General features: G+C 34.2%; 396 protein-coding genes, 6 tRNA genes, 3 rRNA genes, 2 pseudogenes and 1 riboswitch (2 of these 408 only partly in view). Of the genes and pseudogenes, 137 read left to right on the top strand and 270 right to left on the bottom strand.

The window, feature by feature from the left end; translation table 11 throughout:
- From tpiA to MST30_RS09545, 4 genes are all read right to left on the bottom strand, one after another.
- On the bottom strand, positions 1-710 hold the 5' portion of the coding sequence (tpiA, locus tag MST30_RS09560; RefSeq protein ID WP_243471183.1) for a triose-phosphate isomerase. The gene continues 40 nt to the left of window position 1, outside the view; 710 of the gene's 750 nt are visible here — the first part of the coding sequence; it begins with the start codon at positions 708-710; its stop codon lies beyond the left edge, outside the window.
- An 88-nt stretch (positions 711-798) separates the two neighbouring features.
- Positions 799-1,875 carry an ABC transporter permease gene (locus MST30_RS09555; RefSeq protein ID WP_243471182.1) on the bottom strand — a complete coding sequence of 359 codons (1,077 nt, stop codon included), beginning with the start codon at positions 1,873-1,875 and terminating at the stop codon, positions 799-801.
- A gap of 3 nt (positions 1,876-1,878) precedes the next feature.
- On the bottom strand, positions 1,879-3,168 hold the full coding sequence (locus tag MST30_RS09550) for a DoxX family protein (protein ID WP_243471181.1): 1,290 nt from the start codon (positions 3,166-3,168) through the stop codon (positions 1,879-1,881).
- A gap of 12 nt (positions 3,169-3,180) precedes the next feature.
- Entirely contained in the window at positions 3,181-3,729 is a 549-nt protein-coding gene (locus MST30_RS09545) for a DUF1599 domain-containing protein (protein WP_243473874.1), read from the bottom strand.
- Between the two features lie 140 nt (positions 3,730-3,869).
- Between MST30_RS09545 and folP the strand changes: the two genes are divergently transcribed.
- Genes folP through MST30_RS09525 form a run of 4 tightly spaced genes read left to right on the top strand, consistent with a single transcriptional unit; the run spans position 3,870 to position 6,955 of the window.
- Positions 3,870-4,700 (top strand): dihydropteroate synthase, encoded by an 831-nt coding sequence (gene folP, locus MST30_RS09540; protein ID WP_243473873.1) that lies wholly within the window; start codon positions 3,870-3,872, stop codon positions 4,698-4,700.
- Positions 4,697-5,347: a hypothetical protein gene (locus MST30_RS09535; RefSeq protein WP_243471180.1), complete on the top strand. Its 651-nt coding sequence runs from the start codon at positions 4,697-4,699 to the stop codon at positions 5,345-5,347. The genes folP and MST30_RS09535 overlap by 4 nt, the downstream gene beginning before the upstream one ends.
- Before the next feature lie 33 nt (positions 5,348-5,380).
- On the top strand, positions 5,381-6,163 hold the full coding sequence (cdaA, locus tag MST30_RS09530; RefSeq protein ID WP_243471179.1) for a diadenylate cyclase CdaA: 783 nt from the start codon (positions 5,381-5,383) through the stop codon (positions 6,161-6,163).
- Between the two features lie 3 nt (positions 6,164-6,166).
- Positions 6,167-6,955, top strand: a complete 789-nt coding sequence (locus MST30_RS09525) for a DUF3667 domain-containing protein (RefSeq protein WP_243471178.1) — start codon at positions 6,167-6,169, stop codon at positions 6,953-6,955.
- A 92-nt stretch (positions 6,956-7,047) separates the two neighbouring features.
- On the opposite strand, the gene MST30_RS09520 is transcribed toward MST30_RS09525, so the two are convergent.
- Both MST30_RS09520 and truA read right to left on the bottom strand, forming a co-directional pair.
- The gene (locus MST30_RS09520) at positions 7,048-8,820 is read right to left on the bottom strand and encodes an ABC transporter ATP-binding protein (protein ID WP_243471177.1); all 1,773 of its coding nucleotides are present in this window, start codon (positions 8,818-8,820) and stop codon (positions 7,048-7,050) included.
- 30 nt (positions 8,821-8,850) lie between these two features.
- Positions 8,851-9,597, bottom strand: a complete 747-nt coding sequence (truA, locus tag MST30_RS09515; RefSeq protein WP_243471176.1) for a tRNA pseudouridine(38-40) synthase TruA — start codon at positions 9,595-9,597, stop codon at positions 8,851-8,853.
- Between the two features lie 74 nt (positions 9,598-9,671).
- Here truA and MST30_RS09510 point away from each other — a divergent pair, with 74 nt between their 5' ends.
- Positions 9,672-10,163 (top strand): metallophosphoesterase family protein, encoded by a 492-nt coding sequence (locus MST30_RS09510; RefSeq protein ID WP_243471175.1) that lies wholly within the window; start codon positions 9,672-9,674, stop codon positions 10,161-10,163.
- Positions 10,164-10,226: 63 nt separating this feature from the next.
- On the opposite strand, the gene MST30_RS09505 is transcribed toward MST30_RS09510, so the two are convergent.
- Positions 10,227-10,637, bottom strand: a complete 411-nt coding sequence (locus tag MST30_RS09505; RefSeq protein ID WP_243471174.1) for a DUF4293 domain-containing protein — start codon at positions 10,635-10,637, stop codon at positions 10,227-10,229.
- A gap of 216 nt (positions 10,638-10,853) precedes the next feature.
- Here MST30_RS09505 and rho point away from each other — a divergent pair, with 216 nt between their 5' ends.
- Positions 10,854-12,479: a transcription termination factor Rho gene (gene rho / locus MST30_RS09500; RefSeq protein WP_243471173.1), complete on the top strand. Its 1,626-nt coding sequence runs from the start codon at positions 10,854-10,856 to the stop codon at positions 12,477-12,479.
- A gap of 148 nt (positions 12,480-12,627) precedes the next feature.
- Here rho and rpsT read toward each other — a convergent pair whose 3' ends face one another.
- From rpsT to proS, 3 genes are all read right to left on the bottom strand, one after another.
- A complete protein-coding gene (gene rpsT / locus MST30_RS09495; protein WP_243471172.1) occupies positions 12,628-12,879 on the bottom strand; it encodes a 30S ribosomal protein S20 in 252 nt (83 codons plus the stop codon).
- Between the two features lie 24 nt (positions 12,880-12,903).
- Positions 12,904-12,975: transfer RNA gene (locus MST30_RS09490), tRNA-Glu, on the bottom strand.
- Positions 12,976-13,084: 109 nt separating this feature from the next.
- Positions 13,085-14,563 carry a proline--tRNA ligase gene (gene proS, locus MST30_RS09485; RefSeq protein ID WP_243471171.1) on the bottom strand — a complete coding sequence of 493 codons (1,479 nt, stop codon included), beginning with the start codon at positions 14,561-14,563 and terminating at the stop codon, positions 13,085-13,087.
- Positions 14,564-14,637: 74 nt separating this feature from the next.
- On the opposite strand from proS, the gene MST30_RS09480 reads away from it, so the two are divergent.
- Together MST30_RS09480 and MST30_RS09475 are read left to right on the top strand one after the other, a co-directional pair.
- The gene (locus tag MST30_RS09480) at positions 14,638-15,780 is read left to right on the top strand and encodes a DUF5320 domain-containing protein (RefSeq protein WP_243471170.1); all 1,143 of its coding nucleotides are present in this window, start codon (positions 14,638-14,640) and stop codon (positions 15,778-15,780) included.
- A 32-nt stretch (positions 15,781-15,812) separates the two neighbouring features.
- On the top strand, positions 15,813-17,330 hold the full coding sequence (locus tag MST30_RS09475) for an OmpP1/FadL family transporter (RefSeq protein ID WP_243471169.1): 1,518 nt from the start codon (positions 15,813-15,815) through the stop codon (positions 17,328-17,330).
- A gap of 356 nt (positions 17,331-17,686) precedes the next feature.
- Here the strand turns inward: MST30_RS09475 and MST30_RS09470 are convergent, their stop codons facing one another.
- Positions 17,687-24,940, bottom strand: coding sequence for an FIDD domain-containing protein (locus MST30_RS09470; protein WP_243471168.1), 7,254 nt, complete (start codon positions 24,938-24,940; stop codon positions 17,687-17,689).
- 13 nt (positions 24,941-24,953) lie between these two features.
- Positions 24,954-25,415 carry a hypothetical protein gene (locus tag MST30_RS09465; protein WP_243471167.1) on the bottom strand — a complete coding sequence of 154 codons (462 nt, stop codon included), beginning with the start codon at positions 25,413-25,415 and terminating at the stop codon, positions 24,954-24,956.
- A gap of 195 nt (positions 25,416-25,610) precedes the next feature.
- Here MST30_RS09465 and folE point away from each other — a divergent pair, with 195 nt between their 5' ends.
- The 6 genes from folE to MST30_RS09435 all read left to right on the top strand — a co-directional run bounded on the left by folE (position 25,611) and on the right by MST30_RS09435 (position 30,081).
- Entirely contained in the window at positions 25,611-26,288 is a 678-nt protein-coding gene (folE, locus tag MST30_RS09460) for a GTP cyclohydrolase I FolE (RefSeq protein ID WP_243471166.1), read from the top strand.
- A 58-nt stretch (positions 26,289-26,346) separates the two neighbouring features.
- The gene (gene cysS, locus MST30_RS09455; protein ID WP_243471165.1) at positions 26,347-27,828 is read left to right on the top strand and encodes a cysteine--tRNA ligase; all 1,482 of its coding nucleotides are present in this window, start codon (positions 26,347-26,349) and stop codon (positions 27,826-27,828) included.
- 2 nt (positions 27,829-27,830) lie between these two features.
- Complete coding sequence (gene yidD / locus MST30_RS09450; RefSeq protein WP_243471164.1) at positions 27,831-28,067, top strand: membrane protein insertion efficiency factor YidD; 237 nt, start codon at positions 27,831-27,833, stop codon at positions 28,065-28,067.
- A 184-nt stretch (positions 28,068-28,251) separates the two neighbouring features.
- The gene (gene lgt, locus MST30_RS09445) at positions 28,252-29,088 is read left to right on the top strand and encodes a prolipoprotein diacylglyceryl transferase (protein ID WP_243471163.1); all 837 of its coding nucleotides are present in this window, start codon (positions 28,252-28,254) and stop codon (positions 29,086-29,088) included.
- Positions 29,088-29,585 carry a DUF192 domain-containing protein gene (locus tag MST30_RS09440; RefSeq protein WP_243471162.1) on the top strand — a complete coding sequence of 166 codons (498 nt, stop codon included), beginning with the start codon at positions 29,088-29,090 and terminating at the stop codon, positions 29,583-29,585. Before lgt ends, MST30_RS09440 begins: the two co-directional genes overlap by 1 nt.
- A gap of 70 nt (positions 29,586-29,655) precedes the next feature.
- Entirely contained in the window at positions 29,656-30,081 is a 426-nt protein-coding gene (locus MST30_RS09435; RefSeq protein WP_243471161.1) for a hypothetical protein, read from the top strand.
- Between the two features lie 83 nt (positions 30,082-30,164).
- Here the strand turns inward: MST30_RS09435 and MST30_RS09430 are convergent, their stop codons facing one another.
- The 21 genes from MST30_RS09430 to asnB all read right to left on the bottom strand — a co-directional run bounded on the left by MST30_RS09430 (position 30,165) and on the right by asnB (position 54,181).
- Positions 30,165-32,198 (bottom strand): PKD domain-containing protein, encoded by a 2,034-nt coding sequence (locus MST30_RS09430; protein WP_243471160.1) that lies wholly within the window; start codon positions 32,196-32,198, stop codon positions 30,165-30,167.
- Between the two features lie 155 nt (positions 32,199-32,353).
- Positions 32,354-35,413, bottom strand: coding sequence for a protein translocase subunit SecDF (gene secDF / locus MST30_RS09425; protein ID WP_243471159.1), 3,060 nt, complete (start codon positions 35,411-35,413; stop codon positions 32,354-32,356).
- 154 nt (positions 35,414-35,567) lie between these two features.
- Positions 35,568-36,182 (bottom strand): hypothetical protein, encoded by a 615-nt coding sequence (locus MST30_RS09420; RefSeq protein WP_243471158.1) that lies wholly within the window; start codon positions 36,180-36,182, stop codon positions 35,568-35,570.
- Between the two features lie 73 nt (positions 36,183-36,255).
- Positions 36,256-37,182 carry a malate dehydrogenase gene (gene mdh / locus MST30_RS09415; RefSeq protein WP_243471157.1) on the bottom strand — a complete coding sequence of 309 codons (927 nt, stop codon included), beginning with the start codon at positions 37,180-37,182 and terminating at the stop codon, positions 36,256-36,258.
- A gap of 137 nt (positions 37,183-37,319) precedes the next feature.
- Complete coding sequence (locus MST30_RS09410; protein WP_243471156.1) at positions 37,320-38,336, bottom strand: DUF6588 family protein; 1,017 nt, start codon at positions 38,334-38,336, stop codon at positions 37,320-37,322.
- Positions 38,337-38,492: 156 nt separating this feature from the next.
- Positions 38,493-40,430, bottom strand: coding sequence for a DNA topoisomerase (ATP-hydrolyzing) subunit B (gyrB, locus tag MST30_RS09405; protein ID WP_243473872.1), 1,938 nt, complete (start codon positions 40,428-40,430; stop codon positions 38,493-38,495).
- Positions 40,431-40,748: 318 nt separating this feature from the next.
- The gene (locus MST30_RS09400) at positions 40,749-41,183 is read right to left on the bottom strand and encodes a hypothetical protein (protein WP_243471155.1); all 435 of its coding nucleotides are present in this window, start codon (positions 41,181-41,183) and stop codon (positions 40,749-40,751) included.
- 5 nt (positions 41,184-41,188) lie between these two features.
- Positions 41,189-42,892 (bottom strand): DUF1036 domain-containing protein, encoded by a 1,704-nt coding sequence (locus tag MST30_RS09395; RefSeq protein ID WP_243471154.1) that lies wholly within the window; start codon positions 42,890-42,892, stop codon positions 41,189-41,191.
- A gap of 324 nt (positions 42,893-43,216) precedes the next feature.
- Positions 43,217-43,963: a hypothetical protein gene (locus tag MST30_RS09390; RefSeq protein ID WP_243471153.1), complete on the bottom strand. Its 747-nt coding sequence runs from the start codon at positions 43,961-43,963 to the stop codon at positions 43,217-43,219.
- On the bottom strand, positions 43,956-44,690 hold the full coding sequence (locus tag MST30_RS09385) for a DUF6090 family protein (protein ID WP_243471152.1): 735 nt from the start codon (positions 44,688-44,690) through the stop codon (positions 43,956-43,958). The genes MST30_RS09390 and MST30_RS09385 overlap by 8 nt, the downstream gene beginning before the upstream one ends.
- Complete coding sequence (locus MST30_RS09380) at positions 44,683-45,423, bottom strand: DUF6090 family protein (RefSeq protein ID WP_243471151.1); 741 nt, start codon at positions 45,421-45,423, stop codon at positions 44,683-44,685. The genes MST30_RS09385 and MST30_RS09380 overlap by 8 nt, the downstream gene beginning before the upstream one ends.
- Before the next feature lie 15 nt (positions 45,424-45,438).
- Complete coding sequence (locus MST30_RS09375) at positions 45,439-46,161, bottom strand: DUF6090 family protein (RefSeq protein ID WP_243471150.1); 723 nt, start codon at positions 46,159-46,161, stop codon at positions 45,439-45,441.
- Positions 46,162-46,193: 32 nt separating this feature from the next.
- A complete protein-coding gene (locus MST30_RS09370; protein ID WP_243471149.1) occupies positions 46,194-46,970 on the bottom strand; it encodes a DUF6090 family protein in 777 nt (258 codons plus the stop codon).
- A gap of 6 nt (positions 46,971-46,976) precedes the next feature.
- Positions 46,977-47,732, bottom strand: coding sequence for a DUF6090 family protein (locus MST30_RS09365; RefSeq protein ID WP_243471148.1), 756 nt, complete (start codon positions 47,730-47,732; stop codon positions 46,977-46,979).
- Complete coding sequence (locus MST30_RS09360; RefSeq protein WP_243471147.1) at positions 47,729-48,511, bottom strand: DUF6090 family protein; 783 nt, start codon at positions 48,509-48,511, stop codon at positions 47,729-47,731. The genes MST30_RS09365 and MST30_RS09360 overlap by 4 nt, the downstream gene beginning before the upstream one ends.
- Entirely contained in the window at positions 48,504-49,238 is a 735-nt protein-coding gene (locus MST30_RS09355) for a DUF6090 family protein (RefSeq protein WP_243471146.1), read from the bottom strand. Before MST30_RS09355 ends, MST30_RS09360 begins: the two co-directional genes overlap by 8 nt.
- A gap of 61 nt (positions 49,239-49,299) precedes the next feature.
- A complete protein-coding gene (locus MST30_RS09350; protein WP_243471145.1) occupies positions 49,300-50,037 on the bottom strand; it encodes a DUF6090 family protein in 738 nt (245 codons plus the stop codon).
- Positions 50,030-50,800 carry a DUF6090 family protein gene (locus MST30_RS09345; protein WP_243471144.1) on the bottom strand — a complete coding sequence of 257 codons (771 nt, stop codon included), beginning with the start codon at positions 50,798-50,800 and terminating at the stop codon, positions 50,030-50,032. The genes MST30_RS09350 and MST30_RS09345 overlap by 8 nt, the downstream gene beginning before the upstream one ends.
- Complete coding sequence (locus MST30_RS09340; RefSeq protein WP_243471143.1) at positions 50,793-51,596, bottom strand: DUF6090 family protein; 804 nt, start codon at positions 51,594-51,596, stop codon at positions 50,793-50,795. Before MST30_RS09340 ends, MST30_RS09345 begins: the two co-directional genes overlap by 8 nt.
- Before the next feature lie 2 nt (positions 51,597-51,598).
- Positions 51,599-52,369: a DUF6090 family protein gene (locus MST30_RS09335; RefSeq protein ID WP_243471142.1), complete on the bottom strand. Its 771-nt coding sequence runs from the start codon at positions 52,367-52,369 to the stop codon at positions 51,599-51,601.
- A gap of 150 nt (positions 52,370-52,519) precedes the next feature.
- Positions 52,520-54,181: an asparagine synthase B gene (asnB, locus tag MST30_RS09330; protein ID WP_243471141.1), complete on the bottom strand. Its 1,662-nt coding sequence runs from the start codon at positions 54,179-54,181 to the stop codon at positions 52,520-52,522.
- 236 nt (positions 54,182-54,417) lie between these two features.
- Between asnB and MST30_RS09325 the strand changes: the two genes are divergently transcribed.
- Both MST30_RS09325 and MST30_RS09320 read left to right on the top strand, forming a co-directional pair.
- Positions 54,418-54,966, top strand: coding sequence for a DUF2911 domain-containing protein (locus MST30_RS09325; RefSeq protein ID WP_243471140.1), 549 nt, complete (start codon positions 54,418-54,420; stop codon positions 54,964-54,966).
- 132 nt (positions 54,967-55,098) lie between these two features.
- Positions 55,099-56,367 (top strand): YCF48-related protein, encoded by a 1,269-nt coding sequence (locus MST30_RS09320; protein WP_243471139.1) that lies wholly within the window; start codon positions 55,099-55,101, stop codon positions 56,365-56,367.
- 28 nt (positions 56,368-56,395) lie between these two features.
- Here the strand turns inward: MST30_RS09320 and MST30_RS09315 are convergent, their stop codons facing one another.
- Positions 56,396-57,028, bottom strand: a complete 633-nt coding sequence (locus MST30_RS09315; protein ID WP_243471138.1) for a 7-carboxy-7-deazaguanine synthase QueE — start codon at positions 57,026-57,028, stop codon at positions 56,396-56,398.
- Between the two features lie 138 nt (positions 57,029-57,166).
- Between MST30_RS09315 and MST30_RS09310 the strand changes: the two genes are divergently transcribed.
- The 8 genes from MST30_RS09310 (at position 57,167) to MST30_RS09275 (ending at position 63,537) form a co-directional block, all read left to right on the top strand.
- The gene (locus MST30_RS09310) at positions 57,167-58,705 is read left to right on the top strand and encodes a helicase HerA-like domain-containing protein (RefSeq protein ID WP_243471137.1); all 1,539 of its coding nucleotides are present in this window, start codon (positions 57,167-57,169) and stop codon (positions 58,703-58,705) included.
- Positions 58,706-58,724: 19 nt separating this feature from the next.
- Complete coding sequence (locus tag MST30_RS09305; protein WP_243471136.1) at positions 58,725-59,282, top strand: hypothetical protein; 558 nt, start codon at positions 58,725-58,727, stop codon at positions 59,280-59,282.
- A gap of 49 nt (positions 59,283-59,331) precedes the next feature.
- On the top strand, positions 59,332-59,706 hold the full coding sequence (locus MST30_RS09300) for a cupin domain-containing protein (protein ID WP_243471135.1): 375 nt from the start codon (positions 59,332-59,334) through the stop codon (positions 59,704-59,706).
- Position 59,707: 1 nt separating this feature from the next.
- Positions 59,708-60,535, top strand: a complete 828-nt coding sequence (locus tag MST30_RS09295; protein WP_243471134.1) for an alpha/beta hydrolase — start codon at positions 59,708-59,710, stop codon at positions 60,533-60,535.
- A gap of 9 nt (positions 60,536-60,544) precedes the next feature.
- On the top strand, positions 60,545-61,270 hold the full coding sequence (locus MST30_RS09290) for an acetolactate decarboxylase (protein WP_243471133.1): 726 nt from the start codon (positions 60,545-60,547) through the stop codon (positions 61,268-61,270).
- A 24-nt stretch (positions 61,271-61,294) separates the two neighbouring features.
- Complete coding sequence (gene rluF, locus MST30_RS09285) at positions 61,295-62,062, top strand: 23S rRNA pseudouridine(2604) synthase RluF (RefSeq protein WP_243471132.1); 768 nt, start codon at positions 61,295-61,297, stop codon at positions 62,060-62,062.
- A 73-nt stretch (positions 62,063-62,135) separates the two neighbouring features.
- Positions 62,136-63,086 carry a YybH family protein gene (locus tag MST30_RS09280; RefSeq protein ID WP_243471131.1) on the top strand — a complete coding sequence of 317 codons (951 nt, stop codon included), beginning with the start codon at positions 62,136-62,138 and terminating at the stop codon, positions 63,084-63,086.
- Between the two features lie 28 nt (positions 63,087-63,114).
- On the top strand, positions 63,115-63,537 hold the full coding sequence (locus MST30_RS09275; RefSeq protein ID WP_243471130.1) for a VOC family protein: 423 nt from the start codon (positions 63,115-63,117) through the stop codon (positions 63,535-63,537).
- A 4-nt stretch (positions 63,538-63,541) separates the two neighbouring features.
- Here the strand turns inward: MST30_RS09275 and MST30_RS09270 are convergent, their stop codons facing one another.
- The 3 genes from MST30_RS09270 to MST30_RS09260 all read right to left on the bottom strand — a co-directional run bounded on the left by MST30_RS09270 (position 63,542) and on the right by MST30_RS09260 (position 68,237).
- Entirely contained in the window at positions 63,542-64,426 is an 885-nt protein-coding gene (locus tag MST30_RS09270) for a bifunctional 5,10-methylenetetrahydrofolate dehydrogenase/5,10-methenyltetrahydrofolate cyclohydrolase (protein WP_243471129.1), read from the bottom strand.
- Between the two features lie 24 nt (positions 64,427-64,450).
- The gene (ffh, locus tag MST30_RS09265; RefSeq protein WP_243471128.1) at positions 64,451-65,782 is read right to left on the bottom strand and encodes a signal recognition particle protein; all 1,332 of its coding nucleotides are present in this window, start codon (positions 65,780-65,782) and stop codon (positions 64,451-64,453) included.
- 184 nt (positions 65,783-65,966) lie between these two features.
- The gene (locus tag MST30_RS09260) at positions 65,967-68,237 is read right to left on the bottom strand and encodes an FIDD domain-containing protein (protein WP_243471127.1); all 2,271 of its coding nucleotides are present in this window, start codon (positions 68,235-68,237) and stop codon (positions 65,967-65,969) included.
- Positions 68,238-68,335: 98 nt separating this feature from the next.
- Between MST30_RS09260 and MST30_RS09255 the strand changes: the two genes are divergently transcribed.
- From MST30_RS09255 to MST30_RS09240, 4 genes are read left to right on the top strand one after another with little or no spacing between them, the layout of a single operon-like run.
- Positions 68,336-68,851, top strand: a complete 516-nt coding sequence (locus MST30_RS09255; RefSeq protein ID WP_243471126.1) for an RNA polymerase sigma factor — start codon at positions 68,336-68,338, stop codon at positions 68,849-68,851.
- Positions 68,852-68,908: 57 nt separating this feature from the next.
- On the top strand, positions 68,909-69,799 hold the full coding sequence (locus tag MST30_RS09250; protein ID WP_243471125.1) for a FecR family protein: 891 nt from the start codon (positions 68,909-68,911) through the stop codon (positions 69,797-69,799).
- Positions 69,792-72,089 (top strand): TonB-dependent receptor domain-containing protein, encoded by a 2,298-nt coding sequence (locus MST30_RS09245; RefSeq protein ID WP_243471124.1) that lies wholly within the window; start codon positions 69,792-69,794, stop codon positions 72,087-72,089. Before MST30_RS09250 ends, MST30_RS09245 begins: the two co-directional genes overlap by 8 nt.
- A 29-nt stretch (positions 72,090-72,118) precedes the next feature.
- A complete protein-coding gene (locus MST30_RS09240; protein WP_243471123.1) occupies positions 72,119-73,393 on the top strand; it encodes an acyloxyacyl hydrolase in 1,275 nt (424 codons plus the stop codon).
- Between the two features lie 84 nt (positions 73,394-73,477).
- Here the strand turns inward: MST30_RS09240 and MST30_RS09235 are convergent, their stop codons facing one another.
- The 3 genes and pseudogenes from MST30_RS09235 to argS (MST30_RS15785) all read right to left on the bottom strand — a co-directional run.
- Positions 73,478-74,773, bottom strand: coding sequence for a carboxypeptidase-like regulatory domain-containing protein (locus MST30_RS09235; RefSeq protein ID WP_243471122.1), 1,296 nt, complete (start codon positions 74,771-74,773; stop codon positions 73,478-73,480).
- Between the two features lie 117 nt (positions 74,774-74,890).
- Positions 74,891-76,153, bottom strand: a pseudogene (gene argS / locus MST30_RS15790) (arginine--tRNA ligase); the annotation flags it as partial.
- Between the two features lie 189 nt (positions 76,154-76,342).
- Positions 76,343-77,026 (bottom strand): annotated as a pseudogene (argS, locus tag MST30_RS15785) (arginine--tRNA ligase domain-containing protein); the annotation flags it as partial.
- 119 nt (positions 77,027-77,145) lie between these two features.
- Here argS (MST30_RS15785) and MST30_RS09225 point away from each other — a divergent pair.
- From MST30_RS09225 to MST30_RS09215, 3 genes are all read left to right on the top strand, one after another.
- Complete coding sequence (locus tag MST30_RS09225; RefSeq protein ID WP_243471120.1) at positions 77,146-77,514, top strand: bleomycin resistance protein; 369 nt, start codon at positions 77,146-77,148, stop codon at positions 77,512-77,514.
- Between the two features lie 48 nt (positions 77,515-77,562).
- A complete protein-coding gene (locus MST30_RS09220; RefSeq protein ID WP_243471119.1) occupies positions 77,563-78,675 on the top strand; it encodes a glycoside hydrolase family 53 protein in 1,113 nt (370 codons plus the stop codon).
- Positions 78,676-79,005: 330 nt separating this feature from the next.
- A complete protein-coding gene (locus tag MST30_RS09215; protein ID WP_243471118.1) occupies positions 79,006-81,060 on the top strand; it encodes a tetratricopeptide repeat-containing sensor histidine kinase in 2,055 nt (684 codons plus the stop codon).
- Between the two features lie 27 nt (positions 81,061-81,087).
- Here MST30_RS09215 and ctlX read toward each other — a convergent pair whose 3' ends face one another.
- A complete protein-coding gene (ctlX, locus tag MST30_RS09210) occupies positions 81,088-82,020 on the bottom strand; it encodes a citrulline utilization hydrolase CtlX (protein ID WP_243471117.1) in 933 nt (310 codons plus the stop codon).
- A 112-nt stretch (positions 82,021-82,132) separates the two neighbouring features.
- Between ctlX and MST30_RS09205 the strand changes: the two genes are divergently transcribed.
- Positions 82,133-83,872 carry a M14 family metallopeptidase gene (locus MST30_RS09205; RefSeq protein WP_243471116.1) on the top strand — a complete coding sequence of 580 codons (1,740 nt, stop codon included), beginning with the start codon at positions 82,133-82,135 and terminating at the stop codon, positions 83,870-83,872.
- A gap of 24 nt (positions 83,873-83,896) precedes the next feature.
- Here the strand turns inward: MST30_RS09205 and MST30_RS09200 are convergent, their stop codons facing one another.
- Complete coding sequence (locus MST30_RS09200; protein ID WP_243471115.1) at positions 83,897-84,478, bottom strand: NUDIX hydrolase; 582 nt, start codon at positions 84,476-84,478, stop codon at positions 83,897-83,899.
- A gap of 121 nt (positions 84,479-84,599) precedes the next feature.
- On the opposite strand from MST30_RS09200, the gene pyrE reads away from it, so the two are divergent.
- Both pyrE and MST30_RS09190 read left to right on the top strand, forming a co-directional pair.
- Positions 84,600-85,244, top strand: coding sequence for an orotate phosphoribosyltransferase (pyrE, locus tag MST30_RS09195; protein ID WP_243471114.1), 645 nt, complete (start codon positions 84,600-84,602; stop codon positions 85,242-85,244).
- 28 nt (positions 85,245-85,272) lie between these two features.
- On the top strand, positions 85,273-85,668 hold the full coding sequence (locus MST30_RS09190; protein WP_243471113.1) for an SRPBCC family protein: 396 nt from the start codon (positions 85,273-85,275) through the stop codon (positions 85,666-85,668).
- Here MST30_RS09190 and MST30_RS09185 read toward each other — a convergent pair.
- Positions 85,665-86,396, bottom strand: coding sequence for a biotin--[acetyl-CoA-carboxylase] ligase (locus MST30_RS09185; protein ID WP_243471112.1), 732 nt, complete (start codon positions 86,394-86,396; stop codon positions 85,665-85,667). The genes MST30_RS09190 and MST30_RS09185 overlap by 4 nt on opposite strands.
- Before the next feature lie 94 nt (positions 86,397-86,490).
- Here MST30_RS09185 and rsfS point away from each other — a divergent pair, with 94 nt between their 5' ends.
- From rsfS to MST30_RS09155, 6 genes are all read left to right on the top strand, one after another.
- Positions 86,491-86,862, top strand: a complete 372-nt coding sequence (rsfS, locus tag MST30_RS09180; protein WP_243471111.1) for a ribosome silencing factor — start codon at positions 86,491-86,493, stop codon at positions 86,860-86,862.
- Positions 86,863-86,915: 53 nt separating this feature from the next.
- The gene (gene ftsH, locus MST30_RS09175) at positions 86,916-88,859 is read left to right on the top strand and encodes an ATP-dependent zinc metalloprotease FtsH (protein ID WP_243471110.1); all 1,944 of its coding nucleotides are present in this window, start codon (positions 86,916-86,918) and stop codon (positions 88,857-88,859) included.
- 102 nt (positions 88,860-88,961) lie between these two features.
- A complete protein-coding gene (locus MST30_RS09170; protein ID WP_243471109.1) occupies positions 88,962-89,570 on the top strand; it encodes an LUD domain-containing protein in 609 nt (202 codons plus the stop codon).
- Positions 89,570-90,391 carry a phosphatidate cytidylyltransferase gene (locus MST30_RS09165; protein WP_243471108.1) on the top strand — a complete coding sequence of 274 codons (822 nt, stop codon included), beginning with the start codon at positions 89,570-89,572 and terminating at the stop codon, positions 90,389-90,391. Before MST30_RS09170 ends, MST30_RS09165 begins: the two co-directional genes overlap by 1 nt.
- The gene (locus MST30_RS09160) at positions 90,381-91,034 is read left to right on the top strand and encodes a phosphatidylserine decarboxylase family protein (protein ID WP_243471107.1); all 654 of its coding nucleotides are present in this window, start codon (positions 90,381-90,383) and stop codon (positions 91,032-91,034) included. Before MST30_RS09165 ends, MST30_RS09160 begins: the two co-directional genes overlap by 11 nt.
- A gap of 1 nt (position 91,035) precedes the next feature.
- On the top strand, positions 91,036-91,302 hold the full coding sequence (locus MST30_RS09155; RefSeq protein ID WP_243471106.1) for an acyl-CoA-binding protein: 267 nt from the start codon (positions 91,036-91,038) through the stop codon (positions 91,300-91,302).
- Here MST30_RS09155 and MST30_RS09150 read toward each other — a convergent pair whose 3' ends face one another.
- From MST30_RS09150 to rpsL, 36 genes are all read right to left on the bottom strand, one after another.
- Positions 91,303-92,214: a dimethylarginine dimethylaminohydrolase family protein gene (locus MST30_RS09150; protein ID WP_441372302.1), complete on the bottom strand. Its 912-nt coding sequence runs from the start codon at positions 92,212-92,214 to the stop codon at positions 91,303-91,305.
- Between the two features lie 64 nt (positions 92,215-92,278).
- A complete protein-coding gene (locus MST30_RS09145) occupies positions 92,279-93,565 on the bottom strand; it encodes a citrate synthase (protein WP_243471104.1) in 1,287 nt (428 codons plus the stop codon).
- Positions 93,566-93,808: 243 nt separating this feature from the next.
- Positions 93,809-95,101: a phosphopyruvate hydratase gene (gene eno, locus MST30_RS09140; RefSeq protein WP_243471103.1), complete on the bottom strand. Its 1,293-nt coding sequence runs from the start codon at positions 95,099-95,101 to the stop codon at positions 93,809-93,811.
- Between the two features lie 150 nt (positions 95,102-95,251).
- Positions 95,252-96,355: a glutamine-hydrolyzing carbamoyl-phosphate synthase small subunit gene (gene carA / locus MST30_RS09135; RefSeq protein WP_243471102.1), complete on the bottom strand. Its 1,104-nt coding sequence runs from the start codon at positions 96,353-96,355 to the stop codon at positions 95,252-95,254.
- Positions 96,356-96,469: 114 nt separating this feature from the next.
- The gene (gene rplQ / locus MST30_RS09130; RefSeq protein WP_243471101.1) at positions 96,470-96,946 is read right to left on the bottom strand and encodes a 50S ribosomal protein L17; all 477 of its coding nucleotides are present in this window, start codon (positions 96,944-96,946) and stop codon (positions 96,470-96,472) included.
- Positions 96,947-97,018: 72 nt separating this feature from the next.
- Positions 97,019-98,011 (bottom strand): DNA-directed RNA polymerase subunit alpha, encoded by a 993-nt coding sequence (locus tag MST30_RS09125; RefSeq protein ID WP_243471100.1) that lies wholly within the window; start codon positions 98,009-98,011, stop codon positions 97,019-97,021.
- 92 nt (positions 98,012-98,103) lie between these two features.
- The gene (gene rpsD, locus MST30_RS09120; protein ID WP_243471099.1) at positions 98,104-98,709 is read right to left on the bottom strand and encodes a 30S ribosomal protein S4; all 606 of its coding nucleotides are present in this window, start codon (positions 98,707-98,709) and stop codon (positions 98,104-98,106) included.
- A gap of 171 nt (positions 98,710-98,880) precedes the next feature.
- Positions 98,881-99,264 (bottom strand): 30S ribosomal protein S11, encoded by a 384-nt coding sequence (rpsK, locus tag MST30_RS09115; protein WP_179345458.1) that lies wholly within the window; start codon positions 99,262-99,264, stop codon positions 98,881-98,883.
- A gap of 104 nt (positions 99,265-99,368) precedes the next feature.
- A complete protein-coding gene (gene rpsM, locus MST30_RS09110) occupies positions 99,369-99,743 on the bottom strand; it encodes a 30S ribosomal protein S13 (RefSeq protein WP_243471098.1) in 375 nt (124 codons plus the stop codon).
- A 97-nt stretch (positions 99,744-99,840) separates the two neighbouring features.
- The gene (gene ykgO / locus MST30_RS09105) at positions 99,841-99,957 is read right to left on the bottom strand and encodes a type B 50S ribosomal protein L36 (RefSeq protein WP_008269159.1); all 117 of its coding nucleotides are present in this window, start codon (positions 99,955-99,957) and stop codon (positions 99,841-99,843) included.
- 23 nt (positions 99,958-99,980) lie between these two features.
- Complete coding sequence (gene infA / locus MST30_RS09100; protein ID WP_007094967.1) at positions 99,981-100,196, bottom strand: translation initiation factor IF-1; 216 nt, start codon at positions 100,194-100,196, stop codon at positions 99,981-99,983.
- A 77-nt stretch (positions 100,197-100,273) separates the two neighbouring features.
- Entirely contained in the window at positions 100,274-101,638 is a 1,365-nt protein-coding gene (gene secY / locus MST30_RS09095) for a preprotein translocase subunit SecY (protein ID WP_243471097.1), read from the bottom strand.
- Positions 101,639-101,647: 9 nt separating this feature from the next.
- The gene (gene rplO / locus MST30_RS09090) at positions 101,648-102,100 is read right to left on the bottom strand and encodes a 50S ribosomal protein L15 (protein ID WP_243471096.1); all 453 of its coding nucleotides are present in this window, start codon (positions 102,098-102,100) and stop codon (positions 101,648-101,650) included.
- Between the two features lie 16 nt (positions 102,101-102,116).
- On the bottom strand, positions 102,117-102,296 hold the full coding sequence (gene rpmD / locus MST30_RS09085; RefSeq protein WP_076620351.1) for a 50S ribosomal protein L30: 180 nt from the start codon (positions 102,294-102,296) through the stop codon (positions 102,117-102,119).
- 11 nt (positions 102,297-102,307) lie between these two features.
- Complete coding sequence (rpsE, locus tag MST30_RS09080) at positions 102,308-102,832, bottom strand: 30S ribosomal protein S5 (RefSeq protein ID WP_243471095.1); 525 nt, start codon at positions 102,830-102,832, stop codon at positions 102,308-102,310.
- A gap of 6 nt (positions 102,833-102,838) precedes the next feature.
- Positions 102,839-103,195, bottom strand: a complete 357-nt coding sequence (gene rplR / locus MST30_RS09075; protein ID WP_243471094.1) for a 50S ribosomal protein L18 — start codon at positions 103,193-103,195, stop codon at positions 102,839-102,841.
- Positions 103,196-103,205: 10 nt separating this feature from the next.
- Positions 103,206-103,748 carry a 50S ribosomal protein L6 gene (gene rplF / locus MST30_RS09070; protein ID WP_243471093.1) on the bottom strand — a complete coding sequence of 181 codons (543 nt, stop codon included), beginning with the start codon at positions 103,746-103,748 and terminating at the stop codon, positions 103,206-103,208.
- Positions 103,749-103,760: 12 nt separating this feature from the next.
- Positions 103,761-104,159: a 30S ribosomal protein S8 gene (gene rpsH, locus MST30_RS09065; protein ID WP_243471092.1), complete on the bottom strand. Its 399-nt coding sequence runs from the start codon at positions 104,157-104,159 to the stop codon at positions 103,761-103,763.
- A 104-nt stretch (positions 104,160-104,263) separates the two neighbouring features.
- Entirely contained in the window at positions 104,264-104,533 is a 270-nt protein-coding gene (gene rpsN / locus MST30_RS09060; protein WP_243471091.1) for a 30S ribosomal protein S14, read from the bottom strand.
- A 2-nt stretch (positions 104,534-104,535) separates the two neighbouring features.
- Positions 104,536-105,087, bottom strand: coding sequence for a 50S ribosomal protein L5 (rplE, locus tag MST30_RS09055; protein ID WP_243471090.1), 552 nt, complete (start codon positions 105,085-105,087; stop codon positions 104,536-104,538).
- Between the two features lie 2 nt (positions 105,088-105,089).
- Positions 105,090-105,401, bottom strand: a complete 312-nt coding sequence (gene rplX / locus MST30_RS09050; RefSeq protein ID WP_138434823.1) for a 50S ribosomal protein L24 — start codon at positions 105,399-105,401, stop codon at positions 105,090-105,092.
- Positions 105,402-105,413: 12 nt separating this feature from the next.
- On the bottom strand, positions 105,414-105,782 hold the full coding sequence (gene rplN, locus MST30_RS09045) for a 50S ribosomal protein L14 (protein WP_076620342.1): 369 nt from the start codon (positions 105,780-105,782) through the stop codon (positions 105,414-105,416).
- 2 nt (positions 105,783-105,784) lie between these two features.
- Positions 105,785-106,042, bottom strand: coding sequence for a 30S ribosomal protein S17 (gene rpsQ / locus MST30_RS09040; protein WP_076620340.1), 258 nt, complete (start codon positions 106,040-106,042; stop codon positions 105,785-105,787).
- Positions 106,043-106,059: 17 nt separating this feature from the next.
- The gene (rpmC, locus tag MST30_RS09035) at positions 106,060-106,251 is read right to left on the bottom strand and encodes a 50S ribosomal protein L29 (RefSeq protein WP_243471089.1); all 192 of its coding nucleotides are present in this window, start codon (positions 106,249-106,251) and stop codon (positions 106,060-106,062) included.
- Between the two features lie 12 nt (positions 106,252-106,263).
- Complete coding sequence (gene rplP / locus MST30_RS09030) at positions 106,264-106,683, bottom strand: 50S ribosomal protein L16 (protein ID WP_243471088.1); 420 nt, start codon at positions 106,681-106,683, stop codon at positions 106,264-106,266.
- Positions 106,684-106,703: 20 nt separating this feature from the next.
- A complete protein-coding gene (gene rpsC, locus MST30_RS09025; protein WP_243471087.1) occupies positions 106,704-107,417 on the bottom strand; it encodes a 30S ribosomal protein S3 in 714 nt (237 codons plus the stop codon).
- A gap of 9 nt (positions 107,418-107,426) precedes the next feature.
- Positions 107,427-107,834, bottom strand: coding sequence for a 50S ribosomal protein L22 (gene rplV, locus MST30_RS09020; RefSeq protein ID WP_138434826.1), 408 nt, complete (start codon positions 107,832-107,834; stop codon positions 107,427-107,429).
- A 5-nt stretch (positions 107,835-107,839) separates the two neighbouring features.
- Positions 107,840-108,118 (bottom strand): 30S ribosomal protein S19, encoded by a 279-nt coding sequence (gene rpsS, locus MST30_RS09015; protein ID WP_008269180.1) that lies wholly within the window; start codon positions 108,116-108,118, stop codon positions 107,840-107,842.
- A gap of 10 nt (positions 108,119-108,128) precedes the next feature.
- A complete protein-coding gene (rplB, locus tag MST30_RS09010; RefSeq protein WP_243471086.1) occupies positions 108,129-108,956 on the bottom strand; it encodes a 50S ribosomal protein L2 in 828 nt (275 codons plus the stop codon).
- A 10-nt stretch (positions 108,957-108,966) separates the two neighbouring features.
- On the bottom strand, positions 108,967-109,257 hold the full coding sequence (gene rplW, locus MST30_RS09005) for a 50S ribosomal protein L23 (protein WP_243471085.1): 291 nt from the start codon (positions 109,255-109,257) through the stop codon (positions 108,967-108,969).
- Between the two features lie 7 nt (positions 109,258-109,264).
- The gene (rplD, locus tag MST30_RS09000) at positions 109,265-109,894 is read right to left on the bottom strand and encodes a 50S ribosomal protein L4 (RefSeq protein WP_243471084.1); all 630 of its coding nucleotides are present in this window, start codon (positions 109,892-109,894) and stop codon (positions 109,265-109,267) included.
- Positions 109,894-110,511, bottom strand: a complete 618-nt coding sequence (rplC, locus tag MST30_RS08995) for a 50S ribosomal protein L3 (RefSeq protein WP_243471083.1) — start codon at positions 110,509-110,511, stop codon at positions 109,894-109,896. Before rplC ends, rplD begins: the two co-directional genes overlap by 1 nt.
- Before the next feature lie 142 nt (positions 110,512-110,653).
- Positions 110,654-110,959 carry a 30S ribosomal protein S10 gene (gene rpsJ / locus MST30_RS08990; RefSeq protein ID WP_007650482.1) on the bottom strand — a complete coding sequence of 102 codons (306 nt, stop codon included), beginning with the start codon at positions 110,957-110,959 and terminating at the stop codon, positions 110,654-110,656.
- A gap of 12 nt (positions 110,960-110,971) precedes the next feature.
- A complete protein-coding gene (fusA, locus tag MST30_RS08985) occupies positions 110,972-113,101 on the bottom strand; it encodes an elongation factor G (RefSeq protein ID WP_243471082.1) in 2,130 nt (709 codons plus the stop codon).
- Positions 113,102-113,105: 4 nt separating this feature from the next.
- On the bottom strand, positions 113,106-113,582 hold the full coding sequence (rpsG, locus tag MST30_RS08980) for a 30S ribosomal protein S7 (protein ID WP_243471081.1): 477 nt from the start codon (positions 113,580-113,582) through the stop codon (positions 113,106-113,108).
- A 24-nt stretch (positions 113,583-113,606) separates the two neighbouring features.
- On the bottom strand, positions 113,607-113,981 hold the full coding sequence (gene rpsL, locus MST30_RS08975) for a 30S ribosomal protein S12 (protein WP_008269190.1): 375 nt from the start codon (positions 113,979-113,981) through the stop codon (positions 113,607-113,609).
- Positions 113,982-114,159: 178 nt separating this feature from the next.
- On the opposite strand from rpsL, the gene MST30_RS08970 reads away from it, so the two are divergent.
- The 3 genes from MST30_RS08970 (at position 114,160) to rlmB (ending at position 118,326) form a co-directional block, all read left to right on the top strand.
- Positions 114,160-115,845 carry a POTRA domain-containing protein gene (locus MST30_RS08970; RefSeq protein ID WP_243471080.1) on the top strand — a complete coding sequence of 562 codons (1,686 nt, stop codon included), beginning with the start codon at positions 114,160-114,162 and terminating at the stop codon, positions 115,843-115,845.
- A gap of 50 nt (positions 115,846-115,895) precedes the next feature.
- Complete coding sequence (locus MST30_RS08965) at positions 115,896-117,527, top strand: aryl-sulfate sulfotransferase (protein WP_243471079.1); 1,632 nt, start codon at positions 115,896-115,898, stop codon at positions 117,525-117,527.
- A gap of 61 nt (positions 117,528-117,588) precedes the next feature.
- Positions 117,589-118,326 carry a 23S rRNA (guanosine(2251)-2'-O)-methyltransferase RlmB gene (gene rlmB / locus MST30_RS08960; RefSeq protein WP_243471078.1) on the top strand — a complete coding sequence of 246 codons (738 nt, stop codon included), beginning with the start codon at positions 117,589-117,591 and terminating at the stop codon, positions 118,324-118,326.
- Here rlmB and MST30_RS08955 read toward each other — a convergent pair.
- The gene (locus tag MST30_RS08955; protein ID WP_243471077.1) at positions 118,323-119,072 is read right to left on the bottom strand and encodes a rhomboid family intramembrane serine protease; all 750 of its coding nucleotides are present in this window, start codon (positions 119,070-119,072) and stop codon (positions 118,323-118,325) included. The genes rlmB and MST30_RS08955 overlap by 4 nt on opposite strands.
- Before the next feature lie 103 nt (positions 119,073-119,175).
- Between MST30_RS08955 and MST30_RS08950 the strand changes: the two genes are divergently transcribed.
- Positions 119,176-120,453 carry a replication-associated recombination protein A gene (locus MST30_RS08950; RefSeq protein ID WP_243471076.1) on the top strand — a complete coding sequence of 426 codons (1,278 nt, stop codon included), beginning with the start codon at positions 119,176-119,178 and terminating at the stop codon, positions 120,451-120,453.
- Positions 120,454-120,455: 2 nt separating this feature from the next.
- Here the strand turns inward: MST30_RS08950 and MST30_RS08945 are convergent, their stop codons facing one another.
- Genes MST30_RS08945 through radC form a run of 4 tightly spaced genes read right to left on the bottom strand, consistent with a single transcriptional unit; the run spans position 120,456 to position 123,956 of the window.
- The gene (locus MST30_RS08945) at positions 120,456-121,226 is read right to left on the bottom strand and encodes a hypothetical protein (protein WP_243471075.1); all 771 of its coding nucleotides are present in this window, start codon (positions 121,224-121,226) and stop codon (positions 120,456-120,458) included.
- Between the two features lie 11 nt (positions 121,227-121,237).
- Positions 121,238-121,924 (bottom strand): YjjG family noncanonical pyrimidine nucleotidase, encoded by a 687-nt coding sequence (locus MST30_RS08940; protein WP_243471074.1) that lies wholly within the window; start codon positions 121,922-121,924, stop codon positions 121,238-121,240.
- Positions 121,914-123,215 (bottom strand): polysaccharide deacetylase family protein, encoded by a 1,302-nt coding sequence (locus tag MST30_RS08935; RefSeq protein WP_243471073.1) that lies wholly within the window; start codon positions 123,213-123,215, stop codon positions 121,914-121,916. Before MST30_RS08935 ends, MST30_RS08940 begins: the two co-directional genes overlap by 11 nt.
- 42 nt (positions 123,216-123,257) lie before the next feature.
- Positions 123,258-123,956: a RadC family protein gene (radC, locus tag MST30_RS08930; RefSeq protein ID WP_243471072.1), complete on the bottom strand. Its 699-nt coding sequence runs from the start codon at positions 123,954-123,956 to the stop codon at positions 123,258-123,260.
- Between the two features lie 150 nt (positions 123,957-124,106).
- Here radC and MST30_RS08925 point away from each other — a divergent pair, with 150 nt between their 5' ends.
- The 4 genes from MST30_RS08925 to MST30_RS08910 all read left to right on the top strand — a co-directional run bounded on the left by MST30_RS08925 (position 124,107) and on the right by MST30_RS08910 (position 128,043).
- The gene (locus tag MST30_RS08925) at positions 124,107-124,559 is read left to right on the top strand and encodes a DUF1569 domain-containing protein (RefSeq protein ID WP_243471071.1); all 453 of its coding nucleotides are present in this window, start codon (positions 124,107-124,109) and stop codon (positions 124,557-124,559) included.
- 79 nt (positions 124,560-124,638) lie between these two features.
- Positions 124,639-125,232, top strand: coding sequence for an FMN-binding negative transcriptional regulator (locus MST30_RS08920; protein ID WP_243471070.1), 594 nt, complete (start codon positions 124,639-124,641; stop codon positions 125,230-125,232).
- 70 nt (positions 125,233-125,302) lie between these two features.
- Positions 125,303-127,147: a PLP-dependent aminotransferase family protein gene (locus tag MST30_RS08915; RefSeq protein ID WP_243471069.1), complete on the top strand. Its 1,845-nt coding sequence runs from the start codon at positions 125,303-125,305 to the stop codon at positions 127,145-127,147.
- Between the two features lie 98 nt (positions 127,148-127,245).
- Positions 127,246-128,043, top strand: a complete 798-nt coding sequence (locus tag MST30_RS08910) for a hypothetical protein (RefSeq protein WP_243471068.1) — start codon at positions 127,246-127,248, stop codon at positions 128,041-128,043.
- 202 nt (positions 128,044-128,245) lie between these two features.
- On the opposite strand, the gene MST30_RS08905 is transcribed toward MST30_RS08910, so the two are convergent.
- On the bottom strand, positions 128,246-129,997 hold the full coding sequence (locus tag MST30_RS08905) for an FG-GAP-like repeat-containing protein (RefSeq protein ID WP_243471067.1): 1,752 nt from the start codon (positions 129,995-129,997) through the stop codon (positions 128,246-128,248).
- Between the two features lie 345 nt (positions 129,998-130,342).
- On the opposite strand from MST30_RS08905, the gene MST30_RS08900 reads away from it, so the two are divergent.
- From MST30_RS08900 to MST30_RS08890, 3 genes are all read left to right on the top strand, one after another.
- Positions 130,343-131,068, top strand: coding sequence for a hypothetical protein (locus MST30_RS08900; protein WP_243471066.1), 726 nt, complete (start codon positions 130,343-130,345; stop codon positions 131,066-131,068).
- Between the two features lie 259 nt (positions 131,069-131,327).
- A complete protein-coding gene (locus MST30_RS08895) occupies positions 131,328-132,110 on the top strand; it encodes a hypothetical protein (protein ID WP_243471065.1) in 783 nt (260 codons plus the stop codon).
- A 140-nt stretch (positions 132,111-132,250) separates the two neighbouring features.
- Positions 132,251-133,162: a mechanosensitive ion channel family protein gene (locus tag MST30_RS08890; protein ID WP_243471064.1), complete on the top strand. Its 912-nt coding sequence runs from the start codon at positions 132,251-132,253 to the stop codon at positions 133,160-133,162.
- Between the two features lie 92 nt (positions 133,163-133,254).
- Here MST30_RS08890 and MST30_RS08885 read toward each other — a convergent pair whose 3' ends face one another.
- From MST30_RS08885 to MST30_RS08860, 6 genes are all read right to left on the bottom strand, one after another.
- On the bottom strand, positions 133,255-134,607 hold the full coding sequence (locus tag MST30_RS08885) for a UDP-N-acetylmuramate--L-alanine ligase (RefSeq protein WP_243471063.1): 1,353 nt from the start codon (positions 134,605-134,607) through the stop codon (positions 133,255-133,257).
- Between the two features lie 225 nt (positions 134,608-134,832).
- Positions 134,833-136,239, bottom strand: coding sequence for a TolC family protein (locus MST30_RS08880; protein WP_243471062.1), 1,407 nt, complete (start codon positions 136,237-136,239; stop codon positions 134,833-134,835).
- Positions 136,236-137,588, bottom strand: coding sequence for an HlyD family secretion protein (locus MST30_RS08875; protein WP_243471061.1), 1,353 nt, complete (start codon positions 137,586-137,588; stop codon positions 136,236-136,238). The genes MST30_RS08880 and MST30_RS08875 overlap by 4 nt, the downstream gene beginning before the upstream one ends.
- 11 nt (positions 137,589-137,599) lie before the next feature.
- A complete protein-coding gene (locus tag MST30_RS08870; protein WP_243471060.1) occupies positions 137,600-139,261 on the bottom strand; it encodes a peptidase domain-containing ABC transporter in 1,662 nt (553 codons plus the stop codon).
- Positions 139,262-139,266: 5 nt separating this feature from the next.
- Positions 139,267-139,938: a TetR/AcrR family transcriptional regulator gene (locus MST30_RS08865; protein WP_243471059.1), complete on the bottom strand. Its 672-nt coding sequence runs from the start codon at positions 139,936-139,938 to the stop codon at positions 139,267-139,269.
- A gap of 117 nt (positions 139,939-140,055) precedes the next feature.
- The gene (locus MST30_RS08860) at positions 140,056-141,009 is read right to left on the bottom strand and encodes a tetratricopeptide repeat protein (RefSeq protein ID WP_243471058.1); all 954 of its coding nucleotides are present in this window, start codon (positions 141,007-141,009) and stop codon (positions 140,056-140,058) included.
- Between the two features lie 152 nt (positions 141,010-141,161).
- On the opposite strand from MST30_RS08860, the gene MST30_RS08855 reads away from it, so the two are divergent.
- Together MST30_RS08855 and MST30_RS08850 are read left to right on the top strand one after the other, a co-directional pair.
- Positions 141,162-147,320 (top strand): alpha-2-macroglobulin family protein, encoded by a 6,159-nt coding sequence (locus MST30_RS08855; RefSeq protein WP_243471057.1) that lies wholly within the window; start codon positions 141,162-141,164, stop codon positions 147,318-147,320.
- A gap of 63 nt (positions 147,321-147,383) precedes the next feature.
- A complete protein-coding gene (locus MST30_RS08850) occupies positions 147,384-147,758 on the top strand; it encodes a DoxX family membrane protein (RefSeq protein WP_243471056.1) in 375 nt (124 codons plus the stop codon).
- Positions 147,759-147,797: 39 nt separating this feature from the next.
- On the opposite strand, the gene MST30_RS08845 is transcribed toward MST30_RS08850, so the two are convergent.
- The 5 genes from MST30_RS08845 to MST30_RS08825 form a co-directional block, all read right to left on the bottom strand.
- The gene (locus MST30_RS08845) at positions 147,798-148,526 is read right to left on the bottom strand and encodes an SDR family oxidoreductase (RefSeq protein WP_243471055.1); all 729 of its coding nucleotides are present in this window, start codon (positions 148,524-148,526) and stop codon (positions 147,798-147,800) included.
- 85 nt (positions 148,527-148,611) lie between these two features.
- Positions 148,612-149,133, bottom strand: a complete 522-nt coding sequence (locus MST30_RS08840) for a DUF4136 domain-containing protein (protein ID WP_243471054.1) — start codon at positions 149,131-149,133, stop codon at positions 148,612-148,614.
- Positions 149,134-149,201: 68 nt separating this feature from the next.
- Complete coding sequence (locus MST30_RS08835; protein ID WP_243471053.1) at positions 149,202-149,915, bottom strand: ion transporter; 714 nt, start codon at positions 149,913-149,915, stop codon at positions 149,202-149,204.
- Between the two features lie 103 nt (positions 149,916-150,018).
- Entirely contained in the window at positions 150,019-151,017 is a 999-nt protein-coding gene (obgE, locus tag MST30_RS08830; protein ID WP_243471052.1) for a GTPase ObgE, read from the bottom strand.
- An 83-nt stretch (positions 151,018-151,100) separates the two neighbouring features.
- A complete protein-coding gene (locus tag MST30_RS08825; protein WP_243471051.1) occupies positions 151,101-152,213 on the bottom strand; it encodes an adenylate kinase in 1,113 nt (370 codons plus the stop codon).
- A 152-nt stretch (positions 152,214-152,365) separates the two neighbouring features.
- Between MST30_RS08825 and MST30_RS08820 the strand changes: the two genes are divergently transcribed.
- From MST30_RS08820 to MST30_RS08810, 3 genes are all read left to right on the top strand, one after another.
- Positions 152,366-153,520, top strand: a complete 1,155-nt coding sequence (locus MST30_RS08820; protein ID WP_243471050.1) for a 5-(carboxyamino)imidazole ribonucleotide synthase — start codon at positions 152,366-152,368, stop codon at positions 153,518-153,520.
- Positions 153,521-153,523: 3 nt separating this feature from the next.
- Positions 153,524-154,003 carry a 5-(carboxyamino)imidazole ribonucleotide mutase gene (gene purE / locus MST30_RS08815; RefSeq protein WP_243471049.1) on the top strand — a complete coding sequence of 160 codons (480 nt, stop codon included), beginning with the start codon at positions 153,524-153,526 and terminating at the stop codon, positions 154,001-154,003.
- Positions 154,004-154,188: 185 nt separating this feature from the next.
- The gene (locus MST30_RS08810) at positions 154,189-156,219 is read left to right on the top strand and encodes a M3 family metallopeptidase (RefSeq protein WP_243471048.1); all 2,031 of its coding nucleotides are present in this window, start codon (positions 154,189-154,191) and stop codon (positions 156,217-156,219) included.
- Here the strand turns inward: MST30_RS08810 and MST30_RS08805 are convergent, their stop codons facing one another.
- Entirely contained in the window at positions 156,220-156,918 is a 699-nt protein-coding gene (locus MST30_RS08805) for a T9SS type A sorting domain-containing protein (RefSeq protein ID WP_243471047.1), read from the bottom strand.
- A 91-nt stretch (positions 156,919-157,009) separates the two neighbouring features.
- Between MST30_RS08805 and MST30_RS08800 the strand changes: the two genes are divergently transcribed.
- From MST30_RS08800 to MST30_RS08775, 6 genes are all read left to right on the top strand, one after another.
- Positions 157,010-157,513, top strand: coding sequence for a GbsR/MarR family transcriptional regulator (locus tag MST30_RS08800; protein WP_243471046.1), 504 nt, complete (start codon positions 157,010-157,012; stop codon positions 157,511-157,513).
- Between the two features lie 59 nt (positions 157,514-157,572).
- Entirely contained in the window at positions 157,573-157,905 is a 333-nt protein-coding gene (locus MST30_RS08795) for a hypothetical protein (protein ID WP_243471045.1), read from the top strand.
- Positions 157,902-158,795: a fatty acid desaturase gene (locus MST30_RS08790; protein WP_243471044.1), complete on the top strand. Its 894-nt coding sequence runs from the start codon at positions 157,902-157,904 to the stop codon at positions 158,793-158,795. Before MST30_RS08795 ends, MST30_RS08790 begins: the two co-directional genes overlap by 4 nt.
- A gap of 4 nt (positions 158,796-158,799) precedes the next feature.
- On the top strand, positions 158,800-159,678 hold the full coding sequence (locus tag MST30_RS08785; protein ID WP_243471043.1) for an SAM-dependent methyltransferase: 879 nt from the start codon (positions 158,800-158,802) through the stop codon (positions 159,676-159,678).
- Between the two features lie 67 nt (positions 159,679-159,745).
- Positions 159,746-160,300 (top strand): sigma-70 family RNA polymerase sigma factor, encoded by a 555-nt coding sequence (locus MST30_RS08780; RefSeq protein WP_243471042.1) that lies wholly within the window; start codon positions 159,746-159,748, stop codon positions 160,298-160,300.
- A 6-nt stretch (positions 160,301-160,306) separates the two neighbouring features.
- Entirely contained in the window at positions 160,307-160,579 is a 273-nt protein-coding gene (locus tag MST30_RS08775; protein ID WP_243471041.1) for a hypothetical protein, read from the top strand.
- Here the strand turns inward: MST30_RS08775 and MST30_RS08770 are convergent.
- Complete coding sequence (locus tag MST30_RS08770) at positions 160,547-161,380, bottom strand: UbiA prenyltransferase family protein (protein ID WP_243471040.1); 834 nt, start codon at positions 161,378-161,380, stop codon at positions 160,547-160,549. The two genes, MST30_RS08775 and MST30_RS08770, sit on opposite strands and share 33 nt — an antisense overlap.
- 122 nt (positions 161,381-161,502) lie before the next feature.
- Here MST30_RS08770 and gcvP point away from each other — a divergent pair, with 122 nt between their 5' ends.
- The 4 genes from gcvP to MST30_RS08750 all read left to right on the top strand — a co-directional run bounded on the left by gcvP (position 161,503) and on the right by MST30_RS08750 (position 167,034).
- Positions 161,503-164,352 carry an aminomethyl-transferring glycine dehydrogenase gene (gcvP, locus tag MST30_RS08765; protein WP_243471039.1) on the top strand — a complete coding sequence of 950 codons (2,850 nt, stop codon included), beginning with the start codon at positions 161,503-161,505 and terminating at the stop codon, positions 164,350-164,352.
- A 175-nt stretch (positions 164,353-164,527) separates the two neighbouring features.
- Positions 164,528-165,586, top strand: coding sequence for a 3-oxoacyl-ACP synthase III family protein (locus MST30_RS08760; protein WP_243471038.1), 1,059 nt, complete (start codon positions 164,528-164,530; stop codon positions 165,584-165,586).
- 29 nt (positions 165,587-165,615) lie between these two features.
- Positions 165,616-166,143 (top strand): class I SAM-dependent methyltransferase, encoded by a 528-nt coding sequence (locus MST30_RS08755; RefSeq protein WP_243471037.1) that lies wholly within the window; start codon positions 165,616-165,618, stop codon positions 166,141-166,143.
- Positions 166,144-166,176: 33 nt separating this feature from the next.
- On the top strand, positions 166,177-167,034 hold the full coding sequence (locus tag MST30_RS08750; RefSeq protein ID WP_243471036.1) for a glycosyltransferase family 2 protein: 858 nt from the start codon (positions 166,177-166,179) through the stop codon (positions 167,032-167,034).
- Positions 167,035-167,067: 33 nt separating this feature from the next.
- On the opposite strand, the gene MST30_RS08745 is transcribed toward MST30_RS08750, so the two are convergent.
- The gene (locus MST30_RS08745) at positions 167,068-167,874 is read right to left on the bottom strand and encodes a DNA/RNA non-specific endonuclease (RefSeq protein WP_243471035.1); all 807 of its coding nucleotides are present in this window, start codon (positions 167,872-167,874) and stop codon (positions 167,068-167,070) included.
- Positions 167,875-167,882: 8 nt separating this feature from the next.
- Entirely contained in the window at positions 167,883-169,550 is a 1,668-nt protein-coding gene (pafA, locus tag MST30_RS08740) for an alkaline phosphatase PafA (protein ID WP_243471034.1), read from the bottom strand.
- Between the two features lie 113 nt (positions 169,551-169,663).
- Between pafA and MST30_RS08735 the strand changes: the two genes are divergently transcribed.
- Both MST30_RS08735 and MST30_RS08730 read left to right on the top strand, forming a co-directional pair.
- A complete protein-coding gene (locus tag MST30_RS08735) occupies positions 169,664-170,401 on the top strand; it encodes an MlaE family ABC transporter permease (RefSeq protein WP_243471033.1) in 738 nt (245 codons plus the stop codon).
- Positions 170,401-171,168 (top strand): ABC transporter ATP-binding protein, encoded by a 768-nt coding sequence (locus MST30_RS08730; RefSeq protein ID WP_243471032.1) that lies wholly within the window; start codon positions 170,401-170,403, stop codon positions 171,166-171,168. Before MST30_RS08735 ends, MST30_RS08730 begins: the two co-directional genes overlap by 1 nt.
- Here the strand turns inward: MST30_RS08730 and MST30_RS08725 are convergent, their stop codons facing one another.
- The 4 genes from MST30_RS08725 to MST30_RS08710 form a co-directional block, all read right to left on the bottom strand.
- Positions 171,169-172,641: a DUF389 domain-containing protein gene (locus MST30_RS08725; protein ID WP_243471031.1), complete on the bottom strand. Its 1,473-nt coding sequence runs from the start codon at positions 172,639-172,641 to the stop codon at positions 171,169-171,171.
- Between the two features lie 3 nt (positions 172,642-172,644).
- A complete protein-coding gene (locus MST30_RS08720; protein ID WP_243471030.1) occupies positions 172,645-173,727 on the bottom strand; it encodes a mannose-1-phosphate guanylyltransferase in 1,083 nt (360 codons plus the stop codon).
- A complete protein-coding gene (locus MST30_RS08715; RefSeq protein WP_243471029.1) occupies positions 173,724-174,323 on the bottom strand; it encodes a SprT-like domain-containing protein in 600 nt (199 codons plus the stop codon). The genes MST30_RS08720 and MST30_RS08715 overlap by 4 nt, the downstream gene beginning before the upstream one ends.
- Positions 174,324-174,436: 113 nt before the next feature.
- The gene (locus MST30_RS08710; RefSeq protein WP_243471028.1) at positions 174,437-176,023 is read right to left on the bottom strand and encodes a vWA domain-containing protein; all 1,587 of its coding nucleotides are present in this window, start codon (positions 176,021-176,023) and stop codon (positions 174,437-174,439) included.
- Positions 176,024-176,156: 133 nt separating this feature from the next.
- Here MST30_RS08710 and MST30_RS08705 point away from each other — a divergent pair, with 133 nt between their 5' ends.
- The 4 genes from MST30_RS08705 (at position 176,157) to MST30_RS08690 (ending at position 178,911) form a co-directional block, all read left to right on the top strand.
- The gene (locus MST30_RS08705) at positions 176,157-177,056 is read left to right on the top strand and encodes a hypothetical protein (RefSeq protein WP_243471027.1); all 900 of its coding nucleotides are present in this window, start codon (positions 176,157-176,159) and stop codon (positions 177,054-177,056) included.
- Between the two features lie 2 nt (positions 177,057-177,058).
- The gene (locus tag MST30_RS08700) at positions 177,059-177,583 is read left to right on the top strand and encodes a hypothetical protein (RefSeq protein WP_243471026.1); all 525 of its coding nucleotides are present in this window, start codon (positions 177,059-177,061) and stop codon (positions 177,581-177,583) included.
- Positions 177,584-177,711: 128 nt separating this feature from the next.
- The gene (locus tag MST30_RS08695; RefSeq protein ID WP_243471025.1) at positions 177,712-178,611 is read left to right on the top strand and encodes a DnaJ C-terminal domain-containing protein; all 900 of its coding nucleotides are present in this window, start codon (positions 177,712-177,714) and stop codon (positions 178,609-178,611) included.
- Between the two features lie 3 nt (positions 178,612-178,614).
- Positions 178,615-178,911, top strand: coding sequence for a chaperone modulator CbpM (locus MST30_RS08690; RefSeq protein ID WP_243471024.1), 297 nt, complete (start codon positions 178,615-178,617; stop codon positions 178,909-178,911).
- 142 nt (positions 178,912-179,053) lie between these two features.
- Here MST30_RS08690 and MST30_RS08685 read toward each other — a convergent pair whose 3' ends face one another.
- The 10 genes from MST30_RS08685 to porU all read right to left on the bottom strand — a co-directional run bounded on the left by MST30_RS08685 (position 179,054) and on the right by porU (position 195,118).
- Positions 179,054-181,081, bottom strand: a complete 2,028-nt coding sequence (locus MST30_RS08685; RefSeq protein WP_243471023.1) for an OmpA family protein — start codon at positions 181,079-181,081, stop codon at positions 179,054-179,056.
- Position 181,082: 1 nt separating this feature from the next.
- Complete coding sequence (locus MST30_RS08680) at positions 181,083-181,997, bottom strand: PorP/SprF family type IX secretion system membrane protein (RefSeq protein ID WP_243471022.1); 915 nt, start codon at positions 181,995-181,997, stop codon at positions 181,083-181,085.
- An 11-nt stretch (positions 181,998-182,008) separates the two neighbouring features.
- Entirely contained in the window at positions 182,009-184,684 is a 2,676-nt protein-coding gene (locus MST30_RS08675) for a T9SS type B sorting domain-containing protein (RefSeq protein ID WP_243471021.1), read from the bottom strand.
- Positions 184,685-184,883: 199 nt separating this feature from the next.
- A complete protein-coding gene (locus MST30_RS08670; protein ID WP_243471020.1) occupies positions 184,884-185,570 on the bottom strand; it encodes an SDR family NAD(P)-dependent oxidoreductase in 687 nt (228 codons plus the stop codon).
- Entirely contained in the window at positions 185,560-186,540 is a 981-nt protein-coding gene (locus tag MST30_RS08665; protein ID WP_243471019.1) for a M28 family metallopeptidase, read from the bottom strand. The genes MST30_RS08670 and MST30_RS08665 overlap by 11 nt, the downstream gene beginning before the upstream one ends.
- Positions 186,541-186,648: 108 nt before the next feature.
- Positions 186,649-188,277 (bottom strand): pyruvate dehydrogenase complex dihydrolipoamide acetyltransferase, encoded by a 1,629-nt coding sequence (locus MST30_RS08660; RefSeq protein ID WP_243471018.1) that lies wholly within the window; start codon positions 188,275-188,277, stop codon positions 186,649-186,651.
- A gap of 3 nt (positions 188,278-188,280) precedes the next feature.
- The gene (pdhA, locus tag MST30_RS08655; RefSeq protein ID WP_243471017.1) at positions 188,281-189,279 is read right to left on the bottom strand and encodes a pyruvate dehydrogenase (acetyl-transferring) E1 component subunit alpha; all 999 of its coding nucleotides are present in this window, start codon (positions 189,277-189,279) and stop codon (positions 188,281-188,283) included.
- Positions 189,280-189,370: 91 nt separating this feature from the next.
- A complete protein-coding gene (gene cdd, locus MST30_RS08650; protein WP_243471016.1) occupies positions 189,371-189,853 on the bottom strand; it encodes a cytidine deaminase in 483 nt (160 codons plus the stop codon).
- A 74-nt stretch (positions 189,854-189,927) separates the two neighbouring features.
- On the bottom strand, positions 189,928-191,193 hold the full coding sequence (gene porV, locus MST30_RS08645) for a type IX secretion system outer membrane channel protein PorV (RefSeq protein WP_243471015.1): 1,266 nt from the start codon (positions 191,191-191,193) through the stop codon (positions 189,928-189,930).
- A gap of 64 nt (positions 191,194-191,257) precedes the next feature.
- Positions 191,258-195,118 carry a type IX secretion system sortase PorU gene (gene porU, locus MST30_RS08640; RefSeq protein ID WP_243471014.1) on the bottom strand — a complete coding sequence of 1,287 codons (3,861 nt, stop codon included), beginning with the start codon at positions 195,116-195,118 and terminating at the stop codon, positions 191,258-191,260.
- A gap of 325 nt (positions 195,119-195,443) precedes the next feature.
- Between porU and gldJ the strand changes: the two genes are divergently transcribed.
- Positions 195,444-197,123: a gliding motility lipoprotein GldJ gene (gene gldJ / locus MST30_RS08635; RefSeq protein ID WP_243471013.1), complete on the top strand. Its 1,680-nt coding sequence runs from the start codon at positions 195,444-195,446 to the stop codon at positions 197,121-197,123.
- 66 nt (positions 197,124-197,189) lie between these two features.
- Positions 197,190-198,470: a UDP-N-acetylmuramoyl-tripeptide--D-alanyl-D-alanine ligase gene (locus MST30_RS08630; RefSeq protein ID WP_243471012.1), complete on the top strand. Its 1,281-nt coding sequence runs from the start codon at positions 197,190-197,192 to the stop codon at positions 198,468-198,470.
- 38 nt (positions 198,471-198,508) lie between these two features.
- Here the strand turns inward: MST30_RS08630 and MST30_RS08625 are convergent.
- Together MST30_RS08625 and MST30_RS08620 are read right to left on the bottom strand one after the other, a co-directional pair.
- Positions 198,509-198,583, bottom strand: a tRNA-Val gene (locus tag MST30_RS08625).
- A 40-nt stretch (positions 198,584-198,623) separates the two neighbouring features.
- A tRNA-Val gene (locus MST30_RS08620) sits at positions 198,624-198,698 on the bottom strand.
- 148 nt (positions 198,699-198,846) lie between these two features.
- On the opposite strand from MST30_RS08620, the gene MST30_RS08615 reads away from it, so the two are divergent.
- On the top strand, positions 198,847-200,601 hold the full coding sequence (locus tag MST30_RS08615) for a hypothetical protein (RefSeq protein ID WP_243471011.1): 1,755 nt from the start codon (positions 198,847-198,849) through the stop codon (positions 200,599-200,601).
- On the opposite strand, the gene MST30_RS08610 is transcribed toward MST30_RS08615, so the two are convergent.
- The 9 genes from MST30_RS08610 to MST30_RS08570 form a co-directional block, all read right to left on the bottom strand.
- Positions 200,598-203,096 carry an Hsp70 family protein gene (locus MST30_RS08610; protein WP_243471010.1) on the bottom strand — a complete coding sequence of 833 codons (2,499 nt, stop codon included), beginning with the start codon at positions 203,094-203,096 and terminating at the stop codon, positions 200,598-200,600. The genes MST30_RS08615 and MST30_RS08610 overlap by 4 nt on opposite strands.
- Before the next feature lie 5 nt (positions 203,097-203,101).
- Positions 203,102-203,395, bottom strand: coding sequence for a hypothetical protein (locus MST30_RS08605; RefSeq protein ID WP_243471009.1), 294 nt, complete (start codon positions 203,393-203,395; stop codon positions 203,102-203,104).
- A 42-nt stretch (positions 203,396-203,437) separates the two neighbouring features.
- The gene (locus MST30_RS08600; protein ID WP_243471008.1) at positions 203,438-204,655 is read right to left on the bottom strand and encodes a bifunctional folylpolyglutamate synthase/dihydrofolate synthase; all 1,218 of its coding nucleotides are present in this window, start codon (positions 204,653-204,655) and stop codon (positions 203,438-203,440) included.
- Positions 204,656-204,658: 3 nt separating this feature from the next.
- On the bottom strand, positions 204,659-205,507 hold the full coding sequence (locus tag MST30_RS08595; RefSeq protein WP_243471007.1) for an energy transducer TonB: 849 nt from the start codon (positions 205,505-205,507) through the stop codon (positions 204,659-204,661).
- 50 nt (positions 205,508-205,557) lie between these two features.
- Positions 205,558-205,950, bottom strand: a complete 393-nt coding sequence (locus MST30_RS08590; RefSeq protein ID WP_243471006.1) for an ExbD/TolR family protein — start codon at positions 205,948-205,950, stop codon at positions 205,558-205,560.
- Between the two features lie 2 nt (positions 205,951-205,952).
- Positions 205,953-206,657, bottom strand: a complete 705-nt coding sequence (locus MST30_RS08585) for a MotA/TolQ/ExbB proton channel family protein (protein ID WP_243471005.1) — start codon at positions 206,655-206,657, stop codon at positions 205,953-205,955.
- A gap of 64 nt (positions 206,658-206,721) precedes the next feature.
- Complete coding sequence (gene nhaD, locus MST30_RS08580; RefSeq protein WP_243471004.1) at positions 206,722-208,116, bottom strand: sodium:proton antiporter NhaD; 1,395 nt, start codon at positions 208,114-208,116, stop codon at positions 206,722-206,724.
- Between the two features lie 15 nt (positions 208,117-208,131).
- Positions 208,132-209,358 (bottom strand): Glu/Leu/Phe/Val dehydrogenase dimerization domain-containing protein, encoded by a 1,227-nt coding sequence (locus MST30_RS08575; RefSeq protein WP_243473871.1) that lies wholly within the window; start codon positions 209,356-209,358, stop codon positions 208,132-208,134.
- Between the two features lie 74 nt (positions 209,359-209,432).
- On the bottom strand, positions 209,433-210,500 hold the full coding sequence (locus MST30_RS08570) for an anhydro-N-acetylmuramic acid kinase (RefSeq protein ID WP_243471003.1): 1,068 nt from the start codon (positions 210,498-210,500) through the stop codon (positions 209,433-209,435).
- A 91-nt stretch (positions 210,501-210,591) separates the two neighbouring features.
- On the opposite strand from MST30_RS08570, the gene MST30_RS08565 reads away from it, so the two are divergent.
- The gene (locus tag MST30_RS08565; protein WP_243471002.1) at positions 210,592-211,734 is read left to right on the top strand and encodes an acyl-CoA dehydrogenase; all 1,143 of its coding nucleotides are present in this window, start codon (positions 210,592-210,594) and stop codon (positions 211,732-211,734) included.
- A gap of 49 nt (positions 211,735-211,783) precedes the next feature.
- On the opposite strand, the gene MST30_RS08560 is transcribed toward MST30_RS08565, so the two are convergent.
- The 11 genes from MST30_RS08560 to MST30_RS08510 all read right to left on the bottom strand — a co-directional run bounded on the left by MST30_RS08560 (position 211,784) and on the right by MST30_RS08510 (position 229,371).
- The gene (locus tag MST30_RS08560; RefSeq protein WP_243471001.1) at positions 211,784-214,219 is read right to left on the bottom strand and encodes a helix-turn-helix domain-containing protein; all 2,436 of its coding nucleotides are present in this window, start codon (positions 214,217-214,219) and stop codon (positions 211,784-211,786) included.
- A gap of 109 nt (positions 214,220-214,328) precedes the next feature.
- Positions 214,329-214,436: ribosomal RNA gene (gene rrf / locus MST30_RS08555) — 5S ribosomal RNA — on the bottom strand.
- Between the two features lie 79 nt (positions 214,437-214,515).
- Positions 214,516-217,327, bottom strand: a 23S ribosomal RNA gene (locus MST30_RS08550).
- A 127-nt stretch (positions 217,328-217,454) separates the two neighbouring features.
- Positions 217,455-217,528, bottom strand: a tRNA-Ala gene (locus MST30_RS08545).
- Between the two features lie 78 nt (positions 217,529-217,606).
- A tRNA-Ile gene (locus MST30_RS08540) sits at positions 217,607-217,680 on the bottom strand.
- Positions 217,681-217,775: 95 nt separating this feature from the next.
- Positions 217,776-219,301, bottom strand: a 16S ribosomal RNA gene (locus MST30_RS08535).
- Together the 16S, 23S and 5S rRNA genes with 2 tRNA genes alongside form the textbook arrangement of a ribosomal RNA operon.
- A gap of 425 nt (positions 219,302-219,726) precedes the next feature.
- The gene (locus tag MST30_RS08530; RefSeq protein ID WP_243471000.1) at positions 219,727-221,688 is read right to left on the bottom strand and encodes a putative porin; all 1,962 of its coding nucleotides are present in this window, start codon (positions 221,686-221,688) and stop codon (positions 219,727-219,729) included.
- Between the two features lie 132 nt (positions 221,689-221,820).
- Positions 221,821-223,791: a S8 family serine peptidase gene (locus tag MST30_RS08525; RefSeq protein WP_243470999.1), complete on the bottom strand. Its 1,971-nt coding sequence runs from the start codon at positions 223,789-223,791 to the stop codon at positions 221,821-221,823.
- A 119-nt stretch (positions 223,792-223,910) separates the two neighbouring features.
- Positions 223,911-224,633, bottom strand: coding sequence for a hypothetical protein (locus MST30_RS08520; RefSeq protein ID WP_243470998.1), 723 nt, complete (start codon positions 224,631-224,633; stop codon positions 223,911-223,913).
- Positions 224,634-224,643: 10 nt separating this feature from the next.
- Entirely contained in the window at positions 224,644-226,125 is a 1,482-nt protein-coding gene (locus MST30_RS08515) for a RagB/SusD family nutrient uptake outer membrane protein (protein WP_243470997.1), read from the bottom strand.
- 15 nt (positions 226,126-226,140) lie between these two features.
- Positions 226,141-229,371, bottom strand: a complete 3,231-nt coding sequence (locus tag MST30_RS08510; protein WP_243470996.1) for a SusC/RagA family TonB-linked outer membrane protein — start codon at positions 229,369-229,371, stop codon at positions 226,141-226,143.
- 214 nt (positions 229,372-229,585) lie between these two features.
- Between MST30_RS08510 and MST30_RS08505 the strand changes: the two genes are divergently transcribed.
- The 4 genes from MST30_RS08505 to MST30_RS08490 all read left to right on the top strand — a co-directional run bounded on the left by MST30_RS08505 (position 229,586) and on the right by MST30_RS08490 (position 235,030).
- Complete coding sequence (locus tag MST30_RS08505) at positions 229,586-230,188, top strand: ribonuclease HII (protein WP_243470995.1); 603 nt, start codon at positions 229,586-229,588, stop codon at positions 230,186-230,188.
- Between the two features lie 30 nt (positions 230,189-230,218).
- A complete protein-coding gene (locus MST30_RS08500; protein ID WP_243470994.1) occupies positions 230,219-232,582 on the top strand; it encodes a ribonuclease HII in 2,364 nt (787 codons plus the stop codon).
- A 338-nt stretch (positions 232,583-232,920) separates the two neighbouring features.
- Positions 232,921-233,970 (top strand): nucleoid-associated protein, encoded by a 1,050-nt coding sequence (locus tag MST30_RS08495; protein WP_243470993.1) that lies wholly within the window; start codon positions 232,921-232,923, stop codon positions 233,968-233,970.
- Positions 233,971-234,097: 127 nt separating this feature from the next.
- On the top strand, positions 234,098-235,030 hold the full coding sequence (locus MST30_RS08490) for an ion channel (RefSeq protein WP_243470992.1): 933 nt from the start codon (positions 234,098-234,100) through the stop codon (positions 235,028-235,030).
- On the opposite strand, the gene lipB is transcribed toward MST30_RS08490, so the two are convergent.
- From lipB to MST30_RS08475, 3 genes are read right to left on the bottom strand one after another with little or no spacing between them, the layout of a single operon-like run.
- Positions 235,027-235,725: a lipoyl(octanoyl) transferase LipB gene (gene lipB / locus MST30_RS08485; RefSeq protein ID WP_243470991.1), complete on the bottom strand. Its 699-nt coding sequence runs from the start codon at positions 235,723-235,725 to the stop codon at positions 235,027-235,029. The two genes, MST30_RS08490 and lipB, sit on opposite strands and share 4 nt — an antisense overlap.
- Positions 235,718-236,521 carry a hypothetical protein gene (locus tag MST30_RS08480; protein WP_243470990.1) on the bottom strand — a complete coding sequence of 268 codons (804 nt, stop codon included), beginning with the start codon at positions 236,519-236,521 and terminating at the stop codon, positions 235,718-235,720. The genes lipB and MST30_RS08480 overlap by 8 nt, the downstream gene beginning before the upstream one ends.
- A 40-nt stretch (positions 236,522-236,561) precedes the next feature.
- Entirely contained in the window at positions 236,562-236,720 is a 159-nt protein-coding gene (locus MST30_RS08475; RefSeq protein WP_243470989.1) for a YqaE/Pmp3 family membrane protein, read from the bottom strand.
- A gap of 110 nt (positions 236,721-236,830) precedes the next feature.
- Between MST30_RS08475 and MST30_RS08470 the strand changes: the two genes are divergently transcribed.
- The 3 genes from MST30_RS08470 to lysS all read left to right on the top strand — a co-directional run bounded on the left by MST30_RS08470 (position 236,831) and on the right by lysS (position 240,208).
- Complete coding sequence (locus MST30_RS08470) at positions 236,831-237,892, top strand: LuxR C-terminal-related transcriptional regulator (protein ID WP_243470988.1); 1,062 nt, start codon at positions 236,831-236,833, stop codon at positions 237,890-237,892.
- Between the two features lie 108 nt (positions 237,893-238,000).
- Positions 238,001-238,408 (top strand): DUF1573 domain-containing protein, encoded by a 408-nt coding sequence (locus tag MST30_RS08465; protein WP_243470987.1) that lies wholly within the window; start codon positions 238,001-238,003, stop codon positions 238,406-238,408.
- A gap of 111 nt (positions 238,409-238,519) precedes the next feature.
- Complete coding sequence (lysS, locus tag MST30_RS08460; protein ID WP_243470986.1) at positions 238,520-240,208, top strand: lysine--tRNA ligase; 1,689 nt, start codon at positions 238,520-238,522, stop codon at positions 240,206-240,208.
- Positions 240,209-240,279: 71 nt separating this feature from the next.
- Here the strand turns inward: lysS and MST30_RS08455 are convergent, their stop codons facing one another.
- Positions 240,280-241,683, bottom strand: a complete 1,404-nt coding sequence (locus MST30_RS08455) for a zinc ribbon domain-containing protein (protein WP_243470985.1) — start codon at positions 241,681-241,683, stop codon at positions 240,280-240,282.
- 157 nt (positions 241,684-241,840) lie between these two features.
- Here MST30_RS08455 and MST30_RS08450 point away from each other — a divergent pair, with 157 nt between their 5' ends.
- The 4 genes from MST30_RS08450 to MST30_RS08435 all read left to right on the top strand — a co-directional run bounded on the left by MST30_RS08450 (position 241,841) and on the right by MST30_RS08435 (position 246,699).
- Positions 241,841-243,091 (top strand): fibronectin type III domain-containing protein, encoded by a 1,251-nt coding sequence (locus MST30_RS08450; RefSeq protein WP_243470984.1) that lies wholly within the window; start codon positions 241,841-241,843, stop codon positions 243,089-243,091.
- 94 nt (positions 243,092-243,185) lie between these two features.
- Complete coding sequence (locus tag MST30_RS08445; RefSeq protein ID WP_243470983.1) at positions 243,186-245,672, top strand: zinc-dependent metalloprotease; 2,487 nt, start codon at positions 243,186-243,188, stop codon at positions 245,670-245,672.
- Between the two features lie 147 nt (positions 245,673-245,819).
- Positions 245,820-246,272 (top strand): DUF4890 domain-containing protein, encoded by a 453-nt coding sequence (locus tag MST30_RS08440; RefSeq protein ID WP_243470982.1) that lies wholly within the window; start codon positions 245,820-245,822, stop codon positions 246,270-246,272.
- A gap of 79 nt (positions 246,273-246,351) precedes the next feature.
- Positions 246,352-246,699 carry a hypothetical protein gene (locus tag MST30_RS08435; protein WP_243470981.1) on the top strand — a complete coding sequence of 116 codons (348 nt, stop codon included), beginning with the start codon at positions 246,352-246,354 and terminating at the stop codon, positions 246,697-246,699.
- Positions 246,700-246,752: 53 nt separating this feature from the next.
- Here MST30_RS08435 and hemL read toward each other — a convergent pair whose 3' ends face one another.
- From hemL to MST30_RS08420, 3 genes are read right to left on the bottom strand one after another with little or no spacing between them, the layout of a single operon-like run.
- Complete coding sequence (hemL, locus tag MST30_RS08430) at positions 246,753-248,039, bottom strand: glutamate-1-semialdehyde 2,1-aminomutase (protein WP_243470980.1); 1,287 nt, start codon at positions 248,037-248,039, stop codon at positions 246,753-246,755.
- Positions 248,040-248,041: 2 nt separating this feature from the next.
- Complete coding sequence (locus MST30_RS08425; RefSeq protein ID WP_243470979.1) at positions 248,042-248,872, bottom strand: glucosaminidase domain-containing protein; 831 nt, start codon at positions 248,870-248,872, stop codon at positions 248,042-248,044.
- Complete coding sequence (locus MST30_RS08420) at positions 248,854-249,732, bottom strand: 1-aminocyclopropane-1-carboxylate deaminase/D-cysteine desulfhydrase (RefSeq protein WP_243470978.1); 879 nt, start codon at positions 249,730-249,732, stop codon at positions 248,854-248,856. Before MST30_RS08420 ends, MST30_RS08425 begins: the two co-directional genes overlap by 19 nt.
- Before the next feature lie 135 nt (positions 249,733-249,867).
- Between MST30_RS08420 and MST30_RS08415 the strand changes: the two genes are divergently transcribed.
- From MST30_RS08415 to MST30_RS08380, 7 genes are all read left to right on the top strand, one after another.
- A complete protein-coding gene (locus MST30_RS08415; protein WP_243470977.1) occupies positions 249,868-254,214 on the top strand; it encodes a RemA C-terminal-like gliding motility protein in 4,347 nt (1,448 codons plus the stop codon).
- A gap of 405 nt (positions 254,215-254,619) precedes the next feature.
- Positions 254,620-257,922 (top strand): RemA C-terminal-like gliding motility protein, encoded by a 3,303-nt coding sequence (locus tag MST30_RS08410; RefSeq protein WP_243470976.1) that lies wholly within the window; start codon positions 254,620-254,622, stop codon positions 257,920-257,922.
- Between the two features lie 368 nt (positions 257,923-258,290).
- A complete protein-coding gene (locus MST30_RS08400) occupies positions 258,291-258,452 on the top strand; it encodes a C1orf53 family protein (protein ID WP_171032453.1) in 162 nt (53 codons plus the stop codon).
- Positions 258,452-260,461: a urocanate hydratase gene (locus MST30_RS08395; protein WP_243470974.1), complete on the top strand. Its 2,010-nt coding sequence runs from the start codon at positions 258,452-258,454 to the stop codon at positions 260,459-260,461. The genes MST30_RS08400 and MST30_RS08395 overlap by 1 nt, the downstream gene beginning before the upstream one ends.
- 11 nt (positions 260,462-260,472) lie before the next feature.
- Positions 260,473-261,027, top strand: coding sequence for a DUF4136 domain-containing protein (locus MST30_RS08390; RefSeq protein ID WP_243470973.1), 555 nt, complete (start codon positions 260,473-260,475; stop codon positions 261,025-261,027).
- A gap of 117 nt (positions 261,028-261,144) precedes the next feature.
- Entirely contained in the window at positions 261,145-262,821 is a 1,677-nt protein-coding gene (locus tag MST30_RS08385) for a SulP family inorganic anion transporter (RefSeq protein ID WP_243470972.1), read from the top strand.
- 122 nt (positions 262,822-262,943) lie between these two features.
- Positions 262,944-263,135, top strand: a complete 192-nt coding sequence (locus MST30_RS08380) for a cold-shock protein (RefSeq protein WP_243470971.1) — start codon at positions 262,944-262,946, stop codon at positions 263,133-263,135.
- Positions 263,136-263,191: 56 nt separating this feature from the next.
- On the opposite strand, the gene MST30_RS08375 is transcribed toward MST30_RS08380, so the two are convergent.
- From MST30_RS08375 to MST30_RS08275, 21 genes are all read right to left on the bottom strand, one after another.
- Complete coding sequence (locus tag MST30_RS08375; RefSeq protein WP_243470970.1) at positions 263,192-265,267, bottom strand: alpha-ketoacid dehydrogenase subunit alpha/beta; 2,076 nt, start codon at positions 265,265-265,267, stop codon at positions 263,192-263,194.
- A 99-nt stretch (positions 265,268-265,366) separates the two neighbouring features.
- A complete protein-coding gene (locus MST30_RS08370) occupies positions 265,367-266,434 on the bottom strand; it encodes a branched-chain amino acid aminotransferase (protein WP_243470969.1) in 1,068 nt (355 codons plus the stop codon).
- A 47-nt stretch (positions 266,435-266,481) separates the two neighbouring features.
- The gene (locus MST30_RS08365; RefSeq protein WP_243470968.1) at positions 266,482-267,792 is read right to left on the bottom strand and encodes a dihydrolipoamide acetyltransferase family protein; all 1,311 of its coding nucleotides are present in this window, start codon (positions 267,790-267,792) and stop codon (positions 266,482-266,484) included.
- 19 nt (positions 267,793-267,811) lie between these two features.
- Positions 267,812-268,414, bottom strand: a complete 603-nt coding sequence (locus tag MST30_RS08360; protein ID WP_243470967.1) for an acyltransferase — start codon at positions 268,412-268,414, stop codon at positions 267,812-267,814.
- On the bottom strand, positions 268,414-269,172 hold the full coding sequence (locus tag MST30_RS08355; RefSeq protein ID WP_243470966.1) for an enoyl-CoA hydratase/isomerase family protein: 759 nt from the start codon (positions 269,170-269,172) through the stop codon (positions 268,414-268,416). Before MST30_RS08355 ends, MST30_RS08360 begins: the two co-directional genes overlap by 1 nt.
- Positions 269,173-269,174: 2 nt before the next feature.
- A complete protein-coding gene (gene paaZ, locus MST30_RS08350) occupies positions 269,175-271,712 on the bottom strand; it encodes a phenylacetic acid degradation bifunctional protein PaaZ (protein ID WP_243470965.1) in 2,538 nt (845 codons plus the stop codon).
- Positions 271,713-271,761: 49 nt separating this feature from the next.
- Positions 271,762-272,976 (bottom strand): 3-oxoadipyl-CoA thiolase, encoded by a 1,215-nt coding sequence (gene pcaF / locus MST30_RS08345; protein WP_243470964.1) that lies wholly within the window; start codon positions 272,974-272,976, stop codon positions 271,762-271,764.
- Entirely contained in the window at positions 272,976-273,530 is a 555-nt protein-coding gene (locus MST30_RS08340) for a hypothetical protein (RefSeq protein ID WP_243470963.1), read from the bottom strand. The genes pcaF and MST30_RS08340 overlap by 1 nt, the downstream gene beginning before the upstream one ends.
- On the bottom strand, positions 273,527-273,931 hold the full coding sequence (locus MST30_RS08335; protein WP_243470962.1) for a PaaI family thioesterase: 405 nt from the start codon (positions 273,929-273,931) through the stop codon (positions 273,527-273,529). Before MST30_RS08335 ends, MST30_RS08340 begins: the two co-directional genes overlap by 4 nt.
- Positions 273,931-275,085, bottom strand: coding sequence for a 3-hydroxyacyl-CoA dehydrogenase NAD-binding domain-containing protein (locus MST30_RS08330; protein ID WP_243470961.1), 1,155 nt, complete (start codon positions 275,083-275,085; stop codon positions 273,931-273,933). The genes MST30_RS08335 and MST30_RS08330 overlap by 1 nt, the downstream gene beginning before the upstream one ends.
- Positions 275,082-275,474, bottom strand: a complete 393-nt coding sequence (locus MST30_RS08325; RefSeq protein WP_243470960.1) for a hypothetical protein — start codon at positions 275,472-275,474, stop codon at positions 275,082-275,084. The genes MST30_RS08330 and MST30_RS08325 overlap by 4 nt, the downstream gene beginning before the upstream one ends.
- Before the next feature lie 3 nt (positions 275,475-275,477).
- Complete coding sequence (locus MST30_RS08320) at positions 275,478-276,413, bottom strand: pyridoxal-phosphate dependent enzyme (RefSeq protein ID WP_243470959.1); 936 nt, start codon at positions 276,411-276,413, stop codon at positions 275,478-275,480.
- A gap of 43 nt (positions 276,414-276,456) precedes the next feature.
- Positions 276,457-277,236, bottom strand: a complete 780-nt coding sequence (locus MST30_RS08315; protein ID WP_243470958.1) for an enoyl-CoA hydratase-related protein — start codon at positions 277,234-277,236, stop codon at positions 276,457-276,459.
- A gap of 3 nt (positions 277,237-277,239) precedes the next feature.
- Positions 277,240-277,593, bottom strand: a complete 354-nt coding sequence (locus MST30_RS08310) for a VOC family protein (protein ID WP_243470957.1) — start codon at positions 277,591-277,593, stop codon at positions 277,240-277,242.
- Positions 277,590-278,090 (bottom strand): 1,2-phenylacetyl-CoA epoxidase subunit PaaD, encoded by a 501-nt coding sequence (paaD, locus tag MST30_RS08305; protein WP_243470956.1) that lies wholly within the window; start codon positions 278,088-278,090, stop codon positions 277,590-277,592. Before paaD ends, MST30_RS08310 begins: the two co-directional genes overlap by 4 nt.
- Positions 278,091-278,216: 126 nt before the next feature.
- Complete coding sequence (gene paaC / locus MST30_RS08300; RefSeq protein WP_262914446.1) at positions 278,217-279,005, bottom strand: 1,2-phenylacetyl-CoA epoxidase subunit PaaC; 789 nt, start codon at positions 279,003-279,005, stop codon at positions 278,217-278,219.
- 104 nt (positions 279,006-279,109) lie between these two features.
- Positions 279,110-279,400, bottom strand: coding sequence for a 1,2-phenylacetyl-CoA epoxidase subunit PaaB (gene paaB / locus MST30_RS08295; RefSeq protein WP_036118616.1), 291 nt, complete (start codon positions 279,398-279,400; stop codon positions 279,110-279,112).
- 76 nt (positions 279,401-279,476) lie between these two features.
- Positions 279,477-280,433: a 1,2-phenylacetyl-CoA epoxidase subunit PaaA gene (paaA, locus tag MST30_RS08290; protein ID WP_243470954.1), complete on the bottom strand. Its 957-nt coding sequence runs from the start codon at positions 280,431-280,433 to the stop codon at positions 279,477-279,479.
- Between the two features lie 71 nt (positions 280,434-280,504).
- Positions 280,505-281,578: a 2Fe-2S iron-sulfur cluster-binding protein gene (locus MST30_RS08285; protein WP_243470953.1), complete on the bottom strand. Its 1,074-nt coding sequence runs from the start codon at positions 281,576-281,578 to the stop codon at positions 280,505-280,507.
- A gap of 119 nt (positions 281,579-281,697) precedes the next feature.
- Positions 281,698-282,282, bottom strand: coding sequence for a TetR/AcrR family transcriptional regulator (locus tag MST30_RS08280; RefSeq protein ID WP_243470952.1), 585 nt, complete (start codon positions 282,280-282,282; stop codon positions 281,698-281,700).
- The gene (locus MST30_RS08275; protein ID WP_243470951.1) at positions 282,279-282,899 is read right to left on the bottom strand and encodes a DUF4230 domain-containing protein; all 621 of its coding nucleotides are present in this window, start codon (positions 282,897-282,899) and stop codon (positions 282,279-282,281) included. Before MST30_RS08275 ends, MST30_RS08280 begins: the two co-directional genes overlap by 4 nt.
- Positions 282,900-283,262: 363 nt before the next feature.
- Here MST30_RS08275 and MST30_RS08270 point away from each other — a divergent pair, with 363 nt between their 5' ends.
- Positions 283,263-284,012, top strand: a complete 750-nt coding sequence (locus tag MST30_RS08270; protein ID WP_243470950.1) for a hypothetical protein — start codon at positions 283,263-283,265, stop codon at positions 284,010-284,012.
- A 10-nt stretch (positions 284,013-284,022) separates the two neighbouring features.
- Here the strand turns inward: MST30_RS08270 and gldC are convergent, their stop codons facing one another.
- Together gldC and gldB are read right to left on the bottom strand one after the other, a co-directional pair.
- On the bottom strand, positions 284,023-284,358 hold the full coding sequence (gldC, locus tag MST30_RS08265) for a gliding motility protein GldC (RefSeq protein ID WP_243470949.1): 336 nt from the start codon (positions 284,356-284,358) through the stop codon (positions 284,023-284,025).
- The gene (gldB, locus tag MST30_RS08260; RefSeq protein ID WP_243470948.1) at positions 284,358-285,320 is read right to left on the bottom strand and encodes a gliding motility lipoprotein GldB; all 963 of its coding nucleotides are present in this window, start codon (positions 285,318-285,320) and stop codon (positions 284,358-284,360) included. Before gldB ends, gldC begins: the two co-directional genes overlap by 1 nt.
- A gap of 84 nt (positions 285,321-285,404) precedes the next feature.
- Here gldB and nadE point away from each other — a divergent pair, with 84 nt between their 5' ends.
- Complete coding sequence (gene nadE, locus MST30_RS08255) at positions 285,405-286,193, top strand: NAD(+) synthase (RefSeq protein WP_243470947.1); 789 nt, start codon at positions 285,405-285,407, stop codon at positions 286,191-286,193.
- Between the two features lie 138 nt (positions 286,194-286,331).
- A complete protein-coding gene (locus MST30_RS08250; RefSeq protein ID WP_243470946.1) occupies positions 286,332-286,961 on the top strand; it encodes a response regulator in 630 nt (209 codons plus the stop codon).
- Here the strand turns inward: MST30_RS08250 and dnaG are convergent, their stop codons facing one another.
- Positions 286,962-288,929, bottom strand: a complete 1,968-nt coding sequence (gene dnaG / locus MST30_RS08245) for a DNA primase (protein WP_243470945.1) — start codon at positions 288,927-288,929, stop codon at positions 286,962-286,964.
- A gap of 321 nt (positions 288,930-289,250) precedes the next feature.
- On the opposite strand from dnaG, the gene MST30_RS08240 reads away from it, so the two are divergent.
- Positions 289,251-289,745, top strand: coding sequence for a hypothetical protein (locus MST30_RS08240; RefSeq protein WP_243470944.1), 495 nt, complete (start codon positions 289,251-289,253; stop codon positions 289,743-289,745).
- Positions 289,746-289,888: 143 nt separating this feature from the next.
- Here the strand turns inward: MST30_RS08240 and MST30_RS08235 are convergent, their stop codons facing one another.
- The 4 genes from MST30_RS08235 to MST30_RS08220 form a co-directional block, all read right to left on the bottom strand.
- Positions 289,889-290,986, bottom strand: a complete 1,098-nt coding sequence (locus MST30_RS08235) for a hypothetical protein (protein WP_243470943.1) — start codon at positions 290,984-290,986, stop codon at positions 289,889-289,891.
- 62 nt (positions 290,987-291,048) lie between these two features.
- Positions 291,049-291,825, bottom strand: coding sequence for a hypothetical protein (locus tag MST30_RS08230; protein ID WP_243470942.1), 777 nt, complete (start codon positions 291,823-291,825; stop codon positions 291,049-291,051).
- A complete protein-coding gene (locus MST30_RS08225) occupies positions 291,812-292,375 on the bottom strand; it encodes an RNA polymerase sigma factor (protein WP_243470941.1) in 564 nt (187 codons plus the stop codon). The genes MST30_RS08230 and MST30_RS08225 overlap by 14 nt, the downstream gene beginning before the upstream one ends.
- Positions 292,376-292,494: 119 nt before the next feature.
- Positions 292,495-293,472 carry a polyprenyl synthetase family protein gene (locus tag MST30_RS08220; RefSeq protein WP_243470940.1) on the bottom strand — a complete coding sequence of 326 codons (978 nt, stop codon included), beginning with the start codon at positions 293,470-293,472 and terminating at the stop codon, positions 292,495-292,497.
- Positions 293,473-293,603: 131 nt separating this feature from the next.
- Between MST30_RS08220 and MST30_RS08215 the strand changes: the two genes are divergently transcribed.
- A complete protein-coding gene (locus MST30_RS08215; protein ID WP_243470939.1) occupies positions 293,604-295,226 on the top strand; it encodes a T9SS-dependent choice-of-anchor J family protein in 1,623 nt (540 codons plus the stop codon).
- 52 nt (positions 295,227-295,278) lie between these two features.
- Here MST30_RS08215 and rlmN read toward each other — a convergent pair whose 3' ends face one another.
- The 8 genes from rlmN to rsgA all read right to left on the bottom strand — a co-directional run bounded on the left by rlmN (position 295,279) and on the right by rsgA (position 304,623).
- Positions 295,279-296,319 carry a dual-specificity RNA methyltransferase RlmN gene (gene rlmN, locus MST30_RS08210; RefSeq protein WP_243470938.1) on the bottom strand — a complete coding sequence of 347 codons (1,041 nt, stop codon included), beginning with the start codon at positions 296,317-296,319 and terminating at the stop codon, positions 295,279-295,281.
- A gap of 107 nt (positions 296,320-296,426) precedes the next feature.
- Positions 296,427-297,476 carry a tRNA preQ1(34) S-adenosylmethionine ribosyltransferase-isomerase QueA gene (gene queA / locus MST30_RS08205; RefSeq protein WP_243470937.1) on the bottom strand — a complete coding sequence of 350 codons (1,050 nt, stop codon included), beginning with the start codon at positions 297,474-297,476 and terminating at the stop codon, positions 296,427-296,429.
- Positions 297,477-297,646: 170 nt separating this feature from the next.
- Positions 297,647-298,876, bottom strand: a complete 1,230-nt coding sequence (locus MST30_RS08200) for a 3-phosphoshikimate 1-carboxyvinyltransferase (protein WP_243470936.1) — start codon at positions 298,874-298,876, stop codon at positions 297,647-297,649.
- Positions 298,877-298,905: 29 nt separating this feature from the next.
- Positions 298,906-299,232, bottom strand: a complete 327-nt coding sequence (locus tag MST30_RS08195) for a nucleotide pyrophosphohydrolase (RefSeq protein ID WP_243470935.1) — start codon at positions 299,230-299,232, stop codon at positions 298,906-298,908.
- Positions 299,232-301,178 carry a DUF3858 domain-containing protein gene (locus MST30_RS08190; RefSeq protein WP_243470934.1) on the bottom strand — a complete coding sequence of 649 codons (1,947 nt, stop codon included), beginning with the start codon at positions 301,176-301,178 and terminating at the stop codon, positions 299,232-299,234. Before MST30_RS08190 ends, MST30_RS08195 begins: the two co-directional genes overlap by 1 nt.
- A 2-nt stretch (positions 301,179-301,180) precedes the next feature.
- Positions 301,181-303,097, bottom strand: coding sequence for a DUF3858 domain-containing protein (locus MST30_RS08185; RefSeq protein WP_243470933.1), 1,917 nt, complete (start codon positions 303,095-303,097; stop codon positions 301,181-301,183).
- Positions 303,098-303,223: 126 nt separating this feature from the next.
- On the bottom strand, positions 303,224-303,676 hold the full coding sequence (gene dtd / locus MST30_RS08180; RefSeq protein ID WP_243470932.1) for a D-aminoacyl-tRNA deacylase: 453 nt from the start codon (positions 303,674-303,676) through the stop codon (positions 303,224-303,226).
- Positions 303,673-304,623 (bottom strand): ribosome small subunit-dependent GTPase A, encoded by a 951-nt coding sequence (gene rsgA, locus MST30_RS08175; RefSeq protein ID WP_243470931.1) that lies wholly within the window; start codon positions 304,621-304,623, stop codon positions 303,673-303,675. The genes dtd and rsgA overlap by 4 nt, the downstream gene beginning before the upstream one ends.
- A 79-nt stretch (positions 304,624-304,702) precedes the next feature.
- On the opposite strand from rsgA, the gene MST30_RS08170 reads away from it, so the two are divergent.
- Positions 304,703-305,191: a hypothetical protein gene (locus MST30_RS08170; protein ID WP_243470930.1), complete on the top strand. Its 489-nt coding sequence runs from the start codon at positions 304,703-304,705 to the stop codon at positions 305,189-305,191.
- Positions 305,192-305,243: 52 nt separating this feature from the next.
- Here the strand turns inward: MST30_RS08170 and MST30_RS08165 are convergent, their stop codons facing one another.
- Genes MST30_RS08165 through MST30_RS08150 form a run of 4 tightly spaced genes read right to left on the bottom strand, consistent with a single transcriptional unit; the run spans position 305,244 to position 309,175 of the window.
- Entirely contained in the window at positions 305,244-306,326 is a 1,083-nt protein-coding gene (locus MST30_RS08165; RefSeq protein WP_243470929.1) for a bifunctional 3-deoxy-7-phosphoheptulonate synthase/chorismate mutase type II, read from the bottom strand.
- A 26-nt stretch (positions 306,327-306,352) separates the two neighbouring features.
- Positions 306,353-307,204 carry a prephenate dehydrogenase gene (locus tag MST30_RS08160; RefSeq protein ID WP_243470928.1) on the bottom strand — a complete coding sequence of 284 codons (852 nt, stop codon included), beginning with the start codon at positions 307,202-307,204 and terminating at the stop codon, positions 306,353-306,355.
- A gap of 4 nt (positions 307,205-307,208) precedes the next feature.
- On the bottom strand, positions 307,209-308,351 hold the full coding sequence (locus MST30_RS08155; protein ID WP_243470927.1) for a pyridoxal phosphate-dependent aminotransferase: 1,143 nt from the start codon (positions 308,349-308,351) through the stop codon (positions 307,209-307,211).
- Positions 308,348-309,175, bottom strand: coding sequence for a prephenate dehydratase (locus tag MST30_RS08150; protein WP_243470926.1), 828 nt, complete (start codon positions 309,173-309,175; stop codon positions 308,348-308,350). The genes MST30_RS08155 and MST30_RS08150 overlap by 4 nt, the downstream gene beginning before the upstream one ends.
- A 279-nt stretch (positions 309,176-309,454) precedes the next feature.
- Here MST30_RS08150 and gldA point away from each other — a divergent pair, with 279 nt between their 5' ends.
- A complete protein-coding gene (gldA, locus tag MST30_RS08145) occupies positions 309,455-310,348 on the top strand; it encodes a gliding motility-associated ABC transporter ATP-binding subunit GldA (RefSeq protein ID WP_243470925.1) in 894 nt (297 codons plus the stop codon).
- Between the two features lie 201 nt (positions 310,349-310,549).
- Here gldA and MST30_RS08140 read toward each other — a convergent pair whose 3' ends face one another.
- The 9 genes from MST30_RS08140 to MST30_RS08100 form a co-directional block, all read right to left on the bottom strand.
- Positions 310,550-311,293 (bottom strand): head GIN domain-containing protein, encoded by a 744-nt coding sequence (locus MST30_RS08140; RefSeq protein WP_243470924.1) that lies wholly within the window; start codon positions 311,291-311,293, stop codon positions 310,550-310,552.
- Positions 311,290-312,384 (bottom strand): acyloxyacyl hydrolase, encoded by a 1,095-nt coding sequence (locus MST30_RS08135; RefSeq protein ID WP_243470923.1) that lies wholly within the window; start codon positions 312,382-312,384, stop codon positions 311,290-311,292. Before MST30_RS08135 ends, MST30_RS08140 begins: the two co-directional genes overlap by 4 nt.
- A 251-nt stretch (positions 312,385-312,635) precedes the next feature.
- Positions 312,636-313,592, bottom strand: a complete 957-nt coding sequence (gene metF / locus MST30_RS08130; RefSeq protein WP_243470922.1) for a methylenetetrahydrofolate reductase [NAD(P)H] — start codon at positions 313,590-313,592, stop codon at positions 312,636-312,638.
- A gap of 161 nt (positions 313,593-313,753) precedes the next feature.
- Positions 313,754-316,483 carry a methionine synthase gene (metH, locus tag MST30_RS08125; RefSeq protein WP_243470921.1) on the bottom strand — a complete coding sequence of 910 codons (2,730 nt, stop codon included), beginning with the start codon at positions 316,481-316,483 and terminating at the stop codon, positions 313,754-313,756.
- On the bottom strand, positions 316,483-317,484 hold the full coding sequence (locus MST30_RS08120; RefSeq protein WP_243470920.1) for a homocysteine S-methyltransferase family protein: 1,002 nt from the start codon (positions 317,482-317,484) through the stop codon (positions 316,483-316,485). Before MST30_RS08120 ends, metH begins: the two co-directional genes overlap by 1 nt.
- Positions 317,484-318,665 carry a trans-sulfuration enzyme family protein gene (locus MST30_RS08115; protein ID WP_243470919.1) on the bottom strand — a complete coding sequence of 394 codons (1,182 nt, stop codon included), beginning with the start codon at positions 318,663-318,665 and terminating at the stop codon, positions 317,484-317,486. Before MST30_RS08115 ends, MST30_RS08120 begins: the two co-directional genes overlap by 1 nt.
- Positions 318,658-319,740, bottom strand: coding sequence for a homoserine dehydrogenase family protein (locus tag MST30_RS08110; protein ID WP_243470918.1), 1,083 nt, complete (start codon positions 319,738-319,740; stop codon positions 318,658-318,660). Before MST30_RS08110 ends, MST30_RS08115 begins: the two co-directional genes overlap by 8 nt.
- Positions 319,703-320,719 (bottom strand): alpha/beta fold hydrolase, encoded by a 1,017-nt coding sequence (locus tag MST30_RS08105; RefSeq protein WP_243470917.1) that lies wholly within the window; start codon positions 320,717-320,719, stop codon positions 319,703-319,705. Before MST30_RS08105 ends, MST30_RS08110 begins: the two co-directional genes overlap by 38 nt.
- Before the next feature lie 95 nt (positions 320,720-320,814).
- A complete protein-coding gene (locus tag MST30_RS08100) occupies positions 320,815-322,107 on the bottom strand; it encodes an O-acetylhomoserine aminocarboxypropyltransferase/cysteine synthase family protein (protein WP_243470916.1) in 1,293 nt (430 codons plus the stop codon).
- 121 nt (positions 322,108-322,228) lie between these two features.
- Positions 322,229-322,353: riboswitch (SAM riboswitch) on the bottom strand.
- 396 nt (positions 322,354-322,749) lie between these two features.
- On the opposite strand from MST30_RS08100, the gene metK reads away from it, so the two are divergent.
- Positions 322,750-324,003 (top strand): methionine adenosyltransferase, encoded by a 1,254-nt coding sequence (metK, locus tag MST30_RS08095; protein WP_243470915.1) that lies wholly within the window; start codon positions 322,750-322,752, stop codon positions 324,001-324,003.
- 148 nt (positions 324,004-324,151) lie between these two features.
- Positions 324,152-325,972, top strand: coding sequence for a carboxypeptidase-like regulatory domain-containing protein (locus tag MST30_RS08090; protein ID WP_243470914.1), 1,821 nt, complete (start codon positions 324,152-324,154; stop codon positions 325,970-325,972).
- A 58-nt stretch (positions 325,973-326,030) separates the two neighbouring features.
- Here the strand turns inward: MST30_RS08090 and MST30_RS08085 are convergent, their stop codons facing one another.
- From MST30_RS08085 to MST30_RS08075, 3 genes are all read right to left on the bottom strand, one after another.
- The gene (locus tag MST30_RS08085) at positions 326,031-328,790 is read right to left on the bottom strand and encodes a carboxypeptidase regulatory-like domain-containing protein (RefSeq protein WP_243470913.1); all 2,760 of its coding nucleotides are present in this window, start codon (positions 328,788-328,790) and stop codon (positions 326,031-326,033) included.
- A gap of 19 nt (positions 328,791-328,809) precedes the next feature.
- Positions 328,810-329,706, bottom strand: coding sequence for a GLPGLI family protein (locus MST30_RS08080; RefSeq protein ID WP_243470912.1), 897 nt, complete (start codon positions 329,704-329,706; stop codon positions 328,810-328,812).
- A 112-nt stretch (positions 329,707-329,818) separates the two neighbouring features.
- Positions 329,819-330,646, bottom strand: a complete 828-nt coding sequence (locus MST30_RS08075; RefSeq protein WP_243470911.1) for a GLPGLI family protein — start codon at positions 330,644-330,646, stop codon at positions 329,819-329,821.
- A 161-nt stretch (positions 330,647-330,807) separates the two neighbouring features.
- Between MST30_RS08075 and MST30_RS08070 the strand changes: the two genes are divergently transcribed.
- From MST30_RS08070 to MST30_RS08055, 4 genes are all read left to right on the top strand, one after another.
- Entirely contained in the window at positions 330,808-332,370 is a 1,563-nt protein-coding gene (locus MST30_RS08070; protein WP_243470910.1) for a sensor histidine kinase, read from the top strand.
- A complete protein-coding gene (locus tag MST30_RS08065; RefSeq protein WP_243470909.1) occupies positions 332,363-333,046 on the top strand; it encodes a response regulator transcription factor in 684 nt (227 codons plus the stop codon). Before MST30_RS08070 ends, MST30_RS08065 begins: the two co-directional genes overlap by 8 nt.
- Before the next feature lie 115 nt (positions 333,047-333,161).
- Positions 333,162-333,944 carry a hypothetical protein gene (locus MST30_RS08060; RefSeq protein WP_243470908.1) on the top strand — a complete coding sequence of 261 codons (783 nt, stop codon included), beginning with the start codon at positions 333,162-333,164 and terminating at the stop codon, positions 333,942-333,944.
- Between the two features lie 3 nt (positions 333,945-333,947).
- Positions 333,948-334,562 (top strand): deoxynucleoside kinase, encoded by a 615-nt coding sequence (locus MST30_RS08055; RefSeq protein WP_243470907.1) that lies wholly within the window; start codon positions 333,948-333,950, stop codon positions 334,560-334,562.
- Here MST30_RS08055 and MST30_RS08050 read toward each other — a convergent pair.
- The 5 genes from MST30_RS08050 to MST30_RS08030 form a co-directional block, all read right to left on the bottom strand.
- Entirely contained in the window at positions 334,559-335,557 is a 999-nt protein-coding gene (locus MST30_RS08050) for an App1 family protein phosphatidate phosphatase (RefSeq protein WP_243470906.1), read from the bottom strand. The genes MST30_RS08055 and MST30_RS08050 overlap by 4 nt on opposite strands.
- 73 nt (positions 335,558-335,630) lie before the next feature.
- Positions 335,631-338,072: a sodium-translocating pyrophosphatase gene (locus tag MST30_RS08045; protein ID WP_243470905.1), complete on the bottom strand. Its 2,442-nt coding sequence runs from the start codon at positions 338,070-338,072 to the stop codon at positions 335,631-335,633.
- Positions 338,073-338,219: 147 nt separating this feature from the next.
- The gene (locus MST30_RS08040; protein ID WP_243473870.1) at positions 338,220-338,747 is read right to left on the bottom strand and encodes an inorganic diphosphatase; all 528 of its coding nucleotides are present in this window, start codon (positions 338,745-338,747) and stop codon (positions 338,220-338,222) included.
- Positions 338,748-338,860: 113 nt separating this feature from the next.
- The gene (locus MST30_RS08035) at positions 338,861-341,371 is read right to left on the bottom strand and encodes a DUF5686 and carboxypeptidase-like regulatory domain-containing protein (protein ID WP_243470904.1); all 2,511 of its coding nucleotides are present in this window, start codon (positions 341,369-341,371) and stop codon (positions 338,861-338,863) included.
- An 89-nt stretch (positions 341,372-341,460) separates the two neighbouring features.
- On the bottom strand, positions 341,461-342,438 hold the full coding sequence (locus MST30_RS08030) for a pyruvate dehydrogenase complex E1 component subunit beta (protein WP_243470903.1): 978 nt from the start codon (positions 342,436-342,438) through the stop codon (positions 341,461-341,463).
- Positions 342,439-342,647: 209 nt separating this feature from the next.
- Between MST30_RS08030 and MST30_RS08025 the strand changes: the two genes are divergently transcribed.
- The 7 genes from MST30_RS08025 to MST30_RS07995 all read left to right on the top strand — a co-directional run bounded on the left by MST30_RS08025 (position 342,648) and on the right by MST30_RS07995 (position 349,657).
- Entirely contained in the window at positions 342,648-343,394 is a 747-nt protein-coding gene (locus MST30_RS08025) for an electron transfer flavoprotein subunit beta/FixA family protein (RefSeq protein WP_243470902.1), read from the top strand.
- Positions 343,395-343,404: 10 nt separating this feature from the next.
- Complete coding sequence (locus MST30_RS08020) at positions 343,405-344,367, top strand: electron transfer flavoprotein subunit alpha/FixB family protein (RefSeq protein WP_243470901.1); 963 nt, start codon at positions 343,405-343,407, stop codon at positions 344,365-344,367.
- A gap of 150 nt (positions 344,368-344,517) precedes the next feature.
- Positions 344,518-345,132 carry a bifunctional nuclease family protein gene (locus tag MST30_RS08015; protein ID WP_243470900.1) on the top strand — a complete coding sequence of 205 codons (615 nt, stop codon included), beginning with the start codon at positions 344,518-344,520 and terminating at the stop codon, positions 345,130-345,132.
- A 15-nt stretch (positions 345,133-345,147) separates the two neighbouring features.
- Positions 345,148-346,872 (top strand): NupC/NupG family nucleoside CNT transporter, encoded by a 1,725-nt coding sequence (locus MST30_RS08010; protein WP_243470899.1) that lies wholly within the window; start codon positions 345,148-345,150, stop codon positions 346,870-346,872.
- A gap of 184 nt (positions 346,873-347,056) precedes the next feature.
- Positions 347,057-347,881 (top strand): thymidylate synthase, encoded by an 825-nt coding sequence (locus MST30_RS08005; protein WP_243473869.1) that lies wholly within the window; start codon positions 347,057-347,059, stop codon positions 347,879-347,881.
- Positions 347,882-347,891: 10 nt separating this feature from the next.
- Complete coding sequence (locus MST30_RS08000) at positions 347,892-348,800, top strand: energy transducer TonB (protein ID WP_243470898.1); 909 nt, start codon at positions 347,892-347,894, stop codon at positions 348,798-348,800.
- Positions 348,801-348,817: 17 nt separating this feature from the next.
- On the top strand, positions 348,818-349,657 hold the full coding sequence (locus tag MST30_RS07995) for an energy transducer TonB (RefSeq protein WP_243470897.1): 840 nt from the start codon (positions 348,818-348,820) through the stop codon (positions 349,655-349,657).
- Between the two features lie 64 nt (positions 349,658-349,721).
- On the opposite strand, the gene MST30_RS07990 is transcribed toward MST30_RS07995, so the two are convergent.
- Positions 349,722-350,018 (bottom strand): isoamylase early set domain-containing protein, encoded by a 297-nt coding sequence (locus tag MST30_RS07990; RefSeq protein WP_243470896.1) that lies wholly within the window; start codon positions 350,016-350,018, stop codon positions 349,722-349,724.
- Between the two features lie 286 nt (positions 350,019-350,304).
- Here MST30_RS07990 and MST30_RS07985 point away from each other — a divergent pair, with 286 nt between their 5' ends.
- The 4 genes from MST30_RS07985 (at position 350,305) to lspA (ending at position 353,198) form a co-directional block, all read left to right on the top strand.
- Positions 350,305-351,237 (top strand): dihydrofolate reductase, encoded by a 933-nt coding sequence (locus MST30_RS07985; protein WP_243470895.1) that lies wholly within the window; start codon positions 350,305-350,307, stop codon positions 351,235-351,237.
- Between the two features lies 1 nt (position 351,238).
- Entirely contained in the window at positions 351,239-351,694 is a 456-nt protein-coding gene (locus MST30_RS07980; RefSeq protein ID WP_243470894.1) for a hypothetical protein, read from the top strand.
- Between the two features lie 98 nt (positions 351,695-351,792).
- Positions 351,793-352,686, top strand: coding sequence for an ACP S-malonyltransferase (gene fabD, locus MST30_RS07975; protein ID WP_243470893.1), 894 nt, complete (start codon positions 351,793-351,795; stop codon positions 352,684-352,686).
- A gap of 11 nt (positions 352,687-352,697) precedes the next feature.
- Positions 352,698-353,198 carry a signal peptidase II gene (gene lspA, locus MST30_RS07970; protein ID WP_243470892.1) on the top strand — a complete coding sequence of 167 codons (501 nt, stop codon included), beginning with the start codon at positions 352,698-352,700 and terminating at the stop codon, positions 353,196-353,198.
- A 92-nt stretch (positions 353,199-353,290) separates the two neighbouring features.
- On the opposite strand, the gene MST30_RS07965 is transcribed toward lspA, so the two are convergent.
- From MST30_RS07965 to MST30_RS07930, 8 genes are all read right to left on the bottom strand, one after another.
- Positions 353,291-354,055: a hypothetical protein gene (locus MST30_RS07965; RefSeq protein WP_243470891.1), complete on the bottom strand. Its 765-nt coding sequence runs from the start codon at positions 354,053-354,055 to the stop codon at positions 353,291-353,293.
- Between the two features lie 17 nt (positions 354,056-354,072).
- Entirely contained in the window at positions 354,073-355,527 is a 1,455-nt protein-coding gene (locus tag MST30_RS07960; protein WP_243470890.1) for a RagB/SusD family nutrient uptake outer membrane protein, read from the bottom strand.
- An 8-nt stretch (positions 355,528-355,535) separates the two neighbouring features.
- Positions 355,536-358,703 (bottom strand): SusC/RagA family TonB-linked outer membrane protein, encoded by a 3,168-nt coding sequence (locus MST30_RS07955; protein WP_243470889.1) that lies wholly within the window; start codon positions 358,701-358,703, stop codon positions 355,536-355,538.
- Between the two features lie 454 nt (positions 358,704-359,157).
- Positions 359,158-360,693 (bottom strand): helix-turn-helix domain-containing protein, encoded by a 1,536-nt coding sequence (locus MST30_RS07950; protein WP_243470888.1) that lies wholly within the window; start codon positions 360,691-360,693, stop codon positions 359,158-359,160.
- Positions 360,694-360,862: 169 nt separating this feature from the next.
- Complete coding sequence (locus MST30_RS07945) at positions 360,863-361,054, bottom strand: hypothetical protein (protein WP_243470887.1); 192 nt, start codon at positions 361,052-361,054, stop codon at positions 360,863-360,865.
- Between the two features lie 189 nt (positions 361,055-361,243).
- Positions 361,244-362,521 carry a metal-dependent hydrolase family protein gene (locus MST30_RS07940; RefSeq protein ID WP_243470886.1) on the bottom strand — a complete coding sequence of 426 codons (1,278 nt, stop codon included), beginning with the start codon at positions 362,519-362,521 and terminating at the stop codon, positions 361,244-361,246.
- Positions 362,522-362,532: 11 nt separating this feature from the next.
- A complete protein-coding gene (gene galE / locus MST30_RS07935; protein ID WP_243470885.1) occupies positions 362,533-363,552 on the bottom strand; it encodes a UDP-glucose 4-epimerase GalE in 1,020 nt (339 codons plus the stop codon).
- A gap of 3 nt (positions 363,553-363,555) precedes the next feature.
- On the bottom strand, positions 363,556-364,713 hold the full coding sequence (locus MST30_RS07930; RefSeq protein WP_243470884.1) for a DegT/DnrJ/EryC1/StrS family aminotransferase: 1,158 nt from the start codon (positions 364,711-364,713) through the stop codon (positions 363,556-363,558).
- 124 nt (positions 364,714-364,837) lie between these two features.
- Between MST30_RS07930 and MST30_RS07925 the strand changes: the two genes are divergently transcribed.
- The gene (locus MST30_RS07925; RefSeq protein ID WP_441372255.1) at positions 364,838-366,079 is read left to right on the top strand and encodes a 3-deoxy-D-manno-octulosonic acid transferase; all 1,242 of its coding nucleotides are present in this window, start codon (positions 364,838-364,840) and stop codon (positions 366,077-366,079) included.
- Positions 366,080-366,176: 97 nt separating this feature from the next.
- A complete protein-coding gene (locus tag MST30_RS07920; RefSeq protein WP_243470883.1) occupies positions 366,177-366,545 on the top strand; it encodes a hypothetical protein in 369 nt (122 codons plus the stop codon).
- Between the two features lie 59 nt (positions 366,546-366,604).
- On the opposite strand, the gene MST30_RS07915 is transcribed toward MST30_RS07920, so the two are convergent.
- The 17 genes from MST30_RS07915 to MST30_RS07835 form a co-directional block, all read right to left on the bottom strand.
- A complete protein-coding gene (locus MST30_RS07915) occupies positions 366,605-367,603 on the bottom strand; it encodes a LacI family DNA-binding transcriptional regulator (protein WP_243470882.1) in 999 nt (332 codons plus the stop codon).
- 79 nt (positions 367,604-367,682) lie between these two features.
- Positions 367,683-369,335 (bottom strand): T9SS type A sorting domain-containing protein, encoded by a 1,653-nt coding sequence (locus MST30_RS07910; RefSeq protein ID WP_243470881.1) that lies wholly within the window; start codon positions 369,333-369,335, stop codon positions 367,683-367,685.
- Between the two features lie 284 nt (positions 369,336-369,619).
- Positions 369,620-370,510: a glycoside hydrolase family 17 protein gene (locus MST30_RS07905; RefSeq protein ID WP_243470880.1), complete on the bottom strand. Its 891-nt coding sequence runs from the start codon at positions 370,508-370,510 to the stop codon at positions 369,620-369,622.
- A 21-nt stretch (positions 370,511-370,531) separates the two neighbouring features.
- Positions 370,532-372,097, bottom strand: a complete 1,566-nt coding sequence (locus MST30_RS07900) for an MFS transporter (RefSeq protein WP_243470879.1) — start codon at positions 372,095-372,097, stop codon at positions 370,532-370,534.
- Positions 372,098-372,112: 15 nt separating this feature from the next.
- Positions 372,113-373,609: a glycoside hydrolase family 30 protein gene (locus MST30_RS07895; RefSeq protein WP_243470878.1), complete on the bottom strand. Its 1,497-nt coding sequence runs from the start codon at positions 373,607-373,609 to the stop codon at positions 372,113-372,115.
- 15 nt (positions 373,610-373,624) lie between these two features.
- Positions 373,625-374,914 carry a glycosyl hydrolase family 17 protein gene (locus tag MST30_RS07890; protein WP_243470877.1) on the bottom strand — a complete coding sequence of 430 codons (1,290 nt, stop codon included), beginning with the start codon at positions 374,912-374,914 and terminating at the stop codon, positions 373,625-373,627.
- A 12-nt stretch (positions 374,915-374,926) separates the two neighbouring features.
- On the bottom strand, positions 374,927-378,382 hold the full coding sequence (locus MST30_RS07885) for a 1,3-beta-D-glucan phosphorylase, GH149 family (protein WP_243470876.1): 3,456 nt from the start codon (positions 378,380-378,382) through the stop codon (positions 374,927-374,929).
- Positions 378,383-378,489: 107 nt separating this feature from the next.
- Positions 378,490-379,335 carry a PKD domain-containing protein gene (locus MST30_RS15765; RefSeq protein WP_262914433.1) on the bottom strand — a complete coding sequence of 282 codons (846 nt, stop codon included), beginning with the start codon at positions 379,333-379,335 and terminating at the stop codon, positions 378,490-378,492.
- 14 nt (positions 379,336-379,349) lie between these two features.
- Positions 379,350-380,201 carry a glycoside hydrolase family 16 protein gene (locus tag MST30_RS07875; protein WP_243470875.1) on the bottom strand — a complete coding sequence of 284 codons (852 nt, stop codon included), beginning with the start codon at positions 380,199-380,201 and terminating at the stop codon, positions 379,350-379,352.
- 29 nt (positions 380,202-380,230) lie between these two features.
- Complete coding sequence (locus MST30_RS07870) at positions 380,231-381,724, bottom strand: CIA30 family protein (RefSeq protein WP_243470874.1); 1,494 nt, start codon at positions 381,722-381,724, stop codon at positions 380,231-380,233.
- Between the two features lie 12 nt (positions 381,725-381,736).
- Positions 381,737-384,928 carry a glycoside hydrolase family 2 TIM barrel-domain containing protein gene (locus tag MST30_RS07865; RefSeq protein ID WP_243473836.1) on the bottom strand — a complete coding sequence of 1,064 codons (3,192 nt, stop codon included), beginning with the start codon at positions 384,926-384,928 and terminating at the stop codon, positions 381,737-381,739.
- A gap of 286 nt (positions 384,929-385,214) precedes the next feature.
- On the bottom strand, positions 385,215-388,013 hold the full coding sequence (locus MST30_RS07860) for a triple tyrosine motif-containing protein (RefSeq protein WP_243473835.1): 2,799 nt from the start codon (positions 388,011-388,013) through the stop codon (positions 385,215-385,217).
- Positions 388,014-388,209: 196 nt separating this feature from the next.
- Entirely contained in the window at positions 388,210-390,462 is a 2,253-nt protein-coding gene (locus tag MST30_RS07855; protein WP_243473834.1) for a T9SS type A sorting domain-containing protein, read from the bottom strand.
- 282 nt (positions 390,463-390,744) lie between these two features.
- Positions 390,745-391,578 (bottom strand): DMT family transporter, encoded by an 834-nt coding sequence (locus MST30_RS07850; RefSeq protein ID WP_243473833.1) that lies wholly within the window; start codon positions 391,576-391,578, stop codon positions 390,745-390,747.
- A gap of 27 nt (positions 391,579-391,605) precedes the next feature.
- A complete protein-coding gene (locus MST30_RS07845; RefSeq protein ID WP_243473832.1) occupies positions 391,606-392,130 on the bottom strand; it encodes a LacI family DNA-binding transcriptional regulator in 525 nt (174 codons plus the stop codon).
- Positions 392,131-392,134: 4 nt separating this feature from the next.
- Positions 392,135-392,800, bottom strand: a complete 666-nt coding sequence (locus MST30_RS07840; protein ID WP_243473831.1) for a bifunctional 4-hydroxy-2-oxoglutarate aldolase/2-dehydro-3-deoxy-phosphogluconate aldolase — start codon at positions 392,798-392,800, stop codon at positions 392,135-392,137.
- 3 nt (positions 392,801-392,803) lie between these two features.
- Positions 392,804-393,850, bottom strand: a complete 1,047-nt coding sequence (locus tag MST30_RS07835) for a sugar kinase (RefSeq protein ID WP_243473830.1) — start codon at positions 393,848-393,850, stop codon at positions 392,804-392,806.
- 137 nt (positions 393,851-393,987) lie between these two features.
- Between MST30_RS07835 and MST30_RS07830 the strand changes: the two genes are divergently transcribed.
- The 3 genes from MST30_RS07830 to uxuA are packed head-to-tail and all read left to right on the top strand — an operon-like array spanning position 393,988 to position 397,012.
- On the top strand, positions 393,988-395,016 hold the full coding sequence (locus MST30_RS07830; protein WP_243473829.1) for a LacI family DNA-binding transcriptional regulator: 1,029 nt from the start codon (positions 393,988-393,990) through the stop codon (positions 395,014-395,016).
- 12 nt (positions 395,017-395,028) lie between these two features.
- On the top strand, positions 395,029-395,835 hold the full coding sequence (locus tag MST30_RS07825; RefSeq protein ID WP_243473828.1) for an SDR family oxidoreductase: 807 nt from the start codon (positions 395,029-395,031) through the stop codon (positions 395,833-395,835).
- Positions 395,836-395,845: 10 nt separating this feature from the next.
- Positions 395,846-397,012, top strand: a complete 1,167-nt coding sequence (uxuA, locus tag MST30_RS07820) for a mannonate dehydratase (protein ID WP_243473827.1) — start codon at positions 395,846-395,848, stop codon at positions 397,010-397,012.
- Positions 397,013-397,024: 12 nt separating this feature from the next.
- Here uxuA and MST30_RS07815 read toward each other — a convergent pair whose 3' ends face one another.
- From MST30_RS07815 to MST30_RS07750, 14 genes are all read right to left on the bottom strand, one after another.
- Positions 397,025-397,954 carry an alpha/beta hydrolase gene (locus tag MST30_RS07815; protein WP_243473826.1) on the bottom strand — a complete coding sequence of 310 codons (930 nt, stop codon included), beginning with the start codon at positions 397,952-397,954 and terminating at the stop codon, positions 397,025-397,027.
- A complete protein-coding gene (locus MST30_RS07810; RefSeq protein WP_243473825.1) occupies positions 397,951-398,736 on the bottom strand; it encodes a rhamnogalacturonan acetylesterase in 786 nt (261 codons plus the stop codon). Before MST30_RS07810 ends, MST30_RS07815 begins: the two co-directional genes overlap by 4 nt.
- Positions 398,723-400,741 carry a pectate lyase gene (gene pelA / locus MST30_RS07805; RefSeq protein WP_243473824.1) on the bottom strand — a complete coding sequence of 673 codons (2,019 nt, stop codon included), beginning with the start codon at positions 400,739-400,741 and terminating at the stop codon, positions 398,723-398,725. The genes MST30_RS07810 and pelA overlap by 14 nt, the downstream gene beginning before the upstream one ends.
- A gap of 11 nt (positions 400,742-400,752) precedes the next feature.
- Positions 400,753-401,943 carry an exo-alpha-sialidase gene (locus tag MST30_RS07800; protein ID WP_243473823.1) on the bottom strand — a complete coding sequence of 397 codons (1,191 nt, stop codon included), beginning with the start codon at positions 401,941-401,943 and terminating at the stop codon, positions 400,753-400,755.
- Positions 401,943-403,553 carry a glycoside hydrolase family 43 protein gene (locus MST30_RS07795; RefSeq protein ID WP_243473822.1) on the bottom strand — a complete coding sequence of 537 codons (1,611 nt, stop codon included), beginning with the start codon at positions 403,551-403,553 and terminating at the stop codon, positions 401,943-401,945. The genes MST30_RS07800 and MST30_RS07795 overlap by 1 nt, the downstream gene beginning before the upstream one ends.
- On the bottom strand, positions 403,550-404,593 hold the full coding sequence (locus MST30_RS07790; RefSeq protein WP_243473821.1) for a Gfo/Idh/MocA family oxidoreductase: 1,044 nt from the start codon (positions 404,591-404,593) through the stop codon (positions 403,550-403,552). Before MST30_RS07790 ends, MST30_RS07795 begins: the two co-directional genes overlap by 4 nt.
- Positions 404,594-404,599: 6 nt before the next feature.
- On the bottom strand, positions 404,600-405,826 hold the full coding sequence (locus MST30_RS07785) for a glycoside hydrolase family 88/105 protein (protein ID WP_243473820.1): 1,227 nt from the start codon (positions 405,824-405,826) through the stop codon (positions 404,600-404,602).
- A 2-nt stretch (positions 405,827-405,828) separates the two neighbouring features.
- Entirely contained in the window at positions 405,829-406,248 is a 420-nt protein-coding gene (locus tag MST30_RS07780; protein ID WP_243473819.1) for a cupin domain-containing protein, read from the bottom strand.
- Entirely contained in the window at positions 406,248-407,264 is a 1,017-nt protein-coding gene (locus MST30_RS07775; RefSeq protein WP_243473818.1) for a DUF4861 family protein, read from the bottom strand. Before MST30_RS07775 ends, MST30_RS07780 begins: the two co-directional genes overlap by 1 nt.
- Positions 407,265-408,224: an alpha/beta hydrolase gene (locus MST30_RS07770; RefSeq protein WP_243473817.1), complete on the bottom strand. Its 960-nt coding sequence runs from the start codon at positions 408,222-408,224 to the stop codon at positions 407,265-407,267.
- A gap of 95 nt (positions 408,225-408,319) precedes the next feature.
- Positions 408,320-409,711, bottom strand: coding sequence for a glycoside hydrolase family 28 protein (locus tag MST30_RS07765; protein WP_243473867.1), 1,392 nt, complete (start codon positions 409,709-409,711; stop codon positions 408,320-408,322).
- Between the two features lie 237 nt (positions 409,712-409,948).
- Positions 409,949-410,719: a T9SS type A sorting domain-containing protein gene (locus tag MST30_RS07760; protein ID WP_243473816.1), complete on the bottom strand. Its 771-nt coding sequence runs from the start codon at positions 410,717-410,719 to the stop codon at positions 409,949-409,951.
- 148 nt (positions 410,720-410,867) lie between these two features.
- The gene (locus MST30_RS07755; RefSeq protein WP_243473815.1) at positions 410,868-414,899 is read right to left on the bottom strand and encodes a pectinesterase family protein; all 4,032 of its coding nucleotides are present in this window, start codon (positions 414,897-414,899) and stop codon (positions 410,868-410,870) included.
- A gap of 288 nt (positions 414,900-415,187) precedes the next feature.
- A complete protein-coding gene (locus MST30_RS07750) occupies positions 415,188-416,432 on the bottom strand; it encodes a pectate lyase family protein (protein ID WP_243473814.1) in 1,245 nt (414 codons plus the stop codon).
- Between the two features lie 429 nt (positions 416,433-416,861).
- Between MST30_RS07750 and MST30_RS07745 the strand changes: the two genes are divergently transcribed.
- The 4 genes from MST30_RS07745 (at position 416,862) to MST30_RS07730 (ending at position 424,804) form a co-directional block, all read left to right on the top strand.
- The gene (locus MST30_RS07745; protein ID WP_243473813.1) at positions 416,862-420,017 is read left to right on the top strand and encodes a SusC/RagA family TonB-linked outer membrane protein; all 3,156 of its coding nucleotides are present in this window, start codon (positions 416,862-416,864) and stop codon (positions 420,015-420,017) included.
- A 12-nt stretch (positions 420,018-420,029) separates the two neighbouring features.
- Entirely contained in the window at positions 420,030-421,817 is a 1,788-nt protein-coding gene (locus tag MST30_RS07740) for a RagB/SusD family nutrient uptake outer membrane protein (protein ID WP_243473812.1), read from the top strand.
- Between the two features lie 29 nt (positions 421,818-421,846).
- Positions 421,847-423,400, top strand: a complete 1,554-nt coding sequence (locus MST30_RS07735) for a DUF5123 domain-containing protein (RefSeq protein WP_243473811.1) — start codon at positions 421,847-421,849, stop codon at positions 423,398-423,400.
- A 90-nt stretch (positions 423,401-423,490) separates the two neighbouring features.
- Positions 423,491-424,804 (top strand): pectate lyase family protein, encoded by a 1,314-nt coding sequence (locus MST30_RS07730; protein ID WP_243473810.1) that lies wholly within the window; start codon positions 423,491-423,493, stop codon positions 424,802-424,804.
- A 19-nt stretch (positions 424,805-424,823) separates the two neighbouring features.
- Here the strand turns inward: MST30_RS07730 and MST30_RS07725 are convergent, their stop codons facing one another.
- A complete protein-coding gene (locus MST30_RS07725) occupies positions 424,824-426,311 on the bottom strand; it encodes a right-handed parallel beta-helix repeat-containing protein (RefSeq protein WP_243473809.1) in 1,488 nt (495 codons plus the stop codon).
- A 113-nt stretch (positions 426,312-426,424) separates the two neighbouring features.
- Between MST30_RS07725 and MST30_RS07720 the strand changes: the two genes are divergently transcribed.
- Positions 426,425-427,462: a LacI family DNA-binding transcriptional regulator gene (locus MST30_RS07720; protein WP_243473808.1), complete on the top strand. Its 1,038-nt coding sequence runs from the start codon at positions 426,425-426,427 to the stop codon at positions 427,460-427,462.
- 19 nt (positions 427,463-427,481) lie between these two features.
- On the opposite strand, the gene MST30_RS07715 is transcribed toward MST30_RS07720, so the two are convergent.
- From MST30_RS07715 to MST30_RS07630, 18 genes are all read right to left on the bottom strand, one after another.
- The gene (locus MST30_RS07715; protein WP_243473807.1) at positions 427,482-429,095 is read right to left on the bottom strand and encodes a UxaA family hydrolase; all 1,614 of its coding nucleotides are present in this window, start codon (positions 429,093-429,095) and stop codon (positions 427,482-427,484) included.
- A 20-nt stretch (positions 429,096-429,115) separates the two neighbouring features.
- Positions 429,116-430,576 carry a tagaturonate reductase gene (locus MST30_RS07710; RefSeq protein WP_243473806.1) on the bottom strand — a complete coding sequence of 487 codons (1,461 nt, stop codon included), beginning with the start codon at positions 430,574-430,576 and terminating at the stop codon, positions 429,116-429,118.
- A gap of 11 nt (positions 430,577-430,587) precedes the next feature.
- Positions 430,588-431,883, bottom strand: a complete 1,296-nt coding sequence (locus tag MST30_RS07705; RefSeq protein WP_243473805.1) for a TRAP transporter large permease — start codon at positions 431,881-431,883, stop codon at positions 430,588-430,590.
- Positions 431,884-431,885: 2 nt separating this feature from the next.
- Entirely contained in the window at positions 431,886-432,341 is a 456-nt protein-coding gene (locus MST30_RS07700) for a TRAP transporter small permease (protein ID WP_243473804.1), read from the bottom strand.
- A 4-nt stretch (positions 432,342-432,345) separates the two neighbouring features.
- The gene (locus tag MST30_RS07695) at positions 432,346-433,326 is read right to left on the bottom strand and encodes a TRAP transporter substrate-binding protein (RefSeq protein WP_243473803.1); all 981 of its coding nucleotides are present in this window, start codon (positions 433,324-433,326) and stop codon (positions 432,346-432,348) included.
- Between the two features lie 9 nt (positions 433,327-433,335).
- Positions 433,336-433,683 (bottom strand): cupin domain-containing protein, encoded by a 348-nt coding sequence (locus MST30_RS07690; RefSeq protein WP_243473802.1) that lies wholly within the window; start codon positions 433,681-433,683, stop codon positions 433,336-433,338.
- A 10-nt stretch (positions 433,684-433,693) separates the two neighbouring features.
- Positions 433,694-435,094: a glucuronate isomerase gene (uxaC, locus tag MST30_RS07685; RefSeq protein ID WP_243473801.1), complete on the bottom strand. Its 1,401-nt coding sequence runs from the start codon at positions 435,092-435,094 to the stop codon at positions 433,694-433,696.
- 12 nt (positions 435,095-435,106) lie between these two features.
- Positions 435,107-435,862, bottom strand: coding sequence for an SDR family oxidoreductase (locus MST30_RS07680; RefSeq protein ID WP_441372795.1), 756 nt, complete (start codon positions 435,860-435,862; stop codon positions 435,107-435,109).
- A gap of 11 nt (positions 435,863-435,873) precedes the next feature.
- Positions 435,874-436,713: a 5-dehydro-4-deoxy-D-glucuronate isomerase gene (gene kduI / locus MST30_RS07675; protein ID WP_243473800.1), complete on the bottom strand. Its 840-nt coding sequence runs from the start codon at positions 436,711-436,713 to the stop codon at positions 435,874-435,876.
- A gap of 625 nt (positions 436,714-437,338) precedes the next feature.
- Entirely contained in the window at positions 437,339-437,710 is a 372-nt protein-coding gene (locus tag MST30_RS07670) for a hypothetical protein (protein WP_243473799.1), read from the bottom strand.
- 29 nt (positions 437,711-437,739) lie between these two features.
- Positions 437,740-438,159 carry a hypothetical protein gene (locus MST30_RS07665; RefSeq protein ID WP_243473798.1) on the bottom strand — a complete coding sequence of 140 codons (420 nt, stop codon included), beginning with the start codon at positions 438,157-438,159 and terminating at the stop codon, positions 437,740-437,742.
- An 8-nt stretch (positions 438,160-438,167) separates the two neighbouring features.
- On the bottom strand, positions 438,168-438,587 hold the full coding sequence (locus MST30_RS07660) for a GreA/GreB family elongation factor (RefSeq protein WP_243473797.1): 420 nt from the start codon (positions 438,585-438,587) through the stop codon (positions 438,168-438,170).
- Positions 438,588-438,605: 18 nt separating this feature from the next.
- Positions 438,606-439,910 (bottom strand): Glu/Leu/Phe/Val family dehydrogenase, encoded by a 1,305-nt coding sequence (locus tag MST30_RS07655; RefSeq protein ID WP_243473796.1) that lies wholly within the window; start codon positions 439,908-439,910, stop codon positions 438,606-438,608.
- 197 nt (positions 439,911-440,107) lie between these two features.
- Positions 440,108-440,284, bottom strand: coding sequence for a hypothetical protein (locus MST30_RS07650; protein WP_243473795.1), 177 nt, complete (start codon positions 440,282-440,284; stop codon positions 440,108-440,110).
- Positions 440,285-440,471: 187 nt separating this feature from the next.
- The gene (locus MST30_RS07645) at positions 440,472-441,800 is read right to left on the bottom strand and encodes a sigma-54-dependent transcriptional regulator (protein WP_243473794.1); all 1,329 of its coding nucleotides are present in this window, start codon (positions 441,798-441,800) and stop codon (positions 440,472-440,474) included.
- A 5-nt stretch (positions 441,801-441,805) separates the two neighbouring features.
- A complete protein-coding gene (locus MST30_RS07640; protein WP_243473793.1) occupies positions 441,806-442,897 on the bottom strand; it encodes a sensor histidine kinase in 1,092 nt (363 codons plus the stop codon).
- A 21-nt stretch (positions 442,898-442,918) separates the two neighbouring features.
- On the bottom strand, positions 442,919-443,530 hold the full coding sequence (locus MST30_RS07635) for an MCP four helix bundle domain-containing protein (RefSeq protein ID WP_243473792.1): 612 nt from the start codon (positions 443,528-443,530) through the stop codon (positions 442,919-442,921).
- Between the two features lie 235 nt (positions 443,531-443,765).
- Positions 443,766-443,847 (bottom strand) — tRNA-Leu (locus MST30_RS07630).
- A 105-nt stretch (positions 443,848-443,952) separates the two neighbouring features.
- Here MST30_RS07630 and MST30_RS07625 point away from each other — a divergent pair.
- Entirely contained in the window at positions 443,953-445,347 is a 1,395-nt protein-coding gene (locus MST30_RS07625; RefSeq protein ID WP_243473791.1) for a dipeptidase, read from the top strand.
- Positions 445,348-445,349: 2 nt separating this feature from the next.
- Here MST30_RS07625 and MST30_RS07620 read toward each other — a convergent pair whose 3' ends face one another.
- Positions 445,350-446,738 (bottom strand): M28 family peptidase, encoded by a 1,389-nt coding sequence (locus MST30_RS07620; RefSeq protein WP_243473790.1) that lies wholly within the window; start codon positions 446,736-446,738, stop codon positions 445,350-445,352.
- A gap of 122 nt (positions 446,739-446,860) precedes the next feature.
- Between MST30_RS07620 and MST30_RS07615 the strand changes: the two genes are divergently transcribed.
- From MST30_RS07615 to MST30_RS07600, 4 genes are all read left to right on the top strand, one after another.
- The gene (locus tag MST30_RS07615; protein WP_243473789.1) at positions 446,861-447,226 is read left to right on the top strand and encodes a BlaI/MecI/CopY family transcriptional regulator; all 366 of its coding nucleotides are present in this window, start codon (positions 446,861-446,863) and stop codon (positions 447,224-447,226) included.
- An 83-nt stretch (positions 447,227-447,309) separates the two neighbouring features.
- Complete coding sequence (locus MST30_RS07610; protein WP_243473788.1) at positions 447,310-449,808, top strand: M56 family metallopeptidase; 2,499 nt, start codon at positions 447,310-447,312, stop codon at positions 449,806-449,808.
- Positions 449,809-449,966: 158 nt separating this feature from the next.
- Complete coding sequence (locus MST30_RS07605; RefSeq protein WP_243473787.1) at positions 449,967-451,067, top strand: DUF4407 domain-containing protein; 1,101 nt, start codon at positions 449,967-449,969, stop codon at positions 451,065-451,067.
- Between the two features lie 69 nt (positions 451,068-451,136).
- On the top strand, positions 451,137-451,577 hold the full coding sequence (locus MST30_RS07600) for a YybH family protein (protein WP_243473786.1): 441 nt from the start codon (positions 451,137-451,139) through the stop codon (positions 451,575-451,577).
- Between the two features lie 84 nt (positions 451,578-451,661).
- Here the strand turns inward: MST30_RS07600 and MST30_RS07595 are convergent, their stop codons facing one another.
- The 9 genes from MST30_RS07595 to MST30_RS07555 form a co-directional block, all read right to left on the bottom strand.
- Positions 451,662-451,976: an STAS domain-containing protein gene (locus MST30_RS07595; protein ID WP_243473785.1), complete on the bottom strand. Its 315-nt coding sequence runs from the start codon at positions 451,974-451,976 to the stop codon at positions 451,662-451,664.
- A 446-nt stretch (positions 451,977-452,422) separates the two neighbouring features.
- Positions 452,423-452,986, bottom strand: coding sequence for a PhnA domain-containing protein (locus MST30_RS07590; protein ID WP_243473784.1), 564 nt, complete (start codon positions 452,984-452,986; stop codon positions 452,423-452,425).
- 28 nt (positions 452,987-453,014) lie between these two features.
- Entirely contained in the window at positions 453,015-453,377 is a 363-nt protein-coding gene (locus MST30_RS07585) for an MmcQ/YjbR family DNA-binding protein (RefSeq protein WP_243473783.1), read from the bottom strand.
- The gene (locus tag MST30_RS07580; RefSeq protein WP_243473782.1) at positions 453,374-453,982 is read right to left on the bottom strand and encodes a DUF4230 domain-containing protein; all 609 of its coding nucleotides are present in this window, start codon (positions 453,980-453,982) and stop codon (positions 453,374-453,376) included. The genes MST30_RS07585 and MST30_RS07580 overlap by 4 nt, the downstream gene beginning before the upstream one ends.
- Positions 453,983-453,984: 2 nt before the next feature.
- Positions 453,985-454,338: a DUF4260 domain-containing protein gene (locus MST30_RS07575; RefSeq protein ID WP_243473781.1), complete on the bottom strand. Its 354-nt coding sequence runs from the start codon at positions 454,336-454,338 to the stop codon at positions 453,985-453,987.
- Between the two features lie 91 nt (positions 454,339-454,429).
- Positions 454,430-455,179 (bottom strand): cyclase family protein, encoded by a 750-nt coding sequence (locus MST30_RS07570; protein ID WP_243473780.1) that lies wholly within the window; start codon positions 455,177-455,179, stop codon positions 454,430-454,432.
- Positions 455,176-456,309 carry a radical SAM family heme chaperone HemW gene (hemW, locus tag MST30_RS07565; RefSeq protein WP_243473779.1) on the bottom strand — a complete coding sequence of 378 codons (1,134 nt, stop codon included), beginning with the start codon at positions 456,307-456,309 and terminating at the stop codon, positions 455,176-455,178. The genes MST30_RS07570 and hemW overlap by 4 nt, the downstream gene beginning before the upstream one ends.
- Before the next feature lies 1 nt (position 456,310).
- Positions 456,311-456,865, bottom strand: coding sequence for a crossover junction endodeoxyribonuclease RuvC (gene ruvC / locus MST30_RS07560; protein ID WP_243473778.1), 555 nt, complete (start codon positions 456,863-456,865; stop codon positions 456,311-456,313).
- Between the two features lie 3 nt (positions 456,866-456,868).
- Positions 456,869-457,510: a cell envelope biogenesis protein OmpA gene (locus MST30_RS07555; RefSeq protein ID WP_243473777.1), complete on the bottom strand. Its 642-nt coding sequence runs from the start codon at positions 457,508-457,510 to the stop codon at positions 456,869-456,871.
- A gap of 27 nt (positions 457,511-457,537) precedes the next feature.
- Between MST30_RS07555 and MST30_RS07550 the strand changes: the two genes are divergently transcribed.
- From MST30_RS07550 to MST30_RS07535, 4 genes are all read left to right on the top strand, one after another.
- Entirely contained in the window at positions 457,538-458,506 is a 969-nt protein-coding gene (locus MST30_RS07550; protein WP_243473776.1) for a lysylphosphatidylglycerol synthase domain-containing protein, read from the top strand.
- The gene (locus MST30_RS07545; protein ID WP_243473775.1) at positions 458,503-459,645 is read left to right on the top strand and encodes a glycosyltransferase; all 1,143 of its coding nucleotides are present in this window, start codon (positions 458,503-458,505) and stop codon (positions 459,643-459,645) included. The genes MST30_RS07550 and MST30_RS07545 overlap by 4 nt, the downstream gene beginning before the upstream one ends.
- Positions 459,646-459,735: 90 nt before the next feature.
- The gene (locus tag MST30_RS07540; protein WP_243473774.1) at positions 459,736-460,599 is read left to right on the top strand and encodes a hypothetical protein; all 864 of its coding nucleotides are present in this window, start codon (positions 459,736-459,738) and stop codon (positions 460,597-460,599) included.
- 2 nt (positions 460,600-460,601) lie between these two features.
- Entirely contained in the window at positions 460,602-461,339 is a 738-nt protein-coding gene (locus MST30_RS07535) for a Bax inhibitor-1/YccA family protein (protein WP_243473773.1), read from the top strand.
- Here the strand turns inward: MST30_RS07535 and MST30_RS07530 are convergent.
- Positions 461,336-461,373, bottom strand: partial view of a hypothetical protein gene (locus MST30_RS07530; protein ID WP_243473772.1) — the 3' end only. Its footprint extends 439 nt past the window's final position; the window shows 38 of its 477 coding nt (coding positions 440-477); its start codon lies off the right edge, out of view; it ends in the stop codon at positions 461,336-461,338. The genes MST30_RS07535 and MST30_RS07530 overlap by 4 nt on opposite strands.

Raw genomic sequence — 461,373 nt, 5'->3', positions numbered from 1 at the left:
AACGAGGCACCTCCAATTAGTCCACCGTCTACATCTGGTTTAGAAAAAATTTCCTTAGCATTGTTTGGTTTTACACTTCCACCATATAAAATAGATACAGATTCCGCAACGTCATTTCCATACTTTTCAGCTAATGTTTTTCTTATAAATGCATGCATATCTTGCGCTTGCTCTGGTGAGGCAGTTTCACCTGTACCTATTGCCCAAACAGGCTCATATGCTAAAACAATACTCTTAAACGCATCTGCACCTAAATGAAATAATGCATTTTTAATTTGGCTTTCCACCACTGTTTCTTCATTACCTGCTTTACGGTCAGATAATTCTTCGCCGAAACAAAAGATAACTCTCATATCGTTTTCTAAAGCTGAATCAACCTTTTTAGCTAAAGCCTCGTCAGTTTCATTAAAATAAGCTCTACGTTCGCTGTGCCCAAGAATAACTGTTTTAATACCAACACTCTTCAGCATACCTGCACTAATTTCGCCAGTGTAGGCACCATTTTCTGCAAAGTGCATATTTTGAGCAATCACTTCTATATCATATTGTCTTGTCGCCTCAAACGCGTGCCACAAATTGGTATATGTTGGTGCAATCATTACTTCAACATCTGATGTTTTTTCTTGCTTCTTTAACTCTGTAATTAAGGTTTCTGTTTGAACTAAACCGTTATTCATTTTCCAGTTACCAGCAACAATATGTTTTCTCATGATTTTATAAATTGATTCTACTTTAGTTTGAAGACTACAAAAATAAGATAATAAAGCACATTAGCAGATGACAAACATCATCTATTTGTTAAGAGAGTTTCACTCTAGGGTCTAGCCAAGCGTATATAATATCTACTAAAATGTTTATGGTTATAAACACAATGGCAATGACCAAAACAGAACCCATTATTACTGGTAAATCCAAAGTATTCAATGCATTAACAATTTCTTTTCCTAAGCCATTCCATCCAAAAATGTACTCCACAAAAACAGCTCCCGCTAACATTGACGCAAACCAACCTGATATTGCTGTAACTACAGGGTTTAAGGCATTTTTTACAGCATGATTTTTTATTACGTTAAATTCGCTCAGTCCTTTAGCTCTTGCTGTTCTTATATAATCTTGGCTCATCACATCTAAAAGTGAATTTCGCATTAACTGAATCACAACTGCCAATGGACGTATACCTAAAACAACAGCTGGTAGGATTAAGTTTTTCCATTTTATTGTCATTTTTTCACCAAAATCATCTAATTCATAAAGGCTTCCTGTCATTTCTAGATTTGTGTATTTATGCAACACAAAACCAAACAACCAAGCAAAAAGAATCGCACTGAAAAAAGAAGGTACACTCATACCGAACGTACTTAAAATTTGTATGGTTTTATCTATCCATGTATCTCGGTATAATGCTGAAATAATTCCAAAGATAATCCCAAGAATTATGGCTATTATAATGGCTGAAACTGCTAAAACAAAGGTGTTTGGAATAGTTTCACCAATAACATCTGTTACTTTCTTTCCTTGTTTGGTAAATGATTCTCTTAAGTAAGGTGTTTTTATTACTGTTGTAGTATTACCTATACTAAATAACTTTGCAGCATTATATTTATTAGTGCTTAAAAACGTATAATCCTCTGTGTTATTAGAGTGAAATGACACTGGAGACAAGTCATTGAGATAGTATAAGTACTGTGTTCCTATAGGTTTATCAAAACCGTATTTGTGTTTTACGGCTTCTACCTGTTCTGCCGTTTGATTTTGACCCAACATCATCTTTGCAGGATCACCTGGAAGAATGGTAAATAGAAAGAAAATAACTGTGACTACACCTAATAAGGTGATGAATGCATAGAATAGTTTATTTACAAAATATCTTATCAAAAATTACAGTTCTATATCTTCAATATCGTTCCAATGTGCTTTGTTCATTATTGTACCTTTTTCTAGAATAACAATTCCAGGATTAGATCGCACAATAGTTTTAATCACCTTTTCATCGCATAGATAGAAATCAAAATTTAAGTTATAATCTTGTTTCACTTTTTGTTTTGCATCTTCACCAGAAGAAGTTAATCCTATTACTGTATATCCTTTTTTTATAGCCTCATCAGTAAAAGATTTCAACTTGGCAAGACCGTCAGCTTCTGAAGTGGCTATATTATACATTGTAATAAATACTAACTTATCTTTTTCCAAGAAATACGAAGTTAAGTTTTCATCTAAAGTCTCAATAGAAAAATCTTGAATTGGTGGAGTATAACCCTCTTCAATTATTTTAGGATTACCATCTAGACCAACATATTCACCACCTTCAACACTTGGAAAACTCCCATCAGTTGTAATCTTTTTCTCTTCTCCATCTACCTTAAAGATCCACGTATATTCCATCACAGGTTTTGCTGCATTTTCAGGAATAATCATTCCTTCCGTAATATTTGCCCCTATTTTGTACGGTCTAAAATCCTTTACAGGCAAATTCTCTAAACAGTACCATGTAAATCCAAGTGAAATCATATATGCTGCCAATAGAGACAACCATTGGTTTTTCATTTTATTTTTTACGAGGTATACTACAACAAACAGTACTAGTGCAAATAATAACGAGAACCACCATTTAGTAAAAATCAAATTGAACAACAGTAGTAAAACCATTGAAAAACCACAATAAATCCAATCTTCTTTCTTTGTGTTTTCTTTAATTGATTTTTTAAAACTTACTATAAATAGTGGGATTGCAAAGAGCAACAATACTAAATCCTTATAGAACGACTCAATAGGTTTTAGCTTTAAAGCATCTCCAAAACAGCCACAATCCTCTACACAGTTTCTGTTAAATTCTTCACCCATTTGTGTTACGACATCTCTCTCTGAAATACAGCTCGAAGTATACCAAGTTAACCAAGTAAAAAAGAGCATCATTAATAACACCAAAGATGATGTAAGTTTGGGTTTAAATCCAAAAATTAGCGCAACACCTAGTACGATCTCGACAACGCAAATCATTACTGCCAAAATCAATGAATATGGAATTAAAAACTCTAGATTTAATACATCTTGAGCAAAATAATCATTCAGTTTATAAGAAAAACCTATAGAATCATTGCACTTTATTAAACCAGAAATTATAAATAAACTTCCGACAGCAATTCTAGAAAAGTTGATAAAATATTTCATGAAAAATTCTTTCTAATTAGACTCAGATTCACCCAAATGAATCATTGCGAAAACGGCATAATTTATCATATCTTGATAATTAGCATCTATACCTTCGCTTACAATTGTTTTACCTGCATTATCTTCAATTTGCTTTACACGTAGTAATTTCTGCAAAATTAAATCGGTTAACGAGCTTACACGCATATCTCTCCAAGCTTCACCATAATCATGGTTCTTATTCATCATTAATTCCTTGGTTAATGCAACTTTTTCGTCATAAAGTTTTGTAGCCTCTTCTGTATTCATGTCTGGCTGCTCCACAACACCTTTTTCTAACTGAATTAATGCCATAACACAATAGTTTATAATACCAATAAACTCGCTTACTTCTCCTTCATCTACTTTTCTTACATCATTTTCTTGTAATCCTCTAATACGTTGTGCTTTTATAAAAATCTGATCGGTAAGCGATGGCAATCTTAATATTCTCCATGCACTTCCGTAGTCACTCATTTTATTTATAAAAAGTGTTCTGCACTTTTCTATAACAGCATCGTATTGTTTTGATGTATCTTGCATATAATTCCGTAAAAATTTCTGTAAATTTCGCTTATTTAGTTTAAAGTTCAAAGTTCTGTCTTCATTCATTTATTGAGGGCTTTAAAGTTTATGAATATGTTAACTTTGAACTTTTAAAAATGAAATTTCACAACTCCGACATGACCATAAACTGCAAAGGCCAACTTATTGACATCTCTACACCCAAAGTGATGGGAATCCTTAACGTGACTCCAGACTCTTTTCATGATGGTGGACAATACAAAAATGAATCTTCCATTTTAAAACAGGCTGAAACCATGCTAAAGGAAAGTGCTACTTTTATAGATATTGGTGGTTATAGCTCACGTCCTGGTGCTGATTTTGTTTCAGAGAATGAAGAATTAAATCGTGTGGTTCCTGTTGTTGAACTCATTCTAAAACAGTTTCCAGAAACCTTAATTTCTATTGACACGTTTAGAAGTGAAGTTGCTAAAAAAAGTATTGAAGCTGGTGCTGCTATTATTAATGATATTTCTGCTGGTCTTCTAGACGAAAATATGATTTCAACTGTTGGACAACTTGGCGTTCCTTACATAATGATGCACATGAAAGGCAATCCTAAAACCATGCAGCAGCAAACTGATTACGATGATTTAGTGAAAGACATCAACAGCTATTTTGCAGAACGTATTGCAAAAGCACATGCGGCAAAAATCAACGATATAATTATAGATCCTGGTTTTGGTTTTGCTAAAACTACAGAGCAAAATTACGAACTACTTAATAATATGGAGTTATTGCAAATAGTTGACAAACCGATTTTAGCAGGCGTTTCCAGAAAATCTATGATTTACAAAACATTAAATACAACTTCTGAAAATGCGCTTAATGGCACAACAGCACTGCACATGGTTGCGTTGCAAAAAGGCGCAAAAATCTTACGAGTACACGATATAAAAGAAGCTGTTGAATGCGTGACTTTATTTAATCAATTAACTAAAACTAAATGAAAGGTCTGATATATTTATTAGTAATCACAATATTTTTAAGCTGTAACAACGAGCGTGTATTAGAACTACCCGAAATTGAAAATGCTGAAATCACTGAAGTTTTAGACGTTTCACCAGCTTATATTTTTTATGATGAAACACAACCAGACTCAACCCTTTTCAATAGAAAAAATCTTATTGGCACTACAAATTGGTTAGTTAATGTCGATAAACGTTTAACGTTAAAACAAGCTATTCCTCATATTCAATATCTACAAGATAAACGTAAAAAAGCGTCGTTGCATAAAAATGAAGCTGCCAAGAATTACTTTACTTGTAATGATACTAGTATTAAAAATTTGGGGTTTATTGAGTTTACTGATGTTAATTATTCTGATTCAAGTGAAATCTCGCAAGACAACAAGACATGTATAATGACAGTTAATAGCTTTAAAGAAATAACTTTTTCAAGCTCTGCAGATTTAAATATTAGTTTTTCGAAGGAAAACTTTTCATCAGTATTACCAGTTTTAAAATCTGAATTTGGTGAATCAATCAAACTTATTTTGAGCTTTAATGAATCTCTAAGTTTTCAAGATTACATTACGATTAAGAGTAACTTAGCTACTTTTCAAAATAGTATATCTAATAACGAATTTATTTATTAACATAAATTATTAAATTAGCAAAAAGCACAAACCTTGGAAAACTTACAACTTTGGGAATTTAGATTTATAGACTTTGTAGATGTTTTCCTTGTGGCTATTCTACTCTATTACATCTACAAACTTGTAAAAGGTACTGTGGCTATCAATATTTTTATTGGTATTCTTATCATTTATTTTGCCTGGCGTCTTACAGACTACTTAAAAATGCAGATGCTCTACAGCATTTTTGATGGTTTTATGAAGGTAGGTATTATTGCACTTATTGTGGTCTTTCAACCTGAAATAAGAAAGTTTTTATTGCTTGTTGGCTCCACTAATATTGGTGGTAAAAAGGGAATTTTCAAAAATTTTAAATTCCTAAAAAACGATGACCAAACCTCTACCGATGTTGAAGCCATCATTAATGCTTGTAACAGAATGGGAGCTACAAATACTGGTGCGTTAATCGTAATTGAGCGCAACAACAATCTCGACTTCTTAACCAATACTGGTGATGACACTAACATCTTAGTTTCGCAACCGATTATAGAAAGCATCTTTTTTAAAAATAGTCCGTTGCACGATGGCGCTATAATTATAGATAAGAATGTAGTTAAAGCGACGCGTGTAATTCTACCTGTAAACAATGAAAAGCACATACCTGAACGTTTTGGACTGCGACACAGAGCTGCCATTGGCATTACAGAAAAAACAGATGCACTTGCCATTGCTGTAAGTGAAGAAACTGGACAAATTTCATACATTAAGAATGGTGAATTTGCAATGTTTAAAGATACTGATGATCTTGTAAAAAAGATTAAAGAAGACTTAAACTAATTGATGAACTGTAAAAATTGCAATAAAGCTCTAGAGGACACACAAAAATATTGTGATGAATGTGGTGCAAAAGTGATTCAAAATCGTTTAACACCAAAAGTTATAGCTAATCAAGTAAATGAACAGTTTTTATCTATAGACAACAAATTTTTCAAAACATTTATTGACCTTTTTAAAAAACCAGAAGATGTAATTATAAGTTATATCAATGGAACCAGAAAAAAGTATATTGATGTCCTGCAATACTTCGCAGTTTCTTTAACCTTAGCTGGGATTCAGGTATTTTTAATGACTACTTTTTTTAAAGAAGCTTTTGAATTTAGCTCTGAATTATCAGGAAATATGCAAAGCATAGCCAATAAAGAAAACAATCCTTATGGTAATGTTATGTATGACATGTTTACAAAATATCAAGGATTAGTTTATATTTTAACCGTACCACTGTCTGCGGTTGGTTCATGGCTGTCTTACTATATCAGTGGAGAGCGAAAATACAATTATACCGAACACCTTATTTTAAATCTGTATTATTCTGCCCAGATTATAATTATCACAGCTGTTTTTAGTATTCTATTTTTATTGCTTGGTTTAAACTATTTAATCGTTTCAACGATACTTACATTACCGACTTTTCTTTTCTTATTTTATGTACTTAAGCGCGTTTTTAAGGAAAGTTTTTTGAACACTTTAGCTAAGTTTATTCTAACCTTGGTTATATATATGACCCTATTAATACTTTTATTTGTATTAATCGCAATTGTTTTGGTTGTGATAACTCTTGCTAATAAATAGTTTAACCAGCTCAGTTATCTGGCATTATTTCGTCAATTTAGATATAAAGGCAAAGGTTAATTAAGCTAAAGAATATTAAAAGCCTCTATTAATTAAACCGCTTCAGCCTTTAAAAACTGTACTTCGTAAAGATTTTTGTAATAACCATCTTTCTTCTTAAGTAAAGATTTGTGCGTACCCATTTCAACAATCTGCCCAGCATCCATAACTATAATTTTATCTGCTTGTTGAATAGTTGCCAATCTATGTGCAATAACAATAGATGTTCTACCTTTTGTAATAGTATCTGTAGCATCCTGTATTAATTGCTCAGAATGAGAATCTACAGACGACGTAGCTTCATCTAGAATTAAAATACTTGGATTAGTCACATAAGCTCTTAAAAAAGAAATTAACTGACGCTGACCAGAAGACAGCATAACTCCACGTTCTTTTACGTTATAATGGTAACCTCCAGGAAGGCTTGTTATAAAATCGTGTATTCCTATAGCTTTTGCTGCAGTAATAACATCGTCTTCTGTAATGTATTCGTTATTAAGTGTAATGTTATTGAGAATAGTATCTGCAAACAAAAACACATCTTGCAATACAACTGCTATTTGGTTTCGTAAGGAACTTAAGGTCATATCTTTAATGTCGGTTCCATCAATTCTAATATGACCAGAATCTATTTCATAAAAACGATTTAATAAATTTATAATCGTTGATTTTCCTGCACCTGTAGCTCCAACAATAGCAACGGTTTCACCAGCTTCAACATTAAACGAAACTCCTCTTAGCACTTCTTCATCTTTCACGTAAGAGAATCTTACATTATCAAATTCAATTTCGCCTTTAAAATGATTAGCTTCAATTGTACCTAAGTCATCAATATTAGAGGTGGTATCTAAAACTCTAAACACACGGTCTGCGGCAACCATTCCCATTTGCAACGTATTGAACTTATTCGCAATTTGATATAATGGTCTAAACAGCATTGGGATAAACATGGTAAACGAAATGAGATCACCTAAAGTTGTGGTTGCATTGTCACTTAGAGCAGTAAAACCGCCTGCCAATATCACTAAAGCCATAGTAAGCGACGATACAGTCTCTGCAACCGGAAAAAAAATAGAGTTATACCAAACGGTTTTTAACCATCCTTTTTTATGGCGCTCATTTATAGCTTTAAACTTTTTGTACTCAGTTGCTTCGCGTGTAAATAATTGTAGAATTTTCATTCCAGTGACACGTTCTTGCACAAAAGAATTAAGGTTAGACACTTCGGTACGTACATCTTCAAAAGCGCGTTTCATATACTTTTGAAAAATCTTAGTAGCAACAATAATAATTGGCATGGTTGCAAAAACGATTAAGCCTAATTTTAAGTTGATAAATGCCATAAAAATTGCCACAACCAGCATTTTTAAAATATCACTAAAAATCATGAACAAACCTTGCCCAAAAATATCGGCAATACGCTCCATATCTGTTACTGCTCTGGTAATTAAAACACCAACAGAAGACTTATCAAAATAAGTCATTTTAAACTTTAAAATATGTTTAAAAAGTTTAACACGTATATCTTTAACCACTGACTGACCAAGCCAACTTGCATAGTAGATAAACAGTAATTGCGATACAACCTCTAGTATGAGCAACGCCAACATAATACCCATGTAAAACAAAAAACCACCGTATTCTTTATTGGCTATTTTTACATCTATAGCTTCTTTTAGCACGTATGGTCTCAACGCTCCAAAAAGAGCCAAACCAATAACACAAACCAAAGAAATAACAAAAACAGTTTTGTATGGTTTTATGTAATGCAGTAATCGCTTAAAAAGCGTTGTGTCGAATATTTTCTTTTTATTTTTTTCTGCCATCTTGTACTGAACGTGTTTTCAGTATCTATTTTAATTCAATTTTATAGTCTCAGGATACTCAATATTTACCAAATATAAGCCATGTGCCGGAACTGAAAAACCAGCCTCACCTCTATCTTTAGATGCAATTATTTGATGTAAATCATCCGAATTTAGTTTACCTAATCCTATATTTACCATTGTACCAACAACAGCTCTTACCATATTTCTTAAAAAACGATTAGCCTTAATGGTAAACAAAAGTTCATTATCATTTTGTATCCAAAACGCTTCCATAATATCACAATTATACGTTTTTACATCGGTCTTACTCTTAGAAAAGCATTGAAAATCTTTATACTCAAATAAAATCCTACAAGCATCATTCATTGCGTCAACATCTAAAGGTAAATGCATTTGATAAGCATAATCGTAATCAAATACATTTTTTAATATCGAGACTCTGTAATGGTATGTCCTACTTAAAGCATCAAATCTAGCGTGCGCCTCATTGGTTACTTTAAAAATTGCTTGTATTGCAATATCTTTTGGTAAAAAAGAATTCAACTTATAAGTAAGATCTTCTTCTTTAAAGTCTCCTTCAAAATCAAAATGCGCAAACATCTGCGACGCATGCACACCTGCATCTGTCCTACCTGCTCCAACAATCTCTATAGTTTCTTTTAAAATAGTACTTAAGGCTTTCTCTAAAACTTCTTGTACCGAAATAGCGTTTGGTTGATTTTGCCAACCATGATAGGCTTTACCATTATATGATAACTCTAAAAAATATCTCAAAAGATTGGCTATTTTTGCTTTTTAAAGTCACAAAGATACATAGAATCGTTAGTTAAAATCACAATATTATCTTAATGCAAAAGATACTTCTCTTATCAGACACCCACAGTTACATTGACGATACTATTATTAAATATGTAAAGCAAGCCGATGAAGTTTGGCATGCTGGTGACATTGGAGACTTAAAAGTAACTGATGAAATAAGCAAACATAAGCCACTAAAAGCTGTTTATGGCAACATTGATGACACAAAAGCTAGAGCAGAGTTTCCGTTAAACTTGCGTTTTAAATGCGAAGATGTTGATGTTTGGATAACACACATTGGTGGTTATCCACCCAAATACAATGGTCGGATTAGAGAAACACTTCAGAATAATCCACCAGATTTATTTATTTGTGGCCACTCTCACATTTTAAAAGTAATTCCAGATAAAAAATTAAACCTCATACACATGAATCCTGGTGCTGTTGGTAAACATGGATTTCATCATAAAAGAACAATGTTGCGCTTTAATATTGATGGTAAACAAATAAGAGACTTAGAAGTTATAGAATTTGACAGGTAAAAATGAAAAACCCAGACGGCAGCGTCTGGGTTTTTCGCACTAATACTACTAAGATTTTAGGTTCTATCGTAATCTATCTACAGATTTTACGAGATCTTCATCCTTCTTAATAGCCTTGTTTGCCAAGACTAAACACACAATAGAAAAAATAGGAAGAAGAATCCCAATACCTTTCTCAGAAACATTCGTTTCTCCAGATATATTTAGAGATTGATATACAAAGATTCCTAGTAAAATAAAGTTTAATATTATATTAACTCGTCCCATTACAAATTGAGACTTTCTATTTTTAAAACTAAAAATCGAAATTAAAGATAACAAAGCAGACGCTAAAAACAAGCCCAAATACAAATAATTATCTGTTGCAAAAACTTTCACATCTTCAGTGTTAGTCCACAGATGAAACACAAATATTAGTCCTGCAGAAATAACTACAGATAAAAATAAATAAAGTGTTTGTATGCGCTGAATCATATCTTCAATTAAAAATTGCTCGGCAAAATTAGTAGTTTATTTTTTAAAAAGATAGAAATTGTTTTAAAATAAAATTGTATTATTGCAATAGAATGTGGCAATATACTGAGTTGCATCATTCTATCTTCCAAATTAATTTCACTTTTTTTCTTTTTATTTCATTTAGAAAATATTGAATTAATAATATCAAATTGTAATACATTATATAACATACGAATGTTTGAAATTTCACAGTTAAAAGCTAAAAAGCTTCCTGAGTTACAGGATATAGCTAAACAACTAAATGTACCTAAGTATCGCTCACTAAAAAAGCTAGACTTGGTATATCAAATCTTAGATTATCAAGCTGCAAATCCGGAAGCAGTAAAAGCAAAGGTTGAAACAGACTCTAACCAAAAACCAGAGCAAAAGCAAAATAAGCTTCAACAAAAAAGAGCTAGAGTACAAAGAAACCCAAAGGAAAATAACGATCAAAAATCTTTGGAGTTTTCAGATAAGAAAGAAGACGCTAAGCCAAAAGAACAAAAATCGAATAAGTCTAACAACGACAAGCAAAATCAGCAACGTCAAGACAATAAGTCTAACGATCGTAAGGAAGACAACAGACGTTCTAACAACAACAATCAGAAAAACGATAATAGACAAAATCGAAATAACAATAATAACAATCAGAAAAACAATGGCAACAAGGATAACAGAAACCGTTATCGTGAGCCAGATTTTGAGTTTGATGCTATTATTGAAAGTGAAGGAGTCTTAGATATTATGCAAGATGGTTATGGGTTTTTAAGATCTTCTGACTATAACTACTTAACTTCTCCTGATGATATTTATGTATCGCAATCTCAGATAAGATTATTCGGACTTAAAAAAGGGGACACTGTTCTTGGTCATGTAAGACCACCTAAAGAAGGTGAAAAATATTTCCCTCTTATTAAGGTAAGTAAAATCAATGGTCAAGATCCTAATGTAGTAAGAGATCGTGTTGCTTTTGAACATTTAACTCCTCTTTTCCCTAAAGAGAAATTTAATATTGCAGAAAAACAAAGCACTATTTCTACAAGAATAATGGATTTGTTTTCTCCAATAGGAAAAGGGCAACGTGGTATGATTGTATCGCAACCAAAAACGGGTAAAACCATGTTACTTAAGGATGTGGCTAATGCTATAGCTGCTAATCATCCTGAAGTATATCAAATGATTTTACTTATCGATGAAAGACCTGAAGAAGTAACAGATATGCAACGTAATGTACGTGGTGAAGTTATTGCCTCTACTTTTGATAAGGAAGCTCACGAACACGTAAAAATTGCAGATATTGTTTTAGAAAAAGCTAAACGATTAGTAGAGTGTGGACATGATGTCGTAATCTTATTAGACTCTATTACACGTTTAGCAAGAGCATACAATACAGTTCAACCTGCTTCTGGTAAAATTTTATCTGGTGGTGTTGATGCAAATGCTTTACATAGACCAAAACGTTTCTTTGGTGCGGCTCGTAATATTGAAAATGGAGGTTCTTTAACTATTATAGCCACAGCACTTACAGAAACTGGTTCTAAAATGGATGAAGTAATCTTTGAAGAGTTTAAAGGTACTGGTAATATGGAATTACAGTTAGACCGTAAGATTTCTAACCGTCGTATTTTCCCTGCAATAGATCTTACATCATCTAGTACAAGACGAGATGATTTATTATTAGACGATAACACCATTCAAAGAATGTGGGTAATGCGTAAATATCTTGCAGATATGAATCCGGTTGAAGCTATGGAATTTATAAATGATCGCTTTAAACAAACTAGAAACAATGAAGAGTTCCTAATCTCTATGAATGGATAAGGAAAAAATCGTAGAATTATAATGTAAAAAGCCTTGAAATAAAATTTCAAGGCTTTTTTATGTTTAAGCATAAAATGAATCCTATAGAAAATAAAAAAGGCTTTCGAAATATCGAAAGCCTTTTAAATATTCTTAGTAGTTTCTACGATTATAACGCAGCAACATGTTTAGTTAACTGAGACTTTAAGTTACCAGCTTTGTTTGTATGAATAATATTCTTCTTAGCTAGTTTATCAATCATGCTAATAACAGATGGCAACATTGTTTGTGCTTCTTTAGCATCACTAACTTCACGTAATTTTTTTATAGCATTACGAGTAGTCTTGTGCTGATATCTGTTAAGCACTCTTTTCTTTTCGTTACTTCTAATTCTTTTTAAAGCTGACTTATGATTTGCCATTTTATTTTTTCTTATTAAAAATTGTAGCCCGTAGGGGAATCGAACCCCTCTTACCAGGATGAAAACCTGGCGTCCTAGCCGATAGACGAACGGGCCATTTGGTTATTATCATTCTTTAATGAACCAACAATGTTTCCATTGCGGATGCAAAAATACAACTATTTTTAAATGTTGCAACAACAAATTTATTTTTTTTGAAAAAATTTTAATACGCCTTTGCAAAAAGCACACGTTGATTTGACGGATTGCCAGTAAACACACACCTTCCCGCTTCTTTTTTATTATCTAAAGGAATACATCTAATCGTTGCTTTTGTTAGCTCTTTTATTTTTTGCTCAGTTTCAGCTGTTCCATCCCAATGTGCAGAAATAAAGCCTGTTTTTGTCTCTAATACCTTTTTAAATTCTTCAAAATCATCAACTTCTGTAATGTGAGAATCTCTAAAGTTTAAAGCTTTGTCAAATAAACTCTTTTGTATTTCTTCAAGCAAATCTTCAACTACAACATTAATTCTGTCTAGTACTACAGTCTCCTTAGTAAAAGTATCTCTACGCGCTAATTCTACAGTTCCGTTTTCAAGATCTTTAGGTCCTATCGCAATTCTTAATGGCACACCTTGTAATTCGTGCTGAGCAAATTTAGCACCAGGACGCAACGTATCTCTACCATCAAACTTTACTCTAATATTTAATTCTTTTAAATCGTCTGTTATTTGATCTGCTACTTTTTTAATAGCATCAAACTGTTCATCATTCTTATAAATAGGAACAATAACCACTTGATAAGGAGCTAAATTTGGTGGTAAAACCAGTCCTTTATCATCACTATGTGTCATAATTAATGCTCCCATTAATCTTGTAGAAACTCCCCAAGATGTTGCCCAAACATAATCTTGTTTGCCTTCCTTATTAGTGAATTTTACATCAAATGCTTCAGCAAAATTCTGGCCTAAAAAATGTGATGTACCCGCTTGCAAAGCTTTTCCATCTTGCATTAAAGCTTCAATACAATAGGTGTCAACAGCTCCTGCAAAACGTTCACTCTCTGTTTTTACACCTTGTACTACAGGAATAGCCATAAAATTCTCAGCAAATTGAGCGTAGACATTATTCATTTGCACTGTCTCTGCTATCGCTTCTTCTTTTGTTGCATGTGCTGTGTGGCCTTCTTGCCATAAAAACTCAGCAGTTCTAAGAAACAATCGTGTTCTCATTTCCCAGCGTACAACATTAGCCCATTGATTTACTAAAATCGGTAAATCTCTATAACTTTGAATCCATCCTTTATAAGTATTCCAGATGATTGCTTCACTAGTTGGTCTCACGACAAGCTCTTCCTCTAGCTTGGCATTAGGATCTACTCTAAGCTTACCTTCATTATCTGGATCTGATTGTAACCTATAATGTGTTACAACCGCACACTCTTTTGCAAAACCTTCTGCATTTTTCTCTTCTGCTTCAAACAAACTCTTTGGTACAAAAAGTGGAAAATAAGCATTTTGGTGGCCTGTTTCTTTAAACATTCTATCTAGTTCTGCCTGCATCATTTCCCATATTGCATAACCATATGGCTTAATAACCATACATCCACGAACGGCAGAATTTTCGGCCAAATCAGCTTTTACAACCAATTCATTATACCATTTAGAATAATCTTCAGCTCTAGTAGTAAGATTTTTACTCATTTTCAATGTTTTGGCACAAATATTGTGACTATGTTAAATAAAAGAATAGTTGCGCAAAACTAACTATTTTTGCTATGTTCAACAATAAAATAATAAGAGATATGCAATTTAAAACCATTACTAAACGCAAATTGCCATTTTTTGTTGCACTCGGTTTAATGTCCGTGTTAACTTCATGTGGTTCTTTTCAATATGCAGGTTACGATGATGACGGTATTTACTCATCTGAAGATTATAACACTACAGATGTTGAACAACCTGTGGTAACAACATCCACAAACAATTCTGAATATTATAAAAATTATTTCGCTGAAACTTCTGCCCAGATAGAAGCAGCCAAGGAAAACAGCGAGATATTTACAGATATAGATTCCTATGAAGGCAATTACTTAGAAAAAGCTCAAGACACTATTGAAGAAAGACCTGTATATGGTGGTTGGGGCCAAAACAACGAAAGTATTACCATCAACATCATAGATAATGGTTGGTATGGATGGAATGATCCATGGCTTTGGAATGCTGGTTGGGGTTACGGCTGGAATAACTGGGGTTGGGGAAGACCTTGGGGATGGAATAGCTGGAGATGGAATTATAGCTGGGGCTACGGTTGGAATAACTGGGGCTGGAATGCCGGTTGGGGCTATGGCTGGAACAATTGGGGCTGGGCTCCTGGTTGGGGTTATGGCTATAACAATTGGGGTTGGAACAACTACTACAGACCTAATAGTTATGCATACAATGCAGGAAGAAGAGGCTCAATGCTCAACAATAGTTATCTAAATCGCACTAGCAGAAACACATCAGCATTATCAAGAAGAAATTATTCTACAAGTAGATTGTCTCGTAGTGCAACTGGTTCAAGTGCAAGTAGATCAAACTCAGCAATTCGTACCTCAAGAAACGGTACACTCAGAAGCTCTTCGTCTAGGTCATCAAACACCAGAATTACTAGACCTGGCACTAGTAGATCATCAGGAACTATAAGATCCACAAGAAGCAACAGATCTTCTTCTGGTTCTGTCAGATCTTCGAGAAGCTCAAGATCATCATCTGGCTCTATAAGATCGACTAGGAGTACAAGATCTTCAGGTTCTGTTAGATCATCTGGTAGTTCATCATCTAGATCTTCTGGTAGCGTGCGTTCATCAAGTAGCTCTAGATCTTCTAGTGGATCACGATCTAGTGGAAGCAGTACTAGCAGACGCGGTAGAGGATAATTAGCTTAACCTTTTTTAATAAAAAATTACTTATGAAAAAATTACTTATGTTATGCATAGGCTTAGCGAGTTCATCTTATATCTTAGCACAAGATATATCAGACGCTGTTCGTTATTCTATGGATGAAATTCAAGGAACAGCTCGTTTTAGAGCAATGAGTGGCGCCTTTGGTGCACTTGGTGGCGATATGTCTGCCGTGAATATAAATCCTGCAGGTTCTGCAATTTTTAACAATAGTCATGCATCTGCTTCTATTGGATTTTTTAGTAAAAATGATGATATCAATTATTTCAATAGATTTACGACGTCTTCAAATTCTAATTTCGATTTAAATCAACTTGGTGCTACTTTTGTTTTTGTAAACAGAGATGAAAGTTCACCTTGGAAAAAATTTACATTAGGTGTTGCCTATGATAGATCTGCAGACTTTGATGATGATTGGGTAGCTAGTGGAGTAAACCCTAATAACTCGATAGGAAGCTATTTTCTTTTGAATGCTCAAGGTAAACGATTAGATGAAATTTCCGCATTCTCTGGAGAGACAATATCTCAGGCCTACTCCGAAATAGGGTCTTTTTATGGTTTTGAAAATCAACAAGCCTTTTTAGGTTATGAAGGTTTTATAATAGATCCTGTTAATAATACTGATGACAATACTGCTTACATTTCTAACATAGATCTTAACGGAACTGATTTTGACCAAGAATATTATTATGCCAGTAGAGGTTATAACGGAAAATTAGCCTTTAATTTAGCTAGCAGCTATGAAGACAAGATATTTTTAGGAATTAATCTAAATGCACATTTCATTAATTATGAAAGAAGCACATTTTTGAGTGAAATTAACTCAAACGCAAACTCTACTATTACTAGTGTTGATTTTGAAAATAATCTTTTAACTACCGGAAGTGGTTTTTCTTTTCAATTGGGTGGAATTGCAAAAGTTACCGAAGAGTTTAGAGTTGGACTATCTTACAACTCTCCTACATGGTTCAGAATATCTGAAGAAACATCTCAATATTTAGCTACAACAAGCACTACTGAAGGTAACATAGTTGTTAACCCTAATGTTATTAATATCTACCCTGAATATAAATTGCAAACACCTTCGAAACTTACAGGAAGTTTAGCTTATGTTTTTGGAAAGCAAGGGTTACTAAGTTTTGATTATTCTATTAAGGATTATAGTGGAGCCAAGTTTAGACCTTCTTCAGACATTTATTTTTCTGCTTTAAATAATAATATCAGTAACACTTTAGATACAGCAAATTCTTATAGAATTGGAGGAGAATACAGATACAAACAATTAAGCTTTAGAGGAGGTTATCGTTTTGAAGAAAGTCCTTATAAAGATGATACTTTCTATGGTGACTTAACTGGATACTCCCTTGGCCTTGGTTATAACTTCGGAAACCTAAATCTTGATTTAGCTTTTAGTCAAGCTGAGCGAGATACAAATTACCAACTTTATAATGTTGGACTTACTGATTCAGCAGAATTTCAATCCAAATTTACAGATGTAATCCTAACTCTTGGATTTAAAATATAAACACACTTTACAAAAGTACTACACTCTTTTTAGGGTAAGATGGATACTCATTAGTTAATAACTAATGAGTGTTTTTTTATATATCTATTTTCTTTTGCAAGCAGTACATTTCGATTGAACATAAAAATACAAAGCGTATTCATTTTTAATCTATCTGTAATACTGAATACAATCATCTAAACCTCTAAAACTCTATCTAAAACGAATCAATATAAATAATAAATCTATATACTATAATGAACAACACATTAGCTTTAACTAAACATCTATAGATAGTCATTACCAACAAAAACCGAAGCATAAAAAAGCCTGAACTTAATATTCAGGCTTTCTCTATAATTAATTTCTAACTACACTTATCGTCGTAGTGTAAAATGGGCTTTAAACTCCTTTATTTGGTTGGTAAGGGGTTCTTCGTATTCTACTGTAAACCAGTAGTCGCTCGATGGCATGTTGTTGCCGTTGAACGTCCCATCCCATCCCTGACCTTCCGGGCTGATCTGCTTGAGCAATTTCCCGTAGCGGTCAAATATATAAATTTTGGCATTACCTCCAATACCTTCTATGTTCCATGTTTCATGTATGCCATCTCCATTTGGCGTAAAGTACTTCGGATAATCGATCACGAACACCTCTTGTGTCGCTATACCACAGCCGTTCTTGTCCCTTGCCGTTACCGTATGTAGTCCCTGAGATACTCCAGTAAATTGTATTGAGCCATCCTCTGAAGGATCCATCCATGGACCTCCGTCCAGACTGTACTCATACTCACTGATTCCTGTTGCCAGTGCTTCTATAACGTTACTATTGCCAAAAACTTGTGTTACCACTTCAGCAATTAGAGTTGGCGGCGCACTTTCTACCACCACTGTTTCATCGTAAGTCTCACAGTTCGTCACTGTTGACGTAGTGATATCCGTTACCGTCACTCCATAGGTTCCTCCTTGGGTTGGCATCATACTTGAACTGGTCTCTGTAGTGATGACTTCACCATTGAAGGTCCACTCAAAACTGTAATCCGTGTCCGATAATCCGGTATCCAATACCAATGGGTCTAAAATTTCCGTGCCATTGGTATCCACACAAAGGATGTAACTGTCCTCAAGATCAAAGTATGGTCTCGGGTTTACCTGAAGCGTCAGTGCTGCGACTTCGTAACAGATAGATCCGTCTTGTTGGTTATCGAATACTCCGTCATTGTTTAAATCTACTGGGTCTCCGTTTCCGTCTCCATCTATATCTACAAACTCATACAGACCATCTGCATTGGCATCGATACCATCTGATAAGCCATCTCCGTCAACGTCTATTAAATCGAATACTCCGTCCGCATCCGTATCATAGGTATCTATCGTACCGTTGGCATCTAAATCTAGTCCTGCCGTTAATGCAGTTAGATCTAATGCGATTGGTATAACTGCTAAAGTATTGTTATCTACTCTTGCATAGATAACCTGTGGGTTTACTACATTCTCATATAGGTCTGGTAACGGGTTAACGTTTAAGTTTGCATCGTCTTCCGTAGCGAAGTACGTAACAATATAATTTGTTGGGTCTTGTCCATCCAATATAAACTCATCTTGTGTAGACAAGGTAAACTGTGTACTGTCATTACTTGGGTCTCCATCGGTCTCTACATTATCATCACATTCCTCGTAGATTATATCCACCATATCCGGATTGGCCTGTGCCGCTTCATCTACCTGAAGGTTAAAACGCTGTGTACTGATAGAACAGCCTGTTACGTTGTCTGTTATCGTTACGTAGATTTCTTGTGGGTTGCTAATGTTGGTGTATGGACTTACCAAGGCGTTCATCTCTGCTTCTGCATCTGCCAAGGTCTCATGATAGGTCACAATGTAACGTGTTGGATCTTGTCCGTTTAAGACTTCTTCGTCTTTAGTTGTTAGATCAAAGCTGTCAAATCCGTCCGTGTTCAGTTCACATTGTATAAAGTCCGTTACTGCCACTACTTCTGGTAATGGGTATACGTGTATCGTAAAATCAACTACCGCATAACAGCCCGTTACGTCATTGGTTACTCTTACATAGATGTCCTGTGCTGGTGTGTCTACATTGGTATATTGTGTTGGGTCTGCAATGGCGTTTTCACCTGCGTATGCATCTTCCGATGTTTCGTGGTATGTCGGTGTTACTCCGGCTTCTCCGTTTAAGATTAATACTTCATTCTCTGTTAAATCGAAAACTTCTACTCCATCTCCGGTGTTCGTATCATCACACAGCTCTAAATCTGGTAATTGGCCACTTGGTGTTGGTGTTGGGTTTGGCAACACTCTTATGGTCATTGTTGTATAGGCTACACAGCCCGTATCAGTATCGGTTACCACAACATATAAGGTCTGTGGGTTTGCTGGAAGACCATTGACCGAAGCATTGGTGTACTGCGTTGGGTCGGCTATGACATTCGTCTGTGCCTGTGCATCAGCATTGGTTTCATAGTAATCTACATCCCAACTAGCGTTGCCTCCTGTGATCTCTGTGTCTTTTACCGTGAGATCGAATACCGTCATCTCATCTCCTGGTACTTCATCTAAATCATCACACAATTCTAATGGTGTTGGCTGTACTGGCTCTGGTGGCAACTGTACGATTATCTCAAACTCTCCTGTATCCTGACAGCCTGTAGTCGAGTTATACAACCTTACATAGATGGTCTGTGGATTTATGGTATTGGTATAGTTACCCTCGTTTATTATTGGATTATTCCCTGTCTCTGCATCTGCTGCCGTAACATGGTAGGTTAGTGTTACTTCTGTTGGGGCTTGCGTCCCTAAGATATCAGCATCGCGCTGGGTCAGGTCAAACTGGGCTATCCCGTCATTGTTGTCATCACAGATCTCTAATGGATCTAGATTTGTCGGTACTTCTGGTGATGGTACCACAATCAGTTCCAACGTGTTCTGCGTTAGACTGTAACAGCCTGTAATCGTATTCTCGGAACGTACATAGATCATTTGGTTGTCTGCTACAATATTGGTGTACAGCCCTGTTATGGCATTAATACCTTGTTCGGCTTCTTCTTGGGTCTCATGGTAGGTAATAACCACGTCTGGCTCTCCGTTGGTAATCTCTACCGTACGAATCTCTAGATCGAACTCGGCAAAACCGTCGTTGTCATCGTCACAGACCTCGATTGGGTCTGGATCTGGCTCTGGCGATGGAATCGGATCTACCCTTAGGGTTACCGTTATGGTACTGTAACAGCCTGTTACATCGTTCTCGGCTCTTACATAGATTGTTTGGGCATTGCTCGTGTTGACATACGGACTTACGATTGGATTGGTAGCATTGTCAGCATCCATCTGTGTCTCGTAGTACGTTAAGGTTATTCCGTTCTGACCGTTCAAGATCTCTGCTTCGGCATTTTCCAGCGTAAAGGCTTCTTGCTCATCTCCTGGATTGTTGACGTCACATAGCTCTAATGGCATTGGTTGTACCAGTACTGGCAATGGGTTAACGATCAGCTCCAAACTTGTGACCTTATAACAGCCTTCTACTGTATTGGTGTCTTCCACACGTATCCAGATAATCTGGGTATTGGCAGTGGTATTGGTATAAGCCGCTGGATTGGCTATTGGATTGTTCGCCTGGTTAGCATTATCTTCTGTTTCATAATAGCTTACCGCATACTGTGCTGGGTCTAATCCGTTAAGAAGTTCTTCTGCTTTGCTTGTTAAGTCAAAGGTTGCAAACCCATCTGCCGAGGCATCGTCACACTCCTCTAATGGTGTTGGCTCTATAATCTGTGGTGTTGGCTCTACGATAAGCTGTAGTTCTACTATCGTTGCACAGTCCGTTGCAATCGTTGCACTCTCTACGCGTGCATAAAGGGTCTGCGTATCTACTACGATATTGTTGTAGTCTACTGTCGTATCTACGGCATCTACTCCATTTTCTGCATTGGCAAAAGTTTCATGGTAGGTTACCGTTAGGCCTGCTATCCCTCCCGTAATCTCGTTATCGGCATCGGTTAGGGTAAACACACCAAAACCATCGTTGTCCGGGTCGCAGTAGCGCAACGGTGTCGGCTCATTGGCAACTGGTGCCTGCTCTACCACCAAGTCTAATGTCGTGGTATCGTAACAGCCTGTTGTGGTATCTTCTACGCGTACAAAAATGGTCTGTGGATTGCTAATGTTTGTGTATGGGATCGCTAATGGGTTCGCCTCTGCTTGGGCATCGGCCAAGTTCAGGTAATAGCTTACCGAATAACCTGGGTTGTTGCCGCTAATCTCTATGTTCTTTATACTTAGGTCGATCTCTGTTAGGCCATCTGGTGTACCGTCGTCACACACCTCTAATGGTGTTGGGGCTACCAAGGCTGGTAATGGGTTGACTACCAAATCAAATGTAACTTGTGAACTACAGCCTGTATTGGTATTGGTCAGTACTGCAATGATCTCTTGTGGGTTACTCGTGTTGGTATATGGGACTGTGATTGCGTTTGTGTTCGTATCTGCATCGGCTTGGCTCGCGTAATAGCTCACCGTGACGTTCGTCTGTCCGTTGAGTATCTCCGCTTCCTTATCCGTTAGGTCGAACTGCTCTTGCTCGTCTCCTGGATTATCATCGTCACAAAGCTCATATGGGCTTACTGCTACAACCGTAGGCAATGGGTTAACGATTAGTTGCAACGTTGTGGTATCATAACAGCCTGCTGCGTTCTCGATACGCACGTACACTTCTTCCGTGAATGGGTCCGTATTCGTGTAGAGCGTTGGCAGTACTCCTGATCCGTCTGCTGCACCTTCTGGTGTGGAATGGTAGGTCACTACGACTCCCGTCTGGGCTCCGATAACCTCCGCTTCACTATCTCCCAAATTGAACTCAGCCAATCCATCCGAATCGTCGTCGCAAACCTCCAAAGCCGTAGGCATGTTAGCTAATGGATTGCCCAATACCTCTAAAACTAAGGTCGTAACATTGTAGCAGTTTGTTGTGGTGTCTTCTAAACGAACATAAATCGTTTGGTTGTTTGGTGTCGTATTTACATATCCATCAAATATTTCTGCTGTATCAGTATCTGCTCCAACCATAGTCTCATGGAAAGATACATCAACACCTGTCTGACCATTTAAAATCTCTGTTACTTTAGTTGTAATATTAAATGGTGCAAAACCATCAGTATCATCATCACAAACCTGAAGTGGTGTTGCAGCAACGACTTCTGGTAATGGATTTACTATTAAATTGAAAGATGTTGTACCATAACAATCTGGATTTGCAGGATCTTGAACTCTTACAAATATTGTTTCAGTGTTTGGTGTAACATTAGTATAGTTATTAGGTAAAGCTCCAACATTATTATTAGCATCATCTTGACTTATATGAAAAGATACATCATAAATTGCAGGGTCTTGACTTCCTAAAATAAATGTTTCTTGAGTACTTAAATCAAATGTTGATATACCATCATTACTAGGATCATCACATGCCTCCATATCTACTGGTTGATTAGCTATAGCCCTAGGATTAACAATTAAATTAAATACCGGATTTGCTGAAGCGTTGTAACAATCAGAATCGCCAACACTTTCTACCCTTACATAGATTGAAGCATTACCACTCGTATATAGATTTGGTAAAGCACCTGTGCCTGCATCAGCTTCTGCAAAAGTTAAATGATAAGTAACATTAAATTCTGTAGCCGACTGAGGTCCTAAAATTCCAAACGTTTGGGTACTAAGATCAAATTCTTCTACACCATCATTAGAAACATCATCACATAATTCTAAATCAGGTACAGGATAAATATCAGGTTGACCTGAGACATTCAATGTAAATGGCAATACCTCATAACAACCAGAATCTAGATATTCAACTCTAATGTATATAACTTCTCCATCTGTACCAGAATATGTGTTTAAGCCTGCTATAGCTCCAACATCGGCATCGGCATCTGCTTGAGAATTATGATAAGTAACCACCAAATCACCAGCATTTGTAGCACTTGCCAGCACAACAGCTGTGTTGGTTTCTAAATCAAATATATATGGCGGAACACCTGTGTCGCATATAAATAAGTTATTTGGTGCTTCTGTTACTATTTCTGGTAATACATCTATACACACCTCTTCTGTATACTCACAACCAAAATCATCCGTTACTCTGTAAGTGTAACAATATTGTCCAGCATCTGGTGGTGTTACAGTAATTATATTTCCATTTGTATTTGTTATTGTTGGGTCTACATCCCAAGCCTCTGAGGTAATAACAGGAGTAAATGATAGTTCTGGTGGTTGAATTGCTGGATCGAAATTCATATACCACTCAAAGATATAACCATTATCAATTGACAAATTATCTACAACTCTAATTGTCCAAGTTCCATTTAATTGAGTTCCAAGTAAACCATTAAAACTCTCAAATGGTAAATATGATCCTGGCACCCATGAATTTCCTGGAGGATTTGTACCGTTAATCTCTGTTGGTGCATCCTCTAACAACACAGAAGCACTCATTGTGAAGCAATAAGTCTCACCTGTTCCCGGAGTTAGAGAATTATCATCATTCGCCCCTCCAAAATAAGTACCACCTCCTGCTTGATCGAACAATCTAATTTCCTGTCCGCTAGGACCTTCTATAAATATATCTAAATCGCCTGAGTATGAATGCTCCATATTTAGACAAACCTCTATTAGTTGGTTAGGGTCCGTTAATGTTTGTGAAGATTCGAAACAATCAACAACTATTGAAGATGTATATTGCTGACCTGATCCATCTGGTAAAAATGTCTGCTCAGCTACTGGAGGAGTACAATCATTAATAAACTGAACTGGATTAACAACTCCGGTTATATCTGTACTTTCACCATAACATATTGTAGTTTCAGCAGCACCTGTACCAGTAAAATCAGGTTCTGTTGCTACCTGAACAACTTGATTTATAAGGTTAGTATTAGGACAACCTTCTGGATCTATAGATGTATTAGCATCTCTAATGTTTAAGTTTACAATATAGACACCAGGATCGGGATAAGAAAAAACAGCTGTTTGACCTGTAACTGTATTTCCATCACCTAAATCCCATTCATATGTAGCTCCTGTACCATCAACTTCAAAAATACCGCTACCATTTAACGTAATTTCTTCATTAGGACATACTCTAATGTAACCATCTCCATTTGGTGCCGGAACAGAAGAATCTATCTGAGAGTTAATAGACTGGCAAGGAGTTAAACAAGATATGTTTGCCGCCCAGCCACTTCCACTACCAGAAGCATTAGAAACAAATTCAATTGTTAAACAACCTCCTGTATTCTCCTCTGTTGCAGATACTACACCAGGTGAATCACCACCTGAGAATTGACCAAAAGCATCAGCCGCAGTCGAATCTCCGTTGTAAATCGTCATCACGTCAGCATTTAACTGAGTGGTAAACTCTGTAAAATCCAATATAACTCTTTGTCCAGGATTTTCTGGGCATATTGTTAAGACAAAACTTTCATCATTTCCATAATTCCCAAATTCACCACCAGAATCGTAGAAAACTCCACCACATTGACTGACTGTAGCTGTTTGCATATTAACATCTTGGGCAATCAATACCGATGAAAATACTACTGTAATTAAAGTTAATAAATACTTCATTTTTGTAAAATTTTTAATGATATTGAGATTTTATGGTTATAAAATAGTTGGTATTATCTACCTGATACATTGTAGACCCTCTGGAATGAAAAGCAAAATTATACTTTAATGGGTTAAACGTCTTGGGATCAAAAGTTTTATCTCTTTCTAAGTCTGAAACAAAGCTATTAAGCAGCGGGATTTCAGATAACTTTTGACAATCTTTTTTATCACTTTCTTTGGTGATGTATTGAATCTCCACCCTATTTCTTAATATATCTTTAATACTTTTTAATCGGAAAGCATTACTGTAAATATGTTTTTCAGCATATTCTCCATAAACCTCATCTATCTGAAGACGCTCTTTTGCTGTTAGCGGTAAATTTACATTGTCATTGAACTCGACAACTTTGAGTGGAATTTTATTACTTTTTTCTTGCCCAAATGAACAAAGAGGCAAAAGTACTAAAATGAAAATTGTTAGAAATTTATTCATAGCTTAACCTTATTTTAAAGTTTGGAAAATTAAGAAAATTTTATAAAAACCATTGTTAATTCGTCAACGATATTAACATTTTAACGGTTTTAGATATATAACAGGTATAATTGTAAAACTCCTACCATTATCATCCTATTTTTATTACGTATCTTTGCAACTTTCTTTTAAAGATTGATTAATAATTATTTAACTATGAAAATCGACAACGATTTTAACGATATAGATGCTTTAGGCGATAGCCATATTGGTTCATCGAGTGATACTCCTATGAGAGATGACGCTTTTGAATTATCAAAAGAAGAGAAAATAGACATTATTAAAGATGATGTAAGACACATCATGGAAACTTTAGGCCTAGACCTTACTGATGATAGTTTACAAGGTACACCAAACCGTGTTGCAAAAATGTTTGTAAATGAAATATTTGGTGGCCTAGACCCTAAAAAAAAGCCAAGCGCTTCTACCTTCGAAAATAAATATAAATATGGTGAAATGCTTGTAGAAAAAAACATTACGGTTTATTCTACTTGCGAGCATCATTTACTTCCAATCGTTGGAAGAGCACATGTAGCTTACATTTCTAACGGCACTGTAGTTGGTTTGTCTAAAATGAATAGAATTGTAGACTATTATGCCAAGCGTCCACAGGTGCAAGAGCGTCTTACCATACAAATTGTAAAAGAGTTACAGGAAGTTTTAGGAACTGATGATGTTGCTTGTGTAATAGATGCTAAACATCTATGCGTAAACTCTCGTGGAATAAGAGATATAGAGAGCAGTACTGTAACTTCTGAATTTGGAGGGAAATTTAAAGAAAAAGAAACGCGAAGAGAATTCCTTGATTACATTCAGTTAGATACAAAGTTTTAGCTTGTTTCCTCTTACTTTGTTATTTAGTTTTGTTTAAACATTTTTTGAATTTTACAGCATGCCTTTATACGATACCCAAGCTATAAAAATATACAACTCCCTATCTGGTGAGAAAGAAGTCTTTAAACCTATTAACGATGGTTATGTTGGCATGTATGTATGTGGACCAACTGTATACAGCAATGTACATTTAGGTAACGTAAGAACATTTATGTCTTTTGATGTTATTTTTAGATATCTAAAACATCTAGGCTACAAAATAAGATACGTTAGGAATATTACCGATGCAGGCCACTTAGAAAATGATGCAGATGAGGGCGAAGATCGTATAGCAAAAAAGGCAAGAATAGAAGCTATTGAACCAATGGAAGTTGTACAACGTTACACGGTAGACTTTCATAATATCTTAAATAGATTCAACTTTTTACCTCCAAGTATAGAGCCTACTGCAACAGGTCATATTATTGAGCAAATAGAACTTATTAAGACCATAATAGATAATGGCTTTGCTTACGAGGTAAATGGTTCTGTATATTTTGATGTTCATAAATACAATGAAACTAAGCCTTATGGAATTTTAAGCAAACGTAAACTCGAAGATTTAATTCATAACACCAGAGCTCTTGATGGACAATCTGATAAGAAAAACCCTCAAGATTTTGCACTTTGGAAAAAAGCCGAGCCACAACACATTATGCGCTGGCCTTCGCCTTGGAGCGACGGTTTTCCTGGTTGGCACTTAGAATGTACAGCCATGAGCACTAAATATCTTGGTGAACAATTTGATATTCATGGTGGTGGTATGGACTTAAAATTTCCACATCATGAGTGTGAAATTGCACAAGCAGAAGCTTGTAACAACCATTCGCCTGTGAATTATTGGATGCATGCCAACATGCTTATTATGAATGGCAAAAAAATGGCAAAATCTACAGGGAATTTTATTCTACCTAATGAAATATTTTCTGGAGATAACCCTCACATCACTAAAGCTTATGCTCCAAGTGTTGCTAGATTTTTTATGCTTCAGGCACACTACAGAAGTATTTTAGATTTCACCAATAATGGTTTACTAGCCAGTGAGAAAGGGTTTTACAGATTGATGGATGCTATCAATTTAATCGAAGATTTAAAAACCAGCGATTCATCATCATTTAATGTTGCCGAATGGAAACAGAAATGTTATGATGCCATGAATGACGACTTTAACACTCCAATCCTAATAGCTACTTTGTTTGATGCTGCAAAATTCATCAACCAAGTTAAAGATGGTAATGCGACAATAACCATGGAGGATTTAGAAGTGTTAAGAGAAACGCTAGAGACTTTTACCTTTGATGTTTTAGGTTTAGTTAATACATCTAAAGAAAGTACAGATTCTGACAAATTATCTGGCGCTGTTGAAATATTAATTAATCTTAGAAAAGAAGCTAGACAGAATAAAGACTTTGCTTTGTCTGATAAGATTAGAGATGAACTTTCAGAAGCTGGTATACAATTAAACGATAGTAGAGAAGGCACCACATTTACGACTAATTAATCGTGAAAAAAATACTTGCATATCCTTTTTTATTATTGATTAAAGTCTATCAAACTTTTATATCACCATTTACTCCTGCTACTTGCAGGTATCAACCTACATGTTCACACTACGCTAAAGAAGCTCTAGAAGTTCATGGATTTTTTAAAGGTGGTAAATTGGCATTGAAACGGATTTTTAGTTGTCATCCTTGGGGAGGAAAAGGTTACGATCCTGTTCCAAAGAAGGATGACAACTAAAAATTTCTCCCTCGCGCCAGCTCGCCCATTCGCTAAAAATGTACACTGTACATTTTCTTAACACTCTGTCGCCTTGGGGAGGAAAAGGTTATGACCCTGTACCACCAAAAGAAGATTAATATTACGTTAATCCTATTTTCACTCCCTAACAAAATAGTATATTTACAGCGAAAAGTTTAAAAGTATGCACGCATTACAAATTTCTTGGAATCCTGATAAATCTATTGATCTTGGTTTTTTTGAACTCCACTTTTATAGTGTCATGTGGATTATCGCCTTTATACTAGGCTTCTACGTTACCAAGAAGATTTGGAAAAACGAAAATCAGTCTAATGAATCTTTAGACTCTTTATTTATCTATTCTGTTTTAGGAATTATGATTGGTGCAAGATTAGGCCATGTTATCTTTTACCAATCTGAATTAATTAGTGAAGATTTCTTTAGCATCTTTTTACCTTTTAGTTTTAAAGATGGTATACGATTTACAGGCTTTCAAGGCCTAGCTAGCCATGGCGCAGCTATTGGTATGATAATCTCAATGTACTTGTTTAATAAAAAAGTATTAAAAAAATCTATCCTATGGATTCTAGATCGTGTGGTTATTGCCACTGCACTTGGCGCTGTATTTGTAAGGATTGGGAATTTTATTAATTCAGAAATAATAGGAAAATACACCGAAAGTGACTTTGGTGTCGTATTTAGGCAACTTAGTGAAACTGAGCCAAGACATCCTGCTCAGTTATATGAAGCGTTTTGCTATATTTTTGTATTTATAACGTTGCTCTATTTTTACTGGAAAACCAATAAATCTAAACAAGAAGGCTTTTTATTTGGTTTATTTTTAGTTTTTCTATGGACGATTAGATTCTTTGTTGAATTTGTTAAAGAACCTCAAGGTGATGAAGATTTGGCTGCTTTCTTCGGAAATACGCTCAATAACGGTCAGCTTTTAAGTATACCTTTTATACTCATTGGTCTGTACTTTATGTTTATTTACAAACCTAAAAACAAGGTTGCTTAATGCGTTCAACTCCGTTTTTTAAATTCTTTATTCTGTTCTTTTCTTTGCTTTTATTTTTTAATTGTAAAAATGAAAAGAAAGACAATTCAAACGACAAAATTGAAGTAAGCTTTAAAAAAGAAGGAATTTTAAATCTTAAAAAAGCGAATACCGATTCTATTATAAAAACCTTAGATATAGAATTTGCTGAAGATGAGCACGAAACACAAACAGGCTTAATGTACCGAAACAAACTTGGCACCAACCAAGGTATGCTGTTTATATTTCCTAATACACAAATGCGAAGTTTCTATATGAAGAATACTAAAATTCCTTTAGACATTATTTATATAGATGATGAGTTACATATTGTTAGCTTTCAAAAAAACGCAAAACCTTTTGACGAAACTTCACTTCCATCTGAATCACCTGCTAAATATGTTTTAGAAATTAATGCTGGTCTTTCCGATGAATGGCAACTTGAAATCGGTGACAAAATTGACTTCATAAAAGACTAATTAAATTCTTTTAGGGCTTTTTATTTAAAAAATGATATATCTTGTAGGAATAATTTAAATTCCTATCTACATGAAATCATTAAAAACCCTTTCACTTTTAATTCTATCCTTAGTTTTATTTTGCTCTTTCTCACTTAAAGATTCACCTTCTTATGTTGGTAAATGGAAAGGAGAAGATAAAGGTGATATTGGGTACTTAACACTTACAAAAGATGGTTACGCTTTGTTTGAATTTGATGGCCAAATAATGGGTGGCAAATCCTTTACGAGAGATGGAACTGAAGCCTCTATGCAATATGAGGTTGAAAAAAAAGAAAACTACTACCATATTGATTTCATTGTTAAGAAGATTAAAGATGAAGAAACTCTAGGCACCTTAAAAGGTATCTTTAAAATGAATTCTGAATCTCAAATGGTCTTAGCATTGGGTTTTGACGGTTCAGCGCGACCAACCAATTTTGAAACCGATCAAATTACGCTCAACAAAATCGATTAAGCTAATAACTTATTTAAAAAAAAGCCTTTCTTTTCAGAAAGGCTTTTTGATTTAGTCTGTCTCGTCTTTAATATAATTAATTTTTAATTCTTCACTATTTTTCTAATGACTTTTAGACCTATTGCATCATTAGAAACTTCCATAAAATACGGAGCTTTTAGCAGGTTACTTAAACCTTCTACTTTAACACCTCCCTGAAGACACTCATGAGTTTTATTGTATACTTTACGACCATTTAAATCATAAATAATAATATTTATTTTAGAGCCTAATAATTGTTCAGGCAGGTTTAAAGATATACTCTCATTAAAAGGGTTTTGTAAAATCTCTATGTTTTCTAGACTAAAATCATCAATACTTAATAAATCACCATCAACTCCATCACAATTTTCATCAACACCATTACCTTCAGAATCTGATGAATCTGGGTTTATTTCACCATTGGCATCGTCACAATCTAAACCATTTACTACATAACCCAAAGGTGGTATATCGGAACAGTCTTCTATTGTACTATTAGGGTCACCGTAGCCATCACCATCTAAATCCTCATAAAACGTTGTTGGAGCTTGCCCCTCAGCTGTCATGGTAACACATACCTCCTCAGTATACTCGCAACCAAACTCATCTACTGTTCTATAAGTATAACAATGCTCGCCTTCAGACCCAGGAGCAACTGTAATTATGTTTCCATTTATTTCTGTAATACTAGAATCAGCGTCCCACGACTGAGAAGTAATTTGAGGAGTATACTCATAATCTTGTAACTCTAGACTAGGGTCAAAATTAAGCTCCCATGAAAAAATATAGCCATTATCTATGGCAAGGTTATCTACAATCCTGATACACCATTCTCCGTTTAATGGACTTCCTAGTAAAGCATCAAAACTTTCATAAGGCAAATAAGTACCAGGCACCCATGACTCACGCGGTGGATTTCCGTTAAGCTCTGTAGGCGCATTAGCGAGTAAAGTGGTTGCATTCATAGAAAAACAATAGTCTTCACCAATTCCAGGATCAAGAGTTTCATTATCATTAGCTCCTCCAAAGTAGGTTCCACCGCCTGCTTGATCGAACAACCGAACTTCTTGTCCGTTTGGACTTTGAATAAAAATATCCAAATCTCCAGAGTATGAATGCTCTATATTCATACAAATATCAAGTATTTGAGAAACATCTGTTAGCACAGCTTCATTATCAAAACATGTAACGTTGATACATGTACTATAGGCAGCTCCACTACCATCTGGCAAAAAGGTTACTTCACTTTCTGGTGGAGGACAATTATAAAACAACAATAAGGGGTCTGCTACTCCTTGTATCGTTGTTGTATCTCCAAAACACAAAGTGTTATCATCTGCTTGAGTACCTGTAAAGTCTGGAGCTCCTGAAACTCTAATCACTTGGTTTATAGCATTACCATTTGAGCAACCATCCATATAATTATCCATATTAGTATCATGAATATCCAAATTTACCAGATAAACACCTGGCTCATCATACGAAACATTAACACTCTGACCTATGGCAGTTGATCCATCTCCTAAATCCCAAGTGTATGATGCTCCTGTACCATCAACCCCAAAAACACCACTCCCATTTAGTTGAATACTATCACCAACACATACCTCTACAACACCCTCTGTATTAGCTGATGGAGATACAGAATCTAAAACCGCAGTAATATCTTGACATGGTGTTGTACAAGATACAGATGCTGCCCATCCTGCTGTATTAGTTGTACTATCGGACACAAACTCTATTGTTATACATCCACTTGGATTATCAAATGTTGCTGTTATAGTTCCTGGTGAAACATCTCCAGAATGCACACCAAAAAAAGGCAACCCCTCTGTGCTTTCCCCATCATAAATACTCATTACATCAACATTTAGTTGGGTTTGAAAATCAAAAAAATCTAACTTGATTCTTTGTCCAACTTCCTCTGGACAAATTGTTAAAGTGTAATCCTCGTTGCCCGAGTAATTTGAATTTTCCCCTCCTGAATCATAAAACGTTCCTGAACATGTAGTTATAGAACCATTTTGCATTAAGATATCTTGCCCAAAACAAAAAGTTGATATGGAGATAGAAATTATGAGTAGTAATTTTTTCATAAATGTGATTGATTGTGTTAATGCCCCATAAGTTAGGATTTATTTTTAAACCTTTACTATAAGATGTGCAGATAGTTCAATGGTTGCGTCTAAAAATAAAAAAACGCCTTTTTTTTCAAAAAGGCGTTCATATTATAACTTAGAAATCGAATATTTTATTCTTCGTCTTCTTCTTTTACTTTCTTCTTTAATGATTCAGCAGCATCACCTTTTTTAGCTGTATCGTACATTAACGGTGTTGCGATAAACATAGAAGAATATGTACCTACTACTACACCAACTATTAATGCAAACAATAAACCTCTTAACGATTCTGCTCCAAAGATGAACATTGCTAATAACACTACTAAAGTTGTAACAGAAGTATTTAATGTTCTACTTAATGTACTGTTTAATGAAGCATTAATTGTCTTATCTAACTTCCAAGACGTATGCTCGTTTAAGTATTCTCTAATTCTATCAAATACTACCACAGTATCATTAAGCGAGTAACCAATAACCGTTAAGATAGCTGCAATAAATGCTTGGTCTATTTCCATACTAAATGGCATAAATTTCCATGTTAAAGAGAAAATACCCAATACGATTAAAACATCATGGAATACTGCAGCAACTGCACCAAGAGAGAACTGCCATCTCTTAAATCTAAATAGAATATAAAGGAATACCACTACTAAAGATCCTAATACTGCCCAGAATGATGACTTTTTAATATCATCTGCAATCGTAGGACTTACTTTACTAGAAAGCATTTTACCAATTTTTGCCTCATCAGAACCATTATCAAACTCTTCGTAAGTCATACCAGAAGGTAAATATGGTTTTAAAGCTTCAAACAATTTAGTTTGTATCTCTGTATCTGCTTCTACCGAATTGTCGTCTACTCTATACTTTGTAGAAATTTTTAACTCATTTGCAGAGCCTATGGTCTTTACTTCAGCACTATTAAACACATTTGGATCGTTAAGCACACTTGTAATTTCTTCTGTGCTTACTGGTTGCTCAAAACGCACCTGATAAGTTCTACCTCCAACAAAATCAATACCTTGGTCTAACCCTGTTGTAAATAATGATCCTAAACTAGCAAGGATTAACGCACCAGAAACAACATAAGCAATCTTACGTTTCTTTAAGAAGTCGATGTTTACATTTTTAAACAACCCTTTAGTTATAGCCGTAGAAAAATCTAAAGTTCCACCTCTATTAACCCACCAATCAATTAATAAACGAGTAATGAAAATCGCCGTAAATAATGATGTTAAAATACCTATGATTAATGTTGTTGCAAAACCTTTAATTGGCCCTGTACCAAATACAAACAAGATTAATGCAGTTAAACCTGTAGTGATGTTAGCATCTAGAATTGAAGATAAAGCGTTAGAAAAACCATCTTTTATAGATTCTTTTTGCGATTTACCTTTTTCTAATTCTTCCCTTATTCGCTCAAAGATAAGTACGTTAGCATCAACCGAAATACCGATCGTTAATACAATACCAGCAATACCAGGTAGAGTTAATACTGCACCTAAACTTGCTAACACTCCAAATATCAATAAGATGTTCAACAACAATGCAACATCAGCAAAAGCACCTGCTTTTCCGTAATAGAAAATCATCCATAGTACAACAAATGCCAATGCAATTAAGAAAGACATCATTCCGCTATCAATAGCTTCTTGTCCTAAAGAAGGTCCTACTTCATCTGCCTGAATAATCTCAGCAGATGCTGGTAATTTACCTGCTCTTAATACGTTTGCTAAATCTACAGCTTCGTTAAGTGTAAAAGAACCTGAAATTTGAGATCTTCCTCCAGCAATACCTTCTGGTTGATTTCTTACACTTGGTGCTGAGTACACAATATCATCTAAAACTATTGCGATGTACCCATTTTCTTGGTTGGCTTTTTTGGTTATTTCTTGCCATTCTCTTGAACCTTTAGGGTTCATTTGCATACTTACAGCAGGTCTACTTAGCTCGTCAAAATCTTGTCTTGCATCTGTAATAACTGCACCACTCAATTCTGGCTCACCATCTCTATTACCCTTAATAGCATAAAGCTCAGAATACTCAGAATCTTTAGCCTGAATTCCCCAAACAAATTTTGCATAACGCATTTCTGTTGGTAAAAGCGCTCTGTTTTTAGGATCATTAAGTGCTTCTAATACTCTCTCTTTATCCTTAGCCAAGAAACTAGCAATCATTGGTCCACCACCTGGAGCTTGAATACCTAATGGATTAACATTAGCAACGTTTGTTGTGTCAGTTTCAATTTGTCCTGTTAACTCATCTATAGTATTTGTTGTAGAATCTTGCTCTACTTCTGCTACCTCAGTAACTTCATCTTCACCTTCTTTATCTTTAGAAGCTTCTACCAAAGCTTGGTTAACCTGAAATACATACGGTAGCATTTCTTCTGCCTTAAAGGTTTCCCAAAACTGTAATTGTGCAGTCTTAGTAATAATATCTACCACACGTTTTTTGTCTCTTGCTCCTGGTAATTCAATTAAAATACGACCAGAATTTCCTAAACGCTGAATGTTTGGAGATGATACACCAAAACCATCGATACGATTACGTAATACCTCAAAAGCAGAAACTATAGACTCATCTATTTTTTTCTCTAAAATACCTTTGACTTCATTGTCTGACATTTCAGGTTTAATATCATCACTCAAGTTTCTGTTTGCAAAAATATCTGGAGATGCTAATTTGGTATCTCCTTTAATAGCATCAAACGCTCTAAAAAATGACTCTAAATAAGATTCTTGAGCGTCTTTTTGTAATTCTTCTGCATCAGCTAATGCTTTGTTAAATACAGGATCTTTACTATTGTTTGCCAATCCTTTTAAGATGTCTTTTACAGAAATCTGAATAATTGCGTTAATACCACCCTTAAGGTCAAGACCTAGTTTCATGGCATTATCCTCAACCTCAGTGTAAGTGTACTGAGATACACCTAATAAATTATATACTTCTATCGGCTCAAACTTGTTGTCGTCAACTTTAACTTTTGATGTTTTTAAAGAATCTAAGTAGTTAACCTCAGCTTGTGCTCTTAAATCATGATAACCGTCTACGGTTTCGTCATACTTTGCTACCGCAGCTTGTTTTGCTTCGTCTTCAATTTGGTTGGCCTTAAAGGTGAAAGACAATTGGTAAATACTTACCAAACCAAATAGTAGCGCAAACAATTTAATTATTCCTTTGTTTTGCATTTTGTTTTGTTTTACGTCTAATTTTTTAACGCGCAAATATAGAATTTACCGCATAATCAGACAATTGATTTTATGTTATAAATTATTTTTTTATGCCTTTTGATTGATTCAAAAAGTTGAAAATGAAGTGATGGAATTTTTTCAGATAGATTCCTTAAGAGATAGGACCTGCTCTTACTTCAGGTATTTCGTATAGATTTTTATTTTCTAAAATAAAAGTCCCTGAATTAATTCTGAAGCCAACTTTAACTAATTGATGTAATACTTCTAATTGATACAGATTACCTGAAGCATCTTTTTTTAGATTATTAAATCTATCGGTTTTCTGATTAAGCTCTACAATCTGCACACCATCAAAATCCCAATCATTGTCTTGATTTTTCTTTTGAATTTCGGAGACATTAAGCTTGTAGTCTCTTAAAGTTTCTTTATCAGAATTTTTATTTGAAGGAGTAGAACTTTCTCCCAACAAAAAGTTGAAATCACTACTATTGGTTAAAATGTGCTCAATACTTTGTACATCAGCAACACTGTAGTATGCAATTTTAAGATTGCCGTTTTTATCCTGACCAATCAGTAAGCTTTCAGCACCAATTTTTTGTAATTTTTGCTGAATATCCTGAAGTGCATTTTGCACTTCAATTTCTGAAACATTAGCATTAGAAAACTGAATAGTTATCTCCTGATTAGGAGTAGCGGGAGTTTCTATAAACCTTCCTAAAAAGGCTAATAGAATTATTATAATACCAAAATGTAATTTGGATCGCATTTGGCAAATATAACAAAAAATAAAGACCGCATTTTTGCAGTCTTTAGTTTAATATGATTTGATAAAAAATGTCTTAAAATTCTAAAAGACCATTTGTCTTTTTAACACCTTCAGCACTTTCTGCTAAATGTTGTTTTTCAGCATCGCTTAATGGCACATCTACGATTTTTTCAATACCATTTTTACCTAAGATTACTGGCACACCAATACAAAGGTCGCTTAATCCGTACTCACCATCTAATAATGTTGAACAAGGGAACATTTTCTTTTGATCGCAAGCAATTGCCTGTACCAATCCGCTTACAGCTGCACCTGGAGCATACCAAGCAGAAGTACCTAATAATTTAGTTAAGGTTGCACCACCTACTTTGGTATCTTCTTTTACTTGGTCTAAGCGCTCTTCTGATAAAAATTCAGAAACTTTAATACTGTTTCTTGTAGCATGAGATGTTAATGGCACCATACCTTTATCGCTATGACCACCTATTACCATACCGTCCACATCGCTAATTGGTGCTCCTAAAGCTTCAGCTAATCTATATTTAAAACGCGCAGAATCTAAAGCTCCACCCATTCCTATGATTTTATGCTTTGGTAAACCTGTAGTTTTGTGAGCCAAATACGTCATGGTATCCATTGGGTTACTCACAACAATTAAAATTGTATTTGGAGAATGCTCTACTAAGTTGGAAGACACTGTTTTTACAATACCAGCATTAATACCTATTAACTCTTCGCGAGTCATACCTGGTTTACGAGGAATACCAGAAGTAATAACACAAATATCACTATTTGCAGTTTTTGAATAATCGTTTGTACTTCCTGTAATTTTAGTATCAAAACCATTTAAAGAAGCGGTTTGCATTAAGTCCATTGCTTTACCTTCTGCATAGCCTTCTTTGATATCTAATAATACAACTTCTGAAGCAAAATTTTTAATAGCGATGTACTCTGCACAACTTGCGCCTACTGCACCAGCGCCAACTACGGTTACTTTCATTTTATTTTTATGTTTTAGATCGTTAAAATTTGACACAAATTTACGGTTTTACAATCTAAATTCCATGATTTATGTCATCTATCTATAATAAAAAAGCAGCCTTTATAGCTGCTTTTAATGATATATTTAATTCATTATTATCTGAATCCAAAATTTACACCGACAGAGAAGGCATCAAATTCTGAAATATGATATTCTCCATTCAATCTAAAGAATCCTAATTTCAATTTAAAACCTACAGTTCCTCTTACTGCAGACACATCACTAGATACCGAGAAAGGATCTGTTATTGTCTCTGATGTTAATACACCATCAGTTACCCTATAGTCACCTAACAAATCAGATTCTGATTTACCTTTTATATATCCTAATCCTCCATATAAATTGAAGATAGGCAGTTTAGTAGAAACCGCTAATTGAAATAACCATGTATTTGTGCTATTCTCAAGTCTTTGATTTTCGCCCTCAATACCTGAAGATTCTGTAAGGTCATAAGAACCATCTATGTGATTGTAGGCTACCAAACCAGACAGTGCTACAGGCCAAATCTTATCAGCAGGAAGCCATTCAGTAAATTCAAGTTGAAGTGCAGCTCCGTACATATTAAAAGTAACTTCATCTGTATCTATCTTTGGAAGGTAACGCGCTTTAACCTCTATACCACTTCCTAAGCCTACTGCACCTTGCAAGGCCGCAGAGGGAATTAGATTATAACTATCTTCACCTATACCTTGAGGCAATTCTATTTGTGCTGTTTGGGACCCAAAAATGGGATCATCATATTCTACTTCAACAAAAATTGAAGGATCATTTTCTCCCAAAACAGTTGCTACATTTTGTGTACCAGGACCTGAGACAAACTGAATGTTGTTATAGTCTGCAGTATTCATACTAAACATTTTGTCTTCATCACCAATTAAAGTCGCATTGGCAACAAGAGATATTTCAAAACCACCTAAAGGTTTTACTTTAGCAGAATTAAACCAATTGGCATTCATACTATGCATTAATCCATTAGTTCCTGGAGCTAAATAATCGTTTGCAAAACGTTGAGCATCTTCTACACCTGCAGACAGCAGAACATCTAAATCATTTTGCGCTTTAGACACCATGAACGAGGTGCAGAATACTGTGAAAAGAAATAAATTTCTCATTGTAATTGAGTTTATAGTAAGTAACAAATATATTAAAATAACGATAAGAATTACATTTTATCGTTATTAAACGCACTTAATCGAGTTTTTATTGTACAAAAAAAGCAACCACGTTATTAACGTAATTGCTTTAATTTTGGTTTTAAAAGCTTCTATCTAAGCGTCAATATTGGCATAAATAGCGTTCTTCTCAATAAACTCTCTACGTGGTGGTACTTCATCTCCCATTAACATTGAGAAGATTCTATCAGCTTCACCTCCGTTATCAATATTTACTTGACGAAGTGTTCTAAATTCAGGATTCATAGTAGTGTCCCAAAGCTGTTCTGCATTCATCTCTCCAAGACCTTTGTAACGTTGTATTTTAGAATTATCTCCAAAATCTGCCACAATAGCATCACGATCTTTATCTGACCAAGCATATTGCTTTTTAGCACCTTTCTTCACTAAGTATAAAGGTGGTGTAGCGATGTATACATAACCATTTTCAATAAGTTCGCGCATGTATCTAAAGAAGAACGTTAAGATTAAAGTTGCAATGTGGCTACCATCAATATCGGCATCACACATAATTACTACTTTATGGTATCTTAATTTTGATAGGTTTAAAGCTCTAGGATCTTCTTCGGTACCAATAGTTACGCCAAGTGCTGTAAAGATATTTTTGATTTCTTCGTTTTCAAAAACCTTATGTTGCATTGCTTTTTCAACATTAAGAATCTTACCTCTTAATGGTAAAATAGCTTGGAATTTTCTATCTCGACCTTGCTTAGCAGTTCCACCTGCAGAATCACCCTCTACAAGGAATACTTCGCATTGTGCTGGGTCTTGCTCAGAACAGTCAGATAATTTTCCTGGTAAACCACCAATACTCATTACTGTTTTACGCTGTACCATCTCACGCGCCTTTTGTGCTGCGTGACGTGCTTGTGCTGCTAAAATTACCTTCTGAACAATGGTCTTAGCATCTTCAGGATGTTCTTCTAAATAATCGGTTAACATTTCTGAAACTGCCTGAGAAACAGATGCTGAAACTTCGCGGTTACCAAGTTTTGTTTTGGTCTGACCTTCAAACTGTGGTTCGGCAACTTTTACAGAAACTATTGCTGTTAAACCTTCACGGAAATCGTCACCAGATATGTCAAACTTCAATTTGTCTAACATACCAGAATTATCTGCATATTTCTTTAAGGTATGCGTTAAACCACGACGGAATCCTGATAAGTGTGTTCCACCTTCGTGTGTATTAATATTGTTTACATAAGAGTGTAAATTCTCTGCATAAGATGTATTATACACCATAGCAACCTCTACAGGAACTCCGTTCTTTTCACCTTCAAACGAAATAACTTCGTTCATTAAAGGCTCTCTGTTACCATCTAAGAACTTTACAAATTCTGAAAGCCCTTCTTCTGAATGGAATGTTTCACCTTCAAAAGAACCGTCTTCTTTTTTGTAACGCTTATCTACTAAATGAACTGTAATACCTCTGTTTAGGTATGCCAACTCGCGCATACGACTTGCTAAAGTATCGTAGTTATATTCTAGTGTTTGTTGAAATATTTGCGGATCTGGTTTGAAGGTAACAATGGTACCTGTTTTATCGGTATCTCCAACTGATTTTACAGGGTACGACGCTTTACCACGCTCATACTCTTGCTCCCAAATTTTTCCTTCTCTATAAACAGTTGCTTTTAAGTGCTCAGAAAGTGCGTTAACACAACTTACACCTACTCCGTGTAAACCACCAGAAACTTTATAAGAATCTTTATCAAACTTTCCACCTGCTCCAATTTTGGTCATTACAACCTCTAATGCAGAAACACCTTCTTTTTTGTGAAGGCCAACCGGAATACCACGACCATCATCTTCTGTAGTTATGGAATTATCTTCGTTTATAGTAACCGTAATATTATCACAGTGTCCAGCTAAGGCCTCGTCAATTGAGTTATCTACAACCTCATATACCAAATGGTGCAAACCTCTTACACCAACATCACCAATATACATCGACGGACGCATACGCACGTGCTCCATCCCTTCGAGGGCCTGAATACTATCTGCGCCATACTGTTTTTTGTTTTCTTCGCTCATTTTATTTTCAATAAGATTTAGTTCTAATTTTACAGCAAAAAAGACGCTTACTGCGTCTCTTTTGAGTACTTTCAAAGATACAAAAAATTAAAGCCTAAACATAGCATTTTATCTACTATAAGCAATAATTATCAACAATTGTTAAAAACCTAAAAACGTCTTAAAACAGCTAAAAAGTGCCTTAAAATGGATTTTAGACATTTTTATCAATGTTGAATTTACAAAAAAACACAAAACATCTCAGAAGCGATATTTTGACGTTTCTAATATTTTATTTTTTGTGGAATTTGAGCCTTAAAATGTCTTTAACTCTTAAAATTACTTCATTAATGATTTTAATACTTGGTCTAGAGTATTTTCTGTGGTTACACCCAAAAATTGATCTTCTTCCTTATTATTGACATATTTGATGGTTGGGCAATATTCTGTATCAAATAGGGCATATAATTTTTGATCTACCACAAGTGCATAAACAGGCTGAAACTGACATCTTCTTGTTAGTGCTTCGTAGTTTTCTTGATTTAAAAATTCATTTAAAAACAATTGGCGTTGCTGCTCATTCAAATCTATTTTTTTCAACACTTGTCTTTGTTCAAAATACTCATTTAGTTGTGTTTGTGAGTCTTCATCGTATTGTTCTTCGCTTAAATAGCAAAGGGATATTTTTTTTGCTTCTTTTAAAACTTTTGCATCTTTCATCTCTCTACAAGAAATTAAAACTATTGATATTATTAAAAAAGTAATTCCTTTCATGTTGTTTAATTATATTTTATATCGCTGCTTTTAAAGCCCGACTGACCATACTTTCCGTTTTGATTAAGTTGATATTTAGTATTGTTTTTTGCATCAGTGTATGCTCTGCTAAAGAGTTGGTCCCAAGACCCAATGTTATCATTTATTTTACTTGCTTCTTTGGCAAATGAGTTGATAAAGGCATTTGTAAAATGTCCATTACCCATGCTTCCATTTGATTTTCGCATACAAAAAGACCATTCTCCTTTACTTGATGACGTAGATAATAAAGAACCTCTAGAATCTATAAATAAGCGCTCTAGTTTATCCTCATCAAACAAAAAACCAGATTTAAACGGAATTTCTTCATCACTTTTAGTACCACTTCTAGTACGTGGTATTGAGTTACATAAATCACCAAGAGTAATAGTTAAACGTGCATTTTTTCCTTTTATAAAATTATGCATAGACTCTAAGCCATAATCTTTACCATCTAAACTCATGCTAGGAAAACGACTATATCCTGATGTGTCGTTATAGCCGTGACCAGAATAATAGAATATTACAACATCGTTGTTCTTAATATCTAAGCTATTTATCTTTGCTATAATGCTCGCTTTATCAAAACTAGTGTCGTAAAGCTTACTTATTTCGTATTTAATACCAACTTCGCGAGCTGCTTTTTGGAAGAGATTAGATACATCATCTAAATCTTGACGTACACTAGCACCAATTTGTGGGTCGTTGCTATCTGCTGCAATTATTAAATGTAATTTTACCTCGCCTGTGTATTGATTAGTGTAACTAGATGTAGTTGTTGTGCTTGTTGTACTTGTGCTTTGGTCATTTACCAAATTAGTACATGTAATATCTGTAACCCAAGAGCCATATTTTGAAGTAGACTTTTCAAGCTTTCTAAATCCGTATTTTTTTCCATCAAAATCTCTTAAGTTATCCTTATCGCTCCATACAAGAGATCCGTCTAATGTTTTAGCGTAATAATAGAAAATACTGTTTGGAGAGTTTTCTACGTAAACGGTCTTTCCAGGCTCTATTGTCCACCAACCTTTGGAGCCCCATTTGTCCTTAAAATCTAAATAGCGAATAGCAACCTTAATTGGCTTAATACATTTATTTTTGAATTTTAATCTGTAAAAAGTTTCTCCAGAACTACTTGAACTCGTTGTACTTGACGACGTTGTTTGGTTGGTTGAAATTAACTTAGTGTATTTTATATATTCTGGTTCACTGGTCCAGAAAAAGCTATTGATATATGATTTTGTAAAGTCTTTTGAAGGATCTAGTTTTTTAAACGTTGCTTCTTTAACATTATCTAAATTACCGTCTGCCAAATCTGCATCATCATAGGTATAAAGTTTATCGTACTGGTTGTTAATATTTACTCCTTTAAAAACAAAATTATCTGCAGAATAACCAACGTTAGATTCTTTAGAAGAATATACTATTTCTGCATTTTGGCCATCGAACATAAAGAACTTAGACCCATCACTATTATAATTATACTTGCCAACACACTTATATTTAGCCACTTTATAAGCACCATCTTTTGTTGTATAATTTACTCTTACATTTATGTTTTCCTTTTCAAAAAACTCTACTAGAGCAATATATTTTATCCCGTCAGTACCTTGCCATTTTATTTCGTAAAAATTTTGTGCGATAGACAGATAGAAGCAACAAATAAAAATGATGGTTAGTATTTTTTTCATAATATAGTTTTGGCAATAGATATACCATCAATTATGAATGATGATATTCCTTTTTAATTTAGCTAATTAATCACAATTTAATAAAATATGGGAAACGTACGCAATCTTAAACAGGATAAAACATTTATTTTCAACACCATCAAGATTACAGGTTAGTAAATTACTGTTTAAATTGATTTTTGACTAAAAAAGTTGCTTAAACACTTAAAAAGCAGTTTAAATTGAATTTTAAAGATTTTGAAAAGTGAAATTTACAAAAGTATCTTGGGCGACAAATTTCAGTCTCTTTTAAAAGAGCTATTGGCAATAATTTAACTCGCTATCTTAATGAGTTTCATCGTGAAGTTGCTTTTTTAATTTTTCTAATAAATTCAAAAGACTGTTTAAAGATCTTAAATTGCTCTGAGTGGTTTCTAGCTTAAGTGTTGCTACGTTCCAAAATTTCATGGATTCAAATAAAAAATTAAAATCTGTTTGAGGTCCTCCAACAACAAAATGCTCTCTATACATTGGCAAAGCGGCATTTGAATAGTTAATATGTTCAGCAAAAAAAGGTTCTATAAGCATATTGTATTGATTGTCTATATAGACATCTCCTCTTTCAAAAAAATTAAGTTCACCTTTGAGTTCTAGCAATAATTGTTTTAGTTTTTTCTTTTCAACCTTTGTTAGCAGTCCTTGTTGCAAAAATTCATTAAAGGTTTCGTATGACAAATTGTGGTTCCAAGCAGTTGCCAAAGCACCTATATTTTCTAATAGTGCTGGGATGCTATCTTGGTTTTTGGATGCTAGAATTTGTAGGGTTTTTTTCTGTTTTTCTTCTAAATCGTTTTCCCCTTCAATTAGATTTTGAACAACTAAAATTTGCTCTTCAACCTCAACATTAAGCTTTTTGTAATACGAAAACATCTTATCTCTTTCTATACGTCTTTGGTTCCAATTGCTAACTTGTAACGCTATGAGAATTCCTATAACTACAAGGAAAATTTCTCCAATAGCATATTTTAAGTATTTAGATGTTTTTCCTTTATCTATTAGATTTTTTCGAATGTTGCTAAAAAATTTAATCATTGTCCTTTGGTTTTGTTAGCATAATTATCTCTTCTAGAGACTCTTTAAGTTTTTGCAGTTCTCCACTAGTATTTAATATTTGGTCCACTAGGTCGTACCTTCCTCTTACTTTGAATTCAAACTCTAAAGTTTGCAGCACATCAAAATTGTTTCTTGGGTCATTAAAATTAAAGTTCCAATCAAAGTATTTTGAAAAATAGGGATCATATTGATTCAATACATAGTCTCTAGATGCCTGTTCTTCTTCTTGATAATCTTTTACTAAATCGTTCCAAGAAATTAAGCGATTTCTTAACCGCTCATTTGAGATAATATTAAATGAGGACGTACTGGTAAGTGCATCTATACTTGATTGAGATGGGTTAAACGTAACACCTCCATAGGACCAAAACAGATAATGTGATAATGAATCTAGCGTTTGTTGTTTTGGTTTTGATTTAATGGGAAACATCTGAATGATTTTGCGACAATTCTTAAATATATTTTGGTGCCCATTTACAACCGAGTCTAATTGCTTTTGATTATTCACAAACTCCTTATGGATATCAGCTAAAATCGCTTTTTCTTTATTAGAATTTATTCGCTTTTCATTCCAATTGTTAATTTGAAGTGCAATCAAAATCCCAATCACTACAAGGATAATTTCACCAAGTGCATATTTGAGGTATTTGCTGGTTTTACCCTCGTTGACAAGTGTTTTGCGGATGTTTCTAAAAAAACTATTCATACTTACGCAATAGGTTTATTAGTATTTCTGTTTCCTTTTGTATGTTCTGTAAAGAGGATATTAATTCGTAATAATTGCTATATTTCACTCCCACCAACCCGTTAAGTTCTGCTCCCAATCCAGACATGGTAGCCTTAGACCATATACTATCAGCTAATTTTGATTTAGAATCTATGTGACCTATATCCTTAAAAGGGTAGGATTTAGAATATAAAATAGTATTATCTAAATAAATACCTACATCATTGGAAAAGCTTTGTAAATATCCTTGTTGAAGCGCATCCAAGCTCAACAAATTTTCCTGTACCTCTGTTGGAAGCAAATTTATATTACCCGTTGATCTTAAACTATTAATGGTATTGTTATTAAAAGAAATACTGAGTGGCACCCACGGATTAAATTCAAACCGAGCAATATTTACCAATGTATCGAGAGTAAGATCATCCCTGGACATTTTCCTTTTTATGCTTCCCAATTTTGTACTATCTTGAACGGAGTTTTCAATTACTTTTTTAAGTGCCACAACATCTTTGCTCAAGTCAAATTGTAAAGCTTGCATACTTAGTTGAGCTATTTTTTTTCCTTTATGGTCTTCATTCCAATTATTAATCTGCAATGCAATCAAAATCCCAATAACAACAAGTATAATTTCTCCAAGTGCATATTTTAAGTACTTGCTTGTTTTGCCTTCATTAATGAGGTTTTTACGAATATGTCTAAAAAACTTTATCATGGTTTCAAAAGGGGTTTAATAATCATTATTACAAAACATGTTAATCTCTTGAATCAAAGCATTTCCTAGTTCTATTAATTTTGGATAATTTCCCAGATAAGTCCGTTCTGATAAAGTTCTAAAAATAGCCGACTTGAATGCATTATCTTGAATATAGGGCAAAATATCAGTGTATTCATTTATGTCAATAGCCTCATTGTTTATATATATTTTGCTGTAGAGTAAATAAAGAGATGTTAGGTCTATTCTTTCACTTAGTTTAACCTCCATGTTTTCAATAAAAGTGTTATAACTCAGTTCATCTGCATGTGTTTTATCTACACGACTGTAGTAGAGAGAAAGTAGGCTGTCCACTTTGGTATTGTTTATTTTACCTAAATAGGAAGAGCTTTTCAGAGCTTCGAATCCACTTTTGTCAGGAATAAAATAGAACTCAACAAAGCAAGATCTGCCTAAAAAAATGTCTTCTATTTTTGAAAAATCATTGGCTCTTAATGCTTTTGAAGACCTGATGGCTTTAGCTCTAACAGTATCTCTCCTAATTTTTAATTTCTCTACCTGGTCTATATCGCTTTTTACATTTGTAGATATCTTATGCAAGTACTCTTTAAGCTCTTTAGTTTCTTTTCTTTGCTCATTCGTGTTATTAATTTGTAATGCTATCAAAATCCCAATGACTACCAGAATAATTTCTCCAATAGCGTATTTGAAGTATTTACTTGTTTTATTTTCACTCATGAGGTTGTAACGTATTTTTCTAAAGAATTTAATCATAATTCACTTAATTCTTTATCGATTAGAGCTATGGATTGCTTGGTTAACTTAAGCAGACCAAATTTTATCCAGATTTCATCATCCCTACTATTTTTATAAATATTTCCTAGAGCTATATAGGTCTCAGGATCCTTAATTACTTCTAATAATTCAGATTCATCTAACAGGAATTCTGGATGTATAGGAATAGGTGGATGTGATGAAATAGATTCTGGCACATTAGGATTCATCCCCAATTTAATCTTTAGTTTTTCAAGTTTAAGATCACTATTGTAGTAATTTTTACTTCTTTGCTCATATATTGAGCTTCTTGACTTGGTATAGTCCTTTAAGAGAGATAGTTGTTGTTTTAAGGCATCACTTAAAAGTTCAAATTTACCAGTAGAAACAGCTTCTTCTTGTACCGTACTCAAAAACGATAAAGTTGTTGGATACATTGCCTCAGATAAATATTGCTTTAAGCTATCTATGGGTAAAGTAATTTGGCCTGCAGAAAAACTAAGTACTTTATTAAACTTACTGTTACTATCATATAATCCTAAAGTATAGTGTTCTAAAGTCTCCTGATTGATTAATAATTCTTTTTTTAGCGCCAACATTAGTTTTTCCTTACTATTTTCTAATTTTCTATTTTCGTTCCAATTATTAATTTGGAGCGCTATGAGAATACCAATAACAACTAATACAATCTCACCTACAGCATATTTAAGATACTTGCCAGTCTTACCTTCATTTAGAAGTGACCTCCTGATATTTCTAAAGAATTTTATCATAACTGTTTATTCATTTGATAAGTGCTTTTTAATTTGAGAAATTAAATCTATTGCCGTTTCCTTTCTAGTTTTCATTGTATTCAACATTATTTGCTTTCGATCTAGAGCATATCTAATTCTTTGTCTGCCTTCAGTGGAAGAAATAACTCGTAACAACTCTTGCTTTCTCTCAGGTTCAGATTGTATATAATTCGGGTTGTTTTTAACCTTAAAAAATTGTGGAAATTCCATTTCTAAGGCGTTAAGCCAAAAGTCCTCATCTTTATTGGTTCTTTGTTCTTCCCATGTAAACTGTTTTTCTGCATACTCAGCTGTCGTAATGTAATATTCGCTAATGGATTGATCTAACTCAGATGAACCCAGTAAAGAGGTGAGACTTGCGTTATTAATTTTATCAAAAGCCTGAGTGGTTAACAGCAAACCCATTTGATTTAAAGGAAGCATAAAAAATATAGAGTCTGCCTTTGTATCTACAAAAAGAGAATCATTCAAAAGCTTTACGCAATTATTACTCTGAAACTCATAATTTGCAATACTTCGGTTTAGCATTAATGTATCGGTAGCCAAATCTTCTACCATGTTTTTTAATAACTTACGAGCTCTATTATTTTCTATTCGGTTTTGGTTCCAATTATTAATTTGTAACGCAATTAATATCCCAATCACTACTAAAATAATTTCTCCTATGGCATACTTTAGGTAGTTATTAGTTTTGCCTTCGCTAAGAAGTTTTTCACGGATGTTTCTAAAGAGTTTAATCATTCGTTTTCTTTTAGTTCTTTTTCAATCATATCTATGGTGGTTAGAATGAAATCTTTCAAGTTTAATTCATTAACAGCTACATAATCTTGATTATGTTTATGGTGCCATATTTGGTTCTCAAATTCCATTAAATCTTCTTGAGGTAAATTATATTTGAATGGAGAATTTTCCTTGTAGGTTTCCAAATAGTTATTCTTGTCAAATGCTAATTTTTTGGTTAGCTCACCATTTGCCAAAGGGAATCGTTTCATTAAAAAAGGCATAAGATTTATAGTGTAATTATCTGACCTAAAGAGAATATCCTCTTCGCAATCTACAATTGCTGTTAACCAATTACTCAGTTGCCTGCGCAGTTCCTCATTCTTTAAATAGCTTAATTTATCGGAATTAACGATCTCATTTGAAACTCCTGTTCTAGCATCAAAAGAATTAAAGTTACCTATGGCTATCAATAATTCATCAACCTTATCAGAGTTTTTGCCAATGGTGTTAGACCTAATTATTTCAGTAAGCTCAATACAAGATTGACTCACTTTTTTATTGATTTTGATAGACTCCTCTAACTCTGTTAAATTATATTGAAATTCACTTTTCAGATCCGAAAGCAGTTCCACTTCCTTTTTATCCTCAATACGTTGTTGATTCCAACTGTTAATCTGAAGTGCTAAAAGAATACCGATAACCACTAAAATAATTTCACCAATAGCATATTTTAAGTATTTACTTGTTTTACCTTCATTAAGAAGTGATTTTCGGATATTTCTAAAGAATTTAATCATGGTTACTGTTTATTTGTTTTTCCAATAAAATCTTTAAACTTTTTAAATCTTTATCAAGCTTCCTATAGCTTTCTTTAAGAAGAATGCTATATATATAATGGAGGTTGTCTATTTCATTTTCCCAAAATAGCATGGAAAGTATTTGACGATTATCAATCTCTTTTACTTGACTCTTACCTAGATTATTAAGGTTAGAGAATTGGTTGTCAACATTCCTTAAAGAGATATAATTGTAGAGAAAAGGAATTAAATTGGTATTGGTATCATGTTCTATGTTCTGTTCACGAAATTTGACTGTTTCCATAGTAGTAGGAATACTGTAAATGATATTTTTTAAACTGTCATTTTCGAAACTGGAAACTTGACCAGTTGACAAGGCTTCATTTAAAACAGCATCATTAAAATAATAGGTTGGCGTACCTAAAATATTGTAAATTAAACTGTCAACTAGTTTAGGATTAACTTCATGGTAATCTTCACCCATAAGGTGTAACATTGTAAGCAATGAGTTTATTGATTTTTCTATTGAAATGATCTCTTTTTCTAATTCAATTATGTTTTTATCAGTTTCTACAAGTAGCCGCTTACTTAAAAATATATTATTGCTTTCTTGTTTTTTGAGAGCATTCCAATTGTTAATCTGTAAAGCAATCAAAATACCAATAACCACAAGTATTATTTCACCAATGGCATATTTAAAATACTTACTTGTTTTATTTTCACTCATAAGATTGTAGCGTATTTTTCGAAAGAGTTTAATCATAGGTTGATACTTTCATTATTTATTTTTACCTTAATTCTTGTTTGATGATGTCTTCCATTACTTTTATGTTTTCAAGGACTTGTTTTAAACGGTTACAGGTGTTTTTTTCAGTGTATATTTTAATAATGAAGGCGCTTTCGGCAGATAGAATGGTTTCAATAGGGTTGATGTGATTATCTATTGCTTTTTTGATATCTGGTTGACTCTTTAATCGAGGAATAAAAGTACCCAATCCTTTTTCTCCATATTTCAACAAACCAGTTACATATACATTTAGGTTGCCATTGTTAACGGTTGTCCAAGCATCTAATTTGCTTTTATGTGTAATAAGTTTATTTCGTAAATCTTCAGGAATAATCTTGATGTCTCCAGTAGATTGCAAGGTTTCCATGGTGTTGAAACGAAAGTTAAGATAGGGTGTTATTCTCTCTACTTTATTGAGCGCATCTAAAGCTTCATTAACAGTTAGGTTTTTAGTTTCAAATAATTTGGTGTAGGCCTCGTAAGAGGCAATACTGGAATCTAATTGTGTAATGGTTTCTGCCGAATATTTTTTTTGTTCATCTAAATCCTCCAGAATTTGCTTGTAATAGGTTTGTAACAGTCTTTGTTCTTTTCTAATTTCATTCCAATTATTAATCTGTAAGGCTATCAAAATACCAATGACTACAAGTATAATTTCTCCAATAGCGTATTTGAAATACTTACCCGTTTTGTTTTCTCTCATAAGGTTGTAGCGTATTTTTCTAAAGAATTTAATCATCTTCTATGTTAGCTTCTATTAAACTTAAAGTATCTTTCAAAAAACGCATAATCATATTTTCATTTACGGTAACGTAGGATTGATTCATATAATAATCAAACAACATGCTATCAACTTCTAGGCTTGACAGAAAAGCTACGTAATTTTCTTTTGGAACTTCTTTAGGTTGAATAATAATATCACGTTTGTAATCAGATCTATTCATTGAAGCGTCTACATTTCGCAGAGGAATGAACTTGTACAATATTCTGGGTAAATTGTTTACCCAATATTCTCTTCTTATAATAATGTCTTCTTTGTAATCGTCAAGTTCACCTGTCCACTGGTTAAGTGCATATTTTAATTTAGAGTCTCTTATGAGTTCCAGATTACCAGAAGATGTGATGTCGTTCATAACACCTAATCGCGCATCAAATGTGGCGTAATTATACATTTGCCCTAGTAAGCTATCAATGGTTTGGGTTTTAAATGGGTTTGTATGGTCAAAATTCATTAACGCAACAATGGCATTTAAACTCCTTTCATTTAAAGCATGATCAAACTCGAGTTCTTTTATATTTTGCTTGAATTCTTCTCTTAAACTCAAAAGGATTTGCTGTTCCTTTTCTATATCCTTTTGCTTTTCATTCCAATTGTTTATCTGAAGCGCAATGAGAATACCAATGACGACTAGAATGATTTCGCCGATGGCATATTTAAAATACTTGGTGGTTTTGTTCTCACTCATAAGGTTGTAGCGTATTTTTCGGAAGAATTTAATCATGTTCTAACTCGTGCTTTATTAAATCAATGATTTCAACAATGCGTTTTCTCAAAATATGAGATTGCACATTGGTCCAGTAGTTCACAGCATAACAGCGGGTGAGATGGTCTTCAAAATCTGGATTTTTTAACAGAGCCACATAATCTGCTTCGAAATGGGAATTGCCAATATCATTCTTGGTGTCATCTGTGACTGTGTTTTCCCTATCCATAGTGTAGTTGCCCAGAATATTAAGCTTATAAGCCTGGTTTCTAATAGTTCTTAATTGATAATTTTGAATTAAAAACGGTGCGTACATATCGTTTCTGTAATCTCGCCAAATAATTTCATCTTCAATAACATCATTAATATCTGATGTCCAACGTGTAACGGCTTGTTTTAAGTCGTTACTAGATATTAATTTTAGTTCGCCGGAACTGGCTAAATCTACAACTATGGGATCAAAGGTGGCGTAAGGCATGGTTTTGCCAATGTAAATATCTACGCTGTCTTTGGTAGCAAGTAATGGATTGTCTATATAATTAAATAACTGTTTGACGGAATTTATAAAATCTTCGCGCATGGATATTTTTTGATCCAATTGCTCAAGATTACTATTGAAATCAGATAATAGTTGTTCTAACAAAACAGTTTCTTGCATACGCTCTTTTCTGTTTTCGTTCCAATTATTAATCTGTAATGCAATTAGAATACCTATGACCACAAGGATGATTTCACCAATAGCGTATTTAAAATATTTTGAGGTCCTCCCCTCATTAAGAAGAGTTTTTCGGATACTTCTAAAGAATTTTATCATAATTAGTCCTTTTCGAATTCCGCATCAATTAATGCTATGAGGTTGCTACATAAGTCTTTCATCTCATTGAAATGTGAATTCATTTTTGAATGCTCATAAACAGCCATGACAAACCCATTTTTGTGTTTTACACTCTTTAAAATGGCTTCGTAACTTGCTCTAGACAGGTTTACGTTTTCTCCAGCTTGCCCATCTGTGACATGAAATGTAAAATTCTTTATCAAATCATTCATATCTAACATTTCATAAGCAGGTTCATACATCAATGTCTCCATATCGTACCTAAAATGGTCTTCTTCACTCTTTAGTTTATGATATAATGCCTGTAAATTGAGCACCCCTTTTTTTATCGAATCATTAGAAATTACAGCAATGTTTCCAGAATTAATGAGCTCTTGATACGTATTGTCGTGCAGTGTGAACCTGTACCATACATAAACATTCGTTGCCTGAAAGTTAAAGTCATTTATATCTTCTAAAGGTCTACCTTCATAATAATCAAGAACTTTATTTGCAGATTCAATACTTGTGTTTCCAGCATCTAGAAACTGGTTAAGATCATTGATGTTTAAATTCATATCTGATCTTAAATTTTCTAAATAATTTAATTCTTGATTTCTAAGTTTTCTGTTTTCATTCCAGTTATTGATTTGAAGCGCTATGAGAATACCAATAACAACAAGCACAATTTCACCGATAGCATATTTTAAATAATTGGTGGTTTTGCCCTCATGAATGAGTCTTTTTCGAATACTTCTAAAGAATTTAATCATCAGCTTACAGTTAGGTGTAAGCAGGAAATTATAAAGTAGAGATGGTCGGTTATAGCTATTGGTTTATAAATGTAATGAATTGTTACAAAATAACCCACAAAAAAAGCCAGCTTAAAAACTGGCTTTCAATTATTTAAATTTTATAAGACTTTAGTAAGCATCATCATGCACTTTAGCAACTGCTCTACCACTTGGGTCGTTCATGTTTTTAAAGGCTTCATCCCATTCTAATGCTATTTTTGTACTACATGCTACGCTTGGCTCTTGCGGCACACTTAATGCAGCTGCATCACTTGGAAAATGTCCTTCAAAAATGGTTCTGTAATAATACTCTTCTTTGTTTTGAGGAGTTTGTATTGGGAAACGGAAATGTGCATTTGCCATTTGCTCATCAGTTACTTCTTCGTTTACCACTGCTTTCAAAGTATCAATCCAGCTGTAACCTACTCCATCACTAAACTGCTCTTTTTGTCTCCAAGCCACGCTTTCTGGTAGCATATCTTCAAATGCTTTGCGCACCACCCATTTTTCAATTCTACCATCTTTAATCATTTTATCTTCTGGGTTGATGCGCATAGCAACATCCATAAACTCCTTATCTAAAAATGGTACACGCCCTTCAATTCCCCAAGCCGCTAAACTTTTGTTCGCTCTTAAACAATCGTACATATGAAGCTTACTCAACTTTCGTACGGTTTCTTCATGAAATTCTTTAGCGTTTGGCGCTTTATGGAAATACAAATAGCCACCAAACAACTCATCCGCACCTTCACCAGATAGCACCATTTTAATTCCCATTGACTTAATAACCCTAGCCATTAAATACATTGGTGTACTCGCTCTAATCGTTGTAATATCGTAGGTTTCTAATTGATAAATCACATCTTTTATAGCATCTAATCCTTCTTGGATAGTAAACTTAATTTCGTGGTGAACTGTACCAATATGATCTGCTACTTTTCTTGCTGCAGCCAAATCTGGTGAACCTTCTAATCCCACAGAAAAGCTATGTAATTGTGGCCACCAAGCTTGCTCTTTATCATCTGCTTCGATACGACGTTGCGAATATTTTTTTGCAATAGCAGATGTTACTGAAGAATCCAAACCACCAGACAATAACACTCCATAAGGTACATCGCTCATTAACTGTCTATGTACCGCATCCTCTAATGCTTGTCTTACCTCAGCAATACTAGTTTCATTGTCTTTTACAGCTTCAAAATCTTCCCAATCACGTTTGTACCATTGCACCAATTCTCCATCTCTACTGCTCATATAATGTCCTGGAGGAAATAACTCAATTTTAGTACAAACACCTTCCAGTGCTTTCAATTCTGAAGCGACATAGAATGTCCCATGTTTATCCCAACCCATATATAATGGAATAATTCCCATGTGGTCTCTTGCTATAAAATATTCGTCCTTTTCTACATCGTAAATAGCAAAACCGAATATACCATTCATTTCATCCACAAAGTCTACACCCTTTTCTTTATAAAGTGCAAGAATAACTTCACAATCGCTTTCAGTTTGAAACTTATACTGTGGAAATTGAGCTCGTAAGGCTTTATGGTTATAGATTTCACCATTTGCTGCCAAAATCAGCTTTTTATCTTCACTAAATAAGGGTTGCTTTCCTGAGGCAGGATCTACAATAGCTAAACGCTCGTGAGCCATTATCACTTTATCATCGCTGTAGATACCACTCCAGTCTGGTCCTCTATGACGAATGGCCTTTGCCATTTCTAAAACCTGAGGTCTTAAATCTTCTGATTTCTGTTTTATATCAAACGCACATACTATTCCGCACATAACTCTTTGTTTTTATTATTAATTATGAGACAAATATTAAATTAAACTTTCATTTATTAAACACAAAAGACAATAATAGTTTTAATATGAAACTTTATAAGTTGAATTAATCTAATTCTAAAACTTAAATCATATCTATTCTGCTATTTAACTTTTAATCTGTAAACTTTAGGATTTCTTTTCGACCTTTTGATGTATTAAGAACTAATTTTATTACAACTAAAAAACCAAAAAACATGAAAACAACACGACTAATTTCAAGCATTGCTTTTGCATTTGCCTTACTTCTATCTTTTAATGCAGAAGCCCAAAAATTTTCTGATTTAGATAAAAGTCCGATGGACGCAGCCTCTTACCCAAGCAGTTATAAGGAATCTGATAAACTCATTAAAATCGTTTACAGCAGACCGCAATTAAAGGATAGAAAAGTTTACGATTTAGCAAAACCAGGAAAAGTCTGGAGATTAGGTGCTAATGAAGCAGCAGAACTCCATGTTTATGCTGATATGAAACTAAACGGAAAAGATGTTAAAAAAGGGACGTACACTATATATGCTATTCCTGGAGAAAAAGAATGGACCATCATTGTAAACACAGACCTAAATGTTTGGGGAAGTTATTTTTATAATGAAGAAAATGATGTAGCCAGAATAACCGTGCCAACTACCGAAGGTGAGGAATCTCTTGAAGCTTTTTCTATAGCTTTTGAAGAATCTGATAGTGGTGTTGACATGCATTTAGGTTGGGGAACTGTAAGGGTCGCTGTTCCTTTTTCTAAGTCTTAATTTGTAGATATTAAATAAAAAAGCACCTTGATACTCAAGGTGCTTTTTTTTTATTTGGTGCAGGGTTTATAATATGAAAGATTATTTATAAAAACATATTCATAACTTTACATAAAATAATAATGTTCATACATGCGATTACAACAGCTATTTGTTTTTCTAGTAACAATAACTTTGGGAGCACAACCAACTTGGCAACCTGTGCCCAATTTTTTCTCAAATCCTAATGGACAACGTTTTGATGACGTATTCTTCCTCAATGAAAACCTTGGATGGGCAGCAAATGGCTTTTATGCCAGAGTCTACAAGACTACTGATGGTGGCTTAAATTGGACAGAACAACTCAATGAAAATGATATTTCTGGAAATTATTACTTCAGAAATATTGAATTTTTAAACGAGGATATTGGTTTTCTTGGCACACTAAATGGAACTTTTTTTAGAACTACCGATGGAGGTGACAATTGGACTGAAGTAACTAATTTTCCTACAAATCCTAACGCCATTTGTGGTATTGAAACTGTTGGCTCTTCAACTGTCTATGGTTGTGGCGCATATTTCGGTCCTGCACATATTATTAAATCTATAGATAGTGGTGAGACGTGGACTTACACAGATATGTCTAGTTATGCCAATGCTTTAGTTGAAGTTTTATTTTTAAATGAAGATATTGGTTTTGCCGCTGGAAGAAATGACAATGGAGGTTGTATCCTAAAAACCATAGATGGTGGTGCTACATGGACTGAAATTTACAATACGAACATCGTTGGTGAGTATGTATGGAAATTACAGGTGTTAGATAATAATAATTTAATGTTTGGTGCAATAAGTTCCGTATCACCTAATAATGGTAAACTGATTAAATCTACTGATGGCGGAACCAACTGGATAAGCTTAGATTCAGTTGAAACAAATGTACAAGCTGTGGGATTTTTAAATGAAAACCAAGGCTGGATGGGTGGACACACTACAGGGTTTTATGAAACACTTGATGGTGGACAAACATGGAACAATTTGAATATTGGTAATAATTTAAATCGAATTTTTATCATCAATTCTACTACCGCTTTTGCCTCAGGAACTACCATATACAAGTTTACTGACACTACTTTAAGCACTGAGGAAGAACCATTTACCAAAGACGAGCTAGCTGTAAAAATTCTTAAAAATCCTATTGAAAACTATCTAGAGTTTACAATTGATTTTCCAGCTGATGATAATTTACTAATTGAGCTTTATGATATTAATGGTAAGTTCATAAAGCAGCTTTCGAGAGAAATAATTCTACAACAAACCTTAAATAATTACCGTTTCGATCTTTCTGAATTAGCATCAGGAACATACATTTTAGATCTTCACAATAACTCTGGTAGAACCTCTTTAAAATTTACTAAAAAGTAATTATGCTTGCTTTATAAAATTAATAAGGTTAAGGAATGTTCAAATATTTATGGGTCTGCAATGAGACTTTCCATTTTGGATTTGCCATTACGTAATCTACAATCTGCGGCATCATCTTTTCTCTTTTGCTCCACTCTGGTTGCAAATACAAAATGCAATCCTTATTTACCTTAGCAGCCTGCTCTTCAGCAAATTTAAAATCATCCTTATTATAGATAATACATTTTAATTCGTGAGCCTTATCATAAATTTCCTCCGTTGGTAATTTTACTTTCTTTGGAGATAAACAAATCCAATCCCAAACTCCAGATAGTTTATAAGCTCCTGAGGTTTCAATATGGGTTTGTACATCTTCTGCTTTTAGTTGCTCTGTTAACGGTCCCATATCCCAAGTTAATGGTTCTCCACCTGTAACTACAATGGTGTTACTATACTTTACAGCATTGGCAACAATCTTTTCTGTCTCAGTAGGAGGATGTAGCTCGGCTAACCAACTTTCCTTTACATCACACCAATGACAACCTACATCGCAACCACCAATTCGCACAAAATAAGCTGCAGTACCTTTATGAAAACCTTCACCTTGAATGGTATAAAACTCTTCCATTAAAGGCAATAAAAGCCCTTTATCTATTAATTCTTGTCGTTCTCTTCTCGTCATAGTTGGCAAATATATCAATAAGTCTTCAGTATTCTACTGTTGACGATACTAAAGTGGTAATTATAATAGTACTTAAGAGATGAATTCTATTTTAAACTTGATTAAAATTACACTATTTTTATGCAAATTTTCTGATCAATGAGTAATTCTGAAAAATTCATAAACGACATCAATGCTGGTAATACTTTTAAAGGAGACTACATCACCTTAGGTGCTGCAATGTTAGATGGCGAAACCAAAACAAATGCCTTTGTAAATGTACCTTTAAAAACCATGAACCGTCATGGTCTCATTGCTGGTGCTACTGGTACAGGAAAAACAAAAACGCTTCAAGTGTTGGCAGAAAATCTTTCTGAAAAAGGCGTGCCTGTCTTGCTAATGGACATCAAAGGAGATTTAAGTGGATTGGCAAAGCCAAGTCCTGGCCATGCTAAAATTGATGAACGTATGGAAAAGATTGGACTTCCGTTCGAAGCTAAGGCTTTTCCTGTTGAAGTTTTAACGTTATCTGAACAAGATGGTGTTCGTTTAAGAGCTACCATTAGCGAGTTTGGCCCTGTTCTTATTTCGAGAATATTAGGAGTTACCGAAACACAAGCTGGTATTATATCTGTAATTTTTAAATATTGTGATGATCATAAATTACCGCTTTTAGACTTAAAGGATTTCAAGAAAATATTGCAATATGCCACCAATGAAGGCAAACAGGAATTTGAAGAAGCCTATGGTCGTATTTCAACAGCATCAACAGGAGCTATTCTGAGAAAAATTATTGAAATAGAACAACAAGGTGGTGACTTATTTTTTGGAGAAACCTCTTTTGATACCCAAGATCTACTTCGTATTGACGAAAATGGTCGTGGTTACATCAACATTATAAGACTGACAGACATTCAAGACAAACCGAAGTTGTTTTCAACTTTTATGCTGAGTCTTTTGGCTGAAATTTATTCAACATTTCCTGAACAAGGCGATAGTGGCAGACCAGAACTGGTAATGTTCATTGACGAAGCACATTTAATTTTTAATGAAGCTTCTGATGCTTTATTAAATCAGATTGAAAGTATTGTAAAACTAATACGTAGTAAAGGTGTTGGCTTATATTTTGTAACTCAAAACCCTACAGATGTTCCAGAGGCAGTACTTAGTCAATTAGGACTAAAGGTACAACATGCCTTAAGAGCATTTACAGCAAAAGACCGAAAGGCCATAAAACTAACTGCTCAAAATTATCCAGACACTGAGTTTTATGACACAGCTGAAGTGTTAACATCATTGGGTATTGGAGAAGCTTTAGTATCTGCTTTGGATGAAAAAGGAAAACCAACACCGTTGGCAGCAACCATGATGCGCGCACCAATGAGCCGAATGGATATCTTAACTGAAAGTGAGCTTGGTAGTTTGCTCGCACAATCGAAATTAGCACTAAAATACAATCAAGAGATCGACAGAGAAAGTGCTTATGAAATGTTGAACAAAAAAATTGAACTTGCTGAAGCGGAAGAAGCCAAACGAAAAGCCGAAGAAGAAAAAGCGGCACTTAAAGAAGCTGAAAGTAAGCGAAAAGCTAGCTCTAGCAAAAGACGAAGCACAAGACAAAACCCAATTGTAAAAGTACTTTCTAGCCCAACAGTAATTAGAAGCGTATTGGGAATATTAACCAAAATGCTAAAATAACAAACCCTAAATCTTAGATATGAAAAACATCTTTTATGCAATTATAATTGCATCAATATTTATAACAAGTTGCTCAAATGATAAACCTGTTGATCCTTTTTTGGTTAAAAAGCATAACATAGGATTGCTAACAGACTCTACAACCGTAAGAGAATTAGACACGATTTTTAAAAATGATTCTATAGTAAGATATGTTGCCGGAGATGAATTTGCTGGCTCGGTAAATGTTATCGAAATATTTGACAAAAGCGGCAAAAAGCTTTTAGACCTATATCCTAAAGAAGCCCTAGATTCTACATCTGTAATCTCAAGCGTTCGTATTAAAGACGAGCGTTATAGAACAGAAAAGAACATTTCAATACTAAGTACGTTTAAAGACATTAATGATGATTATAAAATTTCGAAAATTGACAATCTTATCAATACCGTTGTCATTTCTGTCAATGAAATAAATACATCTTTTGCTATTGACAAGAAGGAATTACCAAGCAGTCTAAGATTTGATATGAATGCCACTATAGACGCTATTCAAATACCAGAAAAGGCAAAGATTAAATATTTTATGATTCATTGGTAACACATCGCGAAAACTTTGTATTACAATTTTGAAATTTAAAGTTTCTGATTTGAAAGAAAACAAAAAATACACTATACAGAATTCCCCTTTCATCGTACCAACTGACGACGGAAAACTAATAAAAGAACATTTTGGAAAAGCCAGTGATGGCAATTCTGAAATAAGTATTGCGCATATGGTTGCGCCTCCTGGCTGGGGTGAACCATTTCAAACTCCAGAGTTTGATGAATACACCTTTATCATCAAAGGCAAAAAACAGTTTATTATAGAAGGGGAAACGATAGTTTTAGAAGCAGGACAATCTATTAAAGTAGAAAAGCATACACGATTGCAATATTCCAATCCGTTCAATGAGCCTTGCGAATATCTTGCTATTTGCCTTCCTGCATTTTCAATTGAGTCTGTAAACAGAGAAAACGAATAGCATGAGCAGTTTTGTTATAAAATCTATTGGTAACGCCTTAAATGCCACGAGTTTAATATCTTCAAAATACGCTTCAAAAAAAGCATTGCATTTGTTTGCTTCGCCTCGCAAGGGTCGTTATACTGAAAACCAGAAAAAAATAGTTGATTCTGCCTTGTTTGAAACGTTATCGTATAAAGGACAAGACATTGCAACCTATCGTTGGAAAGGCAGTAGAAAAACCATTTTATTAGCTCACGGTTGGGAAAGTAATGCGTCGCGATGGAGCTATATTCTTGAAGATCTAAAAGCACAAGATTATAATATTATTGCTCTAGATGGCCCAGCACATGGCCGTTCTGATGGCAGACAATTTAATGCTGTTTTATATTCAGAATTTATAAATAAAGTTGCAGAAAAACACCAACCGCAAGTCGTTATCGGCCACTCCGTTGGAGGTATGGCAACTGTGTTTTTTATGCACAACCATCAACTACCATCAGTTAAAAAATTGGTTTTATTGGGAGCACCAGCACATTTTACTGGTGTGTTTTCTAGATACAAATCTATGATGGGCTACAACAAGCGCATTTCTAAAGGCTTAGACAACATTGTTATTGAACGTTTTGGCAAACCTGTAGATTATTTTTCTGCTGCAAACTTTACAAAGACTATTGAAGCTGAAGGTCTAATAATTCATGATAAAAAAGACAGAATTATTCCTTTTGAGGATGGTCAACTTTTTGCCAATCGCTACAAGAACTCTAAGTTTATTGAAACCGAAGGTTTTGGTCATGGTTTAAAAGACAAGTCTTTATCACCAAAAATTATAGAGTTTATAAATAATTAACTCTCAATTATGCTAAATAACAAAACGCTTTTCATCCTTTTAGTGCTTTTTTGCTTTAATTGTAAATCAAATAAAGAAAAAGAAGAGCAAAACACTACTTACTCAGATGTTGTTAGTGTCTCTGCCATGAAAGACGTTATGTGGAAAGGCGAGCTGTTTAGCAAAATACAATTAGACACTATTAAACCTAAAAAAGGACTTTACGGCATTGGTCCTGAAGCCTATTTACGTGGTGAGATACTCATCAATAATGGAAAAACTTATGTATCGAGAGTACTCACAGATTCTACAATGACAGTTGAAGAAATTACAGATGCTAAAGCTCCATTTTTTGTATATGCTAATGTCAATGATTGGAATACGATTGAATTACCTCGTTCAGTAAAATCAATTAAAGACCTAGAAACTTTTATTGACAACCAAACAAAAGATCAAAAACGACCTTTCGCTTTTAAATTAGAGGGTAGTATTTCAAAAGCTACAATTCACATTCAAAACTTACCAGAAGGCACTAAAGTATCGTCGCCAAAAGAAGCGCATCAAGGCCAAACCAATTACCAAATAGAAAATGAGAATGTTGAAATAATTGGTTTTTTTTCAACTGAGCACCAAGGTGTTTTCACACATCACGATTCATTTTTACACATGCATCTCATCACCAAAAATAAAAAGCAAATGGGACACTTAGATGATGCTGTTTTTAATGAAATGTCGTTATTATTACCTAAGTCCTAAAAGACTTTATTGTATTTTTGCACCATGTCTGAAGATTTAAAACGCCTTAACAAATACCTCAGCGAAGCAGGCTATTGCTCGCGTCGCGAAGCCGATCGTTTAATTGATGCTGGTCGTGTTACCATTAACGATGTTGTACCAGAAATGGGCACAAAAGTTGCACCAGATGATATTGTAAAAGTTGATGAAGAAATTATAGGTGAACGTAAAAAAGATTTTGTTTATTTAACCTTTAACAAACCTGTTGGTATTGTTTGTACTACGGACACTCGCGTCGAAAAAGATAATATCATAGACTTTATTAATTACCCAAAACGTATTTTTCCAATAGGTCGATTAGACAAACCTAGCGAAGGACTAATACTACTTACCGATGATGGAGATATCGTTAATAAAATTCTGCGTGCCAGTAACAATCATGAAAAAGAATATGTTGTTACTGTAGACAAACCTATTTCGCAAACGTTTATTCAGCGTATGGCAGGTGGTATTTATATTGAAGAACTGAAGCAACGTACAAAAAAATGTGAGGTTAAAAAGATAGATAAATACACTTTTAGTATTATTCTTACACAAGGACTAAACCGCCAGATACGTAGAATGTGCGAGTATTTAAACTACGAAGTACAGACCTTAAAACGTATTAGAATAATGAATATTAAGCTCGATATGCCAATAGGTAAATATCGAGAACTTACCAAAGAAGAGTTTAAAACACTAAGTGAATTGATAAGTGACTCTCAAAAAACATTCGACTCAAAACTACCACGCCAAAGAAAAAACAGACGTTAATAATATCCTAATTAACAGCTTATTTGCTCAATTGATTCATAATTTTAAGAGTATTAATCAATCAATTAGCGCAATGAAATCAGTCTTTACTCTCATTTTTTTTATTTCAGCATTAAGCTTTTCTCAAAATGAATATTCCGTATCAGATACTAATCCTTACGGTTTACCCAATCCTGAAGCTCCAGAAGAAATAAAGGATTTTGAAAACTTAATTGGCAAATGTAATTGCAAGTCTGAGACAAGAAAGCAAGACCAAACTTGGGCAGATCCAATAGACATGACATGGGAATGGAAATACATAATGAATGGTATGGCTGTACAAGATGAAACTATTAAATCTGATGGAAAACACTCTGGAAGCATAAGACAATTTATTGCAGACAGTAGTAAATGGTATGTACATTATTATTCCTCTGCTACTCCAACAACCACATTACCAACTTGGGAGGGTGGCAAAAAAGAGAATGGTAACATTGTATTGTATCGCGAGCAAAAAGCACCAAACGGCATGGAAGGCTTTTATCGTCTTACCTTTTATGATATAAGTGATTTGGGATACAAATGGATTGGTGAATGGGTAGACAAAACTGAGAAAATAGCTTTTCCAACCTGGAAAATAGATTGTAAAAAAGTAACTGAAGACGATTCAGATATAAAAATCATTAAAAATAATATCTCAGCATTTTCTAAAGCCTATATGAGTGGTGATGTTGATGCACTTATAAGTATGTATACAGACGATGGAAAGATTTTCCCAAACAATAAAAAAATACTATCTGGCAAGGACGAATTGAAAGATTATTGGGCTGTTCCTGAAGGTGTCAAGATCCTTCATCATAAAGTAACTCCAGAAGAAATTCATATAGAAAATAACATTGCGTACGATTATGGATATTATGAAGGAAAAACTTTAACCAAAGACAATAAAGAAGTTTCTTGGCATGGAAAATATACCATAGTATGGAAAAAGACTGATGGAGAATGGAAAATTTATTTAGACATTTGGAATAACGTCACTAAGTAATTCCTACTTTTATCAGAAATACAATTTTATGTCCAAAATTTCACCTTTTCATTTAGCAATTCCGGTTTATAATCTTTCTGAATGCAGAGATTTTTATACTAATATTTTAAATCTTGAAGAAGGTAGAAGTAGTAATCATTGGGTAGATTACAACTTTTTTGGCCATCAGTTAGTAATTCATTACAAACCAAAAACAGAAGAAGACACACATACCAACTTAGTTGATGGTAAAGATGTACCTGTACCTCATTTCGGAGTGGTTTTACCATGGGAAGATTTTCATAATTTTGCTGATTTATTAAAAAGCAAAAACATAAAATTCATTATTGAGCCTTACATAAGATTTGAAGGACAAGTTGGAGAACAAGCCACAATGTTCTTTAAAGACCCTTCGGGTAATGCTTTAGAGTTTAAAGCATTTAAAGATATTGAGCAACTATTTGCTAAATAGAAACTTACGCTCTATTTTTTCTATGCTGTTCTCTGGCTAAGAGTGTATTTTTAAGCAGCATTGCAATAGTCATAGGTCCTACTCCACCTGGCACTGGCGTTATAAAACTTGCTTTTTTGCTTACGTTTTCAAAATCTACATCACCTGTAATGTGATAGCCTTTTTCAGAGTCGTCAGGTACACGAGTAATACCTACATCAATAATAACGGCATCATCTTTTACCATTTCAGCTTTTAAGAAATTAGGAATACCCAAAGCCGAAATAATAATATCCGCTTGCGATGTTATTTGGGTAATATTTTTAGTGTGACTATGCGTTAATGTTACTGTTGAGTTTCCTGGAAATCCTTTTCTACCCATTAATATACTCATTGGGCGACCAACAATATGAGAACGACCAATGATAACAGTGTGCTTGCCATCGGTTTCTACTTTATATCGCTCTAACAACTCTAAAATTCCGAATGGTGTAGCAGGAATAAAAGTAGACATATCTAATGCCATCTTGCCGAAGTTAGTTGGGTGAAATCCATCTACATCCTTATTGGGATCTACAGCCATCAATACTTTTTGAGTATTTATTTGACGCGGTAAAGGTAACTGAATGATAAAACCATCTATATCATCATTATTGTTTAACTCTTCGATTTTATCCAACAATTCAATCTCACTAGTTGTATTAGATAAGCGCACCATAGTAGATTCAAAACCAACACGCTCACATGCCTTAACTTTACTACCAACATAAGTTAAACTTGCACCATCGTTACCAACAATGACTGCAGCAAGGTGAGGCACCTTTTCGCCATTAGCCTTCATTTTGTCAACTTCGGCTTTTATTTCATCCTTGATGTCTTTACTTGTCTTTCTTCCGTCTAGAATTGTCATGTTGTTGGTCTTAAATAATTTATATTAGCGAGGCATGTTTTTCATCATCTGCATCATACGTTTTCCGCCACCACCTTGCATCATCTTCATCATTTTACTCATTTGAGTAAATTGTTTTAGCAATTGGTTAACTTCTTGTACAGATGTACCTGAGCCTTTACCTATTCGTTTTTTTCTACTTGAATTTATGATTGAAGGATTAGCACGCTCTGCTGGTGTCATAGAATGAATGATGGCTTCAATACCTTTAAAAGCATCGTCATCGATATCAATGTCTTTCATCATTTTGCCTGCACCAGGAATCATTCCAATTAAATCCTTCATGTTACCCATTTTCTTGATTTGTTGAATCTGTTTTAAGAAATCATCAAACCCGAATTGGTTTTTTGCAATTTTCTTTTGAAGTTTTCGAGCTTCCTCTTCGTCAAATTGTTCTTGTGCACGCTCTACAAGAGATACAACGTCTCCCATCCCTAGGATTCTGTCTGCCATACGCGATGGATAGAAAACATCAATCGCTTCCATCTTCTCACCTGTACCAATAAACTTGATTGGTTTATTTACAACAGACTTAATAGAAATTGCGGCACCACCACGTGTATCACCATCTAATTTGGTTAGGATAACACCATCAAAATTTAATATATCATTGAAGGCTTTTGCAGTATTCACAGCATCCTGACCTGTCATAGAATCTACCACAAACAAGGTTTCTTGTGGCTGAATTGCTTTGTGAATATTAGAAATCTCGGTCATCATAGCTTCATCTACAGCCAAACGACCTGCGGTATCTATAATCACCACGTTGTGTCCATTAGCTTTTGCATGCGCAATACCTGCTTGTGCAATGGCTACTGGGTCACTGTTTCCTTTATCACTATAAACCTCAACGTTGATTTGTTCTCCAACAACATGAAGCTGGTCTATCGCTGCAGGACGATACACATCACAAGCAACTAATAAAGGTTTTTTTGTTTTTTTATTTTTTAAGTAGTTGGCTAATTTACCTGAAAAGGTGGTTTTACCAGAACCTTGTAAACCAGACATTAAAATAATGCTTGGATTACCAGACAGATTAATGCCTTCTGCATCACCTCCCATAAGTTCGGTTAATTCATCCTTAACGATTTTAACCATTAACTGACCAGGTTGAAGCGTTGTCAATACATTTTGACCTAATGCTTTTTCCTTTACTTTATTGGTAAATTCCTTAGCAATTTTAAAGTTAACATCGGCATCTAAAAGCGCACGTCTTACTTCTTTTAAAGTCTCTGCTACGTTGACTTCGGTAATACTTCCATGACCTTTTAATACGTGTAGCGCTTTATCTAACTTATCACTTAAATTATTGAACATAATCTTTATCTCTTTTTGAAGTTGCAAATTTAAGAATTTACAAGAGATAAACGAATGGCATATCTATAATTCTACACTTCTATCTTTAATAATATCACAAAAGAAAAGAGCTGCCTAGCGGTTGGCAACTCTCTTCATCAACTTAAACTTACTAAAATTACTAACTAAACGGTTCGTTTATATATTATTCACATGTTCTTTCTAGAACTAAAATGTTGTCGCCACTTTGCAACTGCAATCGGTTTTCTTCACATTCTACAACCAACCACTCGCCTGTTACAGCTTGAATATTTGGACCAGCTACATTAGAAAAGGTAACAATAACTCCATCCTCTGATTGCGATGTTGTCCAAGTAGCATCAATTGTAGTTTCATTGTTATATATAACTACGGTTTGGCTATTTGGTTCAAAATCGAAGTTCCAATTCATTAGATTATCACTACCATTATAGTTAACTGCATTCCAAATACATTCTACCAAAAAGCCGTCTACATCTAATTCACTACAGCTACTTGAACAATTTTCTACAATTAAAATAATTGGAAATATCTGATATTGATCTCCTATAACAACACGAGTGTAAACAACGGCTTCTACACCAAGCATTGCATAAGTTTCAGGATTTGAGATTGCATTAACATCAGTTTCGGCATCTACCAAAGTTTCATAATAAGTTACAACATCTGCACTTGGGTTACAATTTGAAAATGCTTGTGTAAGATCAAAATAATAAGGTCCATCAGTACCATCATCACATTGTTCTAAAATAGCATCAAAACTTTCAAAACACTCAAAATAGTTACATTCTTCAGTATTAAGAAAAATGGTAAATACTTCAAAATTTCCATTCTCGGCTTCAATTCTAAGATATACTTCTCCACTTGTTGACCAATACGATTCTGTTTCTACGATAGCATTGATTCCGGCTTCTGCATCAGCTTGAGTTTCGTGGAAAGTAGCCACAAATGCATACTGGCAATCTATCACACCAATAGTATCTGCACTAAGGTTGAATTCTGCTTCGTTATTTGGACCTAAACATTCTACCAACTCAAAATTACCAAAACAGTCAAAAACCTCATTATAAGTTTCACAGCCTTGCTCAAGTACTAATTCATCATTATCTGAAACAAGCTCTAGTCTATCATCTTCACATACTACAATTCTCCAATCTCGAGAAAGGACTTCATAATCTCCTGATAAATCTAGAATTAAAAACACTCCTGTATTACCTAGAAGAACTTCCCATGTTCCTATGGCTTCTTCATTATTACCTATGGTAACTGTTCCGCCTTCATGGAAGTTTAATGGTCCGTTGTTGTTAGGACTTAATAAATTAGTCCCTAACCACCACTGACATTCCTTTAGGTTAAGCGCTATTTGTTGGGCATCACAATCTAAATTACCTTCGCAATCTAATTCTAACTTCATTGTTACAATTCCGTTATCTGTTTCTTGCGTAAACTCTAATTCATTATCATCGTCACAATCCGTCAACAACCACAAGCCATTAGCAATACCGAAAGTTTCTAAACCTTCAATAACAAGTTTGTAACCTAAATCTGTTTCAACAATATTCCATTCACCTGTTTCAACAACTGTTGGATCACCTGTTACGGTTACTAAGCCAGACTCACTAAATTGGAATTGAAGGGAGTTGGTTAAATCCCCACTTTCACTATAGAATTGAGCCTCAAAACCACATTCTAACAATAAATTTTCAAGCCCTTGCATGTTAATGTCACAATCATCATTGTCATCATCACAATCTGCTTCTGCAGCTTCAATAGCATCAGATAATTCCTGATTTGAGTTTACCTCTATAGTATCTCCGTTCGCATAAACTAAAGTAACTGGATAATTAATGCTTACAATAAGAGCGCTATCATCACCACCTAACGCTTCGAGAAAATTATATAGTGCCTCATCGTCGCTAATAGTAACCGTATCTACAATATTAAAATCTGCATTGAATACAGAGAACGAAATCGGGTATACAAAATCTACACATTCTATAACCTCATCGTCTTCAATTTCGCAATCTTCAATAAAATCTTCTAACTGCTCTTCGTTTTCAATAACTACTTGCGTATAATCATTAAACATGATTGTAAATGGGAATACAAAATCGAAGAAATCGTCTTCATTTTCATATTGTGCAAATAAATCTTCGAGTTCTTCTAAATCGTCTAAAGTTTCAATAACAATTGTAACATCTCCAACTATAATAGTAACTGGTAATTCTATAGAAAAACAACTAGATTCATCTAAGATATTATCGTAGTCACCACAATTGGCAGTTACATTACCGATAAAATTTGATAATTGAGAGTTAGGCTGAATGATTTCCTGTTCTTCAGGATTATTGACATCTATTGTTTCGTCTTGACAAGACGTAAATGTCAAAAGGGCAAAAAAGGCGTAAATAAATAAGTGATTAATTCTTGATTTCATAACATTCGGAGCATAATGATTTTAGAATACAACAGTTATAGTTTTAAAACTCCTACCCTTGATTTAGAAAAATTTATTCATAATTTGCGCGCAATATTATGAGCCAACCTATAAAAGATCATATTTGCGAAGAGCAGTTATTTGAGCGTTTGTACAAAAAACACTCAAAAAACCTGCATGATTTTTTGTATTACAAATTTGGCGATCATCTAAACCCTAGCGATAAAGTACAGGAAGCTTTTATTAAACTATGGCAAAATTGTAGAAAGGTTTCGCCAGACAAAGCCAAAAGTTTTTTATTTACTACGGCAAACAACCTTATGCTCAATGCTGTTGCGCATAGAAAAGTGGTTTTGAAATACGAAAAAACACCTCAAAAAAATTCAACCAACGAGACTCCTGAGTTTGTTTTACAAGAAAAAGAGTACCATGACAAACTTCAAAAAGCCCTAAGCAAACTTACAGAAGCGCAACGCGTCGCTTTTTTAATGAACAGAGTTGAAGGTAAAAAATTTAAAGAGATTGCTGCACTTTTAGATATTTCTACAAAAGCTGTAGAAAAACGCATTTATGGTGCGCTAAAAAAGCTACGAGAAGATATAGATGAATTATAAAATAAATTGTGGGTAGGAATTTTTAGGACTTAACTGTTCTATTATTGAAATGCAATTATGACACGAGAAGAACTCATACAAAAATGGTTAGACCATAATCTTAACTCAGAAGAGCAAAAAGCTTTTGAGCAGCTAGAGGATTATAAAGATTTAATGCAATTAGATACAGCATTAAAATCTTTTAAGTCTCCAGACTTCTCTGTGGATAAAAATTACAATGTATTACAATCTGAACTGAAGCAAAAATCTACACAATCTTGGTATAAACCACTACTTAAAATTGCAGCTGTATTAGCTATATGCTTTAGTGTTTATTACTACACAACAACCTTAGACAGCACTTTTAATACAGAAATTGCCTCGCAAACAACAATAGAATTACCAGATGCTTCTGAAGTGATCCTTAATGCAAACTCTAACTTGGTTTTCAACGAAAGTAAATGGGGTGACAAACGAGAAGTTAAACTTAGTGGTGAAGCATTTTTTAAAGTTGCCAAAGGCGAAAAGTTTGATGTTGTTACAGACCAAGGAATTGTTAGTGTTCTCGGTACTCAGTTTAATATAAACCAACGCAATGGTTATTTTGAAGTGAGATGCTACGAAGGCTTAGTTGGCGTTAAAACAAAAGACAATTACACAGAGTTACGACCAGGAAATGGTCTAAAAATAATTGATGGGAAGTTATTTGCTAATGAAAAAGAAATCACTACGCAACCAGCTTGGTTGCGTGGTGAAAGTAACTTCACAAACACACCTCTTAAACACGTTATTACCGAATTAGAAAATTATTACGACATAAAAATTGTTATAGATAAAGCTGATGCCAACCGACTATACACCGGAGGTTTTACTCATAAAAATTTAGATTTAGCATTGCAATCTGTAACAATACCATTAAATTTAAGCTATAGTAAGTCTGGAACTTCTATTGTATTAAAGCGTGAATAAACTTTTACATCGTATTGTTTTACTTCTCCTAATTTCTATCTTCTCTAATCTTGCACATAGTCAAAAAGAGGAACCACAACAACTCGTTCAAATTCTAGAAATTTTAGAAAAACGCTATGAGGTAAAATTTTCATTTGAGACTAAAACCGTTTTAAATATAGAGCTATACCCTCTTAAAGAAGACCTTTCTTTAGAAGAAGCTCTGGATAAGCTAAAAACAATTACCAATCTTAACTTTGAAGTTTTAAGCCGACGCTTTATTGCCATAACACCAAGCGACAAAATAGTACATAGGCTAGAAGAAGTTGTAGTAAATAATTACTTATCTAGAGGTATTTCTAAAACCAATAATGGTACCATAACAGTAGATGCCAATGCCTTTGATATTTTACCAGGCTTAATAGAACCAGATGTTCTCCAAATAGTACAAAACCTACCAGGTGTTACAAGTGTAGACGAACGTATTTCTAATATTAATGTAAGAGGCGGCACTAACGACCAAAACCTTATTCTGTACGAAGGCATACGTATGTATCAATCTGGACATTTTTTTGGATTAATTTCAGCATTTAATCCTTATTTATCAGATGATATTCGTATTTCTAAAAATGGTACAAGTGCCCTTTATGGCAATGGTGTTTCTGGCACTATTTCTATTAAAAATGTAGATGATTTAGACCAAAAGTTTAGTGCAGGTTTGGGAAGTAATTTACTCAGCGTAGATGGTTATGCAAAAGTGCCATTGAGTAAAAAAACCGAATTACAACTCTCTGCGCGACGTTCTTTTACAGACGTTTTGGTTTCCGAGACTTATGACGCTTATTTTGATAGAATTTTTAGAGATTCTGAACTCAACACTACAAATGATGTAAATACACTTTTGGCATTAGATGAACGATTTTTATTTTATGATGTTAACGCCAAGTTTCTTTACGACATTAATGATTCATCTAAGCTTAGAATTAGTCTGCTTAATATTTATAACAACCTAGATTACAATCAGGTATTTGCAAATTCTGACAATAATATACAAGAAACCAGAAGCGCACTTAACCAAGTTAGCTATGGTGCAAGTGCTACCTATTCTAAGACTTTTAAGAATGATATACATACATCTGCCCAAGTATATTATTCTCATTACGATTTAGATGCTCAAAATAATGATGTGACCAATAGCCAATTACTCATTCAAGAAAATAAAGTTGAAGATTATGGTTTACGTTTCGATGTAAAAAAAATTATAGATAATGATATTGAAGTTAGAGGAGGCTATCAATTTAATGAAGTAGGTGTTACTAATTTTGAAGATGTATCTAATCCAAATTTTACAAGTTTGGTAAAAGAAATTGTAAGAACACACGCTATTTTTGGTGAAACCGAGCGTTACTCAAAATCTCACAATACATACATACGTTTAGGCGCACGAATAAGTTATTTTGAAAAACTAAAAGAATTGGTACTTGAGCCAAGATTTGCTTTTAATCAAAAAATATCTGACCACGTAAGATTAGAAGTTTTAGGAGAACTTAAAAGCCAAACTATTTCTCAGGTAATAGACTTGCAACAAGATTTTTTTGGTATTGAAAAACGACGATGGCAATTATCAAATTTAGAAAATGTACCACTTGTAAAAAGTCAGCAAATTTCATTAGGCTTAAGTTACAATCAAAACAACTTATTGGTTTCACTAGAAGGCTACTATAAAAATGTAGAAGGCATTACGGCTCAAAGTCAAGGCTTTCAAAATCAATTTCAATTTGTGAATGACAAAGGCTCATATACCGTTACAGGTTTAGATTTTTTAATAAATAAACGTTTTAATAATTTTAGTACATGGTTGAGTTACACTTTAAGCAACAACGATTATACCTTTGATGTTATTAATGACGGAAATCCCTTCCCAAACAGTGTAGATTTAACTCATGTAGCCAACGCATCTCTCACCTATAGTTTAAAAAACTTCAAAATAGGTTTAGGTCTTAATTGGCACTCTGGCAGAGCTTACACAAAACCTTTAAACATACAAGACAACAGCAATTCAACTATAGAATATCAAAGCCCAAATAGCTCCAGATTATCAGATTATTTTAGAGCCGATTTATCAGCTATTTATAAGTTTCAACTATCAAAAGGTATAAAAGCCGAAGCTGGTGCTTCTGTATGGAATATGCTTAACCAAAACAATATTATAAACCGCTATTACACATTAGATTCAGACAATGACATTGTTGAAGTTGATAATAGATCTTTAAAATTTACACCCAATTTGAGCTTTAGAGTTAATTTTTAATTGTTATTTGTACAACAAATAACCCTAACATGACTTTACATAAAGCCATTAAACATCCTATTTGCTTTTTTTTGTTAGTCTTCAATAGTGCAATAATTGCTCAAAATGATGAATACAATGTAGATGAAACCTATTTTTTTACACCCGAATTAATACTAGGAAAAACCCTCGAAGCAAATACATTTTTTCCAAAAACAGACCTTCAAAAAAATCTATTCTTAAGTATTGGAAATTATAATTACAATCCAGAAAAAGAATGGGCTGCAAGACTCAATTACCCTACAACAGGTATTATATTTGGTTACACAGATTTTGGTAATACTGATAAGGTTGGTAAAGCATACTCTGTAATGCCATTTATGGAATTTTCAATTCTAAAATCTGTATTCTCGGAAGATTTAAATTTGAATATTGGTATAGGTGGTTCTTATATGGATACTCAATATGATGAGCAAACAAACCCATTCAACAGAGCAATAACCACAAAATTAAATTGGTCTTTTAGGTCATTTTTATACTACTCTATTCTTAAAAAGAAACGTACAGATTGGAGAGTTGGCTTAGGCTACTTGCATCACTCTAATGGACATACACGTTTACCAAACCAAGGTCTTAATTCAATAGCGGCAAGTATTTCTGCAAGGTTTGAAAACCCGAAAGAAACTACAGAATTTAAAAAGCCTGAATTTTCGTCTACATCTCAAACCTATTTTTCTAGTAGAATAGGTATTGGTCAAAATGTTTTATCAGAAAAATTTAACACCAAAAAAGAAGTTTATAGTTTTTCTGCCTCAGCCGGAAAAATAATCAACAACACCTTTAAGTTTGGAGGTGGCTTTTATTATAGATTTTATGAGCACTACTATGACTACATAAAAAACAATGAAGTTTTAGTTGAAGAGCAATATCCTCATTTTGCGGACAATCCTTATGGTTATGCTACAAATTTTGGGCTTTTTGCAACATCAGAACTGTTAATTGATCATTTTGGTTTTGAGTTTGATTTAGGATTAAACATCTACAAACCTTTTTATAAAATTGACTGGAAACTAAACCAAGGATACACCTATCAAAACGCTAATGACGTTACTATTGAAGTCTTAGGCGAATTAGATTGGTATTATGAAATAAAGCGTACAGTATCTGCCAGAATGGGATTAAAATACTATTTATGGTCTACAAATATGGCACCTAAACACAATATCTTTATTGGCGCGCATATTAATGCAAATCTTGGACAAGCCGATTTTACAGAACTGAGTCTTGGTTATGTTTATCGATGTAGCTTGAAGTCAAAAAAATAAAAACCACAACAGAACAAGAACATTTAACTAACTAATCTTTAATTCTATAAATTTCCGAAAAGGGTAGAAAACACCTCTTAAAACTTAAGGATTTCCATTAACCGAACGTTCATCTTTCTCTTTTTGTCTTTCAATATTCTTTTTAATTTTTTCTATTGCAGACTCAATGGATTTATCTGGTTCTATGAGGTTGTATTTCCCCCAAAAATCAGAATCTGAAAAACCCGAAATTGCATCTGTAATAATAACAGAAGGCCTTAATTTGTCCTTACTTTTTATTCTTTTATTTGTAGAATTTATTTCCCAATCTGTTACTGCCATTTCACTAGATAAAGAATAGACTTTATTAAAAATTTGCCGCTTTTTATTCACCTTAAATTTCAAAAACAAGTTAGAATAACTATAATACCATTTTCCTTCTTTCTCCTTGTAATTAACTTTGTAATGAGCTTCTAAAGGATAAACAATAACATTACTTGGTTTCTTTTTTACCAATAGATTTTTGCTTCTACTTTTATTGCTAAGGTCTAAAGTATAATCTGCGCTCGCTAATGCCAAAGATTCTACATCTATAAATAACTTGCCATTGTAACTATAATTTAAAGCGTTGTTTTTAGGACTAAAATTTACCACATAAACGTTTCTGTTATTAATATTAGATGGAGTATCAAAAGAAAAGTTATAGCTGCCTATAGTAGCATCAGTAAAAATATATTCAGGATATTTCATAATATCCAAATAAATGGCTGAAAATGGACCTCCTTGAAGTTTTACAGATACTGTATCTAGTCGCTTATAATCAGTACTTTTCCTTGCTTTATTTAATGATATAGCATCCCTTATAGAAGACCTGTTAGGATACTTTAGAATGTTAACTACAGCTTCGGTGAGCGATACATTTCTATTTCGTCGTTTTATGGTTTCTCTGTAAAAAGCGGTCATGTAAACCGATTCGTCTTGATGGTTTTTGCTTTTTTTGTCAAACACCTTTCTCACCAAACTTTCTGCATTCTTAAACGCTGAAATATTTACTTCAGAGAGTTCTGTAACTGCTCTATACAATTCTATTGTATTGTCTTTACCAGATAATTCAGATAACGGAACAACTCTAGTATTATAACCCAATAAACTAACAATAACCTTAGAATCTAAATGCGCTTTTGAGACTTTTAAAACAAACGCTCCTTCAGAATTTGTAATGGTACTTACATTAGTTTCATTAACATTAAGACTAACTGCCTCTAGAGCCTTATTTGTTTTACCATCTACCACTTTACCACTAAACTCTGAGAAATTCTCCTGAGCAGTTAAAGTAAATGTCACCAACAAAACAGTAAGAAATGTGTTGGCTAAAGTTTTAAAATACCGTGTAGTTTGCATAGCGTAACTCTTTAATTTCAACCTCTCCTAAGATACTCAAAAACGGTCAAAAGATTGCCTAGCAATCTGTTAAAACTACTGCAACAACTATGTTTGGTAAGATATTTCTTAATAAATCTACATGCGCTCTGGCACATCAATACCTAAAACGCTAAATGCATTTTTTATGGTCTGTCCAACGGTTTTAGACAACTGTACTCTAAAGATTTTTTCTTCTTCCTTATCTGCACCTAAAATAGATACATTTTGATAGAACGAGTTAAAATCTTTCACCAAATCGTAAGTATAATTAGCGACCAATGCAGGACTATGTTGTTCTGCAGCATTTTGAATAACTTCTGGAAATTGCTCTAACTGCTTAAGGAGATCTCGTTCTTTATCTTGAAGTGACACTTCGGCTGCGCTTAGAGTTGCATTTTCGTCAATGTTAGACTTTCTTAATATAGATTGAATTCTAGCGTAAGTGTACTGAATAAAAGGCCCTGTATTTCCCTGAAAATCTATGGACTCTTTAGGGTCGAACAAAATTCGCTTTTTAGGATCTACCTTTAAGATGTAATATTTAAGCGCACCCAAACCAATGGTTTTATAAAGTGCTTTTTTATTGTCTTCTGAATAATCGTCTAACTTTCCTAATTCTTTAGAAATCTCTTCAGCAGTATCTGCCATTTCTTGAATAAGGTCGTCAGCATCTACTACAGTTCCTTCTCTACTCTTCATTTTACCACTTGGTAAATCTACCATACCATAACTTAGGTGATATAGATTTTTTGCCCAATCAAAGCCTAGTTTTTTAAGAATTAAAAACAGTACTTTAAAGTGATAATCTTGCTCATTACCAACAGTATACACCATACCTCCAACATCTGGATAATCTTTAATACGTTGTATAGCTGTACCAATATCTTGGGTCATATAAACTGCTGTTCCGTCTGCCCTAAGCACTATTTTTTCATCAAGACCATCTTCAGTTAAATCGCACCAAACAGATCCATCCTCTTTTTTAAAGAACACACCGCTTTTTAAACCTTCGGCAACAAATTCTTTTCCTAAAAGATAGGTTTGGCTTTCGTAGTAATATTTATCAAAATCAACACCAATAGCTTTGTAAGTTTCTTCAAAACCTTCGTAAACCCAACCATTCATTTTTTCCCATAGGGCAACAACCTCAGCATCTCCTGCTTCCCATTTACGAAGCATTTCTTGGGCTTCTAAAAGGATTGGAGCTTTCTTTTTAGCAATCTCTTTTATTTCATACTCTGTATCTAATACTCGTTGTTCAGCAGTTATAACATCTTTGAGAATATTCTCTATTTCTTTTAAATGATTAGGGTTAGACAATATTTTATTATCCATTAATCTTTTATCATACTTCTTAACAACATCCTTCCATAAACAATTATTATCAACAGCACCTTCAATGGTTATCTCTAAATGAGTATTTAACCCTTTGAACCCATCGAGATTCAGAGATCGCTCTTTATTCGAGAGTATTTTTTTTAATTCAGTTACTTTGGCTTTCAAAACTTTAAGTTGCTTAATTTCAACTGAAGTAAATCTTATAAAATTCTCTTCTGAAATTTCATTCAAAATCAAATTCGTTTCTTTTTTAAACACTTTATCGAATTCCACATAATATTTACCAACCAGTTTATCCCCTTTTTTCAATTCTGAATTCGAAGTAGTTTCAGGAGTTTCTCTTTCGCCATCTATACCTGTGTCAGCAAACTTTTTCCAAGCCAACATACTTTTACAAATATGAATACCTCTATCGTTGATGATTTGGGTTTTATAGACCTTCTTTCCCGAAGCTTTTAAAATTTCAGAAACCGAATAGCCTAAAAGCACGTTTCTAACATGTCCTAAATGCAATGGTTTATTGGTGTTAGGCGAAGAATATTCTACCATTACAGCTTTATCGTCTTTTAAACTGGCAAAACCATAGTTATTTTGGTCTTTAATGCTGTTAAAGAAATCTATATAATATGAATCATCAATTTCAATATTCAAAAAGCCTTTAACCACATTAAATCCTTTAACCAAGGCCACATTATCTTTAAGATATTGCCCTATCTGCTCACCAATAGCTACAGGATTTCCTTTTACCACACGCAACATAGGAAAAACAACAACAGTTATATCTCCTGCAAACTCCTTACGAGTTGCCTGAAATTCTACAGATTCTAAATCTGCCTGAAACAATTCCTTTACAGCTGCTTTTACATGTAATTCTAAAGTATCCTGAAGCTTCATATTTGTGTTAATTTTAGCTTTTTAAAATGGTTGCAAAGATAGCAGTTTTATTATTCTATTAAGATAATAGTGCATCATAATTCCCTATTTTTAAAGACATACAAAAACATCAATTAAAAATGGAACGAAAATCTCACCTCCTAAAAGGCATTCCTGTTTTAGCATCTTTGAATATCAAAAAGACTGTAGAGTTCTATAAAACCAAACTTGGCTTTAATAAGGTTGGCTACTTAGACGACAATTATGCTGTAATTGCACGTGATAATTTTGTGGTTCATTTTTGGAAATGCAACGACAAAATTCACCCAGAAAACACAAGTTGTTATGTAGATGTAGAAGACATAGATACGCTCTATGAAGAATTAAAGACTTTTGATGTAATTCACCCAAACGGAACCTTAAAAAATCATCCTTATGGCATGCGTGAATTTGCCATTATAGACCTCGATGGAAATTTGATTAAATTTGGTCAAGAAATTTCGGAATAATAGTTCTTAAATCTAATAATGTACAAGTCCAGAATTAAGAAAATCAGAATGAAAAAGTATTGGATTATATGCCTAATCATTTTAACGTCTTGTTCTAGTAATGATGACTCAAATGATGCAACTTCAAATCAATTATACAAAGGCATGGATTTGTCGTTTCAAAGTGAGTTAGAAAACTATGACCTAAACTATAAAGATGAAGATGGTAACTCTGTTGAATTATTAGATTTCGTAAGGTCTAAAGGCACCAACTTAGTCCGCTTAAAACTTTGGCATACACCACAAGATGGACAAAACGGACTTGAAGATGTAAAGACTTATGCCCAAAAAATAAAAGCTCGTAACATGGACTTTTTACTCGATTTTCATTATAGTGATTATTGGGCAGATCCTGGCACACAAACTCCGCCAGTTGCTTGGCAAAATATGAATATCGACCAACTAAAAGTGGCAATTTATAATTACACAAAAGATGTTGTACAACAATTAAAAGCCCAAAACACATTACCAGATATTATACAAATTGGCAATGAAACAGACAGTGGTTTTCTATGGGATTTTGGCAGAGTTTGGGGCAATTTTAGCAATAATTGGGACAATTACACAGACCTAGTATCTGAAGCTATACGTGCTGTACGAGATGTTGACACCGAAGGCAAAACACGTATAATGCTACATCATTCTAGTGTAGAAAATGCTATTTTCTTTTTTAATGAATTAGAGCCTTACAACATTGATTTTGACATCATTGGGTTATCTTATTACCCTCAATTTCAAACCAAAGATTTAGATCTTGTTGCTTCAAAATTAAACGAACTTGCCAACAACTTCGATAAAGACATTTTAATGGTAGAAGTGGCTTATCCTTTCACTTTACAGTGGAACGACAACCTAACAAATTATATTGGAAGCTCAGATCAAATTTTGGATGAATTTTCACCTACACCTCAAGGACAAAAAGCATACTTTGAATGGTTGATACAAACCATAAAAAATATACCCAATAACCATGGTATTGGATTTTGTTATTGGGCACCAGATTGGGTAGCCTTTGATGGAAACGAAGCCACCTCAACAAATGGCACATCATGGGAAAACCAATGTCTTTTTGATTTTGATTTAAAAGCATTACCAGCATTAGAAACATTTAACTCTAATTAACTAAATATCAACACATTAAATCTTGCGTGCATTTCATCGATAAAACGGTCGTTTTCCTATGATTTTTGCCGTTAATCGATACAACTTTTTTTTTGTGAATTTCATCTGTCATTTCATCTAATTTATTAGCATTAAATCTTAATAATTAGCGTATTTAAGCACATTATGGCATTTTTGGTAGGCTATTAACAAATGTCCCAAACATTAAATGAGGCTTTATAATCGAACATTAACCACGTTGTTTTTGTTTAGTGTTGACTTACTTTTTTTAACCTTCAATAAAAGTTACGTAAACCAAAACATAACACTTCGTCTATCAACCGCTAAGTGATGAAGCAGTTAATAACATTAACTGTTTGTCTATTAACTTTCATTGGCTTTTCTCAAAATGAAAGAATAGACGACCTTACAGTAAAATTAGCGTATCACGAAGCTGATTCTACAAAGGTTGACCTCTCGTTAATGCTTATTGATGAACTATACGCAGTTGAAGATTATGAAAAAGCTTTACTATACGTAAATCAAACTGCTAAACTTTCTGAAAAACTAAACTACACTAAGGGACTTGCCGAAAGCACATACTACAGAGCATTAATTTTTACGCAACGTAACGACTATTTTAATGCTATTGATAACTACGATAAATCTAGAAAATATTATTTACAAATTAGTGATACACTAGGTGTAGCCAAAGTAAGTAACAGTATTGGGCTTATAGAAATAAAGCGTGGTAATTATACCGTTGGACTTCAAAACTCTTTATCTGCCATTGATATTTTTGAAAAGCAAAATCTTTTTGATGAGCTTAGTTCTGCATATAACAACCTAGCAGAAGCCTATTTTAAAACCAATCAGATTGATAAAGCCATAGATTTTAATTTTAAAGCGCTAGATGTTAGAAAAAAAATTAGTGATAGAGATGGCATTATAACTTCTACAAAAAACATTGCAGATCTATACTCTCTGAGAAAAGAATACCGCAAATCTATTGAGTACTACGAAAAAGTTTTAGAGATGCTAAATCCTACCAAAGATCAAAACTTACGTGGCGAGATATTGCCAAAGCTTGGTAGTGAATATTTAAAATTTAAAGAATACGATAAGGCTTCAGAATATTTGGTAGAAGGATTAAAGTACAATAGAAAGCAAAACAATGAAGAAGGTATTTTATTGGCACTAAATGCCATTGGAAACCTAAACCTTCAAAAACGAAAAGTCAAGCTAGCAGAAATTCAACTAAACGAGGCTTACAGCATTGCTCAAAAAATTGACAACAAACCAGCGCTTCTAGAAAATTACAAGCTTCATATTGCCTTAGATTCAACACGTGGTTATTATCAGAATGCATTTTTCTGGCAAAATAAATATTACGATTTAAAGGATGAACTATTAAAGATAAATCAGCCTGTGTTTCCTGTTGATACCGAACCTTTGGATTTAAACACTTCCAACCTCATAGAAGAGGAAATAGGCAATTTTGAAGAAGAAGATAACAACAACAAAACCATAAAGACCTGGTTAAACAACCCTCTGATTATTTATGGTGCAATTGCTGCTACGGCTATTCTACTTACGTTATTATTACTTAATTATTTAAAAAGTAAAAAATACAGAGAAACCATAATTGAGCAGAAAGAAAAATTAAAGCAAGAGCAGATACGCAGTGAAGCCATCCTAGAGCAGGCTCATCATCTTGAAGAGGTTAACCAAGTAAAAGACAAGTTGTTCTCTATCGTTTCTCACGATTTAAAAGATTCCATTTCATCTATAAAGGCCTTTTTAGATCTATTGAAAGAAGACAGTATTTCTAAAGAAGAATTTAGAGAATTAATCCCTGAGTTAAGTGAAAATGCAAATAATGCGTCTTCACTTTTGTTCAATTTATTAAACTGGTCTAAATCGCAAATGCAGAATTTAGAGCCAAACCCAGAGTTGTTTAATATTCAGGACGTTTTTCATACTAAAATGGCATTGGTAGAACAAAAAGTTGAAGACAAGCGTATAGTACTTATAGATGAATCTCAACGCGATTTTGTTTATGCAGACAAGAGCATGGTAGAGATTGTTATTCAGAATTTAATTACCAATGCAGTTAAATTTAGTAGAACTGGTGATGTTATTACTGTATCTAACCAAGATGTTAATGGTAAAGCTTTAATCTGTGTTGAAGATACTGGTGTTGGTATCTCTGAAGAAAACATCAAAAAACTTTTTAACGCCAATAAGAACTTTACTACTGTTGGTACCAAGAACGAAAAAGGTACAGGTTTAGGATTAACCATAGCCAAAGATTTAGTAGAACTTAACAACGGACGTATTTGGGTTGAGAGTACTGTAAACGTAGGCAGTAAATTCTTTATAGAGCTTCCTAAGTCAGAGGCTTAACTTTTAAGTAAAAAACAGAATAACTTATTAAGACTTTGGCAAAAATACTTCAGCCATCATACAGCGTGCACTTCCACCTCCACAAGTTTCTATAGTCTCTAATGAGCTTGAAATGATTAGGCAGTGTCTTTCAATTCTATTAATCTGGTCTTGCGTTAAGCTTTTGTGAGCCGCTTCACTCATTATTAAATAGCGTTGGTCATTCTTTCCTCTAAGTTGTAACATATTACCAGCAAACTGATGCATCTGCGCTTCAGAAATGGCTATAACTTCTTTACCATCTTCCTTTAAATGCTTAATTACATTTTTACGCTCTTTTTTATCATCTATGGAGTCTAAACAAATCACAGCAAAAGTTTCTGCCAAACACATCATAACATTAGTATGATAAATAGGCAAACGTTTTCCTTCTACAGTTTGATTGGCTACAAAAACTACTGGAGTATATTCAAAATCTTCGCAAAATTCTATAAATAAATCTTCATCTGCTCTTGGCGATAATGCACAGTAAGCTTTTCTATTAACGCGATCTAGAATAAGACTACCTGTACCTTCTAAAAAAACACCTTCGTCTTCTGCAGAAGTATAGTCTACAATATTTTCAATTTTAAACCCTTCATTTTCTAGTCTAATGAATACCTCATCACGTCGCTCTTTACGCCTGTTTTCTGCAAACATTGGATACAAAGCCACATCGCCATTACTATGAAAACTCACCCAGTTATTAGGAAAAATAGAGTCTGGAGTATCCACTAACTCATCATCACTTTCTACTACAACGTTAATACCAACAGCCTCTAATTTTTCAACAAAAGTATCAAATTCATTTTGTGCCTTAGCATTGACCTCTGCATTTTTTAAATCAATATCTTCCTGAAAATAGTTGTTTACAGCAGTTTGTTCGTTCATCCTAAAATTTACAGGACGAATCATTAAAATAGTATTTGTGGTTTGTTGCATTCTCTAATTTTTGAAAGTGCTGCAAAATTAGTCTTTTTTATATTTTGAATTTTATGATGTTAACATTTTTTAGACTTAAAATCTGTAAGTTTGAATGACAATATCATTACGTATGAAAAAACTCATAATTCTCTTGTTAGTACTTGCATCTTGCACAGAAAAAAACAACAATTTAAAAGACATAGATTTTACCACAGTTTTTGAAAAAAGCGACGGAACAGAAACAGCAACATATAACGAAACAATTAAGTTCTACAAGGATTTAGCTAATAGCTATAGTGAGATCTCAATCCGAGAAATGGGTGAAACTGATTCTGGAAAACCGTTACATATTGTAACGTTAAACATGGAAAATTCTGGGGATAATTTTGATAAACTAAGAGCTAACAACAGAGTCTTACTTATCAATAATGGTATTCATCCTGGTGAGTCTGATGGTATTGATGCTACCATGATGCTTTACAGAGACATAATACAAGGTAAAATTGAAGCACCAAAGCACACGGTTTTAGTTACTATACCTATTTACAACATTGGTGGAAGTCTTAACAGAAATTCTGGCACACGAACTAATCAAAATGGTCCTAAAGAATATGGTTTTAGAGGCAACGCTCGCAACTACGATTTAAACAGAGATTTCATAAAGTGTGACACTAAAAACGCCAAAACATTTGCTGAAATATTTCATTTGGTTCAGCCAGATGTTTTTATAGACAATCATGTAAGCAATGGTGCAGATTACCAATACACACTAACACATTTGTTTACCCAACACAACAAATTGGGTGGTAATTTGGGTGCTTATCTTCACTTAGAAATGATGCCAAAACTTGAACAAAAATTAGCCGAAAAAGAATGGGATATTACACCTTATGTTAATGTATTTAACCGTACACCAGAGTCTGGCTTTTCGCAATTTTTAGATTCACCTCGTTATTCTACAGGTTACACAACGCTATTTAACACACTGGGTATGATGGTAGAAACGCACATGCTAAAACCGTACAAACAACGTGTTGAAGGCACTTACGAACTAATGAAGAGCATGATAGAGATTACCGAAGAAGACTCAAAAAAAATAGCTGAACTCAGAAGTGCCCAGCAGAGTCAATGGAAACCAGGAGATATCTATCCTTTATTGTGGTCTGTTGACACAACAAAATTTTCAACTTTAAAATTTAAAGGTTTTGAAGGGGAAATGATTCCAAGTGAATTAACAGGTGCCCAACGCCTAAAATATGATAGAAGTAAACCTTTTACCAAAGATGTGACTTATCAGAACTACTTTAAGTCAACAGATTCGATAACTATTCCTAAGGCCTACGTTATTCCGCAAGGTTGGTATAATGTTATAGACTTACTTAAACTGAACAAAGTAGAATTAATTTACCTTGAAAAAGACACCACTTTAACCGTAGAATCTTATAGAATTGAGGATTACAAAACAAGAACTTCGCCTTACGAAGGACACTATCTACATTATGCCACCAAAGTTAAAATGTCTAAACAAAAAATAACTTTCAGACAAGGAGACTATTTGGTAAAGACAGACCAAAAAGCACTTCGTTACCTTATTGAAACTTTAGAACCAACAGCACCAGATTCGTTTTTTAACTGGAATTTTTTCGATACCATCTTACAACAAAAGGAAGGATTTTCACCATATGTATGGGAAGACAGAGCTAAACAGCTTTTAAGGGAAAACCCGAAGTTACAAATTGAGTACAATATTAAGATTAGCTACGACGAAGAGTTTGCCAATAACTGGTATGCGCAACTAGATTGGCTGCACAAAAAGAGCAAGCATTATGAAAAGTCTCATTTGCAGTATCCTGTTTATAGATTAAAATAAAAAGATGATTACTTTCTATAGAGTTTACACCAACAACTTAATATTAGCATAACTGTTTTCTAAAGCTTTTTGAGCAGCTTTTTCGTCTAACCACTCTACTTTTGTGATTCCTTCTTTTTCTTGTGGATAGAGTTTACCATCAAAGTTTGTTTTCATCTCAAACCAATAGGTGATTTTTATTTTATGCTTACCATTACGCTTAAAGATATGATACGTCGTTGGTAAAGGTTTGGTGATTTTTAAACCCTCTACTCCAGTCTCCTCTTCTACTTCTCTAATGGCAGTTTCTTCAATAGATTCTTTGCCTTCTATTTTACCTTTTGGTAAATCCCATTTATCATTTCTGTAGATAAATAATATTTCATTGCTGGCATTATAGGCTTTTCCTCCACCAGCAACAACGTTTGGCAAAAGTTTCAAAAAGTGCTTTAGAAGCTTATCTGGATTATTGTGTATGAGGTGTACAGCGTTTAGATCTGTACTATTCAGCATTTTTATAACCTTACCTATATTAACAGACTTAAGAAGGAATGATTTAAAATCGGTTTCCTTTTCAACTTTTGTAGTTAAAATTATAGGTTTATCACCTACATAAATAGTATACATAGATTGGGTTAGTTATAACTTATCAATTGTAAAAATATTATTTTTTATTAAACCGCTTTTAAACTTAGAATTAAATTAGTTTTAAAATTCAAAAACTTATAAAATTCATTAATTTTGCAGCATGATTTTTAACAAAGAAACCGCTAAAAAAACCGCAGAAGTTTTATTGCAGATTAATGCTATAAAACTACAACCCAAAGAGCCTTTTACATGGGCTTCTGGCTGGAAATCACCAATATACTGCGACAACAGAATTGTACTTTCTTATCCACTCATAAGAAACTACATAAGAGAAACCATGGCAAAACACATAGAAGACCACTATGGCAAACCAGATGTTATTGCTGGTGTTGCAACTGGTGCAATTGGTATTGGAGCTTTGGTGGCAGAATATTTAAACCTACCGTTTGTTTATGTAAGACCAGAAGCAAAAAAGCATGGTCGCCAAAACCAAATTGAGGGTCATATAGAAAAAGGACAAACTGTAGTTGTGGTAGAAGATTTAATTAGCACCGGAAAAAGTAGTCTTAACGCTGTTGCCGCCTTAAAAGAAGCCAAAGTTAACGTAAAAGGTATGGTGGCTATTTTTTCTTACGGATTTGATGTTGCAGAAAAGAACTTTAACGATGCTAATATAGAATTACACACCCTTGGCAATTACGAAAATCTTTTAGAACAAGCCTTAGACACCAATTATATTACCAAAGCTGAACAAGACATTTTAGCACAATGGAATGCCAATCCAAGCGAATGGAACGCTAATTGATAAATACATTCCAAAAAATATATCACACATGAATTTAGAATCACCAAAGGTAACTTTAGATAAATCAGCAGAAGAAACATTCAATTTCTTATCCGACGTTAAAAATTTTGAAAATTTAATGCCAGAGAACATCAGTAAGTTTGAAGTTCTTGATAACGACAAATTTCTTTTTGCATTAAAAGGTATGCCAGAAATCGTACTCAAGAAAAAAGAAGAAGTGCCACATAGCAAAATTGTTTTGGGTGCTGCCGGCGGAAAGTTAGATTTCTCACTTATCGGTCATATTACAGAAGTTGAAGCTAATAAAAGTGAAGTACAACTAGCTTTTAGCGGAGAGTTCAATGCCATGATGGCTATGATGATAAAAGGGCCAATCAATAAATTTATTGAAACCTTAGTAACCAATATGAAAACTGCGATTTAATAAAGCAAGGTTACTTGTTTTAAATCAAAGGTTTTTATAATATCATCTTCGGTCCAAACGTTAAGTTTACCTGTTTCAGTTATACTTTTTATAATTCCTGAAAAGATAGTACCATCTTCATTTTTAAATGTTGAAGGTTTATCTTTTCTAAACAATAGGGTTTCATATTGCGTTTTTATTTCGGAATAGTTTTTAGCATCTAAAAGTTTGAAATACGCTTGAAGCTCAGTTAGAATACCAGATAGAATTTCATCCCTATCATAAACAATTCCAGTAAGCAAATTCATAGATGATGCTTTAGGTAAATTATCAAAATGTTTTTGATTAACGTTTAATCCAAATCCAATGATAGAACCTTTAAGTTGATTTTGTTTAATCACATTTTCTATAAGAATACCACAAATTTTTTTATTTGCTGACAAAATGTCGTTAGGCCATTTTATAGATAATTTCGGGATTTTTAAGTAATCTAGCGCCTTACAAATTGATATAGCTACAACCATACTTATATAGAACTGCTTTTCTATTGCAATAGAACCTACCTCTTTAAACACACTAGCCGTAAGGTTTTTACCATCTTCCGTTTGCCATATTGTACCCATTTGTCCTCTCCCTTGCGTTTGATGGTTAGCAACAACAACCGTAAAATCCTTTGGCAGATTAACCGCAGACATAGCCTTAAGGTAACTGTTTGTGGAGTCAATGGCATCAAGTTTGATAATGTACATGTAAATAAAGGTCTATTTTTATAGTTTTCTTATGACATTTAGGGTTTACAAGAACTAAAAAAATAATAACTTTGCATAAATTTAATTCAATTTAATGACGAAAGAAAAAACTAGCGCAGACCAACTCATTACCACAATCATTGCTGGAATAGAAGAGGTTAAAGGAAAAGAAATTACAATTTTAGATTTAAGAGATATTGAAAATACGGTTTGCGATTATTTTATAGTTTGTGAAGGTACTTCTAATACACAGGTTAACGCAATCGTCAACTCCATACAAAAGTTAGTAAGCAAAACCACTAAAGACAAACCTTGGCATGTTGAAGGTACAGATAATGCCGAATGGGTTTTAATGGATTATGTAAATGTTGTAGTACATGTGTTCCAAAAACACATAAGAGAATACTACGACATAGAAAGTCTATGGGGAGACGCTAAAATGACGCAAATAGAAACAAGTTACTAAAAAAGATTACCGCTGAAGTTTATCTTGAGCGAAGTCGAAAGACGGCAAAAAAAATGGCAAAAGACAATAAAAATTTAAATAAAAAACCAAAAGTAAATCCGTATTGGATTTACGGTGTTATCATCGCTATATTCATATCAATTCAATTGTTTTCTGGTGGATTTGGTGGATCTACAGGTTTACAGATTAACCCTTCACAGTTTATAGAATATTTGGATAAAGGTGATGTCGCTAAGGTAGAAATTGTAAACAAGCGAGAAGCAAGAGTTTATTTAACTAAAGAAGCTCAACAAGAAGAGATTCACAAAAAGTCGAAACCAAATACTATTCTTCCTTCGGTAACTCCAATTCCGAATTATAAATTTGAATTTGGTGATCTTCAAAATTTCGAAAAAGACATTAAAAAAAGTATAGATGAGAATCATCTCAGCACTGTTGTTGAGTATGAAACCGAGCAAAACGTTTGGGGAGATTTTCTACTTACACTTCTACCATTTATCTTAATTATAGGTGTTTGGATTTTTATAATGAGACGTATGTCTTCTGGCGGAGGTGGCGGAGCTGGCGGACAGATTTTCAACATAGGAAAATCTAAAGCCAAACTTTTCGATGAGAAATCAGACACTAAAACTTCTTTTAAAGATGTTGCAGGTTTAGAAGGAGCTAAAGAAGAAGTACAAGAAATTGTAGATTTTTTAAAGTTTCCTGAAAAATACACCTCACTTGGAGGTAAAATTCCTAAAGGTGCATTACTTGTAGGACCTCCAGGAACTGGTAAAACCTTATTAGCAAAAGCCGTTGCAGGCGAAGCAAAAGTGCCTTTCTTTTCACTATCTGGTTCGGACTTCGTAGAAATGTTTGTAGGTGTAGGAGCCTCTCGTGTAAGAGATTTGTTTAAACAAGCTAAGGAAAAATCACCATCAATTATTTTTATTGATGAAATTGATGCCATTGGTAGAGCAAGAGGAAAAAACAATTTCTCTGGTTCTAATGATGAACGTGAAAACACATTAAACCAGTTATTAACTGAAATGGATGGTTTTGGCACAAATACAAATGTTATTGTGTTAGCAGCAACCAACAGAGCAGACGTTTTAGATAGCGCATTAATGCGTGCTGGTCGATTTGATAGACAAATTTATGTTGACCTTCCAGATGTAAGAGAACGTAAAGAGATATTTGAAGTACACTTACGTCCACTTAAAAAAGAGGAGACTTTAGATATAGATTTCCTAGCAAAGCAAACACCTGGTTTCTCTGGTGCTGACATCGCTAACGTTTGTAATGAAGCCGCTTTAATTGCTGCAAGAAAAGGTAAAAAAGCAGTTAACAAACAAGATTTCTTAGACGCTGTTGATAGAATCATCGGTGGATTAGAAAAGAAAAATAAAATTATAACTCCAGAAGAAAAACGTGCCGTTGCTTTTCACGAAGCAGGTCATGCCACTATAAGCTGGATGTTAGAGCATGCTGCGCCTTTAGTAAAAGTCACTATTGTACCTAGAGGTCGTTCTCTTGGTGCTGCGTGGTATTTACCAGAAGAACGCCTTATTGTAAGACCAGAGCAAATGTTAGACGAAATGTGTGCTGCATTGGGTGGCAGAGCTGCAGAGAAAGTTATTTTTGGTAAAATTTCTACTGGTGCTTTAAGTGATTTAGAAAAAGTAACAAAGCAAGCTAGAGCTATGGTTACCATTTATGGACTGAGTGATAAGGTAGGAAACCTAACGTATTACGATTCTTCGGGTCAGTCTGAATATGGATTTACAAAACCATATAGCGAGCAAACTGCTGAGCTTATAGATAAAGAGATTTCTGATATTATAGAAAAGCAATACGAAAGAGCAGTAAAACTTCTCGAAGAAAACAAAGACAAACTTACTGAACTTGCTGAAGTACTGTTAGATAAAGAAGTAATTTTTAAGGACAATCTTGAAAAAATCTTCGGAAAACGTGCTTTTGACAAAGAAGAAATAATTGCAGAGGAAGAAGAATAAACTACACTGCAATCATATAAAAAACTTAAATTGACTTTATGTTAATTTAAGTTTTTTTATATTTGAGAAATGCACTAACCTAGGATTAATAGTAGCAGTTGAATGAGCTTATTTCGTAAACTCTTCGGAAAAAAATCAAATCAATCCGAAGAACAAATACCAAATCAAGAGCGTGGCAAGTACATGCCTGAAATTAAGTTGCCTGCCGACGAACGTTTTACCATAAACTTCAAGGCTAATGGAGGCAAGTTCTTGTATTGCGAAAATATGAATGAAGTTAAGGAAAGTTTCAATGCTATTTTAGATGAAAATCAATGGCACAACGATAAAGTATTTGTTATTGATGAACGTTTACTAGACTTGTTTAAAGATATCAAGCTTAATAGTACTAATAAAATTTCTGAAAGCAAGTATTTTTTGTCAACCTGCGAATACTTAATTTCTGATGACGGTTCCCTACTAATTTCATCTAACCAGATTGCTGAGAAAAAGCTCAAAGAGCTACCTGAGCATTTTATAATCTATGCTACAACAAGTCAATTTGCAGAAAATATAGGTGAAGGTTTAAAAGGCATTAAAGCAAAAAGCAAATCTAAAATCCCAACAAACATTACCACTATAAAGCATTTTAAAACTGCGGACGACAAAGATTTTCTTACCTATGGAAGTAGTGCAAAAAATCTATACCTACTTCTATTAGAAGACTTATAATGAAAGAATTATCCATTAGAGCCATATCTGGCGTTATCTACGTGTTATTACTCATTGGGTCTTTGTATATGCAAAATGCATTAACTGCTTTACTTCTATTATTTGGAATTTTAAGCTTAGCTGAATTCAGCAATCTAATTAAGCTAAAATCTTTTGCGCAGTATATTATTTTCATTTTACTTTTTGGTGGGTTTTGGTATTTATGCCTTTGGAATAAAAATACATCTGGCAGTGATGAAGCCATTCAGATTGTATTGGTAATCACCATATTTGTTAACTTAATTCTTATAAAGGATTTATTTACGACTAAACGCATTCCTATTTTTAGTTCCAAGAATTTTATTGTAACAACGTTCTATTTAACCAGTGGTTTCATTTTTATGCTACTCATAGCTAATTATAAAAATGTATTTACACCTCTTTTACTTTTAGGTGGCTTTATACTCATTTGGGTTAACGATAGTGCAGCCTACTTAGTTGGCAAAAACTTTGGAAAACAAAAACTATTTCCAAGTATATCACCCAAAAAAACTGTTGAAGGTTTTCTGGGTGGATTATTTTTTGCTTGTATTTCTAGTTATTTCATTGCTAAATATACTGAGACTCTAGGTTTTACTAGTTGGCTAATTATGGCAATTATTGTGAGTGTCTTTGGTACTTTGGGTGATTTAATAGAATCTAAATTTAAACGTCAAGCAGGTGTAAAAGATAGTGGAGTTATAATGCCTGGGCATGGAGGGCTTTTAGACCGACTAGATAGTATTATCTTTGCGTCACCATTTATATATTTGTTTTTAAGAATACTAAGCTATGTTTCATAAAGAAGGTCATAAAATTATATTTATTACATTAGTCCTTGTTGTAGGATCATTTTTTTTAATCGACGAGTTTGTTACTAATGAATGGCTCAGAAAGGGCTTAATGATAGCCATACTTATTTTCTTTATTCTTATTCTTCAATTTTTCAGGAATCCTAAACGTCATACTCATGCCAATGAAAAGCATGCTCTATCTCCCGTTGATGGTAAAGTTGTAGTTATAGAGGAGGTAATGGAAAACGAAGTTTTTAAAGACAAGCGTATACAAGTTTCTGTATTTATGTCTCCTATCAATGTGCATGTTACAAGATACCCTATAAGCGGAAATGTAAGTTTTAGTAAATACCATCCTGGTAAATATTTGGTAGCATGGCATCCAAAAGCTAGCGAAGAAAATGAGCGTACAACTGTTGTCGTCGAAAATGAAAGTTTTGGTAAAGTGCTATATCGTCAAATTGCAGGAGCGCTTGCAAAACGTATTGTTAACTACGCTACTGTAAATTCTAAAGCTGTTCAAGGAGAAGATTCTGGATTTATAAAATTTGGCTCTAGAGTAGATTTATTTTTACCTTTAGATGCAGAGATTAAGGTAGAGCTTAACCAAAAAGTAAGAGGTGGAGAAAGTATTATTGCCGAAATGAAATAGGATGACATCAGAAGAGCTACATAAAGAGTTTGAAGATGCTGTAGATCGTATTAACGCGCATACAGAACCGTTTCCTGCTGACTTTTTACTGCGCTTATATGCCTATTATAAAAAAGCAACCAACGATTATGGGAGACCAAGTAGTCGTAAACCTATAATTAATGCTTTTAAGACTAATGCTTTATTTCAAGTACAAAACATTAGCCAAGATGAAGCTAAAAAAGAGTATATAGATCTGGTGAACAAGTACTTTCTATACCGCGAATAATTAATCTCTTATCAAAGGTAAAGTTGAACAACGAAGTAACCCTTCTTGTTTAGCAATCTCACCATAAGGTACTTCTTCAACAGTAAAACCATTTTCTCTCAACCAAGTATTTAAACGGGTAAAGTTTTGTTCTGAAATGATAACATCTTCAGAAATAGAGAATACATTACTATTCATGTGGTACATTTCTTCTTTTGTAATTTCAAAAATGTTATCCTTTCCAAAGAAATCGACAAGCCATTCGTATTCATCTTTCTCTAAAAATCCGTTTTTATGTAATATCGCTTTATTCTTTCCAATAGGCTGAAAACAACAATCTAAATGCAATGCATTTTCCATAGCATTAGTTTGCGATTTTCTAAGATTAAAACTCTTTACTGTTTTATTAGGAAACTTGTTTGCTATATAATCTACACCTGCCTGGTTAGTTCTAGCAACAATATAATCTGAGTAATCTTCACCTCTATATGTACCAATAAAAATATGATCGTTCCAAACAATAACATCACCTCCCTCAATATGCACTTCTTCTGGAGGACGCGTTACTTTATCCTTGTCTATTTTATCTATAATATATTGAATAGCGTTTAACTCCTCTTCTCTATCAGGTAGTATATTTGCTTTAATAAAAACATCATCTATTACAAAACCAATATCTCTAGTGAAGATTTGATTACATTCTTTAATAATGTTCGGTCTGTAAACTTTAACATCATATTTTTCAAATACCTTAGCAACCGCATCCATTTCGGCGACCATATCTTGTTCAGTTGGATAAGTTCCTGCTTTTATATGCTCTAATGATTTTGGATCATAAGCTTCTTCAATTGAAGGTACTGGTCCATTACTCTCTGCTGTTCCTAAGATAACAGCCCTAAGACGAGACGTTTCGTTTTGTATATTTAGTTTCATCACTTAAAACGCAAAAAAGCTTCATAGTATTATTATGAAGCTTTTTGCTATTTAATTTAATAAATTATCTTTTATCAATGGTTTTAAACTCTCTATAAGTTTCACCGATATATAATTGTCTAGGACGTCCGATTGGCTCTTTACGCATACGCATTTCTCTCCATTGTGCTATCCAACCTGGTAAACGACCAAGTGCAAACATAACCGTGAACATCTCCACAGGAATACCCATTGCTCTATAGATGATACCTGAATAGAAATCTACATTAGGATATAATTTTCTATCTACAAAATATTGGTCTTCTAAAGCTTCTTTTTCAAGTCCTTTCGCTATATCTAAAATAGGATCTTCTACACCTAAATCTCCTAAAACTTCGTCTGCTGCTTTTTTAATTATTCTTGCTCTAGGGTCAAAGTTTTTATATACACGGTGACCAAAGCCCATTAGACGGAAAGGATCTTCTTTATCTTTTGCTTTTGCCATGTATTTCTTAGTATCTCCTCCATCAGCCTTAATAGCTTCTAACATTTCTAATACCGCTTGGTTAGCACCACCATGTAATGGTCCCCAAAGTGCGGAAATACCAGATGCTAAGGATACAAATAAACCTGCATGAGAAGAACCTGCAATTCTTACTGTTGAAGCCGAGCAATTTTGCTCATGATCTGCATGTAGAATTAAAAGTTTGTCTAAAGCATTAACTAAAATTGGGTTTTGTTCATACTCGCTATCTGGTCTTTTAAACATCATTTTAAGCACGTTTTCTACGTAACCTAAATTTTTGTCACCATAATCTAATGGTAAACCGTGTTTTTTACGCATTGTCCAAGCCACAAGAATCGGAAACTTTGCTAAGATTCTAACAATAGCATTATACATGGCCTCTTCTGAATTTACATCAACAGAAGATGGATAAAATGCGGTTAAAGCACTTGTTAAAGAAGACAATACACCCATTGGATGTGCTGACTTAGGAAAAGCATCTAATATCTTTTTAACATCGTCATCTACAACAGACTCTTCTTTAATATCTTTTGAAAATTTGTCTAATTGCTCTTGCGTTGGTAATTCACCAAAAATCAATAAGTATACAACTTCTAAAAAGTCAGCTTTTTCAGCTAATTCTTCAATAGAATAGCCTCTGTACCTAAGTATTCCTTTTTCACCATCTAAGAAGGTTATGGCACTTTCGCAACTTCCTGTATTTTTATATCCAGGATCTAAGGTAATAACACCTCCTGTTGCATTTCTTAAGGTTTTTATATCAATGGCAACTTCTTTCTCAGTTCCTACTTTTAGTGGTAGTTCATACTTTTCACCATTAATTTCTAAGGTAGCTTTATCTGACATATTTTTTTACTTGTTTTTGTGAATTTTTAAGGATTGCTAATTTACAAAATATCAAACGATTTCGGAAGTCAATTTACAATCGTTTTAACAATTTGGGTATTCTTGAAATCAATAGAAAAAAAGAAATAATTTTCATTCTCTTTCTGGCACTATTTAGACCACTATTTTCTAACTGAAAAGTACAAAAAAACCTATCCGAATAAATGGATAGGCTTTTCATACATATAAATATATTTAAGAATGTTATTTCACTTTAAATGCTTTTTCTTGAGGAAAGTAAGCTACATCTCCAAGTTCTTCTTCTATACGTAATAACTGGTTGTATTTTGCCATACGATCGCTACGCGACGCTGAACCTGTTTTAATCTGACCTGTGTTTAATGCTACTGCTAAATCTGCAATTGTGTTATCTTCTGTTTCACCTGATCTATGTGACATTACAGATGTGTAACCAGCATTGTGTGCCATATTTACCGCAGAAATAGTTTCAGATAAGGTACCTATTTGGTTTACTTTAATTAAGATAGAATTTGCTATTCCGTTTTCAATACCACGAGATAAACGTTCTACATTGGTTACAAATAAATCGTCTCCTACCAACTGTACTTTATCACCGATCTTGTCTGTTAAAACTTTCCAACCGTCCCAATCGTTTTCATCCATACCATCTTCAATAGAAATAATTGGATATTTTGAAGCTAGTTCAGCCAAGTAATCAGCTTGCTCTGCAGATGTTCTTATTTTACCAGATTCGCCTTCAAACTTTGTATAGTCATATTTACCATCAACATAAAACTCCGCTGCAGCACAATCTAGAGCAATCTTAACGTCCTCCCCAAATTTATATCCTGCTTTTTCTACAGCTAACTTTATTGAATCTAGTGCATCTTCTGTTCCACCAGCTAAGTTTGGAGCAAAGCCACCTTCGTCACCTACTGCAGTACTTAAACCTCTATCGTGTAATACTTTTTTAAGGTTATGGAAAATCTCTGTTCCCATTTGCATAGCGTGTGTAAAGTTTTCTGCTTTAACAGGCATAATCATAAATTCCTGAAATGCAATTGGTGCATCACTATGAGAACCACCGTTAATGATATTCATCATTGGTAATGGTAACGTGTTTGCCGATACTCCACCAACATATCTGTATAATGGCATTCCTAATTCATTAGCGGCAGCTTTGGCAACTGCAAGAGAAACACCCAATATAGCGTTAGCGCCTAAGTTGCTTTTATTTTTTGTACCATCAATCTCAATCATTAATTGGTCTATCATATTTTGTTCAAAAACAGATATACCAAGTAACTCTTGAGCTATAGTTGAATTCACATTTTCTACAGCTTTCAACACGCCTTTTCCCATGTAAGTATCTCCGCCATCTCGTAATTCAACAGCCTCATGCTCACCAGTTGATGCGCCAGAAGGCACAGCAGCTCTTCCCATAATACCATTTTCTGTTACAACATCTACTTCTACAGTTGGATTACCTCTAGAATCTAAAATTTGTCTTGCGTGTACATTAACTATAATGCTCATTTCTTTATTTTTTAATTGTTGATTATTCCAAAATTACGAAAATATAGACCGTAAAACAGAACAAAAATCATAATTACGATTAATATTTACTATAATGTTTTCGAAACTAAAAAAACGCAACAAATCTCGAATTTTGTTGCGTTTTTTCTACTAGTTATTTTTAATATTCTCTATAAACTGATCAAATAAATATACTGAATCATTTGGTCCAGGACTTGCTTCAGGGTGGTACTGTACCGAGAAGCAATTCTTATCTTTTATTTTAATGCCTGCTACTGTATTATCATTAAGATGTACATGAGTTATTTCTACATTATCATTGGCTTCGGTTTCTTCTCTATTAATAGCAAAACCATGATTTTGAGATGTAATTTCACCTTTTCCTGTAATAAGATTTTTTACCGGATGGTTTATACCTCTATGTCCATTATGCATTTTATAAGTAGAAATTCCGTTAGCTAAAGCAATAACTTGATGTCCTAAACAAATACCAAATAATGGCTTATTTCTGGCAATAATTTCTTTTGCTACTGCTTGTGCTTCTACCAATGGTTCTGGATCGCCTGGTCCGTTTGACAAAAAGTAACCATCTGGATTAAATGCTTCTAAATCCTCAAATTTTGAGTTGTAAGGAAATACTTTTATATAAGCATCTCGCTTGGCTAAATTTCTAAGAATATTCTTTTTTATTCCTATATCTAAAGCCGCAATTTTATATGTTGCATTTTCATCACCAAAATAATAAGGCTCTTTAGTTGATACTCTTGAAGCCAACTCTAAACCTTTCATATCTGGCTGTTCAGCTAACTGCTTTTTAAGATTATCTACATCATCTACTTCTGTAGAAATAACAGCATTCATTGCTCCGTTATCTCTTATGTAGCTAACCAAAGCTCTTGTATCTACATCTGCAATGGCTAGTGTATTGTATTTTTCAAAGAAATCTTCTAATGAACTATCTCCTGCAGGGCGAGAGTATTCAAAACTAAAGTTTTTGCAAATTAAACCTGCTATCTTAACATCTTCAGATTCCATTTCATCTTCCTTAGTACCATAATTACCAATATGTGCATTTGTGGTAACCATCAATTGACCAAAATAAGAAGGATCAGTAAAAATTTCCTGATAACCTGTTGTACCAGTATTAAAGCATACTTCACCAAATGCTGTACCATCTTTTCCTATTGATTTACCATAAAAAATGGTACCATCTTCTAATAGAATCAGTGCTTTTTTTCTTTGTTTATATTTCATGTGCAATGTTTATGAGATTTCTGCATTAGCAGAAAAAGTTTTACAAAATTCCAAAAAAAAAGGATAAACTTAAAAAGTCTATCCTTTATATTTATTAATCGTTATCAACATCGATTATTCTTCTTCGTTTGAAGCTTGAGTTTCTACAGGAGGAACAGCAGTTGTACTCTTCTTACCACCTCTTCTACTTCTACGAGTTGATTTCTTAGCAGGCTTATCAGCATTATAAAGCTCATTGTAATCTACTAATTCTATCATAGACATATCAGCGTTATCACCTAAACGGTTTCCTAACTTAATGATACGAGTATAACCACCTGGACGATCACCTACTTTTGCAGCTACATCTCTAAACAATTCAGCAACCGCTTCTTTTTGTCTAAGTCTAGACATCACAATTCTTCTATTGTGAGTAGTGTCTTCTTTAGACTTTGTAATTAACGGTTCCACAAACTGTTTTAAAGCTTTAGCCTTAGCAGTTGTTGTGTTAATACGCTTATGCTCTATTAAAGAACATGCCATATTAGCTAACATTGACTTTCTGTGTGCAGACTGTCTTCCTAAATGATTGAATTTTTTTCCGTGTCTCATGACTCTTGTTTTATCATCTTGCTACCAAACTCATTTTTAGAGGAGCAAAATATGATTAATAATTAATTATAATTAGTCTTTATCTAATTTGTATTTACTTAAATCCATTCCAAAGTTAAGACCTTTAACGCTCACTAATTCTTCAAGCTCAGTTAAAGACTTCTTACCAAAGTTTCTGAATTTCATTAAATCATTTTTATTAAAAGATACTAAATCACCTAAAGTATCTACTTCAGCAGCTTTTAAACAGTTAAGCGCACGTACAGAAAGATCCATATCAACTAATTTAGTCTTCAATAATTGTCTCATGTGAAGTGACTCCTCATCATAAGTTTCTGTTTGTGCAATCTCATCAGCTTCTAATGTAATACGCTCATCTGAGAATAACATGAAGTGGTGGATTAATATTTTAGCTGCTTCTGTTAAAGCATCCTTAGGATGGATAGAACCATCTGTTAAGATTTCGAAAACTAATTTTTCATAATCCGTCTTTTGTTCTACACGGAAGTTTTCGATGCTGTACTTAACATTTTTTATTGGAGTGTAGATAGAATCTGTAAAGATTGTTCCAATTGGTGCAGAAGCTTTTTTATTTTCTTCAGCAGGAACATATCCTCTACCTTTTTCTATAGTTAACTCCATGTTGATATTTACTTTAGGATCTAAGTTACAGATTACTAAATCTGTATTTAATACTTGGAAACCTGAAATAAACTTTTGGAAATCACCAGCCGTGATTTGCTCTTGTCCAGAGATAGAAATAGTAACAGTTTCGTTGTCTACTTCATCAATCTGACGCTTAAAGTTTACTTGCTTTAAGTTTAATATCATTTCAGTTACATCTTCTACTACACCAGAAATTGTAGAAAACTCATGATCTACACCTTCTATTCTAACAGAAGTGATTGCGAAACCTTCTAAAGAAGATAATAATACTCTACGTAAAGCATTACCTACTGTTAATCCGTATCCTGGTTCTAAAGGTCTGAATTCAAACTTACCTTCAAAATCAGTAGAATCAATCATGATTACTTTATCTGGTTTCTGAAAATTTAATATTGCCATTTTTCTTCGTTTTGATTGTTATTTGGTTGCGCGGTTTAAAGGTTTGAAGAAGACCATAAACCCTTTGGCCAAATACCAATATTATTAATTTATTATTTAGAGTAAAGTTCGACGATGAACTGCTCGTTGATTTGCTCAGGAATTTGGATTCTTGCAGGTACAGAAACATAAGTTCCTTGCATTGTATCGTTATTCCATGTAATCCATTCGTATACATTGCTAGAATTAGCTAATGAAGCTTGAATAGCATCTAAAGATTTAGATTTTTCTCTTACTGCAACAACATCACCAGCTTTTAATTGGTAAGAAGGAATATTTACCTTTTCACCATTTACTGTAATATGTCTGTGAGATACTAATTGTCTTGCAGCACTTCTAGTTGGAGCAATACCCATTCTGAAAACCACGTTATCTAAACGAGACTCACAAAATTGTAATAATACTTCACCAGTAATACCTTGAGCAGCAGTAGCTCTTTTGAACATGTTTCTGAATTGACGCTCTAATATACCATAAGTATATTTTGCTTTTTGCTTTTCCATTAATTGGATTGCGTACTCAGATTTTTTCCCACGTCTTCTGTTGTTACCGTGTTGACCTGGAGGGTAGTTTCTTTTTTCGAAGGCTTTATCGTCTCCGAAGATAGCTTGTCCGAATTTACGAGCTATTTTAGTTTTAGGACCAGTATATCTTGCCATTTTAAATTAATTTTGAGAGTGATTATAAAATTAAGGTCTTAAGCTTATCCTTCTATAACCGTTAATCTCCCGTTGATACTTGTTTTTAATTTTTCAGTTTGCAAATGTACATAAAAAAAGTTAATATCAACCGAATAATCGACTGATATTAACTTTAGTATGTGTGCTTTACTATACGCGACGTCTCTTAGGAGGACGACAACCGTTATGTGGCATTGGAGTTACATCGATAATTTCTGATACTTCAATACCTGAGTTGTGAATAGATCTGATAGCAGATTCTCTACCATTACCAGGACCTTTTACGTATACTTTTACTTTCTTTAAACCAGCTTCCTTAGCTACACCAGCAGCATCTTCTGCAGCTAATTGTGCTGCATAAGGAGTGTTCTTTTTAGAACCTCTAAAGCCCATTTTACCAGCAGATGACCAAGAAATTACGTCACCTTTTTTATTTGTTAAGGAAACAATGATGTTGTTGAATGAAGCTGTAATGTGAGCTTCACCTATAGCATCTACTATTACTTTACGTTTTTTTGTACTTGACTTTGCCATATTTTTTAGTTTCTAGTTGTTAGCTTTTAGTTGTTAGAATCCTAAACCTTCCGATTTCGAGCAGATTCATCTAACGTCTAATTACTAATGACTAATGTCTGTTATTATTTAGTTACTTTTTTCTTGTTAGCAACTGTTTTTCTTCTACCTTTTCTTGTACGAGAGTTGTTCTTAGTACGTTGTCCTCTTAAAGGAAGACCAGCTCTGTGACGAATACCTCTGTAACATCCAATATCCATTAAACGCTTAATGTTTAATTGAGTTTCAGAACGTAATTCACCTTCGATTTTAAATGCACCAACAGCCTCACGGATTGCTCCGATTTCGTCGTCAGTCCAATCTTGTACTTTAGTGCTCTCGTCAACTTTAGCAGTTTCTAAAATTTCCTTAGCTCTACTTCTACCTATTCCATAGATATAAGTTAAAGAGATAACTCCTCTTTTTTGTTTTGGTATGTCTACACCTGCAATTCTTGCCATATAATTTAGTTTTTAGCTGTTAGCTTTTAGTTGTTAGAATCCTAAACCTTTCGATTTCGAACAGATTCATCTAACTACTAATTACTAATTGACTTTTTTATCCTTGTCTTTGCTTGAATCTTGGATTCTTTTTGTTAATAACGTAAAGTCTTCCTTTACGACGTACTAATTTACAATCAGCACTTCTCTTTTTAACTGATGCTCTTACTTTCATCTGTATCTGTTTTTAAATACTTATTAGTATCTATAGGTTATACGAGCCTTAGTTAAATCGTAAGGGCTCATTTCTAATTTTACTTTATCACCTGGTAACAACTTAATGTAATGCATACGCATTTTACCAGATATGTGTGCCGTCACAATGTGACCATTTTCTAATTCAACTCGAAACATTGCATTAGATAATGCTTCTATAATTGTTCCGTCTTGTTCTATTGCTGCTTGCTTTGCCATAATTTATTTTTAATGTTCAGTCTTCATTTAACAAATACCTTGCCTAAACTTTATTGAACATTGTAATGCTTTTATAATTATGCGGTAACAGATTTTCTGTTTTTTCCCGTTTTCATCAAGCCATCATAATGCTTATTCAATAAATAAGAATTAATCTGCTGCATAGTATCTATAGCCACACCAACCATAATTAATAGTGATGTACCACCAAAGAATAATGCCCAACCTTGTTGCACTCCTACTAATTGATAAACAAAAGCAGGGAATATAGCTACTAAGGCTAAGAAAATAGATCCTGGTAAGGTAATCTGAGACATGATTTTATCTAAGTACTCAGCAGTTTCTGTACCTGGTCTGATACCTGGTATAAATCCACCACTACGCTTTAAGTCGTCAGCCATTTTGTTTGTAGGTACTGTAATTGCAGTGTAGAAATATGTAAATATTATAATCAATAATGCAAACACGAAGTTGTACCAAAATCCAAAAATATCTTGAAAATTGGTTTGCATCCATTGACCTACACTACTTTCAGGACCAAATAACTTACCAATATATGCAGGCGCGAACATAATAGCTTGTGCAAATATGATAGGCATTACACCTGAAGCGTTTAACTTTAATGGTAAAAACTGACGAGATCCAAATACATTTTTCTCATATCCACCAGAAGCTGTTCTTCTAGCATACTGAACAGCTACTTTACGTACTGCCATTACTAAGAATACTGCACCTAAAATGATTAAGAACCAAATAACTAATTCTATTAAAATCATCATAAATCCACCATTTCCACCTTCTAATCTAGAGAACATGTTTTGTGCAAACGACTGTGGCATAGTTGCAATAATACCAACCATAATTAATAATGAAATACCATTACCTATACCTTTATCAGTAATTTTTTCACCTAACCACATTGCGAATACACAACCTGTTACTAGGATGACTACTGATGAGAAATAGAATATGCTTTCTGAAAAACCAGGTATTAACATTTGGTTGATTGACTGAAGCCCAGATAAAGAAGGAATAGTACCTAAATAAGCAGGTGCCTGAACCAAACAAATTCCTATAGTTAACCATCGTGTAATTTGAGTAATCTTCTTTTGCCCACTTGCACCTTCTTTTTGAAGTTTCTGCAGATAAGGAATTGCAATACCCATAAGTTGTACAACGATAGATGCAGAGATGTAAGGCATAATACCTAAAGCAAATACAGAGGCTTTAGAAAAACCACCACCTGTAAAAGCATTAATAAGCCATAATAAACCACCTTGTGCTGCAGAACTCTGTAGTTCAGCTAACTTTGGAAAATCTACACCTGGTAAAACCACCTGAGCACCAAAACGGTACACTAATAACAAGCCTAAGGTTAGAATAATTCTATCCTTAAGCTCAGTGATTTTCCAGACGTTTTTTAATGTTTCTATTATCTTCATCTTTATATCTTATAAAGTTACAGCTTCACCACCAGCAGCTTCAATAGCAGCTTTTGCCGTAGCAGTAAATTTATGTGCAGTTACTGTTAATTTTGCTTTTAATTCACCTCTACCTAAGATTTTAACCAGATCGTTCTTTCCAGCTTTACCTAATGATACAAGTGTTTCAAAATCTACAGTATCCTTAATTTTCTTTTCATCTACTAACTCTTGTAAAGTATCTAAGTTTATACCTTGATATTCTACTCTATTAATGTTAGTAAATCCAAACTTAGGAACACGTCTTTGTAAAGGCATTTGACCACCTTCGAAACCTAATTTCTTAGAGTATCCTGAACGTGACTTAGCTCCTTTGTGTCCTCTTGTCGCAGTACCTCCTTTACCAGATCCTTGACCACGTCCAACACGTTTTCCTTGATTTTTAACTGAACCTTCTGCAGGTTTTAAATTACTTAAATCCATTGTTAAGTTTGTATTTTTAAGCTTCCTCTACAGAAACTAAATGTTCAACTTTCTTCACCATACCAAGGATATTTGGTGTGGCATCGTGCTCTACTACTTGTCCAATCTTTCTAAGACCTAAAGCTTCTAATGTTTGCTTTTGTCTTTTAGTACGATTGATTGCACTTTTTACTTTAGTTACTTTAATCTTTGCCATCTTGTCCTAGATTATCCTTTATATACTTTTTCAAGTGAAATTCCACGTTCTCTTGCTACTGCTTTTGCATCTCTTAATTGTAATAAAGCATCAAAAGTAGCTTTAACAACGTTGTGAGGATTTGAAGATCCTTGAGATTTTGATAATACATCATGTACACCAACAGCTTCAAGTACTGTTCTTACAGCACCACCAGCAATAACTCCGGTACCAGGTGCAGCTGGAATAATATTTACTCTAGCACCACCATACTTTCCTTTTTGTTCGTGAGGTAAAGTACCTTTTATGATAGGAATTCTTACTAAGTTCTTTTTAGCGTCTTCTACAGCTTTAGAAATTGCTGTTGCTACGTCTTTAGATTTTCCTAAACCATGACCTACAACACCAGCTTCGTCACCTACAACTACGATAGCAGAAAAACCAAATGCTCTACCACCTTTTGTTACTTTAGTTACACGCTGTACACCTACTAAACGGTCTTTTAAATCTAATCCGCCTGGTTTTACTAATTCTGCGTTTTTATATTTTTGATACATAATGTCTTAAAATTTAAGTCCTGCTTCTCTAGCACCTTCTGCTAATGATTTTACTCTACCGTGATATAAGTAACCACCTCTATCAAAAGAAATAGTTTCTACACCAGCTTTCATAGCCTTCTCTGCAACAGCTTTTCCTACTAAAGCAGCAATCTCAGTCTTATTTCCTTTAGACTTTGCTATATCTTTATCTCTTGAAGATGCAGCAGCTATAGTTTTACCAGTTACATCATCTACGACTTGAGCATAAATTTCTTTATTACTTCTAAAAACAGCTAATCTTGGTCTAGATTCTGTACCAGAAACTACCTTACGGATTCTGTTTTTTATTCTTAATCTTCTTTCGTTCTTTGTCAATGCCATAACTTACTTATTAAGCTGATTTACCTGCTTTTCTTCTAATTATTTCACCAACAAACTTGATACCTTTTCCTTTGTAAGGCTCTGGCTTACGGAAACCACGTATTTTAGCTGCTACTTGACCAACTAATTGTTTGTCGTGAGATGTTAATTTAACGATTGGGTTTTTACCTTTTTCAGATACTGTCTCTACTTTTACCTCTGGCGCAATGTCCATAACGATATTGTGAGAGAAACCAATTGCTAAATCTAATTTCTGTCCTTGATTTGATGCTCTATAACCAACACCTACTAATTCTAATTGTTTAGTAAATCCGTTAGATACACCTTCTATCATATTAGCAATTAACGCTCTGTATAGACCGTGCTTTGCTCTGTGATCTTTCTTTTCAGAAGGACGGCTTAATGTAATAGTTCCGTCTTCTAAAGTAATTTCAACATCAGAAAAAGTTTGAGATAATTCTCCTAACTTTCCTTTTGCAGTAATTACATTATCTTTAATTTCTACAGTTACACCTTCAGGAACTGTGATTGGGCTTTTACCTATTCTTGACATAATTTCCTGTTTTTAGTATACGTAACATAATACTTCGCCACCAACGTTTTCTCTTTGCGCTTGCTTACCAGTCATCACTCCGTGAGACGTAGAAACAATTGCAATACCTAAACCATTTAAGATTCTTGGCATTTCGTTAGCACCAGCGTATTTACGTAAACCTGGTTTACTGATTCTTTGAATTTTTTTGATAACAGACTCTTTTGTCTCTTTATTGTACTTTAAGGCAATCTTAATTGTACCTTGTACTGTAGTGTCATCAAATTTGTAACTTAAAATATATCCTTGATCGAATAATATTTTAGTTATCTCCTTTTTTAAGTTAGATGCAGGAATTTCTACCACTCTGTGGTTAGCTTTCACAGCATTTCTAACTCGCGTTAAATAATCCGCTATTGGATCTGTGTACATAGTTTAAAATTTAGGAAAATGGTTTTCGAACTTCTCGAACCTAGATTCCGATTATACAATAGTTATATTGATAATTGTACAGAAGCTAAATCGCTTCCTCAATGTTACCAACTTGCTTTTTTTACACCAGGAATTAACCCTTTGTTAGCCATTTCTCTAAACATTACACGAGAGATACCAAACTGTCTCATATAACCTTTTGGTCTTCCTGTAAGTTTACAACGGTTGTGCTTACGTATTGGTGATGCATTTTTAGGTAACTTTTGTAATGCTTCGTAATCGCCAGCTTCTTTTAAAGCTTTTCTTTTCTCAGCATATTTAGCTACAGTCTTTGCACGCTTCACCTCACGGGCTTTCATTGATTCTTTAGCCATACTTAATTCTTTTTAAATGGTAATCCTAGTTCTGTTAATAAAGACTTCGCTTCTTTGTCTGTTTCAGCAGAAGTCACAAATGTAATATCCATTCCTGAAATTTTGTTGATTTTATCGATATCAATTTCAGGGAAAATGATTTGCTCTGTAATACCTAAGTTATAATTTCCACGACCATCAAAACCTGTAGCTTTAATACCGTTAAAATCTCTAACTCGTGGCAATGCAGTTGTTACTAATCTATCTAAGAACTCATACATTTGCTCACCACGTAAAGTAACTTTAGCACCAATTGGCATTCCTTTACGTAACTTAAATGATGCAACGTCTTTCTTAGAAATTGTAGCTACAGCTTTTTGCCCAGATATTTTTGTTAATTCATCAACAGCGTGATCGATTAACTTTTTATCTGCAACAGCAGCACCAACACCTCTAGATAATACTATCTTTTCAAGCTTAGGTACTTGCATTACATTTTTATATCCAAATTCTTCTGTAAGAGCAGGAACTATTTTGTCCTTGTACTCTTTTTTTAATCTTGCAACGTAAGCCATAATTAAATTACTTCATTAGATTTTTTAGAAAATCTTACTTTATTGTCGCCATCCATTCTGTAACCTACTCTCGTAGTTTCTCCCTTGCTTGTTAATAAAGACAAGTTTGAAATATGAATTGATGCTTCTTTCTCTACAATACCACCTTGTGGGTTTTGTGCACTTGGCTTAGTGTGTTTCTTCACCATATTTACACCTTCCACAATGGCTTTGTTCTTATCTTTTAATACTTTAAGCACTTTACCTTCAGATCCTTTGTGATCTCCAGCTATTACTTTTACAGTATCTCCTGATTTTATTTTAAGCTTTGTCATCTTATTTATCAATTAAAGCACTTCTGGTGCTAATGATACAATTTTCATGAATTGTTTATCACGAAGTTCTCTTGCTACTGGACCAAATACACGTGTTCCTCTCATTTCACCTTGTGGGTTTAATAATACACATGCGTTATCGTCAAATCTAATGTAAGAGCCATCTGGACGTCTTACTTCTTTAGCTGTACGTACAACAACAGCAGTAGAAACTGCTTTTTTCTTTACACTTCCATTAGGAGTAGCATCTTTTACAGAAACTACTACCTTATCTCCAACAGAAGCATATCTTCTTTTTGTACCACCTAAAACACGGATTACTAAAACTTCTTTAGCTCCTGTGTTGTCTGCTACTTTTAATCTTGATTCTTGTTGTACCATAATTACTTCGCTCTTTCAATTATTTCTACTAATCTCCAACACTTAGATTTACTCATAGGTCTTGTTTCCATGATCTTTACAGTATCTCCTTCGTTGCAGTCGTTTTTCTCATCGTGTGCAACATATTTCTTTGTTTTTAACACGAACTTTCCATACATAGGATGTTTTACTTTTTTTACTTCTGAAACAACAATAGATTTCTCCATTTTGTTACTAGTAACTACTCCTATACGTTCTTTTCTTAAATTTCTTTTTTCCATCTTTCAGCAGAATACAATTATTGTCCGTCTCTTTTAGTTAATTCTGTTGCTAATCTAGCTACAGTTCTTCTTACAGCACGAAGCTGAATTGGGTTATCTAAAGGAGATATTGTGTGAGCCATTTTTAGGTCTGAATAACTCTTTTTAGTCTCACTAAGTTTTTCTTGTAACTCAGCTGTTGAAAGCTGTTTAATTTCTGATTGCTTCATAATTTCTTTTTATTATGCTTCGTAATCTCTAGCAATGATAAACTTAGTTTTTACTGGAAGTTTCTGTGCTGCTAAACGTAATGCTTCTTGAGCAACTTCTAACGGCACTCCACTTACTTCAAATAATACGCGTCCTGGTTTTACAACAGCTGCCCAATATTCTACAGCACCTTTACCTTTACCCATACGTACTTCAAGAGGCTTTTTTGTAATAGGCTTGTCTGGAAATATTTTAATCCATAACGATCCTTCTCTTTTCATATAACGAGTAGCGGCAATACGAGCTGCTTCTATTTGACGTGCAGTTATAAATGACGAGTCTAAAGATTTTATACCAAAAGTACCATTTGATAACAAATGTCCTCTTCCGGCATTACCTTTCATACGACCTTTTTGCTGCTTACGAAATTTTGTTCTTTTAGGCTGTAACATTTTGTCTTTTCTTTAAAAAATTACTTTCTTCGACGTTGGTTTTTGTTTCCAGTACGTCCACCTTTTCCTTTTTGCTTAGAAAGACCTACTAATGGAGAAAGTTCTCTTTTTCCATATACTTCGCCTTTCATAATCCACACTTTTACACCTAATCTACCATAAGTAGTATGTGATTCAACAAGAGCATAATCTATATCAGCTCTAAATGTAGATAATGGAATACGTCCTTCTTTATAGTGCTCAGAACGTGCCATTTCAGCACCGTTTAAACGACCACTAATTTGAACTTTGATTCCTTCAGCATTCATACGCATTGCAGCAGCGATAGCCATTTTGATTGCTCTTCTGTAAGAAATACGACTTTCTATCTGACGAGCGATACTTGCTGCTACTAAATGTGCATCTAGTTCAGGTCTCTTAATTTCAAAGATGTTCAATTGAACTTCTTTACCAGTAATTTTCTTAAGCTCTTCTTTTAGCTTGTCTACCTCTTGACCACCTTTACCGATAATAATACCAGGTCTAGCAGTAGTGATAGTAACGGTTACAAGTTTAAGCGTACGCTCAATAATTACTCTACTTACACTAGCTTTAGATAAACGAGCATGGATATACTTACGGATTTTATCATCCTCTGCAAGTTTGTCTCCATAATCATTTCCGCCATACCAGTTAGATTCCCATCCTCTGATAATTCCTAAGCGATTTCCGATTGGATTTGTCTTTTGTCCCATATCTCTATCTTAGCTTTGTGTTTTATTTAATGAATCTACCACTACAGTAACGTGGTTAGATCTTTTTCTAATTCTGTGTGCTCTACCTTGAGGAGCTGGACGTAAACGCTTAAGCATTGTACCACCATCTACTCTTATCTCTTTGATAAATAGGTTAGCTTCTTCAACATCAGCATCTTCGTTTTTAGCTTGCCAGTTTGCAATTGCAGACATTACTAATTTTTCTAAACGACGTGATGCTTCCTTAGGACTAAATCTAAGAATCTGAAGAGCTTTCTCAGCCTTTTCACCTCTTACTAAATCTGCAACTAAACGCATTTTTCTTGGAGATGTAGGACAGTTATTTAGCTTAGCAAAAGCAACCTGCTTCTTCTCAGCCTTAATAGCTTCCGCCATTTGTTTTTTACGACTTCCCATGATTCTTATTTTTTACCTTTATTCTTAGCACCTGCATGACCTCTAAACGATCTTGTTGGTGAAAATTCTCCTAATTTATGACCTACCATATTCTCAGTTACATATACTGGAACAAATTGACGACCATTGTGTACTGCTATTGTTTGACCTACGAAATCTGGTGAAATCATAGACGCTCTAGACCAAGTCTTAATAACCGTCTTTTTATTTGAAGCTACATTTTCTGCAACTTTCTTTTCTAACTTATAATGGATATAAGGTCCTTTTTTTAATGAACGTGCCATACTATCTTACTTATTTCTTTCTACGTTCTACAATATACTTATTACTCGCTTTTGTCTTAGAACGCGTTCTGTAACCTTTAGCAGGAATACCATTCTTAGATCTTGGGTGACCACCTGAAGATTTACCTTCACCACCACCCATTGGGTGATCTACTGGGTTCATTACTACTGGTCTTACTCTTGGACGTCTTCCTAACCATCTGCTTCTACCTGCTTTACCAGATACTAGCAACTGATGATCTGAGTTAGAGACAACACCAATTGTAGCCATACACGTTACTAATACCATTCTAGTTTCACCAGAAGGTAATTTTATAGTTGCGAACTTACCATCTCTTGCCATTAACTGAGCAAAAGCACCTGCACTACGTGCCATAACAGCACCTTGACCAGGACGTAACTCTATACAAGAAATGATTGTACCTAAAGGTATTTCACTTAATGGCATTGCATTTCCAATTTCTGGAGCTACACCACTTTCACCAGACACAACATTTTGACCTACTTGCAAACCATTCTGAGCGATGATATATCTCTTCTCACCATCTTGATAGTTTAACAACGCAATAAATGCTGTTCTGTTTGGATCGTACTCTATTGACTTAACTTCTGCTGGAATACCAGTTTTGTTACGTTTAAAGTCAATAATACGATACTTCTTCTTATGACCTCCACCCATGTGGCGCATGGTCATTTTTCCTTGACTGTTTCTACCACCAGATCTTTTTTTCGGAGCTAATAAACTTTTCTCCGGCTTATCAGTAGTGATGGCGTCAAATCCATTTACTACTCTAAAACGCTGAGCTGATGTGATCGGTTTTAATTTTCTAACTGACATTTTTGTCTAATTACATGTTAGCGTATAAATCTATTGTTTCACCTTCCGCCAGTTGTACAATTGCCTTTTTAACGGCATTTGTTTTACCATGCTGAATACCCGTTTTTGTATAACGAGTTCTTCTATCTGGACGGACATTTATCGTACGAACTTTTTCTACAGAAACACCATAAGCAGCCTCAACCGCTTTTTTAATTTCTACCTTGTTCGCCTTTGTGTTCACTTCAAATGCATATGCATTTAACAACTCGCTTTGAGCGGTTGCTTTTTCTGTGATGATAGGTTTAATTAAGATACTCATCTGTGTTCTATTTACTTAAATTCGATTCAATTCCTTCTAATGCACCCTCTAAAAGAACCACTTTATTAGCGTTCATAATCTTATAAGTGCTTAATTCTGAGCTTGTTACAACTTCAGAGCCTTTCAAATTGCGCGACGACAAATATACATTATTATTTGAGTCACCCAACACAAATAGAGACTTTTTGTTATCTATCTCTAAGGCTTTCAAGACATTTACGAAATTCTTAGTCTTTGGAGCATCAAAATTAAAATCTTCTAATACTACAATAGCCTTATCGTTTGCCTTAATACTTAATGCTGATTTACGTGCTAATCGCTTTACGTTTTTGTTTAATTTAAAACCGTAATTTCTTGGTCTAGGACCAAACATACGACCACCACCTTTAAATACACCAGACTTAATAGAACCTGCACGTGCTGTACCTGTTCCTTTTTGTTTTTTAATCTTACGTGTACTTCCAGTTATTTCTGCTCTTTCTTTTGCCTTATGCGTTCCTTGTCTTTGGTTTGCTAAGTATTGCTTAACATCCAAATAAACCGCATGATTATTAGGCTCTATAGCGAATACGTCTTTAGAAAGCTCAGCTTTTCTACCCGTATCTTTTCCGTTTATATCTAAAACTGCTACCTTCATTACTTCTCAATGATTACGTAAGAGTTTTTGTGACCAGGAACACATCCTTTAACAACAAGCAAGTTCTTTTCTGGAACTACTTTGTAAACTCTTAAATTTTCTACTTTTACTGTATCACCACCCATTCTTCCGGCCATTTTCATTCCTTTGAATACTCTCGCAGGATAAGAAGCTGCACCAATAGAACCTGGAGCTCTTAAACGGTTGTGCTGACCATGCGTTGCTTGACCTACACCACCAAAACCGTGACGCTTTACAACACCTTGAAAACCTTTACCTTTAGAAACTCCTGAAATATCCACGAACTCTCCTTCGATAAATTGTTCTACAGTGATAGCATCACCTAATTTGTACTCCTTGTCAAAACCTTTAAATTCTACGACTTTGCGTTTTACAGAAGTACCCGCTTTCTTAGCATGCCCTAAAGCAGCTTTTGTAGCGTTCTTTTCTGTCGCGTCATCGAAACCTAACTGAAGTGCGTTATAACCGTCTACTTCTTCAGTTCTGACTTGGGTAACGATACATGGACCTGCTTCGATTACTGTACATGGAATATTCTTTCCATTTTCATCGAAAATGCTGGTCATACCGATTTTTTTTCCAATTAACCCAGACATATTTATTATTTATTAATTATTATTCTTTATTTAAAATTCAAGGCTGAAAAATACGTTTCAGCCTTGAATTGTATTTTTTTCCGTTTTTCCCGCGACCGCATCGTTGGGACATTTTTGATTCCTGCTTTAGCAGAAATGGTAATTACACCTTAATTTCTACTTCAACTCCACTTGGTAATTCAAGTTTCATTAAAGCGTCAATAGTTTTAGAAGATGAAGAGTAAATATCTAATAATCTCTTGTAAGAGCTTAATTGAAATTGTTCTCTTGACTTCTTATTAACGTGTGGTGAACGTAACACAGTAAAAATTTTCTTGTGTGTTGGTAATGGAATAGGACCAGTTACTACAGCACCTGTGCTCTTTACAGTTTTTACAATCTTATCAGCAGACTTGTCAACTAAATTATGATCGTAAGACTTTAATTTTATTCTAATTTTCTGACTCATTTTCTTTTAGTTTTAAGCTTCTACGCCTTTAGCCGCTTTGATTACTTCTTCTGATATATTTGATGGAGTCTCAGCATAGTGAGAGAATTCCATTGTTGATGTTGCTCTACCTGAAGACAATGTTCTTAATGATGTTACATAACCGAACATTTCAGATAATGGCACTTCAGCTTTTATTACTTTAGAACCTGCTCTATCACTCATGTTATTAACTTGACCACGACGACGGTTTAAGTCACCAACAATATCACCCATATACTCTTCTGGAGTTAACACCTCCAATTTCATAATCGGCTCCATGATTACTGCTTTTGCAGCTTTTGCAGCAGCTTTAAATCCTAACTTAGCAGCTAATTCGAACGATAACTGATCAGAATCCACGTCATGGTATGAACCATCCGTTAAAGTTACTTTCATAGCATCTACTTCGTAACCTGCTAATGGACCATTAACCATTGCCATTTTGAATCCTTTTTCTACAGATGGAACGAATTCTTTAGGAACGTTACCACCTTTAATCTCAGACACAAATTCTAATCCAACTTTTCCTTCTTCAGCTGGTTCAAGAGTAAATACAATATCAGCAAATTTACCACGTCCACCAGATTGCTTTTTATAAACTTCTCTGTGTTCTGCACGTTGTGTAATAGCTTCTTTGTACTCTACCTGAGGTTGACCTTGGTTAACCTCTACCTTAAACTCACGCTTAAGACGGTCTACAATAATATCTAAGTGAAGCTCACCCATACCAGAAATAATAGTCTGTCCTGAAGCTTCGTCTGTTCTAACAGTAAATGTTGGATCCTCTTCAGCTAATTTTGCTAAAGACATACCTAACTTATCTACGTCTGCCTTAGTTTTTGGCTCAACCGCAATACCAATTACTGGATCTGGGAAGTCCATAGATTCTAAAACGATTGGTGCTTTTTCATCTGAAAGAGTATCACCTGTTTTAATATCTTTAAAACCTACAGCCGCACCTATATCTCCAGCTTCGATATATTCGATAGCATTTTGCTTATTAGAGTGCATTTGATAAATACGAGAAATACGCTCTTTTTTACCTGATCTGTTATTTAACACATAAGAACCTGCGTCTAAACGACCTGAATACGCTCTAAAGAATGCTAAACGACCTACGAAAGGATCTGTAGCAATTTTAAAAGCTAATGCAGAGAAAGGCTCTTTTACATCTGGCTTACGAGAAATTTCCTTTTCAGTATCTGGATCAGTACCCATAATAGCATCCTTATCAACAGGAGAAGGTAGGTAACGACACACAGCATCTAATAAGAACTGTACACCTTTATTTTTGAATGCAGAACCGCAAATCATAGGGATGATAGACATGTCCATTACAGCAGCTCTTAATGCAGCGTGCACTTCTTCTTCTGTAATAGAATCTTCATCTTCCATGAATTTCTCAAGAAGGTTTTCATCGTAACTAGCAACCTCTTCTATTAACTGAGCTCTTAACTCAGCAGCTTCTGCTTTTAATTCTTCTGGAATATCGATAACATCGAAAGTAGACCCTTGTGTTTCATCGTGCCAAACGATTGCACGGTTTTTTACTAAATCTACGATACCTTTAAAATCAGCTTCGTCACCAATGTTCATAACGATTGGCACAGCGTTAGACCCTAACATATCTTTTACCTGCTGACATACTGCCATAAAGTTAGATCCTTGACGGTCCATTTTGTTTACGAAACCTATACGTGGTACTTTATAGTTATCTGCAAGTCTCCAGTTAGTTTCAGACTGAGGCTCTACACCATCAACCGCACTAAATAAGAAAACTAAACCATCTAATACACGTAAAGAACGGTTCACCTCAACTGTAAAGTCAACGTGACCAGGAGTATCGATAATATTAAAGTGGTATCCTTTTGTATCTGGAGTTGGTTGACCATTCTCTAATGGAAAGTTCCATGTACAAGTAGTAGCAGCAGAAGTAATTGTAATACCCCTTTCTTGCTCTTGCTCCATCCAGTCCATAGTAGCCGCACCATCATGCACCTCACCAATCTTGTGAGAAACACCAGTATAGTAAAGAATACGTTCTGTTGTTGTTGTTTTTCCAGCATCAATATGTGCTGCAATACCTATATTTCTTGTGAATTTTAAATCTCTTTGTGCCATCTAATTAAAATCTAAAGTGTGAGAATGCTTTATTTGCTTCTGCCATCTTATGAGTATCTACTCTTTTCTTAACGGCCGCACCTTCTTCTTTAGCTGCAGCTAAAATTTCTGCTGCTAAACGTTGTGCCATAGATTTTTCATTTCTTTTACGCGCGTAGCCAATTAACCACTTCATCGCTGTAGAAACTTTACGATCTGGACGAATTTGCATTGGAATCTGGAATGTTGCACCACCAACACGACGACTACGTACTTCTACGTGAGGCATCACATTAGATAAAGCATCTTTCCATGTTTCTAAAGCTGTTTTTTCGTCGTTGTTCTTTTTCTCCTCAACAATATCAATTGCATCGTAGAATACTTTAAAAGCTACAGACTTCTTACCATCCCACATCATGTTGTTAACAAAACGTGTCACCAACTGGTCGTTAAACCTTGGGTCTGGTAAAAGCGGTCTCTTTTTTGCTGCTCTTTTTCTCATGTCTTCTTCTTAAAGTTTTTTAAATTACTTTTTAGGGCGTTTTGCACCATACTTAGATCTACGTTGGGTACGACCAGCAACACCTGCTGTATCTAATGCACCACGAACGATGTGATATCTAACACCTGGTAAATCTTTTACCCTTCCACCTCTAACTAATACTATCGAGTGCTCTTGCAAGTTGTGACCTTCACCACCGATGTATGCGTTAACCTCGTTTCCGTTTGTTAAACGAACCCTTGCCACCTTACGCATTGCTGAGTTAGGTTTTTTAGGTGTCGTTGTATAAACACGAGTACATACACCACGTCTTTGAGGACACGAATCTAAAGCAGCCGATTTACTCTTCTTAGTTATTTTGGCTCTTCCTTTTCGTACTAATTGTGAAATTGTTGGCATATATTACTATATAAATATTTGTTTAACCCTCACTTTTGAGGGCTGCAAAGGTAGAAATATATATTTATAATTCAAACAGTTGAGAATTTATTTTTCAAAGAATTATCAAAATTCATTTTATACATATATATAATGGTCTATTTTTACGTTATCTTTTGAGTTATTTCATTTTAATTTAATGTCGAACATTCAACGTTGTATATTTCTTTTTCTGTTGATTTTATCTCATCAGATTTTTAGCCAATCATTAAACCTGAATGTTCAAGCCGAAAATGAACTTAAAACTAAAACCATCGACTCTTTTGGTTATGCAAAATCCTTTGATAATTATGTTGGTCTTGAAAATGAATTAAATAAATTAAAGGACAAGCTTACAAGAATAGGTTACATTGACACAACTATTGATAGCATCATCAGAAAAAACGATACACTTTTAGATGCATATTTCTTTTTAGGTAAAAAAATTGAACGGATTAGAATTAAATATGGGAATGATTTTAACAGCGAACTATTAAATTTCATTAATCACAACTCTGGTGAAGGTTATTTTGAGATTCCTATTACTCAATTAGAAAACTCACTAAACACGCTTAATTCTAAAATCGCTGAGCAAGGAGATCCTTTTTCTACCTTACAGCTTATTAATATCTCAAAAGAGCATTCGGACTTAATTTCTGCTGAACTAAAAATTGTTACAAATCAAAAAAGACGAATTGATAATATTATAGTTAAAGGATACGAAAAGTTTCCGCAGTCCTATATTAAACGATTTTTAAAACTACGAAAAGGAAAAACTTTTAATCTAAATGAAATAAAAGAAAAAGTAGAACTACTAGAAGATTTGCGTTTTGCAAAGACAATGAGAGAACCTGAAGTTTTATTCACTCAAGATTCTACCACTTTATATTTGTATATCGAAAAAGCGCGCACCAATAATTTTGACGGTTTTCTAGGCTTTGGCACCAATGAAAACACCAATAAAATTGAGTTTGATGGTTACTTAGATTTACGATTAGTCAACAACCTTAATTATGGAGAAACTATAAACCTCTTCTACAAAAGTGATGAAATAGACCAACAAACCTTTAGGATAGATACAGATTTACCCTATATGTTCGGTTCACCTATAGGCATACAAGCTGGTCTAAATATTTTTAGAAAGGACACTACCTTTTCTAACGCTAAGCAATATGCAAAAGTTAATTACCAGATTAATTCCCAGCATCGCGTTGCTGCCGGTATTTCATCAACCAAGTCTACAAACTTATTAGATAATGACACATCTATTCTAAATGATTATACTACAAATTACTATACTTTGGGTTACATCTTTACAAAACCTCAATTTTACGACGCTTTATTTCCAATAAACTTTTGGTTAGATTTTTCTACTGGGTTTGGAGACAGGGAGAATAACATAGGCAATCAAAGTCAAACCATTTTTAATGTAGACACTTATAAAATATTTAATCTTAATCCTAAAAACAGTATTTACACAAGATTCAATGGCGCCATCTTAACTTCAGACGATTATCTGGATAATGAACTTTTTAGGTTTGGAGGCATTAATTCCATTAGAGGTTTTGAAGAAAATAGTTTAGTTGCTAATCTTTATGGAGTCGTAAACACTGAATATCGTTATAGATTGAGTAATGGTATTTATATTCATTCCGTTTTAGATGCCGCATATTTCGAAAATCAGATTACTGATACCAAAGAAAAGTTATTTGGTTTTGGTTTTGGCTTAGGCCTTCTTACCAATGCAGGATTATTTAGATTAAACTATTCTAGTGGAAAATCTGAAAACCGGCAATTTAGACTATCAGACTCTAAAGTACATGTGAGTTTAACAGCTACTTTTTGATTAGTCAAAATAATCTGATACTTTTGGAAACGCTAGAAAAAAGAAAAACTATGTTCAGAAAACTACTTCTTACACTTTTTATTATTTCAAATTTTTTAAGTGCCCAAAATACTGTTGGCACTACTCTTATTACTGAAGATGTCTATGACGGCTACACATTATTTACCGTGTTCAATGACACTTATTTAATTAATAATTGTGGAGAAGTAATAAACCAATGGACAAGTACTTTTCCTCCAGGAAACTCCGTTTATTTATTAGAAAATGGAAATTTACTAAGAGCAGGAAGAACTAATAGTACCGACATTACTTTTGGTGGACAAGGAGGTGTTATAGAAATTTTTGGCTGGGAGGGAAATCTGATTTGGCAATATTTCTATGACACACCAACAAAGCGACAACATCACGACATTTATCCCATGCCAAACGGAAACGTACTCATTTTGGCAGCCACAATAATGAGCAACAGTGAAGCTATTCAAGCTGGAAGAAATCCAGCACTACTAACCGAATCTGAACTATATAACGAGCAACTTATTGAAGTTACTCCTGTTGGTTTTAACAGTGCCAATATTGTCTGGGAATGGAATATAAAAGATCACCTTATACAAGACTTTGACGCAACTAAAGATAACTTTGGAGCTGTAGCGCTTAACCCAAACAAACTTGATGTAAATTTCTTAAACGGTGGATCAGGAGCATCTAATTGGCTCCATATCAACTCCATCCAATATAATGAAGAAAGAGACCAAATAGTTTTAGGTTCTAGGCATATGAGTGAAATATGGATTATAGATCATTCTACCACAACTAGCGAAGCTGCTTCTGGCACAGGAGGCACTTACGGTAAAGGTGGTGATTTTCTTTATCGTTGGGGAAATCCTGAGTCTTACAGACAAGGCACTTCCGCAAATCGCACCTTATTTGGACAGCATACACCACATTTTATCCCATCTGGTCTTCCTAATGGTGGAAAAATAATGCTATATAATAATGGTATAGACAGAACACCTTCTTACTCTCAAATAGACATTATTTCTCTACCTGAGTCTAGCCTTGGAGTTTATGACTATACAGCTAATACCGCTTACCTTCCTGTTAGTCCAGACTACACCTATGAAGAACATTCTTCCGGAAGTTCAGATTTTTTTAGTCCTATTGTAAGTAGTGCTCAACAATTACCCAATGGAAACATCCTAATTTGCGAAGGCAACCAAGGTCATTTTTTTGAAATTAATAGTAATGAAGAAAAGGTATGGGAATATATTAATCCAGTGAATAGTAACACAGGCATTATTTCTTCTCAAGGAAATCCTCCACCTAATGCAAACCTAACTTTTAGAGCTGAAAAATATTCTACAGATTATGCCGCATTTACAGGTAGAGATTTAACTCCTAGTGATCCTATAGAATTAAACCCAGATTTAACAGTATGTAACAACCTAAGTACTTCTGAGTTTGAAGTTACATCTGTTACTATCTACCCTAACCCTACAAATGATTATGTTCAAATTGAATCTACAAATTCATTTGACAAGATTGAGGTTTTTAATATACTTGGAAGATTAGTATCAATCACCACTGATTCAAAAGTAGATTTTTCTGAACAACCAAGTGGCGTTTATATCCTGAAAATATATTCTGGTAATAAAAGTATAACCGAAAAAATCATCAAAAATTAAGTTGTTCTAAAAAATATTTAACCATCCTAAGTTAGGATGGTTTTTTTATACCTTTACACCGATGAAAAATGAAACAACCATATTCGGAATTAGAGCTATTATTGAAGCTATAAAGTCTAACGAAACTATTGACAAAGTATTTGTTCAAAAAGGTTTAAAGGGAGAACTCTTTCAAGAATTAGAAGCTCTGCTTCGTACTGAAGGTATTAACTCATCTTACGTACCTGTTGAAAAACTAAACCGACTTAGCAAAGGAGGAAATCATCAAGGTGCTGTTGCCAATATCTCTCCTATTGAGTTTCATGATATAGATGATTTAGTTCTTAACATTATAGAATCTGGAAAAACACCATTATTTCTGCTTCTAGATCAACTTAGTGATGTTAGAAATTTTGGTGCTATAGTAAGAACAGCTGAATGTACTGGTGTTTCAGGAATTATAATTCAGAAAAAAGGTGGTGCTCCAATAAATGGAGACACCATTAAAACCAGTGCTGGTGCCATTTTTAAAATTCCGATTTGCAAAGTAGATCATATTAAAGACGCCGTTTTCCACATGCAGTCTTCAGGAATAAAGGTCATTGCTGCCACAGAAAAAGCTAATGATTTTATTTACGATGTTTCATTTAAAGAACCTTGCGCAATAATCATGGGATCTGAAGGAAAAGGTATAAATCCTTCAGTATTAAAGGTGGTTGATGAGCAAGCAAAGCTTCCTATTTTGGGAGAAATTGAATCCCTAAATGTCTCTGTAGCTTGTGGTGCTTTTTTATATGAATCCGTAAGACAACGCTCTTAAAGACTTTCATCTTTTGATTTTTTAAAGATATAATTGACTTTCGTTTCAGAATCATTTCCTGACTCTATTTCAGTCTCTTCTTCTGGTAAGGATTCAATAAAGTTTCCGTTTTCATCAAAGTGTTTCATAAAAGGATCGTCATCTTCATTATAGTCTGGCTGTTGCCAAATGTAGCGTTCTGGTTTTGCAACATTATTTTTAAACACTGACGCAAATAATAAACCTGTAATTAGACCTCCTAAATGTCCTTCCCAAGACATACCTTGTTTTATAGGAAACACGTACCAAATCATACTTCCATATAAAAAAATTACCACTAGAGATAATGCTATTAATCTATAGTGTTTGGCAAAAATGCCTTTAAAAAATATAAAACTGAATAGCACATAGATTAACCCACTTGCTCCTATATGATTTCCTGAACTCCCAATAAGCCAAGTTAAAAATCCTGAAAGTAAAACCCCAAAACCTATCACCTTCCATGCGATTTTGTTATAGAAATAAAATAAAGCGAGCGATAGAATTAGCAACGGAAATGAGTTGTTATATAAGTGATTTAAATCTCCATGTAAAAAAGGACTCGTAACTATACCTAATAAGCCTTCTATCTTATGTGGTCTTATACCATATGACTTAATACCATAGTTTATAGTTGTCTGATACCAAAACACCAACCACACTGAGAGCAACATCAAAACTGGAAAAATGATGACACTATTTGAAAATTTAAATTGTTGTTTGGACATTGAATTATTTTCTAAACTATCTTCAAATTTATAACCAAAATATAATTGTATGAAAAATTGTCACAATCCCTTTCTTTCAGTTCTCATTTTGTAATTTTGATTTATGAATATTCCATTAGCAGAACGCTTAAGACCGAAGACCCTAAATGACTATCTAAGCCAACAACATTTGGTGGGTAAAAACGGTATGCTCTACAACCAAATAAAGAGTGGTGTTATACCTTCGCTGATACTTTGGGGACCACCAGGAATTGGAAAAACTACTTTGGCTAATATTATTGCTAATGAATCTGAGCGACCTTTTTTTAAGCTGAGTGCTATAAATTCTGGAGTTAAGGATATTAGAGATGTTATTGACAGAGCTAAAAAAAGCGGTGGACTTTTTACTGCAAAAAATCCTATTTTATTTATTGATGAGATTCACAGATTTAGCAAATCGCAACAAGATTCGCTTTTAGAAGCTGTGGAAAAAGGTTGGGTAACCTTAATTGGTGCGACTACTGAAAACCCAAGTTTTGAAGTGATATCAGCATTACTATCGCGCTGTCAGGTATACACATTAAACGCTTTTAGCAAAGACGATTTAGAGGCATTGCTGAAACGTGCCATGTCTGAAGATGAAGTTTTATCTAAATTAAAAATTGAACTAAAAGAAACAGAGGCTCTATTAAGATTTTCAGGTGGAGATGCCAGAAAGCTGCTTAATATTTTTGAATTATTGGTTACGTCTTTTGAAAGCGAACCAATTATTATTACCAATGATCTTGTTACAAAACAAGTGCAAAGTAAAGCTGCTCGCTATGACAAAACTGGAGAACAACATTACGATATCATTTCAGCCTTTATAAAATCTATTCGTGGTAGTGACCCAAATGCTGCTGTTTACTATTTAGCACGAATGATTGAAGGTGGTGAAGATGTAAAATTTATAGCAAGGCGCTTATTAATTTTAGCTAGTGAAGATATTGGCAATGCAAACCCAACGGCTTTGGTTATTGCTAACAACACGTTTCAGGCAGTTTCTGTTATTGGCAATCCAGAATCTCGAATTATCCTAAGTCAGTGTGCTACCTATCTAGCAAGTTCTCCTAAGAGCAATGCTGCATATGACGCCATTAATAAAGCACTGCACCTCGTTAAAGAAACAGGTGATTTATCAGTACCATTATCTATTAGAAATGCACCAACAAAACTAATGAAAGAACTTGGTTATGGCGATGAATATAAATATGCTCACAACTACGAGAACAATTTTGCTGAGCATGAATTTTTACCTGATGAAATTAAGAACACCCAACTCTACAATCCAGGAAATAATACTCGCGAAAATGCCCAACGTCAATTTTTAAAAGCGCGTTGGAAAGAAAAATATGGTTATTGATTTTAGAACTTAATATCTAAAGTTTTTGGTTCCTTTAGTTCTCCGTTATTTTCTGAGTAGTACCAAAAGCCATCTTCTTTGTAAACTATTGCATTTTTATCTTTAACTAAAAAGACATTCTGAGCCGAGGTATTTAATAATTGCATGACTACTTTTGGTGTAGCATCTACAACTTGGTAACCATAAGGTTTTTCTTGTGCGTACAGTGTTGTATCTTTAGATTCTATATCAACACTTTCGGTTGACGGCTTTACTTCAGGCTCTTTAGCTTCTACTTCAACAATATCCACAGCACTCTCAATGACATCATCATCTTTTTCATTTTTTTCTTCCAAAGGTTGATACTCATAATCCATAACCTCTATTGAAGAGAATGCTTCTCTCACAGCTTCAACATAGGCTTCTTTAAAATCTTTTTTACGACTAGATCCTGTTTCTGTTCTAAATACTTCTTTTCCGAAACAATCCTTAAGCGTTATGTCTACTTTGGTCGCAAAAAGTCCACTTTTTCCCTTTTCAACATTTGCAAATAATGCTTTACATCTATCCTTGTTTAATTCTTCTGGAAATTGCTCTTCATCAAAAAATGTTACAAATCCTTTTTGTTTAAACAAATGTCTGGTTAAAGTATTTAGTCTATACTGATCTTTTTCATTTAAAAAATCATATTTTAAAGGCACAATCACATATTTATAGTTGTTAAAGTCCTTCTGTGCTATGGCTGTAAATCCAATACTTAAAAAAAGGATTAATACTGCTAGTTTCTTTTTCATAATATTCTTTTTTAAAGATAATTTTCTATAGATTTTAAAGTTGTGACTCTTTTGTATCCGTTAGAATTGTTCAAGTTTCTATAGTCAAAATAAATGGTCTCCATACCAATATTGTGAGCACCTTCAATATCTGCCTCAAGACTATCGCCTATCATTACACTCTCATCTGGATTTGCATTTGCACTATCTAAAGCAAAATTAAAAATTCTAGGATTCGGTTTCTTTACGCCAACCATTTCAGAATTGGTTATGGTTTTAAAATAATTTCTAATATTAGAATTATGCATCTTACGCTCTTGGGCTTCATCAAAACCATTGGTAATAATATGAAGCTCATATTTATCTCTCAAATAATTCAAAATATCTAGAGCTCCTTCAAACAAATGATTAAATGTGGTAAGATAATCTATATAAGCAACCGATAAATGGTTTATCATATCATCTTCGACGTCGACATTTATAGCATTAAAAGCATCTTTCAATCTACCATATCTCAATGCTGATTTAGTAACTTTTTCTTCTCTGTAGAGTTTCCAATAATTCAAATTTATAGGCTCATAAACTTCGAGAAATGTTGAAAGTTCAACTTCTAATCCATTGAGTTTAAAAATCTTTTCGAATGTTAACCCAGAGTTTTTATCAAAATCCCAAAGGGTATGATCTAAATCGAAAAAAACATGCCTTATTTTATCCTTCATCAGCAGAGTCTAATATTAAAGTAAAAAGTGATCTAAAACCTTCCCAGCGCTCTAAATTACTAAATGTATAATTATGAAATACTGGTGTAAATGTACCATTAACTTCTTTAACTTCTTTGATGAGTTTTTGCAAATGCTCTTTTTTATCTAACTCTGATTGATACTTTAATAATCCGAAATCTAAGCAATGGTAAGGATTGATTTGCAAGGGTGTTTGCACCTCAAAATCGAGATCATAATACTGAAATGGTGTACATGTCCCTGCTCTAAAACCAAGGGTATCTACGTAACCCATTGTATAATCTTGATGAATTTCTAACTCAATTATATTTCTGTAAGATTGTGGAAGATTGAGTTTAGAAAACGAATTTCTTACTGCTTTTAAATCTCTATTAATTATAGCTTCCATGTTTAGCTTTTCTTTCTTTAAAATAGAAATATCCTGTAAAGCAAAATAAGACGCTTTTATACCTACATTACAATAATCTGCAACAGACTTTATTAGTGAAACAAATTCCTTTTTATTAATGCTAATGTTTTTATCGTAGGTCGAATAATCACCTATTAAAAACAAAACCATAAACTTAAATTTGCATTGTTTTTGCTTGGTAATAATCCATTTAAAGGTATCATAAGGATCACGCTTAAAACCCATAAGCACAGAGTAACGTTGATACAACTGCTTAAACTTAAGCCTACCAATATCGGTAATTGTACCACCTATAGTACGTAGCAATCCTTTTTTACGATAGTAATAGGCCATGGGCACATCTATTACTGGCTGTATTTTATATGTTCGCTTAGGAAAATCATATTCTGGGAAACGATCTTGCAATACATCTCTAAGCTTGTATGCCCATACATCAACAACTGGCTGACTTAAAAACCGATGCTTATAAGCCAAACTTTCTTTAGCCATAAACCGTCCAAAATCGTCTTTTACATGAGGCAAATATTCTTCGTATCTACTTAACAAATAAAAAGATGCCGCAAAAATATCGAATGGTAAATCGCTTCGTTCTCCTGTTAGGAAAAAGCCTTTGGTATTGTCCCAAGACTGTACATTAATATCTAAATCTGATATACCATGCTCAAACAACAAATTATGACTTCTCACAAACAGCTCATTGCTCAAAGGCTGTTTGGTATAAGACATTTTAAGACTATCGTGCGCTATAAAATCTTCTATCTTGGAAGTAAATTTCACATCTATACCTAAAATGCGCTTACATATATGCCTAAAGGTATAGGTAAATCTTGGTGTAATCTTATGTGTGTAAACTAATAGCATATTTTAAGTTTGCGGTATTCAGTAGCAGTTGGTATTAGTTAATTACAGAATACCATCATCTGCAAAACTAAAATACGTTTTCTCGGTAATAATTAAATGGTCTAAAACTTTTATATCTAAACTTTGCGCAGCTGTTTTTAACTTTTGAGTAATATCTTTATCTGCTTGACTTGGTTTTAAAGTACCTGAAGGATGATTATGACACAAAATTAATGACGTTGCACCTACTTCTAAAGCCGATTTTAGTACCAAACGCACATCGACTAAAGTCCCAGTTATACCACCTTTGCTCAATTGATTTTTTTGAATGACTTTATTTGAATTATTAAGATAGAGTATCCAAAACTCTTCATGAGGTAGTTCTCCTAAAACAGGTTGCATAACATCAAACACAGATCGACTAGAAGTAATCTTATCTAATTGCACAACATCTTCTAATCGTCGTCTTCTACCCAATTCCATTGCTGCTGCAATCGTAATCGCTTTGGCCTCTCCAATGCCTTTAAATTCCATTAATTGTTTAATAGACAACTTTCCCAAAGCATTAAGGTTATGGTCTACACTTGCCAGGATGCGTTTACACAAATCAACAGCACTTTCCTCTCTACTCCCAGAACCAATTAAGATGGCAACCAGTTCTGCATCCGAAAGTACAGACTTTCCTTTATCTCGTAATTTTTCTCTGGGTTGATCGTCTTGAGACCAGTTTTTGATGGAGAATGAATTTGAATTTTCCGACATGCTCTAAAGATAAAAAATTGTAACTTGAAGCATCTAAATTTTTCAATTAAAATCAATCAAAATGAAACATCTTAGATTAATTTTTAATTACTCTAAGGAATAATAATTAAAGATGTTCCATGTAACCATCAACACAATAAATATATACACATGAAATCTATATTTGAAGAAAATGCCTATAACGAAATTAAAAATAGGTTAGAAAATCTAAATGAAAATACTACTGCTAATTGGGGAAAAATGAATGTTGAACAAATGCTTGAGCATTGCACAAAACCAATAGAATTAGCATTGGGTGAATCTGAAATAAAAAAACCAAATTGGCTAAAGAAAAGCCTTTTTAAACTTGTAGCACCAAGCCTTTACAATGATAAACCATGGAAACAAGGACTGCCAACTGCAAAAGAATATATTATCACTGATAGTCTCAATTTTAATGATCAAAAAGAAAAATTGAAATCCAAAATTGATAAAATGAGTCAATCCAAAGATTATTTTGAGCCTTCTAAGGAACATCCTTATTTCGGAAACTTTACAGCCGAACAATGGGGAAAAAGTGCTTACAAGCATTTAGATCATCACCTTAGACAGTTTGGAGTATAATCACATGTCAGCCTGAACTCGTTTCAGGATCTAAAAAATTTAAAAATGAGATACTGAAGCAATTTTAGCATAGCAAAACATGAACTACCCTCCAAAACATCATCAAGACTCAGATAGAAATCACATTATCGAAGTGATTAAAACCTATCCTTTAGCTACGATAATTTCGGTTAAAGATAATAAGCCTTTAATAACTCATTTGCCCCTTATTTATGAAGAAGGAAAACTTATTGGGCATATTGATATTTACAATCCGCAAACTGATTTGTTGAAAAACAACAACGATATCACAGTACTCTTTTACGGACCGCAATGCTATATTTCACCGAGCATATACTCCACTACTCAATTACCAACATACAATTATATCAGAGTACACCTCAAAGGGAAAGTCTCTGCGATTGAAGACAAAGACGTCTTAAAACAGTCATTAATCGCAATGACTGAATTTCTAGAAAGTCCCAACCCAAAATATACTTTAGAACCAAATAATCCTCGCCTGGATGCTAATCTCAATTACATCAAAATGTTTGAAATAGACATTGCGCATTGGGAAGGAAAATTTAAACTCTCTCAAGACAAAAAAACAAGCGATATGGTAGCAGCTCGCGAGGAATTAATTAGAATCAACCAAGAAAGCATTAGGCAATTTTTAGATAAAGTTTTAATGTAAATTAACCTTTCTAAGGTTTTAAAGAACTCTCAAGTAATTTATCTTTGCAAGCCAAAAGAAAAAGGAATAAATGAAAGATTTTCAAATGCTGAATTACATAAAAAACACTATAGAAAATATGCCTAGCGATTGGTTGAATTTAACCACACATCGTTTAGACATTTACAACGAAAAATTAGCAAAAACTCAATTTATAGAGCAATTTGAAACTCTTTATAAGTCTGAAGATTCAACTACCCAATCCTTAAGCCAGTTACCAACAGCTTACGATTATATAAGACTTGGACATCCTCTGTCTTCGGTTTTAGAATGGACCATTGCAAAACTTAATGGTCTCAACTCAGAAAATGTGATTAGCTTTTCTTCAGAAAGTATTCCTGTTTTAGCCGTATTACGCACCAATCTTTTAGAGCAAAGAGCGACGCGAATTTTATATACTGAAGATTTACCAGAGCGTTTTAATACTGACCTTTTAAAATCGGTTTACAACTATAATTTTGAATTACAACAGGTAGATAATCTTGATAAAGTTGAAGCCTTTGATGGTTCTACTATTTTAATTTCTAAGTATCAAACTGTTTCTACAAATCTTCAAAACGATGCTATTGATTTTTATGTTAACCTTTATGAAAATTTAGGTAGCGTATTATTAATTTCTGGTAAAGCAAAAACGAGTTTTATTTCAGACATTCAGCATGTAAGACGTCGCGAAACTATTGCTATGACACCTGCTAATTGTTTAGTTGCTTTAAAAGCTTATACAAATGAAACCTCTTTTTCACCTCAGCAGTTAGATACAGCTACTCACAAAGCCAAAGTAAAATCTATCATTAATGAAATTAACGCGACTTCTGGTGAAGCCTTAGTAGCTTCTAGCGGATTGTCTATGCAGTATGCCATTATGATGGGATTGATTGACAACGCTCAAAAAGAGCATCCAGGAAAAGCCATAAAATTTGTAGTACCGCCAAACTGTTATGGAGGTACAAACGACCAAGCCAGACGCGTCGCTGCTTGTCTTGACAATGTGGAAATTGTTGATTTGCCTGTTGATGGTGACAACGACATGGTAAATAGCGTAGAAAAAGTATTAACACAGCTTGCTAAAGAAGATGCTATACCATACATCATTGCAGAAATACCAACGAATCCTCGTGTCGAAGTTCCAGATTTAGAACAACTTAATGCGGCTTTAAGTAAAGTGCGCCAAACTCCAAATGGTACAACTGCCATTGCACCTGTGTTTATTTTAGACCAAACATTTTGTCCTAACGTACAATTTTTAGGTGATGACGGTATACTCTCTAATGTAAAAACCATTGCTTATGTTAGTGGCTCAAAGTTTCCTAGTGGTGGAAAATGCACTGCTGGTTATGCTGTAGCCAATGCAAAAGCAGAATATTTAATTCAACCGATAGCTAGACATTTAGAGCTTTGCGATAACGAAGCCACAGCTTTGCAATATCAAATTTTGGCTACTCAAATGCCATCGATGTTAACGCGTATTGCAGACGCTTATAAAAACACAAGAGCTTTTGTTAATTACATTCACGAGGTATTACCAGATGCTAAAATTAACTTTGTTTCAGAAGCTTTAGCAGCTGAAGGCTTTACACCATCTGTTTTTTCGTTAGACTTGCCAACAAAAGGTAATACAGATGAAGAGCGCGAAGCATACAAACGTGCTTTAAATCTCAGATTAATTAATTTGATGATTACTGAAATTCCTACCGAAAGCAAATACTGTGTAAGTTATGGACAATTAAAAGGATGTTATTGGACCATTCCTGCAACGTCAACACAAGGTACAACCAAGGAAGGAGACAAAGATTACATTGCCAGAGTTGCGGTTTCACCAGATTTAGATTTAGAAAAGCATAAGGCCGTGTTTTTGGATTTTGTTGAAAGTTTGTAGATTGACTTTCTCAAAAATTTAGCCGAACTTAGCTATCGTCTGATATAATTCATTGAAACGGACTCATATCGTTAAAGTTACCTGCAAGCTGAAAAAAAATGACAGAAACTGAAAATCAAATAGAGAATACAACAGAAAACATTAAACTTTATTCATCAAAAGCAATAAGCGGAGCAACTTTTTTAGGTGGACCTTTAGCAGCTGGATATTTGATTAGTGAAAATTTCAAAGCATTAAATAATCCAGATGATGGAAGAAAATCATTAATAATTGGAATAGTTACTACAATAATCCTTTTTGGTGGAATATTTATGCTTCCAGAACAAATAATTGATAAAATTCCGAGACAATTAATTCCTCTGATTTATACTGGAGTTATTTGGGGAATTGTTGAATGGAAACAAGGAGATATTTTAAAAGCGCATAAAGAAAATAATAATACCTTTTTTTCAGGTTGGAGAGCAGCTGGAATTGGACTGATATCGTTACTAATAATCGGAATTGGAATATTTGGCTACGCATACATTGAATCAAGCAATCCTGCTTATGAAATTTATGACACTAAAATTGCCGAATTCTCAAAAAACGAAAATGAATCCTTAACTTTTTATGACAATATTGGGTTCAAAAGTAATTCAACATTGTTATCTGAATTAGATAATAAAGTCATCCCTAAATGGGAAAGGAATATCAAGATAATAAATGAATTAGATAATATTGATGGCTTGCCATCTGATCTATCTGACCAAAATAAAACTCTATTAAAATATTCGGAATTAAGACTTGAAGCATTTTTACTAATCAAAAAAGCAGTTTCCGAGGATACGGACAAATACGATAGTCAACTCAATATGTTGAATATTAAAATTGAGAATGAATTGAAAAAACTGAATTGAAACCAGCAGGTAACAATGAATAACCGCAATTACTGTGGATTCGGACGTAGTCGAATCCACTCGGAATTGCCAACGTCAGTGCTAAACCGAAAAACATTAACTTTAAACCCGTAACTGACGGTTATACGAGACCTATAGTGAGATCTCTAAAACGTATCAAAATAAAGGAAACCATACAATGTTAGCCTTCGACAGCTAAGTATTATTTTTTAACAACTTTTACAACATCTTTTCCTTTACTAGAAAATAAAGAGACGAAATAAATTCCTGAATCAAAATCAGCGAAATCAACATAAAAGCTGGTTAAATTATCAACAGAAAGTGTATTCAATGTTTGACCTGTAAAAGAGCTTATCGCAACCTTTTCAATATTTTGGTTCGATGAAATCATTAATCGGTCATTAACAGGATTAGGATAATATTTAACCGATACTTTATCCTCAAATTCATCTAAGCTAAGGCGGTCATTAATTGAAAATGTTTGTTCAACAGAAAACAAAGAACCTTCATATTGGTTATCTATAGATTGCACTGCCCAATAGTAATTTCCATCAGGTAGATTCTCTAAAATCATCTGGTTCTTGTACTGAGAATTTCCAATACCAACAACTTTCCTGTAGCCTGTATTTAAATTAGACATAGGACTAACAACATCTGTCGTTCCAGAAGCTGTTCCTACATAGATATTGTAAGTTAACTGATTGGTAGGTGTCTCATTATCTGTAGAATCATTCCAACTCAAAACCACATTAGAGCCTGTAACACTAGAAGATAGACTTAAAGGTGGATTAGGAATTGTATTTTGGATACTTGATTGATTTGTATAGGTATTAGAAACATTATTTTTTAAAACAAATATGTCTGTATCATGATCATTGTCAAAATCTCCTATTTCAATTGCATTGAAAGCATTGTTTAAGATTCCTGTTGATGTATTTTCTACCAATATTAGATTACCACTATTCTCAAAAATCGAGGCTGAAAACAATAATTGAGTATATGGCTGTAATCTTCCGGAGATCAATAAATCTAATTCTCCATTTCCATTATAATCTGCAGACACAATATTTGCAGAGTCACCTACCGAAGTTAAACCGATTGAAGTGTTCTCATTAAAAATAAAACTACCATTATTTAAATACATCTTAGTGGAATCTCCTGTTTCTGTAGTACCATTTTTAATGATATCTATAAGACCATTACCATCAAAATCCCTCAACTCTATATCTCCATTAAAATAACCCTCAAGACTTGTTTGAAAAGTAAAACTGAAATATCCATTGTTTTCATAAATTTCTAGATGACTACTACCATTATTTAAACCTCCTGCTACAATATCATTATCACCGTCGTTATCCATATCAGCAAAAACAATATTCCCTTGACTTAAGGGAAAAAATGATTGACTAATTTCTGTAAAATTAGAATTACCGTCATTTCTAAACAAATAAGCATAGTCATCATGAATCTCAAAATTCCCCATTAATAATAAGTCCAAATCACCATCATTATCTAAATCTCCCCATGCAAACTGATTGTTTATAATATTATCGGCAAATGCGAATGGAATTTCAGTAAAAACATTTGAATTGTTTTGATAAAGTCTTGATTTACTTGCGCCAGATTCTACTAATCCTGAAATAAAAATATCTAAGTCGTTATCATTATCATAATCTATAAACTCTACTTGTCCATTTCTATAGTTATCATTAAATGTTACTGGACTTAATGTAAAATTACCTAACCCATCATTATTATATAATAATGTACTATGCGTTCCTGCATTTAAACCCATTATAATGATATCTAAATCACCATCATTGTCATAGTCTCCAACATCAGAATTTGAAACCGTTAGTGTTTCAAAAACCATTTCATTTGAAGGTAAAAAGTTTTGAGAATGTATTCTTGCAAATGCTATTAAAAAAGTGATAAAAAGTATTTTTTGATGCATGTATAGTTTTAGGTCAATGATTGTACTTCTGAGTTAATTTGCAAGATAAAATAAATCTAAATAATGAAATGCAAATGTTAGTAAAGATGAAATACATGAAGTGTTTTATATGAAAAAAATACACAACAATAATTAAAAATAATTGTTTGTTCTCCCGTACTTCTTAAATTTTCAGCTTGGTGTGTACTTGTAAAACAGATCCTTCAACGCATCAAAATCTGATGCATTAAACCAACTTTCAACAAGACTTTGACTTTCTAAAAATTTAGCCGAACTTCGCTATACTCTGACATAAGTCATTGAAACGGACTCATATCATTAAAATTAGCACCAATTTGAAAAAAAATGAATACTGAATTTCAAATAAAGGAAAATGGATTTGCTGAAATAAAAAAAGCAATGATTATTAAAACTATTCCAATTGCAATTTTAGCAGCAGGAACAGGATTAACTATCAGCCATTTTAATACAAACGGACAGTCAAGTGATGTGAATGTATTGCCGTTTGTAATTCCAATAATTATAGGAGCATTAGCTTTTGGATTATTTAAAGGAATTAATAGACAAAAAGGATTATTTGAAAGTTATAAGTTGATTATAAATGAAAATGAAATAATACGCGAACAAAACAACACTCAAACTATTTCTATTCCTCGGAATGAAATAAAATCTATCATTAGAAATCCTAAAGGTATATTAACAATTGTCGGAAATTCAAATACTGAGATCATTGGAGTTCCTTCTCAAATAAATAATTCAGAAAAACTTGAACAAATATTATCTCAAATTAAACCTATAACCGATTCTGACAAGAAACCTCTGACCGAAAAATATAAAGGCGTATTAATTCTTTTAATGCTTGGTTTAATGGCTACCGTTTATATCTCGAAAGACAAAATAATCGTAGGTATAACTGGAACAATATTGGTTTTATTTTTAGGGTATTCATTTTATGAAGTTCGGAGGAATAAAAACATTGACAAGAAAACTAAAAATGGAATGTGGTGGATAATATTTGTCCTCTTGTCAATAATTGGAAATATGTATTTTAAGCTGACTGGAAAACTATAAAACTGGTGCTAACAACGGCTATAGTTCATTGCTTCTTACTTTCCACTCGGAAAGTCCTCGCAAATTTGCTATCTTCGGTTTACGTCGGAAAATCCTCGCGGATTTTCACGCAACGAAACCATACACAAACCGATAGCGTCACCTCTAAAATAGTCCTCTCGCCTTACGAAAAACCCATATCACCAAACCAACTTTCAACAAGATTTTGTCTTTTTCAAAAAATTAAACGACCTTTTACAAAAAATTGACATCCATACAGATGAAAAAGAAATTTTCAATGCAAGGTAGCTATCAAATAAATGGTGGTGAAGAAAAAGAGTTTGAAATAGAATACAACAATCTTCCTGAAAACGAAGAAAACAACAACAGACTTCTGCAACTACTCAATCATCCTTGGCGATTGATAAAAGAAGGTGGAAAACTTGGTGTAAATAGTGTAAAGCGCTTTTTTACCGTATTATTTCTTTTTGCCATATCTAATACCATTTTGTTTTTTTATGCTATAAAGCGGCTTTTCTCTACGGACTTTGAGTTCAGCAAACTTATGTTTGTGATTCTGGTTTTTATTCTTGGCCTTGCTGTAACCATTTATGCGTCTTACAGAGCGTATCAGTACGTTATTATTGATACCATGAGAGTTATTTATGAAAATCTATCATCGCTCTTTCACAAAATAAGCGAACTCATCATTGACAAAACAGAACACGTATTTAAAGGTAAAGGCAAGGTGTCTGACAATCAGCTACAGAAAACTTTAGACTTTGGTAAGATGGTAAATTCCAGATACAAAAAAACACCAAAGTTTTTAAGAAAAGGCATCATCTTAATTCTAAGCAAAATTCCTTTTGCAGGCATGCTCATAGACTTAAAAGAAGATATCTCTAGCGGAAATAAAATGGAAGCCAGCTCAAAACTTTACAATAAAATGGATGGTTTTATCTCTAACACCATATTTGGAAACAACAATACCAAATGGGTTTGGTGGTTATTGCCTCTCAATATTTTGGTTTTGGTATTTTTAATTAAATCTAAGATTGGGTAAACTTGTATATAAAGAGAGTTACCCAAACCCTTAAAAACCAACCTTCAACTGATTAAAATCATTACCACCACGCCAACTTTCATTTATATTTGACTTAGTTGATAATTTCAACATCATTACAAGTCTTAATTTAGAGTGTTGTGGAAGACATAAAACATTGGTTAGAGGCATATCCTATTCTGGTGAATATTGCTAAATATCTGGTTTGGGTTATACTTATTTTTCTATTAATTTCATGGGTAAGACGACTTCTAAAAAAACGCCTTCCTGATAACGCTTTGCGCTACAAGTCTCAAAAAAGCATTGAAATTATTGGCTATTTCTTAGTTGTACTTATTACCATCACCTATTTTACGGGTAACATTAAAGATTTTGGTCTTGCCATTGGTTTATTAACAGCTGGTATTACCATAACACTACAAGAATTAATACTGAGTATTACAGGTTCGTTCTATATTTTTTTTGTGCGTGTTTACAAACCCGGAGACCGCATTGAAATAAACGGTATTAAAGGAGATGTTATAGACATTGATAGTATTTACACCACAATGATGGAAATTGGTCAATGGGTAAGCAGTGACAATTATAGTGGCAGAATTGTAAAACTGAGCAATGCTTTTGTGTTTAAAGGCCCTGTTTACAATTACTCTCAGGATTTCCCTTTTGTTTGGGACGAATTTAATTTACCCATTAGATATGGTTCTAATATAGAATTAGCGAAAGAAATAGTTATTTCTGTAGCTCAGGAAAAGCTATCTGAATATGTTACAGAATCTATATCCAAATGGAAAGGTGTGGTAGATAAGTACTATATTGAAGATGCTCAGGTAAATCCTTCACTTGCCATTACAATGACAGACAATTGGGTACAATTTAACCTCAGATATATTGTAGATTACAAGAAAAGAAGATATACAAAACATATACTTAATGAAGAAATTGGTAAACGTATTGAGCAAACCAACGGTAAAGTTAAACTCGCTTCTGCTACGTTTGAAATTGTAAATATACCAACCGTGAATATTAAAGATAGTAAGGCAACAGACACTTAAAAAATCTTTTGTCATTCCACACTTGATACGGAATCTACTAGCAAAGAAACTTCTCAATGGGATCCTGAAACAAGTTCAGGATGACAAAATCATCAAAATAATTTCGTCACCTCATCAAAATCTAAACCACCATAATTACCAGAGCTCATTAATAACAAGGATTTGTTATCAAAATTCTGTGAGAATAAAAAGGCTTTAAATTCTTCTGGATTTGTATAAATAATTAAATCATCGCGCTCAAAGGCGTTTGCGATTTGCTCGTGAGTAACCTCTTCCAATTTTTTAATTTCGACAGCATGAGGCGAATAGAAAACTACAGCTACATCAGCAGCGTCTAACGCACCTTTGTATTCTTTTAAAAATTCGGCATTAAGGCTACTGTAAGTGTGCAACTCTAAACAAGCCACTAACGTTCTATCGCTATATTGAGCTTTAACTGCTTTGGTTGTGGCTTCTACCTTACTTGGTGAATGTGCAAAATCCTTGTAAGCCACACTTTTCGGAGTTTCTGCGATTTTCTCTAAGCGTTTGCTCGCCCCTTTGAATGTAGAAATCGCCTCATAGAAATCATCCTCATCAATTCCCATATGTTGGCAAATCCATTTTGCACCAGCAAGGTTATTTAAATTATGAGCACCAAAAATTTCAATTGGCATTGGACCTTCAGGAGTTTCTAATAAGGTTTCACCATTTTCAACCGTATATTCTGGTGTGTGATATGGAATTTTACGTATTTGGTTTTCTGAAGCTTCAACTACTTTTTTCAATTCTTCATCTTCTTCGTTGTAATTAATACTTCCGCCTAAAACAATAGAATCTACAAAGATTTTGAATTGCTCAACATAGTTTTCAAACGTCGGAAATACATTGATATGATCCCAAGCAATACCACTCAGCAGAGCAATGTTTGGTTTGTATAAATGAAACTTTGGTCGTCTATCTATTGGCGAACTTAAATACTCATCACCTTCTAAAACTATAAAATCATTGTCTTCGGTAAGTTTTACCATCACATCAAAACCTTCGAGTTGTGCACCAACCATATAATCCACATCTATATCGTGGTAATGCATAACGTGCAAAATCATAGAGGTTATGGTTGTTTTTCCGTGGCTACCACCAATCACGACTCTGGTTTTGTTTTTAGATTGCTCATACAAAAACTCTGGATAGCTATAGATTTTAAGACCTAATTCCTGTGCTTTTAGTAACTCAGGATTATCAGCTTTGGCGTGCATACCTAACACCACAGCATCTAAATCTATTGTGATTTTTTCTGGAAACCAACCAAAAGTTTCAGGCAATAAGCCTTTAGCCTCTAATCGTGATTTTGATGGGTCAAAAATAGTATCATCACTTCCAGTGATATTGTATCCTTTGTTATGTAGCGCTAACGCCAAATTGTGCATTGCAGCACCACCTATAGCTATAAAATGTACGTTCATACAACAAATATAAATTATAGAAAAGAGATATTAGAGATGAGGGATGAGAAAATTCCCTATGCTCATAACAAACAAGAAATAAATAATATTCTACTGTCATTGCGAACGTAGTGTGGCAATCTATTGAATTTGAATTCGACATAAAGATTGCCACGTCACTCGTGCCTCGTTTCTCGCAATGACATCAATTAAAGTTTTTCCTTTTAGGGAAATAAAAAAGGGGTTTTACAAATTTGGGTTCACTGCCAAACTATTAAACAGCTTCGCTTTGGTATTAAAGAATTTATTCTGAAGTTCAATAGCTTTTAACTGCCCATCGATAAGTTTAGATTCACGAGAATTAACCAAGAACAAAGAACTTTCTCCCAATTGAAATTTGCGCTCTTCTGCATAAAGCATTCGTTGGTAATCTGAAACCATTTCTGTAGTGATTTCAGTTTGGGTAACATAAGATGCCAACTCTTGCTTAATCGCTCTAATTTTATTTTGAAGTGTTACTCGCGTGGCATCAATTTCAAACTCTGCATCTCGCTGTTTTATTCGTGCTAATTTTAAATCGCCACGTTCCTTTCGTAAAAACAAAGGTAAGCTAAGATTGAGTCCGCTCTTGTAGTTGGTAGTATTTAAGCTACTGGTTTCGTCTGGTGTTTCCGTAAGAAAATTATACTCTAAGCTTATTTTTGGCAACAGTTTATTTGCTTTTAGCTTAGTATCCACTTCCAAACCTTGCAATTTAAAATCCAAAGATTGCATTTTTGGATGCGTAGCTAGCTCTTGCTCTTCCGTTTGTAGTGTATTAATATCAAATGTTGCATCAATACTAGCTTCTGCATTAATATCTGGAATAACGTCTGGTTGCAATTCCACAGGAATATTATTTTCTAACCACAAAAAATTAGAGAGTTCTAAAGCCGCTTTCATCAACTTTACTTTAGATTGCTCTAAACTAAGCTTTCTGTTATTTACTGCAATTTTTGCTTCTGTAGCATCGATTTCAGCATTTTCACCTACTTCTACTCCTTTTACAATACCTTCATAACGCAATTCTGCATTGGCTAAAAAATTCTGAAACAACACCAATTCGTTATACGCTTGCAACCATTTAAAATAGACCAATGACGCTTCAAATAAAACATTGTTGACATAAATATCTCTGTCTGCCTTAGCTTGTTCCCTGTATAATTTTGCCTGCTTTAAAGCTGCCATTCGATTGTTTATCCACAACCCTTGGCCAACCGGAACAGAAAAACCTGCGCTGAACAAACCATCTTCTGGCACAGTTGATTCTGGGTTTAGGTAATACCCTGAATTTTCTTCAAACTTAGCTTTCAACTCAACACCAAACCAGGTTGGTATTTTAAACATCCCGTTAAGCTTATCGTAATATTCTGTGCCTTGAAATTTCTTTCGACTATAATCTACTTCGACCTTTGGATCAAAAGCACCACGAGACTTCATCAATTTAGCTTGACTCTCATCTATGACCAGCTGCGCTTGCTTTACAACAGGGTGAAACTTTTTTACGTAACCCAAATATTCATCAAAGCGCATGACGTTATCTGTTGGCAATTCACTCTGCGAAAAACCAATATAAAAGACACTAGAAATAATAAATACTAAAAGTAGCCTCATTTCTTTTCCGAGTTTGTGTTATTAGCTTCTGGCTGATAGTAGTTTGGTGGAAATCCGTTGAGTTGTCTCCAAAGTTCAAACCAAATTGGCACGTCTTCTAACAACGCCATTGTGTAAGCACCTGAACCTGCTCTAATCTCTTCTGGCCATTTGTGATCTTCTTCGTCTGGTGCTAAAAGCACTCTAAACTTTCCGTTTGCACTGATAAAATTCTCTACAGCCACAACCTTAGCTCCATAGGTTCCATAGGATACATTAGGCCAACCGCTAAATACAATTGCTGGCCAACCATCAAACTGAACTCTTACTTTTTCACCCAAATGAATTAAAGGTAAATCAATTGGTGCAACATAAGTTTCAACTGCTAAATCTGCCTGTGCTGGCATAATGCCAACTAAAGCTTCTCCCTCTTTAAACGTCTGCCCAATCCCTCCTCTTAACGCTTTATTAATGTAACCATCATAAGGCGCTTTTATAAATCTTAGTTCATTTCTAATCTGATAGTTAGAAAACTCATTTTCTAATTTTGAAACTTGAGCTTCGGTATCAAACTGGCTAGATTGTGCTGTAAACTTATCACTCTGCGCTTTTGAAATTTTATCAGCATACTCTGCACCAAGTCTTGACAGCTCTACTTGCGCGTTAATCACCTCATTTTTACTTGCCAACAATTTATTCTCTTGCGATATTAATTTGGCTTCCGTTTCCTGAAGCTTCAATCGTTTATCTTCAACATCTTTGGTTGCTTTAAAACCCTCCTCCTGCAATGTAACTGTACGATCATACTGGCGTTGTGCAATATTTTTATTGGTATTGGCAGCCTCCAAATCTATACTATCGCTTTTTACTTTTAGACGAGCCTGTGTTAATTTGTTTCTAGCTTGCTCTAGTTTTAGAGAACGCTCATTTGTTAACGCATTTATTTGACGGTCTAATGCTTTCACTTTTTCGGCATACGAACCTACAGATAGTGCTTTGGCGTCACGTTGCTGTTCTGTACGCTCTACAAGGTTAGGATCAAAATACTCGCTTTTAATTTCTGAAATCTGAATAATTGTATCTCCTTTAGACACAAAATCACCTTCTCTAACATACCATTTTTCTATACGCCCTGGAATTGGAGATTGTATGGTTTGCGGTCTTTGCTCTGGTGTTAATGTAGTAACATTACCTCTACCTGTAATGGTTTGTGTCCATGGTAAAAACAAAATAATAATACCCATAATGGCAAAAGCACCTAAAAAGCGATTGAAATATTTATAATACCTACCGTGAAATACACGCTGACCAGATTTTGAACCCTTAATATCAACGGTTTTATTGAGTTGATTGTGTGATATATTTAGCATACTAAATTTCTTTAAGCGATTTTACCATTTTTTAAAGTAATAACCTCTGTACAACCTTGCGACCAGTCATTATTTTTACTTACCACAACTAATGCCCAAGGATTAGACTTGTCTAACAAAAACTTAATGATTCTATCAGCTTCAGATTTTTCAAACTGCTCTAAAGGATCTTCTAGAATTAAAATTTTTGGCTTGTCAACTATAGCTCTAGCCAACACAATTTTTCTTGTTACCGTAAAAGGAATTTGATTTCCGGCAGGATGTAAAATGGTATTCACTCCTTTAGGACTTTCCTTGATGAATTGATACAAACCAACTTGCTCAATTGCCCACATTAACTGTTCGTCTGATATATCTGGATTTCCAAAAGTAATGTTCTCTTTAATGGTAGCTTCAAACGTAGTTTCTTCAGAAAGTGCTAAACCTAGATGTGACCTGTAATGGTTGAGATTTACATTACTTAGCATGAATTTATCTAAATACATTTTCCCTTTTGTAGCTTCAACAAGTCCACCAATTAACATTAACAATGTGGATTTACCCGAACCACTTACACCTTCAATTAAAATTCTACTTTTGGGTTTTATATTTAATGAAATGTTCTTAAGTATAGGTGCTTCTCTACCTGGCACACTATAACTTACATTATCTAATTCTAACACAAAGTCATCCTTAAATTCTGGTTTATCACCATCTTGAGACTCTAGTTCCTTGTCTACTACTTCTCCCATTTTTTCTAGTGATGTTAACACATCATAAAATGCTTCTAAACCTAAAATCAATTTTTCGACTGATGCAATAACTAAAAGAATAATGATTTCTGCAGCAACAAACTGACCTATGTTCATTTCTTGATTTAAAACCAACAACCCACCAATAAGCAATAAACTTGCTGTAACGATGACCTTAAAGCCTATCATTTGAATAAACTGCAGCACTAATATTTTAAAGTGATTTTCTCTGGCTTCTAAGTAACTATTCACAATGTCATCATTCTTTTGCATACCTAAATTAGTCTTTCCAGATAGCTTAAAGCTCACTACAGCTCTAGCGATTTCCTCAATCCAGTGTGCTACACGATACTTGTGCTTAGATTCTTGTATACTTGTTTCTAAACCTTTTTTTGCCGTAAACTTAAACACAATGTAGATAAGCAAGAGTAGAAAAATACCAAAGACAATAAAGAACGGATGGTAAAATGATAAGAGAATTAAGGCAAAAATAATTTGAAGTACTGCCGAAGGTATATCGATTAATATTTTAGCCAATCCCTTTTGAATAGTCAGTGTATCAAAAAAACGATTGGCCAATTCTGGTGGGTAATAATTACGCAGCTCGTTCATTTTTATCTTTGGAAACCTAAAGCTAAATTCAAAAGATGCTCTTGTAAAAATACGTTGCTGAATGGTTTCAATCATTCTTAACTGCATAATTTGAAGCACTCCTACAAATGCAACACCGATGGTAACTAAAATAACCAACACAACCCATGACGTACTGACTTGAGCTCCTTGTATTAAATTTACAATAGCCTGTACACCAAGAGGCAACGTTAAACCTAAAAGCCCTGAAAATACGGCATAATATACAACTTGTAAAATGTCTCTCTTCTCTAATTTTAAAAGTCCCATGAGTCTTTCCCATGGAGACATTGTAGTTTTTTGTTCTATCATATAGATTAACTGATGGTTTTAATAGCTAAGTCCTTAAAAAAATTGGTTGTAGAATCGTATGTATGACAATCTGTAATTGATTTAAAATGCTCTTTTAAAAAATGTTGATGTAGTGCACCACCCACAATGGTGCTTGCCAAACTTGAAGGATGCTTATAATCTGGATTGATGTCTAGAAGCATTTCTTTTAACCTTGTAATTAAACGCTTATACACCACAAAATAACCTTCCTTATTTTCGATATCCACTTCTTTTGTTAGATATGATTTTGAATACTCATTGATGATAATTCTGCTCAGAACTACTTCATTAATATGTGTAAATGCCACATCTTCTTTAATAGTTCTGGTAACAACTTCAATAGCTTTATAAAGTTTTTCTGTTTTATCAGGAATACTATATGTTTCAAATACCATTTGGTATTCTATCCAAGCCCAATACCACGATGTAAGATATAAGAGCAATTTATGCTTGCTTTCAAAATAACGATAGATAGAGCTTTCGTTTGAACCAATTTTTGCTCCTAACTTTTTAAAAGTAAAGCTGTCAAAACCTATGTCATCAATAAGAAGAATACTATGCTCTACGATACGCTTACCAAGATCGGATGATTCCGGATCTTTAATAAAGATTTTTTCTGGTACAGCAATTTTTAAATTTGATAATAAATTTATCATACTCAAAATATTTGATTGCAAATATAATAGTATTACTATCATTTTTGCATATTTAACAAATATTTAGACTATTAATATTATCAATAGCTAGTATAAATAATTTTTATAATATTTAGCTTATAGCTTTGAAATCAGCACTTTTTCCTCTTGAAAGACTTCAATTTTAGGAAGACCTGTAATGGCTTTATCAATCCATTTTAAAGCTTCTGTTTTATTTTTTTTGTGCTTGTAGATTTGTGCCAAACGATAATAAGCCCAAGCTTTTGGCACTCCATCTTTTGAAGAATGGTTAGATAAATAGGCTTTTAGGCATTTCTCCCCTTTTTCTAATTGAATATTATAATCTGCACAAACTTTACCAATCTGGTAGTACATCGCATTACGCTGATGCTTTTGCTGTGCTTCTTCAAGATTATCTATAGCTTTATCTGGTTGGTCTTGCGATTCGTAAAAATTGGTTAGTTTTTCATAACAAGTTACCGAACCACCTTCTTTAATAGCTAGTTTATAATATTTTTCGGCGAGTTCTGGCTCATCGTCATATTCATACACATAACCTTTGGCTAAATACCCATCAACCTTTGAGAGGTTTTGAAGCTCATTAGCATACTTTAATGCTTTTGAAATACTACCTCCAACAATACCTGGAAGTGACACATATAGTTCAACCAAAGCCCAACGTGCATCTATATGTTTAGGATCGAGTTCAGCAGCTTTTAAGAAAGCACTTTTAACATCACCTATAATACCAAGTGCTTTAATTTTACTTACACTAAGCGCTTTCATACCCAAAGCACCACCATATTTGTAATGGTAATTGGCATTTTTTGGGTAGTTGTCTTTTAACTTTTCATATTGTTCTATGGCTTCATCCCACTTCTTTTGATAACCATATGCATCTCCTAGCAGCTCAATTGCTTCTATATCTGTGGAATTAGATTCTAAATAAGAGGTCAATTCCTGTTGAGCCTTTTTATAATTTTTGTCTGAAATATAGCTTTTTGCATTATCCTTTGAAGATTGAGAAAAACAAAAGGTAGACACGAAAAAAATCAACAGAAACTTATTCATAGGCTAAAGAAATTTTTTACAAAAATACAATTTAATAACGAACGTATTCACTCACAAATTGTTTAACTTAACTCACTCAAACAAGGGTTTTACGTTTTATAACTTGGTTTGGAATGCCTTTTGAAGGTATTTTGTAGAAAATTAGAATACACATGAAAAACTATATATCTATACTAATGCTTATTTGCTTTGCTTCTTTTTCTCAAGCCCAAAACAACTTTGACAGCCAATGGAAAAAGGTTATACAACTTGAAAACGAAGGCCTAACTAAAAGTGCTGCCGAACTTGTTGACTCCATTTACAAAGACGCAAAATCCTCAAAAAACAAACAACAAGAGATAAAAGCATTATTGCACAAGAGCAAATACATGTTGATTCTTGAAGAAGACGCACAACTTAATATCGTTAACCTTTTTAAATCTGAAATTGAAGCTTCAAAAGATATCCCTACGCAACATTTATTAGAAAACATGTTGGCAACGATGTACTGGCAATATTTTCAACAAAATCGTTACCAATTTTATAATAGATCGAAAACAGACATAAAGGTTAGTGACGATTTTAGAACATGGGATTTAGAAACCTTATTTCAAGAAATTCATGTGTATTACCAACGTTCTTTAGAGAATGGTCTACTGCTTCAACAAGAGTCTTTAGAAAACTATAATACACTTTTATATGAAGCCAAAGATTCCAAAATCTATAGACCTACTTTGTTTGATTTGTTAAGCCATAATGCGCTTCAGTTTTATAAAACCAGTGAAAATAGCATTACCAAACCTGCGTATCAATTTAAGATTGACGACCCATCATTTTTAGCCGACAGTGAGGTTTTTATTAATTTAAAATTAAGCTCAAAAGATTCCACAAGCCTAGAGCTTAATGCGCTTAAAGTTCATCAGAATCTTTTAAAATTCCATCGTAAGGACAAACAAAGTAAAGCCTTTGTAAATGTAGATATTGAGCGACTAAATTTTGTTTTACAACATGCCACTTTTCATAATGCAGACGATGTATTAATTAAAACTCTAACAGCTAATGCAAAAAACTTACAAGACTCACCACTATCTGCACTTTATAATTATGAAATAGCAACTCAATTTCATCAACAGGGATTTGAATATGATACAGAGATTTTAAACTCTGAAGCGAACGAAAAAAATAAATGGAAGAACAAAGAAGCTTTTGAATTATGCAACGAAGTGATAGCTGCATTTCCAGCAAGTGATGGCGCCAAAAAATGTGAAATTTTAAAACAGCAAATTCTTCAACCTTCTTTAGGACTTCAAGCTGAAGAGTTTATTTCTACAAATACACCTTCAAGACTATTAGTAAATTACAAAAACCTTGCTGAGCTTAATTTCAGCATTTATAAGGTCAACAAAAAACAATTAAAAAATTACCAAAGCCTATACAATGCCGAGGAAAAAGAACGCTTTTTTAAGAATTTAAATCCATTAAAATCATTTACCAGCACCTTAAAATCAGATGGTGATTACCAAGCACATCGCACAGAAATTATTGTTCCAGAATTACAAAATGGACTTTATATACTAAAAGCAGACACCAACAAAGACAATGTGTTTGCTGCAACTCATATTCAAGTAACGGATTTAGCACTTTTAGAGAGCGTACAAAACGACATTATAAATCATCAACTCATCAACAGAAACAATGGTAAGCCGATTTCTGATGCTTCAATAAAAATCTCTTACAGAAACAATAGAGATAAATTTTTTACCAAAAATTTAAAAACAGATCGTTTTGGAAAATTCACTTTCAAAAAGGATGGCAATTATTACAGAAATGTAGAAATTAAAGTAGATTACAAAGACGATATTGCTTTTTTTGGCGACTATTATATTTCTAGAGCCTATGTACCACGTACGAACAATGATACAGAATATAATGTCTTTATATTTACAGATCGCAGTATTTACAGACCTGGACAAACGGCTTATTTTAAAGGCATTGTTACAGCTACCAAAGATGATAATACCGAAGTTTATGCCAACGAAAAAGCGACTGTAAAATTAAAAAATGTTAATGGAGAAATTGTAAGCGAACTAGAACTTAAAACTAACGAATTTGGTTCTGTTGCTGGCGAATTTATTTTACCTAACGATGGACTTACAGGAAACTTTACAATCGAATTGACTTGTGGCAGAAAAGGCTACACCTACTTCTCTGTTGAAGAATATAAGCGCCCAAAGTTTAAACCAGAATTTCAGCCTATTACTGAAACTTTTAAAGTTAACGACAGCATTACCGTAAAAGGAAAAGCCGTTGCTTTTGCTGGTAGTAATATTACTGATGCTAAAGTAGTGTATCGTGTAAAACGCCAGATACAATATCCAAGTTGGTGGTATTGGAGACGACCAGGTTATTACAGTTCTGAAGCGCAGGAAATCACATTTGGAGAAGGCACAACAAACGACAAAGGTGAATTCGAAATTACGTTTAAAGCTTTACCTGACGAAAGCGTTTCTAAAGACAACCTTCCTGTTTTTAATTATGAAGTTACTGCTGATATTACAGATATTAATGGAGAAACACGTTCTACATCAACGGTTGTAAATGTTGGCTATCATGCTATGACTTTGCAAATTTCTACTCCAAACCAGATTGATAAAACTAAAAAGGAAGTAGAACTAACTTTAAATTCCCAAAATCTTAATGGTGAGTTTGTGCCGGCAAAAGGAACCTTAAAGATCTTTAAACTAAAGTCACCTGATGCTATTCTGAGAGCTAGACCTTGGAATGCACCAGATTTTCAGGTAATTTCTAAAGAAGAATTTAAACGTCTATTTCCTCACGACCCATACAATGACGAGCATTTATCAACCAATTGGGATAAAGGAGAAGAAGTTTTTTCAACAGATTTCGATACTGAAAAAGAAAAGACCATCACATTAAAAAAACTAAAAAAGTGGAACTCTGGTCAATATATTATTATTGCAAAAAGCAAAGATAAATTTGGAGAAGACGTAAAAGCTGAAGCGTACACAAATCTATTTAGTGACAAAGATAAAACTGTTGCAGACAATCAACTTTTTGAAGCCTCTCTAGATAAAGACAATTACAAAGCTGGTGACGTTGCAAAACTCACCATTGGCTCAGCAGCAAAAGACATAACAGTGACTGTGGAAGTTGAAAAAGACAACAACATCATTGTAACACAGTTGGTAAAATTGAACAACTCTAAACAAACCATCAGTATTCCTGTTTTAGATGGTGATTTAGGTGGTTTTGAAGTGCATATTAGCTTTGCCGCTTACAACAGTTATGTTTCGCAAAGTTTTAGCATTAATGTCCCTTATCCTAAAACAGACTTAGAGATTGAAACCACAACCTTTAGAGATAAGTTACAGCCAGGACAAGACGAAACCTGGAGTTTTAAAATCAAAGGCCCAAAAGGAGATAAAGTCTCTGCTGAACTTTTAGCAAGTATGTACGATGCGTCTTTGGATGAATTTAGAGCACACAACTGGAGTTTTAACCCTATTAACAGACCATCTTACTACAGTAGAATAAACAAGAATGGTGGACGCAGTTTTGGCACTACTAGTTTTAGATTATTTAATCATTTTAATTATCCAATGTCTTATACGACACAAAGCTATGACCAACTGAATTGGTTTGGATTTTATTTTAGTTTGAATGAATATCAAATAATTAGAACTCGAGAAGTTGCTGGCAATGTTGTATATGAGGTTGAAGAAACTGATTCAGGCATTGATTATATGTCATCACCACAAGCAAAATTAAGTGGAGAAGTTAGAGGTGTTAATGACATCAAATTTGAAGGAGGAATGTTAAACCCATCTAATTTTAGAGATGGTGACAAAAAATCTGACACATTAAGCAACAGCACCATAAATAATAAAGAAGATTTAGATAAAGACAATATACAAATCCGCAAAAACCTCAACGAAACAGCTTTTTTCTTACCACAATTACAAACCGATGAAGATGGTAATGTAAGTTTTAACTTTAAAGCACCTGAGGCCTTAACCAAATGGAAACTACAATTATTAGCACATACCAAAACTTTAGAAAGTTCGGTAAAGCAACTAGAAGCTGTGACTCAAAAAGAGTTGATGGTGATACCAAATGCACCACGTTTTTTGCGAGAAGGTGACCAAATTACCATTAGTACAAAAATTGCTAATCTTACTGAGAAGGAATTGTCAGGTATGGCAAGATTAGAATTGACTAATCCTTTTACTGGTGAATTTTTATCACGAATCTTTCAAGGTGAAATAGGCAGAAATTATACAAGAATAAGTGATTTAACCGACAAAGACTTTACAGTTGATGCAAAAGGGAACACGCAAGTGTCTTGGACACTAAACATTCCAAAAGGCCTTCAAGTTGTTCAGTATAAAATAATTGCTATTTCAATAGATCCTGAAAAAGGTGATCAATTTAGTGATGGTGAACAAAACGCTTTACCAGTCTTATCCAACAGAATGTTAGTCACTGAAACACTACCAATGTGGATTCGTTCTAACGAAACGAAAACGTTTACTTTGGATAAGCTAAAGGACAACACCTCAACAACGTTGACCAATCATAAGTTGACTTTGGAGATGACCTCCAATCCTGCATGGTACGCTGTACAAGCTTTGCCTTATTTAATGGAATATCCATACGATTGCAACGAGCAGACGTTTTCAAGATATTATGCTAATGCCTTGGCCCAGCATATTGTGAAGTCTAATCCAAAGATTGAAGCGGTTTTCAATCAATGGAAATCCTCAGACGCATTACTTTCTAACCTTGAGAAAAATCAGGAATTGAAATCACTTTTAATTCAAGAAACACCTTGGTTACGTGACGCGCAATCTGAAACTGAACAGAAAAAGCGTATTGGCTTGTTATTCGATCTTAATAAAATGAATAATGAGCTCAATTCAGCATTGCGAAAACTGAAACAAAACCAATTACCATCTGGTGCTTGGCCTTGGTTTAATGGTGGCTATGCTAATCGTTTTATCACGCAACACATTATTTCTGGGTTTGGGCATTTAAAGCAACTCAATGTTATTCAAAGTGACAGCGAAGCATCTATGATTCAAAACGCCATTCAATATCTAGATGCAGAATTCGTAAAAGAATATAAAGACATCAAAAAGTATAATAAGGATGCTGATTTAAGTAAAGACCATTTGTCTTACACGCAACTGCACTATATGTATGTACGTAGTTTTTTTCCTGAAGTAAAAGCTTCAAAAGAAGTAGAAACTATAATGGATTACTACAAATCACAGATGCAGAAGTATTGGTTAAAACGTTCGTTATATGCCAAAGGTTTAATGACCTTAACGCTTCACAGAATGAATGATGATAACACAGCAGGAAAGATTTTAAAATCACTTAAAGAAAATAGCATTACCTCAGACGAATTAGGTATGTACTGGAAAGCGAACACGAGTTCTTGGTACTGGCACCAAGCACCAATTGAAACACAGTCACTTTTAGTTGAAGCTTTTTCAGAAGTTGGTACTATCATTCAGAGTGAAACAAAGAATATTGAGGACATTGACAACCTAAAAATCTGGCTACTAAAAAACAAACAAACCAATAAATGGGAAACCACCAAAGCAACCACGGAAGCTGTTTATGCCTTATTGCTTCAAGGTAGTTCTTGGTTGGATGTCACTGAAATGGTTGATGTAAAAATTGGTAACGAAACTATAAACCCTTCAACATTAGACAATGTAAAAGTTGAAGCAGGAACAGGTTACTATAAAACATCGTGGACAGGTGAAGAAATTAAAGCAGAACAAGCCAATGTTACTATTTCTAAAAAGGGAGATGGTATTGCTTGGGGAGCTTTATACTGGCAATATTTTGAAGATTTAGACAAGATTACTTCAGCTGAGACACCATTAAAGCTAAGTAAAAAACTATTCTTAAAATCTAATACTGATAAAGGTGAGGAAATTTCAGAAATTACTAGAGACACTAAATTGAATGTTGGTGATCTAGTTCGCGTTCGTATTGAATTACGTTCTGATAGAGATATGGAATTTGTTCATCTTAAAGATATGCGTGCGGCAGGTTTTGAACCTATCAACGTATTATCACAATACAAATGGCAAGATGGTTTAGGCTATTACGAAAGCACTAAAGATGCAGCGACTAACTTCTTTATGGATTATTTACCAAAAGGCGTTTATGTTTTTGAATATGATTTGCGCGTAAATAATGCTGGAGATATGAGTAATGGCATTAGCACGATTCAGTCAATGTATGCACCTGAATTTAGTAGCCATAGTGAAGGTGTGAGAGTGAGTGTAGAATAATTTATATAGTTGTATTAAGATATTCTCTATCTTTAGAATAACTAACTAAATTATTTTATCAATATGAATGCAACTGTTTTTAAAGTCATCCGAATCATTTTCGGAGTCTTATTGGTAGTGTTTGGTGCAAACAAATTTTTGAATTTTATGTCTGCACCTGAAGAAATTCCAGAGCCTGTAATGAATTACATGGTGGCTCTAACATCAACAAAAACCCTTGAACTCGTTGGTATTGTCGAAGTGGTTGCTGGTCTCGCTTTTGTATTTAACAAATTCGGAGGTTTACTGGCTATTATTTTGATGAGCGTATCTGTAAATGCTGTTTTATTCCACGCGTTTTTAGGACCGGCAGATATTGCAGGAGCAATTGTTCTATTAGTACTAAATATTGTAATGCTAGTAGGCTACAAGGAACAGTATAAACCTATGTTGAAATAAAACAAAAAGGCTTCCAAATTGGAAGCCTTTTTGTTTTATTTATTTACTACTCGGCGGAGTCGTTGGTCTTACTTCAATTTTACTCGGTAAGGTTCTAGGATTCATTTTTAATAAATCTACAACCAGTTCACCAATATCTTCAATTTGAATTTTCCACGCTCCAGCTTCACTTGGTTCGTTACCATTAAAATGTGTAGACACCGAACCTGGCATTATCGTACTGACTTTGATACCGTATTTGCGTAAGTCTAACATTACAGCTTGTGTAAACCCTGTAACACCAAACTTACTAGCGTTATATGCAGAACCTCCTGCGAAGAAATTGGTTCCTGCTAAACTAGAAATTGTGATGTAATAGCCTTTAGATTCCTTTAAGGCATCAACACTTGCTTTTATTGAGTTAAACACACCTGTTAAGTTGGTGTCAATAACTGCGTTCCATTGCTCTACTGTTAATTCCTCAATACTTCCGAAGTGTCCCAATCCTGCATTTGCAACAACAAGATCTAACTGACCAAAAGTATCAAGTGTTGCTTTTACCGCTTTCTCTTGACTCTCTAATTGTCTAACATCTGCTTCTAGTCCAATTACTGCGTTTTCTGAATTGGTTTTAGATGCTAATTCTTTCGCTACTGCTTCTGTAGATTCTCGATCTCTTCCTGTAATAGCAACTTTAAAACCTTGATTGAGTAATGCTTCTGCAATACCGTAACCAATACCTTTAGTTCCGCCAGTTATCAGAGCTACTTTACCTTCTAATATGTTCATCGTTTTGTTAGTTTTTTGAATTCAATCAAAATTACAAAACCGAATAACCATGATGAAGTTTTAATTGTTAGGAAAATGATAAAGTTTAGTTCTTAGGTGGATACTTACTGAAAATCTTTTCAACCAAAGCATCAAAATAGGCTTGACGTTTTTCTGGTGAAGCATTTTCTCTGTAACTGCTTTCACTAACAGCTTGCCAGAATAAGCGTTCGTTTTGGTTTTTATCTACAAAATCAATCGTGATTTGTCGTGTATTTTGGTTGCCACCAATAGGGATTCCTACAGAGACACCACCAAAACCTCCTCCGCCTCCACCACCTGCACCAACGCCAACGGTAGAGTTATTTCTATTAATTACATCTTCACTTTGTATATCAATATAAAAATCTGGATTTTCTGAGCGCGACATACCCATTGTTGCCAATTTTGCATCGATTGCACGCATGATACGTTTGGTGTCTAACTGACTAAGACCTGTTTGCATATCACTGAAATAGTCGTAGGTTTTATACTTTGTAAAGTCTGTAGATGTCTCGTAATCGTAATTCACCACAGTGCCACAAGATGACACCAAAAGAAATAAGAATAGATATTTTAGAGCTTTCATTTTTATTTTAAAGATACTTAAAAAATAGATGCTGTATCGATAACGGAAAAACAGAAGGAAAATTTTAACTATTCTTCCTCAGAATCTGGCTCAACAACTTTTGTAAGCGAAGAGGAAATAATTCCGGTTGGTATGGCCACAATACCTAAACCAATTAAGAGTATAAAAAAAGTAAAAATTCTGCCACCAACCGTAATAGGATACACATCTCCATAACCTACTGTTGTTAAGGTGACGATAGACCACCAAAGGCTATCAAAAATTGAAGAAAAATGCTCTGGTTGGGCTTCGTTTTCAAAATAGTAAATGCCTATAGCCGCAAAATAAATAAGCACCAAAGTAACTCCCATGAATAGAACAATTTGTTCTTTTGCCAATAGCATTGCCTTTGCAAAATGCCGCATGGCTTTATTGTATCTTACCAACTTAAATAGCCTAAACAGTCTAAACATTCTCAGTACTCTGAGAGAGCGAAGATCTAAACCAAAAGACAAATAAAAAGGCAGAATGGCAAATAAATCTATAAGTCCAAAAAAGCTAAAAATGAATTTTGGTTTGTTGTCTGCGACATAGATTCTAGCTAAATACTCTAATGTAAAAATTACTACACAAAATACTTCAATAGAATTAAGGATTTCTTTGGTTTGTGGTTTTAAATTTGGAAGTGTTTCTACCGAAAAAGTAATGACAGACAACACAATTAACAACTGAATAAAAAACGCAAAACTCTTACTGAGTTTATTGTCGTTATATTCTACAATGTTTTTAATGGTATCCTTCATCTTCTCGTAACTAAATAATTTAGATAAAAATAGTATTATTTAGGCTAAAAATGTGAAGATTCTGAAACAAGTTCAGAATGACAAAAGATAGATTTTAGAAACATTAATTGTTCAGCATTTTCCAAAGTTTGTCCTTTAGTTCCGTAAGCCCTTGTTGTGCTACAGATGAAATAAACATATAGTCACACTCTAAATTCTTGTCTAAAATGGTAGACATTTCAGACTTTAATTCGTCATCCAACATGTCAGATTTAGAGACACATACAAAACGCTCCTTATCTAACATTTCAGGATTGTAGCGTCTCAATTCATCTACTAAAATTTCGTACTGCTCAACAATATCTTTTGCGTCAGCAGGAATTAAAAACAGTAAGATTGAATTACGCTCTATATGTCTTAAAAAGTAATAACCGAGTCCTTTTCCTTCGGCCGCTCCCTCAATAATTCCAGGAATATCAGCCATTACAAACGACTGAAAATCTCGATATTTTACAATGCCTAAATTAGGCTTAAGCGTTGTAAACTCGTAATCTGCAATTTTTGGTTTTGCAGACGTTAACACAGACAGTAAAGTTGATTTCCCAGCATTTGGAAAACCGACCAAACCAACATCTGCTAATACTTTTAATTCTAAAGTAATATCTCTTTCTTCGAGAGGAATACCTGGTTGTGCATAGCGCGGAGTCTGATTTGTAGAACTCTTAAAATGCCAGTTACCACGACCACCTTTACCACCTTCAGCTACGATTTTTTCTTCGCCGGCTTCAGTTATTTCAAAAAGGATACTATTGGTTTCTGTATCTCTGATTACAGTTCCAAGAGGCACTTCGATAATAGCATCTTCACCATCAGCTCCAGTACTTCTACCAGAACTACCATGCTCACCATGCCCAGCTCTAATGTGTCGCTTAAACTTTAAATGAAGTAATGTCCATAAATTTTCGTTTCCTCTTATGATAACATGGCCTCCACGACCACCATCGCCTCCATCAGGTCCACCCTTAGCTATATATTTTTCACGATGTAAATGTGCAGAGCCTTTACCTCCGTTTCCAGAAGCTACGTGCATTTTTACATAGTCTACAAAATTTCCTTCAGTCATACTTACTTCCCACGAAAGTGGGAATCTTTTTAATTAAAATAGAACTTATAATTATAAGATTCCTGCCTTCGCAGGAATGACAATTACAATTTATCAATCACGGCACTCAAACGCTCTGTGATATCTTCAATGCTACCTACACCATCAACACCATAATATTTGTCTTGTGCAGAATAGTAATCCTTTAATATTGCTGTTTTATCGTAGTATTCTTTAATACGGTTTCTTATGATACTTTCGTCTGCATCGTCGGCTCTACCACTAGTTTCACCACGCTTTAATAAACGTTCTACTAACACCTCATCATCTACTTCTAAGGCTACCATAGCATTAATTTGAGAATCTTTGCTATCCATCAATTCATCTAATGCTTTAGCCTGTGCGTTCGTTCTTGGAAAACCATCGAAAATAAATCCGTTAGCATCGGCATTTTTTTCTACCTCTTTGTTCAACATATCAATCGTCACCTGATCTGGCACCAACTCACCTTTGTCCATATAAGACTTGGCTAACATACCCAGAGCTGTTTCGTTTTTAATGTTGTATCTAAAGACATCTCCAGTAGAGATATGTACTAAATCGTATTTTTCTTTTAAGAAGTTAGCTTGTGTTCCTTTACCCGCACCTGGAGGGCCAAATAGCACGATGTTTGTCATGTGTTGTGTTGTTTTTAATTGGTATACATTTGGTAAATCTCTTCCCAAACCATCATAGTCTAAGCCGTAGCCAACAATGAATTTATTCGGAATTTCTTTACCTACATAATGAAGTTTAAAGTCTTTATCGTAAGCCTCAGGTTTATAGAACAACGTAGCAATAATTAATTGTTTAACGTTTTCATTTTTAAAGATGCGATGCACTTCTTCAAGCGTATTACCTGAGTCTATTATATCTTCTAAAATAACAACCGTTCTACCTGTTAAATCCTGTGTTAAACCAATAAGTCTCTGAATATCTTCAGTTGATTTAACACCTTCATAAGACGCTAATTTTATAAACGTGACTTCACAAGGATTTGGATATTTTTTCACGAAGTCGCTCACAAACATAAACGACCCATTCATTATCCCAACAAACACAGGGATTTCATCTCCTATATCTGCAGCAATTTCGTTCACCATACGTTGAACGATAACATCAATTTCATCTGCATTAACAAAAGGTTTGAAGTATAAATCGTGAAGCTTAACAACCATGGTATTATTTTAGAAACGCAAAGATAATGAATTGATTGAGGATTGCCGATTTTTTGAATTACGAATTTAAGAGTATCTGCTATAATTAGCTTATTTTTGCATTGAATTAATGTTGAATCTTAAAAAATTTCCCTTTTACTTGGGAAGTAAACATGAACTACTTTTCTTCAAATTTTAAACTCGGAATTCTTGGTGGTGGTCAGTTAGGAAAAATGATGCTGTATCACACACGCAAATATGATATCTATACTTGCGTTTTAGATCCAAGCAAAGATGCGCCTGCAAGATTGGCTTGCGACGAATTTTTTGTTGGCGATTTATTAGATTATGAAACGGTTGTTAACTTCGGAAAAAAGGTTGATGTTCTCACCATTGAAATTGAAAATGTAAACGTTGAAGCGCTAGAAACGCTTGAAAAGAAAGGCATTAAAGTTTACCCTTATGCAAAGACCTTACGAACTATTCAAAATAAGGCAACTCAAAAATTGTTTTATCGCGACCATGACATCCCAACCGCTGATTTTTCACGCTTTGCATATACCTCTGAAATTGAAGATGCTTTAGACAATGGTGGTTTAAGCTACCCATTTGTATGGAAAAGTGCACGATTTGGTTACGATGGACAAGGAGTAAAAGTCGTTAGACGCTACACGGATTTGGTAGATTTACCAAATGTAGAGTGTATCGCAGAAGATTTAATTCCATTTAAAAATGAATTAGCTGTAATTGTTGCAAGAAACAGTAAAGGTCATTTAAAAACGTACCCAGTTGTTGAAATGGAATTTCATCCTGAGGCCAATCAAGTTGAATATGTAATTTGTCCGGCTAGAATTCCGGATAACATTGCAAAAAAGGCCGAACTCGTAGCCTTAAAAACTGCAGCCGCTTTTGAACACGTTGGACTTTTGGCAGTAGAAATGTTTCAAACTGAAAACGATGACATTATTGTAAACGAAGTGGCACCAAGACCTCATAACTCTGGTCATTACAGTATAGAAGCCAGTTATACTGATCAGTTTGAGCAGCACTTAAGATGTATTTTAGGATTACCACTCGGCAATACCGAAAGTAAAGTGGCGGGTGTTATGGTGAATTTGGTTGGTGCTGAAGACCACACTGGTAATGTGCTTTATAAAAACATTGAAGAAATTTTGGCCATGGATGGTGTTACACCTCATATCTATGGAAAAAAACAAACACGTCCGTTCCGTAAAATGGGTCACGTTACCATTGTAAATAAAGACATTAACAAAGCAAGAGAAATTGCCGAAAACGTAAAAAAAACTATTGAAGTAATAAGTGAATAAAACATGAGCAAAGTAGGAGTTATAATGGGAAGCAAAAGCGATTTGCCAGTAATGCAAGACGCAATAGAAATATTAAAAGGTTTTGACATTGAGGTTGAAGTTGATATCGTTTCCGCACATCGTACACCTGAAAAGTTGTTCGATTATGGTAAAAATGCGCATACAAGAGGTATCAAAGTAATTATTGCTGGTGCTGGTGGTGCAGCGCATTTACCAGGCATGGTAGCTTCTTTATCACCTTTGCCTGTTATAGGAGTTCCTGTAAAAAGCAGTAATTCTATAGATGGCTGGGATTCGGTTTTATCTATTTTGCAGATGCCAGGCGGAGTTCCCGTGGCTACCGTTGCTCTCAATGGAGCGAAAAATGCTGGTATTCTAGCTGCTCAAATTTTAGGCAGTGCTGATCAGTGTATTTTAGACAAAGTAATCGTTTACAAAGAAGGCTTAAAAGCTAAGGTTATGGAGTCTGCAAAAGACCTATAAAAAAGCCTCAACTTTCGTCAAGGCTTTTTTCGCTATTAACCAATCCTTAAGAACAAAAGTTCTTGTTCGTCAAAGATGGCGCAAATGTAATCAAACTTATTTAACTAGTAAACACCGACGTCTTAAAATAGCGTTAAAATTCACATTATCAATAACATACGTAAGAAAAATTACACGATATTAAAATGACTACTCTAAACAAAACTTTTGATACTCAATACAATACAGCTCCTTTCTCAAAAATAAAAAATGAAGATTTTCTTCCTGCTTTTAAAATAGCTATCGAAAAAGCTAAAAACGAAATTGATGCCATTGTAAACAACACAGAATCAGCATCATTTGAAAACACTATTGAAGCTCTGGATTATTCAGGAGAAGAATTAGACAGAATTTCGAGTATTTTTTTCAATTTAAATTCTGCTGAAACTAATGATGAGATTCAAAAAATAGCTCAAGAAGTATCTCCTCTTTTATCTGAATTCAGTAATGACATTACACTTAACGAAAATTTATTTAAACGTGTAAAAGCAGTTTATGATTCTAAAGCTGAGTTAGAGTTAACTACAGAACAAGCTACATTATTAGATAAAAAGTATAAAAGTTTTTCAAGAAACGGAGCTAATCTTCCTGAAGACAAAAAGCAAAAATTACGTGCTATTGATAAAGAATTAAGCCAGCTCAAATTAAAATTTGGTGAGCACATTTTGGCCGAAACCAACAAATTTGAAATGCTTCTTACAGATGAATCTGATGTTTCTGGATTACCAGAAGGAGCTAAAGAAGCTGCTAAACAATTAGCCGAAAGCAAAGGTAAAGATGGTTGGTTAATCACTTTAGACTACCCAAGTTATATTCCATTTATGACTTATGCTGATAATAGAACATTACGTGAAAAATTATCTAAAGCATTTGGAAGCAAAGGATTTAAAAATGATGCCTTAGACAATCAGGATATTGTTTTAAAAATTGCAAATCTTAGGTTTGAGCGTGCTCATCTTTTAGGTTATAAAACACATGCACATTTTGTACTTGAAGAGCGCATGGCAAAAACACCAGAAAAGGTTAATGAATTTTTAAACGAACTTTTAGAAAAGGCCAGACCAGCAGCCAAAAAAGAGTTCGAAAAACTTGAAACTTTTGCCAAAGAACTAGACAACCTAGATGAGTTACAAAAATGGGATTCGGCTTACTATTCTGAAAAATTAAAACAAAAATTATTTAGCTTAGATGACGAGCAATTAAAGCCTTATTTTAAACTAGAAAATGTTATCAATGGTGCATTTAAAGTTGCCAAAAAACTCTTCGGTTTAAAATTTGAAGAAATCGATACCATAGACAAATACCATGACGATGTTTTAACTTATAAGGTTGTTGATGCAGAAGACAATCTGGTGTCTATCTTTTATGCCGACTTCTTCCCAAGAGCTGGAAAACGAAATGGTGCATGGATGACTTCGTACAAGCCTCAAATGATTAAAAATGGTAAAAACGAGCGACCACACGTATCTATAGTTTGCAATTTCACCAAACCCACTAAAAGCAAACCTTCATTATTAACCTTTAATGAGGTTACAACATTGTTTCATGAGTTTGGTCATGCATTGCATGGTATGCTAGCAAATACGACCTACCCTAGCCTTTCTGGCACTAGCGTGTATTGGGATTTTGTAGAATTACCAAGTCAGGTTTTAGAAAACTGGTGTTACGAAGAGGAAACTCTAAAATTATTTGCTACGCATTATGAGACGGGAGAAGTTATCCCAATGGATCTTATTGAAAAAATAAAAGCTTCAGCCACTTTTCACGAAGGTATGCAAACACTACGTCAGTTAAGTTTTGGTATGTTAGACATGAGTTGGCATGGTGTAGACCCAACAAAAATTACGGACGTAAAAGTACATGAAGTTGAAGCTTTTGGTGAAACTCAACTATATCCTGATGTTGAAGAAAACTGTATGAGTACGGCTTTTGCACATATTTTCCAAGGCGGTTATTCTTCTGGTTACTACAGTTATAAATGGGCAGAAGTGTTAGATGCAGATGCTTTTGAATACTTTAAAGAAGAAGGTATTTTTAATAAAACAGTTGCTGATAAGTTTAAAACTCATGTTTTATCGCAAGGTGGCACAGAAGATCCTATGACTTTATACAAGAAATTTAGAGGACATGAGCCAAAACCTGAAGCTTTACTAAGACGTGCCGGTTTGATAAAATAGCTAATATTTTAACATCTTAACCGTTCTGCTGTAACTGCTAGAATTAATTTTTACAAGATATACTCCTGTATTTCTTAACTGGAGATCGTGAGTGGTTTTCGAGGTAATATTTAGTGTTTTGGTAACAACTTTTTTACCAAGTACATCATATACCGCAATATCATATTGTGCCGCATTATTAAATGTTAGTGTGCCATTACCAATACTAATACCATTAGTTATATCAAAAGCCTCAACTGACAAAACAGCTGAACCAAAACCATAATCGCTACCCTTTAAATCTGCAGATTGACGTGACTGATCTGAGTTGGTAATTAAGAAGTACCAGTCAAATACTTCAGTGCTTGAAGGAATTGTTGTAGTGTTTAGCATAGGCTCTTCTATGTAATTTCTCGTTGCAGGATTAAACGTTGCTACATAATAACCCAAACTAGAATCATAGGTTAAAGGGATTAATGTGGAAACATTTGTAAAATCATCATGATAATCCCAAGTTAGTGGATCAGCATCGGTTTGCAAGCCAGTATATAAATACAAATTAGGATCACTTAAAGGATCGAAAACAGAATAGTCTCCCAACTCACCATATTTAAAAGTTAGAGTGCCAGAATTTATATCGCATGGATCTGGAACAAGCTCTATTTGGGCTTGGCTTATCCCGAACATAAGTAGTGCTAGACATAGTAGTTTTATTCTCATATTTAAGGCTATTTTAATCTAAGATAGTAAATTTCAATAAACAAACTTTCAATAATTACTGAAAGTTTAAAATTTATTGTATATTTGTTATATGGAATATCAAGAAGCAAAAGAAAAGTTTATCAGTACCTGGGGAAGTTTAGGTACACTTTGGGGCATCAATAAAGCTATGGCCCAAATACAAGCTTTGCTTTTTATCTCCACAAAACCGCTATCTATGGAAGATATTATGGAGGATCTTAAAATTTCTCGCGGTAACACCAGTATGAATTTACGACAACTCATAGATTGGGGAATTGTAACCAAAGTGTTAGTGTCGGGAGAACGTAAGGAGTTTTTCACCACTGAAAAGGATGTACAAGAACTAGCGCGCACCATAGCAAAAGAGCGTAGTCGCAGAGAAATTAAACCTGTTATAAAAGTTTTAGAAGACGTTTCTTCAATTGAGGATGATGGGACAGAAAAAACCAAAGAATTAATAAAACAAACCAAAGCCTTAAAAGAACTAACGGACGATTTAGATACTTTAATGAACAAGCTAGTAAACCAAAAGCAAAACTGGTTAACCAAGTCTGTTTTAAAGCTAATGAAATGATAAATATTTTTTTGAAATTAACTTTCAATATTTTTTGAAAGTTTTAAAACAATAGAATTATGAAAAGATTATACAATATTAACAAATGGCTAATCATAATTACGCTTCTACTCTATTTAACATTTTATTTTGGCTTTATGGCACAAATTGTACTTGGTATAGCTCAAATAACAATGAGTATTTTAATATTATTTAATTACTCTAAACTATCAATATCACTAAAGAAATTATTTATAACATATTTAATATTGGCAATATCTGCAATTTCTATTTATGTAATTAAATTGACGATTGACAAAAGTGATTTTAGCTTTTTTCTATTGTTTACAGTTGCAACAATGCTTTTGGCGTTGTTTCATTTATACATCACCTACAAAATTCAACAATCATGAATAGTCAACTAAAAACACCTTACGGAGTGATCATTTTTTCATGGAAGAAAACAATCTGGTTGTACATCATGCTTTTGTCAATCTTTTTTATTGATTTTTCATTAATGGATTGGCAAGATGTTTCTTTAAACATTTTGCTATTATTTTTCACCGTAGGCATAGGCCACTCGGTTGGTTTACACAGAGGCATAATCCACAAGTCATATCAAACAAATACAATCTTTAGAAATTTTAGCCTTTATCTTTTTGTACTAACAGGATTGGGAAGTCCATTGAATTGGCTAAAACAACACTATTTCAGAGATTATTGGCAAAACAGAAATGATTGTCCAAGATATTTTCAATATAAACATTCATTAGTAACAGATTATTATTGGAATCTTCATCTCACCTTTATTCCAAAAGATTTATCACGCTACAAAATCCCAAAAGAAGATTTAAATGACTCTACCATACAATGGCTGCACAAAACATGGCAATTACACTACATCATTTTTATGATTGCACTTTATCTTCTTTTTGGTTTTAACAGTATGCTTATTGCTACAAGTTTACGAACCTCTACAATAATTTTAGGGCATTGGTACATTGGCTATGCTTCTCATAAATATGGTTACTCAAGACACAAAATTAAAGATGCTGATGAAAGCGGCTACAATGACATTCTATTGGGACTTATTTCGTTTGGTGAAGGGTTTCACAACAATCACCATTCCTACCCAACCTCAGCAAAGTTTTCTTCAAAGTGGTACGAAATCGATTTTGGATGGATGATAGCTTGGCTATTAAAAAAATTAAGAATAATTACCTCTGTAAAAACACAAAAAGGGAATTTAAAACCTACAGCAATAGCATATAATTCTACAAACTGGAAATTACCAAAATTATAACACCATGAAAACACAATCCATACCATACACAAACTACTCAGAACAAAACCGAATAGAAATGGTAGATTTCTACAACGAAGCTACCGAAGATTATGAGTTTTGGAGTAACGATTACAACATGCACTTTGGGTATTTTATTCCGTTTAAAACAAACTTGTTTAAGCGAGATAGTATGCTGAATGAAATGAACAAACAAGTCACTAAAAGGTTAAACATTAATAAAACTAAAAACAGACTTATAGACTTAGGTTGTGGTATGGGAGCCACAATGCGGTATGCATTAAAAAATCACAAAAACGTCATAGTCTACGGAGTAACATTATCTGATTTTCAAGTTAAAAAAGGAAATGAATTATTAAAAGGTAAAAACGGCATCATACTCAAAGAAAATTACAATAACACGTCATTTCAATCTAACTCATTTGACTCTGCTGTTGCGATTGAAAGCTTCTGTCATTCGGGTCACAATTTTAATTCCCTTAAAGAAATGCATAGACTACTAAAACCTGGTGGACGCTTTGTTATGGCTGATGCTTTTTTAAAAAAGGACAAAGCTCAACTTTGTAAAGGCGGAAAATATGCCTATAACAAATTATGTAATCATTGGAGTTTAGAAAAACTAGAGACACATCAATTCATTAAAGAAAGTTTGGAAGAAATAGGATTTACAAACATAAAAGTTGAAGATATATCAATGAGAGTTGCTCCATCTGTACTCCATGTGCCTTTTGCAATTTTAGGCTTTATTTTCAAGAAAATTTTTGGTTTTAAGAACCTTAAAAAAGAAAGTCTCCATAATTTAAAAGGATCTTTCTATGCTTTATTATCTGGTTTGCATCTTAAAAGTTTTGGATATTACATTATCAGTGCAACCAAACGTTAGGAAAATGTGAACATGTATAACAGGTCATAATATTTTAACTATTTTTGACATAGCAATGTGAACAAAAATGGCTAACCATCAATTAAATCCTAACAACTGGATTAATTTGTATTCAGATTACCTCTTTAACTATACCATTTCTAGAGTTAATGATAGAGAAATGGCACAAGATTTAGTGTCTGAAACTTTTTTGGCTGGCCTAAAATCTATGAACAACTTTAAAGGAGAAGCCAGCGAGCGCACATGGTTAATCTCTATTCTTAAGCGTAAAATCATAGATTACTACCGTAAAATAAATTCTAACAAAGGTAAAGCTGAAGTTAGAATGACCTATAACAACGATTCTGAAACTGACGGAGATTGGATAGAGGAACGTGTCGCAGATCCATTTGATAAAACTGCCGAAGACAAATTAGAAAATACAGAATTGGGCAATGCCATTTATGACTGTTTGTCAAAATTACCTCAAAAACAGGCAGAGGTTTTTAAAATGAAAACTATTTTAGGTTACGACACCGAAACTATTTGTAATGAATTAGATATAACTGCGTCTAACCTTTGGGTATTAATACATAGAGCAAGAACAGCCTTAGCTGACTGCATGGAAGAAAACTGGTTTTAAGATATAATGAAGAAAAGTTTTTTATTTATAAGTTGTGAAGAAGCTAAACATATTTGTGACAAAGCACAATATGGAGAAGCTACTGGCTGGGAACGTATTAAACTCACTATAAGGCTTTCATGGTGTAGAGTAACAAGAGCTTATTCTAACAAAAACAATAAATTAACTGACACTATAGAACATGCTAAAGTTGATTGTTTAAAAAATGATGAACGCAACAAAATTAAACAGCAATTTGAAGAAGAATTAGCTAAGCATCAGCAAAACCATCAACCATAAAATTGGTATGCTCTCTACCCAAAACGCACTATAATATTGTGACTGCTTTTTATGGGCAAACAATACAAAAATTAGTGTTATACTCATTATTACACCATTCGAAATAATAGCCGTACTACTCATTTCATCTTTAAAATATTCCAAGAAGAAAAAAACTATCAATAAAAAAACACCAATAACCTTAGTATTTCTTACACCAATACGCTGAGGTATCGTTGCTAATTTTATACTATCATAAATAAGGTCCCTTATCTCAAAAGGCAGCATTAATACAATCACAAAAATAAAACGCTGAACTCCAGTAATTACAACATCATCATTAATATGATAACTCTTGTTAATTAATGGTAAAAAAACCGTTGTAAACACCCATACTAAAGCAATTACATAAACCTTTAGCCCACTGACCTGTCTTAAATTTTTGTGACTATCCCTAAAGTATCGTATTGGCAGTAAAGGTACAGCATATAGAAAAGTGATAAGTCCAAAAATCGAAAGGTATATAAGCGTATTTACATTCAACTTTAGAGCATAATAACCCATACCTAAAAACGCAAAAAAAGAAAATATCTGAATTGCTTTTAACCATGCAGCCAAGCTTCTATGATGAAATTTCGCGACTCCAAAATATTTTACAAAATTGTAACCCGTTATAGTGGCTAAAAAAACAAAGACCAATACATTTTTATCGCACTCTAATTCAAACTGAATTAGAGTTACCCAAGTCATGGCTACCACAGCCAAAGCCACATGAATACTACTATTGATGTAAAAATTAAATATTTGCCTTAAAACACGCATTAAGCAAAAATAATCATTGTGTTAATAACCCTTGCTTTCGGTTAAAAACTTTAATTCTCAATAGTCAATAAAATAGTGGTTTTCCGTATTTTTGCATATCAAAAAAATTAGCAGAATAAAGCATGGATACGACCTCTTTTGCACTTAGACACATTGGCCCAAACCAAGATGAAAAAAAAGCTATGCTAAACACCATTGGTGCTACTAGCATAGATCAGTTAGTTTCAGAAACTATACCAGCTGGCATACGTCTTCAAAAAGACTTAGATTTAAAACCAGCAATGAGTGAGCAAGAATATCTTAATCACATTAACAAATTATCTCAACTTAATAAAGTTTATAAATCTTACATTGGTTTAGGATACCACCCTTCTAATTTACCTGCAGTTATACAACGTAATATTTTAGAAAATCCAGGTTGGTATACAGCTTACACACCTTACCAAGCAGAAATAGCTCAAGGTCGTTTAGAAGCTCTATTAAACTTCCAAACTATGGTTATTGATTTAACTGGTATGGAAATTGCCAATGCATCCCTTTTAGATGAAAGTACTGCAGCTGCAGAAGCAATGAGTTTATTGTTCGCAATTAGAGATCGTGCTCAGAAAAAAGCAGGTGTCAATAAATTCTTTGTCTCAGATTTAGTCTTACCACAAACTATTTCCTTGTTAGAAACCAGAGCAATTCCGATTGGTATAGAATTAGAAATTGGTAATGAAGCTGAGTATAATCTATCTGATGAATATTTTGGTGCACTTTTACAATATCCAGGTAAAAATGGACAAATCACAGACATAAAATCCTTTATTGAAAAAGCTAATGCACAAAATATCAAAGTAGCTGTAGCCGCAGACATTTTAAGCTTAATTAAGTTAGAAGCCCCAGGAAAATTTGGTGCGGATGTGGTTGTTGGTACTACACAACGTTTTGGTATACCAATGGGTTACGGTGGTCCACACGCTGCTTATTTTGCAACAAAAGAAGCATACAAGCGAGACGTACCTGGTCGTATTATAGGTGTTACAAAAGACACAGACGGCAACAGAGCTTTGCGTATGGCATTGCAAACCAGAGAGCAACATATCAAAAGAGATAAAGCGACCTCTAACATTTGTACAGCTCAGGTATTATTAGCTGTTATGGCAGGAATGTATGCAGTATATCATGGACCAAAAGGTTTAGAGTTTATTGCTAATAAAGTTCAGAATACTACCGCAACTTTAGCTTCTGCTTTAGAAAATTTAGGCTTAGAACAGGTAAACACACATTACTTTGACACTATTCAAATAAAGGCAGATCCTGTAAAAGTAAAATACGAAGCTGAAAAGAAAGAAGTTAATTTTTATTATCCAGATAACAATACTGTTACTATTGCTATAAATGAAACAACTACAATTTCAGACTTAAATGAAATTATTTCAATTTTTGAAGCAGTAACAGAAACAACTACAGATGAGATTACATCAATTTCTGAAGCTAACACAATTCCAGATCACTTAAAACGCCAAACAGAATTTTTAACTTTTGACGTTTTTAACGCTTACCATTCTGAAACAGAATTAATGCGCTATATCAAAAAATTAGAGCGTAAAGATTTGGCATTAAATCACTCTATGATTTCATTAGGGTCTTGTACTATGAAGCTTAATGCTGCATCAGAAATGTTACCTCTTAGTTGGCCAAGTTGGGGAAATATGCACCCATTTGCTCCAAAAGAACAAGCTGCTGGTTACCAACTAATGCTAAACACATTAGAAAACCAGCTTACCGAAATCACTGGTTTTGCTGCAACATCTTTACAACCAAACTCTGGTGCTCAAGGTGAATTTGCTGGTCTTATGGTTATTAAAGCCTATCACGAATCTCGTGGAGATCATCATAGAAACATTTGCTTAATTCCATCTTCTGCACACGGAACAAATCCAGCAAGTGCAGTTATGGCAGGTATGAAAGTAGTTGTAACAAAAGCATCTGAAGATGGAAATATCGATGTTGATGATTTAAGAGAAAAAGCAGAATTACACAAGGATAATCTTTCTGCATTAATGGTAACCTACCCTTCTACTCATGGTGTTTACGAATCTGCAATTAAAGAGATTACACAAATCATCCACGACAATGGCGGACAAGTTTATATGGATGGTGCCAACATGAATGCACAAGTTGGTTTAACCAATCCTGGAAATATTGGTGCAGATGTTTGTCACCTCAACTTACACAAAACCTTTGCTATTCCTCACGGAGGAGGTGGACCTGGTGTTGGCCCTATTTGTGTTGCAGAACAACTAGTACCATTCTTACCTGGTAACCCAATTATTAAAACCGGTGGACATCAATCTATTTCTGCAATTTCTGCAGCTCCTTTTGGTTCTGCATTAGTATGTCTTATTTCTTATGGTTACATCTCAATGCTAGGCGCTAAAGGATTAAAACAAGCGACCGAAGCAGCCATACTTAATGCCAATTATATCAAAGAACGTTTAGAAGGTTTTTATCCAACCTTATATACAGGTGAAAATGGTAGAGCCGCTCACGAAATGATTATAGACTGTCGCGATTTTAAAGCCAATGGTATAGAAGTTACAGATATTGCTAAACGCTTAATGGATTATGGTTTCCATGCTCCAACAGTATCTTTCCCTGTTGCAGGTACTATGATGATAGAACCAACAGAAAGTGAAAGCAAAGCTGAAATGGATCGTTTTTGCGATGCCATGATTTCTATCCGTCAAGAAATAGATAACGCTTCTAAAGAAGAACCTAACAATGTATTAAAAAATGCACCTCACACGTTAGACATGTTAACTTCAGACGAATGGCTATTACCATATAGTCGCGAAGCAGCAGCATTTCCTTTAGAGTATATTAGAGACAATAAGTTTTGGCCAAGTGTTAGACGAGTTGATGATGCTTATGGAGACAGAAACTTAATGTGTAGTTGTGCTCCTATTGAAGATTTTATAGAAGCTTAGTATTCAATATTAACATAAATTAAAAAAGTGCTCAAAATGAGCACTTTTTTTGTGGTATTTGTAACAAAAAACGGAATAATTAAGAATTCAGAAAAAATATCACTTTTACAAGATTAATTCATTCTTATGTATTAGAGTTTAACTAGTTTAGTAAATTAATAGCAATTTTTGAGGTATGGGAATTAAGATCACAGGCACTGGCAGTTATATTCCAAAGAGCATAGAAAAGAACGAAGATTTTCACCAACATCAATTTCTAAATGCAGACGGTTCTACAATAGACTATCCAAATGAAGTCATCGTAGAAAAATTCAAAGACATTACAGGTATTGTTGAGCGTCGATATGCAGACGATCAGTTAGTCGCTTCAGACATTGGTTTTCTTGCCGCACAAAAAGCTATTGATGATGCCAATATAGATCCTGAAACAATAGACTATATTATTTGCGCACACAATTTTGGTGATGTAAAAGCCAATACTATTCAAAGTGATATTTTACCATGTTTAGCTTCACGTATCAAACACAGTTTACGTATTAAAAATCCAAAATGTGTGGCTTATGATATTCTTTTTGGTTGTCCTGGCTGGGTAGAAGGTGTTATACAAGCTCAAGCTTACATCAAGGCTGGTATGGCAAAACGTTGTCTTGTGATTGGTGCAGAAACTTTATCTCGTGTTGTAGACAAACACGATAGAGACTCTATGATATATTCTGATGGTGCTGGCGCAAGTATTGTTGAAGCAACAGATGACAATGATGGTATTTTAGCACATGAGTCAGCTTCATTCACTTATGATGAAGCATATTATTTGTTCTTTGGAAACTCTAATAATAAAGACTTATGTCCTGACACGCGCTACATAAAAATGCATGGACGCAAAATCTATGAATTTGCGCTCACTAATGTAGCACAAGCCATGAAAGATTGTTTAGAAAAAAGTGGTGTGGACATTTCTGAAGTAAAGAAAGTACTTATCCATCAGGCTAACGAAAAAATGGACGAAGCCATCATTAAACGTTTTTACAGACTTTTTAAAGCGCAGGCTCCAGAAGGTATTATGCCAATGAGTATTCATAAACTTGGAAACAGTTCTGTTGCAACAGTACCTACCCTTTTCGATTTAATAAGAAACAATAAACTCGAAGATCACCAAATCAATAAGGGAGATGTTATTATATTTGCAAGTGTTGGCGCTGGTATGCATATCAACGCTATTGTTTACAGATATTAATAAAAGATTACCGCTGTTGCGGAAATGTAATGTACGAAAAAACATATCCTAACAAGCGATTTAAACTCACTCTTCTGTTTTTAAAAAAACACGTCTCAAACTCTGAAACCATTTTAGATTTAGGAGTAAAAAATCCATTTTCGGAAATTATGCTTTCTGAAGGTTATACTGTTGAAAACACCAAAGGCGAAGACCTTGATGAAGACCGTTCTACAATAGAAAATACTTCTACCGATGTTGTTACTGCTTTTGAAATTTTTGAACACTTACTCTCCCCTTACGAGGTTTTAAAATCAATTAAGTCTGAAAAACTTGTTATTAGTGTTCCTCTGAGATTATGGTTTGCCTCTGCATACAGAAGTAAAACCGATAAATGGGACAGACATTACCATGAGTTTGAAGATTGGCAACTCGACTGGCTATTAGAAAAAACAGGTTGGAAAATTATTGATCGTCAACAATGGACAAATCCTGTAAAAAAGTTTGGAATAAGACCACTTTTAAGACGCTTCACAAATCGGTATTATATTATCTACGCTGAAAGAATTTCCGAGTAGAATTCTTTAGATTTGAAATTTAGAATTTAAATATTGAATTTCTACATCGTCATACCAGCTCATAATGAGGATGCCTTTATTGGCAATACATTAGATTCACTAGCCAATCAAACGCTTTTGCCTAAAAAGCTGATTGTGGTTAATGATAATTCTACAGACCAAACAGAAGCTATTGTTGATGGTTTTTCAAAAACTTATCCTTGGATTTCTCAGGTGATTTCAAAATCATCAGATCAGCATTTACCTGGTTCAAAAATCATAAATGCCTTTTACAAGGGTTTTGAATCTTTAGATGACAACTATGATGTGATTTGTAAGTTTGATGCCGACCTTATTTTTCCGAATAATTATTTAGAAACGCTGGCTAATCATTTTAATAAAAATCCTAAACTTGGTATGGCTTCTGGTTTTTGTTATATCGAAAAAGACAACCAATGGATTTTTGAAAACCTTACTAATAAAGATCACATTAGAGGTGCACTAAAAGCTTATGGTAAAACCTGCTTTAATCAAATTGGGCAACTAAAACGTTCTATGGGTTGGGACACTGTAGATGAGTTATTGGCAAAATTTCATGGTTGGGATATTCTAACAGACGAATCACTTCATGTAAAACACCTGAAACCTACAGGACAATCTTACAATAAGGCTTCTAAATACCTGCAAGGCGAAGCGATGTATAAAATGCGCTATGGTTTTTGGATTACTTTAATTTCTGCTATAAAATTGGCATCCAAGAAAGGCAATTTTAGGTTGTTTAGCGATTACATGGCTGGCTATTTTAAAGCTAAATCTTCAAAAACTGAATTTCTGGTTTCTAAAGATGAAGGTAAATTTATTAGAAACTTGCGTTGGGAAGGGATAATATCAAAGTTTAAATATGGTCGATAGATACAGAAACATGTTCAACAAAGCAAAAGTGTCCTAAAAACTCCAGCCTTTGTAACTACTCGACGCTTCAATTTTATTTTCGATAACATCATCTAATTCTGGGAAGAAATCTATTCCTGTTAATTTTTCAACCTCATCTACAGATACCACAAACTTATACAATGGCAAATCTGAGTCTTTATGATTCAACAGAAACGCCAACACTTTAGGCTTTCCGTTGGTATTATCTAAAACAATTTTATAAAACTGATTTGGTACAGCAACCTGCTCTTCACCAATAGTTTTTAAGCCATCTTTTAAAATTCCTCCAGTAACAATAAAAACACCATCGTACTTTTTAGACCAATACCTTACTTTCTGTTCTAATCTATTCCATACACCAGAATTAAATTGATGTTCTTGCGGACTAATATTACTGGTTAAAAAGGTTTCATCGTGTGCTGCTTTACTAAACCTACGATCTCCTGCAGGACAAAGATGCCCTCGATCGTAACCCGATTGCTTATAGTTTCTCCAATGTGCTGCTCCACTTTTTACCGCATTATCAATTTCAAAATATGGCCTTTCAAAATTCGTAGTACTCAAATGTGAGGACTTCAACTCGTAAGCCACCCACTCTGCCTGTTCGTGTGGTTCACTATAAGACAATGAATAGTTTTGATGATGTACCACCTGACCAGTTGTGCTACTAGGTAAGAAGTATTCGTTGGTTTCTGTTTTGGGTTGTTTACCTTCTTCAACTATAGCCGATTTTTCCTCTGAATTTAGATAATGTTCAAAAACATAAATAGCTATCAAAATTATGATAGCTATTATGGAATATAGTCGCTTTTTATTCAAAATAATACTTAGTCTATAACGAATCCTAAAGGTTGACCTGTTGCTCCATTAGGAAAGCTGATACCTAAAAGTGCAGAAATTGTTGGTGCAATATCTGGAATTACTGTTTTGTTATAAGTTTGGCCCTGTTTTATGCCTTTTCCGAAGAACAGTAAAGGCACATGTGTATCGTAATTAAGTCCGCTACCATGTGTAGAACCTGTTTTACTGTAGGCGATGTGTGCAATATCGTCTACAATAATAACATCGCCTGATCGCTTTTGGTTAAATCCGTTTTGCAGTAATGCTTCAATTCCTGTTGTAAAATCTGTACTGTTCATTGTTGTTGCAGTATAAACCTTAGCAATATTAGGATAACTAATTTGCTCATCTACAAGAGCTTGTTCAACTTCATGAATATCTAATCCTAATTCTTTCAGTTTCGCTTTATTAAAAAACAATTGGTTGTTACTAACATTTTCAACAATGTCTACTGTACCATATTTTTCAACTAAAAACTTTTGAAAACGTTCTTTTCTATCATTATAATCTAAATAGCCAGCAGGAATTTTAACCGACTGTAAATATGCTGGCACATCAACTGCTCCATGATCTGCCGTTAAAAAAACAGTGTATTCTCCTTCACCCACATTCTCATCCAAATACTTAAAGAATCGCTCTAAATCTTTATCTAATCTTATGTAAGTATCTTCTACTTCTTTTGAGTTTACACCAAAGTTATGCCCTACATAATCTGTACTAGAAAAACTAACTGTAAGCACATCTGTATCATTATCTTTCCCTAAATCTTCACCTTCTAATGCAGCCAATGCAAAATCTACAGTAAGACTGTTACCGTAAGCTGTAGCTTTTAGCACATCAAAACCTCCATTTTCATCTTTTAAAGCTGCTAAATCATAAGGAAATGTTGCTGTTTCTTTTCCGTTAAAACCACGTTCAAAATCATTAAGATCACTTCCGCTTTCAATATAGGTTTCTATAGGCTGATAGGTATCCCATACTTTTAAATACGATTCTACTGTATCTGAATCGTTGAAATCTTTTACCCATTGTGGCAAATCTTTTCTATAAAATGTGCTTGTAATCCAAACCCCTTCGTCTTTACCATGAAACCAATACGCTGCATTAGCAGTATGGCCAGCTGGCAGAATAGCTCCTCTATCTTTTATGGCTATACCTATTGTTTTTCCTCGCATTTGCGTAAACAACCTGTTTTCGTCTGCTACACTTGTGGTTAACATTCTGTGTGGCGACATCTTACCAGCAGAACTTTCAGTTCCTACAGATTCTACAGAATCATCTTGAGCGCAATAAACCGATTCTTTAATGTCTTTATCATACCAGTTGTTAGAAATAATTCCATGATACTTAGGTGTTGTACCTGTGTAAACCGAAGTATGTCCTGGCCCTGTATAAGTTGGCACATAATTAAAATGATTGTTTTTACAGTTAAATCCTTCATTAATCATTCTCATAAAACCACCTTCGCCAAACTTAGATTCAAAACGTGTTAAATAATCGTAACGCATCTGATCTACAACAATACCTACAACTAATTTTGGTCGTGAACTAGTTTCATTTTGCGAACTCACAACAGCTCTTTCCGTTGTGCTTTCCTGTGCTCCACATGAGTAAAACAAGGATAATGAGATGATTAAAACAAAGATGTTTTTCATAATTAAATAGTCATTTTTATGAACGTCAAAAATACGGTTTTTAGAACATCTTAATTTAAATTAACATTAATAAACTCATCTTTTTTCATACTTTAGCACTAAGAAATTCTTGCATGAAGTACCTTCATAATATTGGCACTTATTTTATAATGATTAAGGATATGTTTCGCAGACCTACCAAATGGTCTGTGCTAAAAACTTTAATCCTTAAAGATATTGACGACCTTATAATAGGGTCGCTAGGTATTGTGGCTTTTATTGCATTTTTTGTTGGTGGAGTTGTAGCCATACAAACCTCACTAAACATAAGCAACCCACTAATCCCTAAATATTTGGTAGGTTTTGCCACCAGACAATCTATTATTTTAGAATTTGCTCCTACTTTTATTTCTATCATTATGGCTGGTAAAGTAGGATCTTTTATAACGTCTAGTATTGGAACCATGCGTGTTACAGAGCAAATTGATGCTCTAGAAGTAATGGGAATAAACGCTATAAACTACCTGGTTTTTCCTAAGTTTATTGCACTTACTTTATATCCTTTTGTTATTTCAATTGCAATGTTCCTTGGTATTTTAGGAGGTTTGGCCGCTTGTGTATATGGTGGCTATGGTACTTTTGAAGATTATATTGAAGGCATACAAAATGATTTCACACCGTTTCACATGGCATATGCCTTTATAAAAACCATGGTTTTTGCATTTATTTTAGCAACAATTCCCTCGTATTATGGTTATTTTATGAAAGGTGGAGCGCTAGAAGTTGGTAAAGCCAGTACAACCTCTTTTGTTTGGACAAGTGTTGTTATTATTCTACTCAACTTTTTATTAACCAGTTTATTATTAGGCTAATGATAGAAGTTAAGGACTTACATAAATCGTTTGGAGATGCACATATTTTAAAAGGCATTTCTACAACTTTTGATAAAGGAAAGACAAACCTTATCATAGGACAAAGTGGATCGGGAAAAACTGTTTTCTTAAAATGCCTACTCGGTCTTTTTGAATATGAGCAGGGAAGCATTTCTTATGATGGTAAGATTTTTAGCAATCTAAGTAGAAACGAAAAAACTGAGCTACGCTCTAAAATAGGAATGGTGTTTCAAGGCAGTGCTTTATTTGACTCTATGACCATAGCAGAAAACGTTATGTTTCCGTTACGAATGTTCACCAAACAAAGTAAAAGCGAAATGGAAGACCGTGTAAATTTTGTTTTAAAACGTGTAAATCTAGACGGTGCACATCACAAAATGCCAAGCGAAGCTTCTGGTGGTATGCAAAAGCGTGTTGCTATTGCGAGAGCTATTGTTAACAACCCAAAGTATTTGTTTTGCGACGAACCAAACTCTGGTTTAGATCCAAAAACGGCTATTGTTATAGACAACCTTATCCAGGAAATCACTGACGAATATCAAATTACAACAGTCATTAATTCGCATGACATGAATTCTGTTATGGAAATAGGTGAAAAGATTGTCTTTCTTCAATATGGTCTCAAAGAATGGGAAGGTTCTAAAGACACTATTTTTAGAACCGATAACGAAGCCGTAACTAACTTTGTATATTCTTCAGAGTTATTTAAGAAAGTACGTAGAATGTATTTGGAAGAGAATCAGTAACTAATCTCTTTTTACTTTTATCTTATCTGTTTTAAGTTCTTTTTTCAACCAAAGTAATAGTTCAGCTTCTTCAACTTGAACCAAGCTATCGTTGGTATTGGCTTTCCATTTAACATTAGCAACAGTTAATGTATCAACATTTTTAAAATCCTTGGATTCTAACATTTTAGCGTAGCCAAAGTATTCTAAATTAGAAAATTTGATTTTAGCATCTTTAGCCAATAACACAAATGAATTATTATCTAACAGATTACTTTTTTCGCTTAGAATAGTCTTTAAGGTATCTAGTTCAGATTGCTTTACTAACAACAAGCTATCGCGTTGTTCAATTGTAATTAATGCTTTGTTATAAAGATCCATTAAACGTTCAGCACTCACATTCTTATTCCCATTAATTATCAAATCGAAATCACTGATATTGTCATAACTGCTCAGCTCATTTCTAAGATCACTCTCAGTAGCATCTGTTATTTCTCCATTAAAATAAAGTGTAATTCTCTTTTTCTCAGGTTCTATCTTTTCACGCTGTAACCATAATGATTCGTTTTCTTCAATTTCATGCTTTAAAAATCTATCATAATCACTATCTACTTGGCTTTCTCTAAGCACTTTTACAAAAGTGTAAATAGGCCATGCCATTACAACAATTGCGACTAATAGAGCTAATTGTGATATACGCTTGCGCTTTTTAGAGTTGGCATACTTCAACATAGGGAAACGAAGCACCTTTAAAACAATAAAAGTTGCTAAGGCAATAAATATGGTGTTTATTCCGAAAAGGTACATAGCACCACCAAAATAATCCCAATTGCTTTTTGCCAAACCATAACCTGCTGTACACAATGGTGGCATTAAGGCTGTGGCAATAGCAACACCAAATATTACTGAAGCGATTGTGCCTTTTTTAGTTCTAGCAATAATTAAAGCCAAACCACCAAAAAATGCAATTAGAACATCTCGAATATCTGGCTTTGTCCTTCCTAATAGTTCAGAAGTATCCTCACTCAAAGGAAAAAATCTGAAGAATAACCATGCTGTTAACAAACTTAAAACAATCATAACAGCTAGATTAATCATCGATTTTCTGAGCGTATCAATATCATTAATTGCAATAGATAAGCCAACACCTAAAATTGGTCCCATTAAAGGTGAAATTAACATGGCACCAATAACTACTGCTGTAGAATTGGCATTCAACCCAACAGAAGCCACCATGATAGAACACACCAAAATCCAAGCTGTTGCTCCTTTAAATGGAATATCTGCCTTTATTGCATCAATTGTAGCATCTCTATCTGTGTCGTCTCTAAAGTCTAAAAGCTCACTTAAAAAAACTGAAATGCTCGCAAACAACCCTTGAGCATCTTTTTTTATCGCTTCCTTTTTTTCTTCAACAGCAGCCTCTTTATTCTTTTCGTTTGTTACTCTCGAGTTTTCTTCCTCAGAAAAATTGAATTTATTTTCGTTGCTCATAGATTAACCATATTCTTCCCCAAAGTTAGCCTTAACGTTTTGGAGTACTTTTTTAATATCTTGTTCTTTTGCCTTAGGAAAGATAAGCAAAACTTCGTCTTTATCTACAATGATGTAATCTTTTAATCCATCGACAACAACAATTTTATCTTTTTTAGATCTAATCATATTTCCTGAAGCATCCTCAGCTAATACTCTAGCATTAACAACAGCATTTTCATTGGCATCCTTATCTAGTTTATCGTAAAGACTTCCCCAAGTCCCAAGATCATTCCAATCAAAAGTTGCAGGAATTACATAGACATTGTTACTTTTCTCCATAAGCGCATAATCTACAGATATGTTTTCTGCTTTTGGATAGTTGTCTTTTATAAAATCATCTTCAAATTCTGTGTTATACACATTATAACCACTTTCAAAAAGTTGATATAGTTCTGGTTGATTTCTTTGAAATGCGGCAACTACAGATTTTGCACTCCACATAAAAATTCCTGCATTCCAAAGAAAATTACCTTGTTCTAAAAAAGATTTTGCTGTTTTATAATCTGGCTTTTCTCTAAACTGATTTACAGGTTTTATGTCTTCTTCAGATGATTTGTTATACTCAATATAACCATAACCTGTATTTGGGAAGGTTGGTGTAATACCCAAAGTCATTAAAGCATCATTAGATTCGCAATAATCAAAGGCTGCTTGCACATTGTTTGAAAACGCATCTTCATCTTCTATCCAATGGTCGCTTGGCGCTACAATCATTACTGCATTTTCGTTTTCTTTTTGAATTTTTAGAGATGCGTATAATATACATGGAGCTGTGTTTCGCATTGCTGGCTCTAATACAACTTGACGCTTTGTTACACTTGGTAATTGCTCAAAAACCAAATCATTATAACGCTCATTGGTAAGAATAAAAATATTTTCTTCGGGAATAAGTTTAGCGAGACGGTTAAAGGTTTTTTGAATCAGCGTATCACCTGTTCCTAACATATCATGAAATTGTTTAGGAAAGTTTTGTGTACTTACTGGCCAAAATCGTGAGCCTACTCCACCTGCCATTAAAATGGCGTAATAATTTTTGTTTTTCATTTATCTAGTATTTCTACTTCTGCATTAGGATTAAACAAATATAGTTTACCTGTTTTTACCTCAACACATTCTATGCGTTTTCTTCTTGTATTTCCTTTTTTAAACACTCTACCATTATAGAGTTTAAAAGTTTGACCCAAAGGTACTTCAAAAACGAAGGTTTTATCTTCGCCTTCATCGAATCGCTTCAATGCTAAGGAGAGTTGCGTATCTGTGTCGCTAGACGCTTTTGGGTTTTTAAAGTGCTTGGCAAGTAATGGCAACAGCTCCAAAGGAAATACTTCTGGTCTTAAAAATGGTAACATTAAATGCTGAAAAGTTAGTTTCCACTCTTTACCATGCGGCTTTATAAAACGTCCAAATTTAGCGAATGCTTCGAAGTGAGCAATTTCATGAACAAGCGTAATTAAAAACCGATACGTATTTAAATTCGCATTTACAGTAATCTGATGCTTACCATTAGGCAATTGCCTGTAATCACCATGCTTGGTCTTACGCTCTTGCTTTACTTTTACTACTAAATTATCCTTTGCCAGTAGGGCTTTAAGCTGAGCATGTGCTTGCTCTGGCACAAAGTTTAAAAGTTGATTTTGCATTTAAGCAAAAATAATTGATTTAATGCTTTTATAAAATCAATAAAACAAAAAGCACTCCTTTTTAGAGAAGTGCTTTCTCTATTTTGACAGAATGATATTTTCCTGGTTTTTTCTTACAGTTTTTCAGAAAGTAATTCTGCAGTCTCTATCATGCTTACAAATTCACTTCTGTAACCATTTGCGTCCTTCCCTTTTGAACCAACTGCTAGTTTTTTAGCGAGTTCATACGTCATATCGCCTTTATATTTTGAATCTCTTAACAAAAGCCCTAAACCTGCAACAGCTGAAGAAAATCTAAAATTATCTGATGTTGATTCCAGCTTCAAGCCATTATCTATAATAGTTTTTGTTATTAATAAACTCTTATCCTCTTTTGGTTTCTTATATCTGAATTTAATGGTTAGCATTTCATCATTTTCTGAAGCATTTGTGATTTCTGTTTTTTGGTACTTTAAATCATCATGCTTCTTTACAGATTCATCTGAATTTATTGGCACAACTTCATACAATGCTGTAACTGTATGACCTGCACCTAACTCGCCTGCATCCTTTTTATCATCGTTAAAGTCTTCATTATTCATTACTCTGTTTTCGTAACCAATTAATCGGTATGCTTTTACTTGATTGGGATTAAATTCAATCTGAATTTTTACATCCTTAGCTATAGTAAACATATTAGCTCTCATCTCTGTAGAAAACACCTTTTTCGCTTCTTTTATGTTGTCTATATAAAAATAATTTCCGTTTCCGGCATTGCTAATCTGCTCCATTCTACCATCTTTATAATTTCCCATTCCGAAACCACATATCGTTAAAAAGATGTCTTCTTTTCGTTTTTCTTCTATCAATCTCACCAATTCTGAACTTGAGGAAACTCCAACATTAAAATCTCCATCTGTTGCTAAGATGACTCTATTATTTCCATCTTCAAATAAATTCTCCTTTGCAATTTTATAAGCCAACTGAATGCCTTGACCACCAGCCGTAGAACCACCAGACTCAATCCTATCTAAAGCTTCAATAATTTCTTCTTTGTTTGCAACTTTGGTAGATGGCAGAACTACACCTGCTGAACCAGCATAAGCAACAATAGCAATTCTATCGTTATCATTTAGTTCATTAATTAGCAACTTTAAAGCTTTCTTTAGTAGTGGCAATTTATTGTTGTCGCTCATGGAGCCAGATGCATCAATTAAGAATACCAAATTGCTTGGTTTTAAATCATCGTAGTTTAATGATTTTCCTTGCAATCCTATATGTACTAACTTATGCTCAGTGTTCCACGGACAATCTGCAACTTCATTAGAAAAGGAAAAGGGATGCTCATCTTTAGGTTGTGGATAATCGTAATTAAAATAGTTAATCATCTCTTCTACTCTCACAGCATCTTTTGGCGGTAGTTGATTGTTAGATAAAAAACGTCTTACATTACTATAAGATGCATTATCTACATCTATTGAAAATGTGGATAAAGGATTCTGAATTGCATTTTTAAAGTCGTTTTCATAGATGCGATCGTATTCTTCTGTGTTGTGTTCTAGAACAACTTCTTCGTCAGTTGCTTCGTATAATTCAACCGCATCAATTTCGTACAGGTCACTTTTTGCTTTGCCAGAATGTACTTCGCATGCGTTACTTAACATTAGTATTGACAATACTACTGATAATTTAATTAGAGATTTAGGTGATTTTGCCTTCATAATTTTATATTTTTAATCGTTATATGAGCAAACCTATAATTCGTTAACAGCTATCTTTTGAAAAACACTTGTATATCTTTTGTAAACCATTTACAACACATATACAACTGGCTTTTAACCCCTTAAATTAATTTTGAATTTAGAAGAACAACATATTTTCTCTCAGCTAAAACTGGCTATAGCTTCAAAGTTTTTAGAAAATAATAGTGCTTCTAAAACAATTGAAGACTGGAGGGGAGATGATATTATTGCTTTTCAGGAAGATTTATTTAGTAAAGTAAAAGCAAGAGTTAGTGAAAAATGGTTTTATACTTATATAAAGAATGAAGCCAAAAAATTACCCAGAATTGACATGCTCAACCTACTTAGCAATTATGTTGGCTATCAAAACTGGAATGATTTTAAAGCACATCATAAAACCTCAACGCAAATTAAGACTCACAAAAAAGCTTTCTCAAAGTATCTGTGGATACTTTTAATAGTGCCATGTGCATTGCTTGCTTTTTCTATCATTAACACTAGCTACAATTATGAATTCTGTTTTTACGATTCAATAAAAAATGAACCTATAAAAAGCACTATTTTAAATATTAAAGTTTTAAAAAACGGACAATCTCCAATACATCAGCACACAGATTCTTTGGGTTGTTTTAATTACGAAACTGATGAAAAAGATATAACATTTATTGTTGAATCACCTTATTACAAAACGGACACTATTGTAAGAAAACATAATTCTGGTAAGAACAAAATCATAAAACTAAAGGCAGATGACTATGCTTTAATGCTTAATTACTATACCAACAAAAACATTAAAGAATGGAAAAAGCATAGAGAAAAACTAAATACCATTTTTAGTGATAATGCCGAAATATATCAGTTTTTTGAGAATAGTGATTTTGTAGAAATCTATTCTAAACAAGAGTTTATTCAGAAATTAACAATACCAACCCGAAGCTTAAAAGGGATGAAAATTTTAGATAAAAAGGAAATAGACGGAAAGATTGTTAAGCTAAAATTTATAATTAATTAGATATGAACTTAAAGCTAAGACATATCACATTATTTATAGCAAGTATACTTTTTGCTGGCTGTGCCATGGAAACCAAAAAAGCAAAAAGTGAAAGCTATGATGTATTTGCAACGGAAGAAGTAGAAGCTTCAGAAGAAGTCGAGGCTTTAGAAGAAGTTGCTGCTGATGCTGAATATGAATTTAACAATCAGCTTGTAAACCAAAAACTGCAAGACTTTTATGACTTATTAGCTTTGCAAAGTGAACACCCAGATTTTAACAACGAAGTATCAAAACAGCTAAAAAACTTCACAAAGGACTCCATCAACAAATATAAAACTGATGATTTTTTCATCATAAAAAATATAAAACCTATGGGCAAGGCTGTTTTTGTTAATGATAGCATTCAAAAACTAAAGCTTTCTTATGATAAGGTATCTGACAACTCAAAAACAACAGATACAATCTATGCCATTATAACCAAAAAACAGATTAAAGTAGATGATGAAACTTTAATTTCTAATAAAATTCAGTTTTCTAAAAATTAATTTTTAATCATCCTTTATCACACTCTAATCACCTAAGGTTCATCATCTATAATTAATTGAAAATCACAAAAAATTTCTTTAATTTAGTATCATAGATTATTACAAATAAAGCATTTCAAACTTAGACTATGGCATTTATCGATTATTATAAAATATTAGGAGTTGATAAAAATGCAACAGAAGCTGAAATCAAAAAGGCCTACAGAAAAATGGCCAGAAAATACCATCCAGACCTTAATCCTAACGACAAGGAGGCCGAACAAAAATTTAAGCAACTTAACGAAGCTAATGAGGTATTAAGCAATCCTGAGTTTAGAAAAAAATATGATAAATACGGCGAGCACTGGAAGGATGGAGAAGCTTATGAAAAAGCAAAACAGCAACAACAGCAATCGCAAAGACAACATCAGCGTTCTTCTGGATATGAAGATTTTGGTAATGGCGCAGAGTATTCAGATTTTTTTGAATCTATGTTTGGAGGAAACTTCTCTGGCGAAAATCGTGGTAGAAATGTAAAATTCAGAGGTCAGGATTTTAATGCGCAATTACATTTAAATTTAAGAGACGTTTACACAACTCAAAAACAGGTGTTGACCGTAAATGGGAAAAACATAAGACTAAGCATTCCTGCTGGTGTTACTAACGGTCAAATTATTAAAATAAAAGGTAAAGGTGGAAAAGGTATAAATGGTGGACCTGATGGTGATTTGTACATTGAATTCATTATAGAAAACAACACATCTTTTAAACGCGATGGTGCAAATCTATACAAAACAGTTGATTTAGATCTTTATACTGCAGTTTTAGGCGGTGAAATTACCATAGAAACATTTAATGGAAAAGCTAAGCTTAAAGTAAAACCACATACCCAAAACGGTACACAAGTAAAGCTAAAGGGAAAAGGCTTTCCAAAATATAAAAAAGAAGAAGAACATGGTGATTTGTATATCACATACAATGTAAAATTACCAGATCGACTAAGCGACAAAGAAAAAGCACTTTTTGAAGAATTGGCAAAATTACAATAGCAAATGAAAACAACACACTACATTACGGTAACAGATCTTTGTACCCATTACAAAATGGAAATGTCGTTTTTTGATGGCTTAAAGGATTATGGATTGATTGAAATCATTTCCGTAGAAAAAACCGAGTGCATCCATCAAGATTATATTGCCGATTTAGAGAGAATGATCCGTTTACACAAAGATCTTAAGCTCAATTTTGAAGGTATTGATACCGTATTAAATCTTTTAAATAAAATTGACAGCTTACAACAAGAACTTAACACTACTAAAAACAGACTCCAAAGATTTGAGGATATGTGAAGTTCTATTAAAGCTAAGCTATAAGGTCTGGGATTTCACACTTTTCTAAATAACATCCTCACTAGTTAAGATAACAACACAGTCTTTTATATGCAGAAGAACAATTGTGGTCATTTTAGACACTCAATCACATTTGTACCGTTTAATATTCAACTATCTCAAACTCGCTTCGTCTATTAAGCTGAAATTCTTCTTCTGTACAGTCGTTATTAGGGCATTCAACTATTGGTGAAAGCTCACCAAATCCTTGAAATTTAATACGTCTAGCATTCACATAACCAACCAATGCTAAGTAGTTTCTGGTTGACTCTGCACGCTTCTCAGAAAGTATTTGATTGTAGCGAACTGTACCTCTACTATCTGTATGTGCGCTAATTTTTATATGAATATCTGGATAACGTTCTAGCTTTTCCGCTAATTCATCCAATATTTTTTTGGAGTCTTCTCGAATATTCCACATATCAAAATCAAAATAAATTGGCTCTAGCTCAAAATACAACTTCCCATCCTTTTCTATAATTGGAGGACCTTCAACATCAGTTAGCATTTCAAAACGTACAGGGTCTTTATCTTTTAAATCTTTGTCTATATTTTTCTCAGCAATTATAGTTTCCACAGGGTCTGGTGGTGGTGGAGGCGGTAATTTCTCTAAAAACAAAACATGTTTTTGATCTTGTTCTTCCTCTACCTTTACACTTAGCACTCCATCATAATACTCATTGCTTGTTGCCTTTAAAACATAATTACCTGCTAGTAGATTCTTGTTAAAACTAGCAATGCTATCTAAAGTATTCTCATAATTTATATTCTGTCTTCTGTCGGTTAAAGTCACAGATACATTAGGCACAAATTGTTCGGTAACTTTATCTCTTATTTCAAACTTATTGATATACTCTCTAATAAAGATTTCACCCGTTTGGGTAAAACTATAAATATTATCATCAGCACGTTTTCTGTTTGAAGCAAAAAAGCCTTGAGTATTGTTATAATAATTTAAATTAAAATCGTCATACTGAGAATTAATAGGTGCACCAAGATTTATAGGTTTGGTATATTGGTTGTTTACAAACTCTGAAACAAAAATATCTAACATTCCTAAACCCAAATGCCCGTTTGAAGAAAAGAACAGGTGTCCTTCGTCTGAAATAAATGGAAAATGCTCTCTATTCTCAGTATTGACAGTTGGTCCTAGATTTATCGGTTCACTATAGCTCCCATCAGAATTGATGTTAACATAATACAAATCAAAACTCCCGATACCTCCTTCTTGGTTAGAAGAAAAATATAATCTTTTTTCATCTGGACTTAAAGCGGGATGCTGATATGAAAAGCCTGTTGTGTTAAATGATAACTTTTCTGGTTTAGACCACTCTCCATCTACAAAATTTGATTTATACAACTGAATATTATTATTCTTTTTATCATCAAATTCCTTTTTTCCATCCCTAAAATTACTTCGAGACAGATACATTGTGTTACCATCTTTACTGAAGCAAAAATTACCTTCATGATACTTAGAATTTATATTTTCTGAAATTTTTGCCGCTATACCTTGCGGTTTATTTTCTTCGGAAACCTTAACAGAATAAATATCTAAAAACCCTCGATGCGTCCATTTATATTCTTTTCCTAATAGTCTGTTATCGTCTCTATCAGAAGTAAAATATATGCGATCGTTATACTTCAAGGCACCAAAATCTGAAGCACTTGAATTAAAACCTACCACCTCCACTTCATAGTCAGAATCCATAAGTTTAAAATCTTCAATGGTAGCAATAGCTTCATCTTTATTAAAAGGCTTTGATTTATTTTCTTTGTAAAGTTTTAAATAATCTAGCCCTTTTTCATAATCTCCCAAAGCAGATAAGACTTGATAGAACTTAAAGTTGAATTCGTTATCATAGGTTTTGTTTGTTTCTACAAACCGTCCATTAACCAATTGCTTTAAATAACGTGACGCTTTTCTATACTCAAAAATATTGTAGTAAGAGGTTATTATATTTTCTAAATCCTTCTTATAATTTTCACCTTCTAAATTAATCTCATAATACTTGGCTGCGTTTGTGTAATCTCCTTTCTCAAAAAAGCGGTCCGCTTTAGATTTTCCTTGAGAAAATGCTAGCTGAGAGACAACCATCAAATATATTAGTAATACAATTCTTTTTGACATATTAATAGAATCTCGGAGATGAATATTTTTTACTTAGTCCAAGGACATCAAACCTGTAGGTTAGAATAAATTCGTGACTACCGTTATTAAAATTATTAAGTGCACTAGTATTAAAGTCGTATGCATAACCAAATCTTAAACCAGACCACACTTCTATTCCTGCCATAGCAGTTACAGCATCTTGATATCGATAAGACACTCCCAATTCAAACTTGTCTTGATATAAGGCATTTGCAGAAATATCAAATGAGAAAGGTGAACCGTTGACATGCTTTACTACTGTTGAGGGTTTTAATTTCAAATCGCTAGTAATATCAAAAACATATCCTCCAATAAGAAATAGGTGAAGCTCATTTTGGTAAAAAACATCATTATTCCCATCAATATCATTTGGTAACAGGTTGGGCGAAGACAAACCTACATAGTACTTTTCATGAAACATAAAGGCACCTGCTCCTATATTTAGAACGGTCTTTCGGGTATTATCGAAAAATGGATCACCGCTAACATTACTCTGAAAAACATTGGTACTTAAATGATCAAAACCAACTCTCATTCCAAATGACATATTTAAAGTCTCATTCAGTTTAATCTTATAAGCAAAATCTAAGTTAAGCATGTTTTCAGTTTGCTTAATATTACTACCTATCTCATCATTTAGATAGTTAACGCTTAATTCTATTTTATTATTTAAAGGAATATTAGCAAAGGCATTAGCTGTTTTAGGTGCACCTTCAATACCTACCCATTGTGTACGATACAGGGTTCCAACCTCAACAAAGCTAGGCTCATCAATTACATAAGCAGGATTAACAATACTCATGTTGTACATGTACTGCGTGTAATGCGGTTCTTGTTGCGCATACAAAGCAGTACAGCAAAAAAAGATTAAAATATAATAAAGTCTTTTTCTCATTTTTATTGCTCTTATCTACTTAAATATACGCTCCCTTGAAACGCATCTGTTATACCATCATTTGGGTTAAAAACATAAAAATATGTTCCTGAGGGCAGCCTATTTCCTATGGTCAAGGAAACATTAGAGGTTCCATCAAATAACCCTGTATTATTATTTCCTTTAAAAACCAATGTTCCGTAGCGATTAAATATCTTAATTTCATAACCAGGAAATATTTCGGGCAGATTACATAAATCTAACACCTCATTTTCATTATCATCATTATCCGAAATACCATCGTTAATCTCACAGTCATCACAATTACTATCGTTAAAAGATAGTAAGGTTACAATTATTTGAGTTCTGTCCGATTCGCAACCATCACTATCTATTGCTGACACAAAATAATCTTCGCCATTTACTAGCAATAAATCTAATGGCAAAGTATCTATAGACTCCGCCGAATCGTACCAATTAAAATCAAAAGCTGAACTTAATATCTCTAAATCTCCAATGGTCGCAGCATCTGTTAGACAAAATGTTTGATTTTGAGCATTGGGAGCTTCAACATCAATAACACTAACACTCAAGATGGCTGTGGAAACATTACACTGCAAATCTCCTTGTACAGTATACTGAAAATTATAGTTACCCTCTTCTAATAAAGAAAGGTCTACGACACTTCCGTTAAGAGCATTTGTATTATCAATATCTTCAAAGACACCTCCCAAATCTGCTGCAGGATCTAGTACGTTGATTAAGTTTACTTGCAGGTCTGACCTACATACAGTTGTCTGCATATCTAGCCCAGCATTAGCATTTTGAATGACCGATACAGTTACTACAGCTTGACCACCTGTACAAAAAACAGTATCATCACCATTATCTGGAACGGTATAAATATAGTCTCCACCAACATAAGAAGACGGATCAAAAAATACATCATTGGTTGCAGATGTAAACCCATTAGGTCCTGTCCAGCTACCTATTGTGCTAACATCACTCCCTAATAAATCAAATAGATTAAAGATGTTTTCATCATTACATACCTGTACTGCGTTATCTGTTCCAGCACTATACTGCTCGTAGATTGTAAAAGAAAGGTCTGCTCTATCTAAACAATTATTAGCAGTAGTTGTAGTATAAACAAAATTGAAGGTTTGTTGACCGTTTATCTCTGGAATAATGAATGGGTTATTTACAAGATTACCTGTATCTACATCGAACCAATTTCCTAGTGAACCAACATATATAGGATCATCTACACCATTAGTATCTAAAAGCCCTATCAAGTCAATTGAACTACTAAGATCTGTTTCACAAAATGATAATCCAATCGTATTTTCACCTGCATAATTTTTCGGATAGATTACAATAACAACCTCTGCTGACTCTTCATCACAAAATCCAGAAGAATCTGGTGTAGAAGTGCAAGCATCTGAATAATCTACAGCCGTAAAATCGTCGGAGCTACAATTCACCTCTGGACTTACCGTATATCTAAAAACATAAGTTCCTGGTTCCGCATCTACCAAACTAACTGTACCAAGATGTGTATATCCTGTAGATGGTGTACAACCTCCACTATTACTTATCAAACCTAAATTTGATGGTCCTGATATAAAGCTCCATTGTGTACAAGCATCTGAAGGGTAATCGAACAAAACTCCATTTTCACTCGTAAATGTTAACTGATCATAGAGATTAATTGTTGTGGGAAGCGAAGGATCGTCCTCACAAAACTCAGGAAAATTAGTTTGTAAAAAAGGTCTTAAATATTCGTAAAGTTTAAAACTAATAGTAGTAGAAGCATCCTCACAAACACCCGATCTTTGATCTACAGAATAGGTAAAATCAACATCTACACATCCAAATCTAGGATTATTAGCTATAATCTGTTGATAAATATCATTTATGTTTATTTCTGAATCTCCTAATGAAGTAACCTGCCCAAACATATCCATTTCCCAAGTTCCTTCAATATCTTCTAAGAGTAAAAATTCATCATCAGTTAAATCAATATCATTATCAAAATCGCCATTTAATATTGAAGCTTCGCATATTCTTGTATTTTGAGCCAAGCCTGAGAAAACCTGTCTAACAACTGAGATCTTAACCCTAGTCTCTTGCACAAGATTACATGGTGCAATTCCTTCTACTCTATACACCAGCTCAAACGTTTCTTCATCTACCAAAGGAGGTCCTGGTACGTAAGGTATAGTTACAAATAATTCAGAGTCACTGATATTTACAAAATTTGGACTACTGCCTTCATAAATCCATTGTCCATTTGTATGAGGACTAGGCAATGATTCCAAGGCTTCAAAAAGATCCATATCTGGCAATGGGATACACAAGTCTGTAGGTGTTGATCCTTCATCGCAAACCTGCACATTGACGTCATCTAAATTTGTTGGCAATGCAATACCCGAAAATGGGCCTAAAATTAAATTAATGGTCAATGCAACTGTATCAGAGCCACAGTCACTATTGGTTAACTCAAAACTATAATCGGTTGGTGTAGTAGAAGATTCATTTAAATCCCAAAGAAACAAATCACCTGTATTTTCATTTAATGCAAAAGTGAAATTTGGATCAAACCAAACACCAGCCTGAATAACATTACCTGTAAGATTGGTATATTCTTCGTATAAGTTAATTATACCGTCTGGTGTACCATCGTTGTCACCATCTATCTGTGTCATATCACAAATAACTATAGTTTCCTGCAAGTTACACTGTGCGCTGACAATCATTGAAGAAAACATGACCATCAGTAAAACAACCCCTCTTAAAATGTTCAATGTATATAAATTAATTGTGGGAAAAGATAAAAAAAATTACAATTGTAGCCTATTACTTTCAAAATAATAAAAAAATACTGGTTAATAATATGAAAAGGCTTTATGGTGTAGAATTAGAAACCTGAAGTACTTTGCCGTTATAGTATTTATTGCCTTTTAGTGAAAAGTCAAAAATATATTCTGCCATTTCTAAAGCTGTTGTTGGTGCCTGATACTCAGGAAATGCTTCCTTGAGCATTTCAGTTTGTACAGCACCTAATGCCAAAACATTGAATTGCGGTCCTGTTTCTTTATATTCTTCAGCGAGTAACTCTGTTAGTGTAATTACAGCTCCTTTGCTAGAACTATAAGCAGAAAGTCCGGCAAATTTCATACTTCCTTGTATGCCTCCCATACTACTTATAGTTACCACATGACCGTCTTGTTTCATAAAAGGCAGTGCTAATCTAGTCATTTCAGACACTCCAAAAACATTTGTTCTGTATACGTTTTCAAAATCTTGGAAAGTAGTTTCTGCAAAAGGTTTGTTGAGTAACGTACCTGCATTATTAATTAATATATCTACATGATTCCACTCTGACTTTATAAAGTCATCAACTTTTTTATAGTCTTCACTATTGCATAGGTCAAAGGCCAAAGATGTTATATTTTCAAAATGTAAATTATTAACGGGTTGTGCATTCCTTGACAAAGCCAATACATTATGTCCTTGATTGGCAAAAAGATGCACCAATTCAAAACCAATACCTCTACTCGTTCCTGTTATAATAATGTTTTTATTCTTCATTTACTACAGCTTCTAATACAACCTCTCTTTTGTTTGAATTCATGATACCTTCTAAAGCAGGTATCATTTTATTGATAAAATTTGCCATATGTTCATAATCCATTTTATCAGCTTCATCATCTACATGATGGTAATATTCAAAATTTGTAAAATCGAATGTAGAGATAGCGTGGGCAGGAATATTTAATTCTTTGAAAAAAGGAAAATTATCTGATCTGTAAAACAACTGAAAGTCTTTTGCCTTTGGGAAAAAACCGACTATTTCTTCGCCAGCATATTTATTAAGTGTTGGTGCAAAATTGGAGCGGTCATAACCACTCATATAAGCCATTGACTTATCCTCAGCCCTTGGCACACCAATCATTTCAAAGTTTATCATGGTATAAGCATTTAAACCCGATTCTTTAAGTTTAGTTGCTAAATGTGCTGAACCTTTTAGTCCCATTTCTTCTGCATCATAAAGTGTGATTAAAATACTTCGCTTATTACTTTTAGACTTAGAAAAGTATCTTCCAAACTCCATTGCTGCAATAGTACCAGAAGCATCATCATTTGCCCCATTTGCAATACTGTCTCCTTCTACTGTCTTTCCTTTTCCAATATGATCGTAGTGACCGCCAAGAATAATGAACTCATCCTTTAGTTTATCATCTGTACCTTCTATCATCCCAACTATATTGTAGCCATCTATTTCACCTAATTTAAAGCTATCTCTATAGGTTTCGAAATAAGGTTTTACACCATTTTTCTTAAAGAAGTTTTCAATAAAAACTGCTGCTTTTTCAATGCCTTCGCTACCTGTTGCTCTGCCTTTTAACTCATCTGATGCTAAATACTCCATACTAGTTTTTACATCTTGAGCTGTAATGGTAATTTTTTCTGCAAGGTCTTCTTTGCTACCTGAGCTATTTTGCTTTGTACCACAAGCTGTTATGAATAACAAACTAAGTACAGACAATATATATTTCATACAAATTTTGATTTGAGTTTAAAGATAAAAAAACCTGATTTGAAACATCTCAAATCAGGTCTTAAAATTATAATGAGATTCTGAAACAAATTCAGAATGCATACCATATTATACTAACATCGTTACTGGATTTTCTATATATCCTTTTAATGTTTGCAGGAATTGTGCTCCTGTAGCACCATCAACGGTTCTATGATCGCAAGCCATGGTTAACTTCATTGTGTTACCTGGCACAACTTGTCCGTTTTTAACAACTGGTTTTGAAACAATTGCACCAACAGATAAGATTGCTGAGTTAGGTTGATTGATAATAGATGTAAAACTCTCAATACCAAACATCCCTAAATTAGAAATCGTAAAAGTACTGCCTTCCATCTCGTCTAAAGTCAGCTTTTTATTTCTTGCTTTACCAGCATACTCTTTTACAGCAGCTCCAATTTGAGTTAAACTTTGTTCATTTGCAAATTTAACAACAGGCACTACCAAACCATCTGGTACTGCTACAGCTACACCTATGTGAACATGGTTGTTTAACTTCATCTTGTCGTCAAACCACTGAGAGTTTACTTGCGGATGTTGCTTTAATGCCAAGGCACAAGCCTTAACTACCATATCGTTATAAGAGATCTTTGTGTCTGGCAAAGAATTATACTGTGCTCTGAAGGCAATTGCATTTTCCATATCAAACTCCACATTTAAATAATAATGTGGTGCTGTAAATTTAGACTTCGCTAAATTCTTAGCAATAGCTTTTCGCATGTTAGAGTTTGGCACTTCATCAAAATCCTCTACTCCTGTCGGAACAAATTTACCAACATTTGCAGATGCTTGAGCTGGAGTAAAGTTCTCAATATCTCGTTTTACAATTCTACCGTTTTCACCTGAACCTTTTACCTGAGAAAGATTAATACCTTTCTCTTCTGCCATTTTCTTAGCTAAAGGTGAAGCAAAAATTCTCCCATCTGATGAAGAAACAGCTGATGTTGATGTACTAGTAGATGCTGGTTTTGCTTCTACCTTTTTAGGCTCACCTTTCTTTTCTTCTTTAGGTGCAGCTTTAGTTTCGGTCTTAGGCTCAGATTTAGATTCAGAACCACCAACTTTAAAGTTTTTTGCCACACCAGACACATCTGTTCCAGCAGGACCAATAATAGCTAATAAAGAATCTACTTTTGCAGATTCACCTTCTTCTAATCCAATATGTAAAAGCGTTCCTGATTGAAAAGATTCAAACTCCATAGTTGCTTTATCTGTTTCAATCTCAGCAAGGATATCACCTTCTTCTACCTCATCTCCAACTTTCTTTAACCAAGTTGCAACTGTTCCCTCTTCCATGGTATCACTTAAGCGAGGCATAGTTACAACAGTAACACCTTCTGGTAATTCTTCAGAACTTTCTACTTCTATTGTTTCTTCTTTTTTATCTTCAGTTTTTTCTTCAGACTTAGTTTCTTCTTTGCTAGAAGCACCTCCATTTAACAAATCTGAAATATCTTCCCCTTCTTCACCTATAATAGCTAAAAGCGAATCTACTTTAGCCGTTTCTCCTTCTTGAATACCAATATGAAGCAATGTTCCTTCGTTAAAAGACTCAAACTCCATAGTTGCCTTATCGGTTTCAATTTCAGCTAAAATATCTCCTTCTTCAACCTTGTCGCCTACTTGTTTCAACCAAGTTGCAACTGTTCCTTCTTCCATTGTATCGCTTAAACGCGGCATATTTATTACTTCTGCCATAGCTTATAATTTGTGTTGAATAAATGGGTAATCTTCTTGTTCGTATACTGCGTCGTACATTACATTTTTTTCTGGGTATGGAGATTCTTCTGCGAATTTCTCACACTCAGAAACTAGCTTTTTCACACGCTTATCAATAACCTTAATCTCTTCTTCTGTTGCGTATTTCTCTTCTAGAATAATGTCTTTTACCTGAGTAATAGGATCTATTTTTTTGTACTCTTCTACTTCTTCTTTTGTTCTGTAGTGCTGAGCATCAGACATTGAATGACCTCTATATCTGTATGTTTTTACTTCTAAGAAAGAAGGTCCTCCTCCTTTTCTTGCACGTTGAATTGCTTCATCAAAAGCTTCAGCAACTTTTATAGGATTCATTCCGTCTACTGGGCCTGATGGCATTTCATAACCTAGACCTAGTTTCCAAATGTCTGTATGGTTTGCTGTACGCTCTACAGAAGTTCCCATTGCGTAACCATTGTTTTCACAAACAAAAACTACAGGTAAATTCCATAACATTGCTAGGTTGAATGTTTCGTGTAAAGACCCTTGTCTTGCAGCACCATCACCAAAACAACAAATAGTTACAGCATCACTACCGTGATACTTATCACCAAAAGCTATACCTGCTCCTAACGGAATTTGACCACCTACAATACCATGACCTCCATAAAACCTGTGCTCTTTAGAGAAAATATGCATAGAACCACCTAAACCGTGAGATGTTCCTGTAGCTTTACCATATAACTCAGCCATAACGCGTTTTGGATCTACACCCATACCTATTGGTTGCACGTGATTACGGTAAGCTGTAATCATTTTATCCTTAGTTAAATCCATTGCATGAAGTGCTCCTGCTAACACAGCCTCTTGGCCATTGTATAAGTGAAGAAATCCTCTTACTTTTTGTTGAATATATACTGCGGCAAGTTTATCCTCAAACTTTCGCCAAAACAACATATCCTCGTACCATTTAAGGTAAACTTCTTTGGTGATTTTTTGCATTTTTGATTCGTTCTATTTAATCCGAATAACAAAAATAACATATTAGTTAGTAACCAAAAAACTGAAAATTGTAAAATTTGTTACGAAATCGTTATAGGAAACTTCTATCGAATCCAAGTGGCAATAAATTTGCTAGAGAGTTTGATTTTACAACCTTACCTTTAACTCCCATAAAGTAAATTTCTATTGGTTGCTCTTGTTTAATTTCATACTCTGAAATAGATTGTCTACAAGCACCACAAGGTGGAATTGGTGAATCCGTTACTTGATTTTGAGATGAAGCTGTTATGGCCATTTTTAGAATCTTAGCTTTTGGATATTTTGCACCTGCATAATAAATGGCGGTACGCTCTGCACACAGTCCTGAAGGATAGGATGCATTTTCTTGATTACTACCAACAATAACTTCGTTATTATCTAATAGGATTGCAGCACCTACTTTAAATTTTGAGTATGGCGCATATGCATTTTCTCTGGTTTCAATAGCAGATTGCATTAACTGTTGAATATCATCTGGAAGCTCACTTAAGTCTTCGTAAACTTTAAATGTTGATTCAATCTTTACTTCCTTCATATTCAAAATCTTTTATAGACAAAAAAACTATTGCTTTTAAACAATAGTTTTTGAAAATCTTTTCGTTATAAATTCTAATATTCATCATATTCACCATCACCAAAATTAAATGTCAGTGAAAAACGCAGTGTATTTTCTAACGGACTCTGCACTCTTGATGCAGAGAACAAATATGATAAATCTAAATTAATCGTCGTGTATTTAAAACCTGCACCAATTGCAAAAAACTTACGCGCACCTTTATCTTCTGCTTCATTGAAGTAACCTGCTCTAAGCGCAAAACTATCTTGATAAGTATACTCAGCACCTAATGCCCATGTAAACTCTCTAAGTTCTTCGCTGAAACCACCAGGAGCATCTCCGAAGGACTGAAAAACTCCATTTAAAAAACTTACGTCATTATCTTGTCCTTCTATAATGACATTTTCTTCTTCAGAAATTAACACATCGTCATTTGGCTGCGGATTATTTGTATCTGGTTCGTCATATATACCATTACCATTGTTGTCTTCAAATGTTAATCTTGTTCCTAATCTAGGAGGAGTAGGTACTAATAGTTTAGAAACCTCAGCAGTTACACCTAATTTACTATACTCATCAAAAATAAAATCGAAACCTGCTCCTAATCTTAAATTTGTAGGTTGGAAGTTTTCTCTACCACCATCATCGTATTTAAACTTTGGACCTAAATTTTGAATTGCAAAACCTGCTCTCCAACGACCATTAAAATCATTATAGGCTTCTTCCTCACTTTGATAATACCCTGTGATATCAGCATTAAAACTATTTGCCGCATTTGCATTAGGATCTACTTGATTTATTCTTAAGTCTGATCTCATATAACGCACAGCAACAGCCATTGAGAATTGATCTGCCAATCTTAAAGTATAAGCCACATCTGCAGTAAATTCATTTGGTTTTACATTCGTTCCTGGATCATCTTCACTCTGTGTCAAGGTTATCTCACCTAAACTAAAATATTTAAAACTTGCAGAAACAGCACTGTATTCATTTAGTCTATTGAAATAAGACACATAACCAATTGAGATATCATTTACCAATTTGCTTAAATACGGAGTGTAACTTAAACTCACACCAGATTTTGCTTCTGAAAACACATATTTTGCAGGGTTATACTGCTGTGAGAACCCATCCATAGATGTTGCCACTCCCATATCTCCCATACCAGCAGACCTTGCGTCTGGAGCTATAAGCATAAATGGAACTCCTGTAGTTATAACTCTACTATCTGTAGTGTTAGGTATGATTTGGGTGGTTTCTTGTGCAAATAAGCCACCGTAGGTTATTAAAGCGATAAGGGTTATTGCGTATTTCTTCATGTTCATAATTAGGTTATTAGTACCAAGCAACTAGTACTAATTCGTTAGCAAATATAAATTATTATTATAGTATGACAAGTTTTTGAATTTTTTCAACTTGCTTATTTAAACGGTTAGATTTCACTTTTAGTTTATAGACATAGACTCCTTTTCCGATTTTATCACCAAAATCATCTCTACCATCCCATACAATACTACGAGATAATGAAGATGCTCCACTACCACAACACTCATCTGCACTTGTTTGCCCATTGATGGTTCTTACAAGTTTTCCTGAAACTGTGAATATCTGAACAGAGACATCTAATGGCTCTGAGCTATTATGATTAAACCAAAACTCAGTATAATTAACAAATGGATTTGGGTAATTAAGTACATTTTTGATAACTAATTCTTCATCTTTATCATAAACAGTGAATTGAATCTCAGCTGTAGATGAATTATTGTAGGTGTCCCAAGCTTTTAAAGTAAGTGTATGCAAACCAGGCTCTAAATCTCTAAATGGATACGAGACTGTGCCATTTGTGAAATCATCAACTTCTGCCTGATAGTAGTCATTTAATACTACAGGATTTGTCTCGTCTCCATCAATAATTGCTGTAATATCGTGACCAATACCACTTGCTGTATTAATACCATTATCATCTTGAAGTTTTGCCAGTAAACTTGGAGACTCATTTGTAACTCCTCCTGAAACAAAATTTTCGTCATTCATATATAAATTGATTACTGGACCAATATTATCTTCTGGTGCATCTTCATTAATGCCTCCAACTTTGATATCAAAATTTGCACCTGTTTGATCAGATAATCCGTTATCTGTTTGAGCATAAAAGCTAACTTTTCCATTACCTACTGGTATACCAATATCTCTAGGCACTATAAAATCGAACTCAAACTGACCATTTTCAATTGTAGCCTGTCCTTTGAAAAGGATTTCTCCTAAAGTGGTAAAATTTAAATAAATTGTACCATTACCATCTGTAGTTCCGTCGTTAGCCAACGTTTGACGATCAATTCTTTTATCAAAAACCGTAGCGGTTAATGTACCGTTGTAATTAGATAACACATTGCCATTAACATCGGTAACTTCTCCAGATAATTTAGTACGACTTAGTGCTTTTAATGTATCTATTTGCTGTGTGATTTCTACATCATTCACTTTGGTAAGTCTAATGTCTGGCTGCGGAAATGCCAACTTCATAGCAGGATCTCCTATTAAAAAAACCAATCGTTTTTGTGTGATTCCCGCTATACTATTATCAGTTTTTGTTAATCTTAAAACTTCTCCTATAGGTTGGTAATCATTAGATCCGTAAGCGAATAAATAATCATCTAAAGTCTCATTAAAACTCTCTCCTACTGTAACAAAAATCTGTCTTGTTGTGGTCATTAAAGCAATGGCACCTCCTGTTGTATTCCAATATGTAAACTCTCCCGCTGTATCTCTATCAGGATCGTCAAACTTTGTAAACTCACAGGTTACTGTTATAAAAAGATTGTATTTGCAAATATTATTAATCTCCTGAGCATCAAACTTATCGAAAATACGCTCCTTAGCCAATCCGTTTTCACCACCATGCCCAAAATAATTTACAACCACAGCACCAACCTCAATAGCATCTTTAAAAGCTTCATTTACTTGCGGATATCGATCTCCTGCAGCAGAAGATTCCTGTTCAAAAGCATCTGTGTGAATCTTTACAACATTAAAAAATGGCTTATCGGTTTCTATATTAGTTCCTAGATTATCTGTGGTCTCTTGTAATGTTCTTTCCCAACCTACATCTACATCATCTGACACTAATAAGACATTATTTCTCCAAATCCCATAGGCTTCTGGCTGATAATAAGCTTCGATTTTATCTACCATTTCTTTTGCTCGCTGAAGATCTTCTGCTAATATTCTGCCTACCGCAACATCCATTCTATCCGAATTACCCATACCTCCTTCATTATCATCTAACATCACATAAAAATCATCTGAAACAAACGAATTTGTGAGGCTAAAACTATCTATAGAATACCAAGAAGGAACTAAGTTTGTATTGTTTCTTACTCTATCTTTGTAGTCATAAGAACCCTCACCAAACAAGCATACATATTTTAACTTTCGACTAGGAACACTAGCGTTGTCATAAACATATTTTAAGAAATTTCTAATAGCAGCAATATCCTGACTCCCAGCACTAAACTCATTATAAATGGTTTGAAGATCAACAACCTTTACGTTAAGACCGTACTTATTTCTATTAATCTGAGCCAATCGCTCTGCTTGAGATAAAAGTTCAGCGGGAGTCAACATAATGTAATCCACATCCTCAAAAACACCTTGATTGTTAAGAAATATTGTTCCTTTTAAATTCTGATTTGCTACAGTAGATCTCGATTCTTTTTTTGGCTGTAATGTATTTGAAGTAGAAAAAGCGATATAAGTGCGTTCTTCACCCGAAACAGCCTTAAAACTTAAGTTGCTTAACCCTTCGGGATTTAAAGTGTTAGAAACATTAAACCTATCTGTTATATCCCATATTTCATGAACACCTGAAGCATTTGACAAATTGTACTCCACAATACCTGGAGTAATAGCCACATCATTATTTTTAAACACCAATTGATCTCCTGCGTATGCCAAATCTCTTGTGGCTTCAATATTGATATAATCTAAATAGGCATTTGCAGACGGATTACCATTATTATTATAATCTAAGGTTACTCTTATTGCATCTGATGACATATTTAAATCACCTCCATAGGCATTTGCGGTACCCAAAACAGATCCAGGAGTAATAACACCCAAACCAAGACTAGAAATAAGGTTTCCGTTTATTGTAATGCCCATTGTAGTACCATCGGTTTCTGAAACTGAACCTACTGCAATATCGAATCGTACAGGCTCACTAGTTACTAAATTCGGAAATTGAAAGTCATAAACACGCTGATTTTCAACACCAAAAGCATCACCAAACCAACGTCTACCTAATTTGGCTAAATTATGCTCATCTACTTCATAAAACTGATAATCTTGAAAGGTATTGATTTGTATATCTGCTGCTGCATCTATACTTGGCATTTGCTGAATTCTTTTACCGTTACCAGAACTAATATTTACATAATAATAGGTCTTGTCTGTGTATAAGTTTAAGTTTGTTTGACTCTCTTGGCTATATGTTTTAGGACCTTCACCATAAAATAAGATGTAATCATTATTATCAAAACTTCCATCATCTTCACCAACAAATTTTACAGCGTTTTCTACCAAATCAAAAGGATAATTAGCAGAATTTAATAATGGCAACATCCTTCCTCCATTACCATATATTTTAATATTTCGAGGATCTACAGAATTTGTATTGATTCCTAAACTATTTAGAAATCCTTTTGACAACCGAAAAACACCGGACTCTTCTATATAAAACCTATACCACTCACCAGAACTTAGTACAGAATTTATAATATCTGATTTTGCTACAGCCTGAGATCTATTAGATGTAATATTATAGTTTATAGTGAAGGATTTAATCTTTTTATAAACACCTCTATCCTTAACAATAGGACTTATTTGAAAATAATATCCGCGTTTGTCTCTTGCATTGGTGTTGTAAGAATTGAATTTTACCGAATTTGGAACAAGATTAGTACTTAAGTTTTTAAGACTATTTTGAGTAATCGTTTCGTAAACAACATTAGATAAGGTAACCGAATTTTCATCTACAAAACCTCTGTCTCCTTCCCATTGAGAAAAAAATATCAAACCATTTTTGTCGTCATAACTAAAATGTTTCTCATCAAATCCTGGGATGGTTATCTTACCATATTCTGTTTCTAAAACCTTATCACCATTCCATTCAATATTAAATTGTTTTTGTTGCCCAAAAGCGAACAAACCGAACATTATTAGAACAAAAACAGAGCAATTTTTCATTTAAATTTTTTATGATTTAAAAGCCTTATATTCTCAAAAGCAAATACCACTAACCTGATATTGTATAAAATACAGTTGAATAACGGTTAATTTATAGGCTTATTATGGTACTTCAATTTTTATTTCAAAAATACAACAATAATTTATTTTAGTAATCGTTATTAAAGAGCAAAACACATCGTTAAATCGACCAAAAATCCGTTATTGTGTTCAAAAAAAAGGATGAAATGCATATTTTTTTGAATTTTCAAGCAAAAAAAAGTTGTTGGTTTACCTTTAATTGTTATATTGCGGAACTAAAAATTCAACGAGCTTACTTAAACATATGGATATGAAAAATGTCTCAAACCTAAAATTTTTAATTGCACTGACGCTTTGCGCTAGTATTGTTAGTTGTAAACGTAACTCTAACTCAGGCAATGTAGATAGTGCTACAGGATGGAAAATCAACGATAAGAATGGTGGTTTTCAGTACAACACCAGCTTTAAAGAACAAGAAACACCTCCTGGTACAGCTTTTATTGAAGGCGGAACTTTTACAATGGGTAAAGTACAAGACGACCCAATGCACGATTGGAACAACACACCAAACCAACAGCATATCCAATCTTTTTATATGGATGAAGCCGAGGTTACTAACGTAAATTATCTTTATTACTTATATTATCTAAAAAGTGTATATCCACCAGACGATCCTAACTATGCTCTTATATATAAAGGAGCACTTCCTGATACTTTGGTATGGAGAAATCGTTTAGGTTATAACGAAATGATGACAGAAAACTATTTACGTCATCCTGGTTATGCTAATTATCCTGTTGTTGGTGTTAGCTGGATTCAAGCTGTTGAATATGCAAACTGGAGATCTAACCGTGTTGCTGAAATGTCTTTACAAGATGCAGGCTACATAAAAAGAGATGCTCACTTAACAGACTTAAACGCAGACAGTACTTTTGATGTAGATACATACATTAACGCACCAACTCAAACTTATGGAGGTAATTCTGAAGTTTTAGAAGGTGGTAAAAGAAGACAGCAAACAGATGCTGAAGGCAACCCTGTTAATGTTTACGCTAATAGAGAGACTGGACTAATCCCAGTAAAATATAGACTACCAACTGAGGCAGAATGGGAATATGCTGCTCTAGGCATGAGTGAGTTAAGAAGCTATAACGTTTATAGAGGTCGTAAAAAATATCCTTGGGATGGCCAATACACAAGATCTGGTAAGCGTGTAAATCGTGGTGATCAAATGGCTAACTTTAAGCAAGGTAAAGGTGACTATGGTGGAATTGCTGGATGGTCTGATGATGGTGCTGATATTACTGCCGAAGTAAAATCATACGAACCAAACGATTACGGTCTTTATGATATGGCTGGTAACGTTGCTGAGTGGGTAGCCGATGTTTATCGTCCTATTGTTGATGATGAGTTTAACGACTTCAACTACTACAGAGGTAATGTTTACACAAAAAATGCTTTAAATCCTGATGGAACAGTAAAAATTGTTACTGCAGAGGAAATAGTATACGACACCTTAAGTAATGGTAAAATCATTGCTCGTAATCTACCAGGTGAAATTGCAAAAATCCCTGTTGATGATGAAGACACTTATTTAAGAACTCAGTTTGACAAGAGTGATAACAGAAACTTTAGAGATGGTGACAAGCGTTCTTCTCGTTATTACAGAGAAAGTTTTGACGAAGGTGACGACAGAGTTGACGCTACAGGAAAAATGTACAACTCACCTAAGCATACCGTAGCTGTAGATTCAGCTGAAGGTAAGCTTATTAGAGAATATGACAAATCTAACAATAGAACATCTTTAATCAACGACGAAGTAAGAGTTTTCAAAGGTGGTTCATGGAGAGATAGAGCATATTGGATAGATCCTGCACAACGTCGTTATTTCCCACAAGATATGGCTACAGACTATATTGGGTTTAGATGTGCTGTTTCTAGAGTAGGTTCTAAATCTGTAAAATCTCAAAAGAAACGTAACTAATAAGACTTTAAATAATATTTAAAAAAGTCCTGATAAATTTATCAGGACTTTTTTATTTTTAGACTCATGGAAATAGCATCTATATATAAAAAATTTGAAGTCTGCACTTCTGTCTCTACAGATACAAGAAAAATCAGCAAAGACGATATGTACTTCGCTTTAAAAGGTGATAATTTTGATGGTAACAAGTTTGTTAAGCAAGCTTTTGATAACGGAGCAAAATACTGTGTTGTTGATGATAAAAAAGGCGTTATAAATGACAATTGCATATTAGTAAACGATGCATTAAAAACACTTCAAAAATTAGCCACATACCATCGTAGAGAAATTAAAACACCTATAATATCATTAACAGGAAGTAACGGTAAAACAACAACAAAAGAGTTAATTAAAGCTGTACTTTCAACCACTTACAAAGTCAATGCAACCAAAGGAAACCTCAACAATCATATAGGAGTACCACTCACCTTATTGTCCTTTACCAAAGACTTAGATTATGGTATTGTTGAAATGGGAGCCAATCACCAAAAAGAAATTGAATTTCTTTGCGGTATAGCACAACCTGATTATGGACTAATCACAAATTTTGGAAAAGCACACCTAGAAGGATTTGGAAGTGAAGAAGGCATTATAAAAGGCAAGTCTGAATTGTACGATTATCTAAAATCAAATCAAAAAACTGCATTTATAAACACTGACGATCCTAAGCAAATTAAACAGATTAATAATTATCAAAATATAGTTAGGTTTGGAAAAGCAAAAGAAAACGATTGTACTGTTGAGTTTAAAAGTGCTGACCCATTTGTAAACTTAAGCTTTAAAAAAATTGAAATTAAAAGCCAACTTATCGGTGATTACAATTATGGTAACATAGCAGTTGCTGTAGCTATTGGTCAATATTTTAATGTAAAGCCTGAGGCTATTAAAAATGCAATTGAAAGCTACCAACCCAACAACAATCGTTCTGAAATTATTGAAAGAGGGTCTACAAAAATTATTTTAGATGCTTATAATGCTAACCCAACAAGCATGTTGGCAGCGCTTAAAAATCTAAAACAGCTCAATGCAGAATACAAATATCTTTTTCTGGGAGATATGTTTGAGCTGGGTAAAGAAGCTGAAAAAGAGCACCAAGCTATTGTCAATTTTGCTGAAAATAATTTTGATAAAAACATCATTCTGGTAGGTGAGAATTTTCACAAAACCAGTACCAAACCAACAACTAAGAAATTCAAAAGTTTTGAAGATTTAAAGCCTCTACTAAAAAACTTAGACTTAAATGATTCTACAGTTTTAATTAAAGGCTCTAGAGGAATGGCTTTAGAACGGATTTTAGAATTCATATAGAAACATCAAATCCAAACGCTTGTTTGGATTTTTTGTTGTGGGTCATACTGGATTCGAACCAGTGACTTCTACCCTGTCAAGGTAACACTCTGAACCAACTGAGTTAATGACCCTTATATAAACAAAAAAAGTTCACATTTCTGTGAACTTTTGTGGGCGCGAAGGGATTCGAACCCCTGACCCCTTGGGTGTAAACCAAGTGCTCTGAACCAACTGAGCTACGCGCCCTAATTATTAGGACTGCAAAGATAGACTAGTTTTTAATATCTCAAAATATTTTTTTAAAAATTTTTCATTATTCCTTCATCTGAAAAAAATAAAAATATTTTTCTACTTAATTTATTTAATTACTTTTAAATCTGATAAGATTTTAGACTTGAAATACACCTCTTTAACAGACCTTCTAGACCTTAGCTTAGACCAAATAGCTGAGCTAAATGCCAATAGTATTATTAGGCTTCAAAAACAGTTGAAGGCTAAAGCAATGCTAGAGGATGTCAATAACATTGGAGAGATCACTAAAATCATTGACGATCTGAAAAATGACAGTCGTAGAGAGTGCTACATTTTTGTTGAAAAACATGCTTGGCTAAAACATTTAATATCTGGTAATTTTGAAGACATAAGATTAAAAGATATCTATATAGATGAGTCTTCAATACAAGATCTAGAAACTCTTAAATATTTTCTCAACGACTATTTTAAAGAAAATTTAGTTGTATATATTGGTGATGCTCTCAATAAAGGAAAATATGAGCATATTTATAAAGTACTACAACACAACTATCTGTTTACAGAAGCCATCAATCAATTAGTTATCAACTTTTTTAAGGCGAGGTTAAATTATGCTTGTGCATATCTTCAAAAAGGTAAATTAAGCGAAAAACAATATCCTGTAGCATTTATAAGTAACAAGACATTTATAGATAGTTTAAACACCTATCCTGATGCTTTTAATGAAGAAATACTAGAGCTAAACTCAGAGGTAATTGATACTTATAATCAGCTAAGAAGAAACACAAGTAGAGATAATTTTAAGTTCTGTGCTAGGGTAATGGTAGCATTTGCTCACTTAGATACTTCAAAGGTATTTTTAAAGGAGACTTTAGAATCTAACGCAGAGATAGCGAAAGAATACGCTTTTTCCTCTACTCGTGATAAAGAGAAGTCTGGCTCTGGATCAAACAGTTGGAGCATCGTTTTCATTGTATTTATAGTTATAAGACTCATTATTTGGATAGCAAAAGATGTTTCTAATGATTCGCGTCCTGATTTTAATTCTATAAATTTTGAAAATTTCAACTATAGATCTAATGGTACTAATAGTGATAACCCAAATTTAACTAGGTTAGATAGTATTATTAGAGAAGTACAGAAAGGAAATGCTGATGAAGAGGATTTAAGAAATGTTCTTAGCGGAAATTCTAAATCTTCTGATGACAATAATTCTGATGATGAGATTGAAGAAACAGTAATAGAATCTACAGAAGACATTGAGGAAACTGTGATTGAGTCTACTGAATTAATAGACGACGAACCACTTTCTAAAGCAGATAAAAGAAAACTTATAAGTCATATTCGTTTTTTATATTCTCTTAAATATAAGTATTATAAAAAACCGAAAGTCAATACCATAACTGCATCTGTAAAACCTTATTCTAATCCTTACCCAAAATCGTTTAATGCAATTCCGCATGAATTAAGAGTTTCTAGTAAAGATAAGATTACGTTGATTAGTAATAAAAGTAATAATGACCTTGTCGTTTTTAGGCTAAAAAACAATGTAGATCAGTCTATTTTTATACCAAAGAATAAAGACCTGTATATCCATCTAAGAGAAAGAGATTGTGTTGCTTTTTATACAGGAAGCGATTTTATTAATTCCAAGTTTTCTCACTTTAGAAGCGATGGTAGACTTTCAGAATTATATCAAATTAAGAATCTAAACAAGAGAAATAGTATTATAGTTGTTTATCCTCCTAAAGAAGATGAAACTAGCACTTCATCTCAAAGAGTTCAGCATAATGCTTATGATACTGATAATTTGAGGTCTTATGATTTGAATCTGGAACCTTTATATATTGATGCGCTTTACAAAGATTATTACAATAATTACTACAACAGAAATTAATTTAACCCTGTTTTACTATCATCACTAAAGTCTTTGCGTTGATGTCTATCATTCTCGTGCACTAGAGCTGACAGTCCATAAACTACATGGCGAATTACCTTGTAATCTTGTTGTTCTAAGGCTTTATCTCCTTGTTCAAATAATTTTTCAGCTTTACGCTTATTTGTGAAATTATCATAGAGTTTTAAACCTAGATAATAGGATATAAAGTTTTCGTCACTAGATTGTATAATGGCATTGAACAGCTCTTCCAACTCCTTAATCTTTGAACGAATAAGATATCTATCTAATGAATTAATAACCTCTTTTTCATTTTGAATAATACGCTGATACTTAGTTTTGAATCGCTCATTTTCATTCTGGTTAAGATGATATTCTAAATCGGCCTTTGTATCGTTATACTCTTCAATTTCTTTTGCTACAATCTCATTTCGGGTTAAGTCGTCAAAATCTTGTATAAGCTTTCGCTTTTTATCATCGAGTTGAAATTTAGTATCCGAAATATCATCATCATGTATCAATGAAGCTTCAATCTGAATTTCAATAAGTCCTACTCGTATGGATTCGAGCTTATTAGAATATTCAAAATTTTCATTAGCATTAGCTGTTTTGATTACAGCTTCAACATCACCTAAAATTGTATTAATCTCAGTATTGATTTTGTTTACGCTAATGGATCGCTCAGATTCACTAAATACGTTCTCAAACTCTTGATCGCAAGACTGTAAAAACACATTTATTTTCAGTTCTCTAGATTCAGAAATTTCCAATTCAATTTCAATATCAGTTCCTTTAATTAAATCGTCTTCTAAATCTTCACCAAAAATTTCGATGTAACCAATACTTAGACCAGAACTTGGCAAGCCATTAGATTTTCCTTCGATGACATTGATAGCAAGGTTAGATTTAGACTTTTTTAAAATGGTTTTAGAAGCTGTTTTATATATTTTTTTCTTTAATGGCAGAATACTTCCTTTGGCAAATATGCGCTCTAATCGTGTAGCTGAAGCATCCATATCATCTATCTCAATACAGATATCATTTGGCAGTGGTTGCCCATTTACACTGTAACTACCATGATTAATAGAAATTGGATCTATAACTTTTAAAACTTCTAAACCACTGTTGAGCAATTGTACCTTAAACTGGTTAAGTCTACCTTCTAAAAGCGGCACAAATTCTGAAAACGAATTGTTCTTTAAGTTTTTTACTCCAGAATCGTAACCTCCATCTTTTCGTATTATTCTATAATTATCAATATCTACTCCTGAGAATTTTGCAGTAATCAATTCCTCAGCATCTCTTGTGTTCTGTTCGTAGAAAAACTTAGAATCAATTATTGATTCCTCTTTATTTTCTTCTTCCTCAACAATTTCTTCCTCTTTTAACTCACTAGGTTTAGAACCTGCATAATATGCTGCACCCTCAACAACTGCAGACGTTGGGTCTATTGAAGAATTAACCTCCACACCTATGGCATTGGCAATTGATTTTTTAATTAAAGGTATATATGTAGTTCCTCCAATTAAAATTACGCGCTTTATATCTGAATTAAGCAACTGATTTTCCTTAATAATATCTTTAATGATAGTAACCGTATTTTCTACGTTTGAAAGAATTAAATTCTCAAAAACTTCACGTTTTACTATTAAATGATCATATAAGTCAACATCATTAATACTAATGTCTAGTTCTATTTCGGTTTCTTCAAAATTTGAAAGCTCCTTTTTCGCTTCTTCAGCCTTCTTTAATAATTCAAAATAAAGTCCTTTGTGTGTTGAAGATTTGGATTTTAAAGATTTCCATAAATCCGATTGGCCTGTCTTTTCTTCAATAAAAGGCACTATCAGATGCTGAACTATTAGACTATCAAAATCGGCACCACCTAAATAATTATCACCTTGATGATCTACAACTTTTAACTCTCTTTCATCAACTTCAACCAAAGCCACATCAAACGTTCCACCACCAAAATCATAAACAATCCAATGTTCCTTTTCTTTAACTTCGGTATTAGACGTATTAGCAAATGCCAAACAAGCTGCTATGGGCTCTTGGAGTAGAACTACTTCTTTAAATCCGGCTAAATAACCTGCTTTTTTTGTCGCATTAGATTGAATAGTGTCAAACGCAGCTGGTATTGTAATAACAACACTATTCACTGTCTCGCCATCTGGTAAAAAGTTTTTGAGTTCTTTTAAAACCAAAGACGAAAGTTCAATAGGCTGCATTTCCTTATCTAAAGCAGGCACAAAATAAGTGTCCTGAGTACCCATTTTTCTTTTGAATAACATACAGACATTTTCTGCATCTTTTTCTAAATAATCCAAAGCCTTATCACCAATTACGATTCTGTTACCTCTAAAAGCGATACAGGATGGTAAGGTTTGCTTTAAACCCAAAGGGTTATTAAATATTTTGATTTTACCGTTATCATATTTAGCGACCAGGCTGTTTGTTGTTCCTAGATCTATAGCAAAATTTATAGTCTTCATTAATCTTATTCTACAATTACAATCCCTTTTTGAACTAAGCTAGTTTCATTACCATTAACTTCATAAATGATTGGTTTTAAAACTTTAGTGATTTTTGAATTTTTATTTAAATCACCTGAAATACTTGCCTCAATATCTGTCATTTCATTTCTGTATGACTTCCCTATTGGATTGATAACATGATAATTTAAGTTTTTAAATTCATTAGCAATACGGTCAAAATTTCTGGAATAATCGTCACCGCCATTTTTTTGCAACTTAGATTCTAAAGCAAATATTTGATTGATAATTTCTATCATCACTTAAAAAATTTGATTTTGAAATATACGTATTTTTAGACTCTAAAGAACCTCTGCCACCACAAAAGTACTTCCGCCTACGTAAATTAAATCGTCTGTATCTGCATTTAGCTTAGCGGCATGTAACGCTTCATTTACCGAAGAATAAGAATTGCCTATAAAACCTTTATCAAGAAAATACCCTTTCAGTAAATCTTCATCTAATCCGCGTTGCACATTTGGTTTACAGAAGTAATATGTGGCGTTTTTTGGCAACAATGAAACAATTGAGTCTAAATCTTTATCGCTCACCACTCCAAAGACAATATGTAAATTATTATAGGATTCAGCTTGCAACTGTTGCATTGTATAACTTAAGCCTTCCTTGTTATGCGCTGTATCGCAAACAATTTTAGGTTCTTGCTGAAGAACTTGCCAACGTCCTTGTAATCCAGAATTTTTAACGACATTTAGTAGTCCTTTTTTTAAATTTGAATTTGAAATATTGTAACCCAATTGTCTGAGCACTGAAACAGATTGTATAACCGTTTTTTTGTTGTGTTCTTGGTACGAACCTTTTAAATCACTTTCAAAAACTTCATTTATCAATTGATCTGCAAAATAGATTTCAGAATTATTCTCCTTAGCTTTATTTTTAAAAACATTTTCAGTTTCAGGTTGTGTTTCACCAATTACAACAGGAATATTTGGTTTTATTATTCCAGCTTTTTCTGAAGCGATTTCGGGTAACGTCGTTCCTAAAAACTGCATATGATCAAAACCAATATTTGTAATTACAGAAAGCTCTGGAGTAATAATATTTGTTGAATCTAATCTGCCACCTAAACCAACTTCTATGATGGCAATATCAACTTTTTGTTTTGCAAAATAATCGAAAGCCATACCAACGGTCATTTCAAAAAAAGACAAATTATTAGACTCTAAAAACGTTTTATTTCGCTTTATAAAGCCAATGACAAATTGCTTGGAAACGACCTGTCCATTAATCCTGATTCGCTCTCTGAAATCTTTTAAATGTGGTGATGTATAAAGTCCAACTTTGTAACCTGCTTCTTGAAGGATTGACGCCAACATGTGACTTGTTGAACCTTTTCCATTAGTACCACCAACATGAATAGATTTGAATTTTTGTTCAGGATGATTAAGATGCGCTGAAAGTTTTAGCGTATTAGATAAATCTTTTTTAAACGCAGATTTACCCTTGTTTTGATACATTGGCAGTTGTTGAAACATCCAATTAACTGTATCAATATATTTCATTGGCTACTGACCGATATCAAAATTAATACTTACAAATCCTACTTGAGTAGTTGGTGCATTAGAGTCTGCTGGCCATTTATGAGATAAAGCAATCTTCTTCGCAGGTTCCAACAAACATGGCGCTGTATTGGTCGTACCTCTAATACCTGGAGTAGCTTTAACAACTTTACCTTGTTGGTTTACTTCTATTCTTACTACAACCAACCCGTATTCATTACAATCTTGTTTATAGATTTGACGAGAAGGTTTTCCACGACCTCCAAGTCCATAACCAACTCCACCTTTTCCAGGCCCTGAACCTCCAAAATAACTTGGTGCATAAGGATCACCATCTAACTGTCCTTTATTTCCTCCTACAGTATCATCACCTTCACCTCCATCATCAGTTCCGTTTGAGTTTTTTACACCTCCAATAAGGTTATCAAGCTTTTCTCTTTTTTCCGCTTCTTCCTTTCTTTTGCGCTCTTCAGCTTCACGCTTTTCGCGTTCTATACGCTCGGCTTCTGCTTTTGCCTTTGCTTCTGCTTCCTTTTGCTTTTTAATAGCGATAGCTTCTGCATCTTCCTGAGTCATTACATCCTCAGTTTTTTCAGTAGATATTGTTGGTTCTGATTGAGAAGTCTCTGGTTGAGATTCTTCGACAACTTGTTCTTCTACCGCTTCTCTTGGTTGACTTAGTGGTTTATTTCCGCTACCTACGTCTGTTGTTCCAAAATTAACAGCAACACCATATTCTTCTGGTGGGTCTAAATATTGTGGACCAACAAAAAATAACAACAAAAACAACAACAGTGCAATTAGAACTGTTATTCTTGCTGAATTACGTTGATGTATGGTCTCTAAATATTTCACTTTATTATGGTGCTTTCAATTTAATAATAGAGTTTTCAAAAATAATGCCGTTAATTAGACTTAACCGCCAAAGTAGATTTTATCTTATTTCTATTAGCGATATCCATAATGTACACAACATGTTTTAAATCAACATTTTCGTCTGAACGAATTGTTATTGTGCGCGAATCTGAATTTCCTAGTTTAGCTAAAACTTCAGTCTCTAATTGAGTTTTAGGGACTTGTTTCATATCTACAAAATACTGAAGATCTTTGTTGACACTTACCGATACGTTCTTGGTTTGAGTCGTTTTACTTGTTGAACTCGGTAATAATAAATCTATTGCTTCAGCAGAAACCAATGTAGATGCTATCATGAAAAAGATTAACAACAAAAACACAATATCTGTCATAGACGACATATTGAATTCTGGTGTTACTTTATTTCTTCCTCTAATATTCATAATTAGATTGGTTCGTTTAAGTGATCTAAAAACTCAACAGAGTTAGCTTCCATTTGGTACACCACTTTATTGGTTCTTACTACCAAGTGATTATATGCTACATAAGCAACAATACCGACTATCAATCCTCCTACTGTAGTTGTCATTGCAGTATATAAACCATCTGCTAAAGATTTAATATCTATGGAACCACCTGAGTTGGCGATTTCAAATATTGATAAAATCATTCCTATTACAGTTCCCAAAAACCCAATCATTGGTGCTACACCAGAGATGGTTGCTAGTATACTAACATGCTTTTCTAAACTGTAAATCTCTAATCGACCTGCATTTTCTATGGCTGTATTAATATCTTCTAAGGGTTTACCTATCCTGGTAATACCTTTGGCAATTAATCGAGATACTGGTGAATTTTGCTGAGCGCATAACATCTGAGCAGAATCTATCTTACCATTACTAACGTGATCTTTAATCTGATTCATAAAGTTTGAATCTACTTTTGAAGCTGCTTTGATAGCAAAAATTCTTTCAAAATAAATATACGTTGCCGCAATAAGAAGTAAGAATAACACTAGAATAATTACAATTCCTGAAGTTCCTCCACTGGTTATTAACTCAATAATAGAAAGTGTTTTTTCTACTTGTTCACCTGATGCTCCATCTGCTAGAACCTCTGCTCCATCTTGAATATTACTTAGTAATATCATATAAAAAGTTTTAAGTTTAAAAAGTTTCTGTATGTTATAACGTTAAGTTTTTAACTTAAGTATGTTAGAAAATAGCTCTGGTAACCATAAAGGCTGCTGCACCAGCTAAAAATCCGATTAATGCTAACCAAGAAATTTTCTTTAAGTACCAGAAAAAGTCAATTTTTTCCATACCCATTGCTACTACACCAGCAGCAGAACCAATGATCAACATACTACCTCCCGTACCTGCTGAATAAGCTATAAAATGCCATAACTCATTATCTAAAGGCTCAGAGAACATCCCTAAACTTGCCGCAACTAACGGTACGTTATCAATTACTGCAGAACCAACTCCTAGTAATAAAACTACTAAATCCGAAACGCCTTCTCCATTATGCCACTCAGTACCAAGTGCTGGCATTGTTTCTTGAAGTGAGCTTGCAAAACCAAACAAAATCCCCAAAGATTCTAAAGCTGCAACAGCCATTAAAATCCCTAAGAAGAATAATATACTTGGTAATTCAATTTTAGATAAAGAATAATGTACAGGACTATGGCTTGCGTGTTCATTATGCTCTTCTGATTGAATTTCAGATATTGCAAATTTTGAATTACTATAAACTTCTGCAAACACCGCAACAACACCCAATGACAACATCATACCTACATATGGTGGTAAATGTGTTATTACCTTAAAAACAGGCACAAAAACAATAGCTCCCAATCCTAAAAACAACATTGTAGAACTAAATTTATTCTTAGGTTTATCGTCCTCGTCTTGCAATGCTACCGTTCCTTTAAATGCAGGAAGTAAAGAAGCGATAAATGTTGGTACAGCCATACACAAAACCGAAGGAATAAATAAGTAAGCAAATAATTTTCCTGTAGATACTTTATTTCCAATCCAAAGCATTGTTGTTGTAACATCTCCAATTGGTGACCATGCTCCACCTGCATTTGCTGCAATAATAATTAAACCTGCATACCATATTCTTACATCTCTATCTTTCACAATTTTTTGTAAGATTGAAATTAAAACAATGGTTGCTGTTAAGTTGTCAATTATAGCAGAAAGTAAGAATGCTAAAATTGAAAACATCCAGAGCAATTTTTTTCTACTATTAAATTTTACAGCGGCTTTAATTGTAGAGAATCCGTCAAAATAATCTATAATTTCCACAATGGTCATTGCACCCAAAAGGAATACTAAAATTTCGGCTGTTTTACCTAAATGATGAAGCAATGTTTCTTCCATTAAGTGCATTTTTTCTTCATGGTTTAGAAGACCAAAATTCTCCAATAGGCTATGTTTTGCAGAATCGAACCATTGGGAAAAATCATCTATACCTAGTGATATCAATGCCCAGCTTATAGCCATCATTACTAAGGCTGGGATGAGTTTATCAATTTTAATATTATGCTCTAGTGTAATGGCTAAATAACCAAATACAAATACGAGAATTATTACGGTTTCCATATATTAAGGGATATTTTATATTAATTGTCTTAATGCAATTTCAAATGCAGTTTCACTTATACCTGTAACTGTAGGATTACTATCTTTTACTTCTTTGAGAGCCTGTTTAATTACATCTGAAGTATCATTAAAAATAGCTTCGTCTGTCATTAGCACTTTGCGTTCCATAAAATAAGCAAAGACTCTTGCCATTCCACAATTAGAAATAAAGTCTGGGATTAAGCTCACCTTTTGATCAGTATATTCCATTATTGGACCAAAGAAAATTTCCTTATCTGCAAAAGGCACATTTGCGCCACAAGTAATAACTTCTAGACCTGTATCAATCATATGATCGATTTGCGCTTTGGTAACCAATCTAGAGGCTGCACAAGGTGCAAACACTTCAGTTTCTAAAGACCATATTTTTTCATTAATTTCATCGAATGGGATAAGATTTTCAGCAACAAGTGTGTTTCCGTTTTTATTTAGATATAAGTCTGTAATCTCTTCAAAAGTAAAACCTTCTTCTTTGATTAAACCTCCAACTCTATCAATAATACCAACAACTTTAGCACCCATTTGTGCAAAATAAAATGCTGCAGCTGCACCAACATTTCCAAAACCTTGAACCACAACGCGCTTACCTTTTATAGAGGAGTCATTTAACTCATAAAAATGTTTTGCCGCAACAGCAACACCAAAACCAGTAATCATGTCTGCAACAGTATACTTTCTAGATACATCTGGAGAATACTCTGGGTTTTCAATAACTTTGATAACACCTTGTCTCAACTGACCAATTCTATTGATTTTATCAGCTTGGGTAGGTTTAAAATGTCCTTCAAAAACTCCTTCTTGAGGATGCCAAACACCACTCTCTTCGGTAATTGGAATAACTTCATGAATTTCATCAACATTAAGATCTCCACCAGTACCATAATAACTTTTTAACAAAGGCGAAACCGCTGCATACCAACGTTCTAATACACCTTTTTTTCTTGGATCTTGAGGATCAAAGTTAATACCGGATTTAGCTCCACCAATAGCTGGGCCAGATACTGTAAACTTAACTTCCATAGTTTTAGCTAAAGACAGAACCTCGTTCATATCTAAGCCTTTACGCATCCTGGTTCCGCCTCCTGCGGCACCACCTCTAAGCGAATTAATAACTGTCCAACCTTCTGCTTCGGTTTCTGGATCGTTCCAATGGAACACTATTTCTGGGGATTTATCTTCGTATTTTTGAAGTAGTTGCTTTATCAATTTGTATGATTTAATTAATGGTAACAAATATAAAAAACTCAAATGCCTAAAAAGTGAATTAATTATTAATTTTAAGAATTTGGAATTAAAATTTTTCCAGAAGAATGATCTTTTACGGCTCCTGTAACACTCTGTAGACAGTTTATTTCGTTTCTTTCTTTTAAAACGCCTAATAATCCAAAAACTAGAGCTTCTTTAAACTCAATAATTTCATTATCAGGAATTAAAATTTTTGATTCTGTTTTTAATTTAAGTCTCTCAATTAAAAAATCGTTGTAGGCTCCGCCTCCTGTTATTAATGTATTTGTCATCTTACCCTTCAAAACTTTAGAAATCTGAATTGCAATATGCTCAGCAAATGTTCTTAATATATCTTCAACACTAAGGTTATAATTGTCTATTAAAGGAAATACATACATTTTTACCCATTCTAATCCTAGAGATTTTGGGGCTGATTTTTTATAAAATTCGAGTTGATTTAATTTATACAATAACTCATCGTGTAACTTTCCTGTAGAAGCTAAGTTACCACGATCATCGTATTCTTGATTAAGTTTTGAAACATAATAATTGAGTATAATATTAACTGGGCAAATATCAAAAGCGATGCGTTCTCCATTCTTTTCAAAAGAAACATTGGCAAATCCACCTAAATTCAAGCAATAATCATAATCATGGAAAAGTAACCTATCACCAATAGGTACTAATGGAGCTCCCTGTCCTTCGTACTCAACATCTTGCACTCTATAATCGCAAATAACCTTTTGTTGTAATGTATCTGCTAACAATTGAAGATTACCTATCTGATAGGTTAATTTATGCTCTGGTTGATGCAATGCTGTATGTCCGTGAGAAGACATAAAATCTATTTCATTAATACTATAATGACTTATAAATTCCTGAATTTCATTAGCTAAATACTTAGAATATTCAATATCTATATCTTTTAATTCTTCCAGTGATTTATTCACTAGCTCACTCAAAATACGCTTCCATTGATTGGAATATTTCCGAGTTTCAGCATTTAGAATTTTAAAGCTCCAATCCTTTTTGTAGCTATATGTTGCATAGATGATATCGATTCCATCTAAAGATGTCCCAGACATTACTGCCACAACATTATATTCAGCTTTTATCATATTAGTAAAAATAATATTACTTATTGAAAAAACAGCAAGAAAGCGTTATCTTTGCATGAATTTTTTAACAAATCAATAATTATTTTACTTTATGGATTTTAGCTTAACTGAAGAACATTTAATGATTCGTGATGCGGCGAGAGATTTTGCTCAAACAGAATTACTTCCTGGTGTTATAGAACGCGATAATGCACAAACATTTCCGGACGAGTTGGTTCGAAAAATGGGCGAATTAGGATTTATGGGTATCATGGTAGACCCAAAGTATGGTGGTAGTGGTATGGATGCCATTTCTTATGTCTTAATCATGGAAGAATTATCTAAAATAGATGCTTCTGCTTCGGTTATGGTTTCAGTTAACAATTCTTTAGTTTGTTATGGTCTTGAAGCTTATGGATCTGAAGAACAAAAACAAAAATATTTGACAAAACTTGCTACCGGCGAATGTATTGGAGCTTTTTGTTTAAGTGAGCCTGAAGCTGGTAGTGACGCTACTTCTCAAAAAACAACAGCTATAGATATGGGAGACCATTACGTTATTAATGGTACCAAAAACTGGATTACAAATGGAGGAAGAGCTGAAGTTTATCTTGTAATTGCTCAAACTGACAGAGAAAAAGGACATAGAGGTATTAATGCATTTATTGTTGAAAAAGGAACTCCTGGTTTTGATATTGGTCCTAAGGAGGATAAATTAGGTATTAGAGGTAGTGATACGCATACTTTACAGTTTAATGATGTAAAAGTGCCTAAAGAAAATAGAATTGGTGAAGATGGATTTGGTTTTAAGTTTGCCATGAAGACACTTTCTGGAGGTCGTATTGGTATTGCTGCACAAGCATTAGGTATTGCTTCTGGTGCTTACGAGTTAGCTTTAAAATATAGTAAAGAACGTAAAGCGTTTGGAACAGAAATTTCTAATCACCAAGCAATAGCTTTTAAACTTGCCGACATGGCAACTGAAATTGAAGCTGCTCGTATGTTAGTAATGAAAGCGGCTTGGGATAAAGACCAAGGTAACAATTACGATATGTCTAGCGCTATGGCTAAACTTTATGCAAGTAAGGTTGCTATGGAACAAAGTGTTGAAGCGGTACAAATACATGGTGGAAATGGTTTTGTAAAAGAATACCATGTAGAGCGATTAATGCGTGATGCAAAAATCACTCAAATCTATGAAGGAACTTCTGAAATTCAGAAAATTGTAATCTCAAGAGGTGTTCTAAAAGATTAGTTTAGTTTACATGATATAAAGAAGGCTTCAATACTATTTTGAAGCCTTTTTAGTTTTCGGATAATTCATTGAGTACTAAGCGTATTTCTGCATATGAAAATTTATCATCCAATTGATGTTTTAGATCTGATAAGTTTTCGAATGTCTTTTTAGGTATTTCAGTTTTTAATTCTAAATAATAGTCTTCAGTCATTAAATCTGTAAGCTTTATTTTTCCTGAAGGAATAAAACCAGCTAAATGTCCAAAAATGGTATTCTCATTTAACTCTCTGTGATTTGCTATTTCTTCAATGGTTTTTCCTTCTTTAAACAGTTTTAGAGATTCTTTTTGAGAATCTCCTCTTTGACGTTTTGGCTTTTGATCTTCTAGAGTAACTGCGTTAGTAACTTCTATGTTATTATCATTGATATATTCTGTAATTACTTCTATAATTTCAGCGCCATACTTTTTTACACGAGTCTTTCCCATACCATGAACAGCTTTGAGTTCTTGTGATATTGTAGGTAGCAATTCGCACATAGCGTACAAAGACTTCTGAGTAAAAACCTGATAGTGGGCAACATCTTCTCGTAAAGCTATATTATGACGCAATGCTTTAAGTAGTTCAAATAACTTTACATTTTGTGTGCCTTCAATAACTGTTTTACGTTGTTTTTTTGGCTGTTGCTTGGTTAAAAAAACAGCATCAGATCTAAGTTTTAAAAATGATATAGTATTAAATCCGTTTTTCAAACCTTCAAAATACAAAAGCTTGGTTGTTAATAATTCTTCAAGTGTATCTAACTGTTTGGTAATATCCTTATCTAAAGCTTTATTGTCTGTTGAGAAACTAAAAGATTGTAACTGTTTTTGAATATTGGCTTTTGTAGTTTCTATAAAATACGCAATGCCTTTTGTAAAACGCTCTTGAATATTATGGGATTTTTCTGGAAGTTCAGCATCATTAACTAAGGCTTTTAATTGATTATTGAAACTATTACTAACCTTTAGAAAGTTTGTTACTGTGTTCTTAATAGCTGCCAACGGAACTTCTATTTGCCCTTCAATGCTATTTCTATTTTTGTAATAAACATCCAATATTCTATTAATAGGAAATAGGAAATCGTAAAAATTAAAAATTTCAGAAATTAATTCTAATTGATACGATTGTTGGGACTCTAACAGGATAGTTTCATTGGGTTGATTTGCTTCAGTTTCTTCATTAAAAGACAAAACATTAGAATCACTTATAATTTGACTGGCCGATATTTTACTCTTAAGGATTAACCCTTCTAAAGATTTGCAACGGCTTAGTGCCACATAAGTTTGGCCGTGTGCAAAAGCATCCTCCGCATCTATAATGGCCTTCTCAAACGTTAAACCTTGACTTTTGTGGATGGTTATTGACCAAGCCAGTCGTAAAGGAATTTGGGAATAACTACCAATCTTTTCTTCATTTATAGATTTAGTGTTGTCATCTATGTTATACTTTATATTTTCCCAAGTCTCGTATGTCGTTACAATATTATATTCATCATCTGGACAATGCACTACTACTTCATCCTTGTCTAACAATATTACTTTACCAATCTTACCGTTGTAATATCGCTTTTCAGGTGAACTATCGTTTTTAATAAACATTACTTGAGCACCAACTTTTAATTTTAATTCCTCTTTATTAGGAAATGAATGCTCAGGATATTTACCCTCTATTTTTGCTTTATATGTTCTTGCCTTACCTTTTAAATCATTTAGAGCTTTTAGATTGGCATCTCTAGCTTTTGAATTATGAGTTGTAAGTGATATATAACCATCGTCATCTTTAGGTACGAAATTAGGTTGATATTGCTTATTTAAATGTTCAGCAGAATGCTTACTTAATGTGTTGTTTCGTATCTCATTTAAAATATTAATGAATGTTGGATTATCCTGTCTATAAATATGCTTAAGTTCAATGGTTATGGCATTACATTCCTTATAACTATTACTACTAAAGAAATATGAATTCTTATAATAGTTTTTTAATAAATCCCATTCGTTATTGTTTATTACAGGTGACAACTGCTGAAGATCACCTATCATTAACACCTGAACACCACCAAATACTTTATGTCTATTTTTATATCTACGGAGTGTTTTATCTATACCGTCTAATAAATCAGCTCTAACCATACTAATTTCATCAATCACTAATAAGTCTAATGATTTAATAATATCAATTTTAGTTTTACTAAATTTTCTTTTAAAACCTGAAGATGAATTTAAATTTGAATCTGGTAAGATAGGTCCAAAAGGTAATTGAAAAAATGAATGAATTGTAACCCCTTTAGCATTAATAGCTGCGACACCTGTGGGTGCAACAACAACCATTCTTTTTGAGGACTCTTTTCTTAATTTATGAAGAAAGGTTGTTTTACCTGTCCCAGCTTTTCCTGTTAAGAAAATATTTCTGTTAGTGTTATTAACAAAATTCCAAGCTAATTCAAGTTCTAAATTAATATCCATTCATCTGTAATATAGCTCATGAATATAACAAATAAGAATAATATAAATTCAAGGATAGCTTCTAAATAAAAACAAAAAACCCTTACCAATTATAGGTAAGGGTTTTCAAAAAAGGCGGCGACCTACTCTTCCACAGACGTAGTACCATCGGCGCAAACGGGCTTAACTTCTCTGTTCGGAAAGGTAAGAGGTGAGCCCCGTCGCTATAACCACCTTAAACTGTTTCGGTCGTTTAAACCGTATAATATAACATATTGAAAAAAGTCACATGATTTGTACTTATAAAAAGAGCGGCGTACAATAAGCCTATGGGTTATTAGTACTACTCGGCTATGACATTACTGCCTTTACACCTGTAGCCTATCAACGTGGTCATCTTCCACGACCCTTTAAAGAAATCTCATCTTGTGGTGGGTTTCGCGCTTATATGCTTTCAGCGCTTATCCCTTCCGAACGTAGCTACCCTGCAATGCCCCTGGCGGAACAACAGGTACACTAGAGGTTCGTCCAACTCGGTCCTCTCGTACTAGAGTCAGATCCACTCAAATTTCTAACGCCCACAGTAGATAGAGACCGAACTGTCTCACGACGTTCTGAACCCAGCTCGCGTGCCACTTTAATGGGCGAACAGCCCAACCCTTGGGACCTTCTCCAGCCCCAGGATGTGACGAGCCGACATCGAGGTGCCAAACCCCCCCGTCGATGTGAGCTCTTGGGGGAGATCAGCCTGTTATCCCCGGAGTACCTTTTATCCTTTGAGCGATGGCCCTTCCATGCGGAACCACCGGATCACTATGCTCTACTTTCGTACCTGATCGACCTGTATGTCTCTCAGTCAAGCCCCCTTATGCCATTGCACTCTACGCACGGTTACCAAGCGTGCTGAGGGAACCTTTAGAAGCCTCCGTTACTCTTTTGGAGGCGACCACCCCAGTCAAACTACCCACCAAGCACTGTCCTTCGCAAGAAGTTAGACTCTAGATAAGCAAAGGGTGGTATTTCAACAATGACTCCACAACGCCTAGCGACGCCGCTTCAAAGTCTCCCACCTATCCTACACATTACTTATCCAAAGCCAATACTAAGCTATAGTAAAGGTTCACGGGGTCTTTTCGTCCCACTGCGGGTAATCGGCATCTTCACCGATACTACAATTTCACCGAGCTCATGGCTGAGACAGTGTCCAGATCGTTACACCATTCGTGCAGGTCGGAACTTACCCGACAAGGAATTTCGCTACCTTAGGACCGTTATAGTTACGGCCGCCGTTTACTGGGGCTTCATTTGAGATCTTCGAAGTAAACTTCTAAACCCTCCACTTAACCTTCCAGCACCGGGCAGGTGTCAGGCCCTATACATCATCTTTCGATTTAGCAGAGCCCTGTGTTTTTGATAAACAGTCGCCTGGACCTTTTCACTGCGGCCCACCCTGAGGTGGGCGACGCTTCTCCCGAAGTTACGCGTCTATTTTGCCTAGTTCCTTAGCCATGAATCTCTCGAGCACCTTAGAATTCTCATCCCAACTACCTGTGTCGGTTTACGGTACGGGCTGCTTCACTCGCTTTTCTTGGAACCTCCTTCGCTGCATTATCACCTTGGCCGTAGCCTCAGTGTACTATCGCTTGCGCTTCAACGTACTATTCCGTCAGTACGCAGCAACCACGGAGATCCGTCACTTTTAGTGTGAGCAGGTACGGGAATATTAACCCGTTGTCCATCCACTACCCCTTTCGGGTTCGCGTTAGGTCCCGACTAACCCTCAGCTGATTAGCATAGCTGAGGAAACCTTAGTCTTTCGGTGTGCGGGTTTCTCGCCCGCATTATCGTTACTTATGCCTACATTTTCTTTTGTAGCTTCTCCAGCATACCTCGCAGTACACCTTCGACGACACTACAATGCTCCCCTACCACTTTTTCAAGTCCATAGCTTCGGTAGTATGTTTATGCCCGATTATTATCCATGCCGAACCGCTCGACTAGTGAGCTGTTACGCACTCTTTAAATGAATGGCTGCTTCCAAGCCAACATCCTAGCTGTCTAAGCAGTTCAACCTCGTTTATTCAACTTAACATACATTTGGGGACCTTAGCTGATGGTCTGGGTTCTTTCCCTCTCGGACATGGACCTTAGCACCCATGCCCTCACTGCTGATCATCATTTTATAGCATTCGGAGTTTGTCAGGAATTGGTAGGCGGTGAAGCCCCCGCATCCAATCAGTAGCTCTACCTCTATAAAACTAAATCAACGCTGCACCTAAATGCATTTCGGGGAGTACGAGCTATTTCCGAGTTTGATTGGCCTTTCACCCCTACCCACAGGTCATCCGAAGACTTTTCAACGTCAACCGGTTCGGGCCTCCACTATGTGTTACCACAGCTTCACCCTGCCCATGGGTAGATCACACGGTTTCGCGTCTACCACTACTAACTAAGCGCCCTATTCAGACTCGCTTTCGCTACGGATCCGCACCTGAAGTGCTTAACCTTGCTAGCAACGGTAACTCGTAGGCTCATTATGCAAAAGGCACGCCGTCACGGATAAATCCGCTCCGACCGCTTGTAAGCGTATGGTTTCAGGTTCTATTTCACTCCCTTATTCAGGGTTCTTTTCACCTTTCCCTCACGGTACTAGTTCACTATCGGTCTCTCAGGAGTATTTAGCCTTATCGGATGGTCCCGACAAATTCATACAGGGTTACACGTGCCCCGCACTACTCAGGATACTGCTATCTCTCTAATCTTTACCTATACCGGGCTATCACCGTCTCTGGCCTGTCTTTCCAAACAGTTCTAGTTCATTATAGATCGAATATCGCAGTCCTACAACCCCAGCATTGCCGTAACAATACTGGTTTGGGCTAATCCGCGTTCGCTCGCCACTACTAGCGGAATCACTTTTGTTTTCTTCTCCTCCGGGTACTTAGATGTTTCAGTTCTCCGGGTTCGCTTCCTTTCGGATAACATGTCTTCAACATGCTGGGTTGCCCCATTCGGATATCTGCGGATCGATTTGTATGTGCCAATCCCCGCAGCTTTTCGCAGCTTATCACGTCCTTCATCGCCTCTGAGAGCCTAGGCATTCCCCATACGCTCTTATTTAGCTTATTGTACTTTTGTCTTTTTAATGAGTTACAATTATTGCTCGTTACAATAATTTAATTTTATTAAATATTTCTATCTAATTTTCATGTATCTTTTTTCAATATGTCAATGAACTTTTAACCTCTCGGTCTTGTGGAGAATACCGGAGTCGAACCGGTGACCTCCTGCGTGCAAGGCAGGCGCTCTAGCCAGCTGAGCTAATTCCCCATATACTAGTAGTTAGTATATAGTAGTTAGTAGTTAGTCCAACTACCCACTCAACTTCTAGAATTTCCTTTAATTTAGTAGTCTCAGGCAGACTCGAACTGCCGACCTCTACATTATCAGTGTAGCGCTCTAACCAGCTGAGCTATGAGACTCTACTTAATTATTGATATCTTAAATTAACAGCAAGAGAATAAATCCTTTTATTTCCTTTTATGTGATAGATTTCCTATCAGTCGTCTTTCTCTAGAAAGGAGGTGTTCCAGCCGCACCTTCCGGTACGGCTACCTTGTTACGACTTAGCCCTAGTTACCGATTTTACCCTAGGCCGCTCCTTGCGGTGACGGACTTCAGGCACTCCCAGCTTCCATGGCTTGACGGGCGGTGTGTACAAGGCCCGGGAACGTATTCACCGGATCATGGCTGATATCCGATTACTAGCGATTCCAGCTTCACGGAGTCGAGTTGCAGACTCCGATCCGAACTGAGATATAGTTTGTAGATTCGCTCCTTCTCGCGAAGTGGCTGCTCATTGTCTATACCATTGTAGCACGTGTGTAGCCCAGGACGTAAGGGCCGTGATGATTTGACGTCATCCCCACCTTCCTCACGGTTTGCACCGGCAGTCTTGCTAGAGTTCCCGACATTACTCGCTGGCAACTAACAACAGGGGTTGCGCTCGTTATAGGACTTAACCTGACACCTCACGGCACGAGCTGACGACAACCATGCAGCACCTTGTAGATAGTCCGAAGAAATAGCTATCTCTAGCTAATGCAATCTACATTTAAGCCCTGGTAAGGTTCCTCGCGTATCATCGAATTAAACCACATGCTCCACCGCTTGTGCGGGCCCCCGTCAATTCCTTTGAGTTTCATTCTTGCGAACGTACTCCCCAGGTGGGTCACTTATCACTTTCGCTTAGCCACTCAGACCGAAATCCGAACAGCTAGTGACCATCGTTTACGGCGTGGACTACCGGGGTATCTAATCCCGTTCGCTCCCCACGCTTTCGTCCATCAGTGTCAATATATTGTTAGTGATCTGCCTTCGCAATTGGTATTCTATGTAATATCTATGCATTTCACCGCTACACTACATATTCTAACCACTTCACAATAATTCAAGACTAGCAGTATCAAAGGCAGTTCTACAGTTGAGCTGCAGGCTTTCACCTCTGACTTACCAATCCACCTACGGACCCTTTAAACCCAATGATTCCGGATAACGCTTGCATCCTCCGTATTACCGCGGCTGCTGGCACGGAGTTAGCCGATGCTTATTCTTACGGTACCGTCAGCCACCTACACGTAGATGGGTTTCTTCCCGTATAAAAGCAGTTTACAACCCATAGGGCAGTCTTCCTGCACGCGGCATGGCTGGATCAGGCTTTCGCCCATTGTCCAATATTCCTCACTGCTGCCTCCCGTAGGAGTCTGGTCCGTGTCTCAGTACCAGTGTGGGGGATCCCCCTCTCAGGGCCCCTATCTATCGTTGCCATGGTGTGCCGTTACCACACCATCTAGCTAATAGAACGCATACTCATCTCTTACCGCCGAAACTTTAATCTAAATAACATGCGAAATTTAGATACTATGGGGTATTATTCTTCGTTTCCAAAGGCTATTCCCCAGTAAAAGGTAGATTGTATACGCGTTACGCACCCGTGCGCCACTCGTCAGCAAAAAAGCAAGCTTTTTCCTGTTACCGTTCGACTTGCATGTGTTAGGCCTGCCGCTAGCGTTCATCCTGAGCCAGGATCAAACTCTTCATCGTTAAATTTTTAAGTCTTACGACTTATTCTCTTAACAACTTAATAGGAATTATCTCAGTACTCTAAATGATCTATTCTCTTGTTTTCACCAACCGTTTCCAGTTGGTTTTTACGCTGTCAATTCAATATGTTAATGAACTTTTTCTTTACTTTTTCTTAACCTTATTTCGTTAAGCGGGTGCAAATATAAAACCCTTTTTTTATTCCCACAACATCTTTTTGAAAAAATTTAAATTTATTTTTTTTCGATGCCTTTTCTGTGAATGAACTTCCCCGTTTCTCGAACAATCTGTCCGTTTAGGGGCTGCAAATATATAACCCTTTTCTTTACTACCAAATACTTTTTTGTGTTTTATTTGAGAAAAATTACAAAAAGCATCTTAACAGACTGACAAACAGAAATATCTACATTAAAATATTTTAAAGTCTATAAAAAGAAATCCCAAACCAAACCAAAACGTATCGTAAAATCTCTGTATGGGTGATTAGGTGCCGAGAAATAGTCATAGCCAGTAAATGAAGAATTGAAATGTTCTGCTTTAAAGAAAATGCGTGTTTGCCTTACTTTTGCATTAATAAAAAAGTCTAGCCTTGGAAAACCACCTATCTTAGTTGTATTCTGAGTATAAAACTCAGCCAAAACAGGATCGTAACCATTCATATTATATTCTGTGAAATAATTAAATGTTATTCCTGTTTGAAGCTGCATGGCTTTCTTGAATACGTGATTAGAATAATAAAGTGTATTTCTGGTAATGAGTGTTGGAACATTTAATACGTCAGTATCACTTATAACATTTTGATACATTATTGTATTGTCTAAAGCAAAGTTCCCCACTTTGAACTCTCTTTGAGCTTTTAATCTTAGGTATTGTAATGAACTAGTATATTGTTCTGGTTTAATTATTCTAACTCCATCTTCATTAATTTCTTGTAAATTAAAATAGGTATAATTTTCTATATTGGAAATATCTAAAGATGCATTAAAGAATTTTTGAGATTCAATATTAAACCTTAACTGTTGTGTATTGATATTTTTAAATTCATTTAAATTATACCAATTATAGTTAATATAATCACTTTGATATAGTAGATAATTATAATTTGGCAGTTTAGAACTAATGTTAATTCCTCCAGAAACAATAATATCATCATTAAGTTTTAAACCAAGTTCTGCATCAATGTAACTTCCTACAAACTCATCTGATAAATTTAGACTTGCTTTACTTTTTAAACTTATTGACTTTATGGTTTTGTTGTATGACGCATCTACCCCTAAATAATTAGCTTTAATTCTATTAGGCATTGTCTCGTCTAAAAATAAAACTATGCTATTGTATCCGTAATTAACATCTGTGTAGTTTATCCCGAAACCGATTTCTCCTAAAATATTATTTATGTATTCGACATAAACTTTTGTTTTGAAATCTTCTAATGTAACTTTATCATTAATTCTACCTGTAAACGCATCACCAAAATAAGTCCTTGAAGGTGAGTTTTGATAAAATTGAAAATATTTATCTTCAAAAGAAACTTGATTTACTATTGTAAGCCTATTATTACTAATTGAATCTTTTTTGCTAATAATATCGTATGAATGATTCAAGAAAAACCGCTTACCTTCCAAAATATTTTCTGCATTTTCGAAATTCATATCAAAAACAGACCTATCTAAAAACTCCTCATCACCTGAGGTAAAATTTTCAATATCCTCATCTTTAATTCCCCCATTCTCTTGGTTGAGCAAATCTTGCATTACAATATGGCCATTTGCCTTATACCGTTTATTCTTAGTCTTGTAATTAGTATTGAACCTAAAGTTACCTGTACTCGTTAATGCGTTCTGATAATTTCCCAGCGACCTTAAACCTTTATATGCGATGGAAAAATTTAATTGTTTTGAAAGATTTACAGCAAAAAAGGCATCTAACATTTGCCCTTGTTCGAAAGCTGTTTTATATGTAAGTCTTGTCCATGGAGTTGGCACCTCATAATATTTGATATACTCATCTTCAAAATAATTAAAATGTCTAGCTCTTGCCCCAAACAAAGGGTTCGTTTCATCATTTATAGCATTAATGGTTAGAGAATTGTAGGTCTGACCTATATTAGCAAAGGGCATTAAACCAAAATTATCTTTTTGTAAATAATTGAATTTGTAATCCTTTTTAATTGTTAAAGTGGTATCAACAATAGACGTATCTACTTCAGTATTATATTGTAAATACATATTTATTGTAGCTAGGTCTTTAAATCCTCTAGACCTTTTAACATCAGTAGAATCATTTACGCTACCTCTTTTTGGCGCATTAGCACCTGTTAATTTAACTTGCGCATTTGCGTTAGCCAAAAACAGCCCTAAGATTATTGCAAGAAGTCTTGTTCGCATTTATTAAAATCTAAACTAAAAACAAAGTAAATCATAAATTATTGTTTTATCGAGAAGAATTACAATTTACTTAACAAAAAGAAAGACCAACATAATATTGTTGGTCTTTCCTATTTTATTAAAAGTAAAATATTATTCAATAACTAGTTTGTGTGAGGTAGTTCTGTTTCCTTCAGAAATATTTACCATATACACACCTGCTTTAGCATTTTCTAAAACAATATTTTCTTTAAAAATAGAAGAATTGTTTATAAAGTTGTTGTTATAAACAAGTCTACCTTGCAGATCATAAACGTCAACTTTAACATTATTATTAACACTATTTAAATTAGACTCAAATGTAATAGTAAACTCTCCATTAGATGGGTTAGGATACACAGCTAATTTTCTAGCCAAATCATTCTCATTAACGCTTAGCGTTAGGTTGTTTCCTGTAATAATTAAAGAAAAATCCTGACTTTGAGGATCAAAAGGACCACCTTCCGTTCCTTGTAATGTACCTTTGTGCGTTACAGTTACCGTATAAACACCTGTAACAGGCACATCAATATCAACTCTCTCTATGTTATCTACAATATTATCCCCTTTAGAATTTGTAAAAGCACTTCCAGAAAAATCAAGTTTCCATGGCATATATGTGGTTGTACCATCAGAGATTCTTAAATCTAAATCATTAACTAATCTTGGAGTTGGGTCATTTACTGTACCATTAGACACATTACCAGGCATATCTGTCCAACAAATAGTAGCCGATAACTTTTCACCAGCTTGGGCAGAAAAAGTATAAGTATATGTACCTCCTTGATCCAAAGTCAATTCGTCAACAATAGCTTGAGAATCATCAGCATCTGTAAGTGTTTGTGCTGCTTCACGAGCATTTAAGAATCCCCATCCAAACTTTGGGTCAGGACCAGTTACTGAGATATCATCAATAGCAGTGTGACATATTAAAGCTTTTAATGTAGATGAGTTCATGTACTCACCTTGCAGTTGATTGTAATATTGTTGTAATAAAACTAAAGTTCCTGTGGTATTAGGTGCTGCCATTGAAGTTCCTGAAAAAATTGAATAGGTAGAATTAGGTGTTGGTGACTCCAAGTTTGTGCCATCAGCAGCTATATCTGGTTTAATACGCAAATCGTCTGTTGGTCCTTGACTACTACCTTGGTTAATAACCAAATTAGTTAATTCGTAATTACCACTAAAAAGTGGTTGTTCAGCTGTAGTAGGATTTGCATTAGCAACTATTAAACTGTTTTTTGCGTTTTTATCTGTAGTTAACTTATCATAACCAGCTAACATTCCACCAGGATAACTAACCTGACCAGAATTACCAGCAGACATTACTGGTAAATACTTAGGGTTATTTCTTGTAATATTATCTATTGCTGCAGCATCTGACGTGTAAGCACCTATAAATGAGGCGTCTAATTGATTTCCATCACCTTGGTCTATTGGCACACCATAAGAGTGATTAGATAAAACAATAGGGTTTGTAGCTGCATTTACAGCAGAAAGCATTTCTGAGGTATCATTTGTCCAGTTGTAAGATTTAACGTTAACATTAGAAGCCATTCCATGTGCATTAGGATTAACTCCTTTAGCAGAAATAGTTCCTGTAACATGTGTTCCATGAGAACTATAGCCAGTATCTCCATCTACTACAGCAGCGTCAATTATAGTAACACGTGTACCGGTATTATTAGAATTTTGAAATTCTACATGATTATTATCTGCTGGACCACCATCCCAAACACCAACGGTCATCCCAGTGCCATCCAAATCTAAGCCCATACTTCCTCCAACCCACAACTCTACTGTTTTGGTTGCTCTTGCTGCTTCTAAGTTGTCTGTAGATCTGTAAATTGGCTTTCCGTCATAAACATCATAAATATGTATTAATCTAGTACCATCATTGACTAAAGTAGCTTTAACAGAAGGGTTATTTAATAAAAAAGTATTTACTCTTTCTTTTCTTAAATTTTCTTGTTCTCTAAGTTCAGTTAGGAGTTGTTTGTTTTCTTCAGAAATATCACTACTTAATTCTTGGGCATAAGCTCCGAAAGTAAAAAGTAATACAGCAGAAAATAAAATTTTTCTCATGTTTAAATGTGTTGAAATTTTCTTTGCAATATAGAGATATTTTAAGTTAAATCATAAATAAAAAACAAAAGCCACCTCTATGAGGTGGCTTTTAACAATTTATGATTTACTAAATTAATCTAGTTAACTGTAAAAGTTGCTGAAGATTGTGTACCACTTAGAGTAATATCAGAAACTAATGTTCCTGAGGCAGTTGTAACACTAAATGTTGGACCACCATCACCATAAGAATCATAAACCACAACTCCATAGTTGCCTGAAGCTAAACAGAAATCAAAAGATAATTCAGCAAAATCATCATCAGGATTTACATATGGTCCACCAGAAGCAATTACTACAGGTGTTCCATTTAAATCATAAACCTCCCATGTTGTTTCATCTGGCCAAGTATCTAATGTTAAGTTAAACGTCACTATTGTGTCTAAACAAGTTTCAGTAAAATTTAATGTAAGAGCTTCACCAAAATTCATACCTGCTTCATCAGGAAAATCTAAAACTAAACTTTGAGCAACAAAACCTAAATCATCATTATCTGTAACAGATATAGATAAAGTTCCTACATTAGATCCTCCAGGTATGGTAACTGTAGAAGGTACTGTGTAAGGACTAGCTAAAGTTGAAGCGTCATCAACAATTACAGTATATGTACGATCTGAACTAGATGTTTCACTAGCAGCAACAGTAACTTCAAAAGTTTGTGTTGCATCATTGTCTACAGTATAAGCTATTGGGCCTTGTTCAAAACCCACATAGTTAGACAACGATGAATCATTATCTTGTTCACAATTGAACATTAAGGTTACAGCTAAAAAAACTGTAAAATATTTAAAATATTTTTTCATAATTCTAATTTTAGTTTTGGCCGTTAATAAGTCCGTTGTTAATAATTTCAACTTCAGGTATTTGGAAACTCATTTCATCTGAATCATAAGCAAAAGACTCGCCTGCACGATATACATGGTTAGTACCACGAGTTACCGTTGCTTGGTTACGCTTCATTGCTAAATAACTTTTACCTTCACCCCAAAGTTCTATTCTAGTTTGTAAGTAAATTTCATCAAGAAGAGCTTGACCTGATAAAGGTGTAATGGTAGCAGAAGCTTCTGCAGCACCAACACGAGGTGTTAAAAAGTCTATCATCATAGTTTTAGCTGCTGGTTCATTAGATGATTTAGCAGCAGATTCAGCACTTAAGAGAATAAACTCATCAACTCTCATGTGAATCAAATCTGTTGTAATGATATACTGACCACCAATAGTACGACCTGGATCAAAGAATTTGTTAATTGGTTGTAAAGCTGCTGTACCTGTTCCAAACTGAGTCTTTCTTACGTCATTATCAGATATTTGAGAATAGAGTAAATCATCAATAGATTTATGATCACCAGCCCATGCATAACTATAAGTAAAACAATCTATTTGTCCCCACCAATCTATTAATTGGTGTCCTAAATCTTCAGTTAAATCGTAACCCCAAATCCAAGAACCTGTGTTTACATCATTAAAACCAGAACCTGCACCAGGGAATGCTAATTGACCTGCTGTAGTTGCAGAATAAGCACTAATTAAATTATCTGCTTGAACTTTTGCTTCTGGATACATTCCCATAGCAGCATACGTATAGGCTAAAAATCCTTGCGCTACAGTTTTATCAATTAAATTTTTAGCTGTACCTCTAGAATAACCTTCTAGTAACTCAATAGCACTAGTTAAATCATCAACTACCTGATCGTATATATCTCCTGCAGGCACTTTAGCCAAACTATAAGTATCAATATTATAGAAAGGTAAAACTTCTTGCGCAGGATCATAAGATCTTTGATACAATTGTAGTAAATAGAAATATGCATAGGCACGATAAGCCTTTGCTTGTCCTAAGATACGCTTAGCATCATCACTCTCAGGCTCAGCATCGTTTCCTCCAACAGATGAGATTACTGTGTTAGCTACACTAATTATTCTGTAATAGTATATCCAAATTATCTCATTCTCTTCTTGCGTAAAATCTACAGGGGTAATTAAGTTAGCAGTATCATTATACCAACCATAAGCACTACCTGAAAGCGCCATATCACCACAAGTCATGTCCATCCAAATATCAACAGCTTTCTGCCCAAAATCATAATGTCTACCACCAGTTACTCCAAATGGTTCAATAATAAAACTCGTAATACCATTTAAAGAACCTTCTAACAATGCAGGATAATCATCAGCATATACTGCTATTGTTTCTGCTGTTAAGACATTAGAGTTCTCACCTTCTAAAAATTCATCGTTACACCCCAAAAACAACATTGAGGTTAACATAATTCCGTAAATTAACTTTTTTTTCATATTCATCACTTTTTTTTAAAATTCTATTTTGGCACCAAGACTAAAAGTGGTCATCGGCATATAAATACCTGAATTACCTGAACCAATTAAAGTTGTTGGATTTAAACCATCTCTTGCGCTAAGCATCATTAAATTATCGCCAGAAACGTATACATTAAACTTACTAAGTTTAAGAGCTTCTACAGCATCAGCAGGTAAATTATATCCTAATCTAATATTGTTAAGAGATAAATAATCTGCTTTAGTTAAGAAACGTGTAGAAGTACCATTAAACTGTACATCTGTATTATAACCTGCTGATTGTCTTGGAACATTGGTAATGTCACCTGGTTGTTGCCATGCATCTTGCATATCAGTATGCCAGTTTGTAGTACCAATTAAATCTCTATTTTCCATCAATCTTGCATAACCGCTGTCGTAAACATATCCTCCGATGCTATAGCCAAATTGAGCAGATAAATCAAAGTTTTTAAAACCAGTATTTATACGGAAACTACCTCTTACATCAGGAATAGCCGATTTACCAACATATTTCTGTGTTCCTTCACTGTAGGTTGAAGTCGTTCTTTTTTGAACATTAGCATCAGGATTTTGATCTAAATACACTGTTAAACTGGTAATGGTTTCATCACCATTAGCTTCATTAAATACTCCATCACCATCAACATCGTTATAATATGAATACCATAAAGCCGAACCAGTTGCTGGATCAACACCAGCCCACTCTCTCATGTACCAGTCATATAGTGAATGTCCTTCAGAATATCTACCATCTAACACTTTTGGCTCTCCAGTTGCATAATCTATAGGCATTTCAACAATCTCGTTATCAAACATTTCACCGTTTACATTAAGAGATAATCTAAAATCATTTGATGGTTTAAACACTTGAACTGTAGCGTTAAACTCTACACCACTGTTTCTAAGTTTTCCATCGTTATAGAGAATATAATCATCACCCGGAGAAGGCGGTAATGTTTGCTGAAAGAAAAGATTAGTAGTATTCTTTACATAGTAATCTACATCTAAATCTAAATAACCATTAAACCAAGTACTCTCTAAACCAACCTGAGCAACTTTAGATGTTTCCCATGTTAAATCTTGATTTTGTGCTTCACCATTAGGTGAGTAAGAAATAGAACCATCTCCAGTAGTATTGATATTAAAGAATTTATAACCATATAATGTATTTACACCTTGATCTCCGATTACACCATAACTAGCTTTAAGCTTTAAGTAATCTAAGAAATTTACATCAAAGAAATCCTCTTTAGAAACTACCCATCCTAAACCAACAGAACCAAACGTACCCCATTTATCTTTAATAAATCTAGAAGATCCATCACGTCTAACTGACCCTGTTAAGAAGTATTTTTGGGCGTAATTATAATTCACATTTGCAAAGTAACTATCTAAGCTTCTTCTTGTTGTATAATTATTTGCTCTACCAAATGATGTAGTATACTGATTTAAACTTAAAGAAAATGGTATAATTGCAGTTTGAGCAGAAGCCCCAAAATAATCAAATCTATTAACTGTAGATTCATGTGCAACGAAAGCTTCCAAACCATGATCCCCAAATTGTTTAGAAAAACGCAACATTTGAAGGAAGTTTTGATTAATGTTTGTACGCTCTACTCTATTTAAGAAACCTTGACTAGAAGATCCGCTTCCATAATAAGGGTTTTGCATTGAAGAAGCATTAAAAGTATTATATTGACCACTATATCTTGTCTCAAACTTCAACCAATCTGTAATATCTACACCAACGTTAAAATTAGCTAAAACTGTCATAACATCTGTTCTTGCTAAATCATAATTAGCATCTGCAATACCATTAGTAGCATTCCATGCTCTACGACCATATTCATTACCATAATCGTATCGAGAACCACCAAAAATTGGATCTTCAATCAAAACACCATCTGGTGTTCTAAGAAAAACATCATATATAGTTGGAGTTGTAGCAGTTAGAGCAAATATATTACCAGAGCTTCCAGTTGAACCTTCAGTATCTGATGAGTTAGTATATCTACCACCTGTTAATGCAATATTACTACTAACTGTTAACCAATCTTTTGGCTTATGCTCTAAATTTAAACGAGTAGTATAACGCGTATAGTTAGACTTAATAGCATAACCTTCATCATCTAAGTAACCAAAAGAAACCGCAAAACGAGTTTTCTCATTACCACCTCTAACCTGAACATTCGCTTCAGTTCTAAGGCCATTATTGAAAGCAGCATCTGACCATTTAGTTGGCGTAAACTTTCTTGAAATACCTGAGTTAAACTCACCAGTAGCAGGATTGATTAAATCAGCACCAGCCGCATTCCATATGTTATAAGCATTATTAATACCTTCTGTAGTACCATATAGATTTGCGCTTGCCCAAGCAGCAGGATCTGACTCACCAAGTAAAAGACCTTTATTCTTTAGAGATCTCCAAGACAGTTCAATATAATCTTCAGGCGAATCTACTATATCATACTGAGGCAAAAACAGCGTATTAACACTAGTTTTAAAATCAACAGACACAACTGTTTTTCCTACCTTACCTTGCTTTGTTGTAATTACAATTACACCATTAGCACCTCTAGACCCATAAATTGAAGTCGCGGCAGCATCTTTCAAAATTGTCATACTTTCAATATCCGCTGGGTTAATTGACGAAAGGTCACTTGAATAAGGAGCACCGTCAACTATATATAATGGATCACGGTTACCATTTACAGAACCAAAACCACGAATACGTACTGTTGCATCAGAACCCGGAGCACCAGAACCAGAAACAACATTTACACCAGCAACCTCACCTCTAAGTGCCTGAGTAACGTTAGAAACAGCTTTTGCTTCCACGTTTTCAGTTTCAATTTTAGTCGCTGTACCTGTGTAAGCCTCTTTAGTTGTTGTATTATAACCCACAACTATTACTTCATCAAGAGTATTACCTTCTTTTAAAGTGACGTCATACACATTAGATGCACCCACTGTAACTTCAACAGGCTCCATACCAACGTAAGATATAACTAAAACATCTCCTGAATTGACTCCAATAGTATACTTACCATCAAAATCAGTTTGAGCACCTTTTGTAGTACCCTTTACAATTACACTAGCTCCAGGAAGGGGTAAACCATCCGATTCAGTTGTAACTGTACCTGTGACCATTTTTTCTTGTGCAAAAGAAAATTGCATCACGAACGCCATAAAAAGCGTTAATAACCATGTTAACTTTAATTTCATAAAACAATTATTTGAGTTAGTCTAGTTGCAAACATCTTAATTAAATATTAAATAAACAAGCGTTTTTGCCAAAAAAATGTTAATGCTTTTGCGATTTCATCAACAAAACTTAACTATAATTTAATTAGTGTTTTTGATGCTTAACTCATTACGTAGATACCAAAATTGTAAAAAGGTTGCGTTAAAATTTTAACTTTGTTCAAATTTTAACATTTTGGCTTTAAAAACTCAATTTTCAAATTTTGATTTTGAATGTGGAACAGACGAGGCTGGCAGAGGTTGTTTGGCTGGCCCTGTTACTGCTGCTGCTGTAATCTTACCCGCTGACTTTAGCAATAGCATCTTGAACGACTCCAAACAACTATCCGAAAAGAAAAGAATGGATTTAAAACCTATAATTGAACAACAGTCCTTGTCTTTTGCTGTGCAACACATATTTGAAGATGAAATAGACACCATTAATATCCTAAACGCTTCTATAAAGGCTATGCATAGCTCCATTGCGCAGCTCAACATTACTCCAAATTACATTATTGTGGATGGTAATAAATTTAAACCCTATAATGCTATTCCACATCAAACTATAATAAAAGGAGATGGAAAATACCTCAACATTGCTGCCGCTTCAATTTTAGCAAAAACATACCGAGATCTCTACATGGAAAAAATTCATAAAGAATTCCCAATGTATAACTGGAAAAAAAATAAAGGTTATCCAACCAAAGAACACAGAGCAGCAATAGAAAAATACGGCGTTACCAAATACCACAGAAAATCATTCAGATTATTACCAGAGCAATACCGTTTAGATTTATAACTTTTTATATTTGTAAATATATATTTACGTATGAAGCAATTTGGATTTTTATTGATTTTACTTTCCCTTTTAGTGTCTTGCCAAAAAGACTATAATATTTCAAATTCTCCATATAAATTTATTCCTTCTGACACCGAAGTGGTCTTTGCTATAAATGAACTCAACGATTTTACTCAAAGCATAGAAAAACACAATATTTTATCTGATATATATAATAAGGAGTTAAATGAAACCTCCGCTTTACTAAAAAACATCAATACAACAGATAAAGTTTATGTTGCTTTCTTAAATCCTCAACACACAGACTACCTGATATTAACCAAAAACAACTCTACCGTTTTTACTGTAGACTCTATACCAAATCATATATCTGAAAATCTACCAGAATTTGATATTTATAAAACCCAAATTGACTCTACTGTCTTTTACCATAAAGTATTGAATACTATTTTTGTGGCTTCAAACAGCTTGGATGTTATAAAAAATCTAAAACCCAACGAAGAAAAACATAAACTTACAGATTTAATAGAAACTACTGAAAACAAAACAATCGCCTCAGTAGTGTTCAAAACAAAGGCTTCAAATTATTCAGACCTTTTATTTTCTCAAAAGATAAAAGAGTTAAGCAACGATTACGCTTTACTCGATTTAAATTTTTCTGATGAAAACCTGCATTACAATGGCATTGTGACCTCTACAGATTCTATAACACAAATTTTAGATGGCTTTAAAAACACCATTCCTCAAAAAACAAACAGCTTAAGCATAGCTCCAATCAGCACTAAATCATTATTAAGTATATCGTTTGATGACTATTCAATTTTTAGTAATAATTTAAAAAAGCTCAATTCTAAAACACCAGACAGCACCAAAACATTTTTAAACTTTACCAATGAAATCGCTCTAACAGACAACACGCTTATCCTCCACTCTTTAGATGCTAATCTTATTGTTGAAACCATTGAAGAAAAATCAATCACAGAAACTTATAGAGAAATTGACATTTATGAATTTGGAAATCCTGATTTTTTCAAATCGAGATTTGAGCCAATCATGAGTTACGAAACGGCTAACTATTTTTTTAAATATGAAGATTTTGTTGTTTTTTCAGATTCTATTGAAACCTTAAAATCAACGCTTTCCGACGCCTTAAACAATAATACTATTGCCAATTCTGATGCTTTTAAAAATATAAGTCCTAATTTAAGCGATGACGCTTCAATTTTTATATATAAAAACAATGACGGACTTGCTGAGCATTTAGATATAAACACAAAAAACTATCATGCCAATGTGGTGCAATATACATACGAAGACAACTACGCACACGTTAACGGTATTATAGAAGAATTCAAAAAAAGAGCAGCTTCAAACTCAGTGACCGAGACATTCTCAACATCTTTAGAAGCACAAATAGTTTCGCCACCTCAGACTGTAGAAAATCATATTAATAATACGCACGATATTGCTGTACAAGACACAAATAACGTGCTGTACCTTATCTCTAATTCAGGTAATATACTTTGGAAAAAACAACTTCAGGGAAAAATACTTGGAAAAATAGAGCAAATAGACATGTATAAAAACGGAAGGCTACAATTAGCTTTCACAACACCAAACCGCCTATATGTTTTAGATAGAAATGGTAATGATGTCTCCCCTTTTCCGAGAAAATTCAATGATGAAATCACTCAACCTTTATCCGTTTTTGATTACGACAAACGAAAAAATTACAGACTACTAGTAACTCAAGGCAAAAAACTTATTATGTACGATGCTAAAGGCAAAACTGTAAACGGTTTTGTATATAAAAGCAATAATAAAAATATAACATCTCAACCAAAACATTTTAGAATTGGAAGCAAAGATTATATTGTCTTTTCCACAGAAGACAATCTAGAAATTCTAAATCGCCAAGGCAAAGTTAGAGTTGACGTTAAAGACAAGATTCGTTTTTCTGATAACGAAATTTATCTTTATCAAAATAAGTTTACCTCAACTAACACACTTGGGCAATTAGTACAAGTTGATACCAGAGGAAAAATAAGCCGAAAAGATCTTAATCTAACAGATAAGCACAACATAGCTACCACCAGCAAAACATTGGTCTCTATGTACGAGAACAAACTATTTATAAAAACGCGAAGAGTAGATCTAGACTACGGAGTTTACACAGCACCTAGAATTTATTACCTTAACGATAAAATCTACGTCACCACAACAGATTTACAGTCGAAAAAAGTGTATTTATTTGATAGTCAAGCAAAAACAATTCCTAATTTTCCTGTTTTTGGGACTTCTGCTGCAGAATTACAGAAACTAGATAAAAGCAAAGGTTTAGAATTAATCACACAAGCAGACGATAAAACAATAGTTGTTTACAAACTGCACTAACTTATTAACCATTTATGCACATCGTTTTTAAGTATCAATAGTTATTCTTATTTTTAGAGCGCTATTAATCAATTACTTAAAATGACTTTTACAAAAACTCCCAAAATTTTTAGTGTTCTTCCATTTCTTGCGCCTAACTTTTTAAGATTTCAAAAAAATTAAGCATTATAAATAATATAAAACCCAAAACAAACGTATTGGGTTTATAAAAACATAACGGTAACCAAATCTCGAAGTCCCTGAGTCTTGAAAACGCCAAATTTATTTTGGCGTTTTCTTTAGTTTTAAGCCATACCTTTTGTAGTATTGCAAACACTTATTTTCTTATTTATTTACCGATGATAAAACGACAAAAAGCTTCAATAAAACACTGTATTATTCATAAAGTTGGCAATAAATTCAACGATACCAAAAACGCGTTTTCAGATGCCGCTGTGCATTTTGATGAAGCTACGTACAACCTTATGTTACCATATCTTTTAAAACCTTTTGTAAGTGTTGCCGAGAACTACCGTTTTCATCATCATAGTAATGTTGGGCTTAATGAGATTAACACCTATAGCGACCAACTTTTTAAAGAGGAAGCCGATTTTGTAGAGACTTCAAAACACATTGTAACGCATCTTTACGAGCAAAGTAATTCAGCACAAATAAAAACAGGTGATGTACTGGTTTGTCATTTTGAAAATATACAATACGAAGACTTTTTTATAGATGCCATTGGCATTTTTAAAATTGAAAATAAGACCGAATTTTTTCAGACCTATTTAGAGGAAGGCAACTATGATATTTTGGTGCAAAAAGGCATACAAGCCAAAAAGGTAGATAAGGGTTGTTTAATCCTGAATACCTCAGATATGGAAGGCAAAATAGTATTTAGTGTAGATAACAACACCTACGACACCCAATACTGGATTAAAAGCTTCCTAAATATTAAATACCCTGACGATAGCAACCAACACACCAAAAACTATATTGAACTATGCAGAGAGTTTTCTAAAGAAGTGTTACAACCCAATTTTGGCGGTCAAGAGCAAAGCAATTTTTTGGCAAAAACAGTTGACTTTTTTAAGGAAAATGAAATTGTAAATATCGAAAACTTTAAAGAAGAAGTGTTTGAGGAAGAAGACCAAATACAACTTTTTGAAGACTATAAAAAAACTTACGAAGCCGAAAAAAACGTGCTCATTAGAAACCAATTTGATGTCTCTGAGCGTGTCTTAAAAAAGCAAAAGCAAAAAATAAAACCCGAAATAAAACTAGACACCAACATACAGATAAAACTCGATGTTGATGCACCAGATGCTTCTGCGGAATATTTAGAACGCGGTTATGACGAAGAGAAAAAAATGCACTACTATAAGGTGTTTTTTAATGAAGAGGCTTAGATCTGTTAAGTTTTTTTTACAGACACAAATCAATATTGGATTATATAAAATCTAATTTTAGAAACAGTTCTCAAACACATAAAATCAACAAAAAACGTCATTCATTTTTTTCTTAATTTAGAGCCATATGGCAAAACACAAAAAAGAAGATTTTGAAGATTTTGGTTTAGGCGAAAAATCATACTCTAAAGGTTATAGAAGCTTAAACAAAGATGGAAGTTTTAATATCGAAAAAACAAACATCAGCTTCCTTGAGCGTTTGAACTTCTTTCATAGTTTAGTAACTATGAAATGGTCTCATTTCTTTGGCATTGTAGCACTTACCTATTTTCTTGTTAATACGTTTTTTGCAACTATCTACAGTCTTATTGGCACAGAACATTTAACAGGCATTCATGGATTAACTCCTTTTGAGCAGTTTATGGAGGCTTTCTTTTTTAGTGCTCAAACCATAACAACTTTAGGCTATGGCCAAGTTGCTCCTTTGGGCTTGTTAGCAAATATTGTTGCAGCAACAGAATCATTACTTGGACTCCTGTTTTTTGCACTAGCCACAGGTTTATTTTACGGAAGATTTTCCAAACCCATATCTAAAATTAAATTTAGTCAAAAAGCTGTAATTGCACCATATCAAGACATAAACGGATTTATGTTTAGATTGGTTAATCCTCAAAAAAATGAATTACTAGACGTAGAAATCAACGTAAGTGTATCCATGAAGCGGAAGAACTCAGAGTTCAGGGATTTTCATATACTAGATTTAGAAAGAGACAACGTAAGGTTTTTTCCATCCATGTGGACCGTAGTGCATCCTATTGACAAAAACAGTCCGCTCTATGGACTAAATAAAAATGACTATTTTGAAAAGGATTTTGAGTTTATAGCCATGCTCAAAGCATTTGACGAATCGTCTGGACAAATGGTATATTCACGATCCTCTTACAAACCAGAAGAAATTGAATGGGGACAAAAATTTGTATATACTGCAAAACGACACAAAGGAAAACTACTCGTTGATGTTGGTAGAATTAATGAAAGTGAAAACGCTGAATTAAATTAAACAAACTCCGCCTCAAAAAGCACCTTAAAATGCTTTAAAATATTAGATTTCACTTCTTCTTCATCTACCTTATCTACACCAAGTTCATTGTTTAAGGAGGTTACTGCTTTGCCACGTATACCGCATGGTATGATATTGTCAAAATAGCCTAAATCGGCATTGACATTTAGCGCAAAACCATGCATCGTAACCCAACGGCTGGCACGCACTCCCATAGCACAAATTTTTCGGGCAAACGGAGTGCCAACATCTAACCACACACCTGTTTCGCCAGGACTTCGTTCGGTTTTTAAACCATACTCTGCCAAAGTAAGAATAATGATTTCTTCTAAGAACCGTAAGTACTTGTGTATATCTGTAAAGAAATTATCTAAATCTAAAATAGGATAACCTACAATTTGCCCAGGACCATGATAGGTAATATCACCTCCTCTGTTTATCTTATAAAATGTTGCTCCTTTTTCGGCCAATTGTTCCTCAGAAAGTAACAAATTAGACAAGTCTCCACTTTTACCTAAAGTGTAGACATGCGGATGCTCTACAAACAGAAAATGGTTATCAGTTTCTAAACCTGCATCTTCTCTCCTATTCTTAATCTTAGTATCTAAAATGGCTTTAAAAAGGATTTCCTGATAGTCCCAGGTTTCTTTAAAATCTTTTAAGCCTAAATCTTGAAGTTTTACAGTTTTATTCATCAACAAATTTCAGGTTCACATCTAGTAACTTTGGGTTTTTAAGATACTCTACCCAATTGGTTTTGTAAGTTACTGTTTTTCTATCATCAGAGAATTCAGCACCTTCGACATCAATAGATTTTACTGCTTTAGGAAAGGTTAATTTTACATTATAAAAAGAACCTTCAAAATACTCTAAAAACTGTTGGTTGCTCTCATCGGTTTCATCAAAAAGCTCGTCTATTGCGTCTTCTGTAGCTTCGTCTGGCAATTTAATACTTGTCATTCTAGAGAAGCCATCTGTAGTATAAATGTAAGCTACATCATTATTTTCATTACCCATAAAGTTACCAAGTGGTGAGTTTTCTTTCATAGCATTCACTTGATCACCTTGCGAGTTTAAGCTTTGCATTTTCTTAAGTTTTTTTCTAATATCTTTTAAGTCGTCAATGGACTCAAACTGCATACCCATTCCAAAGCTCATCACACCTTCATCCTCATTAATCTGCATTCTCATGTACATATCTTTTACAGCCTCCATTGCCAAGCGTTTCTCTTCTGGCAAAGCAGCTACACTATCTTTATAGGTTTCCATGATGTCAGCAAACACTATTGTAGTATCCATAATTTCACCTCCTTCTTTCTTCTCTTTATTCTCATCTCCACCCATAGCAACGGACATAGCTTTTATAGCTTCTCCCATTTCATAGGTAGCTAAAAACTCACCAGAGCCATCCTGATTAAAAACAATAGATTCCGTAACATTACAGCTTGCTATAAAACAAGCAAAAACTATGATTAGAAATACTTTTCTCATGTACTTTAAATTGATTTTACAAAAGTACAAAGATACGGATTTATCGCTCAGGATTATTAAGAATTACCAAAGCTGCAATAACTCCAGGAACCCATCCGCAAATCCACAATAAAAAGGTAATTAATATTGAGCCACAACCCTTATCTAGCACTGCTAAAGGCGGAAAGATTATGGACAAAATAACACGCCAGATACTCATAATTTCGATTTTTTGATTTGATGTATCTGTAGGACGTTATTTTGTTAAAGTTGTTACACTTTTATCTCAGCACTATTTTATTGTTTCGCAAAATTGCGTAGTTTCGTTTTATGCGCTTTAAATTATTGATTTGCTTTTTATTTATATCGCTTTCCTGCAAGGCGCAATATTCCTTTTCGGGCTACACCAATCCTGAGGAATGGCAAAACACGGTTTATCTTTCTATAGTCGAGGATTATCGTAAGATGTCTGGCGTATATTCAGAACAAATCATAGCAAAAACTACAGCAGACGAGACTGGCTTTTTTGAGTTTAAAGGCGATATGCTCAGTACCGAAAATCGCATTTATCGCATCCATGTAGATAAGTGTACAGAAACACAACAAAACCTTAATCACTTTAATGGTCATTGCAGTAATAGTGAAGAATTACTGTTTATTGCCAAAAATACGGATACTTTAAAACTACCGTTTTCATTTGGCAACCAGGTATTTTGTAAAGTAGAATCTAACAACCCAAGAGCTAATGCATTTTTAAAGATAGATTCCTTAAAAAACGATATGCGTTTTGCGTATGGTGAAGTACGAAGTGAAGCCAACCGAAAACTGAACAATAAAAAGTGGTTTACCACACTACAAGATTATGGAACTGCTTTAAATGAACCTATAGCAGAACTCGCCATCTACACTTATTTATCGGATAGAAGCAGCGATTTACACAGCTATTATGTTGAAGATCTACAGAACAATTCCTATTATGACGATCTTGAGGAACGCTTGGAAACAACGTATCCTAACGCACCATACACTACGCAATACAAAAATGAATTGGCCGCTGATCGTTTTATGCTTTCATCTTCCGCTGCTGAAAATTCTTCAAGTCCTAGTTGGAATGTTTATCTCTACGGGATCTTAGCACTTTCATTCTTATTGAATGTATTCTTACTCTATCGTATTTGGAAAAACAGACAGTCTAATTCTGAAGATTTAAAGTCTAAATTATCCAAACAAGAACAAGTTGTTTTAGAGCATCTGCTTCAAGATAAAACGAATAAAGACATTGCTGAAGCCCTATTTTTGAGTGTTAGCACTATAAAAACACACACCAATAACATCTACAAAAAGTTAGAAGTACAATCTAGAGAAGATGTTAAGTCGCTGTTTATAAAATAGTTGAAAAATTCAACCTAGGTACTAGTACCAATTTCCAACCTCATATTTCTTAATTTTTCATTTCTAAGTTTGAAGTTTGTTTCAGTATTAATCAAAAATTTTAAAACCATGAAACGAACAGTAAACACTATTCTAATTTTTATCCTTTCAGTAGGATTATTCAATGCAACTTCTAGTAAGATTGAAAGTAAAACAGGTAAAGTAGCCATCATTTCATTTGAAACTGAGGTCATCGATTATGGAACCATAGAGCAACATTCGGATGGCACACGATTGTTTACTTTTACCAATGAAGGTGACGCTCCTTTATTAATTACAAACGTAAAAACCAGTTGCGGCTGTACTGTACCAAGCTATTCAAAAGAACCTATTTTACCTGGGAAATCTGGAGAATTAAAAATTAAATATGACACTAAAAGACTTGGTGCTTTTACAAAAACCATTACAGTAACTTCTAATGCTGAAGGTGGTAACAAAATCTTGAAAATTAAAGGGAATATAATAGCCTCGAAGTAATTTGAAACACACCTTAATAAAAACTGCTAAAAACTATTGTTCTTTAGCAGTTTTCTTTGTTTTATACTTTAAATAAATAACGTAATTTTGCCGTCTTAAATGAATTAAAAAATGCAACTTTCAGAACAAGAATTAGTAAGACGTCAAAAGTTAGAAAAACTTCGTGCTTTAGGGATTAATCCTTATCCAGCCGATTTATATCCTGTTACGCACACTTCCAAACAGATAAAATCTGATTACGAAGAAGGTAAACAGGTGGTTATAGCTGGTCGTCTTATGGCAATTAATGTTCAAGGAAAGGCTTCTTTTGCACAGTTACAAGATAGCGAAGGCCGTATTCAAGTCTATTTTAACAGAGATGAAATTTGCCCAGGCGAAGACAAATCGTTGTACAACGATGTCTTTAAGAAATTAATCGACTTAGGTGATTTTATTGGTATTGAGGGCGAATTGTTCACCACCAAAGTGGGTGAAAAAACAGTAATGGTAAAGGAGTTTAAACTGTTAAGTAAAGCTTTAAAACCATTACCAATTCCAAAGCAAAAAGACGGAAAAACCTACGATGCGTTTACAGATCCTGAGCAACGTTACAGACAACGTTATGCAGATTTGGCCGTAAATCCGCACGTAAAAGATGTGTTTGTAAAGCGTACAAAGTTATTTAATGCTATGCGTCAGTTTTTTAATGATGCTGGTTATTTTGAGGTTGAAACACCAATCTTACAACCAATTCCTGGTGGTGCAGCTGCGAGACCTTTTGTAACACATCACAATACTTTAGACATTCCGTTGTATATGAGAATTGCTAACGAGCTTTACTTAAAGCGTTTAATCGTTGGTGGTTTTGAAGGTGTGTATGAGTTCTCTAAAAACTTCCGTAACGAAGGCATGGACAGAACTCATAATCCAGAGTTTACAGCAATGGAAATCTATGTAGCCTACAAGGATTACAACTGGATGATGGACTTCTGCGAAAAGCTGCTAGAGCATTGTGCTATTGCTGTAAACGGAACTTCTGAAGCGACGTTTGGCGAGCACAAAATTAACTTTAAAGCACCATACAAGCGTATTTCTATGCGAGATTCTATCTTAGAATTTACAGGTTTTGACATCTATGATAAAACTGAAGCTGAAATTAGAACTGCAGCAAAAGACATGGGTATTGAAGTTGACGACACAATGGGTAAAGGCAAGCTGATTGATGAGATTTTTGGCGAAAAATGTGAAGGTAACTACATACAACCAACATTCATTACAGACTACCCTAAAGAGATGAGTCCGTTGTGTAAAGAACACAGAGAAAACCCTGAATTAACAGAGCGCTTTGAGCTTATGGTTTGTGGTAAGGAAATCGCAAATGCATATTCTGAGCTTAACGATCCAATAGATCAGCGTGAGCGTTTTGAGCACCAATTAAAACTAGCTCAGAAAGGTGATGATGAAGCTACAGAGTTTATTGATTTTGACTTCTTACGCGCTTTAGAATACGGTATGCCACCAACTTCTGGAATGGGAATTGGAATGGATAGATTGATTATGTTCTTAACCAACAACCAAAGTATACAAGAAGTATTGTTCTTCCCGCAAATGCGACCAGAGAAGAAAAAAGTAGATTTAAGCGATAACGAAAAAGCGATTTTTGAGATTCTTAAAAAAGAGCAACGTATGGACTTAAACGAGCTTAAAACACAATCTGGTTTAAGTAATAAGGGATGGGATAAAGGCATAAAAGGCTTAGGAAAACACGGCTTAACAAAAGTTGAAAAGACTGATGAAGGGTTGTTTGTTGAGATGGTTTAATCTCAACAAACAATTACTTTATCCTATTTTTTAATGGGTTATTTAAGGCTGTTAAACGAAGTTGAAAACATTTAGTTCCAATCACCAATATCGGTTGGAACTTTTTCATTTAAATACAGTTCAAGAAAACTTACTAAATCTTTAGCAATAAATTTACTAGGCTCTCCATTTTGTCCTAGTTGTACTATTTGACCTATATAGCCATTTTCATCAGGCAATAAATCCATAGCATATTTATAGGTATAATCCTCATAAAAAGGCAACCATCTTGGAGAACTATATAAAGAAACTACTCGTTTTGAACTGTCCTTGTAGCTTTTGTCTTGTAATTTTCCGATTGGAGTATTGTAAAACACATAGCTTAATTGTTGTAAACGCACCTTGAGCTCTCCCAGTTTGACAAAAGGACCATTAAGATTTTGATATTTAAAAAAGAACCTCAAATCTTCAGGAAGTAGAGTTTCAGAAGATTCCAAGAAAACCTTTTTAGGTAATGGATCTATTTTACTCTTATATTTAAACTTAAATTTAGTATTAATTTTTCCCCAAACATCTAGTAGTCTTGTAGTATCTAACTCAACTCGTTTTTGGGATTTCCCTTCATACTCGTATAGTAATTTATCGTGCTCTCGCCTACTTATTATATTGTAAGTTGACACACTATCATTCTCATAATAATGCTTAAAAGGATAATTGTAATAATCTGAATTTTTTACAAAATCGTATGTTTCTATATTACTATTGGCAGATGACACAAACAATTGTCCATCAATACTTTTAACTCCAATAAAAACGTTAAATGGCTGCTCATAAGATTTATTTATAATATCTCTTACATCCTTCAAAAAAAGATATTGATCTGCCGTCTCAACAATATTAAATTTATCGATTTGAAATAAGGTTAATATCATATTATTCTTAACAGTAGAATTTATCTTTACCTCATCGCCATTTATTTCATAATTACCAAAATCAACTTTTGTATGCAATAAATAAGATATTGAATCTTTCTCAAATAAAGGTGAGTTACTAGCATTAGCAAAGTCAGCATTTAATTGCTCTAGATGAAATTGTCGTTCTTGATTCTGATTCTCAATTTTCGTTTCATTCTCACTTTTCTGAATCATGGAATCAACTTCATAGTAAGCCAAAACTATTAATAAAGATACTATTTTATAGGCCAAAAAAGCCAAAACCAAAAAATGCCACCATGGTCTTTTCAGAGGCATTGTGTTGTAACTAGCCAACAGTGATTTTGGTGCTGTTTTTTTGTAATGGTGCTGACCACAATTTCTACACACAAATTCAATTTCTTTCATTAATGGAATTATCGGAATCCAAAATAGATGAAAATAACTTGCAGTTCCTTTAACATCAAAAGACCCAACACTATTGCACTTTGAACAAGTTGTATTACCAGCAACAGGTTTACTTTTTAGTTTTGAGTCTCTAACCCCAAATATTACAAAATACATATTTATGCTTTTTTTACCTTGTCGTAAAAATAAACATCATTATGTTACATCATAATGGTTTTGTTAAATTGATTCATTGTTATGAAACCTAAGGATTTGCAGTTCTGTACTTTTTTACTATTTTCACATCCACGCTAATGAATAATTCTCTTAAGCTATGATCAAAAAAATCACTTTTTTAATCTTAATCTGCTTCGTTGTTTTTTCATGTAAAAAAGATGACGATACTGTAGATGCATGTCTAGAAATAACAAATGTTATTGCAACTAATATTACCACTTCTATTGCAACAATTAACTGGACAGATCCAAACGGAAGTGATTCTTATATCGTAGAATACGGAGAATCTGGCTTTGTTTTAGGTTCAGGAACTATGGTTGTTGAAACTATGACATCAACAACTTTATCTAACTTAAATCCAGAAACAACATACGATGTTTATGTTCAGGCTGTTTGTTCTACAAATAACTCTAGTTTATTTTCAGACGTCTTAAGTTTTACAACAGAAACGTTACCTGTAGTACCAGAGTTTAGACCAAATCTTTCAGAATTAAATTTATTTTCAGGAAATCTTGGAGATTTAAACATTTCATCGCGAGCGTTTAAATATGAGCTCAACACACAACTATTTACCGATTATGCGCATAAACAACGATTAGTTGCTCTACCTGAAAATACTACAATGCAATACGATGGTGATGGTTTACCTATTTTTCCAGATAATACTGTTATTGCAAAAACATTTTATTACAATATTGACGAGCGCGATTTATCACTTGGCAGAATAATTGTAGAAACACGCGTTCTCATAAAAATTAATGGAGCCTGGGAAACCGGAGATTACAAATGGAACGCAGAACAAAATGAAGCTACATTAGATTTAAATGGAAGTATTGTACCTGTAATTTGGATAGATGTAAATGGAGAAACAAACTCAGTTGATTATGAAATACCAACTAACACAGATTGCTTCACGTGCCATCACACCTATGAGGACATAACACCAATTGGCCCAAAACTTAGAAACATGAATTTTAACGTTGATGGAGTCAACCAATTGGATGAGTTTATAAACAGGCAACGCCTAACTGGTGTATCAAGTAGTACTGAGGTCTCTTCTATAGTTAATTGGCAAGACACTTCAGAATCGCTCGAAGACAGAGCCAGATCTTATTTTGATATTAACTGTGCACATTGCCATATAGAAGGAGGCACCTGCGAAGTTCAATCTACGCTACGTTTAGCTTTTGAAACATCTCTAGAGGATTCTAATATTGTTGAAAGAAAGTCTAGTATTTCATTAAGAATTTCTGAATATAGTCAAGATTTCAGTATGCCATTTATTGGCACAACTATAATCCACGCAGAGGGTGTAGAGCTCCTTAGAGCTTACTTACAAACACTTTAAGCTTGCGTTAAAAAAAATATAAAATAGATTATAAAACTGAAAGATTCTTAATAGAATCCTTATTTTCATGCAAATTTTTTAAAACCGACTCAAAGTGAAACAACAATCCATTAAGCTACTCTTCGTAGCTTCGGCTTTTTTAGCATTTTCTTGTTCTACAGCCAAAAAAGCCAACAAATCTAAGAAAACAGATGCCACTGCAATGGCAAAACCAGCTGGAAAGAAACCAGGAAAAAACGACCCACAACCTTATAACAAGATAATTACAAAAGACGCTAAAAGCGACGAAGGTTTATTTACAGTACATTCATTAGACGATAAGTTTTACTATGAAATACCAGATTCTCTTTTTGATAGAGAAATGTTGATGGTAACGCGTATAGCAAAAACGGCTAGTGGACTTGGTTTTGGTGGAGGCAAACAAAACGAGCAGGTTTTACGCTGGGAAAAGAAAGGTCATAAAGTAGTGCTTCGTGTAGTCTCTTATAATGTTACAGCCGCAGATTCTCTACCTGTAAACGAAGCTGTAAAAAACTCTAATTTTGAGCCTGTATTATTTACATTCCCTATACAAGCTTACAGCAAAGATTCTACAAGTACCGTTATCGATGCTACACCTTTATTTGAAAAAGATGTAAAATCACTTGGTCTTCCTCAGTTTAGAAGAATGCCTTACAAGGTTACAAGATTAGAAAGTGACAAGTCTTTTATTGAAACTATTAAAAGTTACCCTAGAAACATTGAAGCTCGCCATGTAAAAACGTATGCTGCTGGTTCTCCTCCTTCAAACTGGAGTACAGGAAGTATTTCTATTGAGATTAATAACTCTATGATTTTGTTACCAGACAACCCAATGAAGCGTCGTTATTTTGATGAGCGTGTAGGTTGGTTTACAAGTGGTACAACCGATTATGGTTTAGAAGATCAAAAAAGCAAAACCCTAACTTATCTAGATCGTTGGAGACTTGAAGTTAGAGATGAGGATATTGAAAAGTTTAAACGAGGAGAGTTAGTAGTTCCTAAGAAGCAAATCGTTTATTACATCGATAGAGCGACTCCAGAAAAATGGAGAAAATATATTAAGCAAGGTATTGAAGATTGGCAAGTTGCCTTTGAAGAAGCAGGCTTTAAGGAAGCTATAATTGCTAAAGATCCACCATCTGTTGAAGAAGATCCTGAGTGGAGTCCAGAAGACGTACGCTATTCTGTAGTGCGTTATTTGGCATCTCCGATTCCTAATGCAAACGGACCTCACGTAAGTGACCCAAGAACTGGTGAAATTTTAGAAAGTGACATTAACTGGTACCATAACGTAATGTCTTTATTACGTGGTTGGTTCTTTGTTCAAACTGCAGCTATTAATCCAGATGCACAGAGTCCTCAGTTTAAAGATGAAGTTATGGGACGTTTGATTCGTTTTGTATCAGCACATGAGGTTGGGCACACTTTAGGATTACCGCACAACATGGGAAGTAGTGTTGCTTATCCTGTTGAAAAACTTAGAGATGCTGAGTTTACTCAAAAATTTGGAACTGCACCTTCTATAATGGATTATGCACGTTTCAATTATGTTGCACAACCAGGTGATGAAGGTGTGGCTTTAATGCCAAATATTGGTATTTATGATATGTATGCTATTGCTTGGGGTTACAGACCTATTTTAGATAAAACTGCTGAAGAAGAAAAACCAATCCTAAACGAATGGATTACAGAGCACGCTGGCGACCCAATGTTTCGTTTTGGACATCAACAAGTAGGTGATATTCACGATCCTAGTTCTCAAACTGAAGACTTAGGTGACAATGCCATGCTTGCTAGTGAATATGGCATCAAAAACCTTAAGCGCATTGTTCCTAAATTAATTGAGTGGACTACAGAAGCTGGTGAAGATTATGATGATTTAGAAGAAATGTACGGTCATGTAGTTTCGCAATTCAACCGTTACATGGGACATGTTTCTAATAACATTGGTGGAGTTTATGAATATTATAAAACAGCAGATCAAGAAGGTGCTGTTTATACTCCAGTGCCAAAAGCACATCAAAAAGAAGCAATGCAGTTTATTCAAGATAATTTATTTACAACTCCTGAGTGGTTAATCGACGAAAATATCTTTGACCGTATAGAGTATTCTGGTTCTGTAGAGCGCGTGCGTGCTTTACAAGCAAGAACATTGAACAACATCTTAAGCTTAGGTAAAATGCAGCGCTTAACCGAAGCACACACCTACGATAGTAACGCATATGCTTTAACAGACATGATGAGCGATTTACGCAAAGGTATTTGGAGCGAATTACGTACTGGTAAGAAAATAGACACTTACCGTCGTAATTTACAACGTGCTCATATAGATCGTTTGGCATATTTAATGACTGCTGAAAACCAAAGTGGAAGATCACCTAGCCCTTACATGAAAGCTACTGCCGTTAATACAAGTCAGTCTGACATTAGAGCAGTTGTTAGAGCAGAGTTAAAGACCTTAAGAAGTCAATTACGCTCTGCTCGTGGTGGAGATGCTATGAGTAGAATTCATATTGCTGATGCGATAGAACGTATCAACGATATTTTGGATCCTAAATAATCTGAGATAAATAATATTTCAAAAAGGCTTCAAGTTAACTTGAAGCCTTTTTTATAGATAAAATTTTATACAATATCTCTTTATTATTGATAACTACCAATTTAAAATCACTATTTTTAGTGTTCTAACACCATAAATCAGTTAAAGATGAAAAATTTAATTCTAATCCTCCTCTCATTTGTAGCACTTAACTTAAGCGCACAAGAAAAAATAGTAGTTAAAAAGGAAACATCTAAGACAGAGCAGCAAAAGTTAACACAAGGTAACAATGCTAAAACATTAGCTAAAACCGAAACCCAAAAGCTTTCCAAACAATTAGAACTTACTTCTGAGCAAGAGGCTAGAGTTTATGATATTTTTCTAAATCATTTTGAAAATGAACTAAAGGAAAAAGAAAAAATAAAAACTTTGATTAAATCAAAAAACAAAGAAAACAGAGAAGAGATTAAACAAAAAATAGCCAAACAAAAAAATGGTAACAATGAGGCTTTAAACTCTAAACTGAAAGAAGTTCTAACAGCAAAACAATTAGAAATTTATCAAAAAGAAACTTCTGAAGCCCTAAAAACCAAGCAAAAAAAGCTAAGAGTAAAGAATTAATTTCTTCTTGGAAGAATAAAACAGCAAAGGTTTAAATAAAATTATTATTTTAGTAACCTATTTAACTAAACAATCCACAATGAAAAAGATAATTACATTAGGTTTATTTGTTTTTGCAATGTTCTTAGGAACTGGATCGCTTATGGCGCAATCAAACAAAATAGAAGTAAACAAAAAAGCATCTGAAAAAACCGAAGAATTAGTAAAGCTTACAAAGTGCGACAATAACCAAAAAGACCAAATCTATTTGGCTTTACAAGAGTTTACTCAAGCTACTTTAGATTTAAAAAATGCTACAGTTGTAAAAGAAGATGCTGTTAAGAAAATAAAAACGCTTTTAGACACTAAGATGCAAGACATTTTAAATGAAGCACAATACGAAAGCTACAAAACTTACTTTGAGGAAAACTTAAAGAATTTGCAGTAGTTAATATTGATATAAAAAACAGAAAAGCTTCGCTAATGCGAAGCTTTTTTTTATTACAACTCTTTTGCAACTTCCTCAACCGCTGCGATAGTTTCATTTAAATCTTGATAGGTTAAAGCATCTGTAATAAACCATGTTTCAAAAGCACTTGGTGCAATATATACACCTCTATTCAGCATACCATGAAAGAATTTTTTAAAAGTATCATTATTTCCTTTTGCTGCACTTTCAAAATCTAATACAGGCTCTTCTGAAAAATGAACAGAAATCATAGAACCAATTCTATTTATAGAATGCAGCACTCCATTTTTATTTAAGGCCTCAGCTATACCATTATGAAGATATTTTGTCTTCTCTTCTAGCCTATTCATTAAACCTTTATCTGTATTAATTGCCTTAAGCATTGCTAGTCCAGCAGCCATAGCTAATGGGTTACCGCTTAAAGTTCCTGCTTGATAAACTGGCCCTAAAGGTGCTAAATAATTCATTATTTCATCTCTTGCTGCAAAAGCTCCTACAGGCAATCCACCTCCTACAACTTTACCAAAACATACAATATCAGCATTTATTTCTTTTAATTCTTGTACACCTCCTTTAGCGAGTCTAAAACCCGTCATTACTTCATCAAAAATTAAAAGCATATCGTTTGCATCACAAATTGTTCTTAAACCTTCTAAAAACCCTTCAACTGGTGGAATACAACCCATATTACCTGCTACTGGCTCTACAATGATAGCAGCAATTTCACCTTTATTCGCTTCAACTAATGATTTTACATTTTCAATATCATTATACGTTGCCAAAAGTGTATCCTTAGCAGTTCCTTGAGTTACTCCAGGACTATTGGGTGTACCAAACGTAACGGCACCACTACCTGCAGCAATTAAGAAAGAATCACTATGACCATGATAACAGCCAGCAAATTTTATAATCTTATCTTTTTTAGTATAACCTCTTGCTAAACGGATAGCACTCATACAGGCTTCTGTACCAGAATTAACAAAACGAATTTTATCAATGTTAGGTACCATGGATACTGCAAGCTCAGCAATCTCTGTTTCTAATGCTGTTGGCATTCCGAAGGAAGTCCCCTCCTTGGTTTTTTCTATCACAGCATCCACAACTGGCGGAAACGCATGACCCAATAACATTGGTCCCCAAGAATTTATATAATCTATAAAACGATTTCCGTCTTCATCGTAGACATAAGCACCTTTTGCTGATTTGGCAAAAATTGGAGTACCACCAACAGCATTAAATGCTCTTACTGGCGAATTAACTCCACCAGGTATTACTTGTTGTGCCTCTCTTAATAAAGCACTACTTCTTTGATATAACATATTTAATTTGGAATCTTTAATTCTTGACCTATAGCAAGTGCATTAGAACTTAATCTGTTCATACTTTTTATGGCATCTACAGTAGTATTGTAACGCTTAGACAAGGAATACAATGTATCTCCTTTTGCAACAATATGTATTGTTGTTCCGCTATTAACTCTAACAATTTTAACGGTTTCTTCTTTTGAACCTAATACTTCCTGATCGTATTCATACAACTTATAGCGCTCTATTAAACCTATAAGCTTATCTGGATATTTTCTATCGGTAGCATAACCTGCTTTTTTTAAACCTCTTGCCCAGCCTTTATAATCATCTTGTTTTAATTTAAACAAATCCGCGTATCTACCTCTTCCTGTTAAAAATTTCGAATGGTCTTCGTAAGAAGATTTTGCTTCTCGGTATTTTCTAAAACACTCTTGTAAACTGTCATCATCGTGATAAATTTTTGCACCTGTCCAACCGTGGCATTTAATCCCAAAATGGTTATTTGCCTTAACAGCAAGCCGCCCTTTTCCAGATGCCGATTCGAGAATTCCTTGAGCTAATGTAATACTAGCAGGTATCTTGTATTTGCGCATTTCATCTTTAGCAATTTCTGAGTAAGTTTCAATATATAATGCTGTAGAGGTAGGCGGTTTAACTTCTACTTCTTTTTCGGAAGTTTCTACTTTATCAATTTCTTTAGTTTCTACAACTTCTACAGTCTTGGTCTTTTCTTTTTGTTGCTTTTTTTTAGTTACAATACCTTTTTTTGGTCCACATGAAAATGCAACCATAGCCATTACTAAGACTACATATTTAAAATTGATTTTTATTCTATTTGAGGCCATCCTTTTTGTTTCAGTTTTATATTCATTCCATCTATACCTTGCAAACCACCTGTGTGTATTGCTAATATTTTTGCTTCTTCAGGAAAAAATTGTTTTTCAATCAAATCAAAAATACCATACATCATTTTACCTGTATAAACAGGATCTAATAGAACATTATACTTTCTTTTAAAGTCATTAATAAACGTAATCAATTCTGGCTTTATTTTTCCATAACCGCCAAAATGGTAATCCGTTATTAAGTCCCAGTTCTCTTTTTTTGCAAATTTACGAATATCCTCTCGGATAAAATCACCTTTCAGAGCAGGAAAACCTAATATTTTCTGATGAGGTTTTGATGTATTTATCAACCCAGAAATCGTGCCACCTGTACCGACACAACAACAGATAAAATCAAAACATTCATCATCAATATTCAAAATTTCTTCACATCCTTTTACTGCTAGTTGATTTGTACCACCTTCTGGCACCAAATAAAAATCACCAAATTCTAATTTAAGGTTTTCAATAAAATCGTTTTCTAATTTATTCCTATACGCTTCTCTTGTCACAAACTTAAATTGCATACCACAAGATTTTGCAAACTTTAAGGTTGGGTTAGACTCCACCTTGTCTTTGAGCTCCTCTCCTCTAATAATTCCTATAGTCTTAAAACCATAAGATTTGCCTGCATAAGCGGTCGCTGCAATATGATTAGAATACGCACCTCCAAATGTTAAGAGTGTATTTTTATTAAGCGCTTTTGCTTTTTGAAGATTGTATTTAAGCTTTCTGTATTTATTTCCTGAAATGAAAGGATGGATGAGATCTTCCCTTCGCATTACAACATTATTATTTGCATATAAAATTATTTCATCCATTGAACAAAACACTTTATCGATATTCCAATTAAGAACAAACATTAACATATTGACTTTGTTTACATTAGCCTAATATTATGCCCTTATACTCAAATCTACTTATAAGCACTTAATACCTACCCTACAAACAGGCTTATGACAAAAAAATTATGTTTATTATCATTCTTGTTAGTATTCGTTTTTACTAATGTAGATGCGCAAGTTACAATTTTTGCGGAGGATTTTGAATCTGCAGCAGGACCAGAGAACATTGCTAGCCCATATATCAATTGGCAAAATGGTCAGTTTACAACAACACCTCCAACAAACAACAATTATTTTTGGGTTTTTGATAATACCAGATGTAATGTTATTTCTGGAATTTACTCTATGGCTGTTAGTATTAACACGCCTGTTACTTCTGGAACTCTACCAGAGTACAGAACTACTAGAGTTGCCAGTACTTTTGTTTATCACACTACTCCAATAGACGCAACCAATTTTACTAACTTAACTCTAGATTTCAATTGGATATGTGAAGGTGAAACGGGTTTTGACTATGGTTCGGTTTTATATTCTCTAGATGCAACAAACTGGTCCACACTTCCTGGTGTTTACCAAGGTCAAAACACTGTTCAGAATGTTACAAACCTCGACTTATCTGTTTTAGATGGTCAAATTTTTTACTTAGCCTTTGGTTGGAATAATGATAGTTCTCTTGGAAGCTTCCCTGGTTTTATTGTTGATGATATTGATGTAAAAGGAACACCTCTATCTGCTTGTACTACACCAAACCAACCTACAGGATTGAATCTTACACCAACAAACAACACTATAATTGGATCTTTTAATAACGCAGCACCTATTCCAGACAACTACTTAGTGTTGATAAGTACTAATGCCACACCACCAACACCTGTTGATGGAACCACATACAACATTGGGGATACTATTGGCACAGGAACTGTCGTAGATATTGATTCTGATACTAGCTTTACTGCTACTGGCCTTAATGCCAACACAACTTATTATGTTTTTGTCTATTCATATAATTCTCTTTGTTCTGGTGGACCAACATACAATGTAGTTTCTCCATTATCTGGAAATGACACAACAACCAACTCTATTTATTGTACTCCGTTAACTCAAAATTCACCAGGAACATTATATATAGACGATGTACAATTTTTGGGAACTCTTAATGATATTAATAATATATCTAACGGATTTTCTTCTGCTCCATCTGGATACCAAGATTTTACCACCTCAATAGCTAATAGTGTTCAAGCGCAAGGACAAGGTATTAATATCTATGTAGGATCCAACACTGCTAGAGGTAGATATAAAGCTTGGGTAGACTGGGACAAAGATGGACTATTTGATAATACTACAGAGTTAGTATATGACTCTGGTGGCGTATTAACTGCAACTACAACATTTGGATTTGTAATTCCGACCAATCAACCCATAGGTGATTATAGAATACGTATACGTTTTAATAATGCCTATAATGATCGTTTTGGAACTGAGCTAGGATCATATGATTATACTTCCTGCGAAACTTTTATAAATTATGACTTTTCTGGTCCAAATAATGATTACACAGACTACGGTGAGGCTGAAGATTATTTGTTTACTGTTGTTCAAAGTTGTACTGCTCAAATTACCAGTATTTCTGAAGGTAGCACATGTGGACCAGGCTCTGCAACATTATCCGTAACCGGTAATGCTTCTGCTACTGATTTTTATTGGTATGCTAATGAAACTGGTGGCTCTCCTATTGCTACTTCAGCTACTTTTTCGCCTAATATTTCAGCCACAACAACCTATTGGGTTACTGCTACTGATGGGTCTTGTGAGTCTCTTAAAAGGATTGCGGTTACAGCGACATTAAACCCTATTACCGAACTAACAATAACACCCGCTACACCAATAATATGTGGCAGTAATGATGTTATAGAAATTGCTGCTAGTGGCAGTACAGAAGTTGCTTATTTGATTGATGAAGATTTTGAAAGTGGAGGAACAGGTGTGTTTAATGTAATTAATTTTATAAATAACAGTCCCGCTGAAGATGCTATGACGCAATGGCAAAATAGAACAAGTACTTTTGTTCCCAATCAACAAGTATGGTATCCTGCTATTTCTTCAGGATTTGGAACCAATCAATTTGTGATGGCGACTTCAGATATAAATCCTTCATCAGGTTACGTATGGACATATCTAGAGTCACCTGTATTAGACTCATCAAACTTCACAGATTTAACTTTGAGTTTTGATATGTATTTCTCTAAATATTCTGCAACATCTAATCCAGACAATGTTTTAGTTTACGTATCAACAGATGGTGGCACAAACTACAATCTAATTCAAGATATTGATTATGATGTTGGTATAGGAACAAATTTTGACAACATAAATATTGACTTATCTGCTTACGTAAATGAGCCTAACCTAAGAATAACTATAGATTACTACGCAGGATGGATGGATGGCGTTGCCATAGATAATGTTCAATTATTTGGAAACAGACCTCTAAACCCCTCCTTTACATGGACAGGCACAGTAGATGCATACACTGATGCTGCTACTACAATTCCTTACACACCAGGATCTCCAGCTGCCTCAGTATTTGTAAAGCCTACATTAGCACAGTTAAACATGAGCAATTTTACGTTTACTGCTAATGCAACCTTATCTAACGGTTGTACCATAAACAAAGACATTACAATTACTAACAATAGTAAAATTTGGAACGGCTCTGTAAATTCCGACTGGGACACAGCTGCTAATTGGTCACCAAATGGTATACCAACAAGCGACAATTGTATCTACATAAGAAATACTGGCACTAATCCTATTATCCCAAGCACTACCGATGGCAATGGCCTCAACCTAACCATTGAAAACGGTGCTACATTGACACAACTATCTAATTCTACGTTGACTATAGTAAACTTTATAGATGTTGAAACCGGTGGCGAATACGACATAGAAGATAGCGCTAGCTTAATCCAAGTTGATGATGTAGCAAATACGGTAGATGGCACTTTTACAATGGACAGAAACACAAACATCAGAGTCAACGATTATGTGTATTGGTCTTCGCCAGTTACCAGTTTCGACATCCAAAACGTATCACCAGGAACACCTAATGGCTATAAATACCAGTGGCTTCCATTCGTAACAAGACTACCTGGACCACCTGGACCTTTGGATTATGGTGAATGGCAAGCCTATAACTCCGGGCCAATGGACATCGGCAAAGGCTATATCGTAAAAGGCCCTACAGGACATACTGCCACACCCTCTAACTTTACAGCTACGTTTTCTGGAACACCTAATAATGGACAAATCACCCAGAACATTCAACGAAGTACATACACTGGTGCAAATTACTTCTACAACCCTTATGGAAACGATCTCCTAATGGTAACCAGCGATGATGACAACTGGAACCTTATCGGTAACCCTTACCCTTCAGCTATAGATGCTATAGACTTTTTAACACATACTGGTAATGGCAACATTACAGGTAGTGTTTATTTATGGACTCACGATACTGATATTGCCATCGCACCAGACCCTTTCTACGATGATTACGTGTACAACTATGATGTTGCTGATTATATTGCTTATAACTCTAGTGGCACGTCGACTCCAACAGGGTTTAACGGAAATATTGGTGCAGGACAAGGATTCTTCGTACTAATGACCGATGCAGCAACAACAAACGAAACTGTGACCTTCGATAATACTATGAGAAGCAGTGCTTATGCTAATGATCAGTTTTACAGAACCAGCAACCCTTCTGATATGGATGGTTCGGCGGCCAACAGAATATGGTTAGATTACGTGAACCCTTCTGGTCAGTCCAATACAACTTTAGTTGCCTATGTTGATGGTGCTACTAACGACGAAGACAGAATGTTTGATGCGCCAACCACCACTGGAAATGGACTGGACCTTTATTCCTTAATAGATGAAAAAGCATACCTTATACAAGGACGTCAATTACCTTTTGATGTTAACGATCAGGTACCGATTGGTCTTAATATTTCAGAATCTGGAATACAGACCATAGCCATCAATACCTTGCAAGGTGTATTCTATGACAGCAATCAAGATATTTTTATTGAAGATCTACTCAATGACACTATCCATAACATTAAAGAATCACCTTACTCGTTCACAAGTGAATCAGGAATTATTAACGATCGCTTTATCTTAAGATTTACCAACACGACACTTGGTTTAGATGATTTTGATACTCTGAACGGTATAAGTGTTTTTGAGGACAATGATAAAATAACCGTAAAGTCAGATTATGGAACTATTGCTTCAATAGATGTTTACGATATTTTAGGAAGAACGTTATACTTCAATAAATCTGTTAACGCTAGTAGATTTTCTATTGAATCTATTTCACCTTACAATGCCACACTATTGTTAAAAATTAAACTAGCGGATGGCAAACAAAAAATAGCTAAGATTATTTTTTAAAATACTTTACAAAATTCCAAAAAGGCCTCTTTTTTAAATAATCGAGGTCTTTTTCATTTATACATGCCTCACGTTCAAATGATATGTTTCGGTAGGTCAATTGCCTGTTTCTGTATTTTAACAACCAACAGCTCAAGTTATTCTCAACACAACACCTATTTTCTTAATAATTTATTTAATAAAATGTTAAATTAATTTTATTTTTTTTACATTTACCCATAATCCCCACATAATCTTCTATTTACAACATAATCTTACCAGCTCCTTGGTATAATTATATACTAACCTTTCTTCATGGTAACCAACCAACGTTTGTGGTTATTCAATATTGAATAACCACATAAGATAAAATGAATTTACTAGAAACCGTAAAACTAGTAATTCTAAATTTCAACGCTTTTGCTTATGAAGAAATTTTTACTAGCTCTGATTATAATTTTTTTAGGCTTCACGACTAATGTTATGGGGCAATGTGCTTCTTTTGGAACAGATCAATGCACAACACCTGCACCTACTGTTGTTGGTAATTCTATTTACTGTAATCCTCCACTAAATAATGCAGGAAGAAATAATTTTAGAGTGACTAACATGATAGCAAACGCAACATATAGAGTATCAAACTGTGGCTCTGGTGTTGACACTCAAATGACTATTAGAACTGTGGCAGGTGCTTCTGTTGCATATAACGATGATAATGGCCCTGCTTGTACTGGCACAGCGGCTTCAATTGATTTTGTACCACCATCCACTGGAGACTACCGAATCCAGGTTAATGAATATAATTGTGCAACTACCCCTTCCTTCAATGAAACAGGGGATATTACTGTAACCCTAATTGCAGACCCACCACCACCATTAAGTAATGATGAGTGTATTGATGCAATTCCACTCACAACTACTTCGACCTGTAGTTATACAGCATATAGCAATTCTGGTGCCTCAAGTAGCTCAGGAGTTCCTTCTCCAGGATGTGCATCTTACTCGGGAGGTGATATTTGGTTTTCAGTTGTTGTAAATGCTTCAGGAGAAATTACTATTGACACTCAATCTTCTGGAATTACAGACAGTGGTATGGCTCTTTACTCAGGTAGTTGTGCGAATCTAACACTTATTGAGTGTGATGACGACGATAGCGACAACGGACTGATGTCTATGATAACCTTGACAGGCAGAACTCCAGGAGAAACCATATATATACGTTTTTGGGAATATGGTAATGACAATCAAGGTGCATTTGGAATTTGTGCTACTTCACCCATTCCTCCAGATGTTTATGGAGTAGCTTTAGATTGTCCTGGTGATGCAAGTCAACCATTAACATCTACATATAGTTGCCAAGGTCTATTAAGTATTGGAAATACAATCAATGGAAATTTGAATGCAGCTACAGATAGTGTTGCATTACAGCCAGAAATATTTATTTCAAGTATCGACCCATGTTCTTTTGACACTACTGACACATCAAATTACACTTCTGTAGATTTCACAGTAGATACCACAGGAACTTATGTGTTTGCAATGGAAACACCAGTCCCTTATTTTGATGCCATGGGATACATATATGAAACTGCTTCTGGATTTGTACCAGGAGCTTGTTCTGCAGGGTATATTGCTGGTGACGATGACGATGGCCCCGACCTAGACCCTCAAATTACAGCAAATCTTGTAGCAGGTACAACTTACACTTTGGTTACTACAAAATTTTCATTTAGTAGCACTACCCATACTGGGCCATTTACATGGACTGTAACAGGTCCAGCAGGTGACATAGATTGGTATACAACAGCTGTGGGCGGAACACCTATTGGTAGCGGCTCTTCTTTTGACCCTGTCGGTGTAGTTGGCTCTCCGCTTACTGATACAAATACACCTGGTGTATATTCTTTCTGGGGTGCATGTCCTAGTGATCCTAGCATTAGATATCAAGCCGATTATATAATAGGTAAACTATGGAACGGCACATTAGGTAATACAGATTGGAATATAGACACCAATTGGCTACCTATTGGTGTACCTATGAACACAAACTGTATAATAATACCCGACACTGGAGGGTATGATCCAATAATAGACGGCACTACCGATGGCAATGGCCTCAACCTAACCATTGAAAACGGTGCTACATTGACACAACAATCTAACTCTACATTAACCATTGTCAATTTTATTGATGTACAAACTGGTGGCACATACGACATGGAAGATAGCGCTAGCTTAATCCAGGTTGATGATGTTGCAAATACCGTAGATGGTACTTTTACAATGGACAGAGACACCAACATCAGAGTCAACGATTATGTGTATTGGTCTTCGCCAGTTACCAGTTTCGACATCCAAAACGTATCACCAGGAACACCTAATGGCTATAAATACGAGTGGCTTCCATTTGTAAATAGAGTGCCTGGACCACCTGGACCTTTGGATTATGGTGAATGGCAAGCCTATAACTCTGGGCCAATGGACATCGGCAAAGGCTATATCGTAAAAGGCCCTACAGGACATACTGCTACACCTTCTAACTTTACAGCTACGTTTTCTGGAACACCTAATAATGGACAAATCACCCAGAACATTCAACGAAGCACATACACTGGTGCAAATTACTTCTACAACCCTTATGGAAACGATCTCCTAATGGTAACCAGTGATGATGACAACTGGAACCTTATCGGTAACCCTTACCCTTCAGCTATAGATGCTATAGACTTTTTAACACATACCGGTAATGGCAACATTACAGGTAGTGTTTATTTATGGACTCACGATACTGATATTGCCATCGCACCAGACCCTTTCTACGATGATTACGTGTACAACTATGATGTTGCTGATTATATTGCTTATAACTCTAGTGGCACGTCGACTCCAACAGGGTTTAACGGAAATATTGGTGCAGGACAAGGATTCTTCGTACTAATGACCGATGCAGCAACAACAAACGAAACTGTGACCTTCGATAATACTATGAGAAGCAGTGCTTATGCTAATGATCAGTTTTACAGAACCAGCAACCCTTCTGATATGGATGGTTCGGCGGCCAACAGAATATGGTTAGATTACGTGAACCCTTCTGGTCAGTCCAATACAACTTTAGTTGCCTATGTTGATGGTGCTACTAACGACGAAGACAGAATGTTTGATGCGCCAACCACCACTGGAAATGGACTGGACCTTTATTCCTTAATAGATGAAAAAGCATACCTTATACAAGGACGTCAATTACCTTTTGATGTTAACGATCAGGTACCGATTGGTCTTAATATTTCAGAATCTGGAATACAGACCATAGCCATCAATACCTTGCAAGGTGTATTCTATGACAGCAATCAAGATATTTTTATTGAAGATCTACTCAATGACACTATCCATAACATTAAAGAATCACCTTACTCGTTCACAAGTGAATCAGGAATTATTAACGATCGCTTTATCTTAAGATTTACCAACACGACACTTGGTTTAGATGATTTTGATACTCTGAACGGTATAAGTGTTTTTGAGGACAATGATAAAATAACCGTAAAGTCAGATTATGGAACTATTGCTTCAATAGATGTTTACGATATTTTAGGAAGAACGTTATACTTCAATAAATCTGTTAACGCTAGTAGATTTTCTATTGAATCTATTTCACCTTACAATGCCACACTATTGTTAAAAATTAAACTAGCGGATGGCAAACAAAAAATAGCTAAGATTATTTTTTAAAATACTTTACAAAATTCCAAAAAGGCCTCTTTTTTAAATAATCGAGGTCTTTTTCATTTATACATGCCTCACGTTCAAATGATATGTTTCGGTAGGCTAATTGCCTGTTTCTGTATTTTAGTAATCGAACAACATATTCCAGAATATATATCATAAAAAAGGGAATAATCAATAACTCTAACTGTTGTCTCAAATGAATTTTTTCATGATTAATCAACACGCTATTCCCTTTCAATGTTTTGTGTTTTAAAAACATAAAAGGAAAAACAGTTAAACCTATATAACCTCTAGGCACTAAATATTTTGAAACTAGTATCACAGTGCTTTCAAATCAAAAATCAATCCAAATTACACTATCTTTGTAGGAGATGAAAAAATATGTCCCAATAGAAGAAGGTGATTACTATTTAACACCCGAAGGTTATCGCTGCTTTACAGAGCAATATCACTTAAAGCGCGGCTATTGTTGTGAAAGTGGTTGCAGACATTGCCCATACGGATTTAACAAAGAGAAATTAAAAAAGAAATAATGCAAGTAACAAAATTATCATTTAAGGATCAGATTATGGAAGGTATCCCTAACACTTTACCTCAACCAAAACCATACGATCCAAATATAAATCATGCGCCTAAACGAAAAGCAATTTTATCTCCCGAAGAAGAAAAGTTAGCACTTAGAAATGCATTGCGTTATTTTGATGAGAAACACCACAGTACGTTATTACCAGAGTTTAAGGAAGAATTAGACAAATACGGCCGTATCTATATGTACCGCTTGCGTCCTGATTACAAAATGTACGCAAGACCAATTGACGAGTATCCTGCAAAATCAAAGCAAGCTGCAGCTATTATGCTGATGATTCAGAACAACCTAGATTATGCTGTGGCGCAACATCCACATGAATTAATTACTTACGGTGGAAATGGTGCTGTATTTTCAAACTGGGCACAGTACAGACTTACAATGAAATACTTGGCCGAAATGAACAACGAACAAACGCTTGTGATGTATTCTGGCCATCCTATGGGTTTATTTCCTTCGCACAAAGAAGCTCCGAGAGTTGTTGTTACCAACGGTATGATGATTCCTAATTATTCTAAACCAGACGATTGGGAAAAATTCAATGCCTTAGGCGTTACCCAATACGGACAAATGACAGCCGGAAGCTACATGTATATTGGGCCTCAAGGTATTGTTCACGGCACAACGATTACCGTTTTAAACGGCTTTAGAAAAATAAACAAATCACCTAAAGGACACATTTTTGTTACCTCTGGTTTGGGAGGCATGTCTGGTGCACAACCAAAAGCAGGAAACATTGCTGGTTGTATAACCATCTGCGCTGAAGTAAATCCTAAAATCACTCAAATACGATTAGACCAAGGTTGGATTGATGAAAAAATTTCTGATTTAGACGAATTGGTTACAAGAGTTAAAAATGCTCAAGCTAACAAAGAAACTATTTCTATTGCTTACCTAGGAAATGTTGTTGAAGTCTGGGAAAAATTTGATGAAGCCAGCATTCATATCGATCTAGGAAGCGACCAAACCTCACTACATAATCCTTGGGCTGGAGGTTATTACCCAGTTGGACAATCTTTTGAAGATTCTAACGAAATGATGGCAAACAATCCTGAACTCTTTAAATCCAAAGTACAAGAAAGTTTACGTCGTCATGCAAAAGCAATAAATAAACATACAGAGAAAGGCACCTATTTCTTTGATTACGGAAACGCCTTCTTACTTGAAGCTTCTCGTGCTGGCGCAGATGTCATGGCAGAAAATCCAACTATTGGTCGCGAATTTAAGTATCCTAGCTATGTACAAGATATTATGGGACCAATGTGTTTTGATTATGGTTTTGGACCATTCCGTTGGGTTTGTGCTTCGGGCAAACCAGAAGATTTAGCAAAAACCGATGAGATTGCATGTGAAGTTTTAGAAGAGATTATGAAAAACTCACCTAAAGAAATTCAGCAGCAAATGGCTGATAATATTCAGTGGATTAAAGGTGCTCAGGAAAACAAATTAGTCGTTGGCTCACAAGCCAGAATATTATATGCAGATGCAGAAGGTCGTATGAAAATTGCTCAAGCTTTTAACGACGCTATCGCTAAAGGCGATATTGGTTATGTTGTTTTAGGTCGTGATCATCATGATGTTTCTGGCACGGATTCACCTTATCGTGAAACTAGTAATATTTATGATGGTTCACGTTTCACATCAGATATGGCAATTCACAATGTAATTGGAGACAGTTTTAGAGGAGCGACTTGGGTAAGCATCCACAATGGTGGTGGCGTTGGCTGGGGCGAAGTAATTAACGGTGGATTCGGCATGGTTCTTGATGGTACTAATGAAGCATCAACACGTCTCAAACAAATGTTGTTTTGGGATGTTAATAATGGAATCTCAAGAAGAAGTTGGGCAAGGAATGAAGGGGCTATTTTCGCCATAAAACGCGCTATGGAAACTGAACCAAATTTAAAAGTAACATTACCAAACACTGTTGATGATGATCTTTTAGAAAACATTTAAAAAAAAGTGATATGAAGAAACTACTCAAATTTACTCCGATTTTAGTTTTAGCCATTCTTCTATCGTCTTGTAGCTCTGTAAGAGTTGCAGCCGACTATGACAGAGAGGCTAATTTTGACCAATACAAAACCTTTGCGTTTTTTAAACCAGGTATTGATAAAGCAGAAATAAGTGATATCGACAAAAGAAGAATCCTAAGAGCTATTGAAGCCGAATTGATGGCGAAAGGTATGACTAAATCTGAAAATCCAGATATGCTAGTAAGTATCTTTACCAAATCCAATCAACGTGTTGATGTTTACAACAACGCTTGGGGCTATGGAGCTTGGGGCTGGGGAGGCTACAATCGTTGGGGTTGGGGCTGGAATCCTGGCTGGGGAAGAAGTAACGTTTCTACGTCTACTGAAGGCATGCTTTTCATAGATTTTATTGATGCCAATAAAAAGGAATTAATCTGGCAAGGTTCTGGAACTGGATATCTGGTAACTAATAATGTTGACAAGAAAGAAGCCAGAATCAAAGAATTTGTTGCTAAAACTTTAGAACAATTTCCACCTTCTAAATAATAGAATTTAAGCAAATAACACAAAGCACTGAGTCATCAGTGCTTTTTTTGTTTACAATTCCCAAACCTCCTATTATTTTAAATATTCTATCTTTGCCGACTTCAAAATGAAAATGTTATGATTTTAGGTCAAACTACAAGAAAGAATTTTACTCAAAACCCTAAAGACGATATTTTATCAGGCCTTACCGTTGCTTTGGCATTGGTTCCAGAAGCTGTTGCATTTGCCTTTGTTGCTGGTGTAGATCCATTGGTTGGATTATATGGTGCTTTTATGATGGGAATTGTTACCGCGTTGTTCGGTGGAAGACCAGGAATGATTTCTGGTGCAACAGGTGCAATGGCAGTGGTTATGGTGCACCTCATTCAAAAAGGAAATGAAGTTGGACTGAACCTAGATACACCTATCGACAACCTTGGGCTTCAATGGTTATTTATCACCCTATTATTAGTTGGTGGTATTCAAATTTTAGCAGGTGTTTTTAAACTCGGAAAATTCGTAAGACTTATTCCACATCCTGTAATGATGGGCTTTGTTAATGGTTTGGCTATAGTCATATTCTTATCACAATTAAAATTATTCCCTAATGCTGTACCACAAGATATTTCGTTTTTAGGAAATACTTCTGAATGGTTTTCTGCATTATTCTCAAATGCTGCCTTTTGGAAAATGATGGGCTTTATTGGATTGACTATGGGAATTATGTACGGACTTCCTAAACTTACCAAGAAAATTCCAGCTGCTTTAGTTGCCATTATCGTCGTAGCTTGCATTACTATTTTTGGTGGAATTGAAATGAGTACTGTTGGCTCTTTTATTGCTGAAGGTGGTGGTAAAGGTTTAGAAGGTGGTCTTCCAACATTTCAAGATCAGATTTTTGGATTATTCGGAACACTTGCTGGACATTGGGATATGATTATTTCAACAGCGTTTATATTGGCTGCTGTAGGTTTAATAGAATCTCTAATGACCTTAAACCTTGTTGATGAAATCACTGAAACCAGAGGAAATGGAAATCGCGAGTGTATTGCTCAAGGAAGTGCCAATATGTTGAATGGCTTATTCGGTGGAATGGGTGGTTGTGCTATGATTGGTCAATCCATCATCAACGTAGATTCTGGTGGTCGCGGTCGATTGTCTGGTGCATTTGCAGCAATGGCATTATTAGGTTTTATTCTATTTGCTGCACCATTGATTGAGCAAATTCCAATCGCTGCACTTGTTGGTGTAATGTTTATGGTGGTTATCGGTACGTTTGCTTGGTCTAGCTTTAGAATTATTCGTAAAATCCCAATTTCTGATGCTATTGTGCTAATTGCAGTTTCTGCAATTACAGTCTGGAAAGATTTAGCGGTTGCCGTTATAGCTGGTGTAATTATTTCTGCATTAGTATTTGCATGGAAAAGTGCTACAATGATTAGAGCACGTAAACGCATACAACCAGATGGCACTAAAACTTATGAAATTTGGGGACCTTTATTCTTCGGATCTATTCAGAGTTTTAACTCTAAGTTTGATGTAAAAAATGACCCAGAAAATGTAGAAATAGATTTTGTTGAATCTCGCGTTAGTGACCATTCTGCTATGGAAGCTATTTTCAATTTGGTAAATAAATATGAAGCTGCAGGAAAGAGCTTAAAACTAAAACATCTTAGCGAAGACTGTAAAGCCTTAATGTATAAAGCGAGCCCTAAGTTTAAAGAGGTGATTGTTGAAGATATTAATGATCCTCGTTATTATTTAGCAGCTAATCCTGAAGAGTTTACTAAACCGCTTTCGGAATACGATTTATAAAAAGATAAGTGCTAAGACCTAAGGCTTAGGTCTTTAAAATTAAAAACGAAATTAAATCAATAAAATTAATTGATAATCAATTAATTAGACTACCTTCGTCACTTAATTTAATATATTTTAATATGAGTACTGGTACAGTAAAATTTTTTAATGACTCTAAAGGTTTTGGATTCATAACAGAAGAAGGAAACAGCAAAGAGCATTTTGTACACATTTCTGGTTTAGTTGATGAGGTTAGAGAAGGTGACAATGTAGAATTCGATTTAACAGAAGGAAAAAAAGGATTAAATGCAGTTAATGTAAAAGTTATATAAGTATACTTAAAATCTTTTTATGAAAAAGCCTATCAAAAATGATAGGCTTTTTTTATTTAATAATCTAATAACATTTCAATTTTAGCTTTCACTTTTTCAATAGAAGGAATCATGGTTTGCTCTAATGTGGAATTCAATGGAATCGCAGGCATATTTTCACTACCAATTGTCATTACTGGTGCATCCAAATATTTAAAGCATTCTTCTTGAATTTTTCCAGATAAGGCTCTCGCAAAACTATTATTACTTGGCTCTTCGGTTACTACTAAGCATTTACCTGTTTTCTTAACCGACTTCATTATGGTTGCTTCATCTAAAGGATAAAGTGTTCTCAAATCTATAACTTCTATTTGGTCTTTTAAACCCAATTCTCCTGAAGCATTCATTGCCCAATGCACACCCATTCCATAAGTTACAATGGTACACGTTTCTACATCGTCTTGCTTCCAGATTTCCTGTAACAACCAAGCTTTTCCAAAAGGTAATACGTAATCTTCGGCAGGTTCTACAGAAGTTGCGCCTTGCGTTCCCGGAACCTTAGACCAATACAAGCCTTTGTGTTCTAAAATTACTACTGGATTTGGATCGTGATACGCTGCTTTCATTAAGCCTTTTAAATCTGCTCCATTACTTGGATAAGCTATTTTTATACCTCGAATATTGGTCACCACACTTTCTACTGAAGACGAATGGTAAGGTCCACCACTACCATAAGCACCAATTGGCACACGCAAAATCATACTTACAGCCCATTTTCCGTTACTTAAATAACAACTACGGCTTACTTCGGTAAATAATTGATTGAGTCCTGGCCAGATGTAATCGGCAAACTGAACCTCAACAATTGGCTTAAGTCCTACTGCACTCATCCCAACGGTTGAACCTACAATAAAAGCTTCTTGAATTGGTGTATTGAAAACTCTGTCATCACCAAATTTCTGCGCTAAAGTCGCTGCCTCACGAAAAACACCTCCAAGTCGTCCACCTACATCTTGACCGTAAAGCAAACATTCTGGATGCTCTTTCATTAATTCTTCAACAGCAAATAAAGCGCAATCTACCATCACCACTTTTTCAGCACCTTCTGGTGAACGTTCACCTTTTTCCTCGGTAATTGGAGTTGGTGCAAAATCGTGCGTAAATAAATCTTCAGGTTTTGGGTCTTCTGCTTTTTGTGCTTTTTCAAAATCAGATAGCACTTTTTCTTTAACCTCTTTTTCTATTTCTGAAATTTCCTTTTCTGAAAACCCATTATCCAATAATTGTTGTTTAATAACTGGATAAGGGTCACGTGATTTTGCTTCTTCCAAATCATCTCTATACCATTCCATTCGCACACCAGAAGTATGGTGATTTAACAACGGTACTTTGGCATGAACCAAAAATGGACGACGCTCTTCACGAATTGTTTTTATAACTTTTTCTAAAGCTTCGTAGCTTTCAATAAAATTAGCTCCGTCTATAGAAATGGCTTCTAATCCGTGAAAACCTTGCGCATATTCAAAAGCACTTTGCGCTCTGGTTTCTGCTTCATTTGCCGAAATATCCCAACCGTTGTCCTGCACCAAATATAGAATTGGCATTTGCTTTAAAGCTGCCATTTGAAAGGCTTCCGCAATTTCGCCTTCGGTGACTGATGCATCGCCTAAACTACAAACAGTGATTGGGTTTAATTGCAATTCTTCACTATCCTCCAGAATGACATTTGAATTTTGAAGTCCCTGTTTTTCCAAATATTGCAAACCCATTGCGACTCCTGTTGCAGGAATAGCTTGCATACCTGTTGCTGAGGATTGGTGTGGAATTTTAGGCTTATCAGCATCTTTTAAACTCGGATGCGAATAGTATGTTCTTCCTCCAGAAAAAGGATCATCTTTTTTTGCCAACAACTGCAACATTAAATCATAAGGCTGCAATCCAAAAGCCAACAACATCGCATCGTCTCTGTAATACGGAAATGCATAATCTTGCGGTAACAATTGCATACCTATAGCGGTCTGAATAGCTTCATGACCTCTTGATGTAGCATGAACGTATTTTGAAACTTGTTTGAAGTTTTCTTCATACAATTCTGCCATTGCTTTGGCTGTGCATAAATTTGAAAATCCTTTTTTTAATATGTCTTTATTCATAACTATTTCCCACGAAAGCAGGAATCTCTTTAATTATACGTATTCTTTTCTCACACCCCTAAAGTCCCCTCAAGGGGACAATTCATTTCAAAATAAATTCTATGCTAATTCTTTTTCGACTTTGGTAATCCAACCAAATTTATCTTCAATCTTTCCTGTTTTAATATCATTCAATCTTTGATTGATTTCAAGACCAACAGGACTATCTTTTGAAACAAAAATTTCTTCGTCACCAAAACCAACACTTTCTATGTAAGCAATACCCACAGCAGTTCCTGTACCAAAAGCTTCTTTTAAAGTACCATTTTTAGAAGCCTCTTTTATTTCATCAATTGTTATTTTTCGTTCTTCAACTTCAAATCCTTGATCTTTTAAAAGACTAATCACACTTTTCCTTGTGATACCATCTAAGACACAACCATCCAATTCTGGTGTGATGAATTTATCTTCAATTTTAAAGAAGATATTCATCGTTCCTACTTCTTGAATATACTTATGTTCTACTGCATCTAACCACAACACCTGATCGTAACCTTTTGCTTTTGCCAATTCGGTTGGACGTATTGCTGCAGCATAATTTCCCGCTGCTTTGGCTTCACCTGTTCCACCTTGAGCGGCTCTTATAAATTTCTTTTCAGCCCAAAGTTTAATTCGCTTACTAAAAAATGGCCCAGCAGGCGATGCCATGATTATGAATTTATAGTGGGTTGCCGCACGCATACCAATAAAAGGCTCATCGGCATACATAAACGGTCTTAAATACAACGCACTACCATCCATTGGTGGAATCCAGTTGCGCTCTAAGTCAACCAATTGTTTCAAACCTTCAACAAATAAATCACTAGATATATTTGGCATTCCCATACGGTCTGCACTAAAGTTCATACGTTTTGCATTTTCATCTGCCCTAAAAAGCATCGGATTACCTTCAGCATCAACCGTTGCTTTCATACCCTCAAAAATGGCTTGTCCGTAATGTAAAGCCATAGCTGCTGGATGCGTTGGTATTAATCCCATAGGTTGAATTCTTGGGTTGGTCCACTCGCCATTTTCATAATCACAAATGAATATGTGATCGGTGAATACAGTTCCTAATGGTATGTTGTTGAAATCGATGTTTTCAACTTTTGATTTTTCTACTTTTTGGATGGATATGTTGTAAGACATAACTTTAAATTGATGAGATCCTGAAACAAGTTCAGGATGACAGTTAATTATATTTTTCTATTGGTATCAAATTGTTCAAAATAATCAGCTACACGACGAACAAAGCTTCCACCTAGGAAACCATCCACGACACGATGATCAAAGGATAATGACAAATACATCATACTTCTAATAGCGATTTCATCTCCTGATTCGGTTTCTATGACTTCTGGCCTTTTTTTAATAATTCCCAAGGCTAAAATGGCAACTTCTGGTTGGTTGATAATTGGTGTTCCCATTACGCTACCAAACGTTCCAACATTAGAAATTGTAAATGTACTTCCCTTAATATCGTCACCTGCCAACTTGTTTTCTCTAGCTTTATTTGCCAATTCATTAACGTTTGCCGCTAATGTTTTTAAATCTTTATTATCTGCATTTTTCACTACAGGAACAATTAAATTTCCATTTGGTAAAGCGGTTGCCATACCTATATTAATATCTTCTTTTACAATGATATTATTACCATCTACTGAAGCATTGATATTTGGAAAATCTTTAACAGCTTTAGCCACAGCCTCAACAAACAATGGTGTAAAGGTTAGTTTTTCACCATATTTTTCTTGAAACGCAACCTTATTTTCGTTTCGCCAGTTTACCATATTGGTTAAGTCAGCTTCAACATAAGCGGTAACGTGAGGCGACGTATGCTTGGAATACACCATATGATCGGCAATCATTTGGCGCATACGATCCATTTCTATGATTTTGCCCTTGCCTTTATCAAACTCTAATTGCGGAATACGATATGCTGTTGGATCTTGTACTACAGGCTGTGCAAACTTGTAAGGTCTACCATCTTCAATATAGTTAAATACATCACTTTTTCTTAATCGTCCTCCTTTTCCGGTTGCTGGTATCCTTGCTAATTCCTCAAAACTGATGTGATGTTCTTTGGCTATGGAAATGATTAGCGGTGAAAAGAACGTGTTTGTATTATTAACCGAAAATGAATTTGAGCTAGGTTTCTCAACTGTACTTGATGCAATTGTACGATTCTTTTTAGTTTTCTTTTGAGACATATCGACTGCACTCGACCCGACAACTTCTTTTTTTGGTTGCGACTTCGAACTCGATACCTCAACTTCTAATATGGCAATAACTTCACCAACCTTAACAACATCTTTAGCTTGAAACTTGGTTTCAACCATAGTTCCAGAAGCTGGAGCTGGTACTTCATTATCAACTTTATCGGTAGCAACCTCTAAAATTATATCACCTTCTTCAAAGGTATCCCCTTCATTAACCAACCAATTAATTATGGTTCCTTCGGTTATACTTTCACCCATTTTGGGCATTTTTAGTTCGAATTTTGACATTCTTATTAACTAGCGTTTGTTAGTTTATTTTTTTCATAAAATCACGTAATGTAGCATACGTATTTTCTTGTACAATTCTATCTTTTGGCACTTCACGAAGTGGTTCGACTTCCTTCAAGGTTTCTTGACAATCTTTTGGCAATTGTTGATATAATTTTGTCCCTTTGGTTTTCCATTCAATCATATCATCACTCACTTGCTTTACAACTTTTGCTGGATTACCAACCACCAAACTGCGAGGTGGAATTTTAGTTTCGGCTTTAACAAAGGCCATTGCTCCGACAATACTTTCATAGCCTATTTCAGCATCATCCATAATCACCGAATTCATACCAATTAGGCAATTTCGACCTAAATTAGCTCCGTGAATGATGGCTCCGTGACCAACGTGTGCACTTTCCTTTAAGACAATGGATTTACCTGGAAACATATGAACCGTACAATTTTCTTGCACATTAACACCATCCTCTAAAATAATTTGTCCCCAATCTCCACGAATGGCTGCACCTGGACCAATATAGCAGTTTTTGCCAATGATGACATTACCTGTAACCGTTGCCAATGGATGAACGAAACTGCTTTCGTGAACGACTGGTATATAACCTTGAAATTCGTAAATCACTATTTAAATCGATTTAATGTTTCTTTTGTAAAATCACTCAATACCAAACGACCACTAATGGCTGCTCTTTCGGCTAGAAGCGTATCCCAATCTTCGGTACCTTGCCAGAAGATTGTTTTCATTTCTTTCATAGCTTCTGGATTGTAATTGCAAAGATTTTCGGCAAAGGTTTTTACGGCTTCGTCTAATGCTTCTGTAGTTTCAAACACTTGTGTAAATAAGCCTTTTTGTTTTGCCCATTCTGCTGGATAAAATGTATTGGCATCAATGGCGATTTGTGACATTCCGCTTAATCCTAACTTGCGCTCTACTGCTGGACCAACCACAAACGGACCGATACCAACATTTAGTTCACTTAATTTAATAGCTGCAAATTTTGTTGCCATACAATAATCGGTTGCCGACGCAACTCCTACTCCACCTCCAACAGTTTTTCCTTGCACGCGACCAATAATGAATTTTGGACATTTTCGCATCGCATTAATCACGTTAGCAAATCCTGAAAAAAACACTTTTCCCGTAGCTTCGTCATTGATATTGATTAGTTCGTTAAAACTTGCTCCTGCACAAAACGTTCTGTCGCCTCCACTTTTAAGAACAATAACTTTAATGTCGTCATTATTACCAGCATCAGTAATGGTTTGTGCTAATTCAGCTAGAATATTTCCTGGTAATGAGTTATGCGCAGGATGAAAAAATTCGATGTATCCTACTTGGTTTTCTATGGTTTGTTTTACGTATGGTTGTTGTTCTGACATAATTATATTAATCCAAATTGTTCAAAATGATGGTTTAAATGTTTTCTTTCGAGTAAGTAAGATTCGTAACGATTCAACACTCCAAACACTAAATTCTTCAATTTAGCATCTGGATTTTCCTTGAAAAACTCGATGTATTTTTTGCGTTGTTCCTTAAACTTCTCAATCGCTGTTTCTAAATCTTGATGTTTTAAATCGTCTAGCGTGTCTTTTTCTAACTGTGGAAATTGAGAGTTTTGTGGAAACTTTTTATAGTTATACAAGCTTGCGTGCACCTTGTCTAAAATCTTTTCAGGTGTGGCAATTTCAAAATCTTGAATTTCGCCAGACGCAATTTTATAAGTATACTCTAAATGCTCAATCATATGTTGAGGCGTCATAATGCCCCATTTTGGTTTGGCATCCGCATTCAACTTTGATAAGCATTCGTTGATTTTCTCTTCAGTCATTTCAACAAATGTTTCTTGTTTTTTCTGAACCATTGTTAAAATGGTAGCCACTGCAACCAACGGACTATCTTTGTCTGTTTTTTGACTTTCTGGACGGTTTTCAAAATTAGCATCAAAAACCTCAACGTGCCATTTTACAATACCACTTGGATGCTCGGTTGACGACACATCTCTATCTACTTTTTCCTTGCAGGTTAAACGTACATAAATGGTATCATTGTGGTATAACGGTCTTAAAAATCGGATAGAATCCAAACCGTAATTTGCTGCTACAGGACCTTTATTAGGATACACAAACAAACCAGCTGCTGCCGAAATTATAAAATAACCGTGAGCTGTTCGTTTTTCAAAAATACTACCATCTAAAGATGTAATATCTGTATGTGCGTAAAAATGGTCCCAAGTTAAATTCGCAAAATTTTGAATGTCGGAATCCGTAAGTGTACGCTTGTGTGTTTTTAAAGACATTCCTGGTTGAATATCTTCCCAATGGTACTTAAACGGATGGTCTTCGGCTTCCTTATATTTTGCATTTTGCTGATAAATGCCAGTAATTTCAGTAATGGTTGATGGTGTTCCCTGAATGGCTGTACGTTGCAAATAGTGTTTAATACCTCGCATTCCACCCATTTCTTCTCCACCTCCAGCACGCCCTGGACCTCCGTGAACCAAGTAAGGCAATGGCGAACCGTGACCAGTACTTTGTTTTGCCATTTCGCGATTAATCACCAATATTCTTCCGTGATGACTCGCTGCATTTATCACATAATCCGTTGCGATGTTATCATCATAAGTTGCTATAGAAGACACTAACGAGCCTTTACCCATTTGTGCTAATTGCACAGCTTCGTCCATTGACTTGTAAGGCATAATGGTACTTACTGGTCCAAATGCTTCGCGCTCGTGAACAACATTATTCTGGAAAGGATCATCAGTTCTAAACACCACTGGACTGATGAATGCACCTTTATTAGCATCCGCACCAATGGTTTCAATATTATCTAAATTGCCATAAACCATTTCAGCTTCTTTGCTGATATCTGCAATAGAACTTTTAACGGCTTCAACTTGTTGCTTACTTACCAATGCGCCCATTCGTACTTCTTTAAGTCTTGGGTCACCAATGGTAACTTTATCGAGTTCTTTTGCTAATGCAATTTGAACATCTTCAACTAAATTTTCAGGAACAATAATTCTTCTAATCGCTGTACATTTTTGACCTGCTTTTACGGTCATTTCATTTCTAACTTCTTTGATGAACAAATCAAACTCAGGTGTTCCCGGAACAGCATCTTCACCCAAAATTGAAGCGTTTAACGAATCGGCTTCCATAGTAAAAGGTACAGATTCTTCAATCAATCTTGGATGAGCTTTTAACAATCTACCTGTTGCTGCCGAGCCAGTAAAAGTCACCACATCTTGAGATTCAACCGTGTCTAAAACAGTTTTTACGGTTCCGTTTATAATTTGAAGAGCTCCTTCTGGTAAAATACCAGAATTGATAATTTCTCTTGCTACAGCTTCAGCTAAATATGACGATGATGGAGCTGGCAAAACCACTGCTGGCACACCTGCCATCCAATTAACCGCACATTTTTCTAACATGCCCCAAACTGGGAAATTAAACGCATTGATATGAACTGCAACACCTTTTTTAGGCACCATGATATGATGCGCCATAAAGCGTCCACCACGAGATAAATCTATCGGATCACCTTCAACATGAAATGGTTGATTGGGAAATAATTTTCGTAGTGAAGCGTTGGCAAACAAATTACCGAAACCACCTTCAATATCAATCCAACTATCAACTCTAGTTGCACCTGTTCTATAACTCAAATCGTAAAATTGTTCTTTACGCTTGGTAAGGTAAAGTGCTAATTTCTTGAGCATATTACCACGCTCTTGAAAGGTCATTTTACGTAGAACTTCTCCTCCTTTTGTACGACCGTAATTAAGAATTTCAGGAATATCTAATCCTTCAACAGCCCAATTTGTAAAATGCTCACCTGTAATGGCATCGTAAATTGGTGCTCCTTCTTCTTTTCCTGTGGTCCATTGTCCTTGGACGTAGTGTTGTATTTTGTTCATACTTGAAACTTTATGGTAGATTCCGCATCAACTGCGGAATGACAAATCTTTAATTATTTACACATTCAATCACTGCGGCATAACCTTGACCGACACCAACACACATTGTTACTAATGCATATTTTTTATTCTGTTCTTTTAATTCTAAAGCCGCTGAATAGGCAATTCTTGCTCCTGTAACTCCTAGTGGATGACCAATAGCAATTGAGCCTCCATTAGGGTTAATTCTAGGATCATTATCATCTAATCCCCAAGCTCTGGTACATGCTAAAGCTTGAGCTGCAAAAGCCTCATTTAGTTCAATGATATCAATATCATCCATTATTAGACCTGCTTTAGCCAAAGCTTTGTTGGACGCTTCTACAGGACCTATACCCATAATTCTTGGTTCTACACCAACCACTGCAGAACTTACTATTCGTGCTAATGGTTTTAGATTATATTTTTTAACCGCATCTTCTGAAGCAATAATTGTTGCCGCAGCTCCATCATTTAATCCTGATGAATTTCCTGCTGTTACGCTACCACCTTCTTTTTTGAAAGCAGGTCGAAGTTTTCCTAATATTTCTTTTGTCGTTGTTGGTTTTACAAATTCATCTTTTGAAAAAATGATTGGATCTTTTTTACGCTGTGGTATTTCAACAGGAATAATTTCCCTATCCAAACGACCGTTTTCTTGTGCTTTAGATGCTTTCATTTGACTCCAGTAAGCGAATTCATCTTGGTCTTCTCGTGAAATATTATATTTCTCTACAAGATTTTCAGCAGTGACTCCCATTCCGTCCGTACCATACATTTCGTGCATTTTTGGATTTACAAATCTCCATCCAAAACTACTGTCGTACATTTTAGCATCGGTACCAAATGCGCTGGATGGTTTTGCTATAACATAAGGTCCGCGTGTCATATTTTCCACACCACCTGATATAAAAAGATCTCCATCACCAGCTTTTATTGCTCTATTAGCATGAATTATAGCTGATAAACCTGAGCTACACAATCTATTTACGGTCTCACCAGGTACCGAAAACGGTAAGCCTGCCAAAAGCGATGCCATTCTAGCGACATTACGGTTATCTTCACCTGCTTGGTTAGCACAACCCAAAATAACATCGTCATAAGCCTCTTTTGGGATGTTTGGGTTTCGTTTTACAATTTCTTTTATAACTAAAGCACCCAAATCATCTGTACGTACAGCTGACAATGTGCCTTTGTAATTTCCTATTGGTGTTCTAATTCCGTCTATTATATATGCTTCTTTCATTATTCTGGGTTAAGTTCATTTTTGATTGCCTTTAACAAACTACTATTGTTCTTATAAATTAATTCAGAACTAGTTACTTTGAATTTCCGCTTTATTAAAACTTTATCGTTATCTGTGTCTAATAACATCATATAAAATGAGTAGTTCCACGTTAACATACTTCTTGATTTTCCCTCTTCAATGTTTAATTTACTCTTATTCCTTTCAACATCACCAAGACTGAAAACACAAACATATCTTTGTTTAAAATTAAGTGAGTCATAATCTATATCTTCAAATGATTTAATTGATTGCGAAAAATCAATATTATCATCAAATTCTGAATCTACATACTTGACAATCTTGTTCATTTTTTTCTTTAATTTTTTAAAGAAAAGTCTATAGTTATATTCAATTTCACCTTTACCTCCCGAAAAAAACAGTATTGAATCGGGTAATTTGTAATTTTCGACCGTATACTCTTCTACAACTTTTACATTATACCCAACTTTACGAGCTTTTTGCCCATATACGTTCAGAGATACAATAATAAATATGAATAACAACTGTTTCATCTCCAATCTTTTTGAGTCCGATAAACAACACCTTTAAATAAAGCTACTAATTCATCTCCTCTTTTGACTTCTACAATATTAAATCCTAATCTGTTTTTTACAGTTTCTATAACTGATTCTGCAACTAAATAGTCGCCTTCTTCTATAGCTTCAATGTGGTTAATACTTGTTTCTATGGAAACTGCAAATTTCCCATGCGTATTTGCTGCAAAACCAAAAGCGGTATCTGCTAAAGCATAACTGATGCCTCCATGAGCTTTTCCCATACTATTCAACATCTCTTTTCTAACAGTCATGGCAACACGGCAACGACCTATTTCGCATTCTAAAATTTCGATACCTAGCCAAGTACTAAAAGCGTCTTGACCTAACATTTTATGTGGAATTTTATCTCCTTGCATTAAAAGAACGTTTTATTTTCCTTATTCATTTTTCTCAACAACGGACTACAACGGTAACGGTCTTCATGATACTCATTGTACAATTCATCTAGTTTTGAAACACACCAATCCATTCCTTTTTCATCTGCCCAAGCCAATAAGCCTTTTGGGTAATTAACACCTTTGGTCATAGCATTGTCTATGTCTTCAGCAGAGGCAACATTTAAAAACAAGGCGTCTGCGGCTTCGTTGATGAGCATTACTAAGACACGATCGAAAATGGTTTGTGACAATTCGCTATCTTCTTTTGGTTCTTGTTTTACATCACCTTCAGAATAATCATAATAGCCCTTTCCTGATTTTCTTCCTAAATACCCTGCTTCACTTAAGCGTTTTTGTGTAAAACTTGGTTTGTATCTTGGGTCGAAATAAAAGGCCGTAAATACAGTTTCTGTTACCGTGTAATTGACATCATTACCAATGAAATCCATTAGCTCGAATGGTCCCATTCTAAAACCACCAAGCGATTTTAAACTGTAATCGATAGTAGCAAAATCGGCAATACCTTCTTCGTAAATACGTAAGGCTTCACCGTAAAATGGTCGTGCCACACGATTCACTATGAAACCTGGCGTATCTTTAGCAACAGCTACTGTTTTCTTCCAATTTTTTATGGTTTCAACAGACTTATCTAAAACTCCTTTTGACGTTTGTACTGCTGGAATCACCTCAACCAATTTCATTAATGGTGCTGGGTTGAAAAAGTGAATCCCTATACAACGCTCTGGTTTTTGTAACGATGATGCTATTGAAGCTATTGATAAACTAGAGGTGTTAGAAGCGATAATGCAATCTTCCAAAACATAGCTTTCCAATTCTGAAAAAACCTTCTTTTTAATATCCAAATTTTCAACAATGGCTTCAATCGTTAGATTTGAATCTGCTAACGCTTTTAAGCTATCGACATAAATGATATTTGATTGAATTCTTTTCTTTTCTTCAGTATCTATTCGACCTTTTTCTATGAGTCTACTTAATATTTTTTCAAGACTCGCTTTAGCCTTATCTAAAGCTTCTTGGTTGGTATCGTATAATTTCACAGAACAACCAGCAGTAGCCGCTACTTGAGCGATGCCACTTCCCATTGTTCCTGAACCGATTATTCCTACGTTCATAAACTTTTATTCTTTAATTTTTCAATCACTTGTCCTCTATCTAATTCCTCTCCGTCCCAAACTTTTACGACTTTTCCTCCAACACTTTCAAATACCTCTAAAAAAATTTGTAATTCTACTTCGGATATACCTCCTTCAATAAATTCCATTGGGTGAACAAGTATTGAATTATATCTTTTAACTCTATAATCTTTTTTTATTTTATGGATTAAATTCTTCAAAAATGTTATTGCCTCATAAAAATTGGCTATTAACAATCTGTCATTTGAAAACTCAATATTTGATTTCTCTCTTAAACTTACTCCATTTACAACGTCTATGACTTGTGCTTCATTCCTCCAAAGCTTTACATATAAATATTTATCTTTAAAAAGTCCTCTTAACATCATACATCAAAATGGAAGATTTGCCAAATCTACATTTCCGCCAGAAATGATAATTCCGACGTTCTTATTTTTAAATTCTTCTTTATTCTTCAAAACAGCAGCAAAAGCTACTGCGCTTGATGGTTCTACAACTATTTTCATTCGTTCCCAAATGAGTTGCATGGCCTCTTTAATTTCTTGTTCCTCAACTCTGATAATTTTATTCACCAAAGCTTTAATGATTGGAAAATTCCGATCACCCAGATACGTTTTTAATCCGTCTGCAATGGTATTCGTACTTTCATTTTTTTTAATCTTTCCCGATTTTAATGAGCGATAAGCATCGTCTACTTCCATAGGTTCTGCACCTATAACTTTACAATTCGGAGCAAACTGATTAACAGCCAAAGCTGTACCTGCCAATAATCCACCACCTCCAACTGGTGCTATAATTACATCAAGATTAGGCTGCTCTTCTAACAACTCCATAGCTGCTGTAGCATTACCAAATATCACTTCATCCTGATTGGATGGATGTAGAAACGACGCTTTAGTTTCTTTTTGAATTTTATTCGCCGTAAATTCTCTAGCTTCAGCTGTCGACTCACATTCTATAATTTCACCACCATAGGTTTTAACACCATTCTTTTTAGCTTGTGGCGCATTTTCTGGCATTACGATATATGCCTTAACACCTATTTTCTTAGCTGCTAATGAAACAGCTTGAGCAAAATTACCTGAAGAATGAGTTACGACTCCGTTTTGTCTTTCTTTATCTGAAAGTGATAAAATAGCATTTGATGCACCTCTCATTTTAAAGGCTCCCATTTTCTGAAAGTTTTCGCATTTAAAAAACACTTTACAACCTGCTATATCATCTATTAATTGTGATGTTAGCACAGGTGTTCTGTGAATAAATGGTTTTATTCTTTGGTGGGTTTGTATGAGAAGTTCTTTGTTCATGATTGGTGAGATCCTGAATCAAGTTCAGGATGACAGACCTAAGTTATTTTCCTTTAAAAGTTGGTTTACGTTTTTCTACAAAAGCCGAAACGCCTTCTTCGTAATCTTCGGTTTGAGCTGCTTCTATTTGTAATTTTGACTCTAATGCTAGTTGACTTTCTAAATCATTGGTTAACGATTGATTGAAAGCTTCCTTAATTTTCCCTAAAGCTAATGTTGGCATATTAGCGAGTTTTAAGGCCAGTTTATTTACTTCCTCTTCAAAACTTTCTAAGGGCAAAACTTTGTAAATCATTCCTATTTTTTCTGCTTCATCGGCTGAAACCTTATCTCCTAACATTGCTAAAGCTGATGCTTTTTGAAAGCCTATTAATCGTGGTAAAAAGAACGTTCCTGCGCTATCAGGTATCAAACCAATTAAACTAAAGGCTTGAATGAAGCTTACTTTTTCGTGTGCCACGACGATATCACAAGCCAACGCAATATTAGCTCCTGCTCCTGCCGCTACACCATTTACAGCACCAATAACTGGTTTCTTAATGTTTCTAATTCTAGTAATTATTGGGTTGTAATGTTCCTCTAGAATTTTCTTAAATCCTGGATTTAGTTCCGGACTTGTAACTTCTTTTAAGTCTTGACCTGCACAAAACGCTTTTCCGTTTCCAGTTAAAACAATTGCTCTTACTTCTGGATTGCTTTCGCAGTCATCTAAAACTGATTGAAGTTTTAATGCCATTTCACGGTTGAAGCTGTTAAAGACTTCTGGTCTATTTAAATGAAGCCAAGCAATGTTATTCTCTATTTTCGATTGAATCGAACTCATATTTTAAGGTAATTTGAAATGTGGATTATAAATAATTCCTATGATATTTTCCCAAGGATCTTTAACCGTTGCCACCATAATATCCTCTCCTACATCATGAGGTGCTTCGTGTTCAGCAGCTCCTAAGCTGATTAACTCTTGATAAGCTTCTTGAATATTTTCTACGCCCCAATATGATAGAACATTGTCACCTTTTTGAGATTCGTCTGGCAACAATCCTAATTCGTAACCACCAATATTAAAGCCCACATAAAAGGGCTCATCAAAATACGGTTGTGTTTTAAATGCTTTGGAATACCATTCTTTAGCATCTTTTAAACTTGCAACTTTATATATTGTTGTTCGTAATCCCTTCATTTCAAACATTTAAAATAATCAAAGGGTTCTTGGCAGTCCTCACACTGAAATTGTGCTTTGCAGGCTGTAGAACCAAATTGACTTATCATTTTTGTATTTGTGCTTCCGCATTGCGGACACTTCACTAATTTTTTTCCTTCTAACAACACTGATTTATCAGACTCAGCATCTAATGGTGCTGCGATTCCGTAATCTTCCAAAGCTTTTCTACCTCTTGGTGTAATCCAATCGGTTGTCCAGGCTGGATGTAAAATCAAATCTACTTCGGCTGTATAACCTGCTTTTTGCATAGCACGTTTGATATCGTCTCCGATAACATCCATTGCAGGACAGCCGCTGTATGTTGGCGTGATTTCGATTTTCACAAGGTTGTTTTCGATAACCGCAGAACGTACAACCCCCATATCCATAATGGATAATACTGGGATTTCTGGATCTGATATAGACTCTAGAATTGAGACCAGTTTTGGATTGATATGTTGCTCTGTTGTTATCATTATTTTTCCTAAAAACAGGAATTTTCACTAAAATACTTCTCGATACAATTTGTTCATTCTTCACAAATCACTCGAAGTGACGAATGGCATCTTGAATCAAGTTCAGGATGACACATCAAGAATTTGTTACCATTCCATATTTGGATAGGTACGTTGCATGTATTGTAATTCTGCTAGCAAGTAACCCATGTGTTCAGTATGAATGCCTTGCTTTCCACCTTTTTGAAAATATTTACTTTCTGGAACGCTTAACGTTGCTTCTTCTAAAACTGCATTTACCTCTTCGTAATAAGCGTCTTTCAATTTAGTAACATCTACTCCAACACCTTCAGCAATCATAGCTTTATCAGCTTCGGTTTGATGGAATAATTCATCTGTATAGGTCCATAAATCATTTATTGCGGTTTGAATACGGCTATGACTTTCTTCGGTACCATCTCCTAATCGCTTAATCCAATCAGATGAGAAACGTTTGTGGTAACTCACTTCTTTGATGGATTTTTTTGCAATTGCAGATAAGTTTAAATCGGTACTTTTTTCTAATTCGGTCAGCATTAAAAAATGATACACATCGAATAAGAATTGTCTTGCCATTGTGTACCCAAAATCAGTATTTGGCTGTTCTACCAATAAAACATTGAAATATTCGCGTTCTTTACGAAGCATTGCAATATCATCTTCTGTTCTACCATCACCTGCAATCTTCGCCGCATATTGATAATAACTACGCACTTGCCCTAATAAATCTAGTGACATATTGGTGCAAGCGATATCCGTTTCTAAACTTGGTCCGTGACCGCAAAGTTCTCCTAATCGCTGCCCCAGAATGAGGCTATTATCTGCGATGCCAAGGATGTAGTTATATAGGTTTTTGTTTTTCATAGTGAACGTCCACGAAAGTGGATTTTTTTTAATTACTTCTCGATACAATTCCGATTTTTATCAGAATCACTCGAAGTGACGTTTACTTTATATTTACAATATCCTGAAACAAGTTCAGGATGACAAACTTTGTCATTTTACATATGCTTTACCTCGTCTGGTAAATCATAAAATGTTGGGTGACGGTATACTTTATCTTGTGCAGGCTCAAATAATTCGCCATTATGCTCTGGGTTAGATGCTGTAATATGTTTACTTTCTACAACCCAAATGCTTACGCCTTCGTTTCGTCTTGTGTAAACGTCTCTTGCATTTTCTAAAGCCATTTCTGCATCTGCTGCGTGAAGGCTTCCAAAATGACGGTGTTCTAATCCGTTTTTACTTCTTACGAAGACCTCCCAAAGTGGCCAGTTTTTTTTATTAGACATTAGATATTAGATGTTAGATGTTAGACTTTATCTGAGTACTTTTCTTATTTCTCATTTCTCGAGTCTAACCTTCTGATTATACTACTTGTTTGTTTTTTCTTTCTTGTTGTTTTTCTGCATGAGCCATCGCTGCATCACGAACCCATTCTCCACGTTCCCATGCTCCTACTCTAGCTTTCATTCGTTCTTTGTTCATTGGACCGTGACCTTTGACAACTTGCCAAAACTCATCCCAATTAATTTCACCGAAGTCATAGCTTTGACGCTCCTCATTCCATTTTAAATCTGGATCTGGAATTGTTAATCCTAAAATTTCAGCTTGTGGCACCGTTTGGTCTATAAACTGTTGACGTAACTCGTCATTAGTTTTACGTTTTAGCTTCCACTTCATGCTTTGTTCTGTATGTGTAGATTCTGCATCTGTTGGACCAAACATCATTAAACTTGGCCACCACCAACGGTTAAGCGCATCTTGAGCAAGTTCCTTTTGTTCTGGCGTACCTTCACATAACTTCAACATGATTTCATAGCCTTGACGCTGATGAAAACTTTCTTCTTTACACACACGCACCATTGCTCTAGCATAAGGTCCAAAAGAGGTGTTACAAAGCGGTACTTGATTGATAATAGCTGCACCATCTACCAACCAACCAATAGCTCCCATATCTGCCCAAGTTACTGTTGGGTAATTGAAAATAGAAGAATATTTTGCTTTACCAGAATGTAATTGTTCGTATAATTCGTCGCGAGAGATCCCTAATGTTTCACAGGCACTGTATAAATATAATCCGTGACCAGCCTCGTCTTGTACTTTAGCCAATAAGGCTACTTTGCGACGCAATGAAGGCGCACGAGTAATCCAGTTACCCTCTGGCAACATCCCAACGATTTCGGAATGCGCATGCTGACTGATTTGCCTAATATGCGTTTGGCGATATTTTTCTGGCATCCAGTCTTTAGGTTCTATTTTCTCATCACGTGCAATGCGTGCTTCAAATTCTACTTCTAGATTTTTTATTTGTTCTTCACTCATAATTTAGTATTTAGTGAATAGTTTTTAGTGTTTAGTGGATTCCGCATCAAGTGCGGAATGACAAATTATATTTACACATCGAAATCGACCACTACTTTTTTAGTAGTTGGGACCGCTTGGCAGCTTAACACATAGTTTTGCGCAACCTCATCATCCTCTAGTGCATAGTTGATTTTCATTTCAACTTCACCTTCCATAACCTGACATTTACACGTACTGCAAACGCCTCCTTTGCATGCAAATGGCAAATCTGCACCAGCTGTTAAAGCACCATCTAAAATATTATCATCGTCCTTTTGCATAGTGAAACAAAATTCCTTTCCTCCATCTATAATGATAACTTCGACTCCATCGATTTTTTGTTCAGACAGTCGTTCTACACGTTTTTTATCTTCTTCGGTTAAGCCTTTTACAAATAATTCAAAATGAATTAATTCTTTTGGTAAACCTGCTTCAGCCAGATAGTTGCTAACGTAATTCACCATATCTTCTGGACCGCACAAAAACACTTCACTAGTATCTGGAATATCAATAAATGTTTTGGTGAGCACTTTCATCTTATCATCATCAAAACGTCCATTAAATAGTTCGATGTCTCGTTTTTCTTTGGTTAAGAAATAATAAATTTCCAACCTTCCGAAATACGTGTTTCTTAACTGTTCTAACTCTTCCTTAAAGATAATGGATTTTGCTGTTTTATTCACATAGAATAATTTGCAAGTAGAATTCGGTTCTGAAGCTAAATGCGCTTTTATCATGGATAGAATAGGTGTTATACCACTTCCTGCTGCAAAAAACAGATAGTTCTTAGCATTTTCAGCATTACATTTTACACCAAAAGTCCCACTTGGAGGCATTACCTCTAACTCATCACCAATTTTTAATGTTGAATTTACGAAGGTTGAAAATTTTCCTCCTGGAATTTCTTTTACAGCAACTTTCCATTCGTTATCAAACGGACTTGAGCATAGTGAGTAAGAACGACGTACATCTTCACCGTTTATTAAAGTTTTGAGCGTTAAATGTTGGCCTTGTGAGAATTTGAAGTCTTCTTCCAACACTTTAGGAACATCAAAAGTTACTACCGAAGTGTCTTTTGTCTCCTTATAAAGGTCTTTTATTCTTAATTTATGAAAATCTGCCATTCGTTAAGAGTAATTATCTATCACTTTTATTACTATTTAGTTTCAACCCGAAAACGATTTCGAAATGCAAACTAAAAAAAAACTAACACTTGTTAGTTTGCTTGACAAATTTACAAAAATTAATCGATTTTTTTGTTAATACCGTTAATTAATACCTGACTTAACTGTTGTGAGAGTTCTTCTGGATTTAAGTCTTCTTTTTTAGGAATCCATAGATACAAAGACCGCAAGGTTGATAACATTGAAAAGAGAATTATCTCTACATTATCATTTATTATTTCTTCACTATGAACACCTTGAACAATAATATTCCTAAACTCATCCTCATAATTAGAACGCAACTGAAGATAATACTCTAATTTCTCTTCGAGATGCATCCAATCGTTGTTAAGAGACGCCATACCATAGGTGTTTTGAGAGGTTATATTAACATGCAACTTAACAATGTCTTTGAGCTTATCTATATTTGATTTGTTAGATTTTTGGATATCCTGTAAGCCTTGAGTAAATTCTTCTGCCAATGAGATAATTATCTCTTTTAAGATTTGCTGCTTAGAGTTGATATGGTTATAAAGACTCGCTGCTTTTATACCCATAGCAGATGCCAGATCGCGCATTGTTACCGCACTATAGCCTTTTTCTTTAAAAAGCTTTGCAGCCACTCTGATAATTTCTTCCTTTCTAGTTTCTATGCTATTCTTCAAAACTTTATATCCATTGATTTTAAAGCATCTACTGACTCAACTGGTGTTTCGTTGTACTTTAGTTTCCAACCTAAAGAATTGGTAAGAATAAAGAATTTAGAAAGCTCGCTAAGTAATCTGTTTTGCGCATTAGACTTTAAATCTGAAGCCTCAATCTTCTTCATTAATTGTTGTCTTACCGTTTTTTTAATGTCGTTATAATCTTTGGCCTCAAAAGGATTGAGGTAATCTGCCTGAATATCATAGTATTCAAAATCTGGACTTATTTTTATTTCTTCCTCTGGAATACTTAATATTTGAAGCGTTTTTGTGGTTTCGTCTACATTATATTGAAGTTTAGACAAATCGTAAGATACAGCTACGTCTGCATTTACCACAACCAATGCTTTCTTTTCTGCTTCAAATAAGTCCCCAAAAATAAGCTTCGAATTTTCATAAGAAAACACCTCGCTAAAATGACCTTCGGTCACCACGAGCTTACTAACATTTTTTAGTTGTTCTTGGATTAAGGCTGAGTTTTCTTTTAAAATTATTTGCTCTTCCTTTTTGTCACCACAATATTTGAAGGTAAAAAGTACTATTAAAGTTATTATTACACCGAATAAGATTTTTCGCATATGCTAATTTAAAGAATAATCAGTTCATTCTGCTTTTTATGGTTAGAATTACTCAATAAATAAAAAAACACTAGTTTCCTTCTCTTGTGAAGGCCTAACTAATGTTTCAGCAATGATTAATAGCATTACAAAAATAAACTGCTTTTTATTATATCAGATTACCAAATTCTTATCTATGTATTAATTGTTTATTATGTACGTTACCTACAACGATTTTTTAAAACTTATATCGAAACCATAAGCTTTTCAACTTAAAAAAACACCATACAGCCTAAGAATATTAATAACCGAAGACTAGAATCTATCTTTACTACAAGTATTTAGACAAATACCTATTGTTTCCCCAAAAACAACCTACATAAAATGACAAGACTATTAACCATGCTCCTCTTGTTTTTGACATCAGTTATTCATAGTCAAAAATCAACCTTATTAAAAAACATTAATTATAGGGCTAACGAACTGCACCACAGCTTAAACAAGACTGGTGACACTTTAATTTTAAAAGGTGAACGCACTATTGATAAAGTTGAAATTTTTAATACCGATTTCCAAAAAGCATATATAGTAAACAGTCTTGATACAAAAATACCTTTAACCGATATTCCGGTTGGTAGATTTGTTACTGAAGTAAAAGTGAACGATAAGTTAATTATAATAACACTTTTAAGACATGAGAATATTGAAGGTGAAACTGAAACTATTAAAATAACCGAAACAGAAGCCAACGAACAAAACAGCATTTTTAGTCAATCAACCTATCAAAATAAGTCTGAAGGCAAATCAATCTCAAATCATAAAACTGAAGAAGTATTGAACGAACCCTTAACAAAACCTGTGAGGTTTTATTGGATAGTAAAATACATCAACAAGGGCCACAGTTCTAGCAAAAAAATGCGTATAGGAGACAAACAAGTTGTTGATGAAATGATTGCTCAGCACAAAATAGACCTACAATCTAAAACCGGAAAGCATAACAAACTAACAATATGGGAAGTTTATGACACCGCAAAATTCTTACGTTTCAAAAGACGAAATCCTGATTATGCTACCATAAAGGAATCCGATTGCTTTAATACTAACCCTTTTTACAAATCTGACGAAGGCAGTTAAATTTTGACCGCTATTTTTTTAGTTCTAATTTTTCAGCAAAATAATCACAGAAATCTCTCATAGTAGCTGTCATTTTCTCATCTTGAGTAGCGCGCAGAAACGTATCGCTCATAGTAACCAAAGTCTGATGGAAAAACTGTTTCATTTCATCAACTGGCATATCTTTAGTCCACAAATCTATTTTTAAAGTTTCTTGTGCATTACTATCCCAAACAGACAACATAATAGCTTTGGCTTCTTCATTTTTCACTCCTCCATCTTGGGCGGACCAATTCAATTTTTCTGGCACTCGATTTTCGTCGAGTTCTACGTTTAATTCTATTTTAGAGGTTATGGTTTTAGACATTATTTCTTTGGTTTAAATTTTGCTTTGTTAAAAATTTCTTCGGGTTCTTGTTCTAAAATGCTTAACACATTTTCATTTGTAGTGTTGGCATAGGCTCTCACAATTTGCCAACCTATATACTGCCCTAATCGTCCAGGAGATTCGTTATCTAATTCTAGATAAAACTTAGAATAAGGAGCCTCTGCTATAAAACGACTTGGCAATTTATTATCTGTGCTAAAGAGCAGTTCTTTTTCAATAAAATAACTCCAGATTTGGCTCTCATTGGCTTCTGCCCATTTTAATTCTTGCTCTGTATAACCAATCTTTTCTGCATCAGATTTAAAAGGAATCATAACATCCTTAAAATAGAGTAACTTTCCATAATAAATCATTTCATCCAGAAGTGTTCTTCTGTTAGATTGATAAGTATATTTCTTCGCATAAGCTTCTGAAACTTCTGGTATAATTTGATCCTTCTGCATATTCTTAGCCAAATACCTTGGTATATTTTGATAAAACTCATGGTCTTCACCTAGAAAATTATCTAATGCAATAAGCAATAGAGAATCTGTAACAATGGTTTTGTTTCTATAATCCACATCATTTGTTAAAGTCACCACTCTTGGCACATCAAAAGTTTTATCATAATATTTTAGATGCTGAAACAATTTTTTGAAATCCTCTTTTACTTCTTTAAAATCAGGATACACCTTACCTACCTCCTTTAGCAATTGATCTTGTAGCGTATCGTTGATTCTATCAATCCAAACTGAATCTGGTACATGCTTAGAAAACAAAAACGGATAAGCCTGTTTTAATTTTGGCAAGTCAGCAGGTTTTGCTTCTGCATAGGCTTTATCAAAACGCTCAACTACAAAGTCTACTTCAATTTTTGAAATTTCTTCTTCAGCTTTAGAGTCCTCATTACAAGACACAAAAACCAAACTCAACATTAACAAAACGAAAATTCTTAATGACATTTTACGAAACATTTTTAATCCTAACACGTTTCCTTTATTTTTGTTGTGCAAAGGTACGTTTCTTTGTTTTAAATTGTAAACATTATGCAAACAGAAAAGGTTGTAAATCATATTGTAAATTGGTTAAAAGACTATGCCACAAACGCTAAAATGGAAGGGTTTGTTATTGGAGTTTCAGGAGGAATAGACTCTGCTGTAACATCTACACTTTGCGCCATGACAGGTCTAGATTTACTTTGTTTAGAAATGCCAATTCACCAAGCTCAGTCTCAAGTAAGCAGAGCGCTTAACCACATTAACTGGTTAAAAGAAAAACACCCTAATGTAAGCATGACACAGGTTAACTTGACTCCTGTTTTTGATCAGCTTTTGGAAGAACTTCCAAGTGTACAAGATGAAGAAAGTCGATTTATGTCTCTAGCAAATACAAGAGCACGATTAAGAATGTCGACGTTATATTATTTTGCAGCTTTAAAAAAGTATCTAGTTGCAGGCACAGGAAATAAGGTCGAAGATTTTGGTGTAGGTTTTTTCACTAAATACGGAGATGGAGGCGTTGATCTTAGCCCTATAGCAGATTTGCTAAAGAGTGAAGTTTATGAAATAGCACGTTATTTAGACGTTAATCAAGAAATCATCGATGCAGCTCCCACAGATGGTCTTTGGGGAGACGACAGAACAGATGAAGACCAAATTGGTGCTACTTATCCAGAATTAGAATGGGCTATGAAGATGAAAGACGAAGGAAAAACCGCTGACGACTTTACAGGAAGACAAAGGGAAGTTTTTAACATTTTTACAAGTTACAACACTAGAAATCAGCATAAAATGATACCAATCCCTATTTGTGAAATCCCTAAAAATTTAAGATAATTTTTACACTTTATCGAATAAATTGCTTATTCTGCTTATTTTTTGATTACCTTTACTAAGCAAATCTCCACGAGAATCTTGACTTAGTATTATTGTTATAACAACTGATTAACCCTAACCAAACCAAAATCAATTGTCATGATACGTATTTTGATTGTTGACAATCACCCTATCGTAAGAACAGGCTTAGAATTGTTCTTAAACAGTAAACCCGATTTAAAAGTTGTAGGTAAACTAAGTAGCGGTATAGAAATTTTTGAATTTGTAAGACGTCATGAAGTTGATGTTATTATATCTGAAATTGACTTGCCTGAACTTAATGGCATTACAGCTCTTAGAGCTATTAAAAAAGAAAATAAATCGGTTAATGTATTGATGTTTAGCCATCAACCTGAAGAAATCTATGCCATTAGTACGCTCAAAGCCGGAGCCTCTGGTTACTTAAACAAAACTGCCGATGTAGAAGCCATAGAAGCTGCTGTTAGAAAAATACATGGTGGTGAAGTGTCTCTGAGTGAAAAAATGGATAAACATTTACGTTACGAAGATACTCGTAAGAGTAAAAGCAGAATGTTTAAAAAGCTATCTACTAGAGAGGTTGAGGTTTTAAAACTTTTATCAATAGGTCGTAAAAACAAGGAAATTGCGGAAGAGCTTGATATTAATGAAAAAACAGTAAGCACTTACAAAGCCAGACTTTTTAAAAAGCTTAATGTGAATAATATTGTAGATTTAATTCATCAGGCAAAGCATCATAACTTAACATAATTAGCCGCCAATAACTTTACCAAGTTTACGAGACAAAAGCATTTTAAGACCTAGATAATCTTTTACGTCTTCCATTACCGAACGCGTATCTACGTTTTCTCTTAAGGTTTCGTTTTTATATTCCGCTACTTTTTGGTCTATAAGATAACAGCGCAAACTCAAGATTGTTTGGCTTACCAACTGGGAAATCGAATGTTCCTTTTCTTTTGGTATAATATGATTTCGTTGCCAATCGTGTAGGTTGTATTTTTCATCCTCCATTAAAATACTAGTAACTTCGGTAGCAGATTCTTGGTCTAATTGATTGATAAAATTTTTGGTTGAAAAATTTTCATCTTGGTTTAATCTATCGATGATAGAATAATACAACGCTTTAAACTTTTCATTAGAAAACATCATTTCGTCTTCTTGAAGGTCTAAATATATTTTTTCAAACACACGTGCCTCATGGATAGCTGGCTCTAAAATTAAATCGCCAGACACCTCATCTTCCTTTAAGATTAGGTCTTCAAACTGCTCGGTTCTATCTCCATAAAGCATTAAGATTTCAATAATCTTTCGTTCTAATTCATACTGAACATCAATCTTTGGTTTCTTTTGCTGTTCACTCTTTACAACATCAAAAGCTCTCTGTTCTTGTTTGTGTTGCTTATTTGCCTCTTGAAACTCTTTCTTATTGATTTGCGCCAATGTACTAAACAATACATTTTCGCTAATATCCATGATAGAGGCACATTCTCTAATATAAATTTCGCGCTTAATAGCATCAGGAATTTTAGCAATGCTATTAACAATATCTCTTATGGTTTCCGCTTTTTTAATAGGATCGTTGTTCGCTTCTTTAACTAAAAGTGATGCTTTAAACTGAATAAAATCCTTAGCATTTTCATTGAGATATTCGGTAAGCTCTTCTAAGGTATTAGACTTTGCAAAACTGTCTGGATCTTCTCCATCTGGAAAGGTGCAGACCTTCACATTCATACCTTGTTCCAAAATTAAATCTATACCGCGAATAGAGGCTCTTATACCTGCCGCATCACCATCAAAAAGCACTGTAATATTATTAGTAAGCCTATTAATGAGTCGAATTTGCTCAGAGGTTAATGCTGTACCAGAAGAAGACACTACATTTTTTACACCAGTTTGGTAAAACTGAATAACATCTGTATAGCCTTCTACCAAAAAGCAATTGTCTTCTTTTGCTATGGTTTTCTTAGCAAAAAACAAACCATAAAGCACCTTACTTTTATGATAAATATCGCTCTCTGGTGAATTGAGATACTTTGCTGCTTTTTTATCGTTGGTTAAAATCCTGCCACCAAAACCAAGCACTCTCCCACTCATACTATGAATAGGGAACATAACGCGACCTTTAAACCTATCGAAACGTCTTTCGTCCTTAACAATGGTGAGTCCTGTTTTTTCTAAGAACTCTAGTTTGTAACCTTTACCCAAAGCATCGTTCGTAAAGGCTTGCCACTCATCTAGCGAGTAACCAAGTTGAAACTTTTTAATGGTATCTTCGGTAAAACCACGTTCTTTAAAATAACTTTTACCAATGGCTTGCCCTTGGTCTGTTTTTTGTAATACTTTTTGAAAATACTCATTAGCATACTCACTTACCAAATACAAACTTTCTTTGGCATTGGCTTGTTCCTTTTCCTCGTCTGTACGCTCAGTTTCCTCAATCTCTATATTGTACTTTTTAGCTAAGTAACGTATAGCCTCTGGATAGGTAAAATGCTCATGCTCCATTAAAAAGGTAATGGCATTCCCACCCTTGCCTGTTGAAAAATCTTTCCAGATTTGCTTTACAGGAGATACCATAAAACTTGGCGTACGCTCTTCACTAAACGGACTGAGCCCTTTAAAGTTGCTACCAGCTTTTTTTAGCTGCACAAAATCGCCAATGACCTCCTCTACGCGAGCAGTTTCAAAAACTTGTGATATGGTGTTTTGTGAAATCATACAACTTCCTGTCTTTCGACACTGCTCAAGATAAACTTCAGCAAGAATCTCTTTAATTTTTTAAATTTATAAATGCCATACTGCAAAAAAACACTTCGACAAGGCTTCGACAGGCTCAGCCTGACAGCTATGTGTGACACGCAGGAATGACAAGTGTGTAAAATTAAGATAATCTATTTGTTTTAGAAATTTGTGTTGAAAAGTTATTTGATAGATTTTGATGAAGCGAAGCAAAAACTTCTCTTATCCCGAGAATGAGACAGGATAATGATTATATTTATTGATGTGTAACAAGTTACCTAAAATATAAAAGGACTCCTTGTGAACCTTAAAATTGATATAATAAATATGATTTGGAATAACATATCAGGCGAAAAGCTTATGGAGTTTTGCTACAGAAATATAAGTTCGTATCAAAACAATTATAGCCTTTTGAATAACAATTTTATAAATAGAATTAAAATTAAAAACATAAGGAAAAAATCGGACTTAATTACTACATCGATTATAAATTACTTCTCCTTAAATACGGAAATAGAATTAGAGAATTTGTACTTGACCTTAAAAGAAAATAAAGCAGATTTTTGGGACAAATTATTTTTCCATTGTGTCGTGTTGGCTACAACAGAGGTTTTATTAGAACCTAGCGAATTTAATACTAATAAATCTACAACACGTGCTATATCAATTTTCACAAAAGAACTTAAAGATTTTGGAAAATATAATGACGCTGAATTAGTCACTTTGAAATTTGACCTAATTAAAGAAAAAATAAAAATGAATTTAATATCAATACCAAATCTATTTGAACAGTAAAATACTTTAGGTAATAACATGTATAGCTTATTACGGCTGAAATTCTTGTAAAAGTTAAATTAAAAAACAATAAGAAAAAACCCTAATCCATTTCTAGATTAGGGCTTTTAAAAACTCAAAAATTGATTGATGAAAAATTGTTTTTAATCCATATCAAATCTTAAACCTACTGATATGTTATTTTGGTCAAATGTTTGATCTTTAAAAAGTGGATTAAGATCATACTTTACATAAAGGGCTGTATCTCCCCAAGCCAAATAACCACTTAATCCATACACAAACTCATTAACTTCAAAACCACCACGTTGTTTATCTTTTATACGGTTACCGTCTTCTTTATATTTTAGCTTTTGCATGCTACCAATGTTAAGACCTGCGTAACCTCCTAGACCTATTTTAAATTTATTTCGTGTAGAGTACCTAAAATAATCTTCTTTTTCAATCTTTTTAGATGGTCCAAATTCTAGATGTACAGGAAACACCAAGTTTGTGGTTCTAAACTTTGCTTTGTTTAACTCTACCGGAAATTCTTGTAACGTTACATCACCATCTGTATTAACAAAGTATTGGTTGTCTTTAATATCAAACTTATTCCACTGAAATGAGAAACCGTACTTTAATCTCCAGAAATTTGTATTGTCAAAAATTCTTGTTTTCCAGGCATAACCCAACTCTATAAAACCAGAACCACCTAACTTATATGGAGAATCGTTGAAATCTTGACCTTCTATTATGGCATTGTTGAACCCAATTGCAAACACTATATCGCTTGTAGTACGTCTGTCGTATTTACGCGGTTTATGTACTCTATTTTTCTTTCCAAAGTAAATGAATTCGTCCCCAAAGTCATCATTGTCACCTCCAATTCTAAAAATAAAAGACTCATCATCATCTACAGAGTACACCGAATCATTTCTTTTTAAGAGTTCAATTTTGTTATCTACAATTGCTAATCTATTTTCAATATTTGCAGCTCTCTTTTCTGCGGCTTCTTTCTTTAATTCTTCGGCTTCTGCTGCAGTAATTTGTTTGGCATCTAAGCGCTCATTAATAGATTCTATTTCTTGCTTTAAGAATTCTCTTTCTTCTTTTTCAATCTTAGTTTTAAGAGTTTCAAGAGCCTCAATTTTGTAGTCTACTGAAGTCTTTTTTAAGCTGTCTACTGCTTTTTCTTGTGCGTGAGTTGTAGCAAAGGTTACCGATATAATGGCATATACTACTAATCGTGTAATTGTGTTCATAACTGTTCGTTTTTTGATGATTTATAATTGTTTAATTTGATTCTAATTTTTCCTCAAGATACTTAGTCATTGCGCTGAGCTACTGCTGTTTTCACAGTTTGGTATCCATCTTTAAGCACTTCGTAAACTTTGGTCCTAAAGGATTGTCCCATTTCGTCTTCTACATCTTCTAATAAGGACTTTGCGTCTACAGTTCTACTTGCTTCTTTTTGTAATTTGTCTTTAAAAAGTTCTTTGTTTGCTACTTTTAAAAGCGAGTCAACTTCTCTGTCTGTAACTGTTGTCTTTTCTGTATTTAAATCTTTTATAGCTTGTTCAACCACAGCCTTATCTATAGTAGCTTTTTCAATGATTGCTTTCTGTTCGTTTTTAGTATTACTAATGTCTTTAGTATTGATTTCATCTACTCTTTGGTCAACTGCTAACTGTGTGTTTTTATCACTCTTAGTAACCGATTTATAGTTAATGATTTCTGGCTTGTTTTTGTTGTCTTCTTTTTCAGAACTGCTTTCTGCTTCATTATTTTCTGATGCTAATTCAATGGACTTAGTATCAATTACTGGAGATTTTTCAACTTTGTTTGTGTCTTCTTTAGCGTCTTGTTCTACAACTTGTGGCATGATGTCTTCAGTATTATTAGTTCCTAAAGTTTGCATCACAATGGTTAATGTAATTATAACTGCTGCAGCAATTCCCATCCACCAAAACCACGGATTTTTAGATTTCTTTTCGTCAGCATCTAGACGCTCAGACAGTTTTGCCCAACTCTCTGCCGACGGTTGCAAGCTGCGTTTTTCTAGCTTGTCTTTTAGTTGTTCTTCAAATTTAATTGGTGCCATAACTGCTGTTGTTTAGTTCTTTTATTTTTGTTTGAAGCATTTGTCTGGCTTTAAACAATTGCGACTTTGATGTACCTTCTGAAATATTCAATAATTCTGCTATTTCGTAATGTTTGTAGCCTTCTATAGCGTACATTACAAACACCATTTTGTAGCCTTCTGGCAAACCATCTATTAACTGCTGAATCTGAGCAACCTCAATATTGGTATTAATATTATTGGTATAATCTTGCTCTAAATAATCATCTTCGGTTGCAAACTCAATATGCTTTTGCTGTCTTAAAAAAGAAATCGCCTCTCTTATCATAATACGTCTTACCCAACCTTCAAAACTACCTTCATTTTTAAACGTCTTTATATATTTAAAGACTTTAAAAAAACCGTTCAACATTGCCTCTTCAGCCTTATGCACATCCTTAATGTAGTATCTACATACACTTAACATTTTTGGAGCGTGCAACTCATACAGCACATGTTGTGCTTCGCGATTGTTTTTCGCGGCTCTTTGTATAAGCTTTGTTTCGTTTTTATGAAGCTGAATAACTTTCATATTGCTGGTTACGGTTGCTCTTCTATTTGTATAGACGCAAATATCTTGCTAATGGTTGTCTGGAAAGTAAACTATTTTTTAAAACAATTTCAACCTATTGATTTTTAGGGTTTTAAAAATTATTTTTTTCTATCAATTACATAGTTAACCATAAGCTCTAATGAAGCTTTATAGGGAGATTCAGGATAATTACTAAGTAGTTTTAAGGCTTCTTGCTGAAAGTCTTTCATTTTTGAAATAGCGTAATCTAATCCACCATTAGATTTTACAAACGCAATAACTTCTTTAACGCGGATTTTATCCTTGTTGTGGTTTTTTACAGAATTGATTAACCAGGATTTTTCTTTTTTTGTGCAGTTGTTAAGAACATGAATTAAAGGCAAGGTCATTTTCTGTTCTTTAATATCTATACCTGTTGGTTTACCAATTTTTTCTTCGCCATAATCAAACAAATCATCTTTTATTTGAAATGCCATACCAATAAGTTCCCCAAACTTACGCATCGTTTCCACTTCATCTGAGTTGGGTTTTACTGATGCTGCTCCCAAACTACAGCATGCCGCAATTAAGGTTGCTGTTTTCTGGCGAATAATGTCGTAATACACATCTTCGGTAATATCAAGTTGTCTGGCTTTTTCAATCTGCAACAATTCACCTTCACTCATTTCGCGCACTGCTACAGATATAATCTTTAACAAATCAAAGTCATTGTTATCTATTGAAAGCAACAATCCTTTCGAAAGCAAATAATCGCCAATTAAAACTGCTATTTTATTTTTCCAAAGTGCATTTATTGAAAAGAAACCTCTACGCCTGTTGCTATCATCTACAACATCATCGTGTACTAAGGTTGCGGTATGAATCAATTCTATAACCGAAGCTCCTCTGTAGGTGCGTTCACTAACCTCACCGTTATTCAACATCTTAGCAACCAAAAATACAAACATAGGTCGCATTTGTTTGCCTTTGCGATTAACTATATAATGTGTAATTCTGTTAAGTAAAGCCACCTTACTTGCCATAGACAGCTGAAACTTCTGTTCAAAAAGCTCCATCTCGTATGCAATTGGTTGCTTAATTTGTTCGGTTATCTTCATAAACGCATATAAAACTTTGCAAAATTACAAATAAAGCCTCTTTTTATCGCTAAAAATTGAATAATGTAAATTTAACATGGTAGCTACGCAAATATTTGTAACTTTAGACAATTAATCTAAAAACAAACTTTATGAAAAAAATTACTCTATTAATTTTAACACTTTGCTTTAGTGCCATTAGTCATGCTCAATTCCCAGAGAGTTTTGATGGAAGCGCTTCTATTCCTGCAGGATGGGCTATTTTCCCAGGAGCCAACGGTTTGGGAACAGTTCAATCTTGGCAAATAAATGATACTGATAATTATGCTTTTGTAATTTGGGAAGCTGTAGCAGCAGGTCAAACCGCTGAGGATTGGATTGTAACTCCACAAGTAGCTATTACTAGCTCTAATAATCTTCTTACTTTTGATATGACTGACTTTAACGCACCTGATTATGGATCAGAAGTTACTGTTAGAGTGTCTACTGACGCTAGTCAAACTAACATAGCAGGTTTCACAGATATACTTCTAACAATAGATGAATTAGATACAAATGGTGGTGCTTTTCAACCATGGAATGTTGATTTATCTGCCTACGTAGGGAGCAGCATATATGTTGCATTTGTTATGGAAGGTAATGATGGAGATGCATGGGGATTAGATAATGTTGATTTTACGGCATTACCTTCATGCTTTGATCCAAACTCTTTTGTTTTAGGTCCTAATGGAATTACGACAACAAGTGTAGATATTGCTTGGACTGATCCTAATGGTGGTGGAACTGTATTTGACATAGAATATGGAGTAGCAGGTTTCTTACCAGGATTAGGAACAATGGTTAATGACCTTGCAGCTACTAGTTATGAATTTACTAGTTTAGCACCTGATACAGACTATGAATTTTATATTACTGCAAACTGTTCTGGTGGCAATGGAGATAGTAACCAAGTTGGTCCAATTGGTTTTACAACAGCTTATGATTGCTCAACATATGGCTTACCATACTCAGAAGATTTTGCTAATCAAAATGCTTTCACTTCTTGTTATTCTATAGAAGATGCAAATGCCGACACTACTTCTTGGGGATACAATAATGGTAATGATTTTGACGGAGATACTGTAAATGACCCTGTTGCTCTTATTTTCCCACCAGATCCAACTGTTGCTAAAGACGATTGGTTATTCTTACCTATGGCTATTAACGGTGTAGCAAATGCAGACTATGATGTAACAGTAGTATACAATGTTTTTAATAACCCAGTAACTGGTAGCGAATCATTTGATATTGTAGTGTTAGACAGTCCTTCTTCTGCAGCTACAACTCAGACAGTAGTTGGCACTTACAGCGGTATTACCCAAGCTGGTGCTGGTGTTGCAGATCTTTTACCTAATGCTTACACAAGTACTGCAACTTATACTCCTACCGCTGATGGTACTTTTTACATAGGTATCCACGCAACTACACCTCAAGCTACAAGTGCAATTCTTACTCTTTTTAGTATTGATGTAAATGAAACTTTAGGTCTTAATGATTTTGAAAGTAATGATTTCACTTATTCTTATAGTAAAGATTTAGAAACTCTAACTTTAGAATCTTCTAATTTACAAATGACTAGTATTGAGATTTATTCAATCTTAGGTCAAAATGTGATTTCTAAGCCTTTATCTAGCACTAGAGAGGTTATTAATATCGCATCATTAAACGATGGTGTATACTTAGCTAAAGTATACGCAGATGGAGGTTCTAAAACTATTAAGTTTGTAAAAAACTAAAAGGCATATAAAACTTCACAAAAAAGCGGCATTAGCCGCTTTTTTTTATGCTTTATTTTTTATTTGCTAATTGACCACAAGCAGCATCAATGTCCTTGCCTCTGCTTCGTCTTACGGTTACTGTAATATTATTAGCTTCTAAAATATTAACATACATATCTAAAGCCTTAGAATCTGCTTGTTGAAACTCACCATCATCAATAGGGTTGTATTCAATAAGATTAACTTTACTAGGTGCAAACTTGCAGAATTCTACTAAGGCATCTACATCTTTTCGTTTATCATTTATTCCTTTCCACACCACGTATTCGTAAGTAATTCTGTTTTTTGTTTTTGAATACCAATACTCAAGTGCCTCTCTTAAATCCTTTAAAGGAAATGTTGCATTAAAAGGCATTATAGATGTTCTTACTTCATCTATAGCAGAATGTAGTGAGACAGCTAATTTAAATTTCACATTTTCATCAGCCATTTTCTTTATCATTTTTGGCACACCAGATGTTGATACCACAATTCGCTTTGGAGACATTCCTAAACCTTCAGGTGATGTGATTTTATCAATAGCCTTGAGCACATTATTATAATTCATAAGCGGCTCTCCCATTCCCATAAAAACAATATTACTCAGTGGCTTTCCATGATACAATCTACTTTCATTATCTATAGCAACAACTTGATCATAAATCTCATCTGGATTAAGATTACGCATACGTTTTAACCTTGCAGTAGCACAAAACTTACAATCTAAACTACACCCAACCTGAGAAGACACACAAGCTGTTGTTCGTGTAGAAGTTGGTATTAATACAGATTCTACAATTAAATCATCATGAAGTCTTACGGCATTTTTTATAGTTCCGTCAGAACTGCGCTGCATCTGATCTACCTGTATGTGATTAATCACAAAGTTGTCTTCTAGCATTTGGCGCGTTTGCAAAGATATGTTGGTCATATCTTCAAAACTATGAGCCGATTTTTGCCACAACCACTCGTATACCTGGTTTCCTCTAAACGCTTTATCTCCTTGATTTACAAAAAAATCTCTGAGTTGATCTTTAGTTAAGGCTCTTATGTCTTTCTTTTTCACATCCATATTGTACAAAAATAGTCATTTGCAACTTCACTCTTTTTTTTAAAACAAAAAACCTCTACTCTTTATTAAATACGAGTAGAGGTTTAAAATTATTTTAAGATCCTTTATTAGATGATTAACATAGCATCACCATAAGAGTAGAATCTATATTTTTCTTTTACAGCTTCCTCATAAGCACGCTTAACGAAATCATGTCCTGCAAATGCAGAAATCATCATTAATAATGTTGATTTTGGTGTATGGAAATTAGTAATCATACAATTAGCGATACTAAAATCGTAAGGAGGGAAAATAAATTTATTTGTCCAACCTTCATAAGGATTTAACTTACCATTAGAAGACACAGAACTTTCTATGGTCCGCATAGATGTTGTACCTACAGCGCAAACACGTTTTTTATTCTCTATTCCTTTGTTAACTGTATCTGCTGCTTTTTGGCTAATTAAAATTTCCTCGCTATCCATTTTGTGCTTAGAAAGATCCTCTACCTCAACAGGGTTGAATGTACCTAAGCCAACATGAAGCGTAACCTCAGCCATCTCAACACCCTTAATTTCTAAACGCTTTAATAAATGCTTAGAAAAGTGTAAACCAGCAGTTGGTGCAGCTACTGCTCCTTCACTTTTGGCATATATAGTTTGATAACGCTCTTCGTCTTCTGGCTCTACACCTCTTTTAATATATTTTGGGAGTGGTGTTTCTCCTAACTCTGTTAATTTTCTTCTAAAGTCATTATACGAGCCATCATATAAGAAACGTAAAGTACGTCCTCTAGATGTAGTATTATCTATAACCTCTGCCACTAAAGTTTCATCATCACCAAAGTACAGTTTGTTACCAATTCTAATTTTACGAGCAGGATCTACTAAAACATCCCAAAGACGTTGGTCTTGATTTAATTCTCTAAGTAAGAAAACCTCAATACGAGCACCAGTTTTTTCTTTGTTACCATACAATCTGGCAGGAAAAACCTTAGTATTATTCATTATCATCACATCACCTTCATCAAAATAATCGATAATATCTTTAAAAAGTTTGTGTTCGATAGTTTGATTAGCTCTGTCTAAAACCATTAACCTAGATTCATCTCTATGTTCTGCAGGATGTTCGGCTAATAATTCGTCTGGAAGGTCAAAATTAAAATTTGATAATTTCATTTGTGAATGTTTATTGATTTCTAAAGTCAAATGGAATCTTTGTTGTTTAAATAATGATTTGTATTATGTTAAATCATTATTTAAACAAGTCGATTTCAATTGTGAATGTTTATTTTTTTGAAGTTGCAAATATACAATCTCAAAACAGGCCTTGTCAAGTAATTGGCGACTTATTTTATTTTGAAGCCTATTGCACTTAAGTCATCCCAAAATTTTGGGTAAGATTTACTCACTACTTCTGCATCATTAATTTGCAATGTTGTTTTTAATCCTAATGGTGCAAATGCCATTGCCATTCTATGGTCGTTATACGTATCTATTGACACGCCTTCTGTGATGCTATTAGATTTACTTAGACGCAAAGACTCATTGGTAATTGCCACTTCTGCACCTAATTTTTCTAGCTCTGTTTTTAGTGCTACCAATCTATCGGTCTCCTTAATTTTTAAGGTATGTAAACCCGTTAAGTAACATTCTAAGCCTAGCCCGAATGCCGTAACCGCAATAGTCTGTGCTATATCTGGAGCGTTTGCTAAATCTAAATTGATTAGAGATTGACGATTGATTATTGATGATTTTTTAAGTCTTATAGTGTTGGTTTCAAATATTGTGGAAACACCAAACTGCTTATATATTTCAGCCAACACAGCATCTCCTTGAAGCGAATCTTCTTTATATGATGATAGTATTACTTCTGTATCAGGTTCACTTAATGCTACAATGCTGTAAAAATACGAAGCAGAAGACCAATCAGACTCAACCACCAACGTTTGCGATTCTACTTTAGTCGTTTTTGGTTTTACCGTAATGATATTATCTTTAAATACTGTCTCTACTCCTATTTCATTTAATAAGTGTAAAGTCATTTTTATATAGGGAACAGAAGTTATTTTTCCTTCGAGTGTAAGCTCTAATCCGTTTTCTAATTTTGATGCAATAAGCAATAATGCTGAAATGTACTGACTACTTACATTTGCTTTTAGCCTAACTTTTGAATTGGTTATTTTTTTTCCTTTGATTTTAAGTGGTGGAAAACCTTCATTTTCTACGTATTGAATATCTGCTCCTAATTGTTTAAGAGCTTCAACAAGAATACCTATTGGTCGTTCTTTCATTCGAGTAGAACCGGTTAATGTTATCTGTCTACCTTCTTGAATAGAAAAATATGCCGTCAAAAAGCGCATGGCTGTACCTGCATGATGAATATCAATTACCTCATCTTCTGAGGACAGTGCTTTTTGCATTAATACAGAATCGTCTGAGTTTGAAAGATTCTCTATAGAAATATTAGGATAAAGTGCCTGCAACAACAATAAACGGTTAGACTCACTTTTAGACCCTGTGATTGTAATTGATGATTGGCGATTGGCGATTAATGATTTTAGAATTTGAATATTCATGTAACTTTCCTTCTCAAGCAGAAACAAAACTACTTCAATTTTTCATTATTATGGTGCCTATCGTGGTCCCGTTTTGCCTTTTTATCCATTTTCTTGTCAAAAGAAGCTTGTAAGTCTATACCTGTTTGATTCGCTAAACATAATACTACAAAAACGACATCAGCTAATTCTTCACCAAGATCCTTATCCTTATCACTTTCTTTTTCGCTTTGTTCTCCGTAACGTCTAGCAATAATGCGAGCTACTTCACCAACCTCTTCAGTAAGCTGCGCCATATTAGTAAGCTCATTAAAGTATCTTACTCCATGCTCTTTAATCCAATCATCTACTTCTTGTTGTGCATTTTTAATGTTCATTACTCAGCTTTTGTTAATACTATTTGTTCTTTCTGTTTATTAATCATTTGGTTAAAAAACTCTTTTAAATATACGTAAGTTTCTGGTCCCATCAATGCTTTATTCAGCTCTAATGAGGCAGAGAGTTGTATTTTATTTCCTAAGATTTTAGGTGAAAACTGAAACGTTCCTAAATCTTCAGGTAGTTTTAAGATCATAGGTTCTGGGCTAGATTCAACTACATAATTTTCAGGAATAGTTATATTAACCATATAGCGCTCTTTCATAGGATACCCAAAATCTATTGGAAACTCTCTCTTATCTAGCTTAAATGGGTTTTCTGTAGACTTTAGAAACAACATAGGTATGATGTATATTTTATCATCGATAATATCTGCACCAGATTCTTTATAGAAATCATAGGATTCTGAAACATAACCTTCATGTGTGTCTGCATTTTGAGCCTTATAGTTTGAGATTTCTATATTCTCTAATGATTCTTCTTTATTGGTGAGATAGGCATCCATATCTTCATTCTTATAGTTTTTTCTGAAGCTGTAAGCCTTATGATTTGTATATCTAGACATTAGATTTCCTTCTAAAACTCCTTCTTCATTCACAGAGGCATTAATCATATACTGCGATATACCTGGTTCTGGCTTTTTTATGGCCACTTTTTTCCATACCATATTATTGTTATCTATAAAAACACCTTGCCAATTGTAATCTTTTAACGGTAAAACATTAATGTCGCTAAACTCGTCCGTAGCATCTAAAAAATATTGTTCTTCACCTATAACAGCGTAAGCCAAAACATAATTTAATCTGTCTACGGTTGGAAAAAAGGGAATCGAATTTTCTTTTGTACTTATAACTAACGGGTTTGCATTAATACCAGCATATCTTAGCATTCCTACTAGTGTTAGGTTAATATCTGCAACATTTCCTTTTTTCTCTTTTAAGGTTTTTCTTATACCATTGTAAAAGTACTTTCCATCTATACCATTCCATTGGATATTATCCTTTACGTATTTAAAAATGGATTTCATTTTATCCATTTCGGTTTGGTTCTCTGATATTAACGCATCTAAAGCATCATCAAAAGAATTGGTTTTATCTAATTCGTTTTTATAATCATCATCACTACCAATATTTTCTGCTACATCTCCCCAAGTTTGAGCATAATATCTATTTATAGTTGGTGTTACTATAGATATTAATTCAAATAACACACCTGCTCTATAATTATGTATGTTATCTACAAACATTTCGTCTTTTAGCGCAGGTACATCTGTTAAAGTGTAACTTAGCACATCCATAGTTCTATCTAATACAGGCGATCTTTTTCTAGTATGTTTTGGAAAAAAGCTAATACTTCCTTTAGCCTTTGTCCTAAAGTTATAACCATCTGGCGTCTGCACTTCAGCATTTATAAGCTTAATTGGAATATCGTATTGCAATTTTACCTCATCTATTGACAGGGTAAAAGGAGATGTAATTTTATAGGTTATATCTATTACCGAGCCTTCTTTTATATTTGGCATGGTAAACTTAACTTGCTTGTAGTTATAGCTATAATCACTTTCAAAAACCTGATTTTTGTCTAATTTGGTTTCTGTAATTTTATTGTTTTCCAAATTATAGGTATAGGCTTTTATTTTGCTTATTCTTTCTTTGCTTGATCTTGTTTTGAATAAATTTACGGCTACTGTTGCCTTATCAAATCCTTCTTTATTATAGATTTTAATCCTTTCGTGGATTTCTGTAACTAACTCTACTGACGAGGCATTAGCGCCATAGTATGTTCTTCTTTCTTTATATAGTATTACCGCATTTGCTGAAGAATCTTTATCATAAAATTTTTCGGATAATTCCTCTTTAGATACTTCCCCAAACTCTATCTCTTGGGAAAATGAGAATTGCACAAAACTTAAGACAAATAATAGAATGTTAATGTTTTTTACCATGATTAATTGATTGATTTTAATACTATTTTAGAGTTATCGGCTTTTGAGATTTGTTTTCTAAAATCTCTATAATCTTTATAATCCGTATTAGGGTATTGACCTTTTTTAATAAATAATCTTCGTTTGTAAGTAATTATATTATCAGAGCTACTTATCTGAAACTGGTACTCCCCAAATTTATTTTTTATGGTCATATTTTCTGGTAAAGCTTCAACTTCAAAACCTTTTGGAATTTCTATCTTAAAAGTGTCTTCATCTAAGTAACCTCTAGAGATATCTATTGGCATTTTTCTAGATCTATACCTCGTAGGTACATAAGAATTTTGATTAAAAACGTTTGGCTTAAATAATAACCTTTCACCAGAAACTGTAGCATAAGAACTTGCTCCCAGTTCTATATCTTCGGTAAATTCTACATCAATCTTGTTGTTAATAAAGTTATACTTTAAAATTTCTAGATTGTTAATATAACTCCAGTGATATTTGTAATATTCAACAACCTTATCATTTGGTTTTCGCTCTATATAGAATCTATTATCGTATTGTAATCCTTTGGTCTTTCTACTAATTTTGGAAGTAAAACTACCATTAGCATTTAATTTTATGTCTGCTTCGGTTGACTGATGGTTTAAACTGTCTAAATATACTTTTGTTTTCACAATCTCACTGGCATTAGGTTTTACAACCAATACATTTCTGTTATCTGTAAAATCGCCAATAAAATTAAAAGGGTGTAATTGACTTGTACAATCTAACCAAACCGTATCGTCATCTGTTGGAATAGAAAGAATGATATGATTTCCTTGTTCTAAAGACGCAAAATCATCTTCCAAATCTATTATTTCGTCACCAGCCTCTACAATACAGTAGTAAGATGTTACACCAACCACTTCTAATAAAGACTTGGTATAATTGGTTAACCCTTTACAATCTCCATACTTTAGTTGGTCTACCTCTAATGCTGGTATTGGTTGCACTCCACCTATACCTACTTGCACACTAATATATCTGGTATTTTCTTGAACAAATTTAAAAACAGCTTTTGCTTTTTCTATTGGATCACTAAGGTTGGCTGTTAATTCTATAACTTGTTGTTTTGTCTCTTCTGTAACCGTATTTCGTCCTTTCAGAAGCGCATCATTCATCCAGTCACCAAACTCTAACCAGTTTTTTGCTTTTCCTTCTACTCCATAAAATGAAAAGTTTTCCATTGCCACTAATACTTGTGGGTAATAGTTGTAATAGGAAGGACTTAAATCTTCTGGAGATATAGGAAGAGCATTTTCTAATGTGTAGCTTAAGGATTCTGGCGAGTTACTCTTTGTAATGGTATAATCTTGAAGATTCTTTTCTTTAAATCTCATTCCTAAACCTACATTGTCTGTTAATTTATATACATCTTTTTGTACACCAACATAATATCCGCTTATTGGTCTCCATGTAGGAATTGCAGCTGTGTTAGATGATTCTATCTCGCAATAAAATTCAACAGTATAAGGATATGTTGCAGGTGTATATCCCATTAGTAATACCCTAGAATCAGAGTATAAGGTTCCGCCATCAACTGCACTTCTATCAATAAAATCCTTCTTCTTAAATTTTTTTATCTCTTCTCCCTCTTCATTAAAGATTTTAGCTTCAATTTTTTTGATTTTGCTATACTTATCATAACCAACATAGGCACCAACAGCAGAGTTCCCTTTTTCATTTAAAACAGTAACTATTCGCTTTTCAACAATGCTTAGCTCGTCTATAGATGTTACATCAATACTAACATCATTAAGTCTTACAATTGCATTAGCTTTAGCTTTTAATTCTTCGGGAATTGAGTTGGATTTATATAATTCTTCGGATTGTGAAAAACCAGCAATAACAAAAAAAAGAAATATTGCTGAGGAAATATATTTTATACAGGGCATTGATTGACTGAATTGAATGGCAGCACAATATAAAAAGTAAAATTAGCCCATCCAATATTTTATGTATTAAAATCCCTACAGCAACCTAATAATCGATAAACTGCATTTTTTCAATAAGTTATAATGCTATTCTTTATTTTTTGAATCAATAATTATAGTTACAGGACCATCATTAACTAAGTGTACTTTCATGTCTGCCCCAAACTCTCCTGTTTGTACTGTTTTACCCAAACTATTTTGTAGAGTTTCAACGAAGTTTTCATATAAAGGAATGGCTACATCTGGTTTTGCAGCTTTTATGTAGCTTGGTCTATTGCCTTTTTTGGTACTGGCATGTAATGTAAATTGACTTACTACTATGATCTCACCAACAGCACCTAATAACGATTCGTTCATCACACCATTTTCATCTTGAAATACGCGAAGATTCACAATCTTATTACACAACCAATCTATATCGTCTTGGGTATCTTCGTTAACAATACCTAACAGAACCAAAAGACCTTCTTCTATTGATGCTACTTCTTTTTTATTTATCACCACAGAAGCCTCAGAAACTCTTTGAATTACTATTTTCATTCGTTATTCCAATTATCGGTTCTGTAATGCTCTTCCTCACCTTCTAAAATTTGAATATAACTTCGGTATCTAGAATAAGACACTTCATCATTTTCTAGTGCTTCTTTAACAGCACACTTTGGTTCTTTTAGATGCAGGCAATTATTGAATTTACAATCTTGTTTTAAAGCAAAAAACTCAGGAAAATAATCACCGACTTCTTCCTTTTCCATATCCACAACTCCAAAACCTTTAATACCTGGCGTATCAATGATTTTAGCATCAAAACTTAAGTCAAACATTTCTGCAAAAGTGGTTGTATGCTGTCCTTGCATATGCTGTTCTGAAATTTCTTTTGTCCTAAGATCTAATGATGGCTCTATAGCATTAACCAAGGTAGATTTACCAACTCCTGAATGACCAGAAAACATACTTACTTTTCCTATCATTAGCGCTTTTACCTTATCGACATTATAACCTGTAGTTGCAGAAACCTCAATACACTCATATCCTATTTTTCTGTAAATGCTTTCTAAATACTTTACTTCGAGTAGCTTTTCTTCCTCGTATGTATCGATTTTATTGAACAGTAAAACAGTCTTTACCGAATATGCTTCGGCAGTCACCAGAAAGCGATCTATAAAACTTGTAAACGTCGGTGGATTATCTATAGTAACCAAAAGAAATACTTGGTCTATATTGGCTGCAATAATATGGGTTTGCTTAGATAGATTTACCGATTTTCTAACAATGTAATTAGTTCGTTCTTCAATACGATGGATAACACCTGTTTCGGTATTGTTCTTGGTTTCTAGCTCAAATTCTACTTTATCTCCTACTGCAATCGGGTTGGTACTTTTTATACCTTGAATCCTAAATCTACCCTTAATTCTGCACTCATAAAACTTACCGTTCATTGTTTTAACGGTATACCAACTTCCGGTAGATTTATAAACTGTTCCTGTCATTCAACAATTAAATAATAACAAAGTAACAACTTTTCATTAAAAAAGTCTTTACTTTTATATATAATCAAAACCTAACACAATGAAAAAAAATTTCTTACTAGCATTAGCCATTATTGTAGGCTTTATTTCGTTTTCTTTCATAAATAAAGAAAACACAAAAGATGAAAAACCAACAAACCAAGTTGAGTACAAAGTAATTACCAGTGTAGAATCTATTGTTCCTAATGGATTGGGACGTTCTAGACTTATATCTTCTAATGTTGATAGAGATTATTCTGAATTCACCTCTGAACAAACCGAAGAAGACAAAACAAGAAACAAATCGAAACGAAAAGATATTCGTGTTAAAGATTTTGAGGAAACCAAACTCCTTAACTTCTATAATCTAGGTGGAATTCGTTTTCAAAACATTGTTGCCAATGATGCTCTTGTTGCTTCTAAATTAACAGCAATGGGCAGTGAAGGCTGGGAACTTGTTTTTGTAGCCAGCTCTTCTGAAAGTGATGCTGGAAAAGATGATGGGCAAGGTATTTTTGTAACCAGATATATCTTTAAAAGAAACTTATAATTTCAATAATAAATTAAAAAGGCTCACAATTGTGAGCCTTTTTAATTTAGATTTAGCGATTAATTATCTCTTCTTGATGGTTAATTGATTCTTGATGAATGGCTTTAAACATTCTAAGAATAAATTCTTCACTTAAGTTCTTTTCTTCTCCTTGTAAAATCATTTTACCCAAAATTTCATTCCAACGCTTGTTTTGTAAAACAGCAACATTGTGCTTCTTTTTTAAACTACCGATATCGTCAGCTACCTGCATACGTTTCCCTAAAATTTCAATAAGCTGATGATCTATAACATCTATCTTAGTTCTTAATGTGTTAATCTTGTTTTTAAACTCTGCAGCTTCACCAACTTCTTTTCGTATGCGTAAGTCTTCCGTATACTTTATTAAAGTTTCTGGTGTAATTTGCTGAGCAGCATCACTCCAAGCATTATCAGGATCGTGATGTGTTTCTATCATTAAACCATCATAATTTAGGTCTAATGCCGTCTGACTTAAATCAAAAATAATGTCTCTACGACCAGCGATGTGAGATGGATCTAAAATTAATGGCAAATCTGGAAAACGGTTTTGTAAATCTACTGCCAATTGCCACTCTGGATTGTTTCTGTAACGTGTTTTCTCATAGGTTGAAAACCCTCTGTGAATAACACCTAAATTCTTAACATCAGCGGTATAAAAACGCTCAACAGCTCCAAGCCATAATGATAAGTCTGGATTTACAGGGTTTTTAATCAAAACAGGTTTGTCTGTTCCCTTCAAAGCATCTGCAATATCTTGTACTATAAAAGGACTTACCGTTGTACGTGCACCAACCCAAAGAATATCTACATCGTGCTTTAAAGCTAATTCTACATGATTGGCATTGGCTACTTCTGTAGTAATAAGCATACCTGTTTCTTCTTTTGCTTTTTGAAGCCATTTTAAACCAAGCGCTCCTACTCCTTCAAAATTACCTGGACGCGTTCTTGGTTTCCAGATACCTGCTCTAAACACCGTTGCATCACTATCTTTTAGCTGATGTGCTATTTTTAAAACTTGTTCTTCTGTTTCTGCACTACAAGGCCCAGCAATTACCAGTGGATGATCTAAGTTAAAAGCATCTAACCAGTTCCTTAATTCTTTCTTGTTCTCCATCTTACTATTAATCTTTTTCTAAAATTTTATTCTATTCCGTTTAAAATGTCTTTAATATGATTTGTGGTTTCCATCTCTTTAAAAACCGATTCAAAATCATCTTCTTGCATCAGTTTTTTAAAATGTTTTAGGTTTTCTATGTACTCATCTAAAGTTTCAATAACATTAGATTTATTTTGTTTAAAAATAGGAGTCCACATGGCTGGCGAACTTTTTGCCAAACGTACAGTACTTGCAAAACCACTGCCTGCCATATCAAAAATATCGCGTTCGTTTTTCTCTTTTTCTATTACCGTTTTACCCAACATAAAAGAGCTTATATGCGATAGATGTGACACATAGGCTATATGTTTGTCGTGAGCTTTAGGATTCATGTATCGAATACGCATTCCCAAATCCGAAAACAATTTCAATGCTTTTTCCTGAAGCTTGAATGCCGTTTCTTCAACTTCACAAATAATATTTGTCTTGTTGTTATATAAATTATGAATTGCTGCCTCTGGACCTGAAAATTCTGTACCCGCAATAGGATGAGCCGCCAAAAAGTTTCTACGTTTAGGATGATTCTTTACCTTTAGACAGATATCTTCTTTGGTTGAACCTGCATCAAACACAACGGTCTCGTCCGAAACCAGATCTAATACTTTTGGCAACACTTCTAAAGTGGCATCTACAGGAATAGCCACAATAACAACATCTGCTTTACTTAAATCTTCATAAGTAGCCTTTTTATCTATAATACCTAGAGTTTTTGCTTTATCTAAATGTGACTCGCTTTTGTCAATACCATACACAACACATTCTGGGTTATGCCTTTTTATATCTAAGGCAAAACTTCCACCAATTAACCCTAATCCTATGATAAATATATGTTTCATCTGTCTAAACTCTCGCTATCGCTTCTTTAATTGTTTCTTCTGGTGAGCACAACGAAAAGCGCACATAGCCTTCACCATTGCTCCCAAATACTGTGCCTGGTGTTATAAATATTGAATGTTCTTTTAATACTAAATCGGTAAATTCCTCAGACTTTAGATGTGGAGGTAACTTTGCCCAAACAAACATACCTGTTGCATACTCATCATAGGTACAGTTTAAAGCTTCTGCTAGTTTCCAAACAAGTTCTCTTCTTTGTTCGTAAACACTATTTAAACTTACAAACCACATATCTGAACATTTTAAGGCTTCAATAGCACCTTTTTGAACAGCATAAAACATCCCAGAATCCATATTACTTTTTACCTTAAGCACTGCACTAAGATGCTCATAACTACCCACCAACATACCAACTCTCCAACCTGCCATATTAAAGGTTTTACTAAATGAGTTTAACTCTAAGCAAACTTCTTTTGCATGGTTATAGCGCATTATGCTAATTGGTTTTTTATTTAGAATAAAACTATAGGGATTATCATTAACAATTAAAATATTGTGTCGTCTTCCAAAGGCAATAACTTCATCATAAAACTTATTAGGTGCATTAGCTCCAGTTGGCATGTGCGGATAACTAATCCACATTATCTTAACCTTCCTTAAATCTAATCGTTCTAAGGCAACAAAATCTGGTAACCAATGGTTATCTTCCTTTAAATCGTAAAAAACTGGTTTTGCTTCTAATAACTTGGTTACCGCTGAATAGGTTGGGTAACCTGGATTTGGAATCAACACCTCATCACGTGGATTTAAAAAAGCCATAGAGATATGCATAATTCCTTCCTTACTCCCTAAAAGAGGTAAAACCTCAGTTTGACCACTCAGGTTTACTTTATATTGCTTTTTATAAAAATTTGCAATCTCTTCTCTTAACTCTGGTAAACCTTGGTAACTCTGGTATTTGTTTGCTCCCTCTTCATCCAAGCTATCTTTTAAAAGCATCGTCGCTTTAAAAGGCGGCTCTAAATCTGGGCTACCAATACCTAGGTTAATTATAGGTTTTCCTTGAGATTGCAAAAAAGCCACTTCTCTTAACTTTTTAGAAAAGTAGTATTCTTCTACATGCTTTAAACGGTTGGCTACTTCAATCATGTTTTTGCATTTTTATATTCACCTAACACTTTAAAATTCTCAGCCATAATCTGCATAATCGCGTATGCTTTTTCATAGTCCTTATAGTCATCGAAAGTAACGTCTACAAAGAAGGCATACTTCCAAGGCGTCTCTATTTTTGGCAAGGATTGTATTTTAGTTAGGTTTAGTTTACAATCACTCATTACATTGAGTATTGTAGCTAAACTACCACGTTTATGGTCCAATTCAAATTTTAAGGATGCCTTATTGATTCCTTTTCGTTCAAGGTTGTTATTTTCTCGCTTAACAATTACAAAGCGTGTTTCGTTATGTTTTATGGTTTGTATGCTCTCTGCTAAGACATCTAAATGATACAAACTTGCTGCATTTTTACTTGCTATAGCTGCGACTCCTTTAATAGAATCTTCTGCAATTTGTTTAGCCACATCTGCCGTATCTTTTGCTTCTACCAACTTTATGTATGGATAATCCTTAAAGAACTGTTTGCATTGTAATAATGCCATTGGATGTGAGTGCACTTCCTTAATAGTTGCTAAGGCTTCCCCTTTTAACGCTAATAAATTATGTTGAATATCTAAATAATACTCACCTACAATACTTAAGTTATGATTATCTATAAGTGCGTAATTAGGAATTATGGAACCTGCTATAGAATTCTCTAAGGCCATTACCATCGTATCCGTGCTTTTCTGTAATAGATTATCTACAGCATTATCAAAAGACATGCACTCAATAACTTCTGCTGTAGAGCTAAAGTACTTTTGAGCCACTTCGTGATGAAACGACCCTTTTATTCCTTGTATGGCTATTGGTTTTGTCATAACAAAAAAAAGTCCCGAACAAATCGAGACTTTTTAAACTTATATTTTATTCACTAAAACATACTAAGCCTCGTTTCTTTTGTTAAAAAAGAAATAAAACCAGTTATAATATGTTTTAGAGATATGTATCATAATATTCTGTGGCTAATGTAATTAATATTTTCACAAATCAAAATTGTTAGTCATTCTTTTTTGAATTAGGTCTAAAGTTTTAAAGATTTTATAATAAATAATGTGTCCTTTAAGATATTAACTATTTTTGATTAAATATTCAGGATTATGTCTATTGAAGTAAATAACATTTCAAAATTATATAAAGATCAAAAAGCACTAAACGATGTTTCGTTTAAAGTGAATGACGCTGAGATTGTTGGTTTTTTAGGCCCAAATGGCGCCGGAAAGTCTACAATGATGAAGATTCTCACAACATATATTGAAGCGTCAGAAGGTTCTGCTAAAGTGAATGGCTTTGATGTTTCTCAAGATAAAAAAGGGGTTCAAAAAAGTGTAGGTTACTTACCAGAACACAATCCACTTTACATAGATCTTTATGTAAAAGAGTATCTCAACTTTAATGCTAATGTTTACGGTACTACAAAATCTAGAATAGACGAAGTCATTGAGCTGACTGGACTGACTCCAGAAGCGCATAAAAAAATAGGACAACTTTCTAAAGGTTACAGACAACGCGTTGGGTTAGCTAATGCCTTATTACATAATCCTGAAGTCCTAATTTTAGATGAGCCAACAACCGGTTTGGATCCTAACCAGCTGGTAGATATTAGAAACCTCATTAAAAACATTGGTAAAGAAAAAACGGTGTTTTTATCAACCCATATTATGCAAGAGGTTGAAGCCATGTGTGATCGTGTTATAATTATAAACAAAGGCGAAGTTGTTGCTGATAAGTACCTTAAAGATTTAAGAGAAGGCCAAGAACAGGTTATTATAGTTGAGTTTGACTATCGTGTTGAAGATGCTTTTCTACAACGTTTACCTAAAGTAAATAACGTAAAAAATGTGCACGATTTTATTTACGAAATAACATTCTCAACCAAAGAAGATATGCGTTCTCATGTTTTTGATTTTGCACATGATAACGAATTGAAAATTCTTCAGCTTAACCAAAAAAATGCAAGTTTAGAGAGTTTGTTTAGGGAATTGACGAGTTAAAATTTTGGAAGTTTTTTTAGAATTTCTAAGTAATATATTTATTGAGGCACTGCCTAATATCTTAAAATATCTTGGTGCTACTTTTAAATGGCTTTTTTATTTAGGCAAAAAATCTTTTACAACTATTTTACAAGAAGGATGGAATAGGTGGCTTGGATTATTTGTAATTGTTTTAACAATAGTAATAATCGTAAACCTTAGCTAATCAAAAAACAACTGCCCAGTATAAATACGTTCTACATCTACAATTGGTGGCTCGTTTACTGAAATAACATTTCCTGTTCCTCGTAATATTCCTGTGAGTGATGATTGCGGATTTACAATCATATCATTACTACCTCTGTGATTAACATCTACATTTTGAGCGATTAAATTTTCACCTTCAAAACGCCCAGAACCAGAGAAAAAACCAACAAACAAGTCATCTACTTCACCATCAATATAAAAGGATGAAATATTATTTGAGGTGATATGTAAACTTTCTGAATTTATAGATAACCTAAAATCACCAACGGTAAAATCAACAGCTTCATTAAAATCTTCTGAGAGTAATCTCAAAATCGGATAGGTCAATATACCGTTTGATGACACTTCATACTGAGATGATGTTCTTATTTCTGTAAGGTTTGGAGCTTCAACATAAATCTTTGTGATGCCATAATCTCTTACATAATTACAATTATTATTATCTGTAAGGACTAATCTATTACCAATAACTTCAACTTCTACATCGTTGATTAAATTCTCACCTGTTTCAATAATAACTTTATATTCTGGTGCTTCAGTTATGATTAATTCTATATCTCTATTGACTAAAATTCTTTCAAAGTCTACAACATCAACGTCTTGTTGAATGATTAAACCTGATGTTTGAAAGCAATCGTTAGCATCTTCGCTATTGCAAGCAAATATGAGAAACGCACATAAATAAATTAGTCTTTTCATAATCTTACTCCGATTCCAAATTCAACAGCTTCAGCCTTTGCTCCATGAGATTTTAAGGTTATGGCTCCAAATAACTTCTTACCAAAATAGCGTTTTAAACCAATTCTTAAGTACATTCTACCTTCAAAATCATAAGGATAATATACATAGTATCCTACTTGAGATTCTATTGACATTTTATTGATAAACAACTCATGACCCACAAATAGTCCCACACGTTTATAATCTTCATCTCCAGTAACGTCTAATTCAGGAAAAGACACCGATTGATAGTAAATCAGCTCTTTTAAAAAGTTTGAAAAGAAAACATCTACTCCAAACTGAATAGCACTGACATGACCAAGTCTCTTATCAGCATAAGCCGACAAAATATAAAAGGGATATTGCCCACTACCTATAATATCGCTTTGGTTAATGCCACTTCTAAAAGCTATATTATACTTAATACGTTCGGTGAATTTTTCATCGCTTAGATTATCTATATACTCAGCATCTTCTTCATCTAAATTATAGGTTAAACCCAAATTTAGCGTCATAGAATTAACACTTGTGTTTGGCGCCTTTACATTAGCATTTGAATAATGCACCAAAGACAGACCTCCTTGTAAACCGAAACGATTAAAAATTCGCTCTTTTTTATAATTAAGCATCACATAAGTAGAACTTAGCAACCTCGATCCAAAAGCTATATTCTTATGATTATCTACTTTGTCATACGGATTGGTATTATAGGCAATACCTTGCCCAATCCTAAACATAAGGTTGCGTTTGAAAAAGTAAAAATTGTAATGCGCATAGAGCCCATAATTTTCCCCTAGTACATCATTCTTTAAATCTTGATAAATAAACGATGCTCCATAATCTGGATAATTGAATCGCTGTTGCCAGGCTTCCTCTCCAAAGGTTTTTTTATTCCAGCTTAGAATAACACCTTCTGGATGTCCTTTAATAAGATGAAGAATATCGTTATTGTGAAGTGCAATATTTCCTGAGAAATAATTGACATCTAAGTATGAATTTGAGTTATTATTATTTTGAGAAAACAACAATAATCCAAACAAAAATGTAAAAACTGTAAGCCAGTACTTCATAAAAAATTGGTTACTGGCAAAAGTAACAGAATAATTAATTTAAAAACAAGGTTGCTACTAAAGATAACACTGTTATTGCCATTAACTTTAACGCAAAACCGACTTCTAATTTATACTTTTTCATGTGATTTGGTTTTGGTGCAAATTTCTGTAATATCACGCTTGTAAATTTTAGCAAGACAGCAACAAAAAGTTAAGAAATCATTATTCTATAGCATTAATGTTATCCTTATGTAAGCAAAGAAATTTCTTTAAAATACTTCTGAAGCAATGGCTTTAATATTTTCGCTTTTACCCATAGAATAGTAATGCAATGTTGGTATTCCTGCATTCTGAAGTTCCTTAGATTGCTCAATACACCACTCAATTCCAACTTGTCTTACAGCAGCATTGTCTTTGCATTTTACCACTTCAATAATTAAATCTTCTGGTAAATCTACATGGAAACGATGCGGAATTAAATTCAACTGTTTTTTGGTTGCAATAGGTTTTAACCCTGGAATAATTGGCACTGTAATCCCTTCTTTTCGGCATTTATCTACAAAATCGAAATATTTTTTATTATCAAAAAACATTTGGGTTACAATGTAGGTCGCTCCATTCTTTATTTTCTTTTTTAGGAAGTGAATATCACTATCTAAACTTGGCGCTTCCATATGTTTTTCAGGATATGCACCAACACCAATACAAAAGTTAGTAGCGCAAGTATTGAGCAATTCTTCGTCTAAATATTTTCCATTATTAAGATCTTCAATTTGAGACACCAAATCACTAGCATAAGCGTGTCCATCTTTTTCGGGTTTAAAATAAGTCTCACTTTTAACAGCATCTCCGCGCAAAGCCATAACATTATCGATACCTAAGAAATCTAGATCTATTAAGAAATTCTCAGTATCCTCTTTTGTAAATCCTCCACATAAAATATGAGGAATAGCATCCACATTGTATTTGTTCTTTATGGCAGCACAAATACCAACGGTTCCTGGTCTCTTCTTTACAATTTGTTTCCTAAGCAACCCATTCCCTACGTCTTTATACGTGTACTCTTCTCTATGATATGTAACATCAATAAATGGAGGATTAAACTCCATTAACGGATCAATATTATCAAAAATAGATTGGATATGTTGCCCTTTTAAAGGCGGTAAAATCTCAAACGATAACAAGGTTTTTCCGTTGGCGTTTTTTATGTGTTCTGTTACTTTCATACTAATGCCTGCAAAAGCAGGTATCTTTATAAATCCTCACGAAAGTGGGAATCTCATTTATTTGTAATTATTCTTTTAGCGTTACCCTATCAGGTCGCGCTTTTCGTTATATCTTTTTCTCGTTCCTCAAAAAAGGATGTCACTGCAATCGCTAACGCAAGCTAATCTGCCAAGTTTGGGCTTAACCATTTTTCAGCATCTTCTTTGCTAATGTCTCTTCGTTTGGCGTAATCTTCTAATTGATCTTCAGTGATTTTTCCTAAACCAAAATATTTAGCTTCTGGATTTGCAAAATAATAACCACTTACACTCGCTGCTGGCCACATGGCAAGACTTTCGGTTAATTTTACACCAATGATTTCTTCAACTTTTAAAATGTCCCAAATGGTTTGTTTCTCTAAATGATCTGGACAAGCTGGATAACCTGGCGCTGGACGAATACCTTTATATGCTTCTTTAATCAACTCTTGATTGCTTAGGTTTTCATTAGATGCATAACCCCAAAAATCTGTACGTACTTTTTGGTGCAAATACTCTGCAAAAGCTTCAGCTAATCTGTCGGCTAACGCTTTAATCATTATTGAATTATAATCGTCGTGATTCGCTTCAAATTCTTTAGCTAATTGCTCGGTTCCAAAACCTGTAGTCACGCAAAAACAACCGATGTAATCTTGAATTCTACTCTCTTTTGGCGCAATAAAATCGGCTAATGCAAAATTTGGAACACTTTCTCGCTTTTTTAATTGCTGTCGCAGTGTTAGGAATTTTGCTGTGTCAGATTGAGTGCAGTCGAAATCTTTTTTAGATGCTGAATCAAGTTCATCATGACAATCTTCGATTATCACCTCAATATCATCATCGTTAACTGAATTTGCAGGAAATAACCCAAATACAGCTTTTGCTTTCAGTAGTTTTTCATCAAACACTTTTTGAAGCAAGACTTTGGCATCTTTATACAATTCAGAAGCTTGTTTACCAACCACTTCATCTTCTAAAATCTCAGGAAATTTACCATGTAAATCCCAACTTCTAAAAAATGGCGACCAATCGATATAGTCATTTAAAAGTGTGATGTCAAAATCTTGAAAATCTTGAATTCCTAATTGCTTTGGCTTTACAATTTCAGTAGTATTCCAATCGATTTTAAACTTTTTTTGTCGCGCTTCTTCAATAGAAATATATTCTTTTTGCTTGGTTCTGTTTAGAAATTTTTCTCTAAACAAATTATATTCTTCTCTAATTTGCGCTTTAAATATTTGGTTGTCTTTCTGTAACAAATCACCAACAACCGTTACTGCACGTGATGCATCATTAACATGAATAACCGTGTTACTGTAATGTGGCGCAATTTTTACAGCCGAATGTGCTTTGGATGTTGTCGCGCCACCAACCATTAATGGAATCTTGAAATTTTGTTTTTCCATTTCTTTTGAAATGGTTACCATTTCATCCAACGATGGTGTTATTAATCCGCTTAATCCAATAATATCTACGTTTTCTTTTTTTGCCGTTTCTATGATTTTTTCTGGCGGAACCATAACGCCTAAATCAATAATTTCGAAATTATTACAGCCTAAAACAACGCTTACAATATTCTTCCCAATATCATGAACGTCACCTTTTACGGTTGCCATTAATATTCTTCCTGCAAACTCTTGTTTGCCATCTTTTTCAGCTTCAATAAATGGTTGAAGATAGGCTACAGCTTTTTTCATTACTCGCGCAGATTTTACCACTTGAGGCAAAAACATTTTTCCGCTTCCAAATAAGTCTCCAACTACATTCATACCATTCATTAAATGACCTTCAATAACTTCTATTGGTGCATTGACGAATTGTCGTGCTTCTTCAACATCTTCAATAATAAAAGTATCAATACCTTTTACTAAAGCGTGGGTAATTCGGTTTTGTAAAGCTTCATTTCGCCATTCTTGAATCGTGTTATCGGCTTCTTTTTTATCGCCTTTTACAGTTTCGGCGTAGTCTAATAATCTTTCAGTTGCATCATCACGTCGGTCTAATAGCACATCCTCAACACGCTCTAGTAATTCTTTCGGAATTTCATCATAAACCTCTAACATGGTTGGGTTAACAATACCCATATTCATTCCGTTTTTAATGGCATGGTAAAGAAAAGCAGAATGCATCGCTTCTCTTACCGTATTGTTTCCTCTGAAAGAAAACGAAACATTACTAACGCCACCAGATACGTTTGCGTGTGGTAAATTTTCTCGAATCCACTTAGTCGCATTGAAAAAATCGAGTGCATTTTTTCGGTGTTCTTCCATACCTGTCGCCACAGGAAAAATGTTAGGATCGAAGATTATATCTTGAGGTGGAAAGTGAACAATGTCCACTAATATTTTATAGGAACGCTCACAGATTTGGATGCGTCTATCAAAGGTATCTGCCTGACCAACCTCATCAAAAGCCATCACAATGACTGCTGCACCATAACGTTTAATGCGTTTTGCTTGACGGATAAATTCAGTTTCACCTTCTTTTAAACTAATGGAATTCACAACTGATTTCCCTTGAACGACTTGCAAACCAGCTTCAATGATTTCCCATTTTGAACTATCAATCATAATTGGGACGCGTGCAATATCAGGTTCCGAAGCTATTAAATTTAAAAAGGTAGTCATGGCGTAAACGCCATCTAACATACCTTCATCCATATTAACATCTATGATTTGCGCACCGCCTTCAACTTGTTCTCTTGCCACATCAAGTGCTTCATCATATTTTTCTTCTTTAATTAATCGTAAAAATTTACGCGAGCCTGTTACGTTTGTGCGCTCACCAACATTTATAAAATTACTTTCTGGTGTAACGATTAAAGGTTCAAGACCTGATAGTTGTAAGTATTTTTTACAGTCACTTTCTTTCATTAGGCTTCAACAAATACTTTTCTTGGTTCATATTTACTAGCAACTTCGGCAATAGCTTTAATGTGTGCAGGACTTGTGCCACAACAACCACCAATAATATTGATTAAGTCATCCTTTAGATAGTTTTCTATAAGTTGTTGCATCTGTTCTGGTGATTGGTCATATTCACCAAAAGCGTTTGGTAATCCAGCGTTTGGATGTGCAGAAGTATGGAATTCGGTTTTATCAGACAAGCGTTTTAAATACGGCTGCAATTGTTCTGCACCTAATGCACAATTAAAACCAACACTTAACAATAGAATATGAGATACTGAAGTTAAAAAAGCTTCTACCGTTTGCCCTGATAATGTTCTACCAGAAGCATCTGTTATTGTTCCAGACACCATAATTGGAATATCAATATCTCGTTCTTCTTTTACTTCTTCTATAGCGAATAATGCTGCTTTCGCGTTAAGCGTATCAAAAATAGTTTCGACTAACAAAACATCTACGCCTCCATCTATTAAAGCTTCAACTTGCTCTTTATAGGCTACTCGCAATTCTTCGAAAGTAATAGCACGAAATTCTGGTCTGTTTACATCTGGACTTAAGCTTGCAGTACGGTTTGTTGGACCGATACTACCAGCTACAAAGCGAGGTTTTTCAGGGTTTTGCTTAGTAAATTCTTCCGCAACTTGTTTGGCTATTTTAGCGGATTCAAAATTTAATTCGTAAACCAAATTTTCCATTTGGTAGTCTGCCATAGCAATTGATGTTCCTGAAAATGTATTGGTTTCAACGATATCTGCACCAGCTTCAAAATATTTTCTGTGTACTTCAGCAATTGCTTCTGGTTGCGTTAAAGACAGCAAATCGTTATTACCTTTTAATGGCGTTGGATAATCTTTAAATCGCTCGCCACGAAAATCTTCTTCTGTGAATTTATATTGCTGAAGCATGGTACCCATTGCACCATCTAGCACTAAAATTCGTTTTTGTATTTCTTCTTTTATGTTTGGCATTACTTCAAAGCTTGTTTTAAATCGTTAATAATATCTTCGACATGTTCTAACCCAACAGAAACACGTATTAATCCACCTGAAATACCTGTTTTTAGGCGATCTTCCTCGGATAACTTAGCATGCGTTGTTGATGCAGGATGAGTAACAATACTCCTTGTATCTCCTAAATTAGCAGATAGCGATAAGAGTTTTATACTGTTTAAAAAGTTTCTACCAGCATCAATGCCTCCCTTTATTTCAAAAGCGACAATACTACCACCGAATTTCATTTGTTTTTTTGCTAATTCATGTTGAGGATGAGATTTCAGAAAGGGATATTTTACAAAGTTTACCTTGTCATGATTTTCTAAAAACTCAGCTATTTTCAATGCGTTATCACAATGTTTTTCTACTCTTACAGGCAAGGTTTCTAGGCTTTTTGATAAAATCCAAGCATTGAAAGGTGAAAGCGCCGGACCAGTATTTCTTGAAAACAAATAGATTTTTTGAATAAGCTCAGCGTTACCAACAGTTACGCCACCAAGAACTCTACCTTGTCCATCAATAAGTTTTGTTGCTGAATGAATGACCAGATGCGCACCAAACTTAATGGGTTGTTGTAAATAGGGAGTTGCAAAGCAATTATCTACAATAAAAATGAGATTATGTTTTTTAGCAATATCTCCTAAAAGTTCTAAATCTAGTATATCAACAGCTGGGTTTGTTGGGCTCTCAGCATAAAGAATTTTTGTGTTAGGCTGAATTAAACTTTCAATACGTTCAATTTCATTGATTCTAAAGTAACTTGTTGAAATATTCCACTTAGGAAGAATGTTATTAAACAAAGTCTGAGTAGAACCAAAAATACTTTGGCAAGACACAATATGATCACCTGAATCCAAGAGTGCAGCAAATGTTGAAAACACAGCAGACATAACAGTTGCAAATGCATAGCCACGTTCGGCACCTTCCATTTGGCATATTTTTTCGACAAATTCAGAGCTGTTAGGATTGCTATATCGACTATAGATATTACGCTCTTTTTCGTCTGCAAAAGAGGCGCGCATATCTTCAGCATCTTCAAAAATATAACTCGATGTTAGATACAAAGGGTTAGAATGTTCTAAAAACTGTGTGCGCTCTATTTGAGTGCGGATTGCTTCTGTTTCTATATGATTTTTGGCTCTTGTTTTATTATGCATTTTTCTTAATTAAAGTATTAGAAAGGCGTAAGATATCGCCAAAAACACCACGAGCTGTTACTTGAGCTCCTGCTCCAGCACCTTGTATAACTAAAGGTTGCGAGCTGTATGATTCTGTGTAAATCTCAAAAATAGCGTCAGATCCTTTTAACTGTCCTAAAGGTGAAGCTTTTGGTTCTGATATTAATTTTACTTCTAAAACATTATTCAAAACATCTAATTGACCAACATAACGCAACACAGATGCTTCTTTTTGCTGAGATCTATTAGTTTCAAAAATGCTATTTAACTCGTGTGAACGTTGTTTAAACTCTTGTAATGTTGTAGTCCCATTCAGCTGTTTTGGCACTAGAGATTCAATTTTTACATCATTTAATTCTGCATTAGAACCGAGTTCTCTAGCTAAAATCAGTAATTTTCTGGCAACATCTTTTCCTGATAAATCCTCCCTAGGATCTGGCTCTGTTAAACCTTGACTTACCGCATCATTTAACACTTGGTCAAATGGCAAAGATCCTTCTGAAAACTGATTAAAAATGTAGCTTAATGAGCCTGAGAACACACCTTTTATTTTTTCAACCTTTTCACCAGACTGATGTAAGTTTTTTATGGTTTCAATAATTGGTAAGCCTGCGCCAACATTGGTTTCGTAAAGAAACTTTTTGTTGTTTTCTTTTAAAAGCGCTCTTAAATATTCATAATAGTCATAACTCAGCGTGTTAGCCACCTTGTTGGCAGAGACAACATGAAACCCGTTTTCTATTAATGTCTCGTAATGTTCTACAAAATCGGCACTAGCAGTTGCATCTACAGCAATAGCATTTTCTACATTTAATGCTTTAAAATGACGAATAATATCTTCTACATTGTAAGGTTCGGAAAAATTTTCAAAATCTACTTCCCATTGCCCATTAATATCATTTGAAAAAAATACTAAAGTCGAGTTTGTAATAACTGGTATTTGTATATCTAATCCTTGTTCGGTTAGTAATTTTGACTTGATATTCTGAATTTGATTTATTAACGTAGAACCTACATTACCAATTCCGAATATGGCAAGATGTATCGTTGTCATGCTTTTTTAATTTTAAATTAAAAACTGGTTTTAATAGCTTAATAAGTTGCTGATACTCTATTAAAAAAGCATCGTGGCCATCATTAGATTTTAGTTCACCTATAGTAACGTTTTCTTTTGCGGATTTTAGCTCTACAAACGTGTTCCAGTTTTCATCTGATTTAAATAGTAAATCTGAATTAATTGTTATAATATGAATGTGAGAAGCAATATGTTTTGCCACTTCGGTAAACGTGCCTCTACCTTGTGTAATATCAATAGTTTTTAAAATTTGATTCATCATTTTGTAAGCTGACAACTCAAATCTTTCTTCTAGTTTTTCTCCATGATGCTCTAACCAAGTTTCAATTTTAAAAGCATCTTTTCGTTGTTTTTCTCTTTTGAATTTTGAAGCAAAAGATTCTGGCGTTCTGTAAAACGTCATAGCATGCAATCTGGCATCAAACAAAGGTTGAGAGGAATGATTTAAAATTTCATCTTGAATAAAACAATTACCAATTACCCAGTCTGTAGATTTCCAGTCTGTAGCTATTGGTATTACATATTCTGCCAAATTTGGTCGTAATGCTGCCAACTCCCAAGTAATACCACCTCCAACAGATGCGCCAACGATAGCATATAAAGCACTAATATTTAAACGATTTAATCCTTCAGAAAAAATACGCGCAATATCTCTTGCTGTAAACTCTTTATAATACTTTAAAAAAGACTCTTCTATACCACCATAACCATTTCCTGGGCAGTTAAACGCTAAAACCGTATAGATTTCAGTATCTATAACCTTACCCCTACCGACAACATCATTCCACCAACCATTTTCACCTGTAACTTGCGAATTTCCTGTTAAGGCATGATTTACCAATACTATTGGATTGTTTCCTAATGGCTTTCCAAATAACTGATACGACAATCTAAGGCTAATGTTTCTGCCACTGCACAACTCAAAATGATCTAGTTCTATAAATTTGAGAACACTCATAATTACATTTCTTTTGATTCTTCAATCATGATTTCAAAATCAAACGAGTGAAAAAATTCACTCAGTCTGATTAAACAACACTATACAAAAAGAGATTAAACTAATTGTGGGGTTTTTACCAATTGAAAAGCTTCCTTTAAGTCGGCTTTTAGGTCTTCTATATTTTCAAGACCAACTGATAATCTTATAAGGTCTTTTGTAACTCCTGTGCTTTCTTGTGCCTCATCGCTTAATTGCTGATGCGTTGTGCTTGCAGGATGAATTATTAGTGATTTTGTATCTCCAATATTTGCTAATAATGAAAATAATTTTGTTTTATCTGCCACAATTTTTGCAGCATCATAGCCACCATCAACTCCAAAAGTTACAATACCACTTTGTCCTTTTGGTAAGTATTTTTTTGCCAGAACTTTGTATTTACTAGTTTCTAAACCAGGATAATTTACCCATGTAACTTCCGGTTGTTCTTGTAGCCATTTTGCAAGCTGAAGTGCATTTTCACTATGCTTTTTTATACGTAATTCCAAAGTTTCTAACCCTTGAATGATTTGAAATGCATTAAAAGGACTTAATGCACCACCATAGTCTCTTAAACCTTCGACTCTAATCTTTGCAATAAAGGCTGATGACCCAAGAGCTTCACTATATACTAAGCCGTGGTAACCAGGTGAAGGCTCCGTAAATTCAGGGAATTTTCCGTTAGTCCAATCAAATGTACCTGCATCTATAATTACACCACCAAGAGAAGTTCCGTTGCCGTTGATGTACTTTGTTAGCGAGTGAATTACAATATTAGCACCATATTCAATTGGGTTTAATAAATAAGGCGTAGCAACTGTATTATCTACAATTAATGGCACCTTGAATGCTTTGGCTTCATTAGAAATTGCTTCAATATCTAAAACGTCTAACTTTGGATTTCCAAGAGACTCAACAAAAAATACTCTGGTATTTTCTTGAGTAGCATTTTTAAAGTTTTCCGGATTTGAAGGATCTACGAATGTAGTTGTTATACCATGTCTTGGCAGAGTTACGCTCAACAGATTATACGTTCCTCCATACAAGCTACTCGACGCTACAATGTGATCTCCAGCTCTTAACAAGGTTAGTAGCGTCGTTGAAATTGCTGCTGTACCAGATGCTGTAGCTACTGCACCAATACCTCCTTCAAGATCAGCAAGTCGCTGCTCTAAAATATCGTTTGTAGGATTATTTAATCTTGTATAAATAAACCCTGGAACAGAAAGATTAAAACGTCCTGCTGCATCATCAGCATCATCAAATACATACGAAGTGGTTTGGTAAATAGGAACTGCTCTAGTTCCGCCATTGTTTTTTACATCGTGTCCTGCGTGCAACGCTTTTGTTGCAAATTTTTGGGTACTCATTTTTCTAAGTTTTTGAGTTAATAAATAATTAAACCAAAAGCCAAATAAGCCTCTTTGAGAAGCGTACTTAATAGAAAAATGTTATAAAGAAAATGCCAATTACAGATGAGTAATTGGTCTTGAGTTATCTATCCGAACTGGCAAGAAATGATTTGCGTGTTCAAGTAGAATTTAGCACCTTCTTAGTAAGTCTAAGGGTTGCTAAGGCTTCACAGGGTCTATTCCCTCCACCTTTCTTGATAACATTTCAGTAAGTTTTTGAACTTTGTGAGTGCAAATATTGCGATACAAAAATTTAAATTCAAAATAATTTTCAAAATTTTTTAAATATTTAACAAAACTCAGAACCCAAAAAACATTTCAAAACCTGTATGCTTATTGCTGTTGAGCCAGGTAAAAAACAAACTGAAATGATATCATTTTTACTATTTTAAGATTTCATTATCATTTCAAGATGCGCTATCTTAAATTTAATCTCTATTTTTGCCAAGATTTACAAAGAGGAAAAATTTGTCTGATTGCAACCTCTTAAACTGAAACCCATTCAGTTTGAACAAAAATGCTAAAGCAGTTAGTTTACGACTTCTCTAGCAACCAAGCAATCTCATATTTTTCGAAATAATAAACTAAAATATAGGATTTATGCCATATTTATTTACTTCTGAGAGTGTATCAGAAGGACATCCAGATAAAGTTGCAGACCAAATTAGCGATGCATTAATTGATAACTTTTTAGCTTTTGACCCAGAGTCTAAGGTAGCTTGCGAGACCTTAGTAACTACAGGACAAGTAGTCCTAGCTGGTGAAGTAAAGTCTAATACCTATCTCGATGTACAACAAATTGCAAGAGACACAATTAATAAGATTGGCTACACAAAAGGTGAGTACATGTTTGACGGTAACTCTTGTGGAGTAATATCTGCAATACACGAGCAATCTGAAGACATTAACAGAGGTGTAGACAGAGCTAGTAAAGAAGAACAAGGTGCAGGCGACCAAGGTATGATGTTTGGTTATGCTACTAATGAAACAGATAACTACATGCCTTTAGCATTAGACCTGTCTCATCTTATTCTTAAAGAATTAGCAGCGCTTCGTCGCGAAAACAAAGATATTACGTACTTAAGACCAGACTCTAAAAGTCAGGTAACTATAGAGTATAGTGATGATAATACACCTCAGCGCATCGATGCTATTGTGGTATCTACACAACATGATGATTTTGATACTGATGATGCTATGCTGGCAAAAATCAGAAAAGATATTGTTGAGATTTTAATCCCTCGTGTTATTGCTAAAGTACCAGACCATATTAAGCCATTATTTAATGATGATATTAAATATCACATTAACCCAACAGGTAAATTTGTAATAGGTGGACCACACGGAGATACAGGTCTAACAGGTAGAAAAATTATAGTAGACACCTATGGTGGAAAAGGAGCACATGGTGGTGGAGCATTTTCTGGAAAAGACCCAAGTAAAGTAGATCGTAGTGCTGCTTACGCAACAAGACATATTGCAAAAAACTTAGTTGCTGCAGGTGTTTGCGACGAAGTTTTAGTACAAGTATCTTATGCTATAGGAGTTGTAGAGCCTATGGGAATTTTTATAGATACTTATGGTACTTGCCCATTTAATCTTACAGATGGCGAAATTGCTAAAAAAGTTTCTGAAATTTTTGATATGCGACCAGCTGCAATAGAAGAGCGTTTAAAACTTCGTCAACCAATGTACAGCGAAACTGCTGCTTATGGACACATGGGAAGACAAAATGAAGTTGTAAAGAAAACTTTTGAAAAGTTAAATGGAGAGCCAAAAACTCTAGAAGTAGAATTATTTACTTGGGAAAAGCTCGATTATGTAGATAAGGTTAAATCTGCATTTGGCTTGTAAGGAATAAACATTATAAAATTTAAAGAACTCTGATTATTAATTTAGTCAGAGTTTTTTGTTTATAAGGAAAGGTAGGAATTTGAGAGTTATAATTGTTTTATCTACACAACGTCTCACCGAGACTTACTTTTAACTAAATCAACTCATTATGAAAAGAATTAAAAACTTCCCAAATCTTATTTTAATACTTTTATTATCGCTAATTGTGGTAACATCTTGCCTTGGTGATGACGAAAGCATAGGTGGAAGCGACCCACAAGAAAATATTCCAGACACCTTTTCTGAATATTTTGGAAATGAAATTTCTCGTGACTTCTTGGGAACAGTTATCGACAAAAACCATAATCCTATTGAAGGAGCTACAATTACTATCGGTAGCGAAACCGCAACAACAGACAGCAATGGTGTTTTTATGATTAACGGAGCTACAGTTAAGCAACGTTTTGGCTATATAAAAGCCGAGAAAGCTGGATATATTCACGCTTCACGTAGCGTTGTACCTTCTAACGGAACAAATAAAGTCTCCATTATGATGCTAGAAGCTACAGTTGTAGGCTCTGTAACAAGTGGCTCTTCTGGAACCGTTACAGCTACCGATGGTAGTTCTGTAAGTTTTGATGGAAATTTCATCAAAGAAGACGGCTCAACTTATGATGGTTCTGTAGATGTTATTTTACATCATTTAGATCCTGCCGATGATGATATGCCAATGCAAATGCCAGGAATGTTATATGCTGAAAATGAAAATGGTGCAGAGCGTATGCTTCAAACTTTGGGTATGCTTGCTGTAGAACTTAGAGGTTCTGGTGGCGAAGATTTAAATTTACCTGAAGGTTCAACTTCTGAAATTAAAATCCCTGTAGATGCTAGTCTAATGAGTATAGCTCCTACTACCATTCCGCTTTGGTATTTTGATGAAGTCAATGGTTATTGGAAAGAAGAAGGACAAGCAACCTTGCAAGGTAATATGTATGTTGGTACAGTATCTCACTTTAGCTTTTGGAATTGTGATATTCCTGCAGAGGCTATTACACTTTGTATTACTACAACAGATGAAGACAATGTTTCTTTAGCAAATATGGTAGTGTCCATTACTAGCTCAACATTTGGCACCACCTATGGCTACACTAATGAGAATGGTGAAGTTTGCGGTTACGTACCAAGTAATGAAAGTTTAATTCTTAATGTTTATAGTTACGACATGTGTGGAGATGCTCCATTACACACAGAAACTGTAGGTCCATTTACTGTAGATTCTAGTATTACAGTTACAGTACCTGATAATCCAGATATTATCCAAGAAACTGTAGTAGGAACTTTCAACACTTGCGATGGTAATGCCGTAACAGACGGCTACGTACGATTAAGCTACGGTTACCAAACTTTTATTGATGCTGTAACTAATGGTGAGTTTGAAATTAATCTTTTAAGATGTAGTGATAATAACACGTTTGCTATAGAGGCTAGTGACTACGTTAACTTACAGGTTACAGATAGTATAAGTTATACATTTACAACACCTCTGACTAACATTGGTACTATCTCTGCTTGCAATGCCGTAACTGAGTTTATAGAATATACGGTAGATGATGGTGAGAGTACTTTAATTTTTGAAAATATTTCTGCTAACTTTTATGTAGAAAGTCCTAATTATCCTGGGCCAACACTAGATATATTTGCATCAAGTAATGATCAAGGAAATTGTTATTACATGTATGGAGCACTTAATGACCCTGATTATTTAGGCACTTATGACAACTATGTCTTTAACGGTACAGTAGGTGACACAGGTTTCTTTATTGGTGAATGTCTAAGTGTTTCTGATGAAAACAATAGCATCACATACAACCTCACTGCTTTAGGCAATGTTGGTGAGTATATTGATATCAACTTCAGTGGCTCTTATGAGGATTGGGATGGTAACGCACATAGCATAAACGGAGTTGTTCATGTTTTAAGAGACAATTAAGATAGATTTATAAAGTAAAAAAGGGCTTCTCATGTTATTTAGAGAAGCCCTTTTTGTTTTATAAAGTATAAGTCAATCTAAACGTAATAAATCTAGGTTGTATAAAAGTCTCAGAACTAAATACTGAAATAGTACCTGCACCATTACTAATATTAGAATCTATATCTAAAATATTAGAAGCTCTTAACGAGTATTCCCATTTGGCATCTCTGTCTTTTCTGTAGCGTAAAGATGCATCCCAAGTTTTAAAAACTTGTGTTTGTCCATCGCTTTCTTGTTCGTTATAAGTAAACTCCGTTACAAACGTTAAGGCATCCCAAATGTAAGCATCAAACTCTATAGATGGCGCTCTGGTTATAAACTTGGTAGTATTGTTACCTTGCTCGTTATCTCTTACAGTATATCTGTATCGCAACCTTACGTTTGGTGCTTCTCTAAAGTTGGTTCTTAACTCCGGAGAATAGGATTGTGTAAAGCTTTCATTAAGCGATTGTCTTCCTTGTATAAACTGATTTAATTTGCTGTAATTAAAATTAGCTCCCATACGTGCTCTAATTTTACCAAACGTACGCTCTACTCTACCAAAAACCGAAGCACTCTCATCTGCAAACTGCGAGTTGAAGAATGTACTTGTTCTAATAACACTTTCAAAATTGGTTAATCCACGTATTTGATCTTCATTTTTGCTGTAGTTGGCTCCTGCAAATACATTGGTATAATTAAACAAATTGAAACTACTATAAAACAATCTAAAGTTATGTGACAATGCATTCTGTAATTCAGGATTACCATATTGTATACTGTTATAATTATTAAGCACTAAACCTTCAGCAATATTTGTAATATCCGTAAAGGTATTCGTCATGTTGTAGTTAAACTGCAAAGACTCGCTCTTTTTAAACTGGACACGTGCTTCAAAATCTGGTAATACATTTAAGAAATTATCTTTAAACGTGTCTCCATTTTGTGTATTCTGATTACTATACGCATGAAAAGATACTCCAGGTGTAAATGTAAATTTACCTGTTTTAAATCTATAGTGTACACCTAAATACACATCACTAAAACGATACTCTACATTGTCATTTTCTGCAGTAAGCAACTCACCTTCGTTTGTTATAGTTGGTGTAGGATTTAAGCGTGTACCATCATCTAAAAACTGAAAGATGTTAGAATTAAATTTTTGGTTACTGAATATAGTTCCTAAGGTAAGGTTAATGTTACTTTTAGAATTAAGAATATTGAAATAATCTACCTTGGCATCTAATTGGTTACTCTTTACACGTCTTTCTTGGTTTAAGTCATAACTCAACTGATTTAAATCCAAGCCTAAGCCTGTTGCTGTATTGTCAAAAGCATTGTTTTCATCATCTAAAATAGCATTGTAAAAAGGGTCTTCATCTTTGATTAAATGCTGAGCTTCAAAAGCAAAAATATTGTTCTCGTTAAGCGTATAATAATAGTTTAAATTTTGATTAATACTGAATGGCTTTACTTGATTTACTTGATTAGTATTTCCAACCACAGAAGAAAATAAATTCTGACGCTCTTTATCATCTGATAAACGTGCCAACACATCGTAATCTAATTGATTATTGACGTTTGGCTTATAAGAAGCACTCAACTTTGCAATAAACTGATTGGTTGCCTCTCTACCAGTAGATACGGTTTCTTCATCTGGAGGAATGGTTGTTGATTCATCTATATCTGTAGTTGAAGGATCATCTTCTACTTCGATATAATCAACAAAGCTCTCTTCTCTGGTTCTTAAACGACTACTGTTAAAAATTAAAAATCCACTTAAATCTAAAGCTTTATTAGGCGAGTAACTGAAGTTAGCAGATGCCAATTTAGTCACCACTTCTTGTGCGTTTGCAATACTGGTTAGACCGCCAAGTCCATTATCACCAAGATTTATACTGGTTCCACTAGTTCTGCTTGGCATACGAAATCCACCACCAAAGCCACGAAGATCTCTATTGGTTAACGCTACCTCTCCAATATTATTCATATCACCAATTAGGTTGATACTATACTTTGGACTATAATAAAACAACTTGGGTTGTACTAAGTAAAGTTCGTCATTTGGTGAAGGAGCAGTACCTGTACCAGCAGTAACATCTCCAAACCAAAAATTTTCTTTTCCTTCCTTTAGCTTAATGTTAATAGCAACATTATCTTGATTGTTTTGCACTCCACTTAACTGCCCAACTTCTGAATAATTTCTTAGCACCTGAACTTTATCTACTGCATTTGAAGGAATATTTTTAGTTGCCAGTTTGGTATCTCCATCAAAGAAATCTTTTCCGTTTACCATGAGCTTGCTTACAGTTTTACCTTCAACTTCAATTTGACCATCGTCATTAATCTCAACTCCTGGCAACTTTTCTAGGACATCTTCAAGTTTACGTTCACTTCCGTTTTTAAACGAATCTGCATTATAAACAATTGTGTCTCCTTTTACAGTTACTGGCATTTCGTATGTTAACTCAACAGCATCTAAAGAATTGTCTGGCATTAAGGTAAAGTCCTTTGTAATATCAACCTCTGTTGTTGTGATAATCTCGTCATGAGACTTTAAACCTATATAGCTTATCTGCACTTTGTATTTGCCGTTTTTGCCTAAAGCCAAAACGTATTTTCCCTTGTCATTAGTTACAGCATAAGACTCTAAACCATTAGTTTCTTGATTTATAGCAATGACATTTGCCAATTCTAATGGAGTACCAATACTGTCTTTTACAACACCTTGCATTTTAATTTGAGCAAAGGAACTTCCAGCTGCTACCAAACATAGTAGCAATACTATTTTTTTCATAAGTTGATTGTGTTAGATTTTAGTGTCTTCTTCCTCCTCCTGGACGATCACCTCTTCGTCCTCCGTACATCTCTCGCATTTCCTGCATTTTCTTAGTGATGATTTCGTTATACTCTGCTTTGGTTACCTCATCACCTTTTTTTGGTTTTTCTATCTCTTCTTTTTCTTCAGGATTCATAACTATCTTAGTACATAGAATGGTCGTTCTATCTGCATTAATTTCTAAGATTAAACCTGGCAAACCCCAATAATCGTCTGGCCCTTGATTGATTGGCACTTGTGGAGTATACCATGCAACTACCTCAATAGTTTTTGGTACTTCAATCTCATTCATTGGGTCGTTATCCTTTTTTAAAGAGTCGTTTTTCTTTTCAGCTTCTTTCTTGTCTTCGTCTGTATCTCCTCGACGTCTCATGCTTCTCCAGTCAAACTCATCAACAGTTTTTGTAGCTGTTGCTTTAAAGCATGTATACTGACCTATTTGCTTGGTTTCAGTTCCCATTTTCCACTCTAAAGACTTTAACTCGTCTTTAATTAAAAACTGCTTTCCAAAGAACTCCTGATCTTGTAGCAACTCCTTAGATTTTACGTTTTTATATTTTGGCCCTCCAGTAAAACTACTTGCAAACCCTCCAAAACGCCCACCTGAACCCGGAGCTTCTAATTTTTCGTCTTCCTTGTATATAGATTCTTCTTTATTAAAGGTTAAGATATATTCTTTTTCCAAAAAGCTTTTCATGCGCTCTTCGATACGCTTTTTTTGTTCAGGAGTCATTTCTCTTCCTCCCCATTGATCTAAATCCATTGTGGTCTTAGACATGTAATATGCTTTTCCCTGAAAGTCTTTTTGAGCAAATGAAATTGTGCAAAAACATAGTAAAACTAGAGATGCAAAAATTTGAAGTGAATTTTTCATTTTATAAGTTTAATCTTGATTAACAAATGTAAATTTATTGTTCTAAGCAGTTACTTAGACCTCTTTAGATGCTATTTGTTAAATTTAATTGCGTTAAACTTATGTTAATGATTTAACCGCCTATACGTATCTCGATGGTTTCGCCGTTGTCTCTTCCTTTTCTTGGCCTGAATCTCTCCATCATCTCCTTGGATTTTTTTTCCATAATTTCTTCGTACTTCTCTCGGTTAACTTCTTTTCCTTTCTCAGGTTCCTTAATTTCGACCTTATCTTTTGGGTTAAGCACAATTTTACTGCATACAATAGTTAATTTGCCATCATGGACTTCTAAAATTAAACCTGGTAGTCCTTGATAATTATCAGGACCATTATTAATAGGAATCTGAGGCGTGTACCAAGCTGTAACGATACGTTCTTCCATCTCAGGCTCTTTATCCTCTATTTTTTCATCATCATTACTATTATATACTACTCTTGGTTTTTCAATCATCTTAGTATAAGTTGCTTTATAGCATTGATATTCCCCAATATATTTAGTTTCAGAACCTAACACCCATTCTGTTTTTTCTATATCATCCTTTACAAGAAATATTTTTCCAAAAGTGTCAACCTGTTCAGCATACCTTTGTTCTTTTGTATTTTTATACAATACATCGGAGCCACCTCCATCACCAATAGAGACAAACTGAAATCCATCTCCCATACCAACATTAGGCTTATCTAATTCTTCTTCTTGCTTGTATATAGATTCCTCTTTGTTAAAGTTAAGGGTAAAGGTCTTTTGAAATTGTTTTTTCATCATTTCCAGCATTTTTTGCTGCATTTCATCATTCATCTTAGTGCTGTCTAACTTAATATCTACTTGTCTTTGTGTTTTATATGTTGCAACACCTTGAAATTCTTGAGCATTAACAGCCGTAAATACAGCTGTTAATGTCAAAACTAAAACTCTAATAATTGTTGTCATTTGATTGATTCTTTTAAGATTTCTAAATTTCTACAACACAAATATCTAAAGTAAGTTTTAGTATTTAGGTTAACTAGTGTTAACGTGTGTTAACCGATTGATGCTAAGTAGTTTTTTACATTTACTTTTGAAGTATGAACGATAAACGATATAAATGGATTTTGTATACCATTGTAACTGTAATTGTGGTTACAATAGGCATACAAGTGTTTTGGAACTACAAGAACTATCAATCCAACAAACAGCAACTTATTAATGATGTTCAGGTAAGTTTAGATAAAGCTGTAGATGATTATTATACCGCTTTGGCAGAGCGAACTACCATTGGAATTTTCTTAGAAGGAGATGAACAGAAAGATCCATTAAAAGAAGGTGGTCATATCCAAAAACTCTTAAAACAAATCGATGAAGATTCTTTTGGCTTTAAAAACATGGATAGTATTGATGTTAATTCAATTGAAGGTATTACAGTAATGAGAGGTTTTAGTGCCGATTCAATGTCTGATGTCTTTGATAGAAAACTTAAACCTATAGAATTTAAAGAGTTAAATCTAAAAATTGACAGTCTAAAAAAAGTAAAAGGAACAAACCAAGCCTTTCAGTTTAAAAGTAAATTCGATAGTATTAAAAATCCTAAAACCTTAACTGATGCCTATCAAATTGAAATGCTAACTTCAAAAATTGTGGTTTCTATTAATAATGACAGCCTAGATTTAGTTGAACTAGATAGTTTGGTTGGTATAGAATTATTGAGAAAAAAACTTTTCCTAGATTACGACTTACATTTCGATAATGGCAAAGAAAACAAGACCGATTCCATTCGGTACACATCCAAAAGATTGAAAACAAGTTCAAAGTCTACCTTCTTACCAAAAGGAAGTACATTAGGTATTAGTTTTACCAATGAAACTGCGTTAGTTCTAAAACGAAGCCTTGGTGGTATTCTTATTTCAACATTACTTATAGCGGCTGTAATAAGCAGTCTTTTTTATCTACTAAAAATTATAAAACATCAAAAACAACTCGCCGAAGTAAAAAACGACCTTATTAGCAATATTACACACGAGTTTAAAACACCTATTGCCACCATAGGAGTAGCTCTAGAAAGTATTAATAACTTTAATGCCATTGAGGACAAAGAGAAAACGAAAAACTATATTAACATGTCTTCGCAGCAGTTAGAAAAACTGAATCTTATGGTTGAAAAACTGTTGGAAACAGCAACTTTAGATAGTGATAAATTAGAACTTAACAAAGAATCGATTGATGTTGTAACACTCTTAAATGATTTATCTCGACGCTATAAAATTCAATATCCTGAAAAAGAATTTAACACGAGTCTTAAAGTTGAACATTTAGAAATTAAAGTAGATAGTTTTCATTTTGAAAACGCTTTAAATAACATTTTAGACAATGCCGTTAAATACGGAGGCGATATTATTTCTATTGATTTAATTCCGAAGGAAAAAAATTTTGAAATTCTAATTTCGGACAACGGAAACACATTATCTAAAGCCAACAAAGAACGTATTTTTGAAAAATTTTATCGTGTACCAAAAGGCAATACACACGATGTAAAAGGCTTTGGCATTGGTTTATATTACACCAAATCTATTATTGAAAAACATGGAGGCACTATTGATGTTAGCTTAGCAAAAGATTTAACCACTTTTAAAATTACACTTCCAAATGGCTGAAAAAATAAAACTACTTCTGGCTGAAGATGAAGCCGCATTGGGACAGATTATAAAAGAAAGTTTAGAGACCAGAGATTTTGATGTGGTACTTTGTAACGATGGTGAAAAAGCATTTGAAAAATATCAGTCTGAACAACCTGAAATACTGGTTCTCGATGTAATGATGCCAAAAAAAGACGGCTTTACTCTAGCAAAGGATATAAGAGCTATTGATGATGCTATTCCTATTATTTTTTTAACTGCTAAATCACAAACAGCAGATGTCGTTGAAGGATTTTCTATTGGTGGTAATGATTACTTGAAGAAACCATTTAGTATGGAAGAGCTTATTGTACGCATTCACAATTTACTAAACCGTACCAAAGTTCAAAAAACATCTGAAAGTTTAGTGATTGGTAAGTACACTTTTGATTTTCCTAAACAACACCTCTTTTTTGAAAACGAAGAAGGCATTCAACTTACTCACAGAGAAGCACATTTATTGTTTCACTTAATTAAAAATAAAAATCAGGTTTTAGACCGTTCTTTAATTCTCAACAAACTTTGGGGAACGGACGATTTTTTCTCTGCCAGAAGCATGGATGTTTTTATAACCAAGCTCAGAAAAAAACTTAAAAAAGACGAGAGCATACAAATTATAAATGTTCGTGGGTTTGGATACAAGCTCACGGATTAAAGCCTTGTACTGTTTTTGTATTAAACATAATGTTTCTTTTTAATTTTGAAAAAATTCTGAAACAAGTTCAGAATGACACAATCATTGGTGCAATTTTTGTATTTTTCTGTCTTGTATGAAACGTATAGCTTATTTCTTTTTTCTTTTGAGTGTTTCTGTTTTTGCCCAAAACAAAGTGCAAATGCAGTTAAATGATTCTACCAAAATAAAGGCAAAATCTGTCTATGGTATAGATACTTTTGGTACGTTATATTACGCTACAGATGATAATACGTTTAACAAAAAAACTAAAGACACTACCATTACGTATGCCAACTTTCAACTTGGTGAAATCACAACTGCAAACACATTCAACCCATTAAAAATCAATCTTTTTTATAAAGATTTTAATACTGTCGTTATTTTAGATAATCGTTTAGCTGAAGTTTTTAAAGTAGACTTCAATACGCTTCAAAATTATAAAAACGTAAGTTTTGTATCTACAGGTTATGACAATACGCTTTGGATATTTAATCAGGATTTACAGCAATTAGAATTATACGATTACAAGACCAATAAAATAAAGCAAAAAACAGTACCTGTACAATCTGAAGTTTTAGATTTAAAGAGCGATTATAACAATTGCTATATGCTTACCGAAAAGTATCTGTATATCTATAATTATTTCGGAAGTTTAATTGCTAAATACCCTAACAAAGGTTATGAAAACATGGCATTTAGTAAGGCGCAACTGGTTTTAAGAAAAGAAAACAATCTCTTTTTACTATCTAAAAACAGTGATGAAATACAACCCATAGAACACCCAAATTTGTTAATAAGTCAGTTTTTGGTAACCAACGAAACCTTGTATATTTACCACGACGAAATTCTACGTCAATACCAACTTAAACTACAATAAATTATGCATTTTGCAATTGCTGGAAACATAGGAGCAGGAAAGACGACGTTGACTAAAATGTTAGCTAAACATTACAAATGGGAAGCGCAATTAGAAGACGTTGTAGACAATCCTTACTTAGATGATTTTTACAATCAAATGGAACGTTGGAGTTTCAATTTACAAGTATATTTTCTCAATAGTAGATTTCGTCAAATTAGCCAAATTCAAACTAGTGGTAAAGACATTATACAGGACAGAACCATCTATGAAGATGCCCATATTTTCGCACCTAACTTGCACGCCATGGGCTTAATGACCAATCGTGATTTTGAAAATTATTCATCGTTGTTTGAATTGATGGAATCTTTTGTGAAAGGACCAGACTTGCTAATTTACCTAAGAAGTTCTATTCCTAATTTAGTAGCTCAAATCCATAAGCGTGGACGTGATTATGAGAACACTATAAGTATTGACTATTTAAGTCGTCTTAACGAACGTTACGAAGCTTGGATCACTAAGTATGACAAAGGCAATTTACTAATCATTGACGTTGACAATTTAGACTTTGTTGCCAATCCTGAAGATTTGGGTGGTATCATCAACAAAATTGACGCAGAAATAAACGGTTTATTCTAGGCTATAAAACCGTATTCTCTGGCATGCTCAATAGCTTGCGCACTACTTTCTACCAATAATACCTCTGTGGTTTTATAATTATCTACAAGGTTTTTTACGCGAAGCATTTTCTTTTTGTGTTTAACAGTGCGTAGATATATTGCCAATATTCTATCTGGAAACTCTTCTGCTATCTCCATATAGATCTCTGGATCGTGCTCGCCACTATCACCTATTAGTATAAATGGCAAATTAGGATAGGTTTTTAAGAGATGAAGAATTTCTTTCTGCTTCTGTGGTTTTTGATCTTGCGGTTGTTTCCTAAGAAGATTACTGAAGTTTCTAAGCAAAATTGGCCCCTTAGGAAAATTGTGTTGTCTTAAAAACAACTCTAGATAACGATAGAGATTCCAAGGACTATGACTAACATAAAAAATAGGGTTAGAATTTTTACCTGAAACACCTCTATGTAATTTATGATAAAAGTCTGCTGCTCCTTCTAGAGGAATTCTGTTTTTAGCATGTTTAAATACCGAATTATAAATGACTTCCCACTTTAAAGTACTCACCACACCAGTATGAATAATAGTATCATCTATATCACTAGCAACACCAAACTGTGCTTCTACTGAAGGTATTAATATTTCACCCGGAAATCTATTATCATTTTGAATGGTTCTTTTAATGTTTACATCGTTATAAGACAATTCAAAAGGCAACCAACCTTCGTCATTGACAAGTTTTGATAGCTCAGCTAAATTGGCTTCAATTTTATAATAACCATCTCTATCTGTTTTACCTTTAAGAATTGTTCCTTCCGGAAGTTTAATAGAAATCCCTACATTTTTAATTTCATCGGTTTCAAAACGTTTCCAAGTATTGATAATAAGATGCCAAGTATTTTGATTTTCGAGATCAATAGATTCGTCTTCTAAAGCTCTGCCACGTGCATAAAAATGGGTATCTGTACCATAACCCTGAAATGCAATGATTTGAAGTGGATCTTTTTTAAACATCTATTAATCTTAGTACGTAAAAATAAAAAAACCACGCTGTTTAGCGTGGTTTTAATAACTAGTTATTAAAAAATTATTCCTTAGTAATATTTACCTCTTCGATAATTTTTTCGACGTTTTTAGCTTCACTTTTAACAGTAGCTTCAAAAGCTTCTAATTCTTTTTTCACTTCTGCCTCAGTGCCTTCAAAAACAATAACCTCAGAAACCTTTTCACCATCTTTAATAGTAGAGTAGTTTACTGTAGCTTTTGCCATGTCTTTAGACTCAATAGTCATTTCTATTGAGACTTCTTTTTCATTATTAGCCAAACCTTCTTCAGAAGAGTGACCACCTAAAATTGGTGCTATAACCAAACCTACCAAACACGTTAATTTAATTAAAATGTTCATAGAAGGACCCGAAGTATCTTTAAAAGGATCACCAACAGTATCACCTGTTACTGCTGCTTGATGCGGAGGTGATGGGTTATCATCTTTGTGCTTGTAAAATGTTTTCCCATTAATTTCAACACCTGCTTCAAATGATTTTTTAGCGTTGTCCCAAGCTCCACCAGCATTATTTTGAAAGATAGCCCACATTACACCAGAAACACAAACTCCTGCCATATAACCACCTAGTACTTCTGCACCAAGTAAAAAATCATCGTTTACTAGCGCTGTACCTATTCCCATTACTACTGGAGTTACTATAGTGATAAGACCAGGTATTATCATTTCTTTTAATGCTGCTTTAGTTGAAATATCTACACATTTTCCATATTCAGGAGTACCTGTTCCTTCCATAATCCCAGGTATTTCTCTAAACTGTCTTCTAACTTCCTCTACCATCTGACCTGCTGCTTTACCAACAGACTCCATTGCAAGTGCTGAGAAAATTACAGGAATCATTCCACCGATAAACAATGCCGCTAACACAGGTGCTTTAAAAATGTTAATCCCATCAATACCAGTAAAAGTTACATACGCAGCAAATAAAGCTAACGCTGTTAAAGCTGCAGAAGCAATAGCAAATCCTTTACCTACTGCTGCTGTTGTATTACCTACTGAATCTAAAATATCTGTACGCTCACGAACATGCGGCTCTAATTCACTCATTTCTGCTACACCACCTGCATTATCAGCGATTGGACCAAATGCATCAATAGCCAACTGCATTGCTGTAGTAGCCATCATTGCTGAAGCAGCTAAAGCTACTCCATAGAATCCTGCCAATACATAAGCACTCCAAATTGCTACAGCAAAAAGAATTACAGATAAAAATGTAGATTTCATACCAACAGCTAAACCTGATATAATATTAGTAGCTGCGCCTGTAGATGAATTTTTAACAATTTTTAAAACTGGTGTTTTACCCAAACTTGTGTAGTATGCAGTAACCATAGAAATTAAAGCTCCAACAGCCAAACCTATAGTAGCAGCATAAAATACATGTCTAGAAGGAATTGTCTTTAAACCTTCTCCAAAAAAGTTCATTTCCATAGTCATTGGTAACATCCAACGGATTAAAAACCATGAAGCTACCCAAGTAATTCCAATAGAAACCCAGTTACCTGTATCTAAAGCTTTTTGAACCACAGATTCTTTAGCGTCATTACTAGAAATACGCACTAAGAATGTTCCTAAAATAGAAGCTAAAACACCTACACCTGCAATAACTAAAGGTAAAAGGATTGGTCCCATATTATTAAAAGCATCAGTAAATGGCGCTCCTGTAGACATATCTCTTATCACGTAGTTACCAAGTACCATAGCTGCTAAAACCGTAGCAACATAAGACCCAAATAAATCGGCTCCCATACCTGCAACATCACCAACATTATCCCCAACGTTATCTGCAATAGTTGCTGGATTACGTGGATCATCCTCTGGTATACCTGCTTCTACTTTACCAACTAAATCAGCTCCTACATCAGCAGCTTTGGTATAGATTCCTCCACCTACTCTTGCGAATAATGCTATACACTCAGCACCTAATGAGAATCCAGCCAAAGCTTCAAGAGCAACTGTCATTTCATCATAAAAACTGTTTTCTCCGGTTACAAACATTTTAAGGAAAATAAAAAAGAACAAGCTAATACCTAAAACAGCAAGTCCAGCTACACCAAGCCCCATTACAGTTCCACCACCAAAAGACACTTTTAAAGCATGTGGCAAACTTGTTTTTGCAGCCTCAGCTGTTCTAGCGTTTGCATCAGTTGCTATTCGCATACCAATATTTCCGGCTAAACCAGAAAATACTGCTCCAAAAACAAAAGCAACAATAATGATCCAATGCGTGGTTGGTACTAAATATGATACAACCCCTAATGCCACAGCTGCCATTACTACAAATACTAGTAATAATCGATATTCTGCTGCCAAAAATGCTAGAGCACCTTCTTTAATTGATTTAGAAATACTTTGCATTTTTTCATCGCCTGCAGGTTGCTTTTTTACCCAAGACATTTTAACGAACATAAAAAGCAATCCTACAATTGCTAATGCCATCGGTACATAAATTATGTTTGATTCCATATAATATTTATTGAGATTAGTTATTCGCTTTTCAAACTGGGCAAAAGTAGTAAAATCAATCAAATTTTACGAAAAAAAGCAATATCAATAATTGATATTGCTTTTTTTTAGATTATTATTATAAAAAAGTGCTTATTTCACAAAGTACTAAATAGTGAAAGTTCGCTTTTTCTTATGTTCACTTTCATCATAACGCTTTACACACTCTTGGTATATTTTTATAGCTTCTTCGGCATTTCCCCATCCACCTACATCTACTTTCTTTTCCTCTAAATCCTTGTAAACTTGAAAAAAGTGTTCTATCTCTTTTAGCCTGTGCGGATTTAAATCACTAATGTCATGATTGTTACTCCAAATTGGATCCGAAACTGGCACACAAATTATTTTCTCATCTGGTCCCTTTTCATCTGTCATATGAAAAACTCCTATAGGTCTTACCTCCATTACTACCATTGGAAATGTAGGCTCTGTTCCTAAAACCAAAACATCTAATGGGTCGCTATCTAAAGCTAAAGTTTCTGGCACAAAACCATAGTCACCAGGATACATCATTGACGAAAAAAGCATTCTATCGAATCTAATTTTGTTTAATGCAAAATCGTATTCATATTTATTACGGCTCCCTTTAGGGATTTCTATTAAAACATCGAAGGTTAATTGGGTTGAATCTGTCATCATTAATATAATTAAAAAGGTTGCAAATATAAGTGTTTGATGACGTTAGACCAATTCTATTATAGAATAATAACGAAAATATAACCTAAAACGTAGACGCTGACATGTTCCTTTTAGAAATAAAAGCCAAAACTACCTGTAACTCCAAAACGTCTGGCATCTGGATTGTCTAAATAATTACCTCTAAAGTTGAAATCTATTCTTAGAATCTTGAAAATATTAGCCACACCAAAACTATACTCATAATACATGCGTGTATCTGGTGCTAAAAGTGGAAATTCAACTGGATTTCCTGTAGTACTTAAAGCTATGTTTTCATCAGACAGTTCTCCCCAAACACCTCGCAGACCAACAATTGCTCTAAGATTATATTTCTTTAAAAATGGGATTCGAGAAAAAAGGCGACCATTAAAATTGTGTTCAAAATGAACAGAAGTATATGTATCTGTAACAAACTCATAAAAATCGAGTTGTGAGAATGTATTGTATATTGAGAAATAGGTTTGGTTACCAGGAACCACACTTAGCAAACCTAGTGGTACTTCACCAAATGTTTTACCAGCTTCAATCGACGTCACTAAACGCCCAAAACCACCTACTTGCCATGGTTGGATATAAGAAAACTGTACTTTGGTATAATCAAAATCACTATCAAACCAATTGCGATCCCCACGTGTAACCTGAGCAAAAAGTCTGGCAAAATTATCGTTCTTCTCTTTTCGTTCTACACCAAAGCCTGTCATTTCACGCTTTGGAAAATAGGATAAAGCCAACCTGCTTTCAAACTGTTTAATCTCTGATGAAATTCCTGTTGAAGATTCAGGATTGTTATAATCTAAACTGAAGGTTGGTGATGCTGAACTTAAGGTTCTAAAACTTCCGTCTAAACGCACTTCAAAATTCCGAAGTGGTTCAATTGAAAACCCTAAATTGGTCAAATTAATATTGGTTAATTTATCGTTTGAACCTGCTGTAAAAACTGCACTAGAGGCTAAGCTTCTACCCAAAACGTCAGTAGAACTTGTTAGACTTGCGCCAATCTGCTCTATATCTCGCCTATTACCACCAAAAATGGTTAATCGGCTCCGTTTATCTAACAACCACTTACCAGAAATACCATATTTGAATTTATCATCTCTAAAGCCATAAGCTAAGAAACCTTCTAGCCTCCATAAATCGTTTGGACCAAAATAGGTTCGTCCACCTGTTCTAAGACGCAATCCTTCAACTTCATTAAAACCGAATGTTGAAAAAATTGGACCGTAATCAAAATTTATACTCGGGAATTCTACATATCCTGAGGCGAGTATACTTCCGAGATTATAAAGACGCTTGAATTTTTTTACAGTTTTTAAAGTGTCTAACATTTTGTAAACACCCTTTTCGTCTTTGTTTAAAGCCTCTAACCTATTCTTTTCCCAAAAATCGTCTTCTCTATTATAAATATCAGCATCATAAGTATAAACTACCTTATCATAGAATTTTTCATCCTTTGGCTGATTGAATTGATAATTATCATACAACGTAGTACGTTTACCGTAAACACCTCTCGATTTTTCTTTTTTATTTAGGGCAAAATCCGAAAGAAAATAATCGCGTTTTATAAGAAAAACCGAATCATTTAAAACTTCAAATTCCTGCTCTATATAAATTTCTTTTACCCAGTTGATATTGGCACTTTTAGAGGCCTGAAGATTTATTTCTTTGATTGCATAAGTTGAATCATTAACCCAAAAGTCTCCTTTAAAGGTCAATTCATTTTTTCGTCTTGGGTAGTAAATGATATTATAACACCATTTATTATCTATGTATGCACTATCTGAAAGTACATAGTTATAGGTTTGAATACCTGTACGACTCAACGGACTTACAAAACTCTTATCAAAGAATTTTAAATAGTTATCGTAAATATTATAGTCTGAATATAAGTCATCTATAAAATCTATAATAACCTGATTGTTACTAAATCCTGAGTTTTTATTTCCTACTAAATCCTCTCGCTTTTCATTTCTTTCATTATCGCCGTAAACCTTTTTTACAGACTCATTCAGGAAAATTGGCAAATACGTTTTACCTGTTACTGAGGAGGTATCAACTTCTTCAAAAACAAACTCCATACCCTTAAACAGTTTACTTTTTATTAGCGCACTATCTATGGTATTAAGGTCAAACTCTACTTTTTCGTATTGGTCGTACTCGTATTGTTTAAACTGGCTGAGTCCGTTTTGTCTTTTACGCTCCCAAATCTTTTTTAGAATACGTATAGCAGGATTTTCTGAAGCTTTTTTTGATTGCTTGCCACTAACTACAACAACCTCTTTTAATGACTCTGCTTCTTCTTTTAGTATAAATCTTAAGTCGTAGTTTACTTTTTTAGTAAGTGGAAATTCTAAAACTTCATAACCAACAAAAGAAACCATTAAAGCATCCCAAGTCTCGTCAGACTCTAAATAAAATCGTCCGTCTTCGTTTGTAATAGTACCTTCGGTAGAACCTTTAAAAACTACGTTTGCAAAAGGAATTGGCTCATCGTTTACATCATAAACGTAACCACTAACTTTTGTTTGAGACAAAGCTGAGGTTAAGCCAATAATAAAAAGGGCAAAGAATAGTTTTAACTTCATATTTAAACAATAAACTTCATCAACAACCGTGCTAAAATTAGTTTTTGGTTATTAATGAAGTTTATTAAACGCAGAAAACTGCGATTTATTTATTTATACATTACTTTTTTCACCGCTTTTACAACGTCATCGCTATTAGGCAACCACTCTTCTAAAAGTACTGGTGAATATGGCGCAGGTGTATCTGCAGTATTAATTTTTACAACTGGAGCATCTAAATAATCAAACGCTTCAGATTGTACTAAGTATGTAATTTCTGTTGCTACATTACCAAAAGGCCAAGCTTCTTCCACCACAACAAGTCTATTAGTCTTCTTTACAGATTCTACAACTGTTTTTCTGTCCATAGGACGTACAGTTCTTAAATCTATAACCTCACAAGAGATACCTTCTTTTTCTAATTCGTCCGCTGCTTTAAAAGCCTCTTTTATAATCTTTCCAAAAGATACTATAGTAACATCTGTTCCTTCTCTCTTAATATCAGCAACACCTAATGGAATTGTGTATTCACCTTCTGGTACTTCACCTTTATCTCCATACATCTGCTCACTTTCCATAAAAATTACCGGATCGTCATCTCTAATTGCAGATTTTAAAAGTCCTTTTGCATCATAAGGATTAGATGGCACAACCACCTTAAGACCTGGTGTATTAGCAAACCAACTCTCAAAAGCTTGGGAGTGTGTTGCTGCTAACTGACCTGCAGATGCTGTTGGACCTCTAAATACAATTGGGCATTTAAATTGTCCGCCAGACATTTGTCTAATTTTTGCAGCGTTGTTAATAATTTGATCAATACCAACCAAAGAGAAATTAAACGTCATATACTCTACAATAGGACGGTTACCAGTCATTGTAGAACCAATTGCCACACCAGCAAAACCAAGTTCTGCAATAGGTGTATCTATAACGCGCTTTGGTCCAAATTCATCTAACATCCCTTTTGATGCTTTATAAGCACCATTGTATTCTGCAACTTCTTCACCCATAAGATAAATGCTTTCATCTCTACGCATTTCTTCGCTCATGGCTTCAGCGATAGCTTCTCTAAATTGAATTGTCTTCATTATTTTCTTTTTAAACGAAGAACAAAAATAGCAATAAATGAAAAACTAAGTAGCTCAAATTTCTTTAAAATTTATTATGCACGCATAGTAAATATTCGAAATAAAATATTTACCTTCGTAACCGCAATTTTTTGATGTTTTACAAATGGTTAGCGAAATCGTTATCGTAAAATTTCACATAATAATGTAAACTTAAATAAGATATAAGTATGAAGATTTTAGTATGTATCAGCCACGTACCTGATACGACTTCCAAAATTAACTTTACAGATGGCGACACTAAGTTTGACACTAATGGTGTACAATTTGTAATTAATCCTAATGACGAGTTTGGTTTAACCAGAGCAATGTGGTTTAAAGAAAAGCAAGGTGCAAGCGTAGATGTTATCAACGTAGGTGGTGCAGAAACTGAGCCAACATTAAGAAAAGCATTGGCTATTGGTGCCGATACTGCTATAAGAGTTAACACAGAAGCTACTGATGGTTTTTCTGTTGCAAAACAATTAGCAAAAGTGGTTAAAGATGGTGGTTACGACTTAGTTATAGCAGGAAGAGAGTCTATTGATTATAATGGCGGAATGGTTCCTGGTATGTTAGCAGCAATGACAGACGCTAACTTTGTAGCTAACTGTATAGGATTAGAAGTTGATGGTACTAATGCAAAAGCTGTAAGAGAAATTGATGGTGGTAAAGAAACTGTAAGTACTTCACTTCCTTTAGTTATTGCAGGACAAAAAGGTATTGTTGAAGAAAGTGATCTTCGTATCCCAAATATGAGAGGTATTATGATGGCTCGTAAAAAACCGTTAAATGTTGTTGAGCCTGTAGCTACTAATTCAGAAACTACAACTGCTAGTTTCGAAAAACCTGCACCTAAAGGTGCGGTTAAGTTAGTCGATGCCGATAATATCGATGAGTTAGTAAATTTACTTCACAACGAAGCTAAAGTCATTTAAAAAAAGAATTATGTCAGTTTTAGTATATACAGAATCAGAAAACGGAAAATTTAAAAAAGCAGCTTTAGAAGTCGTTTCTTACGCAAAAGCTGTTGCAGACCAAATGGGCACAACAGTAACTGCTGTTGCCATTAATGCAGACAATAGTGATAGTCTAGGCGCTTATGGTGCTTCTAAAGTATTGTCTGTAAAAGATGAAAGTCTAAATAAATTTAACGCTAAAAAATACGCAGCTGTTATAGAGCAAGCTGCTAAAAATGAAAGTACAAAAGTTGTTGTTTTAAGTTCTAGTGCAGACAGTAAATACTTAGCACCCTTATTAGCTGTAGGTTTAGATGCAGGATATGTTTCTAATGTAGTAGAAGCACCATCTAGCACTTCTCCTTTTACAGTGAAACGAACTGCTTTTACAAACAAAGCTTTTGCTAATACAGAAATAAATACAGATGTAAAAATCGTTGGTTTATCTAACAATTCTTTCGGAATTATTGAAGCTGGTGGTAGTGCTTCTGTTGAAGATTTCTCACCTTCAATACCAGACTCTGGTGTTAGCGTAGAGTCTGTAGACAAAGCAACAGACAAAGTAAGTATTGCAGATGCAGAAATAGTAGTATCTGGTGGTAGAGGATTAAAAGGTCCAGAAAATTGGGGAATGATAGAAGAGTTAGCAGATGTTTTAGGTGCTGCAACTGCATGTTCTAAGCCTGTATCTGACCTTGGTTGGAGACCTCATAGCGAGCATGTTGGGCAAACAGGTAAGCCTGTTGCGTCTAACCTATACATTGCTGTTGGTATCTCTGGTGCAATTCAGCATTTAGCAGGTATTAATGCTTCTAAAGTAAAAGTTGTTATTAACACAGATCCTGAAGCTCCTTTCTTTAAAGCAGCTGACTATGGAGTTGTTGGTGATGCGTTTGAAGTAGTACCAACATTAATAGAAAAACTAAAAGCTTTTAAAGCTCAAAACGCATAATTTTATTACCTTGTAATATTAAAGGACTGTTTAAATTTAGATTTTCTTAATAGGTTTACGTTTCATCGAAAGTATTGAGAAAAATATCCAATTCTGCATTTTGCAGTTGGTAAAGTCCAAATTTAAACAGTTCTTTGTGTTTTAAAATTCATGAGTTTAGTTCGTTTAAATATAAAAGGTATTTCCTACAGCCAAACACAAAATGGCGCGTATGCCTTAATACTTAATGAAGTTGATGGTGACAGAAAACTTCCTATTGTTATTGGTGCTTTTGAAGCGCAATCTATTGCTATTGCACTAGAGAAAGAAATTCGTCCACCAAGACCTTTAACTCACGATTTATTCAAAAATTTTGCCGACAGATTTGATATTGTTGTGAAACAAGTCATTATTCACAAATTAGTTGATGGTGTCTTCTACTCTAGTCTTATTTGTGAGCGCGATAAAATTGAAGAAATCATTGATGCCAGAACCAGTGATGCCATTGCATTAGCATTACGTTTTCAGGCACCAATCTTTACTTACAAAAACATTTTAGACAAAGCAGGTATATACCTTAAAGTAAATCCTAAAAAAGAGGATGAAGAACAAGATAGCATACTTGTCGATGATTTTATAGCTGAAGAAATAGAAAATGCAGTTGCCGACCAAGAAGGTTATAAAGACAAATCTTTAGAAGAATTGAATAGCCTTTTAGAAGAAGCCGTAAATAATGAAGATTATGAAAAGGCTGCAAAAATAAGAGACGAAATTTCTAAGCGCTAACTAACACCCCTTTTTATGAATCATTTTTTCAAAGCCCTTATTGCTATATTTATTGGAGTTTCATCAATTACAGCACAAGAGCTAGAAAAAACATGGCAGTTCACCACAATTGAAAACACCCAAACAGGTGAAGCATTATCCATTTCAGATTCTGATATATTAAAATTTAGGGATGGTGATTTTGATTACAAACTACTAAGCAAAGATAGCCTTAAAGCTTCTGGTCATTATACATTTCAAAATAATCTTTTGGTCTTTTATTACAACACACCAAAAGACACTATCAGAAAATATAAGGTTCGTGAGTTTACAGATTCAACACTTGTTTTTACTGAAAAACTAACAACATATAGTTTCAAATCTTTAGAATCTAAAAGTACTGCTATAGCTTCCGCCATAACAGGTGAAAATACAGAAAACACAATTAAACCAAGTCAAGGTTTTTCCTTTAATAGTTTATGGCGAGGTATTTTAGGTATGTTTACTCTAATTGTTATTGCTTTTCTGTTTAGTAGCAACCGAAAAGCTATAAACTGGAAAACTGTAGGAATTGGTTTAGCTTTTCAGTTACTTATCGCTATTGGTGTACTAAGGGTTGGATTTGTAAAAACTATTTTTGAAAGTATCGGAAGTGTTTTTGTAAGCGTCTTAGATTTTACAAGAGAAGGTAGTAAGTTTTTGTTTGAAGGTTTGGTTGTGGACATGGACACCTTTGGTTTCATTTTCGCATTTCAGGTATTACCAACGATTTTATTCTTTTCTGCATTAACATCTGTCTTATTCTATCTAGGTATTATCCAAAGAGTGGTTAAAGGCTTTGGTTGGTTATTAACTAAACTTCTAAAGATATCTGGAGCGGAAAGTCTAAGTGTTGCCGGAAATATTTTCTTAGGACAAACCGAAGCTCCGTTGTTAATTAAGGCTTATTTAGAGAAAATGAATAAGTCCGAAATTCTTTTAGTCATGATTGGCGGAATGGCCACTGTAGCTGGTGCTGTATTAGCAGCTTATATTGGCTTTTTAGGTGGTGACGATCCTGCTATGCGATTATTATATGCAAAACATTTGTTAGCAGCGTCAGTTATGGCAGCACCAGGTGCTATTGTCATTTCAAAAATATTATACCCACAAACAGAAGACATCAATACAGATGTTAAAGTCTCTCAAGAAAAAATCGGTGCTAACCTTTTAGATGCCATTGCTAACGGAACTACAGAAGGCTTAAGACTAGCCGTAAACGTTGGAGCAATGTTATTAGTGTTTGTAGCTTTTATTGCAATGATTAACGGTATTCTCGGTTGGGCTGGCGATGTTACTTCATTAAATACATGGATGGCTGCAAATACACCTTACCAAAGCTTTTCTTTAGAAGCTATACTGGGAACTATTTTTGCTCCTTTAATGTGGCTTATTGGTGTGGCTAAAGAAGATATGATGATGATGGGTCAGCTTTTAGGAATTAAATTGGCTGCAAGCGAATTTGTTGGCTATATACAACTTGCTGACTTAAAAGATGTCGCCAATGCCACACATTTAAACTATAACAAGTCTGTAATTATGGCAACTTATATGCTATGCGGATTTGCTAATTTTGCTTCTATCGGAATTCAAATTGGTGGTATTGGATCTTTAGCTCCAGGACAAAGAAAGCAGTTATCTAAATTTGGTATGAAAGCCTTAATTGGAGGTACAATAGCTTCTTTAATATCTGCTACCATTGCTGGAATGATAATAGGGTAAAAACCAATACCTACGAAAGCAGGAATCTCGATTATTTACAGTTAATAACTTTTTATATTATATAAGGCTTCAAATCAATGGTTTTGAAGCTTTTTTTTATTTTCGTTTTTGAATTATGCTATTTGCATTTCGCTTAAAAATAAAGTTTAATTAAATGAGATTCCTGCTTTCGCAGGAAGTATGCATGAAACAATATCACGACCTAGTAAAACACGTATTAGAAAACGGCAACGAAAAAGGAGATAGAACAGGTACAGGCACTAAAAGTGTTTTTGGCTACCAAATGCGTTTTGATTTAAGCGAAGGATTTCCGATGGTAACAACCAAAAAGCTACATCTTAAGTCCATTATCTATGAATTACTTTGGTTTCTAAAAGGTGATACTAACATTAACTATTTAACTGAAAATGGTGTTAGAATCTGGAACGAATGGGCTGATGAAAACGGAGATTTAGGACCTGTTTACGGACACCAATGGCGCAATTGGGCAAGTGAAGATATAGACCAGATTAAAGAAGTTATTGAAACATTAAAAAACAACCCAAACAGCAGAAGAATGTTGGTGTCTGCATGGAACCCTTCTGTATTACCAGATACATCTAAATCTTTCGCAGAAAATGTTGCCAATGGTAAAGCTGCTTTACCACCTTGCCATGCGTTTTTTCAATTTTATGTAGCTGATGGTAAATTATCTTGCCAACTCTATCAACGTAGTGCCGACATCTTTCTTGGAGTACCTTTTAATATTGCATCTTATGCACTATTTACAATGATGATGGCACAAGTTTGTGGCTACCAACCAGGTGAATTTATACATACGTTTGGTGATGCTCATATATACAACAACCATCTTGAGCAATTAGAATTACAACTATCTCGAGATATTAGACCATTACCAAAAATGATTATCAATCCAGATGTAAAAGACATTTTCGACTTTAAGTTCGAAGATTTCATACTTGAAGATTATAATCCTCACCCACATATTAAAGGTGTTGTTGCTGTATAAATTTTAATTCATGAAATATTTACTTATACCTCTGCTATTTTTCGTTTCATTAAGTTATTCTTTTTCGCAAGAACAGGAAAGCGAAACAGACGATTATTCCGAGTATCAAAACCAAATAGCACCACCTCCTGCAAAGGTTTCAACTGTTGAAGAATTTGATATCCTTTTTTGTGAAGGTTGTAATACTGCTGAGGATAAAAAATATATTTTTGATTATCTCGTTTTCTCTCTTTTTGTGAAGAAAATCACAAAAAAAGATCTGGTTTTTTTAAAAAACATAAACCCTAATGGTCGTTTAAGTGAAACGTTATTTTTTGAGTTTGATTCTTCAGGAAATCTAATTAAAGAAGGTACTGAATCCTACTTTACAATCAAAAAAGAACGTGCAATTATAGATTCTTTGCTCCATAAATTTCCTAAAATAGATTTTGATGAAACTAAGATAGATTCTTCCTTTTCATCAGTTAGATATGGTGTGAAAATAGATTATAAAATTATTGAAAATGACTACGGAACTTTAAAAATTGAAAAGCACCAACCAGATTCTTCTAAAGACATGCCGTTTAAAGAGATTGATGAATTCCCTGTATATAACGGGTGCAATTCAAGCTCGAACAACACAAGTTTGAAGCAGTGTATGAATAGTAAAATAATTAGACTAATTGGTGAAAATTTTAGCACAAACATAACCTCAGATATTGGTCTATCGCCTGGGAACAAAAAAATATATGTCAACTTTACCATAAATAAAAATGGAGAAATTGAAGGTATTACAGCCAGAGGTCCTCATCCTGCTTTAGAAAAAGAAGCAATCCGTGTTATAGGTTTAGTTCCAAAATTTGACAAACCAGGTTATTACGGAAATGAACCTGTAGATGTTAAATATAGCATCCCTATCGTTTTCAATATTCCTGAATAACGTATCACTACCAAACTATGAGAAGGTTTTGTTCTGTTTTTGCATTAATTCTAATCACAAGTTTATGCTCTGCTCAAGAGACCAAACAAGATTTTTACAAAAGATCATTTGTCGCCTATGAAGGCTGCGAAGACTCTGAAGACTTAGAACGTTGTTATGAAGTTTCTTTTCATGAGTTTTTGGCTAAACATATTAACAGAAAATCACTCAAAGACTCTATTTTCTTTGATGCTAAAAAAGACACTATAACTGTCAGTGCAAATATTTTATATGATGAATATGGTAAGGTTGTTAAACGTCATTCAAGAATTTCTAATCCAATAAACAACCATCCTGATGGTTTAAAGGGTTTATTGGACAGCATTCCTGTAGTTAAGCCTGTTTTAGACAGATATAATAATGGTGTAGCTCAAAGCGCTAGAAATCTATTTGGTTTTTATCTAGACAAGGCAAAGGATACCATAGTACCAATATTAGGCTATACGCCAAGGGAAATTCCTTTTGACATTATAGAAAAAGTTCCCGTATACAAAGGTTGTGATGAAAGCATGGATAATGAGAATTTAAAAAATTGTATGAACGATAAAGTAAGGCAATTAATTTCTAAGAATTTTAAAACCAAGCTCGCAAATAAATATAAACTAAAGCAAGGTATTCAACGCATTTATGTTATTTTTAAAATATACACCAAAGGACGAGTAAAGGACATTGTAGCCAGAGGACCTCATCCTGAAATTGAAAAAGAAGCTATAAGGGTAATAAAGAAAATCCCCAGACTCACCAAACCAGGATATCTTAGAGGCAAACCAGTTATTGTTCCTTTCTCAATACCGATAGTTTTTGCAGTGAGTAAATAATAAAAAAGGCGTTTCTCTTTTCTCTTTAAAGAAACGCCTTTTTATTGTGTCTTAATAAGGGTTATTATAAGTTTAATACACCATTCTCAGCACCAGCAAAATCATTCCATGCATACGCATCAGCTTGCTCATCGTTAACATAGTTACCGTCAACAACGTATCTAAATTCATAAGAGTTGTCACTCTCTAAATCTACTGTACCTTTAAATGTACCGTTCTTTAATTTCTTTAATTCTGTAGCTTCAGTATTCCACTCGTTAAAGCTTCCAACAACCGCTACACTTTTTGCCTCCTCTGCAGGAACAGAAAATGTTACCTTACAAACTGGCTTACTCTTTAAATACTGTTTTTTAATTGCCATAATAATAGTTTTAAATAATAGCTCAAAAGTATAAAAGAAAAAAGCAGAAATTACAGTTTAACTTACTTTAAATGAAAGAATTATCATTTTATTAAAATAGCCTTTACTTTTTGGTAAACTATGTAATTTTTTAATGTGAAATTTATGAGATTAATAACACAAAAATCAAGGCTTAACACTTGATAATCAACGATATCGTTTTCGAAAATAGTAAAAGTAAATTCCAATGAATTAGCGACAACGTTTTAGTTAAAAAGAAGTATCTTTATCAGACAATTTTAGGATTATGTTCGGAAAGAAAAAACAAGTCTCAACAATAGATAAAGACCAATTAGAACTCATAGAAAATGCTCAAAAACGTATTAGGCAAAAAAAGCGTTTATACATTCATTTTGTTGTATTTCTTATTGGTGCTGTATTTTTAATTCTAGCAAATACAGTTCTGGGTATTGGCAAAGATTTTACTATTGCTGGCATTAGCTGGTTTGTGTACGCCATACTGCTTTGGTTATTTTTATTTGTTTACCATTTTGTAAACGTGTTTATCACAAACAAGTTTATGGGAAAGGATTGGGAAAAACAACAACTAGACAAGCTCGTTAGCCAACAGCAAAAGCGTATTGACAAGTTAAAAGAAGGGTTTTTAAAAGAAGAACGCAAAATTGCTCAGTCTCAAGCCTACAACGAAACGCACCCAGACACAAAGCCTGAAGAAAAAAAAAACTCCAATGAGCTAACCATCATTGTAGCAGCTGGTGAAGACAATGCTATTGGCAAAGACAACGACCTTATTTGGCATCTTAGAGATGACTTAAAGCATTTTAAAAAACTAACGTCTGGCCATCATATTATTATGGGACGCAAAACTTTTGAAAGTTTCCCAAAACCATTACCTAACCGTACACATATAGTTATTACAAGACAAGATAATTATAAAGTACCTGAAGGTGTTGTTGTGGTCAACAATCTTGAAGATGCCTTAGATGCAGCAAGAAAAGATAATCAACCTTTTATTATTGGTGGAGGTGAAATCTATAAACAATCCATTAATATAGCCGACAAACTAGAATTAACACGAGTACACGCCACGTTTGAAGGTGCTGATACTTTTTTCCCAGAAGTAGATTCAAATAAATGGGAAGAGATTTCTAAAACCACTCATGATGCTGACGAGAACCATAACTATGCTTTTTCGTTTATTACTTATGTAAAGAAATAAAATGCGATATTATTCTATAATTCTATTGTTTATTTTTCTAAATCAAGGCTGTAAGTCAAATGATGAAAGTAGAGAAAACCAAAATGTTGATAACCAAATTGAAAGTACATTGGGTGATGAATCAATTTCCGAAATTGAAACAACAGAGAATGAAACTTTTAATGAAGAAAATCTATTTGGAACTTGGAAGCTAATTGCAGGCGATCCTAAGCTAGAAAAGCTCATAGATTCAACTTATCTTAATTTTTATGATAATCTATATTTTAATAAAAAGGTTAATGGTTACTATACGCCAAGGGTACCTTTTGCTATATTTTCATCACAGATAAGATTATACAATTCTAAAATGTCGTCTGATTTAGCAAAAGTAATTAGTATTTCGTCAGACACATTAAAGCTTCATCTAAATGCAGATGATGCACTTGGTATATTTGCAAGAACAATAGCAGAAGAGTGATTATTTTCTAAGCTATATTCTTTAGTAATCCCTTAACTAGACCTACAGGTTGCAATATGAATTAAATTCCTATTTTTGCATCACTAAAAATTAGTCACATGAATGCATATGTATTTCCAGGTCAAGGTGCTCAGTTTTCAGGAATGGGTTTAGACCTTTATGAAAGCTCACCTTTAGCACAAGAACTTTTTGAAAAAGCTAACGATATACTTGGTTTTTCTATCACAGACATCATGTTTGAAGGTTCTGACGAAGACCTAAAACAAACCAAAGTTACCCAACCAGCCATATTTTTACACTCAGTAATTTTAGCAAAAACTTTAGGAGATAACTTTAAACCAGATATGGTTGCAGGCCATTCGCTTGGTGAATTTTCTGCTTTAGTAGCTGCTGGTGCCCTAACGTTTGAAGACGGTTTAAAGCTTGTATCTCAAAGAGCTCAAGCCATGCAAAAAGCCTGCGAATTACAACCAAGTACTATGGCTGCTGTTTTAGGTTTAGATGATGATGTTGTAGAAAAAGTATGTAAAAATACAGAAGGTGTGGTGGTTGCCGCAAACTATAACTGTCCTGGTCAGTTGGTGATTTCTGGTGAAATTGAAGCTGTAAATAAAGCTTGCGAAGCGCTTAAAGAAGAAGGTGCAAGACGTGCATTGGTATTGCCTGTTGGTGGTGCTTTTCACTCTCCTATGATGGAGCCTGCTCGCGAGGAACTAGCAGCAGCTATAGAAAACACTACGTTTAGTAAACCAAACTGCCCAATTTATCAAAACGTAACGGCTTCTGCAGTTACAGATGAAAATGAAATAAAAGCCAATTTAATCTCTCAATTAACAGCTCCTGTGCGTTGGACACAATCTGTTCAACAAATGATAGCAGATGGTGCTACACACTTTACAGAAGTAGGGCCAGGTAAGGTTTTACAAGGCTTGGTAAAGAAAATTAATAGAGAAGCAGAAACATCTTCCGCTACTTTTGAAACTAACGCTTAATATTTTCTGATTTGAATAGAAACGTTTTTATTGTTCTTCTGATAGCTTTTAATATCGCTATAGACCAAATTACAAAAGTAATTGTTAGAGCAAATATTGAAATTAGAGAGGTTATAGAATTAATTGGCAACAAATTTATCCTCACAAACGTCTATAACAAAGGGGCTTTTCTTGGTATGGGTAGCGATATGAATCCTACCTTACGAACCATCTTTTTATTGATTTTACCTGCTATAGTTTTAACTTATGTTATTTATTACATTATAAAAACTAAGGAATTAGACCGATTAAGTCTTATTGCATTTTGTTGTATCATTGGTGGTGGTATTGCTAATGTTTTTGATAGAATCGTATTTGGCAAAGTCACCGATTTCTTTTTTATAGATTTAGGCGGAGTTTTTAAAACAGGTATTTTTAATGTAGCAGACATCTCTGTAACTACAGGTATGATTATGCTGCTCTTTAGTGGAATTTTTAACACCAAAAAGAACACAACAACTTCTGAATCATAAGATTTAAAGTTTAAAAAAACATAAAAGACCCTTTCTATAGAAAGGGTCTTTTTTTTGAGTTAGTTTAGTTAAAGTATATATCTCACTTGTGTCTAAGGTAATGAAAACGTTGTTACCTCACTGGCACCAAATGAGCCTCCTTGATGTATAACTTCGCCATTTACCGTTAGTGAATAACTTCCCTGTCCAAAACTACAGCACATGCCATCACCATATGCATCATAGATTACAAAACCAAAATCACCATTATCTATGCAAAGTCGTTGTTGTATAGATTGATCATCTAAATCATCGTAACCGCTACCAGAAGCTATTAAGGTTGGCGTTGTAGTTATATCTGTATATAGTTCCCAACTGGTTTCCTCAGCATAATTATCAAAAGTGATGTCTAAAATAAGTTCATTCATCGGACAAACAATCACAATATCCATTTGTAACGGATGCGGATTTAAAGCTGTATTATCATCAGCAAACCCTAACACCAATCTATCTCCACTTCCAAAGCCATTATCTGTAATTGTAACGTCAAACTGGGCAGATGAAGCATTAGCAGGAATTGTAACTGAACCTGGTACGTTGTAATAATCTGAACTAATTGTTGTACCCTGACCACCATTAAATTCTGAGGGCAAAACCTCTAAATTATAGGTTTTGTCAGAAGATGATTTTCTGGAATTGTAAACTGTTATTGTTTTGGTTGATACTCCACTTTGGTTTAATTCAAAATTTAGCGCATCATCCTGAAAACTTATAAATTCATAATCTGAAACACTTATTGCATCAGCATCAATGTCGTTATTACAAGCAACAAAAATGAAGCTAAACAAAACCAATGCTGTATATAAAACTTTTTTCATGTTATTTGGTTTTTAAATTAAATATTATTGAAGCCTGCATAGTTCTGATTCAAATCCATTTCATCTTCAGGAATTTTTAAGAAAAATAGATTACTATTTGCTGGCACATCTATAGATATTCTATGAATATCATTTCTTGTCATTGGTAGATTATAGCGCTTTGCATCAAACCATTGCGGACCAAACTCACCATAAAACTCTTTCTTTCGTTCTAATAAAATCTCATTTAATAATGCCTGACCAGAATTTGTGGTCATAGTTGCATTAGGATCTCTTGCAGATTGCAATGCAAACAAAAGATTTCTGGCTTCTGGAATGTTCCCTAAGTGATACTGTGCTTCTGCATCAAAAAGAACCATTTCAGACTTTCTTATAATTGGTATATCAGAGGCAAACGTAAAGGCATATTTTGTAGACACAAACTCTCTCCAAGGAGTTGTAGCCGATACACCATAGATATCAATGAATGTATTTCTTACATCTGTTGAAGTAAACTCAGCTGCAAAATCCGGATCTATATAAGATGCATTGTAACTTAGTGTTAAATGATCAAACATAGGCGCTGCGTGTCCCCAATAAAAGTTAGTTTCGTCCGATCCATTTTGAAACATTGCCCAAATCCATTCCTGATCTTGCATATCTCCAAATCCTGCTCCCCAATTTATAGATTGTACAGCTTGGTTGGCATTACCTCCATAAGCACTTCTTGACAAATCGGAAACTCTCTGCCAATCATCTTGTGTTACAGAATATACTCTTGCTAAAACCGCTTGAGCTACCGCCTTATTAATAAAACTTTTACCTAATCTTGAGTCTGGTAAATCAGTAACAGCATCTTCTAAATCTTGAATAATCTGATTATAAACCTCACTCATTGGTGCTGGCGGATTACCACCTACGGTTTCTAAAGATGTTGGTGTTGTGTAAATTGGAATTCTTTCTAAACTTCTATCGTTATTGTAATTTGGAGCAAACTCTAGAGCAAGTTCAAATAAATGGAAACCTCTAAAAAACTTTCCTTTTGCAATAAATTCTCGCTTCTCATCTTCACTCAACGCATCACTATTATTAACTCCAAAAATTAAAGTATTTGCAAAGTTGATATTCTCGTAATTGAAATCCCAAGTAAAATTGGTACGTCTAAAATTAGGCTCTCTGTTTTCGTGTCCATAATCAAAAGTATACCAATTAAAGTCTTGAATGATATCATTCCCCTTTACAGCTCTTGCAAAATACATAGCATATAAGCCACCAGCATCTACGTTACCATACTGTCCTTTATAATTTGACAAAATACCATTAACAAAAGTCTGTGCATTATCTCTAGAAGAGAAAATTAATTCATCTGTAACGCCTGTGGTATCTGAAGGTTCTTCAATATAATCTTTTTCACAAGACAACATTGTACTTGCCAAGACCATAACCACCATAGGCAGTAACACTCTAAGTTTTTTATTTTTATTTTTCATCATATTATTTTTTAAAATTGAATTAATGTGCCAAACGTAAAGGTTCTTTGTAATGGAGATCGGTTAGCCGTTAAGCCATTAAACGCTTGCTCTGGATCTATACCTCCATGCGACTGCCACGTTAACAAATTATCTCCTTGGAAGTACACTCTTACTGAGGTTAATCCGATATCTTCTAAAGCATCTTGTGGTAAATTATAACCTACCGTAATACTTTTAAGACGTAAATAATCGTTTTTAAACAACCATCTTGTTGACTGAGAATTGAAGTTGTTATTTGAAGTAGTCAACCTTGGAAAATCTGTAATATCTCCTGGCTGCGACCATGCATTAGAGTTATCTGGATGTGCTGATGCACCAATAGCATCGAAATTATTTACCAAGCCTGAATAGTCTGTATCCAATAAATAAGCACCTAAACTAAAATTAAACAATGCGCTAAGATCAAATTGCTTATACCTTAAACTTGTGTTGAAACCACCTTGAATATCTGGAAGTGATTCTTTACCTGTTTCATAACGTGTAGCTTGGTCATAATCATTAGTTACTGTTCTACCTGTAACATTACCTTCTGTATCAACAACATCCTGATACCAAAGCGCATCACCATTTGCTGGATTTACACCTGCCCATTCTCTAACATAAAATTCGAACAAAGAATTTCCAGGAGCCCATAGCTTTGTACCTTGAACTTGTCTATCTGTAAATGGAGAAATTTGAATAATTTCATTCTTCAACACTGAAAAATTACCACCTACACTCCAACTAAAATCTTTCTTATTAAAGATATCACTGTTTAAAGTTACCTCCCAACCAGAGTTTTCTATAATACCAGCATTAGCTCTAACTACAGGTACTCCAGGAGAAGGTGTTGCAGTAATGTCTTGAATTAAATCTTCACTGCGTCTTTTGAAGTATTCCACAGTTCCGCTTAATGCTCCATCAAAAATGGTAAAATCCATACCTAAGTTTAGGTTAGTTGATGTTTCCCATTGTAGTGCAGGATCTGGTAATGTTCCTGACGGCAAGTTAGATGGTTGCCCTTCTACAGGAGAAATCACGACTCCTCCAAAATTAGCACCACCAAACAAGAAGCTTGTTGGAAAGAAACCTCCTGGTATGTTAATATTTCCTAATTCTCCGTAAGATGCCCTTAATTTAAGATTGTTCAGCCAATCTGCATTTTCCATAAAAGCCTCACTAGCAACATTCCACGATGCACCCACTGAAAAGAACTCACCTGTATTGTAGTCTGTATTAAATTGTGAAGACTTATCTTGCCTTACCGAACCTTCAATAAAATACCTGTTATCGTAATTGTAAGCCAAACGGCCCAACATACTTACAATTCGTCTTTCTGTTCTAAATCCACCGAACGTTTCTGCAATTGTTCCATTACCTAGTTCTTCCTGATTTGGTAAGAACCCTGTTGCAGAAGCATTAAACGTATCTGAAGTCGTAGTATTTGCTTCATAAATAGCATCTACAGAGATATTATGTACATCTGCAATAGTGGTTTTGTAATTAAGAGCCTGAACAGCATTTAAACCTGTGGTTACATTTCTAGCTTTACTTACTCTACCTCCTACTGCTGAAGCCGCACCAATCTCATCATCATCAAAACTATGGCTATCAAAAACAAAGTTCTCATAGTTTAAAGTAGATCTAAATGTGAAGTTTTTAAGAAAGCTTACTTCAGCATAAGCCGATCCTAAAAAGTTAGTTCTTATACGTTGCTCTGTGCCCAACAATATAGATGCTAAAATATTCTCTCCTTGATTTGTAGGTCTATTAAAATTAACTGGCTGTCCTACAGGTCTTCCATTACCATTACCAAGGTCGTATATTCTATTACCATTATCATCTAAAATAAGATTTCCACCTGCATCTCTAACATAAATTGGGTAAATCCCATTTACACTATAAATCCATGATATAGCTTGAGTAGTACTACCAGACGTTTGATCTGGGTTATTAGAATAGGACCTAGAATAACCACTTGTAATACCTAATTTTAACCAGTCATTAACCTGACTATCTAAACCAACTCTTGTCGCAATTCTTTCAAAATCTGACTTAATTACTGGTCCATCCTCACTTAAATAATCCACAGAGAAAAAGTAGTTTGTGTTTTCTGTACCACCAGAAACATTAACATTATGGTTTACTCTTGGTACATCTTCTCTTAATACGGCATCTTGCCAATCGGTTTTCCAAAGTAAATTGGCACCTTGTACCAAGTTTCCATCTGTACCAATAGGGTTTGAAACACTGTAAGGATTGTAACCTAAGGTAGGTATTAAAGCATTTGTAGCATTACTTGCTGCTTCTGCCGGCAATTGCCCTTGGTTATATAAATTGTCATTTCTAAGGGCTTGCCACATTAATTTTAAGTAGTCTTCTGAACCTACAACATCATGTATACCAACCGCAGGATTAGAAATACCATACTGAGTTCTTACTCTTACACTCGTTTTTGTATTTCGCTTACCTCTTTTTGTAGTAATTAAAACAACTCCATTTGCAGCTCTAGACCCATAAAGCGAAGCTGATGAAGCATCTTTTAGTACAGAAATAGACTCTATCTGATCTTGACTTATCGTGTTTAAATTTCCCGTAAACGGAGCTCCATCAATAACAATAAGCGGTCCGTTAGCGCCATTAAAACTACCAAACCCTCTAATAACAAGGTTTGGATTATTACCAGGCTGACCACCAGCCGTAATAAGATTAATACCAGCTACAGTACCTTGTAAGGCCCTAAGCGGTGAGGTAACTTGTTGATTTTCGATAACTTCTGATTTAACTACAGCTACAGAGCCTACAATGGCTTCTCTTTTCTGTGTTCCATAAGCCACTACAACGACTTCGTCTAAGGCACTACCTTCTTTTAAAGCAACATCATAAACATTGGCATCTCCAACTACTACTTCAGCGGTTTCCATTCCTACGTAAGAAACAACCAATACATCTCCTTTTGTTGCTCTGATAGAAAACTTACCATCGAAATCTGATTGCACACCTCTTGAGGTATTTTTTACAATCACATTAGCACCTGGTAAAGGCAATCCATCTGATTCAGTTGTGACGGTTCCGGTGATTGTTTTTTCTTGGGCTAAAACCATTTGAGATCCAAAAAATAAATACAACAGAACCAAAGCATAATTTTTTACTTTCATAAAATTTCATTTTAGATTATACACTTAGTTTGTTGCAATAAGAAAGGTCGGCAGCGAAGTAATTTTAAAGACTAATTCAAAATAATTACTTTGATTGATGAAATTAAAGTTAACATGGTTATTTCATAAAAAAGTAAGGCTTCCACTGCCTTCCTTTGCAATTGCGTAGGTAAAACAACGAACCAAACAGCAAATTAAAGGCAAGAGTTATAAGGATTTACTTATGCCGACAAATGATTACCTCTTATTTACCATTTAGAAAAAACTTGGGAAAATAATGATTGGATAGACCATTATTAATGGTAATAAGGATTTTATCCTAAAACATTTAATCAGAAAAAAATCTATACTTTAAAAGTAAACCTTAAAGCTATTGGTCTTTAAAAACAGACAAATAGTAAAAGGAAAAAATGGAAGAATAATACAACAAGTATTATTAAACGAAAAAACAGGATTAAGCTAATCGAAGTGACCTAATGTAAGTAGAAGGTGTTTGATTCATGTGTTTCTTAAATGCTTTATTGAAGGTTACTTTGTTATTATAACCAACTTCGTAAGCCACTTCTATAATATTTAGATTTCGTTTTTGATCTTCATCAAAAATATCTACCGCCTCTAATATTCTATAGTGATTTATTAAATCATAAAAACTCATATCAAAGTGCTCATTTATAACCTGTGATGTGTTATGCCTAGTCGTTCCGAGCATTTCAGAAAGCATTTCTAAACTTATGCTATTGTCTTTATACACTTTTTGATGCGTTAATAAATCAACTAATTTATCTTTTAATTCGCTTGATAGGCTTTGGGTAAGATTAGACTTTTCATACTTTAATGGCAGCTTATTAATTCCAAAAGCATCTCCGTTTGCATTCAATATAATTTCTGGTCTTAATCCAGACATTAAAGCCATGTAAAAAATCATAGCAATCATAAACACAGATTTCAAATAATTAAAAGGCATATATTCTACCATTCTTACTACCACAGCACCATGAAGTAAATATGCCAAAGCATAGCAAACAAAAATAATCATAATGGTTTTCTCCCAAAGTGCTCTACTTTTCACCTCTGGGTTATTGGTGTTAATTTTCTGTCTCTTGTTCTTATAAATAATATAAATTCCTGCTGCATAAAGAGATAACGACAATGCTTTTATAACAACCAAAACTTTTCTACCTACATCTACCGATTCTGTATTTTCAACTAACAGGTTAAACTTTTCTGTGGCGCTTAGACTATAGTAAGGTATAAGCCAAATAATTAATAAGATGGTTGGTATTAAATGTACAGCGTCTTTTAAAGATATTTTATAATTTTCAACTACTCGTTTAAAATAAAAATAAAGTAATGGTCCATATAAGAAAGAAAATGGAGTTGATATATAAAATGAATGCGGAAACATTAGATTGTAATTAGATACAAACAAACTAACGTGCAACATAAAAAATGAATGAAACAATATAAAAGCCCCTATTAACCATACTGAGGTTTTATCTAAGTTTTGCTTGGCAAAAAGAATTATGACTATAAAAATTCCAATAATACCAGTAAAAGCATGTATCAATGCTAAAAAATTAAAATGCGGCTTATACTCTTCTGTTAAATGATCGTATTTGGCATCACTTTTAATCCCAGAAAATACATGATCATTAAGGATGGATAAGTCTTGGGTATCCTTAATATATTTTTTTATGTGTTTTGAAGCTTTATCTGCGTTGTTATTTTCTGAATATAATATAGCTAATGTCTTAGTAACTGCTATTGAGTCGCTTGTATTGTCTGAAAGTAACCTTTCATTGATTTTTATTAAATCTGCACGCTCAACAGAATCTTTCTCTTTTTGAACTTTTAGGATACTATCTAGTCCTTTTTTAGAAAGGGATTCTACATCGATTTTAGAGTTCGTATTATTATATGAAGTAGCATAGCCCTTGCTAAAAAACAAGAGCACAACGGCAAATACCAATATGTGCCTTAGGAAAACCATGGATTAGAACTTAGTTGATTATTTTTTGATTGACACTTCTAAGTTAAATCCATCTGACCAATAAAATTCTTAAAAACTTCTTAAAAAGTATAAAAAAACGTAAAATCCGATAAAAGTTTACCTTTTCTAAGGCAGGAAAAATCAATAATGAAAATGAAGAAAGAGTGCTTTATTTAGCTAATTGACAATCTTCACAATCTTTAACTTCACCGTAATAAGTTTCGCGATATTTATGAAGGGTTTTGTAAGGAATACTTAAGAATTGTTTCTTAATGTAAGTAACTTTTGTAGACAGTACACCCATCTTTTTTGAGAATCGACCTTCTTGCTTTGTTTCTCTTTTAATGCTTATCAATTTCATTGTAATCCAGTTATCATTAGATACAAAACAACAAAGACTAAGAGGTAATCCCAAGAAATAAATGTTAAATCCTAGTTAAGCCTTTTTTAGATTATCATATTGAAAATCAGACACTAAAATCATTAAAAGATTCTTAGTGAGACCTCAAAATCATTAAGAGTTTTATAATTAAAAATATTTGAAGTCTGGTTAGTTTTTGTAAACAACTCCCTCTTTCATCACAAAAACAACATTTTCCATTGTGGAAATATTCTTTGTTGGGTCATCATTTACCGCAATAATGTCTGCAATAAAACCGTCTTTTATTTGACCTAGTTTATCTTCCATCTTAAGAATCATTGCATTGGTAACTGTAGCACTTTGAATGGTTTCGATTGCTGGCATTCCTGCTTCAACCATATAACCAAATTCTTTTCCGTTTTCTCCATGGTAAAAAACCGCAGCATCTGTTCCAAAAGCAATACCTACACCAGCCTTATATGCTCTGCCAAACATATCCTGAATCTTTGGTCCAATATCCAAGGCTTTTGGCACAACAACTTCTGGATAATAGCCTTTTATTTTAGCTTTATCTGACACAAATTTCCCTGCCGTAATGGTTGGCACTAAGTAAACATCATGCTTTTTCATAAGTTCCATAGTTTCATCACTCATTAAAGTGCCATGCTCAATAGTTTTTACACCTCCTAAAATGGCTCTTTGCATACCTTCATCGCCATGAGCATGTGCCGCAACATGAAATCCATAATCTTTAGCTGTTTCACAAATAGCCTTAATTTCTTCAACAGTGAATTGTGGATTTTGACCACTTTTTGCAACACTCAGCACACCTCCTGTTGCCGTTATTTTAATTAAGTCCGCACCATTTTTATAACGCTGTCTTACTGCTTTTTTGGCATCATCCACTCCGTTGACTACTCCTTCCTTTGGTCCAGGATTTCCCATTAATTCTCTACTAGCACCATTTGTAGGATCTGCATGGCCACCAGTTGTAGCCAAAGCTTTTTCTGCCGTAAAAATTCTTGGACCTTTTACTTTTCCTGCATTTATTGCATTTCTTAGAGATACATTAACTCCTGAACCACCTAAATCTCTAACAGTCGTAAAACCATTCATTAGAGTGACTTCTGCATACTGAACAGAATTAAAAGCGACATCGGCATCATTCAATGTATAACCTTCAAGATATGATTTTGGGTTGGTTTCACTTTCAATATGCACGTGCATATCTATAAGACCTGGCATTACGGTTTTAGATTTTAAATCTATAACAGTATCCTCATTATTACTAGGTATTTTATAACCCTTTTCAACTGAAACTATCTTGTTCCCTGAAACTATAATTGTCTGCTCAGCAAGCACTTTACCAGACTCAGTATCTATTAATTTTCCACAATGCAGATAAGTGTTTTGTGCTGACAAAACAGTTACAAATACAAATGCCAAAATACTGAGTAGAGTTTTCATAGTTATTGAATTTATTTATTTCTAATTTTTTGCTCCCATTTCCATGCTGATGCCATAGCATCATCTAAACTAAGTTCAGTTTTCCAACCTAAAACATCATTTGCTCTTGTTGTGTCTGCATAAGCCGCAGTAATGTCGCCTTCCCTTCTTCCTACAATCTGATATTTTAATTTTTTACCTGAAACCCTATCAAAAGAATGAATAGCTTCTAAAACAGAACTTCCCTTTCCCGTCCCCAAATTGAATACCTCGTAATTCTCAAGATTCTTATCTTCTAATAAGCGTTCTAAAGCTATAACATGGGCTTTTGCTAAATCTACCACATGGATATAATCTCTAACACATGTTCCATCTGGCGTTTCATAATCTCCACCAAAAACAGATAATTGCTCTCGCATTCCTATTCCTGTTTGCGTAATATATGGCACCAAATTTTGAGGCACACCAATTGGCAATTCGCCTATTTCTGCTGAAGGATGCGCACCTATAGGATTAAAATATCTTAAAGCTATACTTCTTAGTTTATCATTTACTTTACAAGTGTCTCTAATGATTTCTTCACCGATTTGTTTAGTGTTACCATAAGGAGATTCTGCAGGTTTTACTGGAGCATTTTCTGTAATTGGCAATTCATCTGCCTGGCCATAAACCGTACAGGATGAACTAAAGATAAAATTCTGCTTTTCAAGTTTAGAAACAGATTGTAGCATGTATACCAAAGTACCAATATTATTTTCATAATACATTAAAGGCTCTTTTACACTCTCACCCACAGCTTTACTTGCTGCGAAATGAATAACACCAACAATGTCTTTATGCTTTTCAAAAAACTGAACAACATCAGTCTTTTCTCTAAGATCTATTTTCTCAAAATGTGGTTTAATACCTGTAATTGCAGTTATTCCATCTAAAACATCAATTGATGAATTACTTAAGTTATCTATAATTACAACCTCAAAACCCTTATTTTGAAGCTCTACAACAGTATGAGAACCAATAAAACCTAAACCACCTGTTACTAATACTTTCATCCTTTAGTTTTGGTTTATAAAATTAAGAACAGTCGATGTAATAAACTCAATTTGCTCATCATCTAACTCTGTATGCATTGGTAGAGAAATTACCGATTTAACCAACTGATTTGTAACTTTAAAATCGTCTTCATTATAACGCTCATCTCTGTAAGCTTTCTGTAAATGAAGAGGGATTGGGTAATAGACTCCGCAAGGAATATTATTTTCTTGTAAATGCTTAACTAAAGCATCTCTATCAACATCATTTAAATTTAGAGTATATTGATGAAAAACGTGACAATCGCAAATATCACATATACCATCGCAAGTTGTATTACCTGATGGTGTTATGATTTTTGGATGATTCTTAAACGCTTCAGTGTACTTTCTTGCTGCGTTTCTTCTTGCTTCATTATAACTATCTAAATGTGGTAATTTTGCATCTAACACCGCAGCTTGTATAGAGTCTAATCTAGAATTTACTCCAACTACATCATGGTGATATCTTTCGTACATACCATGATTTACAATACCTCTTATAATATGTGCTAAATCATCATCATTTGTAAAGATAGCACCTCCGTCACCGTAGCAACCTAAGTTCTTAGAAGGAAAAAATGATGTTGAAGCTACATGACCTATGGCTCCTGTTTTAGTTTTTGAGCCATCTTTATGTGTATAGCTAGCACCTATTCCTTGCGCATTGTCTTCAATTACATAAAGATTGTGTTTTTCTGCTAAAGCCATAATTGCATCCATATCAGCGGCTAAGCCAAATAAATGAACAGGAACAATAGCCTTAGTCTTTGGTGTAATAGCCTTCTCAATAGCTGCTACATCAATATTAAAAGTTATTGGATCTACATCTACCAAAACTGGTGTCAACTGCAATAAAGCAATTACCTCTACCGTTGCAGCAAAGGTAAAATCTGCAGTAATAACTTCATCGCCTGGATTAAGTCCCAAACCCATCATTGCAATTTGTAGTGCATCTGTTCCGTTAGCACAAGGGATGACATGTTTTACACCAAGGTAATCTTCTAAGTTTTTCTGAAATTGATGAACCTTTGGTCCGTTTATAAATGCTGCACTTTCTAAAATTTCTTGAATTGAAGTATCTACAACATCTTTTATTTTTGCGTATTGACTCTGAAGGTCAACCATTTGTATTTTTTTCATTCCGTGAAGGATTATATGTGTTCTGAAATGCATTCTAAAAAATGCTCTAGGCGAAAATACAAAATTGTAACTGCTAAGCCAATGCATTTTAACTGAAAGAAATGTATTTTAGCACAAACTTTTTATGTTGAAACTACTTTATTCTTTAGGAATTTACATTGCAAGTTTTGTGCTTAATCTGTTAGCGCTTTTTAATCCTAAGCTAAAACTAGGTGTTATTGGAAGACGCAAAACATTCAAAACCCTAGAAAAGCATATAAATCGCAATGACAAAACATTTTGGTTTCATGCTGCTTCTTTAGGTGAATATGAACAAGGGCTCCCAGTTTTTGAAGCTTTAAAGGAGAAGTATCCAGACTATAAAGTGATACTTTCATTTTTTTCGCCTTCGGGTTACGAGGTTAGAAAAAATTCTAAGATTGCAGATGTTGTGGTTTACATGCCATTAGACACCAAAGCAAATGCAAGAAGGTTCTTAAATCTTGTAAACCCTGATTATACCATTTTTGTAAAATATGAGATTTGGCCAAACTTTTTGCTTGAACTAAAAAAGAGAAAACACAAAGCCATACTTATTTCTGCAGTATTTAGAAAATCTCAAAGCTTCTTTAAATGGTATGGAGGTTTTATGAAAAAAGCGCTATTTGCTTTTGATCACATTTTTACTCAAAATGAAGCCTCTAAAACACTGTTAGAAAGCATTAGCTACAACGATGTTTCTGTTTCTGGAGACACAAGATTTGACCGAGTGAGCAATCAATTAAAAATTGATAATTCAGTAGATTTTATTGAAGATTTCAAGCAAGATAGATTATGTATTGTTTTTGGTAGTACTTGGCCAGAAGATGATAAACTTTACATGGACTACATTAATACACTAGACTTTGAGAAGGTAAAAGTTATAATTGCCCCACACAATATTAAACCTAGTTATATAGAGTCTCTTAAATCTCAAATAAAGGTTAAGTCTATTTGCTTTTCTGAATTGTCTAATAAAAAAAATCTTTCAAATTATAGTGTTTTCATCTTAGATACTATAGGTTATCTCAGTAGAGTCTATAGTTATGCAGACATCGTATATGTTGGTGGTGCAGCTGGAACAACTGGTTTACATAACATTTTAGAACCAGCAGTATTTGGAGTACCTATAATAATTGGAAAAAACTATAGTAAATTTCCTGAAGCTGACGCTCTTATTAAACTTGGAGGAGTAACTTCGGTACCAACACTGACAGACTTTAATTCAACTCTAAAAACCTTAGTTTCTGATGAACCTTATAGAAAAAGTCAAGGTTTAATCAATAAAAAGTATATAGAAAAAAATAAAGGAGCAGTCATCCAAATATTAAAATTTATACGTATATAGCTAAGTCGCACTATTAATAAGTGTTGAAATTTTGTTAAAATTTCATTTAAATTGTTAAATTAGTGCATTAACCACAATTAACACTAAAACTATAAAAATGAAAAAAGTTGTATTAAGTTTAGCCTTAGTTGCATTTTTAGGCTTATCATTAAATTCTTGTAGAGAGACTAAAGAAAAAGCTGAAGACGCTGTTGAAAATGCTGCTGACAAAGCAGGTGAAGCAATGGATGACGCAAAAGATGCCGCTAAAGACGCTGCAGATGACGTTAAAGATGCTGCTGAAGATGCTGCCGACGAAGCAGGTGAAGCAATGGACGATGCTATGGACGCTGCTGATGATGCAGTTGATAGCGTAAAAGAAGGTGCTGAAAAAATGGCAAATGACGCTAAAGATGCCGCTAACGATGCTGCTGATAAAGTAAAAGAAGCAGGAAAAGAAGCTGCTGACAAGATGAAAGGACACTAAAAAGTTTCTTAATCTAGAAAATATAAAGCCTGATAAAAAATCAGGCTTTTTTTGTTATATTACTTAGTAGACTCGCTTAATTTAAGTTCGCTTGGCACAACTATAGTCTGTGTTTTATGGTCATCTGATTGCAAATTGTCAATTAGTAGTTTTACAGACATCTCACCTATTTCATAGGCTTTTTGATGAACTATTGAAATCTTTGGGCTAGACAACAACTGTGTATGTTCATACCCAAATCCTATTACAGATAAATCCTTGGGTACTATTTTTCCTGTTTTTTTTGCCATATTAATAGCAATGATACCTGTTATGTGGTCAATGGATACAATAGCATCTGTATCAGAATTATTTTGAAGGTATTTGTATACATGCTTTTCTACATCATCAACTTTACTGAGCTTTAATACATTAGATTTTAGGTTAGCATCTTCAATAGCTTTTTGGTAACCTTTAATTCTAAGCTTTCCAACGCTGAGCTCTTCAATATTACTTACCAATAAAATATGCTTTCTTTTTTCTTTTTTTATTAAATATTCCGTAGCCTCATATACAGATTGAAAATCATCTACCACAACCTTATCACACAATATTTCATTAACAACCCTATCAAACATTAAGACTGGTATTTTACTATTAATAACAGTATTTATATGTGTTGTTTGCTCTTCTACTTGACTTTCTCTTGCTACAGCCATTATAAAACCGTCAACACTTCCATTAGATAACAATTCTAAACTACGTTGTTCTTTTGTTAATGACTCATCTGACAAACAGACAATAATGTCGTAGTTGTTTTTTGTAGCACTAGTTTCTATACCGTGTAAAACCTCAGCAAAAAAAGGATTTGTAACGGTCGGCAAAATTACACCTATTGTCTTTGTTCTATTACTCTTTAATTGTTGAGCTATACGATTAGGCTTGTAATTTAGTTTTTCTGCCAATTCATTAACCCTTCTTTTAGTATTCTCACTAATTTCATGGCTATCGTTCAGTGCTTTTGAAACTGTTGAAACCGAAATATTTAAGAGTTTTGCTAATTCTTTTAAAGTAGTCATAGATTATTTTTTTGGTTAAATAAAAAAGAGCGTATAGTAAAAATACGCCCTTTCTTCTTTCTATTAATTAGATTCGCTATTAATTTTTAACCAGCTTAACTGTTTTAGTTCCGTTTTCTCCTTCAATTTTTGTTATATAAATTCCAGATCTTAATGAAGAAGCATCTAGCACAACTTGATTTGAGTTTGGTTTTAAAGACAATACTTGTTTACCTAAAATATCATAAACAGCTATACTATTTATAATGTTAGAACTAGAAATACTCCAGTCTGCCTGAGTAGGATTAGGGAAAACTTTAAAATCAATAGTTGCTTCAACATCTAAAGTTGATAATGTGCCTCCATAGAAATACACGTTACTTATATACACTTCTTTTGAGGCTAGACCACTTCCTAAATCTAATGTGTTAAATTGTATTAACGATAAATTAGTTAAATCAACAGGCGAAGACGCACTATCAATATCTCCAAAATCATTTAAGTTAGTTCCATTAGGAATTTCAAGATCTATAGAAACCCAAGTTCCTGCCTGGGCAGCAGAAAATTCATATCTAGCAATATTTGCTCCATTAACACCTGGATCTGGATCTAGTAAACGTATTCTCAAAATATCATTATCGGCTAGATTATCACAGTAAACGTCTAAGTGCAAGAATCCAGCAGGACTAATATCTATAAATGCATTACCTGGGAAAAAATTAAATTGAAATCCTGATCCACCAGTAATTAGCCTTGCTTCTTCATTACCATCTGTATTTAAATCAAAATTGGTTAAAGTACCACCAAAAGTATCAACTTGAGGTACAGTAACATTCGTAAATACATCACTAATTATTGAAATTGAAGGGATTGAAGGTGGCGTCGGTGCTGCAGGCGGCAAGGCTGGTGCTTCTGTAAAGTTAACCGTATAAGTCTGCATATCCACACCGTTTGGCGCTGTAACATCTACAGTTGCTGAACCTGGCACACCAGACGCTTGAGTAACGCTAACGTTAGACGAACCATTACCTGCTTGAGTAGCAACACCAGCAACTGTTGGTGCCATTGTTGTTCCGTTTGGTAACTCCACATCGTATGTTAGAGTATTTGGTGAAAATCCTGAAACAGTAACAGCATCTATTGTTAAATCTGAAAGTGAAGCATCTTCATTTGGGTCTACAACAGCGCCTACTTGTACAATATCATCTATATACCAAATACCTCCATTACCTGTTCCCACAGTTGTACATGCTGGTGATGCTCCTTCGCATGCTGGATCGTAATTTGGCTGAATTACTATTATTGGATATTGTTCTGTACCTGTTAATCCAGGTTGAGAAGTAAAATCAAAACTAACCTCCACCCAAGTCATAGCACTATTAATAACTACATCTCTATTGTATGTTGGCTCTCCACTTAGACCGTTTTGTATTTGAAATCTAATACTCTGACCAGCAGTAGGTGCCCAAACCTTCATAGTAAATTCTGTTCCATTTGCTAAGTCTACAAGTGGCAAACCTGGTGTCTCGAAACCAATACCTCCAAACCAATCTGCAGAATCTGGTTTATTAATTTCTAATACTCTTGTAGAAACATTCAGCCCTGATTGATCAGGATTGACTATGTTGCCAAACCCTAAATTACCAAATTGAAATTGTGGTGCAGTTGTACCGTCTTCAAAATCTACAGGTAGAGATTGACCAAAAGCCAATACTGTACTCAATAGAAAAATTAAAAAAGTAATTTTTTTCATAATTGTTATTTGTTTTAGTTATTTATTAAACAGAAGCAATTATTTACACTTTAAATTGCTTATTTCATAAAATTATTGTTTTAAAATTGAATATTTCCAAATTTCACCTTTACAAAAAACATACAACGAAATCGATTTAGCTATTCAATAATTTTCGGCTCAAAACCATTATATACATTAACCTTATCCGTTACCTAACCGCTTATAAACCAACATAAAATCTTATTTTGTAGTGGTAATGTTGTGTTTGGTTTAGTTGTTGTAAATAATTTGTAGTGTTCACACTAGTACTTAAGTTTTTCGGTTTTATCCCAAATACCCCAAAAAGCACCAACATCTCCTTCTCCTCCTACTTTCCATGATTCATCAAATGATGAGAAATAGAATATGTCAATATCTTCTTCTTTTGACCACTTTTGTGTATTAATAAAATACTTTATCGCATTTTCTTCAGAAGGAAAAGCGCCTTGTAAATTTGTACCCTCACTTGGCCACCCTGTTTCGGTAATAATTACCTTTTTACCCTTACCAGCTCTATAAGCTTTATTATACATATCTTTCATGTATAATAAAGAATAGTCTAAATCACAACCTTCCCAAAACGGATAGCAATTTGCTAAAACAATATCGCAAGCATCTGTAATTGCTGGTCTTTCTTCGAACTCATAGTATGCATCTACATAACCTACAGGAATTTTAGTGTCTTTAAGCGCATCTTTAACATGATAAATTTTTTGCAACAATTCCTCTTCTGTTAAATCGCCTCTATACATCACCTCATTACCAACTGCAGCAATATCAACCACTCCTTCAAGAGATAGTTTTATGAGTCCTTCTACCTCATTTTTATTTATTTCTGGGTCATCACCAAGCCACGCTCCTACCAAGGTCTTCATTCCCATTTCTTTTGCTATTTTAGGAATTAACTCATTACCCTCAGTACACGAAAATGACCTTATCCATTTGGTATATGGCTTCATGATTTCTAATCGACGTCGTATTTGCGCTTCTGTTAATTGATCTCCTGGTTCTTGACCTTCTTCATAAGGACTAGAGCACAAACCATGCATGCCAGACTTTAGCGTTTTTCTAAACAACTTTCTTAAGTCATCAATTGACATCCCTTCATAATCAATAGATGCCAATGCTAAAAATTTCTCTTTTCTTAAAGACATTTTATTCTTACTTCTATATTTTTATAATTCACCTCTACGTTCTACTAATTCTTTCTTTATTTCCTTAGCTCTATCTTCGGTTAAGCTATATTTCCACATCACCCAAATAGCTAATGCTGCTGTTGCTGATGGCACAATAATATCTGCTATCCTAAGGTTATTCATAGTTTCTATTGATTGTTCAGTTGCATTGGGATCAAAACCTACGATACTCAATATTACTCCACCTAACACTAGAGCAATTGATTGCCCGATTTTAACCATTAGCCAATAAATAGCTCCAAATGTTCCTTCTTTTCTAGGCATACCATTTTCCAACTCGTCTAAATCACAAACATCAGCAGTCATACTCATCATTAGTGTAAACAATCCTCCCATACCAAAAGCAAATAAAGGAATTGGAACAAAAATTAACCAAGGAATTTCACTTCCTGGCTCTATGCTAAACCATGACATACCAATATTATCCAAAACAGGGTTTAAAGACTCGAATAAAGACCCAACACCAGCATTCAAACTTTTACCTAAACTTGTCTGAGCAAATTGACTATTTAGATCCTTATCAAATCCCCACCACTTTAGTATATAACCAATAATTGATAGTACTGTAGAAATAATAAATGCTTTCTTCTTTCCCCATTTATTAGCCATTCTTGAAATAATTGGGATGACTATAAATGCTGTAATTATAGCATTTATGGTATTAAACCAAGCTGGCCATGTACCAGCCAATTCATAACTACCATTATATAGATAAAACACAATAATAAACACTCCAAATGCAGCGACTAACTGAAAACCATTAAAGACTAAAAAAGTTGCTCCACATAATTTCATAAAAGCTTTATTTTTTGAAACCTGCACAATCCCAGCGAGAAGTTCCTTCATATTTGTAGCTAATGTTCTGAAATTGATTTCTTTTCTGTTTTCCATGTGAGAAGCATCAATTCCTTTACAAAATAATGCCGGTAAAATCCCAAATACAACACACATCACACCTACAATAAGAGCCATTGTACGCACTCCTTCTGTTTGTGTATTAAAGGTGTCTGTATCTGGTATTATTACATACAACCACGGAACAATCATCCACGCAATTTGACCCATTGTATTAGAAAACGCCATTAATCTTGTACGTTCATTATAGTCTGATGTCATTTCATACCCAAGACCAACAAGAGGTGTTGCAAACATTGTATTTCCAATAAGAAATAACAATTGTAAAATCATAACATGCCAAATAATATAACTCTGAGATGCATTGTCATCTAATTGCCACATTAAAAAGAATAAAACTCCACTAATTATAGCACCAATAAAAATGTAGGGTCTTCGTCTTCCCCATTTAGATTTTGTATTGTCTGATATAAAACCCATAATTGGATCAGTGATAGAATCGAAAATTCTCGGTAAACCGCCCAAAAGTCCAGCCCATAAAGGGTCAACTCCCCAAGCTGTTAACAAGAAAAATTGAATAAAAACACCTAATGTTCCTGGTAGAATATTTAAAATAAAATGACCAGAACCAAAGGCTGCTTTTTGACCAAATGGTACTTTATTTCTAGATGCTGTTTTAACTTTTGCCATAATTGTGTGGTTTTGCTAATTATTCTGCATTACTATAGTTTGAATAGCCTGCGCTTTGATTCTTACAGTAGTTCGTTTATCATTAAGCCATAAATAAAATGTCTTAACTTCTTTACCTTCATTAAATACTACAAGAGTTGTAGAACCATCTAGGTTCTCTGCAGCTGTCGCAATAATGTCACTCCCTACATTGTCTATACCCAGAACTTTTGCCCCTGGCCTTATGTATTTGCTAAAGTGAGTCATTATATAATACAATGGTGTAAAGTATACCTCATCATTAAGCTCATCTACAATCACAGGTGCAATACACCAATTCTTAAACCAATTTGGACCACCTTGTTTATTGAGTACCATATTCCAATCTACCCAACCATCTACCCAATTGTTAAGACAACCTATAATGTCTCTGGCATATCTATTTACTGGCGCATATTTAGGATGCAAGTATTTATCTTCTGCTGATGCCCATTTCCAGCCCCAATCAGTCGCTTCTTTTTTCCAATACCAAGCATCGTCTTTCCAAACAGGAACCTCATCATCTATACAACCTTCGGTTTCTATGAGGTATTTATCTGGTGCTTTATTATGTGCATACTGTAGATCATCTGGAAAAACCTCATAAGTACTCTCATACCAATGTATAGCTGTACCATCGTAATATTTTGAAGACTCTTCTGTAGCATACATTACATCTACCCATTCTTTTATGCCTGCTCTATTTTGGTCGTAGCCTAAAATGATTTTATCTCCATAACCATCGGCTTCTAATTTTGGTCCTAAATGATGTTGAACAAAATCGGTCATTTCTTCTGGTGAAAAGTGCATACTTTCCCAATTATTCCCGTTACCGTGAGGTTCATTTTCTACGGTAAAACCCCAAAGCTCTATATCTTGTTCTTTGTATGCTTCTATATATTTTGAAAAAAACAATGCCCACGTTGGATAGTACTCTTTCAGCAGTTTACCACCAACCCATTCTTTGTTATCTTTCATCCAAGGTGGTGCTGTCCATGGTGACGCAAACAATTTAAACCCTTCTTTTGAAATAGCTTGAGCATCTTTAATCATTGGGATTAAATCATCCATATCTTCCTTAACAGAGAAGTCTTTTAATTCTTTATCTTCAGTTGGAGTATAAGAATACTGGTTTAGCGAAAAATCACAAGAATTCATGTGTGTTCTGCAAAGTGAATAATTTGCACCTTCTTCACTGAAATAAGCTTTTAGAATAAGGTCTCTATTTTTTTGACTTAACTTATTGAGTAAATATGCTGACGACTCTGTAAATGCTCCACCAAAACCAGTAATGGTTTGAAACTTTTGGTCAGGTAATATTCTTATTACTGGCAACAAATCAACTTCTTCATCTACAGCTAAAGGCTCTATTTGAGTTAATTGATTTCCACTTGCTGAAGTTTCAAAAATTTGAACTTTCAATTCTTCTGGTTGGGTATTGCAACTCATAGCTAATATTAAAAGACAATAAATACTGGTTCTTAACGCTTTCATGTGTTAATATTTATTTTATCTATTTGCCATAATTTCTTCTTGAGACGGAGGCACCAAAACATCTTTAAGCAGTGCTTTTTTATCACCATTGTAAGTTTTACTTATAGGATTACCGTTTCTTGTTAAGCCTTCAAAAATTTTCTTGTCAACCAAATCCCAAATTGGGTATTTTGCTTTTCCGTCTATAGTGAATAACCCAAAGTGATTTTCTGATCCATTTGGATTATTAGCATCTTTCCATTGCTCGTTAAAAGCTTCAAAATAAAAACACGAAATACCAGCTCTGTTGGTCCATCGTCTCATTAATTTATAATACAAACCTTGTTTATATTCGTCTGTTGCTTTTGATCCATCAGAACCATAATGTCCTGTAGATGTAGTTGCCCAACCCGTTTCACCTATGTGAATTGGTTTATTTACACCAATACTTTTCATGTAATTAGTAACACTATCGTATTGTTTTTGGGCAAATTTTAAAGCACGCTCCATAGCCATTTCAATCTTAGTAGTATCTGGCATGTTTATATGCGCTTCTGGAACTCCCCAAAATTCTGGGTTGTAATGTGTATTGTGATAAGGATAAGTATGCATAGAGATAAAGTCTACCTCCTTAATCAATTCATTTAAATCTGCTACATGATACGTATCTTCGCCACCTCCCCAAGATGCAAAGTCATCTGAGCTTGTAATCCAAAGATCTTTAGGCAACTTACCTTCTGCTTTTAAATTTTGAAGATGCTTCACCCATTTTAAAATTACTTCTGGCTGTACGTAATAAGACGTTGCCCATTTTACCATAGCCTCATTACCAACTGCTATTATTTTAACTATATCTGGGTATTGATTTGCCAATGCCACTGCTCTTTTTATCTCACCTGCATTGTTTGGGCTTTCAACATTATGATTTGGCTCTTTGCCTGTCCAAGCATTAAGACAATCTATCCAAGCGCCAAGCATAACGTACATTTCAAAATTCTCATCCTCGGCTTTTAATTCTGAAATGGCTTTTAAAACATTAGACGCATGAGGTAATTTTGGCTGAACATTATAGGTTCTAAGCAACTTAACACCCATTGCAGAAAGAATTTTTAAATCTTCTTTTAATTCTACAATTGTAGGCTGACTGTCTCTTGTTTTCCCTCTGTATCCTCCATAAGAAATGGCCAAGTAATCCGGATTTCCTAATATATCTTTTGCTGTCACTTCTTTTTTGATTTGAGTTAAAGGCTCTTCGCGCTTTTCATTTTTACAAGACATCATGAAGACTATAGATAGAACACAAACTATTATTTTTCTAATTTTCATGATGCTTCTTTCTTACTTTAAAAACGCTTCCTTTATATGAACCATTATACATTCTATATCACCCGAACGACTAAACACTTTCTCACTAGTTTCTTTATCTAATCCCATTTGATCAAAAGTCTGTTGCGAGCCATCTCTAAATAATACATTTGTTTTGTATTCGTCTGAAATGATATAAACCACAGGTACTTGACAGTAAGTAAATACCAATTGATTTTTCTCAACTTTCAATACAGACTCATCACCATTAACATTAATGTAATTGAAGGTCTGTGCTTCATCTAAAAACTCATCTTTTCTGAGCATACATGGATTAAAAACGAGCAATCCTTCCTTCATAAAAACACCTAGTTCTCCAAATCGGCTAAGAATATCTTCTTTTACCTGACCTGTCATTCCTGGTTGTTGCGCTCCTTTACCTGCAGGTGTATGCGAATAAGGATCGGTTGGAAAAGCTCCGTATAACTCTGGTGATTTGTGTACACCTATACCTTCGTTAATTTCGTAGTAGTGTTCTAGAAGTCTCCCAATTACCTCTGGAGATTCGTTTTCTGCAATAGCTTTTTGACAAACTTCCATGACTGCTAATTGCAGTTTTGAAACCATGTGCCAATAAATAGAACCTAAGCCTTCATAACCATAAAATGTACCTGAACGACCTGTAAATGCTTTATGATTAAAAACATCTTCGAAGATTTGAAGCACTTTAGATTCTTCTGTTTTAGCTAATTCTATATAAGCAGGTGCATTAAGATTTTCTAATGCTTGTTTTACATCATTGGCATTTTTAAAATTCCCGTTAAAATGATAATGGCCATTACTATCTTTTTTTAGAATTTGCGTATTACCATCAGACACTAAAGCTGTTAATAATTTGGAATCATTAACAGCATTTGAAGGGATGGTATTTCTATCCATAAACCCTTTTAGATTTTTAAAAGGATACAACACATAGCTGTATTGGTCTTCTCGGAATAATTTACTTTGTTTTAACCCATCTAAAACAGCTAAGTTTTCTTGTGAACTCAAATATCCTGAACTTAATACCGCTACTTGACCTTCTAACATTTCGTCTAAATATGAAATAGACACCTTATCACCATCTACAGTCATTAGATTGTATGCATGATAAAGATTATCATGTCTTCTGTTGGCTCTTATAGAATGCTCTAGATGTTTAATGGCCGACTTAGTAAAGTCTAAAACATCGCTTAGTGTTATTTCTGTCTTATTACCAGAGAATGAATTATGGTAAATATGTTCTCTATAATTACTACCTGCTACACCTAGCAAGTCTAATATTTGTTTTCTTTTGGCATCATCTATTGACCCACTCAAAATAGATTCGTTTTGCTGAAATGCGGATTTTACAGCATTGAAAAACTCAGCAATTTCAGATGACACCTCAACCTTATCTACAGTTGCGTTTTCAAAAACATCTTCAAAAAACTTTAAGAATCTTCTGAGATAATAAAGTGTCACCATAGAAACTCCATTACCCACTAAGGCATTATTAGCATCATTCCATTCTGGTCTTTGGGTATTCATCCAAATACCACCTTCTGGTATAAAATTTGAAAGTTTGGCTAACGTTGTTGCTAAAATCTTCTCCAAAAAATTCGCTCTAACAACAGTTCCATTTGAATACTGCAATAATGCACCATCTGCACCAATCTTATCTCTTTTTAATCGTATTTCCTTATCAGAATCTTCATCAAATTCTATGGTATCTTTTGGGTTTTTTAAAATATCTTGATATTCTTTAATCTTATAAGGCACATTAGCGTAAACGAAAATATCTTGCGAGAAGAAACGCTCTAACTTTCCAGGATTATAGTCTTCTAAAAACTCAAGAAACTTTAATAGATATATGATTTGATGATCTCCCCAATACCCAATGTAAGACCAAGGATCATCTGGCTCAATAGTCTCCCAATCAAAACCATCTTTGGTCACACGGTAAGGGTTGTAACCATCAAAGGTTGTGGCATTAAGAAACTTCTGAATCATATTTTCAATATACTCTGGGTAAGAAACGGCAAGCGCTTCCCAGTTTTGAAAAATATCTCGCCAGTTACCTTCGTAATCCAGAATTTTAGAGCCATCGACCTCACTTCTTGTATTGATTGAAAACTTGTTCCAAGGCCTACTCGGATCTCCGTGTCTTCTACTAAACTTAAGTGGTAGATACTCTAATGCCAGTCTCTTAAAATCTTTGTCTTCATTCCAATTCGCAAACTTTCTTATTGTTTGTAAAGAGAATGTTTCTGGTAAATCTTGTAACAGATGTTCGCACTTACGATACACATCTTTATTAGCCTTTTTTAAGTAGTTTTCAAAATCCCACTTTTCAATGGTATAGCCATCATCAAAAATTCCACCACGCATTATATTGAAAAGCGTATTAGAAAAATGTCTGGTATCTCTAAAATTATCTGAAGTTAACTGTAAACCATCTGAAGAGGCATTGAGCTTAATTAAATTTTCTGTCCCTAATTGAATATTAGCTTCAATCTTACTTAAAAACTGATTGTCTGTTTTTATTTGTTTTGAAATTGCAACAATATCTGAAGCATCTTGATTAACGTTAGCAACAATAATCCAATCTTTAGAGTCTTTAGAATCTAGTTGTATTGTAGCATTAATAAAGTACGCACCCTTTTCTGCCTTAACATCGGTTTCTTGTGTAATCTTACCAAATTTTCTAAATGTATCTAACTGTAAAGAAGACAACAAGTAAGTAGGATTATCTATACCCAAAGACCAAGCTATATTAGCCTTAAGAGCTTCGCTTGGCTCCGCTTTATCTACTATAATGGCACTTAGAGCAAAAATTCCTATACCTGTTTCTTTTACAAGTTCCGTTCTTTTATAGGCATCAACCAAATTACTACTCGCATTTTGTAGCGCACTGCTAACGCCAAAAGGCATAACATTTTGAATACCATCTACAAGTTCTATCTCTACAGATTGGTTAGAGTTATTTACTAAAGTTGATTTTTTAACAAAACCATAGGCATTGCTAGAACACCATTCGTATCTATACGTTAGGCCTAAATCGAGATTCTCTTCTTCAAAAATTATGGCATTACCATAAACACTTTTATACACGTTTCTGTGTATGCTATACTCATCTTGAAATCTGATAGAAAAAGGTTCCCAAATATATTTTTTTCCATTTTTAGTAATCTGAAATATAGACTTTGCACCTGTAATTTCAGCAGATTCAGTAATCTTGTCATCTGAATAGTAAGGAAAAAGTGCGTATTCGGCATTTTTTCTACCTGCGGTTACACCTCCATTACTTGATATAAACATCCAATGATTTGAATCACTAACGATACTCATAAAAAATGGACGCATTTTATCGCTATTAGAGATTTTGAAGTATGCCTGATTATCTATTGTTACTCTAGTAAGTAAAATGTTTTTGTCTAATGATGTAATATTTGTTGGTTTTATATTCATTACCAATAAAAACGGTTATAGGGTTAAGGTTTAGCAAAGATTTGTTTTTATAATTGCGGCTTTAATCAGAATAATTAAAGCCGCAATTAAGACTAAGTTGATGTGTATTATTCTTGAATAATATCATCAAAGTAATATACGTCACCGTCGCATGGTGCATTTCTTTCAAAATAAATGATCATGCTTTTATAGGTTCCTGTACTAACATCTGAAAAATCAAAAGTTAACTCTTGCCATTCTCCTAATTGCGTAATACTTGCTATTCTTTCTTGGGAAGGTTCTGTATCTGGAAATGGCAAACGCTCTAAACGCAATGTTACGTCTGTTAACTGATTTTCTGCCAAGACTTTCATTTTAAAAACTTTATCCGTATTCGCATCGGTAAAATCCATAGCAGTATTTAGCGCTATACCGACACCAGACCAAGTTTCACAACCACTAATTTTTTCATATTTGTAAACATTACAGCTTGTGTTTATACCATCTTCAAAATTTGGGTTTGTAACAATTGACCCACCAATATTTCCGAAGGCATCAAATGTGACACTTCCGTCTGTTGACATAAAAGTCCAATTTAAATTACCATTAGCTGGGTCAATATTTTCAGCAATTTCATCATCACATATAGCAACATCTATAGTAAACATTTTTTCAAACGTGTCTGAATCTCCGTTATCATTATACGCTGTAAGAGATACCGTATAAGTGCCATTTTCATAAGTTTTTACAGGATTTTCTAATGTGGAATTTGTTCCATCGCCAAAGTCCCAAATGTAGCTTGTAGCAGCATTAGAAATATTGTTAAAGCTTACTGTTCTCTGGTTAAACTCTGTGGTAAATCTTGCTTCTAGACCTATTAGGTCTACTCCGCTTTCGTTATCTTCACAAGAGAATGCTATTAATGCAAGTGCAATAAAAAATAGTTTAGAAATACTTGATTTAAATACGCTCATTTTCTTTTAATTTTTTAGTTATAAACTCTAACGTAATCTACATACATACTTTGAGGAAACATTGTTTCGTCATTTGGCGGACCTGGTAAATTTCCTCCAACCGCTACGTTTAGAATTATGTAAAAAGGACGGTCATTAAAAACCCATTCTCCCTCACCATCAGTTTCTTCATCTACAACTTCTGGTGTTATGGTTTGATATAATTTGTCATCAACATAAAAGTTGATTTTATTAGGAGACCATTCGATACCAAAAATGTGAAAACCAGTATCAAAACGATCGTTTTCTAAAACCAGTTCTTTGGAAATGGACTCAGCTCCTGAAAATTGTGGACCATGAACAGTTCCTAAAACTTTAGTTGGTTCATTTCCTAGGTATTCCATAATGTCAATTTCGCCAATCTCTGGCCAAACTTCTCCATTGCTATCGTCGCCAAGCAACCAGAAAGCAGGCCACAGACCTTGACCTGTTGGTAATTTTATACGCGCTTCAAAGCGGCCATAACGTTTTTGAAACAAGCCTTTAGTTATTAATCTTGCAGACGTATAATTAGAACCTTCGTAAGATTCTTGTCTTGCTGTTATTTTTAACACTCCGCTTTCTACACTTACATTTTCTGATCTATCTGTGTAATATTGAAGCTCATTGTTTCCCCAGCCAGGTATACCTTGTGCAGAACCATCACCTATTTCATAAATCCATTTTAACGGATCTGGAGCTCCGTCTTCATCAAAATTATCCTCCCAAACTAAATTGGTAGATGTTGCAACTTCTTGTGTTTCGTCTAGATTACATCCTAAAAAACTAGTTGCCAGCGATAATGCTACGACGTAAAGACTTATTTTATATGAGAATTTTATATTCATAATATATTTCTATTTAAAAGATATTGTAATTACTCGTTATAGTAGTACACATTGTCTACCCAAATATTTGATATTGTTCCATCAGATATAAAAAACAGTTGACCTAGACTGCTAAAATCTACAGCACCAGAAAAACTCGCTAACGGAACATCTATACTTGCCCATCCATCGCTATTTACATTACTTAAAGCTGCTGAACTAAGAACAAAACTACCATTAGCCGTAGTGCCAGTAAACGTGCCACTCTCTAACTCTAACCTAATGAAGTCTGCAGCATCAATAGTTTCTCTAACATTGATATCTATATGCAAATGAGTAGCTGTACTTGCATCAACCAATTGTACTGTTTCATAAGTACCTATACTTACAAAGTTTAACTGAGTATAGTTGATAATGTTATCTAATGACCCATCTGGAAGCATTCCTTGAATGTCTACATTATTTGGATCTGATCCTGCTCCACCTAAAGTAGTTTGATATGGTTCAAAAAAACCATTATAATGTCTTACAGGTACATTTGTATAAGCATCACTAAAAAGCGATATTACATTTGCAGAATCTCTGGTTGGAATAGGCGCACTAGGAAACTGGCCGTTTGAAGTAACTTCTAATGATCCGTTTGCCTGTATATTATTTAATATTGCTGTAATTGTAGTTGTTCCAGAACTTCCAACAACAGAAACCAATCCAGATTCGCTAACAGTTGCAACTGAAGAATTTGAGTTTATAAAATCAAAATATGCAGGTGCAATGTTGATATTTACATTTTCTCCAGTTCCTAGATTTACAGTTTGTGACAGACCCGAAATGGTTATATTAGACCCAGTAAATGCTTCAACTACCTGATCTTCACCATTAAGTATTTCTGTATTTACAGCCAGGTTAGTTCCTAAGTTTTCAAAACGTATTTCATCTAGCCAGAATGTCCAACCTATTTCGTTACCATTTGGACCATCACCAAGAACATCTAATCCACCAGCAGCAAACAGGAACATACCCTTCTCTTGTGTTAATTTAGAAGCATCTGGTATTGGTACAACATATTTTTTCCAATCTGTAGTTAATTGAATATTACTGCGACTTACTGGGAACTTATCATCTAAAAAATCGGCACCAAATCCTACTTCACCTATAGTACCTGTTGTAGATCCTTTTGCCCAAAAAGTAAGTGCATCGTATTGCGTAAGGTTACGACCTTCTCCACGGTCTCTAAATATACCACCTATAAAACCACCATCTGGATTATTAGCTGCTGGTACATCTATTCTAATTGACGTTGTTCCTTGATAAGCTTCATTTTCATCAGTTCCAAATCCGTTAACATTTGCTCCACCTGAAGGGTCAAATGAAATAAAAAATTCATCCGTTAAATTAACTGGAACATCAGTAAATACATCGGCTATATTTGGAAATGTTGCCAATGGTGCATCAGCTGGCATATCTCGCTCACAGCCAAATAATACTATCGACACCAAGCTTAGTAAGCAAAGTGTTTTTGTTTGTATTTGTTTTAAATATTTCATTTCTATAGCTTTTTATTTTCCGATATTGATGTGTATGTAAGTTCTTATTTCCCATTCTGAACCATTTGGGAATCCTTCAGTACTTAAAGTTGGAGGTGCATTAAATGTTCCTGCTGGTGTAGCCAACGGAGCATATCTTGGTGAAAATTCATTAAGGGATCTCCAAGTTCCTCGAACACCTATTCTAGTACTTGGTAATATGAACCAATCAGGTTTTCCTATCGAGGTAGATAAGTCTAGCATTAATTGTAACGGGAACGTAAGGTTAAAATCTCTATGGTAATCAAAAGGTCCCCAATCATTAACTTTTACATGAGCTTGTAACATATTTTTTCTATATATAGCTCTCACGTCTGCTCCAAAACGTGTTATTGTTCTATCAGAATCTCCATTACCTTGCCCATTACCATAGTAGAAGTTACCAATAATGCCAAGATCTGGACTTAACTTAGATACCATTCTAGAATGTACTTCCCAAAGATCTTCAGCTGGCGCAGAATTTGGAAAGGCAAAGAAGGTACGGTCTGCCAAGAATCCTATGTGAGCATCCATTGCGGTTGGTAAACGACGATAGACAAAACCTAAGTTCATCGCAAATTTTGCATCTTCGGCTCTGTCATTATCCCATTGGTACATCCAAGTACCTGGTGTTGGATCGTATGTTAGCAAAATTTCAGAACCAAACATTTCTCTGTTTCCATTTCTTACTGCAAATGGATCATCTATAAAGTTTCTCAATCGAGCTGCTCCTCCAAAATTATTTGGAATAGGGTCTACCAATGGTTCTTGGTACATAAAGTTTGGTGCAATTTGAAAATCACCGAATGAGTAAGTGAATCCGGTTAAGGCATTTACCATATTTCCACTACCACTATCTTTTAACTTCCACCCTGTAAAAGTTTGTGTTTGATCTGTGCCACCTCCAGCTACTATTCCCATGTAAGAGGCTTGCCCATACCAATTAAAGCGACCTCCTTGGTATGTAACCTTGGCTTTACCACCCCAATTATCACTACCAGAAACCTTATCTTCAACAACTTGATTGTTGTCATTAATGTCTTGAAATGTACTACCATTTAGAGGGCTTCCCCCCCAAATACCACCAACGGTAACATCAAACTTACCAAATTTGCGTTCTACAACTAGTGTTGCTCTTTCTGTTGGCCATGGTGGAATGATACCACTTCTTACTTGGTTGGCATCTAGTACTCGACGGCCAGTTGCATCAAATTCTAAACCTGTATCTAAATCTCTATGATAAATACCTGTTACATCCCATTTTCCGAACTTACGTTGATACTTTAATAAAGCTGTTGGGTTTGCGCCCCACCATAGTTGCGGTCCAAATGCTGCTTTAAGTCCGTCTAATTTTCCTTTGGCATCTACTTCAATTCCTAAAATTTCCCCATTATAAATATCTAAGTTTGGACCATAATTTGCTTCTGGATAAAGGTTAAAGAAATCCCCTTCGTAAGCCCAATGATAATGACCTGTACGATAAAACCCTCGTAAATCAAAATCTTTATGATTCCACTCAAATTCCGCTTGGTATAGTCTAATTCTGTTATTGTCTGCTATTGTAACATTTTCGCCTGTATTTGCATCTTGTACAGTATATGGTCTATTTACATTTTCATAAAAAATCTCGTTAATAGGATTGTCTGCTACATTACCAAGTATATTGAATGTAGCTTCTGCTCTCATGCTAGCATTAGGCTTACCTTCTACACCAACAAAATAGGATTGCATATGATCAAAGCCCAATTGATTTGGATATGTATTTTGTGATTGATCTGCCGTTTCGGGTGTGGTAATTAAACTTCCACCTGTGTTGAATGTTGTGAATTGCGCTGTTAAACGACTTAACCTAATTTTCTCCAATTCATTTTCGCCCAAAGCAGCTTTATCTCCTCTAGCTCTAAGTACGGCATCCATTAAGTTAATGTTGTTGAAATAATTATTTATGAAATCTAAATTTACTCCTTCAGCATAAGGGTCTAAACTATGAGCATCTTTTAACGTGTAATAGGCAGCTCTAGGGTATAATGTATAAAGCCCTCTTTCGTTTGTTGGTCCTTTTGCGCAAATACCAAACCATTCTTCGTTCATATTATTAGCACCAGGATAAGCTTCATCCCATTTGTAACCTCCAGCATTCCATGTAGATTCTGTTTGGTGTGTATCTGCATCTTTTCTATCATCAAAACCTGCTTTCCACCATCCGTCAGAGAATTGAAATGTAAACCCACCTAAAGAGTTGTTTGCTTTACCTAAACCTGCTGCATTTTCGTAAATCTCTTTCCAGTTAGATTTCATGTAAAAGGCTTGCATCTTTTGATCTTCCTGATTTTCTACAGCATTAAAAGCATCTGAACCAAACTCAGTAAACATAATAGGTTTTCCGTATTCCTTTTTTACACGCTGAAATGCATCACCAAAGGATTCACCTCTATACATGTTGGTTCCATAGATATCCACATCTGGACATTCTTGTGCTATTATTTCTAAAAACAAAAGATCACCATTACATATTGCCACAGGATGATTAGGATCTATGGCTTTCATTTTCTTTGCTGCTTCGTTCATCAATTTATACATTGGTCTTCCTCTAAGCTCACCTACAGCATTGATTTTTTCTTCACCATCTGGAAAATCTTCAGTTTCTGCTCCTTGCCAAAACAAGCCATAGTTATTTTCATTTCCTATGAGATACAGTAAAATACCAGGTGTATTTTTATATTCGGTTACCATATTGGTAATTTCTGACATCAGCAGCTCCTTTGTGCGCTCGTCTTTGTAGTCAGTAATTGGCGTCCATACACCATCTATAGTAAGACCATAACGACCAAACGAATCGTTTAACATGGTATGAATGCCATAGTTTTCGTAAATGTATTTTATCCACTTGGCTGGTACACCCACGTATTGTCTTATGACATTAACATTCATATTTTGAAGTAATGCCATTTCTGCATCTAAACCTGCTTTTATAATATCATCAGATTTTTTGTAGAATTCTGCATCAACAACATTAGTACCTATTGGAACATAATCCCAATTCATACCATTAATCATAAATGGTTTTCCGTTGACAACTAATTTTTGCCCCTCTGAATTACTTTCAACCGACACTTTAGCTGATTGAGCAAAAGCAAAGCTCACAGACAGTAGAAATGCAAATAGCCTTAAAAGATTGTTTACCATAGTTATATCTTAAATTTTAGAGAATTGTACTGAAAAAGATATCTATACAATATTCCGGTTTAATAGTTATTGCAACTTAAAATAAATAATTATAGAAATCTCAAAAAAAGACTATACAAAAAACATACATTTCAAAAAAACACCCTAAAATTTAAGAATACCATATTAAAAAGCTGTTAAACCTAGCATTTTAAGCATTTTGCATTGACTTAATAAAGTATATTGTAGTGTTGTAATCTGTACTTGTATAGGTAATGTATAGGTAGTAAAAGAAGATTAACACAACTTACAAATCCAAAATATAGTCTGTAAGACTTTGCTCATGGTCTAATCCCATTTTTTTACGCAAACGATATCGTTTAACCTCTACACTTTTATGAGATATATTTAATAGTGGTGCTATTTCTTTGGACGAAAGGTTTAACCTTAAATAAGCACACAACCTTAAGTCATTTGGTGTTATAGACGGATGAAGTGACTTTATACGCTTCATGAAATCTTTGTCTACATTATTAAATGCTTCTTCAAATAGTTTCCAATCACTGGTATTGTTTAAGTTAGAGTTTATCAATTTTACAACACCTTTTACATCATCTAAAGATTTGCTTTGAGACAATCTCTCTTTGATGTTGTTTAATAGTTCATTTCGTTTAACCAAATTCATGGTAGCAGTACCAAGCTCTCTATTCTTATTCTCAATATCTAACTGAAGATTTTTGTTTTTAAATTGAATGAGCTGTCTTTGATTTTCTAGTTGCTCGAGTTCTAGTTCTCTTTCCTTTTTTTCTAATAGTTTTTGCTTTTGCTTTTTATAATATCTACTATTAAAATATTGTATTAAGAACAAAAGCAATAATCCCAGAACAGTATAAGTTACAATTGCCATTGGCTTAAGGTACCATGGTTTTAGTATTGTAAAATTGTATGTGGCTGTATTATTAGATTCTATTCTCCCTAATTGAGCCTTAACTTCAAATGTGTAATTACCGTGTGGGAGATTCTCAAAGTGAACTTCGGATTTAGTTGACCAATTACTCCAGCTATCATAAATACCAACTAATCGATATTTGTACTGAGTGTTTGAAAACTTATTAAAATCTGTTACACTATATTTTAAAAAGATACTATTATTCTTGTTTTCTAGTTCCGCAGGTTCATTTACTCCCAAATCCACAGATTTATTGTGTAAAGAACTAAATGATATGTTATCTATATTAACTTGAATAGGGCTATGATTAAGCTTATCTAATTCTACAACCAAATAACCATCATTAGCGCCAATTAGATACTGGTCATTATCTATACTGAGAATATTTTCATAGCCAACTTTACTGTTTCTAAGCTCATAAGATAATGGAATGTAATTAACCTTTGGTTTTTCTGAAAGTTTACCTGGCTCTACGTAAAGAATACTGCTTTTATTAAACATCCACAACCTATTGCTACGCTCTTCATAAACTAATTTGCCAGACAAATAGTTATCACCTTCAATTAAAGCGCTCAATTCATCGTTCTTTACAAACTTTGATGTTTGGCTATTGTAGTTATAAACACCATTTTTATTGCTATATAGAATATTGTTTTGATATTTAGCAATGCTCGATTTAGAACCTTCTTCTACATCTAATTTTTTAAAGTCTAAAACCTTACTATAATCTGAGTTTATTTTTACTTTGTAAACACCCTTATATTCATGGTTGACCAATAATTCATTTGAATTTATAAATTCAAAATATCTAGAAGACATATCAAAACCTTCAATTTTATTTCTAAAAGTCCATGTTCCATTTTGCAATTCTAACACGCTCAACCCTTCATAACCTCCTTGCAAAATTAAATTTGGATTATCTTCTATTTCATTTAATATCCAAGATCCTATTTCACCATTCAAGAGTTCTGCTTTATCATCCTTAAGCACAAAAGTACCCTTATCATGACCACAAAATAAGGTTCCTTTCATAAACTTTAAACTCCATACCTGACCTTTGGTTTTTTCGACAAAACTAAACTTAGAATCTTTAGATACATTCTTATAAAAAAGCCCTTGATTGGTACCTAAATATAGATTATCACCAACTTTTATAGATGCATATATAGTTCCTAAGACACCTTGTTTATCTTTATAAACGCTATAGGGAGACTTTAGATTTACACAATTAATACCGTTGTCTAATCCTAACCACAAATCACCTTTATTGCCTGCATAAGCCGACAACACGGTGTTGTTACTTAAACCACCTGATTGGTTAATTTGCAAGATTTTGTCTCCATTAGGACTTATTTGTAAAATCCCTTCTGAAATTGTGCCAAAAATAAAACTACCATCATTAAGCCTTATACTACTGTAAATACTTAAATTTTTAAGTTCTTCATTTACTTTGTTATTCCATGTAGAAACTTCTCCGTTTTTATAATTATAAATACCATTTTCTTTGGTTACTAACAATAGAGATTCATCAACATTATACATATTGATAATCTCATTATCATGAAATTTATTTGATGGCAGGATAAGCTTTTCTTCACCATTTAAAATCTCATAAATCCCACTTCCATTTTTTTGAAAATATATTGTTTTATCAACTTTGAAAATTTTATTTATCCGCTGGTTAGAATCAATAATTTTAAAATCATTAGCACCTAAATTGTATATATATATCCTGTCTAATGATTGAAATAAGATATAATTATCTATCTCTACAATATCCCAAAACTGTTCATCTTCTTTTGGCTGAACACCATAGCGATCTATTAAAGATGTATAAACCAAACCACCGAAGCTATTTTTCTCCCAATAACCAAAATCCATGTAACTACCTGTATAGATCTTAGCATTGATAACATTAACAGATCTTAAAATAGATTGGTTAGGATTTGGAAACAATTCCCATCTCGCTCCATTATATCTTAACAAGCCTTTATTATTAGCAAAATAAACCACGCCTTCATCGTCTTGAGAAATATCCCAATTTTGGTCTTCAGCCTTATAGTCTTGAGTTGTAAAAATCTGAATAGGAGGAATCTCTTGGCCATAAATAATGGATGAGATTGTAAAAACAAGTAACAGTACCTTTCTGCTTATCATTATTGTAAATCAATAATCTTGATTAAAGTCAAAAAAACACTAACACAACATTAATGTTAAGGTACTAATATAGGTAAATATAAGGACTTTGAGAATTTTTGTAGAGGTATTATAACCAAGACTTACTTTAAAAGTATTTAAAAATACACTTTCAAACTAAAAACTTTAAGCATAAATAAAGAATTTTAATAGTTCATTAATCAATAACAGCTTTTATTGATTTTTGCCATTTATCGCTTTGAAGATATATAATGTAAGCACCTCCATTAAGTGAAGATATGTCAATACGATTGTCATAAATAGATGAATCAAGTTCTGATAAAAATACTTCTCTTCCATACAAATCGTACAAAGTCAATGTTGTACTTTCTTGCAACTGCCCTTTTACAATTAACTCTTTTGTGCTATTTACAACAAAGACATTTAAGGAGTCTAAATTATTTTGTATAGTTGATAGCACACTCTCAGTAATCCTTAAAAAGAAACGTCCTGTTCCTAAAAGTGTTATTTCTGGCAACACCACATAATCTGTATTGTTCAATAGAGTTGTTGTATTGGTAATAGCATCTTCAAGATAAATATTAATAGTGCTTGGTAATGCTATTTCAGCAATGCTAAATCTTAATTCCTCATCTTGATTTGAGTTTACACCTAAAGGAATAATAATATCTAATGTATCACTAGAATTAACAGCTTGTATTGCCATTGGAGTACCTTCATTATTTTCTACCAAATGAGAGTACAATGCAAAATCAGATACGCTACCTCCAAAAACAGCTGCATCATATCCTATATCTAATCCTAAACTTGCATTGTTATGAAAATAGATTGATGTTGTACAACTATCAGATAATGAGTTTAGCCTGATTTTAACAAAATCGACATCATTTGATGTTCTGCCAATAATAAAATCATCTGAATGACTTTCAACCTGCATATTTGGTGTAAATTCTAAATTTGCAGATGATAATTTTGACGACACAAAAAAGCCTTGACCAGGAGCTATTACATCTGGGCCTTCAAGCAAATTAGTTATGGTCCAATTACTTCCTGACTCATCTGTGTCATTTGCATCATATCCATATATAGCCGCAGTATCCTCACCCAATAAACTTAGATTTGACACACCTGAAACAGACCCTACATGATTTAAAAAAGCATTAACATCTATATAAGAAGTGTAAGGGTTGCCTATAAGATTCCATTCTGGAAAATTACCAGTAAAATCATTCTCAATGGTTACATTAACAGAACTCGTTACAATTGTTCCTGTAAAAATCAAGGGCTCACCATTGGCTTCATTTGTAGAAGTGTTGGTTGCTACTCTGTAACCTTTGCCTGAATCTAATGTCTCTGTAGTGTTATAGTTGTATACTAAATAGTCGTCTGTATTACCTTTTTCAAAGGGGCCAAATAGGTAAACTGTATTTGGTGGTTCAACACCATTATTAAATAGGATATTGGAGTTGTAATTATTATCGTTAGCCAAAAAAGAAGTCCAACTTTGCCCTGTTAACGGAGGAGCAATTAAATCTCGATCATTTGATTCTGAATTGGCATATCTATGGTATTTTGCAGTTCCTTCTACTGTAATTGTGCCTTTTACAATTAAACCTGAATACGAATCCGATTCAGAATACATATTTAAATCGCCAGATACATTTAGAGTTTTTCCATTAGGTACAGTTAAATTAATACCACTATTAATATTTAAGGCAGCAATGGTCATATCTTCTAAAATTTGGGGAGACCTTTCTGTTTCAGGTATTGTTACCTCTGAACATAAACCAGGCACTTCATTCGGTGTCCAGTTATCTGAATTGTTCCAGTCATCAGAGACCGAACCGTTCCAAGTAAGTTGGGAAGCATCGGCAGCAAATATTATTTTAAATCGATTATTTGCAATAGAAGCAGACACTCCAGAAATAATGGAATAATCGTAATTGGCTGTTCCGCTTTGCGGAATTTCGATAGATATACCTAGATAGTCATCATATAAGAATGCTGTTGCACATTGCATAGAGATACCTTCTGCTACTATTGTGTAGTTGGTGCTTCTGTAAGTATTTACTTCTAATTGAATCTCTTCTTCATCTATTGGAGTAGCCCTGCTTTCAATACTCAACAAAACTCCATTATTGTTAGTTGAAAAATTTTCGTCTAGGTTAGGAATATCTAACGCATCGTTAATATCAACATCATTATTACCTTCAGTATCAAAAAAAATCAACAATCCGTCTGCTGGAGACTCATTGTTTCCCAATGCACTACTCTCATATAAAGACAAACGTAATTGTCCTTGGCTAGTAAAATTCATCACAGTTTTAGATATAGCCGTTTTATATGTTTTTAAATCATTACTCTTTGGTGTAGAAATAAATAAATGTAGATGATTAAATAAAGTCCAAAATAGCACTAGGACATACGAGAAGATGAAACTTGATTTCATAAAAAAAGTGTTTGGCTGATTACACTAACCACAACAACTTATCGAATGCTCTGAACTAAAAGTAGAAAATGAAGGACGTAAAAAAGTTTTGAATTGCTAACAATAAATATCAAATTAGTAAAAAATACTCATCCTAAATAATCCACTGCTCAATTATCGTTTAAAAGCCTACAATCAACTATAAAAGGTTAATATTGAGATACTAATAAACCATATTTGGGATTAATATTAAGGTGAAAATTCAGAAACTAAACTTTCATTCTTTTTTGGAAGGAAATAGATTTATTGTGATTTCTTGAAAATTAAGTTCAATGTTAATCCTAATATAATAATCAACATACCCAATAAGATATAAAAGCTATAAGTCTCGTTAAACCAAAGTAATCCTACAATAGTTGTAAACACCACTTCAAGATACTTAAATGGTGTTATTTGGTTAGTTTCTCCTATTTGCATTGCTTTTGTCATATACAACTGAGCAAAATATCCGAATACTCCAAGGCTCATTAAAACTAACCATTCGTAACCCATAGGTGTTTTCCAATCATTAATTGAGAGCAAACCTCCTATAACAGTAGAAATAAGCATGAAATAATTGACAACTACAACAGGATGATCTTTATCTCCTATTTTCCTAATAGTAATATAAACAAGTCCCGCAAAAACAGCCGAAATAAAAGAGAATACAATCCCTTCTATTTGAAGATCTTCTCCAAAACCTTTTAAAACTAAAACACCAGAAAAAGCTAATGCTAAAAAAAACCATTGTATAAGTTTAATTTTTTCTCTCAACAGAAAAACAGCAAAAATTGATGCAAAAATTGGAGCAATATATCTAACTGATACTGCTGTACCCATTGTAATATACCTAAGAGACATAAAGAACAACAACATAGAAGAAAGACCAAAAATACTTCTAAGTACTAATAGCGTCTTCTTATTACCATATATTGATATTTTATTCTTTAGTAAAAAAGGAAGAGTAAAAAATAAAGATCCTAGGGCTCTAAAAAAAACAATTTGATAAACACTAAATTGCCCTAATGATTTTACCGTAACATTTAACAGAGTAAATGCTATGGCACTTATTACCATATAAAAAATTGCCTTCTTCATTAACTTTTAGGCATTAAGTCCTATTAGCTAGCAATCTAGCTTTAAAAACTTACTAAAACCAGAAGAAGACAATTCTTTTATTTCTTTATCAGTATTATATTGGTTAACTCCCAATTGTATAAGAGGAGTATTTTTTAGTCTTAAATCGCTATTCTCATTTGGCGCATCTGAAATTAGAAAGACACCATCAATAGAACCATCATTAAGACTATTAATACAACTATATTGCTTTTTCTCACTATGAAATGTCTGAAACAAAATAACTCTATATCCTTTTATTTCAGCTATTTCTTGTAAATGATAAAGCACTTTACTGTAATGATTTAATGTGACTTCAGGAATTACAACTGCAATAGATTTTGTCTTTATACCTCTTAATGCTAAAGCAAATTTATTAGGTACGTAGTTAAACTTTTTAGCCAATGATTTAATATATTCAGTGGCATCTGGACTAATATCTTGTTTTCCATTCAAAGCTTTAGACACTGTAGAAACAGAGTAACCTGAAAGCTCAGAAAGCTCCTTCATTGTAATTCTTGAAGTCTTTAACATCTTATTATTGTAATTCTTTAATTATTGTAATTGCATTTTTAGTATCCGACTCAATTTTTGCTAAATCGTAATTACCATCGGCATTTTTAGCAATTAATTTTGAGCCCATCCCAACACAAGTTACTCCTGCTTTAAACCAACCTTCTAGGTTTTCTTTAGTTGGAGATACACCACCTGTAGGCATAATGCTTGTCCAAGGTTGAGGCCCTTTTATTGCCTTAACAAAATCTGGTCCGTAAATACCACCTGGAAATAACTTTACAACCTCACAACCTAATTCTTCTGCTCTACAGATTTCAGTTAAAGAACCACATCCTGGAGACCACATTACTTTTCTTCTATTACAAACAATAGCAATATCTTCTCTTAATACAGGTGTAACGATAAAGTTAGCACCAAGCGCCATAAAACGAGACGCAGATGCAGCATCGGTTACAGAACCAACACCCATGATCATTCCTGGAAGTTCTTTAAGAACATATTTATTTAACTCACCAAAAACTTCGTGAGCAAAATCTCCTCTTGCAGTAAACTCTAGTAATCTTGCGCCACCATCATAAACAGCCTTAATTACTTTTTTACTTACTTCAATATCTGAGTTATAAAACAACGGAACTAAACCGGTTTGTTTCATAACATTTACAACTTCTATTCTTGAATAATTTGCCATAACTTATCTTGCTACACGTCCAGAAGCATCACCTCCCATTAATTTTTCTACTTCAGAAACTGTTACTAAGTTAGCATCACCTTTAATAGTGTGCTTTAAACATGAAGCCGCCACAGCAAAGTCTAATGCATTTTGATCATCTTCAGGGTATTTTAATAATCCGTAGATTAATCCACCCATAAATGAATCTCCACCACCAACTCTATCTACAATATCAGTGATTTGATACTGACGTGTTTCGTACATTTTTTCTCCATCGTATAATACTCCAGCCCAAGTATTATGAGATGCAGAGATAGAACCTCTTAAAGTTGTAATTACTTTTTTAGCTTTAGGGAACTTGGCCATCATTTGCTTACAAACCGATAAGAATGCTTCAGCCTTAACATCATGTCCATGCTTGTGTACGTCTAAGCCTTCTGGATGAATACCAAAATGCTTTTCTGCATCTTCTTCATTACCTAAAACGATATCACAGTACGATGTTAATTCTGTCATTATTTTTTCTCTATGAGCATCATCACAATACGTCCAAAGTTTTGCTCTATAGTTTAAGTCTGTTGAAATAGTAACACCCATTTCACTTGCCACTTTTACAGCTTCTAAACAAGCGTCTGCAGCACCTTGAGAAATAGCAGGTGTAATACCTGTCCAGTGGAACCAAGCGACATCTTTAAAAACTGATTTCCAGTCTACCATGCCTGGCTCAATCTCAGAAATTGCAGAATGTGCTCTATCATATACTACTTTACTTCCCCTGCTTACAGCACCTGTTTCTAAGAAATAAATTCCTAAACGGTCTCCACCATAAATAATCTTATCAACACCTACACCTCTTTTACGCATTTCCATCATAGCACACTCACCAATATCATTTTTTGGTAAACGTGTTACAAAATCTACTGGCACACCATAATTAGCTAACGAAACCGCTACGTTAGACTCTCCACCTCCATATACAACATCAAAACTAGATGCTTGAGAAAATCTTAAAAATCCTTGAGGTGCTAATCTTAGCATTATTTCCCCAAAAGTGACTACTTTTTTCATTTGAAAATTGTTTAATTAGTTATCTTGCTTAAACGTTTAACCAAATATTTTAAAAATAAATCAAAACGTATCTAGTTTTGATTATAAAAAACAAAAAGCTTAAATTTGCTTAAACGATTAAGCAAATATATAAAATCTTGGGAAATAAAAAAAGAACGACAATAAAAGACATTGCCAATGTACTTAATATTTCTGCTGCCGCAGTATCTAAAGCGCTTCATGATGATTCCCGAATTAGTAAACAAACTAAAGAAGATGTAAAACGTGTTGCTAAAGAATTAAACTACCAACCTAATCACCTCGCAAGTGCTTTAAGAAAAGGTAAAAGCAACTTAGTTGGTGTCATTGTGCCTCGTACAAATAGTAATTTCTTTTCATCTGTTATTGAAAGCATGGAGGCTGTTCTTGATAAGGCTGGTTACAATATCATTATTACCCAGTCTAAGGAATCTTTTAAAAAGGAATGTAAAAATATAGACACCTTACTTTATACTCAAGTTGATGGTATAATTGCTTCAATGGCAAATGAAACAACTGACCTTTCCTATTACGAGAAAATAAAATCTAAAGGAATTCCATTGATTCTTTTTGATCGTGGTGAAAACGACCTCAATGTAGATTATGTTGGTATCAATGATTATGATAGTAGCCACATGATTGTTGAGCATTTAGTTGAAAAAGGATGTAAACGTATTGCTCATATTGGTGGTTATAGACGAACTCGAATTTTTAACAATAGAATAAGAGGTTATATTGACGCATTAACGAAACACAACCTACCTTTAGACCAAAATTTACTTACTGAAAGTAGTCTTACACTTGAAGATGGTAGAGAAATGATGCAAAAGTTTTTGCAGTTAGAAAAACGTCCTGATGCTATTTATGTGGCGAGTGATTATGCTGCTTTAGGTGCACTTCAGGTATTGAATGAACACAATATTAATGTCCCTGAAGATATTTGTTTAATTGGTTTTGGAAACGAACCATTTACATCTTTGGTAAGTCCTACAATTTCAACAGTAAACCAGCATAGTGCCGAAATAGGCAAAATTGCTGCTGAAACGTTCTTAAGTAGAATTAATGATGAGAATTGGAAGCCAACCTTAAACAAAAACATCTTAAAATCTGAATTAATAGTTAGGGAATCCTCAGATAAAAAAATTTAAAAACACAAAACAATGAACATCCTCGATATAAAAGATAAAGTCATCATCATCACAGGTGGTTATGGCGTATTAGGTTCTAGTATGGCTAAGCATTTGGTTGAGTCTGGTGCTAAAGTGGCTATACTTGGTAGAAATGAAGCCAAAGCTAAAGATTTTGCAGCTCAACTTTCAGCAACCAATGCCATGGGTATTAAAGCTGATGTATTAGATAAAGAAAACCTAGAAAATGTTAAAACTCAACTTCTAGAAAAGTGGCAAAAATTTGATGTGCTCATTAATGCAGCAGGTGGAAATATGCCTGGCGCGACTTTATCTCCTTCTGAATCGTTATTTGATATTTCAATAGATGACTTTCAAAAAGTAACAGACTTAAATTTAATGGGAACCGTGATTCCGTCCTTAGTCTTTGGAAAACAAATGACCGAACAAAATGGTGGTTCTATAATTAATGTCTCTTCAGTAGCTGTGGCACAAGCATTAACACGTGTTGTTGGCTACTCGGCTTCAAAGGCTGCTATGGAAAACTTTACACGTTGGATGGCTGTAGATATGGCTCATAAGTTTGGCGATAAGATTAGAGTCAATGCTATTGCTCCTGGGTTTTTCCTTGCGGACCAAAACCGTAAATTATTGACCAATGAAGATGGTTCTTTAACAGATCGTGGCGAAACCATTATAAAAAGCACACCAATGAAACGTTTTGGAAATTCCGAAGAACTTAATGGTGCCGTACAGCTTTTAGCTAGTAATGCTTCAAAATTTATGACAGGAACCGTCATCCACGTTGATGGTGGTTTTGGCGCTTTTAGTGGTGTTTAAAAATTAAGAAATGACAGAAAATTTTAGATGGTTTGGCAAATCTGATGCTGTAACCCTTTCGGATATTAGACAATCTGGTGCAACTGGTGTAGTTACTGCACTGCATCATATTCCAAATGGCGAAATTTGGCCTATCGAAGACATTCAAGCTACAAAAAATGAAATTCTAAATGCAAAATTAGAATGGTCTTTTATTGAAAGTATTCCTATTCACGAAAACATAAAACTGCGTCAAGGCGACTATGCAAAACGTATAGAAAACTACAAACAAAGCCTCTTTAATGTCGCTAAATGTGGTGTAAAAAATGTGTGCTACAACTTTATGCCTGTTTTAGATTGGACGCGCACACATCTTTTTTGGGAACTCGAAGATGGTAGCACAGCATTACGGTTCGATAAGGTTGAAATGGCTGTTTTTGAAGCCTTCATAATGAAACGCAATGATGTTGAAAAGGATTACGACGAAGCTATTTTAGCTAAGGCTAAACAGCGCTATGAAGCTATGTCTAAAACCGAAATACAACGTTTAAAAGATGGTATTTTAAAAGGGTTGCCTGGCACAGTTGACGACCTTGATATTCCGACATTCAAGAAGATGATAGCGCAGTATAAAGACCTATCGCATTCCGATTTAAAATCTAATTTGTCCTATTTTTTGAATGAAATTATTCCGCTTGCGGAAGAATTAGGTGTGAAGATGGCGATTCATCCAGACGACCCTCCTTTTGATATTATGGGATTGCCTCGCATCATCACTTCAGAACGTGACTTGGATGATTTGGTTGGTTTTATTGATAGTCCTTCAAACGGTATTACATTTTGTACTGGTTCTTTGGGTGCGAATGACAACAATGACTTGCCAAAGATGATTGAAAAATTCAAAAATAGAATTCATTTTCTTCATCTTAGAAATGTGAAGCGAGAAGACGATGGTAGTTTTTACGAAGACCATCATCTTGAGGGTTCTTCAGATATGTTTGAGATTGTAAAAGCAGTTTTAAAAATTGAAAAGGAACGCAACATTTCACTACCTATGCGACCAGACCACGGCCACCAAATGCTTGATGATTTAAAACATAATAATTCGTATGCTGGTTATACTGCTATTGGCCGCTTAAAAGGTCTTGCAGAACTTAGAGGACTTAGTCTTGGGATTTCAAAAAGTGGTATTATTTAAAACAAACAACTTTTATAAATCATTTTTCTTTAACCAAGTCTCGCAAGCTTTTGGCCAATCGTCACTTGTAAAACCTCGTCCTAAACCAAAACCGTGTCCGCCTTTTTCATAAATATGAAGTTCGGCTGGCACCTTGTTTTCTTTTAAAGCTAAATAATATTGAAGACTATTTTCTACAGGAACTGACTTGTCATCTGTAGCGTGAATTAAAATGGTTTTTGGTGTTTCTGAAGTGATTTGAGTTTCATTAGAATAGAATTCCACAGTTTCGTTTGATGGTGTTTCGCCCAACAAATTCGTTTTAGAACCTTGATGTGTTACGCCGTCTTTCATCGAAATTACAGGATACACCAATATTGAAAAATCTGGTCTTGCACTAACTTCATATTCCGCTTTGTAAACAGCATCATTATAATGCGTTGATAGGGTTGACGCTAAATGTCCACCTGCCGAAAACCCAAGAACTCCGATTTTATTTTCATTTAAATTCCAGTGTTTGGCATTTTGCCTCACATATCGCATAGCACGTTGCGCATCTTGAAGTGGTGCAATGGTTTTATTCGTCGATATGCTATCATTAGGCATTCTGTATTTTAACACAAAGGCTGTGATTCCACGCGTATTTAACCATTCAGCAATTTTATAACCTTCTTTATTTATAGCTAAATGATGATAGCCTCCACCTGGACAAATAACTACTGCTGTTCCATTTGGTTGTTCGGGTGAAAAAATGGTTAATGTGGGTTCTTTAACTTTTTCTGTACTCCAGAGCATTGAATCTTTAAAGGTTTGAACCTCTTCATAATCCGGATTTTCAATAGCATTTGGAATTGAATCTTGCCAAAGCTGAATAACTTTTTCCTCTTGTGCAAAGCAAGCCACAAAAAGAAAGCTACATAGCAAAAGTGAATACTGCTGTAATCTACTTTCTATTCTCATCATTTTTTAATGTAACTATTAAAATCTTCTACCTTTTCTCTTAACTCGTTCACTGCTAACTTAGCCACTTCTGTTGCTCCTAAAACTGATAAATGGGTATTATCTTCCTTTCCATCTGGAAAATAAGAAATTTCGCCTGGCTCAAAATGCAAATGCAATTTCTTAGAACCTTCAACACCATAAGATTCCTCTAGTGTTTCTGTAAGATATTGCAAATCTACAAACGGAACATCGTACTCTTGAGCTATCAATCGGGTTTCTAAAGGATATACTCCGTGAGTGTCTACTAATGTGGAATCTGCATTAAAATTTCGTCTTACAATCGACGAAAAAAGTACAGGAATAGCTTTTTTTGCTCTTGCTTCTTTTACAAACTTTATCAAGTTGTGTCTGTATGCTGTATGTGGATTGGTAAAACGTTGCGGATTCGTTATTTTTTGGTCGTTATGCCCAAATTGAATGAATACATAATCTCCTTTTTTAAGTTGTTTTTGCACAGAATCCCAACGCCCTTCAGTGATAAAACTTCTTGTGCTTCTACCATTTACAGCGTGATTTTTTACGGTTGCTATATCGTTAAGAAGCGTTGGTAATAATTGGCACCAACCACGTTCTGGGTTTTCGTCAGGATTTGGCTTGTCTGCCATTGTTGAATCTCCTATGGTATAAATTGAAACGCTTTCAATGGTTTTTACAGTCTCTTCCTCTTGTTTCTGTTCTACTTTTTTATCGCAAGATTGAAACAGAACAATTACTAAAATCAGGATTATTTTATAATGCTTCATACCATTCTTTTTTTGATTTCTTTTTGTGTTCACCTAATACATTTTTCAATGTATATTTTTTTGCTTGTCGTTTTTTTAATTGATGCGACCATCCTACACGTTCTGATGGTTTATAGCCTTCTCCATAATTTTTATATTCAGCATAAAACGCAGTTTTTTCAGCTTCTGGCTTAGACCAATTATGCCATCCTATTGGCAAGATATGATTTCCTAAATCACAATTTATAAAAACAGTTTGCGCATACACGCGCCAAGGCCTTCCTAAATAGACTTCATCTACATCATCATCTGCGGTAATTTTACAGTCTTTAAAAACATAACCAAATAACGAATCTTTTGGTGTTGATGCTGCTGTGATGTAAGAGTTCTTTTTACTATGGATTTGACAATTTTCAAAAAAGGCTGTGGCGCTTCCGAAAATAAAATCGGTTGTACCTTCAATATAACAATCTTTGTAATATTGCTTCCCTTTTCCTGAAGCATACAAAGTATCTTGATTGCCTAATAAATTACAATTAACCACAGCGACTTCATCTGAAAACACAGACAGAGCAACGGCTTGTCCAACTTCACCTGAAGAATTCTCAATAGTGAGATTTTTTAGCACCACATTATTAGCTTCAACCAATAATGTGTAGGTGTAAAATGTACTATTTCTACCCAATCCTAGTTTGTTAAAATAGTCATCGTAGGTTATAATAGTATTCTCTTTGCTCTCGCCAACCAAAGATAAATTTTGGTTCCACTCGTGGATTTTCACTTTCTCTTTGTAGATTCCATTTTTTATAAAAATGGTGATTCTATCATATGGAAAAGCCTTGGTGTTTTTTATCGCTTCAACAATAGAGATATAATCGCCACTACCATCTTGTGCCACAACAATTTTGAACGGATTTGATGGCGAATTCTTTTGGGACAAATCGTATTTCTTTTTCCATTCTGGATAGGCATCCAACACCATTTGAGGATGGTTGCTGTACCAAGCGTAGCCATTTCTTCGTTCGTCTCCAATTTCTGCTAAAGTGGCTTTTTTAACACCATCTCTATCGCAAAAGAAAGGTATATTATCTTCAAGTTCCATAAAACGCGCCCAAATAGCAGGTTCATTTTCAGCAGGAATCATTTTCAAGTCCGTTCGATTTCCGTCTTTATCGTAAATCAATTCCTTTTTAAGATTGGTAATTTTTGTTTTTTCAAACCAAGCCACAGCACTATTTACGGCATTGATGATTTCTTTCGAAGGGTTTTCTATAGACATCAACAACATTACAATATGAGCCGATTCTGCACCACTCAAGGATGGTAACTCATAGGCTCTTGCCTTTGCTGGCTCTAATGTCTTCGCATCGTGTTGCGCACACCAGGCTGTTAAAACACCGTTTTGTTTGTATTGAGTTTTTAAGATACAGTCTACTCCTATTCTAAAAGCGTCATTTACACGTTCTAACTGTTCTTTTGGAAGCTTTATAGAATAATAATCGGTATTCTTTTTGAATTGATGAAGCATGTTCATAATGTTCACCATCGAATTGTCATTATAGGTAATATGCGAGTAATAGCCTTTTTTTAATGGGTAAAATTGTGGCCAGCCTCCATTATCGTATTGCGCGTCCAATATATAATCCAAACCTTTTAAAAAGGCGTTTCTATACCTTTCATCTTTTGTTTGAGCATATATTTTTGAAAGAAATAGCATTTCTTGAATCGTAGCTCCATTATCTGTCGTTGTCTCTTCATTGGTTTGTTTTTGCTTCAACAATTCTTCTTTTTCATCTTGAGACAATGGCAAGTGCATTTGTACATTTTTTGGCCATCCACCAATATTGCGTTGGTACAACAATACGTTTTCTGCAATTTGCTTAGCTTCATCAGATTGATACCAAACATCATCTTTTGTATGTATAATATTTCGCCAAGATTTATCGTGAACCTGAGCTGATATTCCTGTAAAAAAACAAAGCCCGATTAAAAAAAATATGAATTTATAATTAGGGGGAAATTTCATAATTAATCATTTTAAGGGTTAGTGGTTTTTAGGCTACTCAACGGAACTTTAGTATACTCTACGTTTTCCTTGCTAGTTGTATAAGACACATACAAACTATTATTGAAAATGAAAGATTTAGGGTAATGGTAGCCCAAGCGCTTATATTTCCCTTCATATTTTAAGGGTTGAAGCTCATCGCCTTTACGAAGCACATAAGCATCAGTAAACAAATTACCATCGTTGCTAAGCGTTACAGCCAATGGCATTCGTGATTTGGTCTGTACAGGATTGTTGATAATGTATGCTGTTCCGTTTGGAAAATTACCTGCACTTTGTTTAGATCTAGAGTCTGGCATTGTGGTCTCAACAGGTGTTGTCCAACTTTCACCGTTATCTTTACTTGTTGAAGCTAAAGTTTGAAACGAGCTATACTGATCCCTAAACACCATAACCAAGCTACTATCTCTTTTCACAAAACTACTTGGTTCAATTTCTTGGGAGACATTATTTTTAGCAGAATTATTTGTGAAACTTGCTCTCGTCCAACTAATGACTCCTTTCGGATCATCTGTATAAACTGGAGATACCATTAAGCCAGGTTGAAAATGTGCTGCATTAATGATACGACCATTAGCTAGTTGATGTGGATCTTGTTCAAATACCGCATTTATAGGAGTATTATCTGCCATTAAAACAGGTTTCTTTTCTGACCAGTTAACACCATCTGCACTTGTTTTATAATACGTATAGCCGCCTTCTGGCGATACTTTTGATGGCCAAACATTGATATAGGCAATTAATGAATCTTTGTAGGTCCACCAACCTCCTGAAGTACAATAACCATCCTCAATTGATGCTGCTAAAGTCATCGGTTTACTCCAAGTTTTTCCATCTTTGCTACTGCTGTAAGCCAGCCAAGTATCATCAGAATCTTCGCCTTCGGCAGAGCTTTGCCACTGGCAATACAATACTCCTTTAAAGGCTGTCATTACTGCTCCATTACTAAAATGATCTGTACTATCTGTGGGTTTAAAAATGGTATATGTTTCAATACCTTTTGGAACTTTTAAACCTAAATCATTAGGCTGTAGCGTGTCGAATAAGTCTTTTTTAACATCAAAGGGAAGTTTTCTTTTGTTCTCTTCTGAACAACTTTGAAAGAACATCAGCCCTAAAAATAATAACGATAGATGGTATTTTACTGACTTGATAGTATTCATTATTTCTTAAATCTAATCCAGTCGATATCTAAACTTCCAGCATCATTAATAACTCTTTCTCTTAATGCTAAGTAGCCTATTTTTGCACCAATCCATCTACCTTCTCTCGCTTTGAATGTATCACCAATAGGCTTGAATCTTTTGTTATTTGTGCTGTAATAAAAATTACACACTCCACCTTTATCTACTTTAATTTGAAGATAAATCGTTTTGCTATCTACTTTGATTTTTTCACTTTCATTTTCTTTGCCTTCTTTATGTGCATCTTTACAAGTTACTTGTGATAAGTACAACTGTCCATCTTCTTGTGAGAATTTGATATAACTATAGCTCAATCCCATAACTAAAAAACCAACTTGCTCGTTATCGTGTCTGGCATTAAACGTCAATTTGGTTGTTGCTATAAATGATTCAGCTGGAAATTTTTGCAATAACAAATTTGGTACATCATGCAGATTACTAGAACCTTCTGGTCTTGGTCTACAATACATTGTATAATGTCCCATACTCGTTGGAAAACCATAATACACTTGCGGATTGGCGTGCCATTGCCATTGCAAACCTCTTTTTGGTTCGTTAAACTCATCAGTATCTGGTGGTGTAGCTATAGGATATGTCGTACCTACATTCGGTTTTTTATGTGTGGTTACAGGTTCGCCAATACCATCATTATTTTGGTCTATACCCATAACTGGCCAATCATTTTTCCAAGACATTGGTTGCATATGAACTATACGACCATACGCATCTTTATCTTGAAAATGAAGAAACCAATCTTCGCCAGTAACGGTATCTACCCAAGCTCCTTGGTGTGGCCCGTTGATTTCGGTATTACCTTGATGCAATACTTTCTTTTTTTCGTAAGGTCCAAACACTGATTTAGACCTTAAAATAGTCTGCCAACCTGTTGGTACTCCACCAGCTGGTGCAAAAATGTAGTAGTAACCATTTCGTTTGTAAAACTTAGGACCTTCAATGGTATCTTCACCTTCGTGACCATCAATGATTTTTACCTCATCATCATTAGTTTTAGTACCTTCAGCATTCATACTGCAGACAACAAGTAAACTTTTTATTCCTGCGCGACTTCCTGCAAAAGCATAAGCGAGATACACTTTACCATCATCATCCCACAGTGGTGTTGGGTCAATTAGTCCTTTTCCTCCTTTAACTAAAACAGGTTCTGACCAAATACCTTTTGGATCTTTGGTTTTTGTCATATAAATACCAAAATCTGGATCTGGATAGTAGATGTAAAATTCCCCTTTATGAAAACGAATACAAGGTGCCCAAACCCCTTTACCGTGTTGTGGTTTATCAAAAACATCTAACGGAATCTGTTTTGGCAAAGCATAATTTACCAATTCCCAATTCACCAAGTCTTTAGAATGTAAAATTGGTAAGCCTGGTAAACAGGTAAAGGATGATGCCGTCATATAGTAATCCTCACCAGCTCTTACAACATCTGGATCTGAAAAATCAGAATGCAAAACTGGATTGGTATAAGTACCATCTCCATTGTCTGACACCCAAACATCGGACACAAATTTTTCTTGTGCTATGCCATTTAAGACCATACAAAATGATACTAGTAAGGTTATTTTTTTCATAATTTAATGACTTTTCTTTCTTTGTTACTTAAAAAAGCAGCCTCAATAATTTTTATAACTTCGGTTGCTTCTTCTGCAATAACAGGAAGTGGTTTGTTGTTTATAATAGCCTCAGCAATCCCATTATAATAGGCCATATAATTACCTTGCTCTGTTACAATGTGTTCTTTTTTTGAAGTACCATTTTCAATGATATGAAGCAATCCTTTTTCTGTTTCAGACTCAATTCCCCAATTGGCTGTATTAGGTTTTATTTCTTTTTGAAGTTCGGTTTCCTGAATATCTGCTTTAGATTTAATAAACGAACCTTTTGTGCCGTGAATGCTATAGGCAGGCAATGGTTCTCTTACAAAATAACTGGATTTTAGAGTTACAAAATGCGAATCATAGTAAAGTTTCACATCAAAATAATCTCCTACTTTAGAATCTTTTCTGAAAGAATCTAAGGTTGCAAAAACACTATTTGGCATACCAAACAATTGCAATGCTTGGTCTATGAGATGCGAACCTAAATCGTATAAACTCCCGACTCCTTCGGTTGGTGTTTCCTTGTGTGTTTTATAACTCAGTTCTGGGTCGAATCTATCATAATGTAATTCAGCTTCAACAATATCTCCGAGTACACCTTTTTGAACAACTTTCTTTACGGTTTTAAAATCGCTATCCCAACGTCTGTTATGATATACTGACAATTTTAGGTTTTGCTTTTCAGCTAATGCTATGAGTTCTTCTGCTTCTTTTGAATTGACCGTAAAAGGTTTTTCTACCACAACATGCTTACCTGCTTCGAGTGCTTTTTTTGTATAATCGTAATGTGTGGTATTAGGAGTATTGACAACTATTAAATCAATAGCTTTATCTTTCAGCATCTTTTCTAAAGAGCGAAACGTCTTGATATTAGGATACTTCTTTTCGGCTAAGTTTTTTGTTCGCTCAAAAACACCATAAAGATTAAAATCTGGATGAACATCTATGAAAGGTGCGTGAAAAACATGTCCACTCATTCCATACGAACAAAGTGCTGTGTTGATGGTTGCCATAGCCGTTTACTTGTTAAGTTCTAAAGCAGCCATGATAAATGGTCCTGTTCCTTTTGGATCGTTAGACCTGATGATCTCTCCAATATAATATTCAAAAGTTCCGTCTCTGTATGGATTTCCACCCAAACCTGCTACTCCACAACATTTATTAAGACTGACAACTCCGTTATCTTCAACAGTGATGAATGTATCTAATATGCCTTCAAATGCTTTGTTGGCATTATCTAAATATTGTTTCGGTAAATAGCCTTTATTAACGCCTTTTGCTAAAGTATATGTAAACATACTTGTACCTGTTGCCTCTAGATAATTACCCTCTCTTTCAGGTAGATTTAGTACTTGATACCACGTGCTTGTTTTTTCATCTTGATACTTTACAATAGCTTCGGCATATTGGTTGAGATACTTAATTAGTCGTTCTCTCCCTTCGTAATTCTCCGGTAAATAATCCAAAACATCAACCAATGCCATGCCGTACCAGCCCATGCCACGAGACCAAAAATTTTGAGACAATCCGGTGTCTTTATTTGCCCATTTTTGTTCTTTACTTTCGTCCCAACCGTGATAATATAAGCCCGTTTCTGGATCTCTACTGTATTTTTCGATTAGGTCGAATTGTAACATAATCTTATCATAAACCTTTTTAGCTTCTTCATCATCCATATACGATTTGGCATATTTTGTATGAAACGGTTCTGCCATATACACACCATCTAGCCACATTTGATATGGATACACTTTTTTGTGCCAATAACCACCTTCAGATGTTGTTGGCTGACTTTCTAATTGTTTGTGTAAGGTGTCCATTACATTTTTAAAACGCGGTTCTTTAGTTTTGTTATAAACATAGTAAATAGCATCGCCAGACTTTATCATGTCTAAGTTGTAATTAGACATTTTATAGGTTTTTATAGCTCCATCTTCTTCGATCATTCTGTTGGCATAATCGTAGATATAATCGTATAATTTTTGATTATTGATTTCTTCGTAAACTTTAGACATTGCTTGCAAAACCAATCCATTGGTATAACTCCATTTTGGCTTATCTCTAAAATCTAAAAGTGTAGGATCTGGAAAACGTTTAATTTCAGAAAGCGCCATACGCTCTGACCACTTTAAATCCTCTGAAATTTCTTTTTTAGCCACAGGTGTTTCTTCCTGTTGCTTTTTCTCTTCTTTACAACTGGTAAAAAAACTCAATGCTAATATTGCTACAAGTGCTATGTTTTTCATCTTTACTCTTTTTCGTATTTTTTAATCACTAAATATTTTAATTCGGTATCACCAACATTGCTGATACCATGCATACTCCAAGATGGACAATACAAGCTTGTGTTTGCTTCGACAACAACTTCTTTTCCGTCTAAATAAAATTTTGCCTTACCTTCTAGAACGTAAAAGAATTCATCTTCTTTATGCTTATGAGGTGCATGTGTAGATTTACCTGGTGCTACAACACTCATTTTTATCGTTCTACCATCTAGGAAATCTTTATCGGCAAACCAATACTGATAGCCAACTTTTGTAGGCACCGTTTTTTCTTCAGAAAAGGTATTGACACATTCTTCTATGGTATACGTCTTTTCTTGAGCAGTTGTGATTTGTAATGCAACGCAAAACAGAAGCATTGTGAACAAATTGATACCAGTTTTCATTATAACGTGTTGTTAGAGTTCAATTCAATCAACAATCCTTCAAGGTAGTCCAAGAATTCTTTTTCGTTTTTAATACCATCTTTTTCTTGTTCCCAAGCTGCTAAAAAGTAAAAAGAAACTGGCTTAGTAGTTGGTTTGAATTCTACTAAGTAATCAAACTCGCCTTTTTTAGCTTCAACGGTTGTATCTACTTCGTAAAAGACCGCCATACCTAAGTCGTCTGGCACTAATGTTTGCTCACCATAGGTTGCTATGTAAGCCCATTTTTTATTTTCACTTTCTTTGGTAAAATAAGACACTTTGTGATCTATAATTCCAGTTACAATACCATTTACTGCTTTTGAAGGTTGAATGGTGTGTTTTGTATATCTTTTATCTGGTTGAATACTGAGTGTTGATTGCAAATCGATAGTGTCTTCGCCTGTTTTCCAACCGTAATAATCTACTACCACAGAAGATACATTGGCTGAATTTTCAACAGATGCAAACGTTGAATCTACATTTTTAAAATGAAGCACTTCGTCATTAACCAAGCGCCCTAATGACCCAACACCAAGGCCTTTACCTACTTTTAGAATATCTTGTCCCCATGGTTGCGGTTCGTGGTAAGAATCAAAACCATCTTGACCAACTTGTCCTAATACCATAGTATCTGTCTTTTTACCAAAAATATCAATAGCATTTCTCCAATCTAAATAGAGCCTATAGCCTACTTTATTGCTCTCCCAACCTGGACCTTCGTAACGGATAAACCAAGTATGATCTGTATGATTTTCTGGCACTTTTACAGAAGAAACGTTTTTAAATGAAGTACCACCACTATATTCCATATGACCTCTTGGACCATCTTTCCACTCACCTCCTTGAGCTACTGAAATTTCAGCATATGTCTTTTGAGTTTCTTGGGCTTTTTCTTCTTGCTTAACCTCTGGTTTTGCATCCTCTTTCTTTTCGGATTTACAAGCCACAATGGTACTCGCACATAATAAAGCTGCTATTAATTTTGATCTTTTCATTTATGATTCTTTTTTGAATGTTTTATCTAAAAATAAAGTGATATAATTTACGGTTTCTGTAAACCACGGATTAAATAACCAAAACGTATGAGGACTATCTGGGAAATTCTCAACCTGAGAATAAATGTTATGCTTGTCCATGATTTCAATCATTTCTTCTCTTCCTGCTTGAAAACGTTCATACTGACTACTGATAAACAACGTTGGAGGTGTATTCTCATCAACATGTGTTAATGCAGATGCCTCTTTCCAGACTTTAGGTTTTTCTTTTGAAGTTCCTCCCAACCACCAAGCAGCCATTTTACCTTCAGTAGATTTTGGGTGAACGAAAGCTATGACGCCATCTAAGTTTACAATAGCTTGAACAGAAGTTGATGTGTTATAACCTGTATTTTCTTCAAAGTTAGAATTGTTATTTGTTGTGCCAACTAGTGTTGCCATTTGAGCACCTGAAGACGTTCCTAAAATGGCAACTTTTGTAGTATCAATACGAAATCCTTTTGCATTAGATTTTATGTATTGAATGGCTTCTTTAATATCATAAATACCATCAGGATATTGGGCTTCATCAGATAATCTATATTCTAAAGCAAAGCAAGCATAACCTTTTGAAGCGATACATTGCGCCATTGGTTTCATATGTGATTTATCGCCAGATTTCCAACCGCCTCCATGGACCATAATTACAGCAGGTTTCAACAATGAATCTGTATTGACAAAAGCATCTAAATGAAGTTTTCGTTCACCTACTTGCTTATAAACCTCATCATTGATTTCTTTTACATTTTCATAATGTTGAGGCTTCGGAATTTCTATGTTTGGAAAGTTCTTTTTATACTTTTTAAAAGAACTATTTACAGTGTAAGAGGTGTCTTTTTGAACTTTTTGAACTTTTTGAAATGCAGAAACACTTGATGAAAACATCAAGAAAAACAAACTGTATGTTATGACTTTTTGCACACTGTGATTTTTAAAAAATAAGCCTGATTTTGGGTCAGGCTTATTCGAATTAACGCTATTAATCTCAATTGTTAGGGGAATTGATTTATAACAAATTAATCTTTAGTCTGAGGTGGACTCTGCATTAACGAACCGTTGATATACGTATCTATAAGTTTTAAGTTAGCTACATTTTCTAACGAAAATGCTTCGTCTACTTTTTCAATAATTACATTCTTTAGAGTAACGTTTGTAATAGGTGATTCTTCATAGCCTTTAGCTAAAATACCATAGTAACCTCCATTCTTTACCTTTACATTTTCTAACACTACATTCTTAATTTCTGGGATATGTTCTCCTGTTTGATTCGTGTATGTTGCGTAAAACATATTCAACTTTAATACAGCCTCTTTTACTTGGCCGACATCAAGGTTTCTAACATATATACCATCTATAGTTCCTCCTCTTCTAGAATTTGTTTTCAGCCTAATAGCTCTGTCTAGATTTGGACTATTCATTTCACAATTTTCTACATAAACATTCGATACTCCTGCTGACATTTCACTACCAATAACTACACCACCATGACCATCAATCATTTTGCAGTTTTGTACCACAACGTTCTCCGTTTTAATACCAATTCTTCTACCTTCTGCATCTCTTCCTGCTTTTATGGCGATGCAATCATCACCTGTATTAAATGTACAATTTCTTATAATGACGTTTTTAGAATACTCTGGATCACAACCATCATTGTTAGGCCCATGACTTTCAACCGTTACTCCATCTACAATTACATTATTGGATTTGAATGGATGAATAATCCAAAATGGCGCGTCAATAATTTTAACACCTTTTATTAAAACATTTTCACACTCGTAAGGCTCTAAAAAAGTAGGTCTTAAATAATGACCATCACCAAAAACACGCTCAGTTAAAGGTGTTCCATTTTGTCCCATTTCCATTAGCCTTGGAAGATTAAGACTATCCTTTTGTTGTGGCATTCCCTCTTCCCAACCGTACTCATCCTTACCACACCATTTCCACCAGTTATCATTACTAGCCTGACCATTTAAAGTACCTTTACCTGTAACGGCTACATTCTTTTTCTTGTAAGCATATAAAAGTGGAGAATAGTTCATTAACTCCACACCTTCATAACTTGTTGCGACCAAAGGATAGTAATCTTGCGGTTCTGTACTAAATAAAATCTCTGCACCTTCTTCTAAATGAAGGTTTACATTATTATCTAAATGAATAGCTCCCGTTAAATATTTACCCTCAGGAACTATTACTTTTCCACCACCATTATCTGTACAAGCTTTTATAGCGTCTTTAAAAGCATTGGTGTTTTTAGTAACTCCGTCTGCTTTTGCACCAAAATCTAAAACATTATAAGTCTTATCTGGAAATTCAGGTGTTTTCACACTATTTACAACTTCCTCCATATCTGACCACGGTCCTTTTTTTTGTTGAGTTTTATTCTCATTACAAGAAGTACCAACCATAATTAGCAAAACAGCCGATATTTGAGAAATTCTTAAAAAAAACCTACTGTTTTTTTTAATTTTATTAAATGCTTTTCTTGAATTCATATTGAATTATTAATCTTTTAATGTAATCGATTACCAAACCTATAAAATTTAGATTTATTATCCAAGAATTTTAATATTTATAAACCTAAAATAGACAAAAAAAGAACGCTTAAGAAGCGTCCTTTCATATTTTAAAAAATAACAATGCAACTAATAAGAAAGCAACTTAAAGGTTTGACTCTTTCCTGAGGATATTGCATGAGCAATATAAATACCAGGTTCTAATTGAAAGTTTAAATCCTCATTTGTTTTTATTGTTTTAACTAAAACTCCCGTAATATTGTAAACATTAATTTCAACATCTGAAGTTACATTAGAAACAAACACTTGATTCTTAACAGACCTTACATCTATTTCTGAAATTAAATCGACATCATCTACACTTAATAAGGTACTACTAACTTCTAATTTGTAATAATTAACAGCATTACCTTCAGAAAAAACTAAAATAGAGCTTGCGCTTCCTGTATAATCAGCTTCAATATATCTTCTATCAGTATCTCCAACAGAATCAAAGCGAACAATTTCAGCTCCTGTATTATCTGCGATAACAACAGCTCTTGGAGTGCTAGAACCACTAAATCTAAACCACAATTTTACAGATACTGGACCTGTAACAGAAAACTCCATATACCTTCTTGTGGGTAAACCTGATGCGTCAACAGAACTGTTTCCTTCTGATTTAAAACGATTAGTAGAACTGTAACCATCTGACCAAGTACCTGAATTTGGTTCAACTGTACCAAAACTAGAACCACCAGCAACCAATGTTAGCCCGTCAATTACCTGCGTATCCGAAAATGCTGGTCCCACAGGAAAGTTAGTTTCATCATTACCAAAATCCCATACATGATCTTGCGCTTGTACAAAAGCAGTAAAAAGCAGAAATGGTAAACTCAAAAAAAGTAATTTTTTTCTCATATTGTAATTGTTTTTTATATTAGTTAATTACAAAATTGTAATCGATTACCAATTTAATAATTTTAGTGGAATTTTCTAAACACATTGATCATAAAAAAAAGGCCATTTATAAAAAATGACCTTTATTAATTATTTTATTTACAGAATATTAATGAGATATCAGTTTAAAAACCTTACTCCCATTACCATCTATCAATTTAACAATCCAAATACCGTCTTCTATATCAACTGAAGTTTCAACCGAAGTTTCAAAATCTTTGACCAAAGCACCTGTTATCGCATAGACCAAAACTCTATTTTCAGAAGTCACATTAGAAATATGTAGTTTCTGATTATATGTTTTTACAAATGCTGAAGATTGAGCATTCTTAAAATCACCTACCGAGAGTAATTCCGGAAAGGGATCCCAATCATCTGTTCCTTTAGTAAAATTAAATGTTGTTATTGCCGTACCGTCTGTTAGCGTTGGTGATGATAATACTGTTGACCAAGGCGCTCTTGTCCCAGAATTATCAACTCCAGAAGCATTTTCTATCGTTCCATATTCATACATCATAGAAGATACACCACCTAAAGAGCTTGTCCATCCTTCAGGAGATATCAACGAAAGCCCTTCAGAACCAGGGTAAGTAGATTCATCAATAGTTGTATTATAAAATACTACTTCACTTGTATTCGGCGCCCATGGACGACCATAATAACCAGGCTTAGAGCCATAAGTAGAAGCTGTTTCAACACCTGGAATTGTAGATTTCACATGACATTCGTACATTAAGTAACCTCTACCTGAAGTTTGCTGAGCAGCAGTAATGTATGCTGCATCACTACTATAATCACTTGTATTAAGAACTAAATCCGTTTGGTAGAATACCGCTGTCATTCCACCGAAAAGATAATCCACAGCACCCATCATAGCACCTTTGTATATAGCGACTCTAGCTCCTTGAGCACCATAGAAAGAATCTTGACGTCCGATAACTCTACACTCATCTAAAACCACTCTATCTGCACTTGCCGCAATACCTATTGCCGCTGCCTGTGTTACATATCCTGCAGATCTATCTTGAACCGAAGTATTACCATAATCTGTTGGTCTTGTTGGCTCACTTGGTGCCTTCGCCTGTACAACATCCTGTGATTCTTTTAACGAAATATATTGATTAAAAGAATTTTCAAGAATTATATCTTCGATAGTCACATCTTGTGCTGTAATTACAACAGTTGCATTCCAGTATGAAGAACCTCCTCCTGTTCCTTCTTGGTTAATGTACTCCGTATAACCATTTTCAGTATTTACAGCTAGAGCCTCAGCACTCCATTTATTATCTGTACCTTGACTAAAGAAATTATATTTTTGTCCATAGTATGATGTAATTCTCACCGCGTTAGCATCGATATCTACACCTGAATTTAAAAGTGCTATGCTAGGATTAGAAGATGCATTTTTTAAAGTAACATTGTTGATACTAATCACTATCATTTCTTCGTAATTTCCTGGATCAATCATTACTGTCACAGGTTCGTCATTAGGACGATCCATTCTAGAAATAGCATCCAAAGCTTCATTTATTGTTTGAAAATCCTTATCAACACCAACTGTAATAATTGGGCTGTAAGGCTCTATAGCAACAACTTCAAAAGACACAAAATACGATGTAGCATTAACAGTTATTGTCACTGTACCATCAGTTGCACCTGGATAAACATATTCTGACACCACATTTGTACTAGTACTATTTGAAGTATTTGTAACAGCTGGTTCTCCTTCTACCGAATAATTAGATGAATAATAATCCGTAATAATAACTTTATCACCTACCTGAACAGGAATAGCAATGGTTGAACCTGATCCTGCATTTAAATCTCCATTATTACCTCTAACATTCACGCTTCCTGTGAACATAAGACCTTCATAGGCAGTTGCTGCATTAATTACTCTATCGTTAAAGGTCCATAATGAGATTGGATTGAACGTTAAGTCTTTTGAAGTATCAGATCCAGCAACAGTAAGATTAGATGTAAGCGCTAATCTTAATGGATAAGCATCAATACCATTATAAGAAACAGTATAAACACCATCTCTTAAAGACACTGCATTAATATCTGTAAAATCATATGAATATCCTTCTTCATTTAAGTTCGTAAATGTTAAACTCAATTCACTTTCTTGGGTTGCATCTAAACCAATAGCATTGATAGCTACGTTGTATAATGGCTTTGGTGTAAAATCTACATCTGCAGTTTCATCAGCAGATCCTATTGTAATAGTATTTGTTAGTATTTCATAATCATTAACACCTTCAGCAGAAATGGTATATTCAATTCCAGCTTCTAGATCTACACTGTATGTAAAAGCTACTTCATCTATAGTAACTATTGGAGTGTAAACCGTACTTGCTCCAGAATCTGGAGTATATGCTAAAGTCACACCTGTTAAATCAGTTAAACCTGTAATATTTCCACTAACATTATAAATATCTACCTGAGCCACAACAATATCATAAATCGTTGTTTCCTCAGTAGCATTAAACGTAAGTCCATTAGTTATGATATAACCATTAGCTCCACCTAAACTTAAGTTGTAAGTATACTCTATTGGTAAATCAATGGTATAAGTACCACTTGAAACTACAGCAGCATATTCTTTACCTGCTTCATTAGTAAATATTATTGAATACCCATCAGGAATACCAGCCGCAAAAGTTTCATCTACATTACCTGTTAAAGTAACATATTCAGCATCTTTCCTCATTATTCTATAATAACTTGGTTTATCGACCGCATCATAGATATGATATTCTCCAGCTTCTTTTGCTACAAAATTAACTTCCTGTAAATCTCCACCTACAGCCACAACATCGTCCTGTATTGCAGGATCGGTTGCATATTCAAAATGAACACTTCCTGTTCCTGATTGCGTGAGCATCATAACAGTGACTTCATCATCTTCATCTAACATTAAGCTCATATATCTACCTGTTGCACCACCTGCATTAACATACACTCTACCTGAATAACCGGAAACGCTACTAATATTTTCATCATAACGTGTAAGGTTTGTATTTACAGTTCTCAATCTGTCATTAGTACCACCAACCCATGATAATGCGCCTGCACTAAAAGCCGAAGGAAAAACATTTCCTGATGAACCTACAGCAATTGAACCATCGTACCATGAATTAATTGTAGATTCCGTTAGCATATTGTTATATAAAACTTCATCGAGTTGTTCCGCTGCGAAATCCCAGACATCTGTCTTAATAATTGTTGATTCTAAAGTTGTAACATCAATAGCTGGTGTGTAAGCATTAGGACCACTAAAAGTAAAATATAGTGTTGTTGCACCTCCTGTATAAGTGAATTCGTAATAGCCTGTTTGATCAGCCATACCTGGATGTGCATCTATATCTGAATCTATAGTTCCCAAATCGTTACCACCTATTGTTGTACCTCCATCCATTGTACCTGAACTATAAACAGAACCGTAAAACCTTACAGTACTACTACCCTCAGCCACATCAACCTCTAAAGAATTTCCATTTTGAAAAGCTACACCATAGCCTGTACTATGCCATAAACTTGTAGCGGCTTGAGTTCTTAGTTTGCCATCTGGACTTGTTGTCGATGTTACAGGATCCCATTGTATTCCTGTATTGGTAAATGTTGAACCATCACCTAAATTATATGAAGTTGTAGGAGAAATTACCTCTATTGAAGGAGTATATGCATTAGACCCTGTAAATGTAAAATACAATGTTGCAGAACCTCCCGTGTAAGAAAATTCATAGTAACCCGTTTGATCAGACATATCTGGATAAGCATCCATATCTACATCCATTGTGCCTAAATCATTTCCGCCAATAGTTGTACCAGCATCCATTGTACCTGAACTATACACTGAACCGTAAAAGCGAATTGTTGCAATGCCCTCGACATCGACTTCTAAAGAATTTCCATTTTGGAAAGCCACACCATAGCCAGCACTATGCCATAAACTTGTAGCGGCCTGAGTTCTTAGTTTGCCATCTGGACTTGTTGTTGAAGTTACAGGATCCCATTGTGTTCCTGTGTTGGTAAATGTTGAGTTATCACCCAAATTATAAGAGTTTACCGATTGAGCAACTCCATAATTTCCAGAAAATAACGCAACTACCAATACGAAAAAGTAGATTTTTTTCATAGTTGTTGAATTGATTAGAAAATTACTTATAGTTTATATTTAGTTTAGTTTCTCTAGCTGAAACAATCAAAAGAATTTGTGCAGAGTTCTTTTGAAAAATCGAAGACACCTATTCAACAATCTATAAAAGTGAAAATCCAACAACATTTATGTAATCGATTACACAAATATATCAAAAAAATGAATTTGACAAAAAAAGTGTTATTATTTTTTAGTATTAATAAATTTTAAGTTGGATTCTAACTAGATTAATAATCTATTGTAATTTCCAACTATTCCCTTAACTAGCTACTTTGATTTAACAATTTTGTAGGTACGTGATATATTATTGCAATCAACCTTAACAAAATATAATCCATTTACTATTGAAGAAAAATCTAGTTCTACATCTTGATTATGATTAAAATCTAAATTATCAGTCTTAATAATTTTCCCATTAACATCAATTACAGAAACTACTCCTTGTTCTATAATAGGAGAAAAATTCTTGAGGTAAAGTTTATCCTTTACGATACTTGGATATATATAAAATGAACTTAAAGACGATTCTTCAATACTCAAATTATCACAACTCGATGATATAACACCAGAATTAGTAACTTGTAAAGTTGCACCTGCTCCGCAACTTGTGTTTGGAATATAAGTTGCAACATCTTCCACAGGAATAACACTATAACTATATGATGGTGCATTAACAGAACCTATATTAGAGACAGAATTTATACAATTATCAAACTCTAAAGCTACTGTACCACCATAGCTTTGATAAACTGTACCAACATTAGCAAAATCTGAATTTTCAACATAGCATGACAAGCTATTAACACCTCCACTAAAACCTAATGCTCTTGAATTAGATACATCTGTATTGTAATAACAATTCAAAATATGAAGCTCTGCATTTCTCGCTCTTGGCATGCGTTCCTTGCAACCTTCAGCCCAGTAACAATTTTGAAAGGTTATACTAAAATGACCGTCATTAGGAGCATTTGAATCACTAGAACCTATAAGGTTAGAAAACCTATGATCATTTGATCCACCAGAACCACCTGGAATAGCAGGTTTGAGATAAGTAAACTTACACCAAGACACCGTAATATTGTCTGAATTATTTTTAATGTCAAAGTTACCATCCAAGCCATCTTGAAATTCACAGTGATCCACCCATAAATTTGTACAGCCCTCAACAGATAAATTATCTCTTCCATCAATGTCATAAGCACCAGGCCCTTCAAAAATTAAGTTTCTTATGATAACATTATTGGATCCATTTTTTAAATTCAAAATGCCAGAACCAGATTGTGTTTGGGTATTATTGACTAGCCTAGCACCAGGCAAACCTATGATAGTTTTATTAGTAACAACTTCACTGATATTTTGACCTGAATATAAAACTATTGTACCCGAAACAAGGATGACTTGTGGTGATGACAACAAAAGCATACTTTTAAAAGCATTGTAATTATCCACAATAACAGGAGAAGAGCTTCCACCACCTGTTGTATTTTCACCAAAACCTTCAGGATTGGACATGTAATAATTTTGAGCTTGGATAATGAAAGAGCCAAACAAAAGACATATTAAAATTTTAATTCTATTCATAAGTACTTAATAGTATAAATTCAGTATTAATGTAATCGATTACTAAATTATATAATTTCTTCAATTTCAGCATCATTAAAAATTTTATTTTTTTTCTGGTTTTCAATGGTATTATGGACTAAACAATATTTGTACAAAAAAATTAACATATCGAAAAAAATCTTAACAAAAATTTGTGTATTTCAAAATTAACGATAAATTTGTGCAATCGATTACATATTTAAACTAATTTATAAACTAACTCAAAATCTCATGTTTAACTCTCTATTTGAACATTTGCTTTTTTTTCGGAAAGAAACTGGTACTAACAGTATTATTTCGAAAAAAACTATTTCGAAATCCTTAATCGTATTATTCCTTTTGAGCGGTTCATGCTTATTTGCCCAAAGCAAAACTATAACAGGTACTGTGACGGCAGAAGATATGGGCGGACCAGTTCCTGGTGCATCTGTATTAGTTAAAGGAACTACAAACGGTACATCTACAGATTTTGACGGTAATTATTCTCTTACTGTTGATGGACCAAATGCTATATTGGTGTTTTCTTATTTAGGATACGCTACACAAGAAATAAAAGTTGGAGACAAATCAACAGTTAATGTTGAATTAAAGCCAAGCCAAGAAGCACTAGACGAAGTTGTTGTAATTGGTTATGGTACTGCACGAAAATCCGATTTAACAGGCTCAGTTGTTACTGTTAGTGGTAATGACTTAAAAGAGCAGAACATATCTAATGTTGCCGAAACCTTAACAGGTCGTCTTGCAGGTGTTCAAGTTTTATCAACCGAAGGGTCTCCAGATGCCGAAGTTCAAATAAAGGTAAGAGGTACAGGATCTATAACACAAGACAGTTCTCCTTTAATTATTGTTGATGGATTTCCTATCAATAATTTAAGTGATATTTCACCTTCAGATATTGCCAATATTAGTGTTTTAAAGGATGCATCTTCAACAGCTATTTATGGTTCTAGAGGTGCAAATGGTGTTGTTATTATAACAACTAAAAGTGGTAGAGAAGGTAAAATTGCGGTTAACTTTAATACATTTTATGGTGTAAAAAAGATTGCAAACACAATAGATGTATTAAGTCCAGAAGATTTTGTAAAATGGCAATACGAATATTGGTTGTTAAATGATGAATTAGAGACCTATGAAGAAAACTATGGTCTATATCAGGATTATGACCAATATGTTGGCATGAAAGGAAACAATTGGCAAGAATTAATCTATGGTCGTACTGGAGAAGTAGAAAGTAGAGACTTGTCAATTAGAGGTGGATCTGAAAAAATCAATTTCAATTTCAACTATGCGCTTTATGATGAAAAGGCAATTATGGTTGGTTCTAACTTCAAAAGAAACAATTTATCCTTAGCATTAAAGAGCAAAGCTAGCGACAGAGTTAATTTAACCTTCAACGCTCGTTATTCTGACACAGAAATTAATGGTGGTGGAGCTAATGAACAAAATGAAATATCTTCTGCAGATTCTAGACTAAAGCACTCAATAAGATATTCCCCTATACCATTAACTAGTTTTGACCCAACTAATACAGAAGAAACTTTCTTTAGCGATTTGGTTAACCCATTCGTAGCTGTAGACGACAACCAAAGAAGACAATTGAGAAAAAACTTAAACTTATCTGGTAGTTTTGAATGGGAAGTTATAGATAATCTTAAACTCAAAACGAGTGTTACACTTAACAACAGAAATGATTTAGACTATCGCTTTTACGGTAAATCAACATACTTTTCTAGTAACAGACCTGCTGTTGAAAATCAAGGTCTACCTAGTTTAGTTATTAGAGATAGAAAACGTGAAGATTTTAGAAACGCTAATACCATTAACTATGATTTTAAAAATCATCTTGGAGCAGATCATAGTCTTCAATTATTGGTAGGTGAGGAAATGATTATTGCTAAAAACAATCAAGTTACTAGCGAGCTTCATGGTTTCCCATCAGCTTTTGACTTTAATACAAGTGTAAATTTAACAACTCAAGGAACTCCCTTTTCTGTAAATAATTTTTACAGTCCTGAAGATAAATTATTATCGTTCTTTGGTCGTGCTAATTATGGCTATAAAAACAAGTACTTACTTACTGCAACTTATCGTATTGATGGCTCAAGTAAGTTCTTAGGTGATAATCGTTGGGGATACTTCCCTTCTGCTGCTGTTGCATGGAAGGTTTCTGAAGAAGAATTTCTTAAAAATGCAGATTGGTTAAATTCATTAAAGTTACGTTTAAGTTATGGTGAAGCTGGTAACAATAACATTCCTACGGGACAAACCATCCAAACGTTTCAATCTTACAATACTTCTTACATAAATGGTATAGATAACTATTGGGCTGCTTCAAATGTACTAGCTAATCCAGATTTGAAATGGGAAACAACTGTTACTCAAAACCTTGGTTTAGATTATTCTCTTTTTGATGGTCGTTTAAGTGGATCGTTTGAATTATACAAAAACGTTACTAAAGATTTATTGTTGGCTTTCCGTACACCAGGATCTGGTTACGAATACCAATTTAGAAATATAGGTGAAATACAAAACACAGGTTTTGAAGCCTTGGTGAATTATTCTGTGATAAGCAAAGAGAACTACGGATTGGATTTATCATTTAATGTTAGTGCTAACACCAATCGCATCAACTCATTAGGTGAATTAGAAGATTTCGGTTGGACATCGGAGTGGGCTTCTAGTCAAATAGGAAATGATTATCTTGTACAAGTAGGTTCTCCTTTAGGCATTATGTATGGCTACCAAAGTGACGGTCGTTATGAAGTTTCTGATTTTGATTATGACTCAACTACCGGAGAATATACATTAAGAGATGGTGTTGTAGACAACAGCGCTGTAATTGGAGATGGATTTGTTAGACCTGGTGCTCTAAAGCTTAAAGATATTAATGGAGACGGAGTTGTAGATAATGATGACAATACAGTAATTGGAGATGCTAACCCAGATTTTACTGGAGGTATGACTTTAAGCGCACGTGCTTACGGATTTGACTTTAGTGCTGCATTTAATTTTAGTGTTGGTTTTGATGTATATAATGCTAACAAAATTCATTCAAACACACCAAGAGAAAGCAATGACTTTGGGAACTTAACTACCACTTTTGCTGATGGCGTTAGATGGACAAATTTAGATCCTTCTACAGGTCAACTCGTAACAGACCCATCGCAATTAGAAGCATTAAATGCTAATACAACTATGTGGTCTCCTTACATGCAAAGGTATGTATTTAGTGACTGGGCTGTTGAGGATGGTTCTTACTTAAGATTAAATACAATAACTTTAGGTTATACATTACCAGAATCTGCGGTGTCTGATTTTGGAATTACTAAACTAAGACTTTACGTTACTGCTAACAACGTTTTTGTATGGACTAATTACTCTGGCTTAGATCCAGAAGTGTCAACAAGAAGAAAAACAACATTTACACCTCGTGTAGATTACTCAGCATATCCTAGAAGTAGGCAAGTTGCTTTTGGTTTAAACCTTAACTTTTAAAAAACTTTGAAAATGAAAAAAACAATATTTCTAACATTACTCATTCTAGCGGGAATATTTAATTCCTGTCAAGAATTTGACAAAGACTTTTTAGATGCACCTGCACCATCATCTGGAGATGAATCGGTTATCTTCTCTACACCAGATTTAGCAAGAGGTGCTGTAGATGGCATACTAGAACGTATGGGACAAACTAATTCCTACAGAGGTCGTTATATTCCTTTTTATGGTTTTAATACAGATACAGAATGGAATTACAGTTCTGATGAAGTAGGTAGCTCTCAAGGAGAATTAATGATATACGATGCGACTCCTACAAATACTCAAATGAACAGAGACAATAACGTTTGGGCAATGATGTACGCAGGTATAGAACGTGCAAACTTATGTATCAGAGGTCTAAGAACGTATGGAAACCCAGAGCCAGGTACAGCTCTTGGTCAATTACTAGGCGAGGCATTAACTTACAGAGCAATATATTATGCAGATTTATTAAAAACTTGGGGAGATGTTCCTGCTCGTTTTGAACCTATTTCTGCAGAAACATTATACTTACCTAAAACAAGCAGAGATGTTATCTATAAACAAATTATTGCTGATTTAGGTGAGGCTGAAGACTTAGTAGGATGGCCAAATGAAAACTCTACAACAAGTACAGTAGAGAGAGCAAACAAAGCATTTGTTAAAGCTTTCAGAGCAAGATTAGCTCTAGCTGCTTCAGGTTTTCAACAATATCCTGATGGCATAAGAAGAAGTAATGATCCTGATCTTTCTGTGCAAAATATGTACACATTAGCTTTTAATGAAGCTACAGATGTTATTGGAAGCGGTAAGGCGAATTTAGAACCTTCTTTTGAAACATTATGGAGAAATTACAATGAAGAATCTGTGATAGCAGGTAATGAATCGCTTTGGGAGATTCCTTTCGCAGCTGGTCGTGGTAGAGTACTATTTTCTTTTGCTGTTAGACACCGAGGAGTAGACCAATATACAGGCCAAGCTAGAGGTGGAATCGCAGGACCATTACCAACCGTATTTTACGATTTTGATGAAGATGATACTCGTAGAGATGTTACTTGTGTACCTTATCAATGGGGAAATCCAACTGACGGTTTTGCACAACAAGAATTAGTAGGACTAGATACTTGGTATTTTGGAAAATACAGATATGAGTGGATGAATCGCTATGTGACGTCTACTAATGATGATGGTGTAAACAAAATTTACATGCGCTATGCAGAAGTATTATTGATTGCAGCTGAAACTGCTAATGAATTACAAGGACCTGGTGCTGCTGCACCATATTTAAAAGAATTGAGAAGACGTGCATTCCCTTCTGAATTACATGCAGAAAAAGTAGATGCATACGTTGATGGTTTATCAAGCTCTGCAGATATGTTTGAAGCTATAGTAAATGAACACAAATACGAGTTTACTGGCGAAATGGAACGTAAAATGAACTTAATTCGTTGGAACTTACTTGGTGCTAATTTAGATGAAGCTAAAGTAAAAATGTTTAACCTTAAAAATAGAATGGGTGAATACGCAGACGTACCAACTACTCTTTATTACAAATATGAAGAGGATGGAGAAACGCTAGATATCTATGGTTTAAACAGAAATGAAACTACAAACCCAGGACCTGATTACGCTGAGCAAGATTGGACTGCTTTAGAAGACGACATGATTAACTCTATATATAAGCTAGGCGTAAATCCTGATGACAGACAATTTTGGCCTATATGGCAAGTCTTTTTAGATGCAAGTAACGGTCAATTAGTTAACGATTACGGCTATTAATAACTATTAATTAAGAAACTTAAAACAAGATGAAAGCAAGATATATTTTAAAGTGTTCAATAGTGCTATTTTCTCTACTGTTTACATTTTCGGGATGTGACAGTCCAGATGAAGTTATTGAAGAGCTAAACGTAAGTCGTGAGTTTGCACCTGTTGGATTACAAGCATTTATTAGAAATCAAGTCGTTGTAGAGCTTCAATGGGATTCTGACCCTTATGTTGAGAACTATGTTGTAGAATTTAGTGAAGATCCGTCTTTTTCTACCATCGTAGAAACTGTTAACGTTACTTCAGATCAGGTTCCTGTTCAAGTAGAAATGCAACAAGAAACATTTTATTACATAAGAGTGCAAGCCATAAGCTCTAGAGGATTGGAAAATTCTACTTATGCTACCACAACGGCAGAGACATTAACTGAGCAGATTTTTTACCCTATTGTACCTGAGGATATTTTAGCTACCGAAGCAACTTTTAGATGGTTGCCTAATACTACCGTTACTGAATTGTTTTTGGTACCTGGTAACATTACTTACACTTTATCTGCACAAGAAATTGCAGAAGGTGTTGCTACAGTAACAGGGCTTACAGGTGAAACAGATTATACAGTACAAATACTTAATGGCACTACCATTAGAGGTGTTTTAACATTTACTACAGGTATTGATATTGGAGATGGTATTTTAGTGACGCCTTCTGATGATATATTTCAAATGGTAGCTGATGCTAATCCTGGTGATGTTTTAGTATTAGATGCTGGTGACTATACTGCACAAGTTGGTACAATTACTTTAGACAAATCTTTAACTATTAGAGGTCTTTACAGTTTTGACAAACCTTTACTGAAAGTAAGTTTTTCTGTAGTAGATGGCGCTACTGATGTTGAGCTTATAGACTTAGACCTTACTGGTGATGTCGCTACAGATTTAACAGATATGCTAAGATATACTGCTACTGGCAACTACAACTCATTATTGGTAAGTGGTTGTAATGTTCATGATTATAACAGATCGTTTATAGCAGGAAATGTTACCGATGCTATTGTACAATCAATAACAGTTGAAAACTGTGTTGTCACAAATGTCTTAACAAGTGGTGGTGATTTCTTTGACTTCAGAAACTCTGATGTACTAAATGTTAATTTTAGCAACAGTACATTCAACAATTGTGCGCCAGGAAGAGATTTCTTTAGAATTGATGATGCTGGAACTTCTACCCAATCAGGTTTTACTTGTAATCTAACAATAGACAGTTGTACATTATACGCCTGCTCTAACTCTTCAAGTAGAAGAATTCTATATGTAAGATTCCAAGACAATGATATTACGGTAAACAATACTTTAATTACAGATACGGCATCTGAAGGCTACTCAGACCAAACAAGAACAGATGAGTTCATTACATTTAGTAATAATAACTACTTTAATGCACCTACGTTCTATGACCCTACAGTACTTAGATACGATACATCATCGAGTTACACAACCACAGATCCTGGTTTTGTTGATCCTCTTAATGGTGATTTTACAATTACAACTCAATCATTAATTGATAATCAAGTTGGTGATCCACGTTGGAGACAATAATATTGATATTTAGATAAGTTAGTCTTTTAAAAGGAGATTTGTTCAAATAACATTTCTCCTTTTTTATTAAATTTAATTTGAAGATTAAACATGAAAAATAAAGCCTTAATATTACTATTTAACCTTTTATCCTTTTTAGGGATTTCAGCTCAGCAAATAGCGTTTCCTACTGCTGAAGGTTTTGGGCAACATGCAACTGGCGGAAGAGGTGGTTTTATTTATAAAGTTACAAATCTTAATGATAGCGGAGAAGGTAGCCTTAGAAAAGGCATCTTAAAGAAAGGGGCTAGAATTATTGTTTTTGATGTTTCTGGCACTATTGAACTTCAATCTAAATTAGACATTAACAAAGGCGATTTAACTATATTAGGGCAAACTGCACCTTGTGGAGGAATTACACTAAAAGGCTACCCAGTGACTATAAAATCCAATAATGTTATCATAAGATATCTAAGATTTAGAATGGGAGATATTAACGCTATTGAAGGTGATGCTCTTGGTTGCAGAGACACCGAAAATGTAATCATAGACCACTGCTCTATTAGTTGGGGAACCGATGAAAATGCTTCCTTCTACAACAACAAAAATTTTACGTTTCAATGGAATATTGTTTCCGAAGCTCTTAACAGATCTGTACACAAAAAGGGAGCTCATGGTTATGGCGGAATTTGGGGTGGAGTGAACACTTCGTTTCATCATAATCTTATCGCTAATAACAATAGTAGAAACCCAAGATTTAGCGGCTCTAAAACCACAGAAAATTCAGAAAATGAATTTGTAGATTTCAGAAATAATGTAATTTATAATTGGGGTGAAAATAACATTTATGGTGGTGAAAAAGGAACATACAATATTGTAAACAACTATTTTAAATCAGGTCCTGCCACGACTTCTTCTAAATTAGACAGAATCGTAAGCCCTTCTGAACCTTACGGAAAATTCTATGTTGATGGAAATTATGTTTATAATTATGAAGATATCACTGAGAATAATTGGGATGGTGGTGTACAATGTAATAACCCTGAACTTGCTAAACTAGAAACTTCAATAGATATAAGCAACAACATTTCTACTTCCAATGCTGAAACTGCTTTCAACAAAGTACTTAAAAGTTCTGGAGCTAGTTATTCTAGAGATAAGGTTGACAAACGACTTGTAAAAAATGTAAAGAAAGGAAAAGTAAGTTATAAAGATGGTATCATAGACTCCCAAAATAATGTTGGTAGTTGGCCAAAAATAAAGTCTAAGGAAGCTTTAAAAGATTCTGATGGAGATGGTATACCAGACAAATGGGAGCGAAAGCTTAAATTAAATAAAAACAAAGAGGACGCTCATTTAAACACCTTGAATGAGAACTATTCTAATATTGAAGTTTATGCTAATATGTTAGTAGATGAAATGTAATACATCTACTAACATTTAATTATTCAAACTCAAAAGCACCTATATCTGGAGCCGACCCATTAAAAGGAAGACCTACATCTTCGCCTGCATCAATCAAATCACTTCCTGATACGAGCTTTAAGAAATTAATATCAGGTAAGCTTCCATCTTCGTTTCTTGGAGAGGCTAGCAAATCGATATCTACAGCTATAAAATCTGACGCATTGGTTGTAATTCCATTTTGCCAGCCATTGCTTGTAATGTCTGTGGTCGTTGCAGAAAATCCATCATTATTGTTACCATCAAACGAAAATGTGTTCTTTATCAATAAAAATTGAGCAATATTGGTAGAACTAAAACTAATATTTCTGCCATTGCTGTAAGCGGAACAGTTATAGATTTCTATTTCACCACGATTACTATTATGGTCAAACCCGTCATAAACATTACCAGCAGCAATACAATTGGTATAAACAGCATTATGTTTTAATGTTTTATCATCACTTCCACCTGTTTTAAAGCCATTACCATCACCTGCTCCTACACTACCATTCATTAAATAGCCATTTTTAAAAGCCCAACAGTTTTCGTAAGTAGTCGTAATATTGTCGGTATCTCTTAAATAACCATCCCAACCATCATCAAGGTTTTGCCAAGCTCTACAACCTATAAATTTATTATTAGAACCTGCATTTAACTTACAGGCAAAACCATCGGCATTTTCCAAAGAAGAATCGGCATTATAATAAGAATCACAATTCAGAACAATATTGTTACTTCCTCCTCCATCAATCTGTAATCCGGAGTCTTTATTTTCGCTAAACGTGCAAAACTCTATAGTGTTATTGCTTCCTGATATGTGTAAACCATTATCTCCTGCTGCATAGACATCAATGCCTTTAATATGCCAATAATCACCTGAAAGCTCAATCCCTCTGTTAGATGAGTTTTCAGACATAGAAGAGAAGTTAAATCGAGGTCTTTCGGTATCGGATGGATATGCTAAAAGTGAAATTAAATTCGCATTAGAACCATCACTTGAAATATGTATCGTAGAATTGAAAATATAATCACCACCTCTAACATAGATATTTTCTCCAGGATTGGCAGAGGCTATTGCTGCTAAAATTTGTTGCGACGTTTCTACAACTGTTCCGTTAACCGGATTGCCAACTCCAGAAATCTCAAAAATCTGCTCCCCAAAAATACCAGAACCATCTTGTGCTGTTGCTCTAACGGTTACCGAACCATTGGAAATTGCCGTTAATAATCCTGAATTGGAAATTGTAGCTACACTACTATTAGAAACGGACCATGTTACCGAAGTGTCAGTTGCATTACTGGGTGTAACCGTTACAGATAGTTGACTTGTACCACCATCTGTAATTGTATTTCCTAATATAGATATAGATTCTACCTCAACAAATGATGAAGGTTCATTTGATGAACTATCACTGCTGCAACTGTAAGTTGATAATAAAGCAATAATCATTAAAAATTGCCATATGGTAATGTTAAATTTTTTCATCTTAAAAAGAATTGCGTAATCGATTACACAATAATAATGAATTTCTAATTTCAAACAAAACTTACTTAAAATAAAATGCTTAGATTTACGTGTTTATTCAGCACTTGAATTTAATGAAGAAAAAGACTACTATTTACGATATAGCCAAAGAGGTTGGACTTACCGCTGCAACTGTATCTAGAGCTCTAAATAACAACCCAAAAATTAGTGAGAAGACACGAAAGTTAGTTCAAGAAACTGCTCAAAAAATGAACTATGAGCAAAATACACTTGCTAGAGCGTTAAAGAGCGGAAAAAGTTATAACGTCGGTGTTATTGTACCTCGTATGGACAGTAACTTCTTTGCTTCAGTAATCAGAGGCATAGAGGAAGAATTATATCCTAAAGGCTATCACGTTATTGTTTGCCAAACACATGACCAAGAAAATCAAGAAGCAGGTAATATAAACTCCTTATTGAATGCGCAAGTTGACGGTATTTTAATGTCCATTTCCAATGCCAAAACAAAAAATAAAATTTTTGACAACATTGCTCATAAAAAAGTGCCGCTAATTTTCTTTGATAGAAAAAAAGAAATCCCAGGTGTAAGCTCTGTTACTATTGATGACTTTAATGGCGCATATCAAGCCACAAAACACCTTATTGAACAAGGTTGTAAGCGTATTGCTCACCTATCTAACAATCGTTCTTTAGAAATCTTTAAAAATCGTTATCTTGGTTATAAACAAGCCATATTAGATCATGGTTTAGAATTTGATGAAAGTCTAGTTATAGAAACCTTCAGTAAGGTCATTGAGGGTAGAAAAACCACAAAGAAGTTGTTGAAAATGGCTAACCCACCTGATGCTATATTTTCTTCATCAGATTTTAGTGCGCTTGGTGCCATCCAAGAAATAAAAGAGCAAGGTTTAAGGATACCTGAAGACATAAGCGTTGTAGGATTCAGTAACGAGCCTTTTACAAAATTTATGGAACTCTCTATTACCTCAGTTGATCAGTCTCCAATAGAAATGGGTAGAATTGCCGCTAAAGTATTTCTTAAAGAAGTTGACAACAAAGAACCAAAAAAAGAAAGTGAGAAAATAGTACTTCAGCCAGAACTCGTTATTAGAGACTCTTCGCTTAAAATAAAAAGTGAAGCTTCTGCGTAATTCTAGCTGAAAACCTTATTTATAAAGACACACCACGTTTCCAAGGAATAAAATCGTCTTGATTTAAAATACTTGCTTTAGATTTTATGGTGCCACTAGCCACATCAATAATATATTGAAGCATCGTTTCTGCCATTTCCTCTATTGTCTTTTCACCTTTGATTACATCGCCAGTATCAACATCAATGATATCACTCATTTTTGCTGCTAATTCAGAGTTTGATGATACTTTTATTACTGGTGTAATTGGATTTCCTGTTGGTGTTCCCAAACCTGTTGTAAACAACACAATGTTTGCTCCAGAACCTACCATAGCTGTAGTACTTTCCACATCATTTCCTGGTGTGCACAATAAGTTAAGTCCAGGACTAGTCACATATTCGCCATAATCCAAAACATCTACAACTGGTGATGTTCCACCTTTTTTAGCTGCACCAGCAGATTTCATAGCGTCTGTAATTAATCCGTCTTTGATGTTTCCTGGAGAAGGGTTCATATCAAAACCAGAACCAGCATCTACAACAGATTTTTCAAAGGCTTGCATTAAGCCTAAAAACTTGTTCGCTTTGTCCTCTTCTACACATCTGTTTACCAACTCCTGCTCTACACCACAAAGCTCTGGAAATTCAGCTAAAATTGCCGTTCCACCAAGTGCTACTAACATATCTGAAGTATAACCCAAGGTTGGATTTGCTGAAATACCTGAAAAGCCATCTGAACCACCACATTCTAAACCTATTTTAAGTTTAGACAATGGAGCTGGTTGTCTTTCTATTTTATTAGCCTCTTTGATGGCTTCAAAAGAATTTTTAATGATAGCCGTTAGCATTTCATCAACAGTACCCATTTGTTGCTGTTCGTACATCAACACTGGTTTTTTGTTGTTTGGGCTAATTGCCTCTAATGCTTTATTGAAGATATCAATCTGAAGATTTTGACACCCCAAACTCAATACTGTTGCACCTGCTACATTAGGATTTTTCACATAACCAGCTAACAAACGTGCTAAACTTTCAGAATCTTGACGAATACCACCACAGCCTCCAGGATGCGTAATGAATTTCACTTCAATATTATCAAAAACATTTGTGGTTTGTTCTGGTTCAACCGCAGTATTTCCATCTCCTTCATTAACCAACGAACGTAATAACATTCTGTGGCTATTAGACTTTTGAGTCAATAGTTCTTTTTCAAAAATATCTTTTAATAACTCAATGTTTCTGTTTTCACAAAAAACCAAAGGAAAGAATAACCACGTATTGGCAGTACCAACTTGTCCATCTTCTCTGTGATAACCCATGAATGTTTTGTCTTTCCACTTGTCTACATTTGGTGCTGACCAACCTGTAGTATCTGTTTTCTGAGTGACTTTGGCACTTTCGTGTTTTACATTGTTTATGGTTAAAACATCACCGAGCATAATAGGTGTATTAGCTTTACCAACCAAAACACCGTACATAATGATTTTGTCTCCAGATTGCAAATCAGTAAGGGCTATCTTATGCTTTGCCTTAACATCTGAAACAACCTTTATATCTTGTCCTTCGAATGTTACAACTTCACCTGCTTTTAGGTTTTCTAAAGCAACTGCAACATTATCACTTGGATGTACTTTTATTAATTTCTTTTGCATCACCTTTCGGTTTATTAATCTTAAATTTTATCCTTAAAGTTTTTCAAACCTTGCTCAACTCCATTAGCATCAATTTCTTCTAGAGCTACTTCTATAGTTTCAACAAGGTTATTGACTTTTGTAAGGTCTTCACCCCAAAAATCAGTCTTTTCAAGTGTAGCGCTTGCAACACTTTTATAGTCATTACTAGCCCAAATTGTTTTGAATGCATTTACAATGTCTTCACTATCTTTTATAGGCAATGCTTTACCATGCCATTCTCCTTTATAGAATCGAATTAAACACGCGAAAGCAAATGTTAAATGCGCTGGTAACTTTTGAAATTTCTCGTTATACTCTAACAAACTTGGTAGTACTCTTACCTTAAATTTTGAAATAGAATTTAAAGCGATATCAGCTAATTTATGCTTGATGAATGGATTTCTAAAACGGTCTAGAATTTCTTCAGCAAAACTATCTAATTCTGCTTTATCCATTGGTAACACGTGATTGATTTCATCAAAAATTGCACTGTTTACAAAAGCTCCTGTAAATTCATTATCAACAGTTTCTTTTACTGTTTCATTCCCATAAAGCAATGAAAATGGTACCATAGAAGTATGCGCACCATTTAAAATACGTACTTTTCTGGTACGATAAGGCTGCATATCCTTAACGATTTTTACATCTAGATCAGTCTTATCAAAAGGTAGTTTTGCTTTTAAGTCATCACCTCCTTCAATAACCCAAAGTAAAAAGGTTTCCGCTGAAACGATTAAATTGTCTTTATAATCTAACTGCGCGTTGTATTCTTCAATTTGATCTTTTGGGTAGCCAGGAACAATACGATCTACCAATGTATTGTGGAACGAACAGTGTTCAGTTAACCATGTTTTAAAGCCTTCTTCAAGATTCCAATCTGCACAATATTTTAAAATAATTTCTTTTAAAGTATCTGAGTTGTAATTAATCAACTCGCAAGGAATAATTGTCAATGCTTTATCTGAAGCACCATTAAAATGCTGAAAACGCTTATGTAATAACATTGTCAGCTTAGCAGGAAACGAGCTTGGTGGCTGCATTTCCATAGTATCACTTTCTACATAAGCTATACCTGCTTCAGTTGTATTAGATATAATAAATTGTAATTCTTCTTCTTTTGCTAAATCTAAATACTGCTGAAAATCCGCATAAGGATTGATACCTTTAACAATATTGGTAATAAGTTCTTTAGTCTGAATTTCTTCCCCTTTTTGAATACCCTTCAAAAACAAGGTATACAGTCCGTCTTGATCATTCAACATATCAACCATACCTCTATCAATCGGCTGCACAACAGCTACGCCTGCATTGAAATCTGCTGACTTGTTTAATTGCTGAATAGCATAATCTACAAATGCTCTAAGGAAATTACCTTCACCAAACTGTATAACTTTTATAGGTAATCTTTCTTCTAATCCTAAGTTTGATCTATTTAATTTATTGTCTATCGTTACTGACATTCTAATCTATTTTAAAGGTTAAATACACTTGGCAACCAAAGTGTTAATTGCGGGAAATACGTTACTAAAAATAAAGCTACTACCATAGCTAAAAACAACGGTAATAATGGTTTCATTACCTTCTGAATGGTTGTTTCGGCTACACCAACTCCAACAAAGAGGACGGACCCGACGGGAGGTGTACACAGCCCAATACATAAGTTAAGAACCATGATAATACCAAATTGAATTGGATCCATTCCAAGATCTACCACTACTGGTAAGAAAATTGGAGTAAATATTAATACTGCTGGTGTCATATCCATAAATATGCCCACAAACAATAAGATTAGATTGATGATTAAAAGTATAATAATAGGGTTATCACTAACAGCCAACAAAGATGTACTGATACTTTGAGGTATGTTTTCAAAAGACATTACCCAAGACATACTCATTGACGCTCCAATCAATAGCATAACTACTGCTGTTGTAGAAGAAGAATCTAATAAAATCTGTGGTAAAGTTTTGAAATTGATTTCTTTGTAAGCAAAACCAAGAATTAATGTGTATAAAACTGCTATTGCTGAGGCTTCTGTCGCAGTAAAAATACCTGTAACAATTCCACCGATAACAATTACCAATAAGAAAAGGCTTGGTACGGCATCAATAAATGTTTTAAAAACTTCCTTTAAAGAACTACGCTTTCCTAATTTATATTTTTTCTTTTTAGCCCAAAACATTGCAACCATCATAAGGAATAAACCAGTAAGAATCCCAGGAATATAGCCTGCTAAAAACAATGCTGCAATAGACACACCTCCACTCGCAAGTGAGTATACAATAAGAACATTACTAGGTGGAATAATTAAACCCGTGGTTGCAGAAGTAATATTAACTGCTGCACCAAATTCTTTAGAATACCCTTCTTTCTCCATTTCTGGTCCAAGAATACTTCCCATTGCAGAAGCCGAAGCCATTGCAGAACCTGCGATTGCTCCCATGAGCATCGCACCAATTACATTTATCAGTGCTAATCCACCTGGAAGAGAACCCACCAAAGTCTTTGCAAAAGCAATGAGCCTATGGGCTATACCTCCTTTATTCATCAATTGACCAGATAAAACAAAGAATGGTATGGCCAATAATGCAAAGCTATCTAAACCTGTTCCCATACGTTGCGAAACCGTAGTGAATGCTGGCATCGCAGGAATGCTTACTAACATTGTAAGTACTGAAGAAATGGAAATACTCCAAGCTACAGGTGTACCAATGGACAATAAACCCACAAAACTTATAACTAATACTAAAATTGGGATATAATCCATAACTACTTAATATTTATAATGTCTGAAACTTTATAATAAATAATCAACAAACCGCTTACAGGAATTGCTAAATAGACAATAGCCAATGGGATTTGTAATGCTGGTGATTGTTGATCTAAAACATAGGTAATATATACAAGTCTGCTTCCGCCTATTACCATGGCAAAAAGTGCAAATAGAATTATAAGTACATATACTACTATCTTTAATTTCTTTTGTGTTTTATTTGATGCTTTTTGAGGTAAAACATCAATAGCCACGTGCATATTTCTACCTGAAACATAAGCCGCACCTAAAATACCCAACCAAACCATAAGGTATCTTGCCAATTCATCTGTAAATGAACTTGGTGTACCCACAACAAACCTTGTAAATACTTGCCAAATAACATTGATAACCATGACACCCATTATAACAATGAGAAGGTTTCCTAAAATCTTATCTATCTTTTTTCTCATCGATCTAATTATTCTTAATACGATTGATTAGGTCTTTCATATCCTCATCCTTACTGTAGGTTTCATAAACATCTTTCACATCTTCTTCAAAAGCTGTTTTATCTGGCCTTACCACAGTTACTCCTGCTTTCTGCACCTCTTCTAAAGCTTCTTGTTCTGCTTCAGCCCAAAGTTTACGTTGGTAACCAACAGACTTATCTACAGCTTCTTTTAACCAAGCCCTTTGCTGCTCAGATAATCTATCCCAAATATGTGTTCCTATGATTAGTACATCTGGTAATACTGTATGCTCGTCTAATGAGTAGTATTTACATACCTCGTAATGTCTAGATAAATAAAAACTTGGAGGATTATTTTCTGCTCCATCTACAACGCCTTGTTGCAAAGACGTGTATAATTCTCCCCAAGATATTGGAGTTGGTGAGCCACCTAAGCTTTTTACCATGTCCATAGCAGTTACACTTTCCATAACTCTAACCTTAAGACCTTTTAAATCTTCAGGGGTGTTAATTGGTTTATCTTTGGTGTAAAAACTTCTACTTCCTGCATCGTAATAGCACATACCTTTTATCCAGTATTTAGTACCTTCGTCTAAGAGTTCTTGACCAATTGGACCATCTAGAATCTCAAAAGCATGTTCTCTATCCTTGAACAAATATGGCAATCCAAAAACCTTCATACGAGGAGCGAAATTTTCCATAACTCCTACTGAAACTTTGGTCATATCCAAACTTCCGATTTGAAGTAGTTCTATACACTCACGCTCGGTTCCTAATTGTTGACTTGGGTAAATTTCCAACTGCATTTTTCCACCTGAAATCTCAGCCAAATCTTCACCCATTTTAACCATAGCTTTGTGCACAGAATGATTAACATCAAGACTATGCGCCAACTTTATGGTTTCTACATCACTCATTTCACCACAACTAAAAACTGACAGCATAGTTGCTAGAAAAAGAATAAAATATCGGGATGTTTTCTTCATAATTTCTCTTTAAATTTTATTCTCTAAAAAATCTTTTCTAACAGGATTAAAAATATCTATCAGCATTCCTTCTTCTAAACAAACTACTCCATGCATTATATTTGACGGCACAAAAAAAGAATCTCCTTGTTTTAATATTTTTTTCTCATCTCCGATAGTGACTTCAAATTTACCACTAGATATATGTGTAGACTGTGTATGGATATGATTGTGCATTTGCCCTACTCCATCTTTCTTAAATTTCACATTAACCATCATCATTGTATCATCGTAACCAACGATTTGACGACTAATTTTATCCTCTAGAATTTCCCATTCCATCTTATCTTGCTCAAAAAAAACATCTGCCTTAGACATATTCTACTGCTTAAAAGTTGAAATATTCCTTAGCATTGAAATAGCTGATATCTGAAACGATTTTACCAATCCATTCTAGCTCTTCTTTTGGCAGTTCACCTCTTTGTATTTCATCACCAAGTAAATTACACAACAATCTTCTGAAATATTCGTGTCTTGGAAAAGAAAGGAAACTTCTAGAATCAGTTAACATACCAATAAAGCAACTGATAAGTCCCATATTAGATAAGGCATTCATCTGTTTAGTCATGCCGTCTTTTTGATCTAAAAACCACCAACCAGAACCGAACTGCACTTTACCTTTTACACTACCATCATTAAAGTTACCAATCATGGTCGCCATAACTTCATTGTCAGCCGGATTTAAATTATAAATTATAGTTTTTGTTAATTTATCTTTTCCGTCTAATGTGTTTAAGAACGCTGATAGTTTTTCGGCTTGTGGATAATCACCAATAGAATCCCAACCCGTATCTGGACCAAGAATACTATGCATACGTGCATTATTATTTCTTAGTGCACCAAGGTGAAATTGCTGTACCCAACCAAATTCGTGATAGGTTTCAGACAAGTATAGAAGTATAGCTGTTTCAAACTTAAGAACGTCTTCTTTTTCTAAAGTTTCACCATTTAATTTCTTTTTGAAAATAGCTTCAACTTCATTGTCTGTGTATTCAACAAATGAAATTTGATTCAACCCATGATCACATAATCTGCAACCATTATCATTGAAATAGTTTATTCTGCTTCTTAAAGCATCTTTTAGATCTTGATACGTAGAAATTTCAATATCTGCAGCTTTGCCTAAACCATTTATATAATCGTTATAACTGTCATTAGCTATTAAAATAGCTTTATCTGGTCTAAACGCTGTACTTACTTTTATTTCAAAATCACTTTTAGCTAATGCTTGGTGATGTTCTAAGGTGTCGATAGGATCTTCAGTAGTACAAACCAACTCAGCATTAACTTTGCGTAACAAGTTTCTACAGCTATAATCTGCTGAACTTAATTGTTCTGAAGTCGATTCGAAAATACGCTCTGCTGATTTTTCATTCAACAAATCCGTAACACCAAAATAACGTGTCAATTCTAAATGCGTCCAATGATACAAAGGGTTACGCATGGTGTATGGTACGGTTTTAGCCCAGTTTAGAAACTTATCTTTATCTGAAGCGTCGCCTGTGATATATTTTTCGTTAATACCCAAAGTACGCATAGCTCTCCATTTGTAATGGTCACCATTAATCCACACCTTAGTAAGGTTATTATAAACTTTATCCTCTAAAATTTCTTGAGGAGGTAAGTGATTGTGATAATCTATTATTGGCTGATTTTTTGCATAATTGTGATATAGCTCTTCGGCATATTTATTTTCAAGCAAAAAATTATCGTGTATAAACTGTTTCATTTCTTTTAAAATTTATCTACCCATCCAACCGCCATCAACGGTTAAAATTGAACCTGACATATAATCACTTGCTTTCGAAGCAAGGAATACAATAGGACCTTTAAAATCTTCTGGTTTTCCCCATCTACCTGCTGGAATTCTAGCTAAGATGGATTGACTTCTATCCTCATCATTACGTAAAGCTTCCGTATTATCTGTAGCGATGTAACCTGGAGCTATAGCGTTAACCTGTACATTTTTTGAAGCCCATTCGTTAGAAAGCGCCATTGTTAACTGACCAATCGCACCTTTTGAAGCAGCATAGCCAGGTACTGTAATTCCTCCCTGAAAGGTAAGCAACGATGCGGTGAAAATGATTTTACCAGAACCATTAGCAACCATATCCTTACCTATTTCTCTGCTTAGAATAAACTGCGCATTTAGGTTGACCTCAACAACTTTATCCCAGTATTCATCAGGATGTTCTGCTGCTGGTTTTCTTAAAATTGTACCTGCGTTATTTACTAGAATATCTATTTTAGGGTGACTAGCTTTTACAGCCTTTATAAAATTGTAAAGTGACTCTCGGTTAGAAAAGTCACATTGGTATGCTGTGAATGTTTTGCCGATTTCAGCAACTCTTTTACCTATTGCAGAACCTTCTTTTTCTAATGAAGCCGAAACACCAATAATATCTGCACCTGCTTCTGCTAAAGCTTCTGCCATTGCAAAGCCTATACCTCTTTTACAGCCAGTAACAAGCGCTGTTTTCCCTGTTAAATCAAACATAATATCAAGGATTATCTTAACTCATTAATCTTACAAACATCCATATCTCCGTAGTCTAGATTTTCACCTGCCATTCCCCAAATAAAAGAATAACTAGCTGTACCTGAACCAGAGTGAATAGACCAAGGCGGAGAAATCACTGCCTCTTCATTACCCATCCAAATGTGTCTGGTTTCTTGTGGTTGACCCATAAAATGACAAACAGCTTGATCTTCTGGAACTTCAAAATAGAAATAAACCTCCATTCTTCTGTCGTGCACGTGAGCAGGCATAGTATTCCAACTACTTCCAGTTTTTATGGTTGTCATTCCCATTTGTAACTGGCATACATCTACAACACTGTTTACGATGTATTTTCTCAATGTTCTTGCATTTGCAGTTTCTGCAGAACCTAACTCTATAACCTCAACATCATTAGTTCCTATTTTTTTGTTTGGAAATTTTTTGTGTGCAGGTGTAGAGTTTAAATAGAATTTAGCTGGCTCACTAGCATCTTTGCTAGAAAACTCAACATCTTTATTTCCTTGACCAAGATATAAGGCTTCTTTATGATCTAATTCATAAGTATCACCATCTACAGTTATAATTCCTGAACCTCCTACATTGATAATTCCTAATTCTCTTCTTTCTAGAAAAAAAGATGCTTTAAGCGGATCTATCGTTTCTAGTTTTATCTTTTTATTAACTGGCACAAGTCCTGCAACCATAAACCTGTCGTAATGCGTATAAACCCATCTTAATTCATCAGTTTTCATAACATTTTCAATTAAGAATTCTTCTCTTAATTCTTGGGTATCGTACTTTTTTACAGCTTGTGGACTAGATGCGTATCTTGTATCGTATTTTGACATAATAAATTTTTAATTGTAATCGATTACACAAATATATAAATAAATATGATAATTGCTATTTTCGGATTATGAATTTGTTAAAATAGCATTGGTTTGGTTGGTAAATTAATAAAAAATATGTGAGTTTTTGTCAATTCACATAGTTGCATTAAAAGTTTTTAGGTAGAGATTGAATATTTAGGATACTCTTTTAAGCACCTAAAAATCTAACTCTTTTAGTTTGTTAAGTCGCCTAACAAATAACCGCAAGAATATTAAGACTCTTGCGGTTGTAATTGAAATGTATCATCGTATAAATTAAAACTTCTTAACAATTAAAGCATAAGATTTCCACATTTCGGCTAACTAACAAATATTAAAATCTAGATCTAATATAAGTACTGTTTATATTTTCACATTACTGATGTATTATTAACATTAAACTTAACTGCAGCTGTTTAAATACGCCAAAAAACATATTAACATTGCTACCTATTCTTTAAAGAAACCGCAAAGACAACTAACTTTGCGGTTTGCACACAAAACCTAAGATAAATCTAGCTTTTGCAATCAATCAAATTATAATCAACCAAACTCGGCTTTGTGATTCTATATAAAGATTAAGTTATTTTAGGCTTTATTTTTTCTATCGCTTAAACATTAATAAAACCCGATATACCTCATTTTTAAATTTGGTATAACTCTGCATGTAGTCTATATAACTTTTACGTTTTTGCATATGGTGCTTAACTCTAACGTTATCATACTTGGTTTTACTGTATTCCAATTCGGTTTTTAATTCGTTTTCGTACTTACATAAGCCTGCCATCAACAGTACATTTGTCCTCTGGTTTGCTTTTATTTTATAGGCTAACGAATCGCTTTTAATCAACTGTTTTTCTAGGGTTTTGAAATGATTTAAGTCTTCGTTTATAATTTCTAGATTGTATAACCATAATTCGATCTCTTTTAGATCTTTATACAGGCACAATCTTCTATGCTCATCTACTTTATACATTTAGTACACTTATTAAACAGCGGCTAGTATTAGCTTATTTTTAATAGTGTAAATTTTCCTTTTATACTGTTAAAAAACTCATCTTTAAGTCTTCTATATTTATCTAAATGATAGATATAGCTTCTTCTATAACTCTCGTGTTCTGATATGTACACCATGTCGCACTCGGTATCTTCACACTCTATAATCTTAGCTCTTGCACCATTGTATTGCAAAAGCGCATTAAGTAATGTATCGTTTTCTTTTTGCTTTTTCTTAAATCTTTGGATTACAACAGGACTTTCTAACTTACTGTTTAGCTCCTTCGTACAAATACTTATAAAATTGCTAAGCTCCTTCTTTATGTACTGAAGATGGTTTATCCAATTGTTTAACTCCATAGAATTAATCTTATGAGTGATATCTAGATCAGTATCATGATTGTATATTTTATCTTCTATTGAATTCATAATAATATTTAAATAGAAAAGTTAGTCTTATCTAGTTCTCTTTCTTGTTTAACTTCAGAAATAAGAATCTCTTCATTTCCCTGTGGAAAACTCCATATAACACTATCGTCTTTAGAATAGCCAATTAAAGCAGATCCTAAAGGAGTTAAAACTGATATTTTGTTATTTCTAAAGTCCCTCTCAGAAGGTATTACAACCTGCACCGTCTTTTTAACACCGTTTTCGTATGCTACCGTAACCGTACTATTAAATCTTACAACATCCTCTGGCATTTGGTCATCGTCTACAATATGTGCAGATTTTAACTCTTCAAAAAGCTTCATCAAACACTCTTGCCTTTCATGATCTTCAGCATAACCAGAGATATTGAGTATGCGCTTTAAATACACATACTCTTTCTTCTCTAATATTAAACTTCCGTATTTCATTTACCTAGACTTTATTTATTAAGGAAAAATACCTCTTTCTATATATGCTTTTTCTATACGTTTAATAGCAATACTAAATGCAGCAGTTCTCATATCTACCCCTTCTACAGTTGCATAATCGTAAACTTTATCGAAAGATTCTTTTAGCTTTTTATCTAGCTTTGCCATAACCTCGTCTAACTGCCATAGCTCTCCGTTACGATTTTGCAACCATTCAAAATAGCTACCCACAACTCCACCAGAGTTACACAGAATATCTGGTATGATGGTTACTCCGCTCTCTATTAAGATTTTTTCTCCTTCAACATTTGTTGGTCCGTTTGCACCTTCTGCAATTAATTTTGCCTTAATGCTTGGTGCATTTTCTTTTGTGATTTGATTTCCTAGAGCTGCAGGAATACAGATATCACATTCTAGCGCAAAGAACGTATCTTTATCTACCGCATTAGCTTTTGGAAAATCTGCAATGCTACCGTCGTTAATTTGCATGTAGTTAAACAAATCTTCAACATTGATACCTTCTTGATTTTGAACACTTCCAAAGGCATCTTGTACACCTACTAAAATGGCTCCATCTTTTTCTAAGAAATGTGCTGCCCAATAGCCAACGTTACCAAAACCTTGTACGATGTATTTTTTGCCTTTTAAACTTTCGTTATTCTTTTCTGCCCAAAACTTTATAGACAAATACACACCATAACCAGTAGCTCTATCACGACCTTCGAGTCCTCCACTTCCGGCTGGCTTCCCAGTAACGACATGCTGATTTGCTGTACGCTCTGCTGGTGGTCTTGTACTCATGTAAGTATCTGCCATCCATGCCATAGTTTGACTATTGGTATTAACATCTGGCGCAGGTATATCGTGCTCTGGCCCAATATTATCTGCTAAAGCAAACGTAAAACGTCTTGTTATACGCTCTAACTCGGTTTTAGAGTATTTAGATGGATCTATTTTTATACCTCCTTTTCCACCTCCATAAGGCAAACCTGCTAAGGAGGTTTTCCAGGTCATCCACATAGCTAATGCTCTAGCTGCATCTATATCTACTGTTGGGTGATAACGTAAGCCACCTTTATATGGCCCTAATGCATTGTTGTGTTGCACTCTATAACCTGTAAATATTTCTACATCACCATTATCCATTTTTACAGGAAAGTTTACAATGATTTCATTGTTGGTTATGCTTAATATTTTTTTAATATTTGGATGTAAATTGATTTGGGTTGCAGCATTCTCAAACTGCTCCATTACATTATCCATCATACCTCTTTGAGGTGTCTTTTTAGCTTTTTCTTTAAGCTCTGCTGTTAATGTTGACATTCTTTATAATTAATATTAACTGTTTTTTTATTACTGTGAGTAAATACAACTACTTAAAGTATCTGTTAGAGATAGATCTTTCCTGATACTTTTCGTTTAAGTACTTACTTCTTAAAGACTTATTTTTCTTTACCGAATTTTTAGTATTCAATATTGCAACTAGGGCATTAAAAATCATAACGCTACTATTTTAAAATTTAAACCAGTTCTAATTCTTGTCTTTTTTTATTTTGAGGTGTTTTTACTTTCATTATTACTTTAGAATCCAAATCTTCCTCTTCGTACTCACTGCAAGACCATACTTTGTCTTTTTGGGCAGTTAGCACACAATTTTTAAGATGTACACAACTTGGGCAAATATTTATGTGGTTCATTTAAAAAGCTATTTTTATTGTATTGTATAAGGCAATGCATATGCCAAAACAAATTAACCAACAACAAAAAAACTCTCAAAACCCTTTATTCAAAAGGACTTTGAGAGTTTCAATAATAATTTAATTAAAAATAGTACTGATACTTTTTTACGCAATTGCGTAAAAAAGTATCAGTGTATTTAAGCTTTTAATCGGCTAGTTTTTGACGTATGGTTTTTCGATCTATTTGAAGTATTTCTGCAGCTTTAGTTTTGTTGTTTCCTGTTGCTCTTAAAACTTTTTCTATATATCTACGCTCAATTTCTTTTAGAGGTACTAACGCATCCGAAGGCATATCTATAACATACTTTAAATGACTTGGTAGCGACTCTGCCTCAATTACTTTATCGCTCATTATAACAGCACGCTGTACTATATTTTCAAGCTCCCTTATGTTTCCTGGCCAATCGTATCTCATTAAAATGTTTAATGCTTCTGGTGCAATTTTTATAAAACGGTCTTTATATTCTATACCATATTTAAACAAAAACTTATCTACCAAAAGCGGTATATCATCTTTTCGGTCTCTTAAAGGTGCTATTTCTATTTCTACCACAGTGAGTCGGTAAAACAAATCTTCTCTAAAAGTTTGTTTTTTAATCATTTCTCTGAGGTCACTATTGGTTGCAGCAACGATTCTAACATCGATCTGTTCGGCTTTTGTAGCACCCACTTTTACAACTTCTTTTTCTTGAAGCACACGCAATAATCGTGATTGCACTGCTAATGAAGCATTACCAATTTCGTCTAAAAAAATAGTTCCGCCGTTTGCCGCCTGAAAAAAACCATCTCTATTAGTTTCTGCACCTGTAAAGGCACCTTTAACGTAACCAAACAATTCGGCTTCAAGCAAATTTTCGGGTATAGCACCACAATTTACGGCAATAAAAGGTGCTCTAGAAAATTTACCTTGATAATGAATCGCCCTTGCTACCAACTCTTTTCCGGTACCACTTTCACCTTTAATAAAAACTGTGGCTTTATTATTTTTTACACGCTCAATAATCTGAATAACATCATTAATCTGTTCAGAATTACCTATAATTTCACCATAGGCATTATTAGTCTTTTCTAGTTCAGTTTTTTTTGTTTGTGCATGCGAATTACCTTTATGTAACGCCTTATCTATAGCTTTTTTTAATTCGTCTTTTGTAAATGGTTTTGTAAGATAGTCTGTAACTCCAGATTTTATAGCTGCTAAAGAATCTTGTACAGAAGGATAGCCTGTAATCGTTAGTTTTGGTAATTTAGGGTAGTGCTCTGATACAAACTTGATAAGCTCAAAGCCATCAACCTCTGGCATCTTTAAATCTGTAATCAATAAATCTATTCTTGTGTCTTTTAAGATTGTTACGGCTTCCTTTACAGAAATAGCCTTGTACACATGAAATTTCCACGATTGTAAATGACGTTGTAGTAACTCTATAATATGTATATCGTCATCTACAACCAATATATTTTCTTGTCGTAATTGCATATTTTTTAATCTTTTGGCAGCCTCACAATAAAGGTAGCACCTTTTTTGGTATTATTTTTTGCTTCAATTGTTCCTCTATGCGATGCCACTATACCATGAACAACACTTAACCCAAGACCAGAGCCATCTCCTTGTGGCTTAGTGGTAAAAAAGGGCTGAAACACCTTATCGAGATTCTCTATTTTAAAGCCAACTCCTTCATCTGATATTTTTAAAACAACATCTTTTTTGGTGCTAGACGCTTCAATACTTACCACACTGTTTTTTGGAGAAAAATATATAGCATTAATGAGAAGGTTAAATATAATTTGTGTAAGCTGTATTGGATCTGCTCTTAACCACAACTCGTCTTCTTTAATATTTAACTGGTACTTAACATGTTCTTTTTTAAATGAAGCATCTAAGAGTTTAATGGCATTCTTTATATTAGGAATAAGATTGACAAGCTCTTTTTCTTGTGGCATTTCGCAAGCAAAAAACATCAATTTTTTAACCACCTCTCTAGAGAATATGGCATTTTGAATAATTTTATCTAAATCTGAAATGGCCTTTTTGTTTGTTTTTAAATCTTCTTTCAAAAGCTCACCAAAGCCTAAAATGTTTGCTAAAGGTGTATTTAATTCATGAGCAATACCTGCTGTTATCTCTCCCAAAATACTTAAACGATCTGCATGTTCCATCTGTCGTTTAAGCGAGGCTTCATTTTTTTGTATTTCAATACGCTCAAACAGTGCCCCAATTTTTAAGGCTATATTATCTAACAGTAGTTTCTCTTCCTTTAAAAAGCTTAACGTTTCTTTTTCCGACACATGTAAACGCACCAAAATTTCTCCTTTAGGTGCATTAAATATTTCTATATCGGAACTTAATGTGAAATTATCTTTTTCAAATTCTTTTGTACCTATAGACATTTCTTCAACCCGAATTAGAACTTCGGTCTTTTTAGGATACTGAAACGCCTTTTTCAAACTAAATGTTATGGCTTTTATTGTGTCTTCAATTAAATCAAAATCAGTATTAGCTATGATAGAAGAGACTTCATGCAAGCATGTCAACTCCTTAATACGTTCTTTTAATGCAGACTCTGTGCTGTTCATTTAAATAATGTCTTCTATCTATTAATTATTTTCTCTTGTCATAGATTTTTTCACCCTATAAAACAAAGCAAACTGCACTGTAAACCCTATTATTACTAAAAATACAATTTCTAAGGTAGACATAAGGTCTTTAGTGTCTAAACTACGTTGTGCTAAACCAACTTTATATTTACTTTCTGAGACCTGTATTAAAGATAGGTTATTTAAATCTGTTTTTATAGCATCTATGAACTGAACTTGCCGGTCTTTATCAATAAGAGCTGTTGATTTGCTTTCTAGTTGCATAAGAGCGTTGAATTTTTTCTTTAAATCTTCAAAAGTGAGTGATTCTTTGCTAGTAAATTTAGTAGTAGAGAACTTGTCCATTAAATCAATAAACTCTTCATTTAAGTTCGATTGACTATATGATAAAGATGCGTCTAGGATTTTAAGATGCTTTTTTGACATTACATTGCTCATTTTGTAGACGTAATCTTGCGCTACAACTCTATCATTATAAACGGTAGTTAATGAATCCTGAACTGTATTAAAATGCCGTTTATCCAGTCTATTGGTAGCAAAGACTAATAAAAAAACAACAAAAAGTGCAAGACCAATATCAATACGGTTGGAAGGTGAAGTTTTTGCAGACATAGTGTTTCATTTTCAAATAACATTATAAAGGCACAAAGATTCTTCCAATCTTTAACAAAACACCATATATAACTGATTTTGTTGATCTTAAAGTATTTCACTTAGACATCCAATTGGGTATATTTTACCCAATTGATACTTTTTTACCCAGTTTTAAGCGTTTAAAAAGTTTTATTACAAAAAGAAATATCAAGCCATAAAAAAAGCCGAAACTTTCGTTTCGGCTTTTTCTCTGTACAGGCGGCGAGACTCGAACTCGCACACCTCGCGGCACTAGATCCTAAGTCTAGCGTGTCTACCAATTCCACCACGCCTGCAAAAGGACTGCAAATATAAACAATAGTTTCAATATTCAAATAGGTTTTATTTAAGAAAATATTCCTTTCATTATTCTTACTTTTGTTAGATATCAAATAACTATTATGCAAAACATAAATTCTTACATCGATGAGCACAAAAAACGTTTCATCGACGAGCTAATTGATTTACTAAAAATCCCTTCAATAAGTGCAGATTCAGCATATAAACAAGATGTGTTAAACACCGCTGATGCTGTAAAAGAAAGTCTCTTAAAAGCGGGTTGCGACCAAGTTGAAATTTGTGAAACAGAAGGTTACCCAATTGTTTATGGAGAAAAGATAATTGATAAAAACTTACCAACGGTTCTGGTTTACGGTCATTATGATGTACAGCCACCAGACCCATTAGATTTATGGAACTCACCTCCTTTTGAACCCGTTATTCAAAATACAGAAAAACACCCAGAAGGTGCCATTTTTGCTAGAGGTGCTTGTGATGACAAAGGCCAAATGTATATGCACGTTAAGGCTTTAGAATATATGACTTCTAATAATGAGCTACCTTGTAACGTAAAGTTTATGATAGAAGGTGAAGAAGAAGTTGGTAGTGCTAACCTTGGAAAATTCGTTGCTGCCAATCGTGAAAAATTAGTAAATGATGTTATTCTAATTTCTGATACTGGCATGATTGCTAAAGATGTGCCTTCTATTACAACCGGACTTCGTGGTCTTAGTTATGTTGAAGTTGAAGTTACAGGACCAAATAGAGATTTACACTCAGGACTTTATGGTGGTGCTGTAGCAAATCCAATAAATGTGTTAACTAAAATGATTGCTTCATTACATGATGAAAACAACCATATAACAATTCCTGGATTTTACGATAAGGTTGAAAATCTTTCAGACGACGAACGAGCAGAAATGGCTAAAGCACCATTTTCGTTAGAAAATTACAAAAAGGCTTTAGATATTGATGCTGTTTATGGAGAAGAAGGTTACACTACTAACGAACGTAATTCTATAAGACCAACATTAGATGTTAATGGAATTTGGGGAGGTTACATTGGTGAAGGAGCCAAAACCGTTATTGCGAGTAAAGCTTATGCTAAGATCTCGATGCGTTTAGTACCAAACCAAGATTGGGAAGAGATTACACAATTATTTAAAACACATTTTGAAAGTATAGCTCCAGATGCTGTAAAAGTAAAAGTGACTCCGCATCATGGTGGTCAAGGTTACGTCACTCCAATTGACAGTATAGGATATCAGGCGGCCTCTAAAGCTTATGAGCAGACTTTTGGAAAAACTCCAATTCCGCAACGCAGTGGTGGAAGTATTCCTATTGTATCGCTTTTTGAAAAAGAACTAAAAAGTAAAACCATTCTTATGGGCTTTGGCTTAGATAGTGATGCTATACATTCGCCAAATGAGCATTTTGGTGTTTGGAATTACTTAAAAGGCATTGAGACTATTCCTTGGTTCTATAAGTATTTTACAGAGTTAAAATCGGCTGAATAGTTTTATTCTTTAACGATTTTATAAGTCGAAGCTTTAGTTTTAGACTTAACATTTACAAAATAAACTCCTGAGGCAGTACTATCGAATTCAATTTCAATATGTGCTTTTCGGGAGTTTGTTTTTCTTACCACTTTCCCTGAAATATTATTGATTGTAATATCAATTTTAGATTCTGTAAAATTATCAACCTTAATTAATGAATCTACAGGATTTGGGTAAATTTTTATTTCATTAGGCTGAAATTCTTCCAAAGATAAAACAGAAAAATTAATGCACATACTCATTTCTGTACAACTTCCATTGGTGACTTCAACGGCATAATTCCCATTGGTTAATGGCGTAAAAGATTGACTAGTTTCACCAGAAATTGGTGTATTAGTATCACAATTAAACCATTGGTATGTACCTGTAGCTTGGTTAGACGTTAAGAATGTTGTTGTTTGCGTAACAGTGTTATCTACACCAATTAAATTGGCCTTAGTAGCAATGTATGCCAAAACTAATTTAGTTAACTCTGTCATATACTGAAAATCGATATCCTCTACTCGGTCATTAGATGTATGGTAATCTGGTGTCTGGTCATTTGTTTCCCAAGATTCACCTACTAAAACTGCTGAATAGCCTTGGTTCCAAAAGCGAGAATGGTCACTAGCTGTTGTTCCTGGGTTAACAACAATTTCATGTAAATCGAAAGTATAAGTACTAAGAAGGTTCAATAAATCATCTTTTATAGCAACGGAATTCGCAATATTTCTAACATCAATGTCAAACTGATTATCTCCAGAAGTACCAGGAGCATCACCATCATAACCAATCATATCCATATTAATTACACCTAAAATATTATCTCTAGTATTTCCATTGGTTTCGTCAGCTGCTTGCTGTGCATAATAATTAGCACCAAGCAGTCCTATTTCCTCTTCGTCCCAAAGCGCATAAACAATTGTATTGTCTACACATTGTGTAGAAAGTAATCTTGCAATTTCCAAAACCGCAGCAACACCTGTAGCATTGTCGTCTGCGCAATATGTTGTTACAGAATCGTAATGCGCACAAACAATATAAATATCATCAGGATTTGTTTGCCCAACTTGCGTCGCTATGATGTTCTTACCAGCAGTATTAAAATTTTGAAATTCGACATTTAGATTAGGTAAAGCTTCTAAACGTTCCTTTATATAATCTGCTGCCAAGTCGTTATTACTTTGTACACGAGTAGTAATTGTTTGTGTACTTCCGCTTATAGTTGCAGACTGCTCACCCGAAAGCTCAGCCACAACAGTTTGCAAATTAGCATTGCTAACTTGATTCATTAAATCTTCTACAGATTGTGCTTTAAGATTAAAAGTTACTAAAGCAATTAAACCAAGTAATAATAAGGGCTTTTTCATTAAAAATAAATCATTAAATCTTCTACTCAAAGATAGTGAAATGTAAAAAATTGATAATCAAATATTTTGAAATTAAATTTTTTATTCTACATTTGTAGAGTTAATTCTAATTTTGTAGAACAATGGAGCTCTCTAAAACCGAAGAACAATTAATGCAATACCTCTGGAAACTCGAAAAAGCTTTTATGAAAGATATTTTAGAAGTATATCCTGAGCCAAAACCAGCTACTACAACCGTTGCTACATTACTAAAACGTATGATTGGAAAGGGTTTTGTAGCTTATAAAACTTATGGTAAATCGAGAGAGTATTATCCGCTTGTAAAAAAAGAAGACTATTTCTCTAAGCATGTTAATGGCTTAATTAAAACATTTTTTAACGATAGCGCCTCTCAATTTGCATCGTTCTTTACCAGAAAAACGGATTTAAGCAAAAAAGAGTTAGAAGAGTTAAAAGCCATTATAGATAAGGAAATTAAAAACAAGTAATTATGGAACTGTATCTGCTTAAATTTTCCGCATGCCTTTTAGTCTTTTGGCTGTTGTATGTATTGCTTCTTGAAAAGCAACAAATGCACAGATTTAAAAGATTCTACTTATTAGGCTCCTTTGTTGTTGCGTTAGTCATTCCACAGCTTACTATTATTGAATATATAGAACCTATTGTTCAGAATTTTGAAGTTTCTAATGCTTTTATTCCTATTGAAGCTGAATTTGTACCTCAACCTATTAATGAAACTCCTATAATAACTTTAGAAGCGGTATTATGGACCATTTACGCACTAGGTGTACTTCTGTTTTCTGTTCGGTTTGCAATAAACTTGTATCGTCTTCACAGAAGTATTTCGAAAAATTCAACATATAAAGATCGTAATTTCATTTATGTATTATTAACAGAATACCGCATACCGCATTCATTCTTTAAGTACATTTTTGTTAACCAAAGTCAATTTGAAAACAACCAAATACCAGAAGAAGTTAAACTGCACGAAGAAACGCATGCTAAGCAATTACACAGTTTAGATATTTTGTTGTTGGAATTGTTACAAATTGTCTTTTGGTTTCATCCTTTGGTGTACATTTTAAAACATCATGTAAAACTCAATCACGAGTTTTTAGCCGATGACGCAGTACTGCAAAAAGGTGTTGCCACCAAAAACTATCAAAATATATTATTACAATTTTCATCAAACACTCATAATCATCAATTAGCGAGTGCTATCAATTATTCATCATTCAAAAAACGATTTACAGTTATGAAAACACAAACCTCCAAAACCCGAATTTGGTTAAGTACCTTATTGGTATTACCTGTTTTAGCGCTTCTTTTTTACAGCTTTGCTGAACGGGAGTATATTGAAAGGGATCAAGACCTTTTAGATTCGATACAACAAGAATTAGATAAAGCAAATAAGCTTGATGTAGTATACATAGATGGCGCCACAAAGGCCATGATGAAAGAATACAACGATTGGATTATAAAATTCAACACCACACATTACATCGATTATTCTAAGTATCAACGTATCGTTTCTATCTATGACCTTATGACCGAAAAACAACGCGCTTCGGTTGAAAAATATCCTGTAATACCAGAAACAAATCTCTCTAAAGTAAAACCTAATTCTCCAACAGCTTCAGAATTTGAAGATTGGAAAAACACTGAGAAGTATGCCCTTTGGATAGATGGTGAACACGTACCAAATTCAGTATTAAGCAATTATTCAGTTAATGATATTGTACATTTTTTAGGCTCAAAAGCTCATGAAAATGCTAGAAGTGAAAAATTCCCACAACCATTTCAGTTTAGCTTATATACCAAAGATGGCTTTAGAGAGAATTACCAAAAATCTGCAGTTAACCACTACAATTCCATAACAAAAAAGTATTCTAATGCCATCTCTACGTATTTAAAAGGAGATCAAAAGGATAATTCAGAATTAAAAATTTTAAAGGCTCAAGCAGACAAAATCTATAATTTGTTCACTAAAGAAGAATTAAAAGAACATAATATCTTACCTCCTCCACCTGTTCCTGCTAAAAACAGTGATTGGCAAAAAGTTGAAAATATTCTAGACCAACAAAAAGCCACAAAACAACAAATTGAAGACTATAATGCTTGGGCAAAAAAAATGAGTGCAGCCATAAAGGAAGCTGAAGAAAATAGTAAAAGACCATATCCTATAATCAAGAAAAAGGAATATAAGAAGTACTACAACATCTACAGAAACCTAATGTCTGAACAACAAAGAGCAAATGCCGAAACATGGCCAAATATTCCACCTCCACCACCACCTCCACCTGCTCCAGAACTTCCTAAGAAATCTTCTAAAGGTGGACCTAATGCTAGTGGAGTTTCTCAAACCAATAAAATTCAACCTATAGAAATCTATATTGACAGTGACAATAACATTCAATTAAATGGAAAACGTATTAAAGAAGATGCCATCAACACACAAGTTGCCACGCTCAACAAACATCTAACTAAAGAAGACCATAAAAAATATGTTATGGCTTCAATTACAATAGAAAAAAATAAAAGTGCAGATTTAGCTAAATCTATTCAAAAAAAGCTCATGGCTGTAGATGTTTTTTCAAGCTGTATATCTTATAATGAGAGTATTGCCAAATCCAACTTACCAAAGAAATCTTTTAATCTTTATTCTGGATTAACTTTAGAAGAAGCCAAAGCCAAGGAAAAGAAAATCTTTAGTAATTCTGCAGACACTGAAAAAAAGATAGATAGTATCAATAAGTCTAGTAGTCCATGGAAAGTTAAAACTACAACTGCCTCTTACGAATTTATTGACGATGATGGTAATAGCACAGGCAAAATTCCTATTAATCTAAATGAACAAACTCCACAAGAATCTACTCTAGACTTTGTAATAAAAATGGCTAAAAAAGATGCAAAATTCTTTAGTGAAGGAAAGCCTATCTCTTCTGATGAAGCCATAGCATTAATAAAGAAAAATGATAAACTAAGCGTTAATGCATATCCAAAATCAAAAGAAGGAAAACCACTGGTCTATATCACAAAAAAGCCTGTCGTAATCAAAACAAAAGAATAAATTAAAAATTGAAATAATATAGCAAACGCATTTAAGCCTCGAATTCCGAGGCTTTTTTGTTCCAAAAATGTAACAAAATCAAAGTTTTAGCGTTCTAATAACCTATAAGACTTGCATTAAGCATGCCTTAACATCAATCAATCAAAAAACAAACAGTTATGTTAAAACAATTCTTCATCCTATGCTCAGGAGCAGATACAGATATCTTAAAAGACTGCTCTAATGGCGAACAAAACAAATATGCTGGTATTGGCGCTACAGTTTTTTTCACTGCTTTAATGGCAACTATTGCAGCCAGCTATGCACTCTACACCGTTTTTGACAATTTATACACCTCTATATTCTTTGGAATAATTTGGGGACTTCTCATATTTAATCTAGACCGTTATATCGTTTCAACTATTAAGAAAAGAAACAACTTTATAGACGAGCTATTACAAGCTACACCAAGGATTTTTCTAGCTGTGATAATTGCTATAGTGATTTCAAAACCTTTAGAGCTTAAAATTTTTGAAAAAGAAATCAATCAGGTGTTATTAGAACAAAAGAATGATTTAACACTTGCCAATCAAAATCAAATTGCGCAACAATTCAATCCTAAAATTGCTGATCTAGAAAGTCAGATTTTAGGTTTACAAAGTGAAATTGATACTAAAGAAGCAGAAGTTAATGCACTTTACGATACTTATATAACAGAAGCCGAAGGCACATCTGGATCAATGAAACTAGGAAAAGGCCCTGTATATAAAGAAAAAAGAGAGAAACACGACGCTGCCTTAGCTGAACTTCAACAACTAAAAACCGACAACAAAACAAAAATTACAACTTTAGAAAATGAAATTATTGCTTTGCAAGGTGATTATAAAACCAACGTTACAGAGTCTCAACCTATAATTGACAATTTTGATGGGTTAATGGCTAGAGTTACTGCTTTGGGAACATTGCCTTGGTTGCCATCATTCTTTATTTTCTTATTATTCCTTGCCATAGAAACGTCTCCTATAATAGCGAAACTTTTATCTCCAAAAGGTGAGTTTGATTACAAACTCGAGGATCAGGAAACTGTTGTAAAATCCTGGGTAGACCAACAAGTTGCCGAACGTAAACTTCTTGTTAAAACCGACAATGAGATTAACAATAAGGTTTACACAGAAATTGCAGACGAAGAAGAGGTGATGAATTACAAGCGTAAAAAAGCACGAGAGTTGATGCAACATCAAGCCGATGCGTTTTTAAAGAAACAGAAAGGTGTATTGTAATCTTCTATAGACCTGTTAGATTTTGAAAACCAGACAGGTCTTTTTACTTTTAGGAAAAAACTAATCGTAATGAAACATATCTATTTTGTCTTTGCCCTTTTGTTATTTAATTGCAAGAACAATACGGAACAAAAAGACACTTTTGAAAGTGACAAAGCAGAAATTTTAAAAGTTTTAAACCTACAAGAAGACGCATGGAACAATCATGATTTGGAAGGGTTTATGCAAGGCTACTGGAAAAGTGATTCGCTTAAATTTTACGGTAGCAGTGGTCTTACCAAAGGTTGGGAAAATACACTAAACAATTACAAAAAAGGCTATCCTACAAAAACTGAAAGTGGCATTTTAAATTTTGTAATCAATGACATCTCCAAAATTGAAAATGATAATTATTGGGTTATGGGAGAATATCATCTCAAAAGAGAGGTTGGCAATGCAGATGGAGTTTTCATCATTATCTTTAAAAAGATTAATGGTGAATGGAAAATTATAGCAGACATGTCTTGCTAAATAAAAAGTGCTCACAAATCGTTTATCTGTCACCATAAACGCACTTGAAAGCACTTCTGTATATATATTTTTTTGATTTATCGCCTAAGCTGCTACAATTGAGCCAGCAGGAACTTGGATAGTTTCAGGCTCTTCAGACTTAAAATGGTCATAAAGTTCTTTACAACCCAAACCGACAATAGATAATTTTTTTGATTTTGTAATGGATTCATTATGTAACCTAGCCAAAGCCATTACACCAGCTCTGTCTATACTTTCTACACTCTCAATATCTAATAATATATTATCAAGTCTATCAAAAATATTAGCAAAATGTGCATTAAAAGTCTTAATGCTTAGCTTATTCAGTGTCCCTTTAATCTGAAAACGGTTGTTGTAGTTGGTGATCTGTAAATCCATAATAAATAATGTTAAATCATTAATAATAATTTAGGGCTATTAATCTGTAAATCTGGTGCTATTAATTCTTGAGGGATGACACTAATATCTGACTAAATATTCTCTATTTCCCAGAAATTCGATAAATGGTATTTTTGCCTAGACAATTTGAAATGGACTGTTTATTTTTCCGATAAACAACACGTTTACAAACACATAGAATGTAAGAAAAATAAACTATTAGGGCTTGTTTTTAAGTATATCTAAAGCCTAGATAGATATTCTGATTTTTTGTTTTGAATGCGATAAATAAGAATCTACCTTTACATCATGAAATATAAACATAAGGTAGTTTTGATGGTTATTCTTGCCGGAATAACACTCTTTGGATTAATAACTGGTCGTTATTTATTTTTGGTCTTTATGATTCCGTTGAGTTTTGATTTCTTCAACAAAAAGGACTCGAATTAAATCTTTTTAACGTATTGGGTAATAATTACTATTTGCTGACCATCTACTTTACCTTCAATATATTCGGCATTTTCATGATCTAAGCGAATGTTTCTCACTGCAGTTCCTTGCTTAGCTACCATACTAGAGCCTTTTACTTTAAGATCTTTAATAAGTACTACAGAATCTCCATGCTCTAAAACAACTCCATTAACATCACGATGGATAATTTTATTTTCATCATCAGCACCATCTCCTGAAGCTTTTGCTATTTCAAGCAGGTCATCTTCTATATAAAACATATTGAGTAAATCCTGTGTCCAATCAGCATCAATTCTATGAAGCATTCTCCAAGCCATAACTTTAACAGCATCGTGCTCGCTCCACATACTATCGTTTAGACACCTCCAGTGGTTAGCATCAATTGTATCTGTATCATTCATCTGAGTAATACACGTCTCACAAGCATATATCGCTAAATCTTTAGCCTCTGGCACCTCATATACCGAGAGTTTTTCATTATTTCCACATAATTCACAGCAATTATTACTTCGTTGTTGTAGTGTTCTTTCTAGACTCATCTGATTATAATTTGAAGCAAAAGTAATCTTATTTTAGTTTTTCGCGATCTTTTTTTGGGAGGCTTTTCACCACCTCGTCATAAGAATGATCTATAAACTCTAGAATAAGCTTTGTTGAAAGATCTGTATCGTGAACTTTAACACTGTTCCATAGTCTTTTGTGCATGTGATAACCAGGTGTTACTCCGTTATATTCCGCACGCAACTCTTCAGCATAATCTGAATTACATTTTAGATTTATAAAACCCTCACCATTTTCCCATTTAGAAAGTGAAGCAAGGGCAAACATCTTATTGCAAACTTTAAAAACCAGTACATCATCATCAAAAGGAAAATGCTCAGTGACTTCCCTTTTGTTCATGCAATAATTTCTATAGTCTTCTATATTCATTTTAAAAGTTTCTTGTCTTCACCTTCAACCTTTAGGGCAGAATAATCTAAAGTCCAACCAATAGTTTGCACAAGATTCTCAATAAGCTGTATGGCTTCAAGGGCTTCTAATCTAGCAACATTATACAAGCCACTTTCCGGAATTTTGTCCATGATATGCTCTTTGGCTTTGGTATGCAGTTCGGTAAGATCTGAGGCTTCAAACTTGTTAAACATGCCATCTTGCTTATCGTAGTAGTTGATATCACTTTCAATAGATAAAACTTCGGGTTGAGGAAAATGCGACAATACAACTGTCTTAGTGTTCAAGTCTGAACGCATCTGTACTTTACTTAGATCGAATCCTACATGGGCTTTTGCATTAATAACAACCAAGGCTTTCTTTCTACTAGATATAAGTTTTAGGAATTTTTCTTTTACATCCTCATAATGATAAATCTCAGCAAAATCGCCTTCAACAGTAATAAATTTACAAACACGCTTTATTTTATCTAATAAAACGATGGATTGTTCGTTTGTTTTCTTTTTGATTTTCCATTGCCTAAAAATGGTAACCAAACCCAAGGTAACCAGTATGCTAATGATAATTATAAAAAATGTTTCCATAATTAATTATTTCCTATTTCGCCCAGATGTGTGTTTTTAAAATTGTCTTTAAACTTTAATCCGTAACCGAAAATTCTATCTAATGAAGCATGAGAAAATAATATTATTCCTATGAGCTTCAATAATTCCATGTCAAAATATATGCCGATAAGGTAAATAACAACTGCCAGACCTTTATGATGAAAAATATTGTACGTTAAAGCTCCTACTTTTGTATTTATAAGATACCCAAGCATACCAATATCTGGCAAAAGTATTAGCACCAAAAACCACCACCAAGCATAACTCAATTGAGTAAATAGGAAAATACCTAAAACAAACATACCGAGTTCTTCGAGCTTTAATGTTGTTTTCATGTGTTAATATTTATTTTTTTTAAAGGTCACATGGAACACCCAATTAACATTCCGCTGTGTGATTAAAGCTTAACAATGGGTGTTTCATTATCTAATCCATAATTTTATACAACACAGGTTTACTAGGTGTTGCATCATTTTCAAATGGCGCAATTTGAAGATTTAGGATATAAGCTCCATCTTCAATCTTATTAGACACATAGATAAACTCTGTTATTGTAGCATCTTTTCTTATAACACCTTTAGTGTTCCAAAAGGCATTGTGTCCTTTTAGTTCGCCTCCATCCTCTTCTCTGTCTACACTTGGCAAATCAACAAGTAAATGCTTAATACCTTTTTTCACCAACAACTTAATGGCGTCTTCTTCAAAATATGTCCAATTGGTATTAGAGTATTGCCTTGTTTTTTTGTCGCTGGTATTTGGCATTGTTCTTACAACCAAGGCTTCCCTTTTTTTATTCCCTAGTGCAAATTGAAGTTGTTTTGCCGAAATTACATAGTCCTCACCTCGTTTTTCTGGCGCTACCGTAACTACTTCAGCCAAAAAGAAAAATGTCTTAAGACATTTATTTATTGAACACTTCTCTTTTACAATATGACCTACAGTTTCTGTATGAGTTCCGTGCGAATGTGGATTGAACGTAATCGTATTAAAATTTACCGAAGCACCATTTTCTACACTTATAATATCTTCATCAAAAACTTCTGGTTCTATTTTTGGCGGACCAATATACCATGCGTTAACATTTGAAGCACCATTACTTATAGGTATTGAAATATCTAAAGGCTGCGTTAAATCTATTTTTAATTTTCTGGAATTATATTCTATAGTTGTAATCACTCAAGGTTGATTTTAAAAAGTTCGCTAGCAATACCATCACTTAAAAACTGTCCTTTTTTAGTAACACGTATATGCTTATCATCAATATACAATAATTGTTGGTTTATAAAAGTTTCGGATTGTTCTTTTAAGTAATCTTTATAAATTTTCCCAAAATCCTCTTCAACCTTATCTATTGAAACTCCCCAAATAGTTCTTAGACCTGTCATTATATACTCATTGTAACGGTCTGTTGTGGTTAAAGTTTCAACTTCAATTGGCAGCTTATTTTGTTGAATTGCCTTTATATATTTGGTATTATTTCTCACATTCCAGCCACGCTGTTTACCATTAAACGAATGAGCAGAAGGCCCAATACCAATGTATGGTTTGCCTTGCCAATAGGCAGTATTGTTTCTACTAAAATAACTTTCCTTACCAAAATTAGACAATTCGTAATGTACAAAGCCTGAAGCTTCAAGTTTGTCCTTTAGCAAGTGAAATTGCTCATGCGCTTGTTCGTCATCAACATCATCAATAATACCTTTTTTTACAAAAGAAGCTAAAGCAGTTTTGGGTTCAACCGTTAAAGCATAGCTAGATATATGTGGTATATTATAGCTTAAAGCAGTCTCTATATTCAGAAGCCATTGCTCATTTGAAGCTCCCGGAATACCGTAAATTAAATCGATAGAAATATTATCGAAGTGGCGAGTCGCCACAGACAAACACTCTCTTGCTTCTTCGGCATTGTGTGCTCGATTCATCAATTTTAAATCGCTTTCAAAAAATGATTGAATTCCAATTGATAAGCGGTTTACAGAACTCTTAGATAATTCTAAAATTCTGATTTTAGACAAATCATCTGGATTGGCTTCGAGCGTAATTTCAGGATTTGCAGTTACTTTATAATTCTCGTAAACGGTATCAATCAATAATTGCAATTCGTCATTCGTCAATAAACTAGGTGTTCCTCCACCAAAATAAATGGTTTGCACTTCAATTTGACTAAACTCATCTTTACGTATTTGAATTTCTTTTACTAATGCGTTTACTAGTTCATCTTTCTTTTTTAATGACGTTGAAAAATGAAAATCGCAGTAATGGCAAGCTTGTTTGCAAAAGGGAATATGGATGTAGATACCTGCCATTCTACTTTTTTACTCTATCCTCATTTTGTTTTACAAAAGCTGACCAGCCTGTATAACTTTTACCAACCTCAACACGACCTTGGTTATAAAAATGACAAACTGCTGCTGCCAAACCATCTGTAGAATCGAGATTTTTTGGCAATTCTTTTAGGTTCAATGTGCTTTGTAACATCTTAGCTACTTGTTCTTTACTAGCATTACCATTACCAGTAATTGCCATTTTAATTTTCTTAGGAGAATATTCTGTGATAGGCACTTCTCGAGATAATCCTGCAGCCATAGCAACACCTTGTGCTCGACCAAGTTTTAGCATACTCTGTACGTTTTTCCCAAAGAAAGGTGCTTCAATCGCTATTTCGTCTGGATGATAGGTATCTATAAGTTCTACGGTACGTTCAAAAATAAGCTTAAGTTTCAGGTAATGATCGTCGTACTTTTTTAATTGTAACTCATTCAGTTGCAAAAAATGCATCTGTTTACCAACCACTTTTATGAGGCCGAAACCCATTATGGTTGTTCCTGGATCTATGCCTAATATAATTTTTTCCTTACTCATTATTTAATCACAATACTGACAACCACTTAGCGATACAGCGATACCAAAAGTAACATTAAACACACTACCATTAAAAGCTCCTAAACCACTTATGGCTGGGTCATATTCATCTAAAGACGTTAATCCATATATATAGGCTACATCTGTATATATAGACACTTTTTCATTAATAGCATAGTGCAATTCTAATCCGCCTAAAAGGTTTAAATAGGATTGTTTATTATCACCTAAATTTCCCAGTGGCTTTGCAAAACTAAACCCTGGTCCTGCATGCAAAATGGTTCTTAATCGTGGTGGTAAAAATCCCAGATATTCTGTTGGATCGAATACAAATTGTGCATTTATACGCGAATAGTTTATCTTAAATTCTGGCGAACCATCATCACTTTTAAAACGATTGAAGCCATAATCTAACTTTACACCATAAGCACGCTTAAACATGTGTTGCACACCAATATTCACTGTAGGAAAGTTAACCGATTGTGCATAAGTACCATCTACAAAACCATCTGTAGTAGGATAGTTAAAACCTACGGCAAAAAGTGCTTTCCATTTACTAGTAGCCTTGCTAAATTGTGCATTACTATGTAACCCAATACATAGCACACTAAATATAAAAAGGTATTGTTTTAAATTAAGTTTCATGTGCGAGTTTTTGGTTTAATTTGCAATATGCATTACAACGTGCCTTACAAAACTAAGCAATTCTTCTTTGTGCTGATTAAGTTAAGCATCGTTGTTGGCGCATTTTATTTTATTTATTCAAAACTCATCGAAAACGAGCAACTTAAATTGAGTGATTTTTTATATTTTTTGAAAGAAAATAATACATTTTCACCTAAAAACATCGTTTTTTTAATCATTTTGAGTGTTTTTAACTGGTTTTTTGAAATTTTAAAATGGAAAACTTTAGTAAAAACTATTAAAGGCATTTCTTTTAGAGATGCTTTGGAACAAAGTTTAGGCGGATTAACAGCTTCGTTAATCACACCCAATCGAATTGGCGATTATGGTGCTAAAGCTATTTACTACAATACATCTCACAGAAAACGAATTGTACTATTAAATCTATTAGGAAATATATCTCAAATGACGATAACCACCATCTTTGGTGTTATTGGGTTGGTCATTTTTATAAATAGGTATCAAATTGAGGTTGACTACTACAAGCTTGCAAGGTTTGGAACAATTATTATACTCATTGGTGTTTTTGCTTTTTTTGGAGCAAAACAAAACAAATTCAATATCAAAGGGTACTCTATAAATAAAGTCCTAGATTTTATAAAGAAAATACCATTCAAAATTCATTTCTTAAATCTGAGTTATTCATTAGTTAGGTATCTAATTTTCTCATTTCAGTTTTACTATTTACTAACGATTTTTGGAGTAGAAGTTGACTATTTTAAAGCTATGGTGGTTATTACAAGCATGTATTTGTTAGCCTCAATTATACCTAGCATTGCTATTTTTGATGTAGTTATAAAAGGAAGTGTTGCTGTGTTTTTGTTTGGTTATGTACAAGTTAACGAGTTAACCGTTCTATCTATAATTACTTTGATGTGGTTATTGAACTTTGCAATTCCGAGTGTATTTGGAAGCTATTTTGTACTGAATTTTAAACTACCAAACACCAAAGAATGATCGCTTTTATCTTCATTATTGCTACCCTTTTGTATCTATTTTTAATAGGAAGTCTCATCCATGGTTTTGATAGAGTTGAAGACTTTAAACTAAAAGATCTGAAACCTAAAACCAAGTTTTCTGTTATTGTTCCTTTTAGAAATGAAGCAGAAAATCTACCACAGTTATTAGATTCAATATTACAATTGAATTACCCTAAATTGATGTTTGAAGTTATTTTGGTTGATGATGATTCTGAGGATGATTCAATCGAAGTTATAAATAATATCATTTCAAAAAGACCTTTCGACTGCGCTCAAGGTGACATAAAAATTATTAAAAACAATAGAACATCAAATTCACCAAAAAAAGATGCCATAACTACGGCTATCAAAATAGCAAAATATGATTGGATTATTACCACAGATGCAGATTGCACTCTACCAAAATATTGGTTAGACACTTTTGAGGAATGCATACAAACCAACCAACCCAACTGCATTGTTGCTCCTGTAACGTATAATGATGGCAGTTCATTTTTAAAACGTTTTCAAATTTTAGACGTTTTGAGTTTGCAAGGTGCCACTATTGGTAGCTTTGGTTTACGACTTCCGTTTTTGTCTAATGGTGCTAATTTTGCTTATAGAAAGTCTGTTTTTCAATCGACAAATGGTTTTACTGGTAATGACACACTCGCTAGTGGTGACGATATTTTTTTGCTCGAAAAATTCAAAAAAGTTGATTCTAAAAAAGTTTTCTATTTAAAATCTGACAAAGCTATAGTTACTACAAAACCTGTTTCTAACTTAAAATTGTTAATACAACAACGATTGCGTTGGGCTTCTAAGACTAGTCATAATCCTAATTGGTTTTCAAAATTGGTTGGGCTTGTTGTTTTTTTAGGCAATCTAGCTTGTATTGCTATACTTCCTATTCTATTTTTTGGATATGTAAAACCAAGAATTGCGGTTGCTTTAGTAGTAATAAAATTGAGTATTGATTTTCTGTTATTATTTAAAACTTCTCGCTTTTTTAAACAAGAAAACGTCTTGTTTTCATACGTTTGGTCTTGTGTTTTTTATCCTTTTTTCAGCGTGTATATTGCTATTTTATCACTATTTAAATTATATCAATGGAAAGGTAGAACTTTTAAAAAGTAACCTTTACTTAAGATATTTTTTAATAGCTTTACTGAAACCTAACCCTAAATCGCTAGTTAGCTGACCACAAATCACTAAAAAAACTAACCAATGAAAAAAATTCTTATCGCAATGCTGTTCTGTTTGGCTTTTCAATTGAATTACAGCCAAGAAACCTACACTGTTAATGGAGAAACTTTAGAACTTAAAACCGAAATAGATGGCAAACTCGATTTACTATGGAATGTTATTGATGGTAAATACCGCTATTTTGTAAAAACTGAAGATGGTACCATTACTGAGTTAAAGAACACCAAAGATGATAATAACGATTATCAAGAAGAGTATAAATCTACTTTAAGCAGTCTTACCAATGGGAATTCTACAGACAAATTAAAACTAACCCTTTACAGCCTTAGAAATTATATAGATAGTTACAATGCTTCGGTAGATACTAGCTACACTTCTACAAGTACTGAAAGTAATGTACAGTTTAGATTAGGATTTTCTGGTGGTATTACAAACAACCCATTTGTTGGGAATCCTGACAATACCAAAACACCATTGATTGGTGCCGAGTTAGAAATTTATGAAGCCAACGTTTTACCTAGACATTCTGGGTTTTTGCAAGCAAGACATGCTTTTGAAAATGATGATTTTAAATACAATACTTCTGAATTATCGTTGGGTTATCGCTTTAGATTTATAAATAAAGAGAGATTTTCAATTTATGGACAGGTAAAATTAGCGACCATTAATTTTTCAAATTTTACATTCTTAGATGAAAATGACATGGAAGTGGATTCTAACGAAACATCGTTTGATATTCCTTTTATTTTTGGTGTAGGCTCAGATATTAAAGTAAGTAACAACAGTTATATTACGATAATTTATGGTGAATTATTTGCACTGTTGTTAGATAATCAAGGTAACTTTTCTACTGATATTGCTATTGGTTATAAATTCAACCTATAATAATGAGCTTAAGAAATTTTAAAACCTCAAACCCTGTTTTTAATGGCTACTTTTGGGATGATGGCAAATCGTCTTCAAAAACCATGTCTGTTGCTGGTATTTTCTTTAAGTCTATGATGGGCATTTTAGTTATTGCAGCCATTACAGCTTATTTATGGAAACTCAACGAAGCCGGAACACCAATGCGCTGGTTTACCTTAGGTGGTATGCTAGGTGCTATTGTTGTTAGTGTTTTAATTTCTATACGTCAAAACTGGGCTCATATTTTAGTACCACTTTATATTATTGCTAAAGGATTTTTTTTAGGTGGTTTCTCAGCTTACGCACACAAAAATTTTCCTGATTTACCATACCAAGCTATTGGTGTAACCATCATTACATTTTTTGTAATGCTGCTACTTTATCAATTAAGGATTATAGTAGTAACCAAAAAGCTCAGAAGCGTTATTATTACAGCCACTGTTAGTATTATGGTTGTGTATCTCATCTCTTGGATTTTGAGTTTCTTTGGTATCAAAACTTATATTTGGGGAACATCTTGGTTTGCTATTGCTTTTAATGTTCTGGCAGCCATAGTAGCTTCATTTGCACTACTTTTAGATTTCGATTATATAGAACGTTATAAAAATAAAGCGCCAAAACACAAAGAGTGGTTGGCTACTTGGGGACTTTTGGCAACGCTTATTTGGTTGTATGTTGAAGTGCTGCGATTGATGCAGAAATTAGCGATTAGGTTTTAATCTATCCTGACAATTACAGGTAATTCAAACGCAG

Origin of the sequence: Winogradskyella sp. MH6 (assembly GCF_022810765.1) — a bacterium.
In the GTDB taxonomy this organism is placed as follows: domain Bacteria; phylum Bacteroidota; class Bacteroidia; order Flavobacteriales; family Flavobacteriaceae; genus Winogradskyella.
This window is presented reverse-complemented; position numbering and strand designations above follow the sequence as displayed.

Coding starts and splice junctions, on each gene's coding strand:
- rpsH (WP_243471092.1), bottom strand. CDS start 104,159: ATGTACACAGATCCAATAGCGGATTATTTAACGCGAGTTAGAAATGCT.
- MST30_RS08015 (WP_243470900.1), top strand. CDS start 344,518: ATGAGTTTAGTTCGTTTAAATATAAAAGGTATTTCCTACAGCCAAACA.
- eno (WP_243471103.1), bottom strand. CDS start 95,101: ATGAGCATTATAGTTAATGTACACGCAAGACAAATTTTAGATTCTAGA.
- MST30_RS15765 (WP_262914433.1), bottom strand. CDS start 379,335: ATGAGCGTATTTAAATCAAGTATTTCTAAACTATTTTTTATTGCACTT.
- MST30_RS08835 (WP_243471053.1), bottom strand. CDS start 149,915: ATGAAGGATACCATTAAAAACATTGTAGAATATAACGACAATAAACTC.
- metK (WP_243470915.1), top strand. CDS start 322,750: ATGCCATATTTATTTACTTCTGAGAGTGTATCAGAAGGACATCCAGAT.
- MST30_RS08665 (WP_243471019.1), bottom strand. CDS start 186,540: ATGAAATATATATTGTCTGTACTTAGTTTGTTATTCATAACAGCTTGT.
- MST30_RS08605 (WP_243471009.1), bottom strand. CDS start 203,395: ATGATAGAAATTATCAATCAAATATTTGCTTTAGAATCTAAGTTGCAA.
- MST30_RS08735 (WP_243471033.1), top strand. CDS start 169,664: ATGAAGTACCTTCATAATATTGGCACTTATTTTATAATGATTAAGGAT.
- MST30_RS08230 (WP_243470942.1), bottom strand. CDS start 291,825: ATGGCACCAATTAAATTTGAAGAACAACTAAAAGACAAGCTAGAAAAA.
- MST30_RS07760 (WP_243473816.1), bottom strand. CDS start 410,719: ATGAGAAAAAAATTACTTTTTTTGAGTTTACCATTTCTGCTTTTTACT.
- MST30_RS07750 (WP_243473814.1), bottom strand. CDS start 416,432: ATGTCCAATCCTGAAGGTTTTGGTGAAAATACAACAGGTGGTGGAAGC.
- MST30_RS08335 (WP_243470962.1), bottom strand. CDS start 273,931: ATGCAAGGAGATAAAATTCCACATAAAATGTTAGGTCAAGACGCTTTT.
- MST30_RS09255 (WP_243471126.1), top strand. CDS start 68,336: ATGAGCCAACCTATAAAAGATCATATTTGCGAAGAGCAGTTATTTGAG.
- MST30_RS08850 (WP_243471056.1), top strand. CDS start 147,384: ATGAATGCAACTGTTTTTAAAGTCATCCGAATCATTTTCGGAGTCTTA.
- rpsC (WP_243471087.1), bottom strand. CDS start 107,417: ATGGGACAAAAGACAAATCCAATCGGAAATCGCTTAGGAATTATCAGA.
- MST30_RS08690 (WP_243471024.1), top strand. CDS start 178,615: ATGAAAACAACACACTACATTACGGTAACAGATCTTTGTACCCATTAC.
- MST30_RS09335 (WP_243471142.1), bottom strand. CDS start 52,369: ATGATTAAATTCTTTAGAAGTATTCGAAAAAGACTCATTCATGAGGGC.
- MST30_RS09480 (WP_243471170.1), top strand. CDS start 14,638: ATGTTCAACAATAAAATAATAAGAGATATGCAATTTAAAACCATTACT.
- pafA (WP_243471034.1), bottom strand. CDS start 169,550: ATGAAAAACATCTTTGTTTTAATCATCTCATTATCCTTGTTTTACTCA.
- MST30_RS08415 (WP_243470977.1), top strand. CDS start 249,868: ATGACAAAAAAATTATGTTTATTATCATTCTTGTTAGTATTCGTTTTT.
- pelA (WP_243473824.1), bottom strand. CDS start 400,741: ATGAAATTTCCCCCTAATTATAAATTCATATTTTTTTTAATCGGGCTT.
- MST30_RS08200 (WP_243470936.1), bottom strand. CDS start 298,876: ATGAATATTCAAATTCTAAAATCATTAATCGCCAATCGCCAATCATCA.
- MST30_RS07895 (WP_243470878.1), bottom strand. CDS start 373,609: ATGAAAGCGTTAAGAACCAGTATTTATTGTCTTTTAATATTAGCTATG.
- folP (WP_243473873.1), top strand. CDS start 3,870: ATGACCATAAACTGCAAAGGCCAACTTATTGACATCTCTACACCCAAA.
- MST30_RS08250 (WP_243470946.1), top strand. CDS start 286,332: ATGATACGTATTTTGATTGTTGACAATCACCCTATCGTAAGAACAGGC.
- MST30_RS09235 (WP_243471122.1), bottom strand. CDS start 74,773: ATGCAAACTACACGGTATTTTAAAACTTTAGCCAACACATTTCTTACT.
- MST30_RS09165 (WP_243471108.1), top strand. CDS start 89,570: ATGAAAGAATTATCCATTAGAGCCATATCTGGCGTTATCTACGTGTTA.
- dnaG (WP_243470945.1), bottom strand. CDS start 288,929: ATGATTTCACAAAACACCATATCACAAGTTTTTGAAACTGCTCGCGTA.
- MST30_RS07695 (WP_243473803.1), bottom strand. CDS start 433,326: ATGAAGAAAACATCCCGATATTTTATTCTTTTTCTAGCAACTATGCTG.
- MST30_RS07945 (WP_243470887.1), bottom strand. CDS start 361,054: ATGAAATTGATAAGCATTAAAAGAGAAACAAAGCAAGAAGGTCGATTC.
- MST30_RS07920 (WP_243470883.1), top strand. CDS start 366,177: ATGAAAAAAGTTGTATTAAGTTTAGCCTTAGTTGCATTTTTAGGCTTA.
- MST30_RS08770 (WP_243471040.1), bottom strand. CDS start 161,380: ATGCGTGTTTTAAGGCAAATATTTAATTTTTACATCAATAGTAGTATT.
- MST30_RS08370 (WP_243470969.1), bottom strand. CDS start 266,434: ATGTCTTACAACATATCCATCCAAAAAGTAGAAAAATCAAAAGTTGAA.
- rpsD (WP_243471099.1), bottom strand. CDS start 98,709: ATGGCAAGATATACTGGTCCTAAAACTAAAATAGCTCGTAAATTCGGA.
- rplD (WP_243471084.1), bottom strand. CDS start 109,894: ATGAAGGTAGCAGTTTTAGATATAAACGGAAAAGATACGGGTAGAAAA.
- MST30_RS09250 (WP_243471125.1), top strand. CDS start 68,909: ATGACACGAGAAGAACTCATACAAAAATGGTTAGACCATAATCTTAAC.
- lysS (WP_243470986.1), top strand. CDS start 238,520: ATGCAACTTTCAGAACAAGAATTAGTAAGACGTCAAAAGTTAGAAAAA.
- MST30_RS08590 (WP_243471006.1), bottom strand. CDS start 205,950: ATGAATATTAGAGGAAGAAATAAAGTAACACCAGAATTCAATATGTCG.
- MST30_RS08585 (WP_243471005.1), bottom strand. CDS start 206,657: ATGATATTACTAAGTAATATTCAAGATGGAGCAGAGGTTCTAGCAGAT.
- rsfS (WP_243471111.1), top strand. CDS start 86,491: ATGACGAAAGAAAAAACTAGCGCAGACCAACTCATTACCACAATCATT.
- MST30_RS07905 (WP_243470880.1), bottom strand. CDS start 370,510: ATGTCTTTAAGAAAAGAGAAATTTTTAGCATTGGCATCTATTGATTAT.
- MST30_RS08900 (WP_243471066.1), top strand. CDS start 130,343: ATGAATACTGAATTTCAAATAAAGGAAAATGGATTTGCTGAAATAAAA.
- rpsG (WP_243471081.1), bottom strand. CDS start 113,582: ATGAGAAAAAGAGCAGCAAAAAAGAGACCGCTTTTACCAGACCCAAGG.
- MST30_RS07605 (WP_243473787.1), top strand. CDS start 449,967: ATGTTAAAACAATTCTTCATCCTATGCTCAGGAGCAGATACAGATATC.
- MST30_RS08630 (WP_243471012.1), top strand. CDS start 197,190: ATGGAAATAGCATCTATATATAAAAAATTTGAAGTCTGCACTTCTGTC.
- rplQ (WP_243471101.1), bottom strand. CDS start 96,946: ATGAGACACGGAAAAAAATTCAATCATTTAGGAAGACAGTCTGCACAC.
- MST30_RS08725 (WP_243471031.1), bottom strand. CDS start 172,641: ATGAGCAACGAAAATAAATTCAATTTTTCTGAGGAAGAAAACTCGAGA.
- MST30_RS07640 (WP_243473793.1), bottom strand. CDS start 442,897: ATGAACAGCACAGAGTCTGCATTAAAAGAACGTATTAAGGAGTTGACA.
- secY (WP_243471097.1), bottom strand. CDS start 101,638: ATGAAGATAATAGAAACATTAAAAAACGTCTGGAAAATCACTGAGCTT.
- rpsJ (WP_007650482.1), bottom strand. CDS start 110,959: ATGAGTCAGAAAATTAGAATAAAATTAAAGTCTTACGATCATAATTTA.
- MST30_RS07795 (WP_243473822.1), bottom strand. CDS start 403,553: ATGAAAAAAATAACCTTACTAGTATCATTTTGTATGGTCTTAAATGGC.
- MST30_RS08115 (WP_243470919.1), bottom strand. CDS start 318,665: ATGCATAATAAAACAAGAGCCAAAAATCATATAGAAACAGAAGCAATC.
- MST30_RS08795 (WP_243471045.1), top strand. CDS start 157,573: ATGAAAAGATTATACAATATTAACAAATGGCTAATCATAATTACGCTT.
- MST30_RS08340 (WP_243470963.1), bottom strand. CDS start 273,530: ATGAAACAGTTGTTATTCATATTTATTATTGTATCTCTGAACGTATAT.
- MST30_RS08270 (WP_243470950.1), top strand. CDS start 283,263: ATGACAAGACTATTAACCATGCTCCTCTTGTTTTTGACATCAGTTATT.
- MST30_RS07865 (WP_243473836.1), bottom strand. CDS start 384,928: ATGGTAAACAATCTTTTAAGGCTATTTGCATTTCTACTGTCTGTGAGC.
- MST30_RS08425 (WP_243470979.1), bottom strand. CDS start 248,872: ATGGCCTCAAATAGAATAAAAATCAATTTTAAATATGTAGTCTTAGTA.
- MST30_RS09525 (WP_243471178.1), top strand. CDS start 6,167: ATGAACTGTAAAAATTGCAATAAAGCTCTAGAGGACACACAAAAATAT.
- MST30_RS07960 (WP_243470890.1), bottom strand. CDS start 355,527: ATGATGAAAAATAAAAATAAAAAACTTAGAGTGTTACTGCCTATGGTG.
- MST30_RS07590 (WP_243473784.1), bottom strand. CDS start 452,986: ATGAGTCTAGAAAGAACACTACAACAACGAAGTAATAATTGCTGTGAA.
- metH (WP_243470921.1), bottom strand. CDS start 316,483: ATGAAAGAAAGTGACTGTAAAAAATACTTACAACTATCAGGTCTTGAA.
- MST30_RS08330 (WP_243470961.1), bottom strand. CDS start 275,085: ATGAACGTAGGAATAATCGGTTCAGGAACAATGGGAAGTGGCATCGCT.
- MST30_RS07990 (WP_243470896.1), bottom strand. CDS start 350,018: ATGGCAATTAAAAAACAGTATTTAAAGAGTAAGCCAGTTTGTAAGGTA.
- MST30_RS08085 (WP_243470913.1), bottom strand. CDS start 328,790: ATGAAAAAAATAGTATTGCTACTATGTTTGGTAGCAGCTGGAAGTTCC.
- folE (WP_243471166.1), top strand. CDS start 25,611: ATGAAAATCGACAACGATTTTAACGATATAGATGCTTTAGGCGATAGC.
- MST30_RS08925 (WP_243471071.1), top strand. CDS start 124,107: ATGAAATCTATATTTGAAGAAAATGCCTATAACGAAATTAAAAATAGG.
- MST30_RS08510 (WP_243470996.1), bottom strand. CDS start 229,371: ATGAAATTAAAGTTAACATGGTTATTAACGCTTTTTATGGCGTTCGTG.
- MST30_RS08865 (WP_243471059.1), bottom strand. CDS start 139,938: ATGATAAATTTATTATCAAATTTAAAAATTGCTGTACCAGAAAAAATC.
- MST30_RS08565 (WP_243471002.1), top strand. CDS start 210,592: ATGGATTTTAGCTTAACTGAAGAACATTTAATGATTCGTGATGCGGCG.
- ffh (WP_243471128.1), bottom strand. CDS start 65,782: ATGTTCAATAATTTAAGTGATAAGTTAGATAAAGCGCTACACGTATTA.
- MST30_RS07860 (WP_243473835.1), bottom strand. CDS start 388,013: ATGATAAGCAGAAAGGTACTGTTACTTGTTTTTACAATCTCATCCATT.
- MST30_RS08025 (WP_243470902.1), top strand. CDS start 342,648: ATGAAGATTTTAGTATGTATCAGCCACGTACCTGATACGACTTCCAAA.
- MST30_RS08155 (WP_243470927.1), bottom strand. CDS start 308,351: ATGATTGAAGTAGCCAACCGTTTAAAGCATGTAGAAGAATACTACTTT.
- MST30_RS07645 (WP_243473794.1), bottom strand. CDS start 441,800: ATGCAATTACGACAAGAAAATATATTGGTTGTAGATGACGATATACAT.
- MST30_RS08910 (WP_243471068.1), top strand. CDS start 127,246: ATGACAGAAACTGAAAATCAAATAGAGAATACAACAGAAAACATTAAA.
- MST30_RS08165 (WP_243470929.1), bottom strand. CDS start 306,326: ATGGAGAACAAGAAAGAATTAAGGAACTGGTTAGATGCTTTTAACTTA.
- rplP (WP_243471088.1), bottom strand. CDS start 106,683: ATGTTACAGCCTAAAAGAACAAAATTTCGTAAGCAGCAAAAAGGTCGT.
- MST30_RS09280 (WP_243471131.1), top strand. CDS start 62,136: ATGAAATCAGTCTTTACTCTCATTTTTTTTATTTCAGCATTAAGCTTT.
- MST30_RS08325 (WP_243470960.1), bottom strand. CDS start 275,474: ATGATGTTAAGAGGACTTTTTAAAGATAAATATTTATATGTAAAGCTT.
- MST30_RS08490 (WP_243470992.1), top strand. CDS start 234,098: ATGGCAAAACACAAAAAAGAAGATTTTGAAGATTTTGGTTTAGGCGAA.
- galE (WP_243470885.1), bottom strand. CDS start 363,552: ATGAAAGTATTAGTAACAGGTGGTTTAGGTTTTATTGGTTCTCATACT.
- MST30_RS08190 (WP_243470934.1), bottom strand. CDS start 301,178: ATGGTAAAAAACATTAACATTCTATTATTTGTCTTAAGTTTTGTGCAA.
- mdh (WP_243471157.1), bottom strand. CDS start 37,182: ATGAAAGTAACCGTAGTTGGCGCTGGTGCAGTAGGCGCAAGTTGTGCA.
- MST30_RS08475 (WP_243470989.1), bottom strand. CDS start 236,720: ATGAGTATCTGGCGTGTTATTTTGTCCATAATCTTTCCGCCTTTAGCA.
- MST30_RS08220 (WP_243470940.1), bottom strand. CDS start 293,472: ATGAAGATAACCGAACAAATTAAGCAACCAATTGCATACGAGATGGAG.
- MST30_RS07790 (WP_243473821.1), bottom strand. CDS start 404,593: ATGGCAACCATCAACACAGCACTTTGTTCGTATGGAATGAGTGGACAT.
- MST30_RS07985 (WP_243470895.1), top strand. CDS start 350,305: ATGTTCGGAAAGAAAAAACAAGTCTCAACAATAGATAAAGACCAATTA.
- nadE (WP_243470947.1), top strand. CDS start 285,405: ATGCAAACAGAAAAGGTTGTAAATCATATTGTAAATTGGTTAAAAGAC.
- rplX (WP_138434823.1), bottom strand. CDS start 105,401: ATGACAAAGCTTAAAATAAAATCAGGAGATACTGTAAAAGTAATAGCT.
- MST30_RS08395 (WP_243470974.1), top strand. CDS start 258,452: ATGCAAGTAACAAAATTATCATTTAAGGATCAGATTATGGAAGGTATC.
- MST30_RS08755 (WP_243471037.1), top strand. CDS start 165,616: ATGTACGAAAAAACATATCCTAACAAGCGATTTAAACTCACTCTTCTG.
- MST30_RS07655 (WP_243473796.1), bottom strand. CDS start 439,910: ATGTCAACATTAACAGCAGAGCTTAAAGAAAAAGCTAAAAAGACACCT.
- MST30_RS08920 (WP_243471070.1), top strand. CDS start 124,639: ATGAACTACCCTCCAAAACATCATCAAGACTCAGATAGAAATCACATT.
- paaD (WP_243470956.1), bottom strand. CDS start 278,090: ATGATAACAACAGAGCAACATATCAATCCAAAACTGGTCTCAATTCTA.
- MST30_RS08700 (WP_243471026.1), top strand. CDS start 177,059: ATGAACTTAAAGCTAAGACATATCACATTATTTATAGCAAGTATACTT.
- MST30_RS08790 (WP_243471044.1), top strand. CDS start 157,902: ATGAATAGTCAACTAAAAACACCTTACGGAGTGATCATTTTTTCATGG.
- MST30_RS08135 (WP_243470923.1), bottom strand. CDS start 312,384: ATGAAGTACTGGCTTACAGTTTTTACATTTTTGTTTGGATTATTGTTG.
- hemW (WP_243473779.1), bottom strand. CDS start 456,309: ATGGCAGGTATCTACATCCATATTCCCTTTTGCAAACAAGCTTGCCAT.
- MST30_RS07575 (WP_243473781.1), bottom strand. CDS start 454,338: ATGAAAACAACATTAAAGCTCGAAGAACTCGGTATGTTTGTTTTAGGT.
- MST30_RS08105 (WP_243470917.1), bottom strand. CDS start 320,719: ATGAGTGTTCTCAAATTTATAGAACTAGATCATTTTGAGTTGTGCAGT.
- MST30_RS07890 (WP_243470877.1), bottom strand. CDS start 374,914: ATGAAAATTAGAAAAATAATAGTTTGTGTTCTATCTATAGTCTTCATG.
- MST30_RS07660 (WP_243473797.1), bottom strand. CDS start 438,587: ATGAAATACGGAAGTTTAATATTAGAGAAGAAAGAGTATGTGTATTTA.
- cysS (WP_243471165.1), top strand. CDS start 26,347: ATGCCTTTATACGATACCCAAGCTATAAAAATATACAACTCCCTATCT.
- MST30_RS07800 (WP_243473823.1), bottom strand. CDS start 401,943: ATGAATACTATCAAGTCAGTAAAATACCATCTATCGTTATTATTTTTA.
- MST30_RS08945 (WP_243471075.1), bottom strand. CDS start 121,226: ATGAAAAAGAAACTAGCAGTATTAATCCTTTTTTTAAGTATTGGATTT.
- MST30_RS08420 (WP_243470978.1), bottom strand. CDS start 249,732: ATGGATGAAATAATTTTATATGCAAATAATAATGTTGTAATGCGAAGG.
- MST30_RS07600 (WP_243473786.1), top strand. CDS start 451,137: ATGAAACATATCTATTTTGTCTTTGCCCTTTTGTTATTTAATTGCAAG.
- metF (WP_243470922.1), bottom strand. CDS start 313,592: ATGAAAGTAACAGAACACATAAAAAACGCCAACGGAAAAACCTTGTTA.
- rpsQ (WP_076620340.1), bottom strand. CDS start 106,042: ATGGAAAAAAGAAATTTAAGAAAAGAACGTATAGGAGTAGTTACTAGT.
- queA (WP_243470937.1), bottom strand. CDS start 297,476: ATGAAATTATCAAATTTTAATTTTGACCTTCCAGACGAATTATTAGCC.
- MST30_RS09380 (WP_243471151.1), bottom strand. CDS start 45,423: ATGATAAAGTTTTTTAGACATATTCGTAAAAACCTCATTAATGAAGGC.
- MST30_RS07615 (WP_243473789.1), top strand. CDS start 446,861: ATGGAGCTCTCTAAAACCGAAGAACAATTAATGCAATACCTCTGGAAA.
- MST30_RS07955 (WP_243470889.1), bottom strand. CDS start 358,703: ATGAAAGTAAAAAATTATGCTTTGGTTCTGTTGTATTTATTTTTTGGA.
- MST30_RS07665 (WP_243473798.1), bottom strand. CDS start 438,159: ATGAATTCAATAGAAGATAAAATATACAATCATGATACTGATCTAGAT.
- MST30_RS09350 (WP_243471145.1), bottom strand. CDS start 50,037: ATGATTAAATTCTTTAGAAAAATACGCTACAACCTTATGAGAGAAAAC.
- MST30_RS07730 (WP_243473810.1), top strand. CDS start 423,491: ATGAAAAATAAAGCCTTAATATTACTATTTAACCTTTTATCCTTTTTA.
- MST30_RS08195 (WP_243470935.1), bottom strand. CDS start 299,232: ATGAACATTAAAAATGCACAACAAGAAGTAGATGATTGGATTAAAGAG.
- MST30_RS08845 (WP_243471055.1), bottom strand. CDS start 148,526: ATGAACATATTAGAAGGTAAAGTAGCTCTGATAACTGGCGGAACTAAA.
- MST30_RS08885 (WP_243471063.1), bottom strand. CDS start 134,607: ATGAACGTACATTTTATAGCTATAGGTGGTGCTGCAATGCACAATTTG.
- MST30_RS09170 (WP_243471109.1), top strand. CDS start 88,962: ATGAGCTTATTTCGTAAACTCTTCGGAAAAAAATCAAATCAATCCGAA.
- MST30_RS07765 (WP_243473867.1), bottom strand. CDS start 409,711: ATGGTTGGTACTTCTTGTAATGAGAATAAAACTCAACAAAAAAAAGGA.
- MST30_RS08000 (WP_243470898.1), top strand. CDS start 347,892: ATGAAATATTTACTTATACCTCTGCTATTTTTCGTTTCATTAAGTTAT.
- MST30_RS08020 (WP_243470901.1), top strand. CDS start 343,405: ATGTCAGTTTTAGTATATACAGAATCAGAAAACGGAAAATTTAAAAAA.
- asnB (WP_243471141.1), bottom strand. CDS start 54,181: ATGTGCGGAATAGTATGTGCGTTTGATATAAAACAGAAATCAGAAGAT.
- MST30_RS07710 (WP_243473806.1), bottom strand. CDS start 430,576: ATGTCAGTAACGATAGACAATAAATTAAATAGATCAAACTTAGGATTA.
- MST30_RS08170 (WP_243470930.1), top strand. CDS start 304,703: ATGAAAAAAAATTTCTTACTAGCATTAGCCATTATTGTAGGCTTTATT.
- radC (WP_243471072.1), bottom strand. CDS start 123,956: ATGTCGGAAAATTCAAATTCATTCTCCATCAAAAACTGGTCTCAAGAC.
- MST30_RS08810 (WP_243471048.1), top strand. CDS start 154,189: ATGACTACTCTAAACAAAACTTTTGATACTCAATACAATACAGCTCCT.
- MST30_RS08860 (WP_243471058.1), bottom strand. CDS start 141,009: ATGAATAAGTTTCTGTTGATTTTTTTCGTGTCTACCTTTTGTTTTTCT.
- MST30_RS07965 (WP_243470891.1), bottom strand. CDS start 354,055: ATGAAAAAAGTTTTATATACAGCATTGGTTTTGTTTAGCTTCATTTTT.
- MST30_RS08680 (WP_243471022.1), bottom strand. CDS start 181,997: ATGAGAAAAAGACTTTATTATATTTTAATCTTTTTTTGCTGTACTGCT.
- MST30_RS07545 (WP_243473775.1), top strand. CDS start 458,503: ATGATCGCTTTTATCTTCATTATTGCTACCCTTTTGTATCTATTTTTA.
- MST30_RS08110 (WP_243470918.1), bottom strand. CDS start 319,740: ATGACAACGATACATCTTGCCATATTCGGAATTGGTAATGTAGGTTCT.
- MST30_RS08275 (WP_243470951.1), bottom strand. CDS start 282,899: ATGCGAAAAATCTTATTCGGTGTAATAATAACTTTAATAGTACTTTTT.
- MST30_RS09225 (WP_243471120.1), top strand. CDS start 77,146: ATGGAACGAAAATCTCACCTCCTAAAAGGCATTCCTGTTTTAGCATCT.
- rpsL (WP_008269190.1), bottom strand. CDS start 113,981: ATGCCAACAATTTCACAATTAGTACGAAAAGGAAGAGCCAAAATAACT.
- ykgO (WP_008269159.1), bottom strand. CDS start 99,957: ATGAAAGTAAGAGCATCAGTTAAAAAGAGAAGTGCTGATTGTAAATTA.
- gldJ (WP_243471013.1), top strand. CDS start 195,444: ATGGATATGAAAAATGTCTCAAACCTAAAATTTTTAATTGCACTGACG.
- dtd (WP_243470932.1), bottom strand. CDS start 303,676: ATGAAAATAGTAATTCAAAGAGTTTCTGAGGCTTCTGTGGTGATAAAT.
- MST30_RS08905 (WP_243471067.1), bottom strand. CDS start 129,997: ATGCATCAAAAAATACTTTTTATCACTTTTTTAATAGCATTTGCAAGA.
- MST30_RS07700 (WP_243473804.1), bottom strand. CDS start 432,341: ATGAGAAAAAAGATAGATAAGATTTTAGGAAACCTTCTCATTGTTATA.
- MST30_RS08670 (WP_243471020.1), bottom strand. CDS start 185,570: ATGAAGAATAAAAACATTATTATAACAGGAACGAGTAGAGGTATTGGT.
- MST30_RS09275 (WP_243471130.1), top strand. CDS start 63,115: ATGTCCAAAATTTCACCTTTTCATTTAGCAATTCCGGTTTATAATCTT.
- MST30_RS09440 (WP_243471162.1), top strand. CDS start 29,088: ATGCGTTCAACTCCGTTTTTTAAATTCTTTATTCTGTTCTTTTCTTTG.
- rpsK (WP_179345458.1), bottom strand. CDS start 99,264: ATGGCAAAGTCAAGTACAAAAAAACGTAAAGTAATAGTAGATGCTATA.
- gldB (WP_243470948.1), bottom strand. CDS start 285,320: ATGTCATTAAGAATTTTCGTTTTGTTAATGTTGAGTTTGGTTTTTGTG.
- MST30_RS09185 (WP_243471112.1), bottom strand. CDS start 86,396: ATGTACATTATCAAACTTGATGCCATTGACTCCACAAACAGTTACCTT.
- MST30_RS08955 (WP_243471077.1), bottom strand. CDS start 119,072: ATGTCCAAACAACAATTTAAATTTTCAAATAGTGTCATCATTTTTCCA.
- MST30_RS07815 (WP_243473826.1), bottom strand. CDS start 397,954: ATGATGAGAATAGAAAGTAGATTACAGCAGTATTCACTTTTGCTATGT.
- MST30_RS08970 (WP_243471080.1), top strand. CDS start 114,160: ATGTCGAACATTCAACGTTGTATATTTCTTTTTCTGTTGATTTTATCT.
- MST30_RS08895 (WP_243471065.1), top strand. CDS start 131,328: ATGAAAAAGAAATTTTCAATGCAAGGTAGCTATCAAATAAATGGTGGT.
- uxuA (WP_243473827.1), top strand. CDS start 395,846: ATGACAGAAAATTTTAGATGGTTTGGCAAATCTGATGCTGTAACCCTT.
- MST30_RS08785 (WP_243471043.1), top strand. CDS start 158,800: ATGAAAACACAATCCATACCATACACAAACTACTCAGAACAAAACCGA.
- MST30_RS09155 (WP_243471106.1), top strand. CDS start 91,036: ATGACATCAGAAGAGCTACATAAAGAGTTTGAAGATGCTGTAGATCGT.
- MST30_RS08685 (WP_243471023.1), bottom strand. CDS start 181,081: ATGTCAAAAAGAATTGTATTACTAATATATTTGATGGTTGTCTCTCAG.
- MST30_RS09545 (WP_243473874.1), bottom strand. CDS start 3,729: ATGCAAGATACATCAAAACAATACGATGCTGTTATAGAAAAGTGCAGA.
- lgt (WP_243471163.1), top strand. CDS start 28,252: ATGCACGCATTACAAATTTCTTGGAATCCTGATAAATCTATTGATCTT.
- MST30_RS09290 (WP_243471133.1), top strand. CDS start 60,545: ATGCTAAATAACAAAACGCTTTTCATCCTTTTAGTGCTTTTTTGCTTT.
- MST30_RS08215 (WP_243470939.1), top strand. CDS start 293,604: ATGAAAAAAATTACTCTATTAATTTTAACACTTTGCTTTAGTGCCATT.
- MST30_RS08410 (WP_243470976.1), top strand. CDS start 254,620: ATGAAGAAATTTTTACTAGCTCTGATTATAATTTTTTTAGGCTTCACG.
- MST30_RS07725 (WP_243473809.1), bottom strand. CDS start 426,311: ATGAAAAAATTTAACATTACCATATGGCAATTTTTAATGATTATTGCT.
- MST30_RS09125 (WP_243471100.1), bottom strand. CDS start 98,011: ATGGCAATATTAAATTTTCAGAAACCAGATAAAGTAATCATGATTGAT.
- MST30_RS09550 (WP_243471181.1), bottom strand. CDS start 3,168: ATGAAATATTTTATCAACTTTTCTAGAATTGCTGTCGGAAGTTTATTT.
- MST30_RS09240 (WP_243471123.1), top strand. CDS start 72,119: ATGACTTTACATAAAGCCATTAAACATCCTATTTGCTTTTTTTTGTTA.
- MST30_RS07995 (WP_243470897.1), top strand. CDS start 348,818: ATGAGAAGGTTTTGTTCTGTTTTTGCATTAATTCTAATCACAAGTTTA.
- rplE (WP_243471090.1), bottom strand. CDS start 105,087: ATGGCTTACGTTGCAAGATTAAAAAAAGAGTACAAGGACAAAATAGTT.
- MST30_RS07930 (WP_243470884.1), bottom strand. CDS start 364,713: ATGAAAAAAATACAAATGGTTGACCTTCAGAGTCAATACGCAAAAATA.
- nhaD (WP_243471004.1), bottom strand. CDS start 208,116: ATGGAAACCGTAATAATTCTCGTATTTGTATTTGGTTATTTAGCCATT.
- MST30_RS08675 (WP_243471021.1), bottom strand. CDS start 184,684: ATGACACAGATAGATGGTGACAACGATGGTACACCAGACGGTATAATT.
- MST30_RS07825 (WP_243473828.1), top strand. CDS start 395,029: ATGAACATCCTCGATATAAAAGATAAAGTCATCATCATCACAGGTGGT.
- rplN (WP_076620342.1), bottom strand. CDS start 105,782: ATGGTACAACAAGAATCAAGATTAAAAGTAGCAGACAACACAGGAGCT.
- rluF (WP_243471132.1), top strand. CDS start 61,295: ATGTCTGAAGATTTAAAACGCCTTAACAAATACCTCAGCGAAGCAGGC.
- MST30_RS09400 (WP_243471155.1), bottom strand. CDS start 41,183: ATGAAAGGAATTACTTTTTTAATAATATCAATAGTTTTAATTTCTTGT.
- MST30_RS08005 (WP_243473869.1), top strand. CDS start 347,057: ATGAAACAATATCACGACCTAGTAAAACACGTATTAGAAAACGGCAAC.
- rpsS (WP_008269180.1), bottom strand. CDS start 108,118: ATGGCACGTTCATTAAAAAAAGGACCTTATATCCATTATAAGTTAGAA.
- MST30_RS08455 (WP_243470985.1), bottom strand. CDS start 241,683: ATGTATTTTGTAATATTTGGGGTTAGAGACTCAAAACTAAAAAGTAAA.
- MST30_RS07840 (WP_243473831.1), bottom strand. CDS start 392,800: ATGGCAAATTATTCAAGAATAGAAGTTGTAAATGTTATGAAACAAACC.
- MST30_RS07535 (WP_243473773.1), top strand. CDS start 460,602: ATGAGCTTAAGAAATTTTAAAACCTCAAACCCTGTTTTTAATGGCTAC.
- MST30_RS08965 (WP_243471079.1), top strand. CDS start 115,896: ATGTTCAGAAAACTACTTCTTACACTTTTTATTATTTCAAATTTTTTA.
- MST30_RS08140 (WP_243470924.1), bottom strand. CDS start 311,293: ATGAAAAGACTAATTTATTTATGTGCGTTTCTCATATTTGCTTGCAAT.
- rlmB (WP_243471078.1), top strand. CDS start 117,589: ATGAAAAATGAAACAACCATATTCGGAATTAGAGCTATTATTGAAGCT.
- MST30_RS08050 (WP_243470906.1), bottom strand. CDS start 335,557: ATGTTTAAAAAAGATCCACTTCAAATCATTGCATTTCAGGGTTATGGT.
- MST30_RS08500 (WP_243470994.1), top strand. CDS start 230,219: ATGAAGCAATTTGGATTTTTATTGATTTTACTTTCCCTTTTAGTGTCT.
- MST30_RS09145 (WP_243471104.1), bottom strand. CDS start 93,565: ATGTCAGATAAAGCTACCTTAGAAATTAATGGTGAAAAGTATGAACTA.
- MST30_RS08010 (WP_243470899.1), top strand. CDS start 345,148: ATGAATCATTTTTTCAAAGCCCTTATTGCTATATTTATTGGAGTTTCA.
- MST30_RS09385 (WP_243471152.1), bottom strand. CDS start 44,690: ATGAATAGTTTTTTTAGAAACATCCGCAAAACACTTGTCAACGAGGGT.
- ctlX (WP_243471117.1), bottom strand. CDS start 82,020: ATGCAACAAACCACAAATACTATTTTAATGATTCGTCCTGTAAATTTT.
- ftsH (WP_243471110.1), top strand. CDS start 86,916: ATGGCAAAAGACAATAAAAATTTAAATAAAAAACCAAAAGTAAATCCG.
- rplW (WP_243471085.1), bottom strand. CDS start 109,257: ATGAGTATCTTAATTAAACCTATCATCACAGAAAAAGCAACCGCTCAA.
- MST30_RS07595 (WP_243473785.1), bottom strand. CDS start 451,976: ATGGATTTACAGATCACCAACTACAACAACCGTTTTCAGATTAAAGGG.
- MST30_RS08375 (WP_243470970.1), bottom strand. CDS start 265,267: ATGAATAAAGACATATTAAAAAAAGGATTTTCAAATTTATGCACAGCC.
- MST30_RS08715 (WP_243471029.1), bottom strand. CDS start 174,323: ATGCAAAATCAACTTTTAAACTTTGTGCCAGAGCAAGCACATGCTCAG.
- MST30_RS09190 (WP_243471113.1), top strand. CDS start 85,273: ATGAATTTAGAATCACCAAAGGTAACTTTAGATAAATCAGCAGAAGAA.
- gcvP (WP_243471039.1), top strand. CDS start 161,503: ATGGATACGACCTCTTTTGCACTTAGACACATTGGCCCAAACCAAGAT.
- MST30_RS09295 (WP_243471134.1), top strand. CDS start 59,708: ATGAGCAGTTTTGTTATAAAATCTATTGGTAACGCCTTAAATGCCACG.
- MST30_RS08775 (WP_243471041.1), top strand. CDS start 160,307: ATGAAGAAAAGTTTTTTATTTATAAGTTGTGAAGAAGCTAAACATATT.
- MST30_RS07845 (WP_243473832.1), bottom strand. CDS start 392,130: ATGTTAAAGACTTCAAGAATTACAATGAAGGAGCTTTCTGAGCTTTCA.
- MST30_RS08820 (WP_243471050.1), top strand. CDS start 152,366: ATGAACTACTTTTCTTCAAATTTTAAACTCGGAATTCTTGGTGGTGGT.
- MST30_RS07810 (WP_243473825.1), bottom strand. CDS start 398,736: ATGAAGCATTATAAAATAATCCTGATTTTAGTAATTGTTCTGTTTCAA.
- MST30_RS09365 (WP_243471148.1), bottom strand. CDS start 47,732: ATGATTAAACTCTTTAGAAACATCCGTGAAAAACTTCTTAGCGAAGGC.
- MST30_RS08730 (WP_243471032.1), top strand. CDS start 170,401: ATGATAGAAGTTAAGGACTTACATAAATCGTTTGGAGATGCACATATT.
- MST30_RS08935 (WP_243471073.1), bottom strand. CDS start 123,215: ATGCTATTAGTTTACACACATAAGATTACACCAAGATTTACCTATACC.
- MST30_RS08150 (WP_243470926.1), bottom strand. CDS start 309,175: ATGACAAAACCAATAGCCATACAAGGAATAAAAGGGTCGTTTCATCAC.
- MST30_RS08940 (WP_243471074.1), bottom strand. CDS start 121,924: ATGAAGGATAAAATAAGGCATGTTTTTTTCGATTTAGATCATACCCTT.
- rplV (WP_138434826.1), bottom strand. CDS start 107,834: ATGGGAAGTCGTAAAAAACAAATGGCGGAAGCTATTAAGGCTGAGAAG.
- MST30_RS07670 (WP_243473799.1), bottom strand. CDS start 437,710: ATGTATAAAGTAGATGAGCATAGAAGATTGTGCCTGTATAAAGATCTA.
- MST30_RS07740 (WP_243473812.1), top strand. CDS start 420,030: ATGAAAAAAACAATATTTCTAACATTACTCATTCTAGCGGGAATATTT.
- rpmC (WP_243471089.1), bottom strand. CDS start 106,251: ATGAAGCAATCAGAAATTAAACAGCTTTCAACAGCTGAGTTACAAGAA.
- MST30_RS09310 (WP_243471137.1), top strand. CDS start 57,167: ATGAGTAATTCTGAAAAATTCATAAACGACATCAATGCTGGTAATACT.
- MST30_RS09305 (WP_243471136.1), top strand. CDS start 58,725: ATGAAAAACATCTTTTATGCAATTATAATTGCATCAATATTTATAACA.
- proS (WP_243471171.1), bottom strand. CDS start 14,563: ATGAGTAAAAATCTTACTACTAGAGCTGAAGATTATTCTAAATGGTAT.
- MST30_RS08380 (WP_243470971.1), top strand. CDS start 262,944: ATGAGTACTGGTACAGTAAAATTTTTTAATGACTCTAAAGGTTTTGGA.
- MST30_RS07635 (WP_243473792.1), bottom strand. CDS start 443,530: ATGTCTGCAAAAACTTCACCTTCCAACCGTATTGATATTGGTCTTGCA.
- MST30_RS08100 (WP_243470916.1), bottom strand. CDS start 322,107: ATGAGTACCCAAAAATTTGCAACAAAAGCGTTGCACGCAGGACACGAT.
- MST30_RS07585 (WP_243473783.1), bottom strand. CDS start 453,377: ATGAATATAGAAGACTATAGAAATTATTGCATGAACAAAAGGGAAGTC.
- MST30_RS08760 (WP_243471038.1), top strand. CDS start 164,528: ATGGGAATTAAGATCACAGGCACTGGCAGTTATATTCCAAAGAGCATA.
- MST30_RS08880 (WP_243471062.1), bottom strand. CDS start 136,239: ATGAGGCTACTTTTAGTATTTATTATTTCTAGTGTCTTTTATATTGGT.
- pdhA (WP_243471017.1), bottom strand. CDS start 189,279: ATGCAAAAAATCACCAAAGAAGTTTACCTTAAATGGTACGAGGATATG.
- MST30_RS08040 (WP_243473870.1), bottom strand. CDS start 338,747: ATGACAGATTCAACCCAATTAACCTTCGATGTTTTAATAGAAATCCCT.
- kduI (WP_243473800.1), bottom strand. CDS start 436,713: ATGTCAAAATACGATACAAGATACGCATCTAGTCCACAAGCTGTAAAA.
- gldC (WP_243470949.1), bottom strand. CDS start 284,358: ATGTCTAAAACCATAACCTCTAAAATAGAATTAAACGTAGAACTCGAC.
- MST30_RS08030 (WP_243470903.1), bottom strand. CDS start 342,438: ATGAAGACAATTCAATTTAGAGAAGCTATCGCTGAAGCCATGAGCGAA.
- MST30_RS07885 (WP_243470876.1), bottom strand. CDS start 378,382: ATGAATATAAAACCAACAAATATTACATCATTAGACAAAAACATTTTA.
- MST30_RS08315 (WP_243470958.1), bottom strand. CDS start 277,236: ATGAGTTCGATTCAATCGAAAATAGAGAATAACATTGCTTGGCTTCAT.
- gldA (WP_243470925.1), top strand. CDS start 309,455: ATGTCTATTGAAGTAAATAACATTTCAAAATTATATAAAGATCAAAAA.
- MST30_RS07855 (WP_243473834.1), bottom strand. CDS start 390,462: ATGAAATCAAGTTTCATCTTCTCGTATGTCCTAGTGCTATTTTGGACT.
- secDF (WP_243471159.1), bottom strand. CDS start 35,413: ATGCAAAACAAAGGAATAATTAAATTGTTTGCGCTACTATTTGGTTTG.
- MST30_RS08225 (WP_243470941.1), bottom strand. CDS start 292,375: ATGAAAGTTATTCAGCTTCATAAAAACGAAACAAAGCTTATACAAAGA.
- MST30_RS09470 (WP_243471168.1), bottom strand. CDS start 24,940: ATGAAGTATTTATTAACTTTAATTACAGTAGTATTTTCATCGGTATTG.
- MST30_RS07625 (WP_243473791.1), top strand. CDS start 443,953: ATGCAAAACATAAATTCTTACATCGATGAGCACAAAAAACGTTTCATC.
- MST30_RS08520 (WP_243470998.1), bottom strand. CDS start 224,633: ATGAAAAAATATTTTAAATATTTTACAGTTTTTTTAGCTGTAACCTTA.
- MST30_RS08060 (WP_243470908.1), top strand. CDS start 333,162: ATGAAACGTATAGCTTATTTCTTTTTTCTTTTGAGTGTTTCTGTTTTT.
- MST30_RS07940 (WP_243470886.1), bottom strand. CDS start 362,521: ATGAAAACTCTACTCAGTATTTTGGCATTTGTATTTGTAACTGTTTTG.
- MST30_RS08400 (WP_171032453.1), top strand. CDS start 258,291: ATGAAAAAATATGTCCCAATAGAAGAAGGTGATTACTATTTAACACCC.
- rplB (WP_243471086.1), bottom strand. CDS start 108,956: ATGTCAGTTAGAAAATTAAAACCGATCACATCAGCTCAGCGTTTTAGA.
- MST30_RS09200 (WP_243471115.1), bottom strand. CDS start 84,478: ATGTATACTATTTATGTAGGTGATAAACCTATAATTTTAACTACAAAA.
- porV (WP_243471015.1), bottom strand. CDS start 191,193: ATGAAGAAATACGCAATAACCCTTATCGCTTTAATAACCTACGGTGGC.
- MST30_RS08570 (WP_243471003.1), bottom strand. CDS start 210,500: ATGATAAAAGCTGAATATAATGTTGTGGCAGTAATGTCTGGGACATCT.
- pyrE (WP_243471114.1), top strand. CDS start 84,600: ATGATTTTTAACAAAGAAACCGCTAAAAAAACCGCAGAAGTTTTATTG.
- rpsT (WP_243471172.1), bottom strand. CDS start 12,879: ATGGCAAATCATAAGTCAGCTTTAAAAAGAATTAGAAGTAACGAAAAG.
- pcaF (WP_243470964.1), bottom strand. CDS start 272,976: ATGAAAGAAGCATATATAATAGACGGAATTAGAACACCAATAGGAAAT.
- rplF (WP_243471093.1), bottom strand. CDS start 103,748: ATGTCAAGAATAGGTAAAAGCCCAATCACAGTTCCTGAAGGTGTAACT.
- rplR (WP_243471094.1), bottom strand. CDS start 103,195: ATGGCATTGACAAAGAACGAAAGAAGATTAAGAATAAAAAACAGAATC.
- MST30_RS07775 (WP_243473818.1), bottom strand. CDS start 407,264: ATGAAAAGATCAAAATTAATAGCAGCTTTATTATGTGCGAGTACCATT.
- MST30_RS08065 (WP_243470909.1), top strand. CDS start 332,363: ATGGCTGAAAAAATAAAACTACTTCTGGCTGAAGATGAAGCCGCATTG.
- MST30_RS08780 (WP_243471042.1), top strand. CDS start 159,746: ATGGCTAACCATCAATTAAATCCTAACAACTGGATTAATTTGTATTCA.
- MST30_RS09420 (WP_243471158.1), bottom strand. CDS start 36,182: ATGCGATCCAAATTACATTTTGGTATTATAATAATTCTATTAGCCTTT.
- MST30_RS07715 (WP_243473807.1), bottom strand. CDS start 429,095: ATGCAAAAGAAATTAATAAAAGTACATCCAAGTGATAATGTTGCAGTT.
- MST30_RS08600 (WP_243471008.1), bottom strand. CDS start 204,655: ATGAAATATATTGATACAGTTAATTGGATGTTTCAACAACTGCCAATG.
- fusA (WP_243471082.1), bottom strand. CDS start 113,101: ATGGCACAAAGAGATTTAAAATTCACAAGAAATATAGGTATTGCAGCA.
- MST30_RS08285 (WP_243470953.1), bottom strand. CDS start 281,578: ATGGCAGATTTTCATAAATTAAGAATAAAAGACCTTTATAAGGAGACA.
- MST30_RS08840 (WP_243471054.1), bottom strand. CDS start 149,133: ATGAAAGCTCTAAAATATCTATTCTTATTTCTTTTGGTGTCATCTTGT.
- gyrB (WP_243473872.1), bottom strand. CDS start 40,430: ATGAGCGAAGAAAACAAAAAACAGTATGGCGCAGATAGTATTCAGGCC.
- MST30_RS07780 (WP_243473819.1), bottom strand. CDS start 406,248: ATGAAAACTGGTATCAATTTGTTCACAATGCTTCTGTTTTGCGTTGCA.
- MST30_RS08235 (WP_243470943.1), bottom strand. CDS start 290,986: ATGAACACAATTACACGATTAGTAGTATATGCCATTATATCGGTAACC.
- MST30_RS08355 (WP_243470966.1), bottom strand. CDS start 269,172: ATGTCAGAACAACAACCATACGTAAAACAAACCATAGAAAACCAAGTA.
- MST30_RS07555 (WP_243473777.1), bottom strand. CDS start 457,510: ATGAAACTTAATTTAAAACAATACCTTTTTATATTTAGTGTGCTATGT.
- MST30_RS09315 (WP_243471138.1), bottom strand. CDS start 57,028: ATGACGAGAAGAGAACGACAAGAATTAATAGATAAAGGGCTTTTATTG.
- MST30_RS09410 (WP_243471156.1), bottom strand. CDS start 38,336: ATGAGAAATTTATTTCTTTTCACAGTATTCTGCACCTCGTTCATGGTG.
- MST30_RS07915 (WP_243470882.1), bottom strand. CDS start 367,603: ATGACTACTTTAAAAGAATTAGCAAAACTCTTAAATATTTCGGTTTCA.
- MST30_RS08800 (WP_243471046.1), top strand. CDS start 157,010: ATGGAATATCAAGAAGCAAAAGAAAAGTTTATCAGTACCTGGGGAAGT.
- MST30_RS07850 (WP_243473833.1), bottom strand. CDS start 391,578: ATGAAGAAGGCAATTTTTTATATGGTAATAAGTGCCATAGCATTTACT.
- MST30_RS09270 (WP_243471129.1), bottom strand. CDS start 64,426: ATGACAATTCTAGACGGAAGAAAGACAAGTAAAGACATCAAGGATGAA.
- rpsE (WP_243471095.1), bottom strand. CDS start 102,832: ATGTATCAAAAATATAAAAACGCAGAATTAGTAAAACCAGGCGGATTA.
- MST30_RS08310 (WP_243470957.1), bottom strand. CDS start 277,593: ATGAAGGGATTACGAACAACAATATATAAAGTTGCAAGTTTAAAAGAT.
- MST30_RS09150 (WP_441372302.1), bottom strand. CDS start 92,214: ATGAAACTAAATATACAAAACGAAACGTCTCGTCTTAGGGCTGTTATC.
- rho (WP_243471173.1), top strand. CDS start 10,854: ATGTTTGAAATTTCACAGTTAAAAGCTAAAAAGCTTCCTGAGTTACAG.
- MST30_RS08480 (WP_243470990.1), bottom strand. CDS start 236,521: ATGAGAAAAGTATTTCTAATCATAGTTTTTGCTTGTTTTATAGCAAGC.
- infA (WP_007094967.1), bottom strand. CDS start 100,196: ATGGCAAAGCAAGCAGCAATAGAACAAGACGGAACAATTATAGAAGCA.
- MST30_RS07755 (WP_243473815.1), bottom strand. CDS start 414,899: ATGAAAAAAATCTACTTTTTCGTATTGGTAGTTGCGTTATTTTCTGGA.
- MST30_RS09505 (WP_243471174.1), bottom strand. CDS start 10,637: ATGATTCAGCGCATACAAACACTTTATTTATTTTTATCTGTAGTTATT.
- rlmN (WP_243470938.1), bottom strand. CDS start 296,319: ATGGATGTGAAAAAGAAAGACATAAGAGCCTTAACTAAAGATCAACTC.
- MST30_RS07870 (WP_243470874.1), bottom strand. CDS start 381,724: ATGAAATATTTAAAACAAATACAAACAAAAACACTTTGCTTACTAAGC.
- MST30_RS08365 (WP_243470968.1), bottom strand. CDS start 267,792: ATGTCAAAATTCGAACTAAAAATGCCCAAAATGGGTGAAAGTATAACC.
- rpsN (WP_243471091.1), bottom strand. CDS start 104,533: ATGGCTAAAGAATCAATGAAAGCCCGTGAGGTGAAGCGTGCAAAGACT.
- MST30_RS08515 (WP_243470997.1), bottom strand. CDS start 226,125: ATGAAAAAAAAGTTAATTTACGGAATTATGTTAACCTCAATGTTGTTT.
- paaA (WP_243470954.1), bottom strand. CDS start 280,433: ATGAGTGAAGAACAAATAAAAAATCTAGAAGTAGAATTTGAAGCACGC.
- MST30_RS08720 (WP_243471030.1), bottom strand. CDS start 173,727: ATGAAAAACAAAAATTATTACGCCATTTTAATGGCAGGTGGAGTAGGC.
- MST30_RS09475 (WP_243471169.1), top strand. CDS start 15,813: ATGAAAAAATTACTTATGTTATGCATAGGCTTAGCGAGTTCATCTTAT.
- paaZ (WP_243470965.1), bottom strand. CDS start 271,712: ATGAACAAAATACAACACTACGTCCAAGGACAATGGACCACAGGAAAA.
- MST30_RS09340 (WP_243471143.1), bottom strand. CDS start 51,596: ATGATAAAATTCTTTAGAAGTATCCGAAAAACTCTTCTTAATGAGGGG.
- MST30_RS07735 (WP_243473811.1), top strand. CDS start 421,847: ATGAAAGCAAGATATATTTTAAAGTGTTCAATAGTGCTATTTTCTCTA.
- MST30_RS07650 (WP_243473795.1), bottom strand. CDS start 440,284: ATGAACCACATAAATATTTGCCCAAGTTGTGTACATCTTAAAAATTGT.
- MST30_RS08390 (WP_243470973.1), top strand. CDS start 260,473: ATGAAGAAACTACTCAAATTTACTCCGATTTTAGTTTTAGCCATTCTT.
- obgE (WP_243471052.1), bottom strand. CDS start 151,017: ATGACTGAAGGAAATTTTGTAGACTATGTAAAAATGCACGTAGCTTCT.
- MST30_RS09325 (WP_243471140.1), top strand. CDS start 54,418: ATGAAAACAACACGACTAATTTCAAGCATTGCTTTTGCATTTGCCTTA.
- lipB (WP_243470991.1), bottom strand. CDS start 235,725: ATGAATAAAACTGTAAAACTTCAAGATTTAGGCTTAAAAGATTTTAAA.
- rsgA (WP_243470931.1), bottom strand. CDS start 304,623: ATGACAGGAACAGTTTATAAATCTACCGGAAGTTGGTATACCGTTAAA.
- ruvC (WP_243473778.1), bottom strand. CDS start 456,865: ATGAGTAAGGAAAAAATTATATTAGGCATAGATCCAGGAACAACCATA.
- rplO (WP_243471096.1), bottom strand. CDS start 102,100: ATGGATTTAAGTAATTTAAAACCTGCAGAAGGTTCAGTTAAAAATCAA.
- MST30_RS07980 (WP_243470894.1), top strand. CDS start 351,239: ATGCGATATTATTCTATAATTCTATTGTTTATTTTTCTAAATCAAGGC.
- MST30_RS08525 (WP_243470999.1), bottom strand. CDS start 223,791: ATGAGAAAAATTTTATTTTCTGCTGTATTACTTTTTACTTTCGGAGCT.
- MST30_RS07610 (WP_243473788.1), top strand. CDS start 447,310: ATGCACAGATTTAAAAGATTCTACTTATTAGGCTCCTTTGTTGTTGCG.
- MST30_RS09520 (WP_243471177.1), bottom strand. CDS start 8,820: ATGGCAGAAAAAAATAAAAAGAAAATATTCGACACAACGCTTTTTAAG.
- paaB (WP_036118616.1), bottom strand. CDS start 279,400: ATGTCTAATAAAAAAAACTGGCCACTTTGGGAGGTCTTCGTAAGAAGT.
- MST30_RS07835 (WP_243473830.1), bottom strand. CDS start 393,850: ATGAAAAAAGTAGTCACTTTTGGGGAAATAATGCTAAGATTAGCACCT.
- MST30_RS08530 (WP_243471000.1), bottom strand. CDS start 221,688: ATGCGAACAAGACTTCTTGCAATAATCTTAGGGCTGTTTTTGGCTAAC.
- MST30_RS09160 (WP_243471107.1), top strand. CDS start 90,381: ATGTTTCATAAAGAAGGTCATAAAATTATATTTATTACATTAGTCCTT.
- MST30_RS08080 (WP_243470912.1), bottom strand. CDS start 329,706: ATGAAAAATTCACTTCAAATTTTTGCATCTCTAGTTTTACTATGTTTT.
- MST30_RS09215 (WP_243471118.1), top strand. CDS start 79,006: ATGAAGCAGTTAATAACATTAACTGTTTGTCTATTAACTTTCATTGGC.
- MST30_RS08440 (WP_243470982.1), top strand. CDS start 245,820: ATGAAAAATTTAATTCTAATCCTCCTCTCATTTGTAGCACTTAACTTA.
- MST30_RS07875 (WP_243470875.1), bottom strand. CDS start 380,201: ATGAATATAAAATTCTCATATAAAATAAGTCTTTACGTCGTAGCATTA.
- MST30_RS07720 (WP_243473808.1), top strand. CDS start 426,425: ATGAAGAAAAAGACTACTATTTACGATATAGCCAAAGAGGTTGGACTT.
- carA (WP_243471102.1), bottom strand. CDS start 96,355: ATGAAATATAAACAAAGAAAAAAAGCACTGATTCTATTAGAAGATGGT.
- MST30_RS07910 (WP_243470881.1), bottom strand. CDS start 369,335: ATGAAAAAAATTACTTTTTTAATTTTTCTATTGAGTACAGTATTGGCT.
- MST30_RS08950 (WP_243471076.1), top strand. CDS start 119,176: ATGAATATTCCATTAGCAGAACGCTTAAGACCGAAGACCCTAAATGAC.
- fabD (WP_243470893.1), top strand. CDS start 351,793: ATGAATGCATATGTATTTCCAGGTCAAGGTGCTCAGTTTTCAGGAATG.
- MST30_RS08870 (WP_243471060.1), bottom strand. CDS start 139,261: ATGATAGAACAAAAAACTACAATGTCTCCATGGGAAAGACTCATGGGA.
- MST30_RS08045 (WP_243470905.1), bottom strand. CDS start 338,072: ATGGAATCAAACATAATTTATGTACCGATGGCATTAGCAATTGTAGGA.
- MST30_RS08825 (WP_243471051.1), bottom strand. CDS start 152,213: ATGGTTGTTAAGCTTCACGATTTATACTTCAAACCTTTTGTTAATGCA.
- MST30_RS07785 (WP_243473820.1), bottom strand. CDS start 405,826: ATGAAAAACATAGCACTTGTAGCAATATTAGCATTGAGTTTTTTTACC.
- MST30_RS09510 (WP_243471175.1), top strand. CDS start 9,672: ATGCAAAAGATACTTCTCTTATCAGACACCCACAGTTACATTGACGAT.
- MST30_RS08055 (WP_243470907.1), top strand. CDS start 333,948: ATGCATTTTGCAATTGCTGGAAACATAGGAGCAGGAAAGACGACGTTG.
- rpsM (WP_243471098.1), bottom strand. CDS start 99,743: ATGGCAAGAATTGCAGGTGTAGACATACCAAAACAAAAAAGAGGAGTT.
- purE (WP_243471049.1), top strand. CDS start 153,524: ATGAGCAAAGTAGGAGTTATAATGGGAAGCAAAAGCGATTTGCCAGTA.
- MST30_RS09390 (WP_243471153.1), bottom strand. CDS start 43,963: ATGATTAAATTTTTTAGCAACATTCGAAAAAATCTAATAGATAAAGGA.
- MST30_RS08120 (WP_243470920.1), bottom strand. CDS start 317,484: ATGCCAAACATAAAAGAAGAAATACAAAAACGAATTTTAGTGCTAGAT.
- MST30_RS09435 (WP_243471161.1), top strand. CDS start 29,656: ATGAAATCATTAAAAACCCTTTCACTTTTAATTCTATCCTTAGTTTTA.
- MST30_RS08710 (WP_243471028.1), bottom strand. CDS start 176,023: ATGAAGGCAAAATCACCTAAATCTCTAATTAAATTATCAGTAGTATTG.
- uxaC (WP_243473801.1), bottom strand. CDS start 435,094: ATGAAACAGTTTATACACGATAATTTTTTGCTTGAAAATAAATATGCC.
- MST30_RS08435 (WP_243470981.1), top strand. CDS start 246,352: ATGAAAAAGATAATTACATTAGGTTTATTTGTTTTTGCAATGTTCTTA.
- MST30_RS08320 (WP_243470959.1), bottom strand. CDS start 276,413: ATGAACAAAGAACTTCTCATACAAACCCACCAAAGAATAAAACCATTT.
- MST30_RS09220 (WP_243471119.1), top strand. CDS start 77,563: ATGAAAAAGTATTGGATTATATGCCTAATCATTTTAACGTCTTGTTCT.
- MST30_RS08185 (WP_243470933.1), bottom strand. CDS start 303,097: ATGCCCTGTATAAAATATATTTCCTCAGCAATATTTCTTTTTTTTGTT.
- MST30_RS07900 (WP_243470879.1), bottom strand. CDS start 372,097: ATGGCAAAAGTTAAAACAGCATCTAGAAATAAAGTACCATTTGGTCAA.
- MST30_RS09430 (WP_243471160.1), bottom strand. CDS start 32,198: ATGAAAAAATTACTACTCATAATTTCTATCTCCATATCAACTTTTTGT.
- MST30_RS09260 (WP_243471127.1), bottom strand. CDS start 68,237: ATGAAATCAAGAATTAATCACTTATTTATTTACGCCTTTTTTGCCCTT.
- MST30_RS07680 (WP_441372795.1), bottom strand. CDS start 435,862: ATGTTTGATTTAACAGGGAAAACAGCGCTTGTTACTGGCTGTAAAAGA.
- MST30_RS08495 (WP_243470993.1), top strand. CDS start 232,921: ATGATAAAACGACAAAAAGCTTCAATAAAACACTGTATTATTCATAAA.
- hemL (WP_243470980.1), bottom strand. CDS start 248,039: ATGTTATATCAAAGAAGTAGTGCTTTATTAAGAGAGGCACAACAAGTA.
- MST30_RS08875 (WP_243471061.1), bottom strand. CDS start 137,588: ATGCTAAATATATCACACAATCAACTCAATAAAACCGTTGATATTAAG.
- MST30_RS08450 (WP_243470984.1), top strand. CDS start 241,841: ATGATCAAAAAAATCACTTTTTTAATCTTAATCTGCTTCGTTGTTTTT.
- MST30_RS09345 (WP_243471144.1), bottom strand. CDS start 50,800: ATGATTAAATTCTTCCGAAAAATACGCTACAACCTTATGAGTGAGAAC.
- MST30_RS08385 (WP_243470972.1), top strand. CDS start 261,145: ATGATTTTAGGTCAAACTACAAGAAAGAATTTTACTCAAAACCCTAAA.
- MST30_RS08610 (WP_243471010.1), bottom strand. CDS start 203,096: ATGAAGACTATAAATTTTGCTATAGATCTAGGAACAACAAACAGCCTG.
- MST30_RS08805 (WP_243471047.1), bottom strand. CDS start 156,918: ATGAGAATAAAACTACTATGTCTAGCACTACTTATGTTCGGGATAAGC.
- MST30_RS09465 (WP_243471167.1), bottom strand. CDS start 25,415: ATGAATAAATTTCTAACAATTTTCATTTTAGTACTTTTGCCTCTTTGT.
- cdd (WP_243471016.1), bottom strand. CDS start 189,853: ATGAAGGAAGTAAAGATTGAATCAACATTTAAAGTTTACGAAGACTTA.
- MST30_RS08160 (WP_243470928.1), bottom strand. CDS start 307,204: ATGAAACATATATTTATCATAGGATTAGGGTTAATTGGTGGAAGTTTT.
- MST30_RS09360 (WP_243471147.1), bottom strand. CDS start 48,511: ATGATTAAATTCTTTAGAAATATCCGAAAATCACTTCTTAATGAAGGT.
- MST30_RS08560 (WP_243471001.1), bottom strand. CDS start 214,219: ATGGATATTAATTTAGAACTTGAATTAGCTTGGAATTTTGTTAATAAC.
- rpmD (WP_076620351.1), bottom strand. CDS start 102,296: ATGGCAAAGATTAAAGTAACTAAAGTAAAAAGTGCAATCAATCGTACT.
- MST30_RS09320 (WP_243471139.1), top strand. CDS start 55,099: ATGCGATTACAACAGCTATTTGTTTTTCTAGTAACAATAACTTTGGGA.
- MST30_RS08465 (WP_243470987.1), top strand. CDS start 238,001: ATGAAACGAACAGTAAACACTATTCTAATTTTTATCCTTTCAGTAGGA.
- MST30_RS09205 (WP_243471116.1), top strand. CDS start 82,133: ATGAAAAAACTCATAATTCTCTTGTTAGTACTTGCATCTTGCACAGAA.
- MST30_RS08035 (WP_243470904.1), bottom strand. CDS start 341,371: ATGAAGTTAAAACTATTCTTTGCCCTTTTTATTATTGGCTTAACCTCA.
- porU (WP_243471014.1), bottom strand. CDS start 195,118: ATGAAAAATTGCTCTGTTTTTGTTCTAATAATGTTCGGTTTGTTCGCT.
- MST30_RS07950 (WP_243470888.1), bottom strand. CDS start 360,693: ATGGTTTTCCTAAGGCACATATTGGTATTTGCCGTTGTGCTCTTGTTT.
- MST30_RS08090 (WP_243470914.1), top strand. CDS start 324,152: ATGAAAAGAATTAAAAACTTCCCAAATCTTATTTTAATACTTTTATTA.
- MST30_RS09355 (WP_243471146.1), bottom strand. CDS start 49,238: ATGAGTGAAAATAAAACAAGTAAGTATTTTAAATATGCCATTGGTGAA.
- MST30_RS08470 (WP_243470988.1), top strand. CDS start 236,831: ATGCGCTTTAAATTATTGATTTGCTTTTTATTTATATCGCTTTCCTGC.
- MST30_RS08915 (WP_243471069.1), top strand. CDS start 125,303: ATGAAAGATTTTCAAATGCTGAATTACATAAAAAACACTATAGAAAAT.
- MST30_RS07540 (WP_243473774.1), top strand. CDS start 459,736: ATGAAAAAAATTCTTATCGCAATGCTGTTCTGTTTGGCTTTTCAATTG.
- MST30_RS07690 (WP_243473802.1), bottom strand. CDS start 433,683: ATGTCTAAGGCAGATGTTTTTTTTGAGCAAGATAAGATGGAATGGGAA.
- MST30_RS08660 (WP_243471018.1), bottom strand. CDS start 188,277: ATGGCAGAAGTAATAAATATGCCGCGTTTAAGCGATACAATGGAAGAA.
- MST30_RS08695 (WP_243471025.1), top strand. CDS start 177,712: ATGGCATTTATCGATTATTATAAAATATTAGGAGTTGATAAAAATGCA.
- MST30_RS07580 (WP_243473782.1), bottom strand. CDS start 453,982: ATGGAAACATTTTTTATAATTATCATTAGCATACTGGTTACCTTGGGT.
- MST30_RS07705 (WP_243473805.1), bottom strand. CDS start 431,883: ATGGATTATATCCCAATTTTAGTATTAGTTATAAGTTTTGTGGGTTTA.
- MST30_RS09535 (WP_243471180.1), top strand. CDS start 4,697: ATGAAAGGTCTGATATATTTATTAGTAATCACAATATTTTTAAGCTGT.
- MST30_RS09375 (WP_243471150.1), bottom strand. CDS start 46,161: ATGAGTGAAAATAAAACAAGTAAATACTTCAAATACGCTATTGGAGAA.
- MST30_RS07550 (WP_243473776.1), top strand. CDS start 457,538: ATGCATTACAACGTGCCTTACAAAACTAAGCAATTCTTCTTTGTGCTG.
- rplC (WP_243471083.1), bottom strand. CDS start 110,511: ATGTCTGGGTTAATTGGAAAAAAAATCGGTATGACCAGCATTTTCGAT.
- MST30_RS08070 (WP_243470910.1), top strand. CDS start 330,808: ATGAACGATAAACGATATAAATGGATTTTGTATACCATTGTAACTGTA.
- MST30_RS07620 (WP_243473790.1), bottom strand. CDS start 446,738: ATGAAAAAGCCCTTATTATTACTTGGTTTAATTGCTTTAGTAACTTTT.
- MST30_RS08855 (WP_243471057.1), top strand. CDS start 141,162: ATGAAAAACTATATATCTATACTAATGCTTATTTGCTTTGCTTCTTTT.
- MST30_RS07925 (WP_441372255.1), top strand. CDS start 364,838: ATGTTGAAACTACTTTATTCTTTAGGAATTTACATTGCAAGTTTTGTG.
- MST30_RS09395 (WP_243471154.1), bottom strand. CDS start 42,892: ATGAAAAAAATACTAACCATCATTTTTATTTGTTGCTTCTATCTGTCT.
- MST30_RS09370 (WP_243471149.1), bottom strand. CDS start 46,970: ATGATAAAATTCTTTAGAAATATCAGGAGGTCACTTCTAAATGAAGGT.